This is a genomic window from Streptomyces sp. HUAS MG56 (assembly GCF_058673395.1).
In genome coordinates this window covers 8604158-9061958 of record NZ_CM178722.1, presented here as the reverse complement: position 1 = coordinate 9061958, position 457801 = coordinate 8604158, and the positions used below count along the sequence as shown (strand labels likewise).

Genomic DNA, 457801 nt, shown 5'->3' with positions numbered 1-457801 from the left:
GGCCGACGTGCTGGACGTGCCCGTGGTGCGGCCCATGGTCGCCGAGACGGTCTCGCTCGGCGCCGCGTACGCGGCCGGGCTCGCCGCCGGCTACTGGCCGGACCTGGAGGTGCTGCGCCGCAACTGGCACCGGGCCGGGCAGTGGCTGCCCGACATGGACCCCGCGCTGCGGGAGGCGGAGTACGAGAACTGGCGGCGGGCGGTGGAGCGGTCCCTGGGCTGGGCCCGGCCTCCCCGCTCCGCCGACCCGGGCCTGCCGTGACGCCGGACCGGCCCGCCCGCCGCCGTGCCGTGCGGTGCCGTCAGCGCAGTACCGCGGCCCAGGGGGCCGGCGAGAGGTCCGTGCCCGTGACGGTGCCCGTGCCCGTGCCGGTCAGGATCCGCCGCAGCGAGGTGGCCGCCGTGCGGGCCGAGGCCGGTGTCGCCGACGGGCACAGGGCCGCGAAGACGTAGTGGTTCAGGGCGTCGTCGATCGGGCTCGGTTCGAAGCCGGTGCCGTCGGAGTTGAGGCGCTCGTACTTCATGAGGTTCCAGCCCACGGCCACCTGGCGGCTGCCGTCGGGGCTGGACAGGGCGACGGTGCCGGCGCCGAAGACCGCGCCGTCGTGCCCCCAGAAGCGGCCGCAGCCGGTCACGTCGACGGCGTAGATGCCGAGTCCGTAGTTCATGCCGACCGCCGGGACCGTGGTCTGCATCTGCCGGAGGGCCTCGGGTCCGACGAGCCTTCCGCCCAGCAGGGCGCGGTAGAACCGGTTCAGGTCGTCGGTGGTGGAGACGATCGCGCCCGCCGTGTAGGCCCAGGACATGTCGTAGACGCTGTAGTCGCGCGGCGGGTCGATCAGGCCGTAGAAGTTCTCGTACATGCGGGCGTGCGGGCCCTGGATGTACGCGGAGCGCGGGTAGGAGGTGTGCCGCAGTCCGGCCCGGTCGATGACGTGGCGGGTGATGTACGCCTCGGGGTCCTGGCCGGTGACCTTGGCGAGCAGCAGTCCGGCGATGACGTAGTTGGTGTTGGAGTACGACCACTTCTCGCCGGGCCGGCCGGTGGCGGGCGCGGCCAGTCCGAGCCGGACCAGTTCCTCGGGCGGGACGGAGCGGAAGCGGTCCTCGTCGAGGCTGGCGGTCGACCCCTGCGCGAGCGAGGGAAAGGCGCTCAGGACGTAGTCGCCGATGCCGCTGGTGTGGTTGAGCAGCATGCGGACGGTGATCTCGCGGCCGCGCTCACCCGGGATCAGGTCCGGCAGGTAGTCGCCGATGGGCGCGTCGAGGCGGATCCGGCCGCGCTCGACCTGCTGGAGGACGGCCACGGCGGCGAACGTCTTGCTGATGCTGCCGATCCGGTGCCGCATGTCCGCACGCACCGGGCGGCCCGTGTCCACGTCGGCGACCCCGGACGCGCCGGCCCACCGGTCGGAGCCGTCGCGCACGGAGGAGTAGATGCCGTACATGCCCGCGTCGTGCACCGCGTCGAGCGTCCGGCCGAGCGACGCCGGGTCCAGCGCGGCCGGTGCGGCGGCCGGTCTCGCGGCGGCGGACGCGACCGGCGCCGCGACGGTCAGCAGCAGCGTGGTGGCCAGGGCTGTTCCGAATAACCGGGGGATGCGCAAGGGATGTCCCTTCCGTGACGGACGAACATGACCCGGACATCCTCATCGGGGGTGGGCGGCCCTTGCATCCTCCCCACGGATGATCACACCCCTGAGGTCACTTCTGCCAACCCACCGTCTCCGGGAGCGGGTTGTAGAAGATGGTCGCGCCGATGTTGGCGAGGCCCTTCTTCACGGCGTAGGTCGAAGGACCGCTGTACAGCGGGAGGAAGGCGTACTGCCGCAGAGCGTCGCGTTCGACCTTGTTGACCGCCGTGATCTGCCGGTCGCGGTCGGCGATGGCGCCGGTCGCGCGGATCTCCTTGTCCAGCGCGGGCGTGCCGGCGCCGGTGATGTTGGAGTCACGGTCCGAGCAGTAGAAGTCGCACAGGTAGCGGGCGCCGAACGGGTCCATGGAGCGGTTGCCGGAGACGAACAGGTCGAACTTGCGTCCGCTGAGGATGCCGGCGAAGTCGGCCTCGTCGGCCTTGTCGATGACGAGCCGGATGCCGGCCTGCTTCAGCATCGCGGCGAGGGCGCCGGCCGTGGCCTTGCCCAGCGGGTCGTCGCCGAGGAGCGTGTAGCCGATCTCCAGCTTCTTGCCGTTCCTGGCCCGGACGCCGTCGCTTCCGGGCTTCCAGCCCGCCGCGTCGAGTTCCTTCCGCGCCTGCGCCGGCGCGTACGTCAGCACGGCCGAGACGTTGTCCTGGTAGCCCTTCTGGAAGCTGTACAGCACGGCCGAACCGGGCAGCGGCTCCCGGTAGTCGAGGCCCTGGAACTGGATCTTCGCGATCTGGGTGCGGTCGACGCTCTCTTCAACGGCCTTGCGCACGGCCCTGTCCGCAAGGAGCGGGGACTTGGTGTTGAGGTAGAGGGAGTACTCGAAGGGGCTGCCGCCGCGGCGGATCTCGGTGCCCTTGAGCCCCTTGACCTGCTTGAGGCTCTCGGCGTCGACGGCGGGGACGGAGTCGAGCTGGCCGTTCTTGAAGGCGTTGACCGCGGCGGTCGATTCCAGGTTGACGTAGACGCGCTTGTCCAACTTGCCTTTCCGGCCCCACCACTTGGGGTTGCGGACGAAGGTGATGTTCCCCGAGTGGGTGTCCCAGGAGCCGACCGTGTACGGTCCCGCGCCCCACTCCGGGTGGGCCTTCTTGACGTAGGCCTTGTCGAAGTTCTCGACCGTGGCCGCCTTGGGGTGCAGGAAGGTCGTGAACAGGCTGGACCAGGAGGGGTCGACGCCCTTGAAGGTGAGCACGGCCTGCTTGGCGTTCTCGCCCTTCTCGACGGAGGTGATCCGGTCGTAGCCGTCCGTGGACGAGGCGGCGTAGGCCTTGTCCGAGCCGTTGTTCGCCTGCCAGGTGGCCCTGATCGCGGTCCAGTCGATCGGGGTGCCGTCGTTGAAGACGGCCTTCGGGTTGATGGTCAGCGTGACCTTCTGGTCGCCGCCCTCGACGGACACCTTCACATCGCTGAAGTAGTCGGGGTTGTACTGCACGTCGCCGGTCGGCGAGTAGGTGATCGCGTCGGCGTTGTACCAGGACCACACCCGGCTCGCGGTCAGCGTCGCGTTGACGTTGAACGGGTTGCCCTGGTCGTCGAAGGTCCCGGCGGAGGTGTAGGTGCCGCCGTCCTTGATCCGGTCGTACGGCGTGGGGTCGTAGTCGGCGGCCCCCGACGCCGCAGCCGGGGTGTCCTTCGCGTCCGAGCCCGTGCCGGACGAGGACCGGCATGCGGTGGCGGTGACGGAGATCGCGGCGAGGAGGGCGACGGGCAGGGCCAGTCGTGCGCGCATGACAGATCGTTCCTTCTGGGTCGGCGGGGGGTGCGGAAAGTGGACGCGGTGCCGGAGACGGGCGGGTCAGACCGCGTGGCAGGCGTACTGGTGGCCGGGGCGGCCGGGCACCGGGGCGGGCGCGGGGCGCTCGGTGCGGCAGCGCTGCCGTACGGTGTCGTCGGCGCGGCGGTACAGCGGACAGCGGTCCACGAAGACGCAGCCGGCGGGCAGTCGGGCGGCGCCGGGCTGCTCGCCCTCCAGGACGATGCGTTCGCGGGCGCGCTCCCGCGCCGGGTCAGGCACCGGGACCGCGGACAACAGCGCCCGGGTGTAAGGGTGTTGGGGGTCGGCGAAGATGGCCTCGGTCTCGCCGGTCTCGACGATGTGGCCGAGGTACATCACCGCGATGCGGTCGCAGACGTACCGGATCACGGCCAGGTCGTGCGCGACCACGAGGTAGGCGAGGCCGAGCTGGGCCTTGAGGCGTGCCAACAGGTTGATCACCCCGGCCTGCACGGAGACGTCGAGGGCGGACAGCGGCTCGTCCAGGGCGAGCAGCTTCGGCTCCGTCGCCAGGGCGCGGGCGATGCCGACCCGTTGGCGCTGGCCCCCGGAGAGCGCGGCCGGGAAACGGGCGCCCGCCGTGTCGTCCAGGCCGACCAGGGCCAGCAGTTCGCGCACCCGGGTGCGGATCGAGGCGCGGTCCCGGCCGGCGGCCCGCAGGGGTTCGGCGAGGAGCTGGAAGACCGGCATGCGCGGGTCCAGGGCGCCGAGCGGGTCCTGCATGACGATCTGGACGTCCTGCCGCAGCGCGCGGGCGCGCGCACCGGGGGCGAGCGTGGCGACGTCGGTGCCGGCGATCTCGATCCGGCCGCCCTCGGGCCGCCGCATCCGCAGGATCTCCATGAGGGTCGTCGTCTTGCCGCTGCCGGACTCGCCCACGAGGCCCAGGGTTTCGCCGGCGCGCAGCTCGAAGCCGACGCGGCTGACGGCGTGCAGCGTGCCGATCCGGCGTTTGAGGAGGGCACCCTTGGTGACCGGGAAGGTCTTCACGAGGTCCTCGACGCGCAGCACCACCTCACCGGCCCCGGCCCGGACCGCGGGCTCCCCGCCGTCGGCCGGTGCGGCGCCGCCCGCCGGGTCGAGGGTGCCGTCGGCGATCTCCTCGGCCCGCAGGCAGGCCACCTGCCCGTGCCCGCCGACGTGACGCAGCGCGGGTTCGTCGGCGCGGCAGGCGTCGAGGGCGACGGCACAGCGGCTCGCGAAGGGGCAGCCGGCTGTCAGGCCGACCAGGGAGGGCGGTTCCCCGCCGATGGGCACGAGAGGCCGGCGCTCGCCGCCGTCCACGGTCGGTACGGCGGCGAGCAGCCGCGCGGTGTACGGCATCGTCGGCCGGCGGAACAGCTCCTCGACGCCCGCGTGTTCCACGAACCGGCCCGCGTACATGACGGCGACGTCGTCCGCGTGGCCCGCGACGACCCCGAGGTCGTGGGTGATGAGGACGAGTCCGGCGCCGGTCTCGCGCTGCGCCCGGCGCAGGACGTCGAGGATCTGCGCCTGGACGGTGACGTCGAGCGCGGTGGTGGGCTCGTCGGCGACGAGGACGGAGGGCCGGTTGGCGATGGCCAGGGCGATGACCACGCGCTGGCGCATGCCGCCGGAGAACTCGTGCGGGAAGGCGGCGGCGCGGCCGCGCGGGTCCGGGATGCCGACGAGGTCGAGGAGTTCGACGGCCTGTTCCCAGGCGGCGCGCCGGGTCAGGTCCTGGTGGACCCGCAGGGCGTCGGAGAGCTGTCGGCCCACGGAGAAGATCGGGGTGAGTGCGGAGAGGGGGTCCTGGAAGACCATGCCGATGGATCTGCCGCGGACGCGGGACAGCTCGCGGTCGTCCAGGCCGATCAGGTCCCGGCCCTCCAGCAGCACATGGCCGCCGACGTCGGCGGAGGGCGGCAGCAGGCCCATGATGCCCGTCGCGGTGGCCGACTTGCCGGAGCCGGACTCGCCCACGATGCACAGGGTGCGGCCGGGCAGCAGGTCGAAGCCGATGCCGCGTACCGCCTCGACGGGGCCGGCCTCGGAGGGGAAGGAGATCCGCAGGTCGCGCACGGAGAGCACGGGGGTGGGCGCGCCGGCGGCCGCGGGGCTGGGCGCAGGGGTCGCGAGGGTCATCGTCGGCCTCCCGCCGAGCCGGTCACGGACGTGGGGTCGAGGGCGTCGCGCAGTCCGTCGCCGATGAGCGTCATCGACACGGTGAGCAGGACGACGAGTCCCGCGGGGAAGGCGAACAGCCAGGGGGCGCTGGTGACGGTGCCCGCGCCGTCCGCGAGCATCGTGCCGAGGGAGACGTCCGGGGTCTGCACGCCGAACCCGAGGAACGACAGGGCGGTTTCGCTGAGCACGGTCGTGACGACGCCCAGGGTGAGGTTGACGATCAGCAGGGAGCCCAGGTTGGGGATGATGTGGCGCAGGACGATGCGCAGCGGGCCGACGCCCATGAACCGCGCCGCCGTCACATAGTCCCGCTCGCGCAGCGAGGTCGAGACGGACCAGATCACCCGCGCGGTCGGCATCCAGCCGAACACGGTGAGGACGACGATCAGGACACGCCAGTCGCCGGCGAGCCGGTGCGAGACCAGGGCGAGGATGAGGAACGACGGGACGATCAGCAGGAAGTGGACGAGGGCGAGGGTCGCCCGCTCAACGCGGCCGCCGGCGTAGGCGGCGCCGGCGCCGACGAGCGCGGCGACGACGATCGTCAGCACGGACACGCTCACCGCGATCACCAGGGAGCGCTGGAGCCCGTGCACGGCGCAGGCGTAGATGTCGTTGCCGCCCTGGTTGGTGCCGAACCAGTGCGCGGCGCTCGGCGGCCGGGTGAGCGCGGTGAAGTCGGCGTCGGTGTAGGCGTAGGAGGTGAACCGGTCGCCGACGGCGCTGAACAGCACCAGCAGCAGGAGGACGACCACGCCGGCGACGGCGGGGCGGTTGCGGGTGAAGCGGCGCAGATAGAGCCGGCCGAGGCCGAACTCGGTCCGCTGCGGCGCGGGGTGGGCCGCCGTACCGGACGGGGTGTCGGACGTCGTGCGCGCCGGGGCGTTCGGAGTCGCGTCGGTGGCCACGTCAGCTCACTCTCACTCTCGGGTCGAGGAAGACCGTGGCGATGTCCGCGAGGATCGCGCCGATCGCGGTGAGGGCCGCGGCGAAGGCGGCCGTCGCGACCGCGCCGTGCACGTCGTTCTTGGCGATGGTCTGGACGAAGTAGCGGCCCATGCCGTTCCAGCCGAAGACCGTCTCGGTGATGACGGCACCGGTGAAGATCGCGGGGATGCCGAACGCCACGGAGGCCGCCGTCGGGATGAGCGCGGCCCGCAGCGCGTGCCGGCGGATCGCCTGGCCGCGGGTGAGCCCGGTGGCCCGGGCGGTGCGCACGAAGTCGGCGTCGATCGTGTCGAGGAGCAGCGAACGCTGGGTCAGGTGGTACCCGACGTACCCCATCAGGGTCAGGGTCAGGGTCGGCAGGATCAGGTGCAGCAGGCGGTCGCCGATGACCGGGAGTGTTCCGGTGACGTCGGGGGAGTTCTCCCCGGCGACGTAGAGGAAGTGCAGTCCGGCGTGCTGGTTGAGCCAGATGGCGACGAAGACCACCGCGAGCGCGGCCACGGACGTCGGGACGTTGAGCACCGCGATGGACACCGCCTGCGAGATGCGGTCGGCGAAGCCGTACTGCCGGGCCGCGGTGTACACGCCGAGCGCGACGCCGACGACGACGGACAGGACCGTCGCGACGAGGACCAACTCCGCGCTGACCAGCGCACGGTAGCCGACCTCGCCGTTGACGGAGACGCCCGTGGGTGACTTCCCCCAGTCGAAGTGGAGGACCACCGAGGTGAGCCAGTCCCACCAGCGGTGCACCAGCGGGACCCGCGGGTCGAGGCCGTACGGCGCGAGGGCCCGGTCGATCTGGGCCTCGCTGCGGACGGGCCGCAGCTCCTTGAAGTTGGACCGGGGGTCCAGGAACCAACTGGCCAGGAAGTACGTGGCGTTGGTCGCGACCACGATCATCAGCAGCCAGCCGGCCGCTTTGCGCAGCACGGAGCGGACCATCCGCAGCACCTCCCCAGGGCGTGATCATCACTTTGGTTCGTACCTTGCGGAGAAGGCCAGGCCTCGGCCGGTCCCGCCATGAGGCCGACATACTGCCGCAGCAAACGGTCCGGAATACCCGGCATTTCGGGGGGTGTCGGCGCGCCTCGGTGTTACACGGAGTCAGGCGTCCGCGACGGTCGCCGTCACGGGCGTTCCCGTCTCCACCGTGCGGCTGACCGTGCAGAGCCGGTCGTGGGAGGTCTTGACGGCCCGGGGCAGGATGGCCCGGGCCCGCTCGGCGCCCTCGCCGTCGGGGAACGTGACGTGGAAGGTCACCGCGAGGTCGGTGAGGCGGTTGCCGAGGTCGTCGTCGACCTTGGTGCCCTGCACGGCGACGGTGAAGGACGTGGGCTCCGCGTGCCGGGTGGTCGCGACGTCCACGTCGACCGCCGTGCAGCCGCCGAGCGCCGCGAGGAGCAGTTCGACCGGGGTGAACTCGGTGTCCCCGGCGGCCCCGGTGCCGAAGGAGACGGAGCCGCCGCGGGCGTTCGTGGCCACGAAGCGGCCGGTGCTGGTGCGCTCGACGGTCACGGAGCGCAGGGAGTCGTCGGTCATGCGGGCGACCCTAGCGCCGTGGACCGCACGCCGCGGGCCGCCTCACCGGCCGATGACCTTGCCGGGGTTGAGCAGGCCGCGGGGGTCGAGGGCGTCCTTGACGGCCTGGTTGAGTGCCATCACCTGCGGGCCCAGCTCGGCGCGCAGCCCTTCCCGCTTGAGCAGGCCGACCCCGTGCTCGCCGGTGACCGTGCCGCCCAGCGCCAGCGCCTCGGAGATGATCTCGTCGAACGCGGCCTGCGCCCGCTCCCGCGCCTCGTCGTCGCCCGGCCGGGTGATGAGCAGCGGATGCAGGTTGCCGTCCCCGGCGTGCGCGATGTTGGCGATGAGCGTGTCGTGGCGCGCGGCGATGGCGTGGATGCGGCCGAGCATCTCGGGGACGGCGGACCTGGGGACGCAGACGTCCTCGGTGAGCACCGGGCCGAGCCGTTCCACGGCCGGGTAGGCGAGCCGGCGCGCCTCGAACAGGGCGTCCGCCTCCTGCGGGTCGGTGGAGCGGTCGGCCCAGGTGGCGCCCGCGTCCTCGAAGCAGCGCAGCATGGTGTCGGCCTCCTCGTCGCCCGCCTTGCCTGGCGCGTCGGTGCGGCCGAGCAGAACCACGTCGGCGTCGGCGGACAGTCCCATCCGCTGCCACGCGTCGACGGCCTGGAGGCAGTACCGGTCGATGAGTTCGAGGGCCGAGGGGACGATCCCGGCGGCGGCCACCGCGGCGACCGCGCGGCCGGCGTCCACGAGGGACGAGAAGTACCCGGCGACCGTGTGCTCCGGCGGGCGGCGGGGCCGCAGCCGGAGCGTCACCTCGGTGATCACACCGAGGGTGCCCTCGGACCCGACCATCAGGCCGTGAGGTCGTAGCCCGCGACGCCCTTGGCGGTACGGCGGCCGACCCGGACGAGTTCCCCGGTGCCGGTGACGAACTCCAGGCCCAGCACGTAGTCGCGGGTGACGCCGTACTTCACACAGCACAGCCCGCCCGCGTTCGTGGCCACGTTGCCGCCGATGGTGGACCAGCGGGCGCTGGCCGGGTCCGGCGGGTACCAGAGGTCGTGCGCGGCGCAGGCGGTGCGCAGATCCTCGTTGACGACGCCGGGTTCGACGACGGCGAGCCGCTCCACCGGGTCGATCCGCCTGATGGCGGTCATGGCCTCGGTGGACAGCACCACCGCCCCGTCGACGGCGTTCGCGCCGCCGGACAGACCGGTGCCGGCCCCGCGGGTGACCACCGGGGCCGCGTGGTCGAGGCAGGCGCGGACGACCGTCCGCACCTCCTCGGCGGTCCGCGGCCGTACGAGCGCCGCGGGCTGTCCGTGGGGCGCCCACGCGGCCTCGTCGTGCGCGTACCCCGCGAGCACGGCGGGGTCGGTGACGACGCGCCCCTCGGGCAGGTCGCGGTACAGCCGTTCGATCAGGGCGGGATCCGGGAGTTCCTGGGGCATGGCAGCACCGTAACCGGGAAGTGCGGCGCGCTCACGGGTGCCGGCGTGACCGGGCGGTGGCCCCGCCGGGGCTCACGCACGCCCCGTACGCGCTGGTGGCCTCCCCGGCCGGCCCACGGCCTGGAGTCGGCCGGCCTGCTGGAGCGCACCCCCCCTGTCGACTCCCGCGTCATCGGCCTCGCCCACTACGCCGCGCGCGCCGTCCTGGAGGCGGCCCCGCCCCGCACGGCGCTCCGGGACACGGAACAGTTAGTGGAATATTGAACGAACGCGTTCTGTTGGGGCCGTCGAAGGAGGTCACAGTGGAGACGCGAGTGGAGACCACGTACTACGACCACGGAACGCCCGCCGAGCGCTGGGAGCGTGCGCGGCAGTTCTTCGACGCCAGGGACTACGCGGGGGCGGCACGGGTGCTGACCGGGCTGGTCGAGGAGGTGCCGGAGCAGACGGGACCCCGGCTGCTGCTGGCCCGCGCCTACTACCACTCGGCCCAACTGCGCCGCGCCGAAGCCGAGTTGCTGACCATCGTCGAGCGTGACCCGGTGGAGCACTACGCCCGGCTGCTGCTGGGGCGCACGCTCCAGCGGCAGGCCCGGCACGAGGAGGCGGAGCGGCACCTGCGGATCGCCTCGGCGCTCGCGGGCGACCTCCCGCGGGAGTGAGCGCAGGCCGAGGGCCCGGTTCCGTACGGGGACCGGGCCCTCGGCGCGTGTACCGGGGCCGCCCACGGCACGGTGGCATGGCATCCTGACGCGATGGCACCCTCCCCTGATCACGCGCCGCTCGCCGAGCGGGTCGAGGAACTCCTCGCCGCCGGCGGTCCCTTGCCCATCGTCGCCGCCGGACAGCCCGTGCTGCGGCGCGCCGCCGTGCCGTACGACGGTCAGCTCGGCCCCGCCCTGCTGGCCCGCTTCGTCGAGGCCCTGCGCCTGACCATGCACGCCGCTCCCGGTGTGGGTCTCGCCGCGCCGCAGGTCGGCGTGCCACTGCGGATCGCGGTCGTCGAGGACCCCGCCCCGGTGCCCGAGGAGGTGGCCGTGGTCCGGGGCCGCGTCCCGCAGCCGTTCCGGGTCCTGGTCAACCCGGTGTACGAGCCCGTCGGCGACGCGCGTGCCGCGTTCTTCGAGGGCTGCCTGAGCGTGCCGGGCTGGCAGGCGGTGGTGGCCCGGCACGCCGCGGTACGGCTGCGCGGCCAGGACGAGCAGGGCCGCACCCTGGACGAGGAGTTCGCCGGCTGGCCGGCCCGTATCGTCCAGCACGAGACGGACCACCTCGACGGCACCCTCTACCTGGACCGCGCCGAACTGCGCTCCCTGTCCACGAACGAGGCCGCCGCGGCCCTGTGGGCCCAGCCGGCACCGCGGGCGGCGGCCGAGGCCCTCGGCTTCGACCTGCCGTAGACCCCGACGCCGAGTCACCCGAACTCCGCCCGCCCGGCGGTCAGTTGTCGCGGTACGCCTCCAGCAGCCGCAGCCACACCTCGCTCAGGGTCGGGTACGACGGGACCGCGTGCCACAGCCGGCTGACCGGGACGTGTCCGGCGACTGCGACCGTGGCGGAGTGGATGAGTTCACCGACGCCGGGACCGACGAACGTGACGCCGCGCAGGATCTCGTCCTCCAGGTCGACGACCATACGGGCGCGGCCCTTGTAGCCGTCGCCGTACAGACCCGCTCCGGCGACCGAGGAGAACTCGACGTCGACGGCGCGGACACGGTGGCCGGCCGCTTCCGCCTCGGCGAGGGAGAGGCCGACCGCGGCCGCCTCGGGGTCGGTGAAGACGACCTGGGGGACGGCGTGATGGTCGGCGGTGGCGGCGTGCGCGCCCCAGGGCTCCTCCGGGAGGGGGCGGCCGGCGGCACGGGCCGCGATGGCGGCGCCGGCGATGCGGGCCTGGTACTTGCCCTGGTGGGTGAGGAGGGCGCGGTGGTTGACGTCGCCGACGGCGTACAGCCAGTCGGTGCCGGTGACGCGCAGGCTGTCGTCCACGTCCAGCCACGAGCCGGGGGCCAGGCCGACGGTGTCGAGCCCGATGTCGTCGGTGTGCGGGACCCGGCCGGTGGCGAAGAGGATCTCGTCGGCCGCCAGCCGGTCGCCCGCGTCGGTGACCACCACGACCGTGCCGTTCTCCCGGGTCACCGACGCCACGGACGTGCCGGTGCGGACGTCGGCACCCGCGTCGGTGAGCGCCTCGGCGACCAGTTCCCCGGCGAAGGGCTCCATCCGGTTCAGCAGGCCCTTCCCCCGGACGAGGAGGGTGACCCGGGAGCCGAGGGCCTGCCAGGCGGTGGCCATCTCGGTGGCGACCACACCGCCGCCGACGACGATCAGCCGGCCGGGCGCCGCCTCCGCGCTGGTCGCCTCCCGGCTGGTCCAGGGCTTGACGTCGGCGAGTCCGGGCAGGTCGGGCAGTTGGGCGCGGGTGCCGGTGGAGACGGCGACGGCGTGCCGGGCGGTAAGGGTGGTGACCGCGCCGGACGGCGCGGTCACGGTGACCGTCCGGGGACCTGCGAGCCGGCCGTGGCCGCGGTACAGGTCGGCGCCGATGCCCTCGACCCAGGCGACCTGGCCGTCGTCCTTCCAGTGGGAGGTGTAGTCGTCGCGGCGGGCGAGGACCGCGGGGGTGTCGAGCGGGCCCTGGACCGCCCGGTCGAGGCCGGGCAGACGGCGTGCGTCCGCCTGGGCGATCACGGGCCTGAGCAGGGCCTTGCTGGGCATGCAGGCCCAGTACGAGCACTCGCCGCCGACCAGCTCGCTCTCGACGATCGCGGTGGTGAGTCCGGCCGCACGGGTGCGGTCGGCCACGTTCTCCCCCACGGGTCCGGCCCCGAGCACCACGACGTCGTACGCGATGGATTCCGTTTCCGTCATGGGGTCAGTCTGGCGGGTGGTGTGCGCGGCGGCCACATGGGTACGCGCGCGGACACACGGGTGTGCACCTGCGGACACGCAGGTGTGCGCCTGTGGAATAGGCGGCCTGACAGCCGTGTTTGCGCCGACGGCACAACCCCCACACCGGGAAGTAGGGATTCACACCATGAGCAGCACCGTGGAGCTGACCAAGGACAACTTCGACCAGACGGTCACCGAGAACGAGTTCGTTCTCATCGACTTCTGGGCGTCCTGGTGCGGGCCGTGCCGGCAGTTCGCGCCGGTCTACGAGAAGGCCGCCGAGGCCAACCCCGACCTGGTCTTCGGCAAGGTGGACACCGAGGCACAGCCGGAGCTGGCGCAGGCCTTCAACATCCAGTCGATCCCGACGCTGATGATCGTCCGGGACAAGATCGCCGTGTTCGCCCAGCCGGGCGCCCTGCCCGAGGCCGCCCTGACGGACGTCATCGGGCAGGCGCGGAAGCTGGACATGGACGAGGTCCGCAAGAGCGTGGCCGCCCAGCAGGGCGGCGTGCAGTAGCGCGACCGCGAGCGTACGGCTGCACGGGCCGGGGCCCCGGTCGGGCGGGTCAGGTGGACTCCCGCCGGACGACCGAGGCCCCCAGCACCGTGTGCACCTCCGGCTCGCCGCCGGGTTCGCGCACCGCCCGGTCGACCAGGTCGGCCAGGTCGCGGCCGGACGGCAGGTCGACGTGGACCGTGCTGAGGCGGGGGCGCAGCAGCCGGCCGAGCATCAGGTCGTCGGCGCCGATCACGGCCACGTCCTCGGGGACCCGGACCCCCTCGTCCTGCAGGGCGCGCATCAGCAGCATCGCGTACTCGTCGTTGTAGGCGAACACGGCGTCGAGCCCCAACTCCCGCCACTGGGCGGCGAGTCCGGCGGCGGACGCCTCCGTGTACGCGAGCGGCAGCTCGGTCGCGGCCGCGTCCGTGCCGCGCAGGGCCTCGCGCACGCCGGCGAGCCGGGGCCGCGAGTAGAACTCCAGGCCGGGTTCCCGTGGCACCACGACCCCGATCCGGCGCCGGCCGACGGCGTGCAGATGGGCGCCCGCGCAGTGGCCGACCGCGTCGTGGTCCGTCAACAGGGCGTGCGCGCCGTCGACGCGCACGGGGCCGAGCGTGACCACCGCCCGGGCACCGGAGCGCTTGAGGACCTGCACCCCCTGCGGCCCCAGTTCCGCGCCGGGCACCAGGACGGCGACCGGCCGCAACTCGGCCCAGGCGCGGGCGGCTTCGTCGCCGCGTGAGCCGTCCGTGCCGTACTGCACGACGGTGTAGTCCAGACGGCCGAGCGCCTGCTGGAGTTCGTTGAGGAACCCGCTGTAGAGGGGGCCCGCCGGGATCGCGGGGGCGGGCATCAGGACCATGCGGCTGTGCCCGGCGCGCAGGCTGCGGGCGGCGGCATGGGGCACGTACCCCAGTTCCCGGGCGGCCTCGTGGACGCGCCGGCGCGTCGGTTCGCTGATCCGTACGGCACTGGTGTTGTTGAGGACATAGGACACGGTCGCGCGGGAGACTCCGGCCAGGCGGGCGACGTCGGCGCTCGTGGGCGTGTTCGGTATCTGCACCATGACAGACCGCATCTTGGCAGAGGCGCGGGGGCCGGGATCGGGCGGGGCGACGTGATTCATCGTTCGACGAAATCCCGTGCGGTCCGGGATTCCACGACATCGTAGGAACATGTTCGCCACGAACTTGTTCGCTACGAACATGTTCGTTACGGTGGATCCATGACCGCTCCCGACTCCCCCGGCTCCCCGCACTCCCCCCGCTCCCGCCGCGAGCGCCCCGCCAAGCCCGCCCTCACCCGGGAGGGCATCGTCACCGCCGCCGTCGCGATCCTGCGCGCGGAGGGGCTGCGCAAGGTGACCATGCGGCGCCTCGCGCAGGAGCTGGACACCGGTCCGGCCTCGCTGTACGTGTACGTCCGCAACACCGACGAGCTGCACGCGGCCGTCCTGGACGAACTGCTCGGCACGGTCGGGCCCGCTCCGGCCGCGGGCGACTGGCGGGAGCGGCTGGAGCGGGTGCTCACCGCGTACACGGCGATGCTCCTGGACCACCCGAGCCTCGCCCGCTCGGCGCTGACCGCACGGCCGAGCGGCCCGCACTATCTGCGGCTCATCGAGACCCTGCTGGAGCTGCTCCACGAGGGCGGGGTGCCGCGCGCGCAGGCGGCGTGGGGCGTCGACCTGCTGCTCCAGCACGCCACCGCGACCGCCGCGGAGCACGCCGGGGAGGAGTCCCCGGCCGACTGGCAGGCGCTGTCCCGCGCTCTGCGCTCATCACCTGCCGACACCCACCCGCGCATCGCCGAGAGCGCCGGCGCCCTGCTGTCCGGCACTCCCGAGGCCCGTCTGTCGTGGGCCTTCCGGACCCTGATCAACGGCATCGAGCGAACGTCGGTGCCCGACTGACGCACCACCTACCAGGAGCCCACCATGACCAGCTCTCCTTCCTCTTCCTCTTCCTCTCCCCTCCCGCACCACCCCGTCGCCGTGGTCGGTGCGGGGCTCGGGGGGCTCGTGCTCGCCCGGGTGCTGCGGGTGCACGGCGTCGAGGCCGCCCTGTTCGACCTGGACGCCTCGGCAGACGCACGGACCCAGGGCGGCATGCTCGACATCCACGACGACTCCGGCCAGGAGGCGCTGCGCGCCGCCGGACTGCACGAGGAGTTCCTGCGGCGGGTCCTTCCCGGCGGCCAGGCCGTGCGGGTGCTCGACCGGTACGGCACGGTCCGGCTGGCCGAGTCCGACGACGGCACCGGCGGCCGGCCCGAGATCGACCGGGGCGAGCTGCGCGCGCTGCTGCTCGGCTCGCTGCCCGAGGGCACGGTCCGCTGGGGCGCCAAGGTCACCGGGGCGCGCCCGCTGGGCGGCGGCCGGCACGAGGTGACGCTCGCCGACGGCACGGCGTTCACCACGGACCTGCTGGTCGGCGCGGACGGCGCCTGGTCCCGGATCCGCCCGCTGCTCTCCCCCGCCCGGCCCGCGTACACGGGGGTGTTGTTCGTCGAGGCGGATCTGCCGGAGGCCGACCTGCGGCACCCGGCGAGCGCGGCGGTGGTCGGCGGCGGCATGCTGTTCGCGCTCGGCGCGGGCCGGGGGTTCCTCGCGCACCGCGAGAGCGACGGCAGTCTGCACGTCTACACGGCCGTCGAGGCGCCGGAGGACTGGCTGGACGGCATCGACTTCGGCGACCCGGAGGCGGCGAAGGCAGCCGTGCTGAAGGAGTTCGACGGCTGGGACGAGCGCCTGCGGGCCCTGGTCGCCGACGCGGACGGGCCCTTGGTGCCCCGGCGCATCCACGCGCTGCCGGTCGGGCACCGCTGGCAGCGGGTGCCCGGGGTCACCCTGCTCGGGGACGCGGCGCACCTGATGTCGCCGTTCGCGGGCGAGGGCGCCAACCTGGCGCTGATCGACGGCGCCGAACTGGGCCTCGCGCTGGTCGCGCACCCCGGGAACCACGAGGCCGCGCTGGCGCGTTACGAGGACCGGATGTTCCGGCGTGCCGAGGTGTCCGCGCGGGAGTCGGCCCAGAACAGTGACCGGCTGCTGCGCGCCGACGCCCCGCAGGGGCTCCTCGACCTGTTCGCCAAGCACTCCTGAGCGAGCGTCAGCGGGGTGGCGGCTCGGTGCGGGTCACCCGGGCGACCAGGTCGGTCCAGCCGGCCTCCAGCCGCTCCATGGGCATCCCGCGCTGGCGGTGCTGATGGTGGATCAGCGCCGGGTCGAGCGAGGCCAGCAGCGTCTGGGACAGCAGGTCGCAGTCGGCGTCCGGCACGATCCGCCGCAGCAGCATCGCGATGTGCGTGCGCCGCGCCCCGATCGCCGGATGCGAGAAGCGCCGGGTGGGGTCCGGCTGGGCGGCCAGCTGGAGGTCGAGCTGCTCGGCGGAGCGGTACAGCACCGCCACGCCGAACGCGCGCAGCCGGTCCAGGGGCGGCGCCCCGGGGCCCAGTGGCGGGGGCCCGCCCAGGAAGTCGGCCTGGAGCTGCCGGTCCGAGTGGTCGAGCAGGGCCATCAGCAGCCCCGTACGGTCGCCGAAGCGGCGGAACACCGTGCCCTTGCCCACCTGGGCCGCCGCGGCGACGGCCTCCATGGTGACGCCGGCCACGCCGTGCTCGGCGATCAGCCGGGCCGCGGCCTCCAGCAGGCGGGCCCGGTTGCGGGCCGCGTCGGCGCGCAGGCACGGCTCCTCGGGGGAGGGCGCGACCTGAAGCAGCTGGGGAGCGTCGAGGGGCTCCTCGGGCATCGGGAAGGGCGGCAGGGCGGCGGACATGAAGCCAGCGTAAAGCATCGGGAACAGAACTGGACCGCGGTCCGCTTAGGGTGGTACACAATTAAACGGACCCCGGTCCGGATCGTAACAGCGATGTTTCAGCCCCTTGGAGTTCCCATGTCTGTTCGTATCCTCGCGCTCGTCGGCAGCCTCCGCGCCGGTTCGCACAACCGCCAGCTCGCCGAGGCCGCCGTCAAGCTCGCTCCGGAGGGCGCCGAGGTCGTGCTGTTCGACGGCCTGGCCGACGTCCCCTTCTACAACGAGGACGTCGACGTCGAGGGCGGCGTCCCGGCCGCCGCCGCGAAGCTGCGCGCGGCCGCCCAGTCGGCCGACGCGTTCCTGCTGTTCTCGCCCGAGTACAACGGCACCATCCCCGCCGTACTGAAGAACGCCATCGACTGGCTGTCCCGCCCCTACGGCGCCGGCGCCTTCGGCGGCAAGCCCGTCGCCGTGATCGGCACCGCCTTCGGCCAGTACGGCGGCGTGTGGGCGCAGGACGACACCCGCAAGGCGGTGGGCATCGCCGGCGGCAAGGTGATCGAGGACATCAAGCTGTCCATCCCGGGCTCCGTGACCCGGTTCGCCGAGACCCACCCGGCGGACGACGCCGAGGTCGCCGCCCAGCTGACCGAGGTCGTCGCCCGTCTGCACGGCAACGTGGGCGAGGCCGCGGCCGCCTGAGGCCACGGTCACCCGCGAGGGGCGTACCCCACAGGGGGCCGGAGTCCGCTCCGGCCCCCTCTCGCACGGGAGGGGCGACCGCCTCCCGAGGTGAAATGGCTGTGGAAGTCCGGGACTTGAGGTTACCGTTCGGTAGACGTCGTGCCCGGAGCCTCCCGGAGGTGCTGCCCATGACTCCCGACCGTGCCACCGGCCTCGTGGAGACGCGCCGTGCGCTCGCCGACGGGGAGGTGACCTCACGCGCGCTGGTGGAACGGACGCTGGCGCGGATCGAGGCCACGCAGGGGACGCTGAACGCGTTCCGGATCGTGCGGGCCGAGGCCGCGCTCGCCGAGGCCGACGCCGCGGACCGGGAGTTGGCCGCCGGGACGCGGCGCCCGCTGCTCGGGGTGCCGGTGGCGGTGAAGGACGACATGGACGTGGTGGGCGAGCCGACCGCGTTCGGCTGCCGCGGCGACTTCCCGCCGGCCGCCGCGGACGCCGAGGCGGTACGGCGGCTGCGCGCGGCCGGTGCGGTGATCGTCGGCAAGACCAACACCTGTGAGCTGGGCCAGTGGCCGTTCACCGAGGGGCCGGCGTTCGGGGACACCCGCAACCCGTGGCACACCGGGCACACCCCCGGCGGTTCCTCCGGAGGCTCGGCCGCCGCCGTCGCCGCCGGACTCGTGCCCGCCGCGCTGGGCTCCGACGGCGCCGGTTCGGTGCGGATCCCGGCCTCGTGGACCCATCTGGTCGGCATCAAACCGCAGCGCGGCCGCATCTCGACCTGGCCGCGCGCCGAGTCCTTCCACGGGATCACGGTCAACGGCACGCTCGCCCGCACGGTCGCCGACGCGGCCCTGCTGCTGGACGCGGCGAGCGGCAACCACCCCCGGGACCCGCACCGGCCGGCCGCCCTCACGGTGGCGGACGCCGTCGGACGCGACCCCGGCCGGCTGCGCGTCGCGCTGTCCCTGAAGCCGCCGTTCACCGCGCTGTCGGCCCGGCTGCACCCGCAGATCCGCACCCGGATCGTCCAACTCGCGGACCGGCTGGCCGCGTTGGGACACGAGGTCGAGGAGGCCGATCCGCCGTACGGGCAGATCGGGCTGGCCTTCCTGCCGCGCGCCACCGCCGGGATCGCCGAGCTGGTCCGCGAGACCCCCGACCCGGCGCTGCTCGATCCGCGCACCCGGGACGCGGCCCGGCTGGGCCGGCTGCTCGGCGGGGTCCCGCTGCGGGCCGCCCGGCGCGCGGAGCCGGTGCTGCACCGGCGGATCGGCCGGTTCTTCGCCTCGTACGACGTGATCCTCGCGCCGACCACGGCCGCTCCCCCGCCCCTCGTCGGCGCGCTGCACCGGCTGGGCGGGCCGGCCCTGGACCGCGCGATGATCACCGCCTGCCCGTACGCCTGGCCGTGGAACGTGCTCGGGTGGCCGGGCGTGAACGTGCCCGCCGGCTTCGTGGACGGCGGCCTGCCGGTCGGCGCCCAGCTCCTCGGCCCGGCCGGCAGCGAGCCCCGACTGGTCTCCCTCGCCGCGCAGTTGGAAGCAGAGCTGCGCTGGCACGAGCAATGGCCACCGGGGCGGACGGCGAACGCTGCGGCGGCGTGAGGGCAAGGGCACGCTGCCTGCCGGGGTCGTGCGGGAGCGGTCACGCCGTGAGCAGGGCGATTCCCAGGGCGATCAGGGCGGCGACCTTGAGGAGTTCCAGCGCCACGTACCAGAGGTGGCTGTGCGAGCGGGGCAGGTCCTCGCCCGCGAGGACGCGGTCGGAGCGGCGGTTGAGGACGGGGCGGACCACGGCGAGCTGAGCGAGGAGCAGCACGGCGACCGCCGTGGTCGGTGCGACGACCGCGGCCGGGGCACCGCCCACCGCGACCGCGACGATCATCACGACCGCCAGGACCGCCTCCACGGCGTTCAGCGCCCGGAACACCAGCCGGCCTATGCCGAGGCCGATCGGGATGGTGACGCCCGGTGCGCGGAACTTCAGCGGGGCCTCCAGGAAGCCGCCCCACGCCCGGCCCGTCTCCATCGCCTCCGCGCGCGCCTCGGCCGGATCGGCGGAGGCCCACCGGCTCAGCAGGACGCGGGCGAGCAGCCGGTAGTCACGGGCGCCGCCGCGGTCCATGCCGGGCCGCACGACGTAGCCGACGGCGGGCCGGCCCGGTCCCGGGGACCGCACGGTCCGGCGCTCGACCAACCCGTCGGCCACGAGGGCGCCCTGGTCTGGCTGCCGCACGGCTCCGCCCGCGGGCTCACCGCCGGTGCGGCCGGGCTGACGTACGTGACCGTGCACCGCCGCCCCGGCATGTCCATCGGCACGCGCCGGGCCGACGCCTGACCCGCCGGGGCGCTCCCGGGACGTCCCCGCACCCACCGCAACAGCCATTCGACGGGCGCCCGTTGCCCCGTCGCGGCCGACCGCTAGGGTGTGCCCCCGTGAGCACGTTTACCGAAGAGAACGTCCCCGGCCGGTACGGCCCCCACGCCACCACCGAGGCCGACCCGCGCGAGGTCGGCCGGGTGCGCACCGAGTACTCCCCCGCCCACGACGGCGACCCCGACCCCGGCGAGATCGTGTGGACCTGGGTGCCCTTCGAGGAGCACGACGGCCGGGGCAAGGACCGCCCGGTGCTGGTCGTCGCCCGGGAGGCGGCGGGCACCGTCCTCGCCGTCCAGCTGACGAGCAAGCGGCACGACGGCGACCGCGACTACGTGGCGATCGGCAGCGGGCCGTGGGACCGCTCGGACCGGGACTCCTGGGTGGACGTGGACCGCGTGCTGCGGCTGCACGAGCAGGGCATGCGGCGCGAGGCGTGCGCACTGGACCGCGGGCGGTTCGACCTGGTCCGCCGGCGCCTGCACGAGCGCTACAACTGGACCTGACCGGCACCGCCGCCGGCCGTCAGGCGAACGCCCGCGCGAAGGCCTCCCGCACCACCGCTCCCGGCGTCCGGTCCAGCACCCCGAACACCACGTGGCCGAAACTCCCGGCGAACCGGCCGCCGGGTCCGAGCAGGGCCCGGAAGGCGCCCGCGACCTGCGCCGGGTCGTTCTGGAACACGCCGCAGCCCCAGGCACCCAGCACCAGCCGGCCATAGCCCTGGGCGGCGGCCGTCTCCAGCACCCGCTCGGCACGGGCCGCCAGGGCGCCCGGCAACGCGTCGGCGCGCTGCGGTGCCGTACGCCGTACGACGCCCGCGTTGGGGGCGGCCGCGGTCAGGAAGCCCGCGCGGAACGGCTCGGTCAGCAGCCGGCCGCGGTCGTCGCGGAAGACCGGAACGGCCGGAGAGTGGATCACCCGGTCCGTGTAGAACGGGTCGCGGTCGGCGCGGTGGTGATCGTAGAAGCGGCGGGCCGTGAGCAGGCAGGTGTGCAGCGCGGAGGCGCGGCACAGCGCCTCCTCCTGGGCCTGCGCGCCGTTGAGGTAGCCACCGCCCGGATTGCGGGCCGAGGCGAAGTTCAGGACGGCGACGGGAGCGCCGGACAGCCGGCGGGCGGCCTCCAGGCTGCTCTCACCGGTCACCTCGAAGACGGTGCCCCCGCAACCGGCATCCTCGGCGCCCTGCGTGCCGTGCGTGCCCCGCGCGCTCTCGGCAACGGCCTCCCCGGCCGCGCGCGCGTCACCCGTTTGCCGTACGGAGACCGGTTCGGGCCCGAACATCCGCGTCCCGGCCCGCGCGGCCTCGATGTCCGCCGCGAGGAAGACCTCCCGGCCGTCCGGCGCGCGGTACCGGCCCGCGGCCACGATCGCTTCCGTCTCCGCGGCGATCCCGCGCAGGCGTGCGCTCACGGCGCCACCCCCGTGGACGCCGTGACGACCGCCCGCGCGGTCTCCCCCGTCGTGCTCATGCACGCATCCTGGGCGATGCTGGTCGTACGCCGCAACGGAGTTTCCCGCGCCGGAACACCCCGGAGAACGCGCGGGAAACGGATATGACCGAACCGGAACATCCGGTGGGGCACTCTTGTGCGAACCAGCTCCAGGGTCTTGGGTAGAGCGCATGCCTGCCCGGCCCCATGACGAACCGGGCAGATGGCATGGTGGAATCTCAGGAGGATCCCGACATGTCCGACTCGAAGAGTGACGGTGGTGACTGTACGGACCACCGCACCGCCGTCACCGAGGCCGAGGTGGAGGCTCTGGTCCGGGGCATCTGCTTCAAGACCGGGCCGCCGCGCGCGCTCGGTGTCGAACTGGAATGGCTGGTCCACGAGCTGCGCGCGCCGCAGCTCCCCGTGACACCCGAACGACTTCGGGCGGCCTACGCCGCCCTGCGGGCCCTGCCCCTGCGGTCGCCGCTCACCGTGGAGCCCGGCGGCCAGCTGGAGCTGAGTTCGCCGCCCGCCGCCTCCCTGATGGAGTGCATCCGCACCGTCTCCGCCGATCTGGACACCGTGCGCGGCGTCCTCGCCGAGGACGGTCTCACCCTCGTCGGCGTCGGCCACGATCCCTGGCACACCCCGCGCCGGTTCCTGCACGAGCCGCGCTACGACGCCATGGAGACGTGCCTGGACCGCACCGGTCCGGCCGGCCGGCACATGATGTGCTCCTCCGCGTCCGTGCAGGTCTGCGTGGACGCCGGGCAGGAGGAGCCCGGACCGCTCGGACACGAGCGGCGCTGGTGGCTGGCGCATCACCTGGGCGCGGTCCTGGTGGCCGCGTTCGCCAACTCCCCGCTGATCGGCCAGGAGCCCACGGGCTGGCAGTCCACCCGGCAGCTGCTGTGGATGGAGATCGGCGCCGGCCGCGCGGGCGCTCCCCCGCTGCACGGCGACGCCCGCGGCGCCTGGGCCCGGCATGTGCTGGACTCGCCGGTGATGTGCGTCCGCCGGGACGGCGGCGGGCCGTGGGAGGTGCCCGAGGGGCTCACCTTCCGGGAGTGGACCCGCTCCGGCACACCCCGGCCGCCCACCCGGGCCGACCTGGACTATCACCTGACCACGCTGTTCCCGCCGGTCCGGCCGCGCGGTCATCTGGAGCTGCGCATGATCGACGCGCAGCCCGGCGAGGACGGCTGGATCGTGCCGCTCGCGGTGACGGCGGCGCTGTTCGACGATCCGGCGGCCGCCGAGACGGCGTACCGGAGCGTGAAACCGCTGGCGGAGCGGACGCTGCACCGGCCGGCGCCGCACAATCCGCTGTGGACCGACGCGGCCCGTTCCGGGCTCGCCGACCCGGAGCTGCGCGAGATCGCCGCCGAGTGTTTCGCGGCGGCGCTGGAGGCGCTGCCCCGGCTCGGCGCCGACGCCGAGGTGATCGGCGCGGTGGCCGCGTACCGGGACCGTCACGTCGCCCGGGGCCGCAGCCCGGCCGACGACCTGCTGGACCGGCGCCGCCGCACGGAGCCGGCCCGGCCCCACCGCACCGGAAACACGGGAGGCACTCCCCCCGACCACCGCAGGAAGGACATCCGCACATGAGCGCCCCCGACACCGGCACGCACACCGGTACGGCCGAGCCGGACGCCCCGGACAGCGAGGCCCTGCGCGAGCGCGCGCTCGCCTCGCTCGTCACCGCCCGGGACCGCACCACGCTGCTGACGACCTGCGTCGAGGACCCGGACCTGACCGCCCAGCACTCCCCGCTGATGTCCCCGCTGGTGTGGGACCTCGCGCACATCGGCAACCAGGAGGAGCTGTGGCTCCTGCGGGCGGTCGGCGGCCGGGAGGCGATGCGGCCCGAGATCGACGGCCTGTACGACGCCTTCGAGCACCCGCGCGCCGCGCGCCCCTCGTTGCCGCTGCTGCCGCCCGCCGAGGCCCGGCACTACGCGGCCGAGGTGCGCGGCCGCGTACTGGATCTGCTGGAGGGCGCCGACTTCCACGGCTCCCGGCTGACCGAGGCCGGTTTCGCCTTCGGGATGATCGCCCAGCACGAACAGCAGCACGACGAGACCATGCTGATCACCCATCAGCTCAGAAGGGGGCCGCGGGCGCTGACCGCCCCCGACCCCGACTCGGCGCCGCCGTTCACCGGCCCGGCCGAAGTCCTCGTACCCGGCGGCCCGTTCACCATGGGCACCTCCGGTGAGCCGTGGGCACTGGACAACGAACGCCCGGCGCACGTACGGGAGGTGGCGCCGTACTGGATCGACACGACCCCGGTGACGAACGCGGCGTACCAGGCGTTCATCGAGGACGGCGGCTACGACAGCGAGCGCTGGTGGACGCCGGAGGGCTGGGCGCACATCCGGCAGCACGCGATCACGGCCCCGCTGTTCTGGCACCGGGAGGGCGGGCAGTGGCTGCGCCGCCGGTTCGGGGTCACCGAGCCGGTCCCGCCGGACGAGCCGGTGCTGCACGTGTGCTGGTACGAGGCCGACGCCTACGCCCGCTGGGCCGGTCGGCGGCTGCCCACCGAACCGGAGTGGGAGAAGGCCGCCCGGCACGACCCGGCCACCGGCCGCTCGCGCCGCTACCCGTGGGGCGACGCCGACCCGGCGCCCGAGCATGCCAACCTCGGTCAGCGCCACCTCGGCCCGGCGCCCGCCGGCAGCTACCCGGCGGGTGAATCCCCGCTCGGCGTACGGCAGTTGATCGGGGACGTGTGGGAGTGGACGGCGAGCGACCTGCTGCCGTACCCCGGTTTCCGGGCCTTCCCGTACAAGGAGTACTCGGAGGTGTTCTTCGGCCCCGAGTACAAGGTGCTGCGCGGCGGTTCGTTCGCCGTGGACCCGGTGGCCTGCCGGGGCACGTTCCGCAACTGGGACTACCCGATCCGCCGGCAGATCTTCTCCGGGTTCCGCACCGCCCGCTCGGAGGTCCTCTGATGTGCCGTCACATCGCCTACCTGGGGCCGGAGATACGGCTCGGGCAGCTCCTCACGGAGCCGCCGCACAGTCTGGTGCACCAGTCGTGGGCACCGCAGCGCCAGGCGTCCGGGACGGTCAACGCCGACGGCTTCGGCGTGGGCTGGTACGCCCCGGAGGATCCCGTCCCGGCGCGCTACCGGCGGGCCGGGCCGATCTGGGCGGACCTGTCCTTCGCCGACCTGGCCCGGGTGGTGCGCTCCGGCGCCGTCCTCGCGGCCGTACGGGACGCGACACTGGCGGGCGCGGACGCCGAGGCGGCCGCGGCGCCCTTCGCGTCCGGGCGGTGGCTGTTCAGCCACAACGGCGCCGTCGCGGGCTGGCCGGACGTGGCCGCCCCGCTGCTGTCCGCCCTGCCGCCGGTCGACCTGCTGGCGCTGGAGGCCCGCAGCGACTCTGCGTTCGTCTGGGCGCTGGTCCTGCACCGGCTGCGTTCGGGCGACGGACCCGGCCAGGCACTCGGCGAAACGGTTCGCCAGCTGGCCGGGGCGGCGCCCGCCTCCCGGCTCAATCTGCTGCTGACGGACGGCGAGACCATCGCCGCCACCCGCTGGGGCGACAGCCTCTGGTACCGCACGGAGCCCGGACGCAGCACGGTCTGCGCCTCCGAGCCGTACGACGACGACCCGCTCTGGCAGGAGGTCCCCGACCGCACCGTGCTCACCGCGAGCCGCGCCGGTGTGCTGCTCGCCCCGCTGGAGGACCCCGCGTCCTCCCCCGCTCTCGACTCCGCCCGAGCGGGGGGACCCCCATCGTCGAAGGAGCCCTGTACGTGAGCCCCCTTCTCGTCACCCGCACCCTGCCCGAGGACGCGACGGACGCCGCGCTGCGCACCGACGTCCTGCACGGCCTGACCGACCACCCCAAGTGGCTGCCGCCGAAGTGGTTCTACGACGCCCGCGGCAGCGAACTGTTCGAGCGGATCACCGAGTTGCCCGAGTACTACCCGACGCGCGCCGAGCGGGAGATCCTCGCCGCCCGCAGCGGCGAGATCGCCGCGGCCAGCGGTGCCCGCACGCTGATCGAGCTGGGCTCGGGCTCCTCGGAGAAGACCCGCCATCTGCTCGACGCGCTCGCGCCCGCGGCGTACGTCCCGGTCGACGTCAGCGAGAGCGCCCTCACCCAGGCCGGGCAGGCACTCGTCGAGGAGCGGCCGGGCCTCGAAGTGCACGCCCTCATCGCGGACTTCACCGCCCCGCTGGAACTGCCCGCCACCCCCGGGCCCCGGCTGCTGGCGTTCCTCGGCGGCACGATCGGCAATCTGCTGCCCGACGAGCGCGCGAAGTTCCTGGCCGCCGTGCGCGCCCTGCTGGCGCCGGGCGACGGGCTCCTGCTCGGCACCGACCTCGTCAAGGACGAGCGGGTGCTGGTGCGGGCCTACGACGACGCGGCCGGGGTGACGGCGGCGTTCAACAAGAACGTGCTGGCCGTCGTCGACCGTGAGCTGGACGCCGACTTCGACCCGGACGCCTTCGACCACGTGGCCCTGTGGGACCCCGAGCGCGAGTGGATCGAGATGCGCCTGCGCTCCCGTCTCGCGCAGACCGTGAAGGTGCCCGCGCTGGACCTCGCCGTGGACTTCGCGGCGGGCGAGGAGCTGCGCACCGAGGTGTCGGCGAAGTTCCGCCGCGCCGGGGTGACCGAGGAACTCGCCGACGCGGGGCTGGAGTTGACCCACTGGTGGACCGACGCGCAGGAGCGGTTCGCGCTGTCGCTGAGCATGGCCCGGTGAGCCGGCGGTTCGTCACAGACGGGGGGTCAGCTCCTCGGTGATCCTGCGGGAGGCCTGGCGGGCCTCGGTCTGCGGGTCCGCCCCGGTCAGCACCCGGGTCATGTACCGCTTGATCGGGTTGTCGGCCTCGACGTCGGCCCACTGGGGGGTGCTGGGGGTCGCCCGGCCGTGCGCCGCACCCGCGGCCATGGCGGCGACCCCCTCCTCTCCCGCGACCGCGCCCGCCAGCGTGGTCTTGTTGGGCACGTAGTTCATGGTGCGGGCGAGTTCGGTGTCCCACGTGGCGCCGGTGAGCGCGCCCACGACGGCTGTCGCGGCGAACTGGTCCCTGGTGTTCTGCGGGACGACGAGGTCCGAGCCGCCGGTGAACACCGTGCCGGGCCGCGCGGCGGTCTTCCCGGGCACCGGGAAGAAGCCCAACTTGCCCTTCAGGGACGGGTTCTGCTGCACGATCGACTGGGCGAGCCCCGGTACGGCGACGATCTGGGCGACCCTGCCGCCCGCGAACACCCCGGCCTGCGGCGGGTGTTCCTCGTCGGCGCCCACGGGACCCCGGCCGAGCGCCTGGAGCCGCCGGTAGAAGTCCATGCCGCGCAGCGCGGCCGGGGTGTCCAGGGCGCCCTTCCAGTCGTAGTCCTTCTGCACGGCGAGGTCGCCGCCCTCGTCCCAGACGAACCCGGAGAGTGTGTACCAGTCCTGGCCGGCGAGGTAGATCCCCTGGTTCCCGCCGGAGTCGAGCCGCTCCGTGTCGGCGAGCCACTCCTCGCGGGTCTTCGGCGGGGCGGTGATGCCGGCCGCCTCGAACAGGTCCTTGCGGTAGATCACGACGCGGTTGGCCGCGTACCAGGGAATGCCGTACTGCGCGTTGCCGTCCTTGCCGGGCTCGGCGAGGGCGGGCAGCCACGCGTCCTGGCCCCAGTCCCGCATCGACTCCAGGGTCAGGTCGGCGAGCCGCCCGCCGTCGGCGTACAGCGGCACCTGGGTGTTGCCGACCTCGACGACGTCGGGTCCGTCGCCGGAGGGAGCCTTCAGGGCCGCGCGGACCTTGGCGACGATGCCGGTCCAGTCCTGGATGCGGATGTCGAGGCGCAGGTCCCGGTGGGTGCGTTCGAAGTCGTCGGTGAAGCGCCGGAGGAAGTCCTTGGAGGCGCTGTCCTTCATCAGCCACACGGTGACGGTCGTGCGCGGGTGCGCGCCCGGAAGCATCCCGCAGGCGCTCACGAGGGAACCGGTGGCACAGACGAGGGCGAGCAGACGACGTCTCACGAGGGGTCCTGTTCTGTCTGGCAAGGGGTGCGGACAGGTGTGGGGGCCCGACGTGGGGGGACGAGCGGCGGCGCTCGTGCGGGTGTGCTGGGATTTTGGTATGGACCAATGCGAAGGTCAAGGGGCGGCCCGGGCGGGGATGGGGCACGGTGGAGGGTGGCGTGACACGAGAGGAGCGTTCCCATGTCGAATCACACCTACCGCGTCACCGAGATCGTCGGCAGCTCGCACGAGGGCGTCGACCAGGCCATCCGCAACGCCATCGCGCGCGCCGACCAGACGCTGCGCAATCTCGACTGGTTCGAGGTGACCCAGGTCCGCGGCCAGATCGAGAACGGGCGGATCGAGCACTACCAGGTGGGGCTGAAGGTGGGCTTCCGGATCGAGGACGAGGGCTGACGCCCGTCTCTCACGTACGGCCTTCGCGCTCCTGAGCCTCTTGCAGCGCCTCGGACTTCGCGGTCCAGCGTGCCCGTACGACGCCGAACCCGGCGCACTCGGCGTCGTCACAGACCAGTTCGTCGTCGTCGACGAGAAAGCGGACCTCGCGGCCCTGGGCGAGCCGGCGCAGGATCTCCAGCTTGGTGAACCGGGCGGGCCTGCGGTCGGCGTTTCCGCGCATGAACACCCGTCCCTCGGGCAGCCCGTGGGCCGCGAGCCAGTCCAGCGTGTCGCGCCGGCAGCGCTCGGGCCGGCCGGTGAGATAGACGACCTCGCACTCGCTCGCGCTCGCCACGGCCAGCGCGACGCCCTCGGCGATCGGCGGGTCCTGCGGCGCGGCCGCGAAGAATCCGTCCCAGTTCCGCGGCTTTCCTTCCAGGAAGTGCTGCCGGTGGGCCGTGTCGGCGAGGGTGTTGTCGAGGTCGAACACGGCGAGCGGCCGCCTGCTGCTGTCGGTCACGCCGCCACCCTAGCCAGCGGCCGGCGCCCGGGAATCCCCGGCCCTCCAGAGCGTTGACATCTGCGTGAGCAGTTCAGTGATCGCCCGGGCCCGGTTCTCCGTCCTCGACCGTTCCCGCACCCGCGAGGGCCGGGCGCCCGCCGAGGCGCTGCGGGACACCGTCACGCTGGCCCGGGAGGCGGAGGCGCTCGGCTACCACCGGTTCTGGGTGGCCGAGCACCACGGCGTGCCCGGGGTGGCCGGTTCCGCACCGACCGTGCTCGCCGCCGCCATCGCCGCGGCCACCCGCACGATCCGGGTCGGTACCGGCGGGGTCATGCTGCCCAACCACCGGCCGCTCGTCGTCGCCGAGCAGTTCGGCGTCCTGGAGGCGCTGTTCCCGGGCCGGATCGACATGGGGCTCGGGCGGTCCGTCGGCTTCACCGACGGGGTGCGCCGAGCGCTCGGCCGGGACAAGGAGGACGCCGAGGACTTCGCCGCCCAGCTCGGCGAGCTGCTCGGCTGGTTCGAGGGCACCGCGCCGACCGGGGTGCACGCCCGCCCCGCGGAGGGCCTGCGGGTGCCGCCGTTCGTGCTGGCCCTGGGCGAGGGCGCGCGGGTCGCGGCGCGCACCGGGCTGCCCCTGGTCATCGGCGATCTGCGCGGCCGCGAGAAGATGCTGCGCGGCATCGACGCGTACCGCACCGGCTTTCGCCCCTCCCCCTGGGCGCCCGAGCCGTACGTCGTGATCTCCGGCACGATCGCGGTGGCCGGCACCGAGGAGGCGGCCCGGCGGCTGCTGGTCCCGGAGGCCTGGTCGATGGCGTACGCCCGCACCCACGGCACCTTCCCGCCGCTCGCCCCGGCCGAGGAGACCGAGGCCCGCCCGATGACCGCGAAGGAGCGCGGCTTCTTCGACGCCGGGCTCGCCGGGCACCTCGCGGGCACCGCCGAGCAGGTCGGACAGCAACTGGAGACGGTGCTGAAGGAGACGGACGCCGACGAGGTGCTGGTCACGACCAGCACCTACGACCGTACGGCCCTGCTGGACTCCTACCGGCGGCTCGCCGCGCTGTTCGCCCCGGAGGCCTGAGGCTCCGAGATGCGAACGCAGCCGGGGACGGTGAACCTGGGAGGGGAAGCCTCAAGCGACGAGGAGGGCTGCCATGTCCATGATGGACAAGCTCAAGCAGATGCTCAAGGGCCACGAGGATCAGGCCGGCAAGGGCGTCGACAAGGCCGGGGACTACGTGGACGAGAAGACCCAGGGCAAGTACCAGTCCCAGGTCGACACCGCGCAGGACAGACTGAAGGAACAGCTGAGGCAGCAGGACACCGACAACCCTCCGCAGTAGCGGTGCGCGGGCACGGACTGGAGTTGCCCGTCGATGCACCACCCACATGACCCCTACGTCCGCGTCCGCGGGGCCCGCGAGCACAACCTCAAGGGCGTCGACGTGGATGTCCCGCGCGACGTACTGGCCGTGTTCACCGGCGTGTCCGGCTCGGGAAAGTCGTCGCTGGCGTTCGGCACGATCTACGCCGAGGCCCAGCGGCGCTACTTCGAGTCGGTCGCGCCGTACGCGCGCCGGCTGATCCACCAGGTCGGGGCGCCCAAGGTCGGCGAGATCACCGGGCTGCCGCCCGCGGTGTCGCTCCAGCAGCGCCGCTCGGCGCCGACCTCGCGGTCCTCGGTGGGCACGGTCACCAACCTCTCCAACTCCCTGCGCATGCTCTTCTCGCGCGCCGGGACGTACCCGCCGGGCGCCGAGCGGCTCGATTCCGACGCATTCTCGCCGAACACGGCGGCCGGTGCCTGTCCGCAGTGCCACGGGCTCGGCCATGTGCCGGAGACGACCGAGGAGTTGCTCGTCCCGGACCCCGCGCTGTCGATCCGCGAGGGCGCGATCGCCGCCTGGCCGGGGGCCTGGCAGGGCAAGAACCTGCGGGACATCCTCGACACACTCGGCTACGACGTCGACCGGCCCTGGCGCGAACTGCCCGCCGGGCAGCGCGAGTGGATCCTGTTCACGGACGAGCAGCCGGTGGTCACCGTCCACCCGGTGCGCGAGGCCGACCGCATCCAACGGCCGTACCAGGGCACGTACATGAGCGCCCGCCGGTATGTGCTGAAGACCTTCTCGGACACCAAGTCCCCGACGCTGCGCGCGAAGGCCGAGCGCTTCCTGGCTACCAGGCCGTGCGAGGTGTGCGGGGGCAGCCGGCTGCGTCCGGAGGCGCTCGCGGTGACCTTCGGCGGGCGGACCATCGCCGAGCTGGCCGCGCTGCCGCTGACCGACCTGGCCGCGCACCTCGACGGCGACACCGAGACCGCACGGGTGCTCACCGACGACCTGAAGTCCCGGATCGGGCCGGTCGTCGAACTCGGCCTCGGCTACCTCAGCCTCGACCGCGCCACCCCGACCCTCTCGGCGGGCGAGCTGCAACGGCTGCGCCTGGCCACCCAGTTGCGCTCCGGCCTGTTCGGCGTGGTGTACGTCCTGGACGAGCCGTCGGCGGGACTGCACCCGGCGGACACCGAGGCTCTGCGAGCCGTGCTGGAGCGGCTGAAGGCGGCCGGGAACTCGGTGTTCGTGGTGGAGCACCATCTGGAGGTGGTGCGCGGCGCCGACTGGCTGGTGGACGTCGGCCCCGGCGCGGGCGAGCACGGCGGACGCGTGCTGTACAGCGGGCCGCCGGCCGAGCTGGCGTCGGTGGCGGAGTCCGCGACGGCGGCGTTCCTCTTCGACGAATCCCCGGGTGCGGCCCGTGAAGTCCGTTCGCCGCGCGGCTGGTTGACGGTCGGCCCGGTGACCCGGCACAACCTGCGGCAGGTGACGGCCGCGTTCCCGCTCGGCGCGTTCACCGCCGTCACCGGGGTCTCCGGTTCCGGGAAGTCCACGCTCGTCGGCGAGCTGACGGAGGAACTGGCGGGCGTGGACCGGCTGGTCCGGGTAGACCAGAAGCCGATCGGCCGGACCCCGCGCTCCAATCTGGCCACGTACACCGGCCTGTTCGACGTCGTCCGCAAGGTGTTCGCCGGCACCGAGGAGGCGCGGGCACGCGGGTACGGCGTCGGGCGGTTCTCCTTCAACGTCGCCACAGGGCGCTGCGAGACGTGCCAGGGCGAGGGGTTCGTCAGCGTCGAGCTGCTGTTCCTGCCGAGCACGTACGCCCCCTGCCCGGACTGCGGCGGGGCCCGCTACAACCCCGGCACGCTCCAGGTGACGTACCGGGGACGGGACATCGCCGAGGTGCTCGACCTGACGGTGGAGGCGGCGGCGGAGTTCTTCGCCGACGTCCCGGCCGCCGCCCGGAGCCTGCGCACCCTGCTCGACGTGGGCCTCGGCTATCTGCGGCTCGGGCAGCCGGCGACCGAGCTGTCCGGCGGCGAGGCCCAGCGGATCAAGCTGGCGAGCGAACTGCAGCGCGGCCGGCGCGGCCACACCCTGTACCTGCTGGACGAGCCCACCACCGGGCTCCATCCGGCCGACGTGGAGCTGCTGATGGAGCGGCTGCACGGCCTGGTCGACGCCGGTCACACGGTCGTGGTGGTGGAGCACGACATGACGGTGGTCGCGGGCGCGGACTGGGTCATCGACCTGGGCCCCGGCGGGGGTGACCGGGGCGGGCGGATCGTGGCGTCGGGCCCGCCGGAGCGCGTGGCGGGGGCGGCGGGGAGTGCGACGGCGCCCTATCTGGCGCGGGTCATGCCGTGACGGGTGGCTGCGGGACGACGGCGGCAGTTCCCGCCTCCCTTCGGGGCGCTGCCAACGCCGCGTGGGCCCAGACGGGCTCGGACGCCATCGGCTGAGCCGCGGCGGCCAGTGTCCGCCGGTCCGCACAGGTGCCCGGCGCGATCAGCGGCCGTATCTCCACCTCGGCGACCAGATCGCGGGCGCGGGCCACCCGCCACAGGGAGGCGAGCAGGGTGTCCTCGCCGACGAACGCCGCCGCCGTGCCCGGGGCGCCGCCCTCCTGCCGGTAGCGCAGGCCGACCGGCTGCACCGGCACGCCCGCGTCGAGCGCGGCCTGGAACACCGCCCGGCGGAAGTGCCCGTGGGCCCGCCCGCACCAGGTGCTGCCCTCGGGGAAGGCGGTCACGGCCGCGCCCGCGCGCAGCGCCCCGGCGATCCGCTCGACCGTCGCGGGCAGGGCCCGCAGCCGGTCCCGCTCGATGAACAGCACCCCGCCGCGCGCCGCCAGCGCGCCCGCCACCGGCCACTGCCGTATCTCGGTCTTGGCGAGCATGCGGGCGGGGCGTACGACGGTCAGCAGCGGGATGTCCAGCCACGAGACGTGGTTGGCGACAAGCAGCAGTCCGCCGGCCGGGGCGGGGGTGCCGGTGAGGCGGACCCGGACTCCCATGGCCCGCACCAGCGCGCGGCACCACCGCCTGACCCACTCGGCGGGGATCCTCCCGCCGAGCGGGGACAGGGCGATCCCGGCCAGCAGCAGGGCCACGACCGCGGCCAGCCGCAGCACGGCCCGGGGTACGGCGACCGCGGCGCGGGCCGGCTCCACACACGCGCCCGGGGAGCAGGGCGCGGTCGGCAGCCAGACGCTCATCAGGCCGGCACGAGGGAGAGGAAGTGCCGCAGATAGCGCGCGTTGACCCGGCGCATCGACAGCAGCACGTACAGGTCGGCGACCCCGAAGTCCGGATCGTGCGCGGGCTCGCCGCACACCCAGGCGCCGAGGCGGAGGTAGCCGCGCAGCAGGGCGGGCAGCTCGTGGTGCCCGGCGGGGGCTTCCGTGTTCGGGACCCAGGGCAGCAGCGGCCGTACCCGGAACTCCTCGGGGGCCAGGTGCTTGGCCCGCACCCGCTCCCAGGCGCCGGTGGCGAGGGCGCCGCCGTCGGCGAGCGGCACCGAGCAGCAGCCGGCGAGCCACTCGTGCCCGCGGTCGACCATGTAGCGGGCGATGCCGGCCCAGATCAGGCTGATGACGGCGCCGTCGCGGTGGTCGGGGTGCACACAGGAGCGGCCGACCTCGACCAGCGAGGGCCGGATCGCGTCGAGCCCGCCCAGCTCGAACTCGCCCTCGGAGTAGAGCCGCCCGGCGACCGCGGCCCGCTCCGGGGGCAGCAGCCGGTAGGTGCCGACGACCTGGCCGGTCACGGTGTCGCGGACCAGCAGGTGGTCGCAGTAGGCGTCGAAGGCGTCGATGTCGAGGCCCGGCTGCGGGGTGGCCAGCAGGGCCCCCATCTCCCCGGCGAAGACGTCGTGCCGCAGCCGCTGCGCGGCCCGGACGTCGTCCTCGTCGCGGGCGAGGGTGACGGTGTAGCGGGTGGGGGCCGCGGGCTGCGGGGGACGGTCGAGGGTGGACACGCCGGTCATGGCTCACTCCTGGTCACGGGCCGGTTCGGCGACGGGGACGGCGGGCTGCATGCGTACGGCCCGTCGCTCCTGTTCTTCCGATGCCGGTTGGCGTGCGCGTGACCGGGGCCAGGAGAACGGATGTGGGAATGTTGAACGCCGGTCGCCCGCGATCAAGGAAAACCAGACGGGGCCGGGGATGAGCACCACTCCCGGCCCCGCCCGTCCGCCCCCTGTCGGCGAACGTCTCTGCGGTGGGCTACCGCTTGGCCACCTTCCGGGTGGCCCGCAGCCACTCCCTGTTCATGCTCGTGATCGACACCAGCGGAATGCCCTTCGGGCAGGCGGTGGCGCACTCACCGGTGAGGGTGCAGCCGCCGAAGCCCTCGGTGTCCATCTGCGCCACCATGTCCAGCACCCGCGTCTCCCGCTCGGGCGCGCCCTGCGGCAGCACGTTCAGGTGGTTGACCTTGGCGGAGGTGAACAGCATCGCCGCGCCGTTGGGGCACGCGGCCACGCACGCTCCGCAGCCGATGCACTCGGCGTGTTCGAAGGCGAAGTCGGCGTCGGCCTTCGGCACCGGCGTGGCGTGGGCCTCCGGCGCGGAGCCGGTGGGCGCGGTGACGTAGCCGCCGGCCTGGATGATCCGGTCGAACGCGGACCGGTCGACGACCAGGTCCTTGATCACCGGGAACGCGGCGGCCCGCCACGGCTCGATGTCGATCGTGTCGCCGTCCTCGAAGGACCGCATGTGCAGCTGGCAGGTGGTGGTGCGCTCGGGGCCGTGGGCGTCGCCGTTGATCACGAGGGAACAGGCGCCGCAGATGCCCTCGCGGCAGTCGTGGTCGAAGGCGACGGGGTCCTCGCCGGACAGGATGAGCTGTTCGTTGAGGACGTCCAGCATCTCCAGGAAGGACATGTCGGACGAGATCCCGTCGACCTCGTACGTGGACATCGCTCCGTCGGCGTCGGCGTTCCGCTGCCGCCAGACGCGCAGGGTGAGCTTCATGCGTAGCTCCGCTGGGTGGGGTGGACGTACTCGAAGACCAGGTCTTCCTTGTGCAGGGTGGGAGCGGTGCCGGTGCCGGTGAACTCCCAGGCGGCCGCGTAGCCGAACTCCTCGTCCCGGCGGGCCGCTTCGCCGTCGGGGGTCTGGGACTCCTCGCGGAAGTGGCCGCCGCAGGACTCGGCGCGGTGCAGCGCGTCGAGGCACATCAGCTCGGCCAGTTCCAGGTAGTCGACGATCCGGTTCGCCTTCTCCAGCGACTGGTTGAACTCCTCGCCGGTGCCGGGCACCTTGATGCGCCGCCAGAACTCCTCGCGGATCTGCGGGATGCGCTCCAGCGCCTTGCGCAGCCCGGCGTCGGTGCGGGCCATGCCGCAGAACTCCCACATGAGTTCGCCCAGTTCGCGGTGGAAGGAGTCCGGGGTGCGGTCGCCGTCGACGGACAGCAGCAGGTGGAGCCGGTCCTCGGTCTCGGCCAACACCCCTTGGACGGCGGGGTGTTCGGCGGTGACCTGTTCCTGGTGCGGGTGGCGGGCCAGGTAGTCGTTGATGGTGGCGGGCAGCACGAAGTAGCCGTCGGCGAGGCCCTGCATCAGCGCGGAGGCGCCGAGCCGGTTGGCGCCGTGGTCGGAGAAGTTGGCCTCGCCGATCGCGAACAGGCCGGGGACGGTGGTCTGCAGGTCGTAGTCGACCCACAGTCCGCCCATCGTGTAGTGCACGGCGGGGTAGATCCGCATCGGCACCTCGTACGGATCCTCGTCGGTGATCCGCTGGTACATGTCGAAGAGGTTGCCGTACCTGGCCTCGACGGCCTTGCGGCCCATGCGCCCGATGGCGTCGGCGAAGTCCAGGTAGACGCCCTGCCCGCCGGGCCCGACCCCCCTGCCTTCGTCGCAGACGTTCTTCGCGGCGCGGGAGGCGATGTCGCGGGGGACGAGGTTGCCGAAGGAGGGGTAGATGCGCTCCAGGTAGTAGTCGCGCTCGCCCTCGGGGATCCGGTTCGGCGCCCGGGTGTCGCCCTGGGCCTTCGGCACCCAGATCCGGCCGTCGTTGCGCAGCGACTCGCTCATCAGGGTCAGCTTGGACTGGTGGTCGCCGGTGCGCGGGATGCAGGTCGGATGGATCTGCGTGAAGCAGGGGTTGGCGAAGTAGGCGCCGCGCCGGTGCGCCCGCCAGACGGCGGTCGCGTTGGAGTTCATGGCGTTGGTCGACAGGTAGAAGACGTTGCCGTAACCGCCGCTGGCGAGGACGACGGCGTCCGCGAAGTACGTGTCGATGCGGCCGGTGATCAGGTCCCGGGCCACGATGCCGCGCGCCCGTCCGTCCACGACGATCAGGTCGAGCATCTCGGTGCGCGGGTGCATCTCCACGTTCCCGGCGGCGATCTGCCTGCTGAGGGCCTGGTAGGCGCCGAGCAGGAGCTGCTGTCCCGTCTGGCCGCGGGCGTAGAACGTGCGCGAGACCTGGACGCCGCCGAAGGAGCGGGTGTCGAGCAGGCCGCCGTACTCGCGGGCGAAGGGCACGCCCTGGGCCACGCACTGGTCGATGATCTCGACGGAGATCTGCGCGAGGCGGTGGACGTTGGACTCGCGGGCGCGGAAGTCGCCGCCCTTGACGGTGTCGTAGAAGAGCCGGTGGATCGAGTCGCCGTCGTTGCGGTAGTTCTTCGCCGCGTTGATGCCGCCCTGTGCGGCGATGGAGTGGGCGCGGCGCGGGGAGTCCTGGTAGCAGAACTGGACGACGTGGTAGCCCTGTTCGGCCAGGGTGGCGCCCGCGGAGCCGCCGGCCAGTCCGGTGCCGACGACGATGACCGTGTGCTTGCGCCGGTTGGCGGGGTTGACCAGCCTGGCCTCGAAGCGGCGCTTGTCCCAGCGCTCGTGGATCGGGCCGGAGGGGGCCTTGGTGTCGACGGCCGGTTCCCCGGTCGTGTAGTGCGCGTAGTCGGTCATGTCAGCTCACCACTCCGGTCATGACGCCCACGGGTACGGCGATGAAACCGGCCGTGAGCAGCAGCGCGAGGACGTTCGCGAGGGTCTTCAGGGCGCGGTCGCGGGTGCGGCTGCCGACGCCGAGGGTCTGCGCGGCGCTCCAGAAGCCGTGCCGGACGTGCAGGCCGAGCGCGAGCATCGCGACGATGTAGACGACGTTGCTGTACCAGTGCGAGAAGTCGCCGACGACGTTCTGGTACGGGTGGCCGTGCTCGAAGCGGCCCGGGTGCACGGTGCCGGTGGTCAGGTCCAGGACGTGCCAGACGATGAACAGGCCGAGGATGATCCCGCCCCAGCGCATCGTGCGGGTGGCGTAGCTCGCCCGGGGCCTGGAGTGCACGTACTTGCTGGGCCGGGCCTTGATGTCCCGGCGGCTGAGCTGGTACGCGGACGTGGCGTGGGCGACCACGGCGACGACCAGCACGACCCGGATGAGCCAGAGCGTCCACTCGTAGTGCATGAACGGCTCGCCGATGGTGCGCAGCCAGTGGGCGTAGTGGTTGAACTCGCCCGCGCCGAAGTAGATCTTCAGGTTCCCGATCATGTGGACGACCAGGTACGCCAGCATGATCAGGCCGCTGACGGCCATCACGGTCTTCTTGCCGACGGAGGAGTCCCACATCGTGCGCGCCATGGACGGCCGTCGGTCCGTCCGCGTTGCCAGTGCCATGGCACAGCACGCTAGGGCCGGAGGACCCGATCGGTCCAAGACATGATGCAGCTTGTTTCCATAGGCTGAGGCTATGGTGTGGGGATGCAGCTCCAGCAGCTCCAGTACTTCGTCGCCGTCGCCGAGACCCGGCACTTCACCCGGGCCGCCGAACTGGTGCACGTCGCCCAGCCGTCGCTGTCGCAGCAGATCAGAGCGCTGGAGCGGGAGCTGGGCGCGGACCTGTTCCTGCGCGCCCGGGGCAACATCACGCTCACCGACGCGGGCGAGGCGCTGCTGCCGCTCGCCCGGCGGATCCTGGCCGACGCGGACACGGCCCGCCACGAGGTGCAGGAGCTGGTGCAGCTGCGCCGGGGCCGGGTGCGCCTCGGCGCCACCCCGAGCCTGTGCACGGGCCTGCTGCCGGACGTGCTGCGCGCCTTCCACGACCGCTATCCCGGCATCCGGCTCCTCGTCGAGGAGAGCGGCTCGCACGACCTGGTACGGGAGCTGGCGCGCGGCGCCCTCGATCTCGCGCTGGTCGTGCTGCCGCTGCCGGCGCCGGCGCCCGCGCTGACGACGGTGGAGCTGCTGCGGGAGGAGCTGGTCGTGGTGTCCTCACCCGAGGCACCGGCACCCGGCCGGGGCGGGCGGACGGTGCGCATCGCCGACCTGGAGGGTGAGCGCCTGGTGATGTTCCGGCACGGGTACGACCTGCGGGAACTGACGGTCGCGGCATGTCGCGCAGAGGGGTTCGAGCCCGAGTTCGCCGTCGAAGGGGGCGAGATGGATGCGGTGTTGGGATTCGTGCGGGCAGGGCTGGGCGCGGCGGTGGTGCCGCGCATGGTGGCGTCGAGGTCGGGGCGCAGCCTACGGGTGACCCCGCTGGCGCGCCCCGGACTGCATCGTACGATCGCGCTCGCGCACCGCAGTGACGTGGCACCGCCGCGTGCGGCACGGGAGTTGCAGCGGATGCTGCTGGAGCGGTAGCTCCCGCCGGCGGCTCAGCCCGTCGCGTCCACCAGCGCCAGGTCGTGCAGCCGCTCCGGCGGGCCCGGGCGGGCGTAGTACCAGCCCTGGGCCGTGTCGCAGCCCAGGACGCGCAACTGCTCGGCCTGGGCGCCGGTTTCGACGCCCTCCACGGTGACCGCGAGGTCGAGACTGTGGGCGAGGGTGACGATGCCCTCCACGATCTTGAGGTCGACCGGGTCGGCGGGGAACTGCTGCATGCCCTGGGTGAAGGAGCGGTCCAGTTTGAGGACGTTCACCGGCAGGCGGCGCAGGTTGGCGAGGTTGGAGTAACCGGTGCCGAAGTCGTCCAGGGCGATGTCGACGCCCATCTCGGCCAGCCGGCGCAGGGGTTTGAGGAGATCGTCGTCGGCGCCGATCAGGGCCGACTCGGTGACCTCCAGACACAGCGCGTCCGGGGCGACGCCCGCCCGTTCGAGGATCTCGACCGTGTCCTGGACCAGCCCCGGATGACTGAGCTGGCAGGGCGAGAGGTTGACGTTGATGCGCAGCGGGCCGGCGGCGGTCTCCTCGCCGTAGCGTTCCCGCCAGGCGCGGGCCTGGCGGATGGACTCCTCCAGCACCCAGCGGCCGAGCGGCACGATCAGGCCGGTGTGCTCGGCGAGCGGGATGAAGCGGTCCGGGCCGAGCACGCCGTGCTGCGGGTGCAGCCAGCGCACCAGGGCCTCGGCGCCGCGCACGCTGCCGTCGCCGAGGTGGACCAGCGGCTGGTACTCGATGAAGAACTCGCCGCGCTCCAGGGCCGTGGGCAGGGCCGTGGTGAGGCCGTGGCGGGTGATGGCGCGGGCGTCGGCCTCGGGGTCGGCCAGTTCGGAGCGGTTGCCGCCCGCCGACTTCGCCCGGTACATGGTGATGTCGGCGCTGCGCAGCACCTCCGCCGCCGTGCGTTCGCCGGCCGGGCCCTCGACGATGCCCAGGCTGCCGCGCACCATCAGGTCCCGGCCGTCGATGCTGATCGGGGTGATCAGGGCGGTCATGATGCGCTCGGCGAGGTCGTCCACCGTGCGCTCGGTGCCGGGGCCGGTGGTCAGGGCCACGAACTCGTCGCCCCCGAGCCGGGCGACCATCTCGCCGGGCGCGGTCGCACAGGACTGGAGCCGGTCGGCGACCTCCACCAGCAGCCGGTCGCCGGCCGCGTGCCCGAGGCTGTCGTTGATGGTCTTGAAGCCGTCCAGGTCGAGGTAGCACAGGCCGAAGCGCTGGCCCTCGCCGGCCGCCAGCGCCTTCTCCAGCCGCTCGAAGAACAAGGTGCGGTTGGGCAGGCCGGTCAGCGCGTCGTGCGTCGCCTCGTAGCGAAGCCGGAGATTGAGCAGGCGGCGCTCGGTGGTGTCCTCCATGAGGGCGAGCTGGTACTGCGGGTCGCCGTCGGCGTCGCGCAGCAGGGAGACCGTCAGGTTGGTCCACAGGACCGTGCCGTCGGGGCGGTTGAACGCCTTCTCCATGTGGTAGTGCTCGCGCTCGCCGCGCACCAGTTCCTCGTACAGCTTCCAGGTCTGCGGGGCGTCCTCGGGGTGCACCCAGTCCTGCACCCGGCGGCCGCGCAGGGTCTGCGAGGACAGCCCGAACATGCGCAGCAGCGCCTCGTTGACCTGGAGGACATGGCCGTCGAGATCGGCGATACCGATCCCTATCGCGGCGCCCTCGAAGACCGCGCGGAAGCGGGCCTCGCTCGCGTGCAGCGCCTGGGCCACCACGCCCTGGGCGCGCAACGCGGCCTGGGCGATGGACTCCTGCTCGGCGAGGGTGCGCTCGCGCAGCGCCTGCGCGTACCCGGCGGCCATCGCGTGCTGCAGCCGCGAGGAGCGCAGCCGGGGCGCGTCCTGCGGGGCCTCGGGGCCCTCCTCGCCGCAGTACAGCACCAGATAGGCGTCGACGCAGTCCAGGGTGCGGGTGAGCGCCTCGGGGTCGGTGCAGTGCGCGCCCACCAGGGCGGCGCCGACGGCCTTCGCGCCGTCGGCGTCGAAGCTGTGCGCCCGCAGCAGACCGCTCAACCGGCGTGCGAGCGGAAGCAGTTGTTCCTCGAACTCGGCGCGGGTCAGCGAGGTGGAGGTCACCGGGTAGACCGCCCGGCTCCAGATCGTCGCGAACCGGCGCAGTCTGCCCTCCGGCCCGTCCGGCTCCGCGCTCACGCCGTACGCCCCACGCCGGCGAATCCGGAGAAGGCGAACGGATCCTCGTCCTCCGGCGCCGTTTCCGGGCGCCAGTGCGGCATCTGCACCAGTCCGGGTTCCACCATGTCGTACCCCTCGAAGAACCGCGCGATCTCGTCGCGCGAGCGCATGATCAGCGGGTTGCGAATGTCCTTGTATACGTCCACCGCGCCCTCGGCCCGCTCGGCAGGCACCGGGATTCCCTCGTACGAGGCATGGGTGAGGATCAGCATGCTGCCCGGGGCCAGCGCCTCGCGCAGTTCGGCCACCGCACCGTAGGGGTCGTCCGCGTCTTCCACGAAGTGCAGTATGGCAACGAGGAGAAGGGCAACCGGCCGGTTCAGGTCGATCAGCCGCTCCACCTGGGGGCTCGCGAGGATCTCCCGGGGCTTGCGCAGATCCGCCGCGACGACGTCCGCGTCCGCGTCGTCCGCGAGCACCGCCTGGCTGTGCGCGACCGCGACCGGGTCGTGGTCGACGTAGACCACGCGCGCGCCCGGCACGGCCGCCCGGGCCACCTCGTGGACATTGCCGAACGTCGGGATGCCGGAGCCGATGTCGAGGAACTGGGTGAGGCCCTCCCGGACCGCGAAGCGCACCGCCCGCCGCATGAACGCCCGGTTGGCCTGCATGACCTTCGGCAGGCCCGGCATGAACTCCATGGCCTTGCGCGCCGCGTCCCGGTCGACCTCGAAGTTGTGCGAACCGCCCAGGTAGAAGTCGTAGATCCGCGAGACGCTCGGCACCGAGATGTCGATGCTCCGTGGGGCCCAGGCGGGACGCTCCATGTATCTCTCCAAGGCGTGGACGACAGGGGTAGGCGATCCGGTGTTCGAGCTGAGGCTACTGATCGCCCGCCGAAGGAGCGACCCGAACCGGAAATTGACCATCCGTTCCCGGTCACTGCCTGCGGCATGTGCCCGTACGACCCCGCTGGGTCATGGCTGTTCGAGTCCGGGACGCCCGCGCACAGCACAACGGTCCGCCCCCTCCGTGCGGTTGCGGAGGGGGCGGACCACGGTGGCGCTCCGGGCCGGGCGGGATGATCGACCCTGGGGAGGTGATCTACTTGCCCGGGGCGCCGACCGGCTTGCCGTCGGGCGAGACGGCGTACCACGTGCCGCCCACGCCCTGACCGTTGGTGTCACCGGGGGCCTTGTCCCCGGAGAAGGTGTAGATCGGCCAGCAGTTGACGGTCATCTGCGGCGTGCCGTCGGGACGGGTGAAGCCCATCAGGCCCTTCTTCTTGACGCCCTGCGTGTCGTCGGCCTTGACCGGAGCGACGGCCGGCCACTTCACCAGGCAGGCACCGGTGCAGTTCGAGATGACCTTGGGCCAGGCCTTGTCCTTCAGGAAGCGGTAGACGGTCCTGCCGTTCTTGTCGACGATGATGTCGCCGAGCTTGGGATCCTTGCGCACGGACAGGCCCGGCAGGGCGGCCAGCGAGGCCTTCTTGCCGTTGGGGGCCAGCGCGAACCACTTGCCGCCCACGCCCTGACCGTTGACGTCACCGCCGTTGACGTCCTTCACGTAGCGGTACGCCGGCCACCCGCCGATGGTGAGCTGCTTGGTGCCGTCGGCGCGGGTGACCGAGCCGAGCAGCGACTTGTCGACGCCGGCCCCGGCGCTGGCGTCCCCGGCGGGCACCGGCGGCCAGGTGGTGGCGCAGTCACCGGCGCAGTTCGACTTGGGCGGGTTGGCCGTGTCCTTGTCGAACCGGTAGAGGGTGAGGCCGGAGCCGTCGGTCAGCACGTTGCCGAGGTCGGGGTTGGCGGCCACGGTGAGCTTGCCCGCCGGGGCGGCCGGGGTCGGGGAGGCGGAGCTCTGGTTGCCGTCGGCGCCGTACCCGTTGGCGGCCCCCGTGCCGACACCGGCGCCGGTGGTCGGGCTGCCCGCGGGCGCGGTGGCTCCGACGTTCTGGGCCGCGGAGGCCGGGGTGGTGCTGTTGTCCTGACCGCACGCCGTCGTCAACGCCAGCACCGAGACGGCTGTCGCCGCCAGTGAGACGGTCCGCCAGGAGGTCTTCATCGTCAACTCCCCATTTTCGCCTGGATGTTGCAGCGCCCTGACGCGCCGCCGCACGGCCATGGGTACGCACCGGAGGGGCGTGAGTGTTCAACGGTGCCGGGAATTTCTTTCCGGCACCTGTGCGCCACCGGCGCGCGCCGGCGCATGTTTCACGCCAACCGTGCGCTTCGGCGCGTCAAACCATTGATCATGAGATGTCCTCCCTTCGGATCAATCCCACGGCACTACGGCGTACTTCCGGATTTCGCCCCTCATGATCGTCGTCGTGCATGGACCCGAAGTGACCCGATGCGCGCCCGCCGTAAGGGTGTTGGCCGTGTTGACGCTGGGCTGGACCCTGGTGGGCTGGCCGGCCGGCAGCGCGTCGGCCGACGCCTGCGCGTACGCCTCCACGGGACCGGACGGCACGGTGGCGGTGGCGTGGGCCGGTGACGGCTCCCACTGGCCCGACCCGCCCTGCCCCACACCGCCCCCGCCCCCGTGCCCGCCGAAGCCCACCCCGACCCCGAAACCACCGCCGCCGCCACCGCCGAAGCCGGCGCCGCGTCCGCGTCCGACGCCGAGACACTCCCCGAAGCCCGCCCCGAGGCCGCGGCCCCCGGCCCGGCCCGCGCCGCCGCCCCCGGCTCCCCCGGCTCCCCGGCCGGTGCCGAAGCCCACGCCGCCGCCGGTGCCGAAGTCGGCACCCCGGCCCTTGGTGGCCCCGGTGCGCTATCCCGTGTACCACCCCCACCCCGTCCGCCACCCGGCGCCGAGCACCACCTCGCCGGTCACCTACGTCCTGCTCATCACCGTCCCCGCGATCGTCGCCGTCGCGGCCCTGCGCCCGCGCTGACGCGCCGGCCCGCTCACCCTTGGAGGTATCCGTTGCCGGATTGGCTTGTTCTCGTCCTCGCGATGCTGGGCGCCTGTGCCGTGGTGGTGCTCGTCACCTTCGTGCGCAACAGGCGGGCTCCCGAGGACGAGGACCCCAGCGAGACCCCGGACGTCATCGAGTACATGACGATGTGGATCGGCGTCGTGTACGCCATCGTCCTGGGCCTCGCCATCGCGGGCGTGTGGGAGGCCCGCAGTTCCGCCGGTGACTACGTGCAGAACGAGGCCCAGGCGCTGCACGAGATCTCGGAGCGGGTCCGGGTCTATCCGCCGGACGTGCGGGACCGGATCCGCAACGACGTCGACGCCTACGTCTCCTACGTCGTCGACCACGAGTGGAAGACGATGGCGGACGACGAGCGGGTCACCGACCGCGGTTCCGCGCTGCTCCAGAAGGTGCGCCAGGACGTCACCGACTACAAGCCGAGGAACGACTTCGAGGCGCAGGCCTACCAGCCGCTGCTGGACCAGATGACCGCGGCCGACCAGGCCCGCAACGCCCGCTCCGACTCCACCGGGGCCACCATGCCGTCGGTGGTGTGGTGGGGGCTGCTCGTCGGCGGGCTGGTCACCGTCGGCATGGTGTTCGCGCTCCAGATCCGGCGCACCGCGCGCGAACTGGCGCTGGCCGGGCTGTTCTCCGCGACCATCGCCTTCATGCTGTTCCTCATCTGGGACTTCGACGCCCCCTACAGCCGGGGCATCGCGGTGACCGCGGAACCGTTCACGAACCTGTTCCCGGGCCTGCCCAAATAGTCACCGGACGGCGCACACCCGTGCCGCAGGCGCATTTCTGTGACCGCGCGGGGGTGCGCCACCGGCCGGTGGCGCCCCGTCCAGGGCCGTTCGTCAGCTCGGGTCGGGTGAGGTGTGCCGGTGGCCGCTGAGCAGCGTGATGCGGGCGGTGCCGGGCTGTCGCGGGTCGAACGCGGCAGGCGTGGGCCGGCCGTGTTCCGCCGCGAGGTCGGCCAATTCGCGCGTGGTGGCGGTCCAGCCGTGCGCGGCCAGCCGGGCGAGGGGGTCCACGGTGCTCTCGTTGCGCCACAGCGCGGCGAGCGTGTGCAGGGTGTCGGTCCCGGTGGTGGCGTCGAGCGCCGTGCGGGTGTTGCCGGTGTGGAACATCGCCCGGCTGCCGTACTCGACCGCTATGCGGCTGGCGGGCGCGCTGAGGGCGCCGAGCCGCGCGAGAAGGCCGTCGCCCTCCTCCTCGGTGAGGTAGACCATGATGCCCTCGACCAGCCAGGCGGTCGGCAGCCCGGGGTCGAAGCCGTGCTCCCGCAGGGCGCCGGGCCAGTCGTCGCGCAGATCGCAGGTCACCGGGATCCGCTCGCTGCCGAAGAGCGGGACCCGGCCGGTGATGATCTTGTCCTTGAAGGTGAGGACGTCGGCCCGGTCGATCTCGAAGACCCGCACGGGTGCCGGCCAGTCCAGGCGGAACGCCCTGGCGTCCAGACCGGCCGCGAGGACGACGACCTGACGACAGCCGGCGGCGACCGCCTCGCGGAGCCAGTCGTCGAAGTAGCGCGTGCGCAGGGCGAAGTAGTCCCCCATGGCCTGGCGCAGCAGTTCGCCGCGCGGGCCGGACCACGCCGCGAGTGCGCCGCCCGCGGCCACGGCGACCTGGACCGCGACCGGGTCCTGGAACAGCCGGTCGGGACGGCCGCTCTCGGCGGCGCGCGCCGCCGCCACCGCCAGTGCGGTGGAGCCGACGGCCGTCAGTTCGGCGCCGCCGACGGTGGTGGCGACGCGGGCGGAGCCCGAGCCCACCGCGGAGCCCGGGCCGGCCGTCGGGACCTGTGCGCCGGACCGCCACGCGGCACGGGCCGCCTCGCGGTCGAAGGGCACGCCGCGGCGCCAGACGCGCCGCACGGCCCGGGTGGCGGTGATGTCGGTGGTCGCGTCGCCCTCGACCAGCACCAGATCCGCCCGCAGCCCCGGGGCGATGCGTCCGCGGTCGGACAGCCCGAAGAGACGGGCGGGCGTCGCGGTCGCGGCCCGCAGCGCCTCGACGGGACTGAGTCCGGCCGCGACCAGGAGTTCGAGTTCGCGGTGGAGTGCCACGCCGTGCACCACCGGACAGGCCCGGCCCGGCGCGTTGTTGGCATCGCTCCCCGCCACCAGCCGCACGCCGGACGCGTGGAGCCGGCGGGTGGACTCCAGTGCGTTCCCGAAGTCCAGCTCCGGCGACGGTACGGTCACGCAGAGCCCCTCGGTGCCGCCGGTGAGCGCGGCGAGGGCGTCCGCGGGCAGGCGGCCGGCGATGCGCGTGTCGGCGGCGAGGGCCCGGCCTCCGGGGGCGCCGCAGGACATCTCCATCATCGCGAGGGTGGGGATGAAGAACCGGCCTTCGGCGGCGGCCCGGTCCACCACCTCCTGCGGCAGCGGTGCCGTCGGCGGGACGTGGGTGACCGCGTCTACGCCGGCCTCCAGCGCGGTCCGCACCGTCGCGACGTCGGCCACGTGCGCGACGGTCGGCAGGCCCGCCGACCGCGCCGCGTCGGCCACCGCCGCCACGGTGACCGGGTCCAGTGTCGGGAGGTCGGCGCCGTGGTGGCAACCGTCGTCGAGCATCAGCTTGATGACGTGGGCGCCCTCCTTCTGACGCAGCCTCACCTGGTCCCCGGCGGCCGCCGGGCCGTCGAGCGTGGGCAGGAACGGCATCGTCGCCGCCGGGTGGCCGCCGGGCGCGCAGATCACGGTTCCGGCGCTGCGCAGATCGGCGAGGTCGTCGCGGTGCGCGGCCGTGTCGCAGAGCCAGCCGGTCAGGTCGGCCGGGAAGCTGAACAGGTCGACCTCGGTGGTGACACCGAACGTCAGCGCCAGCCGCAGGTTGTGCAGGGTTCCCATCACATGGGTGTGACCGTCGATCAGTCCCGGGAGCAGGGTGTGACCGGTGCCGTCGATCACCTCGTCCGCCCTCGCCGCGGCCGGGTCGGCGGCCGCCGTCGCGGTGGGCGTCACCGCGGCCACGCGCCCGGCGTCGACAAACACGGAGACGTCGTCCAGGACCCCCTCGCCGTCGAAGACGCGGGCGTGGTCGATACGGATCACGAGGGGAGCCTCCATCGTCGGCCCGGCGCGGGGGTACGGCAACTGGCGTGTCGGAGGCGGGAGTTGGCGCGGCTGCGCCGGGTGCCTCCACGGTCGAGGACACACCGGTCGGCACGAAAGCTCCAGGCTCGCCGCGGGGTTGTAGGAGTTCACCTAGGCGACCGGGGTCCGGCAACCCACGTGTGCCGGTTTGCCGTTCTCTGTTCGTGTGTTGCGCCGACAGCGATGAGGTGAGGTGCCGTGAAGCCGGGAAACGAGAGGTACGGACGGACGGCCGGCGGGCCGCGGTCACCGGACCGCGCGGCGGTCGTCGCCGGGCTGGGCGCGGCGGTGCCGCAGACCGTGGTCACCAACGACGACCTGGCCGGCGTGCTCGACACCGACGACGCGTGGATCCGCCGCCGCACCGGGATCCGACAGCGTCGCGCGATCGCGCCCGGGCAGGCCACGAGCGACCTCGCGGTCGAGGCGGCGCGGAACGCCCTCGCCTCGGCGGGAACGGCCGACGCGGGCGCGGTCGTCCTCGCCACCAGCACACCGGACCAGCTCTGCCCGGCGACCGCCCCGAACGTGGCGAGCCGGATCGGGCTGGGCCCGGTGCCCGCGTTCGACGTGCAGGCCGTGTGCACCGGCTTCGTGTACGCCCTGGCGTCCGGGGCCGGGCTCATCTCCCTGGGGGTCGTGGACAGCGTGCTGGTGATCGGCGCCGACACGTTCTCCACCATCCTCGACCCCGAGGACCGGGCGACCCGGGTGGTGTTCGGCGACGGTGCGGGCGCGGTGCTGCTGCGCGCCGGTTCCCGGACGGAGCCCGGTGCGCTGCTGGACTTCAGCCTGGGCAGCGACGGCTCGTCCGTGGACCTGATCGGGATGGGCGCCGGCGGATCGCGCCAGCGGTCCACGGGCCTGCCGGCCAAGGCGGAGGACACCTACTTCTCGATGCGGGGACAGGCCGTCTTCAAGCAGGCGGTGAGCCGGATGGCCGAGTCGGCGCAGGACATCGCCGCGCGGACCGGCTGGGCCGTGGAGGAGGTCGACTCCTTCGTGTTCCACCAGGCCAACTCCCGTATCCTGGCGGCGGTGGCCCGGCAGCTCGGCGTGCCCGTCGAGCGGTTCCGCACCAACATCGCCGACCTGGGGAACACGGTCGCCGCCTCGATCCCCCTCGCGCTCGCCGACGCCACCGCCGAGGGCGAACTGACACCCGGTCAGAAGGTGGTGCTGACCGGCTTCGGCGGCGGACTCACCTGGGGCTCGACCGCCGTCGTCTGGCCCGGTCTGGAGCCGTTGCGCACCGAACTTTCCACCGAAGCAGGCGACTTCCTCCCAAAATATAGGTGAACACCCACAGCCGTCGGGCGAGGGTTTTCGATGTGTCCCCGCCGCTGCCACCGTGGGAAATGGAATCGATCACCCAGCCGGAGGGAATCCGTGGTGTCGCTCAGCGCGGGATCCGAGCAAAGGTCTGAAGCATCGCCGGAAGCCGGGGGAAAGGCAAAGAATCTCCACTCCCTGACGGCCGCCGGATTCCAGGTCCCCGAATGGGCGGTGCTCGGCACCGACGTCTTCGCGGCATTCGCCCGGCGCAACGGACTGGAGGAGCGCCTCGCGAAACTCCTGACCGGCGACGGCCAGAACGGCGAGGAACGGACGGCGGCGGAGACGGCCGCGGAGATCGCCGCTCTCATCACGGACGCCCCGCCGGACGAGGCCGTCACCGACGCCGTCCGGCGGGCCTACGAGCACGTCGGCGGCGGCCCGGTGGCGGTCCGCTCGTCGGGCGCGGAGGAGGACGGGGCCGAGCACTCCTTCGCCGGCCAGTTCGACAGTTTCCTCAACGTCCGCGGTCTCGACGACGTCGTCGCCCACGTCCGCCGCTGCTGGGCCTCCGGCTTCTCGGAGCGGTCCCTGCGCTACCGCGCGCAGCGCGGCCTCGCGCTGTCGGCGACGGGTGTCGCCGTCGTCGTGCAGCGCATGGTCCCGGCCGAGCGCAGTGGCGTCCTGTTCACCGTCGACCCCACGACCGGTGCCACCGACCGGTACCTGGTCAGCGCCGTCTACGGGCTGGGCGAGGGGCTGGTCTCCGGCGCCGTCGACGCCGACACGGTCGCCCTGGACGCCGTCACCGGCGAGCGGCTGCACACCGTCGTCGGCGAGAAGCGGGAGAGCTACGGCGCCGGTGCCGGCCCCGGCTGCGAGGTGCGGCCCGTCGCCGCGGCGGACCGGGAGGTCCTGGCCCTGAGCGACGAGGACCTGACCCGGCTGCACGGCCTCGGCGTCCGGGTGGCCGAGCACTACGGCACGCCGCAGGACATCGAGTGGGCGATCGCCGACGGCGAGGTCTGGATCCTGCAGAGCCGCCCCGTCACCGGCCCGCTCGCCGGCCCCGCCGACCGGCGCGCCCCGGCGTCCGCCGGGGAGCCGCGGGCCGAGCTGCGCATCTGGGACAACTCCAACATCATCGAGAGCTTCAGCGGCGTCGTCTCCCCCCTCACCTACAGCTTCGCGGCCGACACCTACGCCAAGGTCTACGAGAGCTACGCCCGTGCCCTCGCCGTCCCCCCGGCCCAATTACGGGAAGTCCAGGAATGGACCCCGCACCTGCTCGGCTATTTCCACGGCCGGGTCTACTACAACCTTCTGCACTGGTACCGCATGGTGCGACTGGCGCCCCTTTACCCGCTGAACCGGCGCGTTCTGGAGAGGTCCCTCGGAGTCGAGGAAAACATTTCCGACGAGCTGGCCGGAACACTTCACCCGTTCACTCCCCGACCCGGCCTGCGCGGCCGTGTCAGCCGCGCGTACCGCACCGCCGTCTTCGCCCGCAGATTCCTCACCATGAGGAAATCCGTGGACACGTTCCACCGGGATTTCTACCGGTCCTACGAGGTCTTCGACAACGTCGACCACGACGCGCTGCCGGGCGAGGAGACGTACCGGCGCTTCCGCCGCCTGCAGCGCGAGCTGATCGAGAAGTGGGGGCCGATGCAGGCCCTCGACGCCGCCATCCTGCTCTCCGTCGGGCTGCTGGCCCTGCTCACCCGCCGCTGGCTGCCCGACGCCCCGGAATGGTTCGTCTGGGCCGCCGCCGGTCCCGGTGAGGGACTGGAGTCGGCCGAACCGGTGTGGGCGCTGGCCGAGTTGGGCAAGCGCGTCGCGGCCGACGACGAGGTACGCGCCCTGCTGGAGCGCACCCCCGACGACGAGGTGTACCAGGCGCTGCGCGACGGAGACCACGGCGAGGTGCTGGCCGCGGTCGACGCGTACATCGCCGCCTACGGCTACCGCAGCCCCGACGAGCTCAAGCTGGAGGTCCCGGATCTGCACGAGGACCCGGCCGGGCTCTTCACCCTGCTGCGCGGCGCACTGCCCGGCTCCGGCGCGGCGCCGCGCCGGGGCGAGGACGCCGACTCCTACCTCGCCGAGCGGCTGCGCGGCCCCCGCCGATGGGTCTACGAGATCGTCCGGCGCAAGGCCCGCGCCTCGCTCGCGGACCGCGAGCGGCTGCGCTTCTGCCGCACCCGGGCCTTCGGCGCGGCCAAGCGGATGCTCCGCGCCATGGGCCGTGACCTGGCGCGCAGCGGTGCGATCGAGGCGTGGGACGACGTGTTCCTGCTCCGTCTGGAGGAAGTGCACGGCGCCTACGAGGGAATGATCGCCCACACGGAGCTGACGGACCTGGTGGCCGTGCGCCGCGCGCGGCTGGCCGCCGATGCCGCGCTGCACGCGCCCTCCCGGTTCACCACGCACGGCGCCCCCTACTGGTCCGGCAATCTCGAACGGGCCGGCTGGTCCGCCACCGCCGCCCGCACCGGAGCCCGGGAACTGCGCGGCACCCCCTCCTGCCCCGGCGTCGCCGAGGGCCTCGCGGTGGTCACCGACGCCCCGCGCGACATCGGCGGCGGCATCCTGCTGGCCTATCGCACCGACCCCGGCTGGGTGACCGCGCTGCCCTCGGCGTCCGCCCTGGTCATCGAGCGCGGCAGCCCGCTCACCCATGTCGCCGTGGTGGCACGGGAGTTGGGCATCCCCACCGTCGTACAGGTCAGGAACGTCACCACCGAGATCCGCAGCGGCACCCGGCTGCGCGTCGACGGCGCCGCCGGCACGGTCACCGTGCTGGCCGACCCGCCCGCCGACACCACGCCCACGTCGTGAAGCACGGAGCTTCGCAGGACGGAGACACCGCACCATGATCCTCACCGAGGAGCAGTTACAGGGACTGCTAGACACATCGCTCGCCACGCTGCCTCCCGGCCCCGACTGGGCCGTCGTCCTGGAGGGCTCCATCGCCGAGGGCTTCGGCAACCCCTCCTCCGACATCGACTTCCTGCTCGTCGGCCGGGACGAGGCGCAGCTGCCGACCATGCCGTCGCTGCTGTTCGTGGACGGCCGCCGGGTCGAGATCCGCACCCGGTCGGTGCGTCAGCTCGCCGACCAGTTCGCGTCCCTCGAAGCGGGCGCCGGGCGGCCCGGCCGGCTCTCCGAAGACCTCCTCAACCGCTGCCAGCGCTTCCTGGGCAGCCACCCGTTGCGCGGCCACGCCCTGGTCGCCGAGGTCAAGGGCCTGCTCCGCGTCGAGCGGTTCCGGGAGATCGCCGGCGCCTGGTGGGCGCACCGGGCCCGGCAGTCCCTGCGCCACGCGATGGCGCTCGACTGCCTCGACGAGAGCGCCGAGGCGGCCGACTGGGCCCGGGCCGGCCTGGTCCAGACCGTCAAGTCCTGGGCGGCCGGCCGGGGCGAGACCTACCTCGAACCCAAGTGGCTCTCCCTGCAGCTCGAAAGGGCCGGCCGGCCGGACGTCCGCGACCGCTACTGGGCCCTGGACGCGGCGGCCGGCGCTGCCGAGGGCGACCCCACCGCCGTGCACGCGTACCTCGCCGAGTGCCTCGCCTTCGCGGCCGAACTGGGCGTCGGCGGCGTGCCGTTGCGCCCCGAGCGGCTCACGGTCGAACGCGCGGCCCGGGTGACCAGCTGGCAGACCGGCGAGCGGGTCCACGTCATCCGCGACCGGCGCGACGTCTTCGCGCTCGGCGACCGGGCCGGCGCGGTCTGGCGGTCGCTGGTCCTGGGCAGGCCGCTGCCCGACGTACGGGCCGCCGCGCGGGCGACCGGCATCGCGGACTGCGGCTCGCTGCTCGCCGCCTTCCTGCGCTACGGACTGATCCGGCTGGCCTGGAAGGGCGCCGGCACCGTCACCCCGAGCCTGCCGCTGGCCGCCCCGCCCGGCCCGGTGACCCCGCCCCCGCACTCCGCCGCCCCGCTGCTCTCCGTGCACGGCGCGGCCGTCAGCGGACCGGACGGCGTCGATCTGGTCCCGCTGCCGGCCGAGCGCTTCGCCGCGGCGACGATGGCCCTGGTGTGGTCCAACGTCGTGGTGGAGAACGCCCGCGAGGACCTGCGCGGCGCACTGCAGCGCGGGCAGTGGAAGGTCGCCGAACTGACCGCCCGGCGCGCCGTCCACGCCGCGCTGCGCGGCCTGTTCAGCGCCTACGGCGTCAACCCGCTGCCGGCCGACTCCGATCTGGTGCGCCGTCTGGCGCTGCTGCCGCCGGCCACCCGGCCGCTTGCCGGCCGCGCGACGCAGTTGCTGGGCCGCGCCGTCACCGCACCCGAGGACGGCGAGCGGCTCGGCGCCGAACTCGGCGACTTCGTCCGCCTGGTGCGGGACACCGCCGGTGCCGATGCCTTCCCCTCGTCCTTCGACTCCGCGGACACCTGGCGGGCCACGCTGGAGCTCGGCTACGACTGGCTGCGGATCGGCACCTACCTCGACGCGGAACTGCCCCTGGAGGAGGCCCGCGACCTGGTCGCCAGCAACGGTGCCCAGCCCCACCAGGCCGCCTGATGCCACCACGTGTGAAGGACCGACCGATGGCCGACCCGACGACCGTACTTGTCACCGGAGCGAGCGGACTGGTGGGAGCCGAGGTGACTGCGCGGCTCACCGCCGCGGGCCACCGTGTGCTGGCCGTGCTCCACAGCAACGGCGACATCGTCCGCAACAACGGCAGGAGGCTCACCGCCCCGACGACCGCGCTGGAGCGGCTGTCCGGGGACGTCACCCGTCCCGGGCTCGGCCTGAGCGCCGAGGGCCTGCGGGCCGCGGCGCGGGCCGACCGCATCGTCCACTGCGCCGCCGTCACCGACTTCGGCCGGCCCGAACAGCTCTACCGGGACGTCAATGTGGCCGGCACCCGCAACGTGCTGGACCTCGCCCTCGGCCACGGGATTCCCCTGGTCCACGTCAGCACCGCCTATGTGTGCGGCGAACGCGACGGCACCGCCCGCGAGGAGGAACTCGACGTCGGACAGCGCCTCGGCAACGCCTACGAGCGCAGCAAGCTGGAGGCGGAGACCCTGGTGCGCAAAGCCGCCGTCGACGGGCTGCCGGTGGCGGTGGTCCGGCCCAGCATCGTCACCGGAGCCACCCGCACCGGCTGCGTCCGCGAGTTCAAGACCCTCTACCCGGTCGTCAAACTCATCACCCAGGGGCTGTCCCGCACCGTCCCGGGCCACTACGACGCGGCGCTCGACCTGGTGCCCGTGGACCACGTCGCCGACGTGGTCACCGAGGTGTGCGAACGCTTCGCACAGGCCCGCGGGCTCACCCTGCACGCCGTCGGACAGGCCGTCACCCTGCGGGAGTTCTCCGACGTGCTCGCCGAGTACCCCTCGTTCCGGGTGGCCAGGTTCGTCCCGCCGTCGTCCTTCTCCGCGGCGGCCCTGCCCGCCCGCGAGCGCGCCTACCACGAGCGGGTCATGTCGCTGTACGAAAGCTACTTCCGCCGCCGCGTCCGCTTCGACACCACGAACACCGCCGCCTTCAGCCGCCACCCGGTGCCCAGGGGCGGTCCGGCCTACCTGCGCCGCCTGCTCGACCACTGCCTCAGGGTCGGCTATCTCGGCGCGGCCCCACCCCGCCGCCCCGCACCCGCACCGACCGACGGGAGCACCCAGGCATGAGCCCCCAGCACACCCTCGCGCCCCAGCACACCGCGTCCGTCCACGGCATCGAGGTGTCGCCGCTGCTGGCCTGCGACCCCCGCAAGCGCCGCCTGTACGGCGCGGACACCTACTACCAGGAGAGCTTCGAGCAGCTCGACACCCTCACCGGCGACCTCACCGGTTTCACCCACCGCCACGCCGCGCTGCTGCTCAAGCCCGACGCCGTGGTCACCCGCAGGCTGCTGCCCGCCGTGGACTGGCTGGCCGACAACGGTTTTCGCATCGTCGCCGCCGAGACCACCCGGCTCACCCGCACCATGATCCGTTCGCTCTGGTTCTACCAGTGGAACCTCGCCACCCCCGAGCGCCGCAGACTCGCCCGGCTGTTCCTGCACAGCACCGACTCCCTGGTGCTGCTGGTCCGCTGCGAGCGCGACACCGACGTCCCCGCGTCCGTCCTGCTCACCGAGCTGAAGGGTCCCACCGACCCGGACGCCAGGACCCCGGGCCAGCTGCGCCACCTGCTCGGCCGCTACAGCTACCTGCTCAACCTGGTGCACACCCCGGACGAACCCGCGGACGTCCTGCGCGAGCTGGCCGTCCACTTCGACGACGAGCAGCGTGAGGAGATGTTCCGCTCCGCGCTCGCCGGAAAGGACCGCACCGCACGGGCCGTCGACCTCGTCGAGCTCCTCCACAGCCGCTGCGCGCCGCGCTCGCTCGACTTCGAACCGGCCCTGGCGCGCGTACGGTCCGCCGTCGCCGCCCACGCCGGGCCGCGCCCGGACGCCTCGCCGCGCGAACTGCTGGAGACGGCCTGGCGGGACGGCGTGGCCCTGGACCCGTGGGACACCGTCGTCGTCGGATCGAAGGTGCTGCCGATGCGGCAGCCCGGCCGGGCGCCCGTCCTGGACGGCGCCGACGCCGGCACCTGGCGCGCACACCTCGCCGGTCTGCGCACCCCCACACGCTGAGGAGCAAAGGCAAGCATGCAGATCGACCGGACCCTGCCCAAGGCCCTGGTGCACCGGGCGTCCATCGCCGAGGTCTTCCTGACCGACGCGCGGCGCCACGGCGAGGACGACCTGGTCCTCGCCGCCCAACTGCCCCGGCTGCACGCCTTCTACGACGACACGCTCGCCCCGCGCGCCGGGCACGATCCCCTGATGCTGCTGGAGGCGTGCAGGCAGGGCATCTTCGTCGTGGCCCACGAGTTCCTCGGCGTGCCCCTGGACCACAAGTTCCTGTTGCGGACCGTGGAGTTCGAGGTCCTCGAACCCGGGCCGCCGGCGCGGTGCGCGTTCCCCACCGACATGGTCATCGGCACCCGGATCGAGCGCCGTGCGCGGGGCAGGTCGGGCGTGACGGGCCTGCGGCTGCGCTTCCTGTGCACGGCCGACGGCCATGACGTCATGACGGCCGGCATCGAGTACTCCTGGCTGGCGCCGCGGCAGTGGGACAGGCTGCGCGCCGTGCGGCGCGCCGGTCTGGAGCTGCCCGCCGTCCCGGTGGCGCCGCCGGTGCAGCGGATCCGGCCCGAGCTGGTGGATCGCGGGTCCGCGGCCAACGCCGTGATCTCCCCCGCCCGGGCCACCGCGGACGGCGGTCTCGCCGCCCGTCTGGTGCCCGACACCGCGCACCCGGTCATGTTCGACCACTGGGTCGACCACGTGCCCGGCATGCTGGAGCTGGAGGCCTGCCGGCAGCTGGCGGTCGTCGCCTCCGTGGCGGCCGGGACCCTGCCGACGCCCGCGGCGCGGCCGACGGCCCTGCACGCCCGGTTCCGTGCCTTCGGCGAACTGGACCTGCCCCTGGAGTGCCGCACGGGCCCCGTCCTGCCCGGCTCGGACATCGCGTGCACGCTGAGCCAGCGCGGCGCGCCCGTCGCCGACGCCCGGATCAGGCTGGCCGCCCCGGAGCGGGCGGAACCGGCGGGTGCTGGCGCCGGTCCGCGCGCTCTGGACCGCGGCGAGGGCTCCCGTCCGTGAGCGCGGTGGCCCTCCCCCTGGTCCCGGCCCGCCTGGGCCGTTTCGTTCTGCGCAGGTTCCGCCCACAGGTCTACGCCGCCTACGGCGTGCTGTGGGTGCTCGCACTGGAGGGCTCCGCGGTGGCCCTGGCGGGCACGGCCTGGCGCCCCACCGGCGCCACCGCCGTACGCGCCGTCAGTGTCGTGCTGACCCTGCTGTTCCTGCGGATGCTGGACGAGCAGAAGGACCTCGCCCACGACCGCGTGCACCACCCCGACCGGCCCCTGGTCACGGGCGCGATCAGCGCGGCGGAGCTGCGCGGTGCCATGGCCGCCGTCGCCGTCGTGGTGGTGGCGCTGAACGCGCTGCTCTCCCCGGTCGCCGCGCTCCTGGTCCTGCTGCCGCTCGGCTACGCGCTCCTGCTGCCCGTCGTGGAGCGCCTGTCCGCGCCGGTCCGGGAGGGGCAGCTGCTCAACCTGGCCGTCACCTATCCGGTGCAGGTGCTGGTCGGCGCCTACGTGTACCTCTCGCTCGCCGTGTCCGGGCCGGTGACCGCCGACTGGCGGGCGCTGCCGCTGCTGGGGCTGTGCGCCGGTGTCTTCCTGCACTTCGAGTTCGCCCGCAAGACCGCCTGGGAGTCGGTGCCGGACGACCGCCTCTACTCGTCGGCGCTGGGGCCCGTGGGCGGCGCGGCCGCCGCGCTGGCGCCGGTCGCCGTGGCCGTGCTGTGCGACGTGGTCCTCTTCCGGCCCGCCGGCGTGCTCGGTCTGCTGCCCTGTCTGGCGGCCCTGCTTCCCGTCGCCGCCGCGCACCGCTTCCTGACGGCCCGCCGCGGCACCTGGCCGCTGCCGCCCGCCATGGGCTACATCGTCGTCACCTATCTCGCCCTGGTGCTCCAGGCGGTGGTCCGGCCGTGACCGGTCTCAGCGGCGAGGAACTGCTCACCACCACGCGCTCGGTACGGCGCGGTCTCGACCTGACGCGTCCGGTGGATCCCGCGGTCGTCGAGGGCTGTCTGCGCATCGCCCTGCAAGCGCCCAACGGCAACAACCGCCAGCGCTGGCGGTGGCTGGTGCTCACCGACCCGCTGGTGCGCTCCCAGGTGGCCGACGTGTACCGGTCCGCCTTCTACGCCCGCAACGGCGCCGCGCTGCGGGAGCCGGACCACGTCCCGGACGCCACCCTGCGTGTGCTGACCGCCGCTCGCCACCTCGCCGACCGGCTGCACGAGGTGCCGGTGCTGGTGATCCCGTGCCTCCAGCTGGACTCCGAGGAACTGCCGTCCGGCAACCAGGCGGGCCTGTGGTCCTCGCTGCTGCCCGCCGCCTGGAACTACGCGCTGGCGGCCCGCAGCAGGGGGCTGGTCACCGCCTGGACCACCGTCCACCTGGACCGCGAGCGGCAGATCGCCGACCTGCTCGGCCTGCCCCGCACGGTCCACCAGGGTGCCCTGTTGCCCACCGCCCACCCGCTGCGCAGCACCTTCCGCCCGGGTCCCCGGCAGCCGCTGGAGCAGGTGCTGCACTACAACGGCTGGTCGGACACGGCAGCGCGCGACGGGCTCACCACGGAGCCTCGCAGGACCTGATCAGAGCAGGGCCTCCAGCGCCAGGGCGGCCCGCGGCGCGCCACCGGCCTGCTCCATCACCCGGGACATGCGCCGCAGCCGGTCCCGCAGTTCGCGGTCGGCGGCCGTCCGGCGTACGGCGTCCAGCAGGGTGTCCGCGGTGATGTCGGCGGTGTCGAGGAGCGTGCCGAGCCCCAGCTCCACGGCCCGCCGCGACAGCACCCGGGTCTCCGGCACCAGCGGCACCAGCACCGGCGGGGTGCCCGCGGCCAGCGACTCCATCAGGCTGCCCAGGCCCGCGGCCGTGACGAACACCTCGGCCCGGCGCACCGCCGCCAGCTGCGGGATCCAGCGGTGGACCGACACGTTGGGCGGCAGCGGTCCCAGTTCCGCGGGGTCCGAGCCGTTGCCGACGGTGACCACCGCGTGCCACTGCTGCCCGGCGAAGGCGTCCACGCAGGTGCGGAAGAACGCGGGCTGGTTGTTGTAGAGGGTGCCCGTCGAGAGCACCACCAGCGGCAGCCCGTCCACGGGCGCGTCCCAGGTCTGCGCCAGGTACTCCCGGGACAGGCACGCCCCGACGAACGTCGTCTCCGCGCCGAAGGTCTCTCCGGCCGGCTGGAACTCCCGGGGCGCGTACACCAGGTTTCGCTCGGCGCGCCAGTCCACCAGCCGGCCGGGCGCCAGGTCGAGGCCGTGACCGGCCGCGAACTTCGCCTCGCGGCCGAGGAGTTCGACCACGGCCGGGTGGTCGCGGCCCACCCCGGAGAACTCCGCGATCGCGGCCATCTGCGCGTAGTGGTCGTTGGACGCCATCGACGGGGTGGACTGCACGGCGGGGCGGTCCCACAGCAGTCCCAGCGACCTCCCCGCCAAGGAGACGATCATGTCGTAGAAGACCAGGTCGGGCACGTCGTCGGCGAACAGCTCGCGGGCGAGTGCCACCAGGTTCTCGCTCTCCTGGAGGAACAGCACCGCCGACCAGGCCAGCATGTCCGGGGTCAGTTCCCTCAGCTGCCCCGGGCCGAGGGCCGGCGCCAGCAAAGAATCGTGGACCAGCGCGGTGGCGCCCGTCGCCCGCACGGCGGGTGCGAACGCCTCCGTGGTCAGGAAGCTGACGCGGTGTCCGCGCCGGACCAGTTCCTCGGTGACCGCCAGCTGGGGCCGCATGTGCCCGTGCGCCGGGATGCCGAGGACGAGAAGGTGACCGGTCATCTGTTCACCGCTCCCCTCGGGACAGGACCGGCACGGCAGCGGCCCCGCGGACGTTGCGGATGGGGCGCATCCGGGGTTCGCCGGCCGGTGCGAGGCGCGGCAGGCGCGCGAACAGGTTCCGCAGGGCGAGCTCGGTCTCCAGCCGGGCCAGCCCCGCCCCCAGGCAGTAGTGGATCCCGGCCGAGAAGGCCAGGTGATCGCGCTTGTTGGGGCGGTGCAGGTCGAAGCGGTGCGGCTCCTCGAACACCGCGGGGTCCCGGTTGGCCGCGGCGACCACGATCACCAGCATCGCCCCGGCGGGCAGCGACACGCCGCCGAGCGTGACCGGTTCGAGGGCGATCCGCCCCAGCATCTGCACCGGTGCGTCGTAGCGCAGGAACTCCTCGACGGCCTCGCCGGCGAGCGCGGGGTCGTCCAGCAGGAGGTGCTTCTGCCCGGGATGGCGCAACAGTGCGACGGCCGCCCCGGAGATCGCGTTGACCGTGGTCTCGAAGCCGGCGAGCAGCAGGATCCCGACGAGAGCGACGAGCGTACGGCCGTCCAGCGGCTCGCCGTCGACCTCGCCGGCCACCAGCCGGCTGACCATGTCCTCGCCGGGGTCCCGGCGCCGCTCCTCCACGAGGGCGCTCAGGAACCGCGTCATCTCCGCCAGGGCACGCCGCACCTCCCGGCGCTCGCCCAGGGTGCGAATGCCGTCCAGGGTGTTGGCCAGGACCTGGCCCCACCGCACGAAGGCCGTGCGGTCGGCGTCCGGAAGGGCGAACAGGTCACAGATCACCTCGATGGGAATCCGGCGGGCGAAGTCCGCCACGAGATCGAAGCGCTCCTGCCCCTCGACCCGGTCCAGTACGCGGTCCACCACCTTCTCGACGTCCCGGGTCAGTTCCTGCATCGCCCGCGGGGTGAACAGCGGGCTCGCCAGGCGCCGCAGTCGGGTGTGCTCGGGCGGGTTGAGGACCAGTATCGACTCGTCGAGCGGATGGACGTACCGCGCCTCCTCCCCGGACGCGACCTGCCAGGGGATGCCGCCCGGACGCTCCGGCGCCGGTTTCACCCCCAGCCTCGGGTCGCGCAGGGCGGCCCGGCTGATCGCGTGGTCCGTGGTGATGTGCATCCCGAGCGGATGTCCGACCATCGCGCCCCGTGCCCGGATCCGCTCGTAGTCCGGATAGGGGTCCGCCGGCGCGCGGCGTCCCAGGACCCGCATCACCGGGTCCCCGCACAGCGCCAGCGCGCGCACCACGGAGCGTGTCGTGAGTGAGACGGCACCTGCCCGGATTTCGCTGCCCAGCCGCTCCGTACTGATCCTCATGGCCTCTCCGCATCCGCGGCGCGCGGACGGTCCGCCCGCATCCTCAGGCAAGGCACGCTACGAAGCCCCGCGTGCGGGGTCGAGGGCCCTGCCGCCGCACCTCCCCGAAACCCTGTATTTCCCTAGGAGCCGGCCGAACCCCGGGCGAGGGCTCGAAAGGGCCCGGCAGGGCTCAGACAGGGCCTTCGCCTGTGACGGCACCCATAGGACGCAGATCACGTCCTATCGCGCCTCGTAGCACCACACCCTCCCGAACAGCACAGAAAGCCCGCAAAATCATAAATAACGGACATATCTCCGAAGTGGGGTAGTACGTCACATCATTGCGCTCCGGCCCGCGCCCCGCTAACCATTGCTGTCGTTGCTGGAAGCCACGAAACGGACCGGGCGAAGAGACACCGCACCCGCCCGCTCCGGCCCACAGCGCGGGGCCCCGCCCCTCCGACGACGACCCCCACTGGAGAGTTCCTTCCACATGGCCATCAACACCGCCCTCACCACCCGCCTGCGCACCCTCACCCTCACCGGCCTCACCGCCACCGGCATCGCGGCCGCCGCCGTCACCCTGATGCCCGCAAACGCGCACGCCGCCGACATGGCGCAGGCACCCGCCCGGGTGGCCAAGACCGCCTCCAGCAACCACACCGCCGGCACCAGCGGCAACCTCGACGGCTGGATCAAGCAGGCCCTCGGCATCATGAAGGCCAAGGGCATCCCGGGCAGCTACGACGGCCTCAAGCGCAACATCATGCGCGAGTCCGGCGGCAACCCCGCCGCCCAGAACAACTGGGACGTGAACGCGCAGAAGGGCACCCCCTCCAAGGGCCTGCTCCAGGTCATCGACCCCACCTTCAACGCCTACCACGTCTCCGGCACCGCCCAGAGCGTCACGGACCCGGTCGCCAACATCACCGCGGCCGCCAACTACGCCGCCCACCGCTACGGCTCCATCGACAACGTCAACTCCGCCTACTGATCCCGGAGTCGGACGACCGCAAGGCCGGTACGAGCAGCGACACCCGCTGCCGCACCGGCCTTCGCGCATGCGCAGGACCGCGGGCGTCACATCGGCTTCCACCGCCCGGAAGCGGCCTTCGGACCCCCGGAACACGCCCGCATGCCGAGAATAGTCCGTCCTGGTGAGACAACACGCCGGACCAAAAGCACACAATCAGATATTCCCGCAGGTCACGGACCGTCAGAAAAGTCCCGGAAACGGCAACTCGGATGGCGCACCGAAGGCCCCGCGGGCCACCCGTTCGCCGATCGCCCCGTCGTCCTCGGCCCGCGCGGGATTTAGCGTTTTCCCATACGCGACGCACGCGGCGGCGACCGCGGCGAGAAGGGAAGGCGAATGTCTGCGTCCGGTTGGTCCGAGCTTGCCGAAGAAGAGCAGCGGCGGCGTCGCCACGCCCCGTGGGGCGTGCTGGCGCTTGTTCTGCTGACCGGGCTGGCACTCGTCCGCAATGGTTCCGGAGACTTCGACGCCGGCCCGCCGCAGCCCGCTTCGGCGGCCGCCCCGGACACCCGCACCAGCACCGGCACGGGCGTCCGGGCCGCGCATGCGGCGCCGCTCCCGTTCTCCGGGGCGGACCGCGTGCGGATCCCCGCGATCCGGGTCGACGCGCCGGTGATGCCGGTCGGCCTGGACGCCGCCGGCTGGATCGGCGCGCCCCCGCCCGACGACGCCGGCCTCGCGGGCTGGTTCACCGGTGCCGCCTCCCCCGGCGAGAAGGGCACGGCCGTCATCGTCGGGCACGTCGACAACCGGCGCGGTCCCGCGGTGTTCTACGGACTCGGAACCCTCAGGAAGGGAAACCGGATCGACGTCCTGCGCAAGGACGGGAAGACCGCGGTGTTCGAGGTCTACGGCATCGAGGTGTTCCCGAAGGCCCATTTCCCCGGTGACCGGGTGTACGGCTCGAAGGGCACCGCGGAACTGCGCCTGATCACCTGCGGCGGCGGCTTCTCGAAGCGGCACGGCTACGACGGGAATCTCGTCGTCTTCGCCCGCCTGGTCGCGGTGGACTGACATCCACCACGGCCGGGCCGGCGCATCCCCGGGGACGGGCCGCGCACCCCTCACACGCGTCTGGCCGGCACGGTCAGGTGATATCCGGAGTCGAGGAGATGGGGCAGCCATTCACGGATGGCGCGGACGGTCTGCGACCGGTCGCCCCCGGCGTCGTGGGAGAGCACCACGACCCCGGGGGCGGCGCCGCGCTCCACCCGGTCGACGATGGTGGAGGTGCCCGGCATCGTCCAGTCCGTGGTGTCCACGGTCCAGGCCATCGGCTCCATGCCCATCGCGGCGCCGAGCTGGAAGGCGGCCCGGTTCCAGGCGCCGTAGGGGGCCCGGAACCACTGGGGGCGTTCGCCGTAGGTGTCCTCGATGGCGTCGCTGGTGCTCGCCATCTCGTCGTGGATCTCCCTGCGGCTGAGGGCGGTCAGCAGCGGATGGGTCCAGGTGTGGTTGCCGACGACATGGCCCTCCTCGGCCATCCGGGCCACCAGTTCCCTGTTCTCGACGACGCACTCGCCGCACAGGAAGAACATGGCCCGCACGTCGTACTTGGCGAGGGTGTCCAGGATGTGCGGGGTGTAGTCCGGGTTGGGGCCGTCGTCGAAGGTCAGCATCATGTGCCGGCCGCGCCCGGAGATCCGGAGCACGGGCTCGGTGCGGACCTTCAGCCTGCGGGGTGAGGCGCGCGGCGGGCCGTAGCCGGTGAGCGGCTGGAGCCGGAAGGCCGAGGACTTGGGCACCTGACGGGCCTGCGGACCGGGGGCGGCGGCCGGCGGGGCGGTCTCCTCGTCGCCGCCCGCGACGACGGCCCCGGCGGCACCCGCGGCCCCCAGCGCGGCGGCCCCGGCGAGGAGCATCCGGCGCCGCGTGAGCAACTGATCCTTCTGCATGAGTCATCAGTCGCCCCGCCGGACTCCGGCGCACCACAACGACACTGGTGCGGCGGCGGGAAAGCACCCGGTCGGCCGAGCACGGGAGCCGCTGTGGCCCCGCGCGTAAGCGTCTGATAAGCAATCAGTCCACAGCAACTGCCATGACACACAGGGGGGCGAGCCGAGTTGGCCGCGCACGGGGGAACGACCGCGGGAAGTGCCGGGGGAACGAACGGGGCGCCGGACCGGGGAGCACGCGGCACACTGGCCGTGGTACTGCTGGCCGTCGCGCAGATCCTGGTCGTCTTCGACACAACCGTCTTCGCGGTGGGGCTGCCGCTGATCCAGCACGACCGGGAGCTGTCGTTCTCCGGGCTGACCTGGCTGCTGTCCGCGTACAGCGTGTGCTTCGCCGCGCTGCCGGTGCTCGCGGGGGCGCTCGGCCGGGCGTTCGGGCACCGGCGGGTGCTGATGGGCGGGTTCGCGCTGTCGAGCCTCGCCGCGGCGGCGCCCGCGCTGTCGTCCGACGCCTCGGTGCTGCTCGCCTCGCGGGCGGTGCAGGGTGTCGCGGCGGCGGTCATCACGGCGGGCGCGCTCGCGCTGATCGACGCCACGCATCCCGAGGGCCGGGACCGGGACCGGGCGCTGAACGTGCACTTCGCGGTCGTCGCCTGCGCCACCCCGGCCGTACTGCTGCCGTGCACCGTGCTGCTGGACACCGTCGACACGGAGAACACGGTCTTCTGGGTCCAGGCCGCGGCCGGGCTGGCGCTCCTGGTGCTGACCCCGGTGGCGCTGGCCGAGACGGCGCCCGCGCCCGCCGCCCGGGCCCGGTTGGCCGGTGCCGCGCTGGCCGTCGTGCCGCTGGGCTTCCTGGCCTGGTTCGCGGACTGGCTCGGCGGTCGCAGCGTGTCCGTCACGACGGTCGTCCTCATCGCCGTGGGCGCCGCGGTGCTGCCCTCCGTGCTGGGCCTCGCGTGGCGCGGCGAGCGGGTGCCGGCCCTGCTGTCCCGGGAGCGGGCCGCGTTCGGTGCCTACACCGTGGTGGCGCTGCTGGCGGCGAGCCTGGCCGGGGTCGTGCTCCTGCTCACGTTCGTCCTCCAACTGCTCGGCGGGCTCTCCCCGATGCGGGTCGGCTGGGCGCTGCTGCCCGCCGTGGCCGGGGTGGTCGCGGGCAGCGCGGTCCTGCCGCGCCTGGCCGCCCGTGTCGGTCTGGCGGGGACGGTGGCCGGGGCCTGTGCGGTGGCGGCCGTCGGGTTCGTGCTGCTGAGCCTGCCGGGCGCGGGCTACGGCTTCGGCGCGGTGCAACTGCCGCTGCTGCTGGTCGCCTTCGGCTGCGGTGTGCTCGCCCTGCCGGCCGGTTTCGCGCGGTCGGGCAGCGGCGCGCTCCCCCGGGCGCTGAACTCCTCCCGGCAGCTCGGCGCCGGTCTCGGCACGTCCCTGTTCGCCGGCGTCATGACGGTCACCCTGCAGCACACGCCGGCCACCGGGCCGCACGGTCCGGCGGAGTACCGGGCCGCCCTCGCGACCGAGGTCCGGCACTGCTTCGGCCTCGGTACGGCGCTGTGTCTGGCCGCCGCGCTGGTCGCGCTGCTGGCCCTGCCCCTGCGCACCGCCCGCACGACGGACCCGGAGCCGGGCCTCAGCGGCGGCGCACCAGCGGGAACGGCAGGGTCTCCCGGATCGTCAGCCCCGTCAGGAACATGACGAGCCGGTCGACGCCGAGGCCGAGGCCGCCGGTCGGGGGCATCGCGTACTCCAGGGCCTCCAGGAAGTCCTCGTCCAGCTCCATCGCCTCCGGATCGCCGCCGGCGGCCCGCAGCGACTGCTCGGTGAGCCGTCGGCGCTGCTCGACGGGGTCGGTCAACTCCGAGTAGGCGGTGCCGAGTTCGGTGCCGAAGGCGACGAGGTCCCAGCGCTCGGCGAGCCGCGGATCGGTGCGGTGCGGGCGGGTCAGCGGGGAGACGTCGGTCGGGAAGTCCTTGTAGAAGGTGGGCAGCCGGGTGCGTTCCTCGACGAGCCGCTCGTACATCTCCAGCACGACGTCGGCCGGGGTGTCGTCGGCGGTGTACGGCACCCCGGCGCGGTCGCACAGCCGGTGCAGCCGCAGCAGTTCGGTGCCGGGACCGATCTCCTCGCCCAGCGCCTCGGAGACCGCCCCGTACACGGTCTTGACCGGCCAGGCGCCGGAGATGTCGTACTCCCGGCCGTCCTTGCGGGCCACCGGGGAGCCGAGGGCGGCGCTCGCCGCGCCCTGGATCAGTTCGCGGGTGAGGTCGAGCATCACGGTGTAGTCGGCGTGCGCCTGGTAGGCCTCCAGCATCGTGAACTCGGGGTTGTGCTTGTAGGAGACGCCCTCGTTGCGGAAGGTGCGGCCCAGTTCGAAGACCTTCTCCAGGCCTCCGACGCACAGCCGTTTCAGATACAGCTCGGGGGCGATGCGCAGGTAGAGGTCGAGGTCGTAGGCGTTGATGTGGGTGGTGAAGGGGCGGGCGTTGGCGCCGCCGTGGATCTGCTGGAGCATCGGGGTCTCGACCTCGACGTAGCCGCGGTCCAGCAGGCCCTGGCGCAGCGCCTGTACGACGGCGGAGCGCACCCGGATCACCGTGCGCGCGGCGGGGCTGGTGGCGAGGTCGAGATAGCGGCGGCGGACCTTGGCCTCGGGGTCGGCGAGGCCGCGGCGTTTGTCGGGCAGCGGGCGCAGGCACTTGCCGGTGAGCTGCCAGGAGGTGACGAAGACGGTGGGCTCGCCCTTGTCGCTGCGGCCGGCCCGGCCGGTGACCGTGACGTGGTCGCCGATGTCGGCGTCGGCGGTGAAGCGGTCCAGCTCGGGCCCTGCCTCGCTGCGGCTGAGGGCGATCTGGTGGTCGCCGGACCAGTCGCGCAGCACCGCGAAGACGATGCCGCCGAAGTCGCGTACCAGCATGACCCGGCCGGCGACGGTGACGTCCTGGCCCTCGGGAACGTCGGCGAGGGCGTGGGTGGGGGCGGGGACGCCGACCGGGTAGGGATCGGTGCCGGCGGCGCGCAGCCGGTCGAGGGTGCGGCGGCGGACGCGGACCTGGTCGGGCAGGCCCGGGCCGCCCGCCAGGGCACCGGCGCGGTCCCCTTCTTCGAGGCCGAGCACCGTCAGGGGCGGCAGCCCCGCGGTGGTGGCGGGCCGCTGCCCGGCCCTCGGGTGCCCCTTTCCCCAGAGTTTGCGCAGCGACGGTACGGAGACGAACCCTTCGGCGATGCCGGAGGCGAGGCCGATGCGGGCGAGGGCGGCGGTGTCGCCGTAGCAGATGAAGCGCGGGTACCACTCGGGGTGGTACTTGGCGTTGGAGCGGTAGAGGGCCTCCAGCTGCCACCAGCGGGAGAAGAACAGCAGCAGGCGGCGCCAGAGCCGCAGGACGGGTCCGGCGCCGATGCGGGCGCCCTCCTCGAAGACGGAGCGGAAGACGGCGAAGTTCAGCGAGATCCGGCGCACGCCCAGCTTGGGGGCGGCGGCACACAGCTCGGCGACCATGAACTCCATGACCCCGTTGGGGGCGGCGCGGTCGCGGCGCATCAGGTCCAGGGAGATGCCGTCGCGTCCCCAGGGCACGAAGGAGAGCAGGGCGAGGAGCCGGCCGTCCTCGCAGAGGGCCTCCACGAGCAGGCAGTCGCCGTCGGCGGGGTCGCCGAGCCGGTCCAGGGCCATCGAGAAGCCGCGTTCGGTCTCGGTGTCGCGCCAGGCGTCGGCCTTGTCGACGATCTCCTCCATCTCCCGTTCGCCGAGGCTGGAGTGGCGGCGGATGCGGCAGGTCGCGCCGGTGCGGGCGACCCGGTGCGCGGCCTGCCGGGTGACCCGCATGTCGCGGCCGTCCAGGTCGAAGGAGGCGATGTGCACGATCGCCTCGTCGCCGAGCTGGAGGGCGCCGAGCCCGGCGCGGGCGTAGGCGCGGGCTCCGTCCTCCGAGGCGCCCATCACGGCGGGCGCCCAGGCGTAGCGGCGGGCGAGGTCGAGCCAGGCGGCGATGGCGTGCGGCCAGGCCTCCATGTCGCCGACGGGGTCGCCGCTGGCCAGGCACACCCCGGCCTCGACGCGGTAGGTGACGGCGGCCTTGCCGCTGGGCGAGAAGACGACGGCCTTGTCCCGGCGGGTGGCGAAGTAGCCGAGGGAGTCGCGCTCGCCGTAGAGCGCGAGGAGGGCGCGGATGCGGGCCTCCTCGTCGTCGTGCAGGGCGGCCTCCAGGCGCTGGGAGCGGAAGAGCGTGGCGGCGGCGTTGAGCAGGGCGAGGGCGCCGAACAGGCCGAGCACGAAGCTGACCTGGCGGGGCGGGCGGCCGGTGAAGGTGCCCTCGGAGACCAGTCCGCCGCACACCCTGTCGGCCGCCCAGGCCAGATGCTCGCTCGCCGGGAGCGTGCCCGGGAACAGCAGGACCAGGCCCCAGCCCAGCAGGGTCGCCACGACGAGGCCCGCCACCAGCACGCCGAGGGCCCGGCGTACGGCGGCGCGGCGGGAGGCGGCGTAGAACTCCGCGCGGGCCACGACGAGCAGGACCAGCAGCAGGGCGGACACCACCAGGGACAGCAGCGCGTCGGTGTACATGCCGACGCCCACGGCGAGCGCGTCGGTGAGGACGAGAAGGCCGAGGTACACGACGATCAGCCACCAGGCCACCTTCTTGCGGGCGGCGGTGGCACCGGCCAGCAGGAAGAGGAAGACGGCGTAGGCGAGGTTGGCGCTGATGGGCACCAGGAGCACCTCAAGGGCCTCCGCGACCGGGCGGAACAGGCGCCGCAGGGGCTCGATGAGCGCCAGCAGGGCGCACAGCAGGCCGACGGCGCCGAAGAGGGTCGCGAAGGCCTCGGGCACCCAGCCGAGGCGCCCGCCTGCGGGCGGGCGTACCGGCGCCGTGGGGTCCCTCTGTGCGGCGGGCTGCGCGCTCGCGGTCATGGTTCCGACTGTAGGAAGAGCCCGGGCGGATCGCCCGTCGAGAGACCGCCCGTGTCCGAGCGGGAGGGACGGGTTCCGATAGCCTCGGACCGTGACGGAACAGCAGGGGCAGCACTCGCATTCGCACGCGCACCAGTTCGAGCGTGGCACGGACGGGCCGAAGGTCATCGTGGTCGGTGTGGACGGCTCCGACTCCTCGATGCGCGCCGCGTCGTACGCGGGCGGGCTCGCCCGGCGTCAGCACGCGCTGCTGGCCGTGGTGTACGTGCAGCCGGTGCTCGCGGCAGGGGCGGCGCTGGGGGCGCCGGTGGCGGAGACGACCGACGAGATCGCCGAGGACCTGGTGGCGCAGATCCGGGAGGCGGCGGAGCGGGTCAAGGGGATATTCGAGGTGCGCTGGGAGTTCCACACCTTCCGCGGCGACCCCTACACCGGCCTGGTGAAGGCGGCCGACGAACTGAAGGCGGACGCGGTGGTCGTCGGCGCCTCGGAACAGGCCGGGCACCGGATCATCGGCTCGGTGGCGGTCCGCCTGGTGAAGGCCGGCCGCTGGCCGGTGACGGTCGTCCCGTAGACCGAACCGAACGCCACGGGGCCCTGTGCCCGGACCGGTGCGTACCGCCGGCGGCCCCTGCGGGACGGTGTCGGGGCCGGTTCGGCAAGGGCCTCGCCGGCACCAGGCCGAGTGGCGCGCGGATGCGAGCCGCACGGCCTGGCGGAGCGGCGCCGAGAACGGGCGCGAACACACCGGCACGGCCGATCAGCCGAGCCGCTGCCACCGTCCCCACACACGGACGCCGGTGAGCCCGAGCGGGCCGAGAGCGCGGGGCACGCCGACGGCGAACGGCATCCGACGGCATCCGCGGCGGCACGGCCGGGAGACGATCGGACCAGCCACTGCCCCGGCCCCCCACACACGGACGCCGGTGAGCCCGAGCGGGCCGACGGCGCGGGGTACGGCGACGGTGGGGCGGCCGGGAGGCGGTGGCTCGGCGGGGGGCGGCGCGGCGAGGGGTCGCTGTCGTGGTGGGAAGGGCGGGTGGCGGTCTCCGGGGCACCCGCCCCCTGCCCGACGCAGTCGTGCGTGGCGTCTTCCGTACGGGTCGCGGCTGAGCCATCATGATCCGCCGTCAGCCGTTTGCCATCGGCGAAGAGGTGAGGCTCATGGACAGGCTCCGCGCGGGTGAAGGAATTCTCCGCCGCAAACCCATCGAGCACATCGAGGACACGGAGGTCCGGGAGGGACCACGGCTGGACCGGTCGCTCGGCCTGTGGCAGCTCACCGCGATCGGCGTGGGCGGCATCATCGGCGCCGGCATCTTCACCCTGGCCGGCACGGTGGCCAACGGCACGGCCGGCCCCGCGGTGCTGGTGTCGTTCCTGATCGCCGGTGTGGCGAGCGCGTGCGCGGCGCTGTCGTACGCCGAGTTCGCCGGGCTGATCCCGAAGGCGGGCTCGGCGTACACCTACGGCTACGCGGTGCTCGGCGAGTTCGCGGGCTGGTTCATCGGCTGGGACCTGCTGCTGGAGTACACCGCGATCGTGGCGGTCGTCGCGATCGGCATCTCGGGCTACTTCAGCTTCCTGGTCGGGGAGACGGGCGCGCATCTGCCGCACTGGATGCTGGGCGCGCCCGGCACCGGGGACGGGCACCGGGTCGACCTGTTCGCCGCGATCCTGTGCCTGCTGATCGCCTGGCTGCTGAACCTGGGCATCCGCAGCGCGGCCCGCTTCGAGACCCTCGTCGTCGGGCTGAAGGTGCTGGTGGTGCTGCTGGTGATCGCGGTGGGCTTCTTCCACATCGACACCGCGAACTACCACCCGTTCTTCCCGTACGGCATCGGCGGCGCCTTCACCGGCGCGGCCACGGTGTTCTTCGCCGTGTTCGGCTACGACGCCATGTCGACGGCGGCCGAGGAGTCGAAGGACGCGCAGCGGCACATGCCGAAGGCGATCCTCTACTCGCTGGCGATCTCGATGGTGCTGTACGTGGCGGCCTGCCTGGTGCTGACCGGCATGCAGAACTACCGGCACATCAACAAGGAGAGCGGCTTCGCGACCGCGTTCAAGTCGGTGGGTCTGGACCGGCTGGCGGACGTGATCGCGGTGGGCGCCATCATCGGCATCCTCACCGTGATGTTCACGTTCATGCTGGGCGTGACCCGGGTGTGGTTCTCCATGTCCCGCGACGGGCTGCTGCCGAAGTGGTTCGCCAAGACCCACCCGACCCGGCATGTGCCGACCCGGGTGACCTGGATCGTCGGGGCGGGCTCGGCGGCCATCGCCGGGTTCGTGCCGATCGGCTCGGCCGCCGAGCTGACCAACATCGGCATCCTGCTGGCGTTCGTCGTCGTGTGCACGGCCGTGATCGTGCTGCGCTACCGGCAGCCGGAGCTGCCGCGCACCTTCCGCACCCCGGGGATGCCGGTGGTGCCCGCGCTGGGCGTGGTCTTCTCGATCTGGCTGATCACGTATCTGCAGTGGGAGACCTGGGTGCGGTTCGCGGTGTGGTTCGTGATCGGGTGCGTCATCTACTTCGGCTACTCCTACCGGCGCTCGGCGCTGGCCGGGCAGCCGTCCGCCGGGGGAACGACGCGCTGATCACTCCCCCATGGTCAGTCCGTCCTCGCCGGCGCCGCGGCTGAGCACCACGTCCCGGATGCGGTCGCGCACCGCCTCCAGCCGGGCGCCGTGGGCGATGGCCCGGTTCACGTCGAGCACGCGCCCGGAGTCGAGGTCGTACCACTGCGGGACGAACTCGGCCCTGGTGACCCGCCAGCGACCGCCGGGCCGGGCGGGCGGGGCGAAGGTGAAGCGGCCGAGGGTGGACGCGTTGCCGCGCGGGCTCCGGATCCCCCCGCGGTCGGCCAGCTCGCCGGCGATCTGTTCGCCCATGCCGTAGATCACCCAGGTGCCGTTGACCTTCTCGTAGGCCTGCGGGTCATGGGGGTGGGTGCCGAGGATCAGGTCGATGTCCGGGCGTCCGGCGGTGGCGGAGGCGGTGAGCCGCCGGGCGAGGGCGCGCTGCTGCACGCTCGGCTCACGCTGCCACTCGGTGCCCCAGTGCACGGAGACCACGACGACGTCGGCGCCGGCCCGCCGGGCGGCGCGGGCGTCGGCGATCATCCGCCGCTCGTCGATCACGTTGACCGCCCAGGGCTCGCCGGCCGGCCGCGGGCGGCCTTCGGTGCCGACGGTGTACGACAGGTGCGCGACCCTGGCCGGGCCGGCCCTCAGAAGCGTGACCGCACGGGCCTCGGCCGCGCTGCGGGCGGTGCCGACGTGTTTCAGCCCGGCCGCGTCCATGGCGTCCAGGGTGCGCCGGACGCCGGCGGGGCCGTCGTCCAGGGCGTGACTGGAGGCGGTGGAGCAGCCGGCGTAGCCGGCCGCGGCGAGGCCCCGGGCGAGCTGCGGCGGCGACGCGAAGACGGGGTAGCCGGAGTAGTGGCCGTCGGCACCGAAGGCGGTGTCCATGTGACACAGCGCCAGGTCCGCGCGGGAGAGGGCGGGTTCGGTCTCGGTGAGCATGGGCCCGAAGTAGTAGCCGCGCCCGGCGGCGTAGTAGGCCGCCTGGTCGATGACGGAGGTGTGCGGCAGGATGTCCCCGGAGGCGACGAGCGTGAAGCCGCGGCCGAGGGAACGGGCGGAGCCGGCCGGGGCGGGGTGCCCGGACTCCTGCCGTAGGTGGTTCGCGCCGGCGGCCGCGGCCGTGAGGGCGGCGGTGAGGGCCAGGGCCACCAGGTGTCTGCGTCCGAACATCAGCTCACCCCATAAAATCGTATTTACTGACTATCCATCACCTTCCTATGGGTACGGAGTCGGCTCCGCGGATAAACGGACCAGGGCCCTGCTTAGCCCATCCGGTTCCCCGCGCAGGCCGCCCGTCCGACCGTTCGCCGACGCGATCGACCGCCCGTCGCACGGCCCTGCCCGCCCCCTGTCCCCCGGCCGCGCGCCGCGCTGGCATACGGCCATGACGGCCGCATCCCCGCTCACCCACCGGCCGGCCGCACCGGCCCGTGGGACGACGACCGCCGAACACGAACTGGCCGCGCTCCAGCGCGAGCACGGCGGACCCCTGTTCGCCCTGCTGCTCCGGCTCTGCGACGGGGACCGGCAGCGCGCCGAGGACCTCGTCCAGGAGACCCTGGTGCGCGCCTGGCAGCATCCGGAGGCCCTGCACGCCGACGACTTCGACTCGGTACGGCCCTGGCTGCTGACCGTCGCCCGGCGGCTCGCGATCGACGCCCGGCGGGCCCGGCAGGCACGACCGCCCGAGGACGGCGGCGAGGTCCCCGAGACCGCCCGGGTGACCGCCGATCATGCCGAACGGGCCGCGCAGATGCTCGATGTGCGCGAAGCTGTGAAGACACTCACGCCGGAGCACCGTGACGTCCTCGTACTGGTGTATTTCCTCGGGGCCAGTGTGGCGGAAGCGGCGCAGACCCTGGGCGTACCACCCGGTACCGTGAAATCCCGCGCGTTCTACGCGCTGCGCGCGCTGCGCCGGGTCCTGCCGGGTTACGCGGCCGACCTGCACTGAAACCGGAGGCCGGGTCAAACCTCGGCAAAGCGCCTTGCTGAGCCCCCCATCGGGGCAATGGGCTGTCCTCATCCGCGTTTCCGGGCGGGCCGGGGCTCCGCCCCGACGGGGCCGGGCCACGCGCACGCACCGAAGGAAGGGCAGGAAGGGATGCTGCACAGAGGGCACGAGAGCACGGACGGCACCGACGGCGGTGAACTGGCCGTTCCCATGGCCTGGTTGTATGCCGAGTACATCGCCGACGAGCTGCTGCGCACCGGCGACCTCATGCCGCCGACGTCCTTCGAGTTCCGGGCCGGCCGGGACGCGCTGGCGCTGACCGTCTTCCTCTCCGACACCGACGGGGAGCTGTCCGGCATCCGCGTGATCTCCCAGCTGGAGACCTGGCTGTCGCTGACGGCGTACGACCAGCAGTGGCAGGAGTGGGTGCGCACGCGCATGGCCGAGCTGACCGCCCGGGCCGAGGGGACCGGCACCCGCTCGCCCGACCTCGCCCTCGCGGCTCAGGCCTGGCGCTGGCTGGAGGAGACCGAGCTGCTCGCACCGGACCTGGACGCGGTGCCGGGCGGCCCGGGGGCGCTCGGCGAGGACGACGGGCCGAAGGTGTGGACCGCGGCCTGGCGGCTCGGGCTGCCGCTCGGGCACCTGGCGATCCACCTGTTCTGACTTTTTTGGAAACCGGACCAATCCGGGGACCGGGCCGCTCCGAATCTCCTCTCCGGGATTCTGCGGGTGGCTTGAGTGATTCGGCTGTCGGCTGCGTACGGGTGGGAGCACGGAGTAACCCCACCCGCACCCATCGGCACGAGGATTCGGCATGAGGTCCCAGGAAAGGCATCGCGACGTCGGCGCGTACGCGCTCGGCGTGCTGAACGAGGCGGACGCCTTCCGCTTCGAGGACCACCTCATGGAGTGCCCTCAGTGCGCGGCACAGGTGACCGAATTCGGCCCTGCCGCACGGCAGTTGATGCTGTACCGCCGGGCCACGCCGCGCTTTGTGCACCCCATGACGCAGCCCGGACCCCGGCTGCTGGAGCGGCTGCTCGGCGAGGTCGCGCGCCGGCAGCGGGTACGCCGCCGCCGCTTCCTGTACGGCCTGGCCGCCTCCGTGGTGCTGGCCACGGCCGGCTCCGGGCTCATGGCCTTCACCGCCCATGACGAGCCGGCCGCCCGTGCCACCGCGGCGACCGATCCGAAGACCGGGGTGTGGGCCGAGGTCACGGCCGACGACGAGGACTCCGGCAGCCGGCTGCTGCTGAAGGTCAAGGACCGCACCGGCCCGCACACCTGCCGGTTCGTGATCGTCGGCCGGGACGGCTCCGAACAGGTCGCCGGCACCTGGACCCAGTCCGGGCCGGCCGCCGGCACCTTCACCGCGCTCGGGTCCTCCCCGCTGCACCCGGACCAGATCGCCCGCTACGACGTCCGCACCACCGACGGCCAGTCCCTGGTGAGCCTCAAGGCGCCGCAGGACTGAGGCGCCTTGAGGGCCGGGGCGGCACGGGACTCACTTCAGCAACCGGGACAGCCTGCGGTCCGCCAGCGGCTTGCCGCCCGTCTGGCAGGTCGGGCAGTACTGGAGCGAGGAGTCGCTGAAGGAGACCTCGCGGACGGTGTCCCCGCACACCGGGCAGGGCTCGCCGGTACGGCCGTGGACGCGCAGCCCGCTCTTCTTCTCGGCCTTCAGGCGCCCGGCGGCAAGGCCCCGGGACCGCTCGACCGCCTCGGTGAGCGTGGTGCGCAGGGCCCCGTAGAGGTGGCGGGTCTCCTCCGGGGTGAGGGAGGAGGCGAGCTTGAACGGGGACATCTTCGCGGCGTGCAGGATCTCGTCGCTGTAGGCGTTGCCGACGCCCGCGATCAGGGACTGGTCGCGCAGGGCGCCCTTCAGCTGCCGCCGTTCGCCCGTGAGCAGGGCGGCGAAGCGCGCCTCGTCGAAGCCGTCGGCGAGCGGGTCGGGGCCGAGCCGGGCGATGCCCCCGACCTCGTGCGGGTCGCGCACGACGTACACCGCGAGGCGCTTTTGGGTGCCGGCCTCGGTGAGGTCGAAGCCCTCGCCGGTCTCCAGCGCGACGCGCAGCGCGAGCGGGCCCTTGCCCGGCTTGGGCGGACCGTCGGGGAGCCGGTCCCGCCACTGGAGCCAGCCCGCGCGGGCCAGATGGGTGACGAGGTGCAGGCCGGAGCTCCCCGCGAGGTCGAGGAACTTCCCGTGCCGGTGCACGGCGGTGATCCGGCTGCCCTCGAACGCGCCGACCGGTGGGTCGTACGTCTTCAGGACGCTGACGGCGACGGGCAGCACCCGCACGACCTCGTGGCCGACCAGGTGCTCGGTCAGGAAGTCCCTGAGCGCTTCCACTTCGGGCAGTTCCGGCATACGTCCAGGGTGCCATCCGGGGCCCGTGGGATCACATGTGCGCGGGCATCCGGAACTCGCACCACACCGCCTTGCCGCTGCCGCGTGCCTCCACGCCCCAGCTGTCGGCGAGCCGGTCCACGAGGAGCAGCCCGCGGCCGCAGACGCCGTCCTCGCCCGCGTCGCGGCGCCGTGGCAGGGCGCTGGAGGAGTCCTCGACCTCGATGCGCAGCCGGTGGTCGCCGTCGTCCAGCGCCCGCAGGGTGACGATCGCGGAGCCCTCGGTGTGCAGCAGGGCGTTGGTGATCAGCTCGTCGGCGGCCAGCTCGATCTCGTCGGACCGGTCCCGGACGCCCCAGGCGCGCACCGCGGCGCGGATCATGTGCCGGGCCTGGGCCAGCGCCTCCGGGCAGCCGGGGGCCACGTGCTGCTGGAGCCGCCCGCCGGCCCTCGGTGCCTCCGGGACGCGGCGGCGCAGCAGGAGCAGCGCCACGTCGTCGTCGCCGCCGCGCTCCTCGGCCAGCCGGATCAGCCGGTCGGCGAGGTCCCGCACGTCGTCCGGGCCCTCGCCGACGAGTCGGACGAGGCCGCGCATGCCGTCGTCGAGGTCGGCGCCGGGCCGCTCGACGAGGCCGTCGGTGCACAGCAGCAGGGTGTGCCCGGGGCCGAGTTCGAGGGTGGTGACGGAATACTCCAGCCGGCCGAACTCGGCGGACAGGCCGAGCGGCAGCCCGCCCTGGACCGGGACCCGGCGGCAGCTGCCGTCGCCGTCCCGGATCAGCGGGTCGATGTGCCCGGCGCGGACGACCTGGACGACGCCGGTGGCGAGGTCGGCCTCGGCGTACAGGCAGGTGGCGAAGCGGTCGGTGTCGAGTTCGTGCAGGAAGACCGAGGCGCGGGCCATCACGGTGGCCGGGGTGTGTCCCTCGGCGGCGTAGGCGCGCAGCACGATGCGCAGCTGGCCCATGACGGCCGCCGCGTGCGTGTCGTGCCCCTGGACATCGCCGATGACCGCGCCGACCCGTCCTCCGGGCAGCGGGATCAGGTCGTACCAGTCGCCGCCGACGTCCCGGCCGAGGGCGCCCCCGGCGGTGGCGGCACGGTAGCGCACGGCGATGTCGGCGCCGCGCACGCTGGGGATGGTGCGCGGCAGCATGGCCTGCTGGAGGCCCTGGGCGAGGTCCTTCTCCTGCTCGTAGAGCATGGCCCGCTGGAGGCTCTGCGCGATGCTGCTGCCGAGGGCGACCAGGACGGCGCGTTCCTCGGCGGAGAAGCCGCGCCGGTCGTCGTAGAGCAGACCCATCGCGCCGATGGGGCGGGCCTGGGCGATCAGCGGCAGATAGGCGGCCGAGGTGATGTGCAGGTCGGTGAGGTGCGGCCAGAGGATCGGGTAGCCCTCGGCGAACTCCTCGGGGGACTCGATGAACCGCGGCTGCAGCGTGCGCACGACCTCGCTCATCGGGTACGGCTCGTCGATGCGGTTCACCTTGTCGGCCGGGACGAAGCTGCCGACGGGAGCCTCGGCGACGAGCCGTATCCGGCCCGCCTCCACCAGCCCCATCACGAGGCTGGCCGCGCCGAGCCGGCGGATGCCGTGGGTGTCCTTGAGGACGTCGATGACGTCCCGGACGGTGCGGGCGTGGGCGAGGGCGGCGGAGACGGCCTGGACGACGCCGGCCTGCTGGCGGAACGCCTCGTCCTGGGCGGCGCGCAGGCTGCGGGCGGAGCTGTCGGCGAGTTCCTCGGTGGCGTCGCGGACGATGCCGACGACCCGGCGCGGGCGGCCGGTGGCGTCGCGGCGGATGTAGCCCTGGGTGCGGGTCCAGCGCGTGGTGCCGTCGCGGCGGCGGATGCGGAAGTAGGCGCCGTAGTTCTCGCTGCCGTCCTTGATGGCCCGGGCGACCACCGCGTCCAGCCGGGCGGCCTCCGGCGGCGGCACCCGGACGGCGAGCGACTCGGGGCGCCCGTCGTACTCCTCGGGCAGCAGGTCGAACACCTCGTGGGCCTGGGCGTCCATGTGGAACAGGCCCGTGTCCAGGTCCCAGTCGAACGTCCCCATGCGGTTGAGCGCCAGAATCGGGTCCGGGTGGGCGGGCCAGTCCTCCGGGAGTGACAGGGCACGCGCTCCCCGATCAGCCATGGGGACACCTTGCCAGCATTTACCGGATTCCTCGACCTGATCGGAGAGCTTTCGGGGCCTGTTCGGGCGGAGCGTGCCGCCGCTCACGCGCCGGGGCCGCCGGGCGGGCCGTCGTCGTGCCGCGGGTCGGGGTCGTCGGGTGTGTCCAGGGTGAGGCCGAGGGACGGCGAGGGCTGCGGGCTGACCAGCCCGGGGGCCGCGGTGGCCGGGCGGGTGGGCGCCCCGGTGCTCGACGGGGAACCGGGCAGCAGGCTGTACGACGGCGCGCCGACCGTCGGAGCGGTGCCGTCGTGGTCGGGGTCGGCCGGGGGCAGCGCGGTGGCCGAGGAGGCGGGGGCGGGGACGATCCGGTCGTGGGTGACGTCGCGGCCGATCCGGCGTGCGATCCAGGTGCGTGTCAGGACGTCGACGATCGTGATGCTGGTGACCGCGCGAGGGGCCGGGGTCACGGCGACGACCTGGTCCGGCCGGTAGTCGGGCCAGGCGAGGCCGCGGGCGCCGATGCCGCCGTGGCCCGGGGCGGGCGGCCCCAGCGGGTTGCCGCAGGCGCAGCGCAGCCGGGGCATGCCCCGGTCGTCGACGAGGACGGCGGTGCCGGCCTGGAGCACGGCCTGGTAGGCGGCGGCCTGCCCGTCGCGGTAGCCGTGCCCGGTGACCCGGGTGTCGGCGCGCAGCAGGACCGGGGCGAGGCCCCGCAGATAGCCGGGGAGGGCCGCCGCGGAGATCCCCTGCGCGCGGGCGAAGGCCCCGGCGCGGTCCCGGTCGGCCCTGAGATAGGCGATCTGCCGTTCGATGTCGCAGCCGGAGACGCGCGCGGTGCCGCCGTAGAGGCCGGGGGTCGCGCCGGACAGCGAGCGCACCGCCCGCAGGGGCAGGACGGCGAGCACGGCGGGCAGCACCGGCTGGGGGATCGCGGCTGCGGCCGGTCCGGTGACGCTCGCACCGGGGACGGTCGGCGCGGCGGGCACGGCAGGGACGACGACGGCGGGTGCGCGTGCGGGTGGGGCGGGAACGGCGCTCACCCCCGGGTCGGCACCGCCCGCACCCGCGGACGCGCTCGGACGGCCGCTGCCCGCGCCGGGAGACGTGGCCGGGCCGGTGGTCCCCGGCCGGGCCGGGGGGATCGGTTCGGTGACCGTGGAGGCGGTGAAGGGGTCGGGACCCTGGGCGGCGGCGGGCTGGAGGTAGACCTCCACGCCCACCTGGGCCACCTTGTCGCCCGGGCGGACGCAGCCCGCCATGACGAGCATGGCCGAGAGCGCCAGGGCCGTGACGATGGATCCGGCGGGTATCCGCACCGTACACTCCGCATCACTGTGGGTGACTTCCCTCTATTGTCTGCCTTGCACCCGTTTGGCTGGCAACTCGGGGGCGGTCATGATGGAGACGGCCCGCGGTGTGGCCGCGACGAAGGGCGCGCAGCCGTGAACTGGTTCACCGCTCCCGACTACGGGATGAGCCGGCTGGTCCTCCAGCGGGCTCTGGCCGGGCTGTACCTCGTCGCCTTCCTGACGGCGGCCCGGCAGTTCCGCGCCCTGCTGGGCGAGCGGGGCATGCTGCCGATCCCCCGCTTCGTGGCGCGGGCGCCGTTCCGGCAGGCGCCCGGCTTGTTCCAACTGCACTACTCGGACCGCTTCTTCGCGGGCTGCGCCTGGACGGGCTGCGCCGTGTCCGCGGCCCTGCTGGCCGGGGCGGACTCCCTGCTGCCGCTCTGGGCCGGGATCCTGCTGTGGCTGGTGCCCTGGGCGCTGTATCTGTCGATCGTCAACGTGGGCCAGACCTGGTACGCGTTCGGCTGGGAGTCGCTGCTGCTGGAGACGGGGTTCCTGGCCGCGTTCCTCGGCAACGACGCGGTGGCGCCGCCGGTCGTGGTGCTGTTCCTGCTGCGCTGGATCCTGTTCCGGGTGGAGTTCGGCGCCGGGCTGATCAAGATGCGGGGCGACGCCTGCTGGCGGAAGCTGACCTGCCTCTACTACCACCACGAGACCCAGCCGATGCCGGGCCCGCTGAGCTGGTTCTTCCACCACCTGCCGAAGCCCCTGCACCGGGCCGAGGTCGCCGCGAACCACGTCACCCAACTGGTCGTCCCGGTGCTGCTGTTCACCCCGCAGCCGGTCGCCTCGGCCGCCGCCGCGCTGATGATCGTCACCCAGCTGTGGCTGGTGCTGTCCGGCAACTTCTCCTGGCTGAACTGGATCACCATCGTGCTGGCCCTGTCGGCGCTCCGGCTCCCCGGCTCTCCGCCGTCCGCGCCCCCGGCTCCGCTCTGGTACGAGATCGTGGTGCTCGCGCTCGCCGCGCTGCTGCTCTTCCTGAGCTACCACCCGGTGACGAACATGATCTCGCGCCGCCAGGTCATGAACCGCTCCTTCGACCCGCTGCACCTGGTGAACACCTACGGCGCGTTCGGCAGCGTCAGCCGGATCCGTTACGAGGTGGTCGTCGAGGGCACGCTGGACGACGCACTGAGCGAGGACGCGGACTGGCGGGAGTACGAGTTCCGGGGCAAGCCCGGGGACGTGCGGCACTGGCCGCGCCAGTTCGCGCCCTACCATCTGCGGCTGGACTGGCTGATGTGGTTCGCGGCGCTGTCCCCCGCCTACGCGGGCGACTGGTTCGGCGCTCTGGTGGAGCGGCTGCTGGAGAACGACCGCGACACCCTGCGGCTGCTGCGCCGCTCCCCGTTCCCGCCGGACACCCCGCCCCGCTTCGTCCGGGCCCGTCTCTTCCGCTACCGCTACACCACGTGGCGGGAGCTGCGGGAGACGGGCGCGTGCTGGGAGCGGACGTATGTGCGCGAGTACCTGCCGCCCGTCCGGCTGGCCGAACCGGCTCAGAGGCCGTAGACGCGCCGGGCCGTGCCCTCGAACACGGCCGTGCGCTCCCACACACCGAGCCCTGCGGTCAATTCCCTTGCCGATTCCAGTACTTGGGCGTAGGTCGCCGACTGTGTGCACACCGGCCAGTCCGAGCCGTACATCACGCGCTCCGGCCCGAAGGCCGCCAGGGCGGTCTCGGCGTACGGGCGCAGGTCTGCCACGGTCCAGGTGGCGGGGTCGGCCTCGGTGACCAGGCCGGAGAGTTTGCAGAAGGTGTTGGGCAGGGCCGCGAGGGCGCGCAGGTGCGTGGCCCAGGGTTCGAGGGCGCCGGAGGCGATGGGCGGCTTGCCCACGTGGTCGAGGACGAAGGTGAGTCCGGGAGCCGACCGGGCGGCCTCGACGCAGGCCGGGAGCTGGTGGGGCAGGACGACGAGGTCATGGACGAGACCGGCGTCCGCGAGCGCGGCCAGGCCCCGGCGTACGTCCGCGCGCAGCAGCCACCGCGGGTCGGGTTCGCCCTGCACCTGGTGACGGATGCCCTTCAGGTGGGCGCCGCCCGGGAGCCGCCGCAGCCGGGCCAGTTCGTCGGCGATGTCCGGGCGGGTCAGGTCGGTCCAGCCGACGACCCCGGAGATCAGGTCGTGGCGGTCGGCCAGGGCCAGGAGCTCGGGGGTCTCCTCGGGCACGGTGACCGTCTGGACGAGGACGGTGCGGGTGACTCCGGCGGCGCTCGCCTCGGGTTCGAGGTCGGTGAGGGCGAAGTCCCGCCGCAGCGTGCTGTGTTCGGGGATCCAGTCCTGGTCCCGCACCGAGAGGTCCCAGACGTGGTGGTGGGCGTCGACGGTCACGGCAGCTCCCGGACGACGGGCAGCCCGGCGTCGGCGCCGCCCCGGGAGTCGTGCGCGACGTCGAGCAGTTCGGCCATGCGGGCCTGCCAGGCCACGTTGACGGGCAGCTGCTCCAGTTCGGCGAGCAGCCGGGCGCAGTCCTCGCATTCCAGCAGATGGAACAGGTCGGTCCCTCCCCCACGCTCGGCTTCGCTCGCGCGGGGGGACCCCCACCGCCAGATCGTCCACGAGGTGGCACCGGCGGCGCGGATGGCGGCGGTGAGCTCCTTCGGGACCTCGCGGTGGGCGGCCTCGTAGTCGGCGATCCGGTCACCGCGGACCTTGGTGTGCAGGGCGACTCTCATGACGGGCCCTCCTCTCGGGGCAGCGTGCCGGACTCCCGCAGCTCCGCCCAGAGCGCGGCGGGCACGTCGGCGGCGAACTGGTCGGCGCAGTCGTGCACTTCGGCCGCCGAGCGGGCGCCGACCAGGATGGAGGCGACGGCCGGGTGGGCGCCGGAGAAGGCGAGCGCGGCTGCCCGCAGGGTGGTGCCGTGCCGCTCGGCGACCGCCTTCAGGCGCCGGGCGCGCGCCAGCAGCTCGCCGGGCACCTGGGTGTAGTCGTACGTGGCTGTCGGCCTCGGGTCGGCCAGCAGGCCCGAGTTGAAGACGCCGCCGAGGACGACCGACACCCCGCGCTCGGCGGCCAGCGGGAGGAGTCCGGTGCCGGCGCTCTGGTCGAGCAGGGTGTACCGGCCCGCGCACAGGACCACGTCCACGTCGGTGTCGCGGACGAACCGGGTGAGCATCTCCGTCTGGTTCATGCCCGCGCCGATCGCGCCCACCATGCCCTCGGCGCGCAGCTTCTCCAGGGCCGGGTAGCCCTCGCGGAAGGCCTGTTCGGCGTGGTCGTCGGGGTCGTGCAGATAGACGACGTCGACGCGGTCCAGGCCGAGGCGGGTCAGGCTCGCCTCCAGGGAGCGGCGGACGCCGTCGGCGCTGAAGTCCCACACGCGGCGGTGGGTCGCGGGGACGGCGAAGCCGCTCGCGAGGTCGTCGCCGGTGGCGTCGGAGGGTTCGAGGAGCCGGCCGGCCTTGGTGGAGAGGGTGTAGTGGGTACGGTCGTACGCCCGCAGGGCCGCGCCGAGGCGGCGTTCGGACAGGCCGAGGCCGTAGTGCGGGGCCGTGTCGAAGTACCGGATGCCCCGCTGCCAGGCGGCCGTCACGGCCTGTTCCGCCTGCTCGTCGTCCAGCGGGGTGAAGAGGTTGCCGAGCGGCGCGGCACCGAGGCCGAGCGGGGTGACCGCGACGCCGCTGCGGCCCAGCGTGTTCACTGTCCCGCCGGGCGCAGCCGCAGGCCCTGCATGCCGCCGTCGACGGCGAGCGCGGTGCCGGTGGTGGCGCCGGACAGGGGGCCGGCCAAGTAGGCGATGGCGCCCGCGACTTCGGCAGTGGAGACGAGGCGGCCGGTGGGCTGGCGGGCCGCCAGGGCGGCGCGCTCGGCGGCCGGGTCGGGGGCGGCGTCCAGCAGCCTTCCGACCCATGGGGTGTCCACCGTACCGGGGTTGACGCAGTTGACGCGGATGCCCTCGCGGACGTGGTCGGCGGCCATGGCGAGGGTCAGGGAGTACACGGCGCCCTTGGTGGCGCTGTACAGGGCGCGTTGCGGGAGTCCGGCGGTGGCCGCGATGGAGCAGGTGTTGACGATCGCGGCGTGGGAGGAGCCGCGCAGATGCGGCAGGGCGGCGCGGGCGGTGCGCACCATGCCGAGGACGTTGACGTCGAAGACGCGGTGCCACTCGGTGTCGTCGTTGTCCTCGACCGTGCCCTGGGCGCCGATGCCGGCGTTGTTGACCAGGACGTCCAGCCCGCCGAGGTCCTCGGCGGCGCGCTCCACCGCGGTGCGCACCGAGGTGTCGTCGGTGACGTCGGCGCGGTACGCCAGGAGCGGCTTGTCGACGCCGGTGAGGTCCCGGTCGAGGACGGCGACCTGGGCGCCGCGGGCGGCGAGGAGGTCGGCGGTGGCCCGGCCGATGCCGGAGGCGCCGCCCGTGACCAGGGCCTTCAGACCCGCGAAGTCGCTCATGCGGCCTGTCCCTTCTGGGTGTCGGGGTCGGCGGCCCAGTAGGTGCCGCCGGGGTACGTGTAGCGTGCGACGGACTCCGGGCGCAGGGCGGCCGAGAAGCCGGGCCCGGTGGGCGCCGTGTAGTGGCCGTCGCGGATGACGACCGGGGTGACGAAGTGCTCGTGCAGGTGGTCGACGTACTCGACGACCCGGTCGTCGGTGGTGCCCGAGACGGCCAGGTAGTCGAACATCGAGAGGTGCTGGACGAGTTCGCACAGTCCGACGCCGCCCGCGTGCGGGCAGACGGGCACGCCGAACCTGGCGGCGAGCAGCAGGATCGCGAGGTTCTCGTTGACGCCGGCGACGCGCGCCGCGTCGATCTGGACGATGTCGAGGGCGCCGGCCTGGAGCAGCTGCTTGAACATGATCCGGTTGTGGACGTGTTCGCCGGTGGCGACCTTCACCGGCGCCACGGCGCGGCGGATCGCGGCGTGGCCGAGGACGTCGTCCGGGCTGGTGGGCTCCTCGATCCAGTACGGGCGGAACTCGGCGAGGGCCCGGGTCCAGCGGATCGCCTCGTCCACGTTCCAGCGCTGGTTGGCGTCGACGGCGAGCCGGATGTCGGGTCCGATCGCGGCGCGGGCGACCCGGCAGCGCCGGATGTCGTCGTCGAGGTCGGCGCCGACCTTCAGCTTGATCTGGGTGAAGCCGTCGGCGACGGCCTGCGCGGCGAGCCGGCCGAGCTTGTCGTCGTCGTAGCCGAGCCAGCCCGGGGAGGTGGTGTAGGCGGGAAAGCCGCGCTCCAGCAGCCTCGCCCGGCGCTCCGCGGCGCCTTCTCTCCCCCTTCTGAGCAGGTCGAGGGCCTCGTCGGGGGTGAGGGCGTCGGTGAGGTAGCGGAAGTCGATCTGGGCGACCAGCCATTCGGGCTCGGCGTCGGCGAGCAGTTGCCACAGCGGTTTGCCGGCCCGGCGGGCGGCGAGGTCCCAGACGGCGTTGACGACGGCCCCGACCGCCATGTGCATCACGCCCTTCTCGGGGCCGAGCCAGCGCAGCTGGCTGTCGCCGATCAGGTCCCGGAAGAGCGAGCCCGGGTCGGCGCACAGCTCGGCCACGTCCCGGCCGAGCACATGGTCGCGCAGCGCGTCGATCGCGGCGACCTGGACGTCGTTGCCCCGCCCGATGGTGAAGACGAATCCGTGTCCCTCGATCCCGTCGGCGGCGTCGGTGCGCAGCACGACGTAGGCCGCCGAGTAGTCGGGGTCCGGGTTCATCGCGTCGGAGCCGTCCAGCTCGCGCGAGGTGGGGAAGCGGATGTCGTGGGTGTCGACCGCGGTGACGCGGGCGGGGGCCTGGGACACTGAAGTCCTTTCGGTCGTCGGATGCGTGACGGTCCCTCGTCTGCGGCGGACGTCAGTCCTGGGCGCGGCCCGTCGTCACCCGGGCGATCATGAGGGCGACGAGGATGATGCCGCCGTAGATGGCCTGGATCCAGAACGAGGGGACCTGGGCGAGCGTGAGCAGGTTCTGTACGACGCCCAGCAGCAGGACGCCGGTCAGGGCGCCGAACATGGTGCCCTTGCCGCCGTCCAGGCTGATGCCGCCGATCACCGCGGCCGCGAACACGGTGAAGATCATGTTCTGGCCCTGGTTGGCGCTGATCGCGCCGACGTAGCCGGTCTGGAGCAGGCCGCCGATCGAGGCGAGGACGCCCGCGACGACGTACACGCCGAGCATGACGCGGTCCACGCGGACGCCGGCTGCGCGGGCGGCGTCCGCGTTGCCGCCGATCGCGTAGAGGGCGCGGCCGGTGCGGTGGTACTTGAGCAGGAACCCGGTGACGGCGAAGGCGACCGCGGCGAGCCACACGGACAGCGGGACGTTGAGGAAGGTGGTGGTGGCGAGCGAGTAGAAGCTGTCGGGCATGCCGAACAGGGTCTTGCCCTTGGTGGCGCCGACGAGCAGGCCGCGCAGCACGATGAGCATCGCGAGGGTGACGATGAAGGCGTTGAGCCGGAGCTTGACGACGAGGACGCCGTTGAAGGCACCGATGGCCGCGCCGACCACGGGGATCGCGAGGAGGGCGAGCGCGGTCGGCCATGCGGTGCCCCAGCCGGACTGGGCGGCGGGCAGCACCAGCAGGGCGCCGACGGCCGGGGCGATGCCGACCACGGACTCCAGCGACAGGTCGAACTTGCCGGTGATCAGGACGAGCGACTCGGCGAGCACGACCATCGCGAGCGCGGCGGAGGCGCCGAGGACCGAGATCAGGTTGCGCTCGGTCAGGAAGGAGTCGTTGACCATGGCGCCGAGCACCATGAGCAGCAACAGCGCGGGGACGAGGGCGAGTTCGCGGGCCCGGCGCAGCAGCACGGTGCGGGCCGACCGCGCGTCCGGGGTCTTGCTCGGCGCGAGCGGCGGGGCCGCCCGGGTCTCAGCCATGGTCAACTCCTTCGATGGAGGCGATCAGCTCGTGGTCGCGCCAGCCGGCCGGGTGCTCGGCGACGACCCGGCCGTGGAAGAGGACGAGGACGCGGTCGCAGCGGCGCAGGTCGTCGAGTTCGTCGGAGACGACGAGGACGGCGGTGCCGTCGTCACGGGCGTCGTCCATGCGCGCGAGCAGCGACTCCTTGGACTTCACGTCGACGCCGGCGGTGGGGTTGATCAGGATCAGCAGGCGGGGGTCGCAGGCGAGGGCGCGGGCCATGACGACCTTCTGCGCGTTGCCGCCGGAGAGGTCGGACACGGGCTGGTCGGGGCCCTCGGTGTGGATGTCGAGGCGGTCGATCAGGTCGGCGGCGAAGCGGCGCCGCCGGTCGGTGGCGACGAACCCGGCCCGGCCGAGCCGGTCCAGCACGCCGAGCGTGGCGTTGTCGCCGATGCTCATGCCGGACACCAGTCCCTGTTCGTGCCGGTCGCGCGGGACGCAGCCGATCCCGGCCCGCAGGGCGGCCCGTACGTCGCCGAACGGCAGCCGCTCGCCGTCCAGTCGGGCGGTGCCGCCGGTCGGGGTGTGCAACCCGGCGAAGGACTCGGCCAGTTCGGTCTTGCCGCTGCCGCTGGAGCCGGCGAGTCCGACGACCTCGCCGCGCCGCACGGTGAGGTCGACGTCGTCGTACGCCGGTGAGGAAAGTCCACTCGCCTCCAGCAGGACCGGGGCGCTCTCCCCGGCCCGCCGCCGCGGTACGGCCTGTTCGGCGACGGACTCCCCCGCCATGGCCTCCACCAGGGCCGCCTTCGGCAGGTCGGCGACCGGGGCGGTGGTGATCCAGCGGGCGTCGCGCAGCACGGTGACGGTCTGGCAGACCTCGTACACCTCCTGAAGGTGGTGCGAGATGAACAGGAAGGTGACGCCGGAGTCCTGGAGGGAGCGCATGCGGGTGAAGAGCCGTTCGATCTCCCGGTTGTCGAGCTGGGCGGTGGGCTCGTCCAGCACGATGAACCGGGCGCCGAGGCTCAACGCCCGTGCGATCTCGACCATTTGGCGGTCCTCGACCCGGAGGTCGGCGGTGCGGGCCTCCGGGTCGACGTGCACGTCCCAGGTGCCGAGCAGTTCGGCGGCCTCGCGGCGCAGCCGGCGCCAGCTGATGAGGCCGCGGCCGGTGGGCTGCCGGTTGAGGAACAGGTTCTCGGCGACGGTCAGTTCCGGGACGACCGTCGGCTTCTGGTAGACGCAGGCGACCCTGCGGCGCCAGGCGTCCCGGTCGGCGAGGGCGGGCGCGGGCCGGCCGTCGAAGCGGACGGTGCCCTCGTCCGGGGCCTGGAGTCCGGTGAGGACGCCCACCAGGGTGGACTTGCCTGCGCCGTTGCGGCCGACGAGGGCGTGGGACTCGCCGGCCACGACGGTGAGGCGGCCGTCGGCGAGGGCGACGGTGGGGCCGTACCGTTTGACGATGCCCTCCGCTTGCACCAATGGCGTGGTCATTTGACGGTGTTGCCCCACAGCGCGGGGTCGTCGACGTTCGCCTTGGTGACCAGCGGCGCGGGCAGTTGGTCCTCCAGGATGCCGCTGGGCAGTCTGACGATCGTGGAGCCGTGGTCGGTGGGTCCGGGCCGGAACGTCTTCCCGGCCATGGCCGCCTTGATGTAGTACAGGCCGTAGCGGGCGTAGGCGTCGGCGGGCTGGGAGACCGTGGCGTCGATCTGGCCCTTGCGGATGGCGTCGAACTCCTGCGGGATGCCGTCGTTGGAGACGATGGTGATGTGGTCCTGCTGCCCGGCGGTCCTGAGCATGTTCTTGGACTTCAGTGTCTGCAGGGTCGGCGCGAGGTAGACGCCGCCGGCCTGGAGGTAGATGCCCTTGATGTCGGGGTTGGCGTTCAGCAGGGTGTCGAGCTTGGCGGCGGCGGTGTCGGACTCCCACTTGGCGGGGATCTCCAGCACCTTGAGCTTCGGGTACTTCTTCCGCACGCAGGTCCGGAAGGCCTCGGAGCGGTCGCGGCCGTTGACCGAGGCGAGGTCGCCCATGATCTGCACGACCTTGCCGCTGCTCACATGCTGTCCGAGGTAGTCGCAGGCCTTCGTGCCGTAGGCGACGTTGTCGGCGCGCACCACCATGGCGACCTTGCCCTTGTCGGGCGCGACGTCCACGGCGACCACGGGGACGCCCCTGCGCTCGGCCTGGTCGAGCCCGGCCTGGACGGCGGCGCTGTCCAGCGGGGCGACCACCAACCCCTTGACGCCCTGGGTGAGTTCGTTGCCGATGTCGGTGATCTGCTGCGAGGGGTCGCTGTTGGAGTTGACGGTCTTCAGCACCTGGACGCCCTCGGACCTCGCCATCTTGGGCACGTAGTCGTTGTACGACTGCCAGAACGGCGAGGTCAGCAGCGGCAGGATCACGCCGACCTTGCCGGTGCCCCCGCCGCCCGCGCCGGCGGTGTCCTTGGTGCTGCCGCAGGCGGCGAGCATGAGCGAGGCGCCGGCGGCCAGGGCCGCCACGCCGATGATCCGTGACCGCTTGCGCTTCCTCACTGTGCTGGCGGGCATCTCGCGGCTCCTCGTTGAGGGTGTTCGAGCAGACGCCGCATACTTATCAGACCAATGAGCCGAGTCAACACCCTCGTGCACGGAGAATTCGAGGATTTCGGCCGTAGTGGTCGGACCACTCGGCTGGTTAGACTGCGGCGCACCGGGGGGGAAGGAGGAGCGGCATGGACGAGGAAGAGGTGCCGCAGAAGGGCACGGTGACCCAGCGCGCCATCGAGGAGATCAAGGCGTTGATCGCCGAGGGCCGGCTGGAGCCGGGCCAGCGGCTGCCCACGGAGCGGGATCTCGCGGCCCGGCTGGGGATCTCGCGCAGCTCGATGCGGGAGGCCATCCGCGCGCTGACGGTGCTGGGCGTCCTGGAGGCCCGGCACGGCTCCGGCATCTACGTCACCGCGCTGGAGGCCGGCGATCTGCTGGAGACCTTCGGGGTCGTCGCCGACCTGTCCCGGGGGCCGCGGCTGGTGGAGCTGCTGGAGGTGCGGCGGATCCTGGAGTCGACGGCGACGGCACTCGCGGCCGCGCGCATCACCGACAGCCAACTCGCCTCCGTCGAGAAGCACTTGACGGCGATGAACGCCACCGACGACCCCGAGGAGATCCTCGCCCACGACCTCGCCTTCCACCGCGAGATCGCCGCGGCGGCGGGCAACGAGACGATGGCCGCGATCCTGGAGGGGCTGTCGTCGCGCACCTTCCGGGCCCGGGTGTGGCGGGGCTACCAGGAGGAGGGCGCGTTCGCGCGCACCCGGCGCGAGCATGCCGCCATCCACCGGGCCCTCGCCGCCCGGGACCCGGAGGCCGCGAGGGCCGCCGCGGCGGCCCATGTCGGCGAGGTGGAGGAGTGGCTGCGGGCCCAGCTCGGGGGCTGAGCGCCCCGCTGGAAGTACCGCGATGGGCCGTCGTTCGTCTGCGGCGCCGTCGTGGCTGGTCGCGCCCACGCGGCGGAGCCGATCACGACCTGCGGAGCCGGAGCGTCACCAGTTCGAACGGCCGCAGCCGTACGGTGATGCGCGCACCCTCGCGCGTCGGCGGCTCGCTGTCGCCGAGCGGCCGTTCCAGCAGGTCCGTCACGGTCACGTCCGCCACCTCGAAGCCCGCCGTGAGCGTGGCGCGGGCCCGGCCCCCGTGCGCCTCGTGGAAGCGGACCACCACATCGCCGCTGCCGTCGTCGGCCAGCTTCACGGCCGTGACGACCACGGCGTCGTCGTCGACCGTGACCAGCGGAGCGACCGCGTGCGCGCCGGTGATCCTCCGCTCCGGGAGGTTGAGCCGCCAGCCCTCGCGGACCGCGTCCCCGATCGCCGCGCCGGGCACGAGTGCGTGCCGGAAGCGGTGGACGCCCTGGTCGGTCTCGGGGTCGGGGAACCGCGGGGCGCGCAGGAGAGAGACGCGCACCGTGGTCGTCGTACCCCGGTCGCCGTCGGTGCGTACCGTGCGGGTCACGTCGTGGCCGTACGTCGAGTCGTTGACGACGGCGACGCCCCAGCCGGGTTCCGCGAGGTGGACGAAGCGGTGGTTGCACGCCTCGAACTTGGCGGCCTCCCAGGAGGTGTTGGTGTGGGTCGGCCGGTACACGTGGCCGAACTGGGTCTCCGACGCGTACCGTTCGGCGTGCAGGTCGAGCGGGAACGCCAGTTTGAGGAACTTCTCGGTCTCGTGCCAGTCGACCTCGGTGTCGATCACCAGCCGCCGCTCACCGGGCTGCAGGGACAGCACCTGGGTGACGCGGGAGGCGCCGAAGGCGCGGGTGACCCGCACCGATACGCCGCCGTCAGCGGCCTGGACCGACTCCGCGTCCGTGAGGTCCGTGACGGTGTTCCGGTAGAACTCGTCCACGTCCCAGGCGTCCCACATGTTCGGGAAGTCCGGGTGGAGCTGGAGGAGGCCCGCGGCCCGGCCGGGGGCGACGGTCTCACGGTCGGCCTGGATGTCGTACGCGGACACGACGAGGCCGCGGGCGTCGATCTCGACACGGAGCAGGCCGTTGTGCAGGACGTATCCGCCTCCGGTGCGGGGCGACAGCGTCGTACACGTCGTACCCTGCGGCAGGCTGGCCGCCCCGGCACCTCCGGCGGGCACGCCCTTGCGGCCGTGCGGCGCCGAGTTGAAGAGCAGCTCCGCGGTCCCCTCCCCCGCCAGGGCCCGCTGGGCCGCGTCGATGACGCCGTTCAGCTCCCCGGCGATCCGGGCGTACGTCGCCCGGGCCTCCCGGTGCACCCAGGCGATGGACGAGCCGGGCAGGATGTCGTGGAACTGGTGCAGCAGGACCGTCTTCCAGATGCGGTCCAACTCCTCGTAGGGATACGGGAATCCGGTTCGGACGGCGGCCGTCGCCGCCCACAGCTCCGCCTCGCGCAGCAGGTGCTCGCTGCGCCGGTTGCCCTGCTTGGTCTGGGCCTGGCTGGTGAGGGTCGCGCGGTGCAGTTCGAGGTACAGCTCGCCGACCCAGACGGGCGGCTCGGGGTACTCGGCCTCGGCCTTCTCGAAGAAGGCACGGGGTGTCTCCCATGCGACGGTGGCCGAGCCCTCCAGGTCGCGCAGCCGGGCCGCCTTGGCGATCATCTCGCGGGTCGTGCCGCCGCCTCCGTCGCCCCAGCCGGTGGGCGCGAGGGAGTGCCGGGCGCGGCCCTTGTCCTTGAAGTTCCGCGCCGCGTGGGCGATCTCGCCGCCCTTCATCGAGCAGTTGTAGGTGTCGACGGGCGGGAAGTGGGTGAAGATCCGGGTGCCGTCGATGCCCTCCCACTGGAAGGTGTGGTGCGGGAACTTGTTGGTCTGTGACCAGGAGATCTTCTGTGTCAGGAGCCACTTGGAGCCGGCCGCCCTGATGATCTGCGGCAGGCCGGCGGCGAAGCCGAAGGTGTCGGGCAGCCAGGCCTCCTCGTTCTCGATGCCGAACTCGTCGAGGAAGAACCGTTTGCCGTGCACGAACTGACGGGCCATCGCCTCCGAGCCGGGCATGTTGGTGTCCGACTCCACCCACATCCCGCCGGCCGGCACGAACCGCCCGTCGGCCACGGCCTTCTTCACCCGCGCCCACACCTCGGGCCGGTGCTCCTTCACCCACGCCCACTGCTGCGCCTGGGACATGGCGAACACGAAGTCCGGCTCGTCCTCGATCAGCGCGGTCATGTTGGACGTCGTACGGGCCACCTTGCGGACCGTCTCGCGCAGCGGCCACAGCCACGCCGAGTCGATGTGCGCGTGCCCGACGGCGCTGATCCGGTGCGCGGACGGCACGGCGGGTGCCGCGAGGACTCCGGTGAGCTGCTGCCGGGCCCGGTCCGCGGTGGCGCCCACGTCCTGGAGGTCGACGGCGTCCAGGGCCCGCTCGACGGCGCGCACGATGTCGTACCGGCGCGCGGAGTCCGCCGGCAGTTCGGCCATCAGCTCGCCGAGCACCTCCAGGTCCATGACCAGCTGCCACACGGTCTCGTCGAAGACGGCGAGGTCCATGCGGGTGAGCGTGTACTGGGGCTCGCTGCCGGCCGTCTCCCTGTCGCCGAGCCGGGTCGGCAGGAAGGGGTGGTAGTCGAGGACGACGGGGTTGGAGGCGGCCTCGATGTGCAGGACCACCTCCTCCCCGCCCGCCACCGGGGCGCCGATCCGCACCCACTGGTTGCGCGGGTTGAGGCCCTTCACCGGGGTGCCGTCGGGCCGGTGGACCAGGCCCTCGCACTGGAAGCCGGGCATGTTCTCGTCGAAGCCGAGGTCGAGCAGGGCCTCGACGGTCCGCCCGGCCCACGCCTCGGGCACGGTCCCGGTCACCCGGAACCAGCTCGTGCCCCACGGAGCACCCCACCGCGCGCCCACCTCGATCGGCCCGGGCTCGGCGGCGAGTCCCTCCTCGACCGGTACGGGTTCGCCGGGGGCGTGCCACACCGCGACCTGCAGCGGGACGGACTCGGGGTACAGGGCGGGACGGATGCGCTCGTCGAGGACACGCCTGAGGCGGGCTTCCACCAGCGTGCGGTCGTCATGCATACGGGCTGCTCCCTGCGGGGTTCCGGGTGCGGTTACCGGGTGGGTTGTCAGGGGTGGGTCACGGTCACGGGTTCGAGGCGTCGTACGGCTCCCCCACGGTGGGGAGTACCTGCTCGGGAGTGACGACGTCGGTGATGCCGCGCGCGGCGAGGTGGTCCTGGTCGTCCGCGCGGGTGTCCAGGACGGTGCTGGGGCGGGCGCCGTCGGCGACGAGCCGGAAGAAGGCGTCGAAGACGGGGCCGCCGGGGGCGCAGTGGGAGCGCAGGGCCGGATCGCCGGGGACGACGAGGGCGGTGGTGCGCGGCGCGGGGGCCCGGCCGGTGTCGCGTGCGGCGTCGGCCAGCACGCGGGCGATGTCCTTGGCTGCGCGGTCGTCGGTGAACAGGCCGAGTCCGTATTCGAGTTCGGGGAAGTCGGCGAGGTCGCGCGAGACGTCGTACGCGCACCACCAGGTGATGCCCCACAGGTCGGGGCAGTCGAGGGCGTGGGTGATGGTGGCCTCGGCGAAGGCGGCGGCGTGCTCGGGGGGCACGAGAGGTGCGGGTGCGCCGACCTCCTGGAGCCACACCGGCCGGTGCGGCGCGTCGGCCCAGGCCTTGCTCAGCTCGACCAGGTAGGCGGCGTGGTGCTCGCTGGGCACGGAGGTACGGCCGTGGCGCTGGGCGGTGCCGTTGAACACCCAGGAGTGCACGGCCGTGACGTCGCCGAGGCGGGCCGAGTGGCCGGGGGTGAAGGGCTGGTCGTCCTGGTACCAGGCGGCGTCGTAGGAGGCGTGCAGATGGAGCCGGTCCGGGGCGCCCTCGGCGCAGGCGGCCAGCATCCGCACGAGCCAGCGCTCGGCCTCGTCCGCCGTGATGCGGTCGGGGTCGGGGTGGGGGCCGGCGGCGAACTGGTTGACCTCGTTGCCGACGGTCATGCCGAGGAAGCCCGGGCGGTCGGCGAGGGCCGCGGCGAGGGTGCGCAGATAGGCGGCCTGGCCGGCCACCACGTCCGGGTCGGTGAAGAGGTTGCGCCGGTGCCAGGTGCGGGTCCAGGCCGGCAGGAAGTCGAAGCTGCTCACGTGCCCTTGCAGACCGTCCACGTTGACGTCCAGGCCGCGTTCGGCGGCCGCGTCGGCGAGGGCCACGAGCTGTTCGACGGCGCGGGGGCGGATCAGGGTGCGGTTGGGCTGGAAGTACGGCCACAGCGGGAAGACGCGGATGTGGTCGAGGCCCAGCGCGGCGATGGCGTCGAGGTCGGCGCGCACGGAGTCGAGGTCGAAGTCGAGCCAGTGGTGGAACCACCCTTCGCTCGGGGTGTAGTTGACGCCGAAGCGGACGGCAGAAGGCATGGAGGTCCTTGTGGCATACGGGTGTTCAGCCCTTGACGGCGCCCTCGCCGACGCCGCGAAAGAAGTACCGCTGGAGGCAGGCGAAGAGGGCGATGAGCGGGGCCACGGCGATCACGGTGCCGGCGGCGACGAGGCGTTCGTCGTTGGCGAAGGTGCCGTGTAGATAGTTGAGACCGATGGTGAGGGTGAACTTGGAGGGGTCGCTGAGGACGATCAGCGGCCACAGGAAGTCGTCCCAGGCGCCCATGAAGGCGAAGATCGCGACGACGGCGAGCGTCCCCTTCACCGCGGGCAGCGCGACGCGCAGGAACCGCTGCCACACGTCGGCGCCGTCGACGTAGGCCGCCTCCTCGATCTCGTAGGGCAGATTGCGGAACGCGCCCCGCATCAGCAGGACGTTCATGGCGCCGATCGCGCCGGGCAGGACGACGCCGATGAGCGTGTTGTTCAGGCCGAGTTCGCGCATGGTGGTGAACTGGGCGATGACGATGCCCTCGACGGGCACGAGCATGGCCAGCACGAACACGAGCGTGGTCACGCGCCGGCCGCGGAAGCGCAGCCGGGCCAGGGCGTATCCGGCGAGGGCCGAACCGACGCAGTTGGTCACGACGTTGGCGGCGGCGACCTTCAGGGAGTTGAGGGCGTAGTCCCAGACGGGGACGGTGTCGGCGACCCGCGTGTAGTTGTGCAGGGTGGGGTGGGCCGGCAGGAAGCTCGGCGGGGAGCTGTAGATGTCCTCGGTGGTGCCCTTGAGGGAGGTGGACAGCTGCCACAGGAACGGGCCGACGGTCAGGGCGAGGACGGCGAGCAACAGCACGTAGCGCAGGGCCAGTTCGCCGACGCGGATCCGGCGGCCGTGCTCGTCGGTGACGCGCGGCGGCCTGCTCCGCGAGGTGACGGGCCGCTCGGGCCGTACCTTCTCCAGGACGCTCACGCCTCCTCCCTGCGGTCGGCACGCAGCACGAGCAGCATGAGCGCGACGGTGACGACGAAGACGACGACGGAGAGGGCGGAGGCGTAGCCGACGCGGCCGGTCAGGCCGGTGCCGGTGCGCTGGACCAGCATGACGAGGGTGGTGTCCTCGCCGGCCGGGCCGCCGTCGGGGCCCGCCATCAGGTACACCTCGGAGAACACCTTGAACGCGGCGACCGAGGAGAGCGCGGCGACCAGCACCATGGTGGAGCGCACGGCGGGGACGGTGACCGTGAGGAAGCGGCGCACCGGTCCCGCGCCGTCCACGGCGGCGGCCTCGTGCAGCTCGCGGGGCACGTCGGCGAGCGCCGCCAGATAAATGATCATGTAGTAGCCGAGGCCCTTCCACACCGTGACGGCCATCGCGCTCAGCAGGAGCAGCCACTGGTCGCTGAGGAAGCCGACCCGGCCGATCCCGACGGTCTCCAGCAGCGAGTTGACCAGTCCGCGTTCGTCCAGCAGCCACACCCAGACCAGCCCGACGACCACCATCGAGGCGACGACCGGGGTGTAGAAGGCGGAGCGGAAGAAGGTGATGCCGGGGATGTTCTTCTGCACCAGCAGGGCGAGCAGCAGCGGCAGGACGACCAGGGCGGGTACGACGCCGAGGACGTAGAGCGTGCTGTTGCGCAGGCCGGTCCAGAACATGTCGTCGTGGAGCAGCTCGCGGAAGTTGGCGAGGCCCACGAAACGGCCCGGGAGCAGGGTGCGGCGGTCGGTGAAGGAGTTCACCAGGGTGGAGGCGAACGGGTAGAGCACGAACGCGCCGGTGACGAGCAGCCCGGGGGCCGCGAACAGCCAGGGGCTGACCGGCAGCTGTCGCCGGATCCTGGTCCCGGCCTGCGCGCGGCCCTTGACGCGGAGGGGGGTGGCGGCCATGGCGGGTCAGCCCTGCTGGAGCAGCCGGTCGGCGGCCTTGACAGCGTTGTCGAGGGCTTCCTCGGGGCTCTCCTTGCCCTGGAGCGCCTTGGCGACCTCGTTGCGCAGCGCGGTCTTCATCTGATCGCTGAACAGCACGGGGGTGTAGTTCACCGCGCTCTTCAGGGACGTGGCCGCGGCGATGCGCACCCGGGTCTCGTCGGTGCCGTCCTCCTTGGTGAAGTACGGGTCGCTCAGGGAGCCGGCGGTGCTGGGGAAGATGGCGACCTTCTTCGCGAAGGACATCTGGTTCTGCGCGTCGGTGACGAAGTGGGCGAAGGCGACGGCGGCCGGGGTGTGCCTGGTGCGGGAGTTGACCATCACGCCCATCACGTACATGTTGACGTGCCCGGTGCTGGTGATCTGGTCGGTGATGCCGATGTTCTTGTAGAGACCGGGCGCGTTCTTCTTGAAGTTGTCCAGGTCGAGGGCGCTGCCGGGGTTCATGGCGACGGCACCGGTGAGGAACTTCTTGCCGGAGGACTCGGGGGTGGCGGTCAGCGCCTGCGGGTCGAGGGCCCTGGCGTCGTACAACTCCTTGTATCTGGTGAGGAGTTCGACACCCCTGGCGTCGTTGAAGGCGAACGCGGTGCCCTGCCGGTTCATCAGCGGGACGCCGTAGCGGCCGAAGTCCTCGATGGTGGGGACGTTCGCGAGGGTGGCGACCTTGCCGCCGCTCTTCTTCGCCATCTGGAGGGCGTCGGCGAAGAGTTCGCCGTACGTCCTCGGCGGCCGGCCGGGGTTCAGTCCGGCCTCGGTGAACAGGGACTTGTTGTAGAAGAGCGGGCCGGTGTTCAGGTACCAGGGGAAGGCGTACGTGCCGCTCATGCCCGGGATCCGGTGGCTGGCCCACGCCCCGGCCAGATACTCGGACTTGTACGTCGCCGCGGCCTTGTCGAGGTCCATGGCGAGACCGGCCCTGGCGAGCGGGGCGACCAGGTCCGGGGAGACGTTGACGACGTCGGGCAGGGTGCCGCCGGCGGCGTCGGCGCTGAGCTTGTCGGCGTAGCCCTCGGCGGGCTGGTCGATCCACTTCACGTGCGTGCCCGAGTACTTCTTCTCGAAGTCGGCGATCAGGCCCTGGAAGTACGGCGTGAAGTTGGCGCGCAGGTTCCAGGTCTCGAAGGTGATGTTCCCCTCGACCTTTCCGGAGGCGTCGGTGGAGCCGCCGCCCCCGCCGCCCGAACCGCAGGCGCTCAGCGGCAGGACGAGGGCGGCGGCAGCGGCGAACAGGGCTCTGCGGGGCATGGGCACGGTGACACGGCTCCCTTGCTGTGTCGGTCTGTTGGCGGCGTGAGAGACCATGCACGGGCCGTTCGGAGAAAGTCAATGCAGTCATCCGAACTAAAGAAATCCAAACTTCATTAGTGCAGGTCGGGGGAGTTCCGCCGAAAGCTTGCCGTAGTTCGCTAATGCGCTTTAGGGTCTTGACACTCAAGCGCATTAGCCAACTCGCCCGGGAGGGAGGGGAAACGTGCCGCCGACCAGACGGTCACCCGCACGCCGGCCCACGATGAAGGACATCGCCCGGCGGGCCGGGGTCTCCGAGAGTGCCGTCTCCTTCGCGCTGAACGACCGCCCCGGCGTCTCCGAGGCCACCCGCGCCCGGGTCCGCCGGGTCGCCGAGCAGTTGGGGTGGCGGCCCAGCACGGCCGCCCGCGCGCTGTCCGGCGAGGGCGCGGCGACGGTCGGCTTCGTCCTGGCCCGCCCCGCGCACACCCTGGGCGTCGACTCGTTCTTCCTCCAGCTCGTCTCCGGCATCCAGGAGGTGCTCGCCGAACGCCATCTGGGCCTGCTGTTCCAGGTGGCCGAGGACGTGGCCGACGAGTGCACGGTCTACCGGCGCTGGTGGGCGGAGCACCGGGTGGACGGCGTGCTGGTGGTCGACCCGCGCGCCACGGACCCGCGCCCCGGCCTGCTGGACGAACTGGGCCTGCCCGGCGTGGTGATCGGCGGCGAGCCCGACGGGTGCCATCCGGGGCTGTCCACGGTCTGGGCGGACGACGCGGGCGCGATGGCCTCCGTGGTGGACGAGCTGACGGCGCTCGGCCACCGCCGGATCGTGCACATCGCCGGCCTGCCGGACCTGGCGCACACCCAGCGCCGTACCGCCACGCTGCGCGCGGAGGCGGAGCGGCGGGGCCTGGGCGAGGTCCGGTCGGTGACCACCGACTACTCCGACACGCAGGGCGCGGCCGTGACCCGCCGGGTGCTCGGCGCCTCCCCCGCCCCCACGGCGCTGATCTACGACAACGACGTGATGGCCGTGGCGGGCCTCGCGGCGGCGGCCGACCTGGGCTTTCGCGTCCCGCAGGACGTGTCGGTGGTCTCCTGGGAGGACTCGGCCCTGTGCCGCATGGTCACACCCCGGCTGTCCGCCCTGTCCCGCGACAGCGCCGAGTTCGGCCGCACGGCCGCCCGCGAGCTGCTGGCCCTGCTGGACGGCGGCGCGGCCCGCTCGGCGGGGGTGCCGGTGCCGCGGCTGACGGGGCGGGGCAGTACGGGGGCGGCGGCGCGGGGCGCGGCGGGCCGGTCAGGTACGTGACCGGTACAGCCCGAACTCCGCGATCCGTACGGCCGACCGCGCCGCCGTGACCCGCACCCGCCACCTGCGGGCCCGTACCGGCGCCGCGAGCAGCAGGATCCGGCTCGCGCCCACCGTCCCGGCGGCGGCCACCCGCGACCAGCCGCCGTCCGCCCCGGCCTCGACCACGAAGGCCTCGATCTGTCGGCCGTCCCGGCGTGGCGGTGGTCCGGGCGCCGCGGGCCAGGTCCTCGGGCAGTTCGCGGTCCACGCGGTCGCGGAACGCGCGCAGCCGTGCCACTTGGGCTGTTGGCCGGGACGGCAGAACCAGCCGTCCCGGATGCAGACGTCGCACTCGGCGGGCCACCACGGGACGTGGTCGGCGCTGTCGCGCGCCTTCACGACGACCGGGGTGTACCAGCTGTCCCAGTCGTACCGCTCCACCTCGTCCGCAGGGATGCGGCCCTGGGCGCCGTCGAACCACACCTCGTCGACCGGGCCGTACTCGGTGAGCACCTCGTGGAGCTGGTTGAGCATGTGGGCGCCGTGGTCGGTCGCGTCGAGGGTGTACGTCCGCGAAGGAGCGCAGGACGTCGCCGTGACCGTCGCGCCGACTGCTGCTCGCCACGGTGTGGTCGGTGTCGCGGGAGGGACGGAGGACGAAGCCGTCGTGGTGCTTGACGGCAGCAGGCGCGGACGCCGACGCCGCGTTTCCGGTAGCGCGGGACGTCGACCGTGGACCCCGCGGGGATCCGGTCGCCCTGGGCGAGCAGTTGGAGCAGGGTGCGGGTGCCGTGGAAGGCGCCGGTCCCGGTGGCACCGGTGACCGACAGCCGTGCGCCCGCGCGGAGTTCGTACCCCTCGGCGCCGAACGAGGTCCTCCCCGGCTCGATGCCGATCACGATGCCGCCGGTCCTGGCCCCGCCGGTCACGACGGGCACCGTGCCGTGGCCCGCGGCGCGCAGGTCCGCGGCGAGGGTGTCGGCCACCCGGCGTTCGGCGCGGCTGCCGGCCACCAGCCGGGTGGCGCGGCCTTGGACGTACGTGCCGCTCTGCGCGGTCCAGTCGGCGAGCGACGGCACGGTGACCGGAACGGGTCACGCGTCCCGGGCGAGCGCCGGTACCGGCGCGGAGGCGATCACGAGCAGCGGCCGGTGCGGCCTTTGCCGGGCCTCAGCCATGCCACTCCACCTTGAACACCCACGCGTACCGCCCCGCCCTCCGGGCCGCCTCCGGCACGTCGACCACCAGCGACCCGCCGGTGACGGTCCAGGTCAGGGGCCGGTCGTGACCGAGCATCGTCACCTTGTCGCCGGGCCGGACGGGCACCGGTGCCTCGACGGTCAGCCTGGCGCCGGGCTCGGCGAGGGAGTGGATGTAGAAGGCCTCGTCCGGGCGGACCGTGAAGCGCAGGTCGTCGCCGAGCTGGGCCGTGCGCGACCAGTACGTGGTGTCGTACACCGCCTCCCCGTTCACCTTCAGCCACTGTCCGGTCTCGCGCAGCCGGGTCTGCATGATCTCGGGGATGGTGCCGTCCGCGCGCGGACCGATGTCGAGGAGGAAGTTGCCGTTCTTGGAGACGATGTCGACCAGGGTGTGCACGACCTCCTCGGCGGTCATGTACGCGGAGTCGGGCGTGGCCCCGTTGTAGCCGTAGCTGAAGGGGTCCAATCCCCGGCTGGCCTCCCACTTGGCGACGACGGTGTCGGCGTACGTCGTGTACTCGGGGGTCGTGAAGTCGTGGAAGGCGATGCCCGAGCGGTTGTTGACGGTCACGTCGACCGGACGGGCCCGGTTCTTGGCGTGGTTGAAGTACTCGGCGAGGACGTGCAGGCTGTCGTTGGCGCCGCCGATGTCGCACCAGATGATCTCGGGGTCGTACCCGTGGATCAGCTCCAGCAGCTGCGGGGCCTGGTAGCCGTGGACGTAGTCCTTGCCCGCGGTGTATCCGGTGTACGGCACCGGGGCGAGCGTGTAGGGGTTGCGCGGGGCGTGGCCCATCCAGGGGTTGTCGGGGTTGAACCATTCGGGCATCGAGAAGTACAGGCCCCGGTGCAGCTCGGGGGCGTAGCGGCGGCTCGCCTCGAAGAGCTCCCCGACCAGGTCCCGCTTCGGGCCCATCTTCACGGCGTTGCGGTCCGAGACCCTGGTGTCCCACAGGGCGAAGCCCTCGTGGTGCTTGGAGGTCAGCACGTGGTACTGGGCGCCGGCGTCACGGAAGAGCTCCACCCAGGCGCGCGGGTCGAACTTCTCGGCGGTGAAGCGGGGGATGAAGTCGTCGTAGGCGAAGTCCTCGCCGTAGGTGTCCCGGTGGTGGGCGTACACGGCGTCGGCCGGGTCCTGCATGTGGTCCCAGTACCACTCGGCGTACTCCTTGCCGACCGGCGACCAGGCGGGCACGGAGTAGACGCCCCAGTGGATGAAGATGCCGAACTTGGCGCCCTGGAACCAGTACGGCGCCTGGTGGGCGGCGAGCGAGGCCTCGGTGGGGGCGTAGTCGGCGGTGCCGAGCGTCAACGAGGCCTTGCCCGCGGCCACTTGGGCGCCCCGGCCGGTGACGGTGACCGTGCCGTCCTGCCGGGTGCCCGGCGCCGTGCCCGGTCGGTTGCGGATGCCGATGCGGACCCGGGCCTGTTCGCCGGGGTCGAGGCGGCGCACGCGGGCGGGCTGGACGGTGCGTGCGCCGGGTACGTCGACGGCCACCGAGACGCCGTCGGCGGCGAGGACGGCGACGGTGCCCGCGTTGACGACGGTCGCCTCGACGCTCTGCGCGCCGGAGGGTTCGAGGAGGGAGGGCGTGGAGCGCGGCCCGTGCAGGGCCAACGCCCGCCCGTCGGCGACCGGTTGGAGGGTGAGGGCGAAGACGTGCAGGGAGGTCTGGTTCGCCTCGGCGGCGTGGGTGACGGGCAGGGTGACCGCGACTGCCTCCCGGCGGGGATCGAGCCATACCTCCGACACGCCGATGCCGACAGCGTGCTCGTCCTTGCCGCCGTCCGGCCGGTAGCGGTACGGCGCCGACAGCGGGCCGCCCGTCGCGTACCAGTCGGCGCCGCCGAGGCCGGCGGTGGTGGTCGTACCGTCGGCGTAGTGCACGGTGGCCGTTCCGGAGGCGTCGCCGTAGCTGGCGGCGGTGAGGAAGAAGGCCGACAGGTAGCGGCCCCGGGGGAGGTCGAGGCGCTGGCCGAGGGCGACCAGGTTGTTCCTGGTGCCGGCGGCGTGGGCGGGGAAGAGGAAGGGGACGCCGTCGACCTCGGCGCGGCCGGCCGGGAGTTCCTCGCCGGGGAAGGTGTAGCCGGATCCGTCGAAGTCGCCGCCGCGCGCGGAGGCGGTGTCGATGCCGTCGTTGTCGTAGCGGGCGTCCAGCGGGACGGGCACCGGGGCGGGGACCGCGGCCCAGGGGCCCGGGCGTCCGGCGGCGCTCGCGGGGGTGACGGCGGTGGCCGCGGCGGCGGGCGGGAGGGCGGTCGCGGCCGCCGCTCCCGCGGCGGTGGCGAGGACCGTTCGTCTGGGATACGTGCTCATGAGCGGCTCCCATACAGTTCCGATTCATCGGACGTCTGATGATTGTGCGGGCGTCACGGGACTGTCAACGGGCCTGCAGTGCACGGATTTTGAGCCATTGATCGGATGAAAGATCAGCCCCTCGACGTGCCCCGCCCGACCGTGCACAGTTCTCCCTGCACGCTCGATTCATACCGACGAGTAGCCAGGGAGTGCCCGTGACCGAGTGGGTCGGCCGGACCGCCGCGGAGATCGCCGCCGCCGTACGCGCGAAGGAGGTCACGCCCCGCGAGGTGGTGGCGGAGCACCTCGCACGCATCGAGCGGCTCGACGGGCGGATCGGGGCGTTTCGCACGGTGCGGGCCGAGGCGGCGCTCGCCGAGGCCGACGCCGTCGGCTCACGGGCCGATCTGGCCGAACTGCCCCTCGCGGGCGTGCCGTTGGCCGTGAAGGACAACCTGGCGGTGCGCGGCGAGTCGCACCGCGACGGCTCGGCCGCGACGCACGACACCCCGGCCGCCGAGGATCACGTCACGGTGGCCCGGCTGCGCGCGGCCGGGGCGATGGTGGTGGGTCTGACGAACGTGCCCGAGCTGTGTGTCTTCGGCACGACGGAGGGCGTGTTCGGCACCAGCCGCAATCCGTGGGACCTCTCCCGCACGGCGGGCGGCTCCTCCGGCGGCAGCGCGGCCGCCGTGGCCGCCGGGCTGGTGCCGCTCGCGCTCGGCAACGACGGCATGGGCTCGCTGCGCATCCCCGCGGCGAACTGCGGTCTGGTCACACTGAAGCCGGGGCACGGGGTGGTGCCGGCCGGGATCGGCAACGGCGACTGGTTCGGCATGTCGGAGAACGGCCCGCTGGCCACGACGGTCGAGGATCTGCGGCTGATGCTGGACGTCCTCGCGGACGGCGCCCTGCCCCTGACCCGGGAGCCGGGGTCACTGCGGGTCGCGGTGTCCCTGCGCAGTCCGCTGCCCGGGGTGGTCGTGCACCGGTCGTTCACGAACGCGGTCCGCGAGGCGGCCGGGGTGCTGGCGCGGGGCGGGCACCAGGTGCGGCGGGCCGATCCGCCGTATCCGCCGTCCCTCGGCGTGACCGCGATACGGCACTGGACGGCGGGCACGGCCGTGGACGCCGAGGGCCTGGATCCGGCGCGGCTGACCCGGCGGACCCGGGTGCACGCCGCGCTGGGCCGGCGGTTCGTCGCCTCCGTGCGAGGCGGCGACGGCCGCGAGCGGCTGCGCGCCCGGATGACCCCCTTCTTCACCGCGCACGACGTGCTGCTCACCCCGGCCCTCGCCCGGCGCTCCCCCGCGGCGGGCCCGTGGCACGAGCGCGGCTGGCTGCGCAACATCGTCGCGAACACGTACACCCCGTTCACCCCGCCCTGGAACCTGACCGGGTGGCCCGCGATGTCGGTCCCGTGCGGCGCCCTGCCCTCGGGCGCCCCCTGTGCCGTCCAGCTCGTCGGACGCCCGGGCTCGGAGGACGTGCTGCTGGGGCTCGCCGAGGAGCTGGAGCGGCGGCGGCCGTGGCGCCGGACGGCGACGGTGGCGGGGTTTTAGCCGCGGCCGCACGGGCGTGCGTGGGCCGGGTCGGCGCCGGCGGCCACGCCCCTGCGTACGGCGATCGGGAGCGGTCCGGCCGGCTCAGTCGACGCTGGGCAGGATGTGCGGCTCGGCGAGGTCTTCCTCGTAGCCCGCGAGGCGGATCGGGGCCGAGCGGGCCCACACGTCGAGGCTGCCGAGTTCTCCGGGGCGCCGGCCCCCGCGCTGCGGGCATTCCTCGGGGCGCTGTTCGCGATTCGTCTTCTCCGATGTCACCGCGCACTCCTTATGTGTCGGGTCACCCTCGGGGGCCTGCCGCAAAGCCTGCGCTCCGGCGCTCGACGCCCGCTCGGGTCTGGATGGAAGGCCAGTTCGGACGCGGTGGCGTCGGTGCGTACGGACGGGTGGGTGTGGGTGGAACCCAGTGCTGCTGTCCGTCCCTTCCAGATTAACCAAATGAGCGGGCTCCCGCTCGATAGGGAGTGCAAACAAGGTGTAACGGCTGTGCTTCGTACAGCTCTCCAACACCCCCCAATATGCCGGTATTTACCACAGCGCGCATCACGGGCCCCGCACCGCCGTTCACCCACATGGGCTACTTCACGACGCTGCACGGTTCAAGTGCCGTTGGCCGGGGCGCAAGCTCGCCATGATCTGCTGACCTGCGGGCAACGGCTGTCTCGCGGAAGGACTGACGCATGGAGCTGCGCAGCGTCGAGGAGCTGATGGATCTGCTGTACGCCGGTCGGCACCAGCACGCGCTGCGGACCGCGGCGCTGCTGCGCCGCAGCCGCCCCGCCGACAAGGAGCTCCAGGTGGCGGGGCTGGTGCACGGGATCGGGCCGGTGCTGTGCCCGGCCGACGAGGCGGGCCGGGCCCGCAGCGCGGCCGAGGCGGTGCGCCCCCTGCTCGGGGAGCGGGTGTTCCGGCTGGTGCGCGGGGACGCGGGCCCCACCGCCGAGGACGACGTCCAGCGACTGCGCCTCGCGGACGAGGAGGGCCGGGTGGCGGGGTTCGACGCGGGCGTCCTGGAGGACTGGCGCACCGTACTGGAACTGGTGGCGGCCCGGCACTCCCGGCTCGGCGCCGTCGACTGACGGCCCGGCTGCCGCACCCCTGTCCTCTGACGGCCCGTCATGAGACGGTACGGCGATGACGTCGTCGTACGGACTCAGGGGCAGGGCGGCCGTCGTCACCGGCGGGACGCGCGGCATCGGGCGGGCCGTGGCCGAGGGGCTCGCGGCCGCCGGAGCGCTGGTGTGCGTGACCGCGCGGGACGCGGCCGGGGTGCGGCGCACGGCCGCCGAGCTGGGCGGGATCGGGCTGGCCGGGGACGTGTCCGCCCCCGGGCACCCGGAGGCGCTGACGGAGCTGGTGCTGCGCGAGTTCGGACGGCTGGACGTCGTCGTCAACAACGCGGCGACGAATCGGCCGTACGGCCCGCTGATGGACGCCGACCCGGACGCGTGGCGGCAGGCGTTCGCCGTGAACGTCGAGGCACCGCTGCGGCTGGTGCGGTGCGCGTGGCGGGGGTGGATGCGCGCACACGGCGGGGCGGTCGTCAACGTGTGCACCGAGGGCGCCGGTCACGTGGGCCCGAACGTGGGGGCGTACGGCACGACCAAGGCGGCCCTGCTCCATCTCACCGGACAGCTCGCGGGCGAACTCGCGCCCCGGGTGCGGGTCAACTCCGTCTCCCCCGGGCTGGTGCGCACCGAGATGGCGCGGTTCGTGTGGGAGCCAGGTGAGGGAGAGGTGGCCGCGGGGCTGCCGCTCGGGCGGATCGGGGAGCCCGCGGACGTGGCGCGGGCGGTGCTGTGGCTGGCGTCCGACGCGGCCGAGTGGATCACGGGCGCGGATCTGCTGGTGGACGGCGGGACGCGGGTGCGGGCCGCGTCCACGGCCGCGCCGTACGCGGTGCACCGGCGGCTGCGCGGGGTGCCCGAGGTCTAGGAGGTGCCGGGGCCCGGCCCCCGAAGGGGCCGGGCCGCGGTCTCACGGGGCGGTCACCACTTGCCGGGTGCGTAGTCCTTCATGAAGACGCCGTACAGGTCCTCGCCCGTCTCGCCGCGCACGATCGGGTCGTAGACGCGGGCGGCGCCGTCGATCAGGTCGAGCGGGGCGTGGAAACCCTCCTCGGCGAGGCGCAGCTTGTCGTAGTGCGGGCGCTCGTCGGTGATCCAGCCGGTGTCGACGGACGTCATGAGGATGCCGTCGGTGTCGAACATCTCCTGGGCGCTGGTCCGCGTGACCATGTTCATGGCCGCCTTGGCGGCGTTGGTGTTCGGGTGCCCCGCGCCCTTGTAGCCGCGGCCGAAGACGCCCTCCATCGCCGAGACGTTGACGACGTAGGCGCGCTTGCTGGCCGCCTTCTTCGCGGCGTCGGCCATGGCCGGGCGCAGGGCGCTGATCAGGATGAAGGGCGAGGTGTAGTTGCACAGCTGGGTCTCCAGCAGCTCGACCGGCGAGATCTGGTCGATGGTCTGCACCCAGGTGTTGGTGTCGACGACGTCGGGGACGAGGCCGCCGGCGTCGATGGCGGTGCCCTCGACGTGCCGGGCGATGCTGGCGTTGCCCGCGACGAGGGCGAGGTCGGCGACCTTCTGCGCGTCCAGGCCACTGGTGCCGATCGGCAGCGCGGCGATGCCGTCGACCGCACCGGAGTTGAAGGCGCCGATGACGCGGTGGGCCGGCAGCTCACCGGCGGGCAGCGGAGCGCTCTCGCCGTCGACAAGGGCCGCGTAGGCGGAGGGCAGCCGGCGGACGGTCTGGGTCGCGTTGTTGATCAGGATGTCGAGCGGGCCGGCCTCGGTGACCCGCTCGGACAGTGCGACGGCCTGTGCCGGGTCGCGCAGGTCGATGCCGACGACCTCCAGGCGGTGGATCCAGTCCGCCGAGTCCTCCATCGCCTTGAACCGGCGGATGGCGTCCTTGGGGAAGCGCGTGGTGATGGTGGTGTGGGCGCCGTCGCGCAGCAGCCGCAGCGCGATGTACATGCCGATCTTGGCGCGGCCGCCGGTGAGCAGGGCACGCTTGCCGCTGAGGTCGGCACGGGCCTCGCGCTTGGCCCGGTTGGTGCGGGCGCAGTCGGGACAGAGCTGGTGGTAGAAGTAGTCCACCTCGACGTAGCGGCCCTTGCAGGTGTAGCAGGAACGCGGGCGCTGGAGTATGCCCGCGATCTTGCCCTCCCCGACCTTGGAGGAGGGCAGCAGGCCCTCGGTCTCGTCGTCGATGCGCTCGGCGGAGCCGGTCGCGGTGGCCTCGGTGACGGCGCGGTCGTGCGCGGTCTTGGCGGCGCGGCGCTCCTGGCGGCGGCGCTGCTTGACCGTGCGGTAGATGGCCGAGGTGGCCCGGCGCACCGCGATCGCGTCGGGGTGGTCGACCTCGATGCTGTCCAGTTCCTGGAGCACGCTCAGGCAGACGGCCAGCCGCTCGGGGTCGATACCCGGCCCGTAGACCACCTCGTCCATGGCCGCGGAGGCCATGGAGCCGTCCTCTGTCACCGTCATCGCGCTGCCGCTTCCCTGATCACCCGCACGGCGCGCCGACTCGCGCCCACTGTCGAACGAGGAATTTTACGGAGCACACGGTCCCCCCGCCAAACCCGACCGCCCCGGCACGGACAGTGACGACCAGACACCGCACCGGGGACTGCTGCGGGGGCGAGCGGGCGGGGGCTCCTCAGACCGCGCAAGCGGTCAGCAGGGTCTCCAGTTCGGCCGAGACCGCGTGTGCGAAGCGGTCGAGGTCGGGCACCGACGCCGCGTCGGCGACCAGGCCGTAGTGCACGCGGCCGCGGTACGTCGAGATCGCCACCGCCAGGGACTGGCCGGGGGCGAGGGGGGCCAGGGGGTAGACCTCGGTCAGTTCGTGGCCGCCGAGGCGCAGGCCCAGTGACGGCATCGGCACGCTGGTGACCAGGATGTCGAACCAGAGGCGGGCGGCCTGGCCGACCAGCGGGCCGCCGAGGCGGTGGCCGAGGGCCGGGACGTGGTCGGCGAGCAGGGCGACCGCGCCGGCGCCCCGGTCGGGCCCCGCGTCCTTGTGGCGGACCATCGCCGTGCGCACCGTGTCGAGGCGGCCGAGGGGGTCGGACTCCCCCACGGGCAGCGGTATCAGATAGCCGGAGAGCCGGTTGCCCTGTGGGTGGGCGGTGCGCGGGCGGCGCCGGGAGACGGGGATGAGGGCGCGGGGCGCCACGCCCCTGGTGGACTCGCCGCGCTCCTCCAGCCAGCGGCGCAGGGCGCCTGCGACGACGGCGATGAGGACGTCGTTGACGGTGCCGCCCACGGTCTTGCGCACCCGGTGCACGTCGTCGATGTCGAGGACCACCCCGGCGGTGCGGCGCGTGCCGCTCGGGGCCGAGGTCAGCGCGGAGGAGGGCCGCATGCCGAGTGTGGAGCGGGCGAGGGAGGCGCCGATGTCCAGGGCGCGGCCCGCGTCGGACAGGGCGCCCCGGACCAGCGCGGGCAGCAGCCCCGGCAGCCGGCGGACGTCCGACAGCAGTCCGCGCGGCGGCTCGATGGCGCGCGGCGCCCGCGCGGGCAGGTCCACCGGGTCGAGGACACCGGCGGCGAGCTTGAGCGCGCGCAGCCCGTCGGCGAGGGCGTGGTGGAACTTGAACAGCACCGCGAAGGACATGCCGTCCTCGCCGGGCAGGACGTGCGCCTCCCAGGGCGGCCTGCCCCGTTCCAGCGGGCGTTCCATCAGCCGGCCGGCGACCGCGTGGAAGTCGGCGGTCGGGGCGTGCAGCCGTACGTGGTTCAGCGGGTCGAAGTCCGGATCGGTCTCGCGGACGGCGGCGCCGAAGGCGAGCGGTTGCCATACGTCGCGGATGCGCAGGCGGAGTCCGGGGACGGCGGCGGCGCGGGCGGCGAGCAGGTCGGCCGCGTGGGCGCCGGCGGTGGGCGAGTGGGCACCGAAGACGCCGAGCGCGCCGAGGTGCATGGGATGCCGGTCGGACTCGATGTTCCAGAACGCCAGGTCGAGGGGAGCGAGCAGATCGGAAGTCACGGGCTTGCCTCACGCATCGACGACGGGGGGCGTGCGATCCATCGCACGTCAACGCAGTGAATCCCTGTCACCCGATTACGGTCAAGTACGATCAGGCTACGCTCAGTTAACGACAGGTTAAGTCCCGCCCCTCGATCAGGGGCGGGACCATGGCTTACGCCGGATCACCTCAGGACGGGCTGCGCCGCCTCGGGTGACGTACCCCACTCAGACGGGCGCGAGCCGACCGTGAACGCGAGCGAGCGCATCGCGCGCAGCGCCTCGTTCGTCACGTACGTCCGCCCGTGCGCGCGGCCGTCGGTGCGGACGGACTGGATGTAGCGGTCGGCCGCCGAGGTGCCGGGCGCGGTGATCGTCAGCCGGCCGCTGGGCCAGTAGCGGCGGTCCAGCGTGAGGTCGACGCGGTCGAAGACGGGGGTGGACAGGCCCCAGGTGCCGTAGCCGGGCTGGATGGGGAACAGGCCGATGGACGACAGCACGTTCCAGGCGGACATCGTGCCCAGGTCGTCGTTGCCGGTGATGCCGGTGGGGCCGTCGGTGAACAGGGTCAGCGCGGCGTGCACCACATCGGTGGTCTTCCAGGGCTGGCCGGTGGCGAGGTAGGTGTACGGCGCGATGAGGTCGGGCTCGTTCATCGGGTTGTACTTGGTGGCGTTGTAGTAGTCGTACGCGCCCCCGTGCACCCACCCCTCGCGCGCCGTCTTCGCCGGGTCGGCCAGCAGCTTGTCGTAGGCGAAGAAGGAGTCCAGACGGTCGTTGGCGACGCGCTCGCCGCCGATGAGCCGGACCATGCCGGGCACGTCCTGCGGGACGAGCCACTGGTACTGCCAGGCGGTGCCCTCGTGGAAACCGGTGCCCTTGGCCGGGTCGGCGGAGCCGTAGAAGGCGCCGGAGCCGTCGCGGGCGCGGAAGAAGCCGGTCGAGGGGTCGAAGATGTTCCGGTAGTTCTGTGCGCGGGCGGCGTACCGGGCCGCGTCCGCGTCATGGCCGAGACCGCGGGCCATCTGGGCCAGCATGGCGTCGGCGAGCGCGTACTCCAGGGTGACGGAGGCCCCGTGGTGGTAGTCGGAGTCGCCCATCTTGGCCAGCGGGCGGTCCCAGATGTAGGGGGCGAAGCCGTGCGCGAGGTAGTCGGCGTTGGCCTCCCGGCCGATGCCCGGGTACGCGGCGGGCGGCACGCCGTCGGCGTTCTTGCGCAGCGCGCGGTAGGCCCGCTGCTCGAAGCCCTTGAGCAGGCCCGCCTGGTACGCCGTGGTCAGGAACGGGGTGACCGGGTCGCCGCTCATGACGTTCGTCTCGACCGGGCCGTAGCCCCACTTGGGCAGCCAGCCGCCGTCCTCGTCGACCGCGACCAGTGAGCGGGCCATGTCCCGTGCCTCGCGCGGCGCGAGCAGGGCGAGCAGCTGCACCTGGGTGCGGTAGGTGTCCCACAGCGACCAGTTCTGGTAGTACGTGAACCCGTCGGCGCGGTGGATGCGGCGGTCCCAGCCGGTGTAGCGGCCGTCGGTGTCGTTGCCGATGTTCGGCGCGAGGAACGAGCGGTACAGCGAGGAGTAGAACGTCCGGCGCAGCGTGTCCGTGCCGCCCTGGACGTGGATCGCGGCGAGCCGCCTCTCCCAGGCCGCGCGGGCCGCCTCGCGCACGGCGCCGAAGGACCGGCCGCCCTCCGCGGCGAGGTTGCCGGCCGCGCCGCGCGCGTCGACGTACGACAGGGCCGTGGTCGCCTCGACCGTACGGTCCTTGCTGGTGTCGAAGCGGACGTAGGCGCCGCCGGAGCCGGTGCGCGAGCCGGGGGTGACCTGCTTGCCGTCCCAGGTGCCGTAGGCGGTGAAGGGCCGGCTGAAGCGGGTGACGGTGTAGACGGTGTAGGGGCGGGTGTCCCGGCAGAAGCCGTGGCCGGTGATCGCGGTGCGCACGGTGTGGTCGTCCAGGATCTCGACCGTGCTGGAGACCGACTTGTGCAGCGACTGGGCCGCGTTCAGCAGGACGTTGGCCTTGTCGGTGGCCGGGAAGGTGTAGCGCTGCACCCCGGTGCGCGCGGTCGCGGTCAGCTCGGCACGGATGCCGGAGGCGAGGCCGACGCGGTAGTAGCCGGGGCTCGCCGCCTCGTCCCGGTGCGCGAAGCCGGTCGCGTAGGCGGTGTAGTCCGTCTGCGTCACGTCGCCGGTGGTCGGCAGCACGGGCAGGTCGCCGCCGATACCGCAGCCGACGCCCGAGAGATGGACCAGCGAGAAGCCGCGGATGCGCGCCTGCGTGTAGTCGTAGCCGGAGAAGTGCCCGGTGTCCGGGGAGAGCTGCACCATGCCGAAGGGCACGGCCGCGCCGGGGAACGTGTTGCCCTCGTCCTGGCTCCCGATGAAGGGGTTCACCAGGTCGGTGAGGTGGCCGTCGGTCCGCCCGGCGGCGCCCGCGGCGGGGGTGGCGATCAGCGTGGACGCTGCCATCACACCGGCCAGGCACAGCCGTGTGCGCCGGGTCCCTCTCATGTCGCATGACCTCCGCAGGTTCGACGTCGTTCCCTGCATCCTGAAGGGCGAACGACTCAAACCCGGGCATTCCCCGGGCGTCAGGCCCGACGCGTCGCGACCGGGGTCACACGCACGAGTGGTGACGGACCATCAGTTCGTATCCACCCCATCGTGATGCGGTCCGGCGTCCGCGATCCGCGGGCGCGCAGCGTAGTCCGAGGAGACCTCAGGACACCCGCTGTCCCTTCCCCAGCGCGATCACGCCGCCCGTCGACACCGTGTACAGCTCCGCGTCCCGCTCCGGGTTGACGCCGATCGTCGCGCCGGGCGGGACCTCCACGTTCTTGTCCAGGACCGCGCCGCGCACCACCGCGCCCCGCCCGACGCGCACGTTGTCGTGCAGGACCGAGCCCTGCACCACCGCCCCGGGATCGACCCGCACGCCCGGGGACAGCACGGACCGCGTGACCTGGCCGCGGATCAGGCAGCCCGCGCTGATGATGGACTCGCTCGCGATGCCGCCCGCGCTGAAGCGGGCCGGGGAGAGCTGGCCGGAGTGGGTGTAGACGGGCCACTGCCGGTTGTAGAGGTTGAAGGCGGGGCGCTCGGCGATGAGGTCCATGTGCGCCTCGTAGTAGGCGTCCAGGGTGCCCACGTCCCGCCAGTAGCCCTGGTCGCGGGTGGTCTCGCCGGGCACGTGGTTGTCGCCGAAGTCGTACAGCTGGGCCTCGCCGCGCGTGGTGAGCTGGGGCAGGATCGAGCCGCCCATGTCGTGCACGGACTGGCCGTCCTCGGCGTCCCGGTGCAGCGCCTCGACCAGGGCCTTGGTGGTGAAGACGTAGTTGCCCATCGAGGCGAAGACCGTGTCCGGGGCGTCCGGGAGTCCGGGCGGGTCGGCAGGCTTCTCCAGGAAGCGGCGGATCGTACGGCCGTCCGTGCCGGGCGTGATGACGCCGAAGGCCGAGGACTGCTCGCGGGGCACCCGGATGCCGGCCACGGTCACCCCGGCGCCGCCCTCGACGTGCTGCGCGAGCATCTGCCGCGGGTCCATCCGGTACACGTGGTCGGCGCCGAACACCGCGACGTACTCGGGCTGTTCGTCGTGCACGAGGTTCAGGGACTGCAGGATCGCGTCGGCGCTGCCGAGGTACCAGCGCGGGCCGAGGCGCTGCTGGGCCGGGACCGGGGTGACGTAGTTGCCGAGCAGACTGGACATCCGCCAGGTGGTGGTGATGTGCCGGTCCAGCGAGTGCGACTTGTACTGGGTCAGCACGCAGATGCGCAGCACGTCGGCGTTGACGAGGTTGGACAGCACGAAGTCGACGAGGCGGTAGGTGCCGCCGAAGGTGACCGCGGGTTTGGCGCGGTCGGTGGTGAGCGGCATCAGGCGCTTGCCCTCCCCGCCCGCCAGCACGATCCCGAGTACGGAAGGCCCTCCACGACGCATGGCCGCTCCCCTCACCCTGGTAGAACCATGGATGCCCGCAGCCCGCCGGGCTCAAGCCCCCTTGCGGATCTCCTCGTACAGCGCGGCGGTGCGCCGGGCCACGGCGTCCCAGCCGAACTCCCCCACCGCGCGCACCCGTCCGGCCTCCCCCATCCGGCGGGCCGCCGCCGGGTCGCCGAGCACGGTGTCCAGCGCCCGGGCCAGACCCGCCTCGAAGCCGTCGTCCACGTCCACCAGCAGGCCCGTCGCGCCGTCCGCGACCACCTCGGGGATCCCCCCGACCCGGGAGGCCACGACCGGCGTGCCGCACGCCATCGCCTCCAGGTTGACGATGCCGAGCGGCTCGTACACCGACGGACACACGAACACGGCGGCCCGGGTGAGGAGTTGGATCACCTCCGTGCGCGGCAGCATCTGCGGGATCCAGAACACACCCGCGCGGGCCCGGCTCACCTCCTCGAACAGCTCCCGGAACTCGCGGTCGATCCCGGGGGTGTCCGGGGCTCCCGCGCACAGCACGACCTGGGCGCCCGGGTCGATGTCCCGTACGGCGCGCAGCAGATGGGGCACGCCCTTCTGGCGGGTGATCCGGCCGACGAACAGGACATAGGGCCGGGCGGGGTCGATGCCGTGGCGCAGGAGGGCGTCGGTGCCGGGGCCGGGGCGGTACAGGCGGGTGTCGATCCCGTTGTGCACGACGTGGACGCGCGCCGGGTCCAGCGCCGGGTAGCAGGTGAGGATGTCCTCGCGCATGGCGCCGGACACGGCGATCACCGCGTCGGCGGCCTCGACGGCGGTGCGCTCGGCCCAGCCCGACAGCGCGTATCCGCCGCCCAGTTGCTCCGCCTTCCAGGGGCGCAGCGGCTCCAGGGAGTGCGCGGTGACCACGTGCGGGATGCCGTGGAGCAGCTTGGCGACATGGCCGGCGAGGCCCGCGTACCAGGTGTGGGAGTGGACCAGCTCGCGGCCCTCCAGCGCGGCGGCCATCGACAGGTCCACGGAGAAGGTGCGCAGCGCGTCGTTGGCGCCGTCGAGCGCGGACCAGGACCGGTGGCGTACGACGCCGACCCCACGGCCCTCGCCCCAGCAGTGCACCTCCAGGTCGACCAGGGAGGCCAACTCCCGCGCCAGGAACTCCACATGGACACCGGCGCCGCCGTACACGTCCGGGGGGTACTCCCGGGTCAGCAGTCCCACTCGCACCCGACAACCCCTTTGTCCCGGCGGCAGCTTCCCCTCATGGTCGCCCGGATGCGGCCCCCGGGGAAGAGCGCGGAGGCCGCGTGAAGCAGCAGTCGCCGCAGACCCCGCCGCCGGGCACGCGGTAGTACAGACAGCAGCTGCGGCGGCGGAACGCGGTGCCGGTGCGGGTGCGGGTGCCGGTGGGGCGCAGCAGGGGGTGGGCGAAGAGCGCGTCGGTCAGCGCGTGGGCCCGCTCGGCCACGTCCCCTCGGCCGTGCGCCCGGGCCCAGCGGTCCAGTTCCCGGGCCGCTCCCGCGAGCGCCGAGCCCGCGTTGCCCCACAGCAGCCCGGCCGCGATCCCGTAGCGGGCCGTCAGGGTCCGCGCCAGGGGTTCCAGATGCCCGTGCAGGATCGCGGTGCCGAGGTCGGGGTCCCCGGGCAGCGCACGGACCTCGGCCAGCCACAGGTCGTCGGGGGCGGATGCCAGGGGGTCCCAGCGCAGCAGTCGGGGGTCGAGGTCGGGCAGCCGGCCGTAGCGGGCGGCGCAGCCGAGGGCCGCCGACCACAGCCGGGCGGCGAGTCCCTGCTGCGCGACGGAGACGGCGACCCGCGGTTCGGGGGCGCGCAGCCGCCGCGCGACCAGGGCGATCCGTGCGGCGAGGGGGTCGCGGTGACCGTCCGGGGGCGGCGTCGCGTACGCGTCCGCGAGCGTCGTCGGCGGGCAGCCGGCGGGCGCCGCTCCGGCGGTGCGCAGGACGAAGAAGCCGCCGAGCGGGCGGAGGGCGGCGAGTTCGGGGTCGAGGTCCACGACAGGCAGTAGTACCAGGGACACCCGTCCCAAGGATGATCAGGTCACTGCCGTACTCCATCGGCAGTAGGACGCATTGGGTGCTCAGGTACGACGACGGGAACGGCCCGGACCGGCAGAGTGTTCGCCATGGAAGCCGACCGTACGCCGCACCGGGCTCCGGGCCCGCGCCCACGCCCGTGCCCGCCGCAGCGGAGACGCCGATGAGCGCCCTCGCGCTGTCCGTGCTGCTGTCGGTCGTGTCCGCCCTCGCCTACGCGGGCGGCGCGATCGTGCAGGAGCAGGTGGCGGTCTCCTGCCCGGACAGTGCCTACATGCCGCTGCGCCGCCCGAGTTGGTGGGGGGCGCTGGCGCTCAACGGTCTCGGCGGCGTCCTGCACGTGGTGGCGCTGGCCTACGGTCCGCTCAGTCTCGTCCAGCCGCTCGGCGCGCTGACCATCGTCTTCGCGCTGCCGATGGCGGCGCTGTTCGTCGGCCGCGGGGCCGGGGCGACCGCCTGGCGCGGCGCCCTCATGGCCACGGTGGGCCTCGCCGGTCTGCTGTCCCTCGTCGGCTCCACCGACGCCCACTCCCTCGACACGGCCCAGCGGATCGCGGTGGTGCTGGTCACCGGCGGCGCGACCGCGGGGCTGACGCTCGCGGGACTGGCCGCCCACCGGCACCCCGCGGTGCGCGGCGTGCTCCTCGCCACGGCCTCCGGCGTGGCGTTCGGCATGTCGTCGGTGTTCACCAAGGCGGTCGCCGAGGACTGGACCCGCGGCATCGACCTCCACGACCTGCCCTCGCTCGCCGTGATCGCCCTGTTCGCCGGCGCGGGCGTGGTGCTCTCCCAGGCCTCCTACCGGGGCGCCGGGCTCGCCGCCCCGCTGGCCACGCTGACGGTGGTCAACCCCGTGCTGGCGGCCGCCGTCGGCATTCTGATGTTCGGCGAGACGTTTCGCTACGGCGGTGTGGGCAGCGGACTCGCCCTCAGCTGCGGCGTGGTCGCGGCGGGCGGTCTGGTCATGCTGACGACCGAGCGGATCGAGCGCACGGGCCCGCCCGCGGCGGCGGACGGCCCGACGCCGGGCGCGGGCCCGGTGGCCGCGCAGCCGGAGGCGCTGCCGGGCCTGCCCCCGCAGCGCGTGCCGGCGCCGGGCGAGGCGGAGCCGCCCGCGCCCGCCGAGGACGGCGGCGGGCTCGACGCGCCGGTCGTGCCCGACCTGCTGGTGCCGGCCCGGGGCCGCCCCGTCGACCCGGCCGCGGACGGGGACGGTTCCCGCGGTGTCCGCCCCGCCACGGGCGGCGGGGCGGACACCGCGGACGCCGAGGGCGGCGAGCCGCCCGGCCCGCCCGCGGGCCGCGTGTTCCCCGTGACGTACACGGCGCAGGCCGCGGGCGCGGTCGTGTCGCTGCCGGTCCTGCGCCCGAACCGGTGCGGGGGTCAGATCGTGACGCCGCCCGCCCGCAGATAGGCGAGCGGGTCGATGTCCGTGCCGAAGTCGGGTCCGGTCCGCATCTCGAAGTGCAGATGCGGACCGGTGACGTTTCCGGTCGCGCCCGAACGGCCGATGCGCCGGCCGGCGGTGACGCTCTGCCCGATCCGCACGGTGATCGCCGACAGATGGCCGTACTGGCTGTAGCGGCCGTCGGCGTGCCGGATCACCACCTGGTAGCCGTAGGAGCCGCCCCAGCCGGCGGCCACCACCTGCCCGGCCTCCACGGCCTTCACGGAGGTGCCGGTCGGCACGAGGAAGTCGACGCCGGTGTGGTAGCCCTTCGACCAGTGCACGCCGGCCACCCGATAGCCGGTGCCGATCGGGGCGTTGACCGGGGCGACGAGCGTACGGCCCGTGCTCGTGGTCCGGTGCGGGGTGCTCGTGTGCTCCGAAGGGGCCTTGCGCCTCGGGGACTTGGTGCCGGCGGCAGCCGTGCCGTGCAGGCTGAGCCGCTGGCCCGGCAGGATCAGGTCGGGGTCGGCGCCGATCGTCCTGCGGTTGCCGGCGTAGAGGCCGCGCCAGCCGCCGCGCACCTGGTGGTCCTGCGCGATGCCGGAGAGCGTGTCGCCGCGCACCACCGTGTACATCTCGGCGCGGCCGGCCCGCGACTGCGGGGTGGTCTGGGGCGTCACGTCCCGTACGGACGTCCCCTCCCCGGTGCTCCGCCGCGCGCTCTTCCCGGTGCTCTCCTTCGCCGCGGGCACCGGGCGTGTCGCGGCGCTGTCCGTGTGGGCGCCGGGCTCGGCGTCCCCCCGGTTCAGTCCGGCCCGCACCGAGCAGACCGGCCAGGCGCCGGGCCCCTGGGCGTCGAGGACCCGCTCGGCGACGGCCATCTGCTGCTCGCGGCTCGCGAGGTCGGCGCGCGGCGCGTACCGCGTGCCGCCGTACGCCTCCCAGGTGGACCGGGTGAACTGGAGTCCGCCGTAGAAGCCGTTGCCGGTGTTGATGCTCCAGTCGCCGCTGGACTCGCAGGCGGCGACCTTGTTCCAGGTGGAGGCGTCGGCCGCGTCGGCGGTGCCGGCGGCGACCAGCGGAATCGCGAGTCCGGCGCCGCCCGCCGTGACGGTGAGTGAGGCGCGGTTGATCCTGTTCGGCTGGTACCGGCGATGCCGGCCGCGTACGGCCATGTCCGAATTCCCCTCGGCATGCGTCAGGAGGGGCAAAACTAAGCGCGGCGAACAGGCCATGACAAGACGGAAATCCGGCCTCCCACGCCCCTCAAGTGGCCGGGAACGGCCCCCTCTTGGCCTGATCGGCGAAGGGGTGAGGCTCCCGGCGCCGTCGCCGCGTACTCAAGCCTGGCGGGTCTCATGTGCGCTCGCCAGGTCGGCAGGTCAAGATGGGCGAGGGCCCGTACTGACGGAGCCGTAGTCACGAGGCAACCAGGAAGCAGGCGGCATGAGCACTTCAGCGCAGATCGGTGTCACGGGCCTCGCGGTCATGGGCCGCAACCTCGCCCGGAACTTCGCCCGCAACGGCTACACCGTCGCCGTGCACAACCGTACGGTGGCGCGGACCAAGGCGCTGGTGGAGGGGTTCGGCGGCGAGGGCGACTTCATCGCCGCGGAGACCGCCGAGGAGTTCGTCGCGGCGCTGGAGCGTCCGCGCCGCCTGGTCATCATGGTCAAGGCGGGCGGCCCGACGGACGCGGTGATCGAGGAGTTCGCGCCGCTGCTGGAGCCCGGCGACATGATCATCGACGGTGGCAACGCGCACTTCGCGGACACCCGGCGCCGCGAGAAGGCGTTGCGCGAGCAGGGCATCCACTTCGTCGGCATGGGCGTCTCCGGCGGCGAGGAGGGCGCGCTGCACGGGCCGAGCATCATGCCGGGCGGCCCGAAGGAGTCGTACGACTCGCTGGGCCCGATGCTGGAGAAGATCTCCGCGAAGGCGGAGAAGGACGGCGCGCCCTGTGTGACGCACGTGGGCCCCGACGGCGCCGGGCACTTCGTGAAGATGGTCCACAACGGCATCGAGTACGCCGACATGCAGCTGATCGGCGAGGCGTACCAGCTGCTGCGCGATGTCGCCGGGTACTCCCCCGCCGAGATCGCGGACATCTTCCGCACCTGGAACCAGGGCCGTCTCGACTCCTACCTGATCGAGATCACCGCCGAGGTGCTGTCCCACGTGGACGCGGCGACCGGCAAGCCGTTCGTGGACGTCGTGGTCGACCAGGCCGAGCAGAAGGGCACCGGCCGCTGGACGGTGCAGATCGCGCTGGACCTGGGCGTTCCGGTGTCCGGCATCGCGGAGGCGGTCTTCGCCCGCTCGCTGTCCGGGCACGCGCAGCTGCGCGCGGCCTCGCAGGGGCTGACCGGCCCGAAGGCGGCGCCGCTGGGCAAGGAGGAGGCGGCCGCCTTCGCCGACCAGGTGGAGCAGGCGCTGTACGCGTCCAAGATCGTGTCGTACACGCAGGGCTTCCACGAGATCACCGCGGGCAGCGAGGAGTACGGCTGGGACATCGACCTCGGCAAGGTCGCGTCGATCTGGCGGGGCGGCTGCATCATCCGGGCGGCGTTCCTGGACCGCATCCGCGCGGCGTACGACGCCCGCGCCGACCTGCCGAGCCTGCTGTCGGACGAGACGTTCGCCCGGGAGATCGCGGGCGCGCAGGACGACTGGCGTGACGTGGTGATCGCGGCGGTGCGGGAGGGCGTGCCGACGCCCGGCTTCTCGGCGGCGCTGGCGTACTACGACGCGTTGCGGGCGGAGCGGCTGCCCGCGGCGCTCACGCAGGGGCAGCGGGACTTCTTCGGGGCGCACACGTACCGGCGGGTGGACCGGGACGGGGCGTTCCACACGCTGTGGGGCGGGGACCGCAGCGAGGTCTCCGCGTAGGGGCGCGGGCGCTTCGTGCGGCATCGGCACAGCCCCGCGCCCCTTCGTTCCCGCCCCCGGGTCTTCAGGTGAGCGGCGGTCCCGGCTCCGGGTTCGGGACCGGTTCCGGGCCCGGGGGGATCGGGGACGGCGACGGTTCCGGTGGGACCGGGGCCGGGGGCGGCGGGGGCTGTGGGGGCTGTGGTTCCGGCTCCGGCGGGGTCGGCCGGGGCGGGGGTGCCGGAGGTGGGACCGGGGTGGGGTAGGGGTCCGGGGTGGTCATGGGGGCCTCCGGGCGGTCGCGGGGCGTGGGCCTTGTGGACTCATCGTCCCTCCGGACCGGTCCCCCCGTCTGCCCGGCGGCCGCGGGTCACCCACCCGACAGGGCCGGGGGGTGTCGTCCGGATCGTCCCGGCGTCGCGGGCGGCTCCCCCGCACTCGGCTCCGCTCACGCGCTGGGACCCCCTGGCCGTGCGCTCAGAAGCGGCCGGGGTGTTCCCGCAGCCACTGCTTCGCGGCCGACAGCAGCTCCGGGTCCGCCGGCGGGGCGACCTCGGGGTGGCGTTCGGCCCACTTGACGACGTACGGGCACAGCGGGGCCACCGGGACGCCCTCGCGCTCGGCGAGGGCGTACAGCTCGCGGGCGAGCGAGCCGGCGATGCCCTTGCCCTCGTGGGCGGGCTCGACGATGGTGTGGACCGGGACCAGGGCGCGCGCGGGCGACTCCAGCACGAAGTACTCGACGTGGCCGACGACCTCGCCGGCGCCGACGGCCTCCAGGCGGCCCGCCGCCCGGTCGTCGCGGATCTCGATCTCGCTCATGGGCTCACACGCTCCTGGTCTCGTCCTGGTCCGGCGGACCCGTCGGTCCGGGCCCGTCAGGCCGGGCGGGCCTGCGGGCTGCGCCGCTGGTCCGAGCCGGGCACCGGCTCGGACGGGTCGGCGCCGAGGGACACGATCCGGTTGCCGCCGTCGACGTGTACCACCCGCGGCCGCAGCTGTCGCGCCTCGGCGTCGGTGACCTGAGCGTAACTGATGATGATCACCAGGTCGCCGGGGTGCACCAGATGGGCGGCGGCTCCGTTGATCCCGATGACCCCGGAACCGCGCTCGCCCTCGATGACGTACGTCTCCAGCCGGGCGCCGTTGGTGATGTCGACGATGTGCACGAGCTCGCCGGGCAGCAGGTCGGCGGCGTCGAGCAGGTCCGCGTCGATGGTCACCGATCCCACGTAGTGCAGGTCGGCCTGGGTGACGGTGGCGCGGTGAATCTTGGACTTGAACATGGTACGCAGCATGCAATGCTCCCGGAATTCGGCTCCCTGCCCGCTTTGTGCAGGTCAAGGGCTGCATGCCACTCTAGCGCGGCTGCGTTTCCGGCCGGCCTCGGAGAGTTCATCCGGGATGCGGTGGATCCGGTGCGCTCCTCGACGACAAGGGCGCCCACGTGTAGCAGACGCGCACGCCGTGGTCGTGGAGCCAGGCGGTCTCGCGGTGCCGGAGTTCGTGCGCGGACTCCGGGGCGATGGCGCTGGGCCAGCGGACGAGCACCGCGGTGACGTGGCCCGTCTGTACCAGCTGTCTCACCCGCCGCCACCCTCTGCGCCGGGCCGGGTCGGGCTCACCGTACGTGTCGGTGACGACCTCGGCGATCGTCAGTCCGCGCTCCCGGGCGAACGCGTGGCCTTCCGTCCGCGCGCACTGCGTGGCCGACCCGGACGCGCCCCGGGCTCGGTCGGCGCATACGTACAGCACGACAGGAGGAGCGGTTTCGCCGTGGCGGGTCATGGGCGCCTTCTGTAGGTGGATCGAGGAGAAGGGATTCCTCGCAGCGCGAAGGGGACGTGGCGGGGCCGCGCGGCGCCGGCCGGTGCCGATGGCATCAGGGGCAGGCCGTCAACTCGGCCCAGACGACCTTTCCTTCGGCCCGCGTCGAACATGCGGAGCCCCAGCGGTCGGCAAGTTGCTGCACGAGGAACAGGCCCCGCCCGTTCTCCTCGCCGGGGCCGGCGTGGTCCTCGGGCGGGCGGACCGGGGTGGGGCCGTCGTCGTGGAGTTCGATCCGCAGGCGCCGCGCGTCGCCGGTCAGCGTGAGGCCGCACAGGACATGACCGCTGTCGGTGTGGAGCACGGCGTTCGTGGTCAGCTCGGAGACCAGCAGCACCGCGTCGCAGCACGTGTCGCCGGGTACCTGCCAGGCACGGAGCCGGTCGCGCACGGTGTCGCGGGCGGATCTCACACTGGTGCGCAGGGCGGGCAGGCCGAACCAGTACTCCCGGCGAGGCAGGGTCGTGGCCAAGGCGGGGGCCGGGGCTGAGGGCGTGGGCAGAGTCACGGATGTCGCCTTCCAGTGCCTTCTCGGGGGCGGGCTCGGTGGGGGGATGCGGGCTCCAGCACGAGCGGTGAGAGGCGTATGACGAGGCAGGCGCCCCGCGACGGGGTGCCGACGACGGCATCGGCGTCGCGTGTCCCGTCCGGGCCGGATGCCGTGTCAGAGCTGTGACTTGACCGCTCACATGTCAACTATGCGCGTGATCGCGCTCACGCTGCAACCGACTCCCTGATAATTTCAGCAGTGCGGGTATCACCCTGGCGGCACCATCAAGCCACTGCCAGAATGGCGGCGTTGACAGTTCTTCAGGAGGTTGGGCGTGAGCGAGGCCCGTTCCGGGACCAGCGCACCGACGGTCCTGCGTATGATCCTCGGCCGTCGGCTGCAGGACATGCGGCTCGACGCCGGTGCCTCGCTGGAGGACGCGGCAAAAGCCCTGCGCGTGACGCCCCTGACGATCCGCCGGCTGGAAAAGGCCGAGGTCGCGCTGAAGCCTCTCTACGTGGAGAAGCTCCTGGAGACCTACGGGGCGGACCGCCAGGTGGTCGACGAGTTCGTCGACCTGGCCGAGCAGGCCAACGAGCCCGGCTGGTGGCACTCGTACCGCGACGCCGTCCCCAGCTGGTTCACCGCGTACGTCAGCCTGGAGACCAGCGCCAAGACCCTGCGCACCTATGAACCCCTGTACGTCACCGGCCTTCTGCAGACCCGCGACTACGCCCACGCCGTACTGCGCGGCGGGTTGCCGAACGGGAGCGAGGAGGAGCTCGCGCGCCGCGTGGAGCTGCGGCTGCGCCGCCAGAGCCTGCTGGAGCGGGAGGACGCCCCCACGTTGTGGGTGGTGATGGAGGAAGCGGTCCTGCACCGGGTGGTGGGCAGCCCGGACGTGATGCGGGAGCAGATCGAGCGGCTGCTGGACATGTCCGAGCTCGCGCACGTCAGCATCGACGTCGTGCCCTTCGCCGCGGGTGCGCATGTCGGGGCGTGTGCCCCGTTCACGTATTTCCGGTTCGAGGAACCCGAGCTGCCCGACATCGTCTACAGCGAACTTCTCTCCGCCTCCGTCTACCTGGACCAGCGCGCGGACGTCGTCTCCCATCTCGAAGCGCATTCCCGTATGGCGCTGCTGACGTCGTCGGAGGACAGCAGGGCGCTCTTGAACCGCATACGCAAGGAGTACTCGTGACATTCACCGACGAGGGCGTCTACAACGGGATGCCGGCCCGCGACCTCGGGGAACAGGGCTGGGAGCGCCCCTGGAGCGGACCGAACGGCGGCCAGTGCGTCGAGACGAAACTGCTCGCCGACGGCCGTGTCGCCGTACGGCAGTCGACCGACCCGGCCGGTCCGGCGCTGATCTACGCACCGGAGGAGATCGCCGCGTTCGTCCGCGGGGTCAAAGAGGGCCTGGCCGATCACTTGGCCGCCGGGTGACCGGCGGCGGACGTACGGGACGACGACACCGGTCCCGCTCCGGGCCTTTGGGCCGACAGACACACGCGTGAAGGGGAGAACATGACCACCAGGCAGGCCGGCCGGGATCTCGACACGAGCAAGGCGCACTCGGCCCGGATGTACGACTACTTCCTCGGCGGCAAGGACCACTTCGAGATCGACAAGGAGGCGGCCCTCGTCGCCGCCCAGGCCCACCCCGGCATCTATGTGACGGCCCGCGAGAACCGGGCGTTCATGCACCGGGCCACCCGGGTCCTGGCGCAGGAGCACGGCATCCGCCAGTGGCTGGACATCGGCACGGGCATCCCGACCGAGCCCAACCTGCACCAGGTCGCCCAGTCCGTCGCGGTCGACGCCCGCGTCGTGTACGCCGACAACGACCCCCTCGTCCTGAAGTACGCCGAACGCCTCATGCGCAGCACGACGCAGGGACGCACGGCCTACATCGAGGGCGACGTCAGGGACCCCGATGCGCTGATGAGCGCCGTGGAGGCCTCGGAGGTCCTGGACTTCGACCAGCCCATCGCCCTCTCCCTCAACGCGCTCATGCACTTCATCACCGACCCGCACGACCCGTACGCCATCGTCCGCCGGCTGCTCGACCCGCTCCCGGTGGGCAGCGCCCTCGCCATGAACCACTGCACGCCCGACTTCGACCCCGTCACCTGGAACAAGGTCGCGGAGGTCTACACCAAGTCCGGGTCTCCGGTGCAGTTCCGTTCGCACAGCGACGTCCGCCGCTTCTTCGACGGACTCGACCTGGTCGACCCCGGCATCGTGTGCTGTCACCGCTGGCGGCCCGCCGGACCGGCCGACGGGACGGAGCCCACGGACGCCCAGATCAGCCTGTTGGCGGGCGTGGGCATCAAACGCTAGCCGGGGCCCGGCCGGGTCGTTCGACCGGCTGGGCACCAGCAGCATCCGCGCGCCCGACGTCAGTCGGCCGCGTCACGCCGACGGGGCGGCGTACTGCGGTTGACCGTACTGGTATCCGCCCCACGTCGCCACGGCGTTGGCCTGCGAGTTGGCCACCGCGGTACCGCCTCCGACGGCTACGGCGCGGGCCTGGGAATGGGCCACGGCGGTGATCTGCGGAGGGCTGGGAGGGGCGTCGTAGCCGTCGGCGAAGCTGGCGCCGGCACCGAGGGCGGACAGCCCCGTGACCACCGCGGCCACGACGGCAGCACGCTGAATCCTACGCATGGTTCGACCCTTTCTTACGGGGGACGCAGTCCTGAATTGACGCGATATGAGCCTATATGCGGGTCTTTTAGCAATGTGGGATCAACGGCTCTTCGAGCGCCGTGTCGGTGGTGGCGACGACCTGGCAGGAACGCCCTTGTCCGGCTCCGCGGGCCCCACCGGGATCGCGCCCGTCGTACCGGTCACGAATGCCGAACCCTTCGGCGTCTTCGGCCAGTTGGCGCCCTCGGGATCGGAGGGAGGCTCGGCTCCTGTACACATGACTGACAAGAAGCTGTCACACGCGGGCCGGAATGCGTGTGCGGCCGGCGCCCGTTCTGACTGGCATGACTGTTGGAGTAGCGCTCAACGCGACCGACGCCCGGAACCAGGTCGACGCCACCGTGCAGCTCGCCCAGGAGGCCGCGGCCGCCGGCCTGCGGTCGGCCTGGTTCGGCCAGACCTTCGGCGCGGACTCACCCCAGCTCGCCGCGATCGTCGGGCGCTCGGTGCCTTCGCTGCAGGTGGGCACCTCCGCGATCCCCGTCTTCGGCCGGCACCCGCTGCTCGTCTCCAGCCAGGCCCAGACCGCCCAGGCCGCGACCCACGGCCGCTACCACCTCGGTCTCGCCCTCGGCACCAAACTGCTGACGGAGACCGGCTTCGGCCTGCCCTTCGAACGCCCCATCGCGCGGTTGCGTGAATTCCTCACGGCACTGCGGCAGTTGACCCGGACCGGTACGGCCGACTTCCACGGTGAGCTGCTCACCGCCACCACTCCGGTACCGGCGCGCGTGCCGGGTGCGGAGGGCGGCGTCCCCGTGCTGGTCGCCGCGATGGGGCCGCAGGCGCTGCGGGTCAGCGGTGAGCTGGCGGACGGGATCCTGCCGTATCTGGCGGGACCGCGCGCCCTGGCGGACCACATCGTTCCCGCCCTGACCGCCGCGGCCGAGGCCGCCGGCCGTCCCGCGCCGCGGGTCGTGGCCCTAGTGCCCGGCGTCGTCACGGACGACGTGGACGCGGTGCGGGCGAAGGCCGTCGAGAGCCTCGCGTTCTACGAACAGATCCCGTCCTACGCACGGGTCGTCGAACTCTCCGGCGGCCAACGGGCCGGCGACCTGGCGGCGATCGGCGACGAGAAGACGGTCGCAGCCGAGGTACGGCGTTACCGCGACGCCGGGGCCACCGAGGTCGTCTTCTCCGGCACCGAGATCGCGGGAGAAGCCGACCGCCGGCGCACCTGGGCGCTCCTCGGCGAACTGGCGGGCTGAGCAGGCCCGTCGGGCCGTCGGCCCGGCACCGTCCCCTCCTGTGCGAGGACGAGCCTCGCGCGACCGAGAAGAGACAGGGAACCCATGACCACCGAACCGACCACAGCAGACCCCCAGGCCTTCACCGAGAACTGGCTGGACTGGTACCGCGCCCAGGAGGCCCGGCTCGCCGCGCCGCACGGGTTCCTGGCGGTCACCGGCCTGCACTGGCTCGACGACCGGCCGCGGCGCTTCCCCGACGCGCCCGGGGCGTGGCACACCGGCGCCGACGGGGTCGTCGTCACCCTCGACGACGGCGAGGAACTGGTCGTCGACGGAGCGCCGGTGCGGGGCGAACACCGCTTCGGTGTGCTTCCCGAGCGCGGCGGCGTCGACGCGGTCTGGGGAGACGCCGTCATCGAGGTCGCCAAGCGCGGCGGCAGCGACATCGTGCGCCCACGGCACCCGGACGCGCCGCTGCGTACCGCCTTCACCGGAACGCCCGCCTACTCCCCCGACCCGCACTGGGCGGTGACAGGCCGGTACGTCCCCTTCGACGAGCCGCGGCCGACCACCGTGGGCGCCGCGGTCGAGGGCCTTGAGCACGTGTACGACGCTCCGGGCAGGGTCGAGTTCGAGCTGGACGGGCGTCAGCTGTCCCTCACCGCGTTCCCCGGACAGGGTGCCGGCCGGTTGATGGTGCTGTTCACCGACGCGACCTCCGGGGTCACCACCTACGCCGCCAACCGGGTGCTGACCGTCGAGCCGCCCGCCGCCGACGGCACGGTCGTCCTGGACTTCAACCGCGCCGCGAACCTGCCGTGCGCCTACACGGACCTGGCCACCTGCCCGCTGCCACCGGCCGAGAACCGACTGCCGGTGGCGATCGAGGCAGGTCAGAAGATTCCCCGCGAACGCGGCGGATCCTGAGCCGGGCGGCCGTAGGGCGTCCGGTGACGGCATTGACGTACGCCGAGACCGCTCCGTAGCATCGCGATCGGCATCGAGTGTCAGCGTGAAGCCCTGGCTCGCTGGCCGGCAACCCTCCCACGCGGCGGGGTGCTCCAGGTGAAAGCCCGGCGGAATCACCGACGATCCCCGCAAGCGCGTGGCCCCTTGACCGGGCCGGAGACACGGAGGAGGGCCATGCGGCGCAGCGACGACCCCCGTGCCTCCTTCGCCGTCGCGATGGTGTTCTCCCGGCTTGCGCGCCGCCGCCACATCGACCTGAAGCGCTCGACCAGCTCCTTCTGTCAGGACTGACGGGCCTTCCCGCCGCCGGTCGACGGCCGGGAGCGGCCGTCGCCGCTCCCGTCTCCGTCTGATCCCCCTCAGCGCCTGATCCCCGTTTCCGTCTGATCCCCGTTTCCGCCTGTCGGCCGGGGCCGCACGCCTGTGCGCGGCCGTGCCTCGGACGCGACCCCGTGCCTGGTGACACGAGTAGGAGAAACCCCTCCGTGACTGCACTTCCCGATGTCAGATCCTCCCGATGGACGGCGCTGGCCGCCCTTCTCACCACCAGTGTGCTGCTGACCGCGTGCGGGTCGAGCACCGCCGGCTCCGGCTCGGACAGCGGCCGGGCGAGGTCCGGCGGCACCCTGACCTTCGCGGTGGGTTCGGACGCCGGCTGCGTGGACCCCCAGCAGGTCGCCAGCAACGACACCATCTACTCGGTGCGCCAGATCGTGGACTCCCTGACGGACCAGGACCCCAGGACCGGCAAGATCGTGCCGTGGCTGGCGAAGAGCTGGGACATCAGCTCCGACGCGACCACGTTCACCTTCCACCTGAGGTCGGGCGTCACCTTCAGCGACGGGTCCGGGCTGACCGCGCAGGTGGTCAAGGACAACTTCGACGCGGTGCCGAAGCTCGGCGCGCTGGGCACGCTGGCCGAGGGCTACCTCAGCGGCGTCAGGAGCACCACGGTGGTCGACCCCCTCACCGTCAGGGTGGCCTTCAGGAAGCCCAACGCCCAGTTCCTGCAGGCCACTTCGACACACTCGCTGGGAATCGAGTCATCGGCGAGCGTGCGCAGGACACCGCAGCAGAAGTGCAGTGCCGGAGTGGTCGGCTCCGGACCCTTCACGCTGCAGCGCTACGTGCAGAACCAGTCGATCACCCTGTCCAGGCGCAGCGGGTACGCCTGGGGTTCCTCGCTGTGGAGCAAGAAGGGCGAGGCGTACCTGGACAGGCTGGTGTTCAAGGTCGTACCCGAGGCGGGGGTGCGCACCGGCAGTCTGCAGTCCGGCCAGGTGGACGCGATCGGCAGCGTCGGCAGGGCCGACGAGGCGGCGCTCGGGGGAGGCCGGGTCACGCTCCAGCGGCGGGCCAATCCCGGTGTGGTGTTCGGCCTCGGGTTCAACAACGCGCGACCGCTGCTGAAGGACGCGCGGGTACGCCGGGCGATCGTGTTCGGCATCGACAGGCAGCAGATCGCCGACACGGTGTTCCCCACCGGCACCCGGGCGGCCACCAGCATCCTCGCGCACACCACGCCCGACTACACCGGCCTCGGCCCGGATCTGGCCTTCGACGCGGCGAAGGCGAAGTCCCTGCTGGACGCGGCCGGCTGGAAGTCCGCCGGCGACGGCATCCGGACCAAGGACGGCAGGAGGCTGAGCCTGACCATCGACTGGTTCCCCAACGCGGCCACCAACCAGCCCGCGCTGGAGCTGGTCCAGCAGCAGCTCAAGGCCATCGGCGTGGCGGTGACCCTCAAGCAGCTCCAGGTCACCCGGTTCGCCCCGACGCTCCAGTCGGGCGACTACGACGCGGCCTGGGGCAACGGCACCCGTGCCGACCCGGACATCCTGCGCAGCTCCTTCTCCACCGGGCTGGCCAACTTCTACCGCGTGCCGGCGGGAGATCTGGACACGGCGCTGTCGGCGCAGGCCACGACCACGGCCCCGGCCGAACGCGAGCAACTGGTCGCCCGGGCGGAGCAGTTGATCGTGCGGAACGCCTACTACGCGCCGGTGGTGGAGCTGCAGACCCAGCTGGGGGTCTCGAAGAGGGTGCACGACCTGGACTTCGACGCCTCCAGCCGGATCCAGCTGCACGACACCTGGATCGGCTAGCCCGTGCGCCGCTATGTGATCAAACGGCTCGCCCAGGCGGTCGGGGTGCTCTGGGCGGCCTACACGGTCTCGTTCCTGGTGCTGGACTACCTGCCGGGTGACCCGGTCACGGCGATGGCCAGTGCCGGAATGGACTCGGGGCAGGTCGACCCCCGGCAGACAGCCGCCCTGCGGCACGAGTACGGCTTCGACAAGCCGGTACCGGTCCAGTACGCCGAGTACCTCGGCCGGGCGGTGCGCGGGGACTTCGGCGACTCGGTCGCGACCGGCCGGCCGGTCACCCGGGTGCTTGCCGACGCGCTGCCGCAGACCGTCCAGCTGACCGGCGTGGCGCTGCTGCTCGCGGTGGTCCTCGGCGGTGGTCTGGCGTTGGTGGCGACGTACACCGCTCGGCGATGGCTGCGGCAGCTCCTGCTGTCGCTGCCGCCGCTGGGGGTGTCCGTCCCGACGTTCTGGGTGGGGCTGCTGCTCGTCGAGGCGTTCTCCTTCCGGCTGCGCTGGTTCCCGGCGTTCGGCAACGACGGCCTGAGGGGGCTGGTGCTGCCGGCCCTGACGCTGGCGGTCCCGACCGGCGCGCAGGTCGCCCAGGTGCTTGCCAAGAGCCTGCTCACGGCGCTCGATCAGGCGTTTGTGGAGACCGCGCGGGCCAAGGGCGCCGGCCGGTGGCGGGTGCATCTGCGGCACGCGCTGCGCAACGCGTCCCTGCCGGCGCTGACGGTCGTCGGTCTGCTGGTGGGGCAGCTGATCGCCGGTTCGGTGGTCGTCGAGACGGTGTTCTCCCGCGACGGCCTCGGCCGGGTGACCGCGGCCGCGGTCACGGCCCAGGACATTCCGCTGGTCCAAGGGGTGGTCTTGTTCGGGTCGCTGATCTTCGTGACGACCAACCTGGTCGTCGACCTGGTCTATCCACTGCTCGACCCGCGGGTCGTGGTGGCCTCGGGCGGAAGGGCGGGTGCCGCATGAGCCGGAGCCTTGTCGACGACGCGGTCGAGGCGGCGCCGGGACCGGCCCGCCGCGTCGGGGTGGGGCCCCGGCCGGGGCGCCGCGTGGACGTGCGTCGGCTGCTGCGCTTCGTGGTGCGCCGCCCGGGGCTGCTGCTGTCGGTGGTCGTCCTCGTGCTGGTGGTACTGGCCTCGTTCCGGCCGGGCCTGTTCACCTCGCAGGACCCGTTGAGAGGCGTGCCGTCGCAGAACTTCCGCGGCCCGAACGGCGCCCACTGGTTCGGCACGGACGAGCTGGGCCGCGATGTGTTCTCCCGGGTGGTCCACGGCGCCCAGCTGTCCCTGAAGGCCACGCTGATCGCGGTGCTGGTCGCGTTCGTCGTCGGCGGTCTGCTCGGCGTGGTCGCCGGGTTCGTGGGCCGCTGGGTGGACGACGTGCTCATGCGCTTCGTCGACGTGCTCCTGTCCATCCCCGCGCTGTTCCTGTCCCTGGCCCTCGTCACCGCGCTGGGATACGGGACGGTGAAGGTCGCGGTCGCGGTCGGCATCGCCAGTGTCGCCGCGTTCGCCCGGGTGGCTCGCGCGGAGGTGCTCCGGGTGCGTCAGGCGGTGTTCGTCGAGGCGTCGCGGTCGTGCGGGGCCCGCTGGTACTCGGTGCTGGGCCGGCATGTGCTGCCCAATGCCGCGGGCCCGGTGATCGTCCTGGCCACCCTCGACTTCGGCTCCGCCATCCTGGCCGTGTCGGCGCTGAGCTTCCTCGGCTACGGGGCGCCCCCGCCGGCCCCGGAGTGGGGGACGTTGATCTCCGACGGCCGCAACTACCTCGCCAACGCCTGGTGGTTGAGCGCGCTGCCCGGGCTGGCGATCGCCGCGACCGTGCTGGCCGCCAACCGCATCGCCCGCGCGCTGGACGGCGAATGGTCCCGGCAGCGATGACCGAGGAACGGGAGAACCGCAGTGACCGTGAAAACCGCGCCGAACGGGAGAACGACGTGGACGGTGACGACGTGACCGCACCACTGCTGGAGATACGCGGCCTGTCCGTGTCGTACCGCACCCGGGGCGGCGCGGTCGCGGCCGTCCGGGGCGTGGACCTCGACGTCCGGCCGGGGCAGGTGACGGCGGTGGTCGGTGAGTCCGGCTCCGGCAAGAGCACGACCGCCCACGCCATCACCCGGCTCCTGCCGGGCAACGGCAGCATCGACGCCGGCACGATCCGCTTCGGCCGCCACGACCTCGCCGCACTGTCCGAGGCGGAGCTGCGTACGGTGCGCGGAGCGCGGATCGGGCTGGTGCCCCAGGACCCGGCGGTCTCGCTCAACCCGGTCAAGCGGATCGGCGAACAGGTCGCGGAGGTCCTGCGTATCCATGGTCTGGCGACCCGCCGCTCGGCCCCCGCCGAGGCGGTCGCCGTCCTGGACCGGGCCGGGCTGCCCGATGCGGCCGTCCGGGCCCGGCAGTACCCGCACGAACTCTCCGGCGGCATGCGGCAACGCGTCCTGATCGCCATCGCCGTCGCCGCCGAGCCCGAACTGATCATCGCCGACGAGCCGACCAGCGCCCTCGACGTCACCGTGCAGCGGGTCATCCTCGACCATCTCCAGCGCCTCACCGAGGAGTCGGGCACCGCGGTCCTGCTCGTGACCCACGACCTCGCCGTCGCCGCCGACCGGGCCCAGCGCCTGGTGGTCATGGAGCAGGGCAGGGTGGTGGAGGCGGGACCGACCCACGACATCCTCGCCGACCCGCAGGACGAGTACACCCGCCACCTGCTGGCCGGCGCCCCGAGCATGGCCACCACCCGGCCCCGTACGGCCGTACCCGCGCCGCGGGCGGACACCGCGCCCCTGCTCGAAGCGCGCAACCTGGTCAAGGAGTTCAGGCTGCCCCGCACCGGGGACGGGCCCCGGACCCTGCGCGCGGTCGACGACGTCAGCTTCGCCCTCCACCGCGGCCGGACCCTCGCCCTGGTCGGCGAGTCCGGCTCGGGCAAGTCCACCACGGCCCGCCTGGTGCTCCGGCTGGCCGAGGCGACCGCCGGACAGGTGCTGTTCGACGGTACCGACGTCACCACCGCGCGAGGCGCCCGGGCGAGGCAGCTGCGCCGGCGCGCCCAGCTCGTCTACCAGAATCCGTACGCCTCGCTCGACCCCCGTTTCTCCGTCGCCGAGGTGATCACCGAGCCGCTGCGCGCCTTCGGGGTCGGCGACCGCCTCTCCCGGCGCGACCGGGCCCGCGAGCTGCTCGACCGGGTGGCGCTGCCGGCCGCCACGCTGGAGCGCCGCCCGGCGGAGCTGTCCGGCGGGCAGCGTCAGCGGGTGGCCGTCGCCCGTGCTCTCGCCCTCTCCCCCGACCTGGTGGTGTGCGACGAGCCGGTCTCCGCGCTCGACGTGTCCGTACAGGCCCAAGTCCTGGACCTGCTGGCCGAGTTGCAGGCCGACACGGGCGTGGCGTACCTCTTCATCTCGCACGACCTGGCCGTCGTACGCCAGATCGCGCACCAGGTCGCCGTGATGCGGGCCGGCCGCGTCGTCGAGACGGGTCCTCCGGAAGAGCTGTTCACCCGCCCCCGCCACGCGTACACCCGTGAGCTGCTCGCGGCGATCCCCGGCGGCCGTGTCCCCTCCTGCGCCAGCGGGACCGCCTCGGCGGTCCGGACACGGTGATCCACTCGCCGTCGTCACGGCGTCCCCGAGCAGACCCGTCCGCCCTCGCCGCTTCGTGGTCATCCCCTCGAAACGATAGAAAGGTGGTATGAGCGGAGTTTCCGGTCAGTCCGGGCAGGATGCGTCCGGCGCGTCCGATGCGTCCCTGCGGACCCCTCGGCCCGGTCGGCGCCGTCGGGCGGTAGCGCCGTGGCGGTCGGGCTCGCTGCTGAGCCTGCGCAGCCTCGCGGGTCAGGTCTTCCTGCTCCAGCTGGCGGTTGCGATGCTGCTCGTCGCCGCCGCCCTGGTGGCGCTCGTCGTGCAGGCGCAACGCGACGTGCGGGCGGACGCCCGAAACCGGACTCTCACCGTGGCGCAGACGTTCGCGAACGCCCCGGGGACCGTGGCGGCACTGAACAGCGCGAACCCGACCGCGGCGCTGCAGCCGCACGTCGAGGCGACCCAGCGGACCACCGGCGTGGACGCGGTCATCGTGTACGGGCTGAACGGGATCACCATCGCCCACAGCGACCCGCGCCTGGTCGGCAAACGCGTCATCGGGCCCTACGCGGCGGCGGCGACCGGGCAGCCGTTCACGAGTACGTTCCAGGGCGCACTGGGGCTCTCCGTGGTCTCGGCGGTGCCCGTCAAGGATCCCGGCGGTTCGGTCATTGCCATCGTCTCCGTGCCCGTCAGGGTCGAGAGGGTGCAGCACCGGGTGAACCAGCAGCTGCCGGTCCTCCTCGTCGGCGCCACCACCGCCCTGGTCGTCGCCGTGGGCGGGTCGGCCCTGGTGAGCCGGCGGCTGCGGCGGCAGACCCGCGGCCTGGGGCCGACCGAGATGACCCGGATGTACGAGCACCACGACGCGGTGCTGCACGCGGTGCGCGAAGGAGTGCTGATCGTCGGCGGTGACGGCCGGCTGCTGCTGGCCAACGACGAGGCCCGACGGCTGCTGGGCCTGCCGGCGGACGCGGAGCGGCGGCACATCACCGATCTGGGGCTGGACGAGGACCTCGCCGACCTGCTGGCCTCCGAGCGCCCCGCCACCGACGAGGTGTACCTGGCGGCCGACCGGCTGCTCGCGGTCAGCAAGCGGCTCACCGCACCGCACGGACCGGGCGGCAGCGTGGTCACGCTCCGGGACACCACCGAGCTGCGGGCCCTCACCGGCCGGGCGGAGGTGGCACGCGAACGGCTGCAGTCCCTCTACGACGCCGGAATGCGGATCGGCACCACGCTCGACGTGAAGCGCACGGCCGAGGAACTGGCCGAGGTGGCGGTGACCCGGTTCGCCGACGTCGCCACCGTCGATCTGCTGGACCCGGTCCTGCGCGGCGAGGAGATCGCCTGTGCGCCCGCCGAGATCACCGAGCTGCGCCGCAGCGCCGTCGCGGGACTCGACGCGGACCATCCCCTCCACCCCGTCGGCGAACTGATCCGGCCCGTCCCGGCCCACCCCGTCTGCGTGGCGATGGCCGAGGGCCGCCCGGTCCTCGTCGGGGACCTGGGCACCGCCGGCGCCTGGCAGGCCCAGCAGCCCGAAGGTGCCCGGCGGATCCTTGAGCACGGTATCCACTCCATGCTCGCGGTGCCCCTGCGCGCCCGCGGCGTGGTGCTGGGCGCGGTGGTCTACTGGCGCGCGCGGGGATCCCCGCCGTTCGAGGACGAGGACGTGTCCTTCGCCGAGGAGCTGGCCGCCCGGGCAGCGGTGTGCATCGACAACGCCCGCCGCTACACCCGCGAGCACTCCATGGCCGTCGCCCTCCAGCGCAGCCTGCTGCCCCGCGCACTGCCCCAGCAGGCAGCCCTGGAGGTCGCCTACCGCTATCTGCCGGCCCAGTCCGGGGTGGGCGGGGACTGGTTCGACGTCATCCCGCTGTCCGGTACCCGGGTGGCGCTGGTCGTCGGCGATGTCGTCGGCCACGGTCTGCACGCCGCGGCGACGATGGGCCGGCTGCGCACCGCCGTGCACAACTTCGCCGGCCTGGACATGCCCGTGGAGGAGCTGCTGGGCCGGCTGGACGAGCTGGTGGCACAGATCGACGCCGAGGAGGCCGGCGCGGCGGAGCACGAGCAGGACGTGATCACGGGGGCGACCTGCCAGTACGCCGTCTACGACCCCACCTCCGGGAGACTGGCCGTCGCCAGCGCCGGCCACCCCGGACCGGCGGTGGTCCGGCCCGACGGGACCGTCGACTTTCCCCGGCTGTCCGTCTCCCCGCCGCTGGGACTCGGCGCCGGCCTGCCGGTCGAGACCACCGAGCTCACCGTGCCCGAGGATGCCCGGCTGGTGCTCTACACCAACGGGCTGATCGAGGACCGCACCCGTGACCCGGACGCCGGCACGGCGGCCCTGCGCGACGCCCTGACCGGGCCCGCGCGCACGCCGGAGGCCACCTGCACGGCGGTGATGGAGGCCATGCTGTCCGACCGGCCCCGGGACGACATCGCGCTGCTGGTGGCCCGCACGCGCCGGCTCGGACCGGATCAGGTCGCCGAGTGGGAGGTGCCCCGTGACCCGGCGGCGGTGGCCCCGGTGCGCGCCGCCTGCGCCCGCCGGCTGACGGAATGGGGGCTGGAGCAGGTCGTCTTCACCGCCGAACTCATCCTCAGCGAGCTGATCACCAACGCCGTCCGCTACGGCGCCGAGCCCATCACCGTACGGCTGCTCCGCACGGAGCCGGACGGCAGCCCCGATGCGGGCACCCTGATCTTCGAGGTCGCCGACGGCAGCAGCACCTCGCCGCGGCTGCGCCGGGCCAAGGTCACCGACGAGGGCGGCCGCGGACTCTTCCTGGTCGCCCGCTTCGCCGAACGCTGGGGGACCCGCTACACCGCCACCGGCAAGGTCATCTGGGCCGAGCGGTCCCTGGCGCACGACGCCACACCGGAGGCGGAGGGACTCGGCGACTCCCTGCTCGACCAGTGGGACGACATCGCGCTGTAATCGCGCTGTGGAAGTGCCGTAGAAGACGGCGATCCCGGGCTTCCCGGACGGCATTCCGCCGTCGAGGCGGCCGGGTACCCTGGCCTCGATGACCATTTTGTCGATGTTTGTCGGCGCCGTGGAGCCGAACAGGCGGGGTGAGGTGACCGCCTCGTCCCCTCACGTCCGGGAGCAGCCGTGACCGTACCGTGTGCCCGAGCAGCGGCGGTCCTCGGCTGCTTCGCCCTCGCGGCACTCGGTGTGAGCGCGTGCGAGAGCGCACCGCCCGCCGGCCCCGTGAAGCCGTCGGCGGCCACGTCCGCCGAGAGCGTGGGCGGCCTGCGCGCGCTGATCGCCGCGGCGAGACACGAGGGCGCGCTCAGGGCGGTGGCGCTGCCGCGTGACTGGGCCGGCTACGGCAGTCTGATCGACGGCTTCGAGAAGAAGTACGGGATCAGGGTCACGGTCGAGAACCCGCTGGGCCACAGCGAGGACGAGATCGACGCCCTGGCGAAGCGGGGGAACCGGCCGACAGCGCCGGACGTGATCGACGTGGGCGACACGTTCGCCCGCAAAGCGGCGGAACAGAACCTTCTCGCACCGTACAAGGTGGCCGCCTTCGACCAGATCCCCGCCAATCAGAAGGACGCGAACGCCCGCTGGACCAACAACTACGGGGGTTACATCTCCATCGGCTGCGACGCCCACCGGGTCACCCCCTGTCCGCAGACCTTCGCCGATCTGCTGAAGCCCGCCTACCGGGGCAAGGTCGCGCTCGAAGGCGACCCGCCCCGGTCGGCCACCGCCTTCGCCAGCGTCTATGCGGCCGCGCTGGCGAACAACGGGTCGTTCGACGATGTCCAGCCCGGCCTCGACTTCTTCGCCGAACTCCACAAGCGCGGCAACTTCAACCCTGCCGACTCCGACTCGGCGACGATCACCAGCGGCCGGACCCCGGTCGGCATCAACTGGGACTACGTCAACCTCGGCTACGCCGACCAGCTCCGCGGCAAGGGCGTGAACTGGCAGGTCGCGATCCCGTTCGACGGCAGCTTCGCCCAGTACTACGCGCTGGCGGTCAACAGGCGCGCCCCGCACCCGGCGGCGGCCCGCCTGTGGCAGGAGTACCTCTTCAGTGCCGAGGGCCAGAACCTCCGGCTGCGCGCCTACGCCCGCCCGGTGCTCATGGACGTCATGCGGCAGGACGGCACCCTCGACAAGGCCACCGCGGCACGACTGCCGACGGTCGAGGGAACGCCGCAGTTCCCGTCGGACGCACAACTGGAGAAGGCGCGGGAGACGGTCACCCGGGGCTGGGCGAAGGCCGTCTCCGGCCGGCCGTAACGATCCCCGCCGCCCATGAGGGGTGCGACGAGCGGACCCGGTCGGGTGCGAGCCGCTCAGAGCCCGGGCGGCGGGCGTGGACGGCAGATCTCGCCCGTGCCCAGAGCGATGACGGCCCGGGGGCGCATCGGTTCGTCACCGTGCCGCGAGAGCAGGACCACGTCCTCGACCGTGGCCGACAGGGTGCCGAGCCGGGCGGCGCACTCGGCGGCGAGCCGCCGCGGGTCCTGTGTCCGGCCGAGCGACAGATGCGGGGTGAAACGGCCGCCACGGCCGCCGCAGAGCGGGAACCGCGCCTCCAGCGCCCTGTACAGCCGGGCCCAGGGCGCCGCGCCCGCCGACGCCGGATCGAGCCACACCGTCGCGTAGTGCCGGTGGCGGAAGTACCGCGCCCCGGCCAGTCGCGCCGGGAACGGCGCCGTCTGCGCCGCCCCGGCGCGCAGCAGCGGCAGCGCCCGCGCGAACTCCTCCTCCGGCACGAAGCCGAACAGCAGATTCACATGCGGCGGCCAGCGCCGTACCTGCGGATCGTGCTCCAGGCGGATCTCCTGGATCGCCGGCCAGAGCTCCGGCGGCGGCAGCCAGGCCACCGCCGTCCGGGGTGTCGGCGCCGCGGCGAGCACGTCCACCGGCTCGGCCCCGGCGGCATCCGCGATCCCGTCCACACCGCCATCCTCCGCGGCACGCCCCGCTCGGGTCCAGGGCTCAGGGCCGGGCCCGGGCGATGAGCAGCGCCACGTCGTCCTCACCGCCGGGCGAGCGCAGAAGCTCCAGGATGCGGTCGCAGGTGCACTCCAGATCGTGGCCGCAGGTCGCGGTGAGGGCGTCGAGGAGGGCGTCCAGGCGGGCGTCGATGGGTTCGCTCCGGGTCTCGACCAGGCCGTCGGTGTACAGGACCAGCGCGTCGCCGGGGCGGAAGGCGATCGTGGCGGCCTCGAAGGGCACCCCGCCGACGCCCAGCGGCGCGCCGGTGGGCAGGTCCAGCAGCCGTGCCGCCCGCCCGGCGCGCAGCAGGGCCGGGGGCAGATGGCCGGCGAGGCAGATCTCGCACTCGCCCCGGTGCGGGTCGTAGACGCAGTAGATGCAGGTGGCGATGGTCTGCTCGATGCCTTCGGTGAGGCGGTCCAGGTGATGGAGGGCCTGGGCGGGGGCGAGGGAGAGCTCGGCGAAGGCACGGGCGGCGCTGCGGAGTTGGCCCATGGTGGCGGCGGCATTGATGCCGCTGCCCATGACGTCCCCGACGACCAGGGCGGTGCGGTCGCCCTGCAGCGGGACGGCGTCGTACCAGTCGCCGCCGATCTCGCTCGCGGCGCCTGCGGGTTGGTAGCGGCAGGCGACCTCCAGGCCGGGCAGGTGCGACGGGCGCTCCGGAAGCAGGCTGCGCTGGAGGGTGAGGGCCGCATGGCGCTGGGCCTGGTATCCGCGGGCGTTGTCGATGCACACCGCGGCTCGGGCGGCCAACTCGCCGGCGAGGAAGGCGTCGTCGTCGTCGAAGGGCACGGGGTTGCGGGTGCGGACGAGGTCGAGGGCGCCCAGGACTTCGCCCCGGGCCAGGAGCGGCACGGCCAGATAGGAGTGAACGCCGCCCGCGGCGAGGGCGGAGGCGGCCTCGCCGTGCCGGGCGATGCGCTCCAGATCCTGACGGGTGGTGTGGGGCACCAGCACCGGTCGGCGGGTGCGCACGCAGTGGGTGATCAGGCGGTCGCTGTCGTAGATGGCGAGTTCCCCCGGCGGGTCGGCCGCGTGGACCGCCTCGGTGGCGTGGGCCGCGCTGACCGCGAGGGCGCGGAAGCGGGCGGGTCCCTCGTGCGGCGCGCTCCGGCAGTCGAGGGCGCTGTCGAGTACGTCCACGGCCGCCACGTCGGCCAGGTCCGGTACGACGACGTCCGCGAGCTCGCGCGCCGTCGTCTCCAGATCGAGGGTGGTACCCACACAGGCGGAGGCTCTGGCGATCAGTGCCAGCCGTTGCCGGGCCTGTGCCGCCTCGGCAGCGGCCCGGTGACGCTCGGTGACGTCGATGACGGAGTAGGCCAGTCCCAGCACCCGCCCGGCGGAGTCCTCCAGCCGGTAGTACGAGACGGACCAGGCATGCTCGTGGTCCGGGTCGCCGGGCGGATGACAGACGATGTCCCGGTCCACGACCGACTCGCCGGTCTCCAGGACACGGCGCAGACGTGCCTCGGGGTCCGTGTCCAGGAAGGTCAGGACCTCGCCGACCGGCCGGCCCAGACGCTCGGCGGCGGACTGGCCGGTGATGCGTTCGAGAGCAGGGTTCACGGCCAGGTACCGCAGGTCCGGGTCCAGAATGGCCAGCCCGACCGGGGACTGGGACACCAGGCGCATGGCCAGGGCGGCATCTCGCTCGACCCGCTCCACGGCGGCCTGGTCCGCGATGAGGCCCAGGGCGTAGACGTCACCGAGGTCGTCCAACAGTCGCATGTTGCGGAACTCCACCAGGCGGGTGCTGCCGTCCTTGCGCCGGATCGGGAACGCCCCCGCCCAGTCGGTGCCGGACTCCATGATCTCGGCGAACACCTTGATCACCGCGTCCCGGTGCTCCTCGTGGACGGTGAGCCGAGCCGCGTGCTGACCCAGCGCCTCCATCGCGGTGTAACCGAACAGTTCCTCGGCCTTCGGGCTCCAGAAGACCACCTGGCCCTGCGCGTTCAGCACCACCGCGGCGACGCTGAGCAGATCGAGCAGGCCGCTCGGGGGCGCGGCGGGACCCGCCACCGACCGGCCATGGCCTGCTCGGGAGGAGTCCATCGTGCCCATGCCTCATCGTCCTTCCCGCTCGGCGCCTCGGCGCTTGCCGTACCGGCGGGTGTGCTGCCTTCATCCATCGTCGGCCCAGAACCCGCCGACACACACCTGGACCGGCTGCCGGCACCGGCCGGTGGCACCGGCGGCAGCCGGCGTCTCAGGGGCCGTCCGGCCGGGCGACGGCCCGGCGGAGCCGGTCCAGCGAGGGCAGGCCGACGACGCGGCACGACAGACTCGGTTCCTCGCCCGGGCGGGCGAACGGATCGGTGCCGTCGACCAGCAGCGTCGGTGAGCCGTGCATGCCCAGGTGCTCGGCCTCCTCCGGGTCGGTCACCTCGCGCCAGGTCACGGTGACGTCGTCACGCCCCTCCAGGGCGAGGGTCAGGCGCTCGTGCAGCGGCGCGGTGTGCGGGCACGCCGGCACGACCAGGACCGTCAGTTCCATGACCGCAGCGTAGCTCCGCGCGGGGACGCCGCTCACGGGTGCGTACCGGACCGCTCGTCCACACCGCCGCCGGCACCGGCCCCGCAGGTGGTGTTCCCCGACCAGCGGGACGCTCGCCCGGATCGCGCCCGGCACCCAGCGCGCCCGCGGTCCGGGCCAGGAGGAGGACGGTGACGCAGACGGTGGTGATCAGGACGAGTAGAGCGTGCAGATTTGCCATGCCTCCAGGCTGCTCCGCGGCACCGCCGATCACCACAACCCACGGGTCGATGGAGAGGCCTCCACCGGTCTCCGTCCACGGGTGGAGAGCCCCTGAGCACTCGGTCAACTCCCCTCGCCGATCACGGCGGTTCGGGCGTGTCCCGGTGATGCCGCTGCTAGCCTGCGCGCAGAGGCCCCGGGCGGTGCCCGAGCGGAACCCGCGTGGGGCAGGGAGGAGCTGACCGCCGTGGTCGAAGCGTTCGCCGTGTACCGGGACGCCCTGCGCGAGGCGTGGGGCGACTGGTGGCTGACCTGGCCCCTGCTCCAGGACGTGGCCGTCGGGGACGTCCTGCACGACGCCCGGGGTTCCGTCCGCACGGCCGGGACGCTGGGCGACCGGCGGATCACGTGCGAGGAGACGGCACCCGCGGCCCGGGGTTCGTTCGTGTACGACGCCGGGGGTGGGGTCGACCTGCGTTTCAAGGCGTCCGGCGCCACCGACCCGCTGTTCTCGGCCCTCGTCGACGCGGACGCCGGTGTGCTGCTGCGGTTCGCCCGGGAGCGGGCGGCGCTGGTGGCGTACCGCGGCATGACCGGCAGCGGGGTCACGGACACCCGTGCCCTGGCCCGCGCGCTCGTGCGCCGCTACTGGGAGGGCCGGTGGGACGCGGAGCTGCTCGCCGTGACCGAGGTGGTCCGGGCCGAGGCCGCCGCCGTGCTCGTGGCCGCCGGTGCGGGAGCGGCCGTCGAGCTGCGTCTGACCACGTCCGCGGGCGTCGGCCCGCTGTCCCTGCTCGACCTCGCCGGCGCGGCACGGATCGCGGGCAGCCGGCACCTGGGCTTCCAGTGGATCGGCGCGTCCGTCACGCCGCTCCACCGCGTCGTACGGCTGCGGACCACCTGGCTCGGCGGGGTGCGCGAGGAGTACGGGCCGGTCCAGCCCGGGCGCGGCCTGGACGCGGAGCCCGTACCGCCCCTCCTGCTGGAGCAGGCCGGCGACGACCCCGCCGCCGTCCTCGAATCCCCGCCCCAGCCCCTCCCGGCGGCGGAGCCGACGACGGCCCCGGCCCAGGACGCCCCCTGACCTCCCCCGCCCGGCGCACCGCCGTCCGTGAGCACGCCGTCGCCGGGCTGGAGGCGGAGCTGCGTCGGTGGGAGGCGGTGAGCCGCGCGGGCGGGCCGCTGGAGAAGCACCGCAGTCAACTCGACGCGGTCGGCGCGCTGTTGGGTGCCGCGGTGGCCGACGTGCGCGTCCGGCTCACGGACGGGCGCGCCCGCGAGGTGCCGGGCCGGGTGCTGGACCTGCACCACGTGTGGGATTTCTACCGCACCCGGTTCCTGCTGCGCCACGTGCGCGCGTACCGCCGTTTCCTGGACGTCGCCGACGAGCTGGCCTGGGAGACGTACGGCCCGGTCGTACGGCTCCCCGGCGCCCGGCCCAAGGAGCCGCCGCTCGTCGGGTTCAGCCGCGCGGCCTCGCCGCGGGCGCACCGCAGGGGCGGCGCCTACCACGATCTGCTGCCCCGGGGCGGCATCCACACCCCCGAGGGGCGGGCGGCCGCGGCCCGGCTGCCGTTCCCGGTGATCGACGTGCCCTGGTCCTTCGGCTCCCATCTGCCCGCCCTGCTGACCGTGGCACACGAGGCCGCCCACCACATCGACGACGACTGCGGCCTCGGCACGGAGATCCGCGAGCGGGTCGCGGGCGCCCCGCTGGCGCCGGACCGCCGCGCGCACTGGGTGCGCTGGGCGGGCGAGGCGTTCGCCGACGTGTGCGCCGCCGTGCTGTGCGGCCCCGCCTACGCCGCCGTACTCGCCGACCTGCTCGACAGCGGCGACGGCGGTGAAAGTGGCGTGGACGAACGGGACTTCGACGGCCCGCACCCACCCCCGGCAGCCCGCCTACGGCTGGCCGCTGCCGCCGCCCGCCTCGCCGGACACCCGGACGTGCAGGCCGGGGATGTCGAGGACGACAAGGACAACGCGTACGGCCAGGAAGCGGCCGTCGTGGCACGGGCGTTGACGACGGGCGGCTGGTCCGGGCTGCACGGGCTGTCGCTCGCCGGACTGCTCGTCCCGGAGCGCGCGTCCGCCGGCGCGACCGTGCCCGAGGGGGCCCGGCGGCTGCTGGCCGGGGGCCCGTCCCGGTGCTCCTCGGCGGCCGGGGTGCTGGCCGCGGCCGCCCTGGCCTTCCGGTGCGACCCGACCGCGTACGACCGGCGTGACGTCGGCGAGCGTGCCGTCACCGAGGTGCTGGCACTGCGGGCGTCCGGCACCCGTGCAGGCGCCGGACCGGAACCACCGGACGAGCAACGGCACAGCAGCACACACCGGGCGGCGGGCCTTGCCGTGCTCGCCGCGCTCGACGCCGTCGAGGAGTCAACTCATCCTTGATCATGGCGAGTTGGCGGGACATCAGAGGTACGCTGGCGGTGGCGTGCCGACCGGACGGGGGACGGCGGATGGGGATGCGGTGGACACCGGCGGTCCTGCAGCGCGAGCGGCACGGGAGGGTGCAGTGCCTGCTGTGTCCCTTCCGGTGTGCGCTGAAGGACGGCGAGACGGGGCTGTGCGGGGTGCGCCGCCGCTCCGGTGACCGGCTGGAGACGGCGACGTTCGCGTCGTCCGTACGGCACTGGGACACCGTCGAGCGCAAGCCGCTCTTCCACTACCGCCCGGGCACACCCTGTCTCACCCTGGCGGCGCCCGGCTGCACCTTCGCCTGCGACTACTGCATCAACCACCGCATGTCCCAGTACGGCCGCGAGGACTCCGTCCGCTGGGACGCCGAGCCGGTCGACCCCGAGGACGTGACCGCGGAGGCCGCCGCGCGCGGGGGCTGTGTCGCGATCTCGTACACCGAGCCCTCGCTGGCCATCGAACTCACGGCCGCGCTCGCCGATTCGGGCCGCCCGCTCGGGGTGGACGTGGTCTGGAAGAGCAACGGCTTCCTCACCCCCGAGGCCGTCGACCTCGCGGCGCGCCACGTCGCCGCCGTCAACGTCGACGTGAAGACCCTCGACGAACGCGACCACCGCGAACTCACCGGCGCCCGGCCCGGACCCGTCCTCGACACCCTCGCGGGCCTGCGGGAGCGCGGGGTCTGGGTGGAGGTGTCGACCCCGCTGATCCCCGGCCTCACCGCCGGGCCCGGCACACTGCGCCCGATCGCCCGTGCGCTCGCCGCGCTGGACCCCGCGATCCCCTGGCATCTGGTCCGCGCCACCCCCGCCCACCGCCGCACCGGCCACGCGCCCACCCCGGTGGCCGACCTGGCGGCCGGGGTGCGGATCGGGCACGAGGCGGGGCTGCGGCACGTGTACGTGGAGCGGGCCCTCGGCGCGGACGGCCGGGCCACGCGGTGCGCGGGATGCCGTACGACCGTGGTGGCCCGGGACGTCTGGGCGCTGGGCCGGAACGTTCTCGACGACGGCAGGTGCCCGCGGTGCGGCACCGTGGCGGAAGGACGATGGTGAGGCGATGACCGAGTACCGGATGGTCGAGCACATCCCCGACCTGATCCAGCCCGAGGAGTACGAGGAACATCCCGAGGGGCGACTGGTGCGGATCAGCATCCGTGTCGACGGCGACGGGGTCCAGGTGCTCGGCGACGCCTTCCGGCCCGAGGTGCTGGAGCAGTTGCTGGAGCGGCTGGGCCCCGACGCGATCGAGCAGATGCTCTGCGGCTGAGCGACGGCACGGGACTCAGTCGTCCGACAGCAGTGCCGTCAGCGCCGCCCGCAGGTCCTCCGGGGCGGGTTCGGGCGCCAGCACCTGGCGGTGCCGGGCGGGCTCACGCCACGGGACGCCCGGGTAGTGCACGCGCAGTTCGCGCAGTCCGGGCCGGGGCACGGGCCGTAGGTAGGGGTGCGACAGCAGGACCATCCGGGGCGGCCCGGACAGGTCGGCGGTGAGCCGGGCCGCGACCACCTCGGCCTCGCGGAACGCGGTCGGCACATCGCCCGCCGACAGCGGTCCGGCGGCCCACACATGGACCAGGTCCTCCGGGCCGAGCAGCAGCCGGGACCGCCAGGGCTCACCGAGCGGAACGAGCGCGCAGGGCCGGCCGAGCCGGAGCACCGTAACGGCCATCAGATGGGCGGCCAGCCGCAGCACGGAGCCGACCTTGCCGTGCGTGGCGGGGGTGTCGTCCAGCACCAGCACCAGTCCGTGCGGATCGCGTGGCAGCCGGCCGCTGCTGGTGCGGTACAGCAGCTCGTCCCGGGCATGCCGGGCCCGCAACAGATCGATGGGCAGGGCGAGTTGGGTGGGCAGCAGCCGGGTGGCGGGGCCGTGCCGGGCCAGTCCGGAGCGGCCGGTGCCGCCGGCGCCGCCCATGGCGAGCCCGGTGTCGCCGTCCAGGAGACGCAGGCCGAGCAGGGCGCGCTGGGCGGGGCCGGGCGGGGTGAGGGAGAGGCGCAGGCGGCGCATCCGGGCGGGCAGTGTGGGATCGACGGCGACCGCCTCGGGGCCCAGGATGCGCAGGAGGGCCACCAGCCGGTCGTCCACCGTGCCCAGGGCGGCGGTCAGTTCGGTCAGCGCCGGTGCGGAGGCGCGGGCGGGGATCGAGGAGCCGGTCAGCGCCCGGCCCAGCGCCTGGGCGAGGTCGGCCGGGGTGACCTCGGGCGGGGCCAGGTACGCCGGTGCGGCGGGCAGGTCCGCCACCAGCAGCAGCGCCAGTCCCGCCAACGCGGGCCCCGGCCAGCCCAGTTCGCGCAGCGCGTGCAGGCCACGGTGGTCGGCGAGGGCGCGCAGCCGGGGCGGGACGGTGCCGCGCAGCAGGGCCAGGACATCGCCGAGCAGGTCCAGCGGTACGCCGAAGCCGTGGACGGCCGCCAGCACCCCGAGGCGTACCAGTTCCTCCTGGCCGTTCGGCGCGACCCGCGCGGCGGCGGTGCGCGGGCCGCCGGTGAACAGCTCCCACAGGACCGCGGCGCCCGAGTTGTAGGTGGCCGCGAGCGTGTCGCCGACCGGTGACCAGCGCAGCGTCCACAGATGCCCGCCGACCCCGTCCGGGGGCACGAGCACGCGGATGCGGCGTGGTTCCTCGGTGTCCCAGACCTCGGCCACGGAGTCCTGTTCGGCGGTGGCGAAGGCCAGCAGCCGGGAGTCGGCGCACCAGGACAGCGCGGGCGCCCAGTCCCGGCCGCCGGCCTCGCCGAACGTCCGCAGGCGCTGCCAGGTACCGGTGTCCCAGACCACGACCGGGCCGCCGGCGCTGCCCGCGGTCGCGGCGAGCCGGCTGCCGTCCGGGGACCAGGCCACCCGGCACACCAGGGCCCGCGGGTCGGGCCAGTCGAGCACGTGCACCCGTCGGCAGCGGCCGCCCGCGCCGACGCCCCAGACGACGACACGGCCGCGGGTGCCGGCGGCGAGCAGCCGGCCGTCCGGGGACCAGGCGGGCCGGCGCACCCCGTCCTCGACGGGCAGCCGCTGCGGTCCGCCGGCACCCGGGCCGAGGTCGTGCACCTGCAACATCCGCGGGTCGGCGCCCGGTTCGGGCACCGCCCAGCGCAGCGGGCGCACCGGGTCGGCGCTGACCGCCTGCCCCGCGGTGCGCTCGGCGAGCACGGTGCCGTCGCGCGGGTCCACGAGGCGGTTGACGCCCTGTTCGTAGTGGGCGGCCAGGACCAGCACCGGGCGGTCGCCGGCCAGGCAGGCGGCGTCGTACCAGCCGTGCGGGAAGCTCGGCACGGGTGCCGAGCCGTGCGGTTCGGTGGCGTCGGCGGCGTAGGCCAGGATGCGGCCGGGGCCGGACTCGCACCAGTGGCCGGCGCCGTCGGGCGACCAGACCAGGGCGGGTGCGACACAGCCGGTCCCCGCCTCGGGCAGCCGCAGCGCGCGCAGCACGCCCGGGGGCCGTTCCCCGGTGCGGGTGTGGACCTTGCCGACGGTCACGCCCATCGCGTTGGCCCAGCGGTGCAGCGCGGCCGGGGCGCGGCGCCGGTGCGAGCGCGGTACGGCGCCGGTCGGCTCCCACACCGCGACCGTGTCGGGATCGAGCCGGGCGGCGAACAGTCCGCTGGCGGACAGGCTCAGTTCGCCGGGGCCGGTGACCCGGCCGGGCAGCTGTCCGAGGAGGTCCAGGCGCGGGCCGAGGACGCGCAGGCCCTCCAGCGCGGAGCCGGCGACCAGCAGGGAGCCGTCGTGGCTGAACGTCAGCGCGTTCATCCGGTACGGCACGAACTCGCGGCCCAGCTCCCGGCCGGAGCCGGGATCCAGCAGCCGCAGCCCCGCGTAGTCCTCGACGGCGATCGTCCGGCCCTCCGGGGAGCAGGCGACCCGGCGCAGGCCCTCGAACAGCCCGCCGAGGGTGCCGGTCATGGTGCCGCCGTGCGGTTCCCACAGCTGCGCGGAGGTCGCGGTGGCCACGCACAGGGTGTCCTGGCGGCCCGGGATCCAGCACACCTCCACCACCGGGTCGACCCCGCGCAGCCGGGTCACCGTGCCGTCGGCGCGGCCGAGCAGCAGCACGTCGCCCGAGCCCAGCCCGGCCGCGAGGTGCCGGGCGTCGGGCGACAGGGCGAGGGCCGTGATCTCGCCCTCGGTGTGCAGCGCGGCGGGGAGTTCCACGGCGTCGCCGGTGTCGGCGTCCAGGAGGACCGCGCGGCCCGCGCCGAGCAGGAACAGGCGGTCGCCGTCGGGGCTCCACACGGCCGCGTCGGTGCCGGAGTGCCGGACGGTGCCGGGGGTCGGGCCGGGCCAGGGCAGCCGCCACACGACGCGCCCCTCGTCGTCGTAGCGCACGACGTCCTCGGCGTGCACCACGACGAGTCCGGTGCCGTCGGGCGACAGGCACAGGCAGCGGGCGTCCGGCGCGGGCACGGTGAGGATCTGCTGGGCGTTCCAGGCGCCGGCGGCCGGTGTGCTCACCGGCCCTCGCCCAGCTCGGCGGCGGCCCGCTCGTACATCTGCGCGGCGCGCTGGAAGTGGCCCGCCTGTTCGAGGAGTTCGGCGGCCTCGCGGTACTCGCCGCGCAGGGAGTGCTCCATGGCGGCCTGGTTGAGCCGGCGCCGCTCGGCCTCGGGGGTGCGGGGCGCGGCCGGGGCGGCGGGCTCGGGGGCGGGTACGGCGGCGGCGACCCGGTCCAGCAACTCCCGTGCGGGGCCGGACAGTCCGGCGGCGAAGGCGGGCGGTTCGGGCACCCACAGGTGCCAGGCCGGCCGTACGTCCTCCAGGCGCAGCCGCCAGGCGCCGTCCCGGCACAGCACGGTGACGACGTCGGGGCCGAGGCCGAGTACCTCGTCGCGTGCGGTGTCGGGCAGCGGCGGGTTGAGGACGCAGCCGCTCTCCAGGTACAGGGCGCCGGGTCCGGCCTGGTAGACGGGGACGCCGAAGGGCAGGGTCTGGCAGAGTCCGGGGGGTTCGGTCACCAGGTGGCGGCCCGGTCCGAAGGCGATCACGGCGGTCTCGTGCAGCGGCCGGGAGCGCAGGAAGCGGCGCAGCAGGGCGAGTTCGGCGTCCGCGATCAGCACGGCGTCGACCCGGTGCGGGGCGCGGGCGCTGGTCACCAGGCGGACCGGCACGGCGGGACCGAGGGGCGGCACGGGCACGGAGGTGCGCGCGGGCTCCCCGGTGGCCAGCACCGGGCGCGCGTCGAGGAGTTCGCCCGGCCGCTCGTCGTCGCTGGGCCGCCACTGCCACGGCATGCCGGACCCGGCGCGCTCCACGACGAGGTGCCGTCCGAGCGGGATGTCCTCCAGCAGCACGGCGTCGTCCAGGGGCAGTCGCAGCCGCAGGTCGATCAGGAGCCGGCAGTCCGGGTCGGCCGCCCGGCAGGCCACCGTCCCGGGCAGTCGGCCGCACGCCTCGACCAGTCCGGCGGGTACGGCGCCGGACGGGGCGCTCAGCCGCAGCAGCAGCCAGCCCGGGTCGCGCCCGCCGTCCCGGCCGATCCGCTCCACGGGCTGGAAGGTGATCGCCACCCCGGTGGCCAGGCAGCGGCGCAGCAGCCAGCGGGCGAGGGCGCCCGGGGCGAGGACCGTGACCTCCCTGAGCCCGGGGGGCGGGGTGTCCTCGGGGCTGTGCGCGGCGAGTTCGGCGAGGCCGAACTTGTCCCATCCGGCGACGGTGGACAGGTGCCCGACAGCCCGTGCGGACCGCCCCGCGGGTCCGTCGTGGCCGTGCGCCGTGTCGTGGCCGGGCGCCGAGCCGTGCCCCGGCAGCCCGTCGGGCCACAGCAGGCCGTCGGTGTCGGCGTGGCAGGCCAGGCCGCCGTAGGCGGGGGCGAGGGCGAGGGCGGGCTGTTGTCCGGGGTGGAGCAGGGTCCACACGGAGTGGTCGTGGGGCGATCTGCGCAGCGCCCGCGGGCCCAGTTCCACCGTGGCCGCGACATGCCCGAGGGCTGCGCGGGCGGAGGGGAAGCGGACCGCGACCGACCAGGCCGGGGATTCACCGCGCTCGCCCGGGTCGGCGGACGGGGGGTCGTCGGGCGGCGCGGGCGGCCCGTCGTGACCGCCGGGGATCACGGGGACCGCGGTGAAGCGGGGCGGCGGCGCCTCCGCGGGCCCGGCGGGCGGTGGCGGCGCGGACGGCTGGGGCGGCGCGGACTGCTGCGCGGGAAAGACGAACGGGAACGGACGCTTCTTGCGCCGCCAAGGAGTGGTCATGGGTCCCCCGATGAGTGGATCTGGTGCTGCCGCCGCGCGCTCGCCTAAGCCGGGACCGGGTGCGGTACCGGGTCCGGCGGTGCGGTTCCGGTGGGTACGCCGGTGGTGTCGCCCAGGTGCTCCGCGGCCCAGTGCTGCCAGCGCTCGGCGCAGCCGCCGACACCGGCCCGGTAGGAGGCGGCGAAGACGAGGGCGCCGAGGTCCGGGCGGTGGATCAGGCCGGCCGCGACGACCGCCCACCGCTCGGCGTCGGCCCGCTCCCGGGCCGGGGTGAGCGTGCCGATGCGCTCCGGCACCTCCGCCAGGGTGTGCAGCAGGGGTCCGCTGTCGCCGTAGGCCCGGGCGGCGGCGAGCTGCCGGCCGAGCCGGCGCCGCAGTTGCTCGCCCGGGGTCTGCGCCCGTGCGGTGGCGAACAGCTGCTCGGCGGTGGCGAAGGACCGGGTGAGGGTGACCAGGGTGAATCCGGCGCGCAGCAGGTCACCGCCCGCCTCGAAGCACGCGGCGGCCTCCTCGTAGCGGTGTGCGGACAGCAGGCACTCGGCGGCCCGGGTCGGCCGGCGGGCGCGCTGCCAGCAGTCGGCGGCGCGCGTCACGTCGCCCGCCTGTTCCCACAGTTCGGCCGCCTTCAGCGGGTGGCCGGCCTCGTCGTGGCAGCGGGCGGCCTGGGCGTAGTCGCCGGTCTGCTCGTAGCAGTGGGCGGCGCGCACCAACAGGTCGGGCGGTCGCGTCCTCACTGGAGGCGTTCCCGCTCGGGGGGCGCCTCGCCCGGCTGGTCCCGCTCGTGCGGCCGTGGCGGCTCGGGCACCGGCTCCCGGCCGGGTACGACCTCCTCGACACCGGGCCTGCGGTCCAGCACCCGCCCGATGCCGTGGGCGATCTCGTCGTGGGTGGCGTCGTGGTCGCCGACCCGGGTGGCGCGGCCGATGTCGTCCACCCGGAACAGCTCGACCTCGCCGGTCTCGGCGTTGTACCGGAACTCGACCCTGACCCGCATCGCTCAGGCCTCCATCTCGAACTGAATGTTGAGCATCCCGTCCGACTCGTCGACCCGCAGGTCCTGTACGCCGTGTTCGCGGGCGTACGTCACGATGGCGTCGCGGTAGGCCACGGCCAGCACCTCGTGCACGGGGCGCAGGAGGCCGGTGCGGGTGTCGCGCAGCCGGACCGCGGCGTCGCGTTCGAGTTCCTCGCGGCGCCGGCCGGCGCCGGCGGCGGCCCGGCGTTCGGCCTCGGCGCGGGCCTCGGCGTCGATGTCGTCGCGCTGGCCGGCGAGTTGGCGCTGTCCGGCGAGGCGCTGCTGTTCCTCCTCGCGCGCGATCTGTTCGGCGGCCTCGCGGTCGGCGCGTTCCTGGGCCTGCATCCGGGCGGTGCGCTCGGCCACCGACCGGCTCAGGCCGCCCCAGCTGTCGTCGTAGTAGCGCGCGCTCTCCTCGGCGACGGCGTTCACCTCCACCGTGCCCCGCAGGGTGCGGGTCACCTCGGCCTCGGCGGTGACGACGTCGGTGAGCCGGGCGGTCATCTCGATCTCGCCGGTGGCGAGGTGGTAGACGACGGTGCCGTGGTCGGTGTCGAGCCGGTAGGCGTCGTCCTGCCAGGTCCAGCGGGTGTCGGCGCCCAGCGCGGACTCGAAGGCCTTGCGGGCCGGGACACCGAGCAGGGTCCCGAACTCCTGGCGCAGGGTGGCCTCCGCGGCCACCTCGGTGCTGGCGCTGGCCGTGCGGCTGATCTCCTCCTGCCACATGCGGGTGAGCCGGCTGGAGGCCCGGACGCGGACGCGTCGGGGATTGCACATGGTGGGGTACCCCCTTGGGTGTTCCCGCCCTCACTCGAACTGGTCGAGCAGGGCGTTCACTTCGGCAATGATACGAGACAGCTCTGCCTCGGTCCCGGTGTTCACCGGCGGATGTTCTCGCAACTCCCGTGCCAGATCGGCGAGTTTGTGCAGTCCTTCGACGACGCTCCACTCGCTGGGCTGTCGTTCGCTTCTGAGCGGTGCGCCGATCTCGCGGGCGTCGAGCAGGATCTCGTGGTCGGAGCGGCGGCGCCGGGCCGGTTCCCCGCCGTGCTTCTCGACGACGGCCTGGACGGCCTCCTCGACGGTGGTGCGGTCGGCCGGGTCGGTCCAGATGTGGGCCAGCGGCCACAGGTCGGCCGGCGCGGCGGTGCGCGACTCGCGCAGCAGCGCGGCCGCGGCGACCAGCTTCAGGCTGCGCACCAGCCGGCGGTCCGAGAGCCGTACGCCCTGGATCAGCAACTGCCGTACCAGTTCCCGGTGTTCGCCGAGGACGGGGTCCAGGTCGACGTCCCGCAGCCGGAGGGTGAGGCGGCCGAGCCGTTCGACGGTGAGCGTGCCCGAGCCGTCGTCGGTACCGGCCGGGACGGGGGCGCCCGTGCGCCGTGCCTCTTCGGCCGTGTGCACGGCCTCGGTGAAGCGGCGGGTCTCGTGGCCCCAGCCCACCTGGAGCAGCCGTTCCAGGTCGGTGCCGCCGACCGGTTCGACCTGGAGGCGGAGCAGGAAGCGGTCGGAGAAGGCGGTCAGGCCCGGGTCGTCCGGTATCTCGTTGGTGGCGCCGAGCAGGCTGATCAGCGGGGCGCTCTGGGCCGCCGCGCCGTTGTGGTAGCGGCGCTCGTTGAGCAGGGTCAGCAAGGTGTTGAGGATGGCGCTGCTGCCCTGGAACACCTCGTCCAGGAAGACGAGTTCGGCCGTCGGCAGCATGCCCTCGGTGCGCACCTGGTAGGTGCCCTCGCGGAACCGCTCGAAGTCCAGCGCGCCGAAGATCTCCGACGGTTCCGTGAACCGGGTGAGCAGATAGCTGAACCGGCGGGCCTCGACGTGCCGGGCGAGGGCGGAGATCAGCTCGCTCTTGGCGGTGCCGGTGGGGCCGAGCAGCAGCGCGTGTTCCCGGCAGACCACGGCGAGTTGCAGCAGTCGTACGGCCCGCTCACGGCCGACGAACTCGTCGCCGAGCCGTCGCCGTACGTACTCCAGGTCCCTGATGGTGTCGACGGTGTCCTGGCCCCAGCTCACCGCGCCTCCTGCCTCGTGTCCCTCGTGTCCGTCACGGTGTCAGCGCCTGCCCGAGCGGCGCTGCTCGCGCCGTTTGCGCTGCAACCGGCCGACGATCTGGCCGAGTTGCTCGGGGGTGGGCGGCACCGGCGGGTCCTGGAAGTGGGCGGCGACGAAGGCGTCCCGGAAGACCGAGTGGATGTCGTCGCCGTTGCGCCCGCGCAGCGCGGACGCGATCAGTTCGTCGACGCCGCCGCCGACGTCGATGCCGAACTTGGCCGCGTGCAGGCTGATCATCTTCAGCCTGGCCTCGTCGTTGGGCAGGTCGATGGCGATGGACTCGAAGCGGCTGGGCCGCAGCAGGGCCTCGTCGATGAGGTTCAGCCGGTTGGTGGTGCCGATCACCAGGGTGGGCACCTCGGGCCGGAAACCGTCCATCTCGGTGAGGATCTGGGCGACCACGGCATTGCCGGCCCGGGTGCCGCCGTCGGAGTGTTCCGAGCGGCGCGAGGCGATGGAGTCGAACTCGTCGAAGACCACGACCGAGGGGGCGTTGCGCCGCGCCTCGGCGAAGATCTCCCGGACGTTGCGCTCGCTCTCGCCGACGTAGGTGCCCATGACCTCGGGGCCGGAGACGACGAGGATCGTGGCGTTCATGCGGTTGGCGATCGCCTTGGCGAACAGGGTCTTACCGGTGCCGGGCGGGCCGTGGAAGATGAAGCCGCGCGGGATCAGCTTGGTGCGCAGGTGGTCGAACTCCTGCGGCAGCCGGTGGTGGCCCATCACGATGTCGATGGCCCGCTGGATGTGGGCCTTGACCTCGTCGTAGCCGGCGATGTCGTCGAAACCCACGTCCGGCACCTCGAAGTTGCTGGACATCTGGGCCTTGAACGCCCGGATCGTGGCGTACAGGTCGCGGGCGACGGGGGCCGGGTGGTCCCGGTGGACGCTCATCGCGTAGCGCAGGGCCTGGCGGAGCAGCACCGGGTTCATGCCGGCGACGTGTTTGTAGAACTCGACGGGGTCGTAGCGCTCGAATCGCGCCGACTCGCCGACCGTCACCAGGGCCCGGCCCAGCGGCTGTTCCTCCTGGTCGTCGCGGAACCAGACGGTGCGCGGGACGCCGGTGATGGTGACGCGGGTGCTGAACCGCTCGCCCAGCACCTCGGGCACCGACAGCGAGGGGGCGGCGAAGGCGAGCATCACGCGTTCGGGCGCCCCGTGCAGCAGCTCGGTCACCTCGCGGGCCTCCGGCGAGAGCTGCCCGTCGGAGCCGCCCGCGAGCAGGTCGAGGTGCTGGACGACGAGCACGGTGTCGTCGTTGAGGGCGCGCACCAGCTCGCGCAGTCGGCCCAGCAGGCGCTGGCGCGGGTTCTGCTGCACCGGGATGAGCGGCTCCCCGCCCGGCGGCTGGTCCTCGGCCCCGGCGTCGTCGCCGTCCGGGGGCTCCTCCAGGACCTCGGCGCGCAGTCCGGCCCGGGTCGCCATCTCCCGCCACAGGTGCGGCACCACCGGCTTCTCGGCCACGACCAGCACGGACAGCCCGGCCCGCAGCAGCGAGGAGACCTGGGCGATGTCCCGGCCGTAGGCGAGGACGGTGGCCTCGTCCTCGTGGAGTTCGGCGGGCTGCGGGTGCCGGTGGACGGGCGCCTCGGTCGGGGCCTGCTCGCGCGGCGGCGGGTCCTCGCTCCGTGGGGCGGGCGCCTTGGCGAGGTCCGGCCGGGCCGAGGCGTACGTCGGCGGATAGAGCGGGGTGCCGGGCGAGAGGTCGGCCTGGAGGAGCAGGTCGGCCGAGACGGTCTCCCAGGCCAGCAGGTCCCAGCCCCGCGGGAGCGGCAGGAGCAGCATGTACGGCCCGGAGGCCAGCGCCTGTTCGACGGTGACATGGGGCGGCTGCCGGCGCAGGGCGGCCCGGGAAGGCTCGTCCGGCGCGACGACGGAGATACGGCGCACGCTCGTGGTCATGCGGGACTTCCCCCTCTTGCTTCCAGCCGTTCCACCTGCCGGTACAGGCGTACGCCCGCCAGGTACTCCTTGCCGATGCCGGAGCGGGCGCGCAGCAGCTGCCGGTGCGAGCGCTCCAGCCGGGCCAGCGCGGCCCACCAGCGGGCGACGGGGCGGGCCGCCTCCAGGTCGGGCGGCACGGCCAGGCCGATGCGTGCCCGACGGATCAGTGCCAGGTGGGCCGCGCTGTGGCGCAGCAGGGCCGCCTCGTACACATCGATCACCAACTCGCGTTCGCTCATGCGGAGTTGGTCGAGCAGTCGGCCGCGCCACAGGGCCTGGGCGGGGGAGGCCGGGGCCTCGCAGTAGACGGTGGTGATCAGTCGTCGCCCTTGGGGGTGCGTCAGCAGTCGGTCCTCCAGGAGGAGTTCGGCGTCGCTCTCGCCGACGGGGTCGGGCCGGTCGAGCAGCGCGGTGAGCGGCGAGGCGGCGCGCAGCCGACCGGCCAGTGTCGGGTCGGCGACGTGCGGCAGGGCGGGTGCGACGACGGCGTGGTGGGCGAGCACGTCCCACAGCGAGCGGGCGGGCGGCACCGCCCGTACCGTCTCGGCCGCGAGGCGGGCCCGGTCCCGGCCGCCGACGGCGGCGGCGAGCAGCAGGGCGCCCACGCCGACCGGGCGCCGCTCCCCCGACGCCAGTGCGTCCAGCCGTAGCCGGGCCGCGCTCTGCGCGGCCAGCCGGACGACGGCCGCGCCGACGTCGGGCGGTGGCACGGCCAGTTCCTGGGGATCTGTCAGTTCGCCTTCGGGCGGGGCCGGGGCCGCCGCCGTGCCGTCAGTCGTCGTCGACCACAGCAGCACGCGCGAGGCGGTATCGACCGCGGTCATCTTTCACCCACTGTTCGCATTCGCGTACCGAGTCGCCGCGACGGGCGTAGAAGCGCAGCAGACGCTCGTCGCCGGAGAGGTTGATCAGTCCGGCCACCTGCCAGGGCTGCCGGAAGGTGCCGAGGTGCAGGTCGACGTCGATGCTGGAGAGCCCCGAGTCGTTCCCGGAGAACAGATGGGTGTGGTACCAGCCCATCAGCTGGCGGTCCTGTCCGGAGGCGGTGATGCGCTGGTTCATGTCGCGGAAGGAGTCGCCGGTGAAGGTGAAGTGCAGCGCTCCGGCGCCCGAGTGCTCGGCGGGGGTGACCTCGGTGATCTCCACGAGATAGCGGTCGGCCGGTGCCTCGCCGTCGCCGCCGTCCGCCGTCGCCCGGTCGGGGCGCAGGACCCTGAGGACCTTGCCGAGCAGGAAGCCGCCCTCCTCCAGCCGGCGGGAGAGCTTCATCTCGTGCAGATGGTCGTGGAGGTCGGCGGAGAGCAGGACCGTCACCGGGCCGAGTCCGGCCGCGTCGATGCCCAGCGTGTCCGGGTCCAGGCCGGGCATCGGCGGCTCGGCGACCTTGCGCACGGTGAAACTGCGCCTGCTCTCCCGCAGGTTGAGGTCCATCGTGCCCTCGACCTCGGGGGTGGAGCGGCCGAGGGCGACTCCGCTGAGGGAGGGGTGGTCGAGGCAGAAGCCCCACACCTCCTCGTCGGGATCGATCTGCTGGACCACGTGCTGGAGGACCGGGCCGAGCAGTTCGCGCACCGGGAACTCGCCGTCGACCACCTTCTCCGAGCCGCGCGTGACGGTCAGTGCCAGTCTGCCGATCTGGCTGCGGAGGTTGTGGATCGTGCGCGGGCCGTCCGCCAGCCGGGGGTCCGGCCGGCGCAGATAGCGGATCTCCAGGACCAGCTGCTCGTCCGGGTCGCCGCCGGCCAGTTCCCTGCGCACCGCCTCGACCAGCAGTGAGGAGAGGGTCATCTTGCCGACCAGTTCGAAGGAGGTGCCCTTGTAGAGCAGCACCATGGCCGCGCCGGCGCGGGCTTCGTCACTCATCCGGGCTCGCTTCCACTCGCTCGACCTGAAGGAATCGGGAGCGGTCGGCCCGCTCGGTCAGACCGGCCCGGGTCAGCCAGGTGGTGCCGCCGATCTCCTTGATGCGTTCCTGGCCCTCCCAGGAGAACGCCCAGGCGGCGGCGTCGGCGTCGAGGTACTCGCCGCGCTGGAGGATGTCCTGCACCAGGCTGTCGTAGTCCCGGGCCATGCGGTAGTCGTGCGGCAGGATCTCGTAGTTGCGGTAGCGCACCATGTCGATGAGCATCTGGCACAGGGAGTACATGCTGAGGTCGGGGGTGTAGTCGGTCATCAGCGGGCCGAGGCACACGCCGCCCTTGTGGTCCTTGTCGCGGGCGATGTTCGGGTGGAACACGTCCGACTGCCAGCGCACGCGCGGCGCCTGGATGGGGAACTCGGCGGGCATCCAGACGATCAGCTCGTGCCGGTCGATGCGCTGCGGGTCCGGCGGCCAGGCCTCCAGGTCCTCGGGCGGGGCGAAGCCGGGGACGTGCAGCTCCACCGTGTACTCCAGCGGCAGCCGGTCGTCGTCCATCTCGACGAGCGTGAACTCCGGGTGCTCGGCGGCGAAGTCGACGATGTCGTCGCGGGCCCGGGCGAGGGCCTCCAGCCGCAGCCAGCTGTCGACACCGGCGGTGGACTCGGCGGACATCTGCAACTGGCCGCCGTCCCGGACCCCTTGGTTGTGCAGCGGTTCCTCGGGGTCGAGCCGGTGGGCCTCGCCGTTCTCGTCGCGGTAGTCGACGACGGCGCGCAGCAGATGGCCGTTGGCGTCCTGGGCCACCTCGGGCCGGTACTGCGCCCAGACGGCAGGGACGAGTTCGCCCGGCAGGGTCGTGTTGGGCACGTACGGGATCTCGAACTGCTGGCCGTCGGGGCCCATGACCTCCAGGCGCGTGTACAGGGTGGGCCGGAAGTCGTACTCGCCGTAGAGCACTTCGACGCCGGGGGCGATGCGCGCGGCCCGCTCGCGCAGCTCCTCCAGCCGGTCGGCGGGCATGGCGGCGATGCGGAAGGCGGCCTGCCGGTGGCCGGCGTAGAGCTGGACGGCGTCGGCGTCGAGCAGTTCGCGCACGAGTCTGAGCAGTTCGGGGTAGGCCTCGCTGCCCACGAACTCCACCGTGCGGTACAGGGTCTCGGCGTTTCCGCCGCCGCCCTCCTGTTCCTGCTCCTGCGATTCGAGGAAGCCGCGGATCTTGGTCAGGTCCTGGTTGCCGGGCCAGCGCCGCAGCACCGCGTCCACCAGTTGCCGGACGCCGTCGCGCTGGAGGGCGCCCAGCTCCAGGGCGCGCACCACCTGCCGCCAGTAGGCGGCGACCTCCTGGGCCGCGTCCCAGCGGGGCCGGGTCAGCGGCGGGAAGTCCATGTCCTCCAGCAGTTCCTCGGCCTGGCCCTGGGTGCGGTAGATGTCGGCCAGTGTGTCGACCAGGACGCGTTTGATCTCGCCTGGCAGCTTGCCCGTGTCGTAGCTCATCGGGGCGTTCCTTTCCCGCCGGCCCCGGAGAGTTCCAGGTAGCGGATTCCGCGGGTGCGGCCGGTCGTGACGACCGGCAGGATCTCGCGTGGGGCCACGCCGAGATCGGCGAGCCGGGCGCGCGGGGGCGCGTCGGCGAGCCGGGTGGATTCGCGCGTGGGCGCGGTACCGGGCAGCGGCGCCCAGGTCATCACGGTCTCCTCGGGGGCGAGTCGGCCGGTCAGGTCGGCCGCGGTGGACTGTGCCGTGCACGGGACGGCGCGGACGAGGTCGGCGGGGATACGGCTGTGCAGCGGGCAGCCGGGGTCGCGGCGCGCGGTGACCGGGGTCGCCGTACCGCCTGCGGCGTCGACCCGGACCACGCCGGGCGCGGGGCCGGCGCCGCACAGCTGCCGTACCGCGGTGACCGCCAGCCAGGAGCCGATGAGCGCGGAGACGGGCGCCGAGGCGCCGGCCTCGGGGACGACGGCGTCCGTGCAGGACCAGGGGTCGTCCTGGGCGGCGCGGTCGCGGGCGGTCAGACCGCAGCCGAAGCAGGGGCCGTCCGGCTCGTACAGCCGTATCTCGCCGCCCCAGGCGCTGGTGCCGCCGTCCAGCAGGGCCGCGCCCACCTGGAGGCAGCGGCCCGCGAGTTGGAGCCGGGCCGCGAGGCTGTCCAGGCAGCTGACGACCAGGGAGGCGTCCCGCAGTTCCGCGAGGCCCACCCCGCTGACCAGGGGGGCGGTACGGGCGTCGACACGGGTCACCGGGGACAGCTCGGCGAGGTACCGGGCCGCGACGGCCGCCTTGGGCGCGCCGATGTCGGCGGCGCGGAACAGCGGGGCGCGGCTGAGGTTCGACTCCGAGACCGTGTCGGGGTCGCACAGCACCAGCCGGCCGACGCCGGCGAGGGCGAGGGCCTGCGCGCACTGGCTGCCGAGCGCGCCCGCTCCGCACAGGACGACGGTGGCCCCGGCGAGGCGTCGCTGGTCCCAGCCGGCGATCAGGGCGTGCCGGTCGAAGCGTCCCATGGCTACTCCCGCCTCAGGGTGCGGAAGTTCATCGGGCACTGTTTGACGGTCAGTTCGCTGCGCCACTGCTCGAAGCAGCCGAGGCCGCGCGCCGGGTCCTGGTGGACGGCCTTGCGGCAGCCGGGTGCCTCGGGCGAGCAGGGGCAGACGACGACGGTCTCGAACAGCCGGAAGGTGTGGGTGCACACGAAGCAGGCGTTGCGCCGGCCGGGGCGGCCGAGCACCGGGTCGCCGGGCATCAGCCGGACGGTGTGCAGGGTGTCCGGCCGGGGGTCGGTGTCGTCGACGCCGTGGAAGAACGCGGCCTGCGCGTCCGGGTCGGGCGGTCCGGACGCCGCCGGGGCCTCGCCGCTGCACGGCAGGTTGCGCAGGTGGTGGGTGACGTCGGCCAGTCTGCCGTCCTCGGCGTGGCGCAGGTACACGGTGTCGTCGAGCCGGAAGGTGTGCCCGCACACCCGGCAGGGGGCGCGACGCGGGGAGCCGGGCCGCCGCCAGGTGCCGAGCCAGCGGGAGTCCAGGGTGGTGGAGGCCGGGCCGTCGGCGCCCGCCACCTGCGGGTTGTCGCCGCGCTGCAGCCCGCGCTCGAAGGCGCTGGCGACGTCGGCCGGGGCGGAGGTCCCGGCGGGCGTCTCGGGAGTCGTCATGCGGCGCGGCTCCTTCGGGAGCACTGGTGCACCTCGTCCGGTGCGTGGCCGGCGAGGGCGAGGGCCGCGCGGGCGGCGTCGCACGCCCGGTCGACGGCGGTGGAGTGGGCGAGCGAGCCGTAGAAGCCCTCGGCGAAGACGAGCGCGGCGGCGTCGTCGAGCGCGCCGCGGGTGCCCACGACGGTGTCGGCGCAGTCGAGCAGGCCGTCCGCGTACGCCCCCGACCAGCAGGAGTTGAGGACCACGCAGACGAGGGGCGCGGACAGGGCGAGCGCGGCGGCCAGGGCGCGCACCGGGACCGGCGCGGAGGTGCCCGTGTCGTCCTCCAGGAGGAGGCGCCCGTCGTCGGTGCCGTGCCCGGCGAAGTGCACGAGGTGAGGCCGTGCCGTGCGGAGCCGGGGAAGGAGGTCGGAGATCCGGACGGCCGGGTGGACGGTCACCGTCAGCCGGCCGGCGGAGCGGGCCGCCGCGTCCTGGATGACGCGCTGCTCGGCGCCGAGGCGCAGCCTGGCCTCGTCCAGCGGCGCGGCCATCAGGCACAGCACCCGCAGCCCGGCCGGCGCGCCGTGGCCGGCCGGGCCGGCGAGGGCGGTGAGGCCCTCGTGTCCCGGGAAGAGGGCGGCCGCCGCGGTGACGAGGTCGCCCAGGGTGATGCCCGCGAAGCGGCCCTGGTCGACGGTGCGGCACACCGCGCGCCACCAGGAGGCGGCGGGCAGGGGCCCGCCGAAAGGCGGCAGCAGGGCAGGGCTTATTCCCACGTCTTCGAGAAATGCGTGACTGCTGAGCATGTCCGGAAACAATTCGCCCAGTGTTTCGAATGCGCCGGCGTCGCGCAGAAGTTTCCATGTCGGACTGGCCATCCGTCGTCCCCCGAGACAACTACCGTTGCTGCACAGGCCCTTGGGGAGAAGAGTACGCGCAGTGGCGCCCGACGGGTGTAGTTTCGGATTCCGCAGCACACTTATCGGGGGCGGGTTTGATCGAGCGTCTGGAAATGATCACCTGTGGTGGCCGCGAAGCCGGAAAGTCGATCTTCGAGATCGACTTTGATCAACAGGGAGAGAGTTCCCGCGGCGGATTCCGGGAGCGCCACGGCGTACTGGTGCACGGCGGCGGCCAACACGTCGTGCAGCGCATCGCGCACACCGACGGGGCGCGCCGGGAACTGGAGCGCACCGTGCGCACCGCCGACGTGCTGGTCCGCCGGCTCGGCGTCACCCGCTACCCGCCCGAGCTCGGCCGGGTCATCGGCTACCGGCCGGACGACCGGGCGCCCTTCCTGGTGGCCACCCGGCGCGGCCGCCCCCTCGCCGAACTGGCCGACCTGCCACTGCCGGCCGACGAGCTGTCGGCCGTCGCGGGCGGCGTCCTCACGGTGCTGCGGCACCTGAACGACCTGCGCCTGGTGCACCGCGACATCCGGCCCGCCACCCTGTGGTGGGACGGCACCACCGTGCAACTCGCCGGCTTCGGTCTCACCCTGGACGAGGGCGATCCGCGCGGCGGCCCGGCCGGCACCGACCCGTGGCGTTCACCGGAACAGGCGGGCGGCCGGGGCCCCGCCGACTGCCGCGACGACGTGTACGCCGCCGGTGCCGTCCTCTTCCACCTCGCCACCGGCGAGGAGGTCACCACGGCGGCGGAGATGCGGGACCGGGTGCGCTGGCTCGACCCCGGTCTGCGCACCCTGCTGGACGGGGTCTTCACCGACGAGGCCCGCCACCGCGTCACCGGGTACACCCTCCAGCTGCGCCACGACACCCGGCCCGGCCGCATCACCGCACAGGGACCGGGCGTGCGCCGCGTGCCCGGGATGGCCGAGCGGGAGCAGGAGGCCCGGCAGCACTTCCGGGACCTGCGCGCCCGGCAGCACGCCTTCCACCAGGCCTCGCGCAGACCGGCGTACGACCCCGGCGGCGCCCCGGAGCCCGCCGGCCGGACCGCCCGGCCCCCGGACCCGGGCCCCCGCCGGTGGCAGACCGTCGTCGTGTACACCGTCCTGGCCGTCGCCCTGATCGCCGTGGTCGCCGCCGTGGTCGCGGTGGCCTGACAGGAGGAGTGACGTGACAGACCACGTGAGGTGCCCCATCTGCCTGAGCACCGTCGACTGGGCGCAGGCCGAGACCGTCACCCTCAACGCCGACGGCCGGCCCGAACCCCTCGTCCGGCTGCCCGACGAGGACGACGTGCGCTGGAACCACCGCCGCCTCGACGCCTACCGGCTGTGCGCCGGAGGCGGCGGCGAACCGCATGTCCTGCCCGGCCGCTACGGCGACTTCGGCGAGCCCCTGGTCATCGGGGTGGTCGGCGAGTCCGCCGCCGGAAAGAGCCATCTGCTCGCCGCCATGCTCGGCATGCTCTCCGACGTCGACCGGATGGCCCGGCTCGGGCTGGTCGTCGGCGGCCTCGACCTGAAACTGCACCAGCGCTATCTGAAGGACGTCGTCCGCCCCTTCCTCGACCAGGGGCTGGGCCTGGCGGGAACCCCGGCGCAGCCGCCGGAGTTCACCGACGCGCTGTGGATCCACAACAGCAACACCGGCCGCAGTTTCGCCGTCGCCTTCTTCGACGTCTCCGGCGAGTGGCTCGCCGACCACGACGCGGAGGTGCCGTTCCTCGGCGCGGTCAGCGCGCTGGTCTTCGTGGTCGACCCGACCCGGATCCGCGGGCTGACCGCCGCCGGCGGCAGCGTCACCGGCGACCCGTCCTTCGGCGTCGTCCTCGACAAGATCGCGCGGCTGCGCGGGGTCGACGGCTCCCAGTTCCTGCCGCTGCCGGCCGCCGTCGTGATCGGCAAGTGCGATCTGCTGCGGCATCACGAGACCCTCGTCGACCGCTGGTTCCAGAACGCCTCGCCCGACGAGGAACTGCACCTCGCCACCGTGGAGGAGGAGAGCGAGGACGCGTACGCCTTCCTGAGCTCCCGGGAAGCCCGCGGCTGGCTCGCGCCCTTCGTCCGCTGCGCCCACTCCACCCTGCACTTCGCCACGGCGACCGGCCACAAGGCCGTCGAGGCGGACGGCGTCCAGCGCTCCCCGCACGGGAGTTTCGCGCCCCGCCGCACGCTCAAACCCATGCTCGCCCTCTTCGCGATGTGCGGGGTGCTCGGCCCCACCGACCTCGGCCAGGGAGCTACCGGATGACGACGGTCGACCAGATCCTCTTCGGCTGGGCCGAACGGGACCACGAAGGCAACGCCGGGGTACGCCCCGTCGCGCACTCCGGGCTGCGCACCATCGACCGCTGGGCCAAACGCCTCCAGTACGTGTGGGCCACCCAGGACGGCCTGGGCGACCAGCCGGAGGCGTCGGCCAGCCTCGTCCACCTGGTGTTCGAGGACGAGGCGGCCGTCCTGCGCAAGCTGCCCTCCCGCAATCCGCACGGCCGGGGCGGCGCCACCCTGACCCATGTCCTCGTCGGCGACCCCCGCGCGATCGACTCGCGGCTCGCGCTCGGGCTGCACGACTGGCCGGGCTGGCAGGACCGCGAACCGGACGGCACCCGCGCCGCGCTGGCCCCGCTCGACCTGGCCGGACTCGAACAGGCCGCGCGGCCGGGGCTGGCCGCGCTGCGCGAGGAGGCCGCCGGAGTCCCGGCGGACCAGCTCACCACGCTCGTCGCCCGGGTGCTCGCCGACCCGGCGGAGGACTTCAGCGTCATCGCCCGGCCGCAGCTCGCCCTGCCGATGATGACGGCCCTGCTCGACATCGTCGGACCGGTCGCCGGCCGCCCGTGGACCTTCGCCGGCCGGGAGTCCACCGACAAGGGCAGCCACCAGCCCCGGGTGGTGTTCCTCGCCGCCCGACCGCCCCAGTCGATGTACATCAACCAGCGCCTGCGCGTCGACGTCACCGAACCGCCGCCCGCGTCGGAGACCGCCCGCTTCGCCGCCCAGCTGGTCGAGCTGTACCGGACGGCCGGGCACCCGGCCCTGGAGCGGATCCGCCCGAGCCGGCCGCTGACCGACGCGGTCGACGTGACCGCCTGGCGGCGGTCGGTACCGATCGTGGACGGCCGGATCGCCGACCCGCGGCCCGGACCGGACGTCTTCCTCGACGACGTCCTGCTGGAGCAGGCCGCCGCGCGCGGCGCCCTCGTGTCCGGACAGGCCGAGCTCGCCGGGGAGTTGAGACGGCAGCCGGCGGACTGGCTGGCCGCGGCACTGCGCCGCTGGCGCCGCCTGGAGCAGCGCGCGATACGCCGTCACGAACTGCGGGACCTCCTGGTGAGCGAGGCCGTGGAGGCATGTCTGGCCGGCGGGCCCGACGCGCTGGTGTACGCGACGGCCGACGCGGAGCCCCCGGCCCCGACAGTGGCCGCCGCCTTCCTGCGGCACGTGCCGGACGGGGGCCTCGACCTGAGCGGGGCCGCGCACCGCCGGCTGCTGGTCGTGGCCCTGCACCTCGGCCTGCCCGCCGGCACACTGCACCACGGCGGCCTCCTCGCCGCCAGCCCGGCGGACGAACTGCTGGACTTCGTCGCCCGCCACACCGAGCACTTCCCGGACGCCGCGCACCTGGTGCTGCGCCACCTCGCCGACGCCGGACACGGCCCGGACACCGCACGGCTGTGGTACGGCCACGGGCTGCTGCTCGGCCCGGTCGACCGGATCGCCGCCGGCGACCGCGCCAAGGAGACCGACTGCTTCCGTCACCTGCTCATCGCCGCCCACGGCCCGCGACTGGACCGCACGGCCGCCCGGGAACTGGTCGAACGGGCGGGCGTCCAGGCGCCGCTCGGGCTCTACGCCGCCGCGCTGGAGCTGGCGGCCGACGACGCGGCCCAGCAGCCGATCCGCCACGAGCTGTCGGAACAGTTCCTGCGCGACCACGGCTACGCCGGGCCCGTCACGGGATCGACCGCCGCTTCCGCGTACGGAACCCGGCCGCGCGGACCGGTGACCGGCGGACCCGCCGCGCACACCCCGCCCGCCGCACCGGCCGCGTCCACCGCACGCCCGGCCCCCGCCCCGGCAACCCGGCCCGAGCCGTACGCCACACAAGCACGCACGCACACGCACACCGAGTGGGCGCATCCCGTCGCCGCCGACGCGGCCCACCCCACGCAGCGGGTCGACCCGGACCCCGCGCACTGGGACACGCCCGTGCTGCTCGGGCAGACGGCCCACGGTCCGGGCGATCCGCGCACCGGGACCGGCCCGCCGTCGCCGGCGGGCGACGGCGGCCGCCGAGGGCTGGACCGCCTGGGGCTCGACGGGGTGACCGTGTTCTTCCTGGGCGCGCTCGTCCTCATCCTGGTCGGCGCGCTCGGCTACGTCCTGCTGAACTCCATGCTCTGACCTCCCCCGCCGGACGACACGAATGACGCCGCATGACATCCACTGAAGAGTCAACGCCGCCGCCCCCCAGGGCGGTTCCCGCGCAGCGCACCGGCACCGATCCGGAACTCGACCGGATCGCCGGACGCATCCGTGCCCTGGCCCAGCGGGGCCGCGCCGACGGATCCGACACCCGGGTCCTGGACCGCGTCGTCGAGGACCTGGAACGGGGCGGTGCCACGCTCGCCGGCACCGACCTGGTCGCCGCCTATCCGCCCGAGGTGCTGCTCCCGGACGCCACCGCGAGGGGCCGCAGCACGCTGGAGGGCTGGCTCGGCGTCGCCCGTGACGTGCTGGTCTTCGCGCCGATCGCGCTGACCTGGTGGCGGCTGCGCGGCGCCCTCAGCGCCTACCAGGCCAGCCGCAGCGAGGAGCCCTTCCTGCTCGGCTGGGCGCGCGGCTTCCCGCAGGGCAGCCCGGCCGAGGCGACGACGGTGACGCTGGGCACCTCCGCGCTCCATGTCACCCTGCTCATCCTGGTCGTCGTCGCGCTGACGCTGGCGGTGCACGCCCTGCACCAGAACCGGGAGCGGAACCTGTCGCGCGAGCAGGAGCGCCACGAGCTCGCCGCCGAGCTGGCCCTCGCGACGTTCCTGCTGGCCACGCCCGCACGGCCGGCCGGCAAGCCGCTGGACAGCCGCAGCGCGGACCGGCTGGCAGCCCAGCTCAACGCCGGTACGCAGCAGCTGGAGACGGCGCTGCGCCGGACCTCCGAGGAGATCCAGGCCGTCCTGGAGACCGGCCCCGGCAGCCGGATCCAGACCGCGCTGGACGGCTGGACGAAGACGGTGGACGAGCTGACCCGGCTGATCCGGGCGCTCACCCCGCCGAGCCAGCTGGCCCAGGACCTGATCCGGATCCGGGAGCAGACCGCCGAGGACGAGGCGAAGCTGCGGGCCGCCATCGAGACGCTCGTCGGCGATCTGCGGCGGGCGCAGGAGGCGACCGGGCAGGAGATCCACCGGCACGACCTCGCCGTCGCCGCGGTGCGTGAACTGGCCCGCAGCCTCGGCGAGACGCTGATGGTGTTCACCGAGCGGGCGGAGAACCTGGTCGACTCCACCCGGGGCATCTGGCAGCTCGTCGACCGGCTCGACACCCGCTCGGGACAGCTGCCGCCCGCCGGCCTGGACAACGCCGACCCGCCGCCGTACCGGGGGCGGCCGTGAAGGGGCTGCCGCCACAGGGCGCGGCCGGGCGTACGGTGCTGCTGGCCGGGTGGCTCTTCGCCGACCTGCTTCTGCTGCTGCTCGTGATCGCACTGGGCTCCCTGCCGCGCGAACAGCGGGCGGACGCGCATCCGTCGCCGACGCCGAGCGACTCGGCAGGCTCGCCGAGCACCCAGCCGGCCGAGCGCGGACTGGTGCTCAAGCCGTGCAGCTTCACCGTGCGGACGGGCAGCGACGCGTCGGTGCGGCAGCAGTTCGTCGCACAGCTGCGCGGGGCGGGGGTGGCGAGCCGTACGGCGGGTTTCGTGCTGTCGTTCGGTACGGCGCCGGACCCGGGGCCGGGGCAGGACGCCGCCAACAAGGTCAACTCGCAGATCACCAAGGGGTTCTCGCACTTCAAGCACGCGCCCAAGCGCGGTTACTGGAAGGGCGGTGCGTCCGGCGAGGTCCGGATCGACGTGTTCTTCCTCGCCGCGCCGGACGGCGACACCGCGTTCCCGAAGGGCTGTCACGACGAGGGCGACTGACCCGGCGGTGGGGCCTGGACACCGGGGCGGAACTTCGGGAGGCGGAGGGTGATCCTGGTGCCCGCGCCGACGCCGGTCTCGATGACGAGGCCGTGGTCGTCGCCGTAGACCTGGCGCAGCCGGCGGTCCACGTTGCTCAGGCCGATGCCGGTGGCCGCTCCGGCCGTGCCGCGCAGGATCGCGCGCAGCCGTTCCGGGTCCATGCCGACGCCGTTGTCCTCGATGACGACCCGGGCCTCGGTGCCCTCGTCCTCGGCGGTGAGGGTGATGACGCTGCGCTCCACGGACTCCTCCAGGCCGTGTTTGAGGGCGTTCTCGACCAGGGGTTGCAGACAGAGGAACGGCAGGGTCACGGGGAGCACCTCGGGGGCGATGCGCAGGGTGACCTTGAGGCGGCGGCCGAAGCGGGCGCGGGCGAGTTCCAGGTACTGCTCGATGGAGCGCAACTCCTCGGCGAGGGTGGTGAAGTCGCCGTCGCGACGGAAGGAGTAGCGGGTGAAGTCGGCGAATTCCTGGAGGAGTTCACGAGCGCGCTCGGGGTCGGTGCGGACGAAGGAGGCGATGCTCGCGAGGGAGTTGTAGATGAAGTGCGGGGAGATCTGGGCGCGCAGGGCACGCATCTCGGCCTCGTGCGCGTCGGCGCGGGCCCGGTCGAGGTCGGCGAGGTCGAGTTCCAGCGAGAGCCGGGCGGCCGCCGCCTCGGCGCCCCGGGCGTGGGCGCCGGCGTCCGTGGCGGTGCACACGACGAGCGCGCCCACCGGCCGGCCGCCGGCCGTGAGCGGCGCCAGGACGCCCCAGCGGACGGGACAGCCGTCGTCGTCGCAGGCGAGCGGGAAGGTACGGCTGTGGGGCGGGCCGGTGAGCTGGGCTGCGAGTTGGTCGCGGTGGTGATCGGCGGCGCCGTCCCAGGCGAGGACGGAGGTGCCGTCGGTGAGGGCGAGGGCAGGGACGGCGAGCAGGGGCCGCAGCCGCCGCGCCGCCCTGCGGGCCGTGTCCGGGCCGAGCCCGCCGCGCAGGGGCGCCGCGGCGAGCCCGGCGGAGTGCAGGGCGCGCGCAAGCGCCTCCTCGCCGTCGGCCGCGTGCTCCTGCTGCCGCCGCGCCGCCCCGTGCCCGAGACCGGCCCCGAGCACGAACACGGCCAGCCCGGCGAGCACGAGGGCGACGGTACCGAGGACGGTCATGGGCGGGCCCCGGGGTTCGGTGGCGGGTGGGGGCCCGGTGGCCGGCGGATGCCTGACGGCGTCGACGGCCGACCCGGCCTCCGGTGACTCCAAGGACCTTACAGACAGCGCAAGTCGCCCGACAGGACCGGCCCCACACGGCTCCTCTGCCGAAGCGGGACCGCGCCCACACCGCCCGCCGGACAAAGCAGGACCGGGCCCACACCGCTCCTCGGCCGGAGCCGAGCCGACCCCACACAGCCCGGCGCCCACCCCACACCCGAACCACACGGCGACGGGCGGCGCCCCGGGTGGTCCTGGGCGGTGAGGTGGGCGGGGGTGGCGGTGGCTTCTCGGTCAGTTGGGGGCAGGGCCCGGTGGGGGTGGTTCCGGGAGGTGGAGGCGGGTCATGGTGGTGGCGGTGCCGGGCGGGACGCGGTCGCGGGTGGCCAGCGAGGTCAGGATCATCGCGGCGAAGCCGGCCGGGACGGACCACACCGCGGGCCAGGCCAGCAGGGTGTGCAGCCAGCCGGAGTCGGCGCCGCCGGCGATGGTGGCCGTCACCGCGGTCAGCGCCGAGCCGCCACCCAGGAGGAGTCCGGCGATCGCGCCCGGCGGGGTCAGGCCGCGCCACCAGATGCCGAGGACGAGCAGCGGACAGAAGGAGGACGCCGAGACGGCGAAGGCCAGCCCGACGGCGTCGGCCACGGGCAGGTCGCCGACCAGTGCCGACGCGGCCGTGGGCACCGCGATCGCGGGCAGCGTGGCGAGCCGGAAGTGGCGTACGCCGAGAGTCGGCAGGACGTCCTGGGCGAGCACGCCCGCGACGGACATGGTGAGTCCGGAGGCGGTGGACAGGAACGCCGCGCAGGCGCCGCCGGCGACGAGCGCGCCGAGCAGGTTCCCGGCGGCCCCGCCGATCAGCCGCTGCGGCAGGACGAGGACGGCGGCGTCGGTGTCGCCGGTCAGCAGCAGGTCGGGGGCGTAGAGGCGGCCGAGCATGCCGTACAGCGGCATCAGCAGGTAGAAGGCGCCGAGCAGGCCCAGCACGCTCGCGGTGGTGCGGCGGGCGGCGCGGCCGTCGGGGTTGGTGTAGAAGCGCACGACGACGTGCGGCAGGCCCATGGTGCCGAGGAAGGTGGCGAGGATCAGCCCGTAGGTGGCGTAGAGGCCGTGCTGTTCGCGGGACGAGGACAGCGGCTCGGCCCACCCCGCGGAGGCCCGGTCGGCGGTGCGGTCGGGCAGCGGGACGACGGCGCCGGCCGGGAAGCGGACGGTCGTGTCCGCGCCGAGCCGGTGCCGGCCCTCGTCCAGCCGCAGCGAAACCCCGTGCACCGTACGGCCGTCGACGGTTCCCGACGCCGTCACGCCGACCGGCTCGCGCACGGTGACGGTGAGCGGGCGGTCGATACGGACCTCGGTGGAGCGGTGGAAGACGGGCCGCTGGTCCCAGACGGGCGCGGGGGCCCGGTCGGCGCGCCAGGCGAGCAGCAGGAACAGCACGGGCACCAGCAGGGCGGTGAGTTTCAGCCAGTACTGGAAGGCCTGCACGAAGGTGATGCTGCGCATGCCGCCCGCGGCCACGGCAGCGGTCACCACGACGGCGACGACCAGCCCGCCGAGCCAGCCGGGGGCACCGGTGAGCAGCCTCAACGTGAGCCCCGCGCCCCGGAGTTGGGGAAGCAGGTAGAGCCAGCCGATGCCGACGACGAGCACCCCGGCGACCTGGCGGACCGCCCGGGACTCCAGCCGGGCCTCGGCGAAGTCGGGCAGCGTGTAGGCGCCGGAGCGGCGCAGCGGGGCGGCGACGAAGGCCAGCAGCACCAGGAAGCCCGCGGTGTAGCCGATGGGGAACCACAGCATGTCGACGCCCTGGGCGAGGACGAGCCCGGCGACGCCGAGGAAGGAGGCGGCGGAGAGGTATTCACCGCTGACCGCGAAGGCGTTCAGGCGGGGGGCGACGGTGCGCGAGGCGACGTAGAAGTCGGAGGTGGTGCGGGAGATGCGCAGGCCGAGCGCGCCGACGAGGACCGTGGCGAGGACCACGGCCGTCACGCCCGCGATGCCGTACGTCTGGTTCACGGTCAGGGGCGTTCCGGACGGACCCGGGCGGCCGGCTCGGTCTCGTTGTGCTCGGCGCGGCGGACGTACCAGGCGCCGATGGCCAGCAGCGCGGGGTACGGCGCCACGCCCAGCACGAGCCAGACGACGAGCGGGACGCGGGGCGCCGCGGTGGCGAGCGGCAGGAGGCGCAGGAGGACGGGGAGCAGGCCGAGCAGGACCGCGAGCAGGGCGCTCACGACGAGGGCGGCGCGTAGCTGGCGGTGCATCATCCGACGTGTCCAGGCGTCGTGTTGGGGCGGGGCAGCCGGGCGCGCGCCCGACGCGGCCGGCGGGCGCCGCGCCGCGCGGTCCGGGTGCTCTGGGTACCGCGGGTGCTCCGCGGTCCGCGGCCGACCGGTGACCACCTCTCTGCGCGGGACGGACTCCGCACCCATGACGTACTCCCCGAGTCCGCGCTGATCACCTGGTGTGCGGCGAGTGTACGCAGCGCGCGACGCGCTCGACAGCCGCCGGACGCGACCGGACGAGAATCGCCACACGGCCGTCACGTCCGTCACGGTCGTCAGGTCCGGCGGGCCCCCGCCGCGTGGCGGGCCAGCAGGTCGCGCAGTTCCCGGGCGTTGCGGCGGCTGACGGCGAGGATCCGGTCGCCGACGCGGACGGTCACGTTGCCGCCGTCCAGGCGGAGTTCCTCGATGCGGCCGAGGGCGACGAGGCGGCTGCGGTGGATGCGGACGAAGCCGCGCTCGCGCCACTGTTCCTCCAGCGTGGACAGCGGGATGCGCACCAGGTGGCTGCCGCGCCGGGTGTGCAGTCGCGCGTAGTCGCCCTGGGCCTCGACGTAGGTGATGTCGGCGATAGGCACGAACCGGGTCACCCCGCCCAGCTCCACGGGGACGTGGTCGCCGGGGCCGGGTGCGGGGCGGGCGGCAGGGGTGGTGGCGGGGCGGGGTCCCTGTCCGGCGCGCACGAGTTCGTCTGCCCGTCGTACGGCCTCGGCGAAGCGCTCCTCGCGCAGGGGCTTGAGCAGGTAGTCGACGGCCTTGAGGTCGAAGGCGCGGACCGCGAAGTCGTCGTGGGCCGTGACGAAGACGATCAGCGGCGGTGCGGCGAAGGCGCCCAGCAGGCGGGCGAGTTCGAGTCCGTCGAGGCCCGGCATGTCGATGTCGAGGAAGACGACGTCGACGGCGTCCCCGCCGGCCGCGCCGAGCCGGCGCAGTGCCTCCGTGGCCGTGGTCGCGGACAGCACACGGCCGACCCGCGGGTCCTGCCCCAGGAGGTACAGCAGTTCCTCCAGCGCGGGTTCCTCGTCGTCCACCGCCAGCACGCGCAAGGGGACATCGGTCGGGGTCATCCGCGAGGCTCCTTTCCACGGCTGTCGCGTCGGCACCACCTGGTAGCCGCTTCAACCTTATTCCGGCAGGACCAGGCGGGCCGTCTCGCCCGGGACGACGGGGATCACCTCGTCCCACAGGCGCACGCCGATGGGCGAGCGGTCGGAGGAGGGGACGGCGATCTCCAGCAGGCCGCTGCGCAGGCGCACGTGGACGCCCCAGTGGCCGTGGTAGCGGAGCGGGAAGCCGTAGGAGGAGAGTTCGGGGAGCGGGACCGGGTCGAGGCTGAGGACGCCGGCCCGGGTCTCCAGGCCGGTCAGTCCGCGCTGGACGAGGTCGAGGGTGCCGGCCATCGCGCCGAGGTGGATGCCCTCGCCGGTGGTGCCGCCCTGGAGGTCGGCGATGTCGCCGCGCAGCGCCTCCTGGACGAAGGCCCAGGCGTCGGCGCGCCGGGCGCGGGCCAGGATCCAGCCGTGGACCAGACCGCTGAGCGTGGAGCCGTGGCTGGTGCGGTGCAGGTAGTGGTCGACGGTGGCGGCCCAGGTGTGGTCGTCGAGGTGGTAGCCCAACCGGGAGAAGAGGGAGCGGAGTTCGGGGGCCGAGAAGAGGTAGCCGAGCATGAGGACGTCGGCTTGCTTGGACGCCTTGTACCGGTTGACGGTGTCGCCCTCCGCCTCCAGGATCCGGTCCAGGCGCCGGATGTCGTCGTACCGTTCGCGGTAGGCGGCCCAGTCCAGCTCGGCGAGGTGGCCGTAGCCCTCGAACTGGCTGATCACGCCGTCGTGGTAGGGCACGTGCAGGGTGCGGGAGACCTCGTCCCAGCGGGCGGGCTCGTCCTGCTCCAGGCCGATGCCGTCGGTGAGTTCGCGGCGGCGCGGCTCGGGCAGGGCGTTCAGCAGGTCCAGGGCGCGGGCGAGCACCCAGGCGGCGGTGACGTTGGTGTACGCGTTGTCGTCCAGTCCGGGGGTCCGCGCGCCTGGGTAGGCGTCGTGGTACTCGTCGGGCCCGACCACGCCCCGGATGCGGTGCCGGCCGAGGCGGGGGTCGTAGTCGGCCGAGTCCGCCCAGAAGCGGGCGATGTGCAGCAGCATCTCGGCGCCCTCGCCGTGCAGGAAGTCGGTGTCGCCGGTGGCCTCGCAGTACTGCCAGACGTTGTACGCCACCGCCGAGCCGACGTGGTGCTGGAGGTGGGAGTGGTCCGGCAGCCAGCGCCCGGAGCGGGGGTTGAGGTGCAGCTCCTGGGTCTCCTCGCGGCCGTCGCTGCCGCTCTGCCAGGGGTAGAGCGCGCCGCGCCGGCCGAGTTCCCGGGCCGCGTGCCGGGCGGCGTCCAGGCGCCGGTGCCGGTAGCGGAGCAGGGCGTGGGAGACCTCGGGAAGGTGGAGGTTGAGGTAGGGCAGGACGAACAGTTCGTCCCAGAAGACGTGGCCGCGGTAGGCCTCGCCGTGCAGCCCGCGCGCGGGGACGCCGACGTCGAGGTCGGCGGTGTGCGGGGAGAGGGTCTGGAGCACATGGAACAGGTGCAGGCGCAGGATGCTGCCCGCCTCCCCGGGGACCTCCAGCGCGCAGCGCCGCCACAGCTGCTCCCAGGCCGCTGCGTGCGTCTCGCGCAGCGCGTCGAAGCCGGGGGCGGCCTCGACCCGCTCGACGGCGGCGTGCCGGGGGTCGCCGATGGCGGGGTCGCGTGAGGTGTGCAGGGCGACGGTCTTGTCGACGGTGACGGTACGGCCCGGCGCGAGGTGCAGGTGCACGCGCTGTACGGCGCGGTGCGCCTCGTTGGCGTGCGTGACCGGCGCGTCGACGGTCAGCCGGTGGGCCAGCCCGAAGCCGATGTCGGAGGCGCGGGTACGGCAGTGCAGCCACACCGTGGAGGGTGCGGCGGTGCCGGTGTCGAAGCGGGTGAGGTGCCGGCCGTCCAGCTCGCGGTAGCGGGCCACGCCGGAGTTGGTGACGCCGCCGTCGAGCGCGGCCTCCGCCTCCAGGCCGACGGCGCGGCCCTCGACGGTCAGCTCCGTGCGCAGGGCGGCGAGATGCGGGTCGGCGAGGTGGACCAGGCGCAGCTGGCGCACCTGGAGCGTGCCGCCGCCGGGGAGGCCGTAGCCGGTGCGGCGCTCCAGCAGGCCGGGGTCGAGGTGGAGGACCTGGTGGTGTGCGGTGACGGGGGCGGTGTCCGGGGTGAGCCAGTCCCCGCCCGCGAGGCGGAAGCGCAGCGGCAGCCAGTTGGGCAGGTTGACCATGTCCTCGTTCTCGACCCGCCGCCCGGCGACCTCGGAGGTGAGGCGGTTGTAGCAGCCTGCCGCGTAGGTGCCCGGGTAGTGGACGTCGTCGGCGGCGCACTCGGGCAGCGCGCCGCGGGTGGCGAAGTAGCCGTTGCCGAGGGTGCACAGGGACTCCCGCAGCCGCTCCTCCTGCGGCCGGTAGCCGTCGTACTCCCAGGTCGGCCCCGTCACCGCCGCCCCTTGGCCAGGGGACTCCAATCGAACGCGCGAACGATCCAAGACGCCATGCCGCCCCGGCCGGGCGGGTGCACGGCGCCCCGGCCCCGGTCCCGTCGCGCCCTGCCGGTGTACGGCTCCATGGGGCGATTGTGCAGCGACGGGACCGGGTGAGGTGTCCTCTGACTAGCCCGGACGGGGGACGGTCAGGGGTAGCCGACCAGGTCCGCCACGTTCGACGACGCGTTCGACGGCCCTCCCCTGTCGTTGATGACATGGCTGATGGTGCCGGTGCCGCCGAGGGAGACCGTCACCATGCTGGTGAAGCGGACGTTCGGGTTGTCCGGCGCCTCGATGGCGTGGTCGGCCGTCACGCTCGGGTCGGCACTGAAGTAGCAGTAGCTGCCGAGGCCGTACGCCTGGTGGCTGGTGACGGAGTCGGCGACCTTGTAGGCGGCGTAGCCCTTCGTGGCGCCGTTCATCCAGGAGGACTGGTCCGGCGGGTCGTACGGCATCTCGTTCTGGAAGAAGTAGGTCCGCCCGCCGTTGCCGTTCCAGATCACCTGGTCCTTCTGGAAGTGCTCCACGAACAGCCCGTACATGGTCACGTCCGCGCCGTTGACCACCAGCCCGGTGTCGGCGGTGTTGCTGGTCCAGCCGACCCCGCTGCCGTGGTCGGCGCGCCAGAGCCACATGTGGTCGCCGATGACGTCGCTGCTGTTGACGACGAGGCCGGTGGCCGCCTTGCCGACGCCCGCGCCGCCGACGCGGACGTAGACGTCGTGCAGGGAGGTCGGGTCGGCCGCGTGGGAGGCGGCGGAGCCGGCCGGCCCGACCTCGACCAGGGTCTTCGAGCTGGTGGTGCCGGCGTCGAAGAGCAGGCCCGCGAGCTGGACGCCGTCCACGTCGGCCACGGTCATCGCGGTGACGCCGTTGTCCGGGACGAGGGTGGCGAGCCCGAGGCCGAGGACGACGGTGTCGGGGCGGGTCACCTTCAGGGTCTGGTCGAGGTGGTAGACCCCGGGCGTCACCAGCAGGTTCTGCCCGGCCGCGAGGGCCGCGTTCATCTGCGCGGCGGTCGCGCCCGGCTTGACGACGTAGAACCGGCTCAGCGGCAGCGAGGTGCCGGCCGCGCCGCCGCTCGCCCAGCTGGTCCCCGAGGTGTCGGTGCGCGCGGACGGCACGAACACCTGGTAGCTGCCGCCCCCGTCGACGTACAGGAACGGCTTCTCGCGGGTGACCGGGCTCTGCGCGACGCTGGTGTACGGCGGGTTCGGGAAGCTGGTGGACGGCACGCCCTGGCTGCCGGTGAACACCATGTTCCAGTTGGACCCGGTCCAGCTGCCCAGCTGGGAGTTGCGGGTCATCCACTGCTGCTGGGTACCGGAGTCGACCTGCCCGTCGACCCTGCTGTCGGCGAGATAGCCGCCGGACGACCAGCCGCCGTCGTCGAGGGCGAGGTTGCCCCGCAGATGCATCCGCCGGTACGGCGCCGCCTGCGAGACCGCCCAACGGTCCTGCCCGCCCGTGGGGTTGACGGAGAGGTTCTCGGCACCGCGCCAGAAGTTCTGCGTGGCGTTGCCCTGGAACCAGTCGGCCTCCGCGTGCACCGCGCCGCCCACGGACACCGCGTCCGGGGTCAGCCCGAGGCCCAGCACCTGGGTGTAGAAGCCGACGTTGACGTCCGCGCTGTAGGCGCCGGGCTTGAAGAGGACGGCGTAGCGCTGGGAGCCGAACTGGTTGGTCTCCTGCTGCTTGAAGATCGTGTCCAGCCTGCTCTGGATGGTGGCGGCCGGCATCGACGGGTCGAAGACGACGACGTTCGGGCCGAGGTCGGGGTCGTTCGCGGACGACTGGGTGACGGGGACCACCTGGAAGCGCTGGGCGGCGGTGCCGTTGCACGTGTACTGCTGGAGCTGGGTGCTGTCGGCGAGCGACGCGCCCGGAACGTCCAGGCACTTGCCGCTGTTCCGGTTCACGAAGTGGAAGGCGCCGCCGCCGTCGTCCACGGGCTGCCACTGCTGGTTGGCGCCGCCGCCGTAGCTCCACAGCTGGACGGGCGCGCTGTCGGCCGTGGAGACGTCGGTGACGTCCACGACCTGGCTGGTGTCGTTGGCGTTGTCGATGCGGACGTATCCGTTGCCGGCGTCGGTGAAGCTCCAGCGCTGGGCGGTGGTGCCGTTGCACGTGTACTGCTGTACGACGGTGCCGTTGGCGGTGGCCGCGGCCTTGGCGTCCAGGCACTTGCCGCTCGCCGCGTCGAGGACGGTGGCGAAGCCGGTGGGCAGGGCCGTGGCGGCGTGCGCGGACGTGGCCCCGAGCAGGGGCGTCGGGGCGGCGGTGAGCACACAGGCGGCCGCGGCGCCGACGAGGGCGACCAGCGCGGATCTGCGGCCACGCGGCGTTCGGCCGCGGGAAAGGGGAGGCACGGGGTTCTCCTTCGGGGCCGGGGGTCAGCCGGTGTAGCCGGCGAGGACGCGGGTGTAGTCCCAGTCGGACTGGCTCACTCCGGAGCAGCTGTCGGCGGGGCCGCCGGTGCACGGACGGTCGCGGTTGGCGGACCAGAAGGTGAGCCGGGCGAGGTGGTGCTGCTGGGCGTAGCCGAGGATGGTCCGGAAGTCGTTCACCGTGACGGTCTCGTTGTTGTCGGTGATGCCGTTCATGGACGAGATGCCCATGTCCCGGTAGGCCTGGTCGTCGCCGTAGCCGTACGCCGACTTCAGCGCGCTCTTCAGACCCTCGGCGGCCTGGGTGGTGAGGTTGCCCATGTTCTGTCCGGCGCCGCCGAAGTCGAACGGCATGATGGTCCAGGCGTCCACGGTCAGCCCGGACGAGGCGGCCCGGTCGATGAGGCCGGTGTCGGGGCCGGACTGGCCGGTGCCGATGGTGACGTACACCTTCAGGCCGGGGTTGTCCGCCTTCACGGTCTTCAGCGCGTCCACGGTCCGCTGCTGCACGGTCGCGCTGCTGTAGGCGTCGGCCTCGATGTCGATGTCGATCGCCTTCAGGCCGTAGGCGTCGATCACCTTCTGGTAGGCGCCCGCGAGTTCGCCCGCGCTGTTGCAGGAGCTCTCCAGCTTGTTGCCGCTGTAGCCGCCGAAGGACGGGACGATGTCGCCGCCGTTCGCGCGCACGGTGGTGACCGTCTGCTGGTCCACCCCGCCGGTCAGCGGGCGGCTGCCGTCCCACTGCGGGTCGCAGTAGCCGTTGCTGAGCACGAAGGCGAGCGTGAACCACTTCACGCCGGTGGCCTGGGTGATGGTGGTGGGGTTCGGCGGGCTGCCCCAGCCGTTGTAGAGGTACGGCGCGACGGCCATCGGCGCGGCCGGGGCGGTGCCGCCGTCCGAACCGGGCGCGGTCCACTTCTGGTTGGCGCCGCCGGTGCAGCTCCAGATCTGCGCGCGGGTGCCGTTGGCGGAGTTGTCGCCGGTGACGTCGAGGCACTTGTCCGCCTGCGGGTTGACGATGTCGTGGGCGGCGGTGACGGTCCACTTCTGGTTGGCTCCGCCGGTGCAGGACCACAGCTGCGCCAGGGCTCCGTCGGCGACCGAGTTGCCGGTCACGTCGAGGCACTTGCCGAGGGCGCGGATCGTGCCGTCGCCGCCGACCGTCCACTGCTGGGCGTTCGTGCCGTTGCAGTCGTAGAGCTGGACGGCGGTGCCGTCGGCGGAGTTGGCCCCGGCGACGTCCAGGCACTTGCCGGCGAGGCCGGTGATGGCGCCGGTGGCGGCCTGGGCGGGGGACGCCGTGAGCAGGCCGGCGGAGAGTGCGACGACACCGACGGCGACCGCGGCGGGGAGGGGTTTGCGCATGCGGGGGCGGCCTTTCGGGTGGGGGGACGGCGGCAGGCCAACACCGTTGGTGTGACGGGGTGTTGAGTGCGTCCGGAGTCTTTGATTAAGGCGTGAAGTTAAAGCGTGAAGTTAAAGGTCCGGACCACTGACGTCAAGAGGGTGGGCGGCGACCCCGTCGCCGCCCACCCCGCCCGCCGCGCCCGCTCAGGCCGGCGCCACCTCGTCGTCCCGCTCGGCGAACTGCGTCCGGTACAGCTCGGCGTACCTGCCGCCGGCCGCCAGCAGTTCCTCGTGCGTGCCGCGTTCCGCGATCCGGCCGGACTCCACGACCAGGATCTGGTCGGCGGCCCGGACCGTGGACAGCCGGTGGGCGATGACCACGGCGGTACGCCCCTGAAGGGCCTCGGTGAGCGCCTCCTGGACGGCCGCCTCGGAGGTGTTGTCCAGGTGGGCGGTGGCCTCGTCCAGGATGACCACGCGCTGGCGGGCCAGCAGCAGCCGGGCGATCGTCATGCGCTGGCGCTCCCCGCCGGACAGCCGGTAGCCGCGCTCGCCGACGACCGTGTCCAGGCCGTCCGGCAGGGACCGTACGACACCGTCCAGGCGGGCCCGGCCGAGGGCGTCCCACAGCTCCTCGTCCCCGGCGCCGGGGCGGGCCAGCAGCAGGTTGGCGCGGACGGTGTCGTGGAAGAGGTGGCCGTCCTGGGTGACCATGCCGAGGGTGGCCCGCAGCGAGGCGGCGGTCAGGTCGCGGACGTCGCTCCCGCCGATGCGCACCGCGCCCGCGTCGACGTCGTACAGCCGCGGCAGCAGCTGGGCGATGGTGGACTTCCCGGCGCCGGAGGAGCCGACGAGGGCGACGGTCTCACCGGGTTCGGCGCGGAAGGAGATGCCGTGCAGGACCTCGGCGCCGCCGCGCGTGTCGAGGGTGGCCACCTCCTCCAGCGAGGCGAGGGAGACCTGGTCGGCGGCCGGGTAGGAGAAGCGGACGTCGTCGAACTCGACGGCGACCGGGCCCTCGGGGACCTCGACGGCGTCCGGCTTCTCCTCGATGAGCGGCGTGAGGTCCAGCACCTCGAAAACCCGCTCGAAGCTGACGAGCGCGCTCATCACCTCGACCCGGGCGCCGGCGAGCGCGGTGAGCGGGGCGTAGAGCCGGGTCAGCAGGAGGGAGAGGGAGACGACCGCGCCCGCCTGGAGGGTGCCGTGCAGCGCGAACCAGCCGCCGAGGCCGTAGACGAGGGCGAGCGCGAGGGCGGAGACCAGGGTGAGGGAGGTGATGAACACCGACTGGGCGGTGGCCGTGCGCACCCCGATGTCGCGGACCCGGGCGGCGCGCGCCGCGAACTCCGCGGACTCCTCCTCGGGCCGCCCGAACAGCTTGACCAGGGTGGCGCCGGGCGCGGAGAACCGCTCGGTCATCCGGGTGCCCATGGCCGCGTTCAGCGCTGCCGCCTCCCGCTGCATCCGGGCCATCCGGCTGCCCATGCGGCGGGCGGGGAGCACGAACACCGGCAGCAGCACCAGCGCGAGCAGGGTGATCTGCCAGGACAGGGTCAGCATCACCGCGAGCGTGAGCACCAGCGTGACCAGGTTGCTCACCACGCCGGACAGGGTGTTGGCGAACGCCCGCTGGGCGCCGATCACGTCGTTGTTGAGTCGGCTGACCAGCGCGCCCGTACGAGTCCGTGTGAAGAACGCGACCGGCATGCGCTGCACATGATCGAACACAGCCGTTCTGAGGTCGAGGATGAGTCCCTCCCCGAGCGACGACGACAGCCGCCGCCCGAGGACGCCGAGCCCCGCCTCCGCGAGCGCCACCAGCGCGATCAGCAGGGACAGCCGTACGACCTTCCCGGAGTCGTGCCCCGCCACGATCGCGTCGACGACTCGGCCGGCGAGCACGGGGGTCGCGACGGCGAGCAGGGCGGTCACCACCCCGAACAGGACGAACCGGATGATGCCCGCGCGGTGCGGCCGGGCGAAGGCGGCGATACGGCGCAGGGTGGCGCGAGCGAAGGGACGGCGGTCGTCCTGGGCGTTCATGACGCTGTGCAACTGCGTCCATGCGGTGGTCTCCATGCTCATGTGCAAGAACGTAGAACCTCAAGCTTCGTTGAGGTCAATGTCCGCCGCATTTCACTCCCGAAGGCCCCGATGACCACAGCCTGTAAACCGCCGTCCTCGAATCCGCCACCCGCCGTTGGGACGGCACGGAAAACCTCTCCGGGTGTGACCGCGCCCCACTTCCCCGCCCTGCGCACGGGCCGCCTGCCGGCGCTCGCCCGGCGTCTGCCCGTGCGGCAGATCCTGTGTCTGCTGCCGCTCGTGCTCGTGACGGTCGTCGCCGTGCAGAACCGGTCGGTACTCGTCGAGGGCTTCGGCCGGCTGCGCACGGCCTCGTGGCCCTGGCTGCTGGCGGCGGGCGGCGCCACGTGTCTGACCTGGGTGGCCGCCGCCTTCACCCGGCAGGGCGCCGTCATCCAGCCGCTGCCCCGGTGGCGGCTGCTGGCCACGCAGTTCGCGGCCGGTTCGGCGAACCACCTGCTGCCGACGGGGCTCGGCGCGGGCGCGGTCAACCTGCGGTTCATGACCGTGTGCGGGGTGCCGCTCGCCCGCTCCTCCGCCGCGCTCGCGCTGTATCTGCTCGCCGAGTCGGTCGGCCGGCTGAGCCTGCTGGCCGCGCTGCTGTTCGCCTTCCCCGACGCGCTGCGGATCGGCACCCTGGTCCCCGCCGGGGCCGTCGGCCCGCTGCTGGTGATCGCGGGGGCGGTGCTGGTGGTGGCGGCGGCCGCGCTGGCGCTCGTACGACGGCTGCGCACGGCCGCGCTCGGCTTCGTCCGCACCGCCCTGGGCGAAGCCCGCTCCGTGCACACGCGTCCGGTCCGGGCGCTCGCCCTGTGGGGCGGCTCGCTCGCGTTCCCGGCGCTGCAGGCCACCGGTCTGGTGGCGGTCGGGCAGGCGCTGGGGCTGCCGGTGCCGCCCGCGCACATGGCGCTGGCGTACCTGGCCGCGACGGTGGCGGTGGCGCTGGTGCCCACGCCGGGCGGCATCGGCTCCGTCGAGGCCGCGCTGATCGTGGCGCTGGTCGCGGCGGGCGGCCCGGTGGCGGTGGCCACGGCGGTGGTGCTCGCCTACCGGATCATCACGGTGTGGGTGCCGCTGGTGCCCGGGGCGCTGACGCTGGGGGCGCTGGTGCGGCTCAAGGTCATCTGAGGCAGAGTGGCCCTCCCAGCCCAGACGAGGGAGTTCACCGTGCCGGTCCGTGTGGAGCGCGAGGGGTACGTCACGACGGTCGTCCTGTCCCGGCCCGGGTGCCGCAACGCGGTGGACGGCCCCACGGCTGGCGAACTCGCCGCCGCCTTCAGGGAGTTCGAGGCCGATGACAGCGCCCGGGTGGCGGTGCTGTGGGGCGAGGGCGGCACGTTCTGCGCGGGCGCGGACCTAAAGGCGATCGGTACCGCGCGCGGCAACCGCGTGGCCGAGGACGGCGACGCTCCGATGGGGCCGACCCGGATGCGGCTGTCCAAGCCGGTGATCGCGGCCGTGGCCGGGCACGCGGTCGCGGGCGGCCTGGAACTCGCCCTGTGGTGCGATCTGCGGATCGCCGAGGAGGACGCCGTCTTCGGCGTGTTCTGCCGCCGCTGGGGCGTCCCCCTGATCGACGGCGGGACGGTACGGCTGCCCCGGCTGATCGGCGCGAGCCGGGCCATGGACCTGATCCTGACCGGCCGCCCGGTACCGGCCCGCGAGGCGTACGAGATGGGCCTCGCCAACCGCGTGGTGCCGGCCGGGTCCGCCCGCGCCGAGGCGGAGGCGCTCGCGGCCGAGATCGCCCGGTTCCCGCAGGCGTGTCTGCGCAGCGACCGCGCGTCGGTCCTCGACCAGCAGGGGCTGACCGAGGAGGCGGCACTGTGCACCGAACTCCGCCACGGCATGGGCGTGTTGGCACAGAGCACGCAGGGCGCGGCCCGCTTCGCCTCGGGCGCCGGACGGCACGGCTCGTTCGACGGGATCTGAGCGCGCGGCACCGGTCCGGCCCCGCCGGTGTGTCGGCTCGGCGCGGTACGTCCCGGAAGCGGGCCGGCCCGCCGGTGGCGGAAGGACCGCGAGACACGGGCCGACCCCGGCCGCTCAGCCGCGGCTCACCCGCACCTCGCCGCCTTCGGGATCGACCCGGTCGTGCCAGCGGGCGGTGAGGGTCAGGGGGTGGCGGGGCAACACCGCCCTGGGCCAGGGGCGTTCGCGGTGCAGCAGGCGGCCGTCCTGATGGACGTGCAACACGACGGGCCCGCGCGACGGGGCGTCGTCGCGCAGGACGTAGCGCTCGGGCCGGGCCGCGGGCGTGACGCGGTTCGGGGCGATCCAGCGCAGCGGGGCCTCGACGGTGAGCGGGACGCCGGGACCGGGCCAGGCGCTGCCCGCGAGGAGGTCCAGGACGGCGCGGGCCACCCGGGCGCCCTCCCGGGCGGCGGTGCCGGCGGGCTCGACGGCGTGCAGGACGTTCCCGGCGGCGAACACCCCGGGCCGTGAGGTGTGCAGGGTGCCGTCGACGGCGGGGCCGCGGGTGCCCGGGTCCAGCGCGAGGGCGCCGCGGCGGGCGAGTTCGTGCTCCGGGACGAAGTCTGCGGTGAACACGACCGTGTCGCAGGCCAGCACGGTCGTACGGCCGTCACGGTGGCGGACGCGGACCCCCGACAGGCGGCCGTGGCCGAGGAGTTCGGTGACCGTGGTGTCCGTCAGCAGCGGGACGCGGTGCCGCAGCCGGGCCGACTGGGCCTGGAACGCGGGGACGTGGGCGCGGGGCAGCTCCGTGACCAGGGCGACGACCTCGGCACCGGCGGCGCGCACGGTGTCGGCGGCCGCGTAGGAGACGCCCTCGGCACCGACGACGACCGCGCGGGTGCCGATGCGCTGCCCGAACAGGTGGACGGACTGCTGGAGTTCACCGGTGGTGTAGACACCGGCGGGACGGGTGCCGGGCACCAGCCGGGCCGCGCGCGGCCGTTCCCGGGCGCCGGTGGCGAGGACGACGGCCCGCGCCTCGACGGTCTCGGGTCCGCCGGGGCCGACGGCGGTGAGCACCGGGCGGGCGGCGGCGCACTCCGCACCGGCCGCGGACGCGGGGGTCCCCCAGTCCAGGACGGTCACCCCGGTCCGGATCACGGCGCCCGCCCGCGCGGCGGCCCGTGTCAGCAGCCGGGCGTACGCGGGGCCGGTCAGCGGGTGTGCGCGCGTGCCGAAGCCGCCGTGGGCGCAGTGCCGGGGCACTCCCCCGGCCGCCTGCTCACGCTCCAGCACCTCGACCCGGCCGGCACCGGATGCGGCCAGGCGGGCGGCGGTCGCCAGACCCGCGGGTCCCGCGCCGACGACGAGGACGTCGACCCGGCGGACCGGCGGGCCCGGCGCGCCTGCCTCAGCGGTCATGGCCGTACCCCCGCTCCTCGCCCCGCGCCGTCTCGAACAACTCCCGTACCGCCGCGCCGCAGTAGAACCCCTGGCAGCGGCCCGCGCGGGCCCGGGTGCGGCGGCGCAGGCCCTCCGGGCTGCGCGGTGGGACCGGGCTCGCCAGCGCGTCGCGGATCTCGCCGCGGGAGACGCGCTCGCAGTGGCAGACGAGGGTGCCGTACTCGGGGTCGGCGGCGATGAGCTCGGGCCGCTGGTAGGGGCGCGGGAAGGCCTCGCCGAGGTTGGGCATGGTCAGCGGCGCCAGGTCCCGGACGGGGCCCAGGCCGAGCCCGGTGTCCGCCAGCAGGCCGGTGACGTGCGCGGCGACGGCCAGGGACGCGGTCAGGCCGGTGGAGCGGATGCCGCCGACGGTGACGTACCCCTGCTCGGGGTGGGCGGCGATGCGGTAGTCCTCCCGGCCGGTCGCCGCGCGCAGCCCGGCGTAGACGGCGGTGACCTCCTCGTCCAGCAGGGCGGGCAGGATGCGGCGGCCCTGCTCCCGGAGGCCGGCGAGGCCGTCGGCGGTGGAGCCGGTGGCCCGCTTGTCGTCCAGGTCCTCGGCGGTGGGGCCGAGCAGGACGTTGCCGTGGACGGTGGGCGCGACCAGGACGCCCTTGCCGAGCGCGGTCGGGACGGGCAGCAGGATGTGCCGTACGAGGGGCCGGGCGAGCTTGTCGTGGACCAGGAGCTGGCCGCGGCGCGGGGTGACGGTGAAGTCCTCGTGACCGAGCAGCCGGTCGAGGGTGTCGGCGTGCAGTCCGGCCGCGTTGACCAGGCGGCGGGCGTGCAGGGTGCCCCGGGAGGTGAGCAGCCGGTGGCCGCCCTGCCAACTGATCTGCTCCACCGTGGTGTTGAGGTGCAGGTCGACTCCGGCGCGGACCGCCTGGGTGGCGTACGCGAGGGTCGTCGTCCAGGGGCAGATGATGCTCTCGCCGGGGACGTGCAGGGCGCCGAGGGCGCCGGGGCCGAGGTGGGGCTCGCGGGCGTACACCTCGTCGGCGGGCAGCAGGCGCGCCGCGTCGTAGCCGTTGCGCGCGGCCTTGCCGGCCAGCCGGGGCAGGGCGGCCCGCTGTTCCTCGTCCCAGGCGACGAGCAGGGCGCCGACGCGTTCGACGGGGATGCCGGTCTCGGCGGCGTAGGCCCCCAGCCGCTCGTACCCCTCGCGGACCAGGCGGGCCTCCAGGGTGCCGGGCGTCGCGTCGAAACCGGTGTGCAGGATCGCGGTGTTGGCCTTCGACGTGCCCTGGCCGACGTCGTCCTGGGCCTCCAGCAGGGCGATGCGGAGCTCCGGGTGGCGGGCGAGCTCCCGGGCGATGGCGCAGCCGACGACGCCGGCGCCCACGATCGCCACGTCGTACGGCTTCGCGGGCAGCGGGCCGTGTGCGGTGACGGTGACCGTGCCGGTCATGAGTCGAGCAGGGCCCGGACGGCGGTGCGGAAGCGGGCGCGGCGCTCGGCGGCCCGGTCGGCGCTGATGCGGGGTTCGTACACGGCGGCGGGCCTCGCCTCGGGCAGCGCGTGGCCGACGTCCAGCGTGCGGTCCGCGCCGAGGCGGGCGAGCGTGGCGGCGCCGAGGGCGGTGGCGTCGGGCAGCGCGGACACCTCGACGGGGCGTTGCAGCAGGTCGGCCTGGGTCTGCATGAGGAGCGCGGAGCGGGTCAGGCCGCCGTCGACGCGCAGCAGGTCCAGGCCGGTGCCGAGATCCTCGGCGGCGGCGTCGGCGAGTTCGGCGACCTGGGCGGCGATGCCCTCGCACAGGGCGCGCACGACGTGGCCGGCGGTGGTGTCGAGGCCGAGTCCGGTGAGCGAGCCGCGCAGGTCGCCGCGCCACCAGGGGGCGGCGAGTCCGGCGAGGGCGGGGACGAAGGTGACGCCGCCGCTGTCGGGGACGGCGCCGCCGACGGCGTCGAGGTCGGCGGCGCCGGAGATGACACCGAGGTCGGTGAGCCAGCGGACGGCGGAGGCGGCCGCGAAGACCTGGCCGTCGAGGCAGTAGCTGGTCGTGCCGGCGATCCGCCAGGCGACGCAGGTGACCAGGCCGGAGCCGCCGCGCCGGGCGCGCTCGCCGGTGTGCGCGAGCAGGAACGCGCCGGTGCCGTAGGTGCACTTGGCGGCGCCGGGGCGGGTGACGCGCTGGGCGAGCAGGGCGGCCTGCTGGTCGACGGCCAGACCGGTGAGCGGGATCTCGGGGCCGAAGGCCGTGGTCGTGCCGATGTGCTGGGCGTTGTCGCTCACCTGCGGGAGCCGTTCGTCCGCCAGGCCGTAGATCTCCAGCGCGCGCGGCGACCACCGCGCGCTGTCGAGGTCGAGGAGCTGGGTGCGGCCGGCGGTGGCGGCGTCGGTGGCGCAGGCGCCGGTGAGGCGGTGGACGAGCCAGGCGTCGGAGGTCGTCACGACGCCCTCGCGGGTGAGCCGACGGCGGATCCAGGCCATCTTGGGGGCGGCGAAGTACGGGTCGAGGGGCAGACCGGTCAGGTGCCTCAACTCATCGGCGTGTCCGGCGAGTTCGGTGCAGATCGAGTCCGCGCGGCGGTCCTGCCAGACCAGGGCCTCGGTGAGCGGGCGGCCGGTGGCCGGGTCCCAGGCGAGGACGGTCTCGCCCTGGTTGGCGAGGCCGAGCGCCACGACCGGCTCGGCGGCCTCGGCGAGCGCCTGGCGCCCGGCGGCGAGCACCGAGTCGTACAGCCCGTCGGGGTCGGCCTCGACCAGGCCGCCGGGCAGGTACCGGGGGCGGACCTCGGCGAATCCGGTGCCGAGGACGCCGCGCTCGGGGCAGACCACGAGGGCCTTGGTGCCGGACGTGCCCTGGTCGACGGCGAGCACCGGCCCGGTCATCGCACCTTCTCCCGTCGCGCGTCGAAGATCACACCGCGTCAGCCTGCCGTCGCGCCGCGTCCGGAGTCAAGCATCGGCGGACCGTCGACATGGCCGGACGGTTGGTTGAGTTGACAACAATGGTGGGCCGGTACCTGTCCCTCTATAGTGACCGCCGACCACCGCCCCGCGCCCAACCCCCGCCCCTTGGAGCGCTGTTGCCACGCCACCCCGCCACCTCGCCCGTGTGCCAGTGGCCGCGGACCGACGGCTGATGGCCGGAGAAGGAGCACGTCCCGCCTACGACCCGGCCGGCCCCGACCGCGCGCTGCGTGCCGCCCTCCAGGACCTGCGCACCGGCCGCTGGATGGCCATGCGTGCCCTGCTCGCGGACACGGCGGACTGGTGGCACTGGACCCAGCGCACCCAGGTCCTCGCGGCGGCCGCGGCCGGCTCCGACGTGGTGCGCGCGTGGCTCGCCGAGGAGCCGGGCAGCGCCCACGCGTTGGTGATGCACGCCCGGGTCGCGGTGGAGCGGGCCCTGCGCGCCCGGCGGGAGCGGCATCTGCGGACCCACGAACTGTGGATCGAGGCCTGGGACGCCGCCCAGTGCGCCACCGGGGCCGCGCCGCACGACCCGGTGCCCTGGGTGTGCCTGGTGGCCCTCGCGCAGCTGGACCCGGAGCAGCGCTGGGAGGAACACCGGCAGCCCGCGCCCGGGCCGATGCTGCCGCCGGGCCCCTGGGGGCTGCTGGCCGAGGCGGGCAAGCGCGATCCGCACAACCGCGAGGCCCACCACCGGATGCTCCAGTTCCTCTACGCGCGCGGCGGCACGGGCATGCTCGCGCAGGCCGCCGGCTACGCCCAGTGGGCCGCCGCGCAGGCCCCGGCCGGCTCCGCGCTGCACGTGCTGCCGCTGTACGTCCGGGTCGAGCGCTACCGGCGCGAGAGCGGCCGCGACGCGGCGCTCGACCTGCACTGGGTCGCGCAGGACGCGGCCCGTGAGGCGCGGCACGCCCTGCGCTCCTGGTTCGAGCACACGCACCGCGGCGAGCGCTCGCTGCTGGACCTCAACCACGTGGCCCACGCGCTGTGGGGCTCGCTCCAGTTCCCGGACGCGGCCCGGGTGTTCGACGCGATCGGCCCGTACTTCACGCCCGCGCCCTGGATGTACCGCGCCCCCGGCCGTGACCGCGCCGTGGAGGTCTTCCTCCGGGCCCGGGACCGCTGCCGGGCGGCCCGCCCCTGAACGCAACACCCCCGTCCGCAACCGCTGTCGACCGGAGGTCCCCCGTATGTCCGCCGCCCCCGATCCATCGCCGTCGCTCTCGTCGGCCCTTCCCCAGCAGGACGAGGAGCGGCGGCTGCGCGAACTCGGCTACCGGCCGGTGCTGGCCCGCCGCATGGGCGGCTTCGGCAACTTCGCGATCAGCTTCTCGGTGATCTCGGTCCTGTCGGGCTGCATGACGCTGTACGGCTTCGGCCTGAACACCGGCGGCCCCGCCGTGATGCTGTGGGGCTGGGCGGGCGTCGGCCTGTTCGTCCTCTGCGTCGGTCTCGCGCTCGCCGAGGTCACCAGCGCCTATCCGACCTCGGGCGCGCTGTACTACATGGCCGACCGGCTCGGCGGCCGGCGCTGGGGCTGGTACACGGGCTGGCTGAATCTGCTCGGTCTGCTCGGTGCCATCGCCGGTATCGACTACGGCGCCGCCCTGTTCACCGGGGCGTTCGCGAACCTCCAGTGGGGCTTCACGCCGACGCCCGGCCGAACCATGCTGATCTTCTGCGCCATCCTGCTGCTGCACGCGGTGCTGAACCTGTTCGGCGTCCGCCTGGTGAGCCTGCTCAACTCCGTCAGCGTCTGGTGGCACCTGGCGGGCGTCGCGGTCATCGTCGGCGCGCTCGCGATCGTCCCCGACCACCACCGGTCGGTGTCCTTCGTGTTCACGAAGTTCGTCGACGAGACCGGCTGGCACAACCCGGTCTACGTGGCGGCGATCGGCCTGCTCCTCGCGCAGTACACCTTCTCCGGCTACGACGCCTCCGCGCACCTGTCCGAGGAGACCTCGCAGGCCTCGGTGTCCGCGGCCAAGGGCATCGTGCGGTCCATCTGGGCGTCCTGGCTCGCCGGCTTCGTCCTGCTCGCCGGGCTGACCTTCGCCATCCAGGACTACGACGCGACGCGCACCACCGCCACCGGTGTGCCGCCCGCGCAGATCCTGCTCGACGGCCTCGGCTCCGACGGCGCGAGCGCCCTGCTGCTGGTCGTGATCATCGCCCAGCTCTTCTGCGGCAACGCCGAGGTCGCGGCGGCCAGCCGGATGGTGTTCGCGTTCAGCCGGGACGGCGCGCTGCCGGGCTCGCACCTGTGGCGCAAGGTGAGCGGCCGCACCCAGACGCCGGTCGCCGCCGTGTGGCTCGCGGTGATCGTCGCCTGTGTGCTCGCCCTGCCCTCGCTGTACTCGGCGACCGCGTACAACGCCGTGACCGCCATCAACGTCATCGGCATCACGCCCGCCTACGCCATCCCGGTGCTGCTGCGGCTGCGCGCGGGCGACCGGTTCCGGCCTGGGCCGTGGCAACTGGGCCGCTGGAGCAGGCCGATCGGCTGGATCGCGGTGATCTGGGTGGCCGGTGTGACGGTGCTGTTCTGCCTGCCACAGGCCTCGCCGGTCACCGTCGACACGATGAACTACGCCTCGGTGGCGCTCGTCGCCGTCCTGGTGCTGGCGAGCGTCTGGTGGTACGTCGCCCGCCGTTCGTACGGCACGCCCACCACCGCGGCGTACGGCGACGACCGCGACCAGGCCGAACTCGCGGAGGGCATCATCTGATCCGCCCGCCCGCGGGGCACCGGTCCGGGTACGAACTGGTGTTCCGGATACGGCAGGATGAACGATCGTGCCGGTCACCGCAGTTCGGGGCCGGCGCGCTCGCACATCCCGCACATCGAGCAGGTGATCACGTGACGCGTCCTCCCCACCCCGCAGCCGCCGCGAGACCCGGAGGTGACCGGTGAACCGCGCGCTGACCCTGGACGACCTCGTCCTCGCCGGCATCTCGCTCGCCGCGGGCCTGCTGCTCGCCTTCCTGTCGCGCGCGGTGCTGCGCTGGCTCGCCAAGCACGCCAAGCGGACCAAGTGGAGCGGCGACGACGTCATCGTGGACGCGCTGCGCTCGGTCGTGCCGTGGGCGGCGATCGCGGGCGGCGCGGCGGTCGCGGCGGCCGCACTGCCTCTGACCCACACGGTCCAGCACCACACCGACCAGGTCCTCCAGGTGTGGCTGATCTTCGTGGTGACCCTGTCCGCGGCCCGGGTGATCGCCGGCCTGGTCCGCACGGTCACCCAGTCCCGCTCGGGCGTGGCGGGCTCGGCGACCATCTTCGTCAACATCACCCGCGTCCTGGTCCTCGCGATCGGCTTCCTGATCGTCCTGCAGACGCTCGGCATCTCCATCGCGCCCCTGCTCACCGCCCTGGGCGTGGGCGGTCTGGCGGTGGCCCTCGCCCTCCAGGACACGCTCGCCAACCTCTTCGCGGGCATCCACATCCTGGCCGCCAAGACCGTCCAGCCGGGCGACTACATCCGGCTCAGCAGCGGCGAGGAGGGCTATGTGGTGGACATCAACTGGCGCCAGACGACGGTCCGCCAGCTCTCCAACAACCTGGTGGTCATCCCCAACGGCCAGCTCGCCAAGGCCAACATGACCAACTTCACGCGCCCCGAGCAGCGGCTGACGGTGCTGGTGCAGGTCGGGGTGGCGTACGACTCCGACCTGGAGCACGTGGAGCGGGTGACCTCGCAGGTCGTCGCGGCGACCATGCGCGAGGTCCCCGGAGCGGTCCCGGAGCACGAGCCCGCCGTCCGCTTCCACACCTTCGGCGACTCCCGCATCGGCTTCACGGTGATCCTCGGCGTCGGCGAGTTCAGCGACCAGTACCGCATCAAGCACGAATTCATCAAGCGCCTGCACCGCCGCTACCACGAGGAGGGCATCCGCATCCCGGCCCCGGCCCGCACGGTGGCGCTCCAGCAGGGAGCGGTGGTGATTCCGCAGCAGCGCAGCGGGGATGACGTGATCCCGGCAGCCATGGAATAGCGCATACGTTCGACACAACGGAAGCGTCCCGGCCGGCGGCACCGGGAGATCGGAAAACGCCGGCCCGATCGCGGACCCCTGTCGAGCCGACCCCGATCACGAGATATCTTGATGTCGAGCAATGTTGCAGACGTGGAGCGGAGCACCCGGTGACTGACTCGACCATCATCTACACCTACACAGACGAGGCCCCGGCCCTGGCGACGCATTCGTTCCTGCCGGTGATCCAGGCGTACGCCTCGCAGGCCGGTGTGCCGGTCACGACGCGCGACATCTCGCTGGCCGGGCGCATCATCGCCCACTTCCCGGAGTACCTGACCGAGGACCAGCGCATCCCCGACGCGCTGGCCGAGCTGGGCGAGCTGGCCAAGACCCCCGCGGCCAACATCGTCAAGCTGCCGAACATCTCGGCGTCCATCCCGCAGCTGAAGGCCGCCGTCGCCGAGCTCCAGGGCAAGGGCTACGCGCTGCCGGACTACCCGGACGACCCGAAGACCGACGAGGAGCGCGAGATCCGCGCCCGCTACGACAAGGTCAAGGGCTCCGCCGTCAACCCGGTGCTGCGTGAGGGCAACTCCGACCGCCGCGCCCCGGCCTCGGTGAAGAACTACGCCAAGACCCACCCGCACCGCATGGGCGCCTGGACCGCCGAGTCCAAGACGAACGTGGCGACGATGAGCGAGAACGACTTCGCCGCCACCGAGAAGTCCGCGGTCATCGCCGAGGACGGCACGCTCCGCTTCGAGCTGGTCGGCGCGGACGGCACCGCCACCGAGCTGCGCGAGCCCCTGAAGGTCATCGCGGGCGAGGTCGTCGACGCCGCCGTGCTGCGCGTCGCCTCGCTCAAGGAGTTCCTCGCCGCGCAGGTCGCCCGCGCCAAGGCCGAGGGCGTGCTGTTCTCCGTGCACCTGAAGGCCACGATGATGAAGGTCTCCGACCCGATCATCTTCGGCCATGTCGTCCGCGCCTTCTTCCCGAAGACCTTCGCGCAGTACGGCGAGACGCTGGCCGCCGCCGGCCTGTCCCCGAACGACGGCCTCGGCACCATCCTGGGGGGCCTGGCGAACCTGCCCGAGGGCGACGCGATCAAGGCCTCCTTCGAGGCCGAGCTGGCCGACGGCCCGGCCCTCGCCATGGTCGACTCGGACAAGGGCATCACCAACCTGCACGTGCCGTCCGACGTGATCGTGGACGCCTCGATGCCGGCGATGATCCGCACCTCCGGCCACATGTGGGGTCCCGACGGCCAGGAGGCCGACACCCTCGCCGTCCTGCCGGACCACAGCTACTCGGGCGTCTACCAGGCCGTCATCGAGGACTGCCGCGCCCACGGCGCCCTCGACCCGTCGACCATGGGCTCGGTCCCGAACGTCGGCCTGATGGCGCAGAAGGCCGAGGAGTACGGCTCCCACGACAAGACCTTCGAGATCCCGGCCGACGGCACGGTCCGCCTGGTCGACGCGGCCGGCAACGTCGTCCTGGAGCAGGCCGTCGCCAAGGGCGACATCTTCCGCGCCTGCCAGACCAAGGACCTCCCGATCCGCGACTGGGTCAAGCTGGCCGTCACCCGCGCCCGCGCCACCGGCGACCCGGCGGTGTTCTGGCTGGACGAGACCCGCGGCCACGACCGCGTGATCATCGAGAAGGTCAAGGCGTACCTGCCCGAGCACGACACCGAGGGCCTGGACATCAAGATCCTCTCCCCGGTCGAGGCCGCCAAGCTGTCGCTGGAGCGCATCCGCCGCGGCGAGAACACCATCTCGGTGACCGGCAACGTGCTGCGTGACTACCTGACCGACCTCTTCCCGATCCTGGAGCTGGGCACCAGCGCCAAGATGCTGTCGGTCGTCCCGCTGATGGCGGGCGGCGGCCTGTTCGAGACGGGCGCCGGCGGTTCCGCGCCGAAGCACGTCCAGCAGCTGGTCAAGGAGAACTACCTGCGCTGGGACTCCCTGGGCGAGTTCTTCGCCCTGGTGCCGTCCTTCGAGCAGTACGCCGAGGCCACCGGCAACGCCCGTGCCAAGGTCCTCGCCGACACCCTCGACCGCGCCACGGCGACCTTCCTCAACGAGGACAAGTCCCCGACCCGTCGCGTCGGCGGCATCGACAACCGCGGCAGCCACTTCTACCTGTCCCTGTACTGGGCGCAGGAGCTGGCCCGGCAGACCGACGACGCCGACCTGGCCAAGGCCTTCGCGCCGTTCGCCGAGTCCCTCGCGGCCGACGAGCAGAAGATCGTGGACGAGCTGAACGCCGTCCAGGGCAAGCCGGCCGACCTCGGCGGCTACTACCAGGTCGACCAGGCCAAGGCGGACGCGGTCATGCGCCCGTCGGCCACCTGGAACGCGACGCTCGCGTCCCTGAGCTGACCGCCCACGGCGGCCGGCCCGCCGTGCCGCACTCCGCCCCGGCCGGTACCTCCCGGCCGGGGCGGAGCCGTCTCGGTGACCTGCGACCTGGTCACCCGGCCTCCGGAGTCATACGTGCCCTCCTTCGAACTGCTCCCCGGCGCCCCCGACTCGCCCGTCCTGCTGCACGTGCCGCACTCGGCGCGGGCGATCCCGGCGGACGTGCGCCGCGACATCGTCCTGGACGAGGCCGCGCTGGAGCGGGAGCTCGACCACATCACGGACGCCCACACCGCCGAACTCGCCCAGCGTGCCGCCGCGTTGGCCGGACTGACACCGTGGCGGTTCGTGAACCGGCTGTCCCGGCTGGTCGTGGACCCGGAGCGGTTCCCGGACGAGCGCGAGGAGATGGCGGCCGTCGGCATGGGCGCCGTGTACACCCGGACCACGCACCAGGGCGAGCTGCGCCGGCCGGACACCGATCCGGAGCCCCTGCTGGAGCGCTGGTTCCGGCCGTACGCGCGCGCCATGACCGAGGCGGTGGCGGACCGGCTGGCGGCGACCGGGCGGGCCGTGATCATCGACGTGCACTCCTACCCGACCGCACCGCTGCCCTACGAGCTGCACGCCGAGGGCCCGCGTCCCGCGGTGTGCCTGGGCACGGACGCCTTCCACACGCCGCCGCGGCTGGCCGAGGCCGCCCGCGAGGCGTTCGCGGCCTGCGGGGAGACGGGGCTGGACAGCCCGTTCGCCGGGACGTACGTGCCCCTGGAGTTCTACGGCGGGGACAACCGGGTCGGCGCCCTGATGGTGGAGATCCGCCGGGACACCTACATGACGGAGCCGGGCGGGGCGGCGGGGCCGGGACTCAAGCGGTTGGCCGGGGCGCTGGCCGCGCTCGTCGACACCGTCTGACACGCGTCTGGCACCCCGCCTGGAGCACTCCCGCAGGACACCGCCCCGCCCCCGTACCAGGGTGGAGTGCATGACCGAGGAGACCACGCTCACCGGCCAGGCCCCGCCGCCCGTGCGGGACTGGTCCACACCCGACCTGGACGGAACGGACTTCGACCCGTGCCTCGCCGGCCTCATGCGCGAGGGGCCGCTGACCCGGATCCGGCTGCCGTTCGGCGAGGGCTGGGCGTGGCTGGCGACCCGCTACGACGACGTGAAGCTGATCACCAACGACCCGCGCTTCAGCCGCGCCGAGGTGACGCGTCGTCAGGTCACCCGCATGGCACCGAACTTCGCTCCCCGTCCCGGCTCGCTCGCCTGGGCCGACCAGCCCGACCACAACCGGCTGCGCAAGCCGGTGGCCGGCGCCTTCACGGTGAGCGCCATGAAGCGGCTGCGGCCCCGCGCCCAGGAGATCCTGGACGACCTGGTGGACGGGGTCGTACGGGACGGTCCGCCCGCCGAGCTGATCGAGCGGGTGCTGGAGCCGTTCCCCCTCAGCGTCGTCAGCGAGGTGATGGGCGTGCCCGCCGCCGACCGGGGGCAGGTGCACGCCTGGACCCGGGAGATCATCTCCACCAACGGGGTCGAGGCGGCCGGCCGGGCCAAGGAGGGCCTGTACGGGTGGATCACCCAGACCATCCGGGCCCGGGCCGCGGGTCCGGGCGAGGACGTCTACTCGATGCTCGGCGCGGCCGTGGCGCGCGGGGACGTCCGGGAGGAGGAGGCCGTCGGGCTCGCCGGACCGCTGCAGATCGGCGGCGAGGCCGTCACGAACAACTGCGGCCAGATGCTGTACCTGATGCTGACCCGGCCGGAACTGATGGAGCGGATGCGGGCGCGTCCCGACGCGCGCGGCCCGGTGCTGGACGAGTTGTTCCGGTGGATCCCGCACCGCAGCTCGGTCGGGCTGTCCCGGATCGCGCTTCAGGACGTGGAGATCGCCGGCCACCGGATCGCCGCGGGCGAGCCGGTGTATGTCTCCTACCTCGCGGCCAACCGCGACCCGGCCGTCTTCCCCGACCCTGACCGCATCGACCCCGACCGCGAGCCGAACCCGCACGTGGCGTTCGGCAACGGCCCGCACTTCTGCACCGGAACGCTGCTGGCCCGGCTGCAGACCGAACTGCTGGTCGACACGCTGCTGGAGCGGCTGCCCGGACTGCGGCTCGCCGTGCCGCCGGAGCAGGTGCAGTGGCGGCACCGGACGATGATCCGCGGCCCGCGGACGCTGCCCGTCACCTGGTCCGGCTGACCGCGCGGGCCCGGGTTCAGGCCCGCAGCCACTCGGTGACGATCACCTCGGCGCCGGTCCGCAGCCTGAGGGCGAACGGGCCGGCCGGGGGCGTGTCGCTGGTGAAGCGGCCGAGCGTGTCGACCATGACCGGGCGGGCGGTCTGCGGGCCGCCGAGCACCTCGATGCGCGCCGACCCCGCCGGCATCACCTGCCCGATCAGCCCGCCCTCGGTGACCTCGACGTCCACGGTCACCTCGCCGGACCGGAACGTCAGCATCCGCGGCGGATCCGTGACGCCCCTGATGGGCAGCGCGTCCACCAGCGAGTCGAAGGTCAGCTCGGCGATCTGCGCGTCCAGGTCGTGCAACGCGTAGGCGTCCAGCGCCAGTTGGCGCAGAATGTCCGGGACAGGGTCCAGGACGGCGGCCGCCTGCCGCAGCTCCTCCTCCAGCAGCGCCATCGCGAACCCGCCGTCGCCCGCGTCCTCGTCGGACGGCACGCCCTCGTCGTCCGCGCCCGCCGGGGCGAAACCGTCCGCTTCGTCCGCGCCCTCCGGGGGCACGCCGTTGCCGTCATTGCCGCTCATGCCGCACCTCGTGCGTCCATTCGCGCCCGCAGCCGGCGCAGACAGCGCTGGCGCAGAGGCCCGATACTGCCGACCGCGATACCGAGCGCGGCCGAGATCTCCACATAGCTGGGCGGCGGGGACGAGACCAGCACGCGCAGCAGCTGCCGGCAGCGCTCGCCCATCCCCTCCAGCTCCTGCCACAGGCGGCGCACCCGCTCGGCACGGTCCGCCGCCTCCTCCGAGTCGATCAGCGACTCCTCCGGTGTCCGGTCGTCGCTGGCCCGGTCCAGCACCTGCGGATCGTCCGTCAGGGTCAGCCGCGTCAGGCTCTTGAGCACCTTCAGGCACTCGTGCCGGGCCGTGCTGGCCAGCCAGGAACCGGCCTTGTCCGGCTCGCGGATCCGCCCCAGGTTCTGGGCGAAGCGGAACCAGACGGTCTGGTAGACCTCATGGGCGTCCGCGTCGGAGAGCCGGTGTGCGCGCACCACCGACCACACCAGCGGACTCATCCCCTCCACCAGCGCCTTCCAGGCCGCGGCGTCCCCGTCGACGGCGGACTGGACCAACCCCCCGACCTCTGTACGGTCCACGGCTCCACCCCTCGTGTACGGCACGTCATCGTACGCCGTGGAGTGGAGCGTTCCGGACCTCATACCGGTACCGCCGGGTCGACGACGGCGGCCGGACGCCAGGTGGGCGGCCTGAGCACCGGGACGCGCGCCCCGCGCACCTCCGCGCTGGCGGTGGCCGCCGCGAGCAGCGCGTCACGGGCGGCGCGCGGGTCGCGCTCCCCGTACGCCGTCATGTGCGCGGCGACGAGGCCCGCGACGACCGGGGTGGCGAACGACGTGCCGCTCCACTGCGCGAGACCGTCGAACATCACCTGGTGCGGCTTGGCGCCGGTGCTCTCCCGGCTCTCGCTCAACGCGCCGGTGTGGCGCGGGAACTGGCAGGTGCAGGCGTAGTCGTAGTCGAACCGGCAGGCCTCGTAGGTGGAGTGCTGGTAGACGTACGGCACGGGCGTGTCGAAGCCGGTGAGGGCGCTGGTGAGGCGCTCGCCCGGGGCGAAGACCTGCACCCAGGGCCCGTGGTTGCTGAAGCAGGCCTCGCACTCCCCGTCCGCGCTCAGCGCGCCGACCGACAGGACGCTGTCCCGGTACGCGGGCAGGCCGGCGTAGGCGGCGGGCCAGAACGGCGCGTGCCTGGAGTTGTTCCCGGCGGCGGCCACCAGCAGGGTGCGCTGCTCGCGCAGTTCCGCCATGAAGGCGTCGAGGCCGATGAGGCCGTCGGTGACGCCCTCGGTGGTGGTGCCGGCGGAGAGGCTGATGATGTCGGGCCAGCCACCGTCGTCGACCGCGTCGAAGAGCCGGGCGCCGAACTCCGACTCCAGGATGGCGCCCGCGTCGCTCAGCGTGTTGCGGACGGTCATCTCGGTGTGGGGCGCGACGGCCGCGAGGATCCCGGCGATGAACGTGCCGTGGCCGACGTACTGGCGCAGCACCCCGTCGGCGTCGGTCTCGGCCGGCTGGTCGTCGCCCGTGGTGTGGGCGAGCGGCGGGTAGGCCGCGTGGTCGTGCACGAGGCCGGTGTCGATCACGAGGACGCCCACGCGGCCCTCGTCGCTCCGCGCGCCGTGCCGGTCCTCGGCGACGGCCGGGTTGGCCTGCCGGGTGCGTGCGACGGGCACCGGCTCGTCGCCGGGGCAGGCGTTGACCGCGATGTGCACCACGTGGTTGCGGCTCACCAGCCGCCGGCCGTGGCGGCCCTCGGCCTCGCGCAGGGCGCGCAGGGCGTGCGGCACGGCGTCGTCGCCCTCGGCAGGGTCGCCGATCCGGATACGGGTGACGCCGGTGCGGTTGGTCTGCGGGCCGTCCCGGCGCACATGGTCGGGGACGAGCCCCGCGGTCACCGTGAAGTGGGCGCGCACGGTGTCCTCGACGAGCCGGGCCTCCTCGCCGTCCCTGGCGAGGACGACTCCCCGCTCGTACAGGAAGTGCCCGGAGTCGTCCGGACCCATCGCCAGGGCGGTGCCGGGCATGGACCGCTGGATGTGGTCGAACTGCTCGTGGAAGCGCTGTGGTGCCATGGTGTCTCCTCCCCCGACAAGACGGTGCTCGACAGTGAGAGTCCCGAGCACACCGTCTGATACAGCTGGCCACTACCATGCGAGACGTGACGCCGGGAAGCGAGTCAGTTTCCGAATTGCTGCCCCTGGTCTTCGCCGACCCGGGCGAGGCCCGGGCGCGCGCGGAACAGGTGCTGCGAGCCGGACCGCCGCCGCTGCACGCCAGCGTCGCCCACCAGGTCCTCGGCATCTGGCAGCGGGACTTCGGCGACCTGCGGATCGCGCTCGGGCATCTGCGCCGCGCCCGGGACCTCGCCGCCCGCGCCGACTCGGCCGACCGGGAGGCCGACGTGCTCGCCACCCTCGGGGTCGCACTGGTGCACGCGGGGCGCACACGGCAGGGGCTCACCTCCTTCGAGCGCGGGGTCGCCCGGGGCAGCGGACACACCCGGGCCCGGGTGCTGTACCGGCGGGCGTACGTGTGGTGGGTGCTGGGGCATCACCGCGAGGCGCTGGAGGACGTACGGCGGGCGCTGCCGGTGCTGCGGCAGGTCGGCGACGACATCTGGACCGCGCGGGCGCTGACCCTGCGGGCCACCGTGCACCTGGCGCTCGGCGCGGTGGACCGGGCCGTCGCGGACTTCACGGCGGCCGAGCGGCTGTGGGACACCACCGGCCAGGAGCACGACAAGGCCGACGCGGTGGAGAGCCGCGGCCTCGCCGCCTTCCGGTCCGGGGACATCCCGGCCTCGCTGCGGCTGCTGGACGAGGCCGAGGAGCGCTACGCCAAGCTCGGCACGCCGACGTACATGCTGTCCATCCGGCGCTGCGAGGTGCTGATGGCGGCCGGCCTCGCCCCGGAGGCGCTGGCCGAGGCGGACGCGACGATCGCGCTGCTGGACCGGATCGGCGGGCAGTCCACCCGCAAGGCCGAGCTGCTGCTGGCGGCGGCGCGCGCGGCCCGCTCGGCCGGGGACCCGCACACCGCCGTGGCCCGCGCCGCCGTCGCCGTACGGCTGTTCGCGGCCCAGCGGCGGATGTGGTGGGAGACGCATGCCCGGCTGGTGCTGATCGAGGCCCGGGTGGCGGCCGGGCGCAGCTCGGGGCGCCTGGTCGCGGACGCGGCCGCGGTCGCCGAGAAGCTCGCCTCCTTCGGTTCGCCCGCCGCGCCCGAGGCCTCGCTGCTCGCGGGCCGGATCGCGCTCGCGCTGGGCTGGACGGCGGACGCCGAACGACACCTGGCGGTGGCCGCGCGCAGCCGGCACGGCGGGCCGCCGCCGGCCCGGGTGACGGGCTGGGCCGCCCAGGCGCTGCGGGCCCGGGCCGCCGGGTCCCGGCGCGGAGTGCTGGAGGCCTGCCGGCGCGGCCTGGACGTGCTGGACGACCACCGGATGACGCTCGGCGCCTCCGAGCTGCGTGCCCGCACGACCGCGCAGGGCGCCGAACTGGCGGCGCTCGCCCAGGAGGTGAGCCTCGCGCAGGGCGGCCCGCGGCGGCTGCTGGAGTGGAGCGAGCGCTGGCGGGCCACGGTCCTGTCCACGCCGCCGACCCGGCCGCCGGCCGACCCGGCCCTGCTCAGCGGCCTGACCGCCTACCGGGAGATAGCGGCCCGCGCGGAGGAGGCCCGCATGGAGGGCCGCCCGGTGCCCGCGCTGGAGCGGGAACAGCGGCGTCTGGAGCGGGAGATCCGCTCACGTACCCACCACATCCGCGGCGCCGCGTCCGACGAGGGGGACCGCTTCGACACGGTCCGGCTGCTGGCGCGGCTCGGCGACGCCCGCCTGGTCGAACTCGCCGTCGTGGACGGCCGGGTGCACATCCTGCTGTGCGGGCAGGGCCGGGTACGGCGGTTCGCCGGCGGGGCGCTGACGGAGGCGCTGGCGGAGGCCGAGTACGTCCAGGCGGGGCTGCGCCGGCTCGCCCACCCCGGCGCCGAGGCGCGGCTGCCGATGGTGGAGGCGGGCGGGCGGCGGCTCCAGGAGCTGCTGCTGGGCGGCGCGGCCGAGCACCTCGGCGGCGCTCCCGTGGTGATCGTGCCGCCGGGCGCGCTGCACCGGGTGCCGTGGGCGCTGCTGCCCGCGCTGCGCGAGCGGGTGCTCAGCGTGTCGCCGTCGGCGAGCAGTTGGCTGCGCGCCCGCGAGACCGAGCCGCCGCCGGGCGGCCGGCACGTCCTGGTGCGCGGCCCCGGCCTCGCCACCGGCGGCGCGGAAGTGCCGGAAGTGGCCGACCGGTACGGCACGGCGACGGTGCTGGAGGGCGACGGTGCCCAGGTCCCCCGGGTCCTGGAGCACCTCGACGGCGCGGCGCTCGCGCACCTCGCGGCGCACGGCACGTTCCGCGCGGACAGCCCGCTGTTCAGCAGCCTGCGGATGGCCGACGGCCCGCTGATCGTGCACGACTTCGAGCGCCTCGCCCGCAGCCCGTACCGGATCATCCTCTCCAGCTGCGACACCGCCCGCCTCGCCTCGGTCGGCGCCGACGAACTCCTCGGCCTGGTCACCGCGTTGCTCCCGCTGGGCACGGCCGGTGTGGTGGCGAGCAGCGCCCCGGTCAACGACGCGGCGGTGGTCCCGCTGATGCTCGCCCTGCACAAGGGTCTCGACACCGGCCTCTCCCTGGCCGAGGCCCTGCGCGACGCCCGCACGACCCTGCCGAACGACCCCCTCCACCAGGCGACGGGCTGGGCGTTCGCGGCCTTCGGGGCGGCGTGAGGACCGCTGGGGCCTGTCGGCCCCCAGGGGTGTCTTTTGGATCAGGCCGGCCGAGACGAACGGTGCGGGTCGGCCGACCCGAGCGGGGTCGTGGGGCCCCTCCCGCGCGAGCGAAGCCGAGCGTGGGGGAGTCGGCGAGTGACGACAACCCGGCTGGGGGTGCCCCCTCTGGGGGAGGGCGTGCCAGACCCCGCGACGCCGGGATGATCCAAACGATACTCCCTAGGCCGAGACGCACTCCGGCAGTTCGACCAGCCACGGCAGTGCGCCGCGGTCGCCCGTGCCGAGGCGGGTGTACGCGCTGTACAGGTGGTTGCCCACCGTCCGCACGGACAGCGTCAGCCGCTCGGCGATCTCGCGGTTGCTCAGCCCAGCCGCGGCGAGGGTGACGATCTGCCGTTGCCGGGCGGTCAGTTCGCCGAGCACGAGTCCGTCCAGCGCGGGCGTCCGCGCCCCCTGGCAGTGGCGTGCGAGCGCGACGGCCCGGGTGCGGGAGAGCCGTGCCGCCCGCGGATCCCGGTGCGCCCGTACGGCCTGCGCGTACGCCTCGGCCGCGAACAGCAGGAACCCGCGCTCCTCCAACGCCTCGGCGGCCCGGTCCAGTCCGCCTCCGTCACCGCGCCGCAGCGCGTCGGCGTGACGCGCGAACACACTCCCTTCGGGCAGCCGCCCCACCGCCCGCCCGGGCTTCCCCGAGCGCACCGCCGCATACACGGCGAACACACCGTCCGAGTCATGGGCCGCCAATTCACTGTCGGTCAGCCGGAGTTCCGCCTCGCAGGCGGCATCACCCGGCGTCTCCCGCACCCCCTCGCGCGCCCAGGCGGCAGCGTCCCGTACCTCGCCCCGCAGCCGCGCGAACCGCGCCCGTACGGCGGCGTATCCGGCCGGGACCGGCATGCCCTCCGCGACCAGCCACTCCCCCACCGGGGTGGGCACCGGCCGGACGTCCAGCCGCTCGATCCCCCGTGCCAGGGCGCGCCGTTCGGCCTCCAGTGCGGGGCCGAGGTCGCGCGGCGCACGCGTCAGCCGGCGGGCGCGCAGCCGGCCGGTCACGGCCCGCAGGGCCGGGCCGTGCAGGGGGTGGGCGAGGGTGACGGCCGCCGCCCGGTCGTCGACCTGGATCAGGCCGTCCTCCTCCAGTCGTTCCAGGGCGTCGAGGTCGAGGCCGTCCAGCGGCAGGGCGAGCGGCTCGGCGAACGCGAGGCGTTCCAGCGTCTCCCGTTCGCCGGGGCCGGAGCGCTCCAGCAGCGGGACGAGCCGTTCGCGCACGGCCGGGGTGACCGGCAGCGGGCCGCGCCCGCGCTGCTCGCCGGTGCCGGGAAGGGACGTCAGCAGGCCGGCGCCGGCCGGCGCGGCGACCAGGTCCCGCAGCAGCCGCAGATCGCCCCGGCACACTCCGTGCAGGCGGCGCACGGTGAGCGGTTCCAGCCCGCTGGGGGCGAGGAGCTGCACGACGTCCTCGTACGGCAGCGGCGCAAGGGCCAGCCGGGGCAGCAGTTCGCCGGTCCACAGCCGGGAGACCGCGCCGGGCGTGGGCACCCCGTCCACCGCGGCCACGACGAGCCGGGTACGCCCGTGCACGGCGAGCTGGTGGACCAGGGCGGCCGAGGCCTCGTCCAGCAGATGGGCGTCGTCCAGGACGAGGAGCCGTACCCCGGACAGGATCTGGACCGCGCGCTGCGGCGAGACGGCGTCGGGCAGCAGGTGCGCGAAGGCGGCGAAGGGCAGCTCCCGGGCCTCGGGCGTGCCGGTGACCAGGGCGTGGTCGGTGCCCCGGACCGCCTCCGTGATCAGCCGGGTCTTTCCGTGACCGGCCGGGCCGGTCACCACGATGCCCCGGCGGCCGGCCGCCCATGCGCCGCGCACCCGCTCCAGCTCGTCGTCGCGGCCGGTGAACGGCCAGGGCGGCCGAGGGGTCGTCGCGTCCTGTTCGTAAGTCGTCACATCATCAGGAGCGCGCGTACTCAGCTTTGATACAGGGTGACTTGAGTAGACCCCGACTCAGGCGCCCGGCCGCGGCCGACGGGCAGTCTGGGCACATGACCCGACGCCTGTGCTCGCTACCACGGCAGCCGGTCCCGGACTTCGCACCGGGGCTGACAGCCGAGCGGCTGGGCGCGCTGCTCGCCGGGCGGCGGATGTGGGTCAACGGCACGGTCCTGCACTACTGCTTCTACGAGCACGGCTCCGACGCCTCCGTGATCCCGGTTCCCGGGACCGGGGAGCTGCGCCGGGTGCCGTGGGCCGGTGGGGAAGCACAACGGGACGCGGTTCGCGACTGTCTGCGCGAGTGGCAGGGGCTCGGCATCGGTGTCATGTTCACCGAGGTCGGCGACCGGCACGAGGCGGAGCTGCGGATCGGGTTCCAGCATGGCGGTGGTTCCTGGTCCGCGGTGGGCCGGGAAGCGCTGTCGGTCGGCCGGGGCGAGCGCACCATGAACCTGGGATGGGATGTGACGGGGCCCCAGGAGCGCGGCACGATCCTGCATGTGATCGGGCACGCGCTCGGCATGGTGCACGAGCACCAGAGCCCGTACGCCGGGCTCCACTGGGACGACGAGGCCGTGTACGCCGAACTGGCGGGCCCGCCGAACTTCTGGAGCCGGGAGACGACGGACACCAACGTCCTGCGCGCGCTCGACGCGGGCGAGGCGAGCGGATCCGTGTGGGATCCGCAGTCGGTGATGGCGTTTCCGTTCGGGCCTGGGCTGGTGCTGGAGCCGGAGCAGTACCGCGGGGGACTGCACCCCTCCGGTGCTCCGTCCCCGGCCGACAAGGAGTTCGTGCTCCGCTGGTATCCGCCGGCCGGCCCGGCCGCTCCGACCGCGCTGGTGCCGTTCCGTTCGGCGCCGCTCGGGCTCGGACCGGGCGAGCAGGCCGACTTCACCGTCGAGCCGCCGGAGACCCGCGAGTACACCGTGGGCACCTTCGGCGACGCCGACACCGTGCTCGTGGTCTTCGAGGAGCGGGAGGGGGAGCCGCGTTTCCTCGCGGGGCACGACGACGGCGGCAGTCCGGACAACGCCGCCGTCCGCGTCCGGCTCGTGAAGGGCCGCCGCTATGCCGTCCGGGTCCGGTCGTACTCGACCTGGGGTTCGGGAGAGACAGCGGTCATGTGCTGGTGACGGCACGGGGACGACGACAGCCACAGTCCGGCGCCGGGGGAGCGGCCGCGGACGTCACCCACGGGGGAGGTGACGTCCGCGGCCGCGCCGTTTCTCCGCCGCACGGCGTGCTTCACCCGGCGTGCTTCACTCGGCGTGCGTCATGAGGCGGCCCGTTCGCCCAGGGCCGCGTCCGGGTGGGTGAGGCCCAGGTGCTCGCGCAGGGTCGTGCCCTCGTAGTCGGCGCGGAACACGCCCTGTTCCTGGAGGAGCGGGACGACCTGGTCGGCGAACGGGTCGAGGCCGCCGGGCGTGATGTGCGGGACGAGGATGAAGCCGTCGGAGGCGTCCGCCTGCACGAACTCGTTGATGGTCCGCGCGACGGTGGCCGGGGAGCCCACGAAGGTCTGCCGGTTGCCGGTGTTGATGACCAGGTCGCGGATGGACCACTTGTTGGCCTCGGCGAGCCGGCGCCACTCGCGGGCGACGGCGACCGGGTCCCGGTACATCCGCACCTGGGCGCGGCCCCGCGAGATGTGCTCCTCCCCCACCAGCGGGTCGACGTCGGGCAGCGGGCCCTCCGGGTCGTACGCCGACAGGTCGCGGTTCCAGACGAACTCCAGGTGCTTGAGGGCCGTCGCGCCGCTGACCTGCAACCGGCGTACCTCGTGGGCGAGTTCGGCGGCCTCCGCGTCGGTGTCGCCGAGCACGAAGGTCGCGGCGGGCAGGATGAGCAGGTCGGCGGGGCGGCGGCCGTACTTCGCGAGGCGGGACTTGACGTCCGTGTAGAAGGCCTGGCCCTCCTTCAGCGTGGAGTAGCGGCTGAAGATGGCGTCCGCGTCGGCGGCGGCGAACTCGCGGCCCTCGTCGGAGTCGCCCGCCTGGAAGATCACCGGGCGGCCCTGCGGGGAGCGGGGCACGTTGAACCGGCCGTGGATGTCGAAGTGCTGCCCCCGGTGGACGAAGGAGCCGGCCCGGGCGTCCGTGAGGAAGGTGCCGGTGGCCTGGTCGGCGAGGATCTCGTCGCCGTGCCAGGAGTCGAAGAGCTCGTGCGCCGTGGTGAGGAACTCCTTGGCGCGGGAGTAGCGCTCGTCCTGCGGCAGGAAGCCGCCGCGGCGGAAGTTCTCGCCGGTGAAGGCGTCCCACGAGGTGACCACGTTCCAGGCGGCGCGGCCGCCGGAGAGGTGGTCGAGACTCGCGAACTGACGGGCCACCTCGTAGGGCTCGTTGAACGTGGAGTTGATCGTGCCGGTCAGCCCGAGCCGGTCGGTGACGGCGGCCAGCGCGCCCAGCACGGTGAAGGTGTCCGGGCGGCCGACGACGTCCAGGTCGTAGATCTCGCCGCCCTGTTCGCGCAGCCTGAGTCCCTCGGCGAGGAACAGGAAGTCGAACTTGGCGCGTTCGGCGGTCCGCGCGAAGTGCGCGAAGGAGCTGAACTCGATGTGGCTGCCGGCGGCCGGGTCGCTCCACACGGTGGTGTTGTTGACGCCGGGGAAGTGCGCGGCCAGGTGGATCTGCTTCAGGGGCTTGCTCATGGCGGTGTCGGTCGTCCTCTCCGGCTGCTCAGGCGGACACGGCGGCCGTGGCGGACACGGCGGTCGCGGCATAGCGGTTGGCGGGGCGGGCGAGGCCCAGCAGGCCGCGCAGGGTGCCGGCCTCGTAGGCGCTGCGGAACCGGCCCCGGCGCTGGAGCTCGGGCACCAGGTCACGGCTGACGCGGGGCAGGTCGTGCCCGGCGACGGCGGGCCGCAGCCGGAACCCGGTCAGCCCGGCGGCCGCCAACTCCTCCAACACGTCGGCGAGTTGTTCCGCGGTCCCGGTGAAGACCGGGGCGTCACTCGTGTACGGCGCACCCGCGAGCCCGTCCAGCCGCTCCCGCCGGGCCTGTGCCTCGGCCCGGGTGTCGTCCAGGAGGACGACCAGGTCGCCGAAGACGTGCAGGGTGTCCCCGGCCCGGCCAGCCGCCTCCTGTTCGGCGCGGATCTCGGCGACGATGGCGCGGGCCTCGTCCGCGTCGTGCGGGGTGACGTAGCCGACGTCGGCCTGCCGGGCCACGAGCCGGTACGGCACCGTCCCGTGAGCCAGCGCGGTGACCAGGGGCTGGCCCTGCGGCGGGCGGGGGGTGATCGAGGGGCCCTTGACGCTGAAGTGCCGGCCCTCGAAGTCGATGTAGTGCAGCTTGTCCCGGTCGACGAAGCGGCCGGTCGCCACGTCCCGGATCTCGGCGTCGTCCTCCCAGCTGTCCCAGAGCCGGCGCACCACCTCCACGTGGTCGGCGGCCTCGGCGAACAGCTCGGAGACGATCTCCCGCGCGGCCGGGCTGTCGTAGGACTCGATCCGGCCGACGGTGCGGCGCCCGAAGTGGGCGGCCTCGTTCGGCCGGCCGCTGACCTGCACGCGCAGACCGGCGCGGCCGGTGCTGACGTAGTCGAGGGTGGCGATCGCCTTGGAGATGTGGAACGGCTCGGTGTGCGTGGCAACGACGGTCGGGACCAGGCCTATGTGCCGGGTGAGCGGGGCGACCCGGGAGGCGATGAGCACCGCGTCGAGCCGGCCGCGGACCTGGTCGGTGCGGTCGTCGGGATCAAACAGGTGCGAGGACTGCGGGCCGAGGCCGTCCTCGATGGTCACGAAGTCGAGCAGGCCGCGCTCGGCCTCGGCGACCAGGCCGGCCCAGTAGCCGGCGGTGAACAGGTCCCGGGGGCGGGCGACCGGCTCGCGCCAGGAGGCCGGGTGCCAGCCGGTGCCGTCCAGCGCGACGGCAAGGTGGAGGGGAGAAGCGGTGGTTGGGGACACGTCGGTGCCTTCCTTGACGTCCGTACGAGGGTGGGGCACGGCGAACACCGGCTCGCGGGGCCAGGCGTCGGCGAGGGCCGGTGCGGCAGCGGAGAACCCGGGCCCGGAACGGCCCCGGGAGAAGGTCAGTGACGACAGAGCGCGGCGGACACGCGCTGGAGATCTATGTGCGGCCGGGAGTGGAGACGGACGGACCGGTACGCGTGCGGGGCGCGCGGCGGGTGTACGCGTGTCACGGCCGTCACCTCCGTACGTGTTGCCCGGCGATTCTCCTCGACACTCACAACGCGCCGCCGGCTTCGCTTGTTCCCGCTGTTCCCGCGCTGCGGACGCGCACGATCCGTGAGCGGCGGCGCAGGGTGAACCCGAGGGACTCGTAGAGCCGGATCGCGGGGGTGTTGTCGGCGGCGGCATGCAGGAACGGGGTGTCCCCGCGCTCCCGGATGCCCCACGCGACCGCGCGCACCAGCCGGGTCGCGAGCCCCCGGCCGCGGTGTGCGGGGTCGGTGCACACGGCGCTGATCTCGGTCCAGCCGGGCAGCCGCAGCCTCCCCCAGCCTCCGGCCGGGGGGACCCCCATCTCGCTTCGCTCCCCCGCCATCGCGATCAGCCGCCCGTCGTGCCGGATCCCGAGGTAGGTGCCCATCTCGACGGTCCGCCGCAGATACGGACCGGGCCGGGTGCGGGCGACGAGGTCGAGGATCTCGGGGACGTCGCCGGGCCCGAGCCGTACGGCCTCCGGCGCGGGTTCGGCGCGCAGCGCGGTGTCGACCAACTGCACGCCCACCCCGGCCCCTTGGAGCTGCCAGCCGTCGGGCACCCGGTCGACGGGTTTGATCCGTACGGTTGTTCCCGGCCCGACCAGGGTGCGCAGGTCGTGCCAGGCGGCCGGGTCCGCCGGGTCGGCGAGCGCGGCGAAGGCGTAGATGCCGTCGCGGTAGCGGGCGGCGCGGCCCACGCGCTCGGCGAGGCGGGCGTGCGGGCCGGTCAGGGCGGCCCAGACGGCGTTGTCGAGGCCGCCGAGATCGGTCTGCTGGAGCACGGGGGCGACGTTCCCTTTCGGCCGGCGAGGGACACGTGTCGAGTGACGCATGGTCAGGAATTGCTCAGCGGCAGGCCGGGCGGGTTGATCTCGGACGTGGGGACCGCCTCGTTGGAGAGGTTGTAGGCGGCCAGCCACTTGGCGTACTGCCCGTGCCGGATCAGGTAGTTGACGGCGTCGGCGAGCGGTTTGGCGAGCCCGCTGCCCTTCTTGGCGGTGGCCGCGATCAGCCCCTGCAGCGACTCTCCGGCACCGGAGAAGGTGCCCGCGTTGCGGGTGGCCTGCGGGGTGTTCGCGGTCTGCCGGACGCGGTAGGCGACCCCCGGGTTGGGTCCGAAGTAGGCGTCGATCCTGCCGCTGCTCAGCGCCAGGTTGACGGCGTTCTGGTCCGGGAAGTACTTGACGGTGAGCTGCTTGCCCTGCTTGGCCAGCCGGGCCTTCCACTCCAGCAGGATCTTCTCCTGGTTGGTGCCGGATCCCACGGACACCGTCCGGCCGGCGAGGTTCTCGTAGTTCCCGTCGAACGTCCAGGTGCTCTTCTTCAGCGTCTCGAACGCCAGGTTGTCCTTGCGGTAGGTGGCGAACTCGTACTTCTTCTTGCGCTCCTCGGTGTCGGTGACGTTGGAGAAGGCGACGTCGACCTTGCCGCTGTCGACACCGACGAAGAGGTTCTCCCAGGTGAAGCTCTTGACCTCGGGCTTCAGGCCGAGCACCGCGGCCACCAGCCGGCCGAGGTCGGGCTCGGAGCCGGTGAGGGTCTTCTGGTCGCTGCCCACGTAGTCGAGCGGCGCGGACCCCGCGGGCAGCGCGCCGACGCCGATGGCGAGCGTGCCGCTCCTGCGCACGGAGGCGGGCAGTTCGGCGCTGATCGACGCCACCTCGGAGACCTTCAGCGTGGTCTGCTTCGCGGCGCCGTTGGACAGCCGGCCCACGGTGACCGTGCCCGCCGCGTCGGTCGTGGTGGCGGCCTCGCTGTCGCCCCCGCAGGCGGCGAGCCCGGTGGCGAGGGTGGCGACGGCGGTCGCCGCGGTGATGCCTCGGATCAGGCTGCGTCGGAAGAGGTGGCCGGTCATGGCTGTCCTTGTCGTTCGGTGGGTGCTGGGGATCAACTGGGGTGGTTTCACAGGACCTTGGCGAGGAAATCGCGGGTCCGTTCGTGCCGGGGCCGGTCCAGCACCTGGCTCGGCGGTCCCTGTTCGACGATGCGGCCCTCGTCGAGGAAGACGATCCGGTCGGCGACCTCGCGGGCGAAGCCGATCTCGTGGGTGACGATGACGAGGGTGGTGCCGCCGGCGGCGAGGTCCTTGATGACGGCCAGTACCTCGCCGACGAGTTCGGGGTCGAGGGCCGAGGTCGGCTCGTCGAAGAGGATGACGCCGGGCCGCAGGGCGAGGGCACGGGCGATCGCGACACGCTGCTGCTGACCGCCGGACAGCTGCCGCGGATAGTGGCCGGTCCGGTCGCCGAGGCCGACCCGGGTGAGCAGTTCGCGGGCCAGGTCCCGGGCCGCCGGCCTGGTCAGCCGGCCGGTGGCGGCGGGGGCGGCGGCGACGTTGTCGAGGGCGGTCAGGTGCGGGAAGAGGTGGAAGTTCTGGAAGACGAAGCCGATCCGGCTGCGCTGGGCCAGGATGGCGCGCTCGCTCAGCTCCTTCAGCCGGCCGCCGCTGCCCCGCCGGACGCCGATCGGCTCGCCGCCGACGCTGACATGGCCGATCTCGGGCTTCTCCAGGTGGTTGACGACGCGGAGCAGCGTCGACTTGCCGGAGCCGGACGGTCCGAGGATCACCGTGACCTCGCCGGGGCGGATGGTCAGGTCGATGCCGTCGAGGACACGGTGGGCGCCGTACCACTTGTGGACGCCGTGGACGTCGACGGAGACGGGGGCGGTGGTGTGGAGGGTGGTCGCGGTGGTGGTCATACGGCGGCCTCCCGGCGCAGTCGGGCCCGGAACCCGGTGACGGCCGCGCGGGCCCTCTGCCAGGGAGTCGGCGGCAGGGTGCGCGTGGCGCCCCGGGCGACGTACCGCTCGACGTAGAACTGGACGACGGACACGGCGCTGGTCAGGATCAGGTACCAGACGGTGGCGACGAGCAGGAGCGGTACGACGTCGCCGGGGTAGGTGCTGCCCATCGTCTGCACCGAGCCGAACAGGTCGAGCAGGGACACGTAGAACACCAGGGACGTGCTCTTGACGAGCCCGATCAGCTGGTTGACGTAGTTCGGGGTGATGGACCGCAGGGCCTGCGGGAGGACGATCCGGCGGAACCGGTAGCCCCTGGGCAGACCGAGCGCGGCGGCCGCCTCGTGCTGTCCCTGGTCGACGGAGAGGATGCCGCCGCGGACCACCTCGGCCGCGTAGGCCGCCTCGTTGAGGCTGAGGCCGACGACCGCGATCGCCATGTCGGTGGCCAGCTTCGACTCGTCGAAGGTGACGAAGGCAGGACCGAACGGCACGCCGAGGCTCAGGGTCTTGTACAGGGCACTGAAGTTGTACAGGAAGATCAGCACCACGATGAGCGGCACCGAGCGGAAGAGCCAGGTGTACGTCCAGCTGACCGCGCGCAGCACGGGGCTGCCGGAGAGCCGGCCGAGTGCCAGCACGACGCCGCCGACGAGGCCGGACACCGCGCTCAGGGCCGTGACTTCGAGGGTGACGCCGAGCCCGTCGAGGACGGTGGGGCGCAGGAACCAGTAGCGGAAGCGGTCCCACTGGAAGAAGGGGTTCGTGGCCAGTCCGTGCCCGATCTGGGCGACGAGGACCAGGACGACGGCGGTGGCGATCCACCGTCCGGGCCGGTGCAGTGGCAGAACTCGCTGTGCAGTGAGGGGTTTTGACGGTGCGTCGGCGGGTGGCGCCTCGGCCAGGGAGACGGCGGCGCCTGGGGGTTCACTCATGGCGGGGCTCCGGCTTGGGTCGGCGCCCCGGTCGTCGCACGCCGCACGGGCGTGGGCCGCGACGGCGCTACGGCGCGAGGCGGCCCACGGCGGCGCACGGGACACCGGGGGCTGGGGCGGGGGCGGGGCGGACAACGGCACACGGCGGGCGGTGTGCGTCGGGAACGCGAGTGACTGGAAAGGGAGTTCAGCCGCGGCGGCGGGCGGTGCCCGGCACGGTACACAGCGCGCTGTTGACCCGGAGCAGATCGACGGCGCGGTCGGCGACGAGGAGGCCGGCGTACGACGGGACGCGGCCCTGGGGGCGGCTCAGGGCCGTCCGGGGGCTTGCGTCCATGGCGTCACCTGTCACTGTTCCGGCCCCGCGGGGCCCTCGCGCTTACCGAAATGGGTCGTTCCGGTCCGGTCGTCACCTGGGGCACCCCACCGCGCTGCGAGGGTTGCCGGTCAGCGAGCCAGGGCTTGGCGCTGACGCTCATGACCGTTCTGGCCGTCAGTTAAGGCAGCCGGCCGCAGGTATGTCAACGGCCGTCCGCCAAGTGGACGTTCGACGTCCCTCATGCACCGCTCTCACCTGCGGGAAGCATCCTCGGCGTCGGCGGCGTGAGCCGCCCAGTCCAGGATCTGGACGGCTGCCCCGGCGGCCTCCAGCCCCTGGCAACGGCCGTGGTGACGGCGGGAGATGCCGTCGAGGTCGAGGTGCCGGCCGAAGGCGGGACGCGCGGCCAGCCGACGGGCCCAGGCCCACAGGGCGCGGTGGCCGGCGATGCGGTGCACGGCGGAGGCGTCGAGGTGGCAGCGGTGGACGGTGTCGAGCTGGACCAGGGTCACCCACAGTTCGACGTCGGCGGCGGTGAGCCGGTCGTCGACCAGGTACTCCTCCCCCGCCAGCCGGTTCTCCAGCCGGCCCAGCGTGTCGAGGAGCACGTCGAGGGCGGCGGCGCGCCCGTCCGGGTCGCCGCCCGCCTGTCCGGCCCGCTGCGCGGCCTCCTCGATGTCGTCGCACATCCCCTCGACGGCCTCGATCACGGACTCCTGGCCGCACGGGTACAGCGAGGCGTGCCCCGCGTGCGGGAAGCGGTCGAGGTCGCGCAGGATCTCGCGGGCCCGGGTGCTGACGATGCGGCCGGACCAGTCGTCGCTGAGCACGGGGGCGAGCGCCGGCCCGGTGTAGTGGTGGGCGCTGGCCTCGTACAGCGGGCGCAGCGCGGCGTGACCGCCGCCGGGACGGTCCGGGACGGCGGGCAGGAGGGTGACGGGACACCTGTCGCCCAGGCCGAGGACGTCGTGTCCGACGGCGAGGCGCAGTCCGTCGGGACAGGCGGTGGACAGGTGGAGCCGGTAGCGGTGGGCCACGGCGTAGTGGCCGCTGCGGGCGTCCCGGCCGATCCGCCCCCGGAAGACGGGAGCGGCGCGGTGGACGGACGGGACGGCGGCGAGCGGAGTGCTGGACATGCGTCTCCCCGGGTGATGGGTGTGCGGTGGGGCGCGCCGGCGGACGGCGTCGGCCGGTGGGCGCGCGGGGGCCCGGTTCAGCGGAGCGGGCTGATCGCGCTGCACACACGCAGCAGATCGATGTGGCGGCGGGAGGTGAGCAGGGGGGCGCGGAGCGGCGTACGGCCTGCGCGGCCGGAGACCGTTTCGAGGCGCGCCATCATTCCCTACCAATTCACTAGGATTCCCGTCCTGAAGTGTCGATCCGGCTCCGTGCGACGTCAAGAGGGGGTCCACGAGCCGGTCGGCACGCGATGCGGCCGGGCGTGTCCGAGGTCTCCTCAGACGGTGTGCCATGTGACATAGTACTGCCGTGGCAAAGCGATTGACCTGCGATGTCGTGGTCGTCGGAGCCGGCATGGTCGGCGCGGCCTGTGCCCTGTACGCCGCGCGGGCCGGCCTCGACGTACGGGTGGTGGACCGGGGACCGGTGGCCGGCGGCACCACCGGGGCGGGCGAGGGCAACCTCCTCGTCTCGGACAAGGAACCGGGCCCGGAGCTCGAACTCGCCCTGCTGTCGGCCCGGTTGTGGGAGCGCCTGGCCGACGGGCCGGGTGCGGCGGCCGAGTACGAGCCCAAGGGCGGCCTGGTGGTCGCCCGGGCGCCCGCCGCCCTGGCCGCGCTGACGGACTTCGCGGCCGGACAGCGCGCCGCCGGCGTCGTCGCCGAGCCGGTGAGCGCGGCCGAACTTCCCCACCTGGAGCCCCATTTGGCCGCGGGCATGGCGGGCGGGGTGCACTATCCGCAGGACGCCCAGGTCATGCCCGCCCTGGCCGCGGCGCATCTGCTGCGCGCCCCCGGCGCCTCGCTGCACACGGGCTGGACCGTGACCGGGGTGATCCGCGGGGCGGACGGCACGGTCCGCGGCGTCCGCACCGACCGGGGCGAGCTGTCCGCACCGGCGGTGGTGAACGCGGCCGGCACCTGGGGCGGCGACCTCGCGGCACTCGCGGGTGTCCGGCTACCGGTCCTCCCCCGGCGCGGCTTCGTCCTCGTCACCGAGCCGCTGCCGCGCATGGTCCGGCACAAGGTGTACGCGGCGGACTATGTGGCGGACGTGGCGAGCGACTCGGCCGCCCTGCGCACCTCGCCGGTCGTGGAGGGCACGGCCGCCGGACCCGTGCTGATCGGCGCGAGCCGGGAGCGGGTCGGCTTCGACCGCTCGCTGTCCCTGTCCGCCGTACGGGCGCTCGCGGCCGGGGCGATCGGCCTGTTCCCGTTCCTGCACCGGGTCCGCGCGCTGCGCACGTACGCCGGCTTCCGGCCGTATCTGCCCGACCACCTCCCGGCGATCGGCCCCGACCCCCGGGCGCCCGGGCTCTTCCACGCCTGCGGGCACGAGGGCGCCGGCATCGGACTCGCCACCGGCACCGGCCGGTTGATCGCCCAGGCGCTCACCGGCGCGACACCGGAGCTGGACCTCACCCCGTTCCGCCCGGAGCGGTTCGACTCGGACGGAGGCGACACGCCGTGAATCCCCTGGAGTTGGCCCGGGCCCGGCCGGGCGAGCCCTTCACCGTCACCCTGGACGGGCGCCCCGTCGCGGCGCTGCCCGGGCAGACCGTCGCGGCGGCACTGTGGGCGGCGGGCGTGACGGCCTGGCGCAGCACGCGCGGTGCGGGCCGGCCGCGCGGGGTGTTCTGCGGGATCGGGGTGTGCTTCGACTGCCTGGTGACCGTCAACGGCCGTGCGAACCAACGCGCTTGCCTGGTCCCGGCGCACCCGGGCGACGTGATCCGCACCCAGGAGGGGACGGGGCGGGGCGATGAGTGAGCGCGTTCGTCTCGCCGTCGTCGGCGCGGGTCCGGCGGGCCTCGCCGGGGCGCTGGCGGCGGCTTCCCGGGGCGTGCACGTCACCCTGGTCGACGCGGCCGCCCAGGCGGGCGGCCAGTTCTACCGGCAGCCCGCCCCCGCCCTGAACGCCCGCCGCCCACAGGCCCTGCACCACCAGTGGCGCACCTGGCGGCGACTCGCGGACGGCCTGGCCCGGCACACCGAGGCCGGGCGCCTCACACATCTGACGGACCATCATGTGTGGTGTGTGCGGCGGGAGTCGGACTCCTTCGCGGTGCACGCCCTGCTCGGACCGGAGCAGGAGGAAGGCGTCACCGTGCGCGCCGACGCCGTCCTGCTCGCGACCGGCGGTTACGAGCGTGTGCTGCCCTTCCCGGGCTGGACACTGCCCGGAGTCGTCACAGCCGGCGGCGCGCAGGCCATGCTCAAGGGCGGCCTGGTGCTGCCGGGCCGTACGGTCGTGGTCGCGGGCACCGGACCGCTGCTGCTGCCGGTGGCCACGGGGCTCGCCGCGGCGGGGGCGCGGGTGGCCGCGCTGGTGGAGTCCGCCGGCCCCGAAGCCCTGCTGCGCCGCGCTCCGGACCTCGCCGCGCAGCCCGGCAAGCTCGCCGAAGGCGCCTGGTACGCGGGGCTGTTGGCGCGGTACCGGGTGCGCGCCCTGGCCCGGCACACGGTGGTGGAGGCGCACGGCACGGAACGGCTGACGGCGGTCACCGTCGCCGCGCTCGACCGCACCGGCCGGATCCGGCCCGGCACCGCGCGCCGCATCCCCTGCGACACCCTCGCCGTCGGCCACGGCATGCTGCCGCACACCGACCTCGCCGAGACCCTCGGCTGCGCGCTCGCCGGAACGGCCGTGCGGGTGGACGCGGAGCAGCGCACCGACGTGCCCGGGGTGTGGGCCGCCGGCGAGGCCACCGGCATCGGCGGCGCGGCCCTCGCCCTCGCCGAGGGCCACATCGCCGGCCGCTCGGCGGCCGCCCGCTTGCGGGGCACCGCCCCCGACCCGCACGCCTGGGCCGCCGCCGACCGGGCCAGGACCCGGCACCGGGCCTTCTTCGCGGCGCTCGACACGGTGTACGCGCCGCCCGCGGGCTGGGCGGAGCGGATCCCGGACGACACGGTGGTGTGCCGGTGCGAGGAGGTCACCGCCGGCGAGGTCCGTGCGGCCGCAAGGACGCTCGGGGCCACCGACCTGCGCTCCGCGAAGCTGCTGACCCGGGCCGGCATGGGCTGGTGCCAGGGCCGGATGTGCGCGCCCGCGGTGGCCGGCCTGACCGGCTGCCCGCTCACGCCGGGACGCCGCCCGTTCGCACGTCCCGTCCCGCTCGGCGTGCTGGCGGGCCTGCCGGACGACGATTCACCCGCACCGCAGTGATATGTCACATACTCATGGATTGGGGACCGCTCATGACCCACCCGGAGAACCGCCCCTGGCGCGGCGTCCTCGTCGCCACCGCGCTTCCGCTGCGCGCCGACCTCTCCGTCGACCACGACCGCTACGCCGAGCACTGCTCCTGGCTGGTCGACAGCGGCTGCGACGGCGTCGTGCCCAACGGCTCGCTCGGCGAGTACCAGGTGCTCACCCCCGAGGAGCGGGCCCGGGTGGTGGAGACGGCGGTGGCGGCGATCGGCGGGGAGCGGGTGATGCCGGGCGTCGCGGCGTACGGCTCCGCCGAGGCGCGGCGCTGGGCCGAGCAGGCGGGCGAGGCGGGCTGCGCGTCGGTGATGCTGCTGCCGCCCAACGCCTACCGGGCCGACGAGCGCTCGGTGCTCGCCCACTACGCGGAGGTGGCCCGCTCCGGCCTGCCGGTGGTGGCGTACAACAACCCGATCGACACGAAGGTCGACCTGGTGCCCGAACTCCTCGCCCGGCTGCACGGCGAGGGCCACATCCACGCCGTCAAGGAGTTCTCGGGCGATGTCCGCCGCGCCTACCGCCTCGCGGAACTCGCCCCGGAACTCGACCTGTTGATCGGTGCCGACGACGTCCTGCTGGAGCTGGCGGTGGCCGGCGCCAAGGGGTGGGTGGCGGGCTACCCCAACGCGCTGCCGCGCGCCTCGGCGCAGCTGTACCGCGCGGCCGCGGCCGGCGACCTCACCACCGCGCTCCCCCTGTACCGGCAGCTGCATCCCCTGCTGCGCTGGGACTCGCGGACGGAGTTCGTGCAGGCGATCAAGCTGTCCATGGACGTCGTCGGCCGGTACGGCGGCCCGGTGCGCCCGCCGCGCGTCCCGCTCCTGCCGGAGCAGGCGGCCGCGGTCCGCGCGGCCACCGAGAAGGCCGCCGCCGCGGGCCTCGCGTAAGCACCCACACACGCAGGAGGTAGTCGGACCATGCGCAGCAAGCTCGTCCTGCACGCCGTCGACTCGCACACCGAGGGCATGCCGACCCGCGTGATCACCGGCGGGATCGGCACCGTGCCCGGCGCGACGATGAACGAACGGCGGCTGTACTTCCGTGAACACCGCGACGGGATCAAGCAGTTGCTGATGAACGAGCCGCGCGGCCACTCCGCGATGAGCGGCGCGGTCCTCCAGCCGCCGAGCCGTCCCGACTGCGACTGGGGGGTTCTCTACATCGAGGTCTCGGGATATCTGCCGATGTGCGGGCACGGCACGATCGGGGTGGCGACCGTGCTCGTCGAGACCGGCATGGTGGAGGTCGTGGAGCCGGTGACCACCATCCGGCTGGACACCCCGGCGGGGCTGGTGGTGGCCGAGGTGGCGGTCGAGAACGGCGCCGCGCGGCACGTGACCCTGAGGAACGTGCCCTCGTTCGCCGTCGCCCTGGACCGCGAGATCACCCTCCCGGACGGCCGTACGGTGACCTACGACCTCGCCTACGGCGGCAACTTCTACGCGATCCTCCCCCTCGACGCCTTCGGCATCCCTTTCGACCGCGCCCGCAAGGACGACATCCTCGCGGCCGGTCTCGCGCTGATGGAGGCGATCGACTCCGAGGCGCAGCCGGTGCATCCCGAGGATCCGTCGATCCGCGGCTGCCACCACGTGCACCTCTTCGCGCCCGGCGCCACCGCGCGGCTGTCGCGGCACGCGATGGTCATCCACCCGGGCTGGTTCGACCGCTCACCGTGCGGCACGGGTACGTGCGCGCGCATGGCGCAGCTGCACGCGCGCGGCGAACTGCCGTTGCACACCGAGTTCGTGAACGAGTCCTTCATCGGCACCCGGTTCACCGGACGCCTGCTCGGCGAGACGGAGGTGGCCGGAGTCCCGGCCGTGCTGCCGAGCTTCACCGGCCGCGCGTGGATCACCGGCACCGCGCAGTATCTGCTCGACCCCGCCGACCCGTTCCCGGAAGGCTTCGTCCTCTAGACTCCCGCCGGTGATGCGTGACATGGCACAGGAACAGCACAAGCCGGACCCGGACCCGGGGCTGCCGGCGCTCCCCCGGCTCGGTGGCCGGCGCAGCAGTTACCGCGAGCGGGTCGCCGACGCGCTGCGCGCCGCGCTGATCGCGGGTGAGCTGCGGCCGGGCGAGGTCTACTCCGCGCCCTCGCTCGCCGCCCGCTTCGGTGTCTCGGCGACGCCGGTACGGGAGGCGATGCTGGACCTCGCCAAGGAGGGCCTGGTCGACACCGTGCCCAACAAGGGCTTCCGGGTCACCGCCGTCTCCGACCGGCAGCTGGACGAGTACACGCACGTCCGCGCGCTGATCGAGATCCCCACCGTGGCCGCCCTGGCCCGCACGGCCGACCGGGTCTCCCTGGAGGCGCTGCGGCCGGCGGCCCGGGAGATCGTCACGGCTGCGGCGGCCGGCGATCTGATCGCCTACGTGGAGGCCGACACGCGCTTCCACCTCGGCCTGCTCGCCCTCGCCGGAAACGCCCACCTGGTCGAGGTGGTCGCCGACCTGCGCGGCCGCTCCCGCCTCTACGGTCTGACCGCCCTCGTGCGGGCGGGCCGGCTGCTCGCCTCCGCCCAGGAACACCTCGAACTCCTCGACGCCCTCCTGGAGCGCGACGAACGGTCCGTCCACGAGATCATGACCCGGCACCTGGGACATGTCCGCAGCCTGTGGGCGGCGGGCGAAGACAGCGACTAGGGCGCTACCGCATATTTCACGGCCCTGACGCTCTTGATCTGCACTTTTTACGTCATCGACCCGGCCGGACACCAGAACGACCGCCAATTTTGCGGTGGGTGGGAGCTTCCCGGAGCATACTCCCGTTCCGGCGATCCCGGGACATCTGTTCGATGAGAGGCAGACCACCCACATGGCCACGGCCGTCGACACCACACACGCCGACACCACGGACACCGCGGACACCACGGACACCGCGGACACCACGGACCCCTCCGGCACCAGCAAGCACGCCCGGAGCTTCGGCCTCCCGGTCGCCACCGCGCTGGTCATGGGCAACATCATCGGCGGCGGGATCTTCACGCTCCCCGCCTCCATCGCCCCCTACGGCACGGTCAGCCTGATCGCCTTCGGCGTGCTGACCGTCGCCGCCATCGCCCTGGCCCTGGTCTTCGGCCGCCTCGCCGCCCGCGACCCGCGTACCGGCGGGCCGTACGTCTACGCCCGCGAGGCCTTCGGTGACTTCGCGGGCTTCCTGACCGCCTGGTCGTACTGGATCACCGGCTGGGTGTCGAACGCCGCGCTCGCCGTGGCCGCCGTCGGCTATCTGAACGTGGTGCTCCCGGTGGGCGGCAGCCACTGGTCCGCGTGCCTGGCCGCCCTCGTCCTGCTCTGGCTGCCGGCCGTCGCCAACTTCGCCGGCACCCGGTACGTGGGCGCCGTCCAACTCGTCTCCACGGTGCTGAAGTTCGTGCCGCTGCTGCTCGTCGCGGTCGGCGGGCTGTTCTTCTTCGACCCGTCCCGCATGGGGCCGTTCAACTCCAGCGGTCACGGTCCGGTCGGCGCGGTGTCCGCCTCCGCCGCCCTGCTGCTCTTCTCCTACCTGGGCGTGGAGTCCGCCGCCGTCAGCGCGGGCGAGGTCAGGGACGCCCGCCGCAACGTGGGCCGCGCCACCGTCATCGGCACCACGGGCGCCGCCGTGGTGTACCTGCTGGGCACCCTGTCCGTCTTCGGCACGGTCCCGCACGACCGGCTGGTGCACTCCACCGCGCCGTTCTCGGACGCCGTGAACGCGATGTTCGGCGGCGGCTGGGGCGGTACGGCGGTGGCGGTGGCGGCGGTGATCTCGATGACCGGCTGCCTCAACGGCTGGACACTGCTCAGCGCCCAGACCCCGTACGCCGCCGCCAAGGACGGCCTGTTCCCGGCCGCCTTCGCCCGGCGCCGCCGGGGCGTGCCGACCTTCGGCGTCGCCGTCACGGCCGTCCTCGCCTCGCTGCTCACGGCGTACAACTACCTGTCGGGCTCGACCAGGGTCTTCGAGGTCCTGGTCCTGGTCACCACCTTCACGGCGACCGTGCCCTACCTGCTGGCGACGGCCGCGCAGCTCTTCCACCTGATCTCCGGCAAGGGCGAGTCGGTGAACCGCGCCCGGCTGGTGCGGGACGCGGTGATCACCACGGTCGCCGCCGGCTTCTCCCTGTGGCTGATGGCGGGCGCCGGATACGCGGCGGTCTACCAGGGCACGCTGTTCCTGTTCGCCGGCGTCCTCGGCTACGCGATCCTCGCGGCCCGCCGCCGGCGGAACGCGTCGTAGGACGCGGAGGCCGATCGGGGCAGGCAAAAGGCGCCGTACCGGAGAGATCCGGTACGGCGCCTTCCCGCGTTTCGCAACGTCGGGACGACAGGATTTGAACCTGCGACCCCTTGACCCCCAGTCAAGTGCGCTACCAAGCTGCGCCACGTCCCGTTGCGATCCACGCGGGGTGTCCCGCGTGATCACGCAGGTCAACCTTACCGCACCCGCGCCGGTGCCCGTGTCACCCCCGTCGCGGCGGGTGCCGGGGTACGGCCGGGGCGGCGGGCCGGGACCAGGAGGGCGGCGCCGGCCGCGGCCAGGCAGAGGAGGGCGAGCAGGGTCCAGCCGTGGGTGTAGCCGGAGGCGTAGGGCAGGCCGGAGTGCTGGAGGCGGCCGGTCACCAGGACGCTGGTGAGCGCGGCGCCGATGGAGCCCCCGATGGTGCGGATGTTGGCGTTCATGCCGGTCGCGGCGCCGGTCTGCTCGGGCGGGACGCTGCCGACGACCAGGTTGGCCATGGAGGCGAAGGCGAGGCCGATGCCCAGGCCGAAGAGGCCCGCGACCACGGCTATCTGCCACTGTGCGTCATGCCAGAGGGTGAGGACACCGCAGGCCAGCGCGCCGAGCGCGGCACCCGTGGTGAGCAGCGCCTTGGCGCCGACGCGGGGCTCCAGACGGCCGGAGAGGACGCCGGAGAGGAACATCGCGAGCAGCATCGGCAGCATGAGCAGCCCGGAGGCGGTGACGCTGGCGCCGAAGCCGTATCCGGCCGCGGCCGGGGTCTGGACGAAGCCGGGCAGGAAGGACCAGATCGCGTACATGCCGGCGCCGAAGAGCAGGGCGGCCGCGTTGGTCGTCCACACCGCCGGCAGCCGCATCACGCGCAGGTCGATCAGCGGGCTGCGGGAGCGGGCCTCGGCGGTCAGCCACGCGGCGAACAGCACGACGGCGGCGGCGAACAGGCCGAGCACCTTCGGCGAGCCCCAGCCCCACTGCCCGGCCTGGCTCAGCGGCAGCAGCAGGGCCACCAGCCACGCGGAGAGCAGCGCGGCACCGGCCCAACTCACCGTCCCCCGGGCCCGCCTGGGGGATTCGGGGACATAGCGCACGGCGATCAGGACGGTGGCGGCGACGATCGCCACGGGGATCCAGAAGAGCCAGCGGTAGTCGAGCGCGGAGACGATCGGGCCGGCGGCCACCATGCCGACCCCGCCGCCGGCGGCGATCACCGCGGAGAGGTTGCTGATGCTGCCGCTGACCTCGGCCGCGGTGAACTCGTCCCGGATGATGCCGAAGGACAGCGGGAAGAGGGCGCCGCCGACGCCCTGGACGACCCGGGCGACGATGAGCACGCCGATGTCCGGCGCGAGCGCGGCCACGAGGCAGCCGGCGAGGACGGTCAGCAGGACGGCGACGAGCGTGCGCTTCTTGCCGACGAGGTCGCCGATGCGGCCGAGGATCGGGGTGAAGACCGAGGCGGACAGCAGATAGGCCGTCATCACCCAGGTCGCGGTCGACTGGGAGGTGTGCAGGGCGTGCTGGACGGTCGGCAGGGCCGGCGCGATCAGGGACTGGAGCATGGAGAACACGCCCGCACCGGTCGCGAGGACCGCGAAGGTGAGGCGGGTGGACGTGCGGGGCATGAAGGAGCCTCTCCGGAAAACCGGGACAGGGAAGTGTGGAGTGCACGAGCGATTGCTAAAGTGGAGGTGCGCCTCCACTCTAACGGAGGCAGCCCTCCGTTTCAAGATGCGGAGGTGACCCTCCAGATCGCTGGATCGTCCACGTACCCCAGGAGGCAGCCGTGACGGCCACGCCGTTCCCCGTCGGCGCATTCGTGGCGGCCCGCCGGCCGCACCGCAAGGACGCCGCCCGCAACTACGACGCCCTGCTCGCGGCCGCCCGCGAGGCGTTCGCCGAGCACGGCTCGGACGCCTCCCTGGAGGACATCGCGCGCCGCGCGGGCGTCGGCATCGGCACGCTGTACCGCAACTTCCCCACCCGCCGCGATCTGTTCGAGAGCGTCTACGCCGACGAGGTCGACGCCCTGTGCACGGCGGCCCTGGAGGTCGCGGACCGGGAGCCGTGGGAGGCGCTGACCGCCTGGCTGGACCGGTTCGCCGGGTACATGGTCACCAAGCGCGCGGTGCGCGAGGCCCTCAACGACGAGTCGGAGATCTTCCAGTCCTGCCGCGACTCGATGTACGCCGCCGGAGGCCCGTTGCTGGAGCGCGCGCAGCAGGCGGGCGTGGCCCGGCCGGACATGGACTTCACCGACCTGCTGCGGATGGTCGCCGGGATCACGGCGACGGTGTTCGACGACGACGCCCAGCGCGACCGGGTCCTCGCGATCGCCCTGGACGGCGTGCGCACCGGCCGCTGAGCCCCCGCCGCGGGCGCCCTACTTGATCACCGCGTTCGCCACCACCACGATCACTCCGAGCAGCGCGTCCCCCAGCCCCATCAGGATCGCGGTGGGCCAGCGGCGGGCCGACCAGCGGGCGGTGATCAGGCCGAGGGAGAAGAGGATCACGATGTTGAGGAGGAAGGCCGGATACTCCAGCCCCTTCGGGGGCCACCAGCCCCAGCCCGCGCCCGCGAGGATGAAGACCGTCGGCAGGACGGCCGTGACCAGCGGCCACTCGTCGCGCAGGGTGCGCAGGACGTCCCAGCGGCGGTGCGGGGCACGCTCGGCGATGTAGTGGGCGTAGCCGTGGGCCAGGGCGGAGGCCAGGGCGGTCACCAGCAGCCAGACGGCGTCGTAGCGGCGGCCGGCCTGGGTCGTGCGGCCGTACTGGGAGAGCGCGGCGACCATCGAGCTGGCGAGGACGGCGCCGTAGACCCCGCCGAAGAGGACCGCCTCGCGCGTGCCGTGCTGCCGGTCCGGCTGCGGCCCGCCGGGCTCGGCGGCGGCCGCCGTGGAGTCAGCCATGCTTCCCACGGTCCCTTGGGCCCGGCACGGCCGCCAGCGGTGGCGCCCCGACGAAGTGTCCCGCGACCGGCCCCGATGCCGCACACCCTGTCGCCCCCGGCCCGCCCGGCGCGCTGGCTAGGGTCGCCTCATGACGCACAGCTTCGCGCTCCACATCCCGGACGCCGGCCTCGAACCCGAGCCCCTCGATCCGGAGCAGATCGTCTCCGGGAACCCGGAGGTCACCGGGAAGGTGGTCTGGCAGTCGCCGGACGGCAGGCAGATCCGCGGGATCTGGCAGATCACGCCGGGCGTGGTCACGGACACGGAGGCGGACGAGGTGTTCGTGGTGATCAGCGGCTCGGCGACGATCGAGGTGCAGGGCGGGGCGACGCTGCGCGTGGGGCCGGGGGACATGGCGGTGCTGCGGGAGGGGGACCGTACGCGGTGGATCGTGCACGAGACGCTGCGCAAGGCGTACGCGATCAGTCTGTGAACTCGGCCGACGTGTCGGCGCGGTCCCCCGTGCCCCCGTGGCCCAGCGCCTCGACTCCCGCCGCCAGCGCCTCCACCACCGCGTCCGGCGGACGGTTCGTGTCGCCGCTCGTGCGGGCCAGCAGGGGCAACTCGACCTGGACTCCGCCGAGTCGGGTCAGGTTGACCGGGTTCCTGGGGTGGACGCCGCGCAGGTCGGACGGGATCGCCGTGAGGTCGGTGACCGCCGGGAAGTGCGGGGCGCGGGCGGCCAGCGCCTCGGCCACGACGCGGGCCGCCGCCCGGTTGCGGCCGCCGAGGAAGACCGTGTGCGCCGCGCGCATGTGCCCGTGCAGGGACACCGTGAGCGAGACCCGTGCCAGGAACTCCCGCAGCAGCGCGCAGTGTTCGGCAGCCATCCGCGGCGACGTGATATGCACCGGCCGCGGGTTTCCCGGCTGGGTGAAGACGAGGCTGGTGGCACCGCAGCGCCGGGCCAGGATCCCGGCGAGTTCGGCGGTGCCGCCCTCGTTGCTGCCGTGCAGCGCCAGCAGCCCGACGCCGTCGCCGGGGACGAGGGTCGCGAGCAGCGCGACCCCCTCGATCGTCACCCGCTCCACGCGTGCGGTGCGCGTCACCGTTCTCCTCGTTCCCCCGGCTGTGCCGGCATGTTGTACGGCGTGACGACCTGGATCGCGGACGGCGGCGGCGGTGCGGCCGGGGGCAGCGCGCCGTGTGCCCGCATGACCAGGTGGCAGGCCTCGCGCAGGTCCTGGCGCAGATCGTGGTGGAGCACGGCGGACAGCCGGTGCTCGCGCAGCAGGCGGATGTTCTCGTGGTCCAGGTCGTGGGCTATGAAGACCGCGCACTCCCGGCCGAGGTCGGCGAAGGCGCGCAGCGTGGCGTCGTTGCCGCCGCCGATCGAGTACACGGCGCGGATCTCGGGGTCACGTGCCAGCGCGGCGCGGACGAGGTCGTACTGGGTGGCGTCCAGGCCCTGGCCCTCGGCCGTCTCCACCAGGGTCCGCTCGGGGTACCGGGCCCGCATGAGGCTGCGGAACCCCATCTCCCGCTCCTCCTCGTTGCGGAAGAATCCGCTGCTGAGGCTGGTGAGGACGTTGCCCGGGCGGTCGCCGAGCCACTGGCCCATCAGGTAGGCGGCGGTGGCGCCGGCGGCGCGGTTGTCGCTGCCGACACAGCCGAGCCGGCCGCTCGCGGGCAGGTCGGTGACCAGGGTGACGACGGGGATGCCGGCCGCCGTGAGCCGGCCCACGGCGGCGGTGACCTCGGGGACGTCCGGCGCCTTGAGGATCACGCCCTGCGAGCCGCGCCGGGCGATCCGGTCCAGCGTCTTGACCTGCTCGGCGGCCGGGCCGGTCTCGCGGAAGTGGAAGCGGGAGCGCAGCACCGCGGGGTGCAGCGAGGGCAGCTCGGCCTCCAGGGCGGCGCGGACGGCGGTCGAGAACCGCTCGGGCGCCTGCACCACGATGTCGACCATGAACGTACGGCCGACCAGCCGGACCTGGGTGCGCTGCCGGTCGAGGTCGGCGATGGCCCGGTGCACCTCCTGCGCGGTGCTCTCGCGCACCCCTCCCCTGCCGTTCAGCACACGGTCCACGGTGGCCTCGCTGAGGCCCGCCTGACGTGCGATCTCCCGGATCGGGAACGGATGGCCCATGCTCCGGCTCCTTGAGGGGTTTTTGATGGCTGGCTGCTGGTTGTTCGAGGGGTTTGTCATGACAAGAATGACAGGACCGGGCCGCTCGCGCGGCCGAACGCCCAGAGCTCCGGCCTGCCGCACGTCCTGATCCCCGAAATGAGGACACCCATGTCCCTCGCCTCCGCACCGGGCCGCGCCTGGCTGACCGAGCAGGACTGCGACCTCGGCACCTTCCGTGCCCTGATCGACCGCACGACCCGCCTCGCCGACCACCCGCACGCCACGTCCGTGCGGGACGGCGTCCCGCTGTACGACGCCGACCGGCTGCGCTCGGCCGGTGACCGGGGCGCGCTGCGCGCCGAGTTGGTGCGGGTCCTCGCCGACGGTCCCGGCATCGTCGTCGTGCGGGGCGCGTTCGCGGACGCGGCGGTCGTGGACCGGCTCACCGCCGTCTTCGAGGCGCTCGTCGCCGACCAGCGCGCCTCCGGGGCCGCCGCGGGCGACCACTTCGCGCGGCCGGGCGCCAACGACCGGGTGTGGAACGCGCTGGAGAAGGCGGCCCTGTACGACCCGGAGGCGTTCGCCGACTACTACGCCAACGACGTCCTGGCCCTGGTGTCCACCGCCTGGCTGGGCCCCGGCTACCAGGTGACCTCGCAGGTCAACGTGGTCAACCCGGGCGGCGCCGGGCAGAGCGTGCACCGCGACTACCACCTCGGCTTCCTGAGCAACGCGACCGCGGCCGCCTATCCCGCGCACGTGCACCGGCTCTCCCCCGTGCTCACCCTCCAGGGCGCGGTCGCCCACTGCGACATGCCGGTGGAGTCGGGTCCGACGCTGTACCTGCCGTACTCCCAGCTGTTCGAGCCGGGCTATCTGGCCTGGCGGCTGCCGGAGTTCCAGGCGTACTTCGCGGAGCACCACGTGCAGCTGCCGCTCGCCAAGGGCGACGCGGTGTTCTTCAACCCCGCGCTGTTCCACGCCGCCGGCGGCAACCGCACGGCCGGCGTACGGCGCACCGCCAATCTGCTCCAGATCTCGTCCGCGTTCGGCCGGGCGATGGAGACGGTGGACCGGGAGGCGGTGGCGAACGCGGTGTTCCCGGTGCTGCTGCGGCGCGCGGCCGAGGGGGCCGGCGAGGCGTGGCTGGAGCATGTGATCGCGGCGAGCGCCGAGGGGTATCCGTTCCCGACCAACCTCGACAGCGACCCGCCGGTGGCCGGTCTGGCCCCGCCCTCGCAGGCGGACCTGGTGCGGCGCGCGGTGCGCGAGGGCTGGGAGCCGGAGCGGCTGCGGGCCGGGCTGCGGTCCGGCGCCGAGCGGCGCGAGAGCTGAAAGGGCAGGCAGAGCATGGGACATGACGCACTTCTCGACGGCAAGGTGGTGCTCGTCAACGGCGGCAGCCAGGGCGTGGGGGCCGCCATCGCGCGGGCCGCCGTGCGTGCGGGCGCCGCCGTGGCGGTCACGGGCCGGCGGACCGGGCCGGGCGAGACGCTGGTGAGCGAGCTGGCGGCGGACGGCGGCACGGCGATGTTCGTCCGGGCCGACCTCGCGGACGCCGGGCAGGCGAAGGCGGCGGTCGCCGCGGTGGTGGACGCGTACGGCCGCGTCGACTGCCTGGTGAACTCGGCGGGCCTCACCTCCCGGGGCACGCTGCTGGACACCACGCCGGAGCTGTTCGACCAGCACATCGCGATCAACCTCAAGGCGCCGTTCTTCGCGATGCAGGCGTCGGTCGCCGACATGGTGGCCCGCAAGGCGCCCGGCACGATCGTCAACATCATCACCTCCTCGGCACACGGCGGTCAGCCGTTCCTCGCGCCGTACGTCGCCGCCAAGGCGGGCCTCGTGGGTCTGACCCGGAACGCGGCGCACGCCCATCGCTTCGACCGGATCCGGATCAACGGCCTGAACATCGGCTGGACGGCGACGGAGGGCGAGGACGCCACCCAGCGCGCCTTCCACGGCGCGGGCGACGACTGGCGCGAACAGGCGGCGGCGAGGCTGCCGATGGGCAAGCTCGGCCAGCCGGACGAAATCGCCGACTTCGTCGTCTTCCTGCTGTCCGACCGCTCGGGCGTGGTCACGGGCTCGGTGATCGACTGGGACCAGAACGTGCTCGGCGGCCTCGACTAGAACTCTCCGCACCCACCCTCGCGATCCCCTAGGAGCAGCACCCCTCATGCGTATCGGAATCCTCGGCCTCGGCCGCATCGGCGCCTTCCACGCCGAGACCCTCTCCCGCCTCGACGTCGTCGAGTCGCTCGTCGTCACCGACCCGTTCGCGGACGCGGCCAAGGCCGCCGCCGAGAAGTTCGGCGCCGAGTTCGCCACGGTCGTCGACTCGCCGGAGGCGCTGCTGGCCGCCGGCGTGGACGCCGTCGTGGTCGCGGCCGCCACCGACGCCCACCCCGCCCTGATCCTGGCCGGCGTCGAGGCCGGCGTCCCGGTCTTCTGCGAGAAGCCCGTCGCGAAGACGATGACCGAGGGCGTGGACGTGCTCAAGGCCGTCCAGGGCCGTGGCGTGCCCATCCAGATCGGCTACAACCGGCGCTTCGACGCGGGCTTCGCCGCCGCCCGGGCCGCCGTGCGGGCGGGCGAGCTGGGCGCACTGCACACGGTCCGCTGCACGACCCTGGACCCGGCGCCGCCGCCGGCCGCGTACGTCGCCGCGTCGGGCGGGATCTTCCGCGACTGTTCCGTGCACGACTTCGACATCATCCGCTGGGTGACGGGCCGCGAGGTCACCGAGGTGTACGCGGTCGGCGGCAACCGGGGCGCCGACTACATCAAGGAGGCCGGCGACGCCGACACCGCCGGCGCGATCCTCACCCTGGACGACGGCACGATCGCGGTCGTCTCCAACTCCCGTCACAACGCCCGGGGTTACGACGTCCGCATGGAGCTGCACGGCTTCGCGGACTCCATCGCCGTGGGCCTGGACGACAAGCTCCCGCTGCGCTCGGTGGAGCCGGGCGTGACCTTCCCGGCCGGCACCCCGCACGACTTCTTCATGGACCGCTTCACCGAGGCCTACCGCGCCGAACTCAGCGCGTTCACGGAGGTCGTGGCCGGCACCCGCCCGTCGCCCTGCACCGTCGAGGACGCCCTGGAGGCCGGCTGGATCGCCGAGGCCTGCACGCTGTCCCTGCGCGAGCACCGCCCGGTGACGATCGCCGAGGTACGGCAGGCGTGAGCCGGTAGGGGGGAGCGGCGCCGGGCGCGTGCCCGGCGCCGCTTCGCGTGTGCCGGCGGCAGGCGTGTCAGCCGCAGTAGCGGATCAGCCACTCGTCCGGGTTGTACGTGTCCCGCGCCGGGTCCGGTGCGGTCGCCGGCCTGGTCTCGACCATGTCCTGCGGGCGTATCCGCTCGGGCAGCGAGCCGAAGCGTTCGTGGCGCGAGGCCGCCGCGCCGTCGGCCTCCTGGGGCGCCTTGCGTGCTTCCGTACGGTGTGTCATCGCGTCCTCCCGTCTGCGCGGGCCTCCCCCGTCGTCCCCTCAACGCCCGCGTGCCCCCGGTTGGTTCCCGGCCGTCCTGCGGCCGAATCCACCGGGGGCACGGAGGAATGCCCGCGACGTGTCCGGGTGCTCAGGCCCCGCAGGAGCGCAGGAACCTGCGGGTGCGCACCGCGATCGGCAGGGGCCGGTCCGGCTCGCACGGGTACATGTCCTGCTCGACGATGGCGAACAGGTCCACGCCCAGCCGCTGGGCCGCCGCCAGGACGGGGCCCAGCTCCGGTACGCCGGCGGGCGGTTCGCACATCACGCCCTGGGCCACGGCCGGTCCGAAGGGGGTGCCCTTCGCCCGCACGTCGGCCAGGATCTCCGGGTCCACCTGCTTGAGGTGCAGATAGCCGATGCGCTCGCCGTAGGTCTCGATCAGCTTGACGCTGTCCCCGCCGCAGTACGCGTAGTGCCCGGTGTCCAGGCAGAGGTTGACCAGCTCGGTGTCGGTCGAGTCCAGGAACCGTTCGACGTGCTCCTCGGTGTCGATGTGGGTGTCGGCGTGTGGGTGGACCACGATGTCCAGGCCGAACTCCTCCTTGACCTCGTGCCCGAGCCGTTCCATGCCCTTGGTCAGGTGCGCCCACTGCTCGGCGGTCAGCTCCGGCGGCTCCAGGATCTCGGCGGTCTTGTCGTCCCGCCAGAACGAGGGGATGACCACCAGGTGCCGCGCGCCCGTGGCCCGGGTGAGCTCGGCGACCTGGCTGACGTGCGCCCAGGTCGCGTCCCAGACGGAGGGGCCGCGGTGCATGCCGGTGAAGACCGTGCCCGCCGAGACCTTCAGGTCGCGCCGGGCCACCTCGTCGCGCAGACGTGCCGGGTCGGTGGGGAGGTAGCCGTAGGGGCCGAGTTCGATCCACTCGTAGCCCGCCTCGGCGACCTCGTCCAGGAAGCGGTCCCAGGGGACCTGCTGGGGGTCGTCGGGGAACCAGACGCCCCAGGAGTCGGGAGCCGAGCCGACCCGGATGCGGTCCAGCGGGGTGGGGTGCGCCATGGTCAGGTGTTTCCTTCCGGGGAGGTCGCCACGGGTGCGGTGAGGTCGCTCTCCTCGGGGAGTTCCTCGGTGTCGACGCCGCGTACCTGGGCCAGTTCGTGCTTGAGCGCGGCGAGTTCGGCGCCGCCTGCCATGTGGTTGGTCAGCTCCTCCAGGCTGATCTGCGCGCGCTCGGCGGACAGTTCGAGGGTGCCGAGGCGCAGGACGCTGAAGTGGTCGCCGACCATGTAGGCGTGGTGGGGGTTGTGGGTGATGAAGATGACGCCGAGGCCGCGGTCGCGGGCGGCGGCGATGTACTTCAGGACCACGCCGGACTGCTTGACGCCGAGTGCGGCGGTCGGCTCGTCGAGGATCAGGACGCGGGCGCCGAAGTAGACGGCGCGGGCGATGGCGACGCACTGGCGCTGGCCGCCGGAGAGGGTGCCGATGGGCTGTTCCAGGTCGTCCAGGACGATGCCCATGTTGCGCAGTTCCTCGTCCGCCGTGGCCTTCATCCCGGCGATGTCCAGGCGCCGGACCGGCCAGGGGCCCTTCGTCATCTCCGAGCCCAGGAAGAAGTTGCGCCACACCGGCATCAGCGGCACCGTCGCCAGGTCCTGGTAGACGGTGGCGATGCCCTTGTCGAGGGCCTCGCGCGGGCTGGAGAAGCGTACCGGGGTGCCGTCGACGAGGAACTCGCCCTCGGTGTGCTGGTGCAGACCCGAGATGATCTTGATCAGGGTGGACTTGCCGGCGCCGTTGTCACCGAGCACGCAGGTCACCTTGTTCGCGTGCACGGTGAGGTCCACGCCGTGCAGCGCGCGGATGTTGCCGTAGGACTTGCCCGCACCGCGCAGTTCGACCAGGGCCCCCTCACCGGCGGGCGGGGTGTCGGCGAGCACGGCGCCGTGGGTGGCTGCCTTGTTGTCAGTCATCGCTTCACCTCCGGGTCGCCGCGCGGCTGACCCACAGATTGATCAGGACGGCGCCGAGGAGCATCACGCCGAGGAAGGCCTTGAACCAGTCCGGGTTCCAGCCGGCGTACACGATGCCCTGCTGCACCATGCCGAACATGAACGCGCCGAAGACCGGGCCGATCGCCGAACCCGCGCCGCCGGTCAGCAGACAGCCGCCGATGACGGCCGCGGCGATGTAGAGCAGCTCCTGGCCGATGCCCTCGCCGGACTGCACCGTGTTGAAGGAGAACAGCTGGTGCATGCCGATGAACCAGGCGCCGAAGCCGACCAGCATGAACAGCGAGATCTTCGTGAACGTCACCGGGACACCGACGGCCCGCGCGCTCTCCTTGTTGCCGCCGACCGCGAAGATCCAGTTGCCGTACTTCGTGCGCAGCAGCACCCAGGTGGCGATGGCCGCGAAGACCACCCACCACACCACGGTGATCTTCACCTGCACCCCGCCGACGTCGAACGACGACGCGAAGACCTTCCTGGCCTGGTCGAAGCCGTCCATGTCGCTGATGTCGTCGGTGGCGACGTTCCCGGTGACGAGCTTGGTCACCGCGAGGTTCACGCCCTGGAGGATCAGGAAGGTGCCGAGGGTGACCAGGAAGCTGGGCAGGCCGGTCTTGACCACCATCCAGCCGTTGAAGAAGCCGATCGCGAGGGAGACGGCCAGGGCGACGATCACGCCCGTCCACACGTTCAACGTCAGCTGGTAGCTGAGCATGCTCGCGGTCAGGGCGGAGGAGATCACGGCGACGCCGGAGGAGAGGTCGAACTCGCCGCCGATCATCAGCAGGGCCACCGGCAGGGCCATGATCCCGATGGTCGAGGACTGGTAGAGGATCGTGGCCATCGAGCTGCCCTGACGGACCGAGGGCGCGACGACGAGGAAGAAGATCAGTACGGCGGCGGCGCCGAGGAAGACGCCCACCTCCGGCCGGGCCAGCAGGCGCAGCACCAGGGGGCGCCGGGCGGTGCGGCCGTCGGCCGCCTTGGGACCGGACGCCGGGGGTGTCGTCCCCACGGCCGGCTCGGCGTGCTGGGCCATGCTCATCACCGGGTCCCCTTCGCGGCGAACTCGGCGACCTTGTCGACGTTGGACTTGTCGACGAAGGCCGGACCGGTGAGCACCGGCTGGACGCCGCCGCCGCTGTAGTTGCCGTTGTTCTTGTAGAGCCACAGTGCGTCGACGGCCAGGTAGCCCTGGAGATAGGGCTGCTGGTCGACGGCGAACTCGATGCTGCTGTTCTGGACGGCCTTGACGAGGTCTTTGTTCAGGTCGAACGTGGCGACCTTGGCCTTGCTGCCCGCGTCGCCCACCGACTGCACGGCGGTGAGGGCGAAGGGGGCGCCCAGGGTGACGACCGTGTCGACCGAGCTGTCCTGCTTCAGCTTCGCCGTGATGGTCGAGCGCACGGACGGCATGTCGGTGCCGTTCACGTACAGGGTCTCAGTGGTGCCCTTGAACGTCTTCTTCACGCCGTCGCAACGCTGGGTGAGGCCCACGTTGCCCTGCTCCTGGATGACGCAGACGACGTTCTTGGCCCCGGTCGTGTTCAGCTTGTCGCCGAACGCCTCGCCCGCGACGCTCTCGTCCTGGCCGAAGAACGACAGCATTCCGAGCTGCTTCCAGTCGCTCAGTCCCGAGTTGAGGCCCACTACCGGGATACCCGCCTGCTCGGCCTTGCCGACGACGGCCTTCATCGCGTCCGGCTTGGCCAGGGTGACCGCGACGCCGTCCACCTTCTGGTCGATCGCGTTCTGCACCAGGTTGGCCTGGTTGCCCGCGTTCGGGTCGGCGGAGTAGACCAGCTTGATGTTGTCCTTGGCGGCGGCCGCCTCGGCGCCCTTGCGGACGGTGTCCCAGAAGGTGTCGCCGGGCGCCTGGTGCGTGACCATGGCGACGGTCATCCGAGGGGTGTTGGCCTTGCCCGCCGAGGCGTTCTGGGCCGCCTCCTCGGCCTTTTTCCCGCCGTGGGCGCTGGCGCACCCGGCGAGGGTGAGGGCCGCCGCCGCGGCCACCGCCACGAAGGGGGCCGATCGGCGAAACCGGGAGGGAGAAGAGCGGTCCATCTTTCCAGCACCTCACTGTGCGTGCGACGGGGGAAGGACGCTGATGCGTTGGGACGGGATCCAAGTCCCTGGTGAGCCCGCTGTCAATACTTTGTTAAGACATCATTTCACGAGCAGGTCCGAATGTAAGTACAAATCATTGACATCTGGACCTTCACGGGCCTACACCTGACAGGCATGAGCCCAGTACACCGCACACCGCAGCGAACGGCACCGGGTGACCGGGCGCTCGACAGCCTCACGTTCGCCCTGGACCGCACGAGTCCGGTACCGCTGTACTACCAGTTCGCACAGCAACTGGAGGCCGCCATCGAGCAGGGCGCGCTGGCTCCGGGCAACCTCCTGGGCAACGAGGTCGACCTCTCCGCACGGCTGGGCCTGTCCCGTCCCACCGTCCGCCAGGCGATCCAGTCCCTGGTCGACAAGGGCCTGCTGGTACGCCGCCGAGGCGTCGGCACGCAGGTCGTGCACAGCCAGGTCAAGCGCCCGCTGGAGCTCAGCAGCCTCTACGACGACCTGTCCGCGGCCGGACAGGGCCCGACCACCCGGGTGCTGCGGGGCGAGCGGATCCCGGCGCCCGCCGACGTGGCCGCGGCTCTCGGCATCGCGGAGGGCGCCGAGGTCACCGTACTGGAGCGGCTGCGCTCGGCCCATGGCCAGCCGGTGGCGTTCCTGTGCAACTTCCTGCCGCCCGCGCTGCTCGAACTCCCCACGGAGCGGCTGGAGTCGACGGGCCTGTACGAGATGCTGCGGTCCGCCGGGATCGTGCTGCACAGCGCCCGGCAGTCCATCGGCGCGCGCAGCGCCACCGCCGACGAGGCCGGCCTGCTGAACGAGAAGGAGGGCGCGGCCCTGCTCACCATGCGGCGCACCGCGTACGACGACACGGGCCGGGCCGTGGAGTACGGCAGCCACGTCTACCGGGCCTCGCGCTACGCCTTCGACTTCCAGCTGCTGGTCAGGCCCTGACTCCTTCAACTCTGCCTGCTCTTCGCCGAAGTTGCAGGTAACGATGACGATTACGTTTCGGGCAAGAGACCCCCGAGTGCGAGCCGACCTATTGACGCATGAGCGGACATGGGGGTGTTATGACGCCCACGATGTTCGGTCGAGTTGGTTTCTGAGCGGTTTCGACAACCTTTCGGTGATCAACTCATCCCCTTGACCGAGCCCTGTATTCCTCAGGAGCCGCCATGCGCCTCTCGCCCTCCGGTGTTTCCGTCCCGGGTCCCAGCCGACGCTCGCTGCTGCGCACGGCAGGCGGTGCCGCCCTGCTCGCCGGTACCGGCGTCCCCCTGTTGTCCGCCTGCGGGGGCAGCGGCTCCTCCTCCGACCCGAAGACCGTCACGGTCGGCTCCAACGCCTCGGACGCGGTGCCGAAGAAGGCCTTCGAAGGCGTCTACGCCGACTTCAAGAAGACGTCCGGCCTCACGGTCGCGGTGAACACCAAGGACCACAACACCTTCCAGGAGCAGATCAACTCGTATCTGCAGGGCACCCCGGACGACGTCTTCAACTGGTTCGCCGGCTACCGCATGCAGTTCTTCGCGGCGAAGGGCCTGGCCTCGCCGATCGACGACGTGTGGCAGAAGATCGGGGACAATTTCCCCGACGCGATGAAGAAGCTCAGCAAGGGCCAGGACGGCAAGTACTACTTCGTGCCGCTGACGACGTACCCCTGGGCGATCTTCTACCGCAAGAGCGTCTTCCAGCAGCACGGCTACAAGGTCCCGGCCACCTGGGACGACTTCGTCGCGCTGTGCAAGCAGATGCAGAAGGACAACCTGGTCCCGATCGCCTTCGGCGACAAGGACGCGTGGCCCGCGATGGGCACCTTCGACCAGATCAACTTCCGGCTCAACGGCTATGACTTCCATGTCCAGTTGATGGCGGGCAAGGCCTCCTGGACGGACGCCAAGGTGAAGGCCGTCTTCGACCACTGGGCCGAGATCCTGCCCTACCACCAGGACGGCTTCATGGGCCGTACCTGGGAGGACGCCGCGCAGACGCTGGTGTCGAAGAAGGCCGGCATGTACCTCCTCGGCTCCTTCGTGGCCCAGCAGTTCACCAACAAGGCCGACCTGGACGACCTGGACTTCTTCCCCTTCCCGGAGATCAACTCCGCGTACGGGCAGGAGACGGTCGAGGCGCCGACCGACGGCTTCATGGTCAGCAAGTCTCCGAAGAACCACGACGGTGTCGTGAAGCTGATGGAGTACCTGGGCAGCCCGGCGGCCGAGGAGACGTACCTCAAGACCGACCCGAGCGTGGTCGCCGCCTCCAACAAGGCCTCCACCTCCGCCTACTCGCCGCTGCAGAAGAAGGCGTTCGAGATGATCGGCGCCGCCAAGAACCTCACCCAGTTCATGGACCGCGACTCCCGGCCCGACTTCACCTCCACGGTGATGCAGCCGGGGCTGCAGAAGTTCCTCCAGAACCCCAAGGGCGTGGACAGCCTGCTGTCGTCCATCGAGCGCCAGAAGAAGACGATCTTCGCGTCCCAGTGAGCGACCCGATGACGACCGACACGACTGACACGACGACGCAGACCCCGGAGGCGGCCGCCGCGCCGTCCCCGGGGCCCACGCCCGGGGCGAAGCGGGCCACGCGGAGCCACCGGCGTCTGCTGACCCGCCGCGACCGGATCACGCTCGGCCTCATGGCGGGCGTGCCGACGATCCTGCACGTGGCCCTCGTCTGGGTCACGGCACTCGCCTCGATCCTCCTCGCCTTCACCACCTGGGACGGCATCGGCTTCGACTCGATCAAGTGGGTCGGCCTGGAGAACTTCAAACAACTCTTCAACGACAACCCGCAGTTCTGGCCGGCCCTGCAGCACAACGTCATCTGGTTCGTGGTCCTGATCCTGATCCCGACGCCGTTCGGCCTGTTCCTGGCCGTCCAGCTGGACAAGCGGATCCGCTTCAGCCGGGTCTACCAGACCGCCTTCTTCCTGCCGGTCGTCATCTCGATGGCCTGCATCGGCTTCGTCTGGCAGCTCGTCTACAACCCGGACACCGGCCTGATCAACAGCATCATCGGCGCCAACAAGCCCGGCCACTACATCGACTGGATCGGCGACCCGCACCTGAACCTGTGGGCGGTCCTCATCGCCGCGTCCTGGCGGCACGCCGGCTACATGATGATCCTGTACCTGGCCGGCCTGAAGAGCGTCGACCCGTCGCTGCGCGAGGCCGCCGCGCTGGACGGCGCGAACGAGTGGCAGACGTTCAGGAACGTCATCTTCCCCACCCTGCGCCCGACCAACACGGTCGTCCTCGTCGTCACCATCATCGAGTCGCTGCGCGCCTTCGACCTGGTCTTCGTCTTCAACAAGGGCGCCCAGGGCACGGAGTTGCTGTCGATCCTGGTGACGAACAACATCATCGGCGAGTCCAGCCGGATCGGCTACGGCTCCGCCATCGCCGTCGTCCTGCTGGTCATCTCCCTCGCGGTGATCATCCCGTACCTGATCGCCACCTTCCGGAAGGAGCGGCGCGCATGAGCAGCACCACTCTCCCGCCGACGCGCCGCGCCCCGATCCGCCCGGCCCGGGTGCTGCTGCACGTCTTCCTCGCCGGTACGGCGCTGGCCTGGCTGGCCCCGCTCCTGTGGGCGGTCTTCTCGGCCCTGCGGCCGTACAGCGAGACCAGCGCCAAGGGCTACGTCTCCTGGCCGAGCAAGCTGACGTTCGCGAACTTCACGAACGCGTTCCAGCAGTCGGACATGCTGCACTACTTCGGCAACACGCTGATCATCGCGGTGCCGGCCGTGCTGCTGACCCTGTTCCTCTCCTCCTGCGTGGCGTTCTACGTCAGCCGCTTCGACTTCCGCGTCAACCTCGCCCTCCTGCTGGTCTTCACGGCCGGAAACCTCCTCCCCCAGCAGGTCATCATCACCCCGCTGTACCGGCTGTACCTGCTGACCGACCTGCCGGGCATCACGGCGAGCGGCAAGCTGTACGACTCCGCGCTCGGCCTGGTGCTCATCCATGTGGCGTTCCAGTCGGGGTTCTGCGCGTTCGTGCTGAGCAACTACATGCGCTCGCTCCCGCACGAGCTGACCGAGGCCGCACTGGTCGACGGGGCCTCGGTGTGGCGGCTGTACTGGCAGATCACGCTGCCGCTGTGCAAGCCGGCGATGGCCGCCCTGGCCACCCTGCTGTCGATCTGGATCTACAACGACTTCTTCTGGGCGCTGGTGCTGATCTCGACCGGTGAGAACATGCCGATCACCTCGGCCCTGAACAACCTCTCCGGCCAGTACTTCACGGACCCCAACCTGGTGGCGGCGGGCTCCCTCCTGACTGCGATCCCCACCCTGATCGTCTACTTCGCCCTCCAGCGCCAGTTCGTCAACGGCCTCACACTGGGCTCCAACAAGGGCTGAACACCTCCTGACCTGCGGCTTTCACCAGCGAACCGGGCAGCGCACCGTACCCGCCCGGGTGGCCTGCGCCCGCGGCGGCCCGGGCGCAGGTGCACAATCAAAGACGACGCAGCGATGGCCGTCGGCCCCGGTGGTGAGGGGGCCCATGGAAGGACGGGGCGTCCGTGATGGCGGGAGAGAGGCAGGGCAGACAACCTCGGCAGCCGCACCTGCCCGACCTGCACGCGCGCCTGCGTTCCGAGCTGGGCCGGATCGACGAGCAGCTGCGCGCCCTGCTGTCCTCCATGGACCGGCTCCAGGGCCTGCTGGACGCGGTGGTGGCCATCAGCCGCGAGGTCGAACTGCCCGCGGTGCTGCACCGCATCGTGACCACCGCCATGGAGCTGGTCGGCGCCCGGTACGGGGCACTGGGCGTACTCGACGAGTCCGGGGAGCGCCTGGAGCAGTTCATCACGGCCGGCCTGAGCGAGCGCGAGCGCAAGGCCCTGACCGAGACCGGCATGCCGCGCGGTCTGGGGGTCCTCGGCCACCTGATCCGCTACCCCGAACCCCTGCGGATCGACGACATCCCGGCCCACCCGGCCTCCACCGGGTTCCCGCCCGGCCATCCGCGCCTGCACACCCTGCTCGGCGTCGCCATCAGCGTGCGCGGCGAGATCTACGGCGACCTCTACCTGTCGGAGCGGTACGACGGAAAGCCCTTCGACCTGCACGACGAGAACGTCGTCCTCGCCCTGGCCGGCGCCGCGGGCATCGCGATCGAGAACGTCCGCCTCTTCGAACGGATCCGGGTCGGAGCCGAGCAGTTCCAGCGGCTGCTGCTGCCCACCCTGCCCGACCTGCGGCCCTTCACCGCGGCCGCCATCTACCGGCCGGCCGCCGAGCCGAGCCAGCTGGGCGGGGACTGGTACGACGCCGTCCCCCTGCCCGACCAGGTGGTGGCCGTCGTGATCGGTGACGTGGTCGGCCACGATCTGCGGGCCGCGGCCGCGATGGCCTCCACCCGGAACATGATGCGCGCTCTGCTGTTCGACCGGAGCGACCCGCCCGGCGTGGTCCTCGCCCGGCTCGACCGGGCGCTGGAGGCCATCACGGACAATCCCGTCACGACCACCACGCTGGCCCGCGTCGAACCGGAGGGACCGGGCTGGCGACTGCGCTGGAGCACCGCGGGCCACGTCCCGCCCCTGCTGCTCACCCGTGAGCGCCGCGCGACGTACCTGCTCGGCGAGCCCGGACTGCCGCTCGGCGTCGACACGGATCAGCCGCGCCCGGACCACTCCCGGCTGCTGCCCCCGGACGCCACCCTGATCTTCTTCACGGACGGGCTGGTCGAGCATCCCGAGCACCCCATCGACGAGCGGCTGAACGTACTCGCCCAGCTCGCCGTGGAACACTCCGGGCTGTCCCTGCCCGCGTTCGTCCGGGCCCTGGCCGAGCACCACCCCAGCGACGGTCACGACGACATGGCCATCCTCGCCGTCCGCACACCGCCCGGCGACATGGAGCATCCGGGACAACCGGCGGATGATGGACCTCGGGGGTGACATCGACGCGGAGGTCGCCCGATGCCCGACGCGCGGCAGGTGCGGCTCGGCCGCAGTGGTGCGGTGGCCGTTCTGGAGATCTGCGCCATGACCGCGCTCTATTACGGCTCGGCCAGGCTGGGCCTGCTCCAGCAGCTGGTGCGCGGCCAGGTCACCCCGCTGTGGCCGCCGAGCGGGATCGCGCTGGCGGGCCTGCTCCTGCGCGGCTGGAAGCTCTGGCCCGGGATCGCGCTCGGCGCGTTCCTGGTCAACATCTCGCTGGGGCCGTCGCTCCCGGCCGTCCTCGCGATCACGGCGGGCAACACCCTGGCGCCCGTCTGCTCCGCCGCGCTGCTGCGCCGCGTGGGATTCCGGAACGAACTGGACCGACTGCGCGACGCACTCGCCCTGATTTTCCTCGGTGCGTTCACCGGGATGCTGATCAGCGCGACCACGGGCAGCGGGACCCTGATCCTCGCGGGCGTCCTGAACGCCGAGGGCTTCTGGCCGACGTGGTCGGTCTGGTGGACCGGCGACGCGATGGGCGTGCTCGTGGTCACGCCGGTCCTGCTCGTCCTCAGCTCGGCACGCTGGCCGAAGGGGGCGCCGCCCGTGCGGTGGGCGGAGGGGCTGCTGCTGGCGGCCGCGACCGCCGGCGTCGGTGTCGTCGAGACCGGGACCACGCCGCTCCTGTTCCTCGGCTTCCCGCTGCTCATCTGGGCGGCCTTCCGCTTCCAGCTGGCCGGAGCCGCGCCCTGCGCGCTGGCCGTGTCCACCTTCGCGATCATCGCCGCCACGCGTGGATCAGGCCCGTTCTCCGGTCACGACCTGCTCACGAGCATGATCACCCTCCAGGCCTTCAACGGCTCCGCCTCGCTGACCGCGCTGCTGGTCGCGGCGGTCATCAGCGAGCGGAACGAGACCCAGCGCGAGATCGCGCGGGCCTGCGGGCAGCTCGCCGGGATGGTGGCCAGGATCGCCACCGGCGACCATCGCCCGACACTCCCCGGCGAGGACGGCCCCACGGAAACGAGAAGGTCGTCTCCTCATCCCTGAGAAGACGACCTCCGACCTGCTGCAAAGCTGGTCGGGACGACAGGATTTGAACCTGCGACCCCTTGACCCCCAGTCAAGTGCGCTACCAAGCTGCGCCACGTCCCGATGCGCTCGCTCGCGGTGAACCGCGTGATCGCGCGAACAGAACTTTACCCCACGTCCGGGGGTGCGCCGAAGAGCGGCCGCGGGGAGCGGGGGAGAATCGGCGCCATGACGAACGCGGGCGCATCGGATGCCAGGGACCGCGACGCCGACGGGCGGGCGCGCAACGCTCGGCCCCGGGACGGGCTCGGGCGCCCGCTGCCCTACGGCACGCAGGGCGTGCCCCGGCAGCCGGAGGGGGTCGTGCGGACGCCCGACGAGACGGTCGCCGAGGCGCAGGCCCTGCTGGCGGCGGGCAGGCCCTTCCACGCGCACGAGGTCTTCGAGGACGCCTGGAAGTCGGGTCCCGAGGACGAGCGGGCGCTGTGGCGGGGGCTGGCCCAGCTGGCGGTGGGGCTCACCCACGCGGCGCGCGGCAACGCCGTCGGCGGGGCGCGCCTGCTGCGGCGGGGCGCGGGGGCGGTGGCGGCGTGGGAGAAGGCGCGCGGCGAGGACCGGCCCTACGGGATGGATCTCGCCGGGCTCGCCCGGTGGGCGTGGGAGCTGGCGCAGCGGGTGGAGCAGGGGGCCGGCCCGGTGGATCCGGTCGCCGAGGCGCCTCGGCTCGGGTGGGGCGAGCTGCACTGACCGGCAGGGCCGACCGGCCGTGCCGACCGTGCGTACGGAGGCGGTGGACGCGTGGTCAGCGGTATGCGGCAGACTCGGGGCGTGCGAAAGATTCATGTCATCGGTATCGGCGCGGGCGACCCCGACCAGCTGACCCTGCAGGCCGTCAAGGCGCTGCGGAGCACGGACGTGTTCTTCCTGCTCGACAAGGGCGAGGTGAAGAGCGATCTCACCCAGCTCCGCCGGGACATGCTCGACACGCATCTGCCCGCGGGGTCGTACCGGGTGGTGGAGGCCCGTGACCCCGAGCGGGACCGGACGGCGGGCGGCTCGGCGTACTCGCCGGCGGTGGAGGACTGGCGCAGCGCCCGCGCCGGGATCTACGAGCGGCTGATCGCCGAGGAGCTGGACGAGGACGGCACCGGCGCGTTCCTGGTGTGGGGCGATCCGGCGCTGTACGACAGCACGCTCGGGATCCTGGAGGAGGTGCTGGCGCGCGGGGCGGTCGCGTTCGAGTACGTGGTCGTCCCCGGCATCAGCAGTGTCTCCACGCTGGTCGCCCGGCATCGCACGGGCCTGAACCGGGTGGCGCGGCCGGTGCAGATCACCACCGGTCGGCGGCTGGCCGAGGGCTTCCCCGAGGACGTGGACGACGTGGTGGTGATGCTGGACGCGCACCAGACGTTCCGCAGGTACGCCGAGGACGACATCGACATCTACTGGGGCGCGTACCTCGGCACCGAGGACGAGATCCTGGTCTCCGGCCCGATCGCCGAGGCTGCCGAACGCATCGAGCGGGTGCGGGCCGAGGCGCGCGAGCGCAAGGGCTGGATCATGGACACGTATCTGCTGCGCAGGAACCCGGGCGAGCAGTAGGGGCGGCCGTCAGGCCGGGCCGAGTCCGAGCCGCTCCCGTACGGCCGCCACGTCGGGCACCGCCGTCACGTCCGGGGGCAGCGCGGGGCGGCGTACCACGACGACGGGCAGCCCGAGGTCCCTCGCGGCGGTCAGTTTCGCGGCCGTGGCCCCGCCGCCGCTGTCCTTGGTCACCAGGACGTCGATGCGGTGGGCGCGCAGCAGGTCCGTCTCGTCGGCGACGGTGAACGGGCCGCGCGCGAGGACCAGTTCGGTGTGCGGGGGCAGCGGCGGCTCGGGCGGGTCGACCGAGCGGACGACGAAGTGCAGGTCCGTCAGCCGGGCGAACACCGCGAGACCCAGCCGGCCGGTGCTCAGGAACACCCGGCGGCCGAGGCGGGGCAGGGTCTCGGCCGCGGCCGGCAGGGAGGGGACGTCGTACCAGCGGTCCCCCGGCACCGGCCGCCAGCCGGGCCTGCGCAGGACGGTCAGCGGGATCCCGGTGGCGGCCGCCGCGCGGGCCGCGTTGGCCGTGATCGACTCGGCGAAGGGGTGGGTGGCGTCGACCAGCGCGTCCACGTGGTGGGCGCGCAGCCAGTCGGCGAGGCCCTGCGCGCCGCCGAAGCCGCCGGTCCGCACCTCGCCGGGCAGCGCGCCCGGGGTGGCGACCCGGCCGGCCAGGGACGTGGTGACCCGGACGCCGGGGCGGGCGGCGAGGTCGGCGGCGAGGCGGCGGGCCTCGGTGGTGCCGCCGAGGATCAGGACGTGCGCGGGCATAGGGGTGAGCGTAGGCGGTCGTACGGGCCCGTACGGCGCCCGGGTCGCTACGGTCGGGGCCATGGAATCCGTGCGGGCCGTGCTGATCGACATCGACGGTGTCCTCACCGTCTCCTGGAAGCCGCTGCCGGGTGCGGTGGCGGCGCTGCGGGCGGTCCGGGACGCGGGGCTGGGGGTGGTCCTGGTGACCAACACCACCTCCCGGTCCCGGGCGTCCGTCGCCGCGGCGCTCGCCCGGGCGGGGTTCCCGGTGGGCGCCGAGGACGTACTGACGGCCCCCGCCGCCACCGCCGACCGGCTGGCCGGGGCCCGCGTCGCGCTGCTGAACAGCGGGGACGTCGGGGAGGATCTGGCGGGGATCACCCTCGTCGGGGACCGCGACGACGACGTCCCGGACGTCGTGCTGCTCGGCGGCGCCGGAGCGGAGTTCGGTTACGAGGCGCTCAATCGGGCCTTCGGCCGGATCCGGCGGGGCGCGCGGCTGGTCGCCATGCACCGGAACCTGTACTGGCGCACCGACGAGGGACTCCGGCTGGACACGGGGGCGTTCCTGGCGGGCCTGGAGGCGGCCGCGGGGGTCGAGGCGGAGGTCACCGGGAAACCGTCGCGGGCGTTCTTCGAGGCGGCCCTCGGGCGTCTCGGCGTCGGCGCGGAGCAGGCGCTGATGGTCGGGGACGACGTCGAGTACGACGTCCTCGCGGCGCAACGGCTCGGCATCACCGGGGTGTTGGTGCGCACGGGCAAGTTCCTGCCGCGGAGCCTGGAGCGGGCGAGCGGGCGCCCGGACCACGTCCTGGACTCCTTCGCGGACCTCCCGGCGCTGCTGGGGCTGTCGTCGCCCTCGGCCTAGCGCAGGAGCAGTTGGACCCCGCCCACCACCGTCGCCGCGATCACGAGTTGTTCGAAGAGTCGCTGGTTGATCCTGTTCACAGCCCATTTGCCGATGAGCGCACCGGGCACGACGAACACCGCGAGCGCGGCGTCGAGGAGCAACGAGCGTCCGTCGATCAGGCCGAGGCCGGCGCTGAACGGCACCTTGGACAGGTTCACGATCAGGAAGAAGAACGCCGACGTGCCGAGGAAGCCCAGCTTCCGGAAACCGGCCGAGAGCAGATACATCGACATCACCGGGCCGCCCGCGTTGGCGACCATCGTCGTGAACCCGCCGAGCACGCCGTACGAGCGCGCCTTCGCCCGGCCCGCCCGACCGGTCACGGCGTCCGGCCCGTCCGGCTCGTCCGCACACTCCGTCCGGCGCCGCCGCCACAGCGTGACACCGGCCATCAGCAGCAGGATCGCGCCGATGGAGGTCCGCACGACCCCGTCGCCGGCCCACACCAGGAACAGCGTGCCGAGCACGACCCCGGCCGCGACGGCGGGGAACAGCCGCCACAGGGTGGGCCAGTGGGCGTGCCGCCGGTAGGTCAGGACGGCGAGGACGTCGCCGGCGATCAGGACGGGAAGCAGCACGCCGGTGGAGGCGCGGGCGGGCAGGACGGCGGCGAAGATGGCGAGGCTCACCGTGTTGGCCCCGCTCACCGCGGTCTTGGAGAAGCCGACGAGGAGGGCCGCGAAGGCGAGCGCGGCGAACTCCCCGCCGGATATGTGCCAGAGCGTCATCGTGTTCATGCGGAGACCGATGCTATGTCCGGACAAGCCTTCGGCGTAAGCACCGTCTCGCCTGGTGACCCCTGCCGACCGCTATGACTGATCCGCGCACTTTTCCGCGTACGTCGCCCGGAGTTCCCGCTTCAGCACCTTCATGCTGGGGCCCAGCGGCAGCGCGTCCGTGAACTCCACGCGCCGCGGGTACTTGTGCCGCCCCAGGTGCTCCTTGGACCACTCGGTGAGCGCGGCGGCGTCGGGGGCGGTGCCCGGCGCCGGGACGACGACGGCGCACACCTCCTCGCCGTGCAGTTCGTCGGGCAGGCCGATGACCGCGACCTGGGCGATCGAGGGGTGGCGGGCCAGGACCTCCTCGACCTCCCTCGGGTACACGTTGTAGCCGCCGCGGATGATGACGTCCTTCTTGCGGTCGACGATGCGCAGGAAGCCCTCGTCGTCCTTGGTGCCGAGGTCGCCGGTGCGGAACCAGCCGTCGACCAGGGCCTCGGCCGTGGCCCGGGGCCGCCCGAGGTAGCCGGAGAAGACGTTGTGGCCGCGGATGACGACCTCGCCCAGCTCCCCCGCCGGCAGCAGCTCGACGCGGTCCTCCACCTCGGCACGGGCGATCTCCACGTCGACGCCCCACAGCGGGTGGCCGATGGTGCCGGGCCTGGTGCCGAACAGCGGCTGGTTGACGGTGGCCGTCGGCGAGGTCTCCGACAGCCCGTACCCCTCGTAGATCCGCGCGCCGAACGCCTCCTCGAACCGCTCCAGCACGGCCACCGGCAGCGAGGCTCCGCCGGAGACGCAGACCCGCAGCTCGGGCAGCCGCTCCGCCCGCGCCGCGGCCGCCGCGAGGGCGACGTACATGGTCGGCACGCCCTGGAAGGTGTTGACGCCCTCCGCGACCATCAGCTCGATGGCGCGGGCCGCGTCGAAGCGGGGCAGCAGGACGAGTGTGGCGCCCGCCCGCCAGGTGGAGTTGAGCGAGACGGTCTGCCCGAAGGCGTGGAACAGCGGCAGCGCGCCGAGGGCGATGTCGTCGGGGCGGATGTCGTTGGCGTCGAAGGCGTTGACCGTCGCGTTCATCACGATGTTGAAGTGGCTGAGGACCGCGCCCTTGGGGACGCCGGTCGTGCCGCTCGTGTAGAAGATCACGGCCGGGTCGTCGGCGGTCCGGCTGACGTACGACACCAGCGGCTCGGCCCGCGCCGCGAGCCTGTCGAACTCCTCGCCCAGGGTGATCACTCGGACCCCGAGGGCCTCGGCGGCGGCCCGCCCGGTCGCCGCCTGGGCCGGGTGTACGAGCAGCAGGTTCGCCCCGCTGTCCCGCAGCACGTGCTCGACCTCGCCGGCCGACAGGAGCAGATGCACCGGTACGACGACTCCGCCGGCCGCGACGGTCGCGTAGTAGGCGACGGGGAACTCGGCGGTGTTGGGGGCCATCAGCGCGACCCGGTCCCCCGGTCGTACGCCGAGCCCGGTGAGGGCGCCCGCCCGGGCGAGGGAGCGCTGCCACACCTCGCCGAAGGTGAGCCGCAGTTCACCTTCCACGAGGGCGGTCTTTCCGGGACGGCGCCTGGCGTTCTCGGCGAGGATGGCGGCGACGGACAGGGTTGCCATGGAGGGGTGCTCCGTTTCCTTGCTGCGGCTCGTACTACCGAACTCCCTCGTGGGGAGCGTCTGTTGAGGTCAGTCCCGCGCCACCAGCAGGGCGCTGCCCTGTCCCACGCCCACGCACATGGTCGCGAGTCCGCGCTGCGCGCCCGTGCGGCGCATGCGGTGCAGCAGCGTCGTCAGGATGCGGGCGCCGGAGCAGCCGAGGGGGTGGCCGAGGGCGATGGCGCCGCCGGTCGGGTTGACCAGGTCCGGGTCGATGCCGAGCTGGTCGACGCAGGCGAGGGCCTGTGCGGCGAACGCCTCGTTGAACTCGGCCTCCTGGAGGTCCGCGACGTCCCAGCCGGCCCGGTCCAGCGCCTTGCGGGTGGCCGGTACCGGGCCGATGCCCATGACGTCGGGGTGCACGCCCGCGGAGGCGCCCGCGACGTAGCGGCCGAGGGACTCCAGGCCCAGCTCCTCCAGGGCCTCCTCGCTGACCAGCAGCAGTCCGGCCGCGCCGTCGTTCATCGGCGAGGCGTTGCCCGCCGTGACCGTCCCGCCCTGCCGGAAGACCGGCTTCAACCGTGACAGCTTCTCCAGCGACGTGTCCTCGCGGACGCACTCGTCCTGCTCGACCACGACGCCGTCCGGCCGCTCCACGGGCAGGAGTTCGGCGTCGAAGTGGCCGTTCTTCCGGGCGGTGGCGGCCCGTTGGTGGCTGCGCAGGGCGAACTCGTCCTGCCGGTCGCGGGAGATGCCGTACCGCTCGGCGACCTCCTCGGCGGTCTCGCCCATGGACAGCAGGCCGTGCAGGTCCTTCATCGCCGGGTTCACCAGGCGCCAGCCGAGCCGGGTGTCGTGGGTCTCGATGCGCGGCGGCAGGGCCTCGTCGGGGCGGGGCAGCACGAAGGGGGCCCGGCTCATGGACTCGGAGCCGCCGGCGATCACGATGTCGGCCTCGCCGGCCGCGATGGTGCGGGCGGCCGAGGTGACCGCTTCCAGGCCGGAGGCGCACAGCCGGTTGACGGTGGCGCCGGGCACGGACTCGGGGAGCCCGGCGAGGAGGACGGCCATCCGGGCGACGTTGCGGTTGTCCTCGCCGGCCTGGTTGGCCGCGCCCCAGTAGACGTCGTCGATCCGGGCCGGGTCGAGCGCGGGCACGCCGGCGACCAGTGCGCGGATCACCGTGGCGGCCAGGTCGTCGGGCCGGACACCCGACAGGGCTCCGCGCAGCTTGCCGATGGGGGTGCGGCGGGCGGCCGCGAAGTGGACGGGACGCACGGCTTGGACTCCTGACCGACGGGTGTCATTAATTAGCACTGCTAGTTTTGGACTATAGACCTCGGACCGGCCCGCTGGGAAGATCCTCCCGGCCCTCACCGAGTCGCCCGGAGGAGACATGCCCCACGTCCGCGAGCACACCCTCGACGGCACCCGCGGCCCCATCGCCGTACGCGAATGGCCGCACCCGGCGCCCCGCTACCTGGCCCTGGTGGTGCACGGGTACGGCGAGCACGCGGGCCGCTACGACGGCCTCGCGGCCGTCCTGAACGCGCACGGGGCCGCCGTGTACGGGCCCGATCACGTCGGCCACGGGCGCTCGGCCGGGGAACGCGTGGTGATCGAGGACTTCGAGGACGTCGTCACCGATGTGCACGGCGCGGCGGACCTCGCCCGCCGCGCGCACCCCGGCCTGCCGCTCGTCCTGGTCGGCCACTCCATGGGCGGGCTGATCGCGGCCCGCTTCGCCCAGCGGTACGGCGCCGAGCTGAGCGCGCTGGTCCTGTCCGGGCCGGTGATCGGCGCCTGGGAGCTGCCGGGGCGGCTGCTGGCGCTGCCGCAGATCCCGGACGTCCCGGTCAGCCCGGCCGCGCTGTCCCGGGACCCGGCCGTGGGCGCCGCCTACGCCGCCGATCCGCTGGTGTGGCACGGGCCGATGAAGCGGCCGACGCTGGAGGCGTTCGCCCGGACGCTGGAGACCGTCGAGAAGAGCGGCGACGTGGGCGGGCTGCCGCTGCTGTGGCTGCACGGGGACGACGACCGGCTGGTGCCGCTGCCCGGCAGCCGGACGGGCGTGGAGCGGCTGAGCGGCGGGCGGCTGACCCAGAGGATCTTCGCCGGGGCGCGGCACGAGGTGTTCCACGAGACGGAGCCGGACCGGGCGGCGGCCTTCGCGGAGGTGCGCAGCTTCCTGGACCGCACCCTGCCCGGATGACACCCCAACGGGCCCTGCCGGACGGCGGGTTGAGGGGGCCGCCGGTGTCCGCGGGGCGTGCGCCGGATGGCATGATCGTGCCAGACTGCTGCCCGCACGTCCCGGAGCGACCACCGGGACCGGCCGAGCGGAGGAGCAGCACGTGACGGGGACCGAGCCGGCCGCATCGCGCATCGACACCACCCGGCCGCATCCGGCCCGGGTGTACGACTGGTTCCTCGGCGGCAAGGACAACTACCCGGTCGACGAGGAACTGGGCCGCCGGATCACGGCGATCGACGAGGGCGCCCTGCGCGCCGCGCGCGCCAACCGGGCGTTCATGCAGCGCGCCGCACGCACCGTGGCCGAGGACGGCATCCGCCAGTTCCTGGACATCGGCACCGGCATACCGACCGAGCCCAACCTGCACCAGATCGCGCAGTCGGTGGCCCCGGACAGCCGGGTGGTCTACGTCGACAACGACCCGATCGTCCTCGCCCACGCGAGCGCGCTGCTGCGGGGCACACCCGAGGGCGTCACGGAGTACGTCCAGGCCGACGCCCGCGATCCGCGTTCCATCCTCGAACAGGCTGCCCGCGTCCTGGACTTCGGCCGTCCCGTCGCCCTGTCCCTGATCGCGCTGCTGCACTTCGTGGCCGACGAGGACGGCGCCCACGAGCTGGTCTCCACGCTGGTGGACGCGCTGGCGCCGGGCAGCCGGCTGGTGCTGTCGATGATGACGGCGGACTTCGAGCGGGAGAACGTCGAGAAGGGCATCGCCGCCTACGCCGCGGGCGGAGTGACCCTGGTGGCCCGCTCCCGCGACGAGGTGGCCGCGTTCTTCCGGGGCCTCGACCTGCTGGAGCCGGGCGTCGTGTCGGTCGCCGACTGGCGCGCGGACACGGCACCGGACGACCGGGGCCCCGTCTCCCTGTACGGCGCGGTCGCCGCCAAGCCCTGACCGGGCCCCTCGGTCACAGGCCGAGGATCCGGGAGATGGTCCGCAGCACGCCGTTGTCGTCGTTGGACGGTGCCAGGTGGCGGGCCCGGCTCACGACCTCGGGGTGGGCGCCCGCCATGGCGAAGGACCAGTCGGCCGCGTCGAGCATCTCCAGGTCGTTGAGGTAGTCGCCGAAGACCATGGTCTGCGCGGGCGTGATGCCGAGCGCCCGCTGCAGGCCGCGCAGGGCGGTGCCCTTGTTGGCCGTGCGGTTCATGACGTCGACCCAGTGCTCGCCGGAGACGACGACCTGATGAGTGCCGGCGAACTCGGCGAGCGCGGGGGCGGTGGTGTGCTCGGCGGACCCGAAGTCGAGCAGCGCGACCTTGATCACGTCGTCGTCGACGGCCGTGAGGTCCGCCACGACGCGGTGCTCGGCGTAGTACGTGCGCACCTCCGCCAGGAACGCCTCGTCGGTCCGCTCCACGTACGCCGCCCGCTTGCCGCACACCACGGCGCCCACGTCCACACCGTCCTCGGCCAGTCCCCGCACCGTCCGGACGATCCGCGCGGCCACCGACGCGTCGAGGGTGTCGGAGCTGAGCTCCACGCCGTCGCGGACCACGTACGTGCCGTTCTCGGCGATGAACACCATGCCCTCGGCAACCTCGGCGAACTGCCGGGCCAGCGTGGCGTACTGGCGGCCGCTGGCGGGGCTGAACAGCACGCCGCGGCGGCGCAGTTCGGCGAGCATCGGCCACAGTCCCTCGGGCATCCGCTTGGCGTTGTCCAGCAGGGTGCCGTCCATGTCGGTGACGATCAGCCGGATGTCGGCGGGACCCGTGGGCAGGCCGGCGGTGTCGGGGAGGGGCGCGGGCGTGGCGGGCATGTCCTGCTTCCGGTCGGGGGGAGTGACGGCGTCCAGTGTTCCTCATGCGATCGTTCCCCGTGCGACGCGGTGTCCCGGAGCCGGTCCCCGATGACCGGGGACGTCCCGGAGCGTCCCCGAACCGCCCGGAGCGGGCATTTCCCGGGACAGCGCGATCAACGGGCGGCACAATGACGGCGGGCAACCGCGTGCGAGAAGGGCGGCGACGTGACCGAGGGCTCCCCCACAGCCGGACCGGCGAGACTGAACACCTCCGTGGCGCACAACGCCCGGGTGTGGAACTACTGGATCGGCGGCAAGGACAACTACGAGGTCGACCAGCAGGTCGGCGAGCACGTCGCGGGACTGTTCCCGGTGATCCGCGACGTGGCCCGCGCGGACCGGGACTTCCTGGCGCGGGCGGTGAGGTTCCTGGCCGCGGAGCGCGGGATCCGGCAGTTCCTGGACATCGGCACGGGCCTGCCGACCGTGGACAACACCCACGAGATCGCGCAGCGGATCGCGCCCGAGTCCCGGATCGTGTACGTCGACAACGACCCGATCGTGCTGGTGCACGCCCGCTCGCTGCTCACCAGCGCGCCCGAGGGCGCCACGGACTACATCGACGCCGATGTGCGCGACCCGGACACCATCGTGCGACGCGCCGCCGACACCCTGGACCTGACCCGGCCGGTCGCGCTGATGATGCTGGGCATCCTGAACTTCGTCCTGGACACCGGCGAGGCCCGCGACATCGTGCGGCGGCTGGTGGCGGCCCTGCCGTCCGGCAGCGCTCTGGTCCTCACCCATCCGACCTACGACGGTGACGTGGGCGGCGAGGGCAACCGCGCGGCGATGGAGTTCTGGAACGCCCACGCCACGCCGCCCATCACCGCCCGCAGCCGCGCGGAGATCGCCGCGTTCCTCGACGGCCTGGAGCCGGTCGAGCCGGGCCTCGTGCCCTGCTCGCAGTGGCGCGCCGACCCGGCCGTCGCGGCGCCGGTGCCGCAGTTCGGCGCGGTGGCCGTGAAACGCTGACGCCGGCCCGGCGCCGGCACCCCGCGGGCCGCGCGAGGGCGGACGCGGCCGACGAGGACGCGCCCGGGCCGTGCCCGCCGAGGACGTAGCCGAGGAGGACGTATGACCACCCTTGCCGATCCCGTGCCCGGCGGGCGCCCCGAGGATCTGCGCCGGGTCGCCGCGCTCACCACCGGCCTGGCCGCGCGGGACGTGCGCGGGATCGTCCTCGCGTACGTCGACACCGCGGGCGTCTGCCGGATCAAGACCGTGCCGACGGCCCGGCTGGCGGCGGCCGTGTCCTGGGGTGTCGGCATGTCCCCGGTGTTCGACACCTTCCTCGCGAACGACTCCGTCGTCACCACCGACGTCCTCGGCTCCCCGGACGGCGATCTGCGGCTCTACCCCGACCTCGACCAGCTGGTGGTGCTGGCCGGGCAGCCCGGCTGGGCGTGGGCGCCGGTGGACCGGATCACCCAGGAGGGCGCCCGGCACCCCGGCTGCGCCCGGACCTTCCTGCGCCGGATCGTGACCGACGCGGCCGAGCGGCACGGCCTGACGTTCCGGGCGGCGATCGAGGTCGAGTGGTCGCTCGGCCTGGACTCGGCGCCCGCCGGTGAGTTCGTCCCGGCGGTCTCCGGTCCGGCGTACGGCGCGATCCGGCAGGTGGAGCTGAGCGACTACACCGCCGACCTGCTCGCCGCGTTCGAGGCGCAGGACGTCCCGGTCGACCAGCTCCACCCCGAGTACGCCCCCGGCCAGTTCGAGATCTCGGTGGGTGCGCTGGACCCGGTGGCGGCGGCCGACCGCAGCGTGCTGGTCCGGCAGACGATCCGCGCGCTCGCCGCACGGCACGGCCTGAGAGTCTCCTTCGCGCCGGCGGTGTCCGCCGAGGGCGTCGGCAACGGCGGCCATCTGCACCTGTCCTGCCGGCGCGACGGGGTGAACCTGCACGCGGGCGGGGAGCGGCGCTACGGCATGACGCCCGAGGCGGAGTCCTTCGCGGCCGGGATCCTGGCCCGGCTGCCCGCGCTGACGGCGGTCACCGCCCCGAGCCCGGCCAGTCATCTGCGGCTCAGACCCTCCCAGTGGGCAGGGGTGTTCACCGCGTGGGGCCGGGAGACCCGGGAGGCGGCACTGCGGGTGGTCACCGGTACGGCGGGCCGCCACGAGCAGGACGCCAATCTGGAGGTCAAGCCGGTGGACCTGGCCGCCAACCCCTATCTGGCACTCGGCTGCGTCATCGCCGCAGGCCTCGACGGTCTGGCCGGGGCGCGCACGCTGCCCGAGGAGATCACCGGCGACCCGGCCCGCTACGGCCCGGACGAGGCGGCGGCGCTCGGCGTCCGCCGGCTGCCGCGCTCCCTGCCGGAGTCCGTCCGGGAGTTCCGCGCCGACGCAGTGCTGCGGTCCGCGCTGGGCCCGGTCCTCGCGGACGCGGTGAGCGCCGTACGGCTCGGCGAGGCGGCGGCGGTCGAGGGTCTGGACGACGCGCAGGTGGCGGCCGCCTACCGCTGGGTGTACTGAGGTGGCCCCCGCACCGGGACCGGTCCACGAGGCCCTGGCCGGCCTCGCGCTGGTGGACCACCACTGCCACGGCGCCGTGACGGCCGACCTCGCGCCCGGGGAGTTCGCCGCACTCCTCACCGAGGGCGCGGCCTGGCCCGGCGTGTCGCCCTTCGACACGCCCGCCGGAGTGGCCGTGCGCCGGCACTGCGCGCCCCTGCTGGACCTCCCGCGGCACGCGCCGCCGGACGCCTACACGGCCCGCCGTACGGAGCTGGGCTGGCGGGAGGTCAACCGCCGCTTCCTGACCGCCGCCGGGGCCGCGGCGTTCTTCGTGGACACCGGCTACACGACCCACCCGCTCACCACCCCCGCACAACTGGCCGCGGCCTCCGGCGCCGCCGCCTTCGAGGTCGTACGCCTGGAGCAGGTGGCGGAGGCGGTGGCCGCGCGGGGCGTCGCGGCGGACGCGTACGCCGAGGTGTTCCGGGCGGCGGCCGAGGAGGCGGTCCGCGGGCCGGACGTGGTGGCGGTGAAGTCGGTGGCCGCCTACCGCACGGGCTTCGCCCTGGACCCGGCCCGCCCGCCGGCACGGGAGGTGACCCGGGCCGCGGGGGCCTGGCTGGCGGCGGGCGGGCGGCTGAGCGACCCGGTCCTGGTCCGGCACCTGCTGTGGACCGCCGTGGACCTCGGCCTCCCCCTCCAGCTGCACACCGGTTTCGGCGACGCCGACCTGCGGCTGCACCACGCCGACCCGGCCCTGCTGACCGACTGGCTGCGCCTGATCTCCGGCACGATCCCGGTCCTGCTGCTGCACTGCTGGCCGTACCACCGCCAAGCCGCCTATCTGGCAGCGGTGTTCGAGCAGGTGTACCTGGACGTCGGCCTCGCCCTGCACCACACCGGTCCGGCCCGCTGCCGGGCGGTGCTGGCGGAGGCGCTGGAGATCACCCCGTTCCGCAAGCTGCTGTACAGCTCGGACGCGTACGGTGTGGCCGAGTTCCACCATCTCGGCGCCCTCTGCTTCCGCCAGGGGCTCGCCGATCTCCTCCAGGAACGCGTCGACGCCGACGAGTTGAGCCTGCCCGACGCCCTGCGCATCGCCGCCTGGACGGGCGCCGACAACGCCCGCCGCCTCTACGGACAGCCCGCACCCGAACCGGCCCGCGACCCCAGCGAGCGCCCCGCCCGGAAAGTATGATCAAGCAATGTCAGACATGACCGAAACCACGCCCGGCTGGCTCACCTCGGACGAGCTGGAAATGGCCCGGGCCCACATGCCGATCCTGTACGTCGAGGCCGTGCCCGTGCGCGTGGACGACAGCGGCGAGGTCACCAGCATCGGACTGCTGCTGCGCATCGGCCCGGACGGGACGGTCAGCCGGACCCTGGTCTCCGGCCGCGTCCTGCACCACGAGCGGGTCCGCGACGCCCTGCTGCGCCACCTGGAGAAGGACCTCGGCCCGGTCGCGCTCCCCCGCATCCCCACCTCGCTCCAGCCCTTCACCGTCGCCGAGTACTTCCCGACGGCGGGCATCACCCCCTACCACGACCCGCGCCAGCACGCGGTCTCGCTCGCCTACATCGTCCCGGTCACCGGCGACTGCCGCCCCCGCCAGGACGCGCTGGACCTGGTCTGGTTCACCCCCCAGGAGGCCGCCTCGGCGGCCGTGCAGGGCGAGATGCCGGGCGGGCACGCGGTGCTGCTGAAGCAGGCGCTCGCCCATGCGGGAGTGGCGGTCTGAGGACGGCGGCAGGACCAGCCGGCCGGGCCGGGCGCCGGCCCGCGCCCGGCGCCCCACCGCCGCAAGGTTTCCGCAAGGCGGCGGCAAGCCCTCCGTCCGCGCGGCCGGGCAGAGCCACGGTGGACAGCCCGTAAGGGACTCGCGAGAGACAACGCGGGTACACCGTGTCGGCAGTGGGTTCGGACACGGAGTCGTCGGCCACGGGACGCCAGTGGCCGACGCTGCTCGGGCGCAGGACGGTCCTGACCGTCGCGCACACCGTCACCTACGCGAAACGACTGGTCGACATTCTGTCGCTGCTGGAGGACGACTTCCGGGTCCAGGTGGCGTCCACCGCGCCGCACGTCTTGGGCGACGAAGTGCCGCATTTCCTCGGGCGGCTCGGCTGTGCCGTGCTGCCCTGGGAGGAGGCGGTCCGCACGCCCTTCGACGTGGCCGTGGCGGCGGGGCCCCGGGGGGTCGAACGGCTCTCCGCCCCCTTGTTCGCCCTGCCGCACGGCGCGTCCTATCTCAAACGCATGCGGTCGGGCCCCGAGGCGGGGGTGTTCGGGCTGCGCCGGCAGGACGTCGCGCCCGGCGGGAAGCTGCCCGCCGCCGTGGTCCTGCCGCATCACGCCGACCTCGACGAGCTGGCGCGGCACTGCCCCGAGTCCCTCCCGTACGCCCAGGTCGTGGGGGGACCCGGCGTACGACCGGATGTCCGTGAGCCTGCCGCTGCGCGGCGCGTACCGGCGGGCGCTCGGGCTCCGGGACGGGGAGAAGCCGGTGGTCGTCGCCTCGACGTGGGGGACCCGCTCGGCGTTCGGCCGGCTCACGGCACTGCTGCCCCGCCTGCTCACCGAGCTGCCGGACGGACGCTACCGCTGTGTCCTGCTGGCGCATCCGAACGTCTGGTCCGGGCACGGGGCCTGGCAGGTCCGCGCCTGGCTGGCGCGCTGTGCGCGGTCCGGGATCGCGCTGGTTCCGCCGGAGGCGGACTGGCGCAGCGTGCTGATCGCCGCGGACCGGATCATCGGCGACCACGGATCGGTCACGCTGTACGGCACGCTCACCTCGGCTCCGCTCCTGCTCGTGGCCTCACCGGCGCAGGAGATCAACCCGGCGTCCCCGGCCGCCGCCCTCGCCCTGACGGCACCGGCGCTGTCACCGGTGCATCCGCTGCTCGACCAGCTCGCGTACGCGGCCGCCGAATACCGGCGGGAGGAGTACGCGGCGATCGGCGCGCGGATCACGTCCGAACCGGGCCGGTTCAACCGGAACATGCGCCGGCTGCCGTACCGGACGCTGGGCCTCGGGCACCCGGCACATGCGCCGGTCACCGTCCCTGCTGGCCTGCCATGTGCTGCGCGAGCCCGTGCCCGAGCGGTACCACTATCACGATCTGCTGCGCGAGTACGGTCTGTCCCGGGCGCTCGCGGACGACAGCGCGCAGGAGCGCGCCGCGGTCGTGCGCCGTCTGACGGAGTTTCCACCTCGCGGCCGCGGATCACGCGGACCGGCTGGCCTTTCCACGACGCCGCAGGCCGGCCCCGGCGCGGACCACGCCGTGGCAGCTCGCCCGGCTGGCGACGCCCGGGCGGCACGTGCGTGGTTGTCCGTCGAACGTCCGAACCTGCTGGCCGTGGAGCACCACTGCCGTACGCACGGCCGGGCCGAGGAGCCGCCCAACTGGCCTACGTCCTCGCGGAGTTCCTGAACGCCGAATGCCACTGGCAGGAGGCACGGGCCGTCCTCGAACCAGCGGCCGCCCACTGGAGCCGGACCGGGAACGAGCCCGTGCTGTGCCGCGCCCTCGATCACCTGAGCACCGCCCACACCTGCGCCGGTCACTACCCGCAGGCCACGCGGATCGGCGAGCGGGCGCGGGACATCGCCCGGCGCAGCGGCGACACGGAGGCGGAGATACTCCGGACGCTGGGCACGCTGAAGTGGCATGTTGGGGACCACCGCTCCGCGCTCTCCCTCCTCCAGCGGTCCTTCGCCATCAGGAAGATCACAGGGGACGCCTGGGACAGCGCCCGGGGGCACAACGACATGGCCTGACATCGCTGTTCCTCGGCGAACACGAAAGGGCCCTGGAACACTTCGAGAAGGCCGTCAGCGGATTCACCGCGACCGACGGCCACACGTCGCTCGGAAAGACCCTCAACAACATGGGTGACCTCTATTTCCGGACCGGCGAACTGAAATCCGCCCGGCGCTCCTTCGAGGAGGCGCTGAAATTTCTCGACTCCTCAGGAAATCGATACGACCGGGCGACGGTGAAGGGCGGTCTGGCCGACATTCTGGCCTCCTGCGGAGAATCCGCCCGCGCGTTGCAGCTCCACGAGGAGGCCCTCGCGGAATTCCGGGCGCTCAAGGACCCGAAGAGCGAGGCGGACATGTTGATCGGACTCGGGGAAGTCCTGCGCCACACGGGCGAGAGGGAAAAGGCGTGCGGTATTTCCGTGCCGCACTGGACAACGCACACGCCCCGGGTGCGGCCCACCAGGAGGCCAGGGCCACACGCTGCCTCGGTGAGACCTACGGCGACCTGGGCCGGCCCGAGGACGCCGTCGCGCTCCTGCGCACCGCCGTCCGCCTGACCGACCGGACGCAGGACGCGAGCGAGCTGACGGCCGCGGAAAACGCACTCCATCGAGCAGCAGGCGAACACCATTGAGATCCACATGACAACCGAGTAGCAACTCCTGCTGCCGGCGCCGGACGCCTCGGCCGCCGTACCGTCCTCGGCGGCGAAAGTCAGCCAGGACGGCTGCATCATGATCTGACGCCGAGGAGATCACCCCGGGGTGGCCCCTCGGGCCACCCCGCCCCACGCTCCTAGCAGGTCACACGGTGCGCCACCAGGGATCACCGGCAGGCGTTCAGGTTGCGTTCAGGTTCGTGAGCGACTGAGGCAACAGCTGCACCAGAAGCCTCAAAACAATGGCAAAGGGGGCTGGGGAACGAACAGTTGGACATGCGAAGGTGCGAGCCATGAGCACAGAGCACGTCCTCCAGGACCCGCCACGCGGTAACGCACGCGCGCGCATACGCGAGAGCGCGAACAAGGTGCCGGAGGTCACCGTCTACTTCTGGATCATCAAGGTCCTCACCACCGGCATGGGCGAGACCGCCTCCGACTTCCTGGGCCACCTGCTGGGCCCGGTCCCGGCGGTCGCCCTCGGCTTTCTCGCCTTCGCCGGGGCGCTCGTGCTCCAGTTCGCCGTCCGCCGGTACGTGGCCTGGATCTACTGGACGGCGATCGTCATGGTCAGCGTGTTCGGCACGATGGCCGCCGACGTGCTCCACGTGGGGCTCGGGGTCCCGTACACCCTGTCCACCCCGCTCTTCCTCGCCGCCCTCGCGGCCGTGTTCGCGCTCTGGTACGCGAGCGAGCGCACCCTGTCCATCCACTCCATCCGTACGCGCCGCCGGGAGTTCTTCTACTGGGCGGCCGTCCTCGCCACGTTCGCGCTGGGCACCGCCGCGGGCGACCTCACCGCGACCATCGGCCTCGGCTACCTGGGCTCGGCCGTCCTGTTCGCCGTGGCGATCTGCGTCCCGGCCGTCGCCCACCGCGGCGGCCTGCTGGGCGCGGTGACCGCGTTCTGGACGGCGTACGTCATCACCCGCCCGCTCGGCGCCTCCCTCGCCGACTGGATGGCGCTGCCGGGCAAGCGCGGCGGCCTGGACTGGGGTCTCGGCCCGGTGACGCTCTCCTGGACGGTGGCGATCGTCGGCTTCGTGGTCTTCCTCGCGCTGTCGCGGCGGGACACCGCGCCTGCCGCCTGACAGGGACCCTCCTGGACTCGGGGGCCGGCTCCCGGCTCCCGGCTCCCGGCTCCCGGCTCCCGGCTCACAGGAGGATGTCCGCTCTCCGGTCGGTTCGGCCGCCGGCCGGGACAGCACGCGCCCGCGACGGCGGCCTCGCCGACCTCACCGGTTCCGGCCAACTCGGCTGCCGACGGCCCGACATGACCCGTGCGCCCTCGACGGCCGCGGTCGCACGTCCGGGCCCCGACGACCGCATCCCCGCACCCGTCCCTCCTGTTGCGCGTCTCCCCTCCGGGCGAGAACGGATCCGGCCACATCGCGACGCGGGCGGGGCGGGCGCCGCACAGGGCGCCCTGAGCTGGCCGCACACACCGATCACCGCGGCCGCGCTCACCTCGCTGGCCAGAAACCTCGGCGGCGAGGCCGGACGGAACGCCTGACAGGGACTGGCCGCGCTGGTCCGCCGCCCCTTCCGGCGGACTGCGGACGAGGAGTCCGGCGAGGACCCGACCGCCCATGCCCAGGACCTGGCCACCGCGCTCGGCGTGCGGGCGGCCCTCGACGACGAGTTCCGCGCGCGGCCGGAGCAATGGTGGCTCAGCGTGCAGGGCGACACCGGCGGCGCCGTGCACAACACCATCGACGGGGGCACGCAGAACGGTCCGGTGCTCCAGGCCCGTGACATCACGAACCTGACGTTCGACCTGCGTCGGGAGTGAGCCGGGAGAAGCAGAAAGGGGTCCTGCCGGACTTATCCGACACGACCCCTGACGTGCATGCCATACACGTCGGGACGACAGGATTTGAACCTGCGACCCCTTGACCCCCAGTCAAGTGCGCTACCAAGCTGCGCCACGTCCCGATGCCGTTTGACCTGGGGTTTCCCCGGTCGAAACGCGCAGGGAAACAATACCGCACTCGGCTCGGTCGCCGCGCCCCGCTTTTCGCCGTTGACCTCAAGTTTGGTTGAGGTTGCACGATCGACGGCATGACGATCACAGCGGACCACGGCCGGACCTACGGCTACGACGATCTCCCCGGGCTGATGGGCCTGATGACCGGCGACGAGAAGCACGGACCGGCGGCCACCTCCACGCTCGACGTGCTGTGGGTGCTCTACGACCGGGTGCTGAGGGTGACTCCGCAGCGGCAGGCCGATCCGGCCCGGGACCGGTTCCTGCTGAGCAAGGGGCACGGGCCGATGGCGTACTACGCGGTGCTGGCCGCGCGGGGGTTCGTACCGGTCGACTGGCTGTCCGGGTTCGGGGCGTACGACTCCCCGCTCGGCCATCACCCGGACCGGGTCCTGGTGCCGGGGGCCGAGATCGCGAGCGGGTCGCTCGGGCACGGGCTGCCCATCGCCGTGGGCAGCGCCCTGGGGCTGCGGGCGCAGGGGCTCGACGACCCGGCGGTCTGGGTGCTGATCGGGGACGCCGAGCTGGACGAGGGCAGCAACCACGAGGCGATCGCCTTCGCGGGGCCCGCAGCCCTGGAGCGGCTGCACACGATCGTGGTCGACAACTCCTCCGCCAGCCATGCGCGGCCCGGCGGGATCGCCGCCCGGTTCGAGGCCGCGGGCTGGTCCGCGGTGACCGTCGACGGACGCGACCACGAGGCCCTGTACGCCGCCTTCACCGCGCCGCATCCCGGGCGGCCGCACGTGGTCGTGGCCCGGGTCGAGCCGAAGACCGCCTGACTCCCCACCGCCTGGCTCCCCTCCTCCCCCGCACTCTCGAAGGGCTCTCTTTCATGGAAACCATGCGTGACCGATTCGCCCCCGTCGTCTCCCGGATCCTGGACGAGGATCCGCGGGTCGCGGTGGTCCTCGCCGAGATCGGCAAGGACGGCTTCCGCGAGGCCATGGCCCGGCATCCCGACCGGGTGATCAACGTCGGCATCCGGGAGCAGCTGCTGGTCGGGGCGGCGGCCGGGCTGGCGCTGACCGGGCTGCGCCCCGTCGTGCACACCTTCGCGAGCTTCCTCGTGGAGCGGCCGTTCGAGCAGGTCAAGCTGGATCTGGGGCACCAGGAGGCGGGGGCGGTGCTGGTCAGCGCGGCGGCCTCGTTCGACTGGCCGGCGGGCGGCTACACCCACATGTCCCCCGGGGACGTGGCGCTCCTCGACACCCTGGACGGCTGGACCGTCCATGTGCCCGGGCACCCGGACGAGGCGGAGACCCTGCTGCACCACGCGGTCGCCGCGGGCGACGACAAGGTCTACGTGCGGCTCTCCGTCCAGTCCAACCGGCGGGGGCGGGTGATCGACGGACGGCACCTCGTCACGGTCCGCGAGGGCCGCGCCGGAGTGGTCGTCGCGGTCGGGCCGATGCTGGACGCCGTCCTCGCCGCCACGGAGGGGCTGGACGTGACCGTGCTGTACGCGACGACCGTACGGCCCTTCGACGCGGCGGGCCTGCGCCGGGCCACGGAGGCGGCGGGCACCGACGTCGTCCTGGTCGAGCCGTATCTGGCCGGCACCTCGACGGCCGCGGTGAGCGAGGCCCTGTCCGACGTGCCGCACCGGGTGCTGGGCCTGGGCGTGGGACGCCGGGAGCTGCGCCGCTACGGGACGGTCGAGGAGCACGTGGCCGCGCACGGGCTGGACGCGCGGAGCCTGCGGGAGCGGATCGGCGCGTTCGTGGAGGCTGCGGGGCGGGTGCCCGCCGACGCCGCGGTGTGACCCGTGTGCGTCCTGGGCGGTGCGGTCGTGTCGTGCGGGAATTCTCAGTCCGCGGACGGGCGGCCCAACTCGGGGTGGACGTCGAGGAGTCGGGGCGGGGCGGCCTGGCGCCAGGAGTCGGCGAGGATGTCGCGCAGCTCGTCCTCGTCCTCCAGCGCGCCGAGTCTCGCTCTCACCCAGGCGAACTGGGCCTCGTGGTCGGCGACCCAGAACTTCTCGGGCTCGGCCAGCACCAGCTCCTCGCGCTCCTCCTTGGGGCAGCGCACGGCGATGGACGTCTCCTCCTCGGGCAGGGTCGCGAACATCTTCCCGGCCACCCGGAAGGTGGGCATGCTCCAGGCGATCTTCTCGGTGGTCTCCGGCAGGGACAGGGCGATACGGCGTACGTCTTCAGCGTCCGGCATGCAACGCACCGTAGCCCCTGCCACTGACAGTCATCCTGCGAGCCGCTGAAAATCGAGCCGCTTGAAATACAGCGTCGTCGGCCGCAGCTCGCCCGCCGGGCTCAGCGCGTAGTCGGGGATGACGCCGGCCCGGGTCCAGCCGGCCGAGCGGTAGAGGTGCTCGGCCGGGCTGTCGGTCTCGGTGTCGAGGTGGAGCAGGGTGATGCCGGTCGCGGCGGCGGCTTCCTCGGCGGTGGCGAGGAGGAGGCGGCCGAGGCCCCGCCCGCGCGCGGAGCGGTGCACCATCAGCTTCACCAGTTCCGCGCGGTGGCGGCTGTTCGGCTTGTCGGGGTGGGCGAGGCTCACGGTCCCGGCGACCCGGCCGGTGTCGGCCACGGCCGCCCACACCGCGAGCCGGCCCGCCGCCGCAGCAGCCGCCCGCTCCCGCCACCAGGCGGCGGCCTCCGCGTGCCCGAGCGGGGCGAGGAAGCCGACCGAGGCGCCGTCGGACACGGTGTCCGCCAGCAGCTCCGCCAACTCCCCCGCCCGCTCCCGTACCTGGCCGCCGTCCCAGCGCTCCACCCTCACGGACGCACCACCACCAGCGGGCAGTCGCCGGTGTCCGGGTGGTGGGCGTGTTCCCCGACGGTCACCTCCAGGGTGGCGGTGGGGCTGATCTCGGCGCGTTCGGCGCGTGACAGGGTCGAGCGGCTCACGCCGGGACGCTAACCCGGACAGGAGACGGCCGCGTTACGAAAGCCTCACGCCCTCACCTCTTCGCCCGCTCACGCCTCCTGCGCCGCCCGCCCCAGCGCCTCCAGCACCGGGCGGATCAGCGGGTGCCCCTCGGCTCCGCGCCGTACGGCGGCGAAGACGCGGCGGGTCGGGGCCACGCCGTCGACGGGGCGGACGATCACCCGGGTCAGGTCCATGCCGTTCAGCGCCGAGCGCGGTACGAGGGCCACGCCCGCGCCGGCCGAGGCCAGGGCAACGACGGCACGGAAGTCGTCGGAGGAGTGCTCCAGCCGCGGCTGGAAGCCCGCGCTCTCGCAGGCGAGGACGACCACCTCGTGACAGGGATTGCCGGGGTACGGGCCGATCCAGGGATCCTTGGCCAGGTCGGCGAGGGGGACCTCGGCGGTGTCCGCGAGGCGGTGGCCGACCGGCACGACGGCGTCGAACGGCTCGGCGTAGAGCGGGACATGGGTGAGCCGGGGGTCGTCGGCCGGCGGTGCGCCCCGGTACTCCACCGCGACCGCCACGTCGACCTGCCGGTCCAGCACCATGGGCAGGCTCGCGTCGCCCTCCGCGTCCTGGACACGGATGCGTATGCCGGGCGCCGTGTCGGCGAGCCGGGCCACGGCCGGGGCCACGACCTGGGCGATGCCGGTCGCGAAGGCGGCCACGGTGACCGTGCCCGCCTCGCCCGAGCCGTACGCCGCCAGCTCCGCCTCGGCCCGCTCCAGCTGGGCGAGGACCGCGTTGGTGTGGCCGAGCAGGATCTCGCCGGCCGGGGTGAGCCGTACCCCCTTCGCGCTGCGCTCGACCAGCCGGTGGCCGGTCTCCTGCTCCAGGGCCGTGAGCTGCTGGGAGACGGCGGAGGGGGTGAGATAGAGCGCGGCGGCCGCCGCCGTGACCGTGCGGTGGTCGGCCACCGCACGGAGGATGTGGAGCCGCCGTGCCTCGATCATGTCCTCAATTATCGCAAGACGTCCGAGCTGTTCAGGCCTCCAGTTCCGCGCGGGCGGCGACGAACGCGTCCACCGCGCGGTCGACGTCGTCCGTGGAGTGCGCGGCGGACAGCTGGACGCGGATGCGGGCCTGGCCCTGCGGGACGACCGGGTACGAGAAGCCGATCACGTACACCCCGCGCTCCAGCAGCAGCTCGGCCATGCGGCCGGCCCGGGACGCGTCGCCGATCATCACGGGGGCGATGGCGTGGTCACCGGGGAGGATGTCGAAGCCCTCCTCGGTCATCCGGCGGCGGAACAGGGCGGTGTTCTCGGTCAGCCGGACGCGCAGGTCGTCCGCCGACTCCAGCAGGTCGAGCACCTTCAGGGAGGCGGCGGCGATCACCGGGGCGAGGGTGTTGGAGAACAGGTAGGGGCGGGAGCGCTGGCGCAGCAGGGCGACGATCTCGGCACGGGCGGCGACGTAGCCGCCGGAGGCGCCGCCGAGGGCCTTGCCGAGGGTGCCGGTGACGATGTCGACGCGGTCCATGACGCCGTGCAGCTCGGGGGTGCCGCGGCCGGAGGGGCCGACGAAGCCGACGGCGTGCGAGTCGTCCACCATGACCATCGCGTCGTGGCGGTCGGCGAGGTCGCAGATCTCGCGCAGGGGCGCCACATAGCCGTCCATGGAGAAGACGCCGTCGGTGACGATCAGCTTCCGGCGGGCGCCGCCCTCGGTGGCCTCCTTGAGCTTCGCCTCCAGGTCGGCGAGGTCGCGGTTGGCGTAGCGGAAGCGGCGGGCCTTGGACAGGCGGATGCCGTCGATGATGGAGGCGTGGTTGAGGGCGTCGGAGATCACCGCGTCCTCCTCGCCGAGCAGCGTCTCGAAGACACCGCCGTTGGCGTCGAAGCAGGAGGAGTACAGGATCGTGTCCTCCTGCCCGAGGAAGGACGCGAGGCGCGCCTCCAGCTCCTTGTGCACCTCCTGGGTGCCGCAGATGAAGCGGACCGAGGCCATGCCGTAGCCCCAGCGGTCCAGGGCCTCGTGGGCGGCGGCGATCACCTCGGGGTGGTCGGCGAGGCCGAGGTAGTTGTTGGCGCAGAAGTTGAGGACCTCGCCGGGGCGGCCGCCGGCGGTGACGGCGACGGTCGCGGACTGCGGGGTGCCGATGACCCGCTCGGGCTTGTGCAGGCCGGCGGCGCGGATCTCGTCGAGGGTGGCGCGCAGGTCGTCGCGGACGGTGTCGAACATGGGGAAGCTCCTGAAAGTGCGTGCGCGGAACAGGGGTTGCTTACGCGGTCCAGTCGAGGATGACCTTGCCGCCCTTGCCGCTCGCGGCGTCGGCGAAGGCCGCCTCGAAGTCGCGGTAGCCGTACCGGCCGGTGATCACGGGGGCGAGGTCCAGGCCGCCCTCCAGCAGCACCGACATCGCGTACCAGGTCTCGAACATCTCGCGGCCGTAGATGCCCTTGATGGTGATCATCGAGGTGACGATCCGGGACCAGTCGACCGGGAACTCCTGCGCGGGCAGGCCGAGCATCGCGATGCGGCCGCCGTGCGTCATGTTGGCGATCATGTCCCGCATGGCCTCGGGGCGGCCGGACATCTCCAGGCCGATGTCGAAGCCCTCGCGCAGGCCGAGCTCGCGCTGGCCGTCGGCGATGGTGGACCGTGCGACGTTCAACGCCAGACTCACCCCTATCTTGCGGGCCAGCTCCAGGCGCTCCTCGCTGACGTCGGTGACGACGACGTTGCGGGCGCCGGCGTGCCGGGCGACGGCGGCGGCCATCAGGCCGATCGGTCCGGCGCCGGTGATCAGGACGTCCTCGCCGACCAGCGGGAAGGACAGCGCGGTGTGCACGGCGTTGCCGAACGGGTCGAAGATCGCGGCGACGTCGAGCTCGACGGGGACGCGGTGCACCCACACGTTGGTCGCGGGCAGGGCCACGTACTCGGCGAACGCGCCGTCGCGGCCGACCCCGAGGCCGACGGTGGCCCGGCAGAGGTGACGGCGTCCGGCCAGGCAGTTGCGGCACTTGCCGCACACCAGATGGCCCTCGCCGCTGACACGGTCCCCTATGCGGATGTCGGTCACGTCCCGGCCGGTCTCGACGACCTGGCCGACGAACTCGTGCCCGACCGTGAGCGGGGTGCTGATCGCCTGCTGCGCCCAGCCGTCCCAGGCCCGGATGTGCAGGTCGGTGCCGCAGATACCCGTCCGCATGACCTTGATCAGTACGTCTCCGGGGCCGATCTCGGGCTCCGGGACGTCCGTCAGCCAGAGTCCCGGCTCCGCCTTCTGCTTGACCAGCGCCTTCACGAATGCGGCTCCTGTGCGTGAGATCCCGGCCCGCGGGCATGCCGAAGGCGCCCGCACCGGGTCAGAGGGGTGGAATCACCCTGCAATCTGCCGTATGCGCGGGCCGCGGGTCCATCGAGCTTTTCTTAACCGCCGCCTCAGCTTTCCTTCACGCCTCCGGAGTTTCCCGCACCCCGGTACGGGCCACAGGGCTTGAGGCCACCGTGCTCAGAGCGGTAACCCGTCCTCGGCGCTGCGTTCGAGGCGTACGACGAGGTCGGCGGCGAGCGCCTTGATGCCCTCCAGGCCCGCCCTGCCCCACACCCGGGGCTCGACGTCGGCCGCGCACACGGTGCCGAGCGCCATGCCGGAGCTGTCGATGAGCGGGGCGCCGAGGTAGGAGCGGATGCCGTAGGCGTCGACGACCGGGTTGCCCGCGAAGCGCGGGTAGTCGCGGACGTCCTCCAGGACCAGCGCCTTGTGGCGGACCACCACATGGGGGCAGAACCCGTGGTCGCGGGGCAGCACCCGGCCGAGCTCGGCGCTGCTGCCGTCCTCGCGGACGACCGGCGCGACGGCGGGGGCGCTCAGGCCGGCGAAGAACTGGTGCTCCTCGCCGATGAAGTTGACCATGGCGTACGGCGCGCCGGTGAGCCGGGCGAGATGATCCGCGAAGGAGTCCAGCGCCGGGTCGGGGCGGTCCGCCAGGCCGAGCCGGCGCAGCCGGTGCACACGGGCGGGGGCCTCCCTGTCCTCGGGGGTGAGCAGCAGACCCCGGACCGGCCGGGGCGGCTCGTAGCTCATGGCCGGGCTCCGGGCCGTACGTCCGGCCCCGGCCCCGCCGCGGTGCCGGCTCGTGACCGTGCTCCTGGCGGGGCTTCGGCGCTGCGGGTGTACGTCATACGGGAACTCCGTGGGCGAGAGGGCGGGATCACCGGCGGGCGCCATGGCTCGGCGCGGTCGCCGGGGCATGGGCCAGGAGGTGGCGGACGAGGGTGAGCAGGGTCTGCACGCCGGAACTGGAGATGCGCGCGTCGCAGCGGACGACGGGGATCTCCGGGTCGAGGTCGATGGCGGCGCGGACCTCTTCGGGGTCGTAGCGGTAGCCGCCGTCGAACTCGTTGACGGCGACGATGAAGCCGAGCCCGCGCTCCTCGAAGAAGTCCACGGCCGCGAAGCAGTCCTCCAGGCGCCGGGTGTCGGCGAGGATGACCGCGCCGAGCGCGCCCTCGGACAGCTCGTCCCACATGAACCAGAACCGCTCCTGCCCGGGCGTGCCGAACAGGTACAGCACATGCTCCGGATCGAGGGTGATCCGGCCGAAGTCCATGGCGACCGTGGTCTCCATCTTGTTCTCGATGCCGTCGAGACTGTCCGTTCCGACGCTGACCGTGGTGAGCAGCTCCTCCGTGCTGAGCGGGGCGATCTCGCTGACCGCGCCCACGAAGGTCGTCTTGCCGACCCCGAACCCGCCCGCGACGAGGATCTTCAGCGCGGTCGGGAACGGGTCAGAGCTGTCGTCGTAGTCCATCGAGCACTGCCTCCAGCAGAGACCGGTCAGTGGGTGTGTGGTGGAAGACGGGGGGCTTGGTGGTCAGCGCCCCGCAGTCGACGAGGTCGGAGAGCAGCACCTTGGTGACCACCGCGGGCAGTTTCAGCTGGGCTGCGACCTCGGCGACCGAGACGGGCCCGCGGCACAGGTCCAGGGCCTGGGCGTGCTCGGGACCGAGGTAGCCGAGCGGGGCGACGCCGGTGGCCATCACCTGCGACATCAGGTCCAGGGCGACGCTGGGCTCGGTGCGTCCGTTGCTGACCGTGAACGGGCGCACGAGCCGTCCGGCCGCGTCGTCCAGCCAGGGCCCGTCGCCGGCTGCGGCCACGCTCAAGGCCTCGTCGCCGCGGAGTCGACGGGGTGCTGGCGGGGCGCGGTCACCAGGTAGGGGCGGACGCTCTTGACGAGCATCGCCATCTCGTAACCGAGCACGGCGGCGTCGGCCTCGCGCCCGGCGAGCACGGCGAGACAGGTGCCGGAGCCCGCGGTGGTGACGAACAGCAGGCTCGAATCGAGTTCGACGACGACCTGGCGGACGTCCCCGCCGTCGCCGAACCGGACGCCCGCGCTGCGGCCCAGCGAGTACAGGCCGGAGGCCAGGGCGGCCATGTGGTCGGCGCTGTCGATGTCGAGGCCGTGCACGGACTTCACCAGCCCGTCGCAGGACAGGAGCACCGCGCTGGTGGTGTGCGGTACGCGCTGCACGAGGCCGCTCAGCAGCCAGTCGAGGTCGGATGCATGGGCGGTCGGCGCATCGCTCGCCATGGTGGATCGACTCCTTGGGGTACGAAGGTCTGCGGGAGCGCGGACAGTCGAGGGGGGAAGGTCGGGGAGAGGTCGGGTGGAGCGGGGGTGGGCGGGGGTGGGTGCGCGGCGGTCAGCCGGCCGGGGCGCTCCCGTCGGACCGGCCGACGCCATGGGCACCGTCGATTCCGGGCGCGGGGGCGCGCCCTGGGGATATGGGCGTCGGTCCCAGGAGTTCCGCCCCGTTCATGGGTGGGGGCTCCATGGGTACGGCCGCTGTGTTCTCAAGGTGTTCGAGGTGTTCGAGGTGCTGCTGGGCCTCGGCGAGTCCGATCCCGCGCTGGAAGGCGGCCATCAGCCCCGGGTCGTGGCCCGCGACGGTGTCGGCGTCCCGGCGGGGTGCCGGGCCGCCGCGCAGCTCGGGGACGATGTGTTCCTGGGCGCGGCGGCGGGGCAGTTGGGGCTTGCCCATGGTGCCGCGCACGGCGCCGGTGCGCGGGGTGGGCAGGACGCCCGCGTGCGCCTCCACGGCGGACCGGTCCCCGGCGCCGATGCCGGGGACGGCCGCGGCGGGGGTGGGCCGGTCCTGCCGGGCGCCCCGCACGGGCAGCGGCGCGGGCGCCCCGGCGTCCCGCTCCCCGCGCGCGTCCTCGGCGCCGCGGCGGCTCGACTCGGCCGGGGCCCTGTGCTGTTCGGCTCCGCTGTTCCCGGTACCGGTCCGCCTGACCTCACCGGGGGTGTGGCCGGTGCCGGAAGCGTGGGCGGCCGGCGGCCGGTCCACGACACCCTGCGGGGAGACCGCCGCGGACACCTGAGCCTGCGTCTGAACCTGAATCTGCGGCTGCTGCTGCGGGTGCGGGTGCGAGTGGGGTTGTGGCTGGACCCGCGCCTGCGCTTCGGCCGCTGTCGGCTCGCCGGGCGCCGCCGCCGTGCCCAACAGCGCCTGCGGGACGACGAGTACGGCCTGGACACCGCCGTAGATGTTGGTCTGGAGGCGGACGTGGATGCCGTGCCGGCGGGCGAGCTGGGAGACGACGTAGAGCCCGATGCGGCCGTCGGCCAGCAGGCTGGCGACGTTGACCTGGTCGGGGTCGGCGAGCAGGGCGTTCATCCGGTTCTGCTCGCCGACGGGCATGCCGAGTCCGCGGTCCTCGACCTCCACGGCGAGCCCGGAGGTGACGAGGCCCGCGCGGAGCAGCACCTGGGTCTGCGGGGCGGAGAACACCGAGGCGTTCTCGATGAGTTCGGCGAGCAGGTGGATGACGTCGGCGACGGCGTGGCCGCGCAGCTCGCCGTCGATCGGCGGCACCAGTTTGACCCGGGAGTACTGCTCGACCTCGGCGATGGCGGAGCGCAGCACCTCGGTCATGCTCACCGGGTTGCTCCACTGCCGCCGGGAGACGGCGCCGCCGAGCACGGCGAGGTTCTCGGCGTGCCGCCGGATCCGGGTGGCCAGGTGGTCCACGTGGAACAGGCCCTTGAGCAGGTCGGGGTCCTCGATCTCGTTCTCCAGCTCGTCGAGGATCGAGATCTCCCGGTGCACGAGGGACTGAAGCCGACGCGCGAGGTTGACGAACACCTCCAGCTTCTGCTCGCTGCCCGCGTGGCTGGAGAGCTGGGCGGCGCGTACGACGGCGGTGACGGCGCCGTCGTGCGCACGGGCCAGGTCGGCGGCGAGCAGCTCGAAGTCGTCGGCGTCGGCGGGCAGTCGGCGGCGCGTGGAGCGCTGCGGCGGCGCCTCGCCCTGGCGCAGCGCGTCGACCAGCGCGTGCAGGTCGGCCTCGCCGCGCGCGGCGGTGCGGCGCAGGACGTCGACGCGGTCGGCGACCGAGCGGGCGGCGCGGTCGGCGGCCACGGCGGCGATGAGGATGCCGGCGACGGTCACGGTGACCGCTCCGGCGAGCACGGCCCACAGGACGGGGCCGGTGCGGGCGCCGGTGGAGCGGATGCTGAACAGGACCGCGGCGCTGGCGCTGAGCGCGACCGCGAGCGGCGGCAGCACGGCGAGCCGCATGAGCTGGGGCCGTATGTGCATTTCGGGCAGTGCGGGAGCGGTTCGGGCGCCCGGCCGCCCGTGCCGCCCGCCCTCTCGGCGGTCGGCGCGCGTGGCCGGTGCTCGGAGGTGAGACATCTGCGTCCTCGTACTGGTCCGTCGGGCCTGTCCTCGCGGGATGTGCGAGGCGGGCATGCGTCATCGCAGCGTCGGCGGACGGAGCCGGGAAATCCGGCCACCCGTCAGCCGACGGACACTCACAGTAATGGCCTGAGCATCATGTGCGGTGGGCAGTTGACAAACTCCCCCGAGGAGCGTCCCGCTCTGGTATGAAGCCTCGTACGACAGACCGATTAACCGGCCGGGCATGGAATCGGCCCGGCCCGCACGTCGATCACCTGGGGCGGATTATTACGGAGAGTATCTGCTTTGGCCTTTGCTGGCCGGTCGGGCAGACCTTCCTGGCCGTCGGCCGCGTCCTACGACCGGCCCCGCGCGGGCGGCTCCGCCACCAGTGCACCGACCGAGCGCCAGGTCCGTCGCTCCGTGGCCGCGACGCCCCGCCACCAGGCCTCGGCCGGGAGCTTGCCCGCCGGTTCGAAGGGCTCGCCGGGCCGGGGCAGGGCCACCGCCTGACCGACCTCCTCGGCCGCCTCCTTGGTCCACTCCCCCGGCTCCGCCCACGGGTGCGGGGCGAGGTTGAACGTGCCCCAGTGGATCGGCAGCAGCGCGCCGTGCGGTGCGCCGCCCTGGAGGTCCAGGTGGGCGCGCAGGCCCTCGTCGGGGCGCATGTGGATGTCGGGCCAGAACTCGCTGTACGCCCCGATCTGGATCATCGTGGCGTCGAACGGGCCGTGGGCGGCGCCGATGTCCTCGAAGCCGTCGAAGTAGCCGGTGTCGCCGCTGTGGTAGATCCGGTGCTCCTCGCCGGCGACGACCCAGGAGGCCCAGAGGGTGTGCTGGGTGTTGCGCAGGGCGCGGCCGCAGAAGTGGCGGGCCGGGGTGGCGGTGAGGGTCAGTCCGCCGACCCTGGTGGACTCGTGCCAGTCCAGCTCGCGCAGCCGGTCCGCGGAGACGCCCCAGCGTTCGAGGTGGGCGCCGACGCCGAGCGGCACGGCGAACACGGTGTCCGTGCCGGCCAGCGCCTTGATCGTGGGCAGGTCGAGGTGGTCGTAGTGGTCGTGCGAGATCACCACGACGTCGACCGGGCCCAGCGCGGCCAGCGGCAGCGGAACCGGGTGCAGCCGCCGGGGTCCGGCGAACGGGAACGGCGAACAGCGCTCGCCCCAGACCGGGTCGAACAGGACCCGGTGGCCGTCGATCTCCGCCAGCACGCTGGAGTGTCCCGCCCAGGTCAGCCGCAGCCCCGTGGCGGGCGGCTTGGCCAGGTCGGCGAAGGTCGTGGGGTACACCGGGACGGTGCCCTTCGGGGCGCGCAGCGGCCGGGTCTCCTTGTCGAGGAAGACCTTCGCGAGGTCCAGCGAGGAGCCGGAGGGGCGGGTGCGCGCGGGGCCGCCGGGGTTCTGGAAGACGCCGTCCTTGAAGTGGGGGGAGCGGCGGATGCGTGCCATGCGCTCACCGCCCGGGTCCGCGCCGAAGGCCTCCGGACGCAGCGCGCGGAGCCCGGAGATCGAGGAACGCAAACCGGTCACGGTACCTCCCGGTGAAGTGGGTGAGGTTCCCCATTATGGTCGGCGCCTCCGACAACCCGGGGCCCTCGGAGCACGAGGCCTGCCTCACAGGGCCCCGCCGACCCTGCGTTCGGCGCGTTGACAGGGCCCGGAGCGGCTCCGGATACTGACTGGCGATTCAGTACCGTGCCCGAGGAGACCCCATGACGGCGCCCGTCCCCACGCCCCTGATGTCGCTCGTCTGGACCGACCACGTGACCGGCCGCCGGGGCTTCCTGGTCGTGGACCGGCTGGTGCGGGGCGTGGCCAGCGGCGGGCTGCGGATGCGCCCGGACTGCACGCTGGAGGAGGTGGCGGGGCTCGCCCGCGGCATGACGATGAAGGAGGCGCTGCACTACGACCCCGAGGGCCGCTACGTCCCCCTCGGCGGCGCCAAGGGCGGCATCGACTGCGATCCCCGAGCCCCGGAGGCGTACGGGCTGCTGGTGCGCTATCTGCGCGCGATGCGGCCGTACATCGAGAGTCTGTGGACCACCGGCGAGGACCTCGGCCTCACCCAGGACCTGGTCGACCGGGCGGCGGCCGAGGCGGGTCTGGTCTCCTGCGTCCAGGCCGTGTATCCGCTGCTGGACGACGAGGCGGCGGCACGCGCGCGGCTCGCGGACGCCTTCGCCGTCGAGGTGGACGGCATCGGCCTGGACGAACTGGCGGGCGGCTGCGGGGTCGCCGAGTCGGTGCTCACGGCGCTGGACCGGGCGTCGGTGCCGTACGCGGGCACGCGCGTGGCCCTCCAGGGACTCGGCACGATGGGCGGCGCCACCGCGCGCTTCCTCGCGCGCGCGGGGCTGACGGTGGTGGCGGTCGCCGACATCAAGGGCACGCTGGCGAATCCGGCGGGGCTGGACGTCGAGGCCCTGCTGGCCGCGCGGGACGGCCATGGCACGGTCGACCGCCGGGTGCTGCGCCCCGGCGACCGGGAACTGCCCGGCGACGCCTGGCTGTCGGCCGACGCCGAGGTGCTGGTGCCGGCGGCGGTGTCGTACGCCGTCGGCACCGCCGAGGCGGAGCGGATCCGGGCCCGCTGGATCGTGGAGGCCGCCAACATGCCAGTCCTGCCCGCGGCGGAGGAAATGCTGACCGCGCGCGGGGTGACCGTGCTGCCGGACGTGGTGGTCAACTCGGCGACGAACGCCTGGTGGTGGTGGACCCTGTTCGGCGACATCGGGGCGGACGCCGACGGGGCCTTCGCGCACATCCGGCGCTCCATGCGCGCCCTGACCGGCCTGATGCTCGACCGCGCGGAGGCCGACGGCACGACCCCGCGCGCGGCCGCCCACGCCCTCGTGACCGACCGGCTGCCGGCGATCGCGGAACGCTTCGGGTGGTACCGCTGACGGCCGGAACCGTCCGGGGGAACCGGGGCACTTCGGCGCTGCCCATGACAACGGATTAGGGTGACCGCGTGGCGAGAGTGCGGTTGAGCGTGGCCGAGCGGCGGGAGGAACTGCTGCGGGCCGCCATCGGGCAGATCGAGGCGCGGGGCGTGGCGGCGGTCAGGATCGCCGACGTGGCCGCGGCGCTCGGGGTGAGCAACGCGCTGGTGCTGTACCACTTCTCGACGAAGGAGCGGCTGGTCGCCGCGGCGTTCGCGTACGCGGCCGAGGACGATCTCGCGCATCTGCGCAAGCTGCTGGGGCGGCGCACGTCCGCGCTGCGCCGGCTGCGCGCGGCGGTGCGCTGGTACGCGCCGACCGGGCAGGCCAAGGGCTGGCGGCTGTGGATCGAGGGCTGGGCCGTGGCGCTGCGCGAGCCCGCGCTGCGCGACGTCACCCGGGACCTGGACCGGCAGTGGAAGGCGGCGATCACCGAGGTGATCGCCGAGGGCGTGGCGGCGGGCGAGTTCACGTGCGCCGACCCGGCCGGTACCGCCCTGCGGCTGACCGCCCTGCTGGACGGACTGGCGGTGCAGCTGACGTCGTACCCGGGCGCGGTGCCGCGCAGCCGGGCCCAGCAGTGGGTCGACGACGCCCTCGCCCGCGAACTGGGCCTGGCCCGGGAGGCGTTGACCGAGCGCTGAGGCGCGTCGTCGCCCGCGCCCCGCTGGTCCGGCGGGGCACGGGCGACAGCGGCGGTGTCAGGCCACCGACGCGATGCGGTGCTTGATGTCGTCCGGGGACAGGGCGCCCTTCGCCGTCACGTGGTCGCCGGAGGACTCTCCGCGCAGCCTGCGGCCGATCCACGGGACGAGGAACTCACGGGCCCAGTGGACGTCGTCGCGGCGGATCTCCAGCGTGCCCCGGGGCGGCAGCGGCGGCCACGCCTGCTCCGGGTCGGCCGGGACCTCCAGGCCGAGAGCCTGACCGGCGCGCAGCGCCACGCGCGTGTGCCCCTCGGGCGAGAGGTGGAGCCGGTCACTGTCCCACGCCCTGCGGTCCTGCACCGACTTCAGGGACCACAGGTCCAGCACCGGGCAGCGGTACCGGTCGGCGATGGCCCGTACGTGCCCGTTGTACGTGGCGATCCTGCCCCGCAGATGCTTGAGCACCGGGACGCCCCGGGTGTCGAACCCGGTCGTCACCATGACCGTGCCCGCGGCCTCGGTCAGCCGGGCCACGGCCCGCTCGAAGCGCTCGGCCACCTCGTCCGGGTCGGTGCCCGGGCGGATGATGTCGTTGCCGCCCGCGCAGAGCGAGACCAGGTCCGGGGCCAGTTCGACGGCCTTCGGGAGCTGGTCCTCCACGATCTGGTCGAGCAGCTTCCCGCGGACCGCGAGATTGGTGTACTTGAAGTCCCCCTCGGGACGTCGGTCGGCGAGCAGGACCGCGAACCGGTCGGCCCAACCGACGAACGCCCCGTCGGGGCCGGGATCGCCGACGCCCTCGGTGAAGCTGTCCCCCACCGCCACGTACGACCCGATCACTGATCTGTTGTCATTCTTCGAATCGTCTGCCACGTCGGACCATGATTCACCTTCGGATGTGACCTACGCGACCGTAGGCAGGGGTTGACGAACGGTGAGATGAGACACTCCAAAAGAATGCGCGAATCAGGAATACCCCGGCCGCCGGGCGCGTTGACCGTGCGATCTCCACACCCGGCTCAGACGCGTCGCAGCCGCACGACCGTCGCGTCCAGGTCGCCGGTCAGTCCGGTGCGCAGTCCGTGGTGCAGGAGCACGGCTCCGCGGTGCACCTGGCCGGTTTCGCGGCACGCGTACGACGCGGCCGGGTCGAGTCCGCGCAGCCGCAGTGCCGGTACCGGCTCGCCGTAGCTCTGCGCCTGGAGCCAGGCGAGGACCACCGTCTCCTCGCCCCGGACGTACTGGACGGCGCTCAGACCGCCGGCCGGGGGCCGCAGCCGGTACAGCTCGCCGTGCTGGACGACCGGGCGGATCTCCTTGTAGAGATCCACCCAGCGCCGGGCCTCGGCCAGTTCCTCCTCACTCCACTCGGTCAGGTCGCCGCCGATGCCGAGCACGCCCGCCATGGCGCTGACGAACCGGAACCGCAGCGAGCTGACACGCCCGTTGAGCTGGGTGTTGGGGCTGTCGGTGACCCAGGCGGCCATGACCCGGGCCGGGTGGAGCTGGCTGAAGCCGTGCTGGATGGCGAGCCGGTCGAGCGGGTCGGTGTTGTCGGAGGTCCACACCTGGTCGGTGCGGCTGAGCACTCCGAGGTCGATCCGGCCGCCGCCGCCCGAGCAGGACTCGAAGGCGACGGAGGGGTGGGCCGCGCGCAGCCGGTCCAGCAGGGCGTACAGACCGCGGACGTGGTCCACCCACAGCCGCTGCGGGTACGGCTCGCCGGGCCAGCCGGCGTCGGTGAAGCAGCGGTTGAAGTCCCACTTCACGTAGTCGACCGGGGCGCTGGACAGCAGCGTGTCCAACTGGTCCCACAGGTACGCCCGGACGTCCTCGCGGGCGAGGTTGAGGACGAGCTGGTTGCGCAGTTCCGTCCGCCGGCGTCCCGGCTGGTACTGCACCCAGTCGGGGTGCGCGCGGTACAGGTCGCTGTCCGGGTTGACCATCTCCGGCTCGACCCAGATGCCGAACCGCATGCCGAGGCCGTGCACCTGGTCGGCGAGCGGCTTCAGGCCCTGCGGGAAGCGGTCGGGGTTGGGCGTCCAGTCGCCGAGCCCTGCGCGGTCGCTGGTGCGGGCGCCGAACCAGCCGTCGTCCACGACGAACAGCTCGACGCCGATCGCGGCGGCCCGGCGCGCGAGGGCGAGCTGCTGCTCCTCGGAGATGTCGAAGTTCGTCGCCTCCCAGGAGTTGAACAGCACGGGCCGGTCCTGCTCGGCGTCCGGGACGACGTACGCGCGCTGGTAGGCGTGCCAGGCGCGGCTCGCGCCGCCGAAGCCGCCGTCGCTCCACAGGCCCGCGAAGACGGGGGTGGTGTACGACTCCCCCGGCTGCAGGAGCAGCAGGCCCGAGTCGTCGTAGCCGGCGCCGCCCGTGATCTGCACGCGCGCGTCCGGGAGTTGGGCGACGGCGATCCGCCAGGAGCCGGACCAGCCGAGCGCGCAGCCGTAGACCTCGCCCCGCTCCTCGGTGGCGTCGGTGTCCAGCGCCACCCAGGGCAGGTGCTGGTGGCCGGTGTGGCCGCGGCGGCTGCCGATGACCTTCTCACCGTAGGTGAGCGGGGCGGTGGTGAGCCGGGACTCGGCGGCCCAGCGGCCGTGCAGCTGGGACAGCCGCCAGCCCTCGCGGTCGGGCAGGGTCCAGGTGGCCGCGTCGGCCCGCAGCAGCTCCACGCGCGCGCGTGTGCCGTTCTCCACGCTCACCCAGCGCTCCACGACGTCGCCGCGCATCCGGTGGTGCAGGGTGATCGCGATCCCGTCGTCGTCGAAGCGCAGCCGCAGCTCGTCGTCGCCGCCCTCGCGCGCGGTGTCGTACGACACGAAGCGCCACTCAGTGCCGCGCCGCTCCTCGGTGCGCACGGACAGGGCGGGGCGGACGAAGCGGGGGCCGCCCTCGACGGGGTACTCCTCGCGGCCGTCGAGCGGGGACTCGAAGGGCCAGTAGCCGGGCAGCGGGTCCCGGGCCAGGGCCTCGGCGTCCGCGAGGGCGATGCGGGGCCCCCAGTGGAGGTGGAGCAGTTCGTCCGCATCGGTGAGATGCAGCGCATAACCGCTGGTGGGCCCCGTCAGGAGCCAGGTGCGACCGTCTTCTGCGATGTCCAGCACGTACAACCTCACAGGTGCCAACAGATCCGCTCAAGTGCCAACATCATCAAGCCGCCCGGCGCTGGTGACAATGCCTGTGGACGACTCCTTGCCCGAGGAAACCGATGTCGTATGGTCGACAGAGCGCCCGCCGACGAGTCGCGACGGCGGGCCCGACCGGGAGGAGCCCCCGTGACGCAGCAGGTCCCGTCGACCGAGCCGGAGCTGGCCGGCGTGCGCAATTTCCGCGACGTCGGCGGACTGCCGACCGCGGACGGGCGCCGGGTGCGCCACGGCGTGCTGTTCCGCAGCGGACACCTGGCGCACGCGACCGAGGACGACGCGGCCTTCCTCGCCTCCCTCGGCCTGCACACGATCTTCGACTTCCGCAACGCGGCCGACCAGAAGCTGGAGGGCCCGGACGTCGCGCTGCCCGGCGTGCGGAACGTGAACCTGCCGCTGAGCGACCCGGCCGACGGCGCCGAGTTCTGGACGATGGTCCGCGACGGCGACCTCGGCCAGTTGCGCGGGATCCTCGCCGACGGCAAGGGCGCGGCCCGCATGACCGCCTCGTACCGCACGATCGTCAAGGAGCGCACCGCCGAGCACTCCCGGGTGCTGCACGCGCTCGTGGAGGACAGCGTGCCCGCGCTCATGCACTGCGCGGCGGGCAAGGACCGCGCCGGCATCTCCATAGCCGTGACGCTGCTCGCCGTCGGTGTGGAGCGCGACGCGATCGTCGCGGACTACCTGGAGTCCAACGCCAAGCACCGGCGCTACAAGGTCCGCCGCAGCGGCAGCGCCGAGTCCGCTTACACGCCCGAGGTGATGGAGCTGCTCAGCCCGCTCTTCGACGCCCGCGCCGAGTACCTCCAGGCGGCCTTCGACAGCATCGAGGAGACCTGGGGCGGCGTCGACACCTACCTGGAGCAGGGCCTGTCCCTCACCCCCGGCCACCGCGAGCGACTGCGCGAGCGCCTGCTGGACTGACCGGCGGCCGACTCGGTCAGCCCTTGGCGCCGATCGCGAACAGCAGGTAGAGGAACGCGGCGAGGACATGGCCGACGGCGATGTAGATGATCAGGCGGATCCACAGGGAACGGGGGAACTTCGTCTCGAAGTCGCTCATGGCAGCTCTCCGGTCGACGGCCCCAGGCACAGCGTGGCCGTGGGGCTCTGCAGCAGGGTGTGGACGAACAGCAGCTCGACGCCGTCGTGGTCCTCGGCGGCGAGGCGGTGCGGCGTGAGCGAGTCGAAGTGGGCGCTGTCACCGGGCGCGAGCAGGTGCACGGTGTCGCCGAGGCGCAGGCGCAGGCGGCCCCTGAGGACGTAGAGCCACTCCTCGCCGGGGTGCACGCGGACGACGTCGCCCTGCGAGCCGTACGGCACGCGCACGCGCAGCGCCTGCATGCCGCGGCCGGGCGCCCCGGCCTGGAAGTACGTCCAGCCGCCCGCCCGGGTCGGCTCCATGTCGCCGGAGCGCACGATCGCGTCCCGGTCGGCGACCGTCTCGCCCAGCAGTTCGGAGACCGTCGTACCGTAGATGCGGGCGAGGGCGAGCAGCATCGGCAGTGACGGCTGGCGCTGCCCGGTCTCCAGCCGGGACAGATGGGCGGCCGAGAGCCCGGCGGCGCGGGCCGCGGCCTCCAGGGTGAGGGCGGCCCGCCGGCGCAGTGCGCGCAGCTGTGGCGCGACCACGGGCAGTGCGTCGCCCGGTTCCGCCGGCGGTCCGGCGTCTGAGGCGTTCATGCCTCCATTCAGCCCCAGCTTTGCCCCACGGGCAATTTTATTGCCTCAGAGGCAAATCGGCTCAGCGACCCGCCACCGCCTGCTTGATCAGGGTCTTGCCGAAGTCCCACATCAGGCCGCCGCCGCTGTGCGCGTCGTCCATGACGGCGGTGAAGGCGTCCACGAACCGGTCCACGTCGGCCGCGCCGAAGACCAGCGGCGGGATCAGCTTGATCACCTCCAGGTGGTCGCCGGAGACCTGGGTGAGGATCCGGTGCCGCTGGAGCAGCGGGACCACCACCATCTGCGCGAACAGCCCCTTGCGGGCCGCCTGGAGCATGGTCCAGCGGCTGCGCAGCTTCAGCGAGGACGGCCTGCCGAACTCGATGCCGATCATCAGTCCGCGGCCGCGGACGTCGGCGAGCAGCTCGTACTTCTCGATCAGCGCGGTCAGCCGGGACTTCAGCAGCTCGCCGGTGGCGCGCACGCCGGCGACGATCTGCTCGTCCTCCATCACCGACAGCACGGCGAGGCCGCACGCCATCGCCTGGGCGTTGGATCCGAAGCTCGCCGAGTGGACGAGCACGCGGTCCATGGACGAGTAGACCTTCTTGAAGATCCAGTCCCGGCCCAGAGTGGCGCTGACCGGGACGTACCCGCCGGACAGGGCCTTGGAGACGCACACCAGGTCGGGCTCCACGCCGTCCTCGTGCTGGTAGGCGTAGAAGTCGCCGGTGCGGCCGAGGCCGGTCTGCACCTCGTCGGCGATCAGCAGCGCCTTGTGCCGGTGCAGCAGGTCCTGGGCGGCGCGCAGATAGCCGGGCGGGGCCGCGTGCACGCCCTTGCCCTGGATCGGCTCGACGATCAGCGCGGCGACGTCGCCCTTCCTCAACTCCCGTGCCAGGGCGTCGAGATCGCCGAGCGGTACGGCCGTGTCGGGCAGCAGCGGGGCGAAGCCGTCGCGGAAGCCGCCCTCGCCGTTGACCGACAGGGAGCCGGTGGTCAGGCCGTGGAAGGCGTGGTCGCAGTAGAGGACGCGGGGCTTCGCGGTGGCGTACCGGGCGAACTTCAGCGCGGTCTCCACGGCCTCCGTGCCGCTGTTGCCGAAGAACACCCGGTCCAGGTGCGGGCTGTGCCCGAGCAGCCGCTCGGCGAGCAGGCCGGGCAGCGGCTGGCAGTCGAAGCGGGTGAGGTCGGCGAGGCCGAGGTCGAGGACGTCGTGCAGCGCCTTGCGGACGACCGGGTGGTGGCGGCCGAGGCCCATCACCCCGAACCCGGCGAGCATGTCCAGGTAGTCGTTGCCGTCCGCGTCGTAGAAGTGGGCGCCCTCGGCCCGTTCGTAGACCCGGTCGAAGCCGATGGTGTGCAGCATGCGCGGGAGCTGCGGGTTGAGGTACTTCGCGTGCAGCTCGTAGCGTTCGGCGCCGCGCTCGGCGAGCAGGGCACCGAGGTCGAACTCCGTGCTCATTCCTTCTCCTCGGCCTTCTCTTCGGCCTTCTTCTGGATCTTCTCCCCGGTGAGGCCGGCGACGTCGGTGACGGCCAGACTCGCGCTGATCCGCCCGGCGATCTCGACGGGCGTGAGACCGATGTCGGCCAGTACCTCGGCGCGCTTGGCGTGCGCGAGGAACTGCTCCGGGATGCCGAAGCGCCGTACCGGCACGTCCACGTCGGCGTCCCCGAGGGCCAGGGCGACCGCCGAACCGACGCCCGCGGAACGGCTGTTGTCCTCCACGACGGCCACCAGCCGGTGCCCGGCGGCCAGGCCCGGCAGGGCGGGGTCGACGGGTTTGACCCAACGGGGGTCCACCACCGTGCAGCTGATCCCGCGTGCTTCCAGCAGGTCGGCGGCCTGGAGGCACACCGGCGCCATCACGCCGACGGCGACGAGCAGCACCTCGGGGTCCTCGGCGCGGTGCAGCACGTCCATGCCGCCGATCCGGTCGAGCGCCGGGAGGTCCGGGCCGACCGACTCCTTCGGGTAGCGGACCAGGGTGGGCGCGTCGTCGACGGCGACGGCCTCGCGCAGCTGGGCGCGCAGCTGTCCGGCGTCGCGCGGGGCGGCGATCCTCAGGCCGGGCACGACCTGGAGGACCGACATGTCCCACATGCCGTTGTGCGAGGCGCCGTCGACGCCGGTGACACCGGCCCGGTCGAGGACGAAGGTGACCCCGCAGCGGTGCAGGGCGACGTCCATAAGGAGCTGGTCGAAGGCGCGGTTGAGGAAGGTGGCGTAGACGGCGAAGACCGGATGCAGCCCGCCGGTGGCGAGGCCGGCCGCCGACACCGCCGCGTGCTGCTCGGCGATGCCCACGTCCCACACGCGGTCGGGGAAGCGCTCGGCGAACTTGGTGAGCCCGACCGGGTGGAGCATGGCCGCGGTGATGGCGACGACGTCGTCCCGCTCCTCGCCGATCCGCACCATCTCGTCGCCGAACACCGAGGTCCACGACGGCCCCCCGGACGGCGAGAGCGGCTCGCAGGTGAGCGGGTCCATCACGCCGACGGTGTGGAAGTGGTCCTCCTCGTGGGCGAGGGCGGGCTCGTAGCCGCGGCCCTTCTCGGTGAGGCAGTGCACCAGGACCGGCCCGTGGAAGCGTTTCGCACGCCGCAGCGCCGACTCCACGGCCAAGATGTCGTGGCCGTCGATCGGGCCGACGTACTTCAGGCCCAGGTCCTCGAACATGCCCTGCGGGGCGAAGGCGTCCTTGAAGCCCTTCTTCGCGCCGTGCAGGGACTCGTAGATGGTGCTCCCGACGACCGGGGTCCGCAGCAGGACGTCCTTGCCCCAGGCCAGCACCTTCTCGTAGCCGTCCGTCGTGCGCAGGGTGGCCAGGTGGTTGGCGAGGCCGCCGATGGTGGGGCCGTAGGAACGTTCGTTGTCGTTGACGACGATGATCAGCGGCCGGTCCTTGGCGGCCGCGATGTTGTTCAGCGCCTCCCAGGCCATGCCGCCGGTCAGCGCGCCGTCGCCGATGACCGCGACGACATGGCCCTTCTCCCCCTGCACCTGGCGGGCCTTGGCCAGGCCGTCGGCCCAGCCGAGCGCGGTGGAGGCGTGGCTGTTCTCGATGACGTCGTGCTCGGACTCCTCGCGCGAGGGATAGCCGGACAGCCCGCCCTTGCCGCGCAGCTTGGAGAAGTCCTGACGGCCTGTCAGAAGCTTGTGCACATAGCTCTGGTGGCCGGTGTCCCACAGGATCCGGTCGACCGGCGACTCGAAGACCCGGTGGAGCGCGACGGACAGTTCCACCACCCCGAGATTGGGCCCGAGGTGACCTCCCGTCCTCGACACCGCCTGCACCAGGAACTCTCGTATTTCCCGGGACAGTTCACCGAGTTCCGTCTCGGACAGCGCCTTCAGGTCGCGCGGTTCCCGGATGCTCTCCAGAATGGTCACGCTGGGCCCCCTCTCGGTCCGTGCCTTGCCTCAATTCGACTGCTCTGCGGGGCTCGTCCGTTCGGCGAGCTTCATGGCCTCCTCGATCAGGGTCTCCACGATCTTCGACTCGGGCACGGTCTTGACGACCTCACCCCTGACGAAGATCTGGCCCTTTCCGTTGCCTGAGGCAACTCCGAGGTCGGCCTCACGGGCCTCGCCCGGACCGTTGACCACACACCCCATCACCGCGACCCGGAGCGGCACCTCCATGCCGTCCAGCCCCGCCGTGACCTCCTCGGCGAGCTTGTACACATCGACCTGGGCCCGGCCGCAGGACGGGCAGGAGACGATCTCCAGGCGCCGCTCCCGCAGCCCCAGCGACCGGAGGATCTGGATGCCGACCTTGACCTCCTCCACCGGAGGCGCGCTCAGCGACACGCGGACGGTGTCGCCGATGCCGCGCGACAGCAGCGCCCCGAAGGCGACGGCCGACTTGACCGTGCCCTGGAAGGCCGGGCCCGCCTCTGTGACGCCCAGATGCAGCGGGTAGTCGCACTGTGCGGCGAGCTGCTCGTACGCCTCGATCATCACGACCGGGTCGTTGTGCTTCACCGAGATCTTGATGTCCCGGAAGTCGTGCTCCTCGAAGAGCGACGCCTCCCACAGGGCCGACTCCACCAGCGCCTCCGGAGTCGCCCTGCCGTACTTCTGGAGCAGCCGCCGGTCCAGGGAACCGGCGTTGACCCCGATCCTGACCGGCGTGCCGTGGTCCCTCGCGGCCCGCGCGATCTCCTTCACCTGGTCGTCGAACTTCTTGATGTTGCCCGGGTTCACGCGGACCGCGGCGCAGCCGGCCTCGATCGCGGCGAACACGTACTTCGGCTGGAAGTGGATGTCCGCGATCACCGGGATCCGGGACTTCCGGGCGATCGTGGCGAGGGCGTCCGCGTCGTCCTGCGTGGGGCAGGCGACGCGGACGATCTCGCAGCCGGACGCGGTGAGTTCGGCGATCTGCTGGAGGGTGGCGCCGACGTCCGACGTGCGGGTCGTCGTCATCGACTGCACCGACACCGGGGCTCCGCCCCCGACCGCCACCGGCCCGACCTGGATCTGCCGCGACGGGCGCCGCGGCGCGAGGGGCCGGGCCGGTACCCCGGGAACGCCCAAGGGAACGGCGGCCATGACGTCAGTCCTGCTTCCCGCTCGTCGTCATCGTCTCGCGCGCGGCCCGCAGCGACTCCTTCAGGGAGCCCATCGTGGCGAGCACGGCGGTCGGCTCGTAGCCGCAGTGGGCCATGCAGTTGGCGCAGCGCGGGTCCTTGCCGCGGCCGTACTTGTCCCAGTCGGTCTTCTCGACCAGCTCACGGTACGTGGACACGTAACCGTCGCTCATCAGATAGCAGGGCTTCTGCCAGCCGAAGAGCGAGTAGCTCGGGATCGCCCAGGCCGTGCACGGGAAGTCGACCTTGCCCTCCAGGAAGTCCAGGAAGAGCGGGCTCTGGTTGAGGCGCCACTTCTTGCGGTTGCCGCCCGAGAACGCCTTCTTGAACAGCTCGCGGGTCTGCTGCACGCCGAGGAAGTGCTCCTGGTCGGGCGCCTTCTCGTAGGCGTAGGCGGGCGAGAGCATCATCTCGTCCACCTTCAGGTCGTCGTTGAGGAAGTTGAGCACCTCGATGACGGTCTGCGGGGTGTCGGTGTTGAAGAAGGTCGAGTTGGTGGTCACCCGGAAGCCGCGCCGCTTGGCCTCCTTGATGGCCTCCACCGCCTCGTCGAAGGTGCCCTCCTTCGCCACCGAGGCGTCGTGCCGCTCGCGCAGCCCGTCGATGTGCACGGCCCACGCGAAGTACGGCGAGGGCGTGAACTTGTCCATCTTCTTGCGCATGAGAAGGGCGTTCGTGCACAGGAACACGAACTTCTTCTTCGCCACCAACTGCCGTACGATCTCGTCGATCTGAGGGTGCATCAGCGGTTCGCCGCCGGCGATGGAGACCATCGGCGCACCCGACTCCAGCACCGCGCCCACGGCCTGGGCGACGGGCATGCGCTGCTTGAGGACACCCGCCGGATGCTGGATCTTGCCGCAGCCCTCGCACTTGAGGTTGCACGCGAACAGCGGTTCCAGCTCGACCAGCAGGGCGAACTTGTCCCGCTTCCTGAGCTTCTGTTCGAGCAGGTATGTAGCGACCTTGACGGTCTGGCGCAACGGCATGGCCATCTGGCTCACCTCCGGGGGAGCAGCAAAGAACGGTGCCATTCGAAAAATGCGGGAAGTACGGAACGAAGAACGCGGAAGGCCGATATCCCACCGCGCACGGTGCCGATCCGGACGAGTTCGTGTTCGGGAGCGTCCACGACCACCCGGACGGCCGCCACGGGGCGGTCACCGGTGCGGACGGCGGCGAGGAGCGTGGCCGCCGACTCCATGTCGACCGCGATCGCGCCGGTCGCGAGCAGCTGGGACCGCTCGGGACCGCGCACGACGTGATCGGAGCCGGTGAGCGGCCCGGTGTGGACCGTGCGCCCGGGAAGCAGGCGCACGAGTTCCTTGACCAGCAGTTCGGTCGCCACGCAGGCGACGGCGCCGCGCGCGTCCCGGGTCTCGTCGGCGACCACCAGGTCACCGGGGTGCATGCCGGGCGCGAGCCCGGCACAGAAGCCGGTGGCCAGCACGGCCGCGTCGGCGAACGCCGGGAGGGCGAGCTGCCGGTGGACGGAGCGCTCCGCCGCCTTCGGGCCCATGCCCGTGCGGACGACGGAGTACGGCCCGCCCGCCCCGCTCCTGTCACCGGTGCGCAGGGCGACGTGCTCGATGCCGAGCGCGCAGGCGATCAGCAGCGGGGCCGGGGCGGGCTGGGTGGTCACCTCAGCTCACCCTGGCCTCGGCGAGAGGTTTCTGCGCCTCGGTGAGCGGCTTCCTGGCGAGCAGCCGGCGCTCGAAGGGATCGCCGTGCAGGTACCGGCCGAGCGCGGTGAGCGGGAAGACCTGCCGGTACAAGTGGTAGTTGATGGAGAAGTCCCAGGGGAAGCCGGTGCCGGTGAAGTACGGCTCGTCCCAACCGCCGTCCTCGCGCTGGGTGTCGGCCAGCCACCGCACGCCCCGCTCGACGGCCTGGGAGTCCCGCTCCCCGGCCGCGAGCAGCGCCATCAGCGCCCACGCGGTCTGCGAGGCGGTGGAGGCACCGCGGCCGCTCCACTCCTTGGCGTACTTGTAGGAGCGCAGGTCCTCGCCCCAGCCGCCGTCCTCGTTCTGGACGGACTCCAGCCAGGTCACGGCCCGCCGGATCGCCGGGTGCGAGCCGGGCAGTCCGGCCGCGGTCAGCGCGGGGACCACGGAGCCGGTGCCGTAGAGGTAGTTGACGCCCCAGCGGCCGAACCACGAGCCGTTCGCCTCCTGTTCGGCGAGCAGCCAGTCGATGCCGCGCCGGGTGCGCGGGTCGTGGGCGAGGCCCTCGGCCGCGAGCATCTCCACCACGTGCGCGGTGACGTCGGCCGACGGCGGGTCGATGACCTCGCCGAAGTCGCAGAACGGCAGCCGGTTGGGGAACGGGCTGGTGTTGTCGACGTCGAAGGCGCCCCACGCGCCGTTCTTCGACTGCATCCCGAGGTTCCAGCGCACCGCCCGTCCGATGGACCTGTCCACCCGCTCGGGGTCGTGGTGACGGACCCGGCGCAGCGCGAGCGCGACCTCGGCGGTGTCGTCGATGTCCGGGTAGTTGTCGTTGTGGAACTCGAACGCCCAGCCGCCCGGCGGCAGCCCGGGCCGGCGCACGGCCCAGTCGCCGGGCCGGACGATCTCCTCGCCGAGCATCCAGTCGGCCGCCTTGACCAGTTGCGGATGGTCGACCGGGAGCCCCGCGTCGACCAGCGCGATGGTGGCGAGGCAGGTGTCCCACACCGGGGACTGGCAGGCCTCGATCATCCGGGCGCCGTCCTCGCGCCACACGGCGAAACGGTCCAGCGAGGCGATGCCCTCGCGCAGCACCGGGTGGTCCAGGTCGTAGCCGAGCAGGTGCAGGGCGATGACCGAGTACACGGCCGGGGGCTGGATGCCGCCCCAGCAGCCGTCGTTCTCCTGCCGCTCGATGATCCAGCGGGCCGCGCTGTTCATCGCGGCCCTGCGCAGCCGGCGCACGGCGACCCTGCGATAGCCGCGGACCACCTTGTCGAGCCGCTGGAAGAGCCCGTCCCAGCTCGCGACCGGGGCGAGCGGCTGAGGGGGGTTGGGGTTCGCCGGGTCGGTGTGCAGTTCGTCCAGCGCGAAGGGCGCCGGGCGCACGGGACGCTTGGCGGAGACGATGGTGAGCGGCACGATGGTCTGCCGCGCCCAGCAGCCGAAGTTGTAGATGTTGAGCGGGAACCAGGTCGGGAAGTACAGCAGCTCCGGCGGGAGTTCGGGCAGATCGTCCCACTTCCACCAGCCGAACAGGGCGAGCCAGATGCGGGTGAACACCCGGGCGGCGGCGATCCCGCCGCGTTCGCGGATCCAGGCGGAGGCCCGGGCCATGTGGGGCGCGTCGGGCGCGTCGCCGGCCAGCCGCAGGGCGACGTACGCCTCGATGGTGGCGGACAGGTCGCCGGGCCCGCCGTAGAAGGTGGCCCAGGTGCCGTCCTCGCGCTGCTCGCCCCGGATGAACAGCGCGGCGGCCTGTGTGGTCCGCTCGTCGCGGATGCCCAGGAACTGGCGCAGGAGCAGGTCTTCCGCGTCCATGGTGACGTTGGTCTCCAGGTCGCCCTTCCACCAGCCCTGGGCGTCCTGCCCCGCGAGCAGGAAGTCGGTGGCGCGCCGGGCGGCGCGTGCGGCGGCGTCGTGCACCCCGGCCGCCTCGGGGGTGGTGATGGTGGTGTCGCTGGCCGCGGCCGCGTGGGACGGCGAGGGCGCCCCGGTGCTTCCGTCGGTCGTCGCTGTCATGGCTTCCCCTTCGTGCAGTCGTGCGAGTCGTGCTGCTGTGGGTCCGCCGTCGGCCGGTGTCCTGTGTCGAGGGACACCGGCCGGCGACTACGCGAGCTGTATCGAGCCGATAATGATCATCTCTTTCGTACGACGACGAAGTCGGCGAGCGCCGCGAAGGCGTCCCGGACCCGGCCGGGCATGTCGACGGCGTCCAGGGCTTCGATGGCGATGGTGTGCTGGCGGCGCGCTTCCTCGGCCGTCCAGTCGCGGCCGCCGGCCTCCTCGATCAGGGCGGCACGGGCCGCGAACTCCTCCTCGGAGAAGTTCTCGAAGTCGGTGCTCTTGGCATCGGCGGCGAGCATCTCGCCGAGCTTCTCGGAGGCGGCGCCGCCGGCCGCGAGCGCGGCGACGACCGGCAGGGACTTCTTGCGCTGGCGCAGGTCGCTCCAGGTCTGCTTGCCGGTGGCGTCCGGGTCGCCCCAGATGCCGAGCAGGTCGTCGACGGCCTGGAAGGAAAGGCCGAGGTGGTAGCCGTACTTCTCCAGGGCGTCGGCGGTGGCGTCGTCCGCGCCGCCGAGCACCGCGCCGATGGAGCTGGACGCGGCGAGCAGCGCGCCGGTCTTGTTGCCCTCCATCTCCAGGCACTCCTCGACGCTGACGCGGTCGCGGTGCTCGTAGGAGATGTCCTGGGCCTGGCCGTCGATCAGGGCGCGGGAGGCGGCGGTCAGCCGGCGGGTGGCACGGCCCGCCTCGACGGTGCCGAGCTCCAGCAGGACCTCGTTGGCGAGGGCGAACAGGGCGTCGCCGACCAGGATGGCCTGGGCGGGACCGTGCACCTTCCAGACGGTGTCACGGTGCCGGCGCTGCTCGTCGCCGTCCATCAGGTCGTCGTGCAGCAGCGAGAAGTTGTGGACGAGTTCGACCGCGACGGCCCCCGGGACGCCCACCTCGGGCCCGGCACCGGTGACCTCGGCGGAGAGCACGGCGAGGGCGGGCCGTACGGCCTTGCCGCCGTCGCCGTCGGCGGGGTTGCCGGCCGCGTCGATCCAGCCGAAGTGGTAGGCGGCGACGGTGTCCATGGGCGGCGCCAGCCGGTCGACGGCCGTCCGCAGGACCGGTGTGGCCAGGGTACGGCCGCGCTCCAGCAGCGCGGTCACGTCCACCGCGGTCCTCCGAGCGGGTGTCGAGGCCGGGGGCACAGTGGGCACAGTCTCTCCTCTTGTTGCGGTACCGGGGGTGCGGGGACCTGCCGCGCGCTCGCCGAGCATCAGGCCGCCTCCTCGAATGCGAAGAGGCGGCGGGGGCGGGGCCGGCCCAGGGAACCGAGCGCGGCGTCGGCCGCGCTCACTCCACTGCGGACCGCACTCTCCATGGTCGCGGGCCACCCGGTGGCGGTCCACGCTCCGGCCAGGTACAGGCCGGGGGCCTTGGTGCGGGCGCCGGGCCGCAGCCGCCCGACGCCGGGGGTGGGAGCGAACGTCGCCGTGCGCTCCCGGGTCACGAAGAAGTCCTTCACCACCGCGCCACGGGTGCCCGGGATCAGCCGTTCCAGCTCGGGCAGATAGCGCTCGCGCAGCGCGGCGACCGGCAGGTCGATCTCGTCCTGCGCGGCCGACTGCGACAGCGCCAGGTACTGCCCCTGGTCGAGCCCGGAGGCGTCCGTGCGGTCGAAGACCCACTGCACGGGGGTGCCGAGCGCGGCGAAGAAGGGGCGGGCGAGCACCGTGCGGTCGTAGACGACATGCACGTTGAGGATCGGCGCGGTGCCGATGCCGAGCAGCCGCCCGGGGTCGTCGAGGGCGCCGGGCGGCAGCAGGTCGTGGGCCTCGCGCTGGGGTACGGCGAGGACGACGGCGTCCGAGTGAAGCGTCTCGCCGGGAACCTGAACGCTCCAGCTGCCGTTCTCGTTGAGGGAGATGGAGGTGACGCGTGTACGGACCTCGGTACGGACGCCCGCGGAGTCGAGCGCCCTGCGGGCCAGCCGGTCGTGCAGTTCACCCAGCGGGACATGGGCCCAGCCGATGTCGGCCGCGCCCGGGTCGGACAGCAGACCGGTCTTGAACACCATCGCGGCGAGCCCCAGCGAGGCGTCGCCCGCGACCGCGTTGAGGGTGGCGACCCCGACCAGGTCCCACAGGGCCTCGACGGCGCGCGCCGACTGGCCGCGGGCGGCCAGCCAGCTGCCGAAGTCCTGCGTGTCCAGGGTCGGATCGGCGAGGTCGAGTCCCTTGAGCGCGAGCGCGGCCCGCCCGACGGCGGCACGCTCGGCGAGCGAGAGATGCGGATACGTGGCGAGGCTGCGTCCCAGATGGAGCGGGACGGGCAGCGCGTCGCGCCGCAGTCTGCCGAGCCGCCGGCCCTCGGGCCTTGCGACGTCGACGACGGGCACGTCGAGGCGGTCCTGCAGCGGTGCCAGCGCCGTGCCCTCGATCCGGTCGAGGAACCAGCGGTAGGCGGTGCAGCAGCGCAGGTACACGTGCTGGCCGTTGTCGACGGTCAGGTCGCCGCGCCGGAAGGAGAAGGCGAGGCCGCCCAGCCTCGGCCTGCCTTCGAGCAGGGTGACGCGGACACCCGCGTCCGCGAGCGCGAGCGCCGCGGTGATGCCCGCGAGTCCGCCGCCGACCACGACGGCACGGCCGGCGTGCGCCGGTGCGGGGCGCGAGCTGTCGCTCATCGTGCGTCGTCCTTCCATACATGCGCCCCGCAGGGGGTGCCGTGACCGGCCGTCCGGCGCGGGTCGAACGGTGCACGGTCAGCCGTCGCAGACTGGGACGCCACGCCGGAGCGCAGGGTTGCCTGCCGCAGCACGTCCCCTGGTTCGGCTGGTTCGGCTGGTTCGGTGAGGTCCATCAGGCGCGCCTCCTGACGGACCGGGGCGCGACATGGCGGGTCACGCTCCGGGTGTCGAGCCCGGACAGACCGCGCACGGCGACGTAGGCCTTCTCGCGTCCGGGCAGCGAGACCCGGCCGCGCAGCACGGCCTCGGGATCGCGCTCGATGCGGTCCAGCAGCCGGCGGTAGATGCCGGCCATGGCGGCGACGCAGGCGCCGCTGCGCCGGTCGAGCATGGGCAGCAGCCGGTAGCCCTCGGCGAAAAGGGCGCGGGCCCGCCGCACTTCGAAGTGCACGAGGCCCGCGAAGTCGGAGCCCTCCGGTGGCGTCGGCCCGTCGAACCCGGCCGAGCAGCCGAACTTGGCCAGGTCGTCGGCGGGCAGATAGGTACGGCCGCCCTGGGCGTCCTCGCGGACGTCTCTCAGGATGTTGGTGAGCTGGAGCGCGAGGCCGAGCGTGTCGGCGTACTCGGGGGCGCGTTCGGCGCCGCGCGCGCCCGGTTCGGTGCCGAACACGCCGAGCGAGAGCCGGCCGATGGCACCGGCGACACACCGGCAGTAGACCTTGAGGTCGTCCCAGGTCTCGTACGTCTGACCGCGCACGTCCATCTGGACGCCGTCGATCAGCTCGTCCAGGCCGCCGAGCGGGACCGGGAAGGCGCGCGCGGCATGGGCGAGGGCGACGGCCACCGGGTCGGTGTCGTCCTCGGCGACCTCGCCGGCGTGGACCCGGGCGAGCAGCGCCCGGGTGTCCTCCAGGCGGGTCAGCTTGGTCTCGCCGGGCAGGTCGCCGTCGCCGATGTCGTCCACGCGCCGGGAAAACGCGTACAGCGCCGACATGGCGCGGCGCTTGGGCGTGGGCAGCAGCCGGATGCCGTACGCGAAGTTACGAGCCTGCTGCCCGGTGACGGCCTCGCAGTAGCTGTAGGCGGCGAGTACCGGCGCGGACACGTGCGACGGAGACTCCACGGTCCGGATCACCCCTCTCCTCGCAGGATCACGCCCGCCTCACGCAGCAACTGGACCTTGCCGGGTCTGGGCGGGCCGGGAAGTACGTCGTATTCGGCGGCGGCGATCGCCCGGATCGCCGCCCTTCCCCCCGCCACGAACCCCGCGAGCAGCAGCTTCAACCTGCCGTGGACGCTACCCACCAGGGGGGCGCCTTCATTCAGCAGATCGCGGGCGCGTTGTGCTTCGTATGCAACCAGGGCGCGCACCGATGCGCCTGCCGTTTTCGCGCCAAGATCCGCTTCCTGCACGTGGAAGCGCTTCATGTCGGCGGCGGGGAGGTAGATCCGGTCGCGGCCGAGGTCCTCGGCGACGTCCTGGAGGTGCTCGACGATCTGGAGGGCGGTGCAGACGGCGTCGGAGAGGCGGATCCGCTCGGGCGTCTCGGTACCGGTCACGCCGAGCACGAGGCGGCCGACGGGGTTGGCGGACAGCTCGCAGTAGGCGAGCAGGTCGTCGTAGGTCTCGTAGCGGGAGACGAGCTGGTCCTGGCGGTTGGCGGCGATCAGGCCCAGGAAGGGCTCGGGGGTCAGGCCGCGGCGGCGGACGGTGGGCTGGAGGCGGCGCAGCAGCGGGTGGGCGGGGGTGCCGTCGAAGACGCGGCGCAGGTCGGCCTCGAAGGCGTCGAGCAGGACCAGGCGGTTCTCGGCCTCGGCGGCCGACACGCCGAGCAGGCGGGCGTCGGCGCCGCCGGGGGCGAGGTCGCCGTCGCCGATGTCGTCCACGAGGCGGGCGAAGCCGTAGACCGCCATGAGGTCGTCGCGCCAGGCGCGGGGCAGGAAGAAGGGGGCCACGGGGAAGTTCTCGCTCGCGGCCTTGTCCAGGGTGGCGCGTTCCAGGTCCGGCGCCGTCTCGGTGGCCGTCATCGCCCGCAGCCCGTGGCGGGGACGGCACATGCTGCGTTGAGCTGGGGAGTTTCCGTAGCCATTGCCGTCACATCTCCCGTTCTACACTGCCGACCCAATACACACTATTTCGGACACGCCGCCCGACGATCCGCGGGGTCGCCCTGGCGCGGGATGTCGCGCATTATGGCCCCACTTGCCGCTTTCCGGACCGGTACAGCTTACGTTGTACAACGCATCGAGGTCCGTCGGGGTGTCCTGCACATCACAACAACACACCGATTGGCGTCAAGATTCCTTGCGCAGACCGGAGTTGACGTTTCCTTTGCGACCCGGGGGCCGACCGGACAGCTGCCGGCGGACCCCTGGCCGAAAACAGGCTACTTGCCCGTGAACTTCTCGTACTCCCTCAGCACCTCGTCGGTCGGCCCGTCCATGCGCAGCTCGCCGCGCTCCAGCCACAGGACGCGATCGCACGTGTCACGGATGGACTTGTTGTTGTGGCTGACCAGAAAGACCGTTCCGGCCTCCTTGCGCAGTTCCCGGATGCGGTCCTCGGAGCGCTTCTGGAACCCCCGGTCACCGGTGGCGAGGGCCTCGTCGATCATGAGGACGTCGTGGTCCTTGGCGGCGGCGATGGAGAACCGCAGCCGGGCGGCCATGCCGGAGGAGTACGTCCGCATCGGGAGAGTGATGAAGTCGCCCTTCTCGTTGATCCCGGAGAAGTCCACGATCTCCTGGTAGCGCGCCCTGATCTGCTCCCGGGACATGCCCATGGCGAGACCGCCCAGGATGACGTTGCGCTCACCGGTGAGGTCGTTCATCAAGGCCGCGTTGACGCCCAGCAGCGACGGCTGGCCGTCGGTGTAGACCTTGCCGCGTTCGGCCGGCAGCAGCCCCGCGACGGCGCGCAGCAGAGTCGACTTGCCGGAGCCGTTGGAGCCGATCAGGCCGATGGCCTCGCCCCGGTGGGCGACGAAGGAGACCCCGCGCACGGCGTGGACCGTGCGCACACCTCGCGCCCCGTCGCCGGAGCCCCGCCGCACGATGCGGCTGAGCGCGGCCGTCGCGCTGCCCCTGCCGGTCCTGGCGCCGTTGACGCGGTAGACGATGTGGAGCTCGTCCGCGATGACCGTGGGCCTGCGCGCGCCCGTGGTCGGGTCGTGCAGCTGCTCAGCCACGGCCGTACCTCTCCTCCGCCTTCCAGAAGAACACGAAGCCGCCGGCGAAGACGGCCACCGCCCAGAACAGCGCGATGGCCCACACGTGCGGGGGCAGGTTCGACGCGCCGTAGCCGTCGATGAGGGCGTAGCGCATGAGGTCCATGTAGACCGCGGCCGGGTTGACCTGGAGCAGCCGGACGGCGAGCTCCGAGCGGCCCTCCATCATCTTGCTGATGGAGAACATCACGCCGGAGGTGTACATCCAGGTGCGCAGGATGAACGGCATCAGCTGGGCGAGGTCCGGCGTCTTGGCGCCCAGGCGGGCCACGATCAGCGCGAGCCCGGTGTTGAACAGGAACTGGAGCACCAGGACCGGCACGATCAGCAGCCAGGACAGGCTCGGATAGCTGCCGAACCCGATCGCCACGACGAACATCACGATCATCGAGAAGAGCAGCTGCTGGAGCTGCTGGAGCGAGAAGGAGATGGGCAGCGAGGCGCGCGGGAAGTGCAGGGCGCGCACCAGGCCCAGGTTGCCGGAGATCGCCCGGACGCCCGACATGACCGAGCTCTGCGTGAAGGTGAACACGAACACGCCCGTGACCAGGAACGGGATGTAGACGTCCTGGGACAGGCCGCGGCTCGCGTGCAGGATGACACCGAAGATGAAGTAGTAGACGCCCGCGTTGAGCAGCGGGGTCGCCACCTGCCAGAGCTGGCCGAGCTTGGCCTGGCTGTACTGGGCCGTCAGCTTGGCCTGCGAGAAGGCGAGGATGAAGTGGCGCCTGCCCCACAGCTGACGGACGTACTCGGCGAGCGAGGGACGGGCGCCGCTGACGGCGAGCCCGTACGCGGCGGCGAGCTGCGCGGCCGTCGGCCCCTCGTCGGGCGACGGTATCGCGCTCACCGCGACACCGCCGTCTTGGGTTGTGTGACTCACGAGTGGGAATCCGGAATCTCTTGGTAAGAAGCTTGCTCTCTTCAGGTAAGAGCAAGCTTCTCAGATCACCGGAGGCCGGCCCAGCCGGGTCAGCCGCCACACCGTGCGCCAGCGCATGGGGCGGCGCGGACCGCACGGGGTCGTCCAGCCCTCCTTGAAGCCGCCGAACCAGGCCTTCAGGGCCGGAGCGGACGGCCGGCGCAGCAGCGTGAGCAGCAGCCAGACGCCGAGGTAGACGGGGACGAGGGGCAGGGGCAGGTTGCGGCGGGCCAGCCAGACGCGGTTGCGGGCGACCATGCGGTGGTAGACCGCGTGCCGCGAGGGGGCCGTCGTCGGGTGGTACAGGACCATGTCCGACCGGTAGTCGATCATCCACCCGGCGTCCAGGGCCCGCCAGGCCAGGTCGGTCTCCTCGTGTGCGTAGAAGAACGCGTCCGGCAGCGTCCCGGCCTCCGCGAAGACGCGGGTACGCACGGCGTTGGCGCCGCCGAGGAAGGTGGTGACGCGCGAGGAGCGCATCGGGTCGGAGGCGCGCAGCCGGGGCACGTGGCGGCGCTGGGTCTCGCCGGTCTCGGGGTCGGCGATGCGGAAGCTGATGATGCCGAGCCTCGGGTCGGCCTCGAACGCCTCGCGGCACAGCTGGGCGGTGTCGTGCCGGGCGAGCAGGCCGTCGTCGTCGAGGAACAGCAGTATGTCGACGTTCCGGCCGTTCGGCCCGAAGGCCTCTATGCCGACGTTGCGGCCGCCCGGGATGCCCAGGTTCTCGGGCAGCTCGATCGTCCGCACGACCGACGGGAACTCCGTGACGTCCGGGACGGGCGAGCCGTTGCCGACGACGACCACCTCGACCGGGTCGCCGTCCTGCTTGGCGACCGAGTCGATGAGGGCCCGCAGCTCCTCGGGCCGGTTGCCCATCGTGATGATGACGGCGCCGACCTTCACGGCACTCACTTCAGCCTGCTTGAGGCGAGGATGGACACCAGGTGCAGCAGGGTCTGCAGCAGGGCGATGCCGGCCAGCACCGCGACACCCAGCCGGGAGAAGAAGAGGTCGCCGCGCGCCTGGTCGACCACCGCCAGCACCAGGATCAGCAGGGACGCCTCGATGCCGAGGATCAGCCGGTGGAACTTGAACGCGGCGGCGGCCCGGCGGGCCAGCGCCATGCCGGAGGAGCGCATCTCGGCGGCGGCCTCCTGGACCGGCGGCTTGCCGACCTGGTGGCGGGCGACACCGACGAGGTCCGTCTCGGCCTTGATCAGGATCGCGCCGAGCGCGGAGAGCGTGCCGAGGAAGGCCCACAGCCAGTCGATACGGCCGCCGCCCCACAGGTCGGCGGCGCGCAGGCCGAAGCCGACGAGCACGGCGGCGTCGGTCAGGTAGGCGCCGACCCGGTCCAGGTACACGCCGCTGAGCGAGTACTGCTTCTTCCAGCGCGCGATCTCGCCGTCGACGCAGTCCAGCAGCAGGTACATCTGGACGCAGACCACACCGAGCACGGCGCCCCAGATCCCCGGCACCAGGAGTGCCGGGGCCGCGAGCACGCCGAAGACGGTCATCAGGTACGTGAGCTGGTTGGGCGTGACCCTGGTGCCGACCAGGTAGCGGTCGACCCGCAGGGACACCTCACGCATGTAGAGGCGTCCCATCCAATGCTCACCACTGCGCCGGTCCTTCACCCCGGCGGGGTGGACGACCGGACGGAGTTCAGCTACCGATGGCCTTGACATAGTCGGCGTAGATGTCCTTGATCTGGTTCGGCTTGAGTGCGAGGTGTTCGAGGATCGTGTAGCGGCCGGGCCTGGTCTCGGGAGCGAACTCCACGACGCGGACGAACTCGTCCACGGTGAAGCCGAACTCCTCCGGCAGCACCGGAAGCCCGTGCCGGCGCAGCACCGCGGCCGTGTGCGCCGCCTCCTCGTGGGCCCCGCGCAGATACGTCGCGAAGGCCGCGCCGAATCCGCACTGTTCGCCGTGGGCGGCCGCCCGCTTGGGGAACAGCAGGTCGAAGGCGTGGTTGATCTCGTGGCAGGAGCCGGAGGACGGGCGGGAGTCGCCGGAGATCGACATCGAGATACCGCTGAGGACGAGCGCCTCGGCGAGCACCTGGAGGAAGTCGTTGTCACCGATGCCGCCGGGGTGGCGCAGCACCGCCTCGCCGGCCTGGCGGGCCATGGCGGCGGCGAGACCGTCGATCTTCTCGCCGTTGACCCGGTTCGACAGTTCCCAGTCGGCGACCGCGTTGATGTTGGAGATCGCATCCCCGATACCGGCCCGGACGAAGCGGGCCGGGGCCTCGCGGATCACGTCCAGGTCGATGACGACCGCGATCGGGTTCGGCACCCCGTAGGAGCCGCGCCCCGCGTCGTTGTCCAGCGTCGCGACCGGCGAGCACAGACCGTCGTGCGCGAGGTTCGTCGGCACGGCGACCAGGGGCAGGCCGACGCGGGCCGCGGCGAACTTGGCGCAGTCGATGATCTTGCCGCCGCCGAGCCCGACGACGGCGTCGTAGTGGCCGGACTTCATGTCGCCGGCCAGCCGGATCGCGTCGTCCAGGGTGCCGCCGCCCACCTCGAACCAGGCGGCGCCGGGCAGCGAGGGGCCGAGGCGCTCGCGCAGCCGGGCGCCGGAGCCGCCGCTGACGGCGACGGCGAGCCGGCCGGACTGCGCGATGCGCTCGTCGGCGAGGACTCCGGCCAGGTCGTCCAGGGCACCCGGGCGGATGTCCACGACGACCGGCGAGGGGATCAGCCGGGTCAGTAGCGGCACGCGATCTCCCGCCCCTTGGCCAGGTCGTCGTGGTTGTCGATCTCGACCCACGGGACGTCGCCGATCGGCGCCACGTCGATGCGGAAGCCGCGGTCGACCAGCTCCTGGTAGCCGTGCTCGTAGAACTGCTGCGGGTCGGTCTCCCAGACCGTCTTCAGCGCGTCGGCCAGGTCGGGGGCGGCGTCGCCCTCGATCAGGGTGACGCCGATGTACTCGCCGGTGGCCTCGGCGGGATCCATCAGCTTGGTGATCTTCGTCATGCCCTTCTCGGCGTCGACGACGACCTTCATCTCCTCGTCCGCGAGGGACTTCACGGTGTCGAGGGCGAGGATGATCTTCTTGCCCTCGCCGCGCGCGGCGAGCAGGGTCTTCTCGACGGAGACCGGGTGGACGGTGTCGCCGTTGGCGAGGATCACGCCGTCCTTGAGGGCGTCACGGCCGCACCACAGGGAGTAGGCGTTGTTCCACTCCTCGGCCTTGTCGTTGTCGATGAGGGTGAGCGTGAGGCCGTACTTCGCCTCCAGCGCCGCCTTGCGCTCGTACACGGCCTCCTTGCGGTAGCCGACGATGACCGCGACCTCGGTCAGACCGATCTCCGCGAAGTTGCCGAGGGTGAGGTCGAGCACCGTGATCGAGTCCTCCCTACCTGCCGGCCCCACCGGCACCAGCGCCTTGGGCAGGGTGTCGGTGTAGGGGCGCAGACGCCGTCCGGCGCCGGCCGCCAGCACGAGGCCGATCATGCGGGTTCTCCTTCATCGTGTACGGCGGGTGCGCCTCCGAGATGAGACGACACCCAGAAGCGGATGCTCTCGGCGAGCACCACGAGGGCGACGGACACGGCGAGGACCGTGAGCGCGACCGTGAACTGCGAAGCGGTGAGCACCGCGGCCAGGACGGCGACGAGCAGCGTCCGCCCCTCGTGCCCCCCGATGACGCGCGTCAGCCAGGCCGGGGGTGCTCCGGCGTTGCCGCGGATGCGGTACACCGTGTCGTAGTGATGGTAGGCGACGGCGGCCACCAGCCCGAAAGCCGCAGGAAGCGCTCCGTTCACCCCCGCCTTGCCCGCGAGGGCCAGGACGGTGCCGTACTCGGCGGCCCGGAAGAAGGGCGGGACCAGCCAGTCGAGGGCGCCCTTGAGGGGGCGGGCGACGGCGAGTGCCGAGGTCAGGACGTAGAGCAGGGCACCGATCACGGGCAGCGGCGAGCCGTTTGCGGTGAGGGCGCAGCTGGTGACGACCGCGGCACCGCCGAGGAAGGCGACGGCCGGCACGGCGAGGCCGGGCAGGCCCCCCTTGGCCGCCCGCCGTACGGCCTCGCCGAGCGGGCCGGAGTCGGCGAGGTCCGCGAGTGCCCGGGCGGCCCGGTCGGTGCGCCGCGCCCTGCGGGTCAGGGAGCGCAGCACGCGGCCGGCCGTGGTGTACGTCGCCGCGAGGGCGCAGCCGACGAGCAGGACGCAGAAGGTGATCCGGGGGGTGGTGGCCGCGGTGAGGATGGCGATCATCGCCCAGCGCTCACCTATCGGCAGCACTATCATCCGCCGCAGCCAGACCGTCCAGCCGACGCTGTCGAGCCTGTCGGAGAGGGCGGCGGTGGGGCTGGTGTTGGCGGTGGCGTCGTGGTTGGCCTCGTTGAAGGAGAAGTCGACCACGTGCCGGCAGGTCTGCAGGATCATCGCGCCGAGCGCGAGGGCCCACACGTCATCACCGCCCCGGGCCGCACCGAGGGCGAGGCCTGCGTAGTAGGCGTACTCCTTGGCCCGGTCGAAGGTGGCGTCGAGCCAGGCGCCGAGCGTGGAGTACTTCAGGGCGTAGCGGGCGAGCTGGCCGTCGGTGCAGTCGAGCACGAAGGACGCGATCAGCAGCACGCCGGCGGCGACGAACCCCGCGCGCGTGCCCGTCGCCGCGCAGCCGGCCGCGATCAGGGCGGTGAGCAGCGAGGCCGTGGTGACCTGGTTCGGGGTCAGGCCCCGGCGGGCGCACCAGCGGGCGAGGTAGCGCGAGTAGGGGCTGATGAAGAACGTGGTGAAGAAGCCGTCGCGGGACTTCACGGCCGACTTCAGGCGTACGGCCTCGTCGTCCACGGCGGCGACGGCCTGCCGCGCCTCGTTGCGCGCCTGCGGGTCGGCGGGGACCGCGGCGACCAGGCTGCCCAGCTCGGGCCGGTGCACCTCGCTGCCGTCGGCGTCGAGGGCGGTGACGATGCGGTCGGCGAGGCTGCCGACGGCGAGGGCCGTACCGCCGCTGCTGCCCGCGGAGGTCTCGCGGGCCACGGCCCGGGTCAGCGCCTGCCGGGCGGCCGGCCCGGCGGTGACGGCGCCGGGGACCGCGGCGAGCGGGAAGCGCGGGTCGGTGAGGCCGAGGCGCAGTGCGTGCGGGTGACCGACGAAGCGGGCGTCGACCAGGGCCACGCGCTCGGCGGCCGGAGCCGCGGCGAGCGCGGTCTCGGCCTCCGCGGCGTCCACTGCCACCAGGACGTCGAAACCGAGGGACCGCAGATCGTCCTCCAGTGACGATCCGGGGACCGGCTGACCGGTGACGATGGCGGTCGACAACCGAACTCACTCCCTGGGTGTCGGCGCGCGGGCGCCGGTCGCTTGCATGGTGGGGCGCCTGCCTGCGGCACCCGGGTGTCGGCAGAGGCTATCGGATGGTTCCGGACCTGAGTTCACCGGCCGTTCACGGCCCGGTCCACGGTGCCTGCCCCGGCCTTTGCCGCGATCATCATCGGGGAAACGGGGGCCCGCCCACAAACCCGGCGGCGCAGACCCGGGTAAGCCCTGGCAAAGGAGACACGCGGGCGATCGGCCTAGGCTGGGCGACCATGACGTGGCTGATCACCGGCGGAGCCGGATACATCGGGGCGCATGTGGCGCGGGCCATGACGGACGCCGGGGAGCGTGTCGTGGCGTTGGACGACCTGTCGGCCGCGGTGCCGGCGCGGCTGCCCGCCGACGTCCCGCTCGTCGAGGGCTCGACACTGGACGGGGACCGGCTGACCCGGGTCCTGCGGGAGTACGACGTCACGGGCGTCGTCCATCTCGCGGCGCGCAAGCAGGTCGCGGAGTCGGTGGCCGAGCCGACCCGCTACTACCGGGAGAACGTGGGCGGCCTCGGCACGCTGCTGGACGCGGTCGCCCGGGCCGGCATCCGGCGGCTGCTGTTCTCCTCCTCGGCGGCCGTGTACGGCAACCCGGACGTGGACCTGATCACCGAGGACACGCCCTGCGCCCCGGTGAACCCCTACGGCGAGACCAAGCTGGCCGGGGAGTGGCTGGTGCGGGCGGCGGGAGCGGCGTACGGCATCTCCACGGTGTGCCTGCGGTACTTCAACGTGGCGGGCGCCGCGGCGCCGGAACTGGCGGACACGGGCGTGTTCAACATCGTCCCGATGGTCTTCGACCGGCTCACCCGCGACGAGGCCCCGCGGATCTTCGGCGACGACTATCCGACGCCGGACGGCACCTGCGTGCGGGACTACATCCACGTGGCCGATCTGGCCGAGGCCCACCTGGCGGCGGCACGCCGGCTCCGCGGGGAGGGCGCGGCGGGCGACCTGACGCTGAACATCGGGCGCGGCGAGGGCGTCTCGGTGCGCGAGCTGATCACGGTCGTCGGCGAGGTCACCGGGGACCGCCGCGCGCCGGTGACCGAAGCGCGCCGCCCGGGCGACGCGCCCCGCGCGGTCGCCTCCGCCGAGCGCGCCGCCCGCGAACTGGACTGGCGGGCCCGGCGCGACGTACGGGAGATGGTCGCCTCGGCCTGGCAGGGCTGGCAGCTCCACCACGGCAGCTGACGTACCGCGTTGCCCCATACCCCCCACCCGTGGGGCCACGCGCTGCTCGCGGTGTGCGGCGGGCACGCGGAGCACGAGGCACGCCTGTGCCACTGAACATCAGTACGGGCGTTCGCCCTGGCGGGCGGTTCCGGGCGCGGCCTGCCGGGCACGATGATCTACCGGGTCCCCGTCCCGGTACGGCGCCGCGCGCGGACGTGCGGGGAAGTGCCGGGAGTGCCGGATTCGTACGGCAGACTTGGGGTGCGAAGAACGAGGCGAAGGATGGGTATGCCGATCACACCTGCCACCGCGACGCACAGCTCGTCGACGGGCACCGCAGAGCAGATTTTGCTGGAACTGGTCGACGAGAAGGGTGTGACGATCGGCACGGCGGAGAAGCTCGCCGCCCACCAGCCCCCGGGGCAGCTGCACCGCGCGTTCTCGGTCTTCCTCTTCGACGAGCAGGGCAGGCTTCTGCTCCAGCAGCGGGCGCTCGGCAAGTACCACTCCCCCGGCGTGTGGTCCAACACCTGCTGCGGTCACCCGTACCCCGGTGAGGCGCCGTTCGCGGCGGCGGCCCGGCGCACCTTCGAGGAGCTGGGGGTGTCCCCCTCGCTGCTCGCGGAGGCCGGCACGGTCCGCTACAACCACCCGGACCCTGCCTCGGGCCTGGTGGAGCAGGAGTTCAACCACCTGTTCGTCGGCCTGGTGCAGGCACCGCTCGCGCCGGACGCGGACGAGGTCGCCGAGGCCGCCTTCGTGACGGCGGCCGAGCTGGCGGAGCGGCATGCCCGCGACCCGTTCTCGGCCTGGTTCATGACCGTGCTGGACGCCGCCCGCCCGGCGATCAGGGAGCTGACCGGCCCGTCCGCGGGCTGGTGACCTCCTCTGCGGCCCGGTGAGCGGCACGCCGGTTCAGCGCTACGGCAGTGTCGCGGGCTTGAGCGGCAGGGCGGCCCAGATCACCTTGCCGCCGCTCGCGGTGTGCTCCACGTCGACGGCGCCGCCCGCCTCCCGGGCCACCTCGCGGACCAGCAGCAGGCCCCGGCCGCCGGTCCGGCCGTGGTCGGCCTCCAGGGCGGTCGGCCGGTAGGGGTGGTTGTCCTCCACGGACACCCGCACCCACTCGGCTCCGACGGCGACCTCCACGGCCAGCATCGGCGACAGCAGCGCCGCGTGCCGGACCGCGTTGGTGACCAGCTCGGACACGATCAGCAGCAGGCCGTACTCCAGCTCGTCGGAGACCGGTACGCCCTGGCGCAGCAGCAGGTCCTGCACAGCGTGCCGGGCCTGCGGGACCGAGGCGTCCACGGCCGGAGCGGTGAACCGCCAGACGCCCTCGTACGGCAGTGGATCGGGCGGGCGCTCGGCGCCCCCCGCTGGGCCCGGGACGTCCCCGCGCCCGTGGTTGTCCATCGTCCGGTCGCCACCCTCGCGCTCGATTGTCACCACACGTCGAGTGTTGGTAACGATCCGCTCCGGGCCGGATACCTGAACACAAGTCAGCGGGTATCGAGCGCTTTGTGACCGAGTGCGTATGACCCGGTCACGTGTGGGACTGTTTCCTGTCCCTCCGGGCGCCGCTTCGCGAACTATTCGGGTTGTACGGGTTTGGGTCCGCCCTTCCCCGAGACGAGCCCCACGACACGGCGACCGCCGTAGCCGGTGGCCACGAGACCGAGGCCGTCGAAGAGCAGGGACAGCGAGAAGAACGTGCCGATCACGTACTGACTGCTGCTCGGCCAGGAGCCGAGGACCAGGATCCCGAGCAGCAGGTCGAAGGCTCCGAGGAGGAGCGTCCAGCCCAGCTGCGGCCCGCGGACGACCAGGCCGCCGGCCAGCCGGAAGATGCCTGCGGTGAGGAACAGCAGGGCGGCGAACATGGTGAGGGCGGCGGCCGTGGCGTGGGGCAGGCGGATGACGACGACGCCGGCCGCGATGTTCAGGGCGGCCACGATGACGCCCAGCCAGAAGTAGCTGGTGCCGCGGGCCTGGACCGCGTGCGCGAGGCCGACGATCCCGCCGGTCAGCAGGAGCCAGCCGAACAGCAGCATCGAGGTCAGGGTGGCGACGGCGGTGTAGAGGAGTCCGACGAGTCCGGCGAGGACGAGGATCACGCCGAGCGCCGCGAGCAGGCCGAAACCACGGCGCAGGCTCGTCGCGCTGTCCTTCCGCTTCCTGGCTCCGGCCATCACAGCCTCCCTCGCACCCTCACGACACTATTTACCCAGGTCTCTCCTTATTTTTCCCCATTTTTCCCCGGGGGTGGGGTGCGCTGTGACGCGCACCGGCGCATAGCATCCCGCCCATGGAGCCCCAGCTGTCGCACCACGTCGAAGGCGCCGTCGCCACCGTCGTCATCCGTCACCCGGCCAAGCGCAACGCCATGACCGCCGCGATGTGGCGGGCGCTGCCCCCGCTGCTGGACGCCTTCGCGCGGGATCCGGGGGTGCGGGCGCTGGTGCTGACCGGGGAGGGGGGGACCTTCTGCGCGGGCGCGGACATCAGCACGCTGCGGGGCTCGCCGCAGGAGGCGCAGACGCTCGCCGTGGCGGCCGAGGAGGCGCTCGCGGCGTTTCCGAAGCCGGCCGTGGCCGCGGTGCGCGGGCACTGTGTGGGCGGCGGTGCGCAGCTCGCGGCGGCCTGCGATCTGCGGCTGGCGGAGCAGAGCGCGCTGTTCGGGGTGACCCCGGCGCGGCTCGGCATCGTCTACCCGGCCTCCTCGACCCGCAGGCTGGTCTCGCTCGTCGGCCCGGGTACCGCCAAGTACCTGCTGTACACGGCCGAGTTGATCGACGCCGGGCGGGCGCTCGCCACCGGGCTCGTGGACGAGGTGCTGCCGGACGGCGAACTGGACAAGCGGGTGGCGGAGTTGACCGGGATCCTGGTCTCCCGCTCACAGTTGACGCAGGCCGCCGCGAAGGAGTTCGCCGACGGCCGGACGGACCGGGACGGCCACTGGGCCGAGCAGGCGCGCGGCAACCCCGACAGCGCGGAGGGGGTCGCCGCGTTCCTGGAGCGCCGCCCGCCCCGTTTCACCTGGAGCGCGGCTGCGTCAGGCTGAACCGGCCGCCCGTGCGGAGCTCCTCGACGAGGTGCGCGGGCGCCTTGTCCGGGGAACCGGCGTCGTACGGCGGCCGGGGGTCGTACTCCGTCAGCAGCTGGACGGCCTGGGCGTGTTCGTCGCCCGCGATCCGGCCGGTCAGGGTGAGCGCCATGTCGATTCCGGCGGAGACCCCGGCGGCGGTGACGTACTTGCCGTCGGTCACCACCCGCTCCCCGGTCGGTTCGGCGCCGAACTCCGCCAGCACCTCCAGGGCGCTCCAGTGGCTGGTCGCGCGGCGGCCGCGCAGCAGTCCCGCGGCGGCGAGCAGCAGCGAGCCCGAGCAGACCGAGGTCGTCCAGGTGCTCGCCGCGTCGGCGGCGCGCAGCCAGTCGAGCAGGGCGGGGTTCTCCAGCTGGGCCCTGGTGCCGGGCCCGCCGGAGACCACCAGGAGGTCCGGGTGCGGCACCTCGTCCAGGGCCCGGTCGGCGGTGACGGCGAGGAACCCGGTGTCGGTGCTGACGGGGCCGGGCCGCTCGGCGACGAAGGCGAGCTGTGCGTCCGGCAGCCGGCTGAGGATCTCGTAGGGTCCGACGACGTCCAGGGCGGTGAAGCGGTCGTAGACGACCAGGACGATCTGCACGGTGATCTCCTTCGGTGGGTGTTCCGGGCGGTCAGCGGGCCGGGGCCGGGCGGAAGCGCCTGCGGTACTCCGCGGGGGGTGTGCCGAGGGCGCGCAGGAAGGCCCGGCGCATGGCCTCGGGGGTGCCGTAGCCGCCGGCGCGGGCGATCTCCTCGATGCCGTCGGTGGTGTCCTCCAGGAGGCGGCGGGCGTGTTCGAGGCGGACGCGGTCGACGTAGCGGCCGGGGGTCAGGCCCGTCTCCTCGCGGAACGCGCGCGCGAAGTGGCGCGGCGAGAGCCGGGCCCGCGCGGCGAGCGAGTCGACCGTCAGGTCGCCGGCCGGGTGCTCGGTGATCCACCGCTGGACCTCCCGCAGCGGCGCGCGCTGCGCCGTCTGGGCCGCCAACTGGGCGCTGAACTGCGCCTGGTTGCCGGGCCGGCGCAGGAAGACCACCAGGCGCCGGGCGATGTCGAGGGCGACGTCCCGGTCCAGGTCCTCCTCGACCAGGGCCAGCGCGAGATCGATGCCGGAGGTCACCCCCGCCGAGGTGGCGACCTCTGCGTCCCGGACGTAGATGGGCTCCGGTTCCACGGTGACCGCCGGGTGGTCCCGGGCGAGCTTGTCGCAGTAGGCCCAGTGGGTCGTCGCCCGGCGGCCGTCGAGCAGTCCGGCCGCGGCGAGCAGGATCGCGCCGGTGCACACGGAGACCAGGCGCCGGGCGCGCGGGCCGTGGGCGCGCAGCCAGTCGATCAGCCGCTCGTCGGGCGCGCGGGTGCCCGCGCCGCCGGGGACCACCAGGGTGTGCGGGTCGGACGCCGCGGTGAGCGCCCCGTCGGGGACGAGGGTCAGGCCACTGGACGTACGCACCGGACCGCCGTCGAGGGAGGCGGTGCGGATCCGGTACGACCCCGGCGTGTGGTTCTCGGCGCCGGCGAACACCTCCATCGGGCCGGTGACGTCGAGGCTCTGGACGCCGTCGAAGAGGACGAAGAGGAGCGTGCGCTGCGGCATGTCCCCCAGTCTTCGCCGCCCCGGGTCATGGCTGCAATGACGAGTTTCCCACCTTTTCTGCCATCGTCGGGGTCCCGTGCGGGGATCCGCGGCCCGCCGGTGGACCGCCCTGACCGCCGGTTGTCGGTGCCACCTGCCACAATTGCCGCGCAACCTCAGTGGAGAAGGCGGTACGGGATCGTGACGACACCCGGGTCCAGCGGATCCATCAGCGTGGGATCCATCGAAGGCAGGATCGCCGAGGAGCTCGGCGTACGGGAGCGGCAGGTGAAGGCCGCGGTGGAGCTGCTCGACGGCGGTTCGACGGTGCCCTTCATCGCCCGCTACCGCAAGGAAGCGACCGAGATGCTCGACGACGCGCAGTTGCGCACGGTCGAGGAGCGGCTGCGCTACCTGCGGGAGCTGGAGGAACGGCGGGCCGCGATCCTGGAGTCGGTGCGCGAGCAGGGCAAGCTCACCGACGAGCTGGAGGCGCGGATCCGCGGCGCCGAGACCAAGGCGCGACTGGAGGACATCTACCTCCCGTACAAGCCCAAGCGGCGCACGAAGGCACAGATCGCGCGTGAGGCGGGGCTGGAGCCGCTGGCCGAGGGCCTGCTGGGCGATCCGTCGGTGGATCCGCTGGCGGCGGCCGCCGCGTTCGTGGACGCCGGCAAGGGCGTCGCCGACCCGCAGGCCGCGCTGGACGGCGCGCGGGCGATCCTCACCGAGCGGTTCTCGGAGGACGCCGACCTGATCGGCGAGCTGCGCGAGCGCATGTGGGTGCGCGGGCGGCTGGCCGCGAAGGTGCGCGACGGCAAGGAGGAGGCGGGCGCCAAGTTCGCCGACTACTTCGACTTCGCCGAGCCGTTCACCGAGCTGCCCTCGCACCGGATCCTCGCGATGCTGCGCGGCGAGAAGGAGGAGGTCCTCGACCTCGTCCTGGAGCCGGAGGAGCCGGGCGAGCAGCCCGGCCCGTCGTCGTACGAGGGCATCGTCGCGCACCGGTTCGCGATCGCCGACCGGGGCCGCCCGGCCGACAAGTGGCTGTCGGACACGGTCCGCTGGGCCTGGCGCACCCGCATCCTGGTCCACCTCGGCATCGACCTGCGGCTGCGGCTGCGCACGGCCGCGGAGGACGAGGCGGTGAACGTCTTCGCGGCGAACCTGCGCGACCTGCTGCTGGCAGCCCCGGCCGGCACGCGTGCGACGCTCGGCCTGGACCCCGGTTTCCGTACGGGTGTGAAGGTCGCCGTGGTCGACGCGACCGGCAAGGTGGTCGCCACGGACGTGATCTACCCCCACGTCCCGGCCAACAAGTGGGACGAGGCCCTCGCCAAGCTGGCCCGGCTCGCCCAGGAGCACGCGGTCGACCTGATCGCGATCGGCAACGGCACGGCGTCCCGCGAGACCGACAAGCTCGCCGGTGAACTCATCACCAGGCACCCGGAGTTGAAGCTCACCAAGGTGATGGTGTCCGAGGCCGGCGCGTCCGTGTACTCGGCCTCCGCGTTCGCCTCCCAGGAGCTGCCCGACATGGACGTGTCGCTGCGCGGCGCCGTGTCGATCGCCCGCAGGCTCCAGGACCCGCTCGCCGAGCTGGTCAAGATCGACCCCAAGTCGATCGGCGTCGGCCAGTACCAGCACGACCTGTCCGAGGTGAAGCTGTCCCGCTCGCTGGACGCGGTGGTCGAGGACTGTGTGAACGGCGTCGGGGTGGACGTCAACACCGCGTCCGCACCGCTGCTTTCGCGGGTGTCGGGCATCTCCTCGGGCCTCGCCGAGAACATCGTGGCGCACCGCGACGCCAACGGCCCCTTCACCTCCCGCGCGGAGCTGAAGAACGTGGCGCGGCTCGGCCCGAAGGCGTACGAGCAGTGCGCGGGCTTCCTGCGCATCCGCGGCGGCGCCGACCCGCTGGACGCCTCCAGCGTGCACCCCGAGGCGTACCCGGTGGTGCGCCGCATGGTGAAGACCAGCGGCCAGGAGGTGGCGTCCCTCATCGGCAACACGGGCGCGCTGCGCTCGCTGCGGCCCGCCGACTTCGTGGACGACACCTTCGGTCTGCCGACGGTCACCGACATCCTCAAGGAGCTGGAGAAGCCGGGCCGCGACCCGCGTCCGGCGTTCAAGACGGCCACCTTCAAGGAGGGCGTCGAGAAGATCTCCGACCTGTCCGCCGGGATGATCCTGGAGGGCGTGGTGACGAACGTGGCGGCCTTCGGCGCGTTCGTGGACGTCGGCGTCCACCAGGACGGGCTGGTGCACGTCTCCGCGATGTCGAAGACCTTCGTCAAGGACCCGCGGGACGTCGTCAAGCCCGGGGACATCGTCAAGGTGAAGGTCCTGGACGTGGACATCCCGCGCAAGCGGATCGGGCTGACCCTGCGCCTGGACGACGAGGCGGCCCCGCAGGGCGGTCAGGGCCAGGGCGGCGGACGCCAGCAGCGCGGCGGCGGCCGGCCGCCCCAGCAGCGGCAGGGCGGCGGCCAGGCGCAGGGCCAGCGGCAGGGCCGGGGCGGCGGCGACCGGGGCGGACGGCAGGCGCCGGCCCCGGCGAACAGCGCCATGGCCGACGCGCTGCGCCGCGCGGGTCTGCTCGACCCGAAGAAGCGCTGACCCTGCGGGGCTTCGGCCGGGGGACGGGTTTTCCCACCCACCCATCCGTCCCGGTCGGCTGACAAGGCGCCCTCCGCCCCGGAGGGCGCCTTCGTGCGTCCCGGAACGCCCGCGACGTGATCCGACGGGGTGCTAGCGCTCTGTCATCTTCCCGTCCGCCACCTCCAGGCGGCGGGTCACCCGGACCGCGTCCAGCATGCGGCGGTCGTGGGTGACGAGCAGGAGCGTGCCGGTGTAGGAGTCGAGGGCCGATTCCAGTTGCTCGATGGCGGGCAGGTCGAGGTGGTTCGTCGGCTCGTCCAGGACCAGCAGGTTGACGCCCCGGCCCTGGAGCAGGGCGAGGGCGGCGCGGGTGCGCTCGCCCGGGGAGAGGGTCGCGGCCGGGCGCAGCACATGGCCGGACTTCAGCCCGAACTTGGCGAGCAGGGTGCGCACCTCGACCGGCTCGGTGTCCGGGACGGCCGCGCAGAAGGCGTCGAGCAGGGTCTCGGGGCCGTGGAACAGCCCGCGGGCCTGGTCGACCTCGCCGACCAGGACGCCGGGGCCGAGGGCGGCGTGGCCCGCGTCGAGCGGGACACGGCCCAGCAGCGCGCCGAGCAGGGTGGACTTGCCGGCGCCGTTGGCCCCGGTGATCGCGACCCGGTCCGCCCAGTCGATCTGGAGGGACACCGGCCCGAAGGTGAAGCCGCCGCGCCGGACCTCGGCGTCGCGCAGGGTCGCCACGACCGCGCCGGAGCGCGGGGCGGCGGCGATCTCCATCCGCAGCTCCCACTCCTTGCGCGGCTCCTCGACCACCTCCAGGCGCTCGATCATGCGCTGGGTCTGCCGGGCCTTGGCGGCCTGCTTCTCGCTGGCCTCGCTGCGGAACTTGCGGCCGATCTTGTCGTTGTCGTTGCCCGCCTTGCGCCGGGCGTTCTTCACGCCCTTGTCCATCCAGGACCGCTGCATCTGCGCGCGGTCCTGGAGGGCGCTCTTCTTCCCCTCGTACTCCTCGTAGTCGTCGCGGGCGTGCCGCCGGGCCACCTCGCGCTCCTCCAGGTAGGCCTCGTACCCGCCGCCGTAGAGGTTGATCTGCCGCTGGGCGAGGTCGAGTTCGAGGACCTTGGTGACCGTGCGGGTGAGGAACTCGCGGTCGTGGCTGACGACGACCGTGCCGGCGCGCAGGCCGGTCACGAAGCGTTCGAGGCGGTCCAGACCGTCGAGGTCGAGGTCGTTCGTCGGTTCGTCGAGGAGGAAGACGTCGTAGCGGGACAGCAGCAGCGAGGCGAGGCCGGCGCGGGCCGCCTGGCCGCCGGAGAGGGCGGTCATCGGCTGGTCGAGGCCGACGGCGAGGCCGAGGGAGTCGGCGACCTCCTCCGCGCGTTCGTCCAGGTCCGCGCCGCCCAGGTCCAGCCAGCGCTCCAGGGCCACCGCGTAGGCGTCGTCGGCGCCGGGCGCCCCGTCGACCAGGGCCTGGGTGGCCTCGTCCATGACGCGCTGGGCCTCGGCGACGCCGGTGCGGCGGGCGAGGAACTCCCGGACCGTCTCCCCGGGCCTGCGCTCCGGCTCCTGCGGCAGATGGCCGACGGTCGCGGCCGGCGGGGACAGCCGCAGCTCGCCCTGCTCGGGCGCGACGAGCCCGGCGAGCAGCTTCAGCAGCGTGGACTTGCCCGCGCCGTTGGCACCGACCAGCCCGATCACGTCGCCGGGCGCGACGACGAGGTCGAGCCCGGAGAAGAGGGAGCGGTCGCCGTGCCCGGCGGCGAGGTTCTTGGCGACGAGGGTGGCAGTCATCAGGACGCCGATCCTAATGCGCCCGGCGCCCCGGTCTCAGCCGCGTTTCCCGCCGGTCGCCGTGGAACGGGTCCGCCGGCCCCGCCCGCCGATGACCGGCGCCGCGCGCACGTCCCCCGCCGTCCGGGCGACGACGTACGCCTCGCCCCTGACCGCCCGTGGATCCAGCGGGACCCGGTGCCGGCCGGGCTCCAGGGCGCCGTCGAACACCTCCTCGGTGCGGGTGCGGTGCAGCCGGTCGAGGCGGTACGCGGTGATCCGCACCCGGCATGCCGCGCCGACCTCGACGTCCGCGGTGGTGCCGGTCGCGGCCAGCGCGGTCAGCGGGCGGCGCGGGAGCGGGCCGCGGCCGAGGGCGTGCTCGATCTGGGCGACGAGCAGCGGCACGATCGGGGCGAGTCCGTCCACCGCCGCGACCTCGGCCCCGGCCTGTTCGAAGGCCCGCAGCACGGCGGCCCGTTCGGCCGGGCCGACCGCCCGGCCGAAGGCGACCGCGCCGTAGCCGCGCAGTTCCTCGGCGGTGACCTCGCGCGCGTCCTGGGTGATGTCGGCGCCGATGCCGATGGTGCGCAGCGCGGCGGCCAGCCGGGCGAGGACGGCCACCCGGGCGCCGATCAGCAGCACCCTGCGCCGGGGCGCGGCGCAGCCGTCCCGCAGGGCGGTCAGGGCGGCGCGGTACTCGGGTCCGCGGAACCGGAACGGGCCCATGCCGGGATAGCCGTTGCGCTCCAGGTCGGCGTGCTCGTCCGTCTGCCAGGCGAAGTCCCGCCAGACGTAGTCCTCGCCGTCGCGCTCGATGACGGCGGTGACCGCGCCGCAGGCCAGGTCCTCGCACTCGGGACAGCCGTAGAGGACGAACCGGCCGGCCGGGAGCGGCGGTTCGGCCTCCAGCAGCAGCGCGCGCACCTGCTCGGTGAAGATGGCGGGCGGGACGTCCGAGGCGAGCGGGGAGACCGCGTCCAGGTCGGACAGCTGAAAGAGCAGTGGACGGCCGTCCACGACGAAGTCCACGAAGTCGCGGTGGACCTGGTAGCGGCCGTCGGCGAGGACACCGCCCGCGCGGGTCGCCGGTGCCAGGCCGAAGGTCGCGTATGCGGCAGACATGTGGTGAGTATCCCCACACCGGGACGAATCCGATCGCAGCATGACATGGTCGTCCGGGCAGGCTCTATCGTCCAGGCGTGGACAACGAGCCGAATGACGAAGTGATCGTGGTCGGGGACGGGGTCGCCGGGCTGACGACGGCCGTGCTGCTGGCCGAGTCCGGGCGGCGGGTGCGGGTGTGGGCGCGGGAGCCCGCCGAGCACACGACCTCGGCGGTCGCGGGCGGCCTGTGGTGGCCGTACCGCATCGAACCCGAGCGGCTGGCGGGCGCGTGGGCACTGGAGTCCCTCGCCGTGTACGCGGAGCAGGCGCGGCGCCCCGAGGAGACGGGCGTACGCCTGGTCGACGGCGTACACGAGGGGACCCGGCTGGACGACCTGGGCGACTGGGCCGGCCGGGTGCCGGGGCTCCGGGAGGTGCCGGACGGTCTGGCGGCGCGGCTGCCGGTGATCGACATGCCGGTGTATCTGGCCTGGCTGCGGGAGCGGTTGGGGAAGGCGGGCGGGACGGTCGAGCGGCGCGAGGTGAGCGATCTGACGGCCGTTCCCGCCGGTGTCGTCGTCAACTGCACGGGACTGGGCGCCCGTTCGCTGGTACCGGATCCGCAGGTGCGTCCGGTGCGCGGGCAGCTGGTCGTCGTGGCGAACCCGGGGGTGACGACCTGGTTCACCGCCGTCGAGCACTCCGGGGCCGACTCGGCGTACTTCATCCCGCAGCCGTACGGCCTGCTGCTGGGCGGTACGGCGGAGGAGGACGACTGGTCCCTGGAGCCGGACCCGGCCACCGCCGCGGCGATCGTCGCCCGCTGCGCGCGGATCCGCCCTCGGATCGCGGGCGCGCGGGTCCTCGGCCACCGGGTGGGGCTGCGGCCGGCCCGCGACGCGGTGCGGCTGGAACGGCAGCCCCTTCCCGACGGCCGTGTGCTGGTGCACAACTACGGGCACGGCGGGGCCGGGGTGACGGTGGCGTGGGGGTGCGCGCGGGAGGCGGCCGGACTAGCGTTTCCGGCCGCCTGAGCCCATCCGTTCGCGGCGCCCGCGAGGCGCCGACAACGGTCAGGCACCCCGCGCGCAGGAGCACGCCGCGGCTACCCCGGGATGCGCTGGGCCGCCCGGGGTGCGCGGACCCCTTCCAGGGACCGGGCTGCAGGAACCGTGGCCGTGGCCGGGGAGCCCGACGTGGCCCGGGCGAAAGCCGCCGCGCCGCCCACCAGCGGGAGGCGGGCCGTCGTACCGGACAGCGCGACGGTCAGGCCCGGCCGGGTGGACGGCGGGTCGATGAGGTCCTTGTCCGTGCCCGCGATGATCAGTGCGAGGCGGTGCCCCGCGGGGACGACGTGGTCGGTGGCCGCGAGGTCGAGGGTCATCGTGTAGGCCCTGCCCGGGGTGAGCGGAACTCCCTTGCCGAGGGAGGCGTGGTGGCCGAGGTCGGCCCAGCCGCGGCTGAACACGGTGTAGTCGACCTTGGCCGTCCTGGCCCGGGTCTCCTTGAAGCAGGCGCTGTCCCCGGCCGTGCTCTCGCCCCAGCAGGTGCGGTTGGTCAGCGTGGTGATGCCCTCGGCGGTGTCGGCGTAGTCACGGATGGTGTCCGGGCCGAGGTCGACCAGGACGGCGGACAGGTGGGCCGAGGCGGTGGTCGGGGTCGCGGTCACCGTCACCGTGGACGACCCGGACAGGCGCAGGTCGTGGGTGAGCGGTGCGGTGAGGAAGCCGGCCTTCTCGGGGGTGGGGGTGGTGAGACGGGCCGCCCAGTCGGTCTCGCTCAGCTTCGGGTCGTCGGTGAAGGTCTCCGTGCCGGCGGCCGGGCGCAGGCCGAGCGTGCCGACGCCGTTCCGCGCGCCGGGGGCGGGGTGCAGGGCGGCGGGGCGGGTGCCCTGCGGGGGCCAGACGCGTGAGGTCACCCACTGGTCGGGGTGGCGCTCGATGTCGGCCATCGGCTCGCGGTCGATGCCGTTGTCGTAGCCGAGGAGTTCATGGTCGAACCAGCGGTGCAGGGTGTCGACCCAGGCGCCGCGCCGGTAGTCGAAGGGGTCGACGTGGCCGGTCTGGGAGAGCCAGATCTTGCGCTCGACCCCGTGCTGCGCGAGGGCGTCCCACCACTGGCCGAAGTGCTTGGTGCGGACGTTGAGGTCCTGCATCCCGTGCACGAGGAACACGCTCGCGCGCACCGCGGCCGCGTCCTTGACGTAGTCCCGCTCGGTCCACAGCGGCGTCCAGTCGCCGCTGCGCGGGCTGCCGTCGGTGAGTTTCTTCTGCACGGCCGCGCAGTGGGCCTTCGCCGCGTCGCTCTCGACGTCGCCGGCGAGGTCGGCGGGGCCGCCGTCGTACAGCGGGGCGCCCTGCGCGAAGTAGTAGTCGTACCAGGAGGAGATGCCGCTGATCGGGACGATGGTCTTCAGTCCCTGGACGCCGGTGGCGGCGACGCCGTTGGCAATCGTGGCGTCCCAGCTCTTGCCGATCATGCCCGTTCTGCCGTTGGTCCAGGTGGCCTTGACGGTCTGTGTGCCGGTCCGGCTGGTGTAGGCCCTGGCGCGGCCGTTCAGCCAGTCGATCACGGCCTTCGCGGACTGGATGTCGGAGCGCCCGCCGACGTCGACGCAGCCGTCGGAGCGGTTGGTGCCGGCGAGGTCGACGCCGACGAAGGCGTAGCCGCGCGGCACGAAGTAGTTGTCGTAGAACAGCGGCATCTGGACGACGTGGCCCTGCGCGTCGTACGTCTTGAGCTGGCTCTCGTTGCCGCGTCCGCAGCAGGAGAAGTACGGGCTCGCGTCCATGATGACGGGCACCTTGCGGCCCTCGCGGGCGGGTTCGGCGGGTCGGACGATGTCGGCGGCGACCCGGTCGGGCTTCCCGTCGCCGTCCCCGTCGAGGCCCGTGTCCACCCAGACGGACTCGCGGACGGCATGGGCGTACGAGTAGACGGGCCGGCTCACGTGGGCGGCCCGGCTGTCGGGGCCGGCGGCCTGTGCGGCGGCCGGGGTCAGGAAGGCGGCCGTCAGGATGGCGGCGACCGCTGTCGCGAACGGTCTCCAGATCGTGAAGCGCGTACGTCTCGGCATGCGCGGACGGTACCCCGGTCAACTCCCCGACAGAAGAGGGCACCACGGTGGCCCAGGTGACGCGTGACGGCTGAATGGCGATCGTGTGACAGCGGGGACCGTGGACAGGCCAGGGGGCACAGGGAATGAATAGGCTCCGAACAGATCCACCACGCATGTCCCACGAACGCACTTGCACTCCCGACGACTTGGAGCTGACGTGCACCGCAGAATCATCGCGCCGGGCGCACTGGCGGCGGCCTCCCTCCTGCTGGCGATCCCGGCATCGGCCGCGAGCTACACCCCCGGCGCACCGGGCATCGGCGACCCCTACTACCCGTACTACGGCAACGGCGGGTACGACGTCTCGCACTACGACCTCAGGCTGCAGTACCAGCCGAAGACGGACGAGTTGCAGGGCACGGCGACGATCCTGGCGAAGACCACCCAGGACCTGTCCAGCTTCGACCTGGACTTCCTGCTGGACGTCAGCGAGGTGCGGGTCAACGGCGCCAAGGCCGCCTTCACGCACGCCGAGCAGCACGAACTGGTCGTCACGCCGAAGACGCCGCTGGCCAAGGGCACCCCGATCACCGTCACCGTCCGCTACAGCGGGGTGCCGTCGACGAAGAGCGCGTACGGCTTCACCACCTGGCACCGCACGCCCGACGGCGCCGTGGCCGCCGACGAGCCCGAGGCCGCCTGGTGGTGGTTCCCGAGCAACGACCACCCGAGCGACAAGGCCACCTACGACGTGTCCGTGGCCGTGCCGGACGGCACCCAGGTCATCTCCAACGGCACGCTCCAGTCGACGGCTTCGAAGCTGGGCTGGACCCGCTACAGCTGGCGGCAGAACAAGCCGCAGGCGACGTATCTGGCCACACTCGCCATCGGCAGGTTCGACATCACCACCGGCACCTCCGACGGTGGCGTGCCGGTCATCAACGCCTACAGCAAGGACCTCGGCGACAACGACGGGGCCGCGCGGGCCAGCGTGGAGCGCACCGGGGAGCTGGTCGACTGGCTGAGCGGCTACTTCGGGCCGTATCCGTTCAGCACGGCCGGCGGTTACGTGCCGAACACCACGACCGGGTACGCGCTGGAGACCCAGAGCCGCGTCTACTACAGCCCGAAGCAGTTCGCCAAGGGGGCCAACGCCTCGGTGGTCGTGCACGAGCTGGCCCACCAGTGGTACGGCGACGACGTGTCGCTCAAGGACTGGAAGGACATCTGGCTCAACGAGGGCTTCGCGACGTACGCGCAGTGGCTGTGGTCCGAGCACGAGGGCGAGGGCACCACGCAGCAGCTCGCCGACTACGTGTACGCCTCGCATCCCGCCGACGACGCCTTCTGGACGGTCAAGCCCGGTGACCCGGGCGCGGACCACCAGTTCGACGACGCCGTCTACGACCGGGGCGCCCTCGCCATCCAGGCGCTGCGCAAGGAGATCGGCGACGACGCGTTCTTCCGCATCCTGAAGGGCTGGCCGCAGGAGCACGCGTACGGCAACGCCTCGGTGGCCGACTTCCAGCGCTACGCCGAGCAGGTGTCCGGCAAGCCGCTTGCCGCGCTGTTCGACACCTGGCTCTTCCAGCCGTCGAAGCCGGCCGCGCCCGCGGCGCGCGCCGCGTCGCTGGTGAAGGCGGACGCGACGGCTGTGACGGTGGCACAGCCGAGGTCGTGGCAGAGGATCGAGGCGGCGCACGGCGGCCACGGGAACTGATCCCGGGCCGCGTCAGGGTCTGGGCTCGGCCGCCGCCTTGAGCAACTGGTCCCGGCCCAGCGCCCCCGTGCGGGAGGCCGGGACCGTGCAGGCGTGGGCCCCCGCGAGCGCGCCGTAGCGCGCGCAGGTCTGCGGCGGCTCCCCGGCGAGGCGGCCGTAGAGGAACGCGGCGGCGAAGGCGTCGCCCGCGCCGTTGGAGTCGACCACCGGCGCGGGCGGCGTCTCGGCGGGCACGCGGGTCAGCTCGCCGTCGGCCAGCAGGTACGCGCCCTCGGCACCGGCGGTGGCGACGACGGTCCGGGCCCGGCCCCGCTCGGCGATGCGCCGCAGCGTCCGCTCGGGGTCGGCCAGGGCGGCAGCCGACAGGAAGACGACGTCGGCCGCGTACGCGAACGGCTCGTGGTACGGATTCTCGCCGTCCCAGTCGTGCAGATCCGTGGAGAGCGGCACGCCCGTCGCGGTCAGCACCGGCAGTGCCTCGGCGCAGGGCTGGGTGATGGTCACGTGGAGGTGCCGGCTCGCGGCGGCGAGCGCGCGCAGCGTCTCCTCCGGGAAGCGGTCGCCGGGGCGCGAACGGCTGGTGTCGTACAGGGACAGGCGGCGGCCGTCCGGGCCGACCAGGTTGACCGCGCGCCTGGTCCCGGCGGGCTGCGGGAGCGCGGTGAGCCCGATGCCGTGCTCGCGGTGCAGGGCGCGCACGAGGTCGCCCTCGGGGTCGTCGCCGAGCAGGTCGAGGTGGTGGGTGCGCAGGCCGAGGGCGGCGAGACCCACGGCGACGAAGTCGCCGGTCTGCCCGGCGCGGGTGCGGATCCCGGAGTCGATCATGTAACTGTCGGCGTACGGCAGCGGCAGCTCGGGGACGTGGACGATCGTGTCCACCCCGGCTCCGCCGAGCACCAGCACATCCGTCGTGCCGGTGTGCGTCGTCTCGGTCCGCGTCACGCCGGTCTGTGAGGTCATGCCCCGCCTCCCCGTGGTCGTACCGGGACCAGGTGCGGCGCCCTTGACCGACGGAACGGTGGCGTCACCCCGGACGAATGTGATCCCGGACATGACGCCACCGTAGGCGATGCCACTGACAGTGGCCCTGAGCTGCTACTTCGTCAGCTGCGAGAGTTCCGTCTCGGCGTTCGCGGACACCCGGCGGCGCACGCCGAACCAGCCGGCGACGAGCATGACGGCGATCACCGGGATCAGCAGGATCGTCTTCCGGCCGACGTCGGGGTCGTTCCACATCATGCCGAGGCAGATCAGCAGGAAGGCGATGGTGGCGATCTCGATGACCGGGCTGAACTTCAGCTGGAAGTGCGGCCGGGTCACGAGGCCGGCGCGGGCGCGGCGGACGAAGACCATGTGGCAGATCATGATGATCACCCAGGTGCTGATGATGCCGAGGGAGGCGACGTTCAGCACGATCTCGAAGGCCTGGCTGGGCACGAAGTAGTTCAGGCCGACGCCGAGCACGCAGACCCCGCAGGTCAGCAGGATGCCGCCGTAGGGGACCTGGCTGCGGCTCATCTTGGCGGTGAACTTGGGGGCCGAGCCCGCCATGGCCATCGAGCGCAGGATGCGGCCGGTGGAGTACAGGCCGGAGTTCAGCGAGGACATGGCGGCCGTCAGCACGACGAGGTTCATGACGTCACCGGCCGCCGGCACACCGATCTTGGACAGAACGGTCACGAACGGGCTCTCGTCGGCGGAGTACACCGAGCCGGGCAGCAGCAGCGCGAGCAGGACGACCGAGCCGACGTAGAACAGACCGACACGCCACATGATCGAGTTCACCGCGCGCGGGACGATCTTCTCCGGCTCGGCGGTCTCACCGGCGGCCACGCCGACCAGCTCCAGCGCGGCGTACGCGAAGATCACGCCCTGCATGACCAGGACGACCGGCATCAGGCCGTGCGGGAAGATGCCGCCGTGGTCGCTGATCACGCTCAGGCCGGGGGTGTGGCCGTCGACCTTGTGCTGGGTGGCGAGCAGGAAAATGCTGATCAGCATGAAGCCGACGATGGTGGCGACCTTGATGATCGCGAACCAGAACTCCATCTCGCCGAAGATCTTCACCGAGATCAGGTTCACGGCCAGGACCACCGCGAGGGCGATCAGCGCCAGCACCCACTGCGGGATCGAGGTGAAGAAGCTCCAGTAGTGCGTGTAGAGCGCGATCGCGGTGATGTCGGCGATGCCGGTGGTCGACCAGTTCAGGAAGTACATCCAGCCGGCGACGTAGGCGCCCTTCTCGCCGAGGAACTCGCGCGCGTACGACACGAAGGAGCCGGAGGACGGCCGGTACAGGACGAGCTCGCCGAGGGCGCGCACGACGAAGAAGGCGAAGACGCCGCAGACCAGGTAGGCCAGCGCCAGTGCCGGGCCGGCGTTGTGCAGTCGGCCACCGGCTCCCAGGAGGAGGCCGGTACCGATGGCACCGCCGATGGCGATCATGTTGATGTGGCGGGCCTTGAGGTCCTTGCTGTAACCGGCGTCGCCCGCGTCCGCGGGCTTCTGGGCCACCTGGGGGGCGGCGGCCTGTGCCGATTCCACGGCTTCCTTGCTCACGGGTGGTTCCACTTCCTGGTGCGCCCGGGCCTCGTGGGCCCGGGGGTCGTGCAGGTCGAGGCCCGCACCACCCTGTCGAGTTGCGGCACAGACCAAGGCAGCACCTTCCCAGAAAGATCCGCAGGTACGCGGTGGTCCACATCACAGAGCGTTACTTCTCACACGATCCACTCGGAGGACACGCGATGTTCACCACCGGTTTCACACTCCTGGTGAGACAGCGATACTGCTGCGCATGACGACCGACGCGACGACCGACACCGGGGAGCCGACCCTCACCATCGACGAGCTGGCCGCCCGCTCGGGTGTCACGGTCCGCACCGTCCGGTTCTACGGCAGCAAGGGGCTGCTCCCGCCGCCGGTGATCGGTCCGCGCCGGGTCGGGCGGTACGGGCCCGGGCACGTGGCGCGGCTGGCCCTCATCGAGGAGTTGCAGCAGCAGGGCATGACGCTGGCGGCGATCGAGCGGTACGTACGGCAGCTGCCCGCCGACCTCACCCCGCACGACCTCGCCATTCACCGCGCGGTGGTCGCGTCCTGGGCGCCGGACGCGGTGGACACGGTGGCCCGGCGGGAGCTGGAGCGGCGGGCCGGGCGGCCGCTGTCCGCCGAGGACGTGGAGCGGCTGGCGGCGATGAACGTCGTCCGCGAGACGGCGGACGGCACCTTCCGGGTCGATGCCGGGCTGCTCCGGCTCGGGGTGCAACTGCTCGACGTACCGCTCTCTCAGGAGGCGATCCTCGCGGCGCGCACGGTGCTGGTCGAGCACTCGCGCGCCGCGGCCCGCGAGCTGTCCCGGCTCTTCCGCGGCGAGGTGGCCGAGCGCGCCACCCGGGACGTGAAGTCCCTGTCGGCACACATGCACCCCCTGGTCGTACAGGCACTCCTGACGACGTTCCAGCGCTCCCTGCGGGAAGAACTGCGCGAATGGCTCAGCGTCTCGAATCCCACCACACCGAAGCCGACGGGACCGGAGCCGACCTGATCAGGGGCAGGCTGGTGGGGCCGGGCCTGGTCAGGGGCAGGCCTTGGTTGGGGGCAGCCCTGGTTGGGGGGAGGCTCGTCGGGGCAGGCCGGGTCGGGGCCTGGCTGAACGGGGCACGCCTGATCAAGGGCTGGCTGGTCGAGGCGGCCCTGGCGGGGGCGGGTGACCAGGTGCCCGGCCGATCATGATCCAGCCAACCGGAGCCCGGGCCACTGGAGCCGGGACACCGGAGCCCGTCTGGTTCCGCACCCGATCGGTCCGGGACCGGACGATCCGAGCCCACACAATCCGCGCGCCCAAGCGATCCGAGCCCAGACAATCCCGGACCAGACGATCTGGAGTCCGGCGGGCCGGGCCCCGGCCGATTCAAGCTCGGGCCAATCCGCGCTCGGGCCAATCCGTGCTCGGGCCAATCCGTGCTCCGGCCGATCCAGGCCCCGGGGCTCCGGCCGATCCAGACTCGGCGGACCGAGGCCCGGGCGGCTGGAGTCCAGGCGGTCGAAGTCCAGGCCACCGAAGTCCGGACCACCGGAATCCAGACAGCCGGAACCCAGGCCGCCGGAGTCCCGGCAGTCGGGACCCGGCCGCCCGTTGGGGCCGGGGTTCGGACCGCGGCGGGGGTCAGTCGGTGAAGCGTTGCCCCTTGTCCGCCTTTTCCACGAGCAGTGCGGGCGGGGTGAAGCGGTCGCCGTAGGTCTCGGCGAGTTCCCGCGCGCGGGTGACGAAGCCGGGCAGGCCCCCGTCGTAGCCGTTGATGTACTGGAGCACACCGCCGGTCCAGCCGGGGAAGCCGATGCCGAGGATGGAGCCGATGTTGGCGTCGGCGACCGAGGTCAGGACGCCCTCCTCCAGGAGCCGGACGGTGTCGAGCGCCTCGGCGAAGAGCATCCGCTCCTGCATGTCCCGGAACGGGATCTCGTGCCCGGGCTTCGTGAAGTGCTCGCGCAGGCCGGGCCACAGCCCCGCGCGCCCGCCGTCCTCGGTGTAGTCGTAGAAGCCGGCGCCGCCGCTGCGTCCGGGGCGGCCGAACTCGTCGACCATGCGGTCGATGACCGCCTCCGCCGGGTGCGCGGTCCAGGTGCCGCCGGACTCCTCCACGGCCCGCTTCGTCTCGTTCCGGATCTTGCGCGGCAGGGTGAGGGTCAGCTCGTCCATCAGCGAGAGCACCTTCGCGGGGTAGCCGGCCTGGGCGGCGGCCTGCTCGACGGAGGCGGGCTCGACGCCCTCGCCGACCATGGCGACGCCCTCGTTGATGAAGTGGCCGATCACCCGCGAGGTGAAGAAGCCACGCGAGTCGTTGACCACGATCGGTGTCTTGTTGATCTGCCGGACCAGGTCGAAGGCCCGGGCGAGGGCCTCGTCGCCGGTGCGCTCGCCCTTGATGATCTCGACCAGCGGCATCTTGTCGACCGGCGAGAAGAAGTGCAGCCCGATGAAGTCGGCCTGGCGCTCCACGCCCTCGGCGAGGGTGGTGATGGGCAGGGTGGAGGTGTTGGAGCAGAGCAGTGCGTCGGGTGCGACGACGGGCTCGATCTCCTGGAACACCTTGTGCTTGAGCGCGGTGTCCTCGAAGACGGCCTCGATCACCGCGTCGCAGCCCGCGAGGTCGGCCGCCTCGCCGGTCGGGGTGATCCGGGCGAGCAGCGCGTCCGCCTTCTCCTGGCTGGTACGGCCCTTGGCGACGGCCTTGGCGCACAGCTTCTCGGAGTAGGCCTTGCCCTTGGCGGCGGCCTCCGCCGAGACGTCCTTCAGGACGACGTCGATGCCCGCGCGGGCACAGGAGTAGGCGATGCCGGCGCCCATCATGCCGGCGCCGAGGACGGCGACCTTGCGGACCGTGCGGGACTCGACGCCCTTCGGGCGGTTGGCGCCGGAGTTGACGGCCTGGAGGTCGAAGAAGAACGCCTGGATCATGTTCTTCGCGGTCTGGCCGGTGACCAGTTCGGTGAAGTAGCGGGTCTCGATGGTGATCGCGGTCTCGAAGTCGACCTGGGAGCCCTCGACGGCGGCGGCCATGATGTTGCGCGGGGCCGGGTAGGGCGCGCCGGCCGTCTGCTTGCGCAGGTTGGCCGGGAAGGCGGGCAGGTTGGCGGCGAACTTCGGGTTCGCGGGGGTGCCGCCGGGGATCCGGTAGCCCGGGACGTCCCAGGGCTGGTGCGACTCGGGGTGCGCGTCGATGAAGGCGCGGGCCTTGGCCAGCATCTCCTCCGGGGTGGCGGCCACCTCGTGGACCAGGCCGTTCTCCTGGGCGCGGCGCGGGTTGTACTGCGTGCCCTGGAGCAGCACCTTCAGCAGGGCGTCCGTGATGCCCATCAGGCGCACGGTGCGGGTGACGCCGCCGCCCGCGGGCAGCAGGCCGAGGGTGACCTCGGGCAGGCCGATCTTGGAGCCGGGGGCGTCGAGGGCGATGCGGTGGTGGGAGGCGAGCGCGATCTCGTAACCGCCGCCGAGGGCCGCGCCGTTGATGGCGGCGACGACCGGCTTGCCGAGGGTCTCGATGCGGCGCAGCGCGTTCTTGATCTCGGTCGCGCTGTCGAAGACCTGCTGGGCGTCCTCGGGACCGGCCTTGATCATGTCCTTGAGATCGCCGCCCGCGAAGAAGGTCTTCTTGGCGGAGGTGTAGATGACGCCGCGGATGGAGTCCTTCTCGGCCTCCGCGCGGTCGGCGATCGCCGTGATGGAGGCGCGGAACGCCTGGTTCATGGTGTTCGCGGACTGGTTCGGGTCGTCCAGGACGAGGGTGACGACACCGGTGTCGTCCTGCTCCCAGCGGATGGTGGTGCTCTCGGTCATGACAGTCGTCTCCGTTGAAGTCGCTGAAGTCTCGTGGTTCCGCGGGGAGTTCAGATGCGCTCGACGACGGTGGCGATGCCCATGCCGCCGCCGACGCACAGGGTGGCGAGGCCGTAGCGCTTGTCCTGGCGCTCCAGTTCGTCCACGAGGCTGCCGAGGATCATCGCGCCGGTCGCGCCGAGCGGGTGGCCCAGCGCGATGGCGCCGCCGTTGACGTTGACCTTGTCGAGGGAGAGGCCCATGTCCTTGACGAAGCGCAGCACGACCGCGGCGAACGCCTCGTTGATCTCGACCAGGTCGATGTCGTCGATGGTGAGGCCGGCCTTGGCGAGCGCCTTGCGGGTGGCGGGGGCGGGACCGGTGAGCATGATGGTGGGCTCGGAGCCGGAGACGGCCGCGGAGACGATCCGCGCGCGCGGGGTGAGGCCGTAGCGCTCGCCGACCGCCTGGGAGCCGATGGCGACGAGCGAGGCGCCGTCCACGATGCCGGAGGAGTTGCCCGCGTGGTGGACGTGGTCGATCTTCTCCACCCAGTGGTACTTCTGGAGCGCGACGGCGTCGAAGCCGCCCAGTTCGCCGATGTCCGCGAACGACGGCTTGAGCTTCGCGAGGGAGTCGGCGGTGGTGCCGGGGCGCGGGTGCTCGTCGCGGTCGAGGACGACCAGGCCGCTGCGGTCCTTGACGGGGACCACGGAACGGTCGAAGCGGCCCTCCTTCCAGGCCGTGACCGCGCGCTCCTGGGACAGCGCCGCGTACTCGTCGACGTCGCGGCGTGAGAAGCCCTCGATGGTGGCGATGAGGTCGGCGCCGATGCCCTGGGGCACGAAGTTGACGGCGAGGTTGGTCATCGGGTCGTTGAACCAGGCGCCGCCGTCGGAGGCCATCGGCACGCGGGACATCGACTCCACGCCGCCCGCGAGGACCAGGTCCTCCCAGCCCGAACGGACCTTGGCGGCGGCCAGGTTGACGGCCTCCAGGCCCGAGGCACAGAAGCGGTTCTCCTGCACGCCCGCGACCGTGTCCGGCAGTCCGGCGGCGATCGCGGCGATCCGGGCGATGTCGGACCCCTGGTCGCCGACCGGTCCGACGACGCCGAGCACGATGTCGTCGACGGCGGCCGGGTCGAGTCCGGGGAAGCGGGCGCGGATCTCGTGGATGAGTCCGACGACCAGGTCGATGGGCTTCGTGCCGTGCAGGGCGCCGTTCGCCTTGCCGCGGCCGCGCGGGGTGCGGATCGCGTCGTACACGTACGCTTCGGTGCTCACTGATGTGCCTTTCGGAAAGGATGGGCCGAGCGGGGTCGGTCGCCGCCCGCGACCGGGTCGTCGTTCACGCGTCGTCGTGCGCCGTCGCCGGTATCCCCCATTCCCGCACCACCGTCCCCGTGTCCGCGCCGGGCAGGGCCGGGCCGGTACGGACGGTGGTGGGCGTCGCCGAGAACCGGGGGGCGGGGGCGGGCTGGGTGATGCCGCCGTGGTCGGTGAAGGTGCCGCGGGCGGCGAGGTGCGGGTGGTGCGGGGCCTCGCGCAGGGACAGCACGGGCGCCACGCACGCGTCCGTGTCCTCGAAGACGGCCGTCCACTCCTCGCGGGTGCGGGACTTGAAGCGGGCGGCGATCCGCTCGCGCAGTTCGCCCCAGCGGGTCCAGTCCTTGCGGGCGTCGGCCAGGTCCGCCAGGCCGAGCAGGCGCAGGAACTCCTCGTAGAACCGGCCCTCCAGGGCGCCGACGGCCATGTGCTTGCCGTCGGCGGTCTCGTAGGTGCCGTAGTAGGGGCAGCCGCCGTCGAGGAGGTTGGCGGCGCGCCGGTCCTGCCAGCCGCCGGCCGCGAGCATGCCGTGGATCATCGCCGACAGGTGGGCCGTGCCGTCGACGATGGCGGCGTCGACGACCTGTCCGGTGCCGGTCGCGCGCGCGTGGTGCAGGGCGGCGAGGACGCCGACCACCAGGTAGAGGGAGCCGCCCGCGTAGTCCCCGAGGAGGTTGGCGGGGACGGCCGGGGGCTCGTCCGGGCGGCCGATCATGCCGAGGGTGCCGGTGAGCGCGATGTAGGCCACGTCGTGGCCCGCGCGGTGGGCGAGCGGGCCGTCCTGGCCCCAGCCGGTCATCCGGCCGTAGACCAGGCGGGGGTTGCGGGCGTGGCACTGCTCGGGGCCGACGCCGAGCCGCTCGGCGACACCGGGGCGGTATCCCTCGACGAGGATGTCGGCCCGCTCGGCGAGGTCCAGCACGCGCGCGGGGCCGTCCGGGGCCTTCAGGTCGACCATGATCGAGCGCTTGTTGCGGTTCGTGACGTCGTACGCGGGGTCGATCGCGAGACCGGGGCCGCCCGGCCGGTCCACCCGGACGACGTCCGCGCCCAGGTCGGCCAGGAGCATGGCGGCGAACGGGCCCGGGCCGATGCCGGCCAGCTCGACCACGCGCACACCGGAGAGCGGGCCCTGCCCCGGCTTCGCTGCCGTCGTCATGGTCCAGCCCCCAAGCGTGTGTGACACAACTGATGTAACACCTGTGATGCTAAGAACGCGTTCCATCCGACACAAGACCTGAACGAGCAAGCGCTTAGCCAAGTGCCCGGCCGGTCGTCGGCGTGCGCACGACTCACGCTAGCCTCAGCCACCGACAGCGGCGCGGACCGCACGACCAAGGGGTGTCATGAGCAGGATGAAAAGGACGGATCGTCCCTACGACCTCGTGCTGTTCGGAGCCACCGGCTTCGTCGGCGCCCTCACCGCGGAGTACCTCGCCGCGCACGCGCCCAACGACCTGCGCTGGGCGGTCGCCGGCCGCGACGAGCGGAAGCTGGAGCGGCTGCGCGAACGGCTGCCCGGTGGAACGGACATCGGCGTACTGCGGGCCGACGTGGCCGAACCGGCCACGCTGCGTGCCCTCGCCGAGCACGCGCGCGTGGTGGCCACGACCGTCGGGCCCTACGTGCTGTACGGCCAGGAGCTGGTCGCCGCCTGTGCCGACACCGGTACCGACTATCTGGACCTGACCGGCGAGCCGGAGTTCATCGACCTGATGTACGTCCGGCACGACGCACGCGCGCGTGAGACGGGCGCCCGTCTGGTGCACGCCTGCGGCTTCGACTCCGTACCCCACGACCTGGGCGCGTACTTCACGGTCCGGCAGCTCCCGGAGGGGGTGCCGCTGCGGGTGGACGGGTACGTGAGCGCCGACGCGGCCTTCTCCGGCGGCACCCTGGCCTCGGCGCTGAACCAGATGGCCCGAGGCCGGCAGATGCTGGCCGCCGCGCGGGACCGGGGGCGGCACGAGCCGCGGCTGCCGGGGCGCCGGGTCACGGCGCCGGCGGGCGCGCCGCGCTTCGCCGGGGAGGTCGGCGCGTGGGCCCTGCCCCTGCCGACCGTCGACCCGCAGATCGTGCTCCGCTCGGCACGGGCGCTGGAGCGCTACGGCCCGGACTTCCGCTACCGGCACTACGCGGCGGTACGCCGTCTGCCGGTGGCCCTCGGCGGGATCGCCGCCGTCGGCGCGGTCGCGGCGGCGGCCCAGCTGCCGCCCGCGCGGCGCTGGTTGTCGGACCGGCTGAAGCCGGGCGAGGGGCCGAGCGCGGAGAAGCGGGCGAGGAGCCGGTTCTCGGTGCGTTTCGTCGGCGAGGGCGGCGGCCGACGGGTGTGCACGGAGGTCGCGGGCGGCGACCCCGGCTACGACGAGACGGCGAAGATGTTCGCCGAGGCGGCCCTGTGCCTGGCCTTCGACGACCTGCCGCCGACCGCCGGGCAGGTCACCACGGCACAGGCGATGGGCGACGCCCTCACCGGGCGGCTGTGTGCCGCCGGGATCACCTTCCGGGTGGCGGCCGCCGGACAGTCACTCGCTGCCGCCCCTGCAATTTGAGACTTTGCCGCGATGGTGCCCCACCCCTTGGCTCCCCCGCGTCCAAAAGTCTCACTGGGTCCCTCAATGACACGATGGAAGCCCGGACAGGCGGCAGCCGCAAGGAGGCGAGGAGAGCGTGAAGTTCGTGCTCGAAGTGACCGTGGACGAGGGCGCGTCGGCGCAGGACCGGGCCCGTGAACTGGGACGGATCCTGCGCTACTGGGGCGGCAATCTGCACCACTACGCCCTCGAACCGGGCGACGGCTCGGCCGTGTACGACTCGGCGTATCAGGAGGTCGGCGCCTGGCGCGTCGCCGGCTCCTGAACGTCGCCCGGCACCGCCCCCTGTGCCGCCTCCCGCAGCGCGAGGCGGCACAGGGCGTCCGCCCGGCGCGTGGTCTCGGGCAGCCGGTAGCGCGGGGTCAGGGCCAGCGTGTGGGCCACGGCGTTGTCCAGGCTCACCCGGTGGCCGACCGAGACGAAGACCGGTTTGACCCCGTCCCGGGTGCGCAGGGCGCGCCCGACCTCCTCGGTCCCCGCGAGCAGCGCGGCGGACGCGCCCCGCGCGGGGGCCGGTTCGTCGTACGTGAAGGTGAACGGGTTCTTGGCGACACCGACGACCGGCAGGCCGGTGAGCACGCCGAGATGGCTGGCGAGGCCGAAGCGGCGCGGATGGGCCAGACCGTAGCCGTCGCACACCACGAGGCCGGGCGGGCACGGCAGCCGGTCCAGGGCGGCCAGCACGGTGGGGATCTCCCGGAAGGCGAGCAGCCCGGGCACGTAGGGGAAGGACACCCGGCCCACGGCCGTCGCCTCGGCCACCACCTCCAGGGTGGCGGCGTCCAGTACGACGGCCGCCGCGGCGACGAGGTCGAGGTCGTCGTCGTAGGCGACGTCGACCCCGGTGACGTGGCCCCGCGCGGGCGGCGGTCCGGGCTCGTCCCGCACCACCCGCCCGCGCAACTCGTCCTGTACGGCGCGGGCCTCTTCCTCGGTCGCGGGCCAGCCCGCGGGTACGCCTACGGTCGTCATGGTGAGCAGAACTGTACGGCCCGGGGCCGGCTGTCGGACCCCGGGGGTAGCCTCGTGATCATGTTCGTACTGGAGCTGACCTACACCGCACCGCTCGACGCCGTCGACGCCCTGCTCCCCGACCATGTGGCCTGGCTGGAGGAGCAGTACGCCAAGGGCCTCTTCCTCGCCTCCGGGCGCAAGAACCCCCGGGACGGCGGGGTGATCCTGGCCGTCGCGCAGGACCGCGCCCTGATCGAGGCGGCCGTCGCGCGCGACCCGTTCGCCGTCGGCGGCGTGTGCACGTACAGCGTCACGGAGTTCACGGCCACGAAGACCGCCCCCGAGCTGGAGCCGTACCGCGAGACGCCCGGCTGACCCGGCACCGCGCTCAGCGCTCCAGCCGGGCCGCCCGGCCCTGTTCGCCGGCCGCCCAGCAACTCAGGTCGGGCGTGCAGGAGACGGTGTCGTACGAGCCGGTGTCGATGGTCCGCCAGGTGCGGCCGCCGTCGGTCGTCAGGTCGGTGCCGGTGGGGCCGACGGCGAGGGCGGCGCTGCGGCTGTACGGCAGCCAGGCGGCGCCGGAGCGGTAGTCCGGCGGGGGCGTGGCGGCCGGGGTCCAGGTGCGGCCCCCGTCGGCGGTGACGGCCGCGGCGTACGGCGAGGGCCGGCCGGGGCGGTAGTCGCCGCCGACGGCGAGGCCGTGGGTGCGGTCGCGGAACGCGAGCGCGAAGACGCCCTTGGCCGGATCGCCGGCCGGTACGGGTGCCTCGGCCGCCGTCCAGGTCAGTCCGCGGTCGGCGGAGTGCAGCACGCGCGCGTGGGCCCCGCCCCCGGTGGCCAGCCAGACGTCCTTGGCACCGGAGGTGACCAGGCACTGCCCGCTCGCGGCGAAGCCGGCCTCGCCGTCCAGGGCGGGCGGCATGCCCCCGGTGGGCAGTACCCGCCAGGAACGGCCGCCGTCGCTCGTGGACAGGATGCGGAACTTCCCGTCCACCGGGTCGCCCATGGCGAGGCCGTGGCGGCGGTCGAAGAAGGCCAGGCAGTCGTAGAAGGCGTTCGGGTCGGTGTTGCGGAACGACTCGGCCCAGGTCGTGCCGCCGTCGTCGGTGCGGTAGACACGGGAGGCCTCGCCCTCGCCGATGGCCAGCACCACCGCGTGCCGCGCGTCGAACGCCTCCACGTCCCGGAACTGAAGGTCGCCCGCCCCCGGCGGAGAGACGTTCCGCCAGCTCGATCCGCCGTCCGTGGTGCGCAGCACCGTGCCGCCGGTGCCCGCCAGCCAGGCGGTGTGCCGGTCGACGGCCGCGAGCCCCCGGAAGCGGACCTGCGGGGTCCCGGTGTCCTTCGCCGCCCAGTGCACTCCCCCGCCGCCCGGCCCAAGAGTCCGAGCCTCGGCCGCCGGGACGGTCAGCGCGGCCAGCGCCGCCCCGCACGCCACCCCCGCCGCCACCAGTCGGCCCGTCCGTCCCCTGCGTCGCGTGTTCCCCGAACGCCTCATGGCGGGCGAAGCTAGCCCACCGGACCGCCGCCGTCCAGGGGACCAACTGCCTCTCATCACGAGGCGAACGGCCGAAATCCGGCCAGGTGTGGACGCGGTGACCGAGGTCACTCGTGCTCCGTGTGCACGCATGGGCCGGATCGGACGTCTCTCCCAGTGCCAGGGGTCGCACACCCGGCCGTAGTCCAGCCGTCACGAGGGAGCAAGGCGTTGTCCACCGTCATCGAGCAGCCCGTAGAGGCCCGCCTCGTCGCCGCCGCACCGCGCATGCCGAGCATTCCCGCCACGCTGCGCTACGACCGCCGCGACCCGTTCGCCGTCGTCATGACCTTCCCGGCCCCGGCCACCCTGGAAGGCGTCGAGGTGCGCTGGACCTTCTCCCGCGAGCTGCTGGTCTCCGGGATGCAGGGCCCCGAGGGCCAGGGGGACGTCCGGGTCCGCCCGTACGGATACGACCGCACGGTGCTGGAGTTCCACGCCCCCGAGGGCACCGCGATCGTGCACGTGCGCTCGGGCGAGATCCGCCGTTTCCTGGCGGCGGCCGGTGAGCTGGTGCCGGTCGGCCTCGAACACCTGCAGCTCGACCTGGACCACGACCTGGCCGAACTGATGCGGGACGCCTGCTGACCACCACGCGCGCGTGAACGAGGGGTCGGGCCCTCGCACGCCCCGGGGCGGGGCCACCGCTGATTAATTGCGTTGACAGTCGCCTGCGCCCCTCCTAGCGTTTGCACCGGTCCTGTTGCCGTCGATTGGAGAAGGACGTTGCTCGTCTGAGGTCCTGAGGCACCGCGTCGCACCGGTGAGGTGTGCGCGGCGTACGACCTCGGCGTCCGAGCCGTCCTTGTGGCACAGGCCCTTTTTCATGGCCTCCTCGTGCCCCAGACCCTTCGGTTTCCGCCTCGCGGTGTCTCTAGATGCGTCCACCCGACCGCACGCACTTCATCGCGAGGCCTCCATGTCATCTTCCCTCACCTGCACGTCCCTGACCTTCGCCTGGCCCGACGGCACCGCCGTCCTCGACGGCCTCGACGTCGCCTTCGGCCCCGGCCGGACCGGGCTCGTCGGCGTCAACGGATCAGGCAAGTCGACCCTGTTGAAGCTGCTGGCCGGGGAGCTCACCCCGACCGACGGCAGCATCAGGGTGGCCGGCGAGGTCGGCCACCTCCCGCAGAACGTCACCCTCGACACCGCGCTCCGCGTCGACCAGGTCCTCGGCATCGCCGCCCAGCGGACCGCGTTGCACGCCATCGAGGCGGGCGACGTCGCCGAGGAGCACTTCGAGACGGTCGGCGACGACTGGGACGTCGAGGAACGCGCCCTGGTCACGCTCGGCGAACTCGGACTCGGCCACATCGGCCTGGACCGCACCGTCGGCGAGATCTCCGGGGGCGAGTCGGTGCTGCTGCGGCTGGCCGCGCTGCTGCTGCGCCGCCCCGACGTCCTGCTGCTGGACGAACCCACCAACAACCTCGACCTGTACGCGCGCCGCCGGCTGTACCAGGCCGTCGCCGCGTGGCCAGGCGTCCTGGTCGTGGTCAGTCACGACCGGGAACTGCTCGACCTGGTCGACCAGATCGCGGAGCTGCGCTCCGGCGAGGTCACCTGGTACGGCGGGAACTTCTCGGCCTACGAGGAGGCCCTCGCCGTGGAGCAGGAGGCCGCCGAGCGGATGGTGCGCGTGGCCGAGGCGGATCTGCGCAAGCAGAAACGCGAACTCGTGGAAGCGCACACGAAGCTGGCGAAGCGGGTGCGTTACGCCGACAAGATGTACGAGAACAAGCGCGAACCCAGGGTGGTGATGAAGCTCAGGAAACGCTCGGCCCAGGTCTCGGCGGGCAAGCACCGCATCATGCACGAGGAGCGGCTCACCGAGGCCCGGGAGCGGCTGGACGAGGCGGTGGAGGCGGTACGGGACGACGACGAGATCCGCGTCGACCTGCCGTACACGGCCGTACCGCCGGGCCGGCAGGTGCTCACCCTGGAGAACCTGGAGCCGGCCCACGGGGCGCGCGTCAAGGGGATCCTCGATCTGCGCGGCCCGGAGCGGATCGCGCTCGTCGGCCGCAACGGCGCCGGGAAGACGACGCTGTTGCGGACCGTGGCCGGGGAGCTGGCGCCGGTGGCGGGCGAGGCACGCGTGCACGTGCCGATGCGTTTCCTGCCCCAGCGGCTGGACGTGCTCGACGACACGCTGACCGTCGCCGAGAACGTGGCCCGGTTCGCGCCGGGCGCGACCAACAACCGGGTCCGGGCGCGGCTCGCCCGCTTCCTGTTCCGGGGCGCGCGGGCCGACCAGCAGGCGGCCACCCTGTCGGGCGGCGAGCGGTTCCGGGCGACGCTGGCGGCCCTGATGCTCGCCGAACCGGCACCCCAGCTGCTGCTGCTCGACGAGCCGACCAACAACCTCGACATGGCGAGCGTGCGGCAGCTGACGTCGGCCCTGGAGTCGTACGAGGGCGCCCTGCTCGTGGCCGGCCACGACATGCCGTTCCTCGCGTCGATCGGCATCACCCGCTGGCTGCTGATGGAGGAGGGAGAACTGAAGGAGATCACCCCCGAGGACATCGGGTACCCCGCCTGACGGCGGGGCCCGGTGCCCGGGTCCCGCGCGGCCCCGACGTCTCAGGAGGGGCACAGCCTGACAACGGGGGTTTTGCCCTGGCGGGAGGGGGCTGCATGATGCTGAAACCGGTCCCGCGATCGGCGCCGGAATCCGCACCACCGATTCGAAAGGCCCCTCGTGCCCAGCAAGAAGGCCCTCGTCCGCCGCCCCAGCCCCCGCCTCGCCGAAGGCCTGGTGACGCATATCGAGCGGGAGAAGGTCGACCTGGGGCTCGCCCTGGAACAGTGGGACGGCTACGTCGAGGCGCTGCGCACGCACGGCTGGGAGACCGTCGAGGTCGACCCGGAGGACGACTGCCCGGACTCGGTGTTCGTCGAGGACACCGTCGTCATGTACAAGAACGTGGCGTTGATCACCCGGCCGGGCGCCGAGTCCCGGCGCATCGAGACCGTCGGCGTCGAGGAGGCGGTGGCCCGGCTCGGCTGCTCGGTGAACTGGATATGGGAGCCGGGCACGCTGGACGGCGGTGACGTCCTCAAGGTCGGCGACACCGTCTACGTCGGCCGCGGCGGGCGCACCAACGCGGCCGGGGTGCAGCAACTGCGGGCCGCCTTCGAACCGCTGGGCGCGCGCGTGGTGGCCGTCCCCGTGAGCCGGGTGCTGCACCTGAAGTCGGCGGTGACCGCGCTGCCCGACGGCACGGTGATCGGCCACATCCCGAAGCTGGACCGCCCCTCGCTGTTCCCGGGCTTCCTGTCGGTGCCGGAGGAGTCCGGCTCGCACGTGGTACTGCTCGGCGGTCACAAGCTGCTCATGGCGGCGAGCGCCCCGAAGACGGCGGAGCTGCTGACCGATCTCGGCCACGAGGTCGTCACGGTGGACATCAGCGAGTTCGAGAAGCTGGAAGGCTGTGTGACCTGCCTCTCGGTACGCCTGCGGGAGTTGTACGCCTGAGCGGGTGAACCTCGGCACTCGAACGGCCCTGGGACCTGCGCCTCCCAGGGTCGTTTCGCATACCGGTGCGACCTGTGCACGACGTGTCGCATACCCGTGCCAGGGGTGCTGATCAGCGATCTTTACAGCGAACTTAACCTACGGCTTCGTAACCTACGGCTTCGTAGCCTACGATCTCGTAGGTTTCCCGGCCCCGCTCGCCGGACCGTCCCCCCGTACCCGCTCGCGCTCGGCGTCCCCCTGGAGTTCCCGTGACGATCACCTCCCCTCACCTCGGCAGCCCGTCCGCCTGGACCGACGCGCGGCTGCTGTACGCGCTGGAGGAAGTGGTCGAACAGGAACTGAACCGGCATCTGCAGGTCGCCAAGGACTGGATGCCGCACGAGTACGTGCCCTGGAGCGACGGCCGTAACTTCCCGGGCCTGTTCGAGGACGGCGAGGCCTGGGACAAGGAGCAGTCCAAGGTGACCGAGATCGGGCGGACCGCCCTCGTGGTCAACCTGCTCACCGAGGACAACCTGCCGAGCTACCACCACGAGATCGCCACGCTCTTCGGCCGCGACGGCGCCTGGGGCACCTGGGTGCACCGCTGGACGGCCGAGGAGGGCCGGCACGGCATCGTGATGCGCGACTATCTGCTCGCCTCGCGCGCGGTGGACCCGGACAAGCTGGAGCAGTTCCGCATGGCGCACATGAGCGAGGGCTTCGAGTCCGACAACGGGCACTCGATGCTGCACTCGATCGCCTACGTCGCCTTCCAGGAGCTGGCCACCCGGATCTCGCACCGCAACACCGGCCACCAGTCCGGCGACCCGGTCTGCGACCGCATGCTGGCCCGCATCGCGACCGACGAGAACCTGCACATGGTCTTCTACCGCAATTTGCTGAAGTCCGCCTTCGAGCTGGCGCCCGACCTGACCATGCAGGCGGTCCGGGACGTCGTGGTCAACTTCCGCATGCCCGGCCACGGCATCCCCGGCTTCGAGCGGGCCGCCGCGCAGATGGCCATCGGCGAGGTCTACAACATGCGCATCCACCACGACGACGTGCTCCAGCCGGTGCTGCGCTTCCTGAAGGTCATGGAGATCGACGGCCTCGGCCCCGAGGGCCGCCAGGCGCAGGAGGAACTGGGCCTGTTCATGGGCGGCCTGAACGCCGAGGCCACCAAGTTCGACGAGAAGCTGGCCGCGCGCAAGGCCCGGATGGCGGCGCGCGCAGCGGGCTGACGACCGCCGAACCGGAACGGCCGCCGTACCGGAACGGCCGCCGAACGCAACGGCCGCCGGCGACGAGGCCCGGCGGCCTGCCCGGTCTCAGCCGGAGGTGCGGCGCAGGGCGAGGCGCTCCTTCTCGGAGAGCCCGCCCCAGACGCCGAAGCGCTCGTCGTGGGCCAGGGCGTAGTCCAGACAGGCCGGGCGCAGCTCGCACATGGCGCAGATGCGCTTCGCCTCGCGCACCGAGCTGCCGGGCTCGGGGAAGAAGAAGTCCGGCCCGGTCTGGGCGCACAGGGCCTGCGCCTGCCACGTCTCGTCGGCCGGGGTGATCGTGTCGAAGTGCATGACCAGGATCGTGCCGGGCGGCGAAAAACGTTCGATCAACGCCCGCTCAACGGGGCCGTCAAGGCCTCCGGCCGCCCCGATCATGCGCCCCCGGTCCAGGCACATGCACGGCGGCGCGCGGGGCGTGTCGCAATGCCCTGGGAACGCAGACCGTCACCCAGGGTGACCATGGGGGCCGCCCGGGCGCACGGCGGTGCTCAGGCGGTGCTCCGGCGGCGAGTGTCAGTGGCGGGTGCCAGACTCGGCAGTGCACAGGACGGGACCCTTCCGAGGAGGGCGAAGATGCTCACCACCCGTTTCGCCGACGGCGCTCCGAACTGGGCCGATGTCAGCAGCCCCGACATCGGCGGCGCCCACTCCTTCTACGGCGGCCTCTTCGGCTGGGAGTACCGGTCGGCGGGACCGGACGCCGGCGGCTACGGCTTCTTCCAGCTGGCCGGCCGGACCGTGGCGGGCCTCGGGCCGAACGACCCGCGACAGGGCCCGCCCGCCTGGACGGTGTACTTCCAGAGCGCGGACGCCGAGGCCACCGCCGCGGCGGCCGAGCAGGCGCACGGCCGTGTGCTGGCCCCGCCCATGGACGTCATGGGCCAGGGGCACCTGGCGATCCTGGCCGACAAGGCGGGCGTGCCGTTCGGGATCTGGCAGCCCGGACAGACCAAGGGCTTCGAGGTGGCGAGCGAGCCGGGGTCGCTGTGCTGGGTCGAGCTGTACACCCCGGACGTCGCGGCGGGCGCCGCCTTCTACCACCGGGTGCTCGGCCTGGAGACCTCCTCGGTGTCGCTCCCGGGCGGGACGTACACGTGCCTCAACCCGGCCGGTGCCGACGAGGACGCGATGTTCGGCGGGATCACGGCGCCGGCCGACACCGACGCTGCGGAGGGCGGGGCGTACTGGCTGCCGTACTTCGAGGTCGAGGACGCGGACGCCACGGCCGGCCGGGCAGAGCAGCTCGGCGGGGCGATACGCACGCCGGCGACGACTCTGGAAGGCGTCGGCCGCATGGCCCGGCTCACCGACCCGTACGGCGCCCGCTTCGCGGTGATCCGGAGCGCATCGCGGCCGGGCTGAGCCCCGGCCGACACCGAGGCCGCCCTCCCCTGCGCGGCCGTGCCCCTGCCCGCCCGTGGCTATGCGGAGGCGCGGCGGATCAAGGTCGTCGGGAGGATCACGCCGCCGTCGGGCGACATGTCCGCCCGCGCCGCGGCGCGGTCGCGGCCGCCGGGCAGACCGTCCAGCAGCAGACGGGCCATCAGGCGGCCCATCTCCTCGATGTCCTGACGGACCGTGGTCAGCGGCGGCTCGGCCTGCTCGGTGACGGGCAGCATGTCGTCGAAGCCGATCACGGCCACGTCCTCGGGCACGCGCCGGCCGCTCGCGCGCAGCACCCGCAGGGCGCCGAGCGCTGTCAGGTCGTTGGCGGCGAACACGGCGTCCACGTCCGGGCACCGGTCGAGCAGTTCACGCATCGCGCGTTCCCCGCCGGCCGGGGTGAAGTCGCTCTCCACGACCAGCCGGTCATCGGCCCCGCCCGGTACGCCGGCCATGACCTCCCGGTACCCGTCGAGCCGGTCCACGGCCGAGGTCTGGTCCAGGGCACCGGTGAGATGCGCGATGCGCCGGCGGCCGAGGTCCACGAGATGGCGTACGGCGGCGCGGGCCCCGCCCCGGTTGTCGCAGTCGACGTAGACGACGCCCGTGTTCCGTCCTGCCCGGGGGTCGTCGCCCCAGTCGGGCCGCCCGCCGAACACGGTGGGCACACCGGCGTCGTGGATGAGACCGGGCAGCGGGTCGTCGAGATGCAGCGAGAAGACGAGCGCGCCGTCGACGTGTCCGCCGGCGAGATAGCGGGCCACGCGCGCGTGGTCGGCACGGCCTTCGGTGAGCAGCAGCACCAGTTGGTTGTCGTGGGCGGTCAGTTCCTTGCTGATGCCGCGCAGTTGGAGGGCGAAGAAGGGGTCGGCGAAGACCCGGGCCTCGGGCTCCGCGATGACGACCGCGACGGCGTCGTGCCGCCGGGTGACGAGACTGCGGGCCGCCCGGTTGGGGACGTAACCCAGCTCCGCCACGGCCTGCCGGACCCGCTCGGCCAGCGGCTCGCGCACCCCGTCGCCGCCGTTGACCACCCGCGACACGGTGGCCCGGGACACACCGGCCAGCGCGGCCACGGCCTCCAGCGTGGGGCGCGACACTGCCTCGGTCACTTCGGGACTCCTCATCGGCTGCTGCCGGCCAGGATAACCGCGAGACGACACCGCCGCCGGTGCCGTGACGACGCCCCGGCCAGGACGGATCGGCCGGCACCGGCGCCATGCCCCGACCACACCGTCGTCCCGGCGACCCGGCCTCGCCCCTTCCGGACCGCGGGCTCAGCCCAGCAGGTCGATCGTGGACCCCACGCCCCGGCGTTCCGCCTCCCGCCAGGCGAGCCAGGAGAGGGCGAGATCCTGCCAGGGCAGCCCGACCGGGGCGTACACCGTGCGCTGCCTGCCCGAGGTGCGCCCGGGGTGGGCGGCGCGCAGGACGTCGGTGAGGGTGGTGTCGGCGGTGCTCCGGGCGAGCCCGGGGTCGGTCAACACACCCATGGACGCGGCGAGTTCGCCGTCGTCCACCACGAGCAGCGCGGCGTCGAGCAGATCGGGGGCGAGCTCCCGCTTGCCGGGCTCGTCGGTGCCGAGACTGGTGAAGTGCTGCCCGGGACGGGTGTCCGCGAGGGCGAGCAGCGGTGTCCGGGACCAGGTCGCGAGCAGGACGACGTCGGCCGCCTCGGCCACCGCACCGGCGGAGGCCAGCACCCGGCCGCCGTGCCGGGCGGCGAACGCGGCGGCATGCTCGGCGTCCGTGTCGTGGACGACGAGTCGCCGGGGCCGCCGCCCGCCCGTCAGGCCACGCAGCGTCAACTCGGCCTGGGCGCCCGCTCCGATCACACCGAGGACGTCGTAGCCGGCCGGGGCCAGCAGCGCGGTGCCGAGGGCGGCGGCCAGCCCGGTCCGCCAGGCCGTGACGGTCGCCGAGTCCAGCAGCGCGAGCAACTCGCCGTCCGCGCCGCTGTGCAGGCAGACCACCCCGCGCAGAGCGGGCCGGGCCCCGGGGAACTTGGCGTTCACCTTCACCGTGTACGCGTCGACGCCGGGCAGCAGGCCGGGGACGAGCGCGGTGGCGGTGCCGGGGAACGGCAGGTCGCTGCGGACCCGTCGGCCGGGTACGGGCACGGTGCCGGCCTCGCGGAAGCCGTCGCGCAGGGCCGCGAGACAGGCTTCCGGCTCCAGCACGGTCTGCAGGTCGCTCCGGGTCAGGACACGGGTCATCCCGCCATGATCGCTCGGCCGGGGGCCGTTGTCAGTGGCGTGGTGCATGCTGTGATCGGTGGCGGAACTCCCCTCACGACGTCCCCTCCCGCCGGGCCCGGCTCGGCTGGACCCGTTTCGGTTCGCCCGGCATCTTCGGGTATTCCGGCGGGTACGGCAGATCGCCCAGGCCGTGGTCGTGTTCGTCGCGGCGGGCCAGTTCCAGGAGGGCGTCCAGGGAGTAGGCATGTTCGTCCATGTCGGCGTGTACGTCACCGAGTTCGGCGAAGCGGGCCGGCATGGTGGCGAGGTCGAAGTCGCGCGGGTGGACCGCGTCGACCTCCGCCCAGCGCAGCGGTGCCGAGACCGGGGCGTTCGGGCGGGGCCGTACCGAGTAGGCGGAGGCGATGGTGCGGTCGCGGGCCGTCTGGTTGTAGTCCAGGAAGATACGGCGGCCCCGTTCCTCCTTCCACCACTTGATCGTCACCTGGTCCGGCATCCGGCGCTCCATCTCCCGGCCGACCGCGATGGCGGCACGGCGCACCTGGGTGAAGGTCCAGCGCGGTTCGATGGGGACGAAGACGTGCAGGCCGCGGCCGCCGGAGGTCTTGGGCCAGCCGCGCAGTCCGCCGAACTCCTCCAGGACGGCCCTGAGTTCGTGGGCGGCGCGGACGGCGTCGTCGAAGTCGGTGCCGGGCTGCGGGTCGAGGTCGATGCGCAGTTCGTCGGGGTGGTCGACATGGGTGCGGCGCACCGGCCAGGGGTGGAAGGTGAGCGTGCCGTACTGGGCGGCCCACACCACGGCGGCCTCCTCGGTGGGGCACATCTCGTCGGCGCTGCGGCCGCTGGGGAAGGTGATGTGGGCGGTCGGGATCCAGTCGGGCATGCCCTTGGGCGCGCGCTTCTGGTAGAACCACTCGCCGTCGACGCCGTCCGGGTAGCGCTGGAGGGTGGTGGGCCGGTCGCGCAGGGCGCGCAGGATGCCGGGGCCGACGGAGGCGTAGTACCGCGCGACGTCCAGCTTGGTGAAACCGCGCTCGGGGAAGAACACCTTGCCCGGGCTGGACAGCCGTACGGTCCGGCCGGCCACCTCCAGTTCCACCGCATCACCCATGCGGCCACGGTAGGCGCACCCCGTACGCCTCGCATACCGGGATATGAGGGACGAGGTAGGTGACAGCGGGCGATCGGCGTCGTATGCGAGCAGAATCGGATGCATGGATCTGCCGGTGATGCCGCCCGTGAAGCCCATGCTCGCCAAGTCGGTGGCAACGATCCCGCCGGGCATGCACTACGAGGCGAAGTGGGACGGGTTCCGGGCCATCGTGTTCCGTGACGGGTCCGACATCGAGCTGGGCAGCCGTACCGGAAAGCCGTTGACCAGGTACTTTCCCGAGCTGGTGGCGGCGTTGCGGGAGCGGGTGCCGAAGCGGTGCGTGCTCGACGGGGAGATCGTGATCGCGCGCAACGGCCGGCTGGACTTCGACGCGCTGACCGAGCGGATCCACCCGGCGGACTCCCGGGTGCGGATGCTGGCCGAGAGGACCCCGGCCTCCTTCGTCGCCTTCGACCTGCTCGCGCTGGACAGCGAGTCGCTGCTCGACGTGCCGCTGACCGACCGCCGTGCCCTGCTGGACCGGGCGCTCGCGGCGTCGACCCCGCCGGTGCATCTGGCGCCCGCGACGACGGACCTCCGGGTGGCCGAGCGGTGGTTCGAGGAGTACGAGGGCGCCGGACTGGACGGGATCGTCGCCAAGCCGCTCACACTGCGCTATCTCCCGGACGAGCGGGCCATGTTCAAGATCAAGCACGAGCGGACGGCCGATGTCGTCGTGGCCGGGTACCGCTTCCACAAGAGCGGGCCGGTGGTCGGCTCGCTGCTGCTCGGGCTGTACGACGAGCACGGCCGGCTCCAGCACGTGGGCGTCTCGGCCGCCTTCGCCATGCGGAAACGGGCCGAACTGATCGAGGAACTGGCGCCGTTGCGCATGGACGACGCGACCGGACACCCGTGGGCGGCCTGGTCGGACGAGTCCGCGCACGAGACGGCCCGGCTGCCGGGGGCACCGAGCCGCTGGTCCGGCAAGAAGGACCTGTCCTGGGTGCCGCTGCGGCCGGAGCGGGTCGCCGAGGTGGCCTACGACCACATGGAGAACGGGCAGCGGTTCCGGCACACGGCCCGCTTCCGCCGCTGGCGCCCGGACCGCACCCCGCATAGCTGCACCTACGCGCAGTTGGAGGAGCCGGTGCGGTACGACCTGGCGGAGATCCTGGGCTGACGCCCGGTCGGACTGCGGAGCGCCTCCCCGGGCGTCGCGCCAGTGCCGTCCGGCGCCTACGCGGCACCATCGCGGTCCGCCACGATCCGTCACGGTCCCTCGCGGTCCGCGGCGGAGCCGTACGGCGAACCCGGGCCGGCACAGCGCCGGGGCGCCACCCCCACCCGGGTCACGCCCTGCGCCCGATCGGCCCACCGACCGGGCACGCCCGCACGTGATCAGGTCACTCCCCCGTCAACCTGATGAGCACACGATCGGACCATGTGGACGGGATGGCAACGGTGGGCCTGAGATGCGGAGCGCGCTCGCGGCGCGTGGTACTGGTGGCGGCCGGGCTGGCCGTCGCCCTGACGTCCTCCCTCACTGCGGGCTGCGCCCACGGCGGCCGGGACGACGACCGCGCACCCCAGCACACGTCGGCGGTACCCGCACCACCCGCCGCACTGTCACGAGGACCGGCGTCCTCGGCCGCGCCGGCCGGCACACCGCTCGCCGTGAAGATCGACAACGCGCCCGAGGCCCGCCCGCAGACCGGGCTGGACGAGGCGGACGTGGTGTACGCGGAGCAGGTGGAGGGCGGACTGAGCCGCCTGATGGCGGTGTACGCGAGCCGACTGCCGAGGGCCGTCGGACCGGTGCGCAGCGCCCGTGAGTCCGATCTCGAACTGCTGCGCCAGTTCGGCCGGCCGACGCTCGCCTTCTCCGGCGCCCAGCACAAGCTGCTGCCGCTGATCGGCCGCGCTCCGCTGCGGGCGCAGTCGCCCGACCACGCTCCCGGCGCCTACTACCGGGGCCCCGGCAGGCGCGCGCCACACAACCTCTACCTCCGTCCGCACAGGCTGCTGGCGGCCGCCCCGGGCACGGTGGCCCTGGGGACGGGTTTCCGGTACGGCCCGGCTCCGGCGGCCGGCGGCGTCCCCGCCGCCTCGCGCACCGTCCGCTACCCGGCCGCCCGCTTCACCTTCACCTGGTCCGCCGCGCGCGGCCGCTGGCTGGTCGCGATGGACGGCAGGACGACGGTGACGACCGCCGGCACACCGGTGGCGCCGGCCACCGTCGTCGTGCAGTACGTCAGGATCCGCACCTCGCGCTACCACGACAAGCTCGGCAACCACACGCCGTACACGGAGACGGTCGGCTCGGGGGAGGCCGAGGTGCTCCGCGACGGACGGTCCTTCCACGCCTCCTGGTCGCGGCCGGCCGCGACGGACGGTACGACGTTCACGGCGGCGGACGGCGGGCCGCTGGCGTTCGCCGCCGGCCAGGTGTGGGTGGTGTTCGCCGCCGCGCCGTGAGTCGCTGTCAGCCGCCGTGAACCGCCGTACACCTCCGTGACCGCCGGTGGAGGCGCGTTCAGCCCTGCGCCGCCACCGGCTCGGCCGGATGGCGCAGGTCCTCCGCCGCGTCCGCCACCCTGCGCAGCAGATCGAAGAAGACGGTCTGCTCCTCGGGCGACAGGGGCGCGAGGAAGACCTGGTTCATCCGGGCGGTGCGCACGGTGAGCTTGCGGTGGGTGCGCAGCCCGTCGTCGGTGAGGCCGAGCAGGAATCGCCGGCCGTCCTGCGGGTCGCGCACCTTGGTGAGCAGTCCCCGGCGGGTGAGCCGGCTGATGACCTCGGCGATGGTCGAGCGGTCCAGCCCGACCCGCTCCCCCACGGTCCGCTGGTCGAGTCCGGGCTCGGCGACGAGCGCGTTCATGACCGCGAACTGCGGCGAGGTGATCTCCTCGGAGACCATCGTGTTCCACAGCAGATAGTGGGCCTGCTGGAGTCGCCGGGCCAGATGCCCGGGATGGGTGGTGAGATCCACCGCGGCCATGCGCGCTCTCCCTGGGTCAATTAGTCGGTGTACTGAACGATATCCGGCGATGAGCCGATCCGTCTTCCGGCCGGAGCACATGACTACAGGTGATACGGGGGTCTTGACGGCCTTCTCCTCCGGTGGCAGCGTGAGGAGCACCTCGCTGAAATAGTCAGTGCCCTGAGTAATTGACGAGATGGGGCTTCACGGATGGACAAGGTGGTCGCCACGGCCGGGGAGGCCGTGGCCGATGTGCCGGACGGCGCGTCCCTCGCAGTCGGCGGATTCGGGCTGAGCGGCGTGCCGAACGTACTGATCCAGGCGCTCCACGAGCGCGGGGTCGGCGCGCTCAGCGTGGTGTCGAACAACTGCGGGGCGATGGAGACCGGGCTGGCGGTGCTGCTGGCCGCGGGCCGGATCGCCCGGGTGACCGGCTCGTACATCGGCGGCAACAAGGAGTTCGCCCGGCAGTACCTGGGCGGCGAACTGGAACTGGAGCTGATCCCGCAGGGCACGCTCGCGGAGCGGCTGCGCGCGGGCGGCGCCGGGATCCCCGCCTTCTACACCCCGGCCGGGGTCGGCACTCAGGTCGCCGAGGGCGGTCTGCCCTGGCGCTACGACGGCGAGGGCGGCGTCGCACTGGCCTCCCCGCCGAAGGAGGTGCGGGAGTTCGACGGCACCGCGTACGTGCTGGAGCGTGCCATCCGTACCGACTTCGCGCTGGTGCGGGCCGCGAAGGGCGACCGGCACGGGAACCTCGTGTTCAACAAGTCGTCCCGGAACTTCAACCCCCTTGCCGCCATGGCCGGCAAGGTCACGATCGCCGAGGTCGAGGAACTGGTCGAGCCCGGCGGGATCGACCCGGACGCGGTGCATGTGCCGGGCGTGTTCGTCCAGCGGGTGGTGGCGCTGACCCCCGAGCAGGCGGCGGACAAGAGGATCGAGCGGCGGACGGTGAGCAGCTGATGGCCTGGACACGCGAGGAGATGGCCGCGCGCGCCGCACGGGAGCTGCGCGACGGGCAGTACGTCAACCTCGGCATCGGCCTGCCGACGCTGATCCCGAACCATCTGCCGCCGGGGGTCGAGGTGGTGCTGGAGTCGGAGAACGGAATCCTCGGTACCGGGCCGTACCCGACGGACGAGCGGGTGGACCCGGATCTGATCAACGCGGGCAAGGAGACGGTGACTGTCTTGCCGGGGGCGTCCTTCTTCGACTCGGCGCTGTCCTTCGCGATGATCCGCGGCGGGCACATCGACGTGGCCGTGCTCGGCGCGATGCAGGTGTCCGCCGGCGGCGACCTGGCCAACTGGGCCGTGCCGGGCAAGCTGGTCACCGGGATCGGCGGCGCGATGGACCTGGTGCACGGCGCCCGGCAGGTGATCGTGGTGATGACGCACACCGCGAAGGACGGCTCGCCGAAGATCCTCAAGGAGTGCACGCTGCCGCTCACGGGGAAGGCTTGTGTGAACCGGGTCATCACGGATCTGGCGGTACTCGACGTCACCCAGCACGGACTCGTCCTCGTGGAGACCGCGCCCGGCATCACCGTGGACGAGGCGGTCGCCCGGACCGACGCTGAACTGACCATCGCGGACAACCTGCCGTGAACTCGGTCAACACGTTCACCACCGTGTACATCGTCGACGCCGTCCGCACCCCGCAGCCGGCCCCGGCCCGGATCGAGGACGTCGACCTCGGCGACACCAACCGCGCCGGCGACGAGAACCGCAACGTGACCCGGACGACCGCCCTGCTCACCGGTCTGCCGACCTTCGTACCAGGCGTGGCCGTCAACCGGCTTCCCCGCCGGACACGCGGAGCTGTACTCCACGACGCTCGGCCGGCGCATGGTCGACCCGAGGATGGATCCGCCGTGGACCGTCCCGCTCGGCGAGAGCGGCGAACGGATCGCCGGCAAGCACACGATCTCGCGCGAGCAGCAGGACGCGTACGCCCTCGCCTCCCACCGCAAGGCGGCCACGGCCCGGGAACAGGGCCTGTTCGACGCCGAGTTGACGCCCGTCCGGTGCCGCGGGGCACGGGCGACCCGGTCGCCGTCAGCGCCGACGCGTGCGTACGCCCCGACACCTCCCTCGCGGCGCCGGCCCGGCGAGGAAGGCCCGAAGGCCACCGGCCGCGAACCGCTCCCCCGGATACCGGCGACCCGGCGTCGGCGCGACCGACCCGCACCACTTCGACCTCGCCCCGGTGACGGCCGTCGACCGCGCACTCGCCAAGGCGGGAAGATTATTTGACGATCCGTCAGTTTTTGAAGGAGGACTTCGCCGCCCAGGTGCTCGGCCGTCTCGCCGAGTGGCCCCACGGCGTCTCCGGCGCCCCCTACGCCAAGGAAGCATCAGGTACCCCCCATGGCTCTCACCCAGCAGGACATCGACCTCGAAATCGCCGCCGAGCGCGCCGCGTACGAGAAGCGTGTCGCCGACGGCGCCCCCGTCGAACACCACCCGCGCCGGGACTACGCCCCGTACCGCTCCTCCGTCCTCCGGCACCCCCGGCAGCCCCTGGTCGCCATCGACACCGGCACGGACCCGGAGCTGGTGGAGCTGCACTCCCCCGCCTTCGGCGAGCGCGACATCACCGGGATCGACAACGACCTCACCCGGCAGCACACCGGGGAGCCGGTCGGGGAGCGGATCACCGTCTCCGGGCGGCTGCTGGACCGTAACGGCCGCCCGGTGCGCGGGCAGCTGATCGAGATCTGGCAGGCCAACTCGGCCGGACGGTACGCCCATCAGCGCGAACAGCACGACGCGCCGCTCGACCCGAACTTCACCGGCGTCGGCCGCACCCTCACCGACGCCGAGGGCCGCTACCGCTTCACCACCGTCCAGCCGGGCCCGTACCCCTGGCGCAACCACGTGAACGCCTGGCGCCCGGCCCACATCCACTTCTCGGTGTTCGGCACGGCGTTCACGCAGCGGCTGGTCACCCAGATGTACTTCCCGAACGACCCGCTCTTCCCCTACGACCCGATCCTCCAGTCGGTGACGGACGACGCGGCCCGCCAGCGGCTGGTCGCCACCTACGACCACGGCCTGTCGGTGCCGGAGTTCTCGCTCGGCTACCACTGGGACATCGTGCTGGACGGCCCGGCCGCCACCTGGACCGAAGAAGGACGCTGACCGCCATGACGAAGATCGACACGAGCGGCCCGGAGCAGGTGCCGCCCACGCCGTCCCACACGGTCGGCCCCTTCTACGGCTACGCGCTGCCCTTCCGCGGCGGCGAGGACATCGCGCCGCTCGGCCACCCGGACACCGTCACCGTCCACGGGTACGTCCTCGACGGCGCGGGCGAGCCGCTGCCGGACGCCCTCGTCGAGGTGTGGGGTCCGCGGCCCGACGGCACGGTCCCGCGGGTCGACGGCACCCTGCGGCGCGACCCGGCCACCGGCGCCCATCTCGGCCGCAACGGCGTGGAGTTCACCGGCTGGGGCCGGATCCAGACGGACGCCGACGGCCACTGGTACGCCCGTACTCTCCGGCCCGGCGCCCGCGGCGGCAACGCGCCGTACCTCAGCGTGTGCGTCTTCGCGCGCGGCCTCCTCCACCACCTGTTCACCCGGATCTACCTGCCCGGCGACGAGCCCGCGCTCGCCTCCGACCCGCTCCTCACCCGGGTGGGCGACCGGCGCGGACCGCTGATCGCCGGGGACGAGGGCGCGAGCCTCTACCGTTTCGACATCCGCCTTCAGGGCGAAGGCGAGACGGTCTTCCTGGAGTACCAGTGACAGCTGAACCGGCGGCAGTCGAGCCCCACGACGGCGACACCGGCCTGCTCGGCCCCGGGTGGGCCGCTTCCGCGGCGGCGGACGCCACGAGCGACACCGCGTTCCTGCGCGCCCTCCTCGACGCCGAGGCGGCCCTCACCCGCGCGCAGGCCGCCCTCGGCCTCGCGCCCGCCGCGGCCGCCGACGCGGTGACCGGCGCGGCCGACCCCGCCCGCTTCGACGTCCGCTCCCTCGCCCGGCGCGCCCGGGCCGGCGGCAATCCGGTGATCCCGCTGGTGGCCGACCTGACCGCCGCGGTGGGCGAGCCGTACGGCCCGTACGTCCACCGGGGCGCCACCAGCCAGGACATCCTGGACACGGCCGCCATGCTGGTCGCCGCGCGCACCCTGGACCTCGTCCTCGACGACCTCGCCCGCACCGAACGCGCGCTCGCGCGGCTCGCCGCCGCCCACCGGGACACACCGATGCCGGGGCGCACCCTCACCCAGCACGCCGTCCCCACGACCTTCGGCCTGAAGGCCGCCGGCTGGCGCTCGCTGGTCCTCGACGCCCGCGACCGCATCGCAGCGGTACGGCAGACACTGCCCGCCCAACTGGGCGGCGCCGTCGGGACGTCGGCGGCCTTCGAGGCGTACGGTGCCCCGGACGCGACCGCGCTGACCGAGGCGTACGCCCGCGAACTGGGCCTTGCCGCGCCGCTGTTGCCCTGGCACACACTGCGCACGCCCGTCGCCGACCTGGCCGGTGCGACGGCCTTCGCCGTCGGCGCCCTGGGCAAGCCGGCCGAGGACGTGCTGACGCTGTCGCGGACGGAGATCGGCGAGGTCGCCGAGGGCAGCGGCGGCGGTTCGTCCGCCATGCCGCACAAGGCCAACCCCGTGCGCGCCACCCTCCTCGCGGCCGCCGCCCGCCGCGCACCGCAGCTCGCGGCCACCCTGTACGGCTCGCTCGCGGCCGGGGACGAGCGGCCCGCCGGGGCCTGGCACGCCGAGTGGGAGCCGCTGCGCGACCTGCTCCGGCTGACCGGCGGCGCGGCCCGGGACGCGGCCGAACTCACCGAGGGCCTGCGTGTGGACGCCGGTGCCATGCGCCGGAACCTGGACCTCACCCACGGCCTGATCGTCTCCGAGCGGCTGTCCGCCGTACTGGCTCCCCGCCTCGGCCGCGCCCGTGCGAAGGACCTGCTCACCGCACTCGCCCGCCGCACCCACACCGAGCACCGGCCACTGACCGAACTCCTCACCGAGGAGCCGGAGTTGAAGGATCTCGACGTGGCCGATCTGGCCGACCCCACGCACTACACCGGCTTCGCCGGTGCCCTCACCGACCGTGCCCTGGAGCGACGTTGACCGCACATCTCCTCAACCACCGTACGGAGGGCTCCGCTTCCGCCCCCGCGCTGCTGCTCGGGCCGTCGCTGGGCACCTCGTACGCCCTGTGGGGCGCCGTCGCGCCCGAGCTGTCCCTCACGCACCGGGTGGTGCGCTGGGACCTGCCCGGGCACGGGGGCTCGGCGGCGGACCTGATCGGCCCCGGCGCGAGCGTCGGCGACCTCGCGGTGCTGGTGCTGGACCTCGCCGACGCGCTGGGCGTCGACCGGTTCGCGTACGCCGGGGTCTCCCTGGGCGGCGCCGTCGGCCTGCACCTGGCCGTGCACCACCCCGACCGGCTGACCTCGCTCGCCGTCCTGTGCTCCTCCGCCCACTTCGGCGGCGCTGCGGCCTGGTCGGAGCGGGCGGAGCGGGTGCGGCGCGAGGGACTGGAGTGGCTGGTGGAGAGCGCCGACGCGCGCTGGTTCACGCCCGGGTTCACCGTGCCGCGGCTGGTGCGGGACCACCGGGAGGCCGACCCGCGGGCGTACGCCGCCTGCTGCGACGCGCTCGCCGCGTTCGATCTGCGCGACCGGCTCGGCGAGATCACCGTACCGACGCTGCTCGTGGCGGGCCGGGAGGATCCCGCGACGCCGCCCGCGCATCTGCGGGAGATCGCCGACGCGGTGCCCGGCGCGACACTGGTCGAGCTGCCCGGGGCCTCGCACCTCGCTCCCGCGCAGTGCCCGCGGGCCGTGTCGACGGCGCTGCGCAGCCAGCTCGACGGACCACCGGCGAGCGGAATGGCGGTGCGCCGTCAGGTGCTGGGGGACGCGCACGTGGACCGGGCGCAGGGCCGGCAGACCCCGTTCACCGCCCGCTTCCAGGACTTCATCTCGCGCTACGCCTGGGGGGAGATCTGGACCGACCCGACGCTGTCCCGCCGCGAGCGCAGCATGATCACCCTGACCGCGCTGGTCGCGCACGGCCACTACGACGAGCTGGCGATGCACGTCCGGGCGGCGCGGCGGGGCGGGCTGACACCCGAGGAGATCGGCGCGGTGCTGCTCCAGACCGCCGTGTACTGCGGGGTACCGGCCGCCAACTCGGCCTTCGCGACGGCCCAGCGGGTGCTCGACGAACTCGCCGAGGAGGAAGGCGAGTCGGGCTGAGGGTGACCCTGCTGGTCGTAGCTTCGACAGAACCTCTCTCGCGGCGCGGGGGCATGCCTAGGGTGGCAGCATGTCAACCGTTCTGATCACCGGCGCCACGTCCGGACTCGGCCGCTACGTCGCCTTCGAGCTGGTCCGCTCCGGGCATGCCGTCCTCGCCCACGGCCGCGACCGGGCGCGCACCGAGCAGCTGGTCGCCGAGCTGCGCACCGAGGGTACGGCCGAGGGGTTCGTCGCCGACCTGGCCCGCCTCGCGGAGGCGGCCGAGCTGGGCGCCCGGGTCGCCGAGGCGCACCCGGAGCTGCATGTGCTGATCAACAACGCGGGGGTGGGCGGTGGCACGCCCGGTTCCGGCCGCGAGCTGAGCGCCGACGGCCATGAACTGCGGCTCGCCGTGAACTACTTGGCGCCCGTCGTCCTCACCCGCGCCCTCCTGCCGGTCCTGCGCGCCAACCCGCCGGCCCGCATCGTCAACGTCGGCTCGGCCGGCCAGGAACCGCTCGACTTCGCCGACCCGGAACTCACCCGCGGCTACAGCGGGATGTCCGCCTACTGCCGCAGCAAGTTCGCCCTCGCCGCACACACGTTCACACTGGCCGAGGAGCTGGCGGACAGCGGGGTGTCGGTGAACGTCCTGCACCCCGCGACCTTCATGGACACGGCCATGGTCCGCGAGAGCGCCGTCGCCCCGTGGAACACGGTCGCCGACGGCGCCCCCGGCGTCCTGGCGCTGGCCACCGAGGAGTCGGGCAGCGGCGGTTACTTCGACGGCACCCGGCCGGCCCGGGCGCACGAAGGGACGTACGATCCGCAGGTGCGCGAGCGGCTGAGGACGGTGACGGAGGAGCTGCTCACGGTGTGAGGTCGACGGTATGCGGTGTGGCGTATGCGGTATGCAGTATGGCGCACACCAACACACCGCATACCGCATACCGCATACCGGCGACTGCATACTGCATACTGCCGACCGTCTACCGCAGCCCCCGACCCGTCTCCAGTACCTCCCTCGCCTGAGCCACCAGGCCCTCCGCCCCGCAGGACCGGGCGAGGTCCAGGCCCCGGTTGAGTTCCGTGAGGGAGCGGGCGGCGATGCCGTACTCGACGCGGGCCGCCGCGTGTTCGTACTGGCAGGGTGAGGCCTCCAGGTAGGTGACGGCCTGGGCGGCGAGCTGCACCGCGCGGTTGCCGGTCGCCAGCGTGGCGGCGCAGCGCAGGGCCTCGCCGATCGCGGTGTCCGTGCCGAACCGCTCGGCCTGTCGGCGGGCGTCGGCCGCCAACTGGGCGGCGCGCGGCGGGTCCTGCACGGCGAGGGCCTTGGCGAGGTCGATCGACCAGGGCGCGAACACCGGGTTGTGGCCGCCGCGCGAGGCGGCCGTCTTCTCCGCGGCCTCCAGTTCGTTGATGCCGTCCTCGGTACGGCCGACGGCGAGCAGCAGCCGGCCGCGCACCGAACGGATGTCGGGCAGCACGATCGTGGACGGGTACGGCGGCGCGAAGCCGTACTGGTCGGCGATCGACCAGGCCTCCTGGATCCGGCCCCGGGCCAGCAGGGTGTCGACCAGGCCGCACGTGGCCGACCAGTACAACGGGAGCCCGCGGCCCACCCGTTCGGCGAGGACCAGTGCCTCGCGCAGGGTGGACTCGGCGTCGCGCAGGCGGCCCTGTCTGCGGTAGGCGAGGCCGAGGAAGGCGTTGGCGAGCGAGAGATGGCCGCCGCGCCAGCCGGCGCTGGTGTAGGCGCGCAGGGCCTCGGCGAACAGGCTCTCGGCGCGGTCGAGCCGGTCGGCGTAGGCGTACGCGCTGCCGAGCATCATCAGCAGCTCGATGCCCCACTCCTGGTCGGTCCAGCCGAGACCGGGCGCGAGTCGGCCGTTGACGAGGGCGCGGTCGCACAGCTCGACGATCTCCTCGGCGCTCTCGCCGTGCGTCATGGCCTCGAAGCCGCGCAGGATGAGCAGGGCGCGCTCGGCGTTGTCGCGGCCGGTGCAGGTGCTCGCGAGTTCGGCCAGGCGCCGGGAGCGGGCCGGAGAGACGGTCTCGCCGTGGATGCCCTCCCACATGAACTGCACGGCCGTGAGCCGCATCCGGGCGGGGCCCGGTTCGTGCCGGGCGGCCTCGGCCTCGACCGTGCGGACGGCCTCCTCCAGCTGGTCGTTGTGGAGCTGTGCCTGGGACAGGCGGACCACGGCGTCGACGCGCCGCTCGCCGTCGAGCCCCGGAATGCCGAGCGCGTACTGGAGGTGGTCGATGGTGACGGCGGGTGCGGTCAGCAGGGTGGCGCAGCCCAGTTCGTACAGGACGTGGGCGTGGACGTCGGGGCGCGGCGGTTCCCGGAGGGCCCGTTCGAGACAGCGGCGGGCGGCGTCGGGCGCGCCGACGGCGAGGTGTTCGCGGGCCGCCTCGCGCAGCTGGGCGACGAGTTCCTCGTCGTCGTCCGGGTGCACCTTGAGCAGGTGGCGGGCGGCCTCGGCGGCGCCCCGGCCCAGCTCGGTGATGATCTGGGCGGCGACGCCGTGCATGGCGGTGCACACGGCGGGCGGGATGGAGTTGTAGACGGCGGTGGCGATCAGCGGGTGGACGAACTCCAGCTCGCCCTCCTCGCGTTCGACGCCGGCCGCCGGGTCGGGCGTGGTGAGGATGCGGGCGCTGCAGAGGAGTTCGGCACAGTGCCGGGCGATGCCGTCGTCCATGGTGGCGAGGCGGGCGACCATGTCGACGGTGATGGAGGTGCCGAGGATGGCGGCGGCCCAGGCGAACCGGGTGGCCTCCAGGCCGAGGCCCTTGAGGCGGTCGACGAGTCCGCCGCCGCGGGCGGAGCGGTTGAGGGCGCGCAGTTCGCCGGCGCGGGACTCGACCGGCTGGACTTCGCTGTCCTGCACCTTGGCGAGGAGTTCGACGGTGTCGTAGGGGTTGCCGGCGGTCACGGCCCACACCTCGCGGCAGAACGCGTCGTCGGCGTACCGGCCGAGGGTGGCGCGGGTGAGTCCGGCGGTGGCGTCCGGGGTGAGGGCGCTGAGGTTGTTGACGGAGCGGCCCGCGGCGGCGGCCACGTCGTCGAGGTGGCGGGCGCTGTCCCCGCTGACCTCGCCGGGCCGGCGGGCGACCACGACGAGCACGGAGACGTCGTCCAGGCGCTCGGCGAACGCGGCGAGCCAGCGCAGGGTCTCCTGGTCGGCCCAGTGGGCGTCGTCGATCAGCAGCACGAGGGGCCATTCGCGGCGGGCGAGCCGGCGGACCGCGGCGACGAGGCCGTCGCACACGTACTGCGGGTCGGCGCTGCCCTCCTGCGGTTCGGCTATGCCGAGGGCGGGGCCGGCGATGTCGTACCAGTCGCCGAGGTACTCGCGGGCCTCTTCCGGCAGTAAGGAGAGCAGGGCGGGCTGGAGGAGCTGCCGTACCACGTTGAACGGGACGGACTTCAGGGTCTCCGCGCCGCGCGCGGACCAGACGTCGCAGCCCCGGCGCTCGGCGATCCGGCGGGTCTCGGCGAGCAGCGCGGTCTTGCCGAGTCCCGCCTCGCCGCGGAAGACCAGCAGGCTGCCCGCGGAGGACCGGTCGGCGCACAGGACGTCGAGTGCGTCCGCGACGGTGGTGATCTCCGCGTCCCGCTCCCACAGGGAAGCCGAGGCGGCCGTCGGGGGCCGTCCCTCCGTCATCCCGTTACCTCCCCAGGTCGCCCGAATGACGTACAGGGCACGAGCGTAGCCGTCCGGCAGGGCCCGTGGTGGGCGGTCCGGGCAGCTGTTGCCCCGCCGGGTGAAAGTACGTGCGGGCAGGCGACGCGCATCCGGCACGAACCGCCGGTCAGCAGCCGACGGAGCGTCAACCGGGCCGTCCGGATGCCGGTGCCGGCCGTGGTCGGCCGGGAGCCGTCCCGCCGGCGGGGGCGAAGAAAAGGAGAAACAAGAGGACGGGAGAAATCGGAGGCGAAATATTCCGGTCTGTTCCGTTCGCGGCAGATCCTCTCATCACACTTTCACGGTCGCCTCCTACGGTGGGGTCATGACGCAGGTGACTCCCCCCGGGTGGTACCCCGACCCCGGGCAGACGAACGACGGTCCGCCCACCGAGCGCTGGTGGGACGGCAAGGCCTGGACGGACCGGACCCGCCCCGCCGGGACGGCCGCCGCGTGGGGTCCCCCGACGCAGCCGCCGCCGGACACGGCCGCGCAGCCGGGGTACGCGGGGTATCCGGGATACCCCGCCGAGCCGCCGTCCGGATCCCGGCGCCGGATACGCAACGGCACAGCCGTGACGGTGGCGGCCGCGGTGCTCGCGTCCATCGCGGTCGGCGTCTACGCCCTGACCAGGAACGACGGCAGCGGCAGCGATCGCGCCGGCTCGCAGCAGGGCGCCGCGGGCGGGCAGGACGGCGGCCGGGGCGGTCCGTTCGGCGGCGGTCCGGGCGGCTCCGGTGGGTCGGGCGGTCCGGGCGGATCCGGCGGCTCGGGGGGCTCCGGCGGTGGCGCGCCGTCGCCGGGGCAGTCCGCCGCGCCCAAGGTGCAGGGCGGCGGCACGGTGCCGGACGCGGTCAACGGGATCAGCCTGCCGGTGCCGAAGGGCTGGACCGGGCAGTCGATCAGCGTCGGCGCGCAGGTGACCTCGGACACCTCCTACAAGTGTCCGGGCAACTCCACCCAGACCTGCACCGCGGGCGGCGCCTACACGGCTCCGGCGGTGGCGCTGGGCAACAAGGGCGCGACGCCCGAGGCGGTCGCCCAGGCGGACATCGCGGCCAACGCCAAGGAGTCCTACGGCGGTGACTCCTACGGCAGCATCAGCTCGCACCAGGTGCTGGCCTCGCAGGCGGTGACGGTGGCCGGGCAGAAGGGCTACATGGTGCGCTGGAAGGCGGTCACCAGCAAGGGTTCCGACGGCTACGTCGAGTCGGTCGCCTTCCCGTCGCCCAATGCCGCGCAGCAGATCGTGGTGGTCCGCTTCGGTGTGGACGTCGGCCAGCAGGTGTCCGTCATCGACGAGATCCTGAAGGGGATCAAGGTCTCGTCCGGCAGCGGCAGCGGCCAGGACGTCTGAGCCGAGAGCCCGGGAACCCCGGGAACCCTGGGAACACGGACGCGGATCGGCCGGGTGGGGCGCCCCTCCGCTCAAGAGGAACCCCACCCGGCCGGGGGGTGCGCGCCGCCCCCGTCCCCACGGTGCGGCGCGAGCAGGTCGCCGTTCAGTCATCCCGTGAACGGCGGCCTGGGTCTCAGGTCAGCCCGAGCGCGGGCAGCACGGTGGCGTCCACGAAGCGGGCGAGATAGTCGGCGTCGGCGTACTGGCCGCTGAGCACGGGCCGCACCCGCAGCACGCCGAACATCATCGCCGGGATGTACTCCAGCGCCGGATGGTCGGCCCGGACCTCGCCCCGGGCCACGCCTCGGGCGAGCATCTCCTGCAGCGCGGCGATCTCCGGGTACACCAGCGCCTCGCGCAGCGCCTGGGCCAGTTCCTTGTCGGCCGTCCACGCGTGCCCCAGCGCCTGGAGCAGGCTGGTGTCCTTGCCGGACCAGTCCCCCGCGGCCCGCGCCGCCTGGCGCAGGTCCTCGGCGAGGGACCCGGTGTCGATGCCGGCGAACCGCACCCGGCGGTTGGCGCGCAGCGCGGCCGCCACGAACTGGGGCTTGGTCTTCCACTGCCGGTAGAGCGTGGACTTGCTGCACCGGGTGCTGGCGGCGACCCCCTCCATGGTGACCGACTCGTACCCGCACGTGCGGATCTGCTCCAGCACGGCGTCGAAGAACTCCCGCTCACGCTCCGGCGTGAGCTTGGAGCGGCGCGAGGCGGCGACCGTGTCCGGTCCGTCCGCTGCCTGCGACGTCATGCGGTGCTTCCTCTCGCTCGCGGTCTCACTCGCGTCGAATCCGTGTCTCCAGTGTGGCGCACATCAATCGATACGCCAGTGTACCGGTACCGAAGCGTATCGGTACACTGGCGTATCGGTACGACAACGTATCGATGAGTTCCGGTTCCGTACCGGGGCCCATCCGCACCACCCACGCACCACCGTCAGTGAAGGGGCCGGGGGATGACTGCCCGAACCGAGCCGCCAGAGGCAGAACCGGAGCCGCCGGACGCGACCCCGCGCCCGGCGCTCATACGTGAGCTGCTGCTGGTCGCAGGGCTCTTCCTCGTCTACAAGCTCGGCCGGCAGCTGGCCACGGGCCACACCGCGGGCGCGTTCCGCGACGCCCACCGGGTGTGGGACCTGGAGCGCACGCTGCACCTCCCCCACGAGAACGCCGTGCAGTCCGCACTGCTGCACGGCGACACCCTGGTCCGCATCGCGAACACCTACTACGCCACCGTCCATTTCCCGGCGACGCTGGCCTTCCTCGTCTGGCTCTACGTCAGGCGGCCCGCCCACTACATCTGGGCCCGCCGGGTCCTCGCGGTGGTCACCACCGCCGCCCTGGTGCTGCCGTTCACGTTCCCGCTGGCCCCGCCGCGGATGCTGGCCGGCACCGGTCTGATCGACACTGCGAGGATCTACGGCCCGTCCGTGTACGGCCCGCCGTCCAGCGACCATCTGTCCAACCAGTTCGCGGCGATGCCGTCGCTGCACTTCGGCTGGGCGCTGATGGTGGCGGTCGGCCTGATCGTGGCCACCCGGTCGCACTGGCGCTGGCTGTTCCTGCTGCACCCGCTGATCACCCTGGTGGTGATCGTGGGCACGGCCAACCACTACTGGTTCGACGCGGTCGTGGCGAGCGCCATGCTCGGCATCGCCCTCGCCGTGATCCATCCCCCGCACCGTACGGCCACCACGGCCGGCCGCGGCGCGGACCGGCTCGCCCCGGAGGCCCCCGCGCTGGTGGGGGCGGGCCGATGAGCGCCGCCGCCCTGGTCGCCGTGGGGCTCTCGCTCGTCTCGGCGGTCGCCTACGCCCTCGCCGCCGTGGCCCAGGAACGGCTCGCCGCCCGCACCGCCGGCGCCGGGCTGCCGCGGCTGCTCGGCACCGGGGCCTGGTGGTCGGCGGTCGGCCTGAACGCGGCCGCCGCGCTGCTGCACGTCGTATCGCTCAAGTACGGCCCGCTCACCCTCGTCCAGCCGCTGGGCGCGCTCACCCTGGTCGCGGCCGTGCCGCTCGGGGCGCGGGCGGCCGGGCGGCGGGTCAGCGCGGCGGAGTGGCGCGGTACGGCGCTCACGCTGCTCGGCCTCGCCGCGCTGCTCGTCACCGCCTCCGGCCCGGCGCCCGAGCGGGTGCTGTCGCTGACCGAGGCGCTGGCGGTGGCCGGTACGACGGCCGCGGCGATCGGCCTGCTGTCGCGGCCCGGCGCCCGCCCGGGCCTGCGGCACGCGACGGCGTCCGGCTTCGCCTCCGGTGTCGCCTCCGCGCTCACCCAGACGGTGACCGTGGCGGCCACCGACCGCACCGCTCCGCTGCTGAGCACCGAGGTGATCGTCGTCGCCGTGCTCGTCGCCGCGTTCGCCGTCGGCGGGCTGCTGCTGTCCCAGACCGCCTACCGCGGCGGCCTCGGCGCCCCGCTGGCCGTGGTCACCCTCGCCAACCCGGTGGCGGCCGCGGTGATCGGTCTCACCCTGCTCGGCCAGGGCCTCCAGGGCGGCCCCGCCGGCATCCTGCTGGCCCTCGCCGGAGCGGTCCTCGCCGCCTGGGGCGTGGTCCTGCTCACCCGGGTCGCCCACGAGCCGGGCGTCGCCGCCGAGCATGCCGCCGACGACCAGCATCCGGTGGCGGCGGTGCTGGCGCTGGAGCCCGGCACGGCGACCGCGGAACCGGCGCTGGTGCCGCGGCAGCCCGACCAGCCGGGACACCTCACCGCGCTCTGAACAAGCGAAACGGCGGCCGGTGTGCGCGTTCTCCGCGCGCACCGGCCGCCGTCGTCGTGGTCGAGACTCTGCTCCCCCGTCGGGGCCGACTCAGTTCCAGCCCCGCGAGTCCTGCTTGAGGGCGGTGTCGACGGTGAGGGCCGTCGCCACCACGAGGCTCAGCAGCGGCTCGGGCAGCTGGTAGTGGATCTGGAGGACGTAGTTGTCCGCGGTCGTGAACAGCGTCTTCGCGAGGCCTTCCCAGGTCTTGGTGATCCGGGCGACCTCGTTGTCCGCGTGGTCGACGATCGCGAAGTTCCAGGCCCGCCAGTTCTCCGCCTTGATCGCGCCGACCTGCTGGCCGTTCGCGTTCATCGCGAAGTTGATCTTCCCGATCGCGTTCTGCTGGACGATCTCGCCGACGACCGAGCCGTCCGGCCGCGACACCACGACCCGGGACTTCAGGAACTTCGCGGGCCGGGTCAGCAGCAGCTGCGGCTGGCCGTAGGCGTCACGGATCTCCAGCTTGTGGGTCATGAACTGGTCGAGGCTGGAGACGAAGCGCAGGATCTTCTTGAGCACGCCCTGACCGACCTCGGTCACCGCGCCGATCTCGCGGCCGTTCTGGTCCATGACCTTGTACTCGTTGGTCACCTCGACCAGCTTGGCCTTCTGGTTCACGACCAGGACCGGCTCGGTGAACACGGTGCCGCCGCCGGGGCCGCCCGCCTGGACCCCGGCCTGCTGCTGCACCTGACGCTGCACCCTGGCGTCGGCCCCCTGCTGCGGGACCTGGCCCGCGGGTGCCTGGGCGGGGTTGGTGTGCTGGGTCCACTGCGTGCCGTCCCAGTAGCGGAGCGTCTGGGGCGCTCCGTGCGGATCCGGATACCAGCCGGCAGGAGTGTTCGATTGCGTGGTCACCGGGGCACACTACCCTGATATGACCGGTACCTGACCAGCCCGCACGGAGCGGTGTTCATCGGTCGTTCACTCCGTCGCGAGCGCCGGGTCGCTGACGCCGGGCCGGCCGTTCTCGACGTGGCCGGCGAAGCCGCGCAGGAAGGCCGGGTCGCCCTCGCAGGTGACGGTCACGTCGTACCAGCGCCTGCTCGCCGTGAGGTCGACCGTGTGCCGTACGGTCGCGCCGGGCCGTACGGACACCGTGGCCGGGTGGCCGCCGTAGCCGCTCGTCACCTTCAAGTGCGCCGTGCCGGAGCCCCGGTTGGTGAAGGTGAGTTCCAGGTGGTCGCCCGCGGTCCGGGCGGTCGCCTCCGGCCCGGCGGCCTTGCCCTTGCCCTTGAAGACGCGCAGGAAGCCGTTGGGGCCGTGCACCGTGAGGTCGTGGGAGCCGCCGGAGTAGACCGAGTTCCAGGCGTCGGAGAGGGTCTTGCCGGCCTCGGTGGTGTAGGTCCAGGGGCCGTCGGTGCAGTTGCCGGAGGTCACGAGGAAGGCCGCGCCCGCGTGCGCCCCCGAGGCGAACGTGAGCGTGATCTTGCCGGTCCCGGCGTCCGACGAACCGTCCACCACCGGCGCGTACTTCAGCGGGCGGGTGGGCCGGTGACCGCGCTCCTGCTTCGGCAGCGAGGGGGTGGCCGGGGGCTTCGGCACGTAGTCCGGGTGGCGGTTGTGGTCCGGCGGCTGGTAGCCGGCCGTGGACGGCAGCGCGACCGGCTTGGTGTCCTTGCGGGAGAAGTCGAAGGCGCTGGTCAGGTCGCCGGTGACGACGCGCCGCCAGGGCGAGACGTTCGGCTCGTGCACCCCGAAGCGGCGCTCGATGAAGCGGATGATCGAGGTGTGGTCGAACGTCTCGGAGCAGACGTAACCGCCCTTGCTCCACGGCGAGACGACGAGCATCGGCACGCGCTGGCCGAGCCCGTACGCGCCCGCGACGTGCCCGGCGTCGCCCTTGAACAGGTCGAGCGAGGCGTCCACGGTCGACTTGCCCTGCGCGGCGGAGGCCGGCGGGAAGGGCGGGACGACGTGGTCGAAGAAGCCGTCGTTCTCGTCGTAGGTGATGAACAGCGCGGTCTTGCCCCAGACTTCAGGGTTGGAGGTGAGCGCGTCCAGGACCTGGGAGACGTACCAGGCGCCGTAGTTGGCGGGCCAGTTGGGGTGCTCGGTGAAGGCCTCGGGGGCGACGACCCAGGAGACCTGCGGCAGCTTGCCGGCCTTGACGTCGGCCTTCAGCTGGTCGAAGAAGCCCTCGCCCTTCTTCGCGTCGGTGCCGGTACGGGCCTTGTCGTAGAGCGGGTCGCCGGGCTTGGCGTCGCGGTACTGGTTGAAGTAGAGCAGCGAGTTGTCGCCGTAGTTGCCGCGGTAGGCGTCCTGGATCCAGCCCCAGGAGCCGTTCGCGTCGAGGCCGTCGCCGACGTCCTGGTAGATCTTCCAGGAGACCCCGGCCTTCTCCAGGCGCTCGGGGTACGTCGTCCAGCCGTAGCCCTTCTCGTCGTTGCCGAGGACCGGGCCGCCGCCCTGGCCGTCGTTGCCGACGTAACCCGTCCACATGTAGTAGCGGTTCGGGTCGGTCGAGCCCATGAACGAGCAGTGGTAGGCGTCGCAGAGCGTGAAGGCGTCGGCGAGCGCGTAGTGGAAGGGTATGTCCTCGCGCTTCAGGTACGCCATGGTCGTGGTGCCCTTGGCCGGCACCCACTTGTCGTACTTGCCGCCGTTGAAGGCCGCGTGCGTGTCGTTCCAGCCGTGCGGCAGGTCCTGTATGAAGGCGAGGCCCAGGTCGTCGGCGTCGGGGTGGAAGGGCAGGATGTCCTTCGTGCCGTCGGACTGCTTCCAGACCGACGTGCCGTTCTGCGCGACCGAGCGGGGGTCGCCGAAGCCACGGACGCCGCGGAGCGAACCGAAGTAGTGGTCGAAGGACCGATTCTCCTGCATGAGGACGACGATGTGCTCGACGTCCTGCACGGTCCCGGTGCGGTGGTGGGCGGGCAGGGCGGCCGCGCGCTGGATGCTGCTGGACAGCGCGGTGAACGCCGTGGTGGCGCCCGCGAGTTGAAGGAAGCGGCGCCGGTTGACTTCGGCCATGAGTGTTCGGGTCCTCTCGTCCTGACGTACGTGATGCCGTCGCGTGGTCGTCATGCTGTCGCGCGAATGACGGAATCTGCGCGGAGCGAGTGTTCCAAGAGCAACAAACGTCAGGGAAGGGTCTGATGGCGCCCATGTGAAAGTCGGCGGTCTGGGAGGTGCTCCGCCGGTCATGGTCGGCTGGGACCATGACCGGCGGACAATGCCGAACTACTCGGACATATCGGTCAGATCGACCGGGCGAGGCGGTCGGCGAGCAGCTTCGCGAAGCGCGCCGGGTCGGCCAGGTCCCCGCCCTCCGCGAGCAGCGCGGTGCCGTACAGCAGCTCGGCCGTCTCGGTCAGCTCCGGGGCGTCGGCGCGCTCCTCGTGCGCCGCCCGCAACCCGCTGACCAGCGGATGCCCGGGATTCAGCTCCAGGATCCGCTTGACCGGCGGGAGTTCCTGGCCCATCGCCTTGTACATCTTCTCCAGCGCCGGCGAGATGCCGTCGGCATCGCTGACCAGGCAGGCCGGCGAGCTGGTCAGGCGAGTGGTGAGCCGTACGTCCTTGACGTCGTCCAGCGTCTCACCCAGCCAGGTCAGCAGGCTTGCGTAGGTGCCGGACTTCTCCTCGGACAGCTCCTCGTCCTCACCCGCGGGCAGGTCGACGGCGCCGCGCGCCACGGACTGGAACTCCTTGCCGTCGTAGGCGCGCACCGCGTCCACCCAGATCTCGTCCACCGGGTCGGTGAGCAGCAGGACCTCGTACTCCTTGGCCTTGAACGCCTCCAGGTGCGGGGAGTTCTCGACCTGGGCGCGGCTCTCGCCGGTCATGAAGTAGAGCTTGTCCTGGCCGTCCTTCATCCGGGAGACGTAGTCGGCGAGACTCGTGGGCTCGTCGCCGGCGGTGGAGGCGAACGAGGCGATGTCGAGGATGGCCTGATGGTCCTCGCTCGCGTCGAGCAGCCCCTCCTTGACCGCGGGGCCGAACTCCCGCCAGAACGTACGGTACTTGTCGGCGTCGTTCGTCATGAGGTCCTTGACGGTGGACAGGACCTTCTTGGCGAGGCGGCGCCGGATCAGCTGGATGTGCCGGTCCTGCTGGAGGATCTCGCGGGAGATGTTCAGCGACAGGTCGGCCGCGTCCACGACGCCCTTGACGAACCGCAGGTGGGACGGCAGGAGTTCACGGGTGTCGTCCATGATGAACACGCGCTTGACGTACAGCTGGATGCCGTGGCGGGCGTCGCGCTGGAACAGGTCGTGCGGGGCGCGTGCGGGAAGGAACAGCAGCGCCTCGTACTCGAACGTGCCCTCCGCCCGCATCCGGATCGTCTCCAGCGGGTCGGTCCAGTCGTGGCTGATGTGCCGGTAGAACTCCCGGTACTCCTCGTCCGCGACCTCGGAGCGCGGCCGCGCCCACAGGGCCTTCATCGAGTTGAGGGTGTCGTCGCCCATCCGGATCGGGAAGGCGATGAAGTCCGAGTACCGCTTGACGATCTCCCGGATCTTCCACTCGTCGACGTAGTCGTGGAGGGCGTCCTCCTCGTCCGCCGGGCGCAGGTGCACGGTGACCGCCGTGCCCTCCGGGGCGTCCTCGACGGTCTCGATGGTGTAGGTGCCGCCGCCGTCCGACTCCCAGCGCACGCCGGTCTCCTCACCGGCCCTGCGGGTGAGCAGGGTGACCTTGTCGGCCACCATGAAGACGGAGTAGAAGCCGACACCGAACTGGCCGATCAGTTCGGCCGATTCGGCGCTCTTCCCGTTCCCGCTCTCCTTCTCCTTCGCCTTCTCCTTCATCCGGCGCAGCGTCTCGGCCGTACCGGAGCGGGCGATGGTGCCGATGAGTCCGACGACGTCGTCGCGGGTCATGCCGATGCCGTTGTCACGCACGGTCAGCGTGCGGGCGTCCTTGTCGGCCTCGACGGCGATGTGCGGGTCCTCGACCCGCAGGCGGTCGTCGGTGAGGCCGGCCAGGCGGCGCTTGTCCAGGGCGTCGGAGGCGTTGGAGATGAGTTCCCGCAGGAAGATGTCCTTGTTCGAGTAGATCGAATGGACCATCAACTGCAGGAGCTGGCGCGCTTCGGCCTGGAACTCCAGCGTCTCGGTGGTCATTGCGTCGCTTCTCCTCACATGATGTGCGCACGTGCGGGAGCGCCCCGCATCGTGGGACAGGGGTGTCCTGTCAGTCCTCGATCCAGCCGTGCCGCCGGGCGAACAGGGCCAACTGCCGTCGCACGGCGATGATCTGCTGCCCCGTCAGATCGGGGACGGAGGTCAGCAGCAGCTCCGTCACCTCGCGCGTGTACTCGGCCGAGCCCAGCACGTCGCACATCGGCTCCTGCCCCTCCCCGGCAGCCCCGGAACCCGCCGGAGCCGCGGAAACGGCGGAAACGGCTGGAGCCGCTGGAGTCCCGGCGGCGCTCTCGGCCGGCTGCGCCGGCGGGGCCCCCTGCTCCTGTGCGAGCCGGACGGAAGACGCCTTCAGCCCGCGTCCGCCGTTCTCGATCTCGAATTCCACCGCCAGCCCCGAGCGCACGGACGACTCGGGAATCAGCAAGTCGTTCACATGCAGGAAAACGTCTTCTCCGCCCTGCTCCGGCGCGATGAAGCCGTACCCGCGCATCCCGTCGAAGCGGATCACCCGACCGACAGCCATCCACAACCCCCCACACTCACTCAGCCACACCCAACCCTCGTACTGCCGCCCAGCGTACGCGATGTGACAGGCGGCACGGGCGGTGCGGGCACCGCCACGACGCAGGGTGTTTCCGTCAGACGGAAGGAGCGTTGCGGCCCCGGGAGACGCTCCTCGACGATGCCGTCACGACGACAGACGGGAGCCGGCTCGATGCCCCATGTAACCGCCTTCGCAAGGAACCAGTGGTACGTCGCCGCCCACGGCCACGAGGTCGGGCGCGAGTTGCTCGGCCGGACCGTCCTCGGCGAGCCGCTCGTCCTCTACCGCGCCGAGGAGGACGGCGGCCCGGTCGCCCTGCACGACCGCTGCGTCCACCGCCGCTACCCGCTCTCCGAGAGCGGTCTGGACGGCGACCGGATCGTCTGCGGCTACCACGGCTTCACCTACGACCGCACCGGCACCTGTGTGTACGTGCCGGGCCAGAAACGCGTTCCGCGCACCGCCCGCGTCGCCTCCTACCCGGTGGTGGAGCAGGACTCCCTGGTCTGGGTGTGGATCGGCGACCCGGCACTCGCCGACCCCCGAGCCGTGCCGCGGGCCCGGCACCTCGACTCCCCCGGCTGGGTCACCGTCCGGGGCATGGAACCGATCGACGCGGACTACGGCCTGCTCGTCGACAACCTCCTCGACCTCTCCCACGAGACCTATCTGCACGGCGGCTACATCGGCACCCCGGAGGTCGCCGAGACACCCATCACCACCGAGGTCGACGAGGCCGCGGGCATCGTCCGGGTCAGCCGGCACATGGACGACGCCGAATGCCCGTCGTTCTACTCCCGCTCCACCGGCCTCACGGGCCGCATCAGCCGCCGGCAGGACATCGAGTACCACGCGCCCTGCCTGTATCTGCTGCACAGCAGCATCGCGCCGGTCGGTGCCGCACCCGGGCCGGACGGCAGCGACCCGCACGGCTTCCGCACCGAGATCACCTACGCCATCACCCCGTCCACGGACGGCGCGGTGTACGACTTCTGGGCGGTCTCCCGGAACTGGGCGACCGACGACCCCGAGGTGAGCGAGTTCCTGCGCACCAACAACCACACCGTGGTGATGCAGGACGTGGACGCCCTCAACCTCCTTCAGCGGACGCTGAGTTCGGAACGTGCCGGCGGCCAGGAGCTGAGCGTCAACATCGACGCCGGCGGTCTTGCCGCCCGCCGCATCCTCGCCCGGCTGGCCGAGGAGGGCGCCACACCGTCGGAGAAGGTCCGGTGATGCGGCGGTGGACGCCGGCGCACCCCGAGGGGCACGCATTCCGGAAGGACGTACGGTGACCGAGTACGAACTCGTCGTGACGCAGCGGGAGTTCGCGGCGGACGGGGTGCTGTCGCTGACCCTGCGGCACCCGCTCGGGCGGCACCTGCCCGCCTGGGAGCCCGGCGCCCATGTGGACCTGCTGCTCGGCCCGGAGCTGGAACGGCAGTACTCGCTGTGCTCGGACCCGGCGGACCGCTCCGCGTGGCGGATCGCGGTGCTGCGCGAGCCAGACGGCCGGGGCGGATCCGCCCGCGTGCACGACGAGTTGGACACGGGCGGCACGGTCCGGGTGCGCGGGCCGCGCAACCACTTCCGGCTGGAACCATCCCCCCGCTACCGGTTCGTCGCGGGCGGCGTCGGCATCACCCCGATCCTGCCCATGCTCGCCGCGGCCGAGGCGGCGGGCGCCGAGTGGTCGCTGCTGTACGGCGGCCGGACCCGCGCCTCCATGGCCTTCACCGCGGAACTCGCCCGCTACGGCGAGCGGGTGACCCTCGCCCCGCAGGACGAGACGGGCCTGCTCGACCTGGCCCCGGTCCTGTCCGAGGCCCGGGTCCGCGACGACACCCTGGTGTACTGCTGCGGCCCGGGACCGCTCCTGGACGCCGTCGAGGCCCGCTGCCCGGCCGGGCGGCTGAGGGTCGAGCGCTTCCGGGCCGCCACGGCCCGGCAGGCGGACGCCGCGGCGGAGTTCGAGGTGGTGCTCGCGCGCAGCGGCCGTGCCCTCACGGTGCCCCCGGAGGCGTCGGTGCTGGACACGGTGCGGGCCGCCGGGGTCGAGGTGCTGTACTCCTGCACCGAAGGGACCTGCGGTACCTGCGAGACGGATGTGCTGGAGGGCACCCCCGATCACCGGGACTCGGTCCTCGGCGAGGAGGAACGGGCGGCCGGTGACACGATGATGATCTGTGTGTCCCGGTGCCGGGGCACCCGCCTGGTACTGGATCTGTGAAACCGCACAGGAACAGCGACGTCATCGAGCTGCGAACTCGGCGGGGCCGTCAAGAACGTCGTCGTCCTGCCCGTCGGCGTCAGCAGACTGGCCCCGACCCGGCGCCGCCGGTGACCTGAACGCCGGCGGTGCCGGGGCAGTCCTGGGGCGGGGGTACGACCGTGAGGTGGGCCGCCGTACCGCGTGCGCGGCGCGGGCGGCGCACGGGGGCCGCGGGGCGGCGGGCGTCGCGCAGGACCATCGTCAGGCGCCGGTAGCCGACCTCCCGCAGGGCCTGCGGGGTCTCGTCGACGACCCGGCACTCGGTGGGGCCCCGGCGCGGGTCGGGGTGGTGCAGCAGCCGGACGGCGCCGTCGAGCCGGGTGGCGGACTCGCCGACCGCCCGCATCCAGTGCGGCAGGCCCTGCCGGTAGGCGGCCTCCATGATCGGGTCCTGGGCGATGTCCCGGCGGACCGCCTGGAGTTCGTGGTCGTGGCCGTACGTCTCCAGCGCGGTCCTCAGGTGCGCCAGCATCGGCAGGCACCAGCCCGGCTCGTGCTCGCCGAGGACCTCGGCGGCGTCCGGGTGGAAGAGCACGAACCGCAGGAAGTTGTCCCCGGGCATGGCCGTCGGATGCGGGCGCACTCCGCGAAAGAGCGTGGCGTACGCGCCGTTGGCCATGACCACGTCCCAGCGGTGGTCCACGACCAGGGAGGGCAGGGCGAGGGACTCCAGCAGCACCGCGTAGTCCTGGAGGTACGCCTGGGTGTCGCACGCATCGGGGACGGGCCGCGGCGCCGGCCGCTGCCCTCCTGCCTGATGTGCCATCGGGAGGTCACCCCTCTTGCCTCTGCGGCCTGACGCGGCCCCTGCGATCCTGCGACCCCGTCCTGTGGGATGTCAACTATCGTGGCATTTCCTGCCTGTTGACGGCTGAAATTCGCCACAGTTGTGGCGACACCTGGATGTGAGTTCGAGGCACCGGCTACTCTCCGGGAACATCACGGCGACCGCTCACGAGAAGCCGGGAAGGCCGGACGCATCCGGGACGCACGGACGCATCGGAAACCCTCGAGAGACGTAGGAGTTCTGTCGGTGACGGATGGCTACGAGGATCCGGGCGCCACGGCGACCGCCCAGCTGCCGGCCGTCGTCGCCCGCGTCACCGCGCTCGCCGACCGACTCGGTGTGCCGCACGCCGAGGTCTTCTGCGTCGGACGGCTCTCCGTGGCCTGCGGTGTGCCCGAGCCGGTGGTCAGGGCCCTGCTCAGCGGACGCCCCGCCGGCGAACCGGACGTCCAGGCACGCTTCTTGCAGCGGCTGGGCCTGCTGCGCCGCACCCGGCTGAAGCCGGGCGGCCGCAAGTACACCCAGCAGGAGATCGCCGACGGCGCGGGCATGTCCCGGCAGCAGGCCGGCGCCCTCATCAACGGCGACCGCCGGCCCACCATGGAGCACTGCGACGCGCTCCAGCGCTTCTTCCGGGTGCACGCCGGCTTCCTGACCGCCGAGGATCCCGAGGCGCTGGCGGGTGCGCTGCAACGCACCGAGCAGGAGCTGCTGACGAAGCTCGCGGACCGGGAGCGGGCCGCCGCCTCGGCCGCCGAGGACCCGCTGGAGCGGCTGCTCCAGGACCACGGGGTGCGCGGAATCGCCTGGCGGGCGGCGCAGTTGCCGACGGACCAGCACCGGGACAAGGTCGCGGAGTGGCTGGACATGCTCCTGGAGAGCGTCAAGCGGCCCGAGTCCTGAACCGGGCAGGACTGCCGGCGTCGGCAGGGACATGCGCAGGCTGCGCGAGGAGATGAGCCTGCGCCGCGGCCGCCCGGTCCACGTCCGTGCGGCCCCTTGCCCGTCCGGTAGGGCGAGCGGGCTGTGGCTGGATCAGGCCGCGCTCCGGGCCGTGGTGCAGCGGGGCGCCGCCGGCAAGTGCCGTACCGGGCTGGCCGGTTCGGCCCGGCCGGCCCGGTGCACCGAGGTTCCGCGTCCCGGGGAACGCGGGGTCCGGACTGCGCCGAGCGGGCGATCCGGGGCGCAGCCGGAGGGCGTTGTCAGTGGTGGGCGGCAAGCTGGTGGTGTGCGCCCGCCGCGGGGCGCAGACCGCGACGCCTATCCGGGGAGAGCCGACCGATGCCCACCGCCGTACTGACCGACCGTGAGCGCACCGCCGTACAGGCCTACCTGCGGCTGCTGCATACCGTCCGCGCCGCCTTCGACGGCCCGCCGGACGGCGGCCGGCCCGCCGTGGTGCCGCCCGCCGTGCTGGCCGAGGCCGAGCAGGCCCTGGCCCGGGCGGGCCTCACGGGCAACGAGCAGGAGTTCTTCCGCCTGCTGCGCGACTGGTGCCCGCCCGCATGAGCGCGCACCGGGCCGGGCGGGCGCCTCCCCGGCGTCACGGGTGCGGTACGACGTCACGCGTGCGGTACGACCACGGAGGTGGCCACGAACCCGTCCCGTACGGCCCACCGCCCGTCGAAGGCCTGGAGTCTGCGGCCGCCGACCCGGGGGCCGGGGACGAGGAGTTCGGCGTGCAGGGTGCCGCGGTCGCCGCCGTCCGGGTCCGGGTGCAGGGTGATGTCGGCCTCGGAGAAGTCCAGCCACAGGCGCGTGAGCGGGAACCACGCCTTGTAGACGGACTCCTTGGCGCTGAACAGGATCCGGTCCCAGTGCACGCCGGGCCGCCGCGCGGCGAGCAGGGCGAGCCGCCCGGACTCGGCGGGCAGGAAGACGGAGTCGCCGACACCCTCGGGCAGCGGCCCGTGCGGCTCGGCGTCGATACCGACGGAGGCCAGGTCGCCGTCGCGGGCGAGCACGGCGGCGCAGTAGCCGTCGCAGTGGGTCATGCTGCCGATCAGGCCTGCGGGCCAGACCGGGGCACCCCGCTCACCGCTGACGACGGGCTGCGCGGGCACACCGATCTTCTCCATGGCGCGCCGGGCGCACCCGCGTACGGCGGCGAACTCACGGCGGCGCTTGGTCACTGCCCGCTGGACGAGCGCCTCCTCCTCGGGAAAGAGCGGGGCGTCCCACAGCGGGTCGTCACGGTGTGCCTCCACGACCACGACCGACTCCGGGAGCAGCTCCTCGATCACCGGCTTCGACCTCCATCGGCAGGATACGACGCAGCCTGCCCGGGGAGTCCGAACGCTTGCGCCACTCACGGGGATAGCCCACCGAGACCTCCACGAAGCGGACTCCGTCGTGCCAGGTCGTGCGGGGGATGTGCAGATGACCGTAGACCATGGTCGCGATCGGGAACCGGCGGTGCCAGTCGGCGGTCAGCGTGGTGCCGCACCACATGGCGAACTCGGGGTGCCACAGGACCTCGGTGGGGTGCCGGTGCAGCGGGTAGTGGTTGGCCGGGACGACGGGCAGACCGTCGGGGAGCGCGGCGAGCCTGCGCTCGGTCTCGGCGACCCGGGCCCGGCACCAGGCCTCCCGGGTCGGATACGGGTCGGGGTGCAGCAGGTACTCGTCGTTGCAGACGATGCCGGTGCTCTGCGCGTAGGCGAGGCCCTCGGCCTTGGTGTCACAGCCGGCCGGCAGGAACGAGTAGTCGTACCCGAGGAACAGCGGGGCGACGGCGGCCGGGCCGCCCGGCCCCTCCCACACCGGGTAGGGGTCCTCGGGGGTGACGACGCCCAGCTCGCGGCACATGGCGACCAGGTGCTCGTAGCGGGCGACGCCGCGCAGGGTGACGGTGTCCTTCGGGTGGGTCCACAGGTCGTGGTTGCCCGGCGTCCACAGCACCTTGCGGAAGCGGCTCGCGAGCGTGCCGAGGGCCCAGCGGATGTCGGCCACGGTCTCGGCGACGTCGCCGGCGACGATCAGCCAGTCGTCGTCGCTCGTGGGCCTCATGCGCTCGACCAGGGCGCGGTTCTCCGGATACGTGATGTGCAGGTCGCTGATGGCCAGCAGCTGTCCGGCCCCGGCCGTCGACTCCACCCCGTGCCCCTTTCCGATCATCGTCCGCCTCGACCACAAGAACACATTCCCGGATCCGGGACAAGGGGGTCACGGGCCCGGCGGGGTGGCTCTAGGGGGTTCCGGAATCCGTAACCCCGGCGTTGCACGAGCGGGCGCTTGAAAGCCGTATGATCGCCGCAACACCGTCGCCCCAACTTCCCCTTTTCGCAGGGGCTGTTCGGTGTCCCTTCCTTCCTTCTGCCCGGGCACGGGCCGCTCCGCCCTGCCCGGAAACCCGAAAGGCGGCCTGCATGCTCTCTCGCGTACGCGTCTGGCTCAACCGCACGTACGCGGAGAACGTCTTCTTCATGGAACAGCTGCGGAGAAATCCCAGCGACCGGGCCGTGGAGATCCATGCGACGCACGGGGACCCCGACTCCCCCGTGCTGGCCGCCGCTGACACCGCCGACCTCGAACCGGAGGGCCTGTCCCCGGCCGCCTACGTCGAGTACGCCCTCGACCAGTGCGCCCGGCGCGGCATCGACGTCTTCGTGCCCCGGCTGCACCAGGCGGCGATCGTGGCGCACCGCGCCGACTTCGCGGCGGCGGGCACGGCGCTGCTGGCGCCGACCCCGGAGGCGGTGGCCGTGTTCGAGGACAAGGCGACCGCGTACGAGGCCGTCCGCTCGGTGGGCGTCCCGGTACCGCCGTGGTGGCGGGCCCGTACGGCCGACGAACTCCTCGCCGCTGTCGAGGAGTTGGAGTCGGCCGGGCACAAGGCGTGCTTCAAGCCTGCCGCCGGTGCGGGCGGAGTCGGCTTCCGGGTGATCACCCGCGCCCCGTTCTCGCTGACCCACCTCGCGGGCTTCCCCGGCCCGTACGTGCAGCTGGACCTGGTCCTCGAAGCACTGCGGCGGGCGCAGGAGCCGGTGGACTGGCTGGTGATGCCCCGGCTGGAGCAGCCCGAGGTGTCCGTCGACGTCCTCACCGGGCCGGACAACCGGGTGCGGCTCGCGGTGGGCCGCACCAAGAACGGCCGTCGGCGCGGCTTCACCCTGGACGAGCGCTGGCTGGCCCCGGCCCGGCTGATCGCGGAGGGCTTCGGGCTGCACCACCTTTCCAACATCCAGTTCCGCATGTACGGCGACGAGCCGGTGCTGCTGGACGTCAACACGCGGCCGGCCGGGGGCCTGCACCAGCTGTCCCTGTGCGGGGTGAACGCCCCCTGGGCCGCCGTGCGGTTGGCCCTCGGCGAGGACCCGGGCGTGATCGAGCCGCCGTTCCTCGGGCAGGACTACACGGTGGTCTCGGGACCCCGCCCGCTGATGCCCACAGCGTTTCCGCGGCAGAGGCAGGCGTCGGAGGAGGCCGAGGTGGTGTTGCCGGTGGCCCCGTTGCCTGTGCAGGCGGCTTCGGCGGCGGAGGTGCTGCCGCTCTAGGCCGACGCCGGGTGCGGGTTGTTCGTGGTGGATCGCGCGGTCCCCACCTCCCCCCCGCACCCCTTAGGGGTGCGGGGGGGGGAGGATCCGTGTCTCAGCGGCTCACGGCCAGCCGCAGTGTCCGCACCTCGAAGGGGCGCAGCTGCACCGGTACGGCGTTCCCGTCCGTCTCGGCCGTGGCGAGCGGGCGTTCCAGCAGGTCGGTGATCTCGGCCCCGGCCAGCGGGAACCCGGCGCGCAGGACGCCGCTCGCGCGGCCGCCCCGGGACTCGTAGAGGCGGACCACCACGTCGCCGGAGCCGTCGTCGGCGAGCTTGACCGCCTCGACGGTCACGCCCTCGCCCTCGGCGGAGACGACGGGCTCGGGCTCGCCCGCCGAATCGGCCACGCGCAGCGGGAGGTTGAGGGCGTAGCCCTCGGCGACCGCGTCCTCGATGCTCGCGCCGGGCAGCAGCGCGTAGGTGAAGCGGTGGCGGCCCTGGTCGGCCTCGGGGTCGGGGACGCGCGGGGCGCGCACCAGGCTGAGGCCGACGGTGGTGGTCGTGCCGCCGTCCTCGCGGACCGTGCGGGTGACGTCGTGGCCGTAGGTGGAGTCGTTGACGAGCGCGACGCCGTAGCCGGGCTCGGCGATGTGCACCCAGCGGTGGCCGGGGACCTCGAAGCGGGCCGCCTCCCAGGTGGTGTTGGTGTGGGTGGGCCGCTGGACGTGGCCGAACTGGATCTCGGCGCTGGAGTGCGCGGCGCGCACGTCGACGGGGAAGCCCGCCTTGAGGATCTTCTCCGTCTCGTGCCAGTCGAGGTCCGTCTCGATGTCGATCCGGGCGCTGCCGGCGCGGACGGTGATCGTCTGGGTGATGCGGGAGCCCTTGCCGAAGGTGCGGACCACACGGATCGCGCCGACCAAGGGGGTCTGCTCGACCACGGTGACCGAGTCGGGCTCCAGCAGGTCGGTGTAGCGGTTGCGGTAGTGCTTGTCGATGTCCCAGGCGTCCCAGTAGTTGGGGAGGTCGGTGTGCAGGCGGAGGAGGTTGCCGGGGCCGGCGAGGACTTCGCGGTCGGATCGTAGATCGTATACAGAAGACAGTGTTCCGTCTTCTGTCACCTGTACACGGACGATTCCATTCTGCATACACCGCCCGCTCACCGTCACCGGCTGCGGCGGCTCGGCCGGAACCAGGGGCGCGGAGCCGTTCGCGGGCACCTGTACGTACACCGGTGCGCCCTCCGGTGTGCGGACCACCTCGGCGCGGTCGCGGGGGCTCGTGTTGAAGACGCGGGGCGCACCGGTGCCCAGGGCGGCGACGGCCTCGCCGGTGAGCGCCGTCAGCTCCTGTGCCACCCGGGCGTACTCGGCCTCGGCCTCGCGGTGCACCCAGGTGATGGAGGAGCCGGGCAGGATGTCGTGGAACTGGTGCAGCAGGACCGTCTTCCACAGCCGGTCCAGTTTCTCGTACGGGTAGGTGTAGTCCGGCGCGTGCAGGGCGGCCGTGGTGGCCCACAGCTCGGCCTCGCGCAGCAGGTGTTCGCTGCGGCGGTTGCCCTGCTTGGTGCGGGCCTGGGTGGTGTAGGTGGCGCGGTGCAGCTCCAGGTACAGCTCGCCCACCCAGACCGGTGCGTTCGGATACTCGGCGCGGGCCTTGGCGAAGAAGGCGTCCGGGTGCTCGATCTCGACCTTCGCCGAGCCCTCCAGGTCCTTCAGGCGGCGGGCGCGTTCCATGATCTCGCGGGTGGGGCCGCCGCCGCCGTCGCCCCAGCCGAAGGGGGCGAGGGAGCGGGTGGCGCCGCCCTTCTCGGCGTAGTTGCGCACGGCCCGGGACAGTTCCTCGCCGCTGAAGCGGGCGTTGTAGGTGTCGATGGGCGGGAAGTGGGTGAAGATCCGGGTGCCGTCGATGCCCTCCCACCAGAAGGTGTGGTGGGGGAAGGTGTTGGTCTGGTTCCAGGAGATCTTCTGGGTGAGGAACCAGTCGTTGCCGGCGAGGCGGGCCAGCTGCGGGTAGGCGGCGGTGTAACCGAAGGAGTCCGGCAGCCAGACCCCCTTGGTCTCGATGCCGAAGTGGTCCATGAAGAACCGCTTGCCGTGCACGAGTTGGCGGGCGAGGGCCTCGCCGCCGGGCAGGTTGCCGTCGGCCTCCACCCACATGCCGCCGACCGGCGCCCACTGGCCCTTGGCGACGGACTTCTTGATCCGCTCCCACACGTGGGGGTAGTGGTCCCGGACCCATTCGTACTGCTGGGCCTGGGAGCAGGCGAAGACGAACTCCTCGTACTCGTCGGCGAGCGCGGTGACGTTGGAGAAGGTGCGGGACGTCTTGCGCTTGGTCTCGCGGATCGGCCACAGCCAGGCGGAGTCGATGTGCGCGTGGCCGACGCCGGACAGGATGTGCGCGCTGGCGTGGGCGGGCTTGGCGAGCACCGGCTTCAGGGCTTCGCGCACTACGGTCGCCGAGCCGGCGACGTCGTCCAGGTCGAGCAGGTCCATGGCCCGGTCGAGGGCGTGGGTGATCTCGTGCCGGCGCGGGTCGTGTTCGCCCAGCTCCCGCATCAGTTCGCGCAGCACCTGGAGGTCGAGGTCGAGGTGCCAGACCTCCTCGTCGAGGACGGCGAGGTCGGCGCGGCGGAATGTATACAGTGGACGGTCGCCTGCCGTCCGTACGTCGCCGAGCGGGGTGGGTGCGGTGAACTCGTTCGCGAGGATGTCCGGGTTGGAGGCGGCCTCCACCAGATACTCGACGACTTCCCCGCCGGCGGCCGGCCGGGCGACCGGCACGTACTGGTTGAGCGGGTTGACCGCCTTCAGCGGGGTGCCGTCGGTGAGGTGGACGAGCGCCTCGGCCTGGTTGCCGGGCCAGTCGCCGACGAAGCCGAGGTCGATGACGGACTCGACCCGCCGGCCGGCCCAGTCGGCGGGCACCTCGCCGCGCATCCGGAACCAGGTCGTACCCCAGGGCGGGCCCCACGGGGTGTCCATGGCGAACGGCGCGTAGGGGGCGGCGGCGGCCTCCTCGAAGGGGACCGGTTCCCCGGGCGCCTGCCAGGCCGCGACCTCGAAGGGGACGCGGGCCGCGTAGATCGCGGGCTTGATGCGCTGGTCGTGGAGGCGGGCGACACGTTCCTCGATGCGGCGGCGTTCGTCGTGCATGGCGGTCTCCAGGAGGGAGAGGCGAGCAAGGGGGATGAAAGCGCTTACTAACTCTGCTCACTTAAGGTACGCCAGGCCAGGATGGACCTCGGTGTAGCCCTCGACCAGTCTGCGGGCGACGGTGACCGAGTCGACCAGCGGATGCAGCGCGAAGGCCTTCACGGCGGTGTGCCGGGAACCGGACTCGGCGGCGGCGAGCACCTCCCGCTCGACGGCCTTGACCGAGCAGACCAGGCCGGTGGCATGGCCGGGCAGCGGAGTGACCGAGACGGGGCGGGCACCGCTCGCGTCGACCATGCAGGGGACCTCGATGACGGCGTCGGCGTCGAGCGCCGAGAGGGTGGTGCCGTTGCGCACGTTCAGGATCAGCGTGGTCCGCTCGTCGCGGGCGATGGCCCGCATCAGGGCGAGGGCGACCTTCTCGTAACCGCCGGACAGGTCGTCGGCCTCGCGCTCACCCGCGCCGGCGCTCTCCCGGTTCTCGGCCATGTACGTGGCCTCGCGCTCGGCCCGGGTGCGGTCCCAGGCCGTGAGCGCGGAGGTCTGCGGGCGCAGGGCGTCGGCGTAGAAGCGGGCCTGCTGGTCACGCAGGAAGGCACCCCGGGTCCGCTCGGCCTGCTGGTAGGCGTGTACGGCTTCCCGGTTGAAGTAGTAGTAGTGCAGGTACTCGTTGGGGATCGCGCCGAGCGACTGGAGCCAGTCGGTGCCGAACAGCCTGCCCTCCTCGAAGGAGCCGAGCAGCGCGGGGTCGGCGAGCAGGCGCGGGAGTTCGTCGCGGCCGGCGACCCGCAGACCGCGCACCCAGCCGAGGTGGTTGAGGCCGACGTAGTCGACGAAGGCCCGCTTCGGGTCGGCCCCGAGGGCGCGGGCGATGCGGCGGCCGAGGCCGACGGGCGAGTCGCAGATGCCGATGGCGCGGTCGCCGAGGTGGCGGGACATGGCCTCGGTGACCAGGCCGGCCGGGTTGGTGAAGTTGATGACCCAGGCGTCGGGGGCGAGGCGGGCCACGCGGCGGGCGATGTCGACGGCGACGGGGACGGTGCGCAGGCCGTAGGCGATGCCGCCCGCGCCGACGGTCTCCTGGCCGAGGACGCCCTCCGCGAGCGCGACCCGCTCGTCGTTCGCCCGGCCCTCCAGTCCGCCGACGCGGATGGCGGAGAAGACGAAGTCGGCGCCGACGAGCGCCTCGTCGAGGTCGGTGGTGGCGCTCACCCGGGGCGCGTCGGGGATCCCGGCGGCCTGTTCATCCAGTACACGGGATACTGCATACAGTCGACGGTCGTCCAGGTCGTGGAGGACGACCTCGGTGACCCGCCCTTCGGCGTGGTCGGCCAGCAGCGCACCGTATACCAGCGGCACGCGGAATCCGCCGCCGCCCAGAATCGTCAGCTTCACGTCTGCACCCTTCCCCGGTCGTCCGCCACGACCACCTCGACTCCGGCTTCCTGCAAGGCGGACCGGGTGGCCGGGTCCACGGACGCGTCCGTCACCACCGCGTCCAGGTCCTCGGGGCCGCACACCCTGGCCATGCCCGTGCCCGGGAACTTGGCGGCGTCCGCGAGCAGCACGACCTTGTCACTCGCCGCGATCATGGCTCGCTTGACCGGCACCTCGACCACGGTCGTGTCCATCACCTGCCCGCCGGGCCGGATCCCGCTGGTGCCGAGGAAGAGCCAGTCGGCGTGCAGCTGGCGGAGGTTGTCCTCGGTGAGGAAGCCGACCAGGGAGCGGTACTCGCGGCGGACCATGCCGCCGAGCAGCACCAGCGCGATGTCCTCGTCGTCGGCCAGCTCCTCGTAGACCACGAGGTTGCTGGTGATGACGGTCAGGCGGCGGCCGTGCAACTGCCGGGCGAGCCGGTAGGCGGTGGTGCCGATGTCCAGCAGGACCGACTGGCCGTCGGTGATCATCGCCGCCGCGCGGGCCGCGATGGCGTCCTTCTCGGCGACCCGCACCTCGGCGACCTCGGCGAAGGGCTGGTCGCCCTCCTCGACGACCGCGCCGCCGTGGACGCGGGTGAGCAGGCCGTCCTCCTCCAGTCTGACCAGGTCGCGGCGGACGGTGGCCGGGCTGACGCCGAGCTGCTCGGACAGCTCGGTGACGGAGGCCGGGCCGCCGGAGCGCAGGGCGCTCAGGATGCGTTGATGTCGTCGTTCTGCCAGCACGCCATGAACAGTACTCGTCATATCCGCTCAGCTCCATGCTCAGTTCTGCTCAACTATTGACCAACTCGGCCGGGGAGCGCACGATTCCGTGCACCGAAGTGAAGCGACCTGAAGAGTTCCGACGATCCGACGCCGACGAGAGGACGTCTTCGTGTCCGTGGACGACGAGCGGCCCGACGTGCTGCTGGCCGGGCTGCTCTTCTACGACATCGTCCTCACCGGGCTGCCGGGGCCGCCGGTGCCCGGCGAGGAGATCTGGACCTCCGGCATGGGCTGCGGCCCCGGCGGCATCGCCAACCTCGCCGTCGCCGCCGCCCGGTTCGGTCTGCGCACCTCGCTGGCCACGGTGTTCGGCGACGACTTCTACGGCGCATGGTGCCAGGAGGTGCTCGCCGGACAGGAGGGCGTCGACCTCGGGCCGTCCCGCACGGCACCCGGCCGGCCGACCCCGGTCACCGTCTCCCTCGCCCTGCCCGGGGCACCCGGCACCGACCGCGCCCTGGTCACGCACGGGGAGGAACCGCCGTACTCCCAGGACGAGTTGCTGCGCGACCCGCCCACCGCGCGCACCGCGCTGGTCCATCTGGAGGCCGAGGCGCCCGCGTGGCTCGGCAAGGCCGCCGCGAACGGCACCCGCGTCTTCGCCGACGTCGGCTGGGACCCGACCCGCCGGTGGTCCCGGGACGTGCTCGACCAGCTCGCGCTGTGCCACGCGTTCCTGCCCAACGAGGCGGAGGCGACGGCCTACACCCGCACCGACACCGCCGTCGCCGCGCTCGGGGTGCTCGCGGAGCTGGTGCCGGTCGCCGTGGTGACGTGCGGCGGCCGGGGCGCGATCGCCGTCGACCAGACGACCGGCGAGTACGCGCGGGTCCCGGCCCTCGACATCGATGTCGTGGACGCGACCGGCGCCGGAGACGTCTTCGGCGCGAGCTTCGTGGCCGCCTCGCTCGGGGGCTGGCCGCTGGCCGAGCGGCTGCGGTTCGCCGTCCTCGCCGCCGGTCTGTCGGTCGCGCGGCACGGCGGCGCGCTCGCGGCGCCCGGCTGGTACGGCGTCGACCGCTGGTGGCGGACGCAGCACGACCCCGAACTGCGGCGCGCCTACGGCTTCCTCGCCGACCGCCTGCCCGCCGACCCGGGCCCGCCGCCCCGCCCGGCTCCGGTCACCCCGCCGGCGCGCCCCGCACGCGCGGCCTCGCCGCAGCGCCCCGCACCGGCGGCCTCGCCCCTCCCGCACCCCGACGACAGCCCGCCCGCCCCGCGGCGGAGCTGATCCCCCCTCTCGCGTCGACGACATCCGAAAGGCGGTGGGAGCTGTGCGGCTCTCCCGAAGAGGCCTGCTGCGGGCGGGCCTTGGCACGACGGCCGCCACGGCGCTCGGCGGCCTGGCGTCGGGCTGTGCCGTGCCGACCGGCTCGACCGGCCGGAACATGGTCCTGTGGTACTGGGACGGCGGCCTCGGCGACACCGTCCTGAAACAGGCCAGGAAACGATTCGACGGTTCCGTGGCGCTACGGGCGGTCAAGATAGGCGGTTACTACCGCTCGAAGCTGATCACCACGATGGCGGGCCGGGCCCACATCCCCGACATCGCGGGCCTCAAGGGCGAGGACATGGCGTCGTATCTGCCCGATGCCGACCAGTTCGTGGATCTGCGGACCCTCGGCGCGGAAAAGCTCCGCAACCGGTATCTGGCCTGGAAGTGGGAGCAGGGCCGCGCGGACGACGGCCGGATGGTCGGGTTCCCGATCGACTGCGGCCCGGTCGCGCACTACTACCAGTACGAGGTGTTCCGCCGGGCGGGCCTGCCGTACGAACCAGCCGACGTGTCACGGGAGCTGGCCAGCTGGGAGAGGTTCTTCGCCGCCGGGGAACAGCTGCGAAAACGCATACCGGGGACGTGTCTGCTGACCGACATCACCAGTGTCTTCGAGATGTCGGTCAACCAGGGCACGAAGCGGTACGTCGACCGGGACCGGCACTTCATCGGCGACCAGCAGCACGTGCGTACCGCGTGGGACCGGGCCGTCGAGGCCAAGCGGCGGCGGATCGTCTCCGACCTGGTCAGCGGCACCCCGGACCAACTCTCGGCCGTCCAGGACGGCAAGCTGCCCAGCCAGCTCAACGCCTCCTGGGCCACCAACGACATCAAGACCGGGGTGCCGAGGACCACGGGCCGCTGGCGGGTGGCGGCCTGTCCGGGCGGGCCGTCGAACATCGGCGGCTCGTTCCTCTCCGTCACCAAGGCCTGCCGGGAACCGGAGGAGGCGTTCCGGATCATCACCTGGGTGCTGGACGCCGCCAACCAGGCGCAGGGCTTCGTGGACGCGGGCCTGTTCCCGTCCACCCCGGCGTCGTACGGCATGACGACGCTGCGCGAGCCCGATCCGTTCTTCGGCGGCCAGATCACCATGGACGTCTTCGGGCCCGCGGCGCAGAAGATCCCGGTCGCCTACGACAGCCCGTACGACACCGCCCTGTCACAGCCGGTCAAGGACGAGATCAAGAACGTCGGCGTCCTCGGCAAGGACCCCGAGCAGGCCTGGAGGGACGCCATGCGCACCTGCCGGCGCATCGCCGAGCACCTGGGGGTGAGTCACTGATGGCCACGGCCCTGGACGACGAGCCCTCACCCGTGCTCGCGGATCCGCCCGCCGTCCGCAGCAGGCGGGGCCGGCGCGCGTACTGGCACCTCTACGCCGCCATCTCCCCCTTCTATCTGCTGTTCCTCGGCTTCGGCCTGGTCCCCGTCGGCTTCTCCCTCTATCTGTCCTTCCACCGCTGGGACGGCCTCGGCCGGATGGAGTGGGCGGGCCTGTCGCAGTACGCGTACCTGCTGTCGGACACCGATTTCTGGTCGTCGATCGGGAACACCGTCGTCATCTGGGCGCTGGCCACCTTTCCCATGGTCTTCCTGGCGATGGTGACGGCCGTGATGCTCAACTCGGCGGTGCGCTTCAAGAACGTGTACCGGTTCGCGTACTTCCTGCCGAACGTCACCTCCGTCGTCGCCGTCGCGATCATCTTCGGCTCGGTGTTCTCCACCAACTTCGGCCTGGTCAACGCCCTGTTGCAGGCGGTCGGGCTGGACCAGGTGGCCTGGCTGAACACGCCCTGGGGCATCAAGGTCGCCATCGCCACGCTGATGACCTGGCAGTGGACCGGTTACAACGCGATCATCTTCCTCGCCGGGCTGCAGACCGTCCCGGGCGAGCTGTACGAGGCGGCGCGGATCGACGGCGCCGGACCCGTGACGACCTTCTTCCGCGTGACGCTCCCGCTGCTGCGGCCGGTGCTGCTGTTCGTGCTGGTCGTCTCGACCGTGACCGGACTGCAGAGCTTCTCCGAACCCCAGGTGCTCCTCCAGAACACCGCCAACGAGTCGACCTTCTCCGGCGGCCCCGGGCACGCGGGCCGCACGATGGTCCTCTACTTCTTCCAACAGACCTTCGACAACAACGACTTCGGCTACGGCGCCGCCGTGGCCTGGGGCATCTTCCTCGTCGTCGCCCTCTTCTCGATCGTCAACTGGCGCCTGGTGCAGCGCCGGGGCGAAGAATAGGCAGGCCGGTCACCATGGCAACCACCCACGGCACACGACGGCCCCGGACCCGGCCCCTCAGCGGCTCCGGGAGCATCAGGGGTTCCCGCGGCAGAGGCATCGCGCTGCACGCCGTCCTCGTTCTCGGTCTGCTGCTGTCGGCCTTCCCGTTCTACTGGGCCGTGATCATGTCGACGCACACGTCGAGCGAGATCTTCTCCTTCCCGCCGAAGCTCCTGCCGGGCTCGCACTTCCCGGAGAACGTCCGTCATCTGTTCGCGGCCGTCGACTTCTTCGGCTCCATGCTGAACTCGCTGCTGGTGGCGGGCTCGGTGACGGTGCTGGTGCTGTTCTTCGACTCGCTGGCCGCGTTCGTCTTCGCCAAGTTCGCCTTCCCCGGCCGGCGGCCGCTGTTCGCGCTGCTCATGGTGATCTTCATGGTGCCGGCGCAGCTGGCCGCCATCCCGCAGTTCGTGATCATGGCGAAGCTCGGCTGGATCGGCTCGATGACCTCGCTGATCGTGCCGGCGTCGGCCAACGCCTTCGGCATCTTCTGGATGCGCCAGTACATGCGGGGCGCGATCCCCGACGAGCTGCTGGACGCCTCCCGCATCGACGGCGCGCACTTCCTGCGCCAGTACTGGCACGTGGCCCTGCCCGTGGTCCGGCCCGGGCTGGCCTTCCTCGGCATCTTCACCTTCATGAGCCAGTGGAACGACTACGCCTGGCCCCTGATCGCCCTGACCAACCCCGACAACGTCACCCTCCAGGTCGCCCTCTCCCAGCTGAACGGCACCCACGGCACCACCGACTACGGCATGGTGATGACCGGCGCCCTGCTCGCCCTGGTCCCGCTGCTGATCGTGTTCGCGATCGGCGCCCGGCAGATCATCGGCGACCTCGCCAAGGGGGCCATCCGGTGACCGAACCCGGTCGGGGGCCGGTGAGGGATCCCTTTCCGTAAGCGGTTACCGAGTCCACCCCGGCTCTTCAGGGCGGCTTCATCCCCCGGTCCCGGGGCCACGGAATGGTGCAGCGCGTGAGCGACGGAAGACCGGCCGGGCGCATGGACACCGGGCCGTACGAGCATCGGCAGCGCGAGGCCGCGGTCCGCATCCGGTGCCACCGGCACGAGGGAATCGTCCTCGCCAACGACCACCACGTCCCCGGTCTCGGCAGGCTGGCGGCGACCTGGGAGCTGCTGCGGGCCGACGGCAGGATCCTGGCCGCCCCGGCCGAACTGCCCGATCTGCGGCCGGGCGAGACGGCGGCGGTACCGCTGCCGTTCGGGCTGCCGCGGGACGGCGGCGCGACCTGGCTGACCCTGCGGGTGGTGACGGCGACGGACGAGCCGGGGACGCCGCGCGGTACGGAGCTGTGCGCGCCCCGGGTCCTGCTGCCGGCCACGACCACCGCCCCCACCGCCACGACCACTGCCCCCACCGCCGCCGCCACCGCCGCCGGGCGTCCCGAACGCGCCGCGTTCGCCGGGCGCACCGAGGCCGAGGGTGTACGACCGTCCCGTCCGGCACCGGCCGTGAACCGCCGCCGCAACCGCCCCCTGCGCGCCCTGTGACCCCGACCCTCCCCGCCCTTCTCAGTGACCTTCAGCGACCTTTTACGGAGCACACGTGTGTACGTCGCATGACCCCGTCCGGGACGAGGCCGCGCAGGCCGGTGCCGGACGACGCAGTTTCCTCAGGGCCACCGCGCTGCTGGGCGCCGCCGCCACGGCCGGGGTCGCGGTGCCGGCCGTCGCCGAGGCGGCGGAGAAGGGCGGCCCGCGGCCCGACCCGGAGAGCCGTCGCTTCACGCTCGCGGTGATGCCCGACACCCAGTACCTGTTCGACGGGCCGAGCATCGACGCGGCGCCCGTCGAGGCGTCGCTGCGCTACCTGTTGCAGCACGGGAAGGACGAGAACATCGTCTTTTTGTCCCACCTCGGCGACCTCACCCAGAACGGCGCCGCGGCCGAATTCGCCGCGATCGGCAGGGCGTTCGGGATCCTCGACCGCAGGGGCGTCGGCTACAGCGTGCTGGCCGGCAACCACGACGTGAAGTCCTCGACGGACGACCAGCGCGGCCCGACCCCGTACCTGGACACGTTCGGCCCGCCGCGCCTCCGCGACAGGTCGACGTTCGGCGGCGCCTCTTCGGACGGCTACAACACCTACCACCTCTTCCGGGCGGCCGGTCGCGAGTGGCTGGTGCTGGCACTGGACTGGCGGCTGTCGGCCAAGGGATACGCGTGGGCGAAGGACGTCCTCGCCCGGCACCCGAAGACCCCCGTCGTCCTCACCACGCACGAACTCGTCGTCGAGGACGGCCGGTTGTCGGACCACGGGCAGCAGCTGTGGGACCAGCTCATCGCGGACCACGACCAGATCTTCCTCACCCTGAACGGCCACTACTGGCCGGCCGGGCGGGCGGTGCGCACGAACGCGGCGGGCAACGAGGTGCACCTGCACCTCACGAACTACCAGAACCGCTACTTCGGCGGTGCGGCGATGATCCGTCTGTACCGCTTCGACCTGGACCGGAACGTCATCGACGTCGAAACCGTTTCCCCGTGGATCCTCGGCCGGGCCGCCGAGGGCCTGAACGCGCTGGAGCGGCAGGAGCTGGAGCTGAGCGGCGACGCGGACCGCTTCTCGGTGGACATCGACTTCGCGGCCCGCTTCGCGGGCTTCGACCCGGTGCCGGCCCGCCCCGCGCGGCCCGCGTCGAAGATGCTGATCCCGGGCACGGCCGCCTACTGGCGCTTCGAGTCGGCCGTCTCCGGCACCGTCCGTGACCTGTCCGGCCGGGGCAACGACCTCACCGTGGTCACGGTGGGCGGCGGCACGCTCGGCTGGTCGGCCGACCACCACCCCGACCAACCGGGCCACGGCAGCCTGGAGTTCCAGGGGTACAAGTCCCCGCTGAAGGGCGCGTATCTGCGCACGGTGGACGGTGCGCCGCTCAACTCGGCCACTTTCGAGAACGGTTACACCATCGAGGCGTTCTACCGCCTCCCGGCCGACTGGGACCCCGCACACCACGCCTGGTCGGGCATCGTCGGCCGCACCGGCACGGGCGGCGCCGCCGGCAAGACCGGCGACGATCCCGACGAGCCGCTGGCCACCCTCTCGCTGTCGGACGACCGTGAGCCGCAGTGGGCGATGCGGCCGCTCAACCAGGAGGGCATCGCCACCAACTGGGGGCAGGAGACGGCGCTGGAGACCTGGTGGCACCTCGCGGTCGTCAACGACGGCACCCGCACCACCCTCTACGTGGAGGGCTGCCCGGTCGTCCGCAATCCCAAGGCCCCGGCCGTCGGGATCGCCTCCGTCGGACTGCCGTGGCTGCTCGGCGGCTACGAGTACGCCGGGAAGATCGACCAGATCCTGCACGGCCGCCTCGGCGACGTACGGATCGTCTCCCGGGCGCTGCCCGTCACCGCCTTCATGACCCACTGACCCCGCCCCCCGCGCCGAGGGCCACCGGCAACGAGCAGCAGCGACCCACGGCCCGCGGAGCCGACCGGAGCCCGACGGACCACGGCGTCCTCGACCGCACCCGCTGTCACGGCGGGCTCCCGCGCGTACTGTCGGCGATGACGATCCCGGCGGGGGCGAGCGACAACAGGGTGAGGTGGGTGCGGTGGGCGAACGGTCCGCTCCCGACCGGCTGCTGGCCGTGCTCGCCGCGTTCGACCACGAGCATCCCGCCCTGTCGCTGACGGACATCAGCCGCCGGGCGGGGCTCAGCCTCACCACCGCGCACCGGCTGGCGGGGGCCCTGACCGCGTGGGGCGCGCTGGAGCGCGACGCGTCCGGGGTCTACCACGTGGGGCTGCGCCTGTGGGAGGTGGCCGCGCTCGCCCCGCGCGGTCTCGCCCTGCGCCAGCTGGCGCTGCCGTATCTGGAGGACCTGTACGAGGCGACGCACGAGAACGTGCAGCTGGCGGTGCGGGACGGCACGGAGGTCGTCTACGTCGAGTGGCTGCAGGGCCGTTCGGCGGTGGGCGTGCACATCCGCATCGGCGCGCACTGGCCGCTGCACGCCACCGGCGTCGGCCTCGTCCTGCTCGCGCACGCCGACCCGGCCGTCCAGGAGGAGTACTGCGCGGGGCCGCTCGCCTCCTTCACGCCGTACACGCTCACCGACCCGGCAGGTCTGCGGCGCACGCTCGCCGAAGTGCGCCGCTCGGGTGTGGCGGTCAGCGAGCGTCAGGTCACGCAGGACGCGCTGTCCGTGGCGGCGGCCGTCCGCGGTCCGGGCGGGGAGGTGGTCGCGGCGGTGTCGGTGGTGGTGCCCCGGGACGGCGCCCAGGTGCCGGCGCTCGCTCCGGCGGTCCGGCTGGCGGGCCGGGGGATCTCCCGGGCCCTGGGCTGGCGGCCGGTCTGAGCGGGTACGGGTGGCTTCACACCGTGAACTCCCCCGCGAATCAAGGACTTTCCTTGTTTCAAGGCTTGACGGTCGCGGGGGCGGGGAGCACATTGGCGGCACCCTGAGAGCGCTCTCAGCCGACCGGCCATGGGAGCGCTCTCGCACCTCCCGCACCCCGCACTTCCCCTACCCCGTACCTCCCCCACTCCGTACCCCCACACCCGAGAGGCCCCCGTGAACGCACCCTCCGGCATACCCAGACCCCGCCCGCCACGGCCCCGCCCCCTGCGCCGCGCGCTCGTCGCCGTCGTCGCGACGCTCGGCCTGTCCGCGGCCCTCGCCACGGCCGCCACCGCACCCGCGAACGCCTCCGCGCCCGCGCCCCCCTCGGGCTGGTCCCAGGTCTTCCTGGACGACTTCAACGGCGCGGCCGGCTCCGGCGTGAACACCTCCGACTGGCAGTACGACACCGGGACTTCGTACCCGGGCGGCGCCGCGAACTGGGGCACCGGCGAGGTCGAGTCGATGACGTCGAGCACGAACAACGTGGCACTGGACGGCAACGGCGACCTGCTCATCACCCCGCGCCGCGACGCCTCCGGCAACTGGACCTCCGGCCGCATCGAGACCACCCGGACCGACTTCCAGCCCCCGGCCGGCGGCAAGCTGCGCGTGGAGGCCCGGATCCAGATGCCGAACGTGACCGGGGACGCTGCCGCCGGCTACTGGCCCGCCTTCTGGATGCTGGGCGCGCCGTTCCGCGGCAACTACCAGAACTGGCCGGGCGTCGGCGAGCTGGACATCATGGAGAACGTCAACGGCCTGAACAAGACCTGGGCCACGATGCACTGCGGCACCAGCCCCGGCGGCCCGTGCAACGAGACCACCGGCCTCGGCAACTCCACGGCCTGCCCGAACACCACCTGCCAGTCCGGCTTCCACACCTACACGATGGAGTGGGACCGCTCGGTGAGTCCGGAGGCGATCCGCTTCTACGTCGACGGCGTCGGCTACCAGACGGTCACGGCGAACCAGGTGGACGCGACGACCTGGGCCAACGCCACGAACCACGGCTTCTTCGTCATCCTGAACGTGGCGATGGGCGGCGGTTTCCCGGCGGCGTTCGGCGGCGGCCCGACCGGCGCCACCGACCCGGGGCACCCGATGGTCGTGGACTACGTCCAGGTGCTCCAGTCCGGCGGCAGCGGCGGCACCACTCCCCCGCCGGGCAACCGCGACGCCTACAGCCCGATCCAGGCCGAGTCCTACGACGGCCAGTCCGGCGTCGGCACCGAGACGACCACGGACACCGGCGGCGGGCAGGACATCGGCTACCTCGCGAACGGTGACTGGGCGTCGTACAAGGGCGTGAACTTCGGCTCCACGGCGGCCACGCAGTTCTACGCCCGGGTGGCGAGTGGGGCCGCGTCCGGGGTGAGCGGTCTGGTCCAGGTACGGCTGGACAGCCCCACCAGTCCCCCGGTCGGCAGCTTCTCGGTGGCCGGCACCGGCGGCTGGCAGTCCTGGCGGACGGTCCCGGCCAACATCGGCCCGGTGACCGGCACCCACGACGTCTATCTGACGTTCTCCAGCGGCCAGCCGGCGGACTTCGTGAACGTGAACTGGTTCGACTTCGGGCACTGACGCCGCCCGGAGGGCAAGAGGGTGGCTCCACGCGCGCGTGGAGCCACCCTCTTCCCGTCCGAGCGCGCCGCTCAGCGCAGCTCGGCCCGGAATCCCACCGGCGTCCGGCCGGTGTGCAGCTGGAAGAACTTGGAGAAGTTCGCCGCGTCGGGGAAGCCGACGGCCGCGCCGACCCGGCCGATCGGCAGGTCGGTGTGCGCGAGAAGGCGTTTGGCCTCCAGGATCACGCGTTTGTCGATGAAGCCCTTCGGGGTCTCGCCGGTGGCGGCGCGCACGGCGCGCACGAGGGTGCGGCGGGAGTACCCGAGGGCGTCGGCGTAGGCGCTGACGCTGTGGTTGGCGGCGAAGCCCTGCTCGACGGCGTCCCGGAACCGGGTGAAGGTGCTGTCCGTCTGTTGCCGGGAGGCCTCGGCGGAACTGGCCGCGAGGTGGGCGAGGCGCAGCAGGAACGCGGTGAGGGTGTGTCTGAGGACGGCGGTGTGCAGGCTGAGCGGGAGGGTGGCGGTGTCCTCGTACTCTCGGCGGAGCTGGTCGAGGGCGGCCTGCAGTGCGGTGAGCCGGGCGGGGTCGGGGTGGAGCAGGGGCGGGAGGTCGTAGCGGTACAGGCCGGTGGCCTCGACGGTGGCGCGGGGCAGGAAGCCGGGCTGCATGGTGAGGACGGTTCCGTGGTACGCGCTCTCGCGGGAGAAGCGGTGGACCTGCCCCGGGCGGATCCACAGCAGGTCGCCCGCCGAGGCCTCGTACTCGGCGAAGTCGATCATGTGCCGTACGGGACCCTCGGTGAAGAGCATGACGACGTGGAAGTCGATGCGGTGGACGCGCTCCAGCGGGGCGTCGGCGTGCCAGGTGCGGCCGGTGCCCATGGGGCCGACCTGCATGCCGACCCGGCCGACGGCCAGCTCGGTCGGGAAGGGGAAGGTCCTGATCCCGCCGCCGTCGCCGGCACCGCCGCCGTCCGTGGCACCGCCGTCAGCTTGTGGCGTTCTGTCAGCCATGTCCTGTTCGCGCCGTCCCTGCTCCGTGATCACTGTTGATCGCTGTCCCAGATTCACCACAGACTGACACACCCCGACCTTCCTTCTAAAAAGTCAGACTTTTAAGTTTGAACGCGTCCGGCCAGCCATTCCGCACTGAACGAGGACTTCTTGAAGATGACCACGCAGACTTCCGACAGCTTCGAGTGGACCGACCTCGACCGGCGCGCCGTCGACACGGCCCGTCTGCTGGCGGCCGACGCGGTACAGAAGGTCGGCAACGGGCACCCGGGCACGGCGATGAGCCTGGCGCCTGCCGCGTACACGATCTTTCAGAAGGTGATGCGTCATGACCCTGCCGACCCGGAGTGGGCCGGTCGGGACCGCTTCGTCCTCTCCCCCGGTCACACCTCGCTGACCCTCTACACGCAGCTGTTCCTCGCCGGGTACGAGCTGGAACTGGACGACCTGAAGGCCTTCCGCACCCAGGGCTCCAAGACCCCCGGCCACCCGGAGTACGGCCACACCGCCGGCGTCGAGACCACCACCGGGCCGCTCGGCCAGGGCGTCGCCAACGCCGTCGGCATGGCCATGGCCGCCCGCTACGAGCGCGGCCTGTTCGACCCCGAGGCCCCCGAGGGCGCCTCCCCCTTCGACCACACCGTCTGGGCGATCGTCTCCGACGGCGACCTGGAGGAGGGCGTCTCCGCCGAGGCCTCCTCGCTCGCCGGCCACCAGAAGCTCGGCAACCTGGTCTTCGTCTACGACGACAACCACATCTCCATCGAGGGCGACACCGCCACCGCCTTCTCCGAGGACGTCCTGAAGCGGTACGAGGCCTACGGCTGGCACACCCAGCGCATCGAGCCGACCGCCGAGGGCGACGTCGACCCCGAGGCCCTGTACCGGGCGCTGCGGGCCGCGCAGGCCGAGACCGCGCGGCCGTCGATCATCGCGATGCGCACGATCATCGCCTGGCCCGCCCCGAACGCCCGGAACACGGAGGCCTCCCACGGCTCCGCGCTCGGCGCGGACGAGATCGCGGCGACCAAGCGGCTCCTCGACTTCGACCCCGAGCAGACCTTCCAGGTCGAGGACGAGGTCCTCAGGCACGCCCGCCGGGCCCTGGACCGGGGCGCGGAGGCGCACGCCGCCTGGGACAAGCGGATCGCCGAGTGGGCCGGCGCCCAGCCGGAGCGGGCCGCGCTGTTCGAGCGGATCGGCAAGGGCGAGCTGCCCGCGGGCTGGCAGGACGCGCTGCCGGTGTTCGAGCAGGGCAAGTCGGTCGCCACCCGGGCCGCCTCGGGCAAGGTCCTCCAGGCGCTCGGCCCGGTGATCCCCGAGCTGTGGGGCGGCTCCGCCGACCTCGCCGGGTCCAACAACACCACGATCGACAAGACCAGCTCCTTCCTGCCGCAGGGCAACCCGCTGCCCGGGGCCGACCCGTACGGCCGTACCGTCCACTTCGGCATCCGCGAGTTCTCCATGGCCGCGGAGATGAACGGCATCGCCCTGCACGGCAACACCCGCGTCTACGGCGGCACCTTCCTGGTGTTCTCCGACTACATGCGCAACGCCGTGCGGATGTCGGCGCTGATGCAGCTCCCGGTGACGTACGTCTGGACGCACGACTCCATCGGCCTCGGCGAGGACGGCCCGACGCACCAGCCGGTCGAGCACCTCGCCTCGCTGCGGGCCATCCCGGGCCTGAACGTCGTCCGCCCGGCGGACGCCAACGAGACCGCGATCGCCTGGGCCGAGATCCTGAAGAGGCACGCCACCAGCCCCGCCCCGCACGGGCTCGCGCTCACCCGCCAGGGCGTGCCGGTGTACGCGCCGAACGAGGACGCGGCCAAGGGCGGCTATGTGCTGCGCGAGTCGTCGACCGAGGTCCCGGAGGTGATCGTCATCGCGACGGGTTCCGAGGTGCAGCTGGCCGTGTCCGCGCGGGAGGCGCTTGAGGCGGAGGGGATCGGCACGCGCGTGGTGTCGATGCCGTCCGTGGAGTGGTTCGAGGAGCAGGAGCAGGCGTACAAGGACTCCGTCCTCCCGCCGGCCGTGAAGGCCCGGGTCGCCGTGGAGGCCGGGATCGCACTGACCTGGTACCGCTACGTCGGCGACGCCGGCCGGATCGTCTCCCTGGAGCACTTCGGCGCCTCGGCCGACGCGAAGACCCTCTTCGCCGAGTTCGGCTTCACCCCCGAGAACGTCGCCGCCCAGGCCCGCGCGTCGCTCGCCGCCGCGCGCGCCTGACCCCGACGCGACAAGACAACTCAACCGGAAACCAAGAAAGATGACTGACGTGACCGAAGCAATCGCCACCGCCGGAGCCCTCAAGCGCCTCGCCGACGAGGGGGTCTCCGTCTGGCTGGACGACCTGTCGCGGGGGCGTATCGCCTCGGGCAACCTGGCGGAGCTGATCGAGAACAGGAACGTCGTCGGCGTCACCACCAACCCGTCGATCTTCCAGGCCGCCATCGGTTCCGGCGCGGGCTACGAGGAGCAGCTCACCGATCTCGCCGTGCGCGGGGTGACGGTGGACGAGGCGGTGCGGATGATGACGACCGCCGACGTGCGGGCCGCATCCGATATTCTGCATTCTGTATACACCGCCTCCGAGGGGCGCGACGGCCGCGTCTCCATCGAGGTCGACCCGCGCCTGGCCCATGCGACCGAGGCCACGATCGCCGAGGCCAAGCAGCTCGCCTGGCTGGTGGACCGCCCCAACGTGATGATCAAGATCCCGGCGACGAAGGCGGGCCTGCCGGCGATCACCGAGGTCGTCGGGCTCGGCATCAGCGTGAACGTGACCCTGATCTTCTCGCTGGAGCGCTACCGCGAGGTCATGGCCGCCTACCTGGCCGGTCTGGAGAAGGCCCGCGAGCGCGGCATCGACCTCGCCACGATCCACTCGGTGGCGTCCTTCTTCGTCTCCCGCGTGGACTCCGAGATCGACAAGCGGCTGACCGCCCTCGGCACCGACGAGGCGCTCGCCCTGAAGGGCCGCGCGGCCCTCGCCAACGCCCGGCTCGCCTACGAGGCCTACGAGGAGGTCTTCGGCTCCGAGCGCTGGCTGGCGCTCGCCGCGGAGAAGGCGAACAAGCAGCGTCCGCTGTGGGCGTCCACCGGTGTGAAGGACCCCGCGTACAAGGACACCCTGTACGTGGACGAGCTGGTCGCGCCGGGCACCGTCAACACGATGCCGGAGGCCACGCTGAACGCGGTCGCCGACCACGGCGAGATCACCGGCGACACGGTGACCGGCGGGTACGGCGCGGCCCGTGCAGACCTCGACGCGGTCGAGAAGCTCGGCATCTCCTACGACGAGATCGTCCAGCAGCTGGAGGACGAGGGCGTCGCCAAGTTCGAGGCGGCCTGGCAGGACCTGCTGGACGCCGTAGCGAAGTCCCTGGAGAGCAAGGGAGTTGACGCCCGATGACCGAGAACGCGCCCGCCGCCGCGGCACCTGCCGCTCCGGCACCCGCGAAGGCGCAGGCACCCGCGAAGGCGAAGTCGCCGGCGGGGGTGACCGTGCCTGCGGGTCCGGCCGCCGACTGGGAGAACCCGCTGCGGGACACCCGTGACCGGCGCCTGCCCCGGATCGCCGGTCCGTCCGGTCTGGTCATCTTCGGGGTGACCGGTGACCTGTCCCGCAAGAAGCTGATGCCGGCCGTGTACGACCTGGCCAACCGCGGTCTGCTGCCGCCGGGCTTCTCGCTGGTGGGCTTCGCCCGCCGGGAGTGGGAGGACCAGGACTTCGCGCAGGTCGTGCACGACTCCGTGCGTGAGCACTCCCGCACCCCGTTCCGCGAGGAGGTGTGGCAGCAGCTCGCCGAGGGCATGCGGTTCATCCCCGGCGACTTCGACGACGACACCGCGTTCAAGCAGCTCAAGGACGCCGTCGAGGAGCTGGACGCCTCCCGCGGCACCGGCGGCAACTTCGCCTTCTACCTCTCGGTGCCGCCGAAGTTCTTCCCGAAGGTCGTGCAGCAGCTGAAGAAGCACGGCCTGGCCTCCCCGTCCGAGGGTTCCTGGCGGCGCGCGGTCATCGAGAAGCCGTTCGGCCACGACCTCGACAGCGCCCGTGAGCTGAACGCGATCGTGCACGACGTGTTCGAGCCGGACCAGGTGTTCCGCATCGACCACTACCTGGGCAAGGAGACCGTCCAGAACATCCTGGCGCTGCGCTTCGCCAACCAGATGTACGAGCCGATCTGGAACCGGTCGTACGTCGACCACGTGCAGATCACCATGGCCGAGGACATCGGCATCGGCGGCCGGGCCGGCTACTACGACGGCATCGGCGCCGCCCGTGACGTCATCCAGAACCACCTGCTCCAGCTGATGGCGCTCACCGCCATGGAGGAGCCCATCGCGTTCGACGCGGAGGCGCTGCTCACCGAGAAGCTGAAGGTGCTGAAGTCGGTGCGGCTGCCGGCGGAGCTCGGCGAGCACACCGTGCGCGGGCAGTACGCCGAGGGCTGGCAGGGCGGCGAGAAGGTCGTGGGCTACCTCCAGGAGGAGGGCATCGACCCGAAGTCCAAGACCGACACCTTCGCAGCCATCAAGCTGGGCATCGACAACCGCCGGTGGGCGGGCGTGCCGTTCTACCTGCGCACCGGCAAGCGCCTGGGCCGCCGGGTCACCGAGATCGCGGTGGTCTTCAAGCGGGCCCCGCACTCCCCCTTCGACTCCACGGCGACGGAGGAGCTGGGCCAGAACGCGATCGTCATCCGCGTCCAGCCCGACGAGGGCATGACCGTCCGCTTCGGCTCCAAGGTGCCGGGCACCTCGATGGAGATCCGGGACGTGTCGATGGACTTCGCCTACGGCGAGTCGTTCACCGAGTCGAGCCCGGAGGCGTACGAGCGGCTCATCCTGGACGTGCTGCTCGGCGACGCGAATTTGTTCCCCCGTCACCAGGAAGTGGAAGAGTCCTGGAAGATCCTCGACCCGATCGAGGAGTACTGGGCGGCGCACGGCCGTCCGGCGCAGTACGCGTCGGGCAGCTGGGGACCGACGGAAGCCGACGAGATGCTCGCACGAGACGGACGGAGCTGGCGCAGGCCATGAAGATCGACCTGACCGACACCACGGCAAGCAAGATCAACAAGGCGTTGGTGCAGGGCCGCCGCGCCATCGGCACCCCGGCCGTGGGCATGGTCCTGACGATGGTCATCGTCACGGACGAGGAGAACGCCTACGACTCGATCAAGGCCGCCGAGGAAGCCTCGCACGAGCACCCCTCGCGGACCCTGGTCGTCATCAAGCGGCACGCCCGCACCCTGCGCGACCGCACCCACTCCCGGCTCGACGCCGAGGTCCGGGTCGGCTCCGAGGCCGGCGCCGGCGAGACGGTCGTGCTGCGCACCTACGGCGAGGTGTCCGACCACGCCGACTCGGTCGTCCTGCCGCTGCTGCTGCCGGACGCCCCGGTGGTGGTGTGGTGGCCGGTGGAGGCCCCCGACACCCCGTCCAGGGACCCGCTCGGCGCGCTCGCCCAGCGCCGGATCACCGACCTCTACGCGGCGCTCAAGCCGATGGAGGTCCTGGAGACCCGGGCCCGCAACTACGCGCCCGGCGACACCGACCTCGCCTGGACCCGGCTGACCCTGTGGCGCTCGATGCTGGCCGCCGCCCTGGACCAGGCCCGCACCAAGATCACGTCGGCGGCCGTCGAGGCCGAGGCGGACAACCCCAGCGCCGAACTGCTCTCGCGCTGGCTGGAGGCCCGGCTGAAGGTGCGCGTGGACCGCGTGGTCACCGCCGGCCCGGTCGTCACCGCCGTACGCCTCGGCACCGCGAACGGCGAGATCGTCATCGACCGGCCCGAGGGCCCGCTCGCGACGCTGACCCTGCCGGGCCAGCCGCCGCGCACCCTCGCGCTCAAGGTCCGCTCCACCTCCGAACTCATCGCCGAGGAGCTGCGCCGCCTCGACGCCGACGAGATGTACGCCATCGCCCTGAAGGGCGAGGCCGCCGAGGAGAACGCCTGACATGGCAGCGACCCAGCCTTCCGGGTTTCCCCAGCTCACCCACCGGCCCGAGTGGACGGCGCTCGCCGACCACCGCGCCGAGGGCCGGCCGCACCTGCGCGAGCTGTTCGCGCGGGACCCCGGCCGCGCCGAGCGGTACGTCGTACGGGTCGGGGACCTGTACATCGACTACAGCAAGCACCTGATCACCGACGAGACCCTGGCCCTCCTGACGGAACTCGCCACCGCCACCGGCGTGTCCGGCCTGCGCGACGCCATGTTCCGCGGTGAGAAGATCAACGTCACCGAGGACCGGGCCGTGCTGCACACCGCGCTGCGCGCCCCGCGCGACGCGGTGATCGAGGTCGACGGCGAGAACGTGGTGCCGAAGGTGCACGCCGTCCTCGACAAGATGGCGCGCTTCGCCGACCGCGTCCGCTCCGGCGAGTGGACCGGCCACACCGGCAAGCGGATCAGGAACGTCGTCAACATCGGCATCGGCGGCTCCGACCTCGGGCCCGCGATGGCGTACGAGGCCCTGCGCCCGTACACCGCACGGGAGTTGACGTTCCGCTTCGTGTCCAACGTGGACGGCGCCGACCTCCACGAGGCCACCCGCGACCTGGACCCGGCGGAGACCCTGTTCATCGTCGCGTCCAAGACGTTCACCACGATCGAGACGATCACCAACGCCACCTCGGCGCGCTCGTGGCTGCTGAGGGCCTTCGACGGCGACGACAAGGCGGTCGCCCGGCACTTCGTGGCCCTGTCCACGAACGCCGGGAAGGTCACCGAGTTCGGCATCGACCCGGACAACATGTTCGAGTTCTGGGACTGGGTCGGCGGCCGCTACTCGTACGACTCGGCGATCGGCCTTTCCTTGATGATCGCGATCGGCCCGGACCGCTTCCGCGAGATGCTCGACGGCTTCCACCTGGTCGACGAGCACTTCCGCACCGCCCCCGCCGAGGCCAACGCCCCGCTGCTGCTGGGCCTGCTGGGCATCTGGTACGGCGACTTCTTCGACGCCCAGTCGCACGCGGTGCTGCCGTACAGCCACTACCTGTCGAAGTTCACCGCCTACCTCCAGCAGCTGGACATGGAGTCCAACGGCAAGTCGGTGCAGCGCGACGGCAGGCCCGTCGAGTGGCAGACCGGTCCGGTCGTGTGGGGCACCCCGGGCACCAACGGGCAGCACGCCTACTACCAGTTGATCCACCAGGGCACGAAGCTGATCCCTGCGGACTTCATCGGCTTCGCCCGCCCGGCCGGCGAGCTGAGCGGCGAACTCAAGGCGCAGCACGACCTGTTGATGGCCAACTTCTTCGCCCAGACCCAGGCCCTCGCCTTCGGCAAGAGCGCCGAGGAGGTCCGCGCGGAGGGCGTCGCCGAGGAGCAGGTGGCGCACCGCACCTTCCGCGGCGACCACCCCACCACCACGATCCTGGCCGGCGAGCCGAGCCCGTCCGTGCTCGGCCAGCTCATCGCCCTCTACGAGCACAAGGTGTTCGTCCAGGGCGCGATCTGGAACATCGACTCCTTCGACCAGTGGGGCGTGGAGCTGGGCAAGGTCCTCGCCAAGCGGGTCGAACCCGCCCTGACCGAGGGCGCGGACGTCCCCGGTCTCGACCCCTCCTCCCGGGCCCTCGTCGCCGCCTACCGCACTCTCAAGAACGCAACGGAGAACTGATCATGCAGCTCGGTCTCATCGGTCTCGGCAAGATGGGCGGCAACATGCGCGAGCGGATCCGCCGCGCCGGCCACACCGTCATCGGCTACGACCGCAACCCCGACGTCTCGGACGTCAAGTCCCTCGAAGAGCTGGTCGAGAGGCTCGACGCGCCCCGCCACATCTGGGTGATGGTCCCGGCCGGCACCGCCACCCAGACCGTCGTCGACGAACTCGGCGACCTGCTGGAGCCCGGCGACACGGTCATCGACGGCGGCAACTCCCGCTGGACCGACGACGAGAAGCACGCCGCCGCCCTCGCCATCAAGGGCATCGGCTTCGTCGACGCCGGTGTCTCCGGCGGCGTGTGGGGCCTGCAGAACGGCTACGCGCTCATGGTCGGCGGCGACAAGGAGCACGTCGAACGGCTGCACCCGATCTTCGAGGCGCTCAAGCCGGAGGGCCCCTACGGCTACGTCCACGCGGGCCGGGTCGGCGCCGGGCACTTCTCCAAGATGGTCCACAACGGCATCGAGTACGCCATGATGCAGGCGTACGCCGAGGGCTGGGAGCTGCTGGAGAAGGTCCACTCCGTGGAGAACGTGCGCGAGGTGTTCCGCTCCTGGCAGGAGGGCACCGTCATCCGCTCCTGGCTCCTCGACCTCGCGGTCAACGCCCTGGACGAGGACGAGCACCTGCAGAAGCTGCGCGGCTACGCGGAGGACTCCGGCGAGGGCCGCTGGACGGTCGAGGCGGCCATCGACAACGCCGTACCGCTGCCCGCGATCACGGCGTCGCTCTTCGCCCGGTTCGCCTCGCGCCAGGACGACTCCCCGCAGATGAAGATGATCGCCGCGCTGCGCAACCAGTTCGGCGGCCACGCGGTCGAGAAGAAGGACTGAACCACCGTGGGCGACCTCCTGCTGGTCCGCCACGGTGAGACGGAGTGGAGCCTGTCGGGACAGCACACCAGCTGGACCGACCTGCCCCTGACCGAGCACGGCGAGGAACAGGCCAAGTCCCTCGCCCCGCTCCTCACCGGGCGGACGTACGCCCTCGCGCTGGCCAGCCCGCTGGGCCGCGCGATACGCACCGCCGAACTGGCGGGCCTGAGCGGACTCGTGGCCGACCCCGACCTGCACGAGTGGGACTACGGCGGCTACGAGGGCATCACCACGGTCGACATCCACGGCACCCGCCCCGACTGGGACCTGTGGACCGACGGTGTGCCGCCGGGCCCCGAGGGCCACCCGGGCGAGTCGCCGGCGCAGATCGGCGCCCGCGCCGACCGGGTGCTGGCCCGGGTCGACACGGCGCTCGCCGAGGGCGCCGGGGACGTGGTCCTCGTCGCCCACGCCCACTTCCTGCGGGTGCTCACCGCCCGCCGGCTGGGCCTCGCGCCCGCCGAGGGCCGGCTGTTCCAGCTGGCCACCGGCACGGTCAGCCGGCTCTCCACCGAGCACGGCCGGCCCGTGATCGCCGAGTGGAACAGGAGGGCGTGAGCGCCGCCCGCCGTACGCCCGTCGGCCCCGCGGCCCGGTTCACCCTCTGCGGTGGGCCGGGCCGCAGTCGTACAGCCGGTGCGCGCGGTCGCGCGAGCCGTCGTACGCGGCCGCCGGGACGAGCGCGCAGTGGTCGCTCGTCCAGCGCACCAGCCCGCCGACGAGCGTGTGCTCCCCGCGCCCGTGCGCGGCCCGCACGTCGGTCCGCTTCAGGACGACGTAGCGCAGCCGGCCGGAGTCGAGCAGCCGGTGGAAGCGGGCGGACGAGGGGTACGGGACCCGCCCGGTGAAGCCGCCCATGGGCATGACGTCCGCGTTCGCCGAGATGACGTACGGTGCGGCGGACCACCAGCCGGGGACGGCGGCCAGGTACTCGGCGCCGTGCCGGTGCGCGGTGAGATAGCCGAGCAAGTGCTGCTGGGCGGGGTCCAGTTGGGCGAGCGGGTTGCCCGAGCGGTGGCTGGTGGGCCCGACCCGGGCCAGCGAGCCGGGCTGGTTGTAGCGCAGCGACAGCGCCGACGCCGACCAGGCGGCGGGCACGAGCAGGGCCGCGGCCAGGCCCACGGCCAGACCGGCCCGGGCCGCGCGCGGACGGCGCCGGAGCGCGGTCAGGGCCAGGGCGAGCACGGCGAGGGCGCCGGCGGCCGGGGCCGACCAGGGCAGGAACCGCGGGGACCACAGGGTCAGCACCACGCACCAGGCGGCGTTCGCGGCGAGCGCCGCCGGCAGCACCCAGGCCCGCGGGCCGCCCCCGAGCCCCGCCCGCCAGGCCCGTACGACACCGGCGCCGGCGAACGCGGCGAGCGCGACCGCGACCACGCCCATGTAGTAGGTGTGCCCGGTCACGCTGCCGAAGCTGAAGACGAAGAAGAACGTCGCCAGCCACACGCCCCACAGCACCTGGCCCGCGAGCACCCGGTCCGTGCGGGCCGGGCGCCGCCGCCACAGCGCCACGGCGCCGCCGACGAGCCCGAGCGCGGCCAGCGGGTAGAGCCACCCGGTCTGCGTGGCGAGCCCGGGGCTGAACATCTTCCACACGCTGTCGCCCATGCCGGGGCCCGAACCGGCCGCCCGCAGGCTCTCGTTGGGCGCGACGCTGCCGGTGCCCGCCGCGTCGACACCGACCGTGTGGAAGCGGGTGAGGAAGTTGTAGCCGACGACCAGGCCGAACGCCGAGTTGTCGGTGGTGCCGTCGAGATACGGGCGGGCGGAGCCGGGGGTGAGGGTGGCCGCGACCATCCACGACACCGACACCGCGAACATGACCGCGGCGGCGAGCGCGAGGTCCCGCAGCCGGCGGCGCAGGCTCGGCGGGGCGGCGACCAGGTAGGTGGCGGCGAGCGCGGGCAGCACCGCCCAGGCCTCCAGCATCTTGCACTGGAAGGCGACGCCCACCCAGAAGCCGGCGAGCAGCAGCGGGACCACCCGGCCCCGCTCGGTCGCGCGCTGCACGGCCTCGGCGGCCAGCAGGAGCAGCAGGACGAACGGGGCGTCCTCGGTGACGGACCGGCCGAGGCCGACGGTCACCGGGGTGAGGGCCAGGAAGGCGGCCGCCAGCAGCCCGGCCGACACGCCCGCCCAGCGCCGGACCACCACATGGAGCAGGACCACCGAGGCCACGATCTCCAGGGCCTGCGGCAGCACCAGCGCCCACGGGTGGAAGCCGAACACCAGCGCCGACAGGGCCTGCGGCCACAGGAAGCCGGGCAGCTTGTCGATGGTGAGGGTGTTGCGCGGGTCGAAGGAGCCGAAGAAGAACGCGACCGGGTTGTCCGTCATGCTGCGCACGGCGGCGGCGTAGAAGCCGTGGAACGAACTGTGGTCGAGGCCCCACAGGCACAGCAGTGCGGCGAGTGCGGCTATGGCCACCAGCACCGGGCGTTCGTACCGCTGGGTGTGCGGGCGCGGCGCGGCCGCGGGCGGCGGCCCGCCGTCCCGGACGACCGACTCGGTAGGGGTGCTCAGCATGAACGGCCTTTCAGGCTCCCGGAAAGCGTGGTGATCCGGGCGCAGCGCGCATACCGGATCTTGCGGAGTATCCGTCTCCGGAGATGTACGGAGCCTGAACCGGAGCTGAACCCGGCGGAGGTCTCACCGCCCTCTCACCCCTGCGGGGGATCCGGTAAGAGGCCGGTCAGTTCATCGCAAGAGCCGTCCCGTGTGCTGGGCCGCGAGCCGCACCGGCGCGTTGGCGGCACCGTACCCCTGATGGCCGGGATCGCGCTGGACGAGTTCGAAGAAGACCCGGCCGACCGTCTCGGTGTAGCAGTGTCTGAAGGCGCCGCCCGCGTCGCGGTCGTAGAGGATGCCGAGCTCGCGGTACGTCGCCAACTCCCCCTCGGAGAGGGCGAATCGGGCGGCGAGGTCGTCGTAGTAGTTGTCCGGGACCGGCAGCAGCCGGCCGCCGGCCGCGCGCAGGGCGCGGGCGGCGGCCACCACGTCGTCGGTGGCCAGCGCGATGTGCGCGGCGTGCACCGTTTCGTCGGCGGGCGCCGCGCCGACGGTGAGCGCGATACGGACACTGCCGTCGGCGTTCGCGACGGCCCTGCTGCGGCGCAGCCCGTAGGGGTCGGCAAGGTCGATGCTCTCCCGGGCGTCCAGCCCGAGGACGCCGCGGTGGAAGAGCGTCGCCGCGTCGTACCGGTGCCAGGGCTGGGTGAGGGCGAGGTGGTCGATACGGGTGGTGCCGACGGGCTCGGGAACCTCCGGCAGGTCGGCGAAGTCGCTTCGCCAGTCGGGGAGTCGGGAGGCGTCCGAGGACCCGGTGGCGAGGAGGAACAGCTCCGTGCCGTCGGGTGCCGCGACCGCATCGAGCGGGGCGTCCTCGGGGGCGCGGCGGCGGGGCAGAACGGGGGCATGCAGAGCCTCGGCACGGCGGGCGGCACCGGCGGGGTCGGGGGACGTGAGCCCGATCGCGGCGAGCCGGGTGCCGTCGCGGCGGTCGCGGGCGCCGGTGTTGACGAGGATCCGGGCCGTACCGCGCTCCCACAGGTCGACGGGCTTGCCGCGGTGCCGGGCGGTGCGGGCGAAGCCTAGGGCGGCCAGCAGCGCGGTGACCGGTTCGGCATCCGCCGTGAGGAGTTCGGCGAAGGCGATCCCCGTGGGGACGACCGGCGGCGGCAACTCGGCGGCGCCGACCGCTTCCTGGAGCAGCAGCAGGGACCGGTGGGCGTCCACGGCGGTGGCACCGGCATCGGCCTGCCGGTGAACGTCGTTGAACACCTCCAGCGACAACGGCCCCCGGTAGCCGGCGTCGAGGACGTGCCGCAGCAGCCCCGCGACGTCGAAGCCGCCCTGGCCGGGGAAGCAGCGGTGATGGCGGCTCCACTGGAGGACGTCCATCGCCGGCAGCGGTGCGTCGGCGAGCTGGAGGAAGAAGATCCGGTCGCCGGGTATGCCCGCGATGCCCCGCGGGTCAGAGCCGCGGGAGAGGATGTGGAAGCTGTCCAGGCAGGTGCCGAGCGCCGGGTGCCCGGCCGCCTCGACGATGCGCCACGCGTGGTCGTACGTGTTCACATGGCGCCCCCAGGCCAGCGCCTCGTACGCCACCCGGATCCCGAACTCCTGGGCCAGCCCGGCGAGTCGGGCCAGCTGCCCGGCGGCGAGGGCGTCGTCGTCCACGGCGTCAGGCGAGACGCTGGAGCACACGAGCACGGTGTCGGCACCGAGCCGCCGCATCAGCTCGAACTTGTGCCGGGCGCGGCGCAGATTGGCGTCGAAGACCTCTTCCGGAACGGCCTCGACGTCCCGCATCGGCTGGTACAGGTCGATCCGCAGCCCGAGATCGGCGCACCGGGCGCGGATCTCCTCGGGCGGGAGCGGGCTGGCGAGCAGGTCGTTCTCGAAGATCTCCACCCCGTCGAACCCGGCCCGCGCGGCGGCGGTGAGCTTCTCGGTGAGGGAGCCGCTCAGGGATACGGTGGCGATGGAGGTGCGCAGCGCCCCGTAAGGGGCGCGGGCCGTGCCGGCATGCGGCTCCGCCGCGTGGGCGCGGTCAACCGCGACGAAACCTGCCCCGGTCATCCGGCCAGACTCCCCGAACGCTCAACCCCCGCCAACTCCGCGAAGTCACTCAGCATCCGCCCGCTGTCCGGCTCCACCCCCGTGAACAGCCGAAACGCGTCCGCGGCCTGGAACACGGCCATCCCGCCCCCGGACAGCACGGCACAGCCACGCTCCCTCGCGACCCGCACCAACTCGGTCTCCAGCGGCCGGTACACCACCTCGGCCACCCACAGCCCGGGCCGCAGCAGCTCGGCGGACAGCGGCAGTCCGGGGTGCGCCGCCATACCCGTAGGGGTCGCGTGGACGAGTCCCCCCGCGCCGTCGGCCTCCGCCAGCAGCGCCGGCAGCCGGTCGGGCGCCGCCGCCTGCGCCCGGCCGGGGCCGAAGTACCGTACGAGCGACTCGGCGAGCCCGGCCGCGCGGTCGGGCAGCGCGTCGACGACCGTCACCCGCCCCGCGCCCAGGGCCAGTACGGCGTGCGCCACCGCCGCGCCCGCGCCGCCCGCGCCGAGCTGGACGACCCGCTCCAGCGGGGCGCCGGGCAGGCCGCGCGCGAAGGACGCGGCGAAGCCGGTGACGTCGGTGTTGTGACCGACGGCCCGGCCGCCGTCGCCGAAGACGACGGTGTTGACCGCGCCGAGCGCCTCGGCGCGCGGTTCGAGCGCGTCCAGGTGACCGAGGACGAGCTGCTTGCAGGGGTGGGTGATGTTGAGCCCGTCGAAGCCGAGGTCGCGGGCGGCCCGGACCAGGCCGCCGACCGCCTCCGGGGCCGTGCCGAGGACGTCGAGGTCGAGGAGCCGGTACAGGTAGCGCAGGCCCTGCCGGTCCGCCTCCCGCTGGTGCAGGGCGGGGCTGAGCGAGGGACCTATGCCGGCCCCGACCAGCCCGACGAGATACGAGTCCTTGGCCACGCGGACCTCCCGAGGCGACGCTAATGTACGAACCAGTACGTTAGCTATATCAGCGGCGGGAGTCCCGGGGAAGCCCCCGGCGGCATCCGGGGCCCTGCTTCTACAATCACCGGCACCACCGACGAGTGCTCCGCCCAGGTGTCCCCGGCCCCGAAGGAACCCGATGACCAGCGTCGAAGAACCCCTGCACCCCGGCGGGAAGGTGCGCGACGCCGCCCGCACCCGGGCCGAGATCCTCGACGTGGCCACGCAGGAGTTCGCGCGGGCCGGTTACGACGGCGCCCGGGTCGACGAGATAGCGGCCCGCACCCGCACCACCAAGCGGATGATCTACTACTACTTCGGCGGCAAGGAACAGCTGTTCACGGCCGTGCTGGAGCGGGCGTACGGCGTGATCCGGGAGGCCGAGCAGCGCCTGGACGTCGACCATCTGGACCCGGTCGCGGCGATCCGGCGCCTCGCCGAGCTGACCCTCGACCACCACGAGCGGCACCCGGACTTCATCCGCCTGGTCAGCATCGAGAACATCCACGGCGCCGAGCACATCGCGGCCTCCGAGAAGCTCGGCCGGATCGGCTCCCCGGCGCTGGACGTGATCCGCCGGATCCTCACCGCCGGACAGGAGTCCGGGCTGTTCACGGCCGACGTGGACGCGGTCGACCTGCACGCGGTGATCAGCTCGTTCTGCTTCTTCCGGGTCGCCAACCGGCATACGTTCGGCGCCCTGTTCGGCCGCGACCTCACGGACCCCGGCCGGCGCGAGCACTACCGGACCATGCTCGGCGACATGGTGATCGCGTACCTGACGGCGGAGCGGGCGGACGACTGACCTCCGCACACGTCCCCGTGACCTCCGCGCGACGTCACCGCGGCGTCCGCGCGCAAAGGCCCGTGCACGGTCTCTTGACACAGGGGAAACAGCGGCGCAACATCCCACCCACCACGACTAACTACCCAGTGGGTTAATTAGCCGCCGCGATCCGGCCCCGCCCGCTCCCCCTCGCCGCTCACTCCCCTCTTCCGCAGGGTGACGTTCCCCCGAAGGAGCACCGCCGTGTCCGAGTCCGTCCCCGCGCCCGCCCCCGACGTCCCTGCCGGCCAGCCCTGGAAGGCGGCGACGGCCGCCTGGATCGGCAGCGCGCTGGAGTACTACGACTTCTTCGTCTACGGCAGCGCCGCCGCCCTGATCTTCCCGAAGGTGTTCTTCGACGCCTCCGATCCGGCCACCGCGACCCTGCTCTCGCTCGCCACCTTCGGCGTCGCCTACGCCGCCCGGCCGCTCGGCGCGCTGGTCCTCGGGCACGTCGGCGACCGGCTCGGCCGCAAGAAGATCATGGTGTTCACGCTGGTCCTGATGGGTCTGTCGACGTTCCTCATCGGCTGTCTGCCAAGCCGCGCCCAGGCCGGCTCCCTCGCTCCCGTGCTGCTCGTGCTCTGCCGTGTCCTCCAGGGCATATCGGCGGCCGGCGAACAGGCGAGTGCCAGTTCCATGAGCCTGGAGCACGCGCCGGAGCACCGGCGCGGGTTCTTCACCAGCTTCACGCTCAGCGGCACCCAGGGCGGCCAGCTCATCGCCACCCTCGTCTTCATCCCGGTGGCCCGGCTCCCCGAGGACCAGTTGCTCTCCTGGGGCTGGCGGGTGCCGTTCTGGCTGAGCGTGGCGGTCGCCGTCGCCGGCTACGTCATCCGGCGCCGGCTGCGCGAGACGCCCGCCTTCACCCGGCAGGCCGCCACCGAGGGCGTGGCGAAGCTGCCGCTCGCGGTACTGCTGCGCGAGCACTGGGCGGACGTGCTGCGCGTGATCGCGGGCGCGCTCATCGCCTCCGTCAGCACGATCTTCACGGTGTGGGCGCTGGCCTACGCCACCAGCGACGCGGTCGGCATGTCCCGTACCTCGATGCTGTGGGTGGGCGCCCTCGCCAACCTGGTCGCGCTCGGCGCGATCCCGCTGTGGGCGACCCTGTCGGACCGGATCGGACGCCGGCCGGTGTTCCTGATCGGCGCGGCCGGCAGCGCGGTGGCGACCGCCGGCTACCTCTGGGCGATCTCCACCGGCTCCTACCCTCTGACCCTGGCCCTCGGCATCGTCTCCTTCGGCGTGCTCTACAGCGCGGCGAACGGCGTGTGGCCCGCCTTCTACGGCGAGATGTTCGCGACCCGGGTCCGGCTGTCCGGCGTGGCGATCGGCACCCAGACCGGCTTCGCGGTGGCCGGGTTCGCGGTCACCTTCGCTGCCGAGATCGCCGGTCCGGACGGCGCCGACTGGGGGGCGGTGGCCCTGTTCACGGCCGCGCTGTGCGTACCGCCGGTCGTCGCCGCGCTCTGCGCCCGCGAGACGCACACCGTCCCGACGGAACTGCTCGGCGAGCGGGACGGCGGGCGCCGGACGGCGCAGGCGGAGCGGATCACGGCCTGAGCGGACCCGGCCTGAGCGGATCAGACGCGAGTGGGGCGAGCCCGGACCGGGGGCTCTTAGGGACGCGGGTGACGCGGCTCGTACAGGGCGATCTCGCCGCCGCCCGGCAGGCGGACCGCGGTCACCCGGCCCCACCGGGCCTCCTCCACCGGGCGGCTGAACTCCGCGCCCCGCTCGGCGAGTTGACGCCGGGTCTCGTCCAGGTCGTCGCACGTCAGCATCAACTCGTGCGCGGGCGTGCCCTCGGTGGGGTGGCAGGCCACCTCGGTGGGCGGCGCCTTGAAGATGAGCCATCCGCTGCCCGCGTCGACGTAGTTCCAGCAGAGGGTCCCCCGCAGAAAGGCCCGGTCGGCCTCCGGGTCCCGGCTGTAGAGCACCACATGTGCACCGTTGATCACGCGGGGGAGGCTAGTGCGGCGGAGGGGCCCGGACAAGCACCGGGCCCGGCGGGGCCAGGCATGTCCGGCCCGCCCCCGGGACCATCGGCCCCTGTCGCGCGTGACCGCGCCGGGACACCCTGGAGGGCGGGAGGAACGCCGTCGGCACCTGAGGATCATGAGCGGTGGTGGGCACCATGGCCACTCCGGGCAGGGACGGACCGGCCCCGACGACATGGTGTGCCGATCCCCGCGGGGAGCCGTTCCTGCGGACCCGCTTCGCCGTACCGAGCCGGCCCGCGACGTTCCTGCGGCGCGACCGGCTGACCGCCCACCTCGACGAAGCCCGGCTGACCCCCTTGACCGTGGTCGACGGAGCCGCCGGAGCGGGCAAGACACTGCTGACCGCCGACTGGGCCTGCGCACAGGACGCACCCGTCGCCTGGCTCACCGCACGGGTGGCGGACAAGGGGTGCGGCACGTTCTGGGCGTACCTCCTCCAGGCCCTGCGGCTGGCCGGCGTGGGGCCGGACTCCGGTGTCGACTCCGGGATCGGCCTGCCCACCGAACCCGGCCACGTGCACGACGCGCTGCTCACACGGCTCGCCGACGGACTGAACGCCCGCAGGACACCTGTGATCGTGGTCATCGACGAGTTCGACCGGGCGGCCGACCCCGAGATAGCGGACCAGCTGGAACTCGTCCTCCAGCAGGCGGGGCGCGGCCTGCGCCTGGTGCTCGTCACCCGCACCGAACCGCTGCTCCCGCTGCACCGCTACCGGGCGGCCGGCACCGTCACGGAGATCAGGAACGCCGAACTGGCCTTCACCCCGGGCGAAGCGGCGGATCTCCTGGCGCTGCACGGGCTGCACCTGCCGGCCGACGGCGTGGACGCGCTGGTGGAGCGCACCCGGGGCTGGGCGGCCGGACTGCGGCTGTGCGCCCTGGCCGCACGGACGGAGCCCGATCCGGGCGCGTATCTGAAGGAGTTCGAGGCCGACCGCAGCACGATCGCCGACTTCCTGCTGGCCGAGGTCCTCAAGCGGCAGACAGCACAGACGCAGGATCTGCTGCTGCGGATCAGCATCCTCGAACGCTGCTGTCCCGAACTCGCCGACGCCCTCACCGGGCGCACCGACGCCGCACGCATCCTGACCGGCCTGCACCGCGAGAACGCGTTCGTCGAGTACCTCGGGCACGCCTGGTTCCGTCTCCATCCGCTGTTCGGGGAGATCCTCCGGGCCCACCTCCGGGTGCGCTGCCCGGGCCTGGAGACCGAACTCCACCGCCGGGCGGCGCGCTGGCTGCGGCGCTCGGGCTCCCTCGGCGAGACGCTCGGCCACGCGGCCGCGGCCCGCGACTGGGAGACCGCCGCCGGTGCCCTCGTCGGCGATCTCGCCATCGGGGAGATCTTCACCGGCCTGCACGTCGACGACCTGTCCGAGCTGTTCTCCCGCATGGGCCCGCGGCCCGCCGGTCCCGCCACCGACCTCGTCCGCGCGGCCCTCGAACTGTCCCGTGGCGACGTCGAGCACGGCCTCGCCCCGCTGCGCCGGGCGGCACAGGCCCTGACATCGCACGACGGAGACACAGCGGCCGACGACAGCGGCCCGTCCGGCGACGACGGCGACGCGGTGGCCGACCTGGCCGCGGCCCGGCTGAGCTGCGCCTTCCTGGAGACCGTGGCCGCGCGCCCGGCCGGTGCGCCGGGACGGGCGGAAGCGGCGGCACAGGCCGCCGAGGAGCTGCGCGGCGACGTCCCCGGCAGGCTCCTGGAAGCGCACCCCGAGCTGTTCGCGCTCCTGCGCACCCACCTCGGTTCGGCACGGCTGTGGGCCGGCCGGGTCCGGGAGGCGCGAGCGGCCCTGACCGCGGTGGCCGACTCCGGCCGGACGGCGGCGACGGCACCGGCGCGCCAGGAGTGCCTGGGCCACCTGGCACTGATCGACTATCTGAAGGGCCGGCCGGGCAGCGCCGAGCGCACGGCGCTGGCCACGCTCACCGCGGCGGACCGCCGCGACCCGCCCCCCGCGCCCGGGCCTGGGACTGGGCCTGCCACGCTGGTCCTGGCCGCGGTGGCCGTCGACCGCGACGAACTGGACCGGGCCCAGGCACTTCTGGACGCCGCGGCGCAGGCACATCGTCTGCCGCCGGACCCGGTGATGTCGGCGGCACAGTCCATCGTCGCCGGGCGGCTGTTCCTGGCCCGCGGCGACCCGCAGGCCGCGCTGGAGGCGGCGGACCGGGCCGTCGTCGCCGATGCGCCGTCTCCCTGGGCCGAGGCGCACGCGGCGTCCGTGGCCGCCGCCGCCCACCTCGCCGAGGGCCGGCCGGAGCTGGCCGCCAAGCTGCTCGCGGACGAGCCCGGTGGCGACCCGGTGTGCCTCGTGGGAGCCGCGCAGGCGGAGCTGGCCGCGGGCAGACCCGGGGCCGCGGCCGAACTGCTCGACCGGGTGCGGTCACAGGACCGGGCCGGCCCCGCCGTCACGGTACGAGCCGCACTGGTCGGGGCCCAGCTGGCGGGCGCGGCCGGGGACGTGGACCGCCGGCGGGAACTCGTCGCCCAGGCGCTGCGGGAGGCCCGGCGCGAGCGGCTGCGCCGCCCCTTCACCGACGCCGGACCGTGGCTGCGCCCGCTGCTGAGCACCGTGCCCCTGCGCCCGCTGGCCGAGGGCTGGCTGTTCCCCCGCCCGCCGGCACCCGGCGGCCCCCGACAGGCCGGGGAGCGGCCGCCGCTGCCGGTGGTGGAAGAGCTGAGCGGACGCGAACGAGACGTGCTGCGCCGGCTGGCGCAGCTGATGTCGACGCAGGAGATCGCCGCCGATCTGTACGTGTCGGTCAACACGGTCAAGACCCACCTCAAGAGCGCCTACCGCAAGCTGGGCGTGAACCGGCGTCACGACGCCGTGCGCCGCGCGCGTGACCTGGACCTCCTGTGACGGGAACGCTCCGGGGCGGACGCGGCGGTGCTGTCACCTCCCACAGGTCACCGCCCGCGGGTCACCTCCCACGGGTGAAGCAGCGCGGTGGGCACCCGGCGGAGGATCGAACCGACAGGAACGGGCACGCCCCTTCGGGAGACGTGGGAAACGTGGGACACCTGGGAAACGTGGGGAAGACAGCTCATGCGCTACGAGATTCGCGTCGACGGACGGATGACCGAGACGCTGGTCAAGGCGTTCCCCGAGCTGGACCACGTCCTGATGGCCGGTCAGACCATCCTCTTCGGAGCGGTCGTCGACGAGGCACATCTGTACGGCCTGCTGGCCCGGTGCCAGTCCCTGGGGCTGAGGGTGCTGGAGCTGCGCCAGACGCCGTCGTGATCCCACCGCCGCGGCCCCGGTACGGGTCACCCGCCAGGGGTGAGGTGGCCGCGCACCCGCCCCGCGCACGCTGGGAGGCGTACGGAACGACGACCGGGTGCAGTCCCGGAACGGAGGAGGAGCCATGAGCGCGCAGACCTACCTCGCGTATGACTATCCGGCGCTGAGTGTCTTCTGGTCCATGCTGGTGTTCTTCCTGTGGATCATGTGGTTCGTCCTGCTGTTCCGGATCATCGTCGACATCTTCCGGGACGACGACCTGGGCGGCTGGGCCAAGGCCGGCTGGCTCGTGTTCGTCATCGTCCTGCCCTTCCTCGGCGTCTTCGTCTACCTGATCGCCCGCGGCAGGAACATGGGCCGCCGCGAGGCCGAACAGGTCCGTGCGCAGCAGCAGGCGGTCGACACCTACATCCGCGAGACCGCCCACGCGGGCACACCCCCGACCAGTGCCGACGAACTCGAGAAGCTGTCCGGGCTGCGCTCGCGCGGCGACATCACCGACGACGAGTTCCGGCGGGCGAAGGAACTGGTCCTCACCGGCGGCGGGCCCGCGCACCCCGCACCATGACGTTCCCGCCGCACCGGAGCACCGAGCACGTCGCACGGCACAGAAACGAGGTGGCACGATGACCGCCGCACCCACCGCACCCGCGCCCACCGCCAGGGAACAATGGGCCACCGGCCTGACCGCCTTCGGCGCGGTCATGCTCGTACTCGCCGGGATCCTGGACATCTTCCGCGGCATCATGGCGATCGCGCACGACGACGTGTTCCTCGTGACGCGCAGCTACGTCTTCCGGTTCGACCTCTCGGGGTGGGGCTGGATCCATCTGGTCCTCGGTGTCGTCGCCCTGCTCGTGGGCCTCGGCCTCTTCCGGGGCGTCGTGTGGGCGCGCGTGTGCGGAGTGGCCATCGCCTCGCTGATCGTCATCGCCAACTTCCTGTCCCTGCCGTACCACCCGGTGTGGTCGATCGTGCTGATCGCCTTCTCCGGGCTCGTCATCTGGGCCCTGTGCGTGGGGCGGACGGGCGCGTCCGAGCTGTTCGACTGACGTCAGCGGCTCGCCCTGGTCAGGGCGCCGGGGCCACCGCCGCGTCGAGCAGCGGGCCCAGTTCGCGTACGGCCGTGGTCAGCGGGCGTACGTCCTGGTCGGCGCGGGCCAGCAGGATCGCGCCCTCCAGGGTGCTGATCATCAGCGTGGCCAGGGATGCGGCGCGGGCCGCGGGGACGCCCATGCCGGCCAGGGCCTCGGCGAGCGGGGTCCGCCAGGTCGTGAAGGCGGCGGCCGCGGCCGCACGGGCCGAGCCGCCGGCGGCGGCGCACTCGGCGGTGGCCGCGGCGACCGGGCAGCCCGCGGCGAAACCCTCGGCCGCGTACTCGTCGGTCCACTGCGCGGCCATCGCCGCGAACAGGGCGCTCGGGCTCGGCTCGTCCAGGCTCGCGACGAAGCGTCCGATCCGCCGGCCCGCGTACCGTCCGGCCCAGTCGATCGCCTCGTTGACCAGCTGTTCCTTGCCGCCCGGGAAGTAGTGCTGCAGGGACCCGCGCGGTGCCCCGGCGTGGACGGCGACCTCACGCATACCGGTCGCGGTCACGCCGTGCCGCCGGATGAGCTGGGCCGCGCTGATGACCATCCGCTCCCGCGGCCCCGGCCGTTCCTCACCCATCGCCGACCTCCGTTCCGTGACACCCCCACTGCCTACCGCCTGCCGCCTATGGTCGCCCCCCGCTCACCCCTTCTCCGGGATCCCGTACGCCCGCTCGACTCGCAGCCGTACGACCAGGCGCCGGTCGCGGACCATCGCCGCCCGGTAGTCGTCCCAGTCGGGGTGTTCGCCGAGGACGTCGCGGTAGAGGCGGACCAGCTCCTCGACCGTGTCGTCGTACGGGTCCCGGGCGACCGGGGTCAGTTCGGCGGTGCCCTCGGCGACGGTGTACGCCCAGCGGTCGGCGCTGGTGACGTGGTACGAGGCGCGGGGGTCGCGGCGCAGGTTGCGCGTCTTGGCGCGGTCGTCGGTGACGGAGATCCGGATGAGCCGCTCCTCGGGGTAGTAGGCGTGGCTGACGTTGGACAGCTGGGGGCGGCCGTCCTGTTTGAGGGTGACCAGGGTGCCGCCGTGACCTGCGGAGAGCAGGGCGAGCAGGGCGTCCTGCGTGGTGTCGTGAGTCATATCACGGTCAACTCGGCGGTGCGGGCCGCGCATTCCCATGCGCCGGGCCGGCGGCACTCGCCCTGGACGGAGAGGGTGTCGAACTGTTGCTCGATTCGGGTGCTGCTCGCGCTCGGGGCCCTCATGCTGTCCCGGGCCGCGTCCGCGGCGGTGTTCGGCCGGGTTGCAGTGGCGAGCGCGATGTGGGCCGAGCGCGCCCGCAGACCGCGCTGAGCGTCGGCCCCGCCGTGGGCGTGGCCGCGGCGAGCGCGCTGCTGGGCGCCGGGACCGGGCCGGCGCTGCTCGTCCTCGCGGCCGGCCCGGCGCTCGGCGTGCTGCCGGCCTGCGCGCCGTCCGGGGCGGCGCGCGGCGTCGCGTCGGTCACACCCACCGTCGAAGATCACCTCCGGCACACCGTTTCTGCGACACGATGAGCACCGGACGCGGACCGGGCCGGGCGGCCGGCAGGCATTGCGTACGGCGGCGAGCGGAGGAGAGCGATGGCGGGGTTGGGGCAGGAAGTCGAGCCGGACGAGGCGGGGTTGGACGCCGCGGCGCTGGACCGCTTGGACCGGTACTTCGCCGACCACGTGGACGCGGGGCGGCTGCCCGGCTTTCTGCTGGCCCTGGCCCGCGACGGGCGCATCGCGCACCTCACGACGTACGGGCGGCGCGATGTCGCGGGCGGACTGCCGGTGGAATCCGACACGTTGTGGCGGATCTACTCGATGACCAAGCCGGTCACCGCCGTGGCCGTGCTGCTGCTGGTGGAGGAGGGCCGGCTGGGCCTGGACGATCCGCTGGAGCGGCATCTGCCCGCGTTCGCCAACCCCCAGGTGTACGAGGCGGGTTCGGGTGGCGGCCTCACCACCCGGCCGGCCGCCGGACCGATCCGGATCCGTCATCTGCTCACCCACACCGCCGGGTTGACCTTCGGCTTCTACCACCAGCATCCGGTCGACGCCCTGTACCGCGACTCGGGGCTGGAGTACTCGGTGCCGCCGGGTGCCGATCTGGCCGAGACGGTCGAGGTGTACGCACGGATGCCGTTGCAGTTCGAACCGGGCACGCAGTGGAACTACTCGGTCGCCTCGAACGTGCTGGGCCGGGTGATCGAGGTGGTGTCCGGGCGGCCGCTGGACGCGTTCCTCGCCGAGCGGATCCTCGGCCCGCTCGGCATGGCCGACACCGGGTTCCACCTCGCCCCCGGGCAGGAGCCCCGGCTGGCCGAGCTGTACCGGGAGACGGACGAGGGCGGGATCGCGCCGGTGCCGGGGCTGCCGGTGCACGGCCGGCCGCGGTTCCTGTCCGGCAGCGGCGGCCTGGTCTCCTCGGCGTACGACTTCCACCGGTTCATGGAGATGCTGCGCCGCGGCGGCGAACTCGACGGCGTCCGGCTGCTGTCGGCGGACGGCGTCGCGCTGATGACCGGCAACCGGCTGCCCGGCGGCGCCGTCCTGCGCGCCTTCGGCGCCCCGGTCCACCAGGAGCCCGGCAACGACGGCCTGGGCTTCGGCTTCAACGTCTCCGTGGTGGTCGACCCGTCGCGCACCCTGGCCCCGTCCAGCCTCGGTGCGTACGGCTGGACGGGCGCGGCCACGACCGCGTTCTGGGTGGACCCGGCGCACGAGCTGACGGTGCAGTTCATGACCCAGGTGCGCCCGAGGACGCTGAAGGTGTTCCCGCAGCTGCGGCGGCTGGTGAGCGAGGCGCTGGCCGGCTGACCGCCGGGCCGTCAGGAGCCGTGGGCGACGGCGTCCAGGTGCGGCAGGATGTGGTCCAGCCGCTCCCGTTTGGTGCGCAGATAGGTGATGTTGCTCTCGCACGGCTCGATGAGCAGCGGTACCCGCTCGGCGACCTGGATGCCGTGCCGGACGAGGGCCTCGCGCTTGCGCGGGTTGTTGGACATCAGCCGGACCGAGCGCACCCCGAGGTCGCGCAGGATCTCGGCGGCGACGCCGTAGTCGCGGGCGTCGACGGGCAGGCCGAGCGCGAGGTTCGCCTCCACGGTGTCCAGGCCCTCGGCCTGGAGTGCCATGGCGCGCAGTTTGGCGAGCAGGCCGATGCCGCGGCCCTCGTGCCCCCTCAAGTACACGACGACACCGCTGCCTTCGGCGACGACGGCGCGCAGCGCGGAGGCCAGCTGGTCGCCGCACTCGCAGTGCCGGGAGCCGAACGCGTCCCCGGTCAGGCATTCGGAGTGCAGCCGGGTCAGCACGTTCTCAGTGCCGATCTCGCCGTACACCAGGGCGACTTGTTCCTCGCCGCGGTCGTGGTCCAGGTAGCCGATCGCCTGGAATTTGCCGTACACGGTGGGCAGCGGCGCATTCACGACGCGTTCCGTGTCCGTCCGCCCTGCGGACTTCGAGCCCAGTACGCCGATGTCGACGCCGGTGTTTTCTGTCATGATCTGATTCCTCAAGCGAGACGAAAGGCCGTGAAACAATGAGTGGTTCGGGCGTGCGGGCGGCGGCACACGAGGCAACGCGCGGAATGAGCGGGACGCACGGGATGTACGGCGTGCTGCCGGCGGACACCACGCAGGACGTACGGGCGCGGGGGGCGGGCGTTCCCGCACAGGTCGCCGTCCTTCCCGTCGGCAGTTTCGAGCAGCACGGGCCCTTCCTTCCGCTGGCGACCGACACGCTGGTCGCCTGTGCCGTGGCGCGGGAGATCGCCGCCGTCCACCCGGTGCATCTCCTTCCTCCGGTGACGGTCTCCTGCTCGCACGAGCACGCCGGCTGGCCGGGGACCGTCAGCATCTCCTCGGTGACCCTCCACGCGGTGGTCCGGGACATCGCGGAGTCGCTGCGCCGCGGCGGGGTCGACACGCTCGTCGTGGTCAACGGGCACGGCGGCAACTACGTCCTCGGCAACGTCGTGCAGGAGGCGTCCGCGCGCGGTGAGCGGATGGCGCTGTTCCCGGCCGCCGAGGACTGGGAGGAGGCCCGGGAGCGGGCGGGGGTGGAGACCTCGCTGCTCTCCGACATGCATGCCGGGGAAATCGAGACCTCGATTCTTCTGCACGCTCATCCCGAATTCGTCCGCCCTGGTCACGAGTCCGCCGATTTCATCGCCGACGACCGTCGTCATCTGCTCACCGTGGGAATGTCCGCCTATACCGAATCGGGCGTCATCGGCCGTCCTTCCCTGGGGTCGGCGGAAAAGGGGAAGGACCTGCTGGCGAGCCTCGCGGATTCCTTCTCGGCGGTGTTCGCGTTGCTCACCGCGTCCGACGGCGCCGCGGACGCGGGGGCCGTACGGGGGTAGCCGCGCAGCCCGGCGTACCAGCGGGCGGCGAGGACGACGGCGCCGGGCAGACTCGCCACGAAGCTGAGCACGCCGTAGACCACGGCGACGGCGACCCCGCTGTCCGCGCCGAGCCCCGCGGCCCCGAACGCCCAGGCGGTGACGCCCTCGCGGGGGCCGAATCCGCCGATGTTCAGCGGCAGTCCCATGGCGACGAGGGCCAGGACCGCGAGCGGGACCAAGGCGGCCACGGAGGCGGCGGAGCCGGCGACCCGGGCCGCGACGACGAACATCGCCAGATGTCCGGCCAGGACGACGGCCGAGGACAGTGCGACACCAGGCCCGGCCTGCCGGGACAGCAGCCCCTGCCGTGCCTCGCCGAGGCTCGTGCGCAGCGCGGTCCGGCGCCGGCCGGGGGCGCGGTTCATGCGCACGGCGAGGACGACGGCGAGGGTGCCGGCGACGGCCAGGGCGGCGAGCGGCGCGAAGGCGCGGACCTCGTCGCGGACCGGCGAGGGCAGGACCAGCAGGGCCGCCGCGCCGGACACGGCCAGCGCGATCTGCCCCGCGACCCGCTCCAGCACCACCGCCTTCACGCCGCGCCGCAGGTCACCGGCGCTCTGCCCGTGCCGTACCGCGCGGTGCACGTCGCCCAGGATCCCGCCGGGCAGGGCCGCGTTCAGGAACAGCGCACGGTAGTAGTCGGCGACGGCGGGCCCGAAGGGCAGCCGGATCCGCAGGCCCCGGGCCACCAACTGCCAGCGCCAGGCGCTCAGCACGGTGGTGACCACGCCGATGCCGAGGGCGGCGAGGACGGTCCCGGTGTCGATCCGGCGCAGCCCGTCGAGCAGCGCGCCGGTGCCCAGCCGCCACAGCAGCGCGCCGAGGATGACGACACCGGCGGCGGTCCCGAGGTGCGTGCGCAGGGCACGGCCGCCGAGGCGCCGCGGGCCGACGGCGGACGTGGCGGAGCAGGCGGGGGCCGGGGCGGGGGCCTCGTTCTCCGCCGGTCCGGCACCCGCGGGGTACGCGGTCGCCCGCGCGGTCATGAGGTGCCGTCCGTCGAGCGGGGCAGGGCCAGCAGGTCGCTGTGGTGGACGATCACCCGCAGCTCGCCGGCGGCGCAGGCGGCGAGCCGGTCGCGCAGGTAGCGTGCCGCGCGCTCGGCCAGGTCGGGGCGCTGCTCCACGGCCGCGCCCACCCAGCCGCGCAGCCACTGTTCGGTCAGCGCGGCCTGCTCGGGGCCGAGGTGCCACGGGCTCGGGCGGACGCGGACGTTCGCGCCGCGCGCGGCGAACGCCTCGCGGGCCACGGTGACCGCGTCCGGGCCGAGCAGGTCCGTGCGCCGCTGGTGGTCGTTGAACGCCTCGGCGATCTCGGCGTCCAGCGGGTCGTGCGGGGTGAGTTCGACGCGTCCGGCGACGGACAGCGTGAGCAGCGCGGGACAACCGGCGCCGGCGCACGCGTCGACGAGGGCGAGGATCTCCTCGCGGGTGAGGACGTCGAGCAGCGCGGAGGCGGTGACCAGCGAGGCGCCGCTCAGCGCGTCCGGGGTCAGCCGGGCCACGTCCCCGCGCCGGGTCTCGACGGTGACGCGGCTGCCGTCGGCGGCGGAGCGCGGGCTGGCCACGGCGGCGAAGTGCAGCAGATAGGGGTCGCGGTCGTGCAGGACCCAGTGCTGGGCGCCGTCGAGGCGGGGCGCGAGCCAGCGGCCCATCGAGCCGGTGCCGCAGCCGAGGTCGTGCACGGCCAGGGCACCGGGGCGGCCCGGCAGGTTCGCCAGCCGGATCCGCAGCGGGTCCAGCAGATCGTGTGCACGGGCGGTCGCGTCGGCGCTCTCCCTCAGCTGCAGCCACTCGGGCGCGTAGCGGGGCGGTTCGCCGGGCTCGTCGTCCCGCAGCCGTACGGTGGCCCGCTCGCCCGGACGGCCGGCGGGCCCGGCGCCGGGGACGACCGAGAGCACCGAGTCGGCCGCGGCGGCCGCGGGCCCCAGGTCGGCGGACCCGTCATCGGCCGCTGTCGTACCGGACGCCGTCGTACCGGACGCCGTCGTACCGGACGCCGTCGTACCGGGCTCGCCGTGCGCGTCGGCCGGAGTGGGGCCACGGCCGTCGCCCTGTCCCGCACCGGCCGCACCGCCGTCGGTCTCCCTGCGCGGCACGGACTCCACCTCGCTCTCACTCTTCCACGGCAACTCCGTTTCCCGGCGCCCCGGTTGGGCCGGGATCGCGGCGGCCGCGTTCGTCATGGTGTCGCGTGCCGTCATGCCGCCCTCCCCGGGGTCTCGGGGAGGCGGCCGAGGACCGCGGCCAGGCTGCGGGCGGTGGCGGCCCAGCCGTCGAGCGCGGCACGCCGGGCGCGGGCCGCGGCCTTGAGCCGGCGGCGTACGTCGGGCTCGCCGAACCAGCCGCGCAGTTCGGCGGCGAGCGCGCCGGGATCCTCCGGCGGGACGAGGATGCCGGGCACCCCGCCGTCGGGAGCCCGGCCGACCGCCTCCGGCACCCCGCCGACGTCGGTGGCGAGCACCGGGATGCCGCGGGCCAGCGCCTCGGTCACCGCCATGCCGTAGGTCTCCGCGTACGACGTCAGGACCATCAGGTCGGCCGCGGCGTAGGCGGCGTCGAGGCCGGCGCCGGTGCGCGGGCCGGTCAGATGCAGCCGGTCGGTGAGGCCGTGCCGGGCGATCAGCTCCCGCAACTGTGCGACGTACACGGGGTCGTGGACGAGTCCGCCGACGCACTCGCAGGTCCACGGCAGGTCGCGCACCGCCGCGAGGGCCTCCACGAGCCGGTGCTGGCCCTTGCGCGGGGTCACCGCGGCGACGCACAGCAGCCGGGAGACGCCGTCGGTGCCGGGCGCGAGGGGCGCGATGTCGGCGCCGGGCGGGGCGACATGGACCCGGTCGGGGGCGAGGCCGTGGTGGGAGACGAGCCGGCGCACCGCCCAGTCGCTGGTCGCGACGACGGCGGGTACGGCGCGCAGCACGGCCCGTTCCCGGGCGTCGAGGTCGGCGGCGTCCCGGGGGTCGAGGCCGGTCTCGTCGCCGAGCGGCAGATGCACCAGCACCGCGAGGCGCAGGCGTTCGGCCTCCGGGGTGACGATCTCGGGCACGCCGCAGGCGACGAGTCCGTCGAGCAGGACGATCGCGTCGTCCGGCAGGTCCCGCAGGGTGCGGGCGAGTGCCTCGCGGGCGGCGCGGTCGGGGCGGGGCCAAATGCCGGCGGCGATGTGCCGGGTGACCTGCCAGCCGAAGCCGGGCAGGTCGAGGCAGAGCCGGCGGTCGTAGGCGTTGCCGCCGCTGGGCGCGGCCGGGTCGTCGACGCCGGCCGGCATCACGAAGTGCACGGTGCGCAGGGACATGGGGATGATTCCGGCCTGCTGCTCGGCTGCGGTGGACTGTGCGGGCACGTAGGAGAGCCGCGCCCGCTCCACGGTCGCGTCGGTCACAGGGCACGCTCGTAACTCGCCCAGGCGATGTGCGACTCGTGGAGGGTGACCGATATGGCGGCGAGCCCCTTGGCCCCTTCGCCGAGGTTGCCCTTGTGGACGCGTTCGGCGAGCCGGTCGGCGATGACCTTGGCGAGGTACTCGGTGGAGGTGTTGACACCGGCGAAGTCGGGTTCGTCGTCGAGGTTGCGGTAGTTCAGCTCGGCGGTGATCAGCCGCAGTTCCTGGGTGGCGAGGCCGATGTCGACCACGATGTTGTCCTGGTCCAGCTGTTCGCGGCGGAAGGTGGCGTCCACGAGGAACGTGGCGCCGTGCAGTTTCTGCGCGGGTCCGAACACCTCGCCGCGGAAGCTGTGGGCGATCATGATGTGATCGCGGACGGTGATGCTGAACAACGGACGACCCTCCAGGTGCGGCGCGTCTGGTCCCCCCGGACCGTGCCTGCCCGGGGATGACATCTAGTACGGCTCTTCGCTTCCCCGTGTTCAGTCCCCTCTCACTCTTTTCTCAGGTCAGACCCGCCTCGGCGTACCGGATGCGGTGGCACAGGGCCGGGATGTCACCGGCGGCGAGCCGCGGCATGACGTCGGGGAGTTGCTCGAACTCGCTCTCCCCCGTGATGAGCGCGTCCAGGGCCGGGTCGGCGAGCAGGTCGAGGGCGAGTGCCATCCGGTCGGCGTAACCGCGGCCGGGGCGGGCGGCCGGGGAGACGGTGCCGACCTGGCTGCTGCGCACGGTGAGCCGGCGGGAGTGGAAGGCCTCGCCGAGCGGCAGTCTCACGCGCCGGTCGCCGTACCAGCTCAGCTCCACGACGGTGCCGTCCGGGGCAAGGAGCTGCAGGGCGCGGGTGAGACCGGCCTCGCTGGCGCTGGCGTGGACGACGAGGTCGCAGTCGCCGAGGGCGCCGTCGGGGGTCGCGAAGTCGACGCCGAGGGCCTCGGCGGTCTTCGCGCGGGCCGGGTCCGCGTCGACGAGCTGGAGGCGGATGCCCGGGAAGCGGGCGAGCAGTGCGGCCACCGAGCAGCCGACCATGCCGCCGCCGACCACGGCGATCCGGTCCCCGATCAGCGGCGAGGCGTCCCACAGGGCGTTGACGGCGGTCTCGACGGTCCCGGCGAGCACGGCGCGCGCGGCGGGCACGGACTCGGGTACGACGGTGACGGCGTTCACCGGGACGACGTAACGGCTCTGGTGCGGGTACAGGCAGAAGACGGTACGTCCGATCAGGTCGGCCGGGCCCTGTTCCACCGTGCCGACGCTGAGATAGCCGTACTTCACCGGGCCCGGGAAGTCGCCCTCCTGGAACGGCGCCCGCATCACGGCGTGTTGGCCGGGCGGCACCTGGCCGCGGAAGACGAGCGTCTCGGTGCCGCGGCTGACCCCCGAGTACAGCGCGCGCACGAGGACCTCGCCCTCGGCGGGCTCCGCGAGGGTGACGTCACGCAGTTCTCCGTGGCCGGGCGAGCGCAGCCAGAACGCGCGGGCCGAGCGGTTCATGGGCATCCTCCTGAACAGTGGGCAAGTTGTTCACGTACCGAGAAGTGCACAGGCCGCGCACAGTACGCGGCGTTGATCGACTCTGTCACTCGGCCGGAGGGTGTGCGGTGGCCCTGAACAACACGTATGACGCGAGGCTCCAGCAGGAGACCGCTGTGGGAGCGGGCGTACAGATCCTGCTGCTGGCCCTGCTCGGCACGGCGATAGGCATGGGGCCGGCCGGCTGGCTGACGGGGCTGGCGTTCGCGTTCGCCACCTGGGCCGTGCTGGCCCGCGCCCTGCACCGCTCCCGGCTGCGCTCCTTCGGTCCCGCGAACCGGGTCACGCTCGGCCGGGCGACCCTGGTGGGCGGGGTGACCGCCCTGGTCGCGGACTCCTTCGAGAGCTCGCCGCCGGTGACCGTGCTGGTCGGCCTGACCGCCGTCGCCCTCCTCCTGGACGGCGTCGACGGCAAGGTGGCCCGCCGCACGGGGACGTCGACGGCGCTCGGGGCCCGCTTCGACATGGAGGTCGACGCGTTCCTGATCCTCGTGCTGAGCGTCTATGTCTCGATGCAGCTGGGCCCGTGGGTGCTGCTGATCGGCGGCATGCGGTACGCGTTCGTCGCGGCCGCCCGCCTCGCCCCCTGGCTGAACGCCCCGCTGCCGCCCTCCTTCGCCCGCAAGACGGTGGCCGCGGTGCAGGGCGTCGCGCTCCTGGTGGCGGGGGCCGAGCTGCTGCCGCGGCCGGCGAACCTCGCGGTCGTCCTGCTGGCGCTGGGCTCCCTGGTGTGGTCCTTCGGGCGCGACGTGCGCTGGCTGTGGCGTACGTCGCGTACGCCGGTGCGGGTGCCGGCCGAGGCCCCGGTGCTGGAGCTGGCCGGGCGCTGAGCGGCGGCGGGCAGGGGGAAGGGCCCGGACCGGGAATGCCGGTCCGGGCCCTTCGCATCGCACTGACTGCCTGCTGCTACGCCCGCGGCGTGCGGCTCCGCACGAGCGCGAAGGCCGCGGCGGCGAGGCCGAGGACGCCGACGACCAGCCCGGCGATGCCGAGCCCGCGGGCCGTGGAGTCGGCGGAGTCCGCGGCCCGGGTGGTGGCGGCGCTCTTGGCGGGGGCGGCCGCACCGGTGCCACCGGCCGTCAGTCTGAGCACGGGCGCCGGGTTCTCCGGGCCGTCGCCGCCGGTGGGCTCCTCGATCCAGCGGACGACCTTGCCGTCGGAGTACGTCTGGAGTGTCTTGAAGACCAACTGCCCGGTGTCGGAGGGGAGTTGCCCGAAGGCGACGTCGAAGTCCTCGTACTGTCCGGCGGCGATCCTCCCGCCGGTGAAGGTGATCTCGGAGGCGGCCTCGGTGATGGTGCCGTCGTCGGTCTTGACGGGCGTCTTCAGCCTGGTCGTGGTGACCTTGGCCGTCCAGCCGTCCTGCGGGTGGACGAGGACGCCGAGGACGGGGTGGTCGGTGGGCAGGAAGATCTGGACCTTCGTGGTGAAGGCGCCGTCCTCCTCGTTGGGGACGCGGAAGGTGAGGACGCCGTCGGTGGCGCCCTTGGCGTAGCTCTCGGGGTGGACGGTGACGTGCGCGAAGGCGGCACCGGCGGCGAGGAGCACGGTGGCGGCGGCACCGGCGACGACGGTCGCGGCGCGGCGCAGGGCGGGACGTGTGGCGGACATGGCGGGTCGGTCTCCGTACGGGTGACGTGGGTGAAGGGGTCGGATCGGGTACGGGACCGGGGCCGGGGGTCCGCGCCGGCTGACCGCGTGCCGCAGCGGGGCACGGCAGGGCGGCCCGGGATCGTCCGGGAGACACGGGGTGTGCGGGGCGGGGGCGGGCAGCGTGGCCTCGCGCCACCGGACGGCGAGGCCGGGGACGAGGCGGGCGGTGCGGCGCAGCAGCGACCACAGGGCGGCCTCGCCCCGCCGCAGCCACCAGGAGGCGGCGAGCGCGGCGAGGAGATGGGCGGCGGTGGCGTGGGTCGTGTACGCGGACGCCGTCGCGTGGACGTGTGCCGCGGCCGTGGCGGGGCCGTGCATGAGCGGCATCGCGGGACCGTGAGCGAACGGCATCGCGTGGCTCTGCGTCACCGCCGCACCGTGGCCCGGCGTGGCCGTCATGCCCGCCGCGGGCGCGGGCCCGCTGCCGTGGTGGGCGGCGTCGAAGCCGGTGTGCAGGGCGGCCTGGGTGGCCAGCATGGCGGCGCCGATGCCGGTGAGCGACCGTTCGCGGGCGCCGAGGATCCAGCCGAGCGCGAACACCGCGGCGAATCCGGCCGCGTCGGCCCACAGAGGCGGCATCGTCCCCATGGCGAGCCCGTGCCCGGCGGCGGCGAGGAGCACGCACACCGCGGCGAACACCGCGGCACGCAGACCTCTCACCGCCGGGGACGCGCTCATGGTGAGGGAGTCTCCCACGGTCGGGTGATACGTGGGGCGGGGGCGTCGTGTTCAGCGGCGGGGCAGGGCGAGCCGCCGCAGGTACCGGGTGCGGGGCGGCGGGCACGGACGTCATCGGGTCACCGGCTCCCCCTTGCCGGCCGGGCGTTCGGCGCGCGCCGGGCGTCGCAGGGCGGCCGCCGAGGTGACGGCGAGCGCGCCGAGGACGGCGAGTACGGCGGCGGGGGCGAGGACCGTCCAGGGGGCGCGTTCGGCGTAGGGCTGGTTCTCGGCGAGGAGATGGCCCCACTCGGGGGACGGCGGCTGGGCGCCGAGGCCGAGGAAGCCGAGCGAGGCGAGGGCGAGGGCGGTGCCGGGCAGCCGGAGCAGGGCGTGCCGGGCGACGGGCGGGACGACGGCGGGCAGGAGTTCGTGGCGCAGCAGGTACCAGCGGCCGGCGCCGAGGGCGCGGGTGGCGGTGAGGTGCAGGGCGGCGCGTTCCTGCCGCAGGAGCGCGCTGGTGTGGGCGGCGAGGGGTGCCCAGGCGACGGCGGCGACGGCGAGCGCGGGGGTGGCCGGGCCGCCGCCCGCGACGGCGGTGACGAGGAGCGCGGCGAGGACGGGCGGTACGGCGTTGACGGTGTCGGCGAGCGGCCCGGACAGCCGGGGCAGCAGTCCGAGCAGCAGCCCGGCCAGCAGGGTGCCGGCGCTGAGGGCGAGGGCGAGCAGCAGGGTGTCGACGGCGCCGTGGGCGATGCGGGCGAGCAGGTCGCGGCCGAGGGCGTCGGTGCCGAACGGGTGGGCGGCGCAGGGTGGTTGGAGGCGGGCGGCGGTGTCGAGGGCGAGCGGGTCGCGGGGCAGACCGGCGGCGAGGACGGCCAGCAGCACGGCGGCGAGGAGGAGCGGCGTCGCAGCCCGCGCGGGCGCGGTGGCCGGGTGCAGTGCGGGTACGGCGCCGTCCTTGAGGGCGGGGCCGACGAGCAGGCGTACGCCGAGCCGGGCGGTGCCCGCGGCCAGGGCGGCGAGGAGCACCAGGCAGAGGGTGCCGGTCTGGAGGACGGGCAGGTCCTGGGCGAGGGCGGCCTGGAGGGTGGTGCGGCCGAGTCCGGGGATGTCGAAGATCTGCTCGACGGCGACGGCGCCGCCGGTCATGCCGACGACGAACAGGGCGGTGTTGGGCAGCAGTCCAGGCAGGACGCGCCGGACCGCCTGCCGGGCGATCGAGCGGGCGGGCAGTCCGCGCGCCCGTGCGGCCCGCACCCAGGGCTCGGCGAAGGCGCCGGGCAGCTGGTCGTCGAGGAGCCGGCCGAGGACGGCGCCCGCGGGCAGGCCGAGGGCGAGGGCGGGCAGGACGGTGTGGCGCGGGCCGTACCAGCCGAGGGCGGGCAGCCAGCCGAGCTGGACGCCGACGACGGTGGCGAGCACGGAGGCGGTGAGGAACTCCGGGAGCGTGGCGAGCATCGCGGAGCCGGCGCCGCCGGGCCGGTCGCGGCCGCCGCGGCACAGGGTGCGGGCGCAGACAGCGGCCGCGGTGCACAGGGCGACGGCCAGGGCGACGGCCATCAGCAGCAGGGAGGCGCCGAGCGCCTGGAGCACGGCCGGTCCGACGTCGGCGCCGGAGATCCAGGACTGTCCGGCGTCCCCGCGCGCCAGTCCGCCGAGCCAGCGCCCGAGCAGGGTCAACGCCCCGTCGTCCAGGCGCAGTTGACGGCGGATGGCGGAGAGCACCTCGGGGTCGGGATCCCGGTCCTGGGCGCGGGCCTTGAGGACGGTGAGCGCGGGATCGGTGCGGGCCAGCCAGGGCAGCAGCCCGATCCCGCACACCAGGGCACCGGCGAGCGAGGCCCGCCACAGCATGCTGCGCATGTCGCTCAGCGCCGGGTGCCGGTGCCGACGAGGGTGCGCTCGTAGGGGTCGAGGAGCACCCCCTTCACCGCGCCGGAGACGCCGGCGACGACGCGCTGGTGGACCAGCGGTACGACGGTGTCGGTGGCGAGGATCGCCGCCTCGGCGCGCAGCGCGGCGGTCCGCCGTCCGGCGGGGTCGGCGGTGCGCTCGGCGGCGGCCACGGCCCGGTCGACGGCGCGGTCGCACAGCAGGGCCAGGTTGTAGCCGCCGTCGCAGGTGTAGTCGCTCGCCAGGACGGCGACGGGGTCTCCCGTGTCGACGAGGCTGTTGCGGGCGAGCACGAACGCGTCGAACTTCCCGTCGAGGGCGTCGCCCTCCAGCCGCCCGTACTCGCGCACGACGAGCTTCACCCGGAAGCCCGCCTTCTCCAGCTGCTGCTTCAACACCTGGGCGACTTCGGGGAGTTCGGGCCGGTTGTCGTAGGTGGCGAGGGTGAGTTCGGCCCCGTGGGGCCGCTTCGCCGCGGCCCGGCCCGCGGGCTTGAGGTGCTTGCCCTCGGCCCAGGTGACGGCGGGCCCGTAGATCCCGGTCCCACGGTCGGCGTGCCCCTCGTACACGCCGCGCGCGAGGCCGGAGGTGTCGACGGCGGCGCGGGCGGCGGCCCGCAGCCCGGCGTCGCGCAGCGGCCCGGAGCGGGAGTTGAGCAGCAGGCTGGTGGTGCGCGTGGTGGCGGTCTCGCGCCGGGTCCCCTCGGCCAGGCTGGCGGCCTGGGCGACGGGCACGGCCTCGGCCAGGTCGGCGTCACCGCTGCGCAGGGCGTTGGTGCGGGCGGTGCCGTCGGCGACGAAGCGGACGTCGATGCCGCCGGCCCGGGCGCGCCCGCCCCAGTAGCCGTCGTACCGGTCGAGGGTGGCGGAGGCGGTCCCGTTCACCTTCTTCAGGACGAACGGCCCGGTGCCGCTGCCCACCGGGTCGACGGCGCCCTTGCGGGTGTACGCCGTGGCGGACAGGACGGCGAGGCCGGGGCTGGACAGTCGCAGGGGCAGGACCGGGTCGGGCCGCTCGGTGGTGACGCGCAGCCGGCGGGCGTCCACCGCCCGGGCGGTCAGCTCCACGCCGGACAGGGCGGCCGGGGCGGGCCGGGCCGTGGCGGCGCGGGCGAGGGAGGCGGCGACGGCGCGGGCGGTCACGTCGGTGCCGTCGTGGAAGGTGGCCTCGCGCAGGGTGAACAGCCAGCTGCGGTCGCCGTCCTGCCGCCAGGAGGTGGCGAGGGCGGGCGCGGCGGCGCCGTTGCCGTCGAGCGCGGTCAGCCCCTCGGTGACGCCGAGCCGGGTGAGGATCGTGCCGTCGGCGCCGTACGGGGAGAGCCGCTCGGCGGGCGGAAAGGCGAGCGCGACGCGCAGCCGGGCGGCGCCGCCGGCACCGCCGGCACCGCCGCCGCGATGGTCGCCCGCACCGGAGGCGAAGCAGCCTGCCAGCAAGGGGGTGAGCAGAAGGGCGGCGAGCAGCCGGGGACGCGGGAGAGACATGATCCTCGGTTCGTTTCGGACGATCGGGCGCGAGCCCCAGACTACATGACAATCATTTTCATAACCGGCGGCACCCTCACCCCGCCCCCACGGGCAGCTCGAAGTGCACGAGGCTCTGCGGACGTCCGGGGTCCGCCCGCTCGTCATGGACGACCTTGCCGAGCGACCGCCAGAACGCCTCGGCGCCGGGCACGGCCGGATCGGTGTGCAGATACACGGCCCGGTACCCCCCGTCCGCCCCGGCGAACTCCACGAGCCGCTCGACCAGTTGCCGCGCGATCCCCCGCCTGCGGTGCGCGGGCCGCACGTACACCCGGCGCAACTGCGCGGTCGACCCCGACGGATACCGCTCGGCCAGCCACCGCGGATTCGGCGGCCACACGGGCCCCCGCGCATCGAGCGCCCCGGTCCCGACGACCTCCCCCACCCCGTCGACCGCGACGAACAGCGCGTGCCGCACGGGCACGAGATAGGCCCCGGCGGGATCGACGATGTCGGCGTGCCAACGGGGCACGTATCCGGTCCCGAAGTCCCGGTAGACGGTGTCGAGCATGACGGACCTGGCACCGTCGAGGTCGGAGGGGGTTGCAGGTCTGATGCTATATGGATGCACTTGCACATCCTATGCATTAGGTGCCAGGGTACCGCCCGGCCCGCCGTTGGCCCTCCGGACAGACGGCGCCGAGGGCGGGGCGTACGACGCGCCGCTTGGAGTGGTCGAGGGCGGCGCCGGAGAAGTCGTCGAAGAAGGTCGTGCGGTAGGTGCCCGGCTGGTCCGCGGGGAGCGCGGGGCAGGCGGCGGAGGCACTGCCGCGCGTTCCCCGGACCTGGAACTCGTTGCATGAAGCCGGTGGGGGCGGACTCCCGCGTCCGGGCCCACCGGCTGTAAGGGGGGGCGGGTCAGGCGGCTCGGCGGGTCTGGCCCCGGTGGACGCGGACGATGTCCGCGTACCGGCGGCCGCTGCCCTTGATGGTGCGCACCTGGGTGCGGTAGTCGACGTGGACCAGGCCGAAGCGCTTGGCGTAGCCGTACGCCCACTCGAAGTTGTCCAGCAGGGACCAGGCGAAGTAGCCGGCGAGCGGGGCGCCCTTGCGGGCGGCGGCGGCGCAGGCGGCGAGGTGCTGCTCCAGATAGGCCTGGCGCTCGGGGTCGTCGACGCTGCCGTCCGGGCGGACGAGGTCCTCGAAGGCCGAGCCGTTCTCGGTGACGTAGATCTTCCGGGCGCCGTAGTCCTCGGTGAGCCGGAGCAGCAGCGTCTCGATGCCGCTCGCGTCGATCTCCCAGTCCATGCCGGTGCGCGGGACTCCCTCGCGGCGCACGGCGCGGACGTACGGCGCCGGGCCGTCGGGGGCGTCGGCGACGTGGGCCGGGAAGTAGTAGTTCAGGCCGAGCCAGTCCAGTGGGGTGGCGATGGTCGTCAAGTCGCCTGCATGGGCGGGGAGTTCGACGCCGTAGGTGTCGACCATGTCGGCCGGGAAGCCGCGGCCGTGCACCGGGTCGAGCCACCAGCGGTTGACGTGGCCGTCCTGGCGGTGGGCCGCCGCCACGTCCTCGGGGCGGTCGGTGGCCGGGTGGACGGTGGAGAGGTTGTTGACGATGCCGATCTCGGCGCCGGGCGCGGCGGCCCGCACCGCCTGGACGGCGAGGCCGTGGCCGAGGAGCAGGTGGTACGAGGCCCGTACGGCGGCGGTCAGATCGGTCCAGCCGGGGGCCATCTTGCCCTCCAGATGGCCGATCCAGGCCGAGCACGAGGGCTCGTTGAGGGTCGCCCAGAGCTTCACGCGGTCGCCGAGGCGGCCGGCGACCGCCTCGGCGTACTCGGCGAACGCGAAGGCCGTGTCCCGCTCGGGCCAGCCGCCGCGGTCCTGGAGCGTCTGCGGCAGGTCCCAGTGGTAGAGCGTGACGGACGGTGTGATGCCCGCCTCCAGCAGCGCGTCCACCAACTCGTCGTAGAAGGCGAGGCCCTTGGGGTTGACCGGGCCGGTGCCGGCGGGCCGGACGCGGGGCCAGGAGACGGACAACCGGTAGGCGTCGGCGCCGAGTTGCCGCATCAGGGCGATGTCCTCGCGCCAGCGGTGGTAGTGGTCGCAGGCGACGTCGCCGGTGTCGCCGTTCGCGGTCTTCCCCGGGGTGTGGGAGAAGGTGTCCCAGATCGAGGGCGCCCGGCCGTCCTCGGCGACGGCCCCCTCGATCTGGTACGCCGCGGTCGCCGTGCCCCACAGGAAGTCGGGCGGGAAGGCGGCGAGGTCGATGCGTTCGGACACGGAAGTCCCTTCGGAGTACGCGGGATCGGTCACTTGACGGCGCCCGCCGTCAGACCGGCGACGAGATAGCGCTGGAGCAGCAGGAACCCGGCCACCACGGGCACGCTGACGACCAGCGACGCGGCCATGATCTGGTTCCAGTAGACGTCGTAGAGGGTGGAGTAGCCCTGGAGGCCGACGGCGAGGGTGCGGGTGGTGTCGTCGGTCATCACGGACGCGAAGAGCACCTCGCCCCACGCGGTCATGAAGGCGTAGACCGCGACCGCGACGATGCCGGGGATCGCGGCGGGCACGACGATCCGCAGCAGCGCGCCGAGCGGGCCGCAGCCGTCGACCAGTGCCGCCTCGTCCAGATCGCGCGGCACGGAGTCGAGGTAGCCGATCAGCATCCAGATGGAGAAGGGGAGGGAGAAGGTCAGATACGTCAGGATCAGGCCGCCGCGGGAGCCGAACAGAGCGATGCCGGTGGCGTTGCCGATGTTGACGTAGAGCAGGAACAGCGGGAGCAGGAAGAGGATGCCCGGGAGCATCTGCGTCGACAGCACGGTCACCGTGAAGACGCGTTTGCCGCGGAAGTCGTAGCGGCTGACGGCGTAGGCGGCGAACACCGCGATGACCACCGAGCAGACGGTCGCCGCGCCCGCCACGATCAGCGAGTTCACGAAGTAGCGGGCGAGCGGGACGGTCGACCAGATGTCGATGTACGGCCGGATCGTCAGGCCGCTGGGCAGCCAGCGGAACTTCCCGGTGACGTCCGCGAGCGGTTTGAGCGAGCTGGAGACCATCACGTACACCGGGATCAGCACGAAGCCGGTGAGCAGGGTGAGGAAGATCCGCCGGGTCCACAGGAACGAACGCGGGGGTGCCATGGGCGAGTTGGCGCTAGCCACGGGCGGGCCTCCGTCGGCGCGAGGTGAGCAGCAGGTACCCGCCCGTCACGACGAGCAGGAAGAGCAGCAGCAGGACGGACATCGCCGAGCCGGTGCCGAAGTTCCAGGTGACGAAGGACGCCTGGTAGATGTGGACCGAGATGAGGTCGGCGGCGGCCGGGGCGGACTTGCCGAACAGGACGTACGGCGTGTTGAAGTCGTTGAACGTCCACAGGAACAGCACCAGGACGAGGACCTGGTTGACCGGGCGCAGCGAGGGCAGCGTGATGCGGCGGATCTGCTGCCACATCCCGGCGCCGTCCAGCGCGGCGGCCTCGTACAGCTCCCGTGGGATGTTCTGGAGCCCGGCCGTCACGATGAGGAAGGCGAACGGCCAGCCCTTCCACACCGACACGGTCAGCAGGGCGTAGAAGCTGTTGTCGCCGATGAGCCAGAAGGAGCGCCGGTCGGTGAGGTGGAGCTGGTCGTGCAGGACGTGGTTCACCAGGCCGTTGTCGTGCTGGAACATGAACACCCAGGTGATGACGGCCGCGTAGACGGGCAGCGCGTACGGCACCAGGAACAGGGTGCGCAGCAGGCCGCGGCCGCGGAAGGCGTCCTGCATGAAGACGGCGGCGGCGGTGCCGGTCAGCCAGCACAGGGCGACCGAGAGCAGGGTGAAGCCGACGGTGACGAGGAAGGAGTGCAGCAGGGCCTTGCCGACGGGGGCGTCGAAGTCCACCGACACCGTGTAGTTGCCGAGGCCTGACCAGGGGGCGGTGCCCCAGTCGCGGATGTAGAACTGGGTGAGTTCCTTGAAGCTCATCACGATACCGACGGCCATCGGCACGAGATGGACGAGCAGTTCGAGCACGAGGGCGGGCAGGAGGAGCAGGTAGGGCAGAGCGGCGCGGCGGATCCGCCCGGTGCGGCGGCGGGGTTCGCGCGCCGCCGCGCCCGGGGGTCCCTCGCGCACCGGCTCCTTGAAGGCGGTGGTCGTCGTCATCGGCGGCGGCGTCATCGGCCCGCTCACGCCGCCGGCATCTGCTGCTGGGCCTTCTCCAGCTCGGCCTTGACCGAGCCGGTGGTCACCGCGCGGCCGGCGGCGGCGTCGGCGAAGAGGTCCTTGACGGCCGTACCGACGGTCGTCTCGAACTGCGACTCGGAGGGGACCTGCGGCATGGCGGCCGCGGACGCGGAGAGGGTGCTCTTCAGCACCGCGTCGGCGGGCGTGCCGAAGGCGGCGTCCGCCTGCGCGGAGGTGACCGGCGGGATGGAGCTGTAGGCCTTGTTGAGGATCTTCTGCTCCGCGTCGGAGGTCATGAACTTCACGAACTGCGTGGCGCCGTCGAGGTTGTGGGTGTTCTTGAAGACGGCCAGGTTGATGCCCATGAACGCCGAGTCGACCTGGGTGCCGCTGCCGGGCCTGCCGGAGAGCACGGGCACCGGCGCGATGCCGTAGGAGTCGGCGCTCATGCCCTGGGACATGAGGTTGGCGGCGGCGGACTGCCACAGCAACATCGCCTGCCTGCCCTTGGCGAAATCGCTGACGGACTGGTTCTGCGCGTACTCGGCGTCGCCGGTCGGGATGGCCTTGTCCGTGGCCATCAGGTCGACGTAGCTCTTGACCGCGTCGACCACCTTGGGAGCGGTGAAGTCGGGCTTGCCGTCGGGGGTGAAGAAGTCGGCGCCGCGCTGCCGGGCGAAGACGAAGACGTGGTGGATGTTCTCCGAGGGGTTCGAGCCCTCGGCCCCGAGCGCGGACTTGCCCTTCGCGTCGATCTTCTTGCTGTCGGCGACCAACTCGTCCCAGGTGGCGGGCGGTTGGGAGATTCCGGCGTCGGCGAAGATCTTCTTGTTGTAGTAGAGGGCGTACGCCATCGAGTACAGCGGGACCGCGGCCGGGTCCTTGCCCCGGACGCCGGTCGAGTCGAGCGCGGCGCCGGCGAACCGGTCCTTGCCGCCGATCTTCGCGAAGTTCTTGGCGTCCCACGGCAGCAGTGCGCCGGTCGCCTGCAGCGAGGCGCTCCAGGTGTTGCCGATGTTCAGCACGTCCGGGCCCTGGCCGGAGGTGGTGGCGGTGAGGATCCGGTTGAGCAGGTCGGACCAGGGCACGACCTCCAGCTTGACCTTGATGCCGGTCTGCTTCTGGAACTTGTCGAGCTCGGGCTTCAGCACCTGCTGGTCGACGGCGATGCTGGCGCCCTGGTTGGAGGCCCAGTACGTCAGTGTCTTCGGGGAGTCGTTCGACCCGCCCCCGGTCGCGGAACCGCCGCCGCAGGCCGTGGCCGCGAGGGCGAGAGACAGGGCGACGGCGCCGGTGGCCGCGGCTCGGATTCTGCGCATGGCTCCTGGTGTCCCTTTCCGGGGGTCGATCCCCGAGGCCGCCGACGGGAGCCGACGTCACACGACGTCGCCTTCGACTCCCGAAAGCTCCTCATGGCTTAATTTAGGACGTGAGTTAAACCTCGGAATCGGCAGCCGTCAAGGGGTTGGGCACAGGTGAGGACAGTCGTGATGAAGTCGTGCGCCGGGAGGGGGTGTTGGGCGTGGTGAGGGTGTTGGCGGTGGACGTGGGCGGGCGGGGGCCGGGGGTGGGGTCGGGGTGCGGGTGCGGGTGGGGTCGGGGTGCGGGTGGGGCCCAGGGCCCGGGTACCCGGGCCCCGAGGTCTGCGGAGCCCGGAGACCAGGAGCCCAGGTACCCGGAGTCCGGGCAGGCCGGGGAATTTGGAGTCCCCGGAGCCCGGAGGGCCGGAGTGCCGGGCTCCGGGGACCGCTAGCGGGTGGGGGTGGGGGTCGGTTGGGGTCGGGGGATTGGGGCGTAGCCAGTGGGGCGGGTGGTGAAGGTGCCTCGGCCCTGGGTGCGGCTGCGCAACCGGGTGGCGTAGCCGAAGAGTTCGGCCAGCGGGACGGTCGCCGTCAGGACGGCCGCGCCGCGCCGCCTCTCGGAGCCGCCGACCCGGCCGCGCCGGGCGGACAGGTCCCCGAGGACCGTGCCGACCGCGTCCTCGGGCACGGTGACCGTGACCTCGGCGACCGGTTCCAGCACGGCCGTCCCGCAGGCACGCAGGGCCGCGCGGAGTCCGAGCCGGCCGGCGGCGCGGAAGGCCGTGTCGGAGGAGTCCTTCACATGGGTGGAGCCGTCCGTGAGCGTGACCCGCAGCCCGGTCACCGGATGCCCGTGGAGCGGCCCCTCGGCGAGGGCGTCCCGGCACCCGGCCTCCACCGCCCGCACGTACTCCTGCGGTACGGACCCGCCGGTGACGGTGCAGCGGAACTCGAAGCCGGTGGCGCCGACTTCGGGTCCGAGCGGCGCCACGTCGAGCACGACGTGCGCGAACTGCCCCGCACCGCCGTCCTGTTTGACGTGCCGGTACCCGAACCCCGTCACTCCCGCGACGACCGTCTCGCGACAGGCGACCCTCGGCCGCCCCACCGTGACCTTCGGTCCGCCGTCGCGCCGCACCTTCTCCACCGCGACCTCCAGATGGAGTTCGCCCATCCCGGACAGCACGGTCTGCCCGGTCTCGGCATCGGTGCGCACCACCAGCGACGGGTCCTCCTCGACCAGCCGGGCCAGCGCCGCCGCCAGTCGGCCGGTGTCCGCGGCCCGCCGGGCCTCGACCGCAACGGACACCACGGGCTCGGCCGCGGCCGGCGGCTCCAGCAGCAACGGGGCACCGGGGTCGCACAGGGTGGAGCCCGCCCGCGCGGACTTCACGCCCACGAGGGCCACGATGTCCCCGGCGACCGCGCGGTCGAGCGGGACATGCCGGTCCGCCATGACGCGCAGGATGCGCGCCACCCGCTCGGTGCGCCCGCTGCCCTGCTCGCGCACGGTGTCTCCCTTCTCCAGGGTGCCCGAGTAGACGCGGACGTGGGCCAGTCGTCCGGTGGTACCGGCGTTCACCTTGAACACCAGCCCGCTGAACGGGGCTTGCGGATCGGCCGCCCGCTCCTGCTCGCCGCCCGCGTGCACGCCGCGTACGGCAGGGACGTCCAGCGGCGAGGGCAGATAGGCGACGACCGCGTCCAGCAGCGGTTCGATGCCGCGGTTGCGGTAGGCCGAGCCGGCGAGGACGACCACGCCGTCCCCGGTGCGGGTGAGATCGCGCAGGGCGGCGGTGAGGGTGGCGGAGCGGAGCGTGTCCTGCACGCAGAACTCCTCCAGCGCCCCCGGATGCAGCCCGGCCACCGCCTCCTCCAGCACCCGCCGTCGTCGTACGGCCTCCTCCCGCAGCTCCTCGGGCACGACGCCCTCCACCGCCGTACCGGTCGCGTCGTCCCACGTCAGCGCGCGCATCCGCACCAGGTCGACGACACCGGTGAACGCGTCCTCGGCGCCGATCGGCAGCTGCACGACCAGCGGCGCCGGGTGCAGCCGCTCCCGGATCGAGGCGACGGCCCGGTCGAGGTCGGCGCCCGCGCGGTCCAGCTTGTTGACGAACGCGATGCGCGGGACGCCGTGCCGGTCGGCCTGCCGCCACACCGACTCGCTCTGCGGCTCGACCCCGGCGACGGCGTCGAACACGGCGACCGCCCCGTCGAGGACCCGCAGCGAGCGCTCGACCTCGTCGGCGAAGTCGACGTGGCCGGGGGTGTCGATGAGGTTGATGCGACAGCCGCCCCAGGCACAGCTGACAGCGGCGGCGAAGATGGTGATGCCGCGATCGCGTTCCTGCGGGTCGAAGTCGGTGACGGTGGTGCCGTCGTGCACCTCGCCCCGCATGTGGGTGGTGCCCGTCGCGTACAGGATCCGCTCGGTGACGGTGGTCTTGCCCGCGTCCACGTGGGCGAGGATGCCGAGGTTGCGAACGGCGGTGAGAGTGGTGGCGGAACTGGTGATGTGCGTGCGCACGGCCCGGGGCCTTTCTGGGGTTCGGAGCCTCTCCGGTCTGCGGAGAAAAGGGCGGCGCGATGTACCCGTACGCCCTGAAGAGCACGCCGGCGTCACGGCCCGGCGGCACGTGGCCGGTTCGGGCAGGAGAGGTCAGCGGGACGTCACGGGGGTCCGGTGCCGGCCGCGCAGCGGGCACCGGTCGGACGAGGACACGAGGATCACCTCGTACCGGCAACGGGGAGCGACGACAGCGCTGTGTGCACGCACGGCCGGCTCCCCTCTGTCCTGTGTCTGATCCGTTCTGTGTCTGACGTGTCCCGACAGTACGAGGCGGGACGGGGCCGGGGCACGTGATTTTCCGGGTTCCCGCGAAGGTGGCCGGCCGCGGCGCAGGTGGCGCAGGGCGCGGCGTAGGCGGCGCAGGGCGTGGCGCTACTCGCCGAGCAGCAGCCGTTCCAGCGCCGCCCGCGCCCGCGCGTCGGACTGTGCTCGGGCCGCGACCGCGACCGCGAGTTCCCGCACCCACTCGTCGAGCGCCACCGGCCGCCGCGAAAGCACCACGCCGCGGACCTCCTTGCACACCTCGCCCCGGGGATGCGCGCCCGCGAGGTCCAGCACGAGACGCTGCTCGCCGAGGAGGACCTCGACCCGCTCGACACGGCCCGCACGCCCCGCGAGCCGGTCCGCCAGGCCGCGTCTGCGCTCGACGGCGACGGAGCCCGGCGGCAGCGCCTCGGCGAGGGTCCCGGTGAGCACCCGGGCGTACACCTCCAGGTCGGCGGCGTCCCTGCGCAGCGCGGCCGTCAGCAGCTCGACGGAGTCCGACGCCCCGGCGGGCTCGAACGGTACGGGGTCCTGTGGGGAGGTCATCGTGGGGCCTCTCGTGGTGTGCGGTCGTTCCGAGTCTGCTGGGCCGTACGCTCAGCCGTCCAGGCCGAGCACCATCGTCGGGCGCTCGATGACATGGTCCTCACGCAGCGGCCGTACGGCCGTGCCGATCGCGAAGAACTCGGTGGCGTGGCCGCCCCAGCGGTGGTTGTGCGCGTTGAGCTGCACACCGACTACGCCCTCCGCCCGCAGCTCCTCCGCCTCGTGCTGCATCCGCGCCATCGCCAGTTCGCGCGCGTCGTACAGCGCCTGGGTGAACTGCTCGATCTCCACGTTCTTGCCGATGTTGGAGAACATCTGCCCCATCCGCTGGTGCGCGATGTGGTAGACGCAGGTGCCCATCACCATGCCCAGCGGGGCGTAGCCGGCGCGGATGAGCGTCCAGAAGTCCTGTCCGTTGAGGTCCGAGGTGAACGGCTGGCCCTTCAGGTTGCGCCAGCTGCCGCCGCCCGCGCCCGGCGCGGGGTGGTCGGCCTTGACGGCGGTGCCGACGGCGATGAACTCCGCGATGTCGGTGCCGAATTCACGGGCCTCGACGCTCAGCCGCACCCCGACGATGCCGTCCGCGCCCAGCTGGGCCGCCTCCGCCTCCATACGGGTCATCGCCAGTTCACGGGCGTGGTACATCGCCTGGCTGAGCGTCGTCAGCTCCTGGTTCTTGCCCCAGCGGCCCAGCTGGATGCCCACGTGGTAGATCGAGCTGCCCAGCACGAGGCCGATGGGCCGGAATCCCGCCTCGCGCACGAGCAGGAACTCGTTGACCGACAGGTCGCTGGTGAAGATCGAACCCGGCTTTCCCGGCTGCAGCTCGGCCAGCCGCCGCATCGCGTCGGCCGGCACCCCCTGGGCGGACAGGCCGTGAGCGGTGCCGTCGGCGGGGTTGAAGGCGGTCATGAGCGGGTTCCCCTCATCGTATGTCGGTGGCGGTGCGGCGCATGGTCCGCCGGCGTCGTTCCGGGTCGAGCGGCATCACGGTGAGGGTGCGGGGCGGCTCCTCGCGTGCCGTGAAGCGGGCGACGGTGGTGCCCACCAGCGTCGCCTCGGCCACATGGTCCTTCTGCTCGTTGTTGCCGCTGCCGCGCGTGCAGGACTCGCCCCAGATGCGCAGGTCGCCCGCGGCGAGGATCACGCCGTCGCCGCCCCGCCGGCCGCTCTGCGCGCGCAGGTGCGCCCGGGCGTCGGCCCGCACCGCCTGGACGAGCTCGCTCCAGCCGCTGACCTCGGTGTTGCTCCACGAACGGGTCTGGGCGCGGGTGGTGTAGTCGTCGTGGCGTACGCCGATGGACATTCCGTAGAGCAGCTCGACGGGGACCCAGCCCGCGGTCACCAGCTTCGCGAAGCCCTGGCCGTCGAGGTGGCAGGTGAACGGCTGGGGCGCCCGGACCGTACCGGCCGCGCGCACCGCGGTCCCGATCACCTTGAACTCCAGGCAGTTGGGCTGGGCCGCGAAGGGCGCCACCGTCAGCTGTGCCGCGACGACGCCGTCGCCGCCGAGGGCCGAGCACTCGGCGGCCATCCGGTCGAGGGCCGAGCGGCGCGCCCCGTCGAGCACCTCGACGAGCCGGGCGGACGGGGCACCGCCTCCGGAGAGGGCGACGGGTGCCGGGGCACCGCTGAAGGCGTACCGCATGCCCCGGTAGAGGCAGTCGTGATAGCCCCAGTACCGGCCGCTGCGGCCCACGTGGTAGACGGCCGAACCCATGACCTGGCCCACCGGTTCGAACCCCACGGCGCGCAGCGCGGCGAACGCGCCGGTGGACAGCGCCGAGGACCACGTCCCGCTGCTCCGCACCTCCGCGATGCGCGCGGCCGCCGCCGGGGGCAGCCCGGCTCCCGCCCATTCCCCGCTCATGGACACCAACTTCCCGCGTCGCGCCCTGCCCTTGGGGTACAGCGGCCCGAGTCTATGCCCGGCCGCCGGGTGGGGGCTCGGGGGATCCGGAGTGACGCGGAGGCGGGGTGCGGGAGACACCGGAACGCGTGGCTCCCCGTGCCGCCGGGCCGTGTCGCGCCCGCCCGTGCGCGCACGCCACGGCCGGCCGCCCGAAACCCCAGGACCCGTTGCGGCGCGGGAACACCATCGGGACAATGAGCAACCCGTTGGCGGGAACCGGCGCAATCACACGGGGCGTCTACCAGTGGTCCGTGGGACCACGGCATGACTGGATGGCTCATCGGGCTCTACTCGGCCCGAGAGAGGCAAGGGGGCAGTTGTGACATGGATCAAAGGTGTTTCCCGGTGTGTACCTCGCCCACGGTCGCTGTGAGACGGTGCCGCGATCGTGGCGCTCTCTTCCGGAGCTGACGAGACGCGGTCCGGCCCGGTGGTGCCCTGCCCGGTGTGCCTTCACCCGGGAGGGGAGGAACGACGCTGCCGGGTCTGCGGGTTCCCGCTCCTCGGGGATCCGGTCCTGGGTGCCGCGACCGAGGAGGACCACCGGTGCGCGGCGGACGAGCTGGCCGCCGCCGCGCACACCTGGGATCTCGACGCCGCCCGGCGCACGCTGAGCGACGCCGCCGGGCGCTCGGAGCTGGCCGGGCTGCTTCGCCCACCGCCCGCCGGGCTTTCGCACCCCGCCGCCGTCCCGCACCCCTCCGGCCTTCCGCACCCCGCCGACGGCCCCGGCCCGCGGCCTGCCTCCGCTCCCCCGGTGACCGCCGGACCGCCCGCCCTGGCCGATCTGCTGCGCGGGCTCACCACCGGGGAGGTGCCCGAGGCGCTGTTCGTCGAGTTCGGCACCCAACAGGCCTCGGTGGTACGGGTGTTCGCCGACGCCGCCGGTCTGCCCCACACGGCCGCGCATGCCGAGACGTCCTGGACGGAGCTCGTCCAGGAGCTCGGCACCGCGGACGCCCTGCGTCGGTTCCGGCTCGCCGGTGGGGTGGGCACCGTGGAACCGGTGGACCGCCTGGGCTTCGACCGGGCCGTGCGCGGCTGGCTGCGCGCAGTCGTCCCCCCTGCGGACGAGGTGACCGGCACCCGTAGCACCGCGGTGGTGCTGCTGCGCGGCGGCACCGGCTGGACCCTCCTCGACCGGGCCGCCGCCGTGCTGTACGAGGTGTGCGCGGTGCGCGCCGAGGGCAACCCGGCCGCCGCGCCCGGTCCGGGCACGGCGGCCGCCACCACGGCCCGGGTCCGTGACGTGCTGCGCGGTGCGCCCCTGCGCGAGCCGCACACACTGCTCCTGGCGCGGGCGGGACACGGCGCGGGTGACCACGTTCCGGTGGAGCTCGCCCACCACGTCCTGTTCGAGGCCGGTCTGCGGCTGGCGCCCGGCGAGACCCGGACGGCCTCGGTCACCGTGCACGGCGGTCCCCCGGTCATGCCCCCGCCGTCCGCCGGGGCGGGGACCGCGGCGGGCGCTGTCGCCGCACCGTCCGCGACCCTGCCCGTCGTCCTGCCGCTGCTCGCCGGCCGCTACCGCCCGCAGGACCGGCACCCCCCGCTGGTCCGGCTGCCCCGCGTCGAACTGCCCGCGCTCGGCTCCGCGCACCTCACCTTCGTCCTGCACGGACCGGGCGAGATCGAGGTGCGCACCGGCGGCCACGTCCTGGCCGAGACGGCGCACGGACCGGAGCCCGACCTGCACGACCTGGTCCACCGCATGCCGCGGCGCCTGCGGCGGCCCCGGCCCCTGGAACTCCTGTGCGCGGTGGAGATGTCCGGCACCGCCGACAGCGAGGTCGCCGAGCGCGTCGGCTTCACGGACGACCTGATCCGTGCCGCGCAGCGCCATGCCGGCGCGGGCGGGGGCCTGCGGGTCGCCGTGATCGGCTACTACGACCACGCGCCCCGCAACGCCCACCAGCCCGCCCGGGGGCTCATCCGGGCCGTGCCGCCGGGACCGCCCGGCCGGGCACTGCGCCAACTGCGGGAGCTGCCCGTGGAGATACGGTCCCGGGACACCCTCACCTCCTCGCTGGAGGACGCGCTCAAGGCCGCCGCGCGCATGACCGCCGGACCGCGCACCGACTCCCTCGACCGGGTCCTCCTGGTGGTCGGAGGCCGGCCGCCCGCGCTGCCCGCCCAGGACGGCCTCGTCCCCGGCTGCCCGCGCGCCGTGGACTGGCGGGAGCAACTGGGGACCCTGCGGCACCGGGGGGTGCGGGTCGGCATCCGGGCCGCCCCCTTCACCGCGCCCGCCGCCGGGGTGCCCAGCGGGCACCGGCTGGGCCACTACCTCAAGCGGACCTGGCAGGACCTGACGGGCACCGAGGGCCTCGTCCTGCGGCCCGGCACCGACTCGGCGGAGCGGGCCGCGCTCGCCCTGACCGCCGGGCAGCCCCACGGCACCGACGGCAGCCCGCTCGCGTTCGCCGCACCGCCTCTCCCCCCGCGCCCACCAGACCCACCGAGGAGCTGACGCACTCCATGACGACGCCTCATCGACCCGACCCGGGCTCCTGGGACCACGAGGACGAGGCCCGCTCCCCGGACCCGGGGCAGCCCCCGAACGGGCACCACGGGGGCAACCGCGCGTGGCAGTCGCTCGCCCTCGACGGCGCGCCCCGCAGCGCCGAACCGCCTCCCCCGCTGCCGCCCCTGCCCGCGGCCGAGCCGCGCCTGCCCGGCGCCGACACCCACACCGCGGCCGACACCCACACCGTGGCCGACCTGGGCGCGCCGCCGCTGGCCATTCCGTCGCTCCGGGGCGCTCCTCCCGTCGGCGTCAGGATCGGCGTGTGGGGAGCCTCCGGGTCCGGGAAGACGACGTTCCTCGGCGCCGTGCCGATCGCCGCGATGCAGCACCAGCGACGCGGCCAGGTGAACTGGGTGGTCGCCGGGATGGACCCCTCCTCCGCGGAGTTCCTTCAGGACAGCGTGGACCAGCTGGTGTCGGAGCAGGTGTTCCCGCAGGCGACCCGGGCCCAGCGGGACCTCAGATGGTCGTTCGCCGGTGAGACGCGGCCCGCCCGGGGGCTGCGTACCCGCCGGCGGATCACCTTCGCGCTGGAGGTGCTCGACCTGCCCGGAGAGGCCTTCAACCCGCGCTCGAACCAGGTCAGCGAGGACCTGCACGAACAGGCCGTGACCCACCTGACGAGCTGTGGCGGTCTCGTCTACCTCTTCGACCCGCTGCTGGACGCCAACCAGCAGACCGCGAGCATCAACTACTTCTACGGAATGGCCAGTCAGATGGCCGCCCGGGTGCGCGACGAGGGCCGGCTCCTCGGCAACGGCCGGCTGCCGCACCATGTCGCGGTGTGCATCACCAAGTTCGACCACCCGGACGTCTTCGAGCCGGCGCTGCGGGCCGGCTGGGTCACCCAGGAGCATGTCGGCGCCGTCCCGCGCGTCCCGGACCATCAGGCGCACGGCTTCTTCGACTGGATCTGCGAAAGCTTCCGCGGCGGCAGCGCCCGCCTGGTCCGTGACGCCCTCGGCAACTTCTTCCACCCCGACCGGATGTCCTTCCACGCCAGCTCCGCGATCGGCTTCCGGCTCAACCCGAACAACCAGTTCGACTACCGCAATTACGTCAACGTGGAGCCGGACGGCGAGCGGATCTGCAGTTCTCCGCCGACGCCGATCAACGTCATCGAGCCGCTGATGACGCTGGAGGAGGGTCTGCGGGGCACGGCCGGACGCCCGCCGCGCACCGGCAGGCCCCGGTGGGGGCGCAGGTGAGCGGGCCACCGGCCGGGTCCCCGGTGCGCGCCGCCTGGTCCCTGCAGGGCAAGGCACCGGGTCAGGTGGCCTACGACGTACAGGCGGGCAGCGTGGAACCCCGCATCGCGCAGAAGTACTTCTGGGCCGCGTCCACGGAGACGCCACGCGCCGAGCGCGCCCACGCCCCCGACGCACTGCCGTGGGTGGCGTTCCTCGGCGGCACGGAGGCCGGCCGGCCCGTGACCGGCCTGGTGGAGACCGTCTGGTCGGGCGGGCGGGACGCGACCGGCCGGATCAGCTACTCGGCCCGGCTGCTGCTCCTCGACTGGCAGCCGGCCGGTGACGCGGGGCTCACCTGGACCTCGCTGTACGACGCCGCCCTCGACGCCGCGTGGCCGGCCGTGGACGCGGACGCCGCACACCCGCCCCACCTCGTCCTCGCCGCACGGCCCGCCGGGGTCGCCCAACTGGCCCGGTACATCGAGGAGGACATCGGCTTCGAGTGGGCCGCGCGGTCCGCGGCGCTGCTCCTGGAGGGGCGGCACGTGGCCATCACGCTGTCGCCGGAGCACGCCGGTCTGAGCGCCGTCACACGGGTCGCCGTGCTCGACGGGATCTGCGCCCTGCTGCCGTACGGCAGCAGGGCCTGGCTGTCCGCCGCGACCTGGGCCGGTCACGGCGCCGACCACGAGCTGCGGCTGACCTTCGCGCTGCGTCCCCGGGGCAGCCAGTGCCACGCCGTGCTCGCGGGGCCGCCGCCGCAGGGGCCGGGCTCGGCCCAGGGTCGTGCCTATCTGGCGGAACTGCTGCGGTTGCGGCAGAAGGTGGGCATCGAGGCGCTGCTCACCCATCTGCTCTCCCATCGCGCCCCGCTGACCCCGCAGGACGCCGAGCAGGCGCTGCGGCACCTGCGGGACCTCGACCTCCGGGCCGTGGTGGTGGCGGACATCGAACGGGGCGCCGGCCGGCTGGGCGACGTGGCCAGGCTGCTGAGCCTGCACCCGCTGGCGAGCCTCGACGAGCGGGAGGCCGCCACGGTGGCCCGTCATCTGGCGCGCTGCACCCTGCCCGGCGCTCCGCCCGGCGCCCTGCCCGAGGCGGAGCGCGCGCAGGCCCGGGCCCTGCTCCTGGAGCACTGGTCCGCGCGGACCGGCGCGGCCCTCGCCGACGAACTCAACTCCTGGCCCGTCGAGCGGCAGACCGTCCAGCGGGTGCGGGCCGTCCTCGATCTGGCGGCGGCGTCCCGTGACCGGCAGGCCCACGCCGCCGTCCTGGCCGGCTACCTCGACGCGGGCACCGCCGCCGAGGCGCCGGACGGCCTGCTCGCGCGCGGCGCGCTGCTGCACGCCGTGCAGCGGGGGCTGGACGAGAGCACGGTGGCGGCCGTGCAGTCCGTCCTGCCGCGCCGCCCCGAGCTGGCGCTGGCCTGGCTCGACGTCAACGCCGAACATCGGACGCTGGACGACCGGCTGGTCCGTGACCTGCTGCGGCGGCCCGGTGAGGCGGACCGGCAGAGCGCCCCGGACTGGCTGCACGGCGCCGCGCTGATCCACCGCGAGCCGTCGGCCGGTCCGGACGGGCAGGGCATCGAGGCGTTCGCCGGAATCTCCCCGACGGCCTGGCGCACCGGCCTGCGCCTGGCCGCTCACGCCGGCAATCCGGACGTGCTCTGCTGGCTCCACCCGGAGCTGTACGAGGTCGCGGCGGGGCTGGCCGGCACCGACGAGGACCGGGGTTTCCTGCTCCGGCGGGTCGACGTCCTCGTACCGAAACAGCGCGGCGTCGCGGGCAGGCACGCCGCCTGGGCCGATCTGATCCAGCTTCCCCTGCTGGGGAGCGTGCAGCGCGCCCGCCTCTTCGCGGACGACGGCGCGGCGGGCGCCGAGTACGCCGGTGTCCTCAGGCAGCAGCTGCCGCACCTGGGGCTGCGGGGCCGGGGGGAGGGCCGGCTGGCCGAGGGGCTGGTCGGGGAACGGCTCGACCAGGTGCCGTATCCGCTCCTGTGGGAACTGACATACCCTCAGGAGCCGGGCGCAGAGGGCCTGGTGGGCCTGGAGGGTCCGCTGCTCGACAGGATCGCCGAGCTGCTCAGACACGCCGGGGACTGGCTCACCCGCGACATGCCCGCACCGTGGGAGCAGCGGCTGCGCGACCGCCCCGACCTCCAGTGGCTGGCCCACACCGCCGACATCCGCCGGCTCGTCGCCGCCCGCACGGCCGCTCCCGAGCACCTGGGCGACGCCATCGTGCGGGCGAGCCCGCACTCCCGGTACGCCGAACACGCCCAGCAGACCGTCGAGTTCCCCTCCGCCGTGCTCGACGCGATCAGGCCCTGGCTGCACGAGCACGCGGGACGCGGCGACTTCGTGCACCGGCTGGCCGGGCACCTCAACCGGACCGCCCCGCACCAGGCGCTCGGCGACCTGCTCTACTACTCCGTCTCCCAGCTGCGGTTCGGCGAACCGGTCCGGCAGCGGGCACTGGACTGCCACCGGGAGCTGAAGGACAGCGTCGAGCACGCGATCAAGCTCCTGCGGCAGAAGCCGTCGCGCCAGCAGCCGACAGCTCCTCCCCCGTTCCCCGGCCAGGCCGGGTCCGGCGGCGCCCACCGGCCGTCGTACCCGCCGGGGACACAGCATCCCGCCGGGGGCCGCCGGTCCTACCCCGACCCCGCTCACCCGGCGTCCGGCACCTCCGGCGAGTCCGAACGGGGCGTGTTCTCCCGGCTGCTCGGGCGGCGCGGCCGAGGCGAGGACCGGGTATGAGCCCGCCGCACGCCCTCGCCCTCGACATCGGCACCCGCTACGCGCGCCTCGCCGTCGCCGGGCCCGGTGCCGGGCCTGCCCGCCCGGTCCACCTGCCCGCAGACGTGCCGGGCGAGGGGCTGCCGCTGTCCGCCGCCACGCGCGGCCGGCCCGTCGCCGCGCTGCGCGAGGCGTACGGCGCCTACCTCGCCCGGTACGGCCCGCCCGCCCGGGCCGTGGTCGTCCTGCCGCGGCGCACCGCCCGCGCGCTGGCCGGTCCCGCGACGGCCGCTCTCGCCGCGGAGGGCTGTCCGCGGCCCCGGGCGATCGACGCCGCCCACGCCCTGCTCGCCCTGGTCCGGCAGACCCCGGGCGGACCGGCGGACACCGGGGAGTACCTCGTGTGCGATGCCGGGGCCCGCGCCGCGGACGCCGCCCTCTGCACCCGGGCCGGCTCCTCGGTGCTGGTGCGCGCCACCGCCGAGGCGACCGGGCCGACCGGCCTGCTGGGCGCGGATTTCGACACGGCGCTGCTCGACGCCGCCGGTCTGCGCGACACCGACGAAGCCCACCGCGACCTGGCCGCGGCGCGCCTGGCCGACCCCCGCGGCCGCCGGCTGGGGCTCGCCGTGGCCCGGGCCGTGCGCAGGCCCGACCCCTTCGACGACACCCCGGTCCACCTCCTGTCCGGCCGGGACGTCACCGCAGGGCAGGTACGGACGTCCCTGCCGCCGCTCATCGACGCGGTACGGCGGGCCGTGGCCGAGGTCGCCGCACCGGCCGGCGCGGCCGAGCCGCCCCCGCTGCTGCTCGCCGGGGGGCTGGCCCGGCTCGAACCGCTCACCCGGCAGCTGGCCGAGAGCCACCGGCTGCTGCCCCTGCCCGCGGACGTGGACGCCGGGTACGCGGCGGCGGTCGGCGGCGCCCTGGTCGCGGCCGGGCTCGCCGACCCCGGGGACCGCTACCCGTACGCCGTCCGCATCAGCACCCACCGCCGGGTGGCCGGACGGCTGTGCACCGAGGCACTCGAACTGGCCGCCCCCGGGGCCCTGGAGCCCGGCGGCGACACCGTGTTCGCCGTCCGGGACGGCCGGCCGGCCGAGGTGCTCCCCGACACGGCGGCCGGGCGCCCGGTGCGGGTCGAGGCCGTCGGCCCGGACGGCCGGCCGGTCCCGCTGCCGGACGTCACCCTGCCTCCCGGCGCACCGGCCGGGCTCTGCCGCGTCGGCGTCCGGGTCGGCGCGGACGGGGCGGCGGCCCTGGTGCTGCGCGCGGTCGCGGAGGGTCCAAACACCGAGACCCGCGTTCCGCTCGGCCCCCTGCCCGCCCCGCCCGACACCTGATCCGGCCCCACCGCCCCCGACCGCGTCGCGCCCGAGGAGCTCGCCTTCGATGAACAAGCCGCCGCCCAGCCCGAGTCCGGGACGCGCCCGGGCCGGTGCCGTCCACCGCGCCGCCGTCGCTCTCGCCGCCCTGGTGCTCACGGCCCTGGCCGTCGCGCCGTCCGGGGCGGCCCCCGCGGCCGCCGGCACGGCCCCGGCCGCACCGGGTCCCAGCCGCGCCGCGATCTACTCCGCGCTCGGCCTGGAGCAGGTCCCCGCCGACTACGTCGTACTCGTCGACGTCTCCGGCTCGATGATGGACAAGGGGCGGTACTCGTCGGTCCGTTCGGCGCTGCTGCCGTTCCTGAAGGGCCTGTCGCCGCAGGACTACGTCGCCCTGTTCACGTTCGGGAACACGGCCGAGACCGTCTATCTGGGGCACCCGTCCGACCCCAAGGCCGTCATCGGCAGGCTGCCCGCGCAGGCCGGGCCCTCCGGCGTGCACACCGATATCGGCGCCGCCCTGGACCGCGGCCTGGCCGAGCTGGAGCGGCCCGACGCCGCCGGCGTCGGCTCCGTGGTGATGTTCACCGACGGCCGGCACGATCCGCCGGAGGGCTCCCGGTACCCCAAGGCCTCCGGGCCGGCGTGGGACGCGCTGCGAAGCCGGGCCGAGAAGCTGGCCGGCCGGCACGAACTGGCCGCCTACTCGCTGCCGTTGGCCACCGACGAGTCCGGCACCGCGCAGCTGTCCCGCGTCGTGCCGGACACCACCGAGCTGCGGCCGGACTCGGTGCAGAACCTCGCCGGTTATCTCGGGCGGGCCGCCGAGCAGGCCCGGGCGCGCAAGGCCGCGCGGCTGATCGCCCAGGACGCGGGCAGGGGCGTCACCGCCACGCTGTCGCCCGCCGGGACACTGGAGCTGGGCCGGGGCGGGGCGGCGGCCACCCTGACGCTGACGGCCACGACCAAGCGGCTGCCGCTGACCGTGACCGGCCTCGGCGCGAGCGTGAACGGACAGCCGCTCACCGTCACCGGCCTGCCGGACCGGGTGACCCTGGAGCCGGGCGCGGCACGGCGGTTCGCCGTCCAGGTGCGCGGCAGGCCCGACGCCGGACTGCTGCCGGTGCGGCGGACCTGGCGGGCCGAGGTCGGCGTCACCGTGCACGGCAGGGTCACGACGCCCTGGGCGGCCACCCTCGACGACGTGCGGTTCGACGTGCCGGCGGCGGTGGACGGACCGGCCACGGGCCTGCGGCTGCGCACCGAGGTCGGCTCGCCGCTGGCCCTGCCCCTGCTGACCGGCGTCCCCCTCGCGGTCCTCCTCGCCGCGCTGCTGCTGTGGCTGCGGCGCAACCGGGCGGCCCTCAGCGGCCGCCTGGTGCTGTCCCCGGCGCTCGGCGGCGGCCCGCAGGACCACATCGTCCTGCGGGGGCGGCAGTTGACGCTCGCACCGGCCCGGATCGGTGGCCGCGGCCGCGTGTACGGCCGCCGGTTCCGGGCGGCCGACGGCACGCGCGGGATCGCGCTGCAACTGCGCTACAGCCCGGACGGCACCGCGGCCCGCAGCGCGGACGCCGTGTGCCGGCCCGGCGACTCGGTGGTGATCAACGGCATCAGCTTCGCCTACCTGGCCGACAGCGGCGGGCCGCCCGCGCCGCCGGCCGCTTCCGGCGCCGGCGCGCAGCCGGGCCCGCTGCCGATCCCGCGGCCCGGGTCGCTGCCGCCCGACGGGGACGGGCCCTGGCGCGCCGCCCCGCCACCGCCGCCGGCGCCGCCCGGGCGGCCCGCGCCCTCGGAACGGGACCTGCCGTGAGCGGCCCGGACCTCAACGTCGCCGCCACCCGGGTAGGCACCCACGCCCTGGGCCCGGGGCGGCGGTCGGTGGTGTGGGTGCAGGGCTGCCCGTTCCGTTGCGCGGGCTGTCTGGCACCGGAGTGGATCCCGGACCGCCCCGCCCGCCGCGCGGACCCCGCGGAGCTGGCCCGCGAGTTGCTCGCCGACCCCGGCGTACGCGGTCTGACGCTGTCCGGCGGCGAACCGATGGCCCAGGCCGCCGGGCTCGCCGCGCTGGTCCGCGCGGCCCGCGCACGGCGCGACCTCTCGGTGATCTGCTTCACCGGCCACCGCCTGGAACGGCTGCGCGCCCGGCCACCGGCACCGGGGGTCACCGAACTCCTCGGCCTCGTCGACGTGCTGATCGACGGCCGGTACGTCGCCGGGCTGGACGACGGCAAGGGGCTGCGCGGAAGCAGCAACCAGCGCGTCCACCACCTCACACCGAGGCTCTCCGACTGCGGCTACGACTTCACGGACGGGCCCCGCACCGCCGAGATCGCCCTGGACGGGCCCGCCGCCCTGCTGGTCGGGGTCCCGCCCGCCGGGCTGCTCGCGGCCTTCGACTCCGCCGTGGACGAGGCCCGTTCACGGCTGTGCCTTCCCCAGACACCCGACGCGAGGCCCCGGCACCCCCGGGCGCGGCTCGCGGCCGACCGACCAGGCGAGGACGACTGACATGAGCGGCAAGAAGCGCATCCTGGTGGACGAGACACAGTGGTACCAGGCCCAACGGGCGGCCCAGAACCTCAAGCAGGTCCGGCGCGACATGCCCCGGCTCCTCGACGAGGTCCGCCGGCAGACGGAGACCGACCAGGCCCGCACCCGCGCCGAGCTGAACGAGCGCGCCCGCCGGACGGAGGAGGCCCTGTCCGGGCTCGCGGCCCACACACAGCGGCTGGAGCGGGACACCGGACGCAGGCTGCGCGAGCAGTCCGAGCGCCTGCAGCAGGAGCTGCGCGGCACCGCGGACCGGCTCGAACGCGACACCCGTACCCGGCTCGCCCAGCAGCGCGCGGCCCTGGAACGCGAACTCGCGGCCGAACGCGACCAGCGCCGCCGCGACATCGCCGGCCTGACCGGACGCGTCGACGAGCTCGCCGGCCATCGCGAGCGCGCCGCGGACGCCGCCCGGGACTGGCTCGCCGACGGCACCACGATGGCCGGTCTCATCGACACCACGCTGCCGCACGAGCGGCACGCCCCCGGCCGGCTCGACCGGCTGCGCCTGGACCTCGCCACCGCACGGCGCAACAGCGACGCCGGCCAGTACGAGGCCGCGCTCTCCCTCGCCCAGGGCGCCTACCTCGACCTCAGCGAGCTGCGCCTCGACATCGAGCACCGCGAGCTGGAGCGACGGCTCGCCCAGGACGCCGCCGTCGAGGCCCTGGTCCTGGTGGAGACGCTGATCACGCAGAACGAGGTCAGGCCGGTCATGGGACCCGACGGGGAGCCGCTGCACGGGGTCGAACTGGACGTGGACCACTGGTCGGAGGGCGAGCTCGCACAGCTGCGCGAACAGACCGCCGAGCCGCTGGCCCGGGCCCGGGACGACGCCACGACCACCGCCGAACAGCGCGAACTGGCCGCTGCGGCAGCCGGGTTGGAGGACCGGCTCGGTGAGATCGTGGACCTGGCCGGCATGCGGCAGCTCGCCTCACAGCTGCGCGTGAACCTCGCCGACTCGGTGGCCGGGACACTCTCCCGGATCGGCGCCTACGAGCTGACGGACGGCGAGTACCAGGACGAGGACCAGCGCCGCTCGTACCACGCGGTGCTGGAGCACGCGAACGGCAACAGGATCGTGGTGCAGATCCTGCCCCCGCCGGAGGGCGAGACCGGGCAGGTCCTGCGCGTCCTGTCCTACGACCACGACACGGCCTCGGAACGGGAACTCCGGGACCGGGCCGAGGCGGTACGGCACGCGCTCCAGGAGGCGGGGCACCCGACCGGGGCGCTGGAGAGCGAGCCCGGCGTCCCGGATCCGGCGGCCGCCGACCTGGACCGGTTCCGGCGGCCCGCCGCCCGGCCGCGCACGCTCCCGGCCGACGGCGCCGTATGACGGGCCGGCTCGGCTCCCGCTTCGCCGGCCTGCGCCTCGGCGCCGGCGAGCCGTTCACCGTGGTGTACGGGCCCGGCGTCGACGACACCTTCGTCGGCGCCGACTACCGGGAGCGGAACCTGGACGCGGCACTGTGGCATGTGCTGCGCGCCGAGTCCTGCGCGTATGTGGCCTACAGCTCCCAGCGCCGGCCGCTGTACTTCCTGGACCCGCAGTCCGAGGCCCGGTCCAGGCCGGCCGGCCGCTCCGCGGCCGACGGACCGTCACGGGCATCGGACGCGTCGGCGGGGACAGGACCCGCGGGGCCTCCCCTCATGCGCCATGCCCGGCTGCGCGGACCGCTCGGCCGGGTGGTCGTCCGCCCGCCCGGACCGCCGCGGGACGCCGCGCCCGCGGCGGAGTCGACCGCCCCGTCCGCCGAAGGCGGGCCGCCGCGCGCCCTGTCCGACCCGTTCACCGTCATGACCCTGTCCGGGTACCTGGCGAATCCCCCGCGCCGCACGGCCGTGGTGTTCACCGAGGCGGAGAGCACCCTGCGGCACACCGACGCCACCCGCCCGCTGGACACCTTCTTCAGCGACTGGGCCCGGCACGGCGACTACGACCACCCGGTCGTGCTGGTCTTCGCGCGCCCGACGTTCAACGCCTGTGTGGAGTACGTCGAGTCGCTGCACGGCTACCCCGCACTGGCCGCCCGGCTGCGCCGGCAGGCCGCGCCCGCCGTCCACGTCGGCTTCCCGGACGAGGCCGAACTGCACCGCCTCGTCCAGCGGTTGCGGCTGCGCCACGGACTGCGCATCGGCGACTGGCGCGAACTGGACACCGTGGTACGGGCGATGGCGGCCCAGCCGCTCACCGTGAAGAACTGGCGCAGCCGTCTGCTGTCCCTCGGCGAGACCCCGCTCAGCGGCCAGGAGCTTGCCGGGCGCGGCTGGCTGCCCCGGTCCGCCGGACACCGGCCGGGGGCGCCGGCCGGCCCGGACATCCGCACGGCCGAGGAGCAACTGGCCGACCTGCCGGGCCTGGAGCCGGTGAAGACCCACCTGCGGCGGCTGCGCAGCCGGATCGCCGCCGAACGACGGCTGGACGACCTGGGGCGCGGCACGGGCGCCGAACCGGCCTCCCCGCACCTGCTGTTCGCCGGTCCGCCCGGTACCGGGAAGACGACCGTGGCCCGGCTCGTCGGCGAGATGTACCGCGAACTGGGCGTGCTGCGCCGCGGCCATGTGGTGGAGGTCCGGCTCGACGACCTGGTCGCCGGTTACGTCGGGCAGAGCACCCCCCTCGCCAACGCCGCCGTGAACGACGCCCTGGACGGGGTGCTGTTCGTCGACGAGGTGCACGGCGTGGGCGAGGAGGGCCCCGGATTCCTGATGGACGTCATCCGGACCCTGCTCGCCCGCATGGAGAACGAACGGGACCGGCTCGTCGTGATCGCGGCCGGATACCCCGAGAAGATCGACGAGTTCCTCGCCGCCGACCTCGGCCTCGCCCGCCGCTTCCGCGAACGGATCGCCTTTCCCGACTACCCGCCGGACGTGCTGCACACCATCCTGCTCCGCTACCTGGCGGCCCGCGGCCTGCGCTGGGACGACGCGTCGGCCGACCGGCTGCTGGAGGTCGTCACCGCGCTGCACGCCACCCGCCGCCCCGACTTCGGCAACGCAGGCACCATGCGCGACCTCGGCGAGCAGATCTTCACCGAGTGGGCCGTCCGGGTCGGCGAGGACACCGAGCAGCCGTTCACCGTGGACGACCTGCCGGAGGAGTACCGCGCCCTGCTGCCCGGGCCCCCGCCCGACGACGGGGCCCTGCTGTCCGACCTGGACGGCATGGTCGGCCTCGCCTCGGTGCGCGAGGCGATCACCGACCTCGCCGACCGCATCCGGCTGCGCCAGGCCCGGGGCAGGCGTCTGCCGGCGCCCCCGCACCTGCTGTTCACGGGGCCGCCCGGCACCGGGAAGACCTCCGTGGCACGGGCCGTCGGCGGGATGCTCCGCGACCTCGGACTGCTGCGCAGGGGCCATCTGGTCGAGGCCACACGCGCCGACCTGGTCGCCGAGTACGTCGGCCAGACCGCGCCCCGGGTCCGGGAGGCCGTGCACGAGGCGCTCGACGGGGTGCTCTTCATCGACGAGGCGTACAGCCTCACGTCCGGCTCCGGCATCCAGGGCGCCGACTTCGGCAGGGAGGCCGTCGACACCCTGGTCCGGGAGATGGAGCACTGGAACGACCGGCTCGTGGTGATCGCCGCGGGCTATCCCCGCGAGATGGACGAGTTCCTGCGCGGCAACAGCGGCCTGGCCTCCCGCTTCACCCTGCGCGTGGAGTTCCCGGCGTACGGCACCGAGGAACTCGTCGAAGTGCTGCGCCGCAGCGCCGGGGCCGAGGGCTACGTCCTCACGCCGGAGGTCGCCGAGCGGGCCGGACGCTGGCTCGACGCCCGGCGGCGCATCGACCCGGGCGGCTTCGGCAACGCCCGCGAGATCCGCGGCCTCCTCGCCACCATGGAGGCCCGCCTCGCCCGCCGCCTGCGCACCGCCCCCACCACCACCGACCACTCCGCCTTCACCGCCGACGACGTACCCGCCCCCGGCCGCTGACCACCCCCCTTGCCTGGCCTCGCCTGGCCTTTTCTTTCCGTTCCCCTCCCTTACTCCAGCGCGTCCCGCAGCACCCGGTCGATCGCGGCGAGGCGGCGCTCCACGTCACCGGCGTCGAGGAGCGCGCGCCCCAGGGCCGTACCGTTCTTGGTGAGCCGGTCGCCACGGGCCAGTGCCTCATCGTCGTCACCCCATGCGGACAGTGCCTGCGCCAGCTCCCGGTCCGCCTGGGCGTGGCGCCGCAACTGCGGTACGCGCTCGCCGAGTTCGGCGCGGACCGCGTCGAGGCGCCGGCGCAGTTCGTCCAGCTCGGCGGTGACCCGGGCCAGCTCCCGCTCCTCCTCGGCGAGCCGCTCGCCGGTCTCCTCGGCCTGGCGCAGCGCCTCGCGGGTCCGTGGCGCCAGCGCGTCCAGCCGGTCCTCGCCGAGCCGGACCAACGCGCCGCAGTCCGCGGCCAGGGTCTGTTCGGCGGAGGTGTCCCGGGAGCGCAGCAGCGTCAGCCGTTCGTCCACCACCTGCTGCTGTCCGCTGAGCGCGTCCAGCGTGTCCACCAGGCGTTCGAGGCGGCGCAGCTCCGCGATCCGCTCCCGCAACTCCCCGTGCTCCGCGAGGCGCCGACGCAGTTCCTCCTCGGTGGTGGCGAGCCGCTCCAGGGCCGCACGGTCGTCGCGCAGCCGGCCGTGGAGCGCGGTGAGCTCGGCGAGCCGCTCGTCCAGCTGCTCCGCCGGCCGCCGGCCGGGCCGGGCGGCCGCCACGAGGCGGGGCGCCTGCTCGGCCAGCGCCGGGAACTCCTCCAGCGCGTCGAACAGGCCGAACAGCCCCTCCAGCGCGGCGACGCCGTCCCCGTCCCGCGCCTGTGCGAGTTCCTGCGCGGCCCACCGGAGCGAGGCACCGAGCGCCGACAGGGCCGCCGCGGCTCCGGCACCGTCCGCGAGCGCCCCGCGCAGATCCCGGCGGGCCCGCTCGCCCGGGGTCGTGTCGTCCGCAGCCGCCATCCGCACCCCCGGTTCCCCGTCACACCGCCGACCGGGGCAGCGTAGCGCCGAAGCCCCCGAATTCGCCTGTGAGGCAACCCCGTTCGGATCTAGACTGCCCAGGCAGCGGCCGGGCCTCGTCCGGGGGACGAGAGCGACGAGAGCGACGAGGGTGGGGGAACCCGTGACTGAGCTTGTGCGCTTCCAGGGGCCGGAAGGCTCCGAACTCGTCGTCGAAGTCGCCGACGACACTCCTGGTCTGGAGCTGATCTCGCGCCGCGAGGACGGCATCGTCGAGGCCACGCGGCGGATCCGGGAGTCGCTGGAGTCCACGCTGCCCACCCTGCGGTCGGTGGTGGACACCGCGCGTGCCCTCGCCCCGCAGGAGATGGAGATCGACTTCGGTATGAAGTTCACCGCGGAGGCCGGTGTCGTCGTCGCCAGGACCGCCGCGGAGGGGCACTTCGCCGTACGGCTGCGCTGGACGCGGCCGGACGGTGCGCCCGAGCGGCCGGCCGGCTCCGGGAACTGACGAGCCGTGACCCTCGGCCGGGAACAGCCGCCCTGGCTCGTCAGCATCCGGCACTCGGCCGCCGACGGACCGGCACACGGCGTCGGCGTGCTGTGCGGACCGCGCCACATCCTCACCTGCGCCCATGTGATCGGCCCCGCCGGGGACAGGCCCGGCGCCGCGGTGTACGTCCGCTTCCAGCACGTGCGGCACGCCGAAGCGCTGCGGGCGACCGTGCTGCCGGACGGCTGGCACCCGGTCACCGAGGCCCGCACGGGGGACGTGGCCGTCCTCGAACTCTCGGGCGACCCACCGCCCGGCGCCCGCCCCGCACCCCTGTGCACCACGGCGGCCGGCATCTGGCACCACCGCTTCCGCGCCTACGGCTACCCGAAAAAGCACGCGCGCGGCGGTGTCCCGGTGCGCGGCGAGATCGTGGACCACGCGGGCGACGAGTGGCTGCTGCTCGAACCGCGTGCGGGCTGGGCGCCGGAACCCGGCTTCTCGGGCGCACCGGTGTGGGACGAGGACGGCGACGGAGTGATCGGCATCCTCAACGCCCGGGAGCGCGGCGGCGACTCCGGCACCCGCGGCGCCGGTCCGAGCGGCACCGCGTACGCGATCAAGACCGAGGCGCTGCTGCGCTACTGGCCTCCCCTGGCGGCGCAGGTCCGGGAGCAGGCCGCCGGCGAGCTGCGGGCCCGCCTGGAATCACGGCTCGCGCTGCCCCTCACACGCGCCGGGGAGCTGCCGCCCGTCGCCGAGGTGGACCCGTACCACGTCGGCGTGAGCCCCTCCACCTACAGCGGGCTGCCGGCCGAGGACGGCCCCGCCGACACGTACGTCGCGCGCCCCGGGCCGGACGCGCTGCTGGAGGAGGCGCTGGACGGCGCGCTCGCGGCCGCGCCGGACGGCGCGCGGCTGCTGCTGCTCGTCGGCCCGTCGAAGTCCGGCAAGTCCCGGACCCTGTTCGAGCTGCTGCGCCGCCGGATGCCGCGGGCCCGGCTCCTGGTACCCGCCGCCGACCGGACCGCGCCCGGGGACCTGTCCCGGCTGCGGATGCCCGCCGGCCCCGACCGGGTGGTCCTCTGGCTGGACGAGCTGGACCACTATCTGCGGCCCGGCGGACTCGACGTCCAGGTCCTGGAACGGTTCGCACGGCAGGACCCGCCGGTCACCGTGGTCGCCTCCATGACGTCGGTACAGCGGCAGGCGCTCTTCGACCGGGCGGACGACCAGGGCCGCCTCGCGCGCAGCGTGCTGCGCCGGGCCCGCCAGGTGGAGCTGCCGCAGCGGCTCTCCGACGAGGAACTGGCGGAGGCCGCCCGCCACTACCCGGGCGAGGACTTCACCGCGCGGGGCATCGGGCAGGTCCTGGTGGCCGCGCCCGAGCTGGAGCGGCGGCTGACGGACGGCTTCGACAGCTGCCCGGCGGGCTGGGCGGTGACCCGGGCGGCGGCGGACCGGTGGCGGATGGGCCTGCGCGGGGCGGTGCCGGAGGCCGTCCTGTTCCGGCTGTTCCGCGGGTACCTGAACGACGCGCACCCGTCACTGGACGCCGACGAGGCGGCGTTCCGTACCGGCCTCGCCTGGGCGCGCGAACCCGTCGCCGGGCAGATCGCCCTGCTCCACCCCGACCGGCCCGTGGCCCCGGCGGACACCGGGGACGCCGCGCCGGGCGACGGGCGCGCACAGCGGATGTACACCGTCTTCCCCTACGTACCCGACTATCTGGACGCCAGGAGCGACGACCCCGGCGCGCGGGTGCCGGGCTTCGCCTGGCGGCTCGCCGTGAGCGGGGGCGCTTCCGGCGGCACCGGTGGCACCGGGGCCCCGGACCAGCCGGGCGGGCTGAGCGGCGAGCTGCTCACCATCGCCCTCACCGCCGGTGTGCGTGACGAGACGGAGGTGGCCGCGGCCGCACTGCGCCGGGTCCGGCAGATCGGCGGGGACTCGGACGACGCCGCCTGGGCGGCCCTGCTGCTCGGACAGCTCGAACTCTTCCGGGGCGATTTCGCGCAGGGGGCGGAGTGTCTGGAGGCGGCCCTCGACTCCGGCGTCCCGGACGTGGTGCCGCTGGCCCAGGTCGAACTGGGCGGGATGCTGGCGGCCAGTGACCGGGTGCGGGCCGGCGAGCTGCTCCAGGCGGCGATGGGCTGTCACAACCGTCAACTGTCCCTGCTCGCCGAGGTGTTCTTCAGCGGGCTGCTGATCCTTCAGGGGGAGCACGACCGGGCGCTGTCGCTCCTGGAGGACGTGCTGGCCGCGGGGGACGACGAGGTGGCCGGCCTGGCACAGGCCCGGCTCGGCGGGCTGCTCGCCGACGAGGGTGTTCCCGCCTCCCTGGACGGTGCCGGGAAGCAGGGCCCGGCAGGCGGCGGGACCGAACTGCTGCGGGCCCGCGCGGCCCGCACCGGCGACCTGCCCGGCCCGGACCGGGGCCCCTGGACACTCCCCCGCACCGTGGACGCCGCCGTGACCGCGCCGATCGCGGAGCTGGCCCGGACGAACATGAGCTGGGTCCTGGTCAACCAGGGCAAGCTGGCGCGGGCCGAGGAGCTCCTGCGGGAGGTGATGGCCGGCGCTCACCCGCTGGCCGCGCCCCTCGCCTGCGCCAACCTCGGGGACCTCCTCGTGGCGTGCAACCGGTGGGGCGAGGCGCGTCCGTTGCTCGAAAGCGTGCTGGACGCCCCGGCCCCGCTGGCCTGGCCGCTGGCCCGGCTCGCGCTCGGGTGGCTCCTGGTGAGCGGGGACGAGGAGCAGGAGCGGGGCGCCGAACTGCTGCGCGAGGTGGTGCGGTCGGGCCACCCGGCCCTGGCGCCCCGCGCCGCCCACACCCTGGGCGCCTGGCACATCGCGGGCGGGCGGGCGGAGCGTGCCGAGTACCGGCTGGGCCAGGCCGTGGCATCCGGCCACCCGGACTGGACGCCGACCGCCGAACTCTCCCTGGCCGGACTGGCCGTACGGCAGGGCGACCCGGACCGGGCGGAACGGCTGCTCGCCTCGGTCGCCGCCGGGCCCTGGCCGAACGCCCCGCTCGCCCTGGACCACCTGGGCGATCTGCTGGCCGGCCAGGAGCGGTACGAGGAGGCGGAGGCCGCCTACCGACGGGCCATCGACTCCGGCCACCAGCACTGGTCCCAGCTCGCCCGGATCGACCTTGCGGTCATGCTGGCGGTGACGACCGACCCGGACGATCCGCGGAACGTGGCCGCGTTCACCGCGCTGCTCGCCGAGGCCGTCGCCTCCGGACACCCCGGACACGGCCCGCGCGCCGCGGAGTTGCTCGGCGAACTGCTCACCGTGCTGGAGCGGTACGACGAGGCCGAGGCCGCCTACCGGCAGGCCATCGGCTTCGGCCATGAGCAGTGGTCCCACCTCGCCCGGATCCGCCTCGCGCTCATGTTGTCGGACCTCGCCGACCCGGACGACCCGCAGGGGTTCGCGCCGGTGGCGGACCTGCTCGTCGAGGCCATGCAGGCGTCCCTTCCCGTGCTCGCCACCTGGGCGCAGTCGCTGCTCGGCCAGGTCCGGATCGTCTCGGGCGACCGGTCGCAGGGACTGCGGCTGCTGAGCGACGCCGTGGCCGCGGACGTGCCCCGGGCGTCCGACGCGGCCCGGCTCTTCCTCGCCCTGTCCCACCTCGGCGACGGCGGGGATCCGGCCGAGGCGCAGGCCGCGGAACTCCTGGAGGACGTCCTGCGCGGGGAGCCCTCGGACGTCACCGAGGTGGCGCGGGCGACCCTGGGCACCCTGCGTCTTCGCCAGGGCGATCACGCGGCGGCCCGGCGGCTCCTGGCCGACCCGGCCGCGTCCGACGACCCGGAGGCGGTGGCCGAGAGCTACCTCGACCGGGGTGAGTACCTCCTCGACGCCGGGGAGGTCGAGATGGCCGCCGAGCTGCTCGAAGCCGCCGTGGAGTCGGGTGCCCCGGACAGCGCGCCCCGGGCCTGTCTGCTGCTCGGCGTGACGCGGCTGGCCGAGCGCAGACTGGACGAGGCCCGGGACCGTCTCACCCGGGCGGTGGCCTCGGGCGACCCCGCCGTGGAACCGCAGGCCCGGCGGTATCTGGGCAGTACGCTCGCCCAGCTCGGCCGGCCCGAGGAGGCCGAGGAGACCCTGCTCCCGCTGGCGGCCGCGGCGGACAGCCCCGAGCGCCCGCAGGCCCTGCTGCTGCTCGCCCGGCTCGCCGTCGTCACCGGGCGGCAGGACGAGGCGGCCGACCGCTTCGAGCAGGTGCTGTCCGCCGGCGACCCGGAGGCGGAGGCCGAGGCGCGCACCGCGTACGCCCCGCTGCTGCGGGACACGGGCCGCTGGGACCGGCTCGCGGAGATCCTCTCGGCGCCCGCGGACACCCGCCCCGCCCCGGAGAGCGAGCCCGCACGGGACGCCCTGCCCGGCGGGACCGCCGCCCCCGCACCGCAGCCGTCCGCCTCCCGACCCGGCGAACCCGTCCTGACCGCACCGGTGTTGGTCCTCCTCGGCGATGTCGCCTCCGGCGAGGAGCAGTGGCGAGAGGCCCGCTACTGGTACCGCCGCGCCCTGGACGCCCCCGACGGCGACCGCGCCCACGACCGCGCGCGTGCGGCCCTCGGGACCCGGCCGGGCCGGCTCCCGGGCTCGCACCCGGGAACCGGCCCGCCGTCGTGAGCGCCCGTGTCCCTGGTCCGCCTACTGGCCGAAGCCGTAGGCGAACAGGTGGTCGGTGCCCGTCGATCCCGTCACCGGCAGCGTGATCGACGCGACCTTCCTGGACGGGTCCAGCGGGACCTTCGTGGCGAAGACGTACGTCCCGACGTTGTCCCGGCCGCCGCTGCCGGTGTTCCGGTAGGCCGTCGTCACGGCGGTCGTGTCGCTCGCGAGCGGCTTGGTGGACCCGCCGTTGAGCGTCCAGTCCGAGAAGCCGACCGTCGCCTTCGCGGTGGTGCCGTCGGTGTAGGTGACGGTCACCGTGCCGGAGACCCCGCTGCCGTCGGTCGGCGCGTTGGTCGCGGTGCCGAGCAGGCCCAGTGACGCGCCCGACGTGCCGGCCGGCATGAGGATGCGCTGGCCGGCCATCTCCAGGTTGTCGAGCTGACCGGAGGTCACGGTGGGCCAGGTGTAGGTGATGCCGTCGACCGTGAGAGGGGAGCCGCTGGTGACGCCGGCCGCCGACAGCGCGTTCTGCGAGAACGCCCAGCCGCCGTCGTCAAAGCCTCCCGAGAAGTGGGCGCCGTCGGGGTAGACGCCCTCGTTGGTGTCGTACGGCCACAGGGCACCGGCCTTGGCCACGGCCACCCGGAGGGTCGCCCCGCTCAGTGCCGCGCCGGTGCCGTGGTCGGTCAGCGCGAAGGCGACCGGGAACGTCCCCTCGCTCGCGCCCGCGGCCACGTGGACCTTCGCCTCGGCGCTGCCCGAGGCGGGCACCGTCAGCGAGCCGGACGCCGTGTCCAGCGTGACGCCGGAGGGCGCCGTCGCCTTCCAGTCGACCGTGACGGCCGCGGCGCCGAGGTTGGTCAGGTCGAGCGTGCCGTCACCGGACGTGCCCGGCTGGAGCACCAGGCCGTCGCTGGAGGGACCGGTCGCGGCCAGCACCCGGCCGCCGCCCGTGGTGTCCGACGGCGGTGCCGCCGACGGGTCGGACGCCCAGGAGGTGTCGGGCTGGGTGCCGAGCGTGAAGTCGATCGTGCCCGCGCCCTTGAACTGCTGGTACGTCAGCCAGGAGGTCTTCCACTCCTTGCCCCTGACGTCGAGGGCGTGCACGTACGGCGCCTGGGGAGCGGCCTGCGGCGCGTTGATCCGCACCGTCTTCCCGCCGGCGAAGGTCACCTGCGCCACCGGGAACACCGGGCTGCCGAGCGCCAGGGTGTCCGTGCCCGGGGTCTCCGGGTACATGCCGAGCTCGGACCACACGTACCAGGAGCTCATCGCGCCGAGGTCGTCGTTGCCGAACGAGCCGACCGGAGCGTTGAAGTACAGCTTCTGCTGGGCCTCGCGGACGGCTGCCTGGGTCTTCCACGGCTGCCCCGTGTAGTCGTACTCCCAGGGGATCTCCACGCTGGGCTCGTTGCTCAGGTCGGCGTTGGTGTTGCCGGGGGCGGTGATGTTGTCGAGGAGGCCGTCCAGGTACGACGAGTACGCCTGGTCGCCGCCGCGTGCCTGGATGAGCTGGCGCAGGTTGAACGGGACCATCGGCGTGTACTGGGCGGACGTCCCCTCCACGAAGCCGTTGGAGGTGCCGGGGGTGAAACCGCCCGCGAACCGGCCGTCCTTGTCCTTCGCCTGCATGTAGCCGGTCTGCGGGTTGAAGACGTTCATCCAGTCCTGGGCGCGGGTGGCGAACTTCTCGTAGACGGCCGTCCTGCCCAGCGACTTCGCGAAGGAGGCGAGGGCGAAGTCGGCGGAGTCGTACTCCAGCTGGGTGGAGACCGGGCCGTAGAAGTTGCAGCAGCCGAAGTCGTTCTCGTCCAGCGGGAGATAGCCCTTCGCGTCCCGCACCGACTCGCCGGGGCGGTCGTTGTTGGGGACGGTGGCCTCGTGCTGGAGGGCGGCGAGCGCCTTGTCCGTGTCGAAGCCCGTCGCGCCGAAGGCGTGCGCGTCGGCGATGATGCCGGCGGCCGGGTCCCCGACCATCACGTAGCTCTCGCCGTTGTTCGAGGCCCACTTGGGCAGCAGCCCCGTCTGGTCATAGCCGTTGAGCATCGAGGTGACGACGTCACCGGCGACCTTGGGCTCGACCATCGCCATCAGCTGGGTCTGGGAGCGGTAGGTGTCCCAGCCGGAGTAGTTGGCGTACTGCGCCTGCTGCCCCGTGGCCAGCTTGTGGACCTGGTCGTCCATCCCCATGTACCGGCCGTTGTCGTCGGAGAGGACGTTCGGGTGCAGCAGCGCGTGGTAGAGCGCCGTGTAGAACTGCACCTGCTGGTCCGCGGAGCCGCCGCCGATCCGCACCTTGCCCAGTACGGCGTTCCAGGCGTCGTGGTTGGCCTGCTCGACGGCGTGGAGGTTCCACTGCCTGATCTCGGTGGCGAGGTTGTCCGCCGCGCCCGCGTCACTCGTGTACGAGACGCCGACCTTCGCGCTCACCGACGGGTCGGCGGAGGTGTCGAAGGTCAGGTACATGCCGTTCGCCCCCGTCGTGGGGGGCTGGGCGGCCTTGCCCGCGCCGGACGCGCGGGGTGCGGCGCCGCCGCTCGCGGCCGGGGAGGGCGCGGCGGAGGCCTTGCCGCCGCTCCCGTGGACCGTCGGGGCCGGCTTCGCGGGGACGGTGAAGTGCTTCTCCTTCAGCGGGGCCGACCGGGGAGCCTTCAGGTTCTGCTGTGCCCTGCCCGCCGTCAGCGACGTCGCGCCGGGGTTGACCGTGCCGCCGATCCAGGTGCCGCTCGCGGTGAACGGCCGGTCGAACATGACGTCGAAGTGCAGGGTGTACCGGTTGTTCGCGCCGCAGAAGTGACCGCTGTCGATCGCGCCCCTGATCTCCTTGTCGTTGACCACCTGGACGCGGGTTCCGTCCACCTGCGTGGCGCCGCCGCTGAGCTTGAACAGCAGGTTCGCCTGCGCACCCGCGGGGAAGGTGAAGGTGCCCAGGCCGGCGCGGGTGGTGTCGGTCAGCTCGGTCCTGACCCCGCTCGCGTCGGTGACCTTGTAGGAGCCGGTGCCTGCCTGCTCGTCGTGGTGGCTGAAGCCGACGGAGGCGTTGCCGAGGTCGCCCGGCAGCGCGCCGGTCACCGGCAGGACGGGCAGGTCGCCCGCGACGGGGCAGCCGGGTCCCGAGACATGGGTGAGGCTGAAGCCGGAGATCTTGTTGTCGTTGTACTCGTAGCCGCCGCCGTCGGCGCGGTCGGGCGTCGTGTCCGGCCCCCACTGCACCATGCCGGCCGGCATGTCGGGGCCGGGGAAGGTGTCCACCGCACCGGAGGTGCCGATGAGGGGGTTGACGAGGGACGCGGGGTCCTTCACGAGGGCCGGTGTCGCGCTCGCGGCATACGCGCTCCCGGTCGCCGGAAGGGGGAGGGCGGCCAGGCCCAGGACCGCGACCACGGCCAGGCGTTGGCGGAATCTCTTTCGGTCACGTGGCGCGGCTGAACGTCGGGGTCTCACCATCGGTTGCCTCCGCAGCGGTTCGTGCTTCGCACATCAGGTGCAGGCGCGCCGAAGAAGGCCGGAGCGCCGACGACAGGCAGCGGTTCCGGCCGCGCCCCGCACGGCCTGACAACGTTGCCATGCACGAGTGTTGAGTGAAACGCGTGTGCTTGCGGCGTGTCAACGAGGCCAACAAGACTTTCTGCGCGCGAAGTTCACCGCCGGGCACGTCCGGTCGCGCCGTCGCGCGCCGGCCACGGCGAGCCGCCATGACGGCGCGTCCCACCGGCCGATGCGGGTGCCCGCTAACACGAACCACCTCACGGCGTTCACAGCGACACGCTGTCGGCGTGGGGTGAGCAGCCGTCAGAGATCATTCGGAAGGCCTAATCGTCATTCAATATGCCTTCTTTTTCGGTCACTTCACTTCCTGACCGAGCGACAGAAAGGGCCGCATATAACCCGATCGGCCTCCATCGCGAATTTCCCGAAATGCCCGATGTGACAGCCGTGAGTACGTTTGATCGCAGTCGGCTGACGAGCCGACGTCTCCGAGATATCCAGACAGGAGAAGCGACATGAAGCTCGCTCGTTCCACCATGGTCACCGCCGCTGCCGGAGCCGCCACGGCACTCGCCGTCACCGGCATCACCTACGCCTCGGCGGCCTCCGCCCCGGCGCCCCAGGCGGCCCCGGCGGCCGTCGCCCCCGCCGCGGAGGCGCCCTTCGGCGGCGACTCCGGGCAGGGCAAGAACAACAGCAACAACAGCAACAGCAACGAAGGCAAGGGCAACGAGGGCAAGGGCAACGAAGGCCGCCGCGAGGAAGGCCGGGGCCACGAGGAGCGCCACGAGGAGGGCCGCATTCTCATCAACGAGCGGTCCTACTCCGCCCGCCCCGGCGACTGCATCACCGTGATCAGCGGCCTGGGCGCCAAGACCCTCAACGTCCGCAACGACAGCCACAAGCGCGTGGAGGTCTTCCGCGGGGCCGTCTGCGACAACGGCGCCCCCATCGCCACCGTCGGCGCGTTCAGCACCAGCTTCGGCGTCGACGATCTCCACGTCAAGGACGGCGTCCACGTCAAGGACGGCATCGTGGCCAGCTTCCGTGTGGACTGCGACCACGAAGGCGGCCGGGGCGAAGGCGGCCGCGGTGAAGGCGGCTGGGGCGACGGCGGCTGGGACGACTGACCGGACAGCGGCAGCACAGGATGAGGCCCCGGCCCGCCGCAATCGGGCCGGGGACCCCGATCCCCACCATTGTCCGACAACCCGCACGCCCTCCCCGCACCACCGGGCCCGGACACCAGGCGTCACGCTCTGGTGCCCGGGCCCGCGCCCGCCCGCCAACAGCCCGACTCACCTGGGCATTTACACCCCAGTGCCCTCGCGCCTGCACATCCGGCCGTGCCCTCGCCACTCGATTCCCTCCCGGCGTTTCCCCCGCCCCGAACGAGTGAGAAGGGGCGCGGGTCCCGGCGATCTCGACGTTGGCCATGCCCCGCGCCATCAGCGTGAGGAACTCCGCCTCACGACGGGTGAGTCCGTGACGGCGGGCCGCCGGACACCGAGCGCCGCGGTCGAGTGGCGTCCCGCGGCCCCCATCGCGTACGTGCGGCCGATCCCCTCACCCGTCCCGCTCGGCGAGTTCGATCTCGGCCCAGATGGTCTTCCCGCCCTCATGGTGCCGGGTACCCCACCGCTGGGCGAGCTGGGCGACGAGCAGCAGACCGCGGCCGCCCTCGTCGTAGGTGCGGGCCCGGCGCAGGTGCGGGGCGGTGCCGCTGCCGTCGGAGACCTCACAGATCAGCGCCGTCCCGCGGATCAGCCGCAGTTGGACGGGCGGCTGGCCGTAGCGGATGGCGTTCGTGACGAGTTCGCTCACCACCAGCTCGGCGGTGAACGCCGCGTCGCGCAGGCGCCAGGCGTCCAGCCGGGCCAGCACCTGTGCGCGGGCGTCGGCCACCACCGCCGGATCGGAGGGCAGGTCCCAGGTGACGACCCGGTCGGCGTCGAGCGCCCGGGTCCGCGCGACGAGCAGGGCGACGTCGTCCCCGGGCCGCGCGGGCAGCAGCGTCCGGATCAGCTCGTCGCACACCGTCTCCAGCGGCCGGGCGGCGGACCGGCCGAGGCCCCGGCGCAGGAGCTCCAGACCCCGGCCCAGGTCGTGCCCGGCGCCCTGGACCAGGCCATCGGTGTACAGCGCGAGCAGGCTGCCCGGGGGCACGTCCCACTCGACGGTCTCGAAGGGCAGACCCCCCACCCCGAGCGGAGGGCCGGGCGGCACGTCGACGAAGCCCGCCGTGCCGTCCGGGGTGACGGCGACGGGCGGCGGATGGCCGGCGGAGGCGGCGGTGCAGCGGCTGGAGACCGGGTCGTGGACCACGTACAGGCAGGTGGCGATGAGACCGGTGGGGACGTCGAGATCGACCTCGTCGTACGCGGTGCACTCCTCGGTCGCCAGGTGGGTGACCAGGTCGTCGAGGTGGGTGAGCAGTTCGTCGGGGGGAAGGTCGACGTCGGCCAGGGTGTGCACCGCGGTCCGCAGCCGTCCCATGGTGGCCGACGCCCGCAGTCCGTGGCCCACCACGTCGCCGACGACCAGCGCGACCCGGGCGCCCGAGAGCGGGATCACGTCGAACCAGTCGCCGCCCAGCCCCGCCCGGGTGCGGGCCGGCAGGTAGCGATGAGCCGCCTCGACCGCTTCCTGGGCCGAGAACCGGCTCGGCAGGAGGCTGCGCTGCAGGGCCAGCGCGGTGCCGCGTTCGAGGGTGTACCGGCGGGCGTTGTCGATGGCCACGGCGGTGCGGGCGGCGATCTCCTCGGCCAGGAGCAGGTCGTCGTGCGAGAAGGGCTCCTCGCGCCGGTGCCGGACGAGGACCGCCACGCCGAGGGTGATGCCGCGGGCGCGCAGCGGCACGACCATGATCGAGTGGATCCCGAACCCGCGGACCACTTCGGCCCGGTCGGGATCGGCCCGCCCCCACTCCCTGATCGCCGCGTCCTCGCTGCGGTGCAGGGAGGGCGTGCCCGTGGCCAGGCAGCGCACGGGGGGTGCGGACTCGGGGTAGTCGTCCACGTCTCCCGGTGCCCGCACCGCCTCGGGCACCCCGGGCAGCGCGGACTGCTGCGCCACGCGCCGCAGCGGGACCGTGCCCGTTCCGGACGGCCTCGGCTCGACTCCGCGGCACAGCGAGTCGAGCAGGTCGACGGTGACGAAGTCGGCGAGCCGGCCCACCGTCACGTCGGCCATCTCCTGGGCCGTGCGCATCACGTCCAGGGTGCTGCCCACCTGCGCGCCGACGTCGTTCAGCAGCGCGAGCCGCTCCCGGGCCAGCTGCTGTTCGGTGACGTCGAGGGCGGAGACCTCCAGGTGCCGCACCTGCCCCGCCGGTGTGGTGAGCGGGGACACGGTGACGGACCAGACCTTCTCGGGTCCGTCCGGCCGGGCTCTGCCCCGGACGTGGAACTGCTCCGCCTCGCCCGTCGCGAGCACCCGGCCCATGCCGTCCTCGACCCGGTGGCAGAGGTGGGGCGGCAGGATGTCGGTGACGCGTCGGCCACGCATCCGCTCCTCGCTCAGTCCGAGTTCCCGTACGGCACCGGCGCTCGCCCGTACGGCCCGCAGCGCGGAGTCGTACAGGATCACGGGGAGCCGGCACTGGGTGAACGCCTCGTCGGCCGTCACCAGGTCCGGCGGTGAGTGCTCCGGTGACGTCACCACGAGGAGCCGCTGGGCGCGGCCCGTACGGTCGACCGACGGATAGGCCCGCACCCGCGCGGGCACCGGCCGGCCGTCCCGGTGCCGGAGCAGGGCCGTCGTGCCGGCCGGGCTCAGGTCCGGGAGGCCGTCGCCGCTGCCCGCGTCCGGGGCGATCAGACGGGTGACCGGGCTTCCGACGGCCTCCCCGCGGGGGTAGCCGAGCAGGCGCTCGGCGCCCGTGCTCCATCCCGTCACGATTCCTCGGTCGTCGACGACCGCCGTGGCCGGGTCCGCCGGATCGGGCCGTGCGGCACGGCTCCCGCCGAGGGGGGTGGCATCACCCATGCCGGTCACCGCCCGTTCCGCCCGCTCGGCCACCGTGGCCCCGGGCACCGTCGCGGAGGCCGAGGAGGCCGACACGACGGGACGCCCGTGGCGGCCGGTCCCGCCGCGTCGGCCTCCTGCCTCACCTCTACCGTTTCCATCGTTCTCCACTCGCCCGCGGGCGTCTCGCCGAGGACCTCCGAGGATCAGGGAGCCTCGCCCGTGGCGGCAGCGCGGGGGCGGGGCCCGGCTGCCGGCGGGCACCATTCGAAGAGCAGGATGGTCACGTCGTCCCGCAGTCGGTCGCGCTGGTAGTCGAGGACGGCGTGGATGAGCAGCCGCAGCACCTCGGCCGGGTGCTGGCCGGCGGCGTTGGAGCGGATGACGAAGTCGGTGAACCGGTCGAGGCCGAACTCCGCGCCGTTCGCGTCGCGCGCCTCCACGACACCGTCGGTGTAGAGCAGGACGCAGTCGCCCGGTTCCAGTACCGTCTCGTGGACCTGCCGGACGGCCGGGGCGAGCGGGCCGGCCAGGCCGATCGGCGGCTGTGGGGGGCGGTCCAGCGCCCCGGCGAGCACCCGCTCGGCACGGATCAGCAGCGGCGGAGGGTGCCCGCAGTTGACCCAGTGCAGCACCCCGGTCTCGGCGTCGAGCCGGCACAGCACGCCGGTGCAGAAGTGGTCGGGCAGCCAGCGGGCGAGCGCCTGGTCGACGGAGCCGACGACATCGGCCAGGTCACCACCGCCCCGGCGGGCGTTGCGCGCCGCCGCCATGGCGACCGACGTGCTCAGACCGGCGGTCAGATCGTGCCCCATGGAGTCGAGGATCATGGTGTGCAGCACGTTCTTGACCACCGAGTGGTCGAAGGCGTCTCCGGCGACGTCGTACGCCGGCTCCAGGACCGCGGTCGAGACACATCTGCGGCTGCCCACGGTGTGCGGGGGCAGGAAGGCCCGCAGCATCTCGGCGGGCAACCCCATCGGCACGGTGCGGGTGCGGGCGGCGAGCCAGTCGCTGTAGGCGCGCTTGGAGGTGACCAGCATCGCGAACAGATGGGACAGCATCCGGCAGCGGCGCATCCGGACCCGGTCGGGCGAGGCGGCCCGCACCGCCAGTACGCCCAGCCGCTCCGCGCCGTCGACCAGGGGCATCCAGACGATCACGCCGCCGTCGCCGCCCACGACCCGGGGGGAGACCGAACGGTAGGCCCAGCCGGCCGGCGAGCGGTCCACCGGCAGCGGCTGCAAGGCCTCGTCCAAGGGGACGAGCCGCCGTTGTTGCAGGTCGACGAGGTAGATCAGCGCGGTGTCCAGGCCGAGGGCCGAGGCGCACCGGTTCGCCAAGGCCGACAGTTCGAAGGGCAGGGCCGACTGCGCCTCGATGACCAGCCGCTCCAGCAGATCCTCGTCGACGGCGGTGGCGGGACCGGAGAACGCGTGCGGCGGATCCGGCACGGTCATCACCCCTTCCGCGCCCAGTCTCACACCGCTGCCGTCCTCGCACAGGTCAGGCAGCACGACCACCGCGGGCAGGAGCGGCGGCCAGGACGGTCAGCCGGTGTCCGCGCAGCCGAGCGACTGGCCGCCGAGCCGCATCATCACCGTGTCTCCGGCATGTCCGGGAACCGGTCCCCGCACCGCAGCTCGAACCAGACGCTCTTGCCGGTGGCCGTCCGCCTGCTGCCCCAGGCGTCCGCGAGCAGGTCGATCAGTTCCGTGCCGCGACCGCCCTCGGCGTCCGCATCGGCGACGCCGCGCACGGGGCCGCCGGACTCGGTGTCCTCGACCTCGCACAACAGTCTGCCCTGGCGCAGCCGGAGATTGAGCCTGAGCGGGCCCCGCGTATGGCGCAGGGCATTGGTGACCAGCTCGCTGACCAGCAGTTCCGCGGTGTCGGCGAGTTCGGTCACGGCCCAGTCGCCCAGCTGCGCGGTCACCAGCCGCCGGGCTCGGCCCGCGGAGGTGAGTTCCCGGCGCAAGGGCCAGGAGGCGTCCCAGGGGGTGGGGCGGCCGCGGGGCGCGTCCAGCGGCCGCAGCGGTGCCAGCGTGCGCGACCACATGGCCCACTGCCTGGCGAACCACGACGGTGCGGCACCGCGAGACGACCCGCTCTCCTGGTGACGGGCGAGGGGACGGCCGACGGGACGGCCGATGGCGTCGGTGGCCATGGCGATCAATCCTTCTGGGGCTGACGGTGAGCGGCCCACCGGGTGCGCGCCGGGCTCGTGCCGGACGCGTGTATGTAGCAACCGCTACATACAAATATAGACGTAATGACTGCTACGGTAAATAGCGCTCCAAAATTCTCAAAAGTAAGTAATCGGTCATCGGTCATCGGAAGCGTCCCTCACGCATCCAGGAGCCCCCATGCCTCGCCCACCCGACCCGGCCAAACGGCGCGCACTTCTCGACCGTGTCCGCGCCTACGTACTGCGCAACGGCGTCACGGATCTCTCCCTGCGTCCGCTGGCCCAGGCCCTGGGCACCAGCGACCGCATGCTCCTGTACTACTTCGGCACCAAGGAACGCATGATCGCCGAAGCGCTCGCCGTCTACGAACGCCGCCCCCTCCTCCGCGTCCGCACCGCGCTCGACACGACCGGCTCCCCCACGGACCCCGCAGGGCTGCGCCGTTTCATGGAGGAACTGTGGCGGCAGTTCGGCGAACCCGACGTACGCGCCACGCTCCCCCTCTTCCTGGAGGTCATGAGCGCCAGCGTGCTCCACCCGGACCGCTACGGACCCGTCATGCGAGACATCGTCACCGAGTGGACGGACCTGCTCACCTCGATCCTGCACGGCCTGGGCATGAACCAGGACCGGGCCCGGACCCAGGCCACCCTCCTCACCGACGCCGGCCTCGGCCTCCTGATCGCCCCCCTGGCGAACGGCCACTGGGCCCAGGCCGACACCGCCTTCCACGCCCTCCTCGACACCCTCGAACCCGGCTGGCACACCTGACCTGAGGGGACATCAGAAAGCTTTTGCCGCCGCCCAGTTGGGGGCAAACTCTTACCTTACGCACACCCATCACATGTCAATGTCTCTCTAAAATCTCGGCATGGACATCCTCATACCTCGGCTCGCCCCGTCACTGGTGTGCGTGCTGACCTTCGCCGTGATCTTCTTCTCTCTGTCCAAGATCCTTCTCCCCCGGATCGACGACGTGCTCGCCGAACGCCGGGACGCCATCGACGGTCAGCGGGAACAGGCCGGACGGGCGGCGATCGAGGCCGGTGAGGTCCTCGCCATGTACCGCGAGGAACTGGCGGACGCCCGGCACGAGGCGGCTCGCCTGCGTCAGGAGGCGTTGGAACAGGGCGCTCAACTGATCGCCGAGATGCGCGCCGAGGCACTGCGGGAACGCGAGGCGATGATCACCGAAGCTCAGGCCCGGCTCGCGGCCGACCGGGAGACCGCGAAGACGGAGTTGCACGGTGTCGTCGTGTCGTTGGCCACGGAGCTGGCCGGCCGGGTGGTCGGCGAGTCCCTCGACGGGGTCGTCCGTGAAAGCGGCGTCGTGGACCGCTTCTTCGCGGACCTCGACGACCGCAGCGCGGCACGTCTGCGGTAATCCCGCCGACTGCGCGGTCACCAGCCGTGACCGCCGCTGGTATGGAACAGGGCCAGGCCGGCCGTGACCACGATGAGGAGCTGCGAGAGGCGGACGGGGCAGAACAGCGCCGCCAGTGCGCAGGCAAGAGCCGCGTACCACGGCATGGACCATGGTGCCGCGATGATCCAGGCGAAGGAGAGCACGAAGGGGACAGTGACGACGACCGGGGCCTCCGCCGGTACGTGCCGGTGGAGTACGAGGGCCAGCCCGAGCATCAGCACGGGCCACAGAACGCTGACACTCGCCGCGGCCGCGGCCGGCCCGACGACAGCGGTCGCACCGTGTTGGAACACGCCCCACAACGACGGCATCGACACCATGTGCGAGGCTTTGGAGAGCGGGTCCAGGGCGTGCAGGCCGTACATGCCGTAGAGCACCGCCACCATCAGCGTGGCCGCTCCCACCACGCCGGCCGCCCGCAGCCAGGCGCCGCGTCGGAGCAGCAGCCAGATCACCCCGGCACCGAGCAGTGCGGCACTGACCTTGACGCCGCAGGCCAGGCCGACGAGGCCGCCGATGGTCAGGTCCCGGCGCCTGCCGCCGGTGCTGCGCGCCATGTGGACCACGCAGACCGCCAGGACGGCCACGAGGGTGTCCAGGTGCCCGCCCCCGACCAGCACCCCGATCAGCAACGGATTGGCGCTCCACAGGAGTGCGGCCCGTACCGGATCGTCGGCCGTCCGCATCAGCAGGAGGCCGACGCCGAGGAAGACGGCCGCGTTCGCGAGCATCAGCACCCATATGGTCAGCCACGGCTGGTTACCGCCCACGCACGCGGCAGCGGCCTGCCACCACGTGGCGACCGGCCCGTACACCGACGGGGAGTTCCGCCAGGCGTCGCCGACCAAATGCGCGTAGGCACCGCCCAGTTGGGCGGGGGTCGTCACATACGGATCACCGCCGAGAGCGGCGATACGACCGTAGGCGGCGTAACTCGCCGCGTCGGAGGAGCCGACCGGGGTGAGGTTCGCGAAGAGGAGCACGGCCAGCGCGCCCCCGCGGAACAGAGTTCGGGGATCGGGACTCCACCCTCGGCCGTGTGCGTGGAGCAGACCGAGCGTTCCTCCGCACGACAGCACGACGGCGGCGGCCATGGCCGCCTCGGAGAGTGTGCCGGGCATGGCGGGCAGCCGGAGCCAGGTGATCGGCGCCCTCAGCGTGTTCGGGTTGGGCGCGCTCGCACCGACCAGCGCGAACAGGAGGACGCCTGCCCCCGCCGCCCACAACGCGGCGCGCGGCCGCGGCCGGCCGTCTCCCGTCCGAGCCGTGTACCCGGCTGTCCTCCTGCCCAGGGCCAGAGGTCGCAGAGTCCATTCGTTGTTGTTGATCGTCAAGGTCGGCCTCTGGGTCGCACTCGGGTCATGGCTCTTTCACACACGGGTGATCGGGAACTGCGCCTCCCCCCACGGCAGCACATGTCTCGGCAGCTCAGCGACCGGTCCTCTCCGTCAGCTCGCGGCGGGGAGGTGCGACGACGATCCGGCAGACCGGACGTGCCGTCGTCGCCCATGGCCCCACCGCACCCACCGATACGGGCACCACGGCAGCTTTCCACATGGCCGGCCGCATCAGCTCGCACCCGCAGAGGTCTGTCGGCACGGTTGCACCCGTGGACGGGCGGGCTCTCGGCAGGCGCTGCCGGACGGCGACGCAGGGCTCGGCGACGGCACGCGCTCCACTCCGGGAATTCGGACGGATATTCACCGGATTACCCCGGATCGCGCATATCGCCCAGGTGACGTCCCCGGTGCACGCAGACCGCGTCGGTGAAGTAGATCAGCCATGGTGCGACTGTAACCACCCGGGCGAAGCCCCTACCGACCTGGCCTCGAAACCCGGCGCTCGCGAGCAGCGCCGCGATGAGGGCACCGAGACGGTCACCCGCACGCGCGGCGGGGACGAACGCCTCGCCGGCCGGGGTGAGGGGCCGCTCCCGGTCGGGCAGGGCTCCGTCCCGCGCGGAGGCGACGGGCTTCGGTCGTCGCCGCATCGTATGCAGCCCCCCCGCGGCCGGCGAAGGGGCCCGGCTCAGCGGCCGGCGGTCGTCGCCTGGCGTGCGGCTGACGTCGGCTCCTCGTGGCCGTCGGTGCCGAGCGCGGCCAGGATGTCCTCGACGCTCTGCCTGGCATCGCCGAAGAGCATGCCGCTGTTCTCGCGGAAGAAGAGCGGGTTCTGCACGCCCGCGTATCCGGAGGCCATGGAGCGCTTGAACACCACGACCTGCTCCGCCTCCCAGACCCGCAGCACCGGCATGCCCGCGATGGGGCTCGCCGGGTCCTCGGTCGCGGCCGGGTTGACGGTGTCGTTCGCGCCGATGACCAGCACGACCGAGGTACCGGCGAAGTCGTCGTTGATCTCGTCCATCTCCAGGACGATGTCGTAGGGGACCTTCGCCTCGGCCAGCAGGACGTTCATGTGCCCGGGCAGGCGCCCGGCGACGGGGTGGACGCCGAACCGGACCTCGACGCCCCGTGCGCGCAGCCGGCGCGTCAACTCCGCCACGGGGTGCTGGGCCTGGGCGACGGCCATGCCGTAGCCGGGGGTGATGATCACCGAGCGGGCGCGGGCCAGCATCCCGGCCGCCTCCGCCGCCCGCACCTCCCGGTGCTCGCCCTGCTCCTGCGCACGGCCGGACGGCGCCTCGATGCCGAATCCGCCCGCGATGACGGAGAGGAAGGAGCGGTTCATCGCCCGGCACATGATGTAGGACAGATAGGCACCGGAGGAGCCCACCAGCGCGCCCGTCACGATGAGCAGGTTGTTGTCGAGCAGGAAGCCGGCCGCGGCCGCCGCCCAGCCCGAGTAGCTGTTCAGCATGGAGACGACGACGGGCATGTCACCGCCGCCGATCGCGGCGACCAGGTGCCAGCCGAGCGCCAGCGCCAGCACGGTCACCGTGATCATCAGCGCCAGGTCCGGGCTGACGGTGAACCAGGCGGTCAGTGCGACGAAGGCGCCGAGCGC

Annotated in this window: 391 protein-coding genes, 3 tRNA genes, 7 pseudogenes and 2 riboswitches (2 of these 403 cut by a window edge); of the genes and pseudogenes, 184 read left to right on the top strand and 217 right to left on the bottom strand. The window is 73.2% G+C overall.

The features are described from left to right. On the top strand, positions 1-262 hold the end of the coding sequence (glpK, locus tag AC4OXY_RS41850) for a glycerol kinase GlpK (protein ID WP_491992331.1). Its footprint begins 1268 nt before the window's first position; only the last 262 of its 1530 coding nucleotides appear in the window; its start codon lies off the left edge, out of view; its stop codon occupies positions 260-262. A 40-nt stretch (positions 263-302) separates the two neighbouring features. Here glpK and AC4OXY_RS41845 read toward each other — a convergent pair whose 3' ends face one another. The 7 genes and pseudogenes from AC4OXY_RS41845 to AC4OXY_RS41815 form a co-directional block, all read right to left on the bottom strand. Beyond that, a complete protein-coding gene (locus AC4OXY_RS41845; RefSeq protein WP_491992330.1) occupies positions 303-1607 on the bottom strand; it encodes a serine hydrolase domain-containing protein in 1305 nt (434 codons plus the stop codon). 97 nt (positions 1608-1704) lie between these two features. Then, the gene (locus AC4OXY_RS41840) at positions 1705-3378 is read right to left on the bottom strand and encodes an ABC transporter family substrate-binding protein (protein ID WP_491992329.1); all 1674 of its coding nucleotides are present in this window, start codon (positions 3376-3378) and stop codon (positions 1705-1707) included. A 66-nt stretch (positions 3379-3444) separates the two neighbouring features. Further along, entirely contained in the window at positions 3445-5529 is a 2085-nt protein-coding gene (locus AC4OXY_RS41835; RefSeq protein WP_491992328.1) for a dipeptide ABC transporter ATP-binding protein, read from the bottom strand. Further along, entirely contained in the window at positions 5526-6365 is an 840-nt protein-coding gene (locus tag AC4OXY_RS41830) for an ABC transporter permease (protein WP_356033035.1), read from the bottom strand. The genes AC4OXY_RS41835 and AC4OXY_RS41830 overlap by 4 nt, the downstream gene beginning before the upstream one ends. A gap of 115 nt (positions 6366-6480) precedes the next feature. After that, positions 6481-7464 (bottom strand): ABC transporter permease, encoded by a 984-nt coding sequence (locus AC4OXY_RS41825; RefSeq protein ID WP_362819420.1) that lies wholly within the window; start codon positions 7462-7464, stop codon positions 6481-6483. Positions 7465-7626: 162 nt separating this feature from the next. Continuing rightward, on the bottom strand, positions 7627-8061 hold the full coding sequence (locus AC4OXY_RS41820; protein ID WP_362819419.1) for an OsmC family protein: 435 nt from the start codon (positions 8059-8061) through the stop codon (positions 7627-7629). Between the two features lie 42 nt (positions 8062-8103). Further along, positions 8104-9497: pseudogene (locus AC4OXY_RS41815) on the bottom strand (FAD-binding oxidoreductase). A gap of 45 nt (positions 9498-9542) precedes the next feature. Here AC4OXY_RS41815 and AC4OXY_RS41810 point away from each other — a divergent pair. From AC4OXY_RS41810 to AC4OXY_RS41800, 3 genes are all read left to right on the top strand, one after another. After that, positions 9543-9761 carry a hypothetical protein gene (locus tag AC4OXY_RS41810; protein WP_491992327.1) on the top strand — a complete coding sequence of 73 codons (219 nt, stop codon included), beginning with the start codon at positions 9543-9545 and terminating at the stop codon, positions 9759-9761. A 50-nt stretch (positions 9762-9811) separates the two neighbouring features. After that, positions 9812-10159, top strand: a complete 348-nt coding sequence (locus AC4OXY_RS41805; RefSeq protein ID WP_356033037.1) for a tetratricopeptide repeat protein — start codon at positions 9812-9814, stop codon at positions 10157-10159. 93 nt (positions 10160-10252) lie between these two features. Next, positions 10253-10897 carry a peptide deformylase gene (locus AC4OXY_RS41800; protein ID WP_356032960.1) on the top strand — a complete coding sequence of 215 codons (645 nt, stop codon included), beginning with the start codon at positions 10253-10255 and terminating at the stop codon, positions 10895-10897. 40 nt (positions 10898-10937) lie between these two features. Here the strand turns inward: AC4OXY_RS41800 and AC4OXY_RS41795 are convergent, their stop codons facing one another. Further along, positions 10938-12368, bottom strand: a complete 1431-nt coding sequence (locus tag AC4OXY_RS41795; protein ID WP_356032962.1) for a dihydrolipoyl dehydrogenase family protein — start codon at positions 12366-12368, stop codon at positions 10938-10940. Positions 12369-12534: 166 nt separating this feature from the next. Between AC4OXY_RS41795 and trxA the strand changes: the two genes are divergently transcribed. Next, positions 12535-12909, top strand: coding sequence for a thioredoxin (trxA, locus tag AC4OXY_RS41790; protein WP_356032964.1), 375 nt, complete (start codon positions 12535-12537; stop codon positions 12907-12909). A gap of 49 nt (positions 12910-12958) precedes the next feature. On the opposite strand, the gene AC4OXY_RS41785 is transcribed toward trxA, so the two are convergent. After that, positions 12959-13972 carry a LacI family DNA-binding transcriptional regulator gene (locus AC4OXY_RS41785; protein ID WP_491994724.1) on the bottom strand — a complete coding sequence of 338 codons (1014 nt, stop codon included), beginning with the start codon at positions 13970-13972 and terminating at the stop codon, positions 12959-12961. A 147-nt stretch (positions 13973-14119) separates the two neighbouring features. Here AC4OXY_RS41785 and AC4OXY_RS41780 point away from each other — a divergent pair, with 147 nt between their 5' ends. Beyond that, positions 14120-14806, top strand: coding sequence for a TetR/AcrR family transcriptional regulator (locus AC4OXY_RS41780; protein WP_362819415.1), 687 nt, complete (start codon positions 14120-14122; stop codon positions 14804-14806). A 24-nt stretch (positions 14807-14830) separates the two neighbouring features. Next, complete coding sequence (locus AC4OXY_RS41775; RefSeq protein ID WP_491992326.1) at positions 14831-15997, top strand: FAD-dependent oxidoreductase; 1167 nt, start codon at positions 14831-14833, stop codon at positions 15995-15997. 7 nt (positions 15998-16004) lie between these two features. Here the strand turns inward: AC4OXY_RS41775 and AC4OXY_RS41770 are convergent, their stop codons facing one another. Continuing rightward, positions 16005-16688 (bottom strand): TetR/AcrR family transcriptional regulator, encoded by a 684-nt coding sequence (locus AC4OXY_RS41770; protein WP_491992325.1) that lies wholly within the window; start codon positions 16686-16688, stop codon positions 16005-16007. A 99-nt stretch (positions 16689-16787) separates the two neighbouring features. Here AC4OXY_RS41770 and AC4OXY_RS41765 point away from each other — a divergent pair, with 99 nt between their 5' ends. Further along, positions 16788-17351, top strand: coding sequence for an NAD(P)H-dependent oxidoreductase (locus AC4OXY_RS41765; RefSeq protein WP_356032974.1), 564 nt, complete (start codon positions 16788-16790; stop codon positions 17349-17351). A 170-nt stretch (positions 17352-17521) separates the two neighbouring features. Then, positions 17522-18943 (top strand): amidase, encoded by a 1422-nt coding sequence (locus AC4OXY_RS41760; RefSeq protein ID WP_491992324.1) that lies wholly within the window; start codon positions 17522-17524, stop codon positions 18941-18943. Between the two features lie 40 nt (positions 18944-18983). Here the strand turns inward: AC4OXY_RS41760 and AC4OXY_RS41755 are convergent, their stop codons facing one another. Continuing rightward, the gene (locus AC4OXY_RS41755; protein WP_491994723.1) at positions 18984-19367 is read right to left on the bottom strand and encodes a hypothetical protein; all 384 of its coding nucleotides are present in this window, start codon (positions 19365-19367) and stop codon (positions 18984-18986) included. 407 nt (positions 19368-19774) lie between these two features. Here AC4OXY_RS41755 and AC4OXY_RS41750 point away from each other — a divergent pair, with 407 nt between their 5' ends. Beyond that, positions 19775-20221: a type II toxin-antitoxin system PemK/MazF family toxin gene (locus AC4OXY_RS41750; RefSeq protein WP_362819410.1), complete on the top strand. Its 447-nt coding sequence runs from the start codon at positions 19775-19777 to the stop codon at positions 20219-20221. 19 nt (positions 20222-20240) lie between these two features. Here AC4OXY_RS41750 and AC4OXY_RS41745 read toward each other — a convergent pair whose 3' ends face one another. Further along, complete coding sequence (locus AC4OXY_RS41745) at positions 20241-21128, bottom strand: TIGR02452 family protein (protein ID WP_491992323.1); 888 nt, start codon at positions 21126-21128, stop codon at positions 20241-20243. A gap of 275 nt (positions 21129-21403) precedes the next feature. On the opposite strand from AC4OXY_RS41745, the gene egtA reads away from it, so the two are divergent. Genes egtA through egtD form a run of 4 tightly spaced genes read left to right on the top strand, consistent with a single transcriptional unit; the run spans position 21404 to position 25879 of the window. Next, positions 21404-22759 (top strand): ergothioneine biosynthesis glutamate--cysteine ligase EgtA, encoded by a 1356-nt coding sequence (egtA, locus tag AC4OXY_RS41740; RefSeq protein WP_356032982.1) that lies wholly within the window; start codon positions 21404-21406, stop codon positions 22757-22759. Beyond that, positions 22756-24108: an ergothioneine biosynthesis protein EgtB gene (egtB, locus tag AC4OXY_RS41735; protein WP_491992322.1), complete on the top strand. Its 1353-nt coding sequence runs from the start codon at positions 22756-22758 to the stop codon at positions 24106-24108. The genes egtA and egtB overlap by 4 nt, the downstream gene beginning before the upstream one ends. Continuing rightward, positions 24108-24923, top strand: a complete 816-nt coding sequence (gene egtC / locus AC4OXY_RS41730) for an ergothioneine biosynthesis protein EgtC (RefSeq protein ID WP_356032986.1) — start codon at positions 24108-24110, stop codon at positions 24921-24923. The genes egtB and egtC overlap by 1 nt, the downstream gene beginning before the upstream one ends. Then, positions 24920-25879, top strand: a complete 960-nt coding sequence (gene egtD, locus AC4OXY_RS41725; protein WP_362819405.1) for an L-histidine N(alpha)-methyltransferase — start codon at positions 24920-24922, stop codon at positions 25877-25879. Before egtC ends, egtD begins: the two co-directional genes overlap by 4 nt. 12 nt (positions 25880-25891) lie before the next feature. Here egtD and AC4OXY_RS41720 read toward each other — a convergent pair whose 3' ends face one another. Continuing rightward, positions 25892-27145, bottom strand: a complete 1254-nt coding sequence (locus tag AC4OXY_RS41720; RefSeq protein ID WP_491992321.1) for an extracellular solute-binding protein — start codon at positions 27143-27145, stop codon at positions 25892-25894. Positions 27146-27328: 183 nt separating this feature from the next. On the opposite strand from AC4OXY_RS41720, the gene AC4OXY_RS41715 reads away from it, so the two are divergent. Beyond that, entirely contained in the window at positions 27329-27544 is a 216-nt protein-coding gene (locus tag AC4OXY_RS41715) for a dodecin (RefSeq protein ID WP_071382040.1), read from the top strand. Between the two features lie 10 nt (positions 27545-27554). Here the strand turns inward: AC4OXY_RS41715 and AC4OXY_RS41710 are convergent, their stop codons facing one another. Beyond that, positions 27555-28046, bottom strand: coding sequence for a phosphatase domain-containing protein (locus tag AC4OXY_RS41710; RefSeq protein WP_491992320.1), 492 nt, complete (start codon positions 28044-28046; stop codon positions 27555-27557). 64 nt (positions 28047-28110) lie between these two features. Between AC4OXY_RS41710 and AC4OXY_RS41705 the strand changes: the two genes are divergently transcribed. The 3 genes from AC4OXY_RS41705 (at position 28111) to AC4OXY_RS41695 (ending at position 31744) form a co-directional block, all read left to right on the top strand. After that, on the top strand, positions 28111-29118 hold the full coding sequence (locus AC4OXY_RS41705) for an LLM class flavin-dependent oxidoreductase (protein WP_491992319.1): 1008 nt from the start codon (positions 28111-28113) through the stop codon (positions 29116-29118). 73 nt (positions 29119-29191) lie between these two features. Further along, positions 29192-29380, top strand: a complete 189-nt coding sequence (locus tag AC4OXY_RS41700; RefSeq protein WP_356033000.1) for an antitoxin — start codon at positions 29192-29194, stop codon at positions 29378-29380. Positions 29381-29413: 33 nt separating this feature from the next. Further along, positions 29414-31744: an ATP-binding cassette domain-containing protein gene (locus AC4OXY_RS41695; RefSeq protein ID WP_491992318.1), complete on the top strand. Its 2331-nt coding sequence runs from the start codon at positions 29414-29416 to the stop codon at positions 31742-31744. Here AC4OXY_RS41695 and AC4OXY_RS41690 read toward each other — a convergent pair. The 5 genes from AC4OXY_RS41690 to AC4OXY_RS41670 all read right to left on the bottom strand — a co-directional run bounded on the left by AC4OXY_RS41690 (position 31734) and on the right by AC4OXY_RS41670 (position 36971). Beyond that, positions 31734-32594 (bottom strand): lysophospholipid acyltransferase family protein, encoded by an 861-nt coding sequence (locus tag AC4OXY_RS41690; protein WP_356033005.1) that lies wholly within the window; start codon positions 32592-32594, stop codon positions 31734-31736. The two genes, AC4OXY_RS41695 and AC4OXY_RS41690, sit on opposite strands and share 11 nt — an antisense overlap. Continuing rightward, positions 32594-33364: a GNAT family N-acetyltransferase gene (locus AC4OXY_RS41685; protein WP_491992317.1), complete on the bottom strand. Its 771-nt coding sequence runs from the start codon at positions 33362-33364 to the stop codon at positions 32594-32596. Before AC4OXY_RS41685 ends, AC4OXY_RS41690 begins: the two co-directional genes overlap by 1 nt. Before the next feature lie 238 nt (positions 33365-33602). Next, positions 33603-34352, bottom strand: a complete 750-nt coding sequence (locus AC4OXY_RS41680; RefSeq protein WP_491992316.1) for a succinate dehydrogenase/fumarate reductase iron-sulfur subunit — start codon at positions 34350-34352, stop codon at positions 33603-33605. After that, positions 34349-36298, bottom strand: a complete 1950-nt coding sequence (locus tag AC4OXY_RS41675) for a fumarate reductase/succinate dehydrogenase flavoprotein subunit (protein WP_491992315.1) — start codon at positions 36296-36298, stop codon at positions 34349-34351. The genes AC4OXY_RS41680 and AC4OXY_RS41675 overlap by 4 nt, the downstream gene beginning before the upstream one ends. 1 nt (position 36299) lies before the next feature. Continuing rightward, positions 36300-36971 carry a succinate dehydrogenase gene (locus AC4OXY_RS41670; protein WP_356033040.1) on the bottom strand — a complete coding sequence of 224 codons (672 nt, stop codon included), beginning with the start codon at positions 36969-36971 and terminating at the stop codon, positions 36300-36302. Positions 36972-37091: 120 nt separating this feature from the next. Here AC4OXY_RS41670 and AC4OXY_RS41665 point away from each other — a divergent pair, with 120 nt between their 5' ends. Continuing rightward, complete coding sequence (locus AC4OXY_RS41665; RefSeq protein ID WP_356033015.1) at positions 37092-37976, top strand: LysR family transcriptional regulator; 885 nt, start codon at positions 37092-37094, stop codon at positions 37974-37976. 14 nt (positions 37977-37990) lie between these two features. Here the strand turns inward: AC4OXY_RS41665 and AC4OXY_RS41660 are convergent, their stop codons facing one another. The 3 genes from AC4OXY_RS41660 to AC4OXY_RS41650 all read right to left on the bottom strand — a co-directional run bounded on the left by AC4OXY_RS41660 (position 37991) and on the right by AC4OXY_RS41650 (position 42193). Next, the gene (locus tag AC4OXY_RS41660) at positions 37991-40144 is read right to left on the bottom strand and encodes a putative bifunctional diguanylate cyclase/phosphodiesterase (RefSeq protein ID WP_356033017.1); all 2154 of its coding nucleotides are present in this window, start codon (positions 40142-40144) and stop codon (positions 37991-37993) included. Beyond that, entirely contained in the window at positions 40141-40953 is an 813-nt protein-coding gene (locus AC4OXY_RS41655) for an SAM-dependent methyltransferase (protein ID WP_491992314.1), read from the bottom strand. The genes AC4OXY_RS41660 and AC4OXY_RS41655 overlap by 4 nt, the downstream gene beginning before the upstream one ends. Positions 40954-41230: 277 nt before the next feature. Next, positions 41231-42193 carry an SCO0930 family lipoprotein gene (locus AC4OXY_RS41650; protein ID WP_356033022.1) on the bottom strand — a complete coding sequence of 321 codons (963 nt, stop codon included), beginning with the start codon at positions 42191-42193 and terminating at the stop codon, positions 41231-41233. Positions 42194-42899: 706 nt separating this feature from the next. On the opposite strand from AC4OXY_RS41650, the gene AC4OXY_RS41645 reads away from it, so the two are divergent. Both AC4OXY_RS41645 and AC4OXY_RS41640 read left to right on the top strand, forming a co-directional pair. Continuing rightward, complete coding sequence (locus AC4OXY_RS41645) at positions 42900-43028, top strand: hypothetical protein (RefSeq protein WP_356033025.1); 129 nt, start codon at positions 42900-42902, stop codon at positions 43026-43028. 32 nt (positions 43029-43060) lie between these two features. Beyond that, entirely contained in the window at positions 43061-43825 is a 765-nt protein-coding gene (locus AC4OXY_RS41640) for a bestrophin-like domain (protein ID WP_356033027.1), read from the top strand. Between the two features lie 93 nt (positions 43826-43918). Here AC4OXY_RS41640 and AC4OXY_RS41635 read toward each other — a convergent pair whose 3' ends face one another. Beyond that, positions 43919-46120: an SAM-dependent methyltransferase gene (locus tag AC4OXY_RS41635; protein ID WP_491992313.1), complete on the bottom strand. Its 2202-nt coding sequence runs from the start codon at positions 46118-46120 to the stop codon at positions 43919-43921. Positions 46121-46360: 240 nt separating this feature from the next. On the opposite strand from AC4OXY_RS41635, the gene AC4OXY_RS41630 reads away from it, so the two are divergent. Genes AC4OXY_RS41630 through AC4OXY_RS41595 form a run of 8 tightly spaced genes read left to right on the top strand, consistent with a single transcriptional unit; the run spans position 46361 to position 56623 of the window. Next, entirely contained in the window at positions 46361-47461 is a 1101-nt protein-coding gene (locus tag AC4OXY_RS41630) for a beta-ketoacyl-ACP synthase III (RefSeq protein WP_376292898.1), read from the top strand. A 30-nt stretch (positions 47462-47491) separates the two neighbouring features. Beyond that, a complete protein-coding gene (locus tag AC4OXY_RS41625) occupies positions 47492-50278 on the top strand; it encodes a phosphoenolpyruvate synthase (RefSeq protein ID WP_491992312.1) in 2787 nt (928 codons plus the stop codon). Positions 50279-50312: 34 nt separating this feature from the next. Next, complete coding sequence (locus AC4OXY_RS41620) at positions 50313-51968, top strand: nucleotidyltransferase family protein (RefSeq protein WP_491992311.1); 1656 nt, start codon at positions 50313-50315, stop codon at positions 51966-51968. 26 nt (positions 51969-51994) lie between these two features. Beyond that, positions 51995-53086 carry an SDR family oxidoreductase gene (locus AC4OXY_RS41615; protein WP_376292890.1) on the top strand — a complete coding sequence of 364 codons (1092 nt, stop codon included), beginning with the start codon at positions 51995-51997 and terminating at the stop codon, positions 53084-53086. Further along, the gene (locus AC4OXY_RS41610; protein ID WP_491992310.1) at positions 53083-54042 is read left to right on the top strand and encodes a nucleoside-diphosphate kinase; all 960 of its coding nucleotides are present in this window, start codon (positions 53083-53085) and stop codon (positions 54040-54042) included. The genes AC4OXY_RS41615 and AC4OXY_RS41610 overlap by 4 nt, the downstream gene beginning before the upstream one ends. 15 nt (positions 54043-54057) lie before the next feature. Then, on the top strand, positions 54058-55056 hold the full coding sequence (locus tag AC4OXY_RS41605; RefSeq protein ID WP_491992309.1) for a ScbA/BarX family gamma-butyrolactone biosynthesis protein: 999 nt from the start codon (positions 54058-54060) through the stop codon (positions 55054-55056). Beyond that, on the top strand, positions 55053-55952 hold the full coding sequence (locus AC4OXY_RS41600) for a hypothetical protein (RefSeq protein WP_491992308.1): 900 nt from the start codon (positions 55053-55055) through the stop codon (positions 55950-55952). Before AC4OXY_RS41605 ends, AC4OXY_RS41600 begins: the two co-directional genes overlap by 4 nt. Continuing rightward, positions 55949-56623, top strand: a complete 675-nt coding sequence (locus AC4OXY_RS41595; protein ID WP_491992307.1) for a nitroreductase family protein — start codon at positions 55949-55951, stop codon at positions 56621-56623. The genes AC4OXY_RS41600 and AC4OXY_RS41595 overlap by 4 nt, the downstream gene beginning before the upstream one ends. Here the strand turns inward: AC4OXY_RS41595 and AC4OXY_RS41590 are convergent, their stop codons facing one another. Both AC4OXY_RS41590 and AC4OXY_RS41585 read right to left on the bottom strand, forming a co-directional pair. After that, positions 56624-57817 carry a macrolide family glycosyltransferase gene (locus AC4OXY_RS41590; protein WP_491992306.1) on the bottom strand — a complete coding sequence of 398 codons (1194 nt, stop codon included), beginning with the start codon at positions 57815-57817 and terminating at the stop codon, positions 56624-56626. It abuts the gene before it with no gap. A 4-nt stretch (positions 57818-57821) separates the two neighbouring features. Next, on the bottom strand, positions 57822-59129 hold the full coding sequence (locus tag AC4OXY_RS41585; RefSeq protein ID WP_491992305.1) for a cytochrome P450: 1308 nt from the start codon (positions 59127-59129) through the stop codon (positions 57822-57824). 475 nt (positions 59130-59604) lie between these two features. Between AC4OXY_RS41585 and AC4OXY_RS41580 the strand changes: the two genes are divergently transcribed. Together AC4OXY_RS41580 and AC4OXY_RS41575 are read left to right on the top strand one after the other, a co-directional pair. Next, complete coding sequence (locus tag AC4OXY_RS41580) at positions 59605-60105, top strand: transglycosylase SLT domain-containing protein (RefSeq protein WP_356033965.1); 501 nt, start codon at positions 59605-59607, stop codon at positions 60103-60105. Between the two features lie 378 nt (positions 60106-60483). Next, positions 60484-61161, top strand: coding sequence for a class F sortase (locus tag AC4OXY_RS41575; protein ID WP_362819382.1), 678 nt, complete (start codon positions 60484-60486; stop codon positions 61159-61161). Between the two features lie 50 nt (positions 61162-61211). Here AC4OXY_RS41575 and AC4OXY_RS41570 read toward each other — a convergent pair whose 3' ends face one another. Beyond that, positions 61212-62042, bottom strand: coding sequence for a polysaccharide deacetylase family protein (locus AC4OXY_RS41570; RefSeq protein WP_356033960.1), 831 nt, complete (start codon positions 62040-62042; stop codon positions 61212-61214). 252 nt (positions 62043-62294) lie between these two features. Between AC4OXY_RS41570 and AC4OXY_RS41565 the strand changes: the two genes are divergently transcribed. Further along, positions 62295-63731 (top strand): MFS transporter, encoded by a 1437-nt coding sequence (locus AC4OXY_RS41565; RefSeq protein ID WP_491992304.1) that lies wholly within the window; start codon positions 62295-62297, stop codon positions 63729-63731. Here AC4OXY_RS41565 and lysX read toward each other — a convergent pair. Beyond that, on the bottom strand, positions 63667-66945 hold the full coding sequence (gene lysX, locus AC4OXY_RS41560; RefSeq protein WP_356033955.1) for a bifunctional lysylphosphatidylglycerol synthetase/lysine--tRNA ligase LysX: 3279 nt from the start codon (positions 66943-66945) through the stop codon (positions 63667-63669). The genes AC4OXY_RS41565 and lysX overlap by 65 nt on opposite strands. A gap of 91 nt (positions 66946-67036) precedes the next feature. Here lysX and AC4OXY_RS41555 point away from each other — a divergent pair, with 91 nt between their 5' ends. Both AC4OXY_RS41555 and AC4OXY_RS41550 read left to right on the top strand, forming a co-directional pair. Then, positions 67037-67519 (top strand): universal stress protein, encoded by a 483-nt coding sequence (locus AC4OXY_RS41555; protein ID WP_356033952.1) that lies wholly within the window; start codon positions 67037-67039, stop codon positions 67517-67519. A gap of 590 nt (positions 67520-68109) precedes the next feature. Continuing rightward, on the top strand, positions 68110-69546 hold the full coding sequence (locus tag AC4OXY_RS41550; protein WP_356033949.1) for an amino acid permease: 1437 nt from the start codon (positions 68110-68112) through the stop codon (positions 69544-69546). Here AC4OXY_RS41550 and AC4OXY_RS41545 read toward each other — a convergent pair whose 3' ends face one another. Then, positions 69547-70704 (bottom strand): CapA family protein, encoded by a 1158-nt coding sequence (locus AC4OXY_RS41545; protein WP_356033946.1) that lies wholly within the window; start codon positions 70702-70704, stop codon positions 69547-69549. Between the two features lie 214 nt (positions 70705-70918). Here AC4OXY_RS41545 and AC4OXY_RS41540 point away from each other — a divergent pair, with 214 nt between their 5' ends. The 3 genes from AC4OXY_RS41540 (at position 70919) to AC4OXY_RS41530 (ending at position 72965) form a co-directional block, all read left to right on the top strand. Then, a complete protein-coding gene (locus AC4OXY_RS41540; RefSeq protein WP_356033943.1) occupies positions 70919-71488 on the top strand; it encodes a sigma-70 family RNA polymerase sigma factor in 570 nt (189 codons plus the stop codon). Between the two features lie 150 nt (positions 71489-71638). Further along, positions 71639-72154: a hypothetical protein gene (locus AC4OXY_RS41535; protein ID WP_356033940.1), complete on the top strand. Its 516-nt coding sequence runs from the start codon at positions 71639-71641 to the stop codon at positions 72152-72154. Between the two features lie 151 nt (positions 72155-72305). Next, complete coding sequence (locus AC4OXY_RS41530) at positions 72306-72965, top strand: zf-HC2 domain-containing protein (RefSeq protein WP_491992303.1); 660 nt, start codon at positions 72306-72308, stop codon at positions 72963-72965. A 30-nt stretch (positions 72966-72995) separates the two neighbouring features. On the opposite strand, the gene AC4OXY_RS41525 is transcribed toward AC4OXY_RS41530, so the two are convergent. The 3 genes from AC4OXY_RS41525 to AC4OXY_RS41515 form a co-directional block, all read right to left on the bottom strand. Beyond that, positions 72996-73859: an Fpg/Nei family DNA glycosylase gene (locus AC4OXY_RS41525; RefSeq protein WP_491992302.1), complete on the bottom strand. Its 864-nt coding sequence runs from the start codon at positions 73857-73859 to the stop codon at positions 72996-72998. 31 nt (positions 73860-73890) lie between these two features. Then, the gene (locus AC4OXY_RS41520; protein WP_491992301.1) at positions 73891-75978 is read right to left on the bottom strand and encodes a SpoIIE family protein phosphatase; all 2088 of its coding nucleotides are present in this window, start codon (positions 75976-75978) and stop codon (positions 73891-73893) included. 83 nt (positions 75979-76061) lie between these two features. Continuing rightward, the gene (locus AC4OXY_RS41515) at positions 76062-77276 is read right to left on the bottom strand and encodes a DUF6777 domain-containing protein (RefSeq protein ID WP_491992300.1); all 1215 of its coding nucleotides are present in this window, start codon (positions 77274-77276) and stop codon (positions 76062-76064) included. Between the two features lie 126 nt (positions 77277-77402). Here AC4OXY_RS41515 and AC4OXY_RS41510 point away from each other — a divergent pair, with 126 nt between their 5' ends. Beyond that, the gene (locus AC4OXY_RS41510) at positions 77403-78824 is read left to right on the top strand and encodes a lipase maturation factor family protein (RefSeq protein ID WP_356033927.1); all 1422 of its coding nucleotides are present in this window, start codon (positions 77403-77405) and stop codon (positions 78822-78824) included. On the opposite strand, the gene AC4OXY_RS41505 is transcribed toward AC4OXY_RS41510, so the two are convergent. From AC4OXY_RS41505 to AC4OXY_RS41470, 8 genes are read right to left on the bottom strand one after another with little or no spacing between them, the layout of a single operon-like run. Next, positions 78812-79645: an amidohydrolase family protein gene (locus tag AC4OXY_RS41505; RefSeq protein ID WP_491992299.1), complete on the bottom strand. Its 834-nt coding sequence runs from the start codon at positions 79643-79645 to the stop codon at positions 78812-78814. The two genes, AC4OXY_RS41510 and AC4OXY_RS41505, sit on opposite strands and share 13 nt — an antisense overlap. Then, positions 79642-79989, bottom strand: coding sequence for an L-rhamnose mutarotase (locus AC4OXY_RS41500; RefSeq protein ID WP_402063571.1), 348 nt, complete (start codon positions 79987-79989; stop codon positions 79642-79644). Before AC4OXY_RS41500 ends, AC4OXY_RS41505 begins: the two co-directional genes overlap by 4 nt. Beyond that, complete coding sequence (locus AC4OXY_RS41495) at positions 79986-80957, bottom strand: aldo/keto reductase (RefSeq protein ID WP_491992298.1); 972 nt, start codon at positions 80955-80957, stop codon at positions 79986-79988. Before AC4OXY_RS41495 ends, AC4OXY_RS41500 begins: the two co-directional genes overlap by 4 nt. After that, a complete protein-coding gene (locus AC4OXY_RS41490) occupies positions 80954-81709 on the bottom strand; it encodes an SDR family NAD(P)-dependent oxidoreductase (RefSeq protein ID WP_491992297.1) in 756 nt (251 codons plus the stop codon). Before AC4OXY_RS41490 ends, AC4OXY_RS41495 begins: the two co-directional genes overlap by 4 nt. Beyond that, positions 81706-83046, bottom strand: a complete 1341-nt coding sequence (locus tag AC4OXY_RS41485) for an L-fuconate dehydratase (RefSeq protein WP_362819369.1) — start codon at positions 83044-83046, stop codon at positions 81706-81708. Before AC4OXY_RS41485 ends, AC4OXY_RS41490 begins: the two co-directional genes overlap by 4 nt. Positions 83047-83098: 52 nt before the next feature. Next, entirely contained in the window at positions 83099-84127 is a 1029-nt protein-coding gene (locus AC4OXY_RS41480; RefSeq protein ID WP_356033911.1) for an ABC transporter permease, read from the bottom strand. Next, positions 84120-85610, bottom strand: coding sequence for a sugar ABC transporter ATP-binding protein (locus AC4OXY_RS41475; RefSeq protein ID WP_491992296.1), 1491 nt, complete (start codon positions 85608-85610; stop codon positions 84120-84122). The genes AC4OXY_RS41480 and AC4OXY_RS41475 overlap by 8 nt, the downstream gene beginning before the upstream one ends. After that, positions 85607-86671 carry a sugar ABC transporter substrate-binding protein gene (locus AC4OXY_RS41470; protein ID WP_491992295.1) on the bottom strand — a complete coding sequence of 355 codons (1065 nt, stop codon included), beginning with the start codon at positions 86669-86671 and terminating at the stop codon, positions 85607-85609. Before AC4OXY_RS41470 ends, AC4OXY_RS41475 begins: the two co-directional genes overlap by 4 nt. Before the next feature lie 164 nt (positions 86672-86835). Here AC4OXY_RS41470 and AC4OXY_RS41465 point away from each other — a divergent pair, with 164 nt between their 5' ends. After that, entirely contained in the window at positions 86836-87540 is a 705-nt protein-coding gene (locus AC4OXY_RS41465; protein WP_356033903.1) for a FadR/GntR family transcriptional regulator, read from the top strand. Positions 87541-87622: 82 nt separating this feature from the next. On the opposite strand, the gene AC4OXY_RS41460 is transcribed toward AC4OXY_RS41465, so the two are convergent. The 5 genes from AC4OXY_RS41460 to AC4OXY_RS41440 form a co-directional block, all read right to left on the bottom strand. Continuing rightward, positions 87623-90652 (bottom strand): alpha-mannosidase, encoded by a 3030-nt coding sequence (locus AC4OXY_RS41460; protein ID WP_491992294.1) that lies wholly within the window; start codon positions 90650-90652, stop codon positions 87623-87625. Positions 90653-90716: 64 nt separating this feature from the next. Next, the gene (locus AC4OXY_RS41455) at positions 90717-91982 is read right to left on the bottom strand and encodes a glycoside hydrolase 5 family protein (protein ID WP_491992293.1); all 1266 of its coding nucleotides are present in this window, start codon (positions 91980-91982) and stop codon (positions 90717-90719) included. 25 nt (positions 91983-92007) lie between these two features. Further along, positions 92008-92916: a carbohydrate ABC transporter permease gene (locus tag AC4OXY_RS41450; RefSeq protein WP_491992292.1), complete on the bottom strand. Its 909-nt coding sequence runs from the start codon at positions 92914-92916 to the stop codon at positions 92008-92010. After that, positions 92913-93833, bottom strand: a complete 921-nt coding sequence (locus AC4OXY_RS41445; RefSeq protein WP_491992291.1) for a carbohydrate ABC transporter permease — start codon at positions 93831-93833, stop codon at positions 92913-92915. Before AC4OXY_RS41445 ends, AC4OXY_RS41450 begins: the two co-directional genes overlap by 4 nt. 6 nt (positions 93834-93839) lie before the next feature. Then, positions 93840-95126 carry an ABC transporter substrate-binding protein gene (locus tag AC4OXY_RS41440; protein WP_491992290.1) on the bottom strand — a complete coding sequence of 429 codons (1287 nt, stop codon included), beginning with the start codon at positions 95124-95126 and terminating at the stop codon, positions 93840-93842. 259 nt (positions 95127-95385) lie between these two features. Here AC4OXY_RS41440 and AC4OXY_RS41435 point away from each other — a divergent pair, with 259 nt between their 5' ends. Then, positions 95386-96417: a LacI family DNA-binding transcriptional regulator gene (locus AC4OXY_RS41435; RefSeq protein ID WP_356034000.1), complete on the top strand. Its 1032-nt coding sequence runs from the start codon at positions 95386-95388 to the stop codon at positions 96415-96417. Here the strand turns inward: AC4OXY_RS41435 and AC4OXY_RS41430 are convergent. The 3 genes and pseudogenes from AC4OXY_RS41430 to AC4OXY_RS41420 all read right to left on the bottom strand — a co-directional run bounded on the left by AC4OXY_RS41430 (position 96406) and on the right by AC4OXY_RS41420 (position 99918). Continuing rightward, positions 96406-96933, bottom strand: a complete 528-nt coding sequence (locus AC4OXY_RS41430) for a hypothetical protein (protein WP_491994824.1) — start codon at positions 96931-96933, stop codon at positions 96406-96408. The two genes, AC4OXY_RS41435 and AC4OXY_RS41430, sit on opposite strands and share 12 nt — an antisense overlap. A gap of 203 nt (positions 96934-97136) precedes the next feature. After that, a pseudogene (locus tag AC4OXY_RS41425) lies at positions 97137-97478 on the bottom strand (glycoside hydrolase family 20 zincin-like fold domain-containing protein); the annotation flags it as partial. A 91-nt stretch (positions 97479-97569) separates the two neighbouring features. Continuing rightward, entirely contained in the window at positions 97570-99918 is a 2349-nt protein-coding gene (locus tag AC4OXY_RS41420) for an alpha-L-fucosidase (protein ID WP_491992289.1), read from the bottom strand. 197 nt (positions 99919-100115) lie between these two features. Between AC4OXY_RS41420 and AC4OXY_RS41415 the strand changes: the two genes are divergently transcribed. After that, complete coding sequence (locus AC4OXY_RS41415; protein WP_491992288.1) at positions 100116-101462, top strand: amidase; 1347 nt, start codon at positions 100116-100118, stop codon at positions 101460-101462. Between the two features lie 84 nt (positions 101463-101546). On the opposite strand, the gene AC4OXY_RS41410 is transcribed toward AC4OXY_RS41415, so the two are convergent. Further along, positions 101547-101720, bottom strand: a complete 174-nt coding sequence (locus tag AC4OXY_RS41410) for a hypothetical protein (RefSeq protein WP_356033878.1) — start codon at positions 101718-101720, stop codon at positions 101547-101549. A 422-nt stretch (positions 101721-102142) separates the two neighbouring features. On the opposite strand from AC4OXY_RS41410, the gene AC4OXY_RS41405 reads away from it, so the two are divergent. Then, on the top strand, positions 102143-102541 hold the full coding sequence (locus AC4OXY_RS41405; protein ID WP_362819360.1) for a hypothetical protein: 399 nt from the start codon (positions 102143-102145) through the stop codon (positions 102539-102541). Positions 102542-102596: 55 nt separating this feature from the next. Next, positions 102597-103397 (top strand): SDR family oxidoreductase, encoded by an 801-nt coding sequence (locus tag AC4OXY_RS41400; RefSeq protein WP_356033873.1) that lies wholly within the window; start codon positions 102597-102599, stop codon positions 103395-103397. A gap of 53 nt (positions 103398-103450) precedes the next feature. Here AC4OXY_RS41400 and AC4OXY_RS41395 read toward each other — a convergent pair whose 3' ends face one another. The 6 genes from AC4OXY_RS41395 to AC4OXY_RS41370 form a co-directional block, all read right to left on the bottom strand. Continuing rightward, positions 103451-104953, bottom strand: a complete 1503-nt coding sequence (locus AC4OXY_RS41395) for an SDR family NAD(P)-dependent oxidoreductase (protein ID WP_356033870.1) — start codon at positions 104951-104953, stop codon at positions 103451-103453. A gap of 172 nt (positions 104954-105125) precedes the next feature. Then, entirely contained in the window at positions 105126-106457 is a 1332-nt protein-coding gene (locus AC4OXY_RS41390) for a wax ester/triacylglycerol synthase family O-acyltransferase (RefSeq protein WP_376292811.1), read from the bottom strand. Positions 106458-106621: 164 nt separating this feature from the next. Continuing rightward, positions 106622-108943, bottom strand: coding sequence for a GH92 family glycosyl hydrolase (locus tag AC4OXY_RS41385; RefSeq protein WP_376292809.1), 2322 nt, complete (start codon positions 108941-108943; stop codon positions 106622-106624). A 208-nt stretch (positions 108944-109151) separates the two neighbouring features. Then, positions 109152-110372, bottom strand: coding sequence for a glucose-1-phosphate adenylyltransferase (glgC, locus tag AC4OXY_RS41380; RefSeq protein WP_356033862.1), 1221 nt, complete (start codon positions 110370-110372; stop codon positions 109152-109154). Between the two features lie 51 nt (positions 110373-110423). Beyond that, positions 110424-111575 (bottom strand): glycogen synthase, encoded by a 1152-nt coding sequence (glgA, locus tag AC4OXY_RS41375; RefSeq protein ID WP_491992287.1) that lies wholly within the window; start codon positions 111573-111575, stop codon positions 110424-110426. 34 nt (positions 111576-111609) lie between these two features. Next, positions 111610-112380, bottom strand: coding sequence for a (2Fe-2S)-binding protein (locus AC4OXY_RS41370; RefSeq protein WP_362819539.1), 771 nt, complete (start codon positions 112378-112380; stop codon positions 111610-111612). A gap of 185 nt (positions 112381-112565) precedes the next feature. On the opposite strand from AC4OXY_RS41370, the gene AC4OXY_RS41365 reads away from it, so the two are divergent. Continuing rightward, positions 112566-113816 (top strand): DMT family transporter, encoded by a 1251-nt coding sequence (locus AC4OXY_RS41365; protein WP_491992286.1) that lies wholly within the window; start codon positions 112566-112568, stop codon positions 113814-113816. Here the strand turns inward: AC4OXY_RS41365 and AC4OXY_RS41360 are convergent. Then, complete coding sequence (locus AC4OXY_RS41360; RefSeq protein ID WP_491992285.1) at positions 113786-114967, bottom strand: transglycosylase family protein; 1182 nt, start codon at positions 114965-114967, stop codon at positions 113786-113788. The genes AC4OXY_RS41365 and AC4OXY_RS41360 overlap by 31 nt on opposite strands. A gap of 271 nt (positions 114968-115238) precedes the next feature. Between AC4OXY_RS41360 and gnd (AC4OXY_RS41355) the strand changes: the two genes are divergently transcribed. Continuing rightward, complete coding sequence (gene gnd, locus AC4OXY_RS41355) at positions 115239-116681, top strand: NADP-dependent phosphogluconate dehydrogenase (RefSeq protein ID WP_356034698.1); 1443 nt, start codon at positions 115239-115241, stop codon at positions 116679-116681. Positions 116682-117137: 456 nt separating this feature from the next. Here gnd (AC4OXY_RS41355) and AC4OXY_RS41350 read toward each other — a convergent pair whose 3' ends face one another. From AC4OXY_RS41350 to AC4OXY_RS41335, 4 genes are all read right to left on the bottom strand, one after another. Continuing rightward, complete coding sequence (locus AC4OXY_RS41350; protein ID WP_356034695.1) at positions 117138-117482, bottom strand: GNAT family N-acetyltransferase; 345 nt, start codon at positions 117480-117482, stop codon at positions 117138-117140. A gap of 56 nt (positions 117483-117538) precedes the next feature. Then, positions 117539-117958: an aspartate 1-decarboxylase gene (panD, locus tag AC4OXY_RS41345; protein ID WP_356034692.1), complete on the bottom strand. Its 420-nt coding sequence runs from the start codon at positions 117956-117958 to the stop codon at positions 117539-117541. Positions 117959-118055: 97 nt separating this feature from the next. Then, positions 118056-118448, bottom strand: a complete 393-nt coding sequence (locus tag AC4OXY_RS41340) for a hypothetical protein (RefSeq protein ID WP_356034689.1) — start codon at positions 118446-118448, stop codon at positions 118056-118058. Positions 118449-118542: 94 nt separating this feature from the next. Next, entirely contained in the window at positions 118543-118995 is a 453-nt protein-coding gene (locus tag AC4OXY_RS41335; protein ID WP_376291599.1) for an ATP-binding protein, read from the bottom strand. A 316-nt stretch (positions 118996-119311) separates the two neighbouring features. Between AC4OXY_RS41335 and AC4OXY_RS41330 the strand changes: the two genes are divergently transcribed. From AC4OXY_RS41330 to AC4OXY_RS41320, 3 genes are all read left to right on the top strand, one after another. Continuing rightward, the gene (locus AC4OXY_RS41330; protein WP_376291596.1) at positions 119312-120178 is read left to right on the top strand and encodes a Sco1979 family transcriptional regulator; all 867 of its coding nucleotides are present in this window, start codon (positions 119312-119314) and stop codon (positions 120176-120178) included. Between the two features lie 29 nt (positions 120179-120207). Further along, positions 120208-120426 carry a DUF397 domain-containing protein gene (locus AC4OXY_RS41325; RefSeq protein ID WP_376291634.1) on the top strand — a complete coding sequence of 73 codons (219 nt, stop codon included), beginning with the start codon at positions 120208-120210 and terminating at the stop codon, positions 120424-120426. A gap of 81 nt (positions 120427-120507) precedes the next feature. Beyond that, complete coding sequence (locus tag AC4OXY_RS41320) at positions 120508-121323, top strand: SAM-dependent methyltransferase (RefSeq protein ID WP_356034679.1); 816 nt, start codon at positions 120508-120510, stop codon at positions 121321-121323. Positions 121324-121395: 72 nt separating this feature from the next. On the opposite strand, the gene AC4OXY_RS41315 is transcribed toward AC4OXY_RS41320, so the two are convergent. After that, positions 121396-121650 (bottom strand): hypothetical protein, encoded by a 255-nt coding sequence (locus tag AC4OXY_RS41315; protein ID WP_356034676.1) that lies wholly within the window; start codon positions 121648-121650, stop codon positions 121396-121398. A 326-nt stretch (positions 121651-121976) separates the two neighbouring features. Between AC4OXY_RS41315 and AC4OXY_RS41310 the strand changes: the two genes are divergently transcribed. The 9 genes from AC4OXY_RS41310 to AC4OXY_RS41270 all read left to right on the top strand — a co-directional run bounded on the left by AC4OXY_RS41310 (position 121977) and on the right by AC4OXY_RS41270 (position 133815). Continuing rightward, entirely contained in the window at positions 121977-122900 is a 924-nt protein-coding gene (locus AC4OXY_RS41310) for an LLM class F420-dependent oxidoreductase (protein ID WP_491992284.1), read from the top strand. Between the two features lie 84 nt (positions 122901-122984). Beyond that, positions 122985-123809 carry a DUF1684 domain-containing protein gene (locus AC4OXY_RS41305; RefSeq protein WP_491992283.1) on the top strand — a complete coding sequence of 275 codons (825 nt, stop codon included), beginning with the start codon at positions 122985-122987 and terminating at the stop codon, positions 123807-123809. A 69-nt stretch (positions 123810-123878) separates the two neighbouring features. Continuing rightward, a riboswitch (SAM riboswitch) is annotated at positions 123879-123992 on the top strand. A gap of 33 nt (positions 123993-124025) precedes the next feature. Then, positions 124026-124142, top strand: a complete 117-nt coding sequence (locus AC4OXY_RS41300; RefSeq protein WP_491992282.1) for a putative leader peptide — start codon at positions 124026-124028, stop codon at positions 124140-124142. 194 nt (positions 124143-124336) lie between these two features. Next, a complete protein-coding gene (locus AC4OXY_RS41295) occupies positions 124337-125956 on the top strand; it encodes an ABC transporter substrate-binding protein (RefSeq protein ID WP_491992281.1) in 1620 nt (539 codons plus the stop codon). Between the two features lie 3 nt (positions 125957-125959). Then, on the top strand, positions 125960-126919 hold the full coding sequence (locus AC4OXY_RS41290) for an ABC transporter permease (RefSeq protein ID WP_491992280.1): 960 nt from the start codon (positions 125960-125962) through the stop codon (positions 126917-126919). Continuing rightward, the gene (locus AC4OXY_RS41285; RefSeq protein ID WP_491992279.1) at positions 126916-127833 is read left to right on the top strand and encodes an ABC transporter permease; all 918 of its coding nucleotides are present in this window, start codon (positions 126916-126918) and stop codon (positions 127831-127833) included. Before AC4OXY_RS41290 ends, AC4OXY_RS41285 begins: the two co-directional genes overlap by 4 nt. Continuing rightward, complete coding sequence (locus AC4OXY_RS41280) at positions 127830-129563, top strand: dipeptide ABC transporter ATP-binding protein (RefSeq protein WP_491992278.1); 1734 nt, start codon at positions 127830-127832, stop codon at positions 129561-129563. Before AC4OXY_RS41285 ends, AC4OXY_RS41280 begins: the two co-directional genes overlap by 4 nt. 88 nt (positions 129564-129651) lie before the next feature. Continuing rightward, positions 129652-132492, top strand: a complete 2841-nt coding sequence (locus tag AC4OXY_RS41275) for a SpoIIE family protein phosphatase (RefSeq protein ID WP_491992277.1) — start codon at positions 129652-129654, stop codon at positions 132490-132492. Positions 132493-132669: 177 nt separating this feature from the next. After that, a complete protein-coding gene (locus tag AC4OXY_RS41270) occupies positions 132670-133815 on the top strand; it encodes an extracellular solute-binding protein (RefSeq protein WP_376291582.1) in 1146 nt (381 codons plus the stop codon). A 56-nt stretch (positions 133816-133871) separates the two neighbouring features. Here AC4OXY_RS41270 and AC4OXY_RS41265 read toward each other — a convergent pair whose 3' ends face one another. The 3 genes from AC4OXY_RS41265 to AC4OXY_RS41255 form a co-directional block, all read right to left on the bottom strand. Then, a complete protein-coding gene (locus AC4OXY_RS41265; protein ID WP_491992276.1) occupies positions 133872-134480 on the bottom strand; it encodes a 2'-5' RNA ligase family protein in 609 nt (202 codons plus the stop codon). Positions 134481-134520: 40 nt separating this feature from the next. After that, positions 134521-136590 (bottom strand): SpoIIE family protein phosphatase, encoded by a 2070-nt coding sequence (locus AC4OXY_RS41260; protein WP_491992275.1) that lies wholly within the window; start codon positions 136588-136590, stop codon positions 134521-134523. A 145-nt stretch (positions 136591-136735) separates the two neighbouring features. After that, entirely contained in the window at positions 136736-137023 is a 288-nt protein-coding gene (locus AC4OXY_RS41255) for a hypothetical protein (protein WP_376291574.1), read from the bottom strand. A gap of 448 nt (positions 137024-137471) precedes the next feature. Between AC4OXY_RS41255 and AC4OXY_RS41250 the strand changes: the two genes are divergently transcribed. The 4 genes from AC4OXY_RS41250 (at position 137472) to AC4OXY_RS41235 (ending at position 140914) form a co-directional block, all read left to right on the top strand. After that, positions 137472-138308: a hypothetical protein gene (locus AC4OXY_RS41250; RefSeq protein WP_491992274.1), complete on the top strand. Its 837-nt coding sequence runs from the start codon at positions 137472-137474 to the stop codon at positions 138306-138308. Between the two features lie 77 nt (positions 138309-138385). After that, entirely contained in the window at positions 138386-139618 is a 1233-nt protein-coding gene (locus AC4OXY_RS41245; protein WP_491992273.1) for a hypothetical protein, read from the top strand. Between the two features lie 74 nt (positions 139619-139692). Beyond that, on the top strand, positions 139693-140700 hold the full coding sequence (gene amrS / locus AC4OXY_RS41240) for an AmmeMemoRadiSam system radical SAM enzyme (RefSeq protein WP_491992272.1): 1008 nt from the start codon (positions 139693-139695) through the stop codon (positions 140698-140700). Positions 140701-140704: 4 nt separating this feature from the next. After that, positions 140705-140914 carry a radical SAM-modified peptide, FtsH ternary system-associated gene (locus tag AC4OXY_RS41235; protein ID WP_071384068.1) on the top strand — a complete coding sequence of 70 codons (210 nt, stop codon included), beginning with the start codon at positions 140705-140707 and terminating at the stop codon, positions 140912-140914. A 15-nt stretch (positions 140915-140929) separates the two neighbouring features. On the opposite strand, the gene AC4OXY_RS41230 is transcribed toward AC4OXY_RS41235, so the two are convergent. From AC4OXY_RS41230 to AC4OXY_RS41170, 13 genes are read right to left on the bottom strand one after another with little or no spacing between them, the layout of a single operon-like run. Next, on the bottom strand, positions 140930-144097 hold the full coding sequence (locus AC4OXY_RS41230) for a hypothetical protein (RefSeq protein WP_491992271.1): 3168 nt from the start codon (positions 144095-144097) through the stop codon (positions 140930-140932). Continuing rightward, positions 144094-145833 (bottom strand): DUF8588 domain-containing protein, encoded by a 1740-nt coding sequence (locus AC4OXY_RS41225; RefSeq protein WP_491992270.1) that lies wholly within the window; start codon positions 145831-145833, stop codon positions 144094-144096. Before AC4OXY_RS41225 ends, AC4OXY_RS41230 begins: the two co-directional genes overlap by 4 nt. A gap of 44 nt (positions 145834-145877) precedes the next feature. Continuing rightward, on the bottom strand, positions 145878-146567 hold the full coding sequence (locus tag AC4OXY_RS41220; protein ID WP_491992269.1) for a hypothetical protein: 690 nt from the start codon (positions 146565-146567) through the stop codon (positions 145878-145880). Next, on the bottom strand, positions 146564-146827 hold the full coding sequence (locus tag AC4OXY_RS41215; protein ID WP_356034638.1) for a hypothetical protein: 264 nt from the start codon (positions 146825-146827) through the stop codon (positions 146564-146566). Before AC4OXY_RS41215 ends, AC4OXY_RS41220 begins: the two co-directional genes overlap by 4 nt. Before the next feature lie 3 nt (positions 146828-146830). Next, a complete protein-coding gene (locus AC4OXY_RS41210; protein ID WP_376291559.1) occupies positions 146831-147625 on the bottom strand; it encodes a hypothetical protein in 795 nt (264 codons plus the stop codon). Between the two features lie 30 nt (positions 147626-147655). Next, positions 147656-148861 carry an AAA family ATPase gene (locus AC4OXY_RS41205; protein ID WP_376291557.1) on the bottom strand — a complete coding sequence of 402 codons (1206 nt, stop codon included), beginning with the start codon at positions 148859-148861 and terminating at the stop codon, positions 147656-147658. A gap of 39 nt (positions 148862-148900) precedes the next feature. Next, the gene (locus AC4OXY_RS41200) at positions 148901-150805 is read right to left on the bottom strand and encodes an ATP-binding protein (RefSeq protein ID WP_356034632.1); all 1905 of its coding nucleotides are present in this window, start codon (positions 150803-150805) and stop codon (positions 148901-148903) included. After that, positions 150802-151671 (bottom strand): hypothetical protein, encoded by an 870-nt coding sequence (locus AC4OXY_RS41195; protein ID WP_491992268.1) that lies wholly within the window; start codon positions 151669-151671, stop codon positions 150802-150804. Before AC4OXY_RS41195 ends, AC4OXY_RS41200 begins: the two co-directional genes overlap by 4 nt. Then, the gene (locus tag AC4OXY_RS41190) at positions 151619-152710 is read right to left on the bottom strand and encodes a JAB N-terminal domain-containing protein (protein WP_356034628.1); all 1092 of its coding nucleotides are present in this window, start codon (positions 152708-152710) and stop codon (positions 151619-151621) included. The genes AC4OXY_RS41195 and AC4OXY_RS41190 overlap by 53 nt, the downstream gene beginning before the upstream one ends. Then, a complete protein-coding gene (locus tag AC4OXY_RS41185) occupies positions 152703-154202 on the bottom strand; it encodes an effector-associated domain EAD1-containing protein (protein WP_356034626.1) in 1500 nt (499 codons plus the stop codon). Before AC4OXY_RS41185 ends, AC4OXY_RS41190 begins: the two co-directional genes overlap by 8 nt. Then, complete coding sequence (locus tag AC4OXY_RS41180) at positions 154199-155212, bottom strand: HesA/MoeB/ThiF family protein (protein WP_362822620.1); 1014 nt, start codon at positions 155210-155212, stop codon at positions 154199-154201. Before AC4OXY_RS41180 ends, AC4OXY_RS41185 begins: the two co-directional genes overlap by 4 nt. 2 nt (positions 155213-155214) lie before the next feature. After that, positions 155215-155856, bottom strand: coding sequence for a hypothetical protein (locus AC4OXY_RS41175; RefSeq protein ID WP_356034622.1), 642 nt, complete (start codon positions 155854-155856; stop codon positions 155215-155217). Then, positions 155853-156716, bottom strand: a complete 864-nt coding sequence (locus AC4OXY_RS41170) for a CHAT domain-containing protein (RefSeq protein WP_362822619.1) — start codon at positions 156714-156716, stop codon at positions 155853-155855. Before AC4OXY_RS41170 ends, AC4OXY_RS41175 begins: the two co-directional genes overlap by 4 nt. Positions 156717-156850: 134 nt before the next feature. On the opposite strand from AC4OXY_RS41170, the gene AC4OXY_RS41165 reads away from it, so the two are divergent. From AC4OXY_RS41165 to AC4OXY_RS41145, 5 genes are read left to right on the top strand one after another with little or no spacing between them, the layout of a single operon-like run. Continuing rightward, positions 156851-157906 (top strand): protein kinase domain-containing protein, encoded by a 1056-nt coding sequence (locus AC4OXY_RS41165; RefSeq protein WP_491992267.1) that lies wholly within the window; start codon positions 156851-156853, stop codon positions 157904-157906. Positions 157907-157919: 13 nt separating this feature from the next. Beyond that, complete coding sequence (locus tag AC4OXY_RS41160) at positions 157920-158999, top strand: hypothetical protein (RefSeq protein ID WP_356034616.1); 1080 nt, start codon at positions 157920-157922, stop codon at positions 158997-158999. After that, positions 158996-161155 carry a hypothetical protein gene (locus AC4OXY_RS41155; protein ID WP_491992266.1) on the top strand — a complete coding sequence of 720 codons (2160 nt, stop codon included), beginning with the start codon at positions 158996-158998 and terminating at the stop codon, positions 161153-161155. Before AC4OXY_RS41160 ends, AC4OXY_RS41155 begins: the two co-directional genes overlap by 4 nt. Positions 161156-161187: 32 nt before the next feature. Further along, on the top strand, positions 161188-162363 hold the full coding sequence (locus AC4OXY_RS41150) for a hypothetical protein (protein WP_356034612.1): 1176 nt from the start codon (positions 161188-161190) through the stop codon (positions 162361-162363). Beyond that, positions 162360-162890: a hypothetical protein gene (locus AC4OXY_RS41145; protein ID WP_491992265.1), complete on the top strand. Its 531-nt coding sequence runs from the start codon at positions 162360-162362 to the stop codon at positions 162888-162890. The genes AC4OXY_RS41150 and AC4OXY_RS41145 overlap by 4 nt, the downstream gene beginning before the upstream one ends. Here AC4OXY_RS41145 and AC4OXY_RS41140 read toward each other — a convergent pair. The 8 genes from AC4OXY_RS41140 to AC4OXY_RS41105 form a co-directional block, all read right to left on the bottom strand. Then, positions 162872-164071: a sensor histidine kinase gene (locus tag AC4OXY_RS41140; protein ID WP_491992264.1), complete on the bottom strand. Its 1200-nt coding sequence runs from the start codon at positions 164069-164071 to the stop codon at positions 162872-162874. The genes AC4OXY_RS41145 and AC4OXY_RS41140 overlap by 19 nt on opposite strands. A gap of 336 nt (positions 164072-164407) precedes the next feature. Then, positions 164408-166132, bottom strand: a complete 1725-nt coding sequence (locus tag AC4OXY_RS41135; RefSeq protein ID WP_491992263.1) for a sodium/solute symporter — start codon at positions 166130-166132, stop codon at positions 164408-164410. A gap of 2 nt (positions 166133-166134) precedes the next feature. After that, complete coding sequence (locus tag AC4OXY_RS41130) at positions 166135-166383, bottom strand: hypothetical protein (RefSeq protein ID WP_491992262.1); 249 nt, start codon at positions 166381-166383, stop codon at positions 166135-166137. Between the two features lie 293 nt (positions 166384-166676). After that, positions 166677-167468, bottom strand: a complete 792-nt coding sequence (locus AC4OXY_RS41125) for a LytR/AlgR family response regulator transcription factor (RefSeq protein ID WP_491992261.1) — start codon at positions 167466-167468, stop codon at positions 166677-166679. Between the two features lie 57 nt (positions 167469-167525). Then, positions 167526-169895, bottom strand: a complete 2370-nt coding sequence (locus AC4OXY_RS41120; protein ID WP_376291532.1) for a glycoside hydrolase family 65 protein — start codon at positions 169893-169895, stop codon at positions 167526-167528. Between the two features lie 191 nt (positions 169896-170086). Beyond that, positions 170087-172309, bottom strand: a complete 2223-nt coding sequence (locus tag AC4OXY_RS41115; protein WP_491992260.1) for a pectate lyase-like domain-containing protein — start codon at positions 172307-172309, stop codon at positions 170087-170089. A 24-nt stretch (positions 172310-172333) separates the two neighbouring features. Beyond that, complete coding sequence (locus tag AC4OXY_RS41110; protein WP_491992259.1) at positions 172334-173692, bottom strand: ricin-type beta-trefoil lectin domain protein; 1359 nt, start codon at positions 173690-173692, stop codon at positions 172334-172336. Positions 173693-173878: 186 nt separating this feature from the next. Next, entirely contained in the window at positions 173879-175756 is a 1878-nt protein-coding gene (locus tag AC4OXY_RS41105; RefSeq protein ID WP_362822640.1) for an ABC transporter ATP-binding protein, read from the bottom strand. Positions 175757-175972: 216 nt separating this feature from the next. On the opposite strand from AC4OXY_RS41105, the gene AC4OXY_RS41100 reads away from it, so the two are divergent. Together AC4OXY_RS41100 and AC4OXY_RS41095 are read left to right on the top strand one after the other, a co-directional pair. Then, positions 175973-176890 carry a lysylphosphatidylglycerol synthase transmembrane domain-containing protein gene (locus AC4OXY_RS41100; protein ID WP_491994722.1) on the top strand — a complete coding sequence of 306 codons (918 nt, stop codon included), beginning with the start codon at positions 175973-175975 and terminating at the stop codon, positions 176888-176890. Positions 176891-176929: 39 nt separating this feature from the next. After that, on the top strand, positions 176930-177694 hold the full coding sequence (locus AC4OXY_RS41095) for a crotonase/enoyl-CoA hydratase family protein (RefSeq protein WP_491992258.1): 765 nt from the start codon (positions 176930-176932) through the stop codon (positions 177692-177694). 114 nt (positions 177695-177808) lie between these two features. On the opposite strand, the gene AC4OXY_RS41090 is transcribed toward AC4OXY_RS41095, so the two are convergent. Genes AC4OXY_RS41090 through AC4OXY_RS41080 form a run of 3 tightly spaced genes read right to left on the bottom strand, consistent with a single transcriptional unit; the run spans position 177809 to position 181957 of the window. Further along, the gene (locus AC4OXY_RS41090) at positions 177809-179101 is read right to left on the bottom strand and encodes an NAD(P)/FAD-dependent oxidoreductase (RefSeq protein ID WP_491992257.1); all 1293 of its coding nucleotides are present in this window, start codon (positions 179099-179101) and stop codon (positions 177809-177811) included. Continuing rightward, a complete protein-coding gene (locus AC4OXY_RS41085; protein ID WP_491992256.1) occupies positions 179091-180530 on the bottom strand; it encodes an FAD-dependent oxidoreductase in 1440 nt (479 codons plus the stop codon). The genes AC4OXY_RS41090 and AC4OXY_RS41085 overlap by 11 nt, the downstream gene beginning before the upstream one ends. Next, positions 180527-181957, bottom strand: a complete 1431-nt coding sequence (locus AC4OXY_RS41080) for an FGGY family carbohydrate kinase (RefSeq protein WP_356038421.1) — start codon at positions 181955-181957, stop codon at positions 180527-180529. The genes AC4OXY_RS41085 and AC4OXY_RS41080 overlap by 4 nt, the downstream gene beginning before the upstream one ends. Before the next feature lie 253 nt (positions 181958-182210). Between AC4OXY_RS41080 and AC4OXY_RS41075 the strand changes: the two genes are divergently transcribed. From AC4OXY_RS41075 to AC4OXY_RS41050, 6 genes are all read left to right on the top strand, one after another. Continuing rightward, positions 182211-183185, top strand: coding sequence for a hypothetical protein (locus AC4OXY_RS41075; protein ID WP_356038424.1), 975 nt, complete (start codon positions 182211-182213; stop codon positions 183183-183185). A 46-nt stretch (positions 183186-183231) separates the two neighbouring features. After that, positions 183232-184770, top strand: a complete 1539-nt coding sequence (locus tag AC4OXY_RS41070) for an amino acid permease (RefSeq protein ID WP_491992255.1) — start codon at positions 183232-183234, stop codon at positions 184768-184770. Between the two features lie 181 nt (positions 184771-184951). Further along, positions 184952-186037: a mechanosensitive ion channel family protein gene (locus AC4OXY_RS41065; RefSeq protein WP_491992254.1), complete on the top strand. Its 1086-nt coding sequence runs from the start codon at positions 184952-184954 to the stop codon at positions 186035-186037. Positions 186038-186186: 149 nt separating this feature from the next. Next, complete coding sequence (locus AC4OXY_RS41060; RefSeq protein WP_491992253.1) at positions 186187-188406, top strand: NADP-dependent isocitrate dehydrogenase; 2220 nt, start codon at positions 186187-186189, stop codon at positions 188404-188406. A 114-nt stretch (positions 188407-188520) separates the two neighbouring features. Further along, positions 188521-189300, top strand: a complete 780-nt coding sequence (locus AC4OXY_RS41055; protein WP_356038434.1) for an N-formylglutamate amidohydrolase — start codon at positions 188521-188523, stop codon at positions 189298-189300. Positions 189301-189370: 70 nt separating this feature from the next. Beyond that, the gene (locus tag AC4OXY_RS41050) at positions 189371-190594 is read left to right on the top strand and encodes a cytochrome P450 (protein ID WP_491992252.1); all 1224 of its coding nucleotides are present in this window, start codon (positions 189371-189373) and stop codon (positions 190592-190594) included. Between the two features lie 16 nt (positions 190595-190610). On the opposite strand, the gene AC4OXY_RS41045 is transcribed toward AC4OXY_RS41050, so the two are convergent. From AC4OXY_RS41045 to AC4OXY_RS41035, 3 genes are read right to left on the bottom strand one after another with little or no spacing between them, the layout of a single operon-like run. Next, positions 190611-191162, bottom strand: a complete 552-nt coding sequence (locus AC4OXY_RS41045; protein WP_376291504.1) for a hypothetical protein — start codon at positions 191160-191162, stop codon at positions 190611-190613. After that, positions 191159-191797 (bottom strand): RNA polymerase sigma factor, encoded by a 639-nt coding sequence (locus AC4OXY_RS41040; RefSeq protein WP_356038440.1) that lies wholly within the window; start codon positions 191795-191797, stop codon positions 191159-191161. Before AC4OXY_RS41040 ends, AC4OXY_RS41045 begins: the two co-directional genes overlap by 4 nt. Beyond that, a complete protein-coding gene (locus AC4OXY_RS41035; RefSeq protein WP_491992251.1) occupies positions 191794-193230 on the bottom strand; it encodes a S8 family peptidase in 1437 nt (478 codons plus the stop codon). The genes AC4OXY_RS41040 and AC4OXY_RS41035 overlap by 4 nt, the downstream gene beginning before the upstream one ends. A gap of 86 nt (positions 193231-193316) precedes the next feature. Between AC4OXY_RS41035 and AC4OXY_RS41030 the strand changes: the two genes are divergently transcribed. Further along, the gene (locus tag AC4OXY_RS41030; RefSeq protein WP_491992250.1) at positions 193317-195920 is read left to right on the top strand and encodes a CHAT domain-containing protein; all 2604 of its coding nucleotides are present in this window, start codon (positions 193317-193319) and stop codon (positions 195918-195920) included. Positions 195921-196142: 222 nt separating this feature from the next. Here AC4OXY_RS41030 and AC4OXY_RS41025 read toward each other — a convergent pair whose 3' ends face one another. Beyond that, the gene (locus AC4OXY_RS41025) at positions 196143-197867 is read right to left on the bottom strand and encodes a LuxR family transcriptional regulator AbsR2 (RefSeq protein WP_491992249.1); all 1725 of its coding nucleotides are present in this window, start codon (positions 197865-197867) and stop codon (positions 196143-196145) included. Between the two features lie 95 nt (positions 197868-197962). On the opposite strand from AC4OXY_RS41025, the gene absR1 reads away from it, so the two are divergent. After that, entirely contained in the window at positions 197963-199048 is a 1086-nt protein-coding gene (gene absR1, locus AC4OXY_RS41020) for a beta-glucuronidase AbsR1 (protein ID WP_362822603.1), read from the top strand. A 140-nt stretch (positions 199049-199188) separates the two neighbouring features. Here the strand turns inward: absR1 and AC4OXY_RS41015 are convergent, their stop codons facing one another. From AC4OXY_RS41015 to AC4OXY_RS40970, 10 genes are all read right to left on the bottom strand, one after another. Continuing rightward, positions 199189-200562: an NtaA/DmoA family FMN-dependent monooxygenase gene (locus AC4OXY_RS41015; protein WP_491992248.1), complete on the bottom strand. Its 1374-nt coding sequence runs from the start codon at positions 200560-200562 to the stop codon at positions 199189-199191. Between the two features lie 28 nt (positions 200563-200590). Further along, positions 200591-201823 carry an LLM class flavin-dependent oxidoreductase gene (locus tag AC4OXY_RS41010; RefSeq protein WP_491992247.1) on the bottom strand — a complete coding sequence of 411 codons (1233 nt, stop codon included), beginning with the start codon at positions 201821-201823 and terminating at the stop codon, positions 200591-200593. 125 nt (positions 201824-201948) lie between these two features. Further along, positions 201949-202059 (bottom strand): putative leader peptide, encoded by a 111-nt coding sequence (locus AC4OXY_RS41005; RefSeq protein WP_356028542.1) that lies wholly within the window; start codon positions 202057-202059, stop codon positions 201949-201951. 44 nt (positions 202060-202103) lie between these two features. Beyond that, positions 202104-202916, bottom strand: a complete 813-nt coding sequence (locus tag AC4OXY_RS41000; RefSeq protein ID WP_491992246.1) for a GNAT family N-acetyltransferase — start codon at positions 202914-202916, stop codon at positions 202104-202106. 2 nt (positions 202917-202918) lie between these two features. Continuing rightward, on the bottom strand, positions 202919-203938 hold the full coding sequence (locus AC4OXY_RS40995; protein WP_362821809.1) for a transporter substrate-binding domain-containing protein: 1020 nt from the start codon (positions 203936-203938) through the stop codon (positions 202919-202921). 47 nt (positions 203939-203985) lie between these two features. Then, positions 203986-204783, bottom strand: coding sequence for an amino acid ABC transporter ATP-binding protein (locus tag AC4OXY_RS40990; RefSeq protein WP_491992245.1), 798 nt, complete (start codon positions 204781-204783; stop codon positions 203986-203988). Beyond that, positions 204780-205760: an amino acid ABC transporter permease gene (locus AC4OXY_RS40985; protein WP_491992244.1), complete on the bottom strand. Its 981-nt coding sequence runs from the start codon at positions 205758-205760 to the stop codon at positions 204780-204782. Before AC4OXY_RS40985 ends, AC4OXY_RS40990 begins: the two co-directional genes overlap by 4 nt. Positions 205761-205947: 187 nt before the next feature. Next, positions 205948-206097: a hypothetical protein gene (locus tag AC4OXY_RS40980; protein ID WP_362821806.1), complete on the bottom strand. Its 150-nt coding sequence runs from the start codon at positions 206095-206097 to the stop codon at positions 205948-205950. Between the two features lie 33 nt (positions 206098-206130). Further along, a riboswitch (SAM riboswitch) is annotated at positions 206131-206243 on the bottom strand. 87 nt (positions 206244-206330) lie between these two features. After that, positions 206331-207215, bottom strand: coding sequence for a glutathione S-transferase C-terminal domain-containing protein (locus AC4OXY_RS40975; RefSeq protein WP_356028527.1), 885 nt, complete (start codon positions 207213-207215; stop codon positions 206331-206333). A gap of 77 nt (positions 207216-207292) precedes the next feature. Then, on the bottom strand, positions 207293-207415 hold the full coding sequence (locus AC4OXY_RS40970; RefSeq protein ID WP_491992243.1) for a putative leader peptide: 123 nt from the start codon (positions 207413-207415) through the stop codon (positions 207293-207295). A gap of 152 nt (positions 207416-207567) precedes the next feature. Here AC4OXY_RS40970 and AC4OXY_RS40965 point away from each other — a divergent pair, with 152 nt between their 5' ends. The 7 genes from AC4OXY_RS40965 (at position 207568) to AC4OXY_RS40935 (ending at position 214693) form a co-directional block, all read left to right on the top strand. Beyond that, the gene (locus AC4OXY_RS40965) at positions 207568-208728 is read left to right on the top strand and encodes an NAD(P)/FAD-dependent oxidoreductase (protein WP_491992242.1); all 1161 of its coding nucleotides are present in this window, start codon (positions 207568-207570) and stop codon (positions 208726-208728) included. Continuing rightward, the gene (locus tag AC4OXY_RS40960) at positions 208725-209027 is read left to right on the top strand and encodes a (2Fe-2S)-binding protein (protein ID WP_362821803.1); all 303 of its coding nucleotides are present in this window, start codon (positions 208725-208727) and stop codon (positions 209025-209027) included. Before AC4OXY_RS40965 ends, AC4OXY_RS40960 begins: the two co-directional genes overlap by 4 nt. Next, a complete protein-coding gene (locus AC4OXY_RS40955) occupies positions 209020-210426 on the top strand; it encodes an FAD-dependent oxidoreductase (protein WP_491992241.1) in 1407 nt (468 codons plus the stop codon). The genes AC4OXY_RS40960 and AC4OXY_RS40955 overlap by 8 nt, the downstream gene beginning before the upstream one ends. A gap of 32 nt (positions 210427-210458) precedes the next feature. Next, positions 210459-211355 carry a dihydrodipicolinate synthase family protein gene (locus AC4OXY_RS40950; RefSeq protein WP_356028517.1) on the top strand — a complete coding sequence of 299 codons (897 nt, stop codon included), beginning with the start codon at positions 210459-210461 and terminating at the stop codon, positions 211353-211355. A 30-nt stretch (positions 211356-211385) separates the two neighbouring features. Next, on the top strand, positions 211386-212387 hold the full coding sequence (locus AC4OXY_RS40945; RefSeq protein WP_491992240.1) for a proline racemase family protein: 1002 nt from the start codon (positions 211386-211388) through the stop codon (positions 212385-212387). A 13-nt stretch (positions 212388-212400) separates the two neighbouring features. Continuing rightward, positions 212401-213117 carry a GntR family transcriptional regulator gene (locus AC4OXY_RS40940; RefSeq protein ID WP_376291473.1) on the top strand — a complete coding sequence of 239 codons (717 nt, stop codon included), beginning with the start codon at positions 212401-212403 and terminating at the stop codon, positions 213115-213117. A gap of 172 nt (positions 213118-213289) precedes the next feature. Then, positions 213290-214693: an amino acid permease gene (locus AC4OXY_RS40935; protein ID WP_491992239.1), complete on the top strand. Its 1404-nt coding sequence runs from the start codon at positions 213290-213292 to the stop codon at positions 214691-214693. Between the two features lie 79 nt (positions 214694-214772). On the opposite strand, the gene AC4OXY_RS40930 is transcribed toward AC4OXY_RS40935, so the two are convergent. After that, a tRNA-Pro gene (locus tag AC4OXY_RS40930) sits at positions 214773-214846 on the bottom strand. A gap of 44 nt (positions 214847-214890) precedes the next feature. Further along, positions 214891-216318 (bottom strand): MFS transporter, encoded by a 1428-nt coding sequence (locus tag AC4OXY_RS40925; RefSeq protein WP_491992238.1) that lies wholly within the window; start codon positions 216316-216318, stop codon positions 214891-214893. Between the two features lie 161 nt (positions 216319-216479). Here AC4OXY_RS40925 and AC4OXY_RS40920 point away from each other — a divergent pair, with 161 nt between their 5' ends. Continuing rightward, positions 216480-217058: a TetR/AcrR family transcriptional regulator gene (locus tag AC4OXY_RS40920; protein ID WP_356028507.1), complete on the top strand. Its 579-nt coding sequence runs from the start codon at positions 216480-216482 to the stop codon at positions 217056-217058. Between the two features lie 18 nt (positions 217059-217076). On the opposite strand, the gene AC4OXY_RS40915 is transcribed toward AC4OXY_RS40920, so the two are convergent. After that, a complete protein-coding gene (locus tag AC4OXY_RS40915) occupies positions 217077-217607 on the bottom strand; it encodes a hypothetical protein (RefSeq protein ID WP_356028504.1) in 531 nt (176 codons plus the stop codon). 130 nt (positions 217608-217737) lie between these two features. Between AC4OXY_RS40915 and AC4OXY_RS40910 the strand changes: the two genes are divergently transcribed. Next, on the top strand, positions 217738-218082 hold the full coding sequence (locus AC4OXY_RS40910; RefSeq protein WP_362821796.1) for a cupin domain-containing protein: 345 nt from the start codon (positions 217738-217740) through the stop codon (positions 218080-218082). On the opposite strand, the gene AC4OXY_RS40905 is transcribed toward AC4OXY_RS40910, so the two are convergent. Continuing rightward, a complete protein-coding gene (locus AC4OXY_RS40905) occupies positions 218072-218698 on the bottom strand; it encodes a poly-gamma-glutamate hydrolase family protein (protein WP_356028499.1) in 627 nt (208 codons plus the stop codon). The genes AC4OXY_RS40910 and AC4OXY_RS40905 overlap by 11 nt on opposite strands. Beyond that, positions 218695-219738, bottom strand: coding sequence for a LacI family DNA-binding transcriptional regulator (locus AC4OXY_RS40900; RefSeq protein WP_491992237.1), 1044 nt, complete (start codon positions 219736-219738; stop codon positions 218695-218697). The genes AC4OXY_RS40905 and AC4OXY_RS40900 overlap by 4 nt, the downstream gene beginning before the upstream one ends. A 150-nt stretch (positions 219739-219888) precedes the next feature. On the opposite strand from AC4OXY_RS40900, the gene AC4OXY_RS40895 reads away from it, so the two are divergent. Genes AC4OXY_RS40895 through AC4OXY_RS40885 form a run of 3 tightly spaced genes read left to right on the top strand, consistent with a single transcriptional unit; the run spans position 219889 to position 222916 of the window. Further along, the gene (locus tag AC4OXY_RS40895; protein ID WP_402064999.1) at positions 219889-221055 is read left to right on the top strand and encodes a phytanoyl-CoA dioxygenase family protein; all 1167 of its coding nucleotides are present in this window, start codon (positions 219889-219891) and stop codon (positions 221053-221055) included. Positions 221056-221070: 15 nt separating this feature from the next. Continuing rightward, complete coding sequence (locus AC4OXY_RS40890) at positions 221071-221856, top strand: SDR family oxidoreductase (RefSeq protein ID WP_376291460.1); 786 nt, start codon at positions 221071-221073, stop codon at positions 221854-221856. A 46-nt stretch (positions 221857-221902) separates the two neighbouring features. Continuing rightward, entirely contained in the window at positions 221903-222916 is a 1014-nt protein-coding gene (locus AC4OXY_RS40885) for a Gfo/Idh/MocA family protein (protein ID WP_491992236.1), read from the top strand. Between the two features lie 67 nt (positions 222917-222983). On the opposite strand, the gene AC4OXY_RS40880 is transcribed toward AC4OXY_RS40885, so the two are convergent. The 5 genes from AC4OXY_RS40880 to AC4OXY_RS40860 all read right to left on the bottom strand — a co-directional run bounded on the left by AC4OXY_RS40880 (position 222984) and on the right by AC4OXY_RS40860 (position 227234). Further along, positions 222984-223178 (bottom strand): hypothetical protein, encoded by a 195-nt coding sequence (locus AC4OXY_RS40880; RefSeq protein WP_362821791.1) that lies wholly within the window; start codon positions 223176-223178, stop codon positions 222984-222986. A 130-nt stretch (positions 223179-223308) separates the two neighbouring features. Continuing rightward, the gene (locus tag AC4OXY_RS40875; protein WP_491992235.1) at positions 223309-224217 is read right to left on the bottom strand and encodes a sugar phosphate isomerase/epimerase family protein; all 909 of its coding nucleotides are present in this window, start codon (positions 224215-224217) and stop codon (positions 223309-223311) included. A 2-nt stretch (positions 224218-224219) separates the two neighbouring features. Further along, on the bottom strand, positions 224220-225131 hold the full coding sequence (locus AC4OXY_RS40870; RefSeq protein WP_356028482.1) for an ATP-binding cassette domain-containing protein: 912 nt from the start codon (positions 225129-225131) through the stop codon (positions 224220-224222). A gap of 4 nt (positions 225132-225135) precedes the next feature. Next, on the bottom strand, positions 225136-226215 hold the full coding sequence (locus tag AC4OXY_RS40865; protein WP_356028479.1) for an ABC transporter permease: 1080 nt from the start codon (positions 226213-226215) through the stop codon (positions 225136-225138). Continuing rightward, positions 226215-227234 carry a substrate-binding domain-containing protein gene (locus AC4OXY_RS40860; protein ID WP_356028477.1) on the bottom strand — a complete coding sequence of 340 codons (1020 nt, stop codon included), beginning with the start codon at positions 227232-227234 and terminating at the stop codon, positions 226215-226217. The genes AC4OXY_RS40865 and AC4OXY_RS40860 overlap by 1 nt, the downstream gene beginning before the upstream one ends. A gap of 177 nt (positions 227235-227411) precedes the next feature. Between AC4OXY_RS40860 and AC4OXY_RS40855 the strand changes: the two genes are divergently transcribed. The 6 genes from AC4OXY_RS40855 to AC4OXY_RS40830 all read left to right on the top strand — a co-directional run bounded on the left by AC4OXY_RS40855 (position 227412) and on the right by AC4OXY_RS40830 (position 234205). Continuing rightward, positions 227412-228203, top strand: coding sequence for a GntR family transcriptional regulator (locus AC4OXY_RS40855; RefSeq protein ID WP_376291453.1), 792 nt, complete (start codon positions 227412-227414; stop codon positions 228201-228203). 224 nt (positions 228204-228427) lie between these two features. Then, complete coding sequence (locus AC4OXY_RS40850) at positions 228428-229741, top strand: ABC transporter substrate-binding protein (RefSeq protein WP_356028473.1); 1314 nt, start codon at positions 228428-228430, stop codon at positions 229739-229741. Between the two features lie 8 nt (positions 229742-229749). Further along, a complete protein-coding gene (locus AC4OXY_RS40845; RefSeq protein WP_376291450.1) occupies positions 229750-230739 on the top strand; it encodes a carbohydrate ABC transporter permease in 990 nt (329 codons plus the stop codon). Continuing rightward, positions 230736-231623 (top strand): carbohydrate ABC transporter permease, encoded by an 888-nt coding sequence (locus AC4OXY_RS40840; RefSeq protein WP_356028468.1) that lies wholly within the window; start codon positions 230736-230738, stop codon positions 231621-231623. The genes AC4OXY_RS40845 and AC4OXY_RS40840 overlap by 4 nt, the downstream gene beginning before the upstream one ends. 167 nt (positions 231624-231790) lie before the next feature. Further along, a complete protein-coding gene (locus AC4OXY_RS40835; protein WP_376291447.1) occupies positions 231791-233170 on the top strand; it encodes a PP2C family protein-serine/threonine phosphatase in 1380 nt (459 codons plus the stop codon). Positions 233171-233191: 21 nt separating this feature from the next. Then, positions 233192-234205 carry an MASE1 domain-containing protein gene (locus AC4OXY_RS40830; protein WP_491992234.1) on the top strand — a complete coding sequence of 338 codons (1014 nt, stop codon included), beginning with the start codon at positions 233192-233194 and terminating at the stop codon, positions 234203-234205. Between the two features lie 28 nt (positions 234206-234233). Here AC4OXY_RS40830 and AC4OXY_RS40825 read toward each other — a convergent pair. Further along, positions 234234-234310: transfer RNA gene (locus tag AC4OXY_RS40825), tRNA-Pro, on the bottom strand. A gap of 105 nt (positions 234311-234415) precedes the next feature. Between AC4OXY_RS40825 and AC4OXY_RS40820 the strand changes: the two genes are divergently transcribed. Together AC4OXY_RS40820 and cobF are read left to right on the top strand one after the other, a co-directional pair. Then, positions 234416-234934, top strand: coding sequence for a DUF309 domain-containing protein (locus AC4OXY_RS40820; RefSeq protein ID WP_376291443.1), 519 nt, complete (start codon positions 234416-234418; stop codon positions 234932-234934). Between the two features lie 81 nt (positions 234935-235015). After that, positions 235016-235789, top strand: a complete 774-nt coding sequence (gene cobF, locus AC4OXY_RS40815) for a precorrin-6A synthase (deacetylating) (protein ID WP_356028459.1) — start codon at positions 235016-235018, stop codon at positions 235787-235789. Between the two features lie 9 nt (positions 235790-235798). Here cobF and AC4OXY_RS40810 read toward each other — a convergent pair whose 3' ends face one another. Next, on the bottom strand, positions 235799-236545 hold the full coding sequence (locus AC4OXY_RS40810; RefSeq protein WP_362821785.1) for a cobalt-precorrin-6A reductase: 747 nt from the start codon (positions 236543-236545) through the stop codon (positions 235799-235801). Positions 236546-236606: 61 nt separating this feature from the next. Between AC4OXY_RS40810 and AC4OXY_RS40805 the strand changes: the two genes are divergently transcribed. After that, a complete protein-coding gene (locus tag AC4OXY_RS40805) occupies positions 236607-237395 on the top strand; it encodes an HAD-IIA family hydrolase (RefSeq protein WP_376291439.1) in 789 nt (262 codons plus the stop codon). Here AC4OXY_RS40805 and AC4OXY_RS40800 read toward each other — a convergent pair. The 3 genes from AC4OXY_RS40800 to AC4OXY_RS40790 all read right to left on the bottom strand — a co-directional run bounded on the left by AC4OXY_RS40800 (position 237392) and on the right by AC4OXY_RS40790 (position 241030). Beyond that, entirely contained in the window at positions 237392-238174 is a 783-nt protein-coding gene (locus AC4OXY_RS40800; protein ID WP_491992233.1) for a sulfite exporter TauE/SafE family protein, read from the bottom strand. The genes AC4OXY_RS40805 and AC4OXY_RS40800 overlap by 4 nt on opposite strands. A gap of 72 nt (positions 238175-238246) precedes the next feature. Further along, positions 238247-239773, bottom strand: a complete 1527-nt coding sequence (locus AC4OXY_RS40795) for a long-chain-fatty-acid--CoA ligase (protein WP_362821783.1) — start codon at positions 239771-239773, stop codon at positions 238247-238249. Between the two features lie 69 nt (positions 239774-239842). Next, on the bottom strand, positions 239843-241030 hold the full coding sequence (locus tag AC4OXY_RS40790) for a thiolase family protein (protein WP_356028447.1): 1188 nt from the start codon (positions 241028-241030) through the stop codon (positions 239843-239845). A gap of 118 nt (positions 241031-241148) precedes the next feature. Here AC4OXY_RS40790 and AC4OXY_RS40785 point away from each other — a divergent pair, with 118 nt between their 5' ends. Together AC4OXY_RS40785 and AC4OXY_RS40780 are read left to right on the top strand one after the other, a co-directional pair. Next, positions 241149-241964, top strand: a complete 816-nt coding sequence (locus AC4OXY_RS40785) for an alpha/beta hydrolase (RefSeq protein WP_356028444.1) — start codon at positions 241149-241151, stop codon at positions 241962-241964. A gap of 142 nt (positions 241965-242106) precedes the next feature. After that, complete coding sequence (locus AC4OXY_RS40780; protein WP_356028441.1) at positions 242107-242904, top strand: SAM-dependent methyltransferase; 798 nt, start codon at positions 242107-242109, stop codon at positions 242902-242904. A 13-nt stretch (positions 242905-242917) separates the two neighbouring features. Here the strand turns inward: AC4OXY_RS40780 and AC4OXY_RS40775 are convergent, their stop codons facing one another. Beyond that, positions 242918-243772 carry a Cof-type HAD-IIB family hydrolase gene (locus AC4OXY_RS40775; RefSeq protein ID WP_356028561.1) on the bottom strand — a complete coding sequence of 285 codons (855 nt, stop codon included), beginning with the start codon at positions 243770-243772 and terminating at the stop codon, positions 242918-242920. A gap of 207 nt (positions 243773-243979) precedes the next feature. On the opposite strand from AC4OXY_RS40775, the gene AC4OXY_RS40770 reads away from it, so the two are divergent. The 10 genes and pseudogenes from AC4OXY_RS40770 to AC4OXY_RS40725 all read left to right on the top strand — a co-directional run bounded on the left by AC4OXY_RS40770 (position 243980) and on the right by AC4OXY_RS40725 (position 252497). Beyond that, positions 243980-244789 carry an SAM-dependent methyltransferase gene (locus AC4OXY_RS40770; RefSeq protein WP_356028439.1) on the top strand — a complete coding sequence of 270 codons (810 nt, stop codon included), beginning with the start codon at positions 243980-243982 and terminating at the stop codon, positions 244787-244789. A gap of 102 nt (positions 244790-244891) precedes the next feature. After that, positions 244892-246295 carry a type I glutamate--ammonia ligase gene (locus AC4OXY_RS40765; RefSeq protein WP_362821777.1) on the top strand — a complete coding sequence of 468 codons (1404 nt, stop codon included), beginning with the start codon at positions 244892-244894 and terminating at the stop codon, positions 246293-246295. Between the two features lies 1 nt (position 246296). Beyond that, positions 246297-247475, top strand: a complete 1179-nt coding sequence (locus AC4OXY_RS40760) for an amidohydrolase family protein (protein ID WP_491992232.1) — start codon at positions 246297-246299, stop codon at positions 247473-247475. Positions 247476-247491: 16 nt separating this feature from the next. Beyond that, entirely contained in the window at positions 247492-248019 is a 528-nt protein-coding gene (locus AC4OXY_RS40755; RefSeq protein WP_376291630.1) for an NUDIX hydrolase family protein, read from the top strand. Between the two features lie 164 nt (positions 248020-248183). Next, positions 248184-249378: pseudogene (locus AC4OXY_RS40750) on the top strand (hypothetical protein); the annotation flags it as partial. A 228-nt stretch (positions 249379-249606) separates the two neighbouring features. After that, positions 249607-250062: a tetratricopeptide repeat protein gene (locus AC4OXY_RS40745; RefSeq protein WP_491994721.1), complete on the top strand. Its 456-nt coding sequence runs from the start codon at positions 249607-249609 to the stop codon at positions 250060-250062. Next, positions 249948-250604, top strand: a complete 657-nt coding sequence (locus AC4OXY_RS40740) for a tetratricopeptide repeat protein (protein WP_491992231.1) — start codon at positions 249948-249950, stop codon at positions 250602-250604. Before AC4OXY_RS40745 ends, AC4OXY_RS40740 begins: the two co-directional genes overlap by 115 nt. A 394-nt stretch (positions 250605-250998) precedes the next feature. Further along, the gene (locus AC4OXY_RS40735; RefSeq protein WP_376291416.1) at positions 250999-251796 is read left to right on the top strand and encodes a COG4705 family protein; all 798 of its coding nucleotides are present in this window, start codon (positions 250999-251001) and stop codon (positions 251794-251796) included. A 74-nt stretch (positions 251797-251870) separates the two neighbouring features. Further along, entirely contained in the window at positions 251871-252218 is a 348-nt protein-coding gene (locus tag AC4OXY_RS40730; RefSeq protein ID WP_491992230.1) for a hypothetical protein, read from the top strand. Between the two features lie 105 nt (positions 252219-252323). After that, entirely contained in the window at positions 252324-252497 is a 174-nt protein-coding gene (locus tag AC4OXY_RS40725) for a hypothetical protein (protein ID WP_356028423.1), read from the top strand. Positions 252498-252566: 69 nt separating this feature from the next. Here AC4OXY_RS40725 and AC4OXY_RS40720 read toward each other — a convergent pair. Further along, positions 252567-252640 (bottom strand) — tRNA-Pro (locus tag AC4OXY_RS40720). Between the two features lie 126 nt (positions 252641-252766). Between AC4OXY_RS40720 and AC4OXY_RS40715 the strand changes: the two genes are divergently transcribed. Together AC4OXY_RS40715 and AC4OXY_RS40710 are read left to right on the top strand one after the other, a co-directional pair. Further along, the gene (locus AC4OXY_RS40715) at positions 252767-253474 is read left to right on the top strand and encodes a thiamine pyrophosphate-binding protein (RefSeq protein WP_362821772.1); all 708 of its coding nucleotides are present in this window, start codon (positions 252767-252769) and stop codon (positions 253472-253474) included. Positions 253475-253527: 53 nt separating this feature from the next. Then, positions 253528-254457, top strand: a complete 930-nt coding sequence (locus AC4OXY_RS40710; protein WP_491992229.1) for a transketolase family protein — start codon at positions 253528-253530, stop codon at positions 254455-254457. A 44-nt stretch (positions 254458-254501) separates the two neighbouring features. Here AC4OXY_RS40710 and AC4OXY_RS40705 read toward each other — a convergent pair whose 3' ends face one another. The 12 genes and pseudogenes from AC4OXY_RS40705 to AC4OXY_RS40650 all read right to left on the bottom strand — a co-directional run bounded on the left by AC4OXY_RS40705 (position 254502) and on the right by AC4OXY_RS40650 (position 264751). After that, entirely contained in the window at positions 254502-254861 is a 360-nt protein-coding gene (locus tag AC4OXY_RS40705; protein WP_356028415.1) for an MmcQ/YjbR family DNA-binding protein, read from the bottom strand. A gap of 30 nt (positions 254862-254891) precedes the next feature. After that, positions 254892-255428 carry a GNAT family N-acetyltransferase gene (locus AC4OXY_RS40700; protein ID WP_491992228.1) on the bottom strand — a complete coding sequence of 179 codons (537 nt, stop codon included), beginning with the start codon at positions 255426-255428 and terminating at the stop codon, positions 254892-254894. 68 nt (positions 255429-255496) lie between these two features. Then, positions 255497-255565: pseudogene (locus AC4OXY_RS40695) on the bottom strand (transcriptional regulator); the annotation flags it as partial. A gap of 60 nt (positions 255566-255625) precedes the next feature. Then, entirely contained in the window at positions 255626-256531 is a 906-nt protein-coding gene (locus AC4OXY_RS40690; RefSeq protein ID WP_356028411.1) for a LysR family transcriptional regulator, read from the bottom strand. Between the two features lie 31 nt (positions 256532-256562). Beyond that, on the bottom strand, positions 256563-257762 hold the full coding sequence (locus tag AC4OXY_RS40685; protein ID WP_356028409.1) for a glycine C-acetyltransferase: 1200 nt from the start codon (positions 257760-257762) through the stop codon (positions 256563-256565). A 40-nt stretch (positions 257763-257802) separates the two neighbouring features. Beyond that, the gene (gene tdh, locus AC4OXY_RS40680) at positions 257803-258831 is read right to left on the bottom strand and encodes an L-threonine 3-dehydrogenase (RefSeq protein ID WP_356028406.1); all 1029 of its coding nucleotides are present in this window, start codon (positions 258829-258831) and stop codon (positions 257803-257805) included. A gap of 207 nt (positions 258832-259038) precedes the next feature. After that, complete coding sequence (locus AC4OXY_RS40675; protein WP_356028404.1) at positions 259039-259614, bottom strand: GAF domain-containing protein; 576 nt, start codon at positions 259612-259614, stop codon at positions 259039-259041. 127 nt (positions 259615-259741) lie between these two features. Beyond that, positions 259742-260341, bottom strand: a complete 600-nt coding sequence (locus AC4OXY_RS40670) for a GTP-binding protein (protein ID WP_356028402.1) — start codon at positions 260339-260341, stop codon at positions 259742-259744. After that, the gene (locus tag AC4OXY_RS40665; RefSeq protein WP_071376732.1) at positions 260319-260690 is read right to left on the bottom strand and encodes a DUF742 domain-containing protein; all 372 of its coding nucleotides are present in this window, start codon (positions 260688-260690) and stop codon (positions 260319-260321) included. Before AC4OXY_RS40665 ends, AC4OXY_RS40670 begins: the two co-directional genes overlap by 23 nt. A gap of 2 nt (positions 260691-260692) precedes the next feature. Then, on the bottom strand, positions 260693-261127 hold the full coding sequence (locus AC4OXY_RS40660; RefSeq protein WP_071382987.1) for a roadblock/LC7 domain-containing protein: 435 nt from the start codon (positions 261125-261127) through the stop codon (positions 260693-260695). Positions 261128-261239: 112 nt separating this feature from the next. Further along, positions 261240-263237 (bottom strand): sensor histidine kinase, encoded by a 1998-nt coding sequence (locus tag AC4OXY_RS40655; RefSeq protein ID WP_491992227.1) that lies wholly within the window; start codon positions 263235-263237, stop codon positions 261240-261242. 341 nt (positions 263238-263578) lie between these two features. Next, positions 263579-264751, bottom strand: a complete 1173-nt coding sequence (locus AC4OXY_RS40650; RefSeq protein ID WP_356028396.1) for an MBL fold metallo-hydrolase — start codon at positions 264749-264751, stop codon at positions 263579-263581. A gap of 182 nt (positions 264752-264933) precedes the next feature. On the opposite strand from AC4OXY_RS40650, the gene AC4OXY_RS40645 reads away from it, so the two are divergent. After that, a complete protein-coding gene (locus AC4OXY_RS40645) occupies positions 264934-266124 on the top strand; it encodes a Glu/Leu/Phe/Val dehydrogenase dimerization domain-containing protein (protein ID WP_362821765.1) in 1191 nt (396 codons plus the stop codon). Positions 266125-266192: 68 nt separating this feature from the next. Next, positions 266193-266807: a TetR family transcriptional regulator C-terminal domain-containing protein gene (locus AC4OXY_RS40640; RefSeq protein ID WP_491992226.1), complete on the top strand. Its 615-nt coding sequence runs from the start codon at positions 266193-266195 to the stop codon at positions 266805-266807. Between the two features lie 57 nt (positions 266808-266864). On the opposite strand, the gene AC4OXY_RS40635 is transcribed toward AC4OXY_RS40640, so the two are convergent. Both AC4OXY_RS40635 and AC4OXY_RS40630 read right to left on the bottom strand, forming a co-directional pair. Further along, positions 266865-267650, bottom strand: coding sequence for an SGNH/GDSL hydrolase family protein (locus AC4OXY_RS40635; RefSeq protein ID WP_356028556.1), 786 nt, complete (start codon positions 267648-267650; stop codon positions 266865-266867). Between the two features lie 179 nt (positions 267651-267829). Further along, the gene (locus AC4OXY_RS40630; protein WP_491992225.1) at positions 267830-269914 is read right to left on the bottom strand and encodes an alpha-galactosidase; all 2085 of its coding nucleotides are present in this window, start codon (positions 269912-269914) and stop codon (positions 267830-267832) included. Positions 269915-270085: 171 nt separating this feature from the next. Here AC4OXY_RS40630 and AC4OXY_RS40625 point away from each other — a divergent pair, with 171 nt between their 5' ends. After that, positions 270086-270883 (top strand): tyrosine-protein phosphatase, encoded by a 798-nt coding sequence (locus tag AC4OXY_RS40625; RefSeq protein ID WP_356028386.1) that lies wholly within the window; start codon positions 270086-270088, stop codon positions 270881-270883. Positions 270884-270899: 16 nt separating this feature from the next. On the opposite strand, the gene AC4OXY_RS40620 is transcribed toward AC4OXY_RS40625, so the two are convergent. The 20 genes and pseudogenes from AC4OXY_RS40620 to AC4OXY_RS40525 form a co-directional block, all read right to left on the bottom strand. After that, entirely contained in the window at positions 270900-271022 is a 123-nt protein-coding gene (locus AC4OXY_RS40620) for a DUF6126 family protein (RefSeq protein ID WP_071385451.1), read from the bottom strand. Continuing rightward, complete coding sequence (locus tag AC4OXY_RS40615) at positions 271019-271642, bottom strand: helix-turn-helix domain-containing protein (RefSeq protein ID WP_356028383.1); 624 nt, start codon at positions 271640-271642, stop codon at positions 271019-271021. The genes AC4OXY_RS40620 and AC4OXY_RS40615 overlap by 4 nt, the downstream gene beginning before the upstream one ends. A gap of 61 nt (positions 271643-271703) precedes the next feature. Then, complete coding sequence (locus AC4OXY_RS40610; protein ID WP_362821761.1) at positions 271704-273089, bottom strand: aspartate aminotransferase family protein; 1386 nt, start codon at positions 273087-273089, stop codon at positions 271704-271706. Continuing rightward, positions 273086-275020 (bottom strand): 1-deoxy-D-xylulose-5-phosphate synthase, encoded by a 1935-nt coding sequence (gene dxs / locus AC4OXY_RS40605; RefSeq protein ID WP_491992224.1) that lies wholly within the window; start codon positions 275018-275020, stop codon positions 273086-273088. Before dxs ends, AC4OXY_RS40610 begins: the two co-directional genes overlap by 4 nt. A gap of 30 nt (positions 275021-275050) precedes the next feature. Then, positions 275051-276184: a flavodoxin-dependent (E)-4-hydroxy-3-methylbut-2-enyl-diphosphate synthase gene (gene ispG, locus AC4OXY_RS40600; protein ID WP_356028377.1), complete on the bottom strand. Its 1134-nt coding sequence runs from the start codon at positions 276182-276184 to the stop codon at positions 275051-275053. A 4-nt stretch (positions 276185-276188) separates the two neighbouring features. Beyond that, complete coding sequence (hpnH, locus tag AC4OXY_RS40595; RefSeq protein ID WP_356028375.1) at positions 276189-277217, bottom strand: adenosyl-hopene transferase HpnH; 1029 nt, start codon at positions 277215-277217, stop codon at positions 276189-276191. Positions 277218-277222: 5 nt separating this feature from the next. Then, on the bottom strand, positions 277223-277864 hold the full coding sequence (locus AC4OXY_RS40590) for a phosphorylase family protein (protein ID WP_356028372.1): 642 nt from the start codon (positions 277862-277864) through the stop codon (positions 277223-277225). 1 nt (position 277865) lies between these two features. Beyond that, the gene (gene shc / locus AC4OXY_RS40585) at positions 277866-279911 is read right to left on the bottom strand and encodes a squalene--hopene cyclase (protein WP_491992223.1); all 2046 of its coding nucleotides are present in this window, start codon (positions 279909-279911) and stop codon (positions 277866-277868) included. 116 nt (positions 279912-280027) lie between these two features. Further along, on the bottom strand, positions 280028-281092 hold the full coding sequence (locus AC4OXY_RS40580; RefSeq protein ID WP_356028554.1) for a polyprenyl synthetase family protein: 1065 nt from the start codon (positions 281090-281092) through the stop codon (positions 280028-280030). Between the two features lie 68 nt (positions 281093-281160). After that, positions 281161-282633 (bottom strand): annotated as a pseudogene (hpnE, locus tag AC4OXY_RS40575) (hydroxysqualene dehydroxylase HpnE); the annotation flags it as partial. After that, positions 282564-282743 (bottom strand): DUF6380 family protein, encoded by a 180-nt coding sequence (locus AC4OXY_RS40570; protein WP_356028363.1) that lies wholly within the window; start codon positions 282741-282743, stop codon positions 282564-282566. The pseudogene hpnE and the gene AC4OXY_RS40570, both read right to left, overlap by 70 nt. Then, on the bottom strand, positions 282743-283705 hold the full coding sequence (hpnD, locus tag AC4OXY_RS40565; RefSeq protein ID WP_356028358.1) for a presqualene diphosphate synthase HpnD: 963 nt from the start codon (positions 283703-283705) through the stop codon (positions 282743-282745). The genes AC4OXY_RS40570 and hpnD overlap by 1 nt, the downstream gene beginning before the upstream one ends. Beyond that, on the bottom strand, positions 283702-284598 hold the full coding sequence (gene hpnC, locus AC4OXY_RS40560) for a squalene synthase HpnC (RefSeq protein WP_356028355.1): 897 nt from the start codon (positions 284596-284598) through the stop codon (positions 283702-283704). The genes hpnD and hpnC overlap by 4 nt, the downstream gene beginning before the upstream one ends. A 359-nt stretch (positions 284599-284957) precedes the next feature. After that, the gene (locus tag AC4OXY_RS40555; RefSeq protein WP_362821754.1) at positions 284958-285758 is read right to left on the bottom strand and encodes an ABC transporter ATP-binding protein; all 801 of its coding nucleotides are present in this window, start codon (positions 285756-285758) and stop codon (positions 284958-284960) included. Further along, positions 285751-286680, bottom strand: a complete 930-nt coding sequence (locus tag AC4OXY_RS40550; RefSeq protein ID WP_356028350.1) for an ABC transporter permease — start codon at positions 286678-286680, stop codon at positions 285751-285753. Before AC4OXY_RS40550 ends, AC4OXY_RS40555 begins: the two co-directional genes overlap by 8 nt. Positions 286681-286740: 60 nt before the next feature. Continuing rightward, positions 286741-287595, bottom strand: coding sequence for a glycosyltransferase family 2 protein (locus AC4OXY_RS40545; protein ID WP_491994720.1), 855 nt, complete (start codon positions 287593-287595; stop codon positions 286741-286743). Between the two features lie 32 nt (positions 287596-287627). Then, a complete protein-coding gene (locus AC4OXY_RS40540; protein WP_491992222.1) occupies positions 287628-288407 on the bottom strand; it encodes a CDP-alcohol phosphatidyltransferase family protein in 780 nt (259 codons plus the stop codon). Beyond that, entirely contained in the window at positions 288385-289446 is a 1062-nt protein-coding gene (locus tag AC4OXY_RS40535) for an iron-containing alcohol dehydrogenase family protein (protein WP_356028343.1), read from the bottom strand. Before AC4OXY_RS40535 ends, AC4OXY_RS40540 begins: the two co-directional genes overlap by 23 nt. Beyond that, positions 289434-290186, bottom strand: a complete 753-nt coding sequence (locus AC4OXY_RS40530) for a phosphocholine cytidylyltransferase family protein (RefSeq protein WP_356028340.1) — start codon at positions 290184-290186, stop codon at positions 289434-289436. The genes AC4OXY_RS40535 and AC4OXY_RS40530 overlap by 13 nt, the downstream gene beginning before the upstream one ends. After that, the gene (locus AC4OXY_RS40525; protein WP_491992221.1) at positions 290183-291997 is read right to left on the bottom strand and encodes a DUF5941 domain-containing protein; all 1815 of its coding nucleotides are present in this window, start codon (positions 291995-291997) and stop codon (positions 290183-290185) included. The genes AC4OXY_RS40530 and AC4OXY_RS40525 overlap by 4 nt, the downstream gene beginning before the upstream one ends. Positions 291998-292266: 269 nt before the next feature. On the opposite strand from AC4OXY_RS40525, the gene galE reads away from it, so the two are divergent. Continuing rightward, positions 292267-293238: a UDP-glucose 4-epimerase GalE gene (galE, locus tag AC4OXY_RS40520; protein WP_491992220.1), complete on the top strand. Its 972-nt coding sequence runs from the start codon at positions 292267-292269 to the stop codon at positions 293236-293238. Between the two features lie 270 nt (positions 293239-293508). Further along, on the top strand, positions 293509-294102 hold the full coding sequence (gene idi, locus AC4OXY_RS40515; protein WP_356028333.1) for an isopentenyl-diphosphate Delta-isomerase: 594 nt from the start codon (positions 293509-293511) through the stop codon (positions 294100-294102). A 39-nt stretch (positions 294103-294141) separates the two neighbouring features. Here idi and AC4OXY_RS40510 read toward each other — a convergent pair whose 3' ends face one another. Together AC4OXY_RS40510 and AC4OXY_RS40505 are read right to left on the bottom strand one after the other, a co-directional pair. After that, positions 294142-294636, bottom strand: coding sequence for an ATP-binding protein (locus AC4OXY_RS40510; protein WP_356028552.1), 495 nt, complete (start codon positions 294634-294636; stop codon positions 294142-294144). A gap of 176 nt (positions 294637-294812) precedes the next feature. Then, a complete protein-coding gene (locus tag AC4OXY_RS40505; protein WP_356028330.1) occupies positions 294813-295412 on the bottom strand; it encodes an HdeD family acid-resistance protein in 600 nt (199 codons plus the stop codon). A gap of 116 nt (positions 295413-295528) precedes the next feature. Between AC4OXY_RS40505 and AC4OXY_RS40500 the strand changes: the two genes are divergently transcribed. Further along, positions 295529-296284, top strand: coding sequence for an enoyl-CoA hydratase/isomerase family protein (locus AC4OXY_RS40500; RefSeq protein WP_356028327.1), 756 nt, complete (start codon positions 295529-295531; stop codon positions 296282-296284). Here AC4OXY_RS40500 and AC4OXY_RS40495 read toward each other — a convergent pair. Continuing rightward, positions 296256-296906: a DJ-1/PfpI family protein gene (locus AC4OXY_RS40495; RefSeq protein WP_491992219.1), complete on the bottom strand. Its 651-nt coding sequence runs from the start codon at positions 296904-296906 to the stop codon at positions 296256-296258. The two genes, AC4OXY_RS40500 and AC4OXY_RS40495, sit on opposite strands and share 29 nt — an antisense overlap. Positions 296907-296937: 31 nt before the next feature. Continuing rightward, positions 296938-297897 carry a GlxA family transcriptional regulator gene (locus AC4OXY_RS40490; RefSeq protein ID WP_491992218.1) on the bottom strand — a complete coding sequence of 320 codons (960 nt, stop codon included), beginning with the start codon at positions 297895-297897 and terminating at the stop codon, positions 296938-296940. 180 nt (positions 297898-298077) lie between these two features. On the opposite strand from AC4OXY_RS40490, the gene AC4OXY_RS40485 reads away from it, so the two are divergent. Next, complete coding sequence (locus AC4OXY_RS40485; RefSeq protein WP_491992217.1) at positions 298078-300495, top strand: Tex family protein; 2418 nt, start codon at positions 298078-298080, stop codon at positions 300493-300495. 132 nt (positions 300496-300627) lie between these two features. Here AC4OXY_RS40485 and AC4OXY_RS40480 read toward each other — a convergent pair whose 3' ends face one another. Further along, on the bottom strand, positions 300628-302268 hold the full coding sequence (locus tag AC4OXY_RS40480) for an ABC-F family ATP-binding cassette domain-containing protein (protein WP_356028317.1): 1641 nt from the start codon (positions 302266-302268) through the stop codon (positions 300628-300630). Positions 302269-302304: 36 nt separating this feature from the next. Continuing rightward, positions 302305-303372: an oxidoreductase gene (locus AC4OXY_RS40475; RefSeq protein ID WP_356028315.1), complete on the bottom strand. Its 1068-nt coding sequence runs from the start codon at positions 303370-303372 to the stop codon at positions 302305-302307. A 101-nt stretch (positions 303373-303473) separates the two neighbouring features. On the opposite strand from AC4OXY_RS40475, the gene AC4OXY_RS40470 reads away from it, so the two are divergent. Next, the gene (locus tag AC4OXY_RS40470; protein WP_491994719.1) at positions 303474-304388 is read left to right on the top strand and encodes an FAD-dependent oxidoreductase; all 915 of its coding nucleotides are present in this window, start codon (positions 303474-303476) and stop codon (positions 304386-304388) included. A gap of 71 nt (positions 304389-304459) precedes the next feature. On the opposite strand, the gene AC4OXY_RS40465 is transcribed toward AC4OXY_RS40470, so the two are convergent. Beyond that, positions 304460-306430: a Xaa-Pro dipeptidyl-peptidase gene (locus tag AC4OXY_RS40465; protein WP_491992216.1), complete on the bottom strand. Its 1971-nt coding sequence runs from the start codon at positions 306428-306430 to the stop codon at positions 304460-304462. A 199-nt stretch (positions 306431-306629) separates the two neighbouring features. Between AC4OXY_RS40465 and AC4OXY_RS40460 the strand changes: the two genes are divergently transcribed. Next, positions 306630-308132 (top strand): M1 family metallopeptidase, encoded by a 1503-nt coding sequence (locus AC4OXY_RS40460; protein ID WP_491992215.1) that lies wholly within the window; start codon positions 306630-306632, stop codon positions 308130-308132. Between the two features lie 12 nt (positions 308133-308144). On the opposite strand, the gene AC4OXY_RS40455 is transcribed toward AC4OXY_RS40460, so the two are convergent. Further along, positions 308145-309092, bottom strand: coding sequence for an adenosine kinase (locus tag AC4OXY_RS40455; RefSeq protein ID WP_356028305.1), 948 nt, complete (start codon positions 309090-309092; stop codon positions 308145-308147). A 135-nt stretch (positions 309093-309227) separates the two neighbouring features. After that, complete coding sequence (locus tag AC4OXY_RS40450) at positions 309228-310691, bottom strand: amino acid permease (RefSeq protein ID WP_362821742.1); 1464 nt, start codon at positions 310689-310691, stop codon at positions 309228-309230. Positions 310692-310926: 235 nt separating this feature from the next. Here AC4OXY_RS40450 and AC4OXY_RS40445 point away from each other — a divergent pair, with 235 nt between their 5' ends. Continuing rightward, entirely contained in the window at positions 310927-311676 is a 750-nt protein-coding gene (locus AC4OXY_RS40445; protein ID WP_356028300.1) for a MerR family transcriptional regulator, read from the top strand. A gap of 621 nt (positions 311677-312297) precedes the next feature. Here AC4OXY_RS40445 and AC4OXY_RS40440 read toward each other — a convergent pair. The 3 genes from AC4OXY_RS40440 to AC4OXY_RS40430 form a co-directional block, all read right to left on the bottom strand. Further along, positions 312298-314469 (bottom strand): 3-hydroxyacyl-CoA dehydrogenase NAD-binding domain-containing protein, encoded by a 2172-nt coding sequence (locus AC4OXY_RS40440; protein WP_491992214.1) that lies wholly within the window; start codon positions 314467-314469, stop codon positions 312298-312300. A gap of 50 nt (positions 314470-314519) precedes the next feature. Beyond that, positions 314520-315734: an acetyl-CoA C-acetyltransferase gene (locus AC4OXY_RS40435; RefSeq protein ID WP_356028296.1), complete on the bottom strand. Its 1215-nt coding sequence runs from the start codon at positions 315732-315734 to the stop codon at positions 314520-314522. Between the two features lie 64 nt (positions 315735-315798). Then, complete coding sequence (locus AC4OXY_RS40430) at positions 315799-316935, bottom strand: CaiB/BaiF CoA transferase family protein (RefSeq protein ID WP_376291332.1); 1137 nt, start codon at positions 316933-316935, stop codon at positions 315799-315801. Between the two features lie 187 nt (positions 316936-317122). Between AC4OXY_RS40430 and AC4OXY_RS40425 the strand changes: the two genes are divergently transcribed. Together AC4OXY_RS40425 and AC4OXY_RS40420 are read left to right on the top strand one after the other, a co-directional pair. Continuing rightward, positions 317123-318328, top strand: a complete 1206-nt coding sequence (locus tag AC4OXY_RS40425) for a saccharopine dehydrogenase family protein (protein ID WP_356028291.1) — start codon at positions 317123-317125, stop codon at positions 318326-318328. A gap of 118 nt (positions 318329-318446) precedes the next feature. Next, a complete protein-coding gene (locus tag AC4OXY_RS40420) occupies positions 318447-318635 on the top strand; it encodes a hypothetical protein (RefSeq protein ID WP_356028288.1) in 189 nt (62 codons plus the stop codon). Here the strand turns inward: AC4OXY_RS40420 and AC4OXY_RS40415 are convergent. After that, positions 318599-319342 carry an endonuclease V gene (locus AC4OXY_RS40415; RefSeq protein WP_356028286.1) on the bottom strand — a complete coding sequence of 248 codons (744 nt, stop codon included), beginning with the start codon at positions 319340-319342 and terminating at the stop codon, positions 318599-318601. The genes AC4OXY_RS40420 and AC4OXY_RS40415 overlap by 37 nt on opposite strands. A gap of 60 nt (positions 319343-319402) precedes the next feature. Between AC4OXY_RS40415 and AC4OXY_RS40410 the strand changes: the two genes are divergently transcribed. Continuing rightward, positions 319403-319699 (top strand): YciI family protein, encoded by a 297-nt coding sequence (locus AC4OXY_RS40410; protein ID WP_491992213.1) that lies wholly within the window; start codon positions 319403-319405, stop codon positions 319697-319699. Between the two features lie 13 nt (positions 319700-319712). Here the strand turns inward: AC4OXY_RS40410 and AC4OXY_RS40405 are convergent, their stop codons facing one another. Further along, entirely contained in the window at positions 319713-320822 is a 1110-nt protein-coding gene (locus AC4OXY_RS40405) for a WD40/YVTN/BNR-like repeat-containing protein (RefSeq protein ID WP_356028282.1), read from the bottom strand. Positions 320823-321032: 210 nt separating this feature from the next. On the opposite strand from AC4OXY_RS40405, the gene ssgD reads away from it, so the two are divergent. From ssgD to AC4OXY_RS40385, 4 genes are all read left to right on the top strand, one after another. Continuing rightward, positions 321033-321449 (top strand): spore wall synthesis regulator SsgD, encoded by a 417-nt coding sequence (gene ssgD, locus AC4OXY_RS40400; protein ID WP_356028279.1) that lies wholly within the window; start codon positions 321033-321035, stop codon positions 321447-321449. Positions 321450-321780: 331 nt separating this feature from the next. Next, positions 321781-323406: an ABC-F family ATP-binding cassette domain-containing protein gene (locus AC4OXY_RS40395; RefSeq protein WP_376291324.1), complete on the top strand. Its 1626-nt coding sequence runs from the start codon at positions 321781-321783 to the stop codon at positions 323404-323406. 159 nt (positions 323407-323565) lie between these two features. Beyond that, positions 323566-324342 carry a dimethylargininase gene (gene ddaH / locus AC4OXY_RS40390; protein ID WP_356028275.1) on the top strand — a complete coding sequence of 259 codons (777 nt, stop codon included), beginning with the start codon at positions 323566-323568 and terminating at the stop codon, positions 324340-324342. 251 nt (positions 324343-324593) lie between these two features. Further along, on the top strand, positions 324594-325568 hold the full coding sequence (locus AC4OXY_RS40385; protein ID WP_356028273.1) for an acyl-ACP desaturase: 975 nt from the start codon (positions 324594-324596) through the stop codon (positions 325566-325568). Between the two features lie 87 nt (positions 325569-325655). Here AC4OXY_RS40385 and AC4OXY_RS40380 read toward each other — a convergent pair whose 3' ends face one another. Next, positions 325656-325901: a WhiB family transcriptional regulator gene (locus AC4OXY_RS40380; protein WP_356028270.1), complete on the bottom strand. Its 246-nt coding sequence runs from the start codon at positions 325899-325901 to the stop codon at positions 325656-325658. A 282-nt stretch (positions 325902-326183) separates the two neighbouring features. Between AC4OXY_RS40380 and AC4OXY_RS40375 the strand changes: the two genes are divergently transcribed. Further along, complete coding sequence (locus AC4OXY_RS40375; RefSeq protein WP_491992212.1) at positions 326184-326972, top strand: VOC family protein; 789 nt, start codon at positions 326184-326186, stop codon at positions 326970-326972. Between the two features lie 59 nt (positions 326973-327031). Here the strand turns inward: AC4OXY_RS40375 and AC4OXY_RS40370 are convergent, their stop codons facing one another. The 3 genes from AC4OXY_RS40370 to ligD form a co-directional block, all read right to left on the bottom strand. After that, positions 327032-328105 (bottom strand): LacI family DNA-binding transcriptional regulator, encoded by a 1074-nt coding sequence (locus tag AC4OXY_RS40370; protein ID WP_491992211.1) that lies wholly within the window; start codon positions 328103-328105, stop codon positions 327032-327034. 165 nt (positions 328106-328270) lie between these two features. Next, positions 328271-329209, bottom strand: a complete 939-nt coding sequence (locus AC4OXY_RS40365; RefSeq protein ID WP_491992210.1) for an ornithine cyclodeaminase family protein — start codon at positions 329207-329209, stop codon at positions 328271-328273. Between the two features lie 73 nt (positions 329210-329282). Beyond that, positions 329283-330302, bottom strand: coding sequence for a non-homologous end-joining DNA ligase (gene ligD, locus AC4OXY_RS40360; protein ID WP_362821731.1), 1020 nt, complete (start codon positions 330300-330302; stop codon positions 329283-329285). A gap of 103 nt (positions 330303-330405) precedes the next feature. Here ligD and AC4OXY_RS40355 point away from each other — a divergent pair, with 103 nt between their 5' ends. Both AC4OXY_RS40355 and AC4OXY_RS40350 read left to right on the top strand, forming a co-directional pair. Further along, positions 330406-331467, top strand: a complete 1062-nt coding sequence (locus AC4OXY_RS40355) for an ATP-dependent DNA ligase (RefSeq protein ID WP_491992209.1) — start codon at positions 330406-330408, stop codon at positions 331465-331467. A gap of 242 nt (positions 331468-331709) precedes the next feature. Further along, positions 331710-332762 carry a DUF3048 domain-containing protein gene (locus AC4OXY_RS40350; RefSeq protein WP_356028258.1) on the top strand — a complete coding sequence of 351 codons (1053 nt, stop codon included), beginning with the start codon at positions 331710-331712 and terminating at the stop codon, positions 332760-332762. Between the two features lie 58 nt (positions 332763-332820). Here the strand turns inward: AC4OXY_RS40350 and AC4OXY_RS40345 are convergent, their stop codons facing one another. After that, positions 332821-333285 (bottom strand): MarR family winged helix-turn-helix transcriptional regulator, encoded by a 465-nt coding sequence (locus AC4OXY_RS40345; protein WP_362821728.1) that lies wholly within the window; start codon positions 333283-333285, stop codon positions 332821-332823. 192 nt (positions 333286-333477) lie between these two features. Between AC4OXY_RS40345 and AC4OXY_RS40340 the strand changes: the two genes are divergently transcribed. The 8 genes and pseudogenes from AC4OXY_RS40340 (at position 333478) to AC4OXY_RS40305 (ending at position 340365) form a co-directional block, all read left to right on the top strand. After that, positions 333478-334233: a CoA transferase subunit A gene (locus tag AC4OXY_RS40340; protein WP_356028253.1), complete on the top strand. Its 756-nt coding sequence runs from the start codon at positions 333478-333480 to the stop codon at positions 334231-334233. Then, positions 334233-334877, top strand: a complete 645-nt coding sequence (locus AC4OXY_RS40335) for a CoA transferase subunit B (protein ID WP_402064903.1) — start codon at positions 334233-334235, stop codon at positions 334875-334877. The genes AC4OXY_RS40340 and AC4OXY_RS40335 overlap by 1 nt, the downstream gene beginning before the upstream one ends. Next, a pseudogene (locus AC4OXY_RS40330) lies at positions 334874-335590 on the top strand (thiolase family protein); the annotation flags it as partial. The gene AC4OXY_RS40335 and the pseudogene AC4OXY_RS40330, both read left to right, overlap by 4 nt. A gap of 49 nt (positions 335591-335639) precedes the next feature. Next, positions 335640-336413, top strand: a complete 774-nt coding sequence (gene pcaH, locus AC4OXY_RS40325) for a protocatechuate 3,4-dioxygenase subunit beta (protein WP_376291621.1) — start codon at positions 335640-335642, stop codon at positions 336411-336413. A 5-nt stretch (positions 336414-336418) separates the two neighbouring features. Further along, positions 336419-337021 carry a protocatechuate 3,4-dioxygenase subunit alpha gene (gene pcaG / locus AC4OXY_RS40320; protein WP_491992208.1) on the top strand — a complete coding sequence of 201 codons (603 nt, stop codon included), beginning with the start codon at positions 336419-336421 and terminating at the stop codon, positions 337019-337021. After that, a complete protein-coding gene (pcaB, locus tag AC4OXY_RS40315) occupies positions 337018-338370 on the top strand; it encodes a 3-carboxy-cis,cis-muconate cycloisomerase (RefSeq protein ID WP_491992207.1) in 1353 nt (450 codons plus the stop codon). The genes pcaG and pcaB overlap by 4 nt, the downstream gene beginning before the upstream one ends. Further along, positions 338367-339503 carry a bifunctional 3-oxoadipate enol-lactonase/4-carboxymuconolactone decarboxylase PcaDC gene (pcaDC, locus tag AC4OXY_RS40310; protein WP_491992206.1) on the top strand — a complete coding sequence of 379 codons (1137 nt, stop codon included), beginning with the start codon at positions 338367-338369 and terminating at the stop codon, positions 339501-339503. The genes pcaB and pcaDC overlap by 4 nt, the downstream gene beginning before the upstream one ends. A gap of 70 nt (positions 339504-339573) precedes the next feature. After that, positions 339574-340365 (top strand): SDR family NAD(P)-dependent oxidoreductase, encoded by a 792-nt coding sequence (locus AC4OXY_RS40305; protein WP_491992205.1) that lies wholly within the window; start codon positions 339574-339576, stop codon positions 340363-340365. Positions 340366-340474: 109 nt separating this feature from the next. Here AC4OXY_RS40305 and AC4OXY_RS40300 read toward each other — a convergent pair whose 3' ends face one another. Then, a complete protein-coding gene (locus AC4OXY_RS40300) occupies positions 340475-343159 on the bottom strand; it encodes an ATP-binding protein (RefSeq protein ID WP_491992204.1) in 2685 nt (894 codons plus the stop codon). A gap of 346 nt (positions 343160-343505) precedes the next feature. On the opposite strand from AC4OXY_RS40300, the gene AC4OXY_RS40295 reads away from it, so the two are divergent. Beyond that, on the top strand, positions 343506-344537 hold the full coding sequence (locus AC4OXY_RS40295; protein WP_491992203.1) for a DUF2510 domain-containing protein: 1032 nt from the start codon (positions 343506-343508) through the stop codon (positions 344535-344537). Between the two features lie 175 nt (positions 344538-344712). Here the strand turns inward: AC4OXY_RS40295 and AC4OXY_RS40290 are convergent, their stop codons facing one another. Continuing rightward, a complete protein-coding gene (locus tag AC4OXY_RS40290; RefSeq protein WP_356028232.1) occupies positions 344713-345327 on the bottom strand; it encodes a TetR/AcrR family transcriptional regulator in 615 nt (204 codons plus the stop codon). 204 nt (positions 345328-345531) lie between these two features. Between AC4OXY_RS40290 and AC4OXY_RS40285 the strand changes: the two genes are divergently transcribed. Together AC4OXY_RS40285 and AC4OXY_RS40280 are read left to right on the top strand one after the other, a co-directional pair. After that, on the top strand, positions 345532-346335 hold the full coding sequence (locus AC4OXY_RS40285; RefSeq protein ID WP_356028230.1) for a phosphatase PAP2 family protein: 804 nt from the start codon (positions 345532-345534) through the stop codon (positions 346333-346335). Continuing rightward, complete coding sequence (locus AC4OXY_RS40280) at positions 346332-347294, top strand: DMT family protein (RefSeq protein WP_491992202.1); 963 nt, start codon at positions 346332-346334, stop codon at positions 347292-347294. Before AC4OXY_RS40285 ends, AC4OXY_RS40280 begins: the two co-directional genes overlap by 4 nt. A 90-nt stretch (positions 347295-347384) precedes the next feature. On the opposite strand, the gene AC4OXY_RS40275 is transcribed toward AC4OXY_RS40280, so the two are convergent. The 4 genes from AC4OXY_RS40275 to AC4OXY_RS40260 all read right to left on the bottom strand — a co-directional run bounded on the left by AC4OXY_RS40275 (position 347385) and on the right by AC4OXY_RS40260 (position 352949). Beyond that, positions 347385-348194 carry an LURP-one-related family protein gene (locus AC4OXY_RS40275; RefSeq protein WP_356025461.1) on the bottom strand — a complete coding sequence of 270 codons (810 nt, stop codon included), beginning with the start codon at positions 348192-348194 and terminating at the stop codon, positions 347385-347387. A 66-nt stretch (positions 348195-348260) separates the two neighbouring features. Next, on the bottom strand, positions 348261-350309 hold the full coding sequence (locus tag AC4OXY_RS40270) for a phosphocholine-specific phospholipase C (protein ID WP_491992201.1): 2049 nt from the start codon (positions 350307-350309) through the stop codon (positions 348261-348263). A gap of 227 nt (positions 350310-350536) precedes the next feature. Beyond that, positions 350537-352405, bottom strand: a complete 1869-nt coding sequence (htpG, locus tag AC4OXY_RS40265) for a molecular chaperone HtpG (RefSeq protein WP_491992200.1) — start codon at positions 352403-352405, stop codon at positions 350537-350539. A 70-nt stretch (positions 352406-352475) separates the two neighbouring features. Next, positions 352476-352949, bottom strand: coding sequence for a cold-shock protein (locus tag AC4OXY_RS40260; protein WP_491994718.1), 474 nt, complete (start codon positions 352947-352949; stop codon positions 352476-352478). Between the two features lie 192 nt (positions 352950-353141). On the opposite strand from AC4OXY_RS40260, the gene AC4OXY_RS40255 reads away from it, so the two are divergent. Together AC4OXY_RS40255 and AC4OXY_RS40250 are read left to right on the top strand one after the other, a co-directional pair. Next, complete coding sequence (locus AC4OXY_RS40255) at positions 353142-354206, top strand: Rieske 2Fe-2S domain-containing protein (RefSeq protein ID WP_491992199.1); 1065 nt, start codon at positions 353142-353144, stop codon at positions 354204-354206. 55 nt (positions 354207-354261) lie between these two features. After that, positions 354262-355200 (top strand): PDR/VanB family oxidoreductase, encoded by a 939-nt coding sequence (locus AC4OXY_RS40250; protein ID WP_491992198.1) that lies wholly within the window; start codon positions 354262-354264, stop codon positions 355198-355200. Positions 355201-355279: 79 nt separating this feature from the next. On the opposite strand, the gene AC4OXY_RS40245 is transcribed toward AC4OXY_RS40250, so the two are convergent. Beyond that, positions 355280-356008, bottom strand: a complete 729-nt coding sequence (locus AC4OXY_RS40245) for an MmyB family transcriptional regulator (RefSeq protein WP_491992197.1) — start codon at positions 356006-356008, stop codon at positions 355280-355282. A gap of 267 nt (positions 356009-356275) precedes the next feature. Between AC4OXY_RS40245 and AC4OXY_RS40240 the strand changes: the two genes are divergently transcribed. Both AC4OXY_RS40240 and AC4OXY_RS40235 read left to right on the top strand, forming a co-directional pair. Next, positions 356276-356932: a helix-turn-helix domain-containing protein gene (locus AC4OXY_RS40240; protein WP_356025473.1), complete on the top strand. Its 657-nt coding sequence runs from the start codon at positions 356276-356278 to the stop codon at positions 356930-356932. A 378-nt stretch (positions 356933-357310) separates the two neighbouring features. Beyond that, complete coding sequence (locus AC4OXY_RS40235; protein ID WP_362823538.1) at positions 357311-357538, top strand: hypothetical protein; 228 nt, start codon at positions 357311-357313, stop codon at positions 357536-357538. A gap of 53 nt (positions 357539-357591) precedes the next feature. On the opposite strand, the gene AC4OXY_RS40230 is transcribed toward AC4OXY_RS40235, so the two are convergent. Further along, positions 357592-358272, bottom strand: a complete 681-nt coding sequence (locus AC4OXY_RS40230) for a 4'-phosphopantetheinyl transferase family protein (protein ID WP_491992196.1) — start codon at positions 358270-358272, stop codon at positions 357592-357594. Next, the gene (locus AC4OXY_RS40225) at positions 358220-359125 is read right to left on the bottom strand and encodes a metallophosphoesterase family protein (protein WP_491992195.1); all 906 of its coding nucleotides are present in this window, start codon (positions 359123-359125) and stop codon (positions 358220-358222) included. Before AC4OXY_RS40225 ends, AC4OXY_RS40230 begins: the two co-directional genes overlap by 53 nt. Before the next feature lie 272 nt (positions 359126-359397). On the opposite strand from AC4OXY_RS40225, the gene AC4OXY_RS40220 reads away from it, so the two are divergent. Next, positions 359398-360525, top strand: a complete 1128-nt coding sequence (locus AC4OXY_RS40220; protein WP_356025479.1) for an ATP-grasp domain-containing protein — start codon at positions 359398-359400, stop codon at positions 360523-360525. A 94-nt stretch (positions 360526-360619) separates the two neighbouring features. Here the strand turns inward: AC4OXY_RS40220 and AC4OXY_RS40215 are convergent, their stop codons facing one another. The 3 genes from AC4OXY_RS40215 to AC4OXY_RS40205 are packed head-to-tail and all read right to left on the bottom strand — an operon-like array spanning position 360620 to position 365829. Continuing rightward, on the bottom strand, positions 360620-363664 hold the full coding sequence (locus AC4OXY_RS40215; RefSeq protein WP_491992194.1) for an alpha-mannosidase: 3045 nt from the start codon (positions 363662-363664) through the stop codon (positions 360620-360622). A 57-nt stretch (positions 363665-363721) separates the two neighbouring features. Beyond that, entirely contained in the window at positions 363722-365059 is a 1338-nt protein-coding gene (locus AC4OXY_RS40210; RefSeq protein ID WP_491992193.1) for a 6-phospho-beta-glucosidase, read from the bottom strand. Beyond that, positions 365056-365829 carry a DeoR/GlpR family DNA-binding transcription regulator gene (locus tag AC4OXY_RS40205; protein ID WP_376290644.1) on the bottom strand — a complete coding sequence of 258 codons (774 nt, stop codon included), beginning with the start codon at positions 365827-365829 and terminating at the stop codon, positions 365056-365058. The genes AC4OXY_RS40210 and AC4OXY_RS40205 overlap by 4 nt, the downstream gene beginning before the upstream one ends. A gap of 157 nt (positions 365830-365986) precedes the next feature. Between AC4OXY_RS40205 and AC4OXY_RS40200 the strand changes: the two genes are divergently transcribed. The 8 genes from AC4OXY_RS40200 to AC4OXY_RS40165 all read left to right on the top strand — a co-directional run bounded on the left by AC4OXY_RS40200 (position 365987) and on the right by AC4OXY_RS40165 (position 375385). Further along, positions 365987-367102 carry a carbohydrate kinase family protein gene (locus tag AC4OXY_RS40200; RefSeq protein ID WP_376290686.1) on the top strand — a complete coding sequence of 372 codons (1116 nt, stop codon included), beginning with the start codon at positions 365987-365989 and terminating at the stop codon, positions 367100-367102. Positions 367103-367145: 43 nt separating this feature from the next. After that, the gene (locus AC4OXY_RS40195) at positions 367146-368432 is read left to right on the top strand and encodes an ABC transporter substrate-binding protein (protein WP_491992192.1); all 1287 of its coding nucleotides are present in this window, start codon (positions 367146-367148) and stop codon (positions 368430-368432) included. Then, positions 368432-369391, top strand: coding sequence for a carbohydrate ABC transporter permease (locus AC4OXY_RS40190; RefSeq protein ID WP_491992191.1), 960 nt, complete (start codon positions 368432-368434; stop codon positions 369389-369391). Before AC4OXY_RS40195 ends, AC4OXY_RS40190 begins: the two co-directional genes overlap by 1 nt. Before the next feature lie 14 nt (positions 369392-369405). Continuing rightward, complete coding sequence (locus AC4OXY_RS40185) at positions 369406-370293, top strand: carbohydrate ABC transporter permease (RefSeq protein ID WP_362823544.1); 888 nt, start codon at positions 369406-369408, stop codon at positions 370291-370293. Between the two features lie 116 nt (positions 370294-370409). After that, positions 370410-370946, top strand: a complete 537-nt coding sequence (locus tag AC4OXY_RS40180; RefSeq protein WP_491992190.1) for a DUF4981 domain-containing protein — start codon at positions 370410-370412, stop codon at positions 370944-370946. A 55-nt stretch (positions 370947-371001) separates the two neighbouring features. After that, entirely contained in the window at positions 371002-372828 is a 1827-nt protein-coding gene (locus AC4OXY_RS40175; RefSeq protein ID WP_491992189.1) for a LamG-like jellyroll fold domain-containing protein, read from the top strand. A 184-nt stretch (positions 372829-373012) separates the two neighbouring features. Further along, positions 373013-373759 (top strand): IclR family transcriptional regulator, encoded by a 747-nt coding sequence (locus AC4OXY_RS40170; RefSeq protein ID WP_356025496.1) that lies wholly within the window; start codon positions 373013-373015, stop codon positions 373757-373759. 216 nt (positions 373760-373975) lie between these two features. Further along, positions 373976-375385, top strand: coding sequence for a glycoside hydrolase family 16 protein (locus AC4OXY_RS40165; protein ID WP_491992188.1), 1410 nt, complete (start codon positions 373976-373978; stop codon positions 375383-375385). Positions 375386-375456: 71 nt separating this feature from the next. Here the strand turns inward: AC4OXY_RS40165 and AC4OXY_RS40160 are convergent, their stop codons facing one another. Beyond that, positions 375457-376380 carry a helix-turn-helix domain-containing protein gene (locus AC4OXY_RS40160; RefSeq protein ID WP_491992187.1) on the bottom strand — a complete coding sequence of 308 codons (924 nt, stop codon included), beginning with the start codon at positions 376378-376380 and terminating at the stop codon, positions 375457-375459. Between the two features lie 156 nt (positions 376381-376536). On the opposite strand from AC4OXY_RS40160, the gene tkt reads away from it, so the two are divergent. Genes tkt through AC4OXY_RS40125 form a run of 7 tightly spaced genes read left to right on the top strand, consistent with a single transcriptional unit; the run spans position 376537 to position 385505 of the window. Then, positions 376537-378612: a transketolase gene (gene tkt, locus AC4OXY_RS40155; protein WP_491992186.1), complete on the top strand. Its 2076-nt coding sequence runs from the start codon at positions 376537-376539 to the stop codon at positions 378610-378612. Between the two features lie 40 nt (positions 378613-378652). Next, positions 378653-379798 (top strand): transaldolase, encoded by a 1146-nt coding sequence (tal, locus tag AC4OXY_RS40150; protein ID WP_356025506.1) that lies wholly within the window; start codon positions 378653-378655, stop codon positions 379796-379798. Beyond that, positions 379795-381432, top strand: coding sequence for a glucose-6-phosphate dehydrogenase (gene zwf / locus AC4OXY_RS40145; protein WP_362819726.1), 1638 nt, complete (start codon positions 379795-379797; stop codon positions 381430-381432). The genes tal and zwf overlap by 4 nt, the downstream gene beginning before the upstream one ends. Next, complete coding sequence (gene opcA / locus AC4OXY_RS40140) at positions 381429-382355, top strand: glucose-6-phosphate dehydrogenase assembly protein OpcA (protein WP_356025510.1); 927 nt, start codon at positions 381429-381431, stop codon at positions 382353-382355. The genes zwf and opcA overlap by 4 nt, the downstream gene beginning before the upstream one ends. 1 nt (position 382356) lies before the next feature. Then, a complete protein-coding gene (pgi, locus tag AC4OXY_RS40135) occupies positions 382357-384024 on the top strand; it encodes a glucose-6-phosphate isomerase (RefSeq protein ID WP_491992185.1) in 1668 nt (555 codons plus the stop codon). Between the two features lie 2 nt (positions 384025-384026). Beyond that, positions 384027-384905, top strand: a complete 879-nt coding sequence (gnd, locus tag AC4OXY_RS40130) for a phosphogluconate dehydrogenase (NAD(+)-dependent, decarboxylating) (protein ID WP_362819728.1) — start codon at positions 384027-384029, stop codon at positions 384903-384905. Between the two features lie 6 nt (positions 384906-384911). Further along, a complete protein-coding gene (locus AC4OXY_RS40125) occupies positions 384912-385505 on the top strand; it encodes a histidine phosphatase family protein (protein ID WP_356025517.1) in 594 nt (197 codons plus the stop codon). Positions 385506-385544: 39 nt separating this feature from the next. Here the strand turns inward: AC4OXY_RS40125 and AC4OXY_RS40120 are convergent, their stop codons facing one another. The 3 genes from AC4OXY_RS40120 to AC4OXY_RS40110 form a co-directional block, all read right to left on the bottom strand. Further along, positions 385545-387473 carry an ArnT family glycosyltransferase gene (locus AC4OXY_RS40120; RefSeq protein ID WP_491992184.1) on the bottom strand — a complete coding sequence of 643 codons (1929 nt, stop codon included), beginning with the start codon at positions 387471-387473 and terminating at the stop codon, positions 385545-385547. A 171-nt stretch (positions 387474-387644) separates the two neighbouring features. Further along, positions 387645-389444 (bottom strand): sugar phosphate isomerase/epimerase and 4-hydroxyphenylpyruvate domain-containing protein, encoded by a 1800-nt coding sequence (locus AC4OXY_RS40115; protein WP_491994717.1) that lies wholly within the window; start codon positions 389442-389444, stop codon positions 387645-387647. A gap of 80 nt (positions 389445-389524) precedes the next feature. Next, positions 389525-390421 (bottom strand): shikimate dehydrogenase, encoded by an 897-nt coding sequence (locus AC4OXY_RS40110; protein ID WP_362819731.1) that lies wholly within the window; start codon positions 390419-390421, stop codon positions 389525-389527. Between the two features lie 163 nt (positions 390422-390584). Here AC4OXY_RS40110 and AC4OXY_RS40105 point away from each other — a divergent pair, with 163 nt between their 5' ends. Both AC4OXY_RS40105 and AC4OXY_RS40100 read left to right on the top strand, forming a co-directional pair. Next, positions 390585-391250 carry a TetR/AcrR family transcriptional regulator gene (locus AC4OXY_RS40105; protein ID WP_356025524.1) on the top strand — a complete coding sequence of 222 codons (666 nt, stop codon included), beginning with the start codon at positions 390585-390587 and terminating at the stop codon, positions 391248-391250. A gap of 225 nt (positions 391251-391475) precedes the next feature. Then, positions 391476-392837, top strand: a complete 1362-nt coding sequence (locus tag AC4OXY_RS40100) for an MFS transporter (RefSeq protein ID WP_491992183.1) — start codon at positions 391476-391478, stop codon at positions 392835-392837. A 56-nt stretch (positions 392838-392893) separates the two neighbouring features. Here the strand turns inward: AC4OXY_RS40100 and AC4OXY_RS40095 are convergent, their stop codons facing one another. After that, positions 392894-393235: a VOC family protein gene (locus tag AC4OXY_RS40095; protein ID WP_362819733.1), complete on the bottom strand. Its 342-nt coding sequence runs from the start codon at positions 393233-393235 to the stop codon at positions 392894-392896. 176 nt (positions 393236-393411) lie between these two features. Between AC4OXY_RS40095 and AC4OXY_RS40090 the strand changes: the two genes are divergently transcribed. The 4 genes from AC4OXY_RS40090 (at position 393412) to AC4OXY_RS40075 (ending at position 397589) form a co-directional block, all read left to right on the top strand. After that, positions 393412-396153, top strand: a complete 2742-nt coding sequence (locus AC4OXY_RS40090; RefSeq protein ID WP_491994716.1) for a helix-turn-helix transcriptional regulator — start codon at positions 393412-393414, stop codon at positions 396151-396153. 186 nt (positions 396154-396339) lie between these two features. Then, positions 396340-396537, top strand: a complete 198-nt coding sequence (locus tag AC4OXY_RS40085) for a DUF8691 family protein (RefSeq protein ID WP_356025534.1) — start codon at positions 396340-396342, stop codon at positions 396535-396537. A gap of 124 nt (positions 396538-396661) precedes the next feature. Then, complete coding sequence (locus tag AC4OXY_RS40080; RefSeq protein ID WP_362819734.1) at positions 396662-397105, top strand: SHOCT domain-containing protein; 444 nt, start codon at positions 396662-396664, stop codon at positions 397103-397105. Between the two features lie 58 nt (positions 397106-397163). Beyond that, complete coding sequence (locus tag AC4OXY_RS40075; RefSeq protein WP_356025537.1) at positions 397164-397589, top strand: DUF7144 family membrane protein; 426 nt, start codon at positions 397164-397166, stop codon at positions 397587-397589. 19 nt (positions 397590-397608) lie between these two features. On the opposite strand, the gene AC4OXY_RS40070 is transcribed toward AC4OXY_RS40075, so the two are convergent. The 3 genes from AC4OXY_RS40070 to AC4OXY_RS40060 form a co-directional block, all read right to left on the bottom strand. Beyond that, on the bottom strand, positions 397609-398205 hold the full coding sequence (locus AC4OXY_RS40070) for a TetR/AcrR family transcriptional regulator (RefSeq protein WP_491992182.1): 597 nt from the start codon (positions 398203-398205) through the stop codon (positions 397609-397611). Between the two features lie 63 nt (positions 398206-398268). Beyond that, entirely contained in the window at positions 398269-398709 is a 441-nt protein-coding gene (locus AC4OXY_RS40065; protein WP_356025542.1) for a PPOX class F420-dependent oxidoreductase, read from the bottom strand. Next, a complete protein-coding gene (locus tag AC4OXY_RS40060; RefSeq protein WP_491992181.1) occupies positions 398706-399092 on the bottom strand; it encodes a hypothetical protein in 387 nt (128 codons plus the stop codon). The genes AC4OXY_RS40065 and AC4OXY_RS40060 overlap by 4 nt, the downstream gene beginning before the upstream one ends. A gap of 96 nt (positions 399093-399188) precedes the next feature. On the opposite strand from AC4OXY_RS40060, the gene AC4OXY_RS40055 reads away from it, so the two are divergent. Continuing rightward, positions 399189-400412, top strand: a complete 1224-nt coding sequence (locus tag AC4OXY_RS40055) for a serine hydrolase domain-containing protein (protein WP_491992180.1) — start codon at positions 399189-399191, stop codon at positions 400410-400412. A gap of 11 nt (positions 400413-400423) precedes the next feature. Here the strand turns inward: AC4OXY_RS40055 and ribA are convergent, their stop codons facing one another. Beyond that, positions 400424-401095 (bottom strand): GTP cyclohydrolase II, encoded by a 672-nt coding sequence (gene ribA / locus AC4OXY_RS40050; protein WP_356025550.1) that lies wholly within the window; start codon positions 401093-401095, stop codon positions 400424-400426. Between the two features lie 86 nt (positions 401096-401181). On the opposite strand from ribA, the gene AC4OXY_RS40045 reads away from it, so the two are divergent. Then, positions 401182-401958, top strand: coding sequence for a creatininase family protein (locus AC4OXY_RS40045; protein ID WP_491992179.1), 777 nt, complete (start codon positions 401182-401184; stop codon positions 401956-401958). 101 nt (positions 401959-402059) lie between these two features. Here the strand turns inward: AC4OXY_RS40045 and AC4OXY_RS40040 are convergent. From AC4OXY_RS40040 to AC4OXY_RS40020, 5 genes and pseudogenes are all read right to left on the bottom strand, one after another. After that, positions 402060-402986: pseudogene (locus AC4OXY_RS40040) on the bottom strand (lysylphosphatidylglycerol synthase transmembrane domain-containing protein); the annotation flags it as partial. Then, positions 402983-403930, bottom strand: a complete 948-nt coding sequence (locus tag AC4OXY_RS40035; RefSeq protein WP_356025814.1) for a class I SAM-dependent methyltransferase — start codon at positions 403928-403930, stop codon at positions 402983-402985. The pseudogene AC4OXY_RS40040 and the gene AC4OXY_RS40035, both read right to left, overlap by 4 nt. A 269-nt stretch (positions 403931-404199) precedes the next feature. Continuing rightward, positions 404200-405384 (bottom strand): glycosyltransferase family 4 protein, encoded by a 1185-nt coding sequence (locus AC4OXY_RS40030; RefSeq protein ID WP_491992178.1) that lies wholly within the window; start codon positions 405382-405384, stop codon positions 404200-404202. Beyond that, positions 405381-405779: a 6-pyruvoyl trahydropterin synthase family protein gene (locus AC4OXY_RS40025; RefSeq protein ID WP_356025558.1), complete on the bottom strand. Its 399-nt coding sequence runs from the start codon at positions 405777-405779 to the stop codon at positions 405381-405383. Before AC4OXY_RS40025 ends, AC4OXY_RS40030 begins: the two co-directional genes overlap by 4 nt. A 112-nt stretch (positions 405780-405891) precedes the next feature. Next, the gene (locus AC4OXY_RS40020) at positions 405892-406881 is read right to left on the bottom strand and encodes a zinc-dependent alcohol dehydrogenase (protein ID WP_491992177.1); all 990 of its coding nucleotides are present in this window, start codon (positions 406879-406881) and stop codon (positions 405892-405894) included. Between the two features lie 107 nt (positions 406882-406988). Here AC4OXY_RS40020 and AC4OXY_RS40015 point away from each other — a divergent pair, with 107 nt between their 5' ends. After that, positions 406989-407750, top strand: a complete 762-nt coding sequence (locus tag AC4OXY_RS40015; protein WP_356025563.1) for a CDP-alcohol phosphatidyltransferase family protein — start codon at positions 406989-406991, stop codon at positions 407748-407750. Positions 407751-407826: 76 nt separating this feature from the next. On the opposite strand, the gene AC4OXY_RS40010 is transcribed toward AC4OXY_RS40015, so the two are convergent. The 12 genes from AC4OXY_RS40010 to AC4OXY_RS39955 all read right to left on the bottom strand — a co-directional run bounded on the left by AC4OXY_RS40010 (position 407827) and on the right by AC4OXY_RS39955 (position 423321). Next, the gene (locus AC4OXY_RS40010) at positions 407827-408531 is read right to left on the bottom strand and encodes a YcnI family copper-binding membrane protein (RefSeq protein WP_491994715.1); all 705 of its coding nucleotides are present in this window, start codon (positions 408529-408531) and stop codon (positions 407827-407829) included. Positions 408532-409362: 831 nt separating this feature from the next. Next, a complete protein-coding gene (locus tag AC4OXY_RS40005; RefSeq protein WP_491992176.1) occupies positions 409363-411096 on the bottom strand; it encodes an ABC transporter permease subunit in 1734 nt (577 codons plus the stop codon). A gap of 5 nt (positions 411097-411101) precedes the next feature. Continuing rightward, the gene (locus tag AC4OXY_RS40000; protein ID WP_491992175.1) at positions 411102-412607 is read right to left on the bottom strand and encodes an ABC transporter substrate-binding protein; all 1506 of its coding nucleotides are present in this window, start codon (positions 412605-412607) and stop codon (positions 411102-411104) included. Between the two features lie 76 nt (positions 412608-412683). Beyond that, positions 412684-413160 (bottom strand): GNAT family N-acetyltransferase, encoded by a 477-nt coding sequence (locus AC4OXY_RS39995; RefSeq protein WP_376290599.1) that lies wholly within the window; start codon positions 413158-413160, stop codon positions 412684-412686. A gap of 347 nt (positions 413161-413507) precedes the next feature. Further along, complete coding sequence (locus tag AC4OXY_RS39990; RefSeq protein ID WP_491992174.1) at positions 413508-414872, bottom strand: GH1 family beta-glucosidase; 1365 nt, start codon at positions 414870-414872, stop codon at positions 413508-413510. A 29-nt stretch (positions 414873-414901) separates the two neighbouring features. Next, complete coding sequence (locus tag AC4OXY_RS39985; protein ID WP_356025818.1) at positions 414902-415741, bottom strand: carbohydrate ABC transporter permease; 840 nt, start codon at positions 415739-415741, stop codon at positions 414902-414904. Between the two features lie 13 nt (positions 415742-415754). Continuing rightward, positions 415755-416747: a carbohydrate ABC transporter permease gene (locus tag AC4OXY_RS39980; RefSeq protein WP_356025574.1), complete on the bottom strand. Its 993-nt coding sequence runs from the start codon at positions 416745-416747 to the stop codon at positions 415755-415757. Between the two features lie 23 nt (positions 416748-416770). Then, positions 416771-418087, bottom strand: coding sequence for an ABC transporter substrate-binding protein (locus tag AC4OXY_RS39975; RefSeq protein ID WP_491992173.1), 1317 nt, complete (start codon positions 418085-418087; stop codon positions 416771-416773). Positions 418088-418517: 430 nt separating this feature from the next. After that, positions 418518-420599: an elongation factor G gene (fusA, locus tag AC4OXY_RS39970; RefSeq protein WP_491992172.1), complete on the bottom strand. Its 2082-nt coding sequence runs from the start codon at positions 420597-420599 to the stop codon at positions 418518-418520. A 414-nt stretch (positions 420600-421013) separates the two neighbouring features. Further along, on the bottom strand, positions 421014-421451 hold the full coding sequence (locus AC4OXY_RS39965) for a hypothetical protein (RefSeq protein WP_356025583.1): 438 nt from the start codon (positions 421449-421451) through the stop codon (positions 421014-421016). A 51-nt stretch (positions 421452-421502) separates the two neighbouring features. Further along, on the bottom strand, positions 421503-422363 hold the full coding sequence (locus AC4OXY_RS39960) for a heavy metal-binding domain-containing protein (RefSeq protein ID WP_491992171.1): 861 nt from the start codon (positions 422361-422363) through the stop codon (positions 421503-421505). 13 nt (positions 422364-422376) lie between these two features. Beyond that, complete coding sequence (locus AC4OXY_RS39955) at positions 422377-423321, bottom strand: heavy metal-binding domain-containing protein (protein ID WP_356025588.1); 945 nt, start codon at positions 423319-423321, stop codon at positions 422377-422379. Positions 423322-423751: 430 nt separating this feature from the next. On the opposite strand from AC4OXY_RS39955, the gene AC4OXY_RS39950 reads away from it, so the two are divergent. The 8 genes from AC4OXY_RS39950 to AC4OXY_RS39915 are packed head-to-tail and all read left to right on the top strand — an operon-like array spanning position 423752 to position 437647. Next, positions 423752-425833, top strand: a complete 2082-nt coding sequence (locus AC4OXY_RS39950) for a hypothetical protein (RefSeq protein WP_491992170.1) — start codon at positions 423752-423754, stop codon at positions 425831-425833. Positions 425834-425841: 8 nt separating this feature from the next. Then, a complete protein-coding gene (locus AC4OXY_RS39945) occupies positions 425842-427098 on the top strand; it encodes a hypothetical protein (RefSeq protein ID WP_491992169.1) in 1257 nt (418 codons plus the stop codon). After that, the gene (locus AC4OXY_RS39940; protein ID WP_491992168.1) at positions 427095-429845 is read left to right on the top strand and encodes a hypothetical protein; all 2751 of its coding nucleotides are present in this window, start codon (positions 427095-427097) and stop codon (positions 429843-429845) included. The genes AC4OXY_RS39945 and AC4OXY_RS39940 overlap by 4 nt, the downstream gene beginning before the upstream one ends. Further along, a complete protein-coding gene (locus AC4OXY_RS39935; RefSeq protein WP_491992167.1) occupies positions 429842-431167 on the top strand; it encodes a hypothetical protein in 1326 nt (441 codons plus the stop codon). Before AC4OXY_RS39940 ends, AC4OXY_RS39935 begins: the two co-directional genes overlap by 4 nt. Before the next feature lie 49 nt (positions 431168-431216). Beyond that, a complete protein-coding gene (locus tag AC4OXY_RS39930) occupies positions 431217-432962 on the top strand; it encodes a vWA domain-containing protein (protein WP_491992166.1) in 1746 nt (581 codons plus the stop codon). Further along, positions 432959-433660 carry a 4Fe-4S single cluster domain-containing protein gene (locus AC4OXY_RS39925; protein WP_356025601.1) on the top strand — a complete coding sequence of 234 codons (702 nt, stop codon included), beginning with the start codon at positions 432959-432961 and terminating at the stop codon, positions 433658-433660. The genes AC4OXY_RS39930 and AC4OXY_RS39925 overlap by 4 nt, the downstream gene beginning before the upstream one ends. A gap of 1 nt (position 433661) precedes the next feature. Continuing rightward, the gene (locus AC4OXY_RS39920; protein WP_491992165.1) at positions 433662-435044 is read left to right on the top strand and encodes a hypothetical protein; all 1383 of its coding nucleotides are present in this window, start codon (positions 433662-433664) and stop codon (positions 435042-435044) included. After that, a complete protein-coding gene (locus AC4OXY_RS39915; RefSeq protein ID WP_491992164.1) occupies positions 435041-437647 on the top strand; it encodes an AAA family ATPase in 2607 nt (868 codons plus the stop codon). Before AC4OXY_RS39920 ends, AC4OXY_RS39915 begins: the two co-directional genes overlap by 4 nt. A 50-nt stretch (positions 437648-437697) precedes the next feature. On the opposite strand, the gene AC4OXY_RS39910 is transcribed toward AC4OXY_RS39915, so the two are convergent. Next, complete coding sequence (locus AC4OXY_RS39910; protein ID WP_491992163.1) at positions 437698-438642, bottom strand: hypothetical protein; 945 nt, start codon at positions 438640-438642, stop codon at positions 437698-437700. A 163-nt stretch (positions 438643-438805) separates the two neighbouring features. Between AC4OXY_RS39910 and AC4OXY_RS39905 the strand changes: the two genes are divergently transcribed. Next, positions 438806-439153, top strand: coding sequence for a CU044_2847 family protein (locus AC4OXY_RS39905; protein ID WP_356025610.1), 348 nt, complete (start codon positions 438806-438808; stop codon positions 439151-439153). Positions 439154-439159: 6 nt separating this feature from the next. Then, entirely contained in the window at positions 439160-443782 is a 4623-nt protein-coding gene (locus AC4OXY_RS39900; RefSeq protein ID WP_491992162.1) for a tetratricopeptide repeat protein, read from the top strand. Between the two features lie 21 nt (positions 443783-443803). Here the strand turns inward: AC4OXY_RS39900 and AC4OXY_RS39895 are convergent, their stop codons facing one another. Beyond that, positions 443804-447151 carry a GH92 family glycosyl hydrolase gene (locus tag AC4OXY_RS39895; RefSeq protein WP_491992161.1) on the bottom strand — a complete coding sequence of 1116 codons (3348 nt, stop codon included), beginning with the start codon at positions 447149-447151 and terminating at the stop codon, positions 443804-443806. Positions 447152-447771: 620 nt separating this feature from the next. Between AC4OXY_RS39895 and AC4OXY_RS39890 the strand changes: the two genes are divergently transcribed. Then, a complete protein-coding gene (locus AC4OXY_RS39890) occupies positions 447772-448386 on the top strand; it encodes a hypothetical protein (RefSeq protein ID WP_491992160.1) in 615 nt (204 codons plus the stop codon). Between the two features lie 436 nt (positions 448387-448822). Here the strand turns inward: AC4OXY_RS39890 and AC4OXY_RS39885 are convergent, their stop codons facing one another. The 3 genes from AC4OXY_RS39885 to AC4OXY_RS39875 all read right to left on the bottom strand — a co-directional run bounded on the left by AC4OXY_RS39885 (position 448823) and on the right by AC4OXY_RS39875 (position 453389). After that, positions 448823-451318 (bottom strand): SpoIIE family protein phosphatase, encoded by a 2496-nt coding sequence (locus tag AC4OXY_RS39885; protein ID WP_491992159.1) that lies wholly within the window; start codon positions 451316-451318, stop codon positions 448823-448825. Between the two features lie 110 nt (positions 451319-451428). After that, positions 451429-452682: a PP2C family protein-serine/threonine phosphatase gene (locus AC4OXY_RS39880; protein ID WP_491994714.1), complete on the bottom strand. Its 1254-nt coding sequence runs from the start codon at positions 452680-452682 to the stop codon at positions 451429-451431. Positions 452683-452819: 137 nt separating this feature from the next. Next, a complete protein-coding gene (locus AC4OXY_RS39875) occupies positions 452820-453389 on the bottom strand; it encodes an ATP-binding protein (RefSeq protein WP_491992158.1) in 570 nt (189 codons plus the stop codon). A 199-nt stretch (positions 453390-453588) separates the two neighbouring features. Between AC4OXY_RS39875 and AC4OXY_RS39870 the strand changes: the two genes are divergently transcribed. Beyond that, positions 453589-454182 (top strand): TetR/AcrR family transcriptional regulator, encoded by a 594-nt coding sequence (locus AC4OXY_RS39870; protein ID WP_362819761.1) that lies wholly within the window; start codon positions 453589-453591, stop codon positions 454180-454182. A gap of 100 nt (positions 454183-454282) precedes the next feature. Continuing rightward, a complete protein-coding gene (gene atpF, locus AC4OXY_RS39865; RefSeq protein ID WP_491992157.1) occupies positions 454283-454795 on the top strand; it encodes a F0F1 ATP synthase subunit B in 513 nt (170 codons plus the stop codon). Positions 454796-454812: 17 nt separating this feature from the next. On the opposite strand, the gene AC4OXY_RS39860 is transcribed toward atpF, so the two are convergent. The 3 genes from AC4OXY_RS39860 to pntB form a co-directional block, all read right to left on the bottom strand. Then, entirely contained in the window at positions 454813-456171 is a 1359-nt protein-coding gene (locus AC4OXY_RS39860; protein WP_376290551.1) for an MptA/MptB family glycosyltransferase, read from the bottom strand. A 374-nt stretch (positions 456172-456545) separates the two neighbouring features. Beyond that, positions 456546-456827 (bottom strand): hypothetical protein, encoded by a 282-nt coding sequence (locus tag AC4OXY_RS39855; protein WP_376290548.1) that lies wholly within the window; start codon positions 456825-456827, stop codon positions 456546-456548. Positions 456828-456865: 38 nt separating this feature from the next. Next, positions 456866-457801, bottom strand: partial view of a Re/Si-specific NAD(P)(+) transhydrogenase subunit beta gene (gene pntB / locus AC4OXY_RS39850; RefSeq protein WP_356025634.1) — the 3' portion only. The gene runs 531 nt beyond the window's last position; 936 of the gene's 1467 nt are visible here — the last part of the coding sequence; its start codon lies beyond the right edge, outside the window; its stop codon occupies positions 456866-456868.

Coding starts and splice junctions, on each gene's coding strand:
- pgi (WP_491992185.1), top strand. CDS start 382,357: ATGGCAGCGACCCAGCCTTCCGGGTTTCCCCAGCTCACCCACCGGCCC.
- AC4OXY_RS41130 (WP_491992262.1), bottom strand. CDS start 166,383: ATGATGCACCGCCAGCTACGCGCCGCCCTCGTCGTGAGCGCCCTGCTC.
- AC4OXY_RS41165 (WP_491992267.1), top strand. CDS start 156,851: ATGATCACCTGTGGTGGCCGCGAAGCCGGAAAGTCGATCTTCGAGATC.
- AC4OXY_RS41180 (WP_362822620.1), bottom strand. CDS start 155,212: ATGGGACGCTTCGACCGGCACGCCCTGATCGCCGGCTGGGACCAGCGA.
- AC4OXY_RS40215 (WP_491992194.1), bottom strand. CDS start 363,664: ATGCACGACGAACGCCGCCGCATCGAGGAACGTGTCGCCCGCCTCCAC.
- trxA (WP_356032964.1), top strand. CDS start 12,535: ATGAGCAGCACCGTGGAGCTGACCAAGGACAACTTCGACCAGACGGTC.
- shc (WP_491992223.1), bottom strand. CDS start 279,911: ATGACAGCGACGACCGACGGAAGCACCGGGGCGCCCTCGCCGTCCCAC.
- AC4OXY_RS40795 (WP_362821783.1), bottom strand. CDS start 239,773: ATGGCAACCCTGTCCGTCGCCGCCATCCTCGCCGAGAACGCCAGGCGC.
- atpF (WP_491992157.1), top strand. CDS start 454,283: ATGGACATCCTCATACCTCGGCTCGCCCCGTCACTGGTGTGCGTGCTG.
- AC4OXY_RS40610 (WP_362821761.1), bottom strand. CDS start 273,089: ATGAGCACGGAGTTCGACCTCGGTGCCCTGCTCGCCGAGCGCGGCGCC.
- AC4OXY_RS40410 (WP_491992213.1), top strand. CDS start 319,403: ATGTTCGTACTGGAGCTGACCTACACCGCACCGCTCGACGCCGTCGAC.
- AC4OXY_RS40805 (WP_376291439.1), top strand. CDS start 236,607: ATGGAATCCGTGCGGGCCGTGCTGATCGACATCGACGGTGTCCTCACC.
- AC4OXY_RS40160 (WP_491992187.1), bottom strand. CDS start 376,380: ATGGCTGACAGAACGCCACAAGCTGACGGCGGTGCCACGGACGGCGGC.
- AC4OXY_RS41445 (WP_491992291.1), bottom strand. CDS start 93,833: ATGGCCGCCACCCCCCTCCGCGTCAAGGGCCGCGCGCAGGCCGGGACC.
- AC4OXY_RS41675 (WP_491992315.1), bottom strand. CDS start 36,298: ATGACCGACTACGCGCACTACACGACCGGGGAACCGGCCGTCGACACC.
- AC4OXY_RS40465 (WP_491992216.1), bottom strand. CDS start 306,430: ATGCCGAGACGTACGCGCTTCACGATCTGGAGACCGTTCGCGACAGCG.
- AC4OXY_RS40690 (WP_356028411.1), bottom strand. CDS start 256,531: ATGATCGAGGCACGGCGGCTCCACATCCTCCGTGCGGTGGCCGACCAC.
- AC4OXY_RS41420 (WP_491992289.1), bottom strand. CDS start 99,918: ATGAGCACGTATCCCAGACGAACGGTCCTCGCCACCGCCGCGGGAGCG.
- AC4OXY_RS40280 (WP_491992202.1), top strand. CDS start 346,332: ATGAGCGCCGCCGCCCTGGTCGCCGTGGGGCTCTCGCTCGTCTCGGCG.
- amrS (WP_491992272.1), top strand. CDS start 139,693: ATGCGGTGGACACCGGCGGTCCTGCAGCGCGAGCGGCACGGGAGGGTG.
- AC4OXY_RS40675 (WP_356028404.1), bottom strand. CDS start 259,614: ATGAGCTACGAGCCGCCCCGGCCGGTCCGGGGTCTGCTGCTCACCCCC.
- AC4OXY_RS41050 (WP_491992252.1), top strand. CDS start 189,371: ATGACCGAGGAGACCACGCTCACCGGCCAGGCCCCGCCGCCCGTGCGG.
- AC4OXY_RS41190 (WP_356034628.1), bottom strand. CDS start 152,710: ATGAGTGACGAAGCCCGCGCCGGCGCGGCCATGGTGCTGCTCTACAAG.
- AC4OXY_RS41405 (WP_362819360.1), top strand. CDS start 102,143: ATGGAGCTGCGCAGCGTCGAGGAGCTGATGGATCTGCTGTACGCCGGT.
- AC4OXY_RS41785 (WP_491994724.1), bottom strand. CDS start 13,972: ATGCGGTCTGTCATGGTGCAGATACCGAACACGCCCACGAGCGCCGAC.
- AC4OXY_RS41820 (WP_362819419.1), bottom strand. CDS start 8,061: ATGACCGACGACTCCCTGCGCTCCGTGACCGTCGAGCGCACCAGCACC.
- AC4OXY_RS40870 (WP_356028482.1), bottom strand. CDS start 225,131: ATGACTGACAACAAGGCAGCCACCCACGGCGCCGTGCTCGCCGACACC.
- hpnC (WP_356028355.1), bottom strand. CDS start 284,598: ATGACGGCCACCGAGACGGCGCCGGACCTGGAACGCGCCACCCTGGAC.
- AC4OXY_RS41140 (WP_491992264.1), bottom strand. CDS start 164,071: ATGACCGTCCTCGGTACCGTCGCCCTCGTGCTCGCCGGGCTGGCCGTG.
- AC4OXY_RS41795 (WP_356032962.1), bottom strand. CDS start 12,368: ATGACGGAAACGGAATCCATCGCGTACGACGTCGTGGTGCTCGGGGCC.
- AC4OXY_RS40490 (WP_491992218.1), bottom strand. CDS start 297,897: ATGCCGCAGCGCACGCTCCTCTTCGTCCTCTTCGACGGCGTCCAGAGC.
- gnd (WP_356034698.1), top strand. CDS start 115,239: ATGAGCACTTCAGCGCAGATCGGTGTCACGGGCCTCGCGGTCATGGGC.
- AC4OXY_RS39880 (WP_491994714.1), bottom strand. CDS start 452,682: ATGACCGTGCCGGATCCGCCGCACGCGTTCTCCGGTCCCGCCACCGCC.
- AC4OXY_RS39975 (WP_491992173.1), bottom strand. CDS start 418,087: ATGCGCAGAATCCGAGCCGCGGCCACCGGCGCCGTCGCCCTGTCTCTC.
- AC4OXY_RS41300 (WP_491992282.1), top strand. CDS start 124,026: ATGCGGCGCAGCGACGACCCCCGTGCCTCCTTCGCCGTCGCGATGGTG.
- AC4OXY_RS40880 (WP_362821791.1), bottom strand. CDS start 223,178: ATGACACACCGTACGGAAGCACGCAAGGCGCCCCAGGAGGCCGACGGC.
- AC4OXY_RS39960 (WP_491992171.1), bottom strand. CDS start 422,363: ATGACCGCCTTCAACCCCGCCGACGGCACCGCTCACGGCCTGTCCGCC.
- AC4OXY_RS40785 (WP_356028444.1), top strand. CDS start 241,149: ATGCCCCACGTCCGCGAGCACACCCTCGACGGCACCCGCGGCCCCATC.
- AC4OXY_RS40755 (WP_376291630.1), top strand. CDS start 247,492: ATGACCGAAACCACGCCCGGCTGGCTCACCTCGGACGAGCTGGAAATG.
- AC4OXY_RS41200 (WP_356034632.1), bottom strand. CDS start 150,805: ATGACCACGAGCGTGCGCCGTATCTCCGTCGTCGCGCCGGACGAGCCT.
- AC4OXY_RS40510 (WP_356028552.1), bottom strand. CDS start 294,636: ATGGACAACCACGGGCGCGGGGACGTCCCGGGCCCAGCGGGGGGCGCC.
- egtA (WP_356032982.1), top strand. CDS start 21,404: ATGTCCGACTCGAAGAGTGACGGTGGTGACTGTACGGACCACCGCACC.
- AC4OXY_RS41775 (WP_491992326.1), top strand. CDS start 14,831: ATGACCAGCTCTCCTTCCTCTTCCTCTTCCTCTCCCCTCCCGCACCAC.
- AC4OXY_RS40375 (WP_491992212.1), top strand. CDS start 326,184: ATGCTCACCACCCGTTTCGCCGACGGCGCTCCGAACTGGGCCGATGTC.
- AC4OXY_RS40080 (WP_362819734.1), top strand. CDS start 396,662: ATGAGCGCGCAGACCTACCTCGCGTATGACTATCCGGCGCTGAGTGTC.
- pcaG (WP_491992208.1), top strand. CDS start 336,419: ATGACGAAGATCGACACGAGCGGCCCGGAGCAGGTGCCGCCCACGCCG.
- AC4OXY_RS41385 (WP_376292809.1), bottom strand. CDS start 108,943: ATGAGAGGGACCCGGCGCACACGGCTGTGCCTGGCCGGTGTGATGGCA.
- AC4OXY_RS40855 (WP_376291453.1), top strand. CDS start 227,412: ATGAGCCCAGTACACCGCACACCGCAGCGAACGGCACCGGGTGACCGG.
- gnd (WP_362819728.1), top strand. CDS start 384,027: ATGCAGCTCGGTCTCATCGGTCTCGGCAAGATGGGCGGCAACATGCGC.
- AC4OXY_RS40455 (WP_356028305.1), bottom strand. CDS start 309,092: ATGACCTCACAGACCGGCGTGACGCGGACCGAGACGACGCACACCGGC.
- AC4OXY_RS41835 (WP_491992328.1), bottom strand. CDS start 5,529: ATGACCCTCGCGACCCCTGCGCCCAGCCCCGCGGCCGCCGGCGCGCCC.
- absR1 (WP_362822603.1), top strand. CDS start 197,963: ATGACCCGACGCCTGTGCTCGCTACCACGGCAGCCGGTCCCGGACTTC.
- AC4OXY_RS41255 (WP_376291574.1), bottom strand. CDS start 137,023: ATGGAACTGACGGTCCTGGTCGTGCCGGCGTGCCCGCACACCGCGCCG.
- AC4OXY_RS40260 (WP_491994718.1), bottom strand. CDS start 352,949: ATGGCTGTCGGTCGGGTGATCCGCTTCGACGGGATGCGCGGGTACGGC.
- AC4OXY_RS41525 (WP_491992302.1), bottom strand. CDS start 73,859: ATGCCGGAACTGCCCGAAGTGGAAGCGCTCAGGGACTTCCTGACCGAG.
- AC4OXY_RS41825 (WP_362819420.1), bottom strand. CDS start 7,464: ATGGTCCGCTCCGTGCTGCGCAAAGCGGCCGGCTGGCTGCTGATGATC.
- glgC (WP_356033862.1), bottom strand. CDS start 110,372: ATGCGTCGTGGAGGGCCTTCCGTACTCGGGATCGTGCTGGCGGGCGGG.
- AC4OXY_RS41780 (WP_362819415.1), top strand. CDS start 14,120: ATGACCGCTCCCGACTCCCCCGGCTCCCCGCACTCCCCCCGCTCCCGC.
- AC4OXY_RS41105 (WP_362822640.1), bottom strand. CDS start 175,756: ATGGAGACCACCGCATGGACGCAGTTGCACAGCGTCATGAACGCCCAG.
- AC4OXY_RS40710 (WP_491992229.1), top strand. CDS start 253,528: ATGGAAACCATGCGTGACCGATTCGCCCCCGTCGTCTCCCGGATCCTG.
- AC4OXY_RS41665 (WP_356033015.1), top strand. CDS start 37,092: ATGCAGCTCCAGCAGCTCCAGTACTTCGTCGCCGTCGCCGAGACCCGG.
- AC4OXY_RS41170 (WP_362822619.1), bottom strand. CDS start 156,716: ATGGCCAGTCCGACATGGAAACTTCTGCGCGACGCCGGCGCATTCGAA.
- AC4OXY_RS40735 (WP_376291416.1), top strand. CDS start 250,999: ATGAGCACAGAGCACGTCCTCCAGGACCCGCCACGCGGTAACGCACGC.
- AC4OXY_RS40500 (WP_356028327.1), top strand. CDS start 295,529: ATGGAGCCCCAGCTGTCGCACCACGTCGAAGGCGCCGTCGCCACCGTC.
- AC4OXY_RS40950 (WP_356028517.1), top strand. CDS start 210,459: ATGACCCACCCGGAGAACCGCCCCTGGCGCGGCGTCCTCGTCGCCACC.
- AC4OXY_RS41650 (WP_356033022.1), bottom strand. CDS start 42,193: ATGAAGACCTCCTGGCGGACCGTCTCACTGGCGGCGACAGCCGTCTCG.
- AC4OXY_RS40705 (WP_356028415.1), bottom strand. CDS start 254,861: ATGCCGGACGCTGAAGACGTACGCCGTATCGCCCTGTCCCTGCCGGAG.
- AC4OXY_RS39995 (WP_376290599.1), bottom strand. CDS start 413,160: ATGCTCGACACCGTCTACCGGGACTTCGGGACCGGATACGTGCCCCGT.
- AC4OXY_RS41520 (WP_491992301.1), bottom strand. CDS start 75,978: ATGGCTGATCGGGGAGCGCGTGCCCTGTCACTCCCGGAGGACTGGCCC.
- egtB (WP_491992322.1), top strand. CDS start 22,756: ATGAGCGCCCCCGACACCGGCACGCACACCGGTACGGCCGAGCCGGAC.
- AC4OXY_RS41365 (WP_491992286.1), top strand. CDS start 112,566: ATGAGCGCCCTCGCGCTGTCCGTGCTGCTGTCGGTCGTGTCCGCCCTC.
- AC4OXY_RS41475 (WP_491992296.1), bottom strand. CDS start 85,610: ATGACCACGCCATTGGTGCAAGCGGAGGGCATCGTCAAACGGTACGGC.
- AC4OXY_RS40850 (WP_356028473.1), top strand. CDS start 228,428: ATGCGCCTCTCGCCCTCCGGTGTTTCCGTCCCGGGTCCCAGCCGACGC.
- AC4OXY_RS40945 (WP_491992240.1), top strand. CDS start 211,386: ATGCGCAGCAAGCTCGTCCTGCACGCCGTCGACTCGCACACCGAGGGC.
- egtC (WP_356032986.1), top strand. CDS start 24,108: ATGTGCCGTCACATCGCCTACCTGGGGCCGGAGATACGGCTCGGGCAG.
- AC4OXY_RS40425 (WP_356028291.1), top strand. CDS start 317,123: ATGAGCAGGATGAAAAGGACGGATCGTCCCTACGACCTCGTGCTGTTC.
- tal (WP_356025506.1), top strand. CDS start 378,653: ATGACTGACGTGACCGAAGCAATCGCCACCGCCGGAGCCCTCAAGCGC.
- AC4OXY_RS41315 (WP_356034676.1), bottom strand. CDS start 121,650: ATGCGTAGGATTCAGCGTGCTGCCGTCGTGGCCGCGGTGGTCACGGGG.
- AC4OXY_RS41620 (WP_491992311.1), top strand. CDS start 50,313: ATGATCCTCACCGAGGAGCAGTTACAGGGACTGCTAGACACATCGCTC.
- AC4OXY_RS41090 (WP_491992257.1), bottom strand. CDS start 179,101: ATGACCGCTGAGGCAGGCGCGCCGGGCCCGCCGGTCCGCCGGGTCGAC.
- AC4OXY_RS41455 (WP_491992293.1), bottom strand. CDS start 91,982: ATGCCTTCTGCCGTCCGCTTCGGCGTCAACTACACCCCGAGCGAAGGG.
- AC4OXY_RS39890 (WP_491992160.1), top strand. CDS start 447,772: ATGAAGCTCGCTCGTTCCACCATGGTCACCGCCGCTGCCGGAGCCGCC.
- AC4OXY_RS40430 (WP_376291332.1), bottom strand. CDS start 316,935: ATGACGACGGCAGCGAAGCCGGGGCAGGGCCCGCTCTCCGGTGTGCGC.
- AC4OXY_RS41080 (WP_356038421.1), bottom strand. CDS start 181,957: ATGACCGGGCCGGTGCTCGCCGTCGACCAGGGCACGTCCGGCACCAAG.
- AC4OXY_RS40655 (WP_491992227.1), bottom strand. CDS start 263,237: ATGTCTCACCTCCGAGCACCGGCCACGCGCGCCGACCGCCGAGAGGGC.
- AC4OXY_RS41460 (WP_491992294.1), bottom strand. CDS start 90,652: ATGCATGACGACCGCACGCTGGTGGAAGCCCGCCTCAGGCGTGTCCTC.
- AC4OXY_RS41085 (WP_491992256.1), bottom strand. CDS start 180,530: ATGACCGGCACGGTCACCGTCACCGCACACGGCCCGCTGCCCGCGAAG.
- ligD (WP_362821731.1), bottom strand. CDS start 330,302: ATGGGTGATGCGGTGGAACTGGAGGTGGCCGGCCGGACCGTACGGCTG.
- AC4OXY_RS40730 (WP_491992230.1), top strand. CDS start 251,871: ATGTCCGCTCTCCGGTCGGTTCGGCCGCCGGCCGGGACAGCACGCGCC.
- AC4OXY_RS40295 (WP_491992203.1), top strand. CDS start 343,506: ATGACGCAGGTGACTCCCCCCGGGTGGTACCCCGACCCCGGGCAGACG.
- AC4OXY_RS39980 (WP_356025574.1), bottom strand. CDS start 416,747: ATGACGACGACCACCGCCTTCAAGGAGCCGGTGCGCGAGGGACCCCCG.
- AC4OXY_RS41110 (WP_491992259.1), bottom strand. CDS start 173,692: ATGCGCAAACCCCTCCCCGCCGCGGTCGCCGTCGGTGTCGTCGCACTC.
- AC4OXY_RS39965 (WP_356025583.1), bottom strand. CDS start 421,451: ATGACCTCCCCACAGGACCCCGTACCGTTCGAGCCCGCCGGGGCGTCG.
- AC4OXY_RS40765 (WP_362821777.1), top strand. CDS start 244,892: ATGACCACCCTTGCCGATCCCGTGCCCGGCGGGCGCCCCGAGGATCTG.
- AC4OXY_RS41570 (WP_356033960.1), bottom strand. CDS start 62,042: ATGCAGAAGGATCAGTTGCTCACGCGGCGCCGGATGCTCCTCGCCGGG.
- AC4OXY_RS40105 (WP_356025524.1), top strand. CDS start 390,585: ATGACCAGCGTCGAAGAACCCCTGCACCCCGGCGGGAAGGTGCGCGAC.
- AC4OXY_RS40900 (WP_491992237.1), bottom strand. CDS start 219,738: ATGGGCCATCCGTTCCCGATCCGGGAGATCGCACGTCAGGCGGGCCTC.
- AC4OXY_RS40270 (WP_491992201.1), bottom strand. CDS start 350,309: ATGGCCGAAGTCAACCGGCGCCGCTTCCTTCAACTCGCGGGCGCCACC.
- AC4OXY_RS41350 (WP_356034695.1), bottom strand. CDS start 117,482: ATGAGCGAGATCGAGATCCGCGACGACCGGGCGGCGGGCCGCCTGGAG.
- AC4OXY_RS41125 (WP_491992261.1), bottom strand. CDS start 167,468: ATGACCCCGACCGATGTCCCCTTGCGCGTGCTGGCGGTGGACGACGAG.
- AC4OXY_RS41770 (WP_491992325.1), bottom strand. CDS start 16,688: ATGCTTTACGCTGGCTTCATGTCCGCCGCCCTGCCGCCCTTCCCGATG.
- AC4OXY_RS40380 (WP_356028270.1), bottom strand. CDS start 325,901: ATGCACTTCGACACGATCACCCCGGCCGACGAGACGTGGCAGGCGCAG.
- AC4OXY_RS41535 (WP_356033940.1), top strand. CDS start 71,639: ATGCTGCACAGAGGGCACGAGAGCACGGACGGCACCGACGGCGGTGAA.
- AC4OXY_RS40865 (WP_356028479.1), bottom strand. CDS start 226,215: ATGAGCATGGCCCAGCACGCCGAGCCGGCCGTGGGGACGACACCCCCG.
- AC4OXY_RS40340 (WP_356028253.1), top strand. CDS start 333,478: ATGGACAAGGTGGTCGCCACGGCCGGGGAGGCCGTGGCCGATGTGCCG.
- AC4OXY_RS41075 (WP_356038424.1), top strand. CDS start 182,211: ATGGCCGGAGAAGGAGCACGTCCCGCCTACGACCCGGCCGGCCCCGAC.
- AC4OXY_RS40620 (WP_071385451.1), bottom strand. CDS start 271,022: ATGAGCGACTTCGAGACGAAGTTCCCCCGTTCCCTGTGGATCCGCCTG.
- AC4OXY_RS40860 (WP_356028477.1), bottom strand. CDS start 227,234: ATGGACCGCTCTTCTCCCTCCCGGTTTCGCCGATCGGCCCCCTTCGTG.
- AC4OXY_RS40800 (WP_491992233.1), bottom strand. CDS start 238,174: ATGAACACGATGACGCTCTGGCACATATCCGGCGGGGAGTTCGCCGCG.
- AC4OXY_RS39930 (WP_491992166.1), top strand. CDS start 431,217: ATGAACAAGCCGCCGCCCAGCCCGAGTCCGGGACGCGCCCGGGCCGGT.
- AC4OXY_RS40335 (WP_402064903.1), top strand. CDS start 334,233: ATGGCCTGGACACGCGAGGAGATGGCCGCGCGCGCCGCACGGGAGCTG.
- AC4OXY_RS40915 (WP_356028504.1), bottom strand. CDS start 217,607: ATGGCTGACTCCACGGCGGCCGCCGCCGAGCCCGGCGGGCCGCAGCCG.
- AC4OXY_RS40300 (WP_491992204.1), bottom strand. CDS start 343,159: ATGACGGAGGGACGGCCCCCGACGGCCGCCTCGGCTTCCCTGTGGGAG.
- AC4OXY_RS40045 (WP_491992179.1), top strand. CDS start 401,182: ATGAGCGGGACGCACGGGATGTACGGCGTGCTGCCGGCGGACACCACG.
- AC4OXY_RS39910 (WP_491992163.1), bottom strand. CDS start 438,642: ATGGCGGCTGCGGACGACACGACCCCGGGCGAGCGGGCCCGCCGGGAT.
- AC4OXY_RS40970 (WP_491992243.1), bottom strand. CDS start 207,415: ATGGCGCGCCTCGAAACGGTCTCCGGCCGCGCAGGCCGTACGCCGCTC.
- AC4OXY_RS41310 (WP_491992284.1), top strand. CDS start 121,977: ATGACTGTTGGAGTAGCGCTCAACGCGACCGACGCCCGGAACCAGGTC.
- AC4OXY_RS40940 (WP_376291473.1), top strand. CDS start 212,401: ATGCGTGACATGGCACAGGAACAGCACAAGCCGGACCCGGACCCGGGG.
- AC4OXY_RS40830 (WP_491992234.1), top strand. CDS start 233,192: ATGCCCGACGCGCGGCAGGTGCGGCTCGGCCGCAGTGGTGCGGTGGCC.
- AC4OXY_RS41760 (WP_491992324.1), top strand. CDS start 17,522: ATGACTCCCGACCGTGCCACCGGCCTCGTGGAGACGCGCCGTGCGCTC.
- AC4OXY_RS41260 (WP_491992275.1), bottom strand. CDS start 136,590: ATGGGCACGATGGACTCCTCCCGAGCAGGCCATGGCCGGTCGGTGGCG.
- AC4OXY_RS41435 (WP_356034000.1), top strand. CDS start 95,386: ATGAAGGACATCGCCCGGCGGGCCGGGGTCTCCGAGAGTGCCGTCTCC.
- AC4OXY_RS40935 (WP_491992239.1), top strand. CDS start 213,290: ATGGCCACGGCCGTCGACACCACACACGCCGACACCACGGACACCGCG.
- AC4OXY_RS40395 (WP_376291324.1), top strand. CDS start 321,781: ATGTCATCTTCCCTCACCTGCACGTCCCTGACCTTCGCCTGGCCCGAC.
- AC4OXY_RS40545 (WP_491994720.1), bottom strand. CDS start 287,595: ATGGGCAACCGGCCCGAGGAGCTGCGGGCCCTCATCGACTCGGTCGCC.
- AC4OXY_RS40840 (WP_356028468.1), top strand. CDS start 230,736: ATGAGCAGCACCACTCTCCCGCCGACGCGCCGCGCCCCGATCCGCCCG.
- AC4OXY_RS40775 (WP_356028561.1), bottom strand. CDS start 243,772: ATGCCCGCCACGCCCGCGCCCCTCCCCGACACCGCCGGCCTGCCCACG.
- AC4OXY_RS41615 (WP_376292890.1), top strand. CDS start 51,995: ATGGCCGACCCGACGACCGTACTTGTCACCGGAGCGAGCGGACTGGTG.
- AC4OXY_RS40365 (WP_491992210.1), bottom strand. CDS start 329,209: ATGACCCGTGTCCTGACCCGGAGCGACCTGCAGACCGTGCTGGAGCCG.
- AC4OXY_RS40980 (WP_362821806.1), bottom strand. CDS start 206,097: ATGGACGCAAGCCCCCGGACGGCCCTGAGCCGCCCCCAGGGCCGCGTC.
- AC4OXY_RS41545 (WP_356033946.1), bottom strand. CDS start 70,704: ATGTTCGGACGCAGACACCTGGTGGCCCTGGCCCTCACCGCCGCCCTC.
- AC4OXY_RS40660 (WP_071382987.1), bottom strand. CDS start 261,127: ATGGCGAGCGATGCGCCGACCGCCCATGCATCCGACCTCGACTGGCTG.
- AC4OXY_RS40645 (WP_362821765.1), top strand. CDS start 264,934: ATGACGGCGCCCGTCCCCACGCCCCTGATGTCGCTCGTCTGGACCGAC.
- AC4OXY_RS40020 (WP_491992177.1), bottom strand. CDS start 406,881: ATGAACCGCTCGGCCCGCGCGTTCTGGCTGCGCTCGCCCGGCCACGGA.
- AC4OXY_RS40245 (WP_491992197.1), bottom strand. CDS start 356,008: ATGGCACATCAGGCAGGAGGGCAGCGGCCGGCGCCGCGGCCCGTCCCC.
- AC4OXY_RS40570 (WP_356028363.1), bottom strand. CDS start 282,743: ATGGACCTCACCGAACCAGCCGAACCAGCCGAACCAGGGGACGTGCTG.
- AC4OXY_RS40185 (WP_362823544.1), top strand. CDS start 369,406: ATGGCAACCACCCACGGCACACGACGGCCCCGGACCCGGCCCCTCAGC.
- AC4OXY_RS41685 (WP_491992317.1), bottom strand. CDS start 33,364: ATGACCGGCGTGTCCACCCTCGACCGTCCCCCGCAGCCCGCGGCCCCC.
- AC4OXY_RS41530 (WP_491992303.1), top strand. CDS start 72,306: ATGAGGTCCCAGGAAAGGCATCGCGACGTCGGCGCGTACGCGCTCGGC.
- AC4OXY_RS39915 (WP_491992164.1), top strand. CDS start 435,041: ATGACGGGCCGGCTCGGCTCCCGCTTCGCCGGCCTGCGCCTCGGCGCC.
- AC4OXY_RS40415 (WP_356028286.1), bottom strand. CDS start 319,342: ATGACGACCGTAGGCGTACCCGCGGGCTGGCCCGCGACCGAGGAAGAG.
- AC4OXY_RS41035 (WP_491992251.1), bottom strand. CDS start 193,230: ATGGCACCACAGCGCTTCCACGAGCAGTTCGACCACATCCAGCGGTCC.
- AC4OXY_RS41465 (WP_356033903.1), top strand. CDS start 86,836: ATGGACGAGGAAGAGGTGCCGCAGAAGGGCACGGTGACCCAGCGCGCC.
- AC4OXY_RS40235 (WP_362823538.1), top strand. CDS start 357,311: ATGCCCACCGCCGTACTGACCGACCGTGAGCGCACCGCCGTACAGGCC.
- AC4OXY_RS40070 (WP_491992182.1), bottom strand. CDS start 398,205: ATGGGTGAGGAACGGCCGGGGCCGCGGGAGCGGATGGTCATCAGCGCG.
- AC4OXY_RS41175 (WP_356034622.1), bottom strand. CDS start 155,856: ATGACGACTCCCGAGACGCCCGCCGGGACCTCCGCCCCGGCCGACGTC.
- AC4OXY_RS41235 (WP_071384068.1), top strand. CDS start 140,705: ATGACCGAGTACCGGATGGTCGAGCACATCCCCGACCTGATCCAGCCC.
- AC4OXY_RS40345 (WP_362821728.1), bottom strand. CDS start 333,285: ATGGCCGCGGTGGATCTCACCACCCATCCCGGGCATCTGGCCCGGCGA.
- AC4OXY_RS40925 (WP_491992238.1), bottom strand. CDS start 216,318: ATGCCCCGCACGTCCACCCGCCTCACCTTCGCGGTCCTCGCGACCGGT.
- ribA (WP_356025550.1), bottom strand. CDS start 401,095: ATGACAGAAAACACCGGCGTCGACATCGGCGTACTGGGCTCGAAGTCC.
- AC4OXY_RS40000 (WP_491992175.1), bottom strand. CDS start 412,607: ATGTCTCTCCCGCGTCCCCGGCTGCTCGCCGCCCTTCTGCTCACCCCC.
- AC4OXY_RS40885 (WP_491992236.1), top strand. CDS start 221,903: ATGCGTATCGGAATCCTCGGCCTCGGCCGCATCGGCGCCTTCCACGCC.
- AC4OXY_RS41800 (WP_356032960.1), top strand. CDS start 10,253: ATGGCACCCTCCCCTGATCACGCGCCGCTCGCCGAGCGGGTCGAGGAA.
- AC4OXY_RS40955 (WP_491992241.1), top strand. CDS start 209,020: ATGAGTGAGCGCGTTCGTCTCGCCGTCGTCGGCGCGGGTCCGGCGGGC.
- AC4OXY_RS41700 (WP_356033000.1), top strand. CDS start 29,192: ATGTCCATGATGGACAAGCTCAAGCAGATGCTCAAGGGCCACGAGGAT.
- panD (WP_356034692.1), bottom strand. CDS start 117,958: ATGCTGCGTACCATGTTCAAGTCCAAGATTCACCGCGCCACCGTCACC.
- AC4OXY_RS41670 (WP_356033040.1), bottom strand. CDS start 36,971: ATGGCGCGCACGATGTGGGACTCCTCCGTCGGCAAGAAGACCGTGATG.
- AC4OXY_RS40685 (WP_356028409.1), bottom strand. CDS start 257,762: ATGTTCGACACCGTCCGCGACGACCTGCGCGCCACCCTCGACGAGATC.
- AC4OXY_RS39945 (WP_491992169.1), top strand. CDS start 425,842: ATGACGACGCCTCATCGACCCGACCCGGGCTCCTGGGACCACGAGGAC.
- AC4OXY_RS41695 (WP_491992318.1), top strand. CDS start 29,414: ATGCACCACCCACATGACCCCTACGTCCGCGTCCGCGGGGCCCGCGAG.
- AC4OXY_RS40285 (WP_356028230.1), top strand. CDS start 345,532: ATGACTGCCCGAACCGAGCCGCCAGAGGCAGAACCGGAGCCGCCGGAC.
- AC4OXY_RS41690 (WP_356033005.1), bottom strand. CDS start 32,594: ATGAGCGTCTGGCTGCCGACCGCGCCCTGCTCCCCGGGCGCGTGTGTG.
- AC4OXY_RS40005 (WP_491992176.1), bottom strand. CDS start 411,096: ATGCGCAGCATGCTGTGGCGGGCCTCGCTCGCCGGTGCCCTGGTGTGC.
- AC4OXY_RS41585 (WP_491992305.1), bottom strand. CDS start 59,129: ATGAGGATCAGTACGGAGCGGCTGGGCAGCGAAATCCGGGCAGGTGCC.
- AC4OXY_RS40475 (WP_356028315.1), bottom strand. CDS start 303,372: ATGTCTGCCGCATACGCGACCTTCGGCCTGGCACCGGCGACCCGCGCG.
- AC4OXY_RS40895 (WP_402064999.1), top strand. CDS start 219,889: ATGTCCCTCGCCTCCGCACCGGGCCGCGCCTGGCTGACCGAGCAGGAC.
- AC4OXY_RS40085 (WP_356025534.1), top strand. CDS start 396,340: ATGCGCTACGAGATTCGCGTCGACGGACGGATGACCGAGACGCTGGTC.
- AC4OXY_RS41070 (WP_491992255.1), top strand. CDS start 183,232: ATGTCCGCCGCCCCCGATCCATCGCCGTCGCTCTCGTCGGCCCTTCCC.
- AC4OXY_RS41195 (WP_491992268.1), bottom strand. CDS start 151,671: ATGACCGCGGTCGATACCGCCTCGCGCGTGCTGCTGTGGTCGACGACG.
- AC4OXY_RS41320 (WP_356034679.1), top strand. CDS start 120,508: ATGACCACCAGGCAGGCCGGCCGGGATCTCGACACGAGCAAGGCGCAC.
- hpnH (WP_356028375.1), bottom strand. CDS start 277,217: ATGGCCATGCCGTTGCGCCAGACCGTCAAGGTCGCTACATACCTGCTC.
- AC4OXY_RS41000 (WP_491992246.1), bottom strand. CDS start 202,916: ATGCGTCACTCGACACGTGTCCCTCGCCGGCCGAAAGGGAACGTCGCC.
- AC4OXY_RS40220 (WP_356025479.1), top strand. CDS start 359,398: ATGCTCTCTCGCGTACGCGTCTGGCTCAACCGCACGTACGCGGAGAAC.
- AC4OXY_RS39955 (WP_356025588.1), bottom strand. CDS start 423,321: ATGAGCGGGGAATGGGCGGGAGCCGGGCTGCCCCCGGCGGCGGCCGCG.
- AC4OXY_RS40835 (WP_376291447.1), top strand. CDS start 231,791: ATGGCGGGAGAGAGGCAGGGCAGACAACCTCGGCAGCCGCACCTGCCC.
- AC4OXY_RS40670 (WP_356028402.1), bottom strand. CDS start 260,341: ATGGACTACGACGACAGCTCTGACCCGTTCCCGACCGCGCTGAAGATC.
- AC4OXY_RS40305 (WP_491992205.1), top strand. CDS start 339,574: ATGTCAACCGTTCTGATCACCGGCGCCACGTCCGGACTCGGCCGCTAC.
- AC4OXY_RS39935 (WP_491992167.1), top strand. CDS start 429,842: ATGAGCCCGCCGCACGCCCTCGCCCTCGACATCGGCACCCGCTACGCG.
- AC4OXY_RS41575 (WP_362819382.1), top strand. CDS start 60,484: ATGTCTGCGTCCGGTTGGTCCGAGCTTGCCGAAGAAGAGCAGCGGCGG.
- AC4OXY_RS40350 (WP_356028258.1), top strand. CDS start 331,710: ATGAGCACACGATCGGACCATGTGGACGGGATGGCAACGGTGGGCCTG.
- AC4OXY_RS40995 (WP_362821809.1), bottom strand. CDS start 203,938: ATGACCGGCCACCTCTTCCGACGCAGCCTGATCCGAGGCATCACCGCG.
- AC4OXY_RS40540 (WP_491992222.1), bottom strand. CDS start 288,407: ATGTCAAGGCCATCGGTAGCTGAACTCCGTCCGGTCGTCCACCCCGCC.
- lysX (WP_356033955.1), bottom strand. CDS start 66,945: ATGACCGCGAGCGCGCAGCCCGCCGCACAGAGGGACCCCACGGCGCCG.
- AC4OXY_RS41015 (WP_491992248.1), bottom strand. CDS start 200,562: ATGAGCAAGCCCCTGAAGCAGATCCACCTGGCCGCGCACTTCCCCGGC.
- AC4OXY_RS41840 (WP_491992329.1), bottom strand. CDS start 3,378: ATGCGCGCACGACTGGCCCTGCCCGTCGCCCTCCTCGCCGCGATCTCC.
- AC4OXY_RS40445 (WP_356028300.1), top strand. CDS start 310,927: ATGACGACCGACGCGACGACCGACACCGGGGAGCCGACCCTCACCATC.
- AC4OXY_RS40990 (WP_491992245.1), bottom strand. CDS start 204,783: ATGACCACCACCGCGACCACCCTCCACACCACCGCCCCCGTCTCCGTC.
- AC4OXY_RS41040 (WP_356038440.1), bottom strand. CDS start 191,797: ATGAGGTCCGGAACGCTCCACTCCACGGCGTACGATGACGTGCCGTAC.
- AC4OXY_RS41580 (WP_356033965.1), top strand. CDS start 59,605: ATGGCCATCAACACCGCCCTCACCACCCGCCTGCGCACCCTCACCCTC.
- AC4OXY_RS40890 (WP_376291460.1), top strand. CDS start 221,071: ATGGGACATGACGCACTTCTCGACGGCAAGGTGGTGCTCGTCAACGGC.
- galE (WP_491992220.1), top strand. CDS start 292,267: ATGACGTGGCTGATCACCGGCGGAGCCGGATACATCGGGGCGCATGTG.
- AC4OXY_RS41225 (WP_491992270.1), bottom strand. CDS start 145,833: ATGACCACTCCTTGGCGGCGCAAGAAGCGTCCGTTCCCGTTCGTCTTT.
- AC4OXY_RS41625 (WP_491992312.1), top strand. CDS start 47,492: ATGTGTCCCCGCCGCTGCCACCGTGGGAAATGGAATCGATCACCCAGC.
- opcA (WP_356025510.1), top strand. CDS start 381,429: ATGAAGATCGACCTGACCGACACCACGGCAAGCAAGATCAACAAGGCG.
- idi (WP_356028333.1), top strand. CDS start 293,509: ATGCCGATCACACCTGCCACCGCGACGCACAGCTCGTCGACGGGCACC.
- AC4OXY_RS39985 (WP_356025818.1), bottom strand. CDS start 415,741: ATGGCACCCCCGCGTTCGTTCCTGTGGACCCGGCGGATCTTCCTCACC.
- AC4OXY_RS41155 (WP_491992266.1), top strand. CDS start 158,996: ATGACGACGGTCGACCAGATCCTCTTCGGCTGGGCCGAACGGGACCAC.
- AC4OXY_RS40820 (WP_376291443.1), top strand. CDS start 234,416: ATGACGAACGCGGGCGCATCGGATGCCAGGGACCGCGACGCCGACGGG.
- AC4OXY_RS41285 (WP_491992279.1), top strand. CDS start 126,916: ATGAGCCGGAGCCTTGTCGACGACGCGGTCGAGGCGGCGCCGGGACCG.
- AC4OXY_RS40910 (WP_362821796.1), top strand. CDS start 217,738: ATGACGCACAGCTTCGCGCTCCACATCCCGGACGCCGGCCTCGAACCC.
- AC4OXY_RS40405 (WP_356028282.1), bottom strand. CDS start 320,822: ATGAGGCGTTCGGGGAACACGCGACGCAGGGGACGGACGGGCCGACTG.
- AC4OXY_RS41215 (WP_356034638.1), bottom strand. CDS start 146,827: ATGCGGGTCAGGGTCGAGTTCCGGTACAACGCCGAGACCGGCGAGGTC.
- AC4OXY_RS41340 (WP_356034689.1), bottom strand. CDS start 118,448: ATGACCCGCCACGGCGAAACCGCTCCTCCTGTCGTGCTGTACGTATGC.
- AC4OXY_RS40440 (WP_491992214.1), bottom strand. CDS start 314,469: ATGACCGAGAGCACCACCATCCGCTGGGAGCAGGACGACACCGGTGTC.
- AC4OXY_RS41400 (WP_356033873.1), top strand. CDS start 102,597: ATGACGTCGTCGTACGGACTCAGGGGCAGGGCGGCCGTCGTCACCGGC.
- AC4OXY_RS41550 (WP_356033949.1), top strand. CDS start 68,110: ATGGACAGGCTCCGCGCGGGTGAAGGAATTCTCCGCCGCAAACCCATC.
- AC4OXY_RS40985 (WP_491992244.1), bottom strand. CDS start 205,760: ATGAGTGAACCCCCAGGCGCCGCCGTCTCCCTGGCCGAGGCGCCACCC.
- AC4OXY_RS40480 (WP_356028317.1), bottom strand. CDS start 302,268: ATGACTGCCACCCTCGTCGCCAAGAACCTCGCCGCCGGGCACGGCGAC.
- AC4OXY_RS41655 (WP_491992314.1), bottom strand. CDS start 40,953: ATGGAGCGTCCCGCCTGGGCCCCACGGAGCATCGACATCTCGGTGCCG.
- AC4OXY_RS41610 (WP_491992310.1), top strand. CDS start 53,083: ATGAGCCCCCAGCACACCCTCGCGCCCCAGCACACCGCGTCCGTCCAC.
- AC4OXY_RS41395 (WP_356033870.1), bottom strand. CDS start 104,953: ATGACGGTGACAGAGGACGGCTCCATGGCCTCCGCGGCCATGGACGAG.
- AC4OXY_RS40875 (WP_491992235.1), bottom strand. CDS start 224,217: ATGGCGCACCCCACCCCGCTGGACCGCATCCGGGTCGGCTCGGCTCCC.
- AC4OXY_RS41305 (WP_491992283.1), top strand. CDS start 122,985: ATGACCACCGAACCGACCACAGCAGACCCCCAGGCCTTCACCGAGAAC.
- AC4OXY_RS41480 (WP_356033911.1), bottom strand. CDS start 84,127: ATGGCTGAGACCCGGGCGGCCCCGCCGCTCGCGCCGAGCAAGACCCCG.
- AC4OXY_RS41275 (WP_491992277.1), top strand. CDS start 129,652: ATGAGCGGAGTTTCCGGTCAGTCCGGGCAGGATGCGTCCGGCGCGTCC.
- AC4OXY_RS41765 (WP_356032974.1), top strand. CDS start 16,788: ATGTCTGTTCGTATCCTCGCGCTCGTCGGCAGCCTCCGCGCCGGTTCG.
- AC4OXY_RS40090 (WP_491994716.1), top strand. CDS start 393,412: ATGGCCACTCCGGGCAGGGACGGACCGGCCCCGACGACATGGTGTGCC.
- AC4OXY_RS41280 (WP_491992278.1), top strand. CDS start 127,830: ATGACCGAGGAACGGGAGAACCGCAGTGACCGTGAAAACCGCGCCGAA.
- AC4OXY_RS40845 (WP_376291450.1), top strand. CDS start 229,750: ATGACGACCGACACGACTGACACGACGACGCAGACCCCGGAGGCGGCC.
- AC4OXY_RS41755 (WP_491994723.1), bottom strand. CDS start 19,367: ATGGAGACGGGCCGGGCGTGGGGCGGCTTCCTGGAGGCCCCGCTGAAG.
- AC4OXY_RS40290 (WP_356028232.1), bottom strand. CDS start 345,327: ATGACGTCGCAGGCAGCGGACGGACCGGACACGGTCGCCGCCTCGCGC.
- AC4OXY_RS41360 (WP_491992285.1), bottom strand. CDS start 114,967: ATGGCCGTACGCGGCCGGCATCGCCGGTACCAGCCGAACAGGATCAAC.
- AC4OXY_RS40975 (WP_356028527.1), bottom strand. CDS start 207,215: ATGTCCAGCACTCCGCTCGCCGCCGTCCCGTCCGTCCACCGCGCCGCT.
- AC4OXY_RS39920 (WP_491992165.1), top strand. CDS start 433,662: ATGAGCGGCAAGAAGCGCATCCTGGTGGACGAGACACAGTGGTACCAG.
- AC4OXY_RS40355 (WP_491992209.1), top strand. CDS start 330,406: ATGGATCTGCCGGTGATGCCGCCCGTGAAGCCCATGCTCGCCAAGTCG.
- AC4OXY_RS40715 (WP_362821772.1), top strand. CDS start 252,767: ATGACGATCACAGCGGACCACGGCCGGACCTACGGCTACGACGATCTC.
- AC4OXY_RS41490 (WP_491992297.1), bottom strand. CDS start 81,709: ATGAGCGACTTCGCGGGTCTGAAGGCCCTGGTCACGGGCGGCGCCTCC.
- AC4OXY_RS40530 (WP_356028340.1), bottom strand. CDS start 290,186: ATGATCGGCCTCGTGCTGGCGGCCGGCGCCGGACGGCGTCTGCGCCCC.
- AC4OXY_RS40810 (WP_362821785.1), bottom strand. CDS start 236,545: ATGCCCGCGCACGTCCTGATCCTCGGCGGCACCACCGAGGCCCGCCGC.
- htpG (WP_491992200.1), bottom strand. CDS start 352,405: ATGACCACCGAGACGCTGGAGTTCCAGGCCGAAGCGCGCCAGCTCCTG.
- AC4OXY_RS41185 (WP_356034626.1), bottom strand. CDS start 154,202: ATGAGCTACGACACGGGCAAGCTGCCAGGCGAGATCAAACGCGTCCTG.
- AC4OXY_RS40190 (WP_491992191.1), top strand. CDS start 368,432: ATGGCCACGGCCCTGGACGACGAGCCCTCACCCGTGCTCGCGGATCCG.
- AC4OXY_RS41590 (WP_491992306.1), bottom strand. CDS start 57,817: ATGACCGGTCACCTTCTCGTCCTCGGCATCCCGGCGCACGGGCACATG.
- AC4OXY_RS41045 (WP_376291504.1), bottom strand. CDS start 191,162: ATGAGCGGCAATGACGGCAACGGCGTGCCCCCGGAGGGCGCGGACGAA.
- tkt (WP_491992186.1), top strand. CDS start 376,537: ATGACCACGCAGACTTCCGACAGCTTCGAGTGGACCGACCTCGACCGG.
- AC4OXY_RS39855 (WP_376290548.1), bottom strand. CDS start 456,827: ATGCGGCGACGACCGAAGCCCGTCGCCTCCGCGCGGGACGGAGCCCTG.
- AC4OXY_RS40615 (WP_356028383.1), bottom strand. CDS start 271,642: ATGAACGCCTCAGACGCCGGACCGCCGGCGGAACCGGGCGACGCACTG.
- AC4OXY_RS40505 (WP_356028330.1), bottom strand. CDS start 295,412: ATGGCCGGAGCCAGGAAGCGGAAGGACAGCGCGACGAGCCTGCGCCGT.
- ispG (WP_356028377.1), bottom strand. CDS start 276,184: ATGGCCGCCGTTCCCTTGGGCGTTCCCGGGGTACCGGCCCGGCCCCTC.
- AC4OXY_RS40065 (WP_356025542.1), bottom strand. CDS start 398,709: ATGACTCACGACACCACGCAGGACGCCCTGCTCGCCCTGCTCTCCGCA.
- AC4OXY_RS41540 (WP_356033943.1), top strand. CDS start 70,919: ATGACGGCCGCATCCCCGCTCACCCACCGGCCGGCCGCACCGGCCCGT.
- AC4OXY_RS41715 (WP_071382040.1), top strand. CDS start 27,329: ATGTCGAATCACACCTACCGCGTCACCGAGATCGTCGGCAGCTCGCAC.
- AC4OXY_RS39875 (WP_491992158.1), bottom strand. CDS start 453,389: ATGGCCACCGACGCCATCGGCCGTCCCGTCGGCCGTCCCCTCGCCCGT.
- AC4OXY_RS41470 (WP_491992295.1), bottom strand. CDS start 86,671: ATGCCCGCCAGCACAGTGAGGAAGCGCAAGCGGTCACGGATCATCGGC.
- AC4OXY_RS40255 (WP_491992199.1), top strand. CDS start 353,142: ATGCCCCATGTAACCGCCTTCGCAAGGAACCAGTGGTACGTCGCCGCC.
- AC4OXY_RS41430 (WP_491994824.1), bottom strand. CDS start 96,933: ATGCTCAACCAGCTCCACGAGGTGCTCACCGAGTACGGCCCGGTCGAC.
- AC4OXY_RS41210 (WP_376291559.1), bottom strand. CDS start 147,625: ATGTGCAATCCCCGACGCGTCCGCGTCCGGGCCTCCAGCCGGCTCACC.
- AC4OXY_RS40120 (WP_491992184.1), bottom strand. CDS start 387,473: ATGCTGAGCACCCCTACCGAGTCGGTCGTCCGGGACGGCGGGCCGCCG.
- AC4OXY_RS40075 (WP_356025537.1), top strand. CDS start 397,164: ATGACCGCCGCACCCACCGCACCCGCGCCCACCGCCAGGGAACAATGG.
- AC4OXY_RS41500 (WP_402063571.1), bottom strand. CDS start 79,989: ATGAGAGTCGCCCTGCACACCAAGGTCCGCGGTGACCGGATCGCCGAC.
- AC4OXY_RS40055 (WP_491992180.1), top strand. CDS start 399,189: ATGGCGGGGTTGGGGCAGGAAGTCGAGCCGGACGAGGCGGGGTTGGAC.
- AC4OXY_RS41680 (WP_491992316.1), bottom strand. CDS start 34,352: ATGAAGCTCACCCTGCGCGTCTGGCGGCAGCGGAACGCCGACGCCGAC.
- AC4OXY_RS41325 (WP_376291634.1), top strand. CDS start 120,208: ATGCCGGCCCGCGACCTCGGGGAACAGGGCTGGGAGCGCCCCTGGAGC.
- AC4OXY_RS41605 (WP_491992309.1), top strand. CDS start 54,058: ATGCAGATCGACCGGACCCTGCCCAAGGCCCTGGTGCACCGGGCGTCC.
- AC4OXY_RS41150 (WP_356034612.1), top strand. CDS start 161,188: ATGACATCCACTGAAGAGTCAACGCCGCCGCCCCCCAGGGCGGTTCCC.
- zwf (WP_362819726.1), top strand. CDS start 379,795: ATGACCGAGAACGCGCCCGCCGCCGCGGCACCTGCCGCTCCGGCACCC.
- pcaH (WP_376291621.1), top strand. CDS start 335,640: ATGGCTCTCACCCAGCAGGACATCGACCTCGAAATCGCCGCCGAGCGC.
- AC4OXY_RS40010 (WP_491994715.1), bottom strand. CDS start 408,531: ATGTCCGCCACACGTCCCGCCCTGCGCCGCGCCGCGACCGTCGTCGCC.
- AC4OXY_RS39870 (WP_362819761.1), top strand. CDS start 453,589: ATGCCTCGCCCACCCGACCCGGCCAAACGGCGCGCACTTCTCGACCGT.